Origin of the sequence: Devosia sediminis, from assembly GCF_016411825.1 — a bacterium.
Classification (GTDB): domain Bacteria; phylum Pseudomonadota; class Alphaproteobacteria; order Rhizobiales; family Devosiaceae; genus Devosia; species Devosia sediminis.
Map to the genome: position 1 here is coordinate 225,073 of NZ_JAEKMH010000001.1, position 445,625 is coordinate 670,697.

A 445,625-nucleotide genomic window follows, 5' to 3' on the forward strand; every position below is an offset into this window, starting at 1 on the left:
GGTCATGCGCCGCGAATGCACGGCGAGCAGCGTTTCCTGCACGAGGTCCTCCGCGTGCGAGACATGGGCGGCGCTGAGACGCCGGGCAAACCAGGGGCGCAGATAGCGCGTGAGATCGGCTAGCAACACCCGATAGGCGGCAGCGTCGCCATCGAGCGATGCGAGCATCAGCCCGCGCAATCGCTGTTCGGTGCTGTCCGGCTTCATTGCCTCTCCATACGCGTCAGAGCAGAGCGACGTTACACGGCGGACACGAAAAAGCGAGCATCCGTAACCAGCGCCTCGGCTCAACGAATGAAGGTGTATGCCCAAGCATAACATCGACGTGATGGCGACGATCGGCGCGATGGGCTACCGTTGCTATCAGGCAGATGGTCAATCATCCGCCGAGGGGGAAAGCATGAGCGAACAACAGGGACTGCCACCGGTCAGGGGGCCGCTGGTCTATCGGCAGTCGATCTGGACGCGGCTGACGCACTGGACCTGGGCGATCTGCCTGTTTTTCCTGCTGCTGTCGGGCCTCCAGATCTTCAATGCACATCCAGCGCTCTATATCGGCCAGCAATCGGGCTTCGAATTCGAGAATGCGGTGCTCGAGATCGGCGCGATAAACACGCCGCAGGGGCCGCGCGGGCGGACGACGATCTTCGGCCAGCAGTTCGATACGACCGGGGTGCTGGGCATGAGCGGCAGCGCCGAGCAGCCCACTTTCACCGGCTTTCCGGGTGCCGTGACCATCCCATCCTATCGCGACCTGGCGACGGGACGCGTGGTGCACTTCTTCTTCGGCTGGATTTTCGTCGCGGCGCTGTTTGTGTGGTTTCTCGCCAGCTTCATCAACGGACATCTGCGCCGCGACATCGTGCCGAAAGGCGCCGACCTCGCGGGCCTGCCGCGGGATGCGCTTGACCATGCGCGCCTGCGCCTCCATCACGGGCGGCGCTATTCGCCGCTGCAGAAGCTGAGCTATTTCACCGTCTTCTTCATTCTCTTTCCGCTGATCATCCTCACCGGCCTCACCATGAGCCCGGGCATGGATGCGGCCTGGCCGTGGCTGCTCGACGTGTTCGGCGGACGGCAGACGGCGCGGACTATCCACTTCGTGGTCATGGTGCTGCTGGTGCTGTTTTTTATCGTCCACATCATCATGGTACTGCTGGCGGGACCGCTCAACGAGCTGCGGTCGATGATAACGGGATGGTACCGCACCAGCCCCGGCACGCCGGGTGAGCAGGGAGATCGATCATGACCCGCTTGATCGTCAATCGCCGCAAGTTTCTCATCGGCTCGGCGGCCGTGGGCTCATCGCTGGCGCTGTCGGGCTGCAACCAGTTCGACTTTCTGGGTCAACGCGGCAATCCCGTGCGGCAGGCGATGGAAAGCGCCAATGTCCTGACCTATCAGGCGCAACGGGCGCTGATCGGCGACCAGGTGCTGGCGCGCGAATATTCGCAGAGCGAAATCCGCCAGGGCATGAAGCCCAATGGGTCGACCGAACCGACGACGCCGGAATACATGTTCCTGCGCGGCATGAATTTCGAGCCCTATCGGCTGACCATCAAGGGCATGGTCGATCGCGAGGTCAGCTTTTCGCTGGCCGAACTGCGCAACATGCCGGCGCGCACGCAGATCACCCGGCATGACTGCGTCGAAGGCTGGAGCTGCATCGCGAAATGGACCGGCACGCCGCTCGGGCCGGTGCTCGACCAGGCCGGGGTGAAGCCGGGGGCGCGCTATTGCGTCTACCACTGCTACGACAATATCCAGCGCACGCTGAGCGGGGACATCCTCTACTATACCAGTTCTGACCTGGTGGACGCCTACCATCCGCAGTCCATCCTGTCCTACGGCCTCAATGATCAGGTGCTGCCGGTCAGCAATGGCGCGCCCCTGCGTCTGAGGATCGAGCGGGCGCTGGGCTACAAGCAGCCCAAATATCTGCACACGATCGAACTGGTGGATGACCTCAAGCCGTTCGGCATGGGCAAGGGCGGCTATTGGGAGGACAATGGATACGACTGGTACGGTGGGATCTGACGCGGTGGGCGCTTGTGTCCAAGGGTGAGGGTGTCCTGGGGCCGTCGCGGGCATCAGCCATGCGCGGGACAAACTTGCCTTTTCCAGCAACTTCCCCCATATGTGCGAAGCGTCGCGGCCAGAGGGCCGACGATGGACTTCCCTTCTTACTCAAGCGGTGAGCGGCGAAGTCAGCCCGGATACCAGAATTGCCAGAGAGGCGATCGGTCCGGGTTTGAGCCAGCACCCGCGCGATAAATCCCTATCGCCCGATTGCATTTATTGACACGCGCCACCCGCGTTCGGGCCGGCGCCTGCGCGGTTTCGCGCAACAGGAAAGACAACAGTTTGTCCGATTTCATTTCGCTCGGCCTGCCGACCACCATCACCGACAGCCTGACCGCCGGCGGCTTTACCGAGCCCACCAAGATCCAGACCCAGGCGATCCCGAAGCTCCTCGAGGGCCGGGACATGCTGGGCATTGCCCAGACCGGCTCTGGCAAGACGGCGGCCTTCGGCCTGCCGATCCTGGCTGGCCTGCTTACCCTGACCGGGCGTCCGCGTCCGATGACGACGCGCGCGCTGATCCTGGCACCGACGCGTGAACTGGCCGTGCAGATCGAAGAGAACCTGCGCAAGTTCGCCGGCTCCAAGATGAGGCTCGATACCGTTCTCGTATTGGGGGGCGTGTCGCGCTACCACCAGGTGCAGAAGATCGCCAAGGGCGTCGATGTTGTCGTCGCCACCCCCGGCCGCCTCAAGGACCTGCTCGACGACAACAAGATCCGCCTCAATGAAACCCGCTGGCTGGTGCTGGACGAGGCCGACCGCATGCTCGACATGGGCTTCATCGCCCCGGTGCGCGCCATCGCCAAGGCGATCGGCTTGAAGCGCCAGACCATGCTGTTCTCGGCCACCATGGCCGCGGAAGTGGAAGACCTCGCCAAGACGCTGCTCAAGGAGCCGATCAAGGTCGAGGCGGCTCCGCAGGGCTCCACCGTGGTCAAGATCGACCAGCGCGTGATCATGTCGGGCTCGAAGGCCAAGCGTGGCGTGCTCAACGACCTGCTGGCCGACGAGAAGGAAGGCATGGAGCGCGTGATCATTTTCTCGCGCACCAAGCATGGCGCCGATCGCGTGGCCAAGAACCTCGCCATCGACGGGCACGAGGCTGCGGCGATCCATGGCAACAAGAGCCAGAATGCCCGGCAGGCGGCGCTCAAGGGCTTTGCCAATGGCTCGGTGCGCATTCTCGTCGCCACCGACATCGCGGCGCGCGGCATCGACGTGCAGGGCATCACCCACGTGGTGAACTATGAACTGCCCGACGACCCGGAAAACTATGTGCACCGCATCGGCCGCACCGGCCGCAACGGCGCCTCGGGCATTGCCATCACGCTGTGTGACGGCACGGAAAAGAGCAAGCTGCGCGACGTGGAACGGCTGATCCGCCGCACGCTGCCGGTTTCGGGTGACGTCAACCTTGTCGAGGAAGCACCCGCCCCGCGCCAGCCGCGCAACAATGCCGGTGCCCCGGCGGGTGCGCGCACGGCCCGCAATCCCAAGGCCAACAGCCAGCGCAAGTTCAACACGCCCCGCCCCGGCGGCGAGCGGACGCGTGGTGGCGCGCCGCACCAGCCTGCCGACGGCGAACGCCACGGCAATGCCGGTGGCAATGGCCAGGTCAAGCATGTGCGGCGCGACCCAGAGACCGGCAAGGTCATCGGCGCCAAGCCGGCCAAGTCGGGCAAGCCGCGCTGGAACAAGGGCCAGCGCGACGCCGGCCGCGCCAAACGCGCATCGGCCAACGCGTGAGGCTTTTGCCACACGCGGACTGCGCAAATCAGGTTAGAAGATGGGCGGCCTTCGGGTCGCCCATTTGCGTTCGAGGAGATTTCGCGTGACCAGCATTGCCATTGTCGGACCCGGAGCCATCGGGGGAACCGTTGCTGCCTGGCTGGCGCAGAACCCGGATTTCGACGTGTCGGTCTGCGTGCGCACGCCCATCGCCGATCTCGTGGTGGAGACGCCGGAAGGAACGATCCGGGCGACGCCGAAGGTGCTGACCGACCCCAGTGAGGCAAGCCCGGTCGACTGGGTGCTGGTGGCGACCAAGACCTACAGCACCGACAGCACGCGTCCCTGGATCGAGGCGCTCTGCGCCCAGGGCACGCGCGTTGCGATCATCCAGAACGGGGTCGAGCATGTGCGGCTGTTCGAGCATATCGTTCCGGCCGAGCGGCTGGTGCCCGTGATGATCAACCTGCCGGCGACCCGCCATGCGCCGGGACGGATCGAGCAGAGCCGGCATGGCGTCATCGCGGTGCCGGCCGGGCAGAATGGCGAGGATTTCGCGGCTCTGTTCGCGCATACCGAAATCGAGGCCGCCGCGCATGCGGATTTCGTATCGCAGCTCTGGATCAAGCTCTGCGGCAATTGCGCCGCCATTGTACCGGCGCTGACTCTGCGCGCCATGGGGCCGGTCTGGAGTCCGGATTTCGAGGCGATCGTCAGGGGCCTCAACGAGGAATGCGCCGCTGTGGGGCGGGCTGAGGGTGCCGAAATTCCGCAAAGTGTGGTTGACGACTTTGTCGAGCGCTCGCGCACCATGCCGGAAGGCGCGATCGCCGGGTCGCTTCACGCCGACCGGCTGGCCGGCAATCCCATGGAGATCGATGCCCGCAATGGTGTCATCGTGCGGCTGGGCGAAAAGCACGGCATTCCGACCCCGATGAACCATATGCTGGTGACCCTGTTGGGCGCTTCGGGGAGCCCCTGGGTCAAGCGCGACTAGCCGTCACGCGACAGAGGCGAGATAAAGAATGTCGCGGGTGCTGCCGGCTTTGCGGGCGGTGCCCGGGGCGAGGCGCTCGATGAAATTTATGGCCCAGTCGTCGACATTGTGTTCCTCGGCGGCGTCCATCAGCGAACGCCAGCGTTGCTTGCGCTCCTCGAGCGGCATGTCGAGGGCGATGCGCAGCGCTTCGGCGGTCTCGTCGGTGTCAAATGGGTTGACCAGCAGTGCATCGTGGAAAATCTCGGCGGCCCCGGCGAAGCGGGACAGAACCAGCACGCCGGGATTGGCCGGATCCTGTGCGCCGATGAATTCGTGCGCGACCAGGTTCATGCCATCGCGCAGGGGGGTCACCAGCGCCACGCGCGCCAACCGGTAGAGTCCCGCCAGGCTCGGCTGCCCATAGGCGCGCTTCACATAGGTCAGGGGCTGCCAGTCGGGCTCGGCAAATCGGCCCATGACATGGCCGCACATGGCGTCCAGCGTGTCGCTGGTTTCCTGATATTCCTTGATGGTGTCGCGCGAAGGCGGCGCGACCTGCAGCAGGTGCACGTTGCGGCGGAGGCGCGCATTGTTAGCCAGAAGCTTCTCATAGGCTTCGACGCGCTGGGGCAGGCCCTTGGAATAATCCAGGCGATCGACGCCCAGGATCAGGCACTGATCCCCCAGGGCGCGTTTCATGCGATGCACCATCTTGGTGGCGGCGGGGCTGGCGGCGAGCCTGGCGAAGGCGGCCGGATCCGAACCGATGGGGAAGGCATCGATCTCGGTGCGGCTGAAGTCGATTGGCTGGGCTTGATGGCCGCCAAAGGTGGAAGGCGCCTGATGCTCGGCGAATTCGGTAAAGGCGGCGACGTCGCGCTTGGCCTGCATGCCGACAAGGTCGTAGCGGGCGAGGTCGCGCATCAGCTCCTCGTGGTGGGGGATGGCATAGAGCGCGTCGGCGGTGGGGAAGGGGATGTGGAGGTAGAACCCGATCCGGTTGCGGGCGCCGAGCTGCCGCAGTTCGGAGGCCAGGGGGATCAGATGATAATCGTGCACCCAGACGATATCGTCTGGCTTGAGCAGGGGCATCAGCGCCCGCGCGAACTGCTGGTTGACCCGGCGATAGCCCTCGTACCAGTGGCTTTCGATGGTCGCGAGGTCGAGCCGCAGATGGAAGCTTGGCCAGAGGATGGAATTGGAGAAGCCGGCATAATAGGCATGGTGATCTTCGCGGGCGAGGTCGAGCTGGGCGACCTGCAGGCCGTCGATGTCCTCCATGCGCGCTTCGTTACCGGGCTGGTCCACCAGCTTGCCCGACCAGCCGAACCAGAAGCCATCGCGCTCGCTCAGTACCTTGCGCAGGGCCACGGCAAGTCCGCCAGCGGCGGGGCCCTTGCCAGGAGTGCGGTTCGATACGATGACGATTCGGCTCATGAGGCTGTGGTCTTTCTTTGTGGATTGGACATGGAAGGGGCCGCAGAGCGGCCCCGGATCGGTCAGTGTGCGGTGGCGTCGCGCAGCAGAGGCGCTTCGTCGTTCTCGTCCTCCGGCGCGGCCGGCAGCTCGTGACGCCGGGCGATTTCGGCCAGGCCCCGCAGGAGGGCATGGACGGAAGCTACGTCAGCAATGCGCATCCGGGCCACGGTTTCGCCAGGCCCGAGCTTGATGCCGATGCCACCCATTTCCTGGGCGACGCGGAAGGCGTCCTCGTCGGTGCGGTCATCGCCAATGAAGATCGGGGTGCGCCCGAGGAACGGTTCTTCCTGCATGAAGGCGCGCAGGGCGCTGCCCTTGTCGTAGCCGGCAGGACGGGCCTCGATGACCATCTTGCCCGGCACGAGCACGAAATCGAGGTGCTCGGCGACGGCCTCGCGCATGATCAGGAGGCATTCCTGCTCCAGCTCTGGCGCCTGGCGGTAATGCAGGGCGACGGCGCCGTCCTTGGGTTCGAGGATGAGCTCGGGGTGGCGCTCGAGCAGCGGCGCGACGGCAGCAGCAATGTCGTCTGCAGCGGCGCTGATCTCGGCATCCACTTCGAGCATGGTGCCATCGGCACGGCGACGCTGGGCCCCGTGGGCACCGGCCACCGGCAGGTGCAGCGGCGAGAGGAACCGGTCGATATCAGCGACTTCGCGGCCGGTAATCACGGCAAAGGCATTGTCGAAGTCGCGGGCCGCTTGGTCGAGGCCATCGGCAAGTTCGGAAGGAACCTCGACGGCGTCGGGGGTTTCGGCGATCTCGACCAGCGTTCCGTCGAAGTCGGTGAAGACGGCGAGCAATGGCGCGACGGTGCCGCGCGCTTCTGTCAGTTCGGACATGGTGTCCCCCGGTTCCAGTATTGGCCACATGGGGAACGCGACCGGACGCGAAAGGTTCGCGCGGCATGGCAGCGATGCATCGGCCTGAATGTGAACGGGGAGTTAACGGGCCATTCGAGGGCGGTTCAAGACGACGTGACTACAACGGGAACCAGACCGGCGGGGCGGGCCCGCATCGGCCTTGCGTTAAACGAGGGTTCTCCGATCATGTCACAGCTTCTTCTGACTCTGCTGTTCGCCCTGTCGATCAGCTTCCTGACCTTTGCGGCTTCCTTTGCGGAAGTACCGGGCAGCGACTTCATGGTCGGCGTGGCCGAAGTGCAGCGTTGAGCATGCCGCTCAGGCGAGCGGAATGCCCTTGTTGCCCTTGTCCTTCTGGTAGCGATCCGAGAGATCGCCATAGAGGGCGTTGATATCGTCGATGCGCGCCAACAGCACTTCGCGATTGCCGCGATCGAGCCCCGCGATCATCTCCTGCAGCCCGTGGCTGGTCCAGAAGGCATTGCGCCGATTGTAGAGATCGCGCCCGGGCGACACTGTCCCGGTCTCGGGTTCGGGCACGGCATAGACGGCCTTAAGGATCTGGATGTCGTAGGGGATTGCAAAGCTGTCCCGGCTGTCCTCGTGGCTGAACAGGTAATAGAAATTGTCGAAGCCCGACCAGGTAATGCCCGAGAGGCAGAGCGAGCAGGGCTCGTGGGTGGCCAGAAACACGCAGTCCTTCGTGGCCGGGCGCTGGTCCTCCGGCAGTTCGAAGAAGCGCTTGATGGCGTGCATTTCGCCATGCCAAAGCGGATTTTCCACTTCGTTGTTCGTTTCCGCGACGACCACCGACAGGTCGGACTTGCGCAGAATGGCCGCTCCAAAAAGCTTGTTGCCGCGCGCCACGCCCTTGGACGTAACCGGGGCGACATCCTTCTCGATGACGTCGAGAAGGCGTGAAATCAGAGCGGCAGTTTCCAAAACCCAGTTACTCCGTGGCGCTGACAAGACCGATCAGCGGAATGCCAGCAGCGTCGAGCAGGCGCAAGCCCTGTGCGTCGAGATGGTATGAAGCGACCGCTTCGAGCGCCAGGAAATAGGCATGCTCCTGGTCCATGATCTCCTGACCGCAAGCCATCATGGTGGCGGCGGCGGGGCCGAAGCTGATGCTGTCACCGGAAACCGTGGCTTCGGTGAAGAAGTTGTTGCAACCGCCAGTGCCGCCGGCGCGATGGTCAGCGGCAATGGAGAGGGTTGGCTTGCTGTCAGCAATCGCCGGCTTGCCGCCGATGCTGGTCACGGTCCAGACCGTATCGAGCAGGCCCGGCTGCGGTGGCAGGAGCGGGTCGGGAAGCATGGGCTCGTCTGGTTCCTCGGGCGGCTTGGGATCGACAATCGGCCCCGGCGCATAATTGGCGACGATATGGGTGAGGTTGCCGGGTGCGGCCACCGGGACGGGCACGGGGTTGCGGAACAGCACGCGGCCGCCACTGCTGATTTCAGCGACAAGGCCGTGGGTGCCATCATGGGCATCGACATCGCTACGCACATTGAGGACGAAGGCGATGGGGACTTCGCCCTTCGCGGGAATGCCGGCCGTGGCGCCGACGATGGGCCTTCCGTCGGTCAGTTCGACCAGCATGACCCGCAGCCAGGCGTCCGGGGGCAGGGCAATGCGCTCTCGATAGGTCACGGTGCCGTCGAGGATGACGGGTTGGGCCAGGGCGGGTGTGGTGAGGATCAGGAGAAGCGCCAACAGGGCGCTGACGAGTTTCGACATGGACATGTTCGTCTCCATCCAAATGCCGGGCAGCCGCATGGAGACAAGACTACTCCAACCCGCGTTTGGTTGCGAGCGATGATCGGTTTTAGGGTTAGGGGCGCCCGTCGATGATCCAGGGCGTCTCGAAGTGATGCTCTTCGAGATTGTTGCCCTCGCCCCCACGATCGACCACGAGATAGTCGCTGTCCCGCTCCAGTGGGGTCAGTACCCCATGCCAGGTGTTCATGGCGATGTTGACCCCCTGTCCGGGCGCCGGACGAAAGGCCCTGAGGCGCACGGGCGTGCCGTGTTCGTCCTCGGCGACAATGACCAGCCATGGGCTCTCTGAGAGCGGAAAGAAGGCCTGACTGCCCAAAGGGTGGCGTTCGACCAGAGTGAGCGCCAGCGGAAGCGCATAGGGTTGGCCGTGGAACAGCGAGATCAAGGGGCGCGGATGGACACCCCCGAGCTCGATGCGCGCCAGGTCATGATAGCGCTCGGTCATCCCGGCATTGATCGGGTAGTGATGCGCGCCCTCCCGCTCGATGACCTGGCCGAAGGGGGCGAAGGCGGTCGCGGTGAGGGGCTCGATGAAAATGGTGCGGGGATCGGCCATGGTTCAGAACGGCAGCTTGGCGTGGCGGTTGACGTCCTTGTAGAGCAGATAGCGGAAGCGCTTAGGCCCCGCATAGCAGGCCTGGGGACAGAAGGCCCGCAGCCACATGAAATCGCCTTGCTCGACCTCGACCCAGTCGCGGTTGAGCCGATAGACCGCTTTGCCCTCGAGCACATAGAGGCCGTGCTCCATGACATGGGTTTCCTCGAAGGGGATGACGGCCCCGGGTTCGAGCGTGACGATGTTGACATGCATGTCGTGCCGGAGGTCGGTCGGCTCGACAAATCGCGTCGTGCCCCAGGTGTCCCGGGTGCCCGGCATCCAGCGGATGGGCTCGGACTGCTCATTGGTGACGAAGGCAGGCGGGATATCGATACCGTCAATGGCTTCATAGCGCTTGCGCACCCAGTGGAAGCGGGCGACCTCCGTCGAGCGATTGGAAAGCGTCCAGGTGCTGCCCGGTGGCAGGAAGGCGTAGCCGCCCTCGGTGAGAGTATGGGACTGACCCTCGATGGTCACCACGACCTGGCCGGCGACCACGAACAGCACGCCCTCGGCTTCGGGGTTGAGTTCGGGGCGCTCGCTGCCGCCGCCGGGCGCCACTTCCACCACATATTGGGAGAAGGTCTCGGCAAAGCCGGAGAGAGGACGGGCGATGATCCAGACGCGGCTCTCCCGCCAATGGGGCAGGTAGGAGGTGACGATGTCGCGCATGACCTCGCGCGGTATGACCGCATAGGCTTCGGTGAACACGGCGCGGCCGGTGTGGAGGGTCATCTGGTCGGGCAGGCCGGCGGAAGGGGAAGCGTAGGGCATGAGGCACCGTGATTTCTTTGGCGCCAGAGTAGAGTGCGCCGCTGCCGCTTGTCACGGGGTGTTCAGGAGACTCCCTCTTCGGTCCGCTGCTTGAGCCTGTTGAGCATGGATGTCGCATAGGCGGCATAGGGCCCGATCCAGCGCTCGTGAATGGCATGGACAGGCAGCGCGTCGAGATGGTTCCAGCGCTCGCGGCCGCGCTTCTCCGCAACCACGAGACCTGCCTCTTCGAGCACGCGCAGATGCTGCATGACGGTGCAGCGATCGATGTCGGGAAAGAGGTCGCAGAGCATGCCGGTGGTTCGGGACTCGGTCTTCAGGCAATCGAGAATACGGCGCCGCACGCGGTGGCCGAGGGCCTTGAAAACAGCGTCGTCTGCATCGTCATTTGACATGTTATAAAACTATAACATATTGTCGGTCCGGTCAAGCAGAGGAGACGGACTATGGGTTATGAATTCACGGTGCGCGGCCGCATCGCCAAGCCGGTGCACGAGGTGTTCGAGGCCGTCGCCGACCCCAAGGAATTGTCAGCCTATTTCACCACTGGCGGTGCCCAGGGGAGGCTCGAAAAAGGCGCGACCGTGACCTGGGACTTTCATGATTTCCCGGGCGCCTTCCCGGTCAATGTCGTCGACGTGGTGCCGGACGAAAAGATCGTGCTGCGCTGGGACGCCGCGCCCGACGAGGATGCGGCGGGGCTCTACCAGACCACCGTGACGATGAGTTTTGAAGCGCTGGAAGACGGTCGAACGCTGGTCTCCATCCACGAGGAAGGGTTTCGCGAGAACGATGCAGGTCGCAAGGGTGCTTTCGGGAACTGCGAAGGCTGGACCGGCATGCTCTGCGCCATGCGCGTCTGGAAGGAGCACGGTATCCGCTTCCGCGAGGGGTTCTACAAATGAGTGGCTGGATCGACGGTGGTATCAACATCGCCATGAAAGTGCCGACGCACCAGCACGCGGCAACCATGGCCTTCTATCGTGACACGCTTGGTCTTGAGACGATTACCGGTCCGGGTGGAGTGGTCGGGTACAAGTTTGGCCCCAACCAGCTGTGGATCGACGAGGTGGCCGGTTTTTCGCAGGCCGAAGTCTGGCTCGAACTCTTCACACCAAGCTTCGGCGATGCGGCGCGGAAACTCGAGGACGCCGGAATTACCCGCAACGACGCCATCGAAACACTTGGGCCTGATTTCCGGGGCGGCTGGTTTTTCAATCCGGCCGGCATCGTCCATCTGGTGCGGGAGCCGGACGCCTGGTGAGGGCGCGTTAAGGTTACGCAATCTTCAACACTTGGCGCGATGATCGACCCATCATGCGTCAAGTGTTGTTGAGTATCGGCGTTCCCCCGCACCATTGGGTGCAGCACAACCTGCCCTGGCTGGCGGTGCTGGCCATGGTGTTCGGCTTCGATCGCGATGACGTTGCTCCCTATGAGCAGCGCCGCGACGACTAGGGCAGGATCGCCTTCAATCGCAGATAGGCGATGCGCTCGACCTGGGCGCAGGCGGTGGCGAATTCCTGATCGGCCAGATTGGCAATGCGCGTCTCGAAATTCTCGAGGATCGACTGCTTGGTGTGATCGCGCACGGCAATGATGAAGGGAAAGCCGAACTTGGCCACATAGGCAGTGTTGAGCAGAGTGAACTGTTCACGCTCGGCGTCGGTCAGCGCATCGAGGCCGGCTGACGACTGTTCGGCCGTCGACTCGGCAGTGAGGCGTTTGGCGGCGGCGAGCTTGCCGGCGAGATCGGGGTGAGCGCGCAGCACGGCCAGGCGCTCTTCCCGGGTGGCCAGCCGAAACTGGGTGCGCAGCGAAAAGTGGAGGCCGATGGCCGTGTCGTTGGCCGGACCCATCTCCGCTTCCCAGGCACGTTCCGCGATCCAGGGAGAGTGCTCGAAAATCGAGCCATAGCGGGCAACGAAATCGGCCTTGTCGAGGGTAGAGGGCAGGACTTCCGGCGCCAGATAGGGGTGCTCGCTGGCCCAGTGCCGCGCGATATCGAGGCGGGTGGCCACCCAGACCTTGTCAAAACCCCTGATGTAATCGACGAACTTCTTGAGGCCATGATAGCGGCCCGGTTGCCCCACGAGCCGGCAATGAAGGCCGATCGACATCATCTTGGGCGCCCCGGCCTGGCCCTCGGCATAAAGGCAGTCGAAACTGTCCTTGAGGGCGGTGAAGAACTCCTCGCCCGTGTCGAAGCCGGGCGCGGTGACGAAGCGCATGTCGTTGGTCGAAAGCGTATAGGGAATGATGAGCTGCGGCTTGCCCGCGATCAGCTTCCAATGGGGCAGGTCGTCGTCATAGGTGTCCGAGATATAGGCAAAGCCTCCGGCTTCGGCGACGAGATCGACGGTGTTGAGGCTGGAGCGGCCGGTATACCAGCCCTGTGGACGGCTGCCGGTGGCGATGGTGTGGAGGCGAATGGCCTCGGCAATCTGCAGCCGCTCCTCGCTGGCCGGCATGTCCTTGTGCTGCACCCATTTGTAGCCGTGCGAGGCGATTTCCCAGCCGGCTTCCTGCATGGCGGCGAGCTGCGCGGGAGCGCGCATCAGTGCGGTTGCAACGCCATAGACGGTGACGGGGAGATTGGCCTCGGTGAAGAGGCGATGGAGCCGCCAGAAGCCGGCGCGGGCGCCGTATTCATACATGCTCTCGACATTGGCGTGGCGCTGGCCCGGCCAGGGTGCGGCGCCCAACACATCGACGAGAAAGGCCTCCGAGGCAGCGTCGCCATGAAGGACATTGTTCTCGCCGCCTTCCTCGTAATTGAGCACGAACTGCACCGCCACATGCGCGCCCCCGGGCCAATTGGCATGGGGCGGAGTCTGGCCGTAGCCGTGCATGTCGCGGGGGTAGCGGTTCATCTTGCGGTCTCACGATTCAGGCGGGAGACCGGATGGTAAGCAGAAGCCGGGGAGGGCGCTAGGGGCCGTGTATCCAGTTTGCCCGCGTCACCCCACCCTCATTCCCTCCCCATCAAGGGGAGGGAGGCGCAGGTTCGGAGGCCCGTGTTCATCGTCTCCCTCCCCCTTGTGGGGAGGGACCAAGGGTGGGGGTGCCGGTAGGCCCTATGCCTGCTTGCCCGCCACCTCTTCGAGCTTGGCCAAAAAGCCCTTCCAGCCGGCATGGGCGCCGCCATAGGCCTGCTTCTGGTTGGGGTGGAAGCCGGATTGCTCGACGCGCAGATGCGTACCCGCGGCGGTGGGCGTCAGCGTATAGGTGACGGTGCTCTGGAGGGCGTAGAGCGGATCATCATTGGCGAAGTTCCAGGTGTAGGACAGCGACCGTTCCGGTTCGATGGCCAGCACTTCGCAATCCATGACCCCGCCCCAGTCGCCGCGCAGCTTGAACTTGTGGCCGACCTCGGGGCGGAAGTCGTTGTTCATCAGCCATTCGGACATCAGGTGCGAGGTGGTCAGCGCCTTCCAGATCTTGGCGGCGGGCTGGGCGATTTCGCGCTCAACGGTGACCGTGCGGGTTTCGGTGGCTGATGTCATTTCTTCTTGCCCTTGCTGGTGGCTGCTTGTCCGTTGGCGGCTGCGCCGGCCTTGATGAGGTCCTTGAAGGCCGGCCCGTCTATGGCTTCGCCCTCGAAAAAGTCGATGGCGCGGCGGACCCCGCCTTCGAGGCTGGAATTGAACAGATGGTCCGGATCGTCCAGCGAGGCGCCCTTGGGGAAGGTGGTCTTCACTGCGGCCTTGTAGACCTCGCCGGTACAGAGAATGCCGTTATGGGACCAGACCGGCTTGCCCCATTTCCACTCTTCCTCGACATCGGGCAGGGCCTCGTGAATGAGCTTGCGGAGTTCGGCGAGCTTTTTGCCGCGCCAGTCGGGCAGGTCGGCGATGCGCTGGTCGATGAGCTGGGTCGGCGTGGCGCCGGTGGCAAGATCGGCGGCGCTGTTCTTGGAAAAGGTCATGGTATGTCCTTTCAGAGTTTCTCGCCGGGCAGCTTGCTGGCCTGCCTGACCCAGTCGGCGAACTGGGCCTCGTCGATGGCGTCATTCTCGTAGATATCGAGATAGCGGACATCGGCCTGTTTAGAGGTGCCAGGCGGCTTGGGATCGAGCTGGCTGCCCTTGTGGAACGCGACTTTCACGTATTTCGTCAGGCAATGGTAGCTGACGAAATAGTGGTCCGGCTCCACCCCATAGAAGGGGGTGTTCCATTTGACCGCCTTCTTCACGTCGGGGACGGTCTTTTCGATAATGGCATCGAGCCTTTTGCCGACGGCGCTCTGCCAGCCTGGCATGGCGGCGATGTAGCGCTGCACCACCTCGTCGCCATAGCCCTTCTCGATCTGGGGGTTGCCGCCGGAGAGGCGGACAATGCCGTCAGGGCCGGGCTTGAGCGGAGCGCGCTTGGATTTTCCCTCTGCCATGGGTCAGCTCGCAGCGGCTGGTGCGCGGCGGCGGCCGAAATAGTGCTGGAAGGCCATGAACAGGCCGGAGCCGAGCAGCAGGAAGAGTGGCGGCAGCGGCGAATAGGTGACGAGAGCCGGCACGCTTTCATAGCCCATGAAGCCGATAGCGACAAAATTGGCGATGACCGTCAGGGTGAAGACCATGGAGGTCCAGCGATGGAAGCTGCGATTGAAGCGCGAATAGGTCATTGGTCTATCCTTGTGAGCAAATTTTCGAGGGCATCGAGCCGCGCCTCCCAGAAGCCGGTCATCTCCCGGGACCAGTCCATGAGAGGCGTAAGGGCCTCGACGCGGGCGGAGTAGTGGGTCTGGCGGCCGGCGTGACGATCGATCACGAGGCCCGCCTGCTTGAGCACGGCGAGATGTTTTGAGACGGTCGGCTGGGCGACACCGGCGCTGCTGGTCAGCGTGCCGACGGTCTGCTCGCCCTGGCGGCAGAGCTGTTCGAAGATGGCGCGCCGCGTTGGGTCGGCGAGCGAGCGGAACAGTGCGTCCTGATGCGTGGTCATGCTAATTCATTCACTAATGGCTATGGGTTCAATCAATAGCCGAACGTGAATGAATGTCAAGCGCGGCGTTCTAGATCGCGCCGGGCAGGGACAGGCCCTCGAAATAGGCCTTGGCGTGTTCGAAGAATATAGCGGGCGCCAAATGCAGCGCGCCGCCGGAGCGCACGAGGATGCCGAAGCGGTTGGTGGGCAGGCCGCCATCGTGGAGCGGACGGAAGACCAGCCGCCCGGCGGCGATCTCATGCTGGGCACCGATGGGCGTCATGATCGAGGCATAGTGGCCGCCCAGCGCCAGTTCGACGAGAAGCCGGATGGAGTTCACCTCGACCAGGGGCGGCGTGATGCTGGCGGAAGCGCGCAGGAAGGGCTCGATCACTTCGCGGATGGAGATTTCCGGCTTGCCTACCGCCAGCGGGTGGGCGAGGCATTGCGCCATGGTGAGATTTTCCACCTGTGCCAGCGGATGATCAGGCGCCATGACCGCGCCGATACGGACGTCGCGGCGAAAGGCGATGTCGACCTGGCGCGGCGGCTTGGAGATAAAGCCGAAGCCGACATCGACGCGCTCGTCGACCAGCCGCTCGACCACTTCGGACGACGGGATGATGGCAATGTCGAGTGTGAGGCGCGGATAGCGCTTGCCGAAATCCGTGATCAGCGGCGGCAGGAAGGACAGGCCGACGCTTTCGGCGGTGGCGATGCGCACAGCGCCGGCCCGCACGCCCCGGAGCAGTTCGATTTCCGAGACCGCCGCCTCCATGGGCGCGACCAGCCGCCGCGAATGGCGGAAGAGGATTTCGCCCGCCGGCGACAGCCGCATGCGCTTTCGCTCCCGCAGGAAGAGGGCAATGCCGAGCGCATCCTCGAGCTGGGCCACCTGCCTCGTGACGGCCGAGGAGGCGACGTCGAGCCGCCGCGCGGCTTCGCGGATCGAAAGGTGGGTGGCCACCGCGTTGAAATAGAGCAGCGAGGGCTGGTGGAAGACGCGGGCGAGGAGGCTGGCGGAAAGCGCATGCTCGCGCGGTCTATCGGGACTGTTGCGCAGGTCCATGCCGGCATTCTCCTGTTGCCTTTTCGGCAGCATAGTGCTCCCAACTTGAGAGTATCAAGAGCACCTTTGCGTGCTATGGTGCCCTTGGGGAACGATATCGAGCATGCCGCTGGACCCGTATCCGGGCCCGTTGAGAAGGCAGCATGTGGAAGGAGCAGCAGAATGGCGGGCGGAGCCCTCACCACCCACGTCCTTGACACCATGCATGGCAAGCCGGCGCGCGGCATGCGGCTGGAACTGCACTATGTGCATGGGGACCACACCCATCACCTGGTCGACAGCTACACCAATGCCGATGGGCGCGTGGACCAGCCGCTGCTGAGCGACCAGTTCCAGCATGGCGAATATGAAATCCGCTTCCATGTGGGCCAATATTTCGAGCGGCTCGGCGTCGAAAACGACACGCCGTTCCTCGACGTGGTGCCCGTTCGCTTCACCATTTCAGAAGACAAGCACTATCACGTGCCGCTCCTGGTCAGCCCCTTCGCCTATTCGACCTACCGGGGGAGCTGAGCCATGGTCGAAGTCGCCAACGCCATCCGCTTCCTGCTCAACGGCGACGAGGTGATGCTGACCGATGTGTCGCCCGATCTGACCCTGCTCGATTGGCTGCGCCTCAACCGTCGCCTGCGCGGCTCCAAGGAAGGCTGCGCCGAGGGCGATTGCGGCGCCTGCACCGTTCTGGTGGGCCGGCTGATGGGCGACGAGATCATCTATGACTCGGTGACCGCCTGCATCCGTTTCGTGGGGAGCCTTCATGGCACCCATGTGGTGACCGTCGAACATCTGCGCGGCGAGAATGGCGCGCTCCATCCGGTCCAGCAGGCCGTGGTGGACCATCACGGCTCGCAATGCGGCTTCTGCACGCCGGGCTTCGTCATGAGCCTCTATGGCCTCTGGATGCGCGATCCCGATCCGTCGCGCACCGCTATCGAGAAAGCGCTGCAGGGCAATCTCTGCCGCTGCACCGGCTATGCGCCGATCATCCGCGCCGGGCAGGCGATTTCCGGCTATGGACGCCCCGAGGCCGATCTGCTGCGGGCCGAGCGCATTGCTGTCAAGGACAGGATCAAGGCGATCAATGACGGGCGCCGGATCGAAGTGGGCGCTGGCGAGCAACGCATCATCATCCCGGCCTCGCTCGATGATTTCGCATCCGTCTACGAGGCTAACCCTGAGGCGCGGATCGTGGCCGGTTCGACCGATGTGGGGCTCTGGGTAACCAAGTTCATGCGCCAGATCGGACCGGTGATCTTCATCGGCCATCTGCAGGAATTGAAGCGCATCGCCGAGAATGACAGCGAAGTGCGCTTCTATGCCGGCGTCTCCTATTCGGAGGCGCTGCCGGTCATCGAAGCCAATTTCCCGCAGCTTGGAGAGCTCTGGAACCGCATTGCCGGCGAGCAGATTCGCAATATGGGGACCATCGGCGGCAATATCGCCAATGGCTCACCCATCGGTGATACGCCGCCGCCCTTTATCGCGCTGGGTGCCAAGCTGCATCTGCGGCGGGGTGAGCATCGCCGCGAGATCAAGCTCGAGGATTATTTCCTCGCCTATGGCAAGCAGGATCGGCAGCCGGGTGAGTTCGTCGAAAGCGTGACGCTGCCGCTGCTGCCGGCGGGGGAGACGTTCGCGACCTACAAGATTTCCAAGCGTCGCGAGGAAGACATTTCGGCGCTGTGCGGGGCGTTCCGCGTGTTCGTCAATGATGCCGGCACGGTAGGCATGGCCCGCATTGCCTTTGGCGGCATGGCGGCGACGCCAAAGCGCGCCAGGGCGGTCGAGGCGGCGCTGATCGGCAAGAACTGGAGCATGGACACGGTGGAGGCAGTGCTCGGCCATTTCGCCGAGGATTTTCAGCCCATCACCGACATGCGCGCCTCCGCCGAATATCGGCTGCTGGCGGCGCAGAACCTGCTCAAGCGCTTCTACCTCGAAACGCAGGGTGCAGGCGTGCGGCTCAAGCGGGAGGTGGCGTGATGGCGTCATTGCAGGTAGTCAACCTCATCCGCCCTTCGGGCACCTTCTCCCACGAGGGGAGAAGGGAGACACGGTGGTTGGTCGGGCTCGGTGCCACCCTTCTCCCCTCGTGGGAGAAGGTGGATCGCGCGCAGCGCGAGACGGATGAGGGGGTACTTGCCTTATGAACAAGCAATCCCCCATCACCCTGACCACCCTGCACACCAATACCCGCCATGACAGCGGGCCCAAGCATGTCACCGGTACGGCCGAATATATCGACGACATGATCGAGCCCGTAGGCACGATGCATGCCTATCTCGGGCTCTCGACCCGCGCCCATGCTGAGATCGTCTCCATCGACTTTTCCGCGGTGAAGGCGGCGCCGGGGGTGATCGGCGTGCTGACGGCCGAGGATATTCCGGGCGAAAACGACGTCTCCCCCAGCCACAAGCATGACGAGCCGATCTTTGCCGAGGGCAAGGTGCAGTTCTGGGGCCAGCCGCTGTTTGCGGTGATTGCCGAGACGCGCGATGCGGCGCGGCGGGCGGCGCATCTTGCGGCGGTGGACTACCGGGATCTCGATTGGCTGCCCGATGTGCGCTCGGCCCAGGCGGCCGGCGGCAAGCTGGTGACCGAACCGTTGAAGCTCGAACGCGGCGATGTGGCTGCGGGCATGGCCTCGGCGCCGCGCCGGGCCCAGGGGGCCATCACCATTGGTGGGCAGGATCACTTCTATCTCGAAGGGCATATCGCCTTTGCCATTCCCGGCGAGGACGAGGACGTGGTGATCCACTCCTCGACGCAGCATCCGAGCGAAGTGCAGCTCATGGTCGCGCAGGTGCTGGCTATCCGGCACAATGCCGTGACGATCAATGTGCGCCGCATGGGCGGGGGTTTCGGCGGCAAGGAAACGCAGGGCAACCTGTTTGCGGCCGTGGCGGCGCTTGCGGCCAAGAAGTGGAACCGTGCCTGCAAGATCCGTCCCGACCGCGATGACGACATGCAGGCCACCGGCAAGCGGCACGACTTCGTGGTCGAATACGATGTCGGCTATGACGACACCGGCAGGATCCTGGCCGTCGACGCCGTCTATGGCGCACGAGCGGGCTTCTCCTCCGATCTGTCGGGGCCGGTGACGGACCGGGCACTGTTCCATGCCGACAATGCCTACTGGTATCCGGCTGTGCGGGTGCGCTCGGAGCCGCTCTATACCAATACGGTCTCCAACACCGCCTTTCGGGGGTTCGGCGGTCCTCAGGGTATGATGGCGGCGGAGCGGTGGATCGAGGATATCGCCTATGCGCTGGGCAAGGATCCGCTGGAGATCCGCAAGGCCAATTTCTACGGCACCGACATCGACAATGTGACGCCCTACCACCAGACGGTGAGCGACAATGTCATTCATCGCGTGGTGGATGAACTCGAAGCCTCGTCGGACTACCAGGCACGCCGCCGGGCCGTGCTGGATTTCAATGCGACCAATGCAGTGCTCAAGAAGGGCATCGCGCTGACGCCGGTCAAATTCGGCATTTCCTTCACCGCCACCTGGTACAACCAGGCCGGCGCGCTGGTGCATGTCTACAAGGACGGTTCGATCCATCTCAGCCACGGCGGCACCGAGATGGGGCAGGGGCTCTATATCAAGGTCGCGCAGGTGGTTGCCGACGCCTTTGGCGTCAATCTGGACACGGTCAAGATCATGGCCACCTCGACCGGCAAGGTGCCCAATACTTCGGCCACTGCAGCTTCTTCCGGCTCCGATCTCAACGGCATGGCCGCCTGGGATGCCTGCGAGCAGATCAAGGCGCGGCTCGTCGCCCATGCGGCAAAGCTCTACGACGTCGACGCGGTAGATTGCCGTTGGGTGACGGGCGGACTCGATATCGGCAAGAAGCACGTGCCCTTCGCCGAACTGGCAGCATCCGCCTATCTCAACCGCGTGCAGCTTTCGGCGGCGGGTTTCTACAAGACGCCGAACATTCATTGGGACCGCGCCACCGGCAAGGGGCATCCGTTCTACTATTTTGCCTATGGTGCGTCGGTCAGCGAGGTCACCATCGACACTCTGAGTGGCGAATACACGGTCGACCGCGTCGATATCCTCCACGATGTCGGCAAGTCGCTGAATCCCGCCATCGATATCGGCCAGGTAGAGGGTGGCTTCATTCAGGGCATGGGCTGGCTCACCACGGAAGAGCTGGTGTGGGACGGCAAGGGGCAGCTTCGGACGCATGCGCCCTCGACTTACAAGATCCCGCTGGCGAGCGACGTGCCGCCGGTCTTCAACGTCCGGCTGGCCGAGTGGTCGGTGAACAAGGAGCCGACCATAGGCCGCTCCAAGGCAGTTGGCGAACCACCGCTGATGCTGGCGATGAGCGTCGTCGAGGCGTTGGGCATGGCGGTGGCGAGCGTCGCGGATTACCGGCATGCCCCGCAACTCGATACGCCGGTCACGCCCGAGCGGGTGCTGATGGGCGTGGAGCGGATGAAGGGAGCCAGCACCTGACATGACCGGTTCCGCCGCGCTAGAAGCCTTTTTCGCTGCCAATCCCGACGCGATTGCGTGCGAACTGACTTCGGTGCGAGGGTCTTCGCCGCGGGAGCAGGGCACCTTCATGCTGGTGGGGTTGGGCGCGATCTTCGGCACGATCGGGGGTGGCGCCTTGGAATATATGGTCATCGACCATGCGCGGCGGTTGATTGCCGAGGGGCGGGCCGAGGAGGCGATGGACGTGCCGCTGGGTCCGGAGATCGGCCAGTGCTGCGGCGGCCGGGTGAGCGTCGGATTGCGCCATGCCGATGCGGCCTTGCGCACCCAGTTGCTGGCGCGGATGGTCGCCGATGAAGCCTCGGAAGCCCATGTCTATATCTTCGGGGCCGGGCATGTGGGGCGGGTGCTGGCGCAGATCCTGTCGCTGTTGCCGGTGAAACTCGAAGTCATCGACACGCGGCAGGAGGAGTTGGACCTCCTGGCGCCCGGCATTGCCCATCGGCGCGTCGCCATGCCCGAAGCGGTGGTGCGCTCGGCGCCGCAGGGTAGTGCCTTCGTCATCCTCACGCATGACCATGCGCTGGATTTTCTCATTGCCCAGGAAGCGCTTGCCCGGACGGACAGCCCTTATGTCGGCATGGTTGGATCGAAAACCAAGCGGGCGAAATTTGCCAGTTGGTACCTCGAACAGGGTGGCGACAGGGCAGCGCTGGAGCGATTGATTTTACCGATTGGCGCGCAAGGGCTTGGGGATAAACGGCCATCTGTTATTGCAGCACTGGCGGCGGCTGAAGTTATGGTCCAGATTGGGGGACGGGAAGCTTCAGTCGGGCACGGGTCCATCCCCTCCATAAAGGGGACGGCTAGTGGATTCTGATATGCCCAATCGGCTCGAATTGAGCGGCATCACCAAGCAGTTTCCGGGCGTTCTGGCCAATGACCACGTATCTTTCGCGGTCAAGCCGGGCGAAATCCATGCGCTTCTCGGGGAAAACGGCGCCGGCAAGTCGACGCTGGTGAAGATGATCTACGGGATCATGCAGCCCGATGCCGGGGAAATCCGCTGGAATGGCGAGCCGGTCGTGGTGCCCAATCCGAAGGCCGCGCGCAAGCTGGGTATCGGCATGGTTTTCCAGCATTTTTCGCTGTTCGAAGCGCTGACTGTGCTGGAAAATATCGCGCTCGGCATGGATGCCAAGATCCCGTCGCGGGAGCTCGAAGCGCGGATCCGCGAGGTCATGACTGCCTATGGCCTGCTGCTTGATCCGCACCGCACGGTGGCGACCCTGTCGGTGGGTGAACGGCAACGCATTGAAATCGTTCGGGCTTTGCTGCTGAACCCGCAATTGCTGATCATGGACGAGCCGACCTCGGTACTGACGCCGCAGGAGGTGGAGCAGCTCTTCACCGTCTTGCGCAAGCTTGCCGCAGAGGGGTGCTCGATCCTCTACATTTCGCACAAGCTCCACGAAATCAAAGCCTTGTGCGACACGGCGACGATCCTGCGCGGTGGCAAGCTGGTCGATACCTGCGACCCGAAGCTCGAAACCAGCCGCTCGATGGCCGAGAAGATGATCGGCACGGGGCTCAAGGATATCGTCAAGGCCGAGGGGCGGGGCTTCGGTCCGCCCAAGCTATTGGTTAACAGACTGTCAACATCAAGGACGGGTCATTTTGACGTTCCGGTTGATGATGTGAGTTTCACCGTGCGAACCGGGGAGATTTTCGGAATTGCCGGTGTTGCCGGCAATGGCCAGAACGCCCTGCTCGATGCCCTTAGCGGCGAAATTCGCAGCGAGGATCGTGATGCCATCACCATCGATGGCAAGGGCATCGGCATGATGGGGACGACCGAGCGCCGGCGGCATGGGCTCTGCGCCGTGCCCGAGGAGCGCAATGGCCATGCAGCGGTGGGCGACTTCACGCTCAGCGACAATTCCGTGCTGACGGCGCGCGATCGGCTGGGCATGGTGGTCATGGGGCTGATCAATTCGGGCGCCGCCAAGACCTACACCGGCAAGGTCATTGCCGATTTCGCGGTCAAGGCGCTGGGGCCGGCCTCCACCGCCGGGTCGCTCTCGGGCGGGAACCTCCAGAAATACATCATGGGTCGGGAAATCCTGCAGAAGCCCAGCGTGCTGGTGGTGAGCCAGCCGACCTGGGGCGTCGATGCCGGGGCGGCTGCTGCCATTCACCAGGCGCTGGTGGATCTGGCCGCCGCTGGCTCGGCCATCGTGGTCATCAGCCAGGATCTCGACGAATTGCGGACGCTGAGCGACACGCTGGCGGTGATCAATATGGGGCGCCTGAGCCCGGCCCGGCCGGTGCGGGATTTCAGCGTCGACGAAATCGGGCTGCTGATGGGCGGCGTCCACGGCACGGTGGAGGCCGCGTGATGCAGTTCCGTCTCGAAAAACGCCGCGAGCCGTCCAAGGTCATGCTCTACGCCACGCCGGTGGCGGCGGTGCTGCTGACCATGATCGTCGGCGCCATCATCTTCTCGGCCATCGGCTATGACGGCGTGGGCGCGGTGCGGGAGATTTTTCTCACGCCGCTGACCAATTCCTTCAAGTGGCAGGACCTGGGCGTCAAGGCGGCACCCTTGATCATCATCGGCGTGGGCCTCTCCATCGCCTATCGCGCCAATGTCTGGAATATCGGCGCCGAGGGCCAGTATATCATGGGCGGCCTTGCGGCGACCTGGGTGGCGCTGTCGACGCACGGCATGGGCGGCTGGTGGACGCTGCCGCTGATGATGCTTGCCGGCGTGCTTGGTGGCGCCGCCTATGCGGCCATTCCGGCGCTGCTGCGCACCCGCCTCAACGTCAACGAAATCCTGACCTCGCTGATGCTGACCTATGCCTCGGTGCAGCTCATCTATTATCTCGTGCGCGCGCCCTGGAAGGATCCGATGGGCATGGGCTTTCCGCAGACCAAGCGCTTCGCGGCCGAGGCACTGCTGCCCAATATTTTCCCCGGCACCATCGTCCATGCCGGCGTGCCCATTGCCATCATCGTGGCGCTGGTCGCCTGGTTCATCATGTCCCGGTCGGTCTTCGGCTACCAGATGCGCGTCGTCGGCGCGGCGCCCCATGCGGCCCGCTATGGCGGCTTTTCGGAGAACAAGACCATCTGGCTGGCGCTGCTGGTCAGCGGCGGGCTGGCCGGCATGGCCGGGATGCTGGAGGTCGCCGGTCCGTTCCAGCGCATGGTGCCTGGCTTTCCCACCAATTACGGCTTTACCGCCATCATCGTGGCCTTCCTCGGCCGGCTCAATCCGCTCGGCGTGATCTTTGCGGGCATCGTCATGGCCATCACCTTTGTCGGCGGCGAGGTGGCGCAGACCACGATCGGGCTTTCGAGTTCGGCCACGGGCGTGTTCCAGGCGATGATGCTGTTCTTCCTCCTGGCCGGAGATATCCTGGTGCGCTACCGCCTCAAGCGCGTCGCCCCGCAGGAGGCGCGCGCATGACCAGCGAGCTGATCATCGCCATCATCGTCACCGTGGTCGGCGCCTCGACGCCGATCCTGATCGCCGCGCTGGGCGAACTGGTGGTGGAAAAATCCGGCGTCCTCAATCTGGGCGTCGAAGGCATGATGCTGGTGGGGGCGATCACTGCCTTCGTGGTGCTGTTCACCACCGGCAATCACTACCTCGCCATTCTCTGCGCGGCGGGAGCGGGTGTCGCCACCTCGCTGATCTTCGGCTTCCTGACGCTCAGCCTTTCGGCCAATCAGACGGCAACGGGCCTGGCGCTGACCATTTTCGGTACCGGCTTTTCGGCCCTGGCGGGGCAGGGCTATTCCGCTCGCCCGGTGACGTTGATGGGGCCGCTGTTTCCGGCGGACCTGGCAGCGCACCCCATCTGGCGCGTGCTGTTCGGCTATTCGGCGCTAGTCTACTTCTCCTTCGCCATGGTCATCGGCGTCTGGTGGTTCCTCAAGAAGACGCGGGCGGGCCTCATTCTCCGTGCCGTGGGCGAGAACGACCTGTCGGCCCATTCCATCGGCTACTCGGTGGTCGGGGTGCGCTATGCCGCCGTGGCCTTCGGCGGCGCCATGGCCGGTATCGCCGGCGCCTGTTTCCCGCTGCTCCTGACCCCGCAATGGGCCGAGCGGATGACGGCGGGCCGCGGCTGGATCGCGGTGGCCCTCGTGGTGTTCGCGAGCTGGCGGCCGTTCCGCCTGCTGGCCGGCGCCTATCTCTTCGGCCTCGTCATGACCATGGAGCTCTATGCCAAGGCCAGTGGCGGACCGCTGTCGGTCATTCCGGCCGAGCTCTGGGCGGCCATGCCCTACCTTGCCACCGTCGTGGTGCTGGTGCTGATATCGCTGCGCCGCGACGCCTCGTCCAATGCCCCGGCCTGTCTCGGCAGGCCGTTCTTGCCCACCAATTGACCCGGCGCCAAAGACCGGGCCGATAGACCAATGTCGTCATTCAGGAGAGAACAGATGACCCTCACTCGCCGCTCAATGCTCAAGGCCGGCGTCGCTGCCGCGGCTCTGCCGCTGCTCGGCTCCAAGGCCTTCGCCCAGTCCGAACCGCTCAAGGTCGGCTTCGTGCTCATCGGCACCGTCAACGACAATGGCTGGAATTTCGGCCATTCCGAAGGCGCCAAGTACATGAAGGCCGAGCTGGGTGACCTCGTCGCCGAACCGACCATCGTCGAGAACGTGCCGGAAGGCCCGGACTGCGAGCGCGTGCTGCGCGAACTGGCTCAGTCGGGCCACAAGCTGATCTTCGCCACCAGCTTCGGCTATGGCGACTACGTCATCAAGGTGGCCCAGCAGTTCCCGGACGTGAAGTTCGAGCACGCCACCGGCTATCAGCGCTCCGACAACGTGGCCACCTACAATGCGCGCTTCTACGAAGGCCGCGCCGTCTGCGGCACCGTGGCGGGCCACATGTCCAAGACCGGCAAGGCGGGCTATATCGGCTCGTTCCCGATCCCGGAAGTGGTGATGGGCATCAACGCCTTCGTGCTCGCTGCGCGCAAGATCAATCCCGAATTCACCATCACCCCGGTCTATATCTCGACCTGGAACGACCCGGCCAAGGAAGCTGACGCTGCCCGCGCCATGATCGACCAGGGCATTGATATCGTCGCACAGCACACCGACGGTCCGGCCGCCTTGCAGGTGGTCGAAGAGCGCGGCGCTGTGGGTGGCTTCGGCCAGGGCGCCGACATGTCGGCCTTCGCGCCGAACGCGCAGCTCACCTCGATCATCGACCATTGGGGCCCGACCTATGTCGAAAGCGCCCAGGCCGTGATCGACGGCACCTGGGCCAGCGCCGACCGCTGGCCGGGCCTCAAGGAAGGCGAAGTGCAGATCGGGCCCTATGGTCCGACTGTGCCGGAAGATGTCGCCGCTGCCGCCGAAGCCGTCAAAAATGGCCAGATCGATGGCTCGCTGCATATCTTCACCGGCCCGATCAACGACCATACCGGCGTCGAACGCGTAGCCGCCGGCGTGACCCTGACCGACGCCGAACTGCTCAGCATGGACTGGTATGTCGAAGGCGTCATTCCGCCGGCTTGATTGGCGGATCGATCACGGGGGAGGCGAGATGTCGCCTCCCCTTCTCCCCCTGCGGGAGAAGGTGCCCCGAAGGGGCGGATGAGGGGTTCCGAGCTATCCCGCGACGCGGAGCACATGGATAGCTCCGAACCCCTCACCCTGATTTTCTGCTGAACGCAGAAAATCTGTCCCTCTCCCGCAAGGGGCGAGTGGGGTATCGAGTACGAGGCGAGAATGGGCGAACTGGCAATCCTCTACGAATGGGCGATGTTTGCGGCGCGGTGGCTGCATGTCGTGACGGCCATTGCCTGGATCGGGTCGTCCTTTTACTTCATCGCGCTCGATCTTGGTCTCAGGAAAACCCCGAGCCTGCCGCCGCTCGCCCATGGCGAGGAATGGCAGGTGCATGGCGGCGGCTTTTATCACATCCAGAAATACCTGGTGGCGCCCGAATTCCTGCCCGAGCACCTGACCTGGTTCAAATGGGAAAGCTACGCGACCTGGCTATCGGGCGCGATGCTGCTGGCGCTGCTCTACTATGTCGGCGCCGACATCTACCTGGTCGACCGCAATGTGCTCGACGTGCCGAGCTGGGTGGCCATCGGGCTTTCCATGGGCTCCATCGTGCTCGGCTGGCTGCTTTACGACACGCTCTGCAAGTCGCCCATCGGACAGTCCACCACGGGGCTGATGCTGGTGCTGTTCGCCATCCTCGTGGCCATGAGCTGGGGCTATACGCAGCTTTTCACCGGCCGGGCGGCCATGCTGCATATGGGCGCCTTCACCGCCACGATCATGACGGCCAATGTGGCCATGATCATCATTCCCAACCAGAAGATCGTGGTGGGCGACCTCAAGGCCGGGCGGGTGCCCGATGCGAAATACGGCAAGATCGCCAAGCAGCGCAGCCTCCACAACAACTATCTGACGCTGCCCGTCATCTTTTTCATGCTCTCGAGCCACTATCCGCTGGCCTTCGCCACGCAGTGGAACTGGATCATCGCCTCGCTGATCTTCCTCGTCGGCGTGGTTGTCCGGCACTATTTCAACACGCGCCACGCGCGGAAGGGCAATCCGCACTGGACCTGGGGCGTGGCCGTGATCCTGATGCTGGTGATCGCCTGGCTGTCCACCAGCCCGAAACTACCCAATGCGGATAGCGAGACACTGGTGACGGCAACGGGCGAGCGCTTCATGGCGACCGAGCATTTTGCCTCGGCGAGCCTTGCCGTGCAGACGCGCTGCGCCATGTGCCATACGGCCGAGCCGGTCTGGGAGGGCATCTACGAGGCGCCCAAGAATGTCATTCTCGACAATGACGTGGCCATTGCCAACAATGCCCATCTGATTGCCATCCAGGCCGGCTGGAGCCATGCCATGCCGCCGGGCAATGTCACCGACATGACCGATGCGGAGCGGGCGCTGCTGGTGGAATGGTATCGCGAAGGGTCGGGCTCGTGAGCCGGACGATCCTGCGCGGGCGGGTGCTGAGTTTTCATCGCGCGCCGCAGGCCATAGACGACGCCGAGAGCTATCTCTATCTCGAGGATGGCGCCGTCAGCATCGAAGACGGGATCGTCACCGCCCTTGGGGATTTCGGCAGTGCCGATGTCTCTGGCGCCATGGTCATCGACCACCGGCCCAACCTCATCATGCCCGGCTTCATCGACCTGCACCTGCACTATGTGCAATCGCAGATGATGGCAGCCTATGCCGGCTCGCTGCTCGAATGGCTCAACACCTATACCTTTATCGAGGAGCAGAAGTTCGCCCAGCAGGGGCATGCCGACGCGGTGGCGGTGGACTTTTATGACGCGCTGATCCGGCATGGCACGACCACGGCCGTTGCCTATTGCTCGAGCCATCCGCGCTCGGTCGACGCCTTCTTTGCCGAGGCGCAGCGCCGCAACATGCTGATGGTCGGCGGCAAGGTGATGATGGATCGCAATGCGCCGGAGGAGCTCTGCGACACGCCGCAATCGGGCTATGACGACACCAAGGCGCTGATCGCCCGCTGGCATGGCCGCGGCCGCTCGCTCTATGCCATTTCGCCGCGTTTCGCCCTGACCTCGACGCCTGCGCAGATGGAAATGGTGCGGGCCCTCGTGGCGGAACATCCCGATTGCTACGTGCAGACGCATGTGAGCGAGAACCAGGCCGAAATCAGTTACGCCATGGAGCTCTATCCGGGCGCCAAGGACTATACTGGCATCTACGAGGACTACGGTATCCTCGGCCGCAAGACGCTGCTCGGGCATGCCATCCACCTCAATCATCGCGAGACGGCGGTGCTGGCGGAAGCCGGCTCGGTGGCGGTGTTCTGCCCGACTTCGAACCTGTTCCTCGGCTCGGGCTTGTTTGACCGCGAGCGGCTGGTGAGCAATGGCGTGCGGGTGGGCATCGCCACCGATATCGGCGGCGGCACCAGCGTTTCCATGCTCCGCACGCTGGACGAGGGCTACAAGGTGCTGCAATTGCGCGGGCAGCGGCTCAATCCGTTCGCGAGCTTCCACATGGCGACGCGCGGCAATGCAGAGGCGCTGGGACTGGAACACACGATCGGCTCAATCGCCCCGGGACGAGCGGCAGACCTGATCGTGCTCGATTCTGCGGCGACGCCGACCATGCGCATGCGCCACGCGACGATGACGACGCTGGCCGAGGAACTGTTCCTGCTCCAGACGCTGGGCGACGACCGCGCCATTGCCGAGGTCTATGTGGCGGGCGCAAGGGCGAAGTCCACTTTGGTCGGGTTGTGAGGACCCGCGGGCTGCTCTAACTTCGTTTCGACTTTCATTCGGGGCATGATCTCCCAGTTGCCGTCATTGCCCGGCTTGTCCGGGCAATCCAGCGATGTTCAGGCATCCTGTGGACCACCCGGTCAAGCCGGGTGGTGACGGTGTGGAGGGATCGCGCCAGGCTCATTCCTAGAAGGCTTCCCATGACCGACTATCTGACCAGATCCGGCCTTTCCGTGCACAAGCTGCTCGTCGACTTCGTCGAGACCGAGGCGCTGCCGGGGCTTTCGGTATCGGCCGAGCAATTCTGGGATGGACTGGCTGGTCTCGTGCGGGAGCGCATGCCCACCAATGTGAAACTGCTGGCGCGGCGCGACGATATCCAGTCGAGGATCGACGAGTGGCACCACAAATATGGGCCGGTGGCCAACAACCCGCAGGGCTATGAATTCCTGCTCAAGGAAATCGGCTACCTGGTGCCCGAGCCGGGTGATTTCACGATTGAGACCGAGGGGCTGGATCCGGAAATTTCCAGCATTTGCGGGCCGCAACTGGTGGTGCCGGTTTCCAATGCCCGCTATGCGCTCAACGCCGCCAATGCGCGCTGGGGCAGCCTCTACGATGCGCTCTATGGCACCGATGCGATCAGCCGCGACGGCGAGTTGGCACCGAGCCAGGGATACAATGCGGCGCGGGGTGCGGCTGTCGTCCGGCGGGCAGCAGAGTTTCTCGATGCGGCATTCCCGCTGACGTCAGGCAGCCATGCCGATGTCACGGCCTATGTGGTGGCCGAGCAGGGCGGCGTGGCCAGTTTCATCATCGACACCAAGGCCGGGCCGGCGACGCTCAAGGACCGGGACGCCTTTGTCGGCTATGCCGGCCAGGGCGACAAGGCCGAGATCGTGCTTCGGCACAATGGCCTTCACGCCGTGCTTGTCATCGACAAGGCCAGCACGATCGGCGCGACGCATGCAGCCGGGCTCAGCGATGTCATCGTGGAAGCGGCGCTGACCACGATCCAGGACTGCGAGGATTCGGTGGCCGCCGTCGATGCCGAGGACAAGGTCGGCGTTTATCGCAATTGGCTGGGGCTGATGCAGGGCAATCTCGAAGACACGTTCGAGAAGGGCGGCAAGACGGTCACCCGCAGGCTCAAGGCGGATCGCGTCTACAAGGGTGTCAACGGTGGCGACCTGGTGCTCAAGGGGCGCTCGCTGCTGCTGGTCCGCAATGTCGGGCACCTGATGACCACGGACGCCGTGCTGCTCGATGGCAAGCCGATCGGCGAAGGGCTGATGGATGCCGCGCTCACCGCGCTTTGCGCGCTGCACGACACGGGCGGCAATGCCCGCCACGGCGCCATCTATGTGGTGAAGCCCAAGATGCACGGCCCCGAGGAAGTGGCCTTTGCCTGTGCCATCTTCGCCTCGGTGGAAGCGTTTCTGGGATTGAAGCGCAATACGATCAAGATCGGCATCATGGACGAGGAGCGGCGCACCTCGGCCAACCTCAAGGCGGCGATCTACGAGGCGCGGCAAAGGGTGTTCTTCATCAACACCGGTTTCCTCGACCGGACCGGCGACGAAATCCATACCTCGATGGAAGCGGGCGCGGTGCTGCGCAAGGACGAGATCAAGTCCGAACGCTGGATCAGTTCCTACGAGGACCGCAACGTGCTGATCGGGCTGAGCTGCGGCTTTTCGGGCCGGGCGCAGATCGGCAAGGGCATGTGGGCGCGGCCGGACGACATGGCGGCGATGCTGGAGGCCAAGATCGGTCATCCCAATTCCGGCGCCAACACGGCCTGGGTGCCGTCACCGACGGCGGCGGTGCTGCATGCGCTGCACTATCACCAGGTCGACGTGTTCGAGGCGCAGAAGCGCCGCCACAACCAGGCGCTGCCGGGACTTTCCGAACTCTTCTCCATGCCGGTGCAGGTGCCCTATTCGCTGAGCCGCGAGGAGATCACCCGCGAGCTCGAAAACAATGCTCAGGGGATCCTGGGCTATGTGGTGCGCTGGGTGCAGCAGGGCGTGGGCTGTTCAAAGGTGCCGGACATCGACAATGTCGGGCTGATGGAAGACCGCGCCACCTGCCGGATTTCGTCGCAGGCGGTAGCCAACTGGCTGCGCCACGGCCTTGTCAGCCGCGACGAGGTGACATCGGTATTCGAGCGCATGGCGGCGGTGGTCGACGAGCAGAATGCGGGCGACCCGCTCTACCGGCCCATGGCGGAGAATTTCCAGTCCGTGGCCTTCCAGGCGGCACTCGACCTGGCGCTTCACGGCGCCGACCAGCCCAGCGGCTATACCGAGCCGCTGCTGCATGCGGCGCGGCGGAAGGTGAAGGCGCGGGAAGCTGGAAAGCTTTGAGCGCCTGTTGATCGCCTCCCTCCCCTTGAGGGGGAGGGATTGAGGGTGGGGTGGAAGAGCGCTCCCTCTCTGGGTGGGTCTTCACCCCACCCCAGCTTTGCTACGGTCCTTCGGACCGAGCGTCGCTACCCTCCCCCTCAAGGGGAGGGAGCGAAAAGCGCTAATCCACCACATAAGTCGGTAGCGTCACGCTCGTGCCCGCGTGAAAAATCTCGATGTCGTTGGCGCTCATGGTGCTGGCGGTGCCGATGGGCTCGTTGGTTCCCAAGTTGCGGGCATAGCGCGGGTGGGCTCCGGAGGCGACGAGCAGGCGTAGCCGGTGACCGGGTAGGAAAGTGTGTGCCGTGGCGTGCAGCGGGATGGTCAGGCGCCAGCGTCCATCGGCGTCGCGCGGCGTTTCCGGCGTGACGCGCACAAAGCCATCGCAGATGTTGCGCGACACGCCATCCGGGGCGACATCGTTGAGCCGCACGAAAAAATCGGCATGGGACAGGGTGGCGCCGGCCACCAGCGAGACCTGACACTGGCCGATGACGGTGAGCTCGCTGGTGAGTACGCGGCCGGTATAGGTCAGCACGTCGCCACGCGCTTCCAGTGATGCATTGTCGACCGCGCCGGCGCCGGTAAAGGCAAAGATGGCGCCACCCAGATTGGGCGTGGGGCTGGCGGGATCGTAGCGATAGGTGTCGCTGCCGCTTTCGCCGGACCCCGTATCGAATAGCGCGCCGCTGCCGCCCACATGCCAGGTCTGCGGCGCCGGCGGCCCGGGCGGGTAGGTGTCGAATTCGTGCCATTCATTGCGGCCTGAAATGTGGAGGCGCACCGGCCGGTTGCGCAGCCCGGAGCGATCGCCCATCAGCCAGGCGCGCATCCAGGCCAAGGTCTCGCGGAGGTTGTCGCGCTGCAACTCCTCGGCAACGTGGAACCACGTGCCGATGGTGAGATAGGGCCGGTGGCCGAGCTCGACGAGGCGCTGATAGTCGACGAGGAGCGGATCGAGCATGAAGTCGTACCAGCCTGAAATGAAATGCACCGGCGGGGTGTTGGTCGTGAGGCGGTGGCGGTGGTCCAGTTCGGTCCAGAAATCGTCATTGTCGATGGCGTTGTCGAACCAGTGACGCCAGAAGCCGATGGGATGGCCCACCGCCTTCCTGTCGGCATCGAGCAGCGGCAGCACGGCAGCGGCCTTTTCGGTACGCCTCTCGATATCGCCCGAGAACATGCGGGCGGCGGTCGAGAGCGGACGTCTGCGCAGGCCTTCGATCACCTGGACCCAGCTCAGCCAGAGATTGAGGTGAAAGGCACCGGAAGGGAAGACAACCGGACGGAAATCGGCGGTGGTCACCTTGATGGCCAGCGCCGCCGTTTCGGGCAGGGCATCGCTGATCGCCCATTGCGCATAGCCCAGATAGGAGGGGCCGGTGAGGCCGATGCGGCCGTCGTACCAGGGCTGGGCTTTGATCCAGTCGAGCGTGGCGAGGCCATCGGCGCGCTCATTGGCGAAGGGATCGAATTCGCCGTCGGAACGCTCGGTCCCGCGACAGGCCTGGATAACCACATGGAAGCCTCGCTCGGCATAGGCCTCGGCAATGCCGGCAAAGCCGCGCCGTCCATAGGGCAGCCGCATCAGGATGGTCGGGTGCAGCCCGATGCTGTCGGGAGCGTAGTGATCGGTCTTGAGGATGACGCCATCGGGCATGGGCACACCAATGCCGCGCTTGCGGCGCACGCCATTGAGGCGGGGCGGCAAATCCTCCACCCAAGCGAGGTATAGCGATGGCAGGCTCATCGGATCACCCCACGAAATCGAAGGCGTCGACGTCGAACAGGCCGCGGTCGGTCATCTTGAGATGTGGAATCACCGGGAGGGCCAGGAAGGCCACCTGCAGGAAGGGCTCGGGCAGGACGCAGTCGAGCGCCCGGGCGGCGTCGCGCAGGTGATGGAGGTCTCCGGCAACCTCCTCGAAGCTTTTCGGGCTCATGAGGCCGGCAATGGGCAGGGCGAGTTCGGCCGTAACCTTGCCGCCATCGGCCACGGCGAAGCCGCCGCCCAGTTCGATCAGCCGATTGACGGCTGCGGCCATGTCGGCGTCATTGGCACCCACGACGGTGATGTTGTGGCTGTCATGGCCGACCGAGGAGGCGATGGCACCGCGCTTGAGACCGAAGCCGGTGACGAAGGCGCGGCCGATATTGCCGTTCTTGCCGTGACGCTCGATGACCGCGACTTTGATCACGTCGGCGGCAAGGTCGGGTTGCAGGCCCTGGTCAGTGGTGGCGAGGCTCGCCTCCTCGCGGAAGGTGAGGATGAGGCCCGGCCTGACGCCGATGACCGGCACACGGTTCTGGCCCGGTTTGGGCTCGGTGATGAAGGCGTCCGCCGTGACGGGCTTTGCTTTCATCGAGGTGAGTCCAACGAGCGCTACGGCGCCACGCTTTTCGAAAAGATCAGGTGTCACGAGGCGCCCGGCGGCGATGACGTCGGAAACGCGGCACTCTTCGAGACTATCGAGAATGGCAATGTCGGCGCGCCAGCCGGGACCGATGAGGCCGCGGTCGCGGAGGCCGAAAATGCGGGCGGCCGAGTGGCTGGCGGCGCGATAAACGTGGTGCAGCGGTCGGCCCATGGCAATGAGCCGGCGAATGGAAGAATCGAGATGTCCTTCTTCCTCGATATCGAGCGGATTGCGATCGTCGGTGCAAAGGGCGACGAAGCTCGATGTGTTTTCGTCGAGGACTTCGGCCAGGGCCTCGAGATCCTTGGATACCGAGCCTTCGCGGATGAGGATGGCCATGCCCTTGGCGAGCTTTTCGCGGGCCTCGGCGGCCGATGTGGCCTCGTGGTCGGTGCGGATGCCTGCTGCCAGGTAGCCATTGAGCGCCATGTCACCCAGCAGCGGCGCATGGCCATCGATGTGCCCCTCCTGGAAGGCTACAAGCTTGGCGACAATGCCTGGATCGGCGTTGAGCACGCCCGGAAAGTTCATCATTTCCGCGAGGCCCACGACCTTGGGGTGGCTGCGGAAGGGCAGCAGGTCCTCGATTTCGAGCCGCGCGCCCGAGGTTTCAAACGGCGTTGCCGGCACGCAGGAGGACAGGTTGACCCTGATATCCATGATGGTGCGTTCGGCGCTGTCGAGAAAGTATTTGAGGCCCTCGGCGCCCAGCACATTGGCGATTTCGTGGGGGTCGCAAAGCACCGTGGTGACGCCATAGGGCAGCACGCAGCGGTCGAATTCGAGCGGAGTGACCAGCGAGGATTCGATATGCAGATGCGTATCGATGAAGCCCGGAACGGCGAAGCGGCCGGTGCCATCGACGACATGCTGGCCGTCATACCGGCTATGCGTTCCCACGATGCGATCGCCGACAATGGCGATGTCGGTGATGGTGACAGCGCCCGTGATGACATCGAGCAGGCCGATATTCTTGATGACGAGGTCAGCCGGTTCCTTGCCCTGTCCAGCCATGATCATGCGGGTGAGCAAGGCGGGGCTGGTCATGGTCTTGGTCTCTAAACTGTTCATGCCGAAGGGTCGGTCCGGGCGCTCGTCGCGTCAAGCCCCCGTGGGCGCAGCCAAGGAACTCGCGTGGTGCAACCGCCGTTGGTTGAGCACTGCAAAAACAAGGAGCGTCACATGGAAACCTATGACCCGAACAAGAACACGACCGAAGTGCGCCAGGCCAGCCCGCGCAAGATGAACCTGCGGGTGCTGGTGTTCTCGCTGGTGATCATCGTCCTGGTGTTTGCCGTGCTCTATTTCGTCTTCGGCATGATGGCGCCCGAACAGGCGTAACCCTCCCGAGCCGGCGCGCCGGACTGCGTCAATCCGCCCCTCCCGGCGGGGAACTTGCCACTCCCGTTCGGTGTTGTCGCAAAAGCGTCACAACATCGAGCGGCACATCCATGGACATCGGCAACGAGTTTGGCTGGGTAGACACTTACCTTCCCGCACATATCATCGGTGTCAGGCTCGCCATCGCGGCGGCTCTGGGAGCGGTGATCGGCTTCGAGCGCGAAATGAATACGGCGGGCGCCGGGCTGCGCACGCATATCCTGATTTCCGTCGCAGCAGCGCTTTTTACCATCCTGGCCTTCGAGATCTTCCACACCATCGAATTCGGCGCGCAGGGCCCGCAGGCCGATCCGATCCGTGCGGTCGAGGCGGTAACGGCCGGCATCGCCTTTTTGGGCGCCGGCGCGATCTTCCGCAGCGGCGCAGGCGTGCAGGGGCTCACGACTGGCGCGGGCATGTGGCTGGCGGGCGCGGTTGGCCTCGCCACGTCAATGGGCTTTTATCTCGTGGCGGTGGGCGTTGCGCTCCTCGCCGTCATCGTCATGGCGGCGCTGCGCTTCGTCGCACATCATGTCATTCGCGGCAGCGAGGGGGAACTTGTCGACGGGGACGGGCCGCGGGGAGAAACAAACAGGCGTGCCGAAGAGCGCTGAGGGACATGCGCTGACGGCGATTTGCTTCTCCCCCCGTACGGGACACGACCGGGAGGTGTCGTGCCCGCGCCCGTGCGCCAGGCCTGATAGTCGGCCGGCGCTATAGGACCGGTGGTGGTGCAGACCACCGATCTTTTCCAAAAGGCGGAGAGCGATACTTGGGAATGCAGATGGGCCCGAGAACCCGCTGCAGCATCACTCTCCGCCACGGCATGTAACCTGTGGACGCAGGAGTCACATGCCAACCGCATCAAGGCGCTGATATCGCGCCCAGAAACTCACCATGGCGGCCGCCTCGTGCCTGTAGGCATCGAGATCGGCCTGCCGAAAGAACACCACCGAGGCGCCGGCTTCCTGCAGCGCCTCGCGTCCGGCCCGATCCATCGGCTGCGTCATGACGGCAAGGGGAATGCCCTTTTGCCGGAGCAGCGCCTGGTTGCGGATGACGAATTCGAGATTCGCGCCGCTATGGGCCTTGAGGTCGACGATAACCAGTCCCGGCCATTCACGATTGGCATCGGCCAGCGTGGCCGTAAGGAACGCCTCGCCTGCCGTCGGCAGATTGAAATGGCGCACGTCCGGCGCACCATGAGCCAGCAGCATGCGGGTCAGGAGGTGCGCGGAATGGCCGTCATCATCAATCAACGCGATGAAGGGCTGGTCGCCGGATACTAAGTACAAAAGTCACCCCATCCCTGTGACGCACAGGGGTTCGAACAGAACAAAACGCCATCGCTGTCCAAGACCTTCTGGCTCGGGCAGGGTGGTTTATACGATTTGTAGAACACGCCCGGCGGGGCCTGACCGCTCGGGAAACATGTCGCGTTCGTGACGGCGACGGGACGGCGTATGATTGATCCGCGGCAGCGCGGGGAGGCAAATTCGGGTAAAACCGACGTAACCTGCCTTGTGTTTTACATGTAAAGCGGCGCAGACTCCCCCCCAGAGCCCCGGGGGTATTGCGTGGCGGATGCGGAAGCGGACAATGCGGAAGTAAAACAGGCGCTGGAGCGCCTGTTGGCATGGCCGGAGATCGCGCGTTCCCCGCAACTGGCCAATTTTCTCAGCTACATCGTCGAGCGTCGGCTGAGCGGCGACGCGCAATCGATCAAGGCCTATTCGATCGCTGTGGACGTCTTTGGCCGGGCGCCAGATTTCGACCCACAGGCCGATCCGATCGTGCGCGTACAGGCCCGGCGGCTGCGTGGCCTGCTCGAACAATACTATCTCGGACCTGGCGCTGGCGAGCCGCTGCGCATCCTCTTGCCCATCGGCCGCTATGTGCCCGAATTCGCCGCGGCGACGACCGAACCGCCCGCGGTAACGAGCGAGGCAGTTCCACCGGGAGCAGCTTCGCCTCCACCGCGACCTCTGCCAAGGCCCCGCGGGCATGTCACGCTGTCGTGGTTTGTGCTTCTGGTCCTGACGCTGGGAGCCGTGGCCGCCACCTATTCGCTGACCACCTGGGGACCGCGGCGCGAGCAGCAGGTGGTGGCGGCAAGCGCGATGGACAAGCCACGGCTGCGGATCGTGGACTTTCAGAACCTGACCGGAGAAACCCGGATCACGCCCTCGATTGCGGCGCTGACCGTGGAACTGGTGACCGACTTCGAGCCGCTGCTCATTGTCGACGTGGCCTTCGGTGCGCGGAGCGAGACGGCGCCGCCCGATGACTTCCTGCTCAGTGGGGTGGTGCGCAAAGAGGCGACCGCGGCGGGCGACTATTATTTCAATGCCATCCTGACCGACGCGGCCACCAATACGGTGGTGTGGAACTGGGCGGGCGTCCTTCCGGAGGATCGGATCGGCGAGCGGGCCGGCATCGACTTCGTGTCGCAGGAACTGATCCTGCGCCTCGGGGGACCACGCGGGCCACTGCATGACAGGGCGCGCGAAATGCTGGCGCGGAATGACATTGCCGGCCAGGAGAATTTCTACGTCTGCGGCATGCTCTTTGTGATGTACCGCACCACCCCGACCGCCGGGACCAGCGCCCGCGCCAAGGCCTGTTTCGATGCCTTGGCGGCCAAGAATGGTGATGGCAGCGGCAATTCTCTGGCGGCCCAGGCCAGCCTCCTGGCGGAAACCGGCATCGGCAGCGCCTCCGACGACGAGCAGGCGGAGCGGTTCGCAAAAGCGCAGGATATGCTCTCGGAGGCGCTGGCTCTGTCCCAGACCAGCAGCTTCATCTGGGAACAGCAAGCGCGACTACACGAGGCGCGGGGCAATCGCGACATGGCACTGGCTGCCTATGGAACGGCACTGCAGCTCAATGTCGCCAATATCGATGCGACGGCGGCCTATGCGCGGCACCTGGCCCTGAACGGACGGCTGGACCTGGCGGTGCCGCTGGCCCGGCGCGCCATCAACTCGGTACCGCCGCTCGAAGTGCCGGACTGGTTCCAGTGCGTGCCGGCGCTGGCGGCCTTGCGGGCTGGAAATACGCTTCAGGCGCAAAATCTGGCGCTCGAATGCGGGCGGGTCGATACCGAGCTCGGGCCCGTTCTGAGCCTGCTCGCGTTTCACAATGGCAGGGATAGCGCGGGGATAGGGCAGGTGCTGCCGCGCATCCTCGATACGACATCGTTCCGCGCGCATGGGGTGATGAGCCGGCTGGACGACCGCATCAGCGACGAGCGCCTCCTGGCCGATATCAGGGAGACCCTGATTGAGGCAGCCGTCCCCCAATGGAACCTCGACAACCCCTATTGACGCGCTTCAGGGCTGGAAGCGGGTGCGGCAGAGCTCCACAAAGCGGGCGCCGCGTTCCTCGAAATTCTTGAACTGGTTATAGGACGGAGCACCCGGCGAGAGGATGATGGTGTCGAATTTTTCGCGCACGTCGAGCAAGGCGTCCAGAGCGGCCTCGAGATGCGGAACCTCGAAAACGTCGATGCCGGGTGCGCGTTTTCGCGCGGCCGCTGCGAGCCGTTCGCCGGTAACGGGCAGGGTGGCGACGACGGTGACGCCACGCTGCGCCAGGAGACCCGCCAGTTCGGCATAGTCCTGTTCGCGCTCGTGTCCACCGGCGATGAGCGCGATGCGCCGTCCGGGATAGGCAGCGAGGGCCGCCTTGGTCGCTTCGGGCGTGGTCGAGATGGAATCGTTGACCACGGTGACGCCGCCGAAGACATGCTCCTCGAGCCGATGCGGCAGGGGGCGGAAGGCCGCTATGCCCTGGACGATACCCTCGAGCGTGCCGCCGGTGCCGAGCGCGATCTGGGCGGCGAGCAGGGCATTGTCGAGATTGTGGGCGCCGCGCAGGCGCGAATGGGACACGGCATTCTCGATGACGCGGTTCTGCTCGGGCGTCAGGTCGGGCAAGAGCCGCCGATGATCTCGCACAGCCTTGGCCACCAGCGCATTGCCGCGCGCTGCAGCGCCGAGAGCCACGGCAAAATTGCCGTCGCGATCCACGAGGTGCAGCTTGTCGGCATAGTAGCGCTCCACCGAGCCGTGCCAGTCGACATGCTCGGGATAGAGATTGGTCAGCGCCGCGACATCGGCCAGAAAATTCATGTCCGAGGTCTGGTAGCTCGAAAGCTCGAACACCACGATGGCGTGCTTGTCGCCGATTTCGAGCGGCGCGACGCCCACATTGCCCGCAAGACCCGCATCCAGGCCCGAGCGTGTCAGCATGAGGTGGACAAGGGTCGCAGTGGTGGACTTACCCTTGGTGCCCGTGATGGCGATGACGGTGCGGTCGTGCCGATAGGCCGCGCCCCAGAGATTGAGATTGGAGGTGACCGGAATCCCAGCCTCGCGAGCCGCCTCGAAGACCGGCTTGTAGCGCGATACGCCCGGGCTCTTGACTATAAGGCCGAACCGTTTCGCGGCAATGGCCGCCGGCAAGTCGCTAATGTCGATCTGCTCGGTGTCGGGAATGTCGGCCGTACCGCTGTCGACGGTGACGAAGACCTTCAGATCGGGCTGTTGCGCCGCAAGGAAGGCGCGGGTGGAAAGGGCTTCGCGCCCGGCGCCATAGAGCAGGACCGGCGTATCAAACCGCATAGGCGGCCACCTTGGCGGCCAGGGCCGGGGGAATATGGTGGTCGTGGCTGTCGGTCAGGCATTCGGCCATGGCGCGCTGCAGTTTTTCCTCTCCATACTGGGCGAAGAGATCGGCCTTGACGGCGCGGACCACGGCAGCCTCGTGCCAGTCGGCATGGCGGGTGAGGGTATAAAAGCAGGCGGCGGCCTCTAGGATTTCGCCGACGCATTCCCACGGCTTCTGGCCGGTGAGGCCGGCAAGCTCGCGGAAACTCTGTTCGTTGGCGAGGTCATCCAGCAGGTTCTTGCCGAAGATGCGCAGCATCCGGTCCTTGGCCATAAAGGGCGCGAAGATCAGAAAGACGAAGTGACACTTCGGGCATTCGCCGCACCAGAGCGGGCCGTCATTGCCGTTGAGGCGAAAATTGCGGTTGCAACTGGAAAAGACGCTGTCGAACTTGGTTTCCTTGGTGAAGAGCGAGGCGATGCGCGCTTCCGAATAGGGGCGGAGCAGCGAGAAGTATTTCAGTGCGCCGCCGGTGGCATTGCTCAGCGTATCGGCTATCAGCAGTTCGAAGCCGAGGGACTTGGAATATTGGTGATTGGTCTCGCGGCCGTCGAAGACCACATTGCCCTCGCTGGCCGAGCGCTCGTTGGAAAGGGCGATCTGGTTGTAGCCGAAGAGCACGGCGCAGAGCGATGCGATCATGGAATTGATCGCCGTCGAGGGGACGTGGCCATTGTAATAGCCCTCGGTCTGGCCGAGGCGGATCATTTCGGCGTCGAGCTTGCGCGTCACATAGACCGGGCTCGCGCCGATGGCATCCACCGAGGTGACGATCGGCCCCTTGGGATTGACCGCGAAGGGCGTGAACTGCTGGCCGGTATGGGTCAGGAGATCGACGCTGACGAGCGAGTCCTTGCCCCCGCCGATGGGCAATAGCGTCCGCTCCGGCAGGGTCATGGCGGGCTGGCGCTCATTGGTGTCATCAGGCGCAGTCAGGACCAGCTTGCCGAAGCGGGACAGCGCGTTGCGGGCGTAGAATTCGCCAAGGCCGTTTTCATAGACGTCGATGACGAAGGCGCGCTCGGCCGCGGTGAGCGGAATAGTCGGCGCCTCGATGACCAGGGGCGCACGCAGCTTGTAATAGGAGACGCCGAGCACCAGCGCCGTCAGTCCCAGAAGCTTGGCGAAATTCGGCGATGCCGCTGCGGCCGCATCCGCGCCCTGGGGCAGGGTCAGTATCTCGGTGAAACTGAGATCGTTGAGCGTAAAGGGAAAGCGCGCCTCGCCACTGGCGGGATCGAAGGATGGGCTCTCGATGCGGAAGAATTCGGTCACGGGCAACTCGCTGGCTTCAATCCCCATATAGGTGATTTGCGAGCGTGGCGGGAGTGGGTCAGGCCCTGAGGATTTTCTCCATCGCGCGACCCTTGGCCAGTTCGTCGACCAGCTTGTCGAGATAGCGCAGGTCGCGCATCAGCGGGTGGTCGATTTCCTCGAGGCGCACGCCGCAGATCACGCCCTTGATGAGGAAACGATTGGGGTTGAGGTTCGGGGCCCGGTCGAAAAAGTCCTGGAAGGTGGTCTTGTCTTCCAGGGCCTTGTCCAATTGCTCCTGGGTGTAGCCAGTCAGCCAGCGCGTAACTTCGTCCACCTCATCACGTGTCCGGCCCTTGCGCTCCGCCTTGGTCACGTAGTGCACATAGACGCTGGCGACGCTCATGCCATAAATGCGATGGTTTTCGTAGTTCATGCGGGCAGTTTAGCCCCTGGGGGACAGGCGTGTCGATGGCCAGGCCCGCCATTCGTCGCTTGGGTGAGAGCAATTGCGGAGGCAAGCCATGACGCCGATCCTGACAGTCTTCAAATGGTCGCCCGATGGCGGCTCGGGCCTCGCCCGGGACATGCGGGTACGCTGGGCGCTGGAGGAGGTGGGGCAGGACTACGAGGTCCGCTTCGTCACCTTCAAGCAGATGAAGGAGCCCGAACACCGCGCCCGCCAGCCCTTCGGGCAAATCCCGGCCTATGAGGAGGATGGGCTCCGGCTCTTCGAGTCTGGCGCCATCATTCATCACCTGGCCCAGACCCATCCCGGCCTCCTGCCCGCGGACAAGGCGGCGCGAGCAAGGGCGGTGACCTGGATGTTCGCGGCGGTCAGCACGGTGGAGCCGCCGATCGTCGAGCGCGAGCAGGCCGATTTCACCGACGCGGATCAACCCTGGAAACATCCTGCGCGCTTCGCTTTTCTCGACGACCGCATCCGGGCGCGGCTGGCCGATCTCTCCGCTTATCTGGGCGATCGCGACTGGCTCGACGGGGACTTCAGCGCCGGCGACCTAATGATGGTTCTGGTGCTGCGGCGCGCCGATCCGGCGCTTGTCGCGGAATTTCCCAACCTCGCGGCCTATGTCGCACGGGCGGAGGCACGACCGGCCTATCAGCGCGCCTATGCTGCCCAGCACGCGCTTTACGGTGGGAAAGCGCCGCCGATGTCGGAGTGGTGAGGGCCACGTCACCTCGCCGGGATGACTATCGTGGGCGTGGAGGCATTATGCCTTCGCGCTAGACGATCCGTTCGAGCAGCCCGCGACGCTTCATGATGTTCTTGTAGTCCCACTGCACGGTGCGGGATTCTTCGAGCCAATTCACCAGTTCGTCGGCGTCGATCTGGGTGACCGAGGTATAGCGCTTTTCGGCGGCCTTGAAGGTGCCTTCCTTGTCGAGGCCCGGCGTCGCAAAACTCTGGCCGCTCCAGAACAGCAGCCGCACCGGCCCCTTGAGCTTGGAATAGCCCACGATCGGGTTGCCATCGAGAAACCATACCGGATGGGCATGCCAGATCTTGCTCTCGGCCTCGGTCAGCACCCGGTCGATGATGGCCCGGAGCTCATCGCAGATGAGGCGGAATTCGTCGTACTGCGCGGCGTTGTATTGGTCGATGGTGGTGGGTTTGATGACGGTCATGCTTGGCTCCCTCATGCGATTGTATACGCATGACGAGAGAGAGGGGAGGACTTCGACGCGGGGTGCAGGCACCCACAGTTGTCATCCCGGCGAAGGCCGGAATCCATCTTGAGATCTCAGGATGGGCCCCGGCTCAAGGCCGGGGTGACATCGAGGGTGTAGGGAGATCGCAGTTTTGCCCGTTGGGCCGGCTAGTAGATTCTCATCTGCATGCGCATGACGATGTCGGCGCCCAGGCGCTGGAAGCCGTATTCGCGCATGGTGCAGCGCCATTCGCCGCCGGTTTTTTCGACGCGGAAGAGGTTGTACCGCGCCGGGTCGTCCAGAGTGCCGCCCTGGGCGGCGCTGGCGGCTGCAACGCCGATGACCGGCACTTCGTGGGTCTTGCCCGGCACGTGGTGGATCGACGAGCGGTGCGTGTGGCCGTGGAGGATCAGTTCGGCACCGGACTCGGCAATGACCTGGCGGAAGAGGCGATGGCCCTTGAGGCCAAAGGAAGGGTGCTGCAGTTCCGCATTGGGCGGATGGTGGATCAGCACGACGCGGAAATAGTCGGCATCGCCGAGAAGCTTGAGGATGCGGCCGAGGCGAGCGGCCTGCTTTTCCTCGAAGCGCCCAATGGCCATGAAGGGCGGGGTGGGGACGGCGCTGGAGCAGGAAATGATCGCCATTTCCCCTACGCGCCGGACGAATGGAAAGGCCTCGCCCTCGATGGTTTCGCCTCGGAGATAGTCGCCCCATTGGTCGCGGGCATAGTCGAGCGCGCCGGGCACATAGGCGTCATGATTGCCGGGGCAGACCACCGTCTTTTCCGGCCCGCCCAGTTCGCGCAGCCAGCGGCCGGCGCGTTCGACCTCGCTGTCGAGGGCCAGGTTGGTCAGGTCGCCGGTGACGGCGGTGAAGTCGGCATTCTGCTCCTGCATATGAGCGACCAGCCGCGACAGCGTCTCGGTGTTCATCTCGCCGTGGCGCTTGAGCTTCCAGTTGAGGAAGCCGGTCAGCCGCTTGCCCAGCAGGTCGCGCATGCCGACTGCGGGCATGGGCGAGAGATGGATGTCGGAGATGTGCGCCAGGGTTATCATCGCGGGGGGTTTTGCCAGAACGCCGCTTCCAAGAAAACGTTCAATCGACACAACACACGATTTTGTCGCGGGCCAAGCTCTGCTACCGAGAGGTCAAACGGAGAGCATGCCGATGATGAATCGCTTCCAGCGCGTTCGCGCCAAGGTGTTTTTGACCCTCAAGGGGCTCTATCATCGCATGACCATGGGCGCTCGTGTCATGGTGGTGGATGGCGATAAGGTCCTGCTCATCCGCCACACCTATGTGCCCGGCTGGCAATTTCCAGGCGGCGGCGTGGGCCCAGGCGAAACGTTCGAGGAAGCCGGCGCGCGCGAGACGCTGGAAGAGACCGGCTACAAGGTCATCGGGGCGATGGAGCTGTTCGGGCTTTATCACAATACCAGCCCGGTGACGGACCGGGACCACGTTGCTTTCTTCGTCGCCAAGGCGTTCAGCCACGAATTCGACCGCAAGCCCGATCACGAGATCGCCGAGATCGGCTGGTTCGACCGCCACGCCCTGCCGGACAAGGTGACCCCAGCCACCAGCCAGCGCATAGACGAATATTTTGATGGCGTCGAGAAGCGGACGGTGTGGGGGTATTAGTGCAAGCGCATTGTACCCGTGTAAGCCGTCATTGCCCGGCTTGACCGGGCAATCCACCTCGCTGAGGCATGGACCACCCGGTCAAGCCGGGTGGTGACGATGAACAAGAGACACACTGCGCTTTGCGCATGGTCCTCAGGTCTGGCTCGAGGTCGGCGCGGTGGTCGAGGCCGGAGCCTAGTTAATCAATCCAAAAACGGCAGTTCCGGGCCCACCGGGATGATGCGGTGCGGATTGATGGTGGTGTGGCTCCAGTAGTAGTGGGTGCGGATATGGTCGAGATCGACCGTTTCCTTGACGCACGGCACTTCGTAGAGCGCTTTCAGGTAGTGGCTGAGATTGGGGTAGTCGGCGATCCGCTTGCGGTTGCATTTGAAGTGGCCGACATAGACCGCGTCGAAGCGCACCAGTGTCGTGAACAGCCGCCAGTCCGCCTCGGTGATGCTGTCGCCGGTCAGATAGGCATTCTCTCCCAGGAGGCCCTCGACCCAGTCCAGCGCGTCGAACAGCTTTGAGACGGCCTCGTCATAGGCTTCCTGCGTCGTCGCAAAGCCAGCCTTGTAGACGCCATTGTTGATGTCGTCGTAGACGCGGACATTGATCGTATCGATCTTGTTGCGCAGCCCTTCGGGATAATAATCGTCGGTATTGCCGGTCAGCTCGTTGAAGGCCGAGTTGAACATGCGGATGATTTCAGAGCTCTCGTTCGAGACGATGGTGTTGGTGTTCTTGTCCCACAGCACCGGCACAGTCACGCGGCCGGTATAGTCTTTCTGGGCTTCGGTATAGACCTGCCAGAGGTAGTCCTTGCCGAGGAGCGCATCGCCGGTCGAGCCGGTGGCCTGATCGAAGCTCCAGCCGGTCTCGTCGGGCATTTTGGGCGATACCACCGAGACCGAGATCAGGCTTTCCAGGTCCTTGAGCTTGCGGAACACCAGGGTGCGGTGGGCCCAGGGACAGGCCAGGGACACGTAAAGGTGGTAGCGGCCGGCCTCGGCGGGAAAGCCCCCCGTGCCGGAGGGACCGGGGGCGCCATCCGGGGTGATCCAGTTGCGGAACCCGGCCTGCGAGCGGACGAACTTGCCGCCGGTCTTTTTGGTGTCATACCACTGGGTGGACCACTTTCCGTCGATCAACTGTCCCATTGAAATACCCTTTCGGTCATCTTGCTGACGGCTTTGCCTCATCAAAATCGGCAAAGGAGCCAGAGGTTGCGGCTTCTGACACTGAGCTAATGGCCACTGGTCCCGAGGATAAGACCCTATCGGCGTAACAATCCGTTATGCATCCGGGACACAGAGGCGTAGCGGACGAGGAAAATCGGGTTCATGGAACCAATATTCCCATTTACGGGCACCCATGCTGGTGCTAATTCCGATTCAGACGTGGAGGCGTCCAGGATGGTGAAGGTTTTGCAGACGAACCGACGACCCTAGCCGGTCGTTATAGCGGTAGCCGAATGGCTGACCGCGCCTTGTCCTGCATTGTCCTATCCTGGATCTGACCCATGACCACGCTCGTTGCGGCCGAGGCCGCTGCCACCCCCGTTGCCGGCCAGCCTGTTGTTCGTCCCGCTACCGCGGCTGACGATGCCTTTGTCGAGGACTTGCAGGCCATTGCCTTTGGTCCGGGGCGCTTTGCACGCACCGCCTTCCGGGTGCGCGAGCGCTTTCCCATTGATCCGAGCCTCAGCCTCATCTCCGAGGTCGAGGGCACGCCTTCAGGCTCGGTGTGGATGACCCCGATCAGCGTCGGCGGCATGAAGGGTTACCTCCTCGGGCCGCTCGCGACGCATCCCAATTTCCGCAAGCGCGGCGCCGGCAAGCTGCTGGCGCGCGAGGTCAGCAAGCGTGCCCTGGCGCGCGGCGAGGGCCATTTCGTGCTCCTGGTGGGCGACCAGGATTACTATTGCCCGCTCGGCTGGGTGCCGACCACGCCGGGCAATATCCAGTTCCCCGGTCCCGTCGATACCAGCCGCGTGCTGCTGCTGGCCGACGACCCGAACCTCGCCAAGACGCTCAAGGGCAGCATCGCGGCTTTCGACGAGGGCGAGTGATAGCCTGACGCGGTGAGTGTTCGAAAAAGGGTGCCAGAGGCGTCTGCCTTGCCTACACTCTGCGTATCGACATCTTCGCCGAGCCCAACTTGATCCTCCAAGCCGACATCGTCGCTCAGCTCAGTGCCCATCTCCTGTCCGAGCCGCCACCCCTGGAGCCGGCGCAGGACCTGGTGCCCGACTGGCAGCCGCTCACGCCCTTCGAGCGGCCGCCGGTGCCGGCAGCGGTGCTGATTGCACTGGTGCGGCGGCCGGAGGGACACACCGTGCTCTATACCGAGCGCTCGCCGGACCTCAGGGCGCATTCGGGGCAGGTGGCCTTTCCCGGCGGCAAGATCGACCGGACCGATGCCGGACCGGCCGCGGCGGCCCTGCGCGAGGCGCATGAGGAAGTGGGCATGGAGCCCGGGGACGCCACCGTATTGGGCTATATGCCGAGCTATTATACCGGCACCAATTATCTCATCACGCCCGTGGTCGCCGAGGTGACGCCGAGCGGCCCCTTCGTGCCCAATCCGGGCGAGGTGCATTCGGTGTTCGAAGTGCCGCTGAGCCGTATCCTCGCCGTCGATACCTACGGGCGGTTCCGCATCAGCCGGGGCGGCAAGGAGCATTCGACCTGGCAGATCGACCATGACGGTCATGTCATCTGGGGTATCACCGCCAACCTGACCCGGCAGTTCCGCGACCGCATCATGGGCGAGGTGGCGGCATGATCCCTGATCGGATCGAGGACGCGGAATGGCTGCAACGACCGGCGGTGCAGGCCATTTTCGCGGCACTGGATGGCGCCGGGGGCCGCACGCGGGCCGTGGGTGGCGTGGTGCGCGACAGCCTGATCGGGCGGATGCGTGAGCATGCCGATATCGACATGGCGACCGAGCTTCTGCCGGTATCCGTGCTGCAGAAGGCCAAGGCTGCAGGCATTGCGACCTATCCCACCGGCATCGACCACGGCACGGTGACGCTGCGCCTCGACGAGACCACGGTCGAAGTAACGACGCTGCGGCAGGACGTGGAGACCGACGGGCGGCATGCGCAGGTCAGCTTCGGCACCGATTGGGTCGCCGATGCCGAGCGGCGGGATTTTACTATCAACGCGCTTTACTGCCATGCCGATGGAAGGCTGTTCGACCCGCTGGGCGGAGCAGGGGACCTGATCAATGGTCGGGTGCGGTTCATCGGCGATGCGGCCACGCGGATCGCCGAAGACGGCTTGCGCGTCTACCGCTTCTTCCGCTTCTCGGCCAGTCACGGCGCAGAACAGTTCGACCCCGATGGTCTTGAGGCCTGCCGCAATGCGGCCGAGGACCTCGACCACATTTCCCGCGAGCGGGTCGGCGCGGAAATGATGCGGATGCTGGCGCTGCCGCAGGTGGCCAAGACCATCGGGTTGATGGACCATCTCGGCCTCGTAAGGATCGAACCAGGCGCCGCCCAGGCCCTCCTTCGCTACGAATCCCTCGGGGGTCGGGCGGCGACGGCGCGCATGGCGCTGCTGGGGCGCGATGGGCTCGATCTGCGGCAGGCTGACTGGCGGCTGAGCAAGGCTGTCATCACGCATGCGGAGCGCATCGGCGAAGCGGCGTCCCTGTTGCGGCGCGGCGATGTCGCCTGGGCCGCCTATCGCTTTGGCGAGGATGCGGTGGAGGGGCTGGCGGTGGCCGCTTCCGAAGACGGCTGGCCACGCGAGCGTCTGGCCGAATTGGCGCGGGAACTCGGGCGCCTGCCGGTGGCGCCGCTGCCGGTCGGCGGCGCCGATCTCGAAGCTCGCGGCATGCGGCCTGGCCCCGACATGGGCGCTGCGCTGGGCCGCATCGAGCGGGCCTGGGTGGAAAGCGAGTTTTCGCTGACCAAGGACGAGCTGCTGGAGCGAATTTTCCACTAGGCACACGCCTTGGGCCATTTCTCCATCATCGCCACCGGGCTCGTCGCGGTGGTCCATACCGCTGCAAGATGGATTGCCCGGTCAAGCCGGGCAATGACGAAGGGGGGAAACCCCACCGGCTGTCATCCCGGCCTTAGCGGGGTGACAATCGAGTATGGGGGATCATTGCAAAAAAAGAGCCCCGGCGAACCGGGGCCCTTTGGCATCAATGCTTGGTCTGGTTTCCCAGATCGTCCACATCGACGATGCGTTCCTTGATGCGCTCGACCATTTCGGGGCGCACTTCGGTTTCGCCATTGAAATTTCGCATGTTTTCCACGGCGCGGCGGACCACTTCGGCCTCGCTTTCGGCTTCGGCGCGCCAGGTGGAGCCGGGGATGAGCGTACCGGAATCAAAGCGTTTCATCGCGAAACCTCCTTTGTCTCTCGCAATGCACTGTCTGACCGAACGCAGCCCATATGGGGATCGTTCCGATCATTCTTCGGGAAAGATGCCGATGTCGGACAGGCCTTCGATCCAGGTTGCGCCGTCGCGACGGATGACCTTGCGCGGCACGATGCCGGTTTCCTCGGCGATGGCCTCGGCCAGCGGAACCGAGTGGGTGACAACCCAGACCTGGCTGCGGGTGGCGGCGCGGGCAATGGCCCGGGCGAGGGCCGGCAGCAGGTCCGGATGCAGCGAGGTTTCCGGCTCGTTGAGGGCGATGAAGGGCGGCAGCCGATAGGCTAGGAGGGCGCCGAGCAGCGCCAGGAATTGCAGCGTCCCGTCCGAAAGTTCGGCAGCGCCGAAGGCGCGCTGCGGCACTTCCGGAAAAATCATCGAAAAGCTGGCATCGCGGCCTGGCGGAGGAATTTGCAGCCGGGCGCCAGGAAAAGCCTGGTCGACGGCCGCGTCGAGGTCGCCCGTGTCACCGCGGATGTGCTTGAGCGTCGCCAGCACGGCGCCGAGATTGCCGCCATCGGCATCGAGCGTCGGCGCCGTCACCGCCAGCGACGGCCGGCGCAGGGGAGAACCGGCATCGGTGCGAAAGCCATGATAGAAACGCCAGCTCGACAGCAGGTGCCTGACGGCATCGAGCTCGGGCAGGGTGCCGCGCAGGGCCGAGAGGGCGGTTTCGCTGGCCAGCAACGGCTGATCGAGCTGCCGCAGGCGGCCGCTTTCATCGCGATACCAGGCGGCCGGACCCTTGCGCTCGAGCAGGGTGACGCTGCGGCGCCCCGGCAGCACGAGGCTTTCCGACTTTATCTGCGGTTCTTCTGAAAAGACGGCCTGGTAGCGGCTGTCGCCGAAGCCGACCTCGACTGCGTAGCGCGGGACAAAAGCCGCCTCGTCGTCCCCGGGCAGAATGGTGTCGAGCCCGACTTCGAAATTGAGGCGCGGCTGCTCATGGCTCTTGCGCGGCCCGGCCCACATGGCCGAGGCGAGGCCGCCTTCGCGCGCCAGGTTCAGCGCCAGTTCGCCCGTGGCGGCGGCATGGACCATTTCCAAGGCCCGATAGAGATTGGTCTTGCCCACGCCATTGCCGCCGACCAGCACGGTAAGGCGCCTGAGCGGAAAGCGGATCGACCGGATCGAGCGGTAGAAGGAGATGTCGAGATCGGTGAGGGACATGCGGGGAGTGTAAGCGGCTCAGGAATGCCGCGCTAGCTCCGGCCTACCCCCACCCGACCTCCCCCTGAAGGAGGGGGAGGGGTGACACCGAGAATGCGCCAATGTTCCGGCGAACGCAGAGAGGTTCCTCCCCCTACTCAGGGGGAGGCTAGGTGGGGGTACCCGATGCCTTCACGGCCACTTCACCGCAGGAGGCATCGACGAAAGGATCGAGTTGACGTTGCCGCCGGTCTTCAAGCCGAAGGTCGTGCCTCGGTCATAGAGCAGGTTGAATTCGACATAGCGGCCGCGGCGGACCAGTTGCTCGTCGCGTTCGGCTTCGGTCCACGGCTTCTCGAAATTGCGACGCACCAGTGCCGGATAGATGCCGAGGAAAGCCTCGCCAACCGCCTTCGTGAAGGCAAAGTCGGCGTCCCAGTCGCCGGAATTGAAGTGGTCGTAGAAAATGCCGCCAATGCCCCGCGGCTCGTTGCGATGGGGCAGGAAGAAATACTCGTCGCACCAGGCCTTGAGCCGCGCATAGTCGACGCCAGGGCGTCCGTCGCAGGCCGCCTCCATGGCGGCGTGGAAATCCACCGTGTCGGGATCGGCCTGGGTGCGGCGGGCATCAAGCACCGGGGTCAGGTCGGCGCCGCCGCCCCACCACTGCTTGCCGGTGACGATCATCCGGGTGTTCATGTGCACGGCCGGGACGTGCGGGTTCCAGGGGTGGATGATGAGCGAGATGCCCGAGCTCCAGAATGCGGTGCCCGCTTCGGTGCCCGGCATCTGCCGCGCGAACTCTTCGGAGAAATTGCCGTGCACGGTCGAAATATGGACGCCGGCCTTCTCGAAGACGCGGCCATGCAGCATCGACATTTCGCCGCCGCCTCCGGCCGCCCGATCCCACGGGGTGCGCTCGAACCGGCCCGGCGCCATCCCGGCATTGGGACCGCTCACCTCCCCCTCGATGGCCTCGAGTTCGGCGCAGATGCGGTCGCGCAGGGCGCGGAACCAGGCGCTGGCGGTGGACTTCTTGGTGTCGATGTCGGCGGGAAGGGTCATGGTGGGGGAAATGGACCTTCAGGTCAGATCTGTAAAGTGGTGCGTCTGTCGCAAGGCCTCTCCCAATACCATGCCGGCAGCGAGGGCCACATTGATCGAGCGCAAGCCTTCGCGCATGGGGATGCGCAGCCGGAGGTCGCAGATGTCCGCCACAGTATCCGGCACGCCGGCGCTTTCGCGACCCAGAAGCAGGATGTCGTTCGCGCCAAAGGCCGCGCCGTAAGCCGACTCGCTGGCCTTGGTGGTGAGGAGGGCGAGACGCCGTCCTTCCGCGCGGCGCCAGGCGTCGAAGGCGGCAAAGCTCGCATGTTCGACCAGCGCCGCCTTGTCGATATAGTCCATGCCTGATCGAGCCAGGTTGCGGTCGGTGAGGGCAAAGCCGGCCGGATGGATCACGTGGACGGCGACTCCGAGGCAGGCGCCGAGCCGCAACAGGGTGCCGGTATTGGCCGCGATATCGGGCTGGTAGAGCGCGAGGGCGATGGTCAAGGCTGTTTGCTCCAGCACACATAAAATCCCGGAAATCGGGGATTGAGCGGGTATAGTGTCGCAGTTTGGCGCTGTCACGGTTCGCGCACTGGACAAGTTCCTGTGACAGTGCAAAAAGGACCTTACCTGACGGGCCGCTTGAGGGCGCACGGCGGTCGATTCTGCTTATGTGGACGACCGGGCCGGTGCCGGTTCCGTCAAATATGCATGTTACGGGGATACGGACCTTGGCCACGCAAGCAGAACATTCATCCACCAACCGGCGCGACTTTCTTTATGTCGCTACCGGCGCCGTCGGCGCGGTCGGCGCTGCCGCCGTGGTCTGGCCGCTGATCAATCAGCTCAACCCCGACGCTTCGACCCTGGCGCTGGCCAGCATCGAATTCGACGTCAGTGCGATCCCGGAAGGGCAGTCGGTCACCATCATGTGGCGCGGCCTGCCGGTCTTCGTGCGCCACCGCACGACCGCGGAAATTGAGGAAGCAAGAGCGGTTCCGCTCAGCGACCTCAAGGATCCCGAGACCGATGCGCAGCGTATCAAGGAAGGCCACGACCAGTGGCTGGTGATGATCGCCAACTGCACCCATCTGGGCTGCATCCCTGTCGGCGAGGCGGGCGATTTCGATGGCTGGTTCTGCCCCTGCCACGGCTCGCACTACGACTCTGCCGGCCGTATCCGTCGCGGTCCCGCGCCCAAGAACCTGGTCGTGCCGCCTTATGAATTCGTCAGCGATACGCTGATCCAGATCGGTTAGTGGGGGCTTTTCCGATGTCCGAACATTCTACCTACACTCCCGGAACTGCCGTCGAGAAGTGGCTCGATGACCGCCTGCCGGTCATCCGTTTCGCCAAAGAACACTTGATGGACTTCCCCACGCCGAAGAACCTCAACTACTGGTGGACCTTCGGCGCCATCCTCGTGATGTGCCTCGGCGTGCAGATCGTCACCGGCGTCATCCTCGCCATGCACTACACCCCGCATGTCGACCTGGCCTTCAACGCAGTGGAGCACATCCGCCGCGACGTGAACGGCGGCCGCATCATCCAGGCCACCCACGCCGTGGGCGCCTCGATGTTCTTCGTGGCTCTCTACATCCACATGTTCCGTGGCCTCTTCTACGGCTCTTACAAGGCGCCGCGCGAGATCATCTGGATCCTGGGCGTCCTGATCTTCATCCTGACCGTCGCCACCGCTTTCATGGGCTACATCCTGCCCTGGGGCCAGATGTCCTTCTGGGGTGCCACGGTTATCTCGAACATCTTCTCGGCCATTCCGGTGGTAGGCGAGAACATCAAGCAGCTCGTGCTCGGCGGCTTTGCCGTCGGCAACCCGACGCTCAACCGCTTCTTCTCGCTGCACTACCTGCTGCCCTTCGTGATCGCCGCCATTGTCGGCCTCCACATCTGGGCCCTGCACGTCCCGGGCAACAACAACCCGATCGGCGTCGAAGTGAAGGAAAGCCGCGACACCGTTCCCTTCCATCCGTACTATACGATGAAGGACCTGTTCGCGATGGTGCTGTTCATGATCCCGTTCGCGTGGTTCGTGTTCTTCGCCCCCGACATCCTGGGCCACCCCGACAACTACATCATGGCCAACAGCCAGGTGACGCCGGCCCACATCGTGCCGGAATGGTACCTCTTGCCGTTCTACACGATCCTGCGCGCCATCGACTTCAACGTGCTGTTCATCGACTCCAAGCTCGGCGGCGTCATCGCCATGGGCGGCGCGCTGGTCATGCTGCTGATCGTGCCGTGGCTCGATACGTCCAAGGTCCGCTCGGGCACGTTCCGCCCGCTGTTCAAGTGGTTCTTCGCGCTGTTCGCGATCAACTTCGTGGCCCTGACCTATCTGGGTGCGCAGCCGGCCGAGGGCATCTACACCGTGCTCGCCAAGGTCTGCACCGCCTACTACTTCCTCTACTTCCTGGTCATCCTGCCGGTCCTGTCGCGTATCGAAACGCCCAAGCCGCTGCCGACCAGCATTTCCGAGAGCGTTCTCGGCAAGGCACACGCGTGACCGGGGCGAAAACCATGTTCAAGACCAAGATCATCATCGCCGCCGTCGCTGCCATGGTTGGCCTTGCCAGCCTCCCCGCACAGGGCGCCGAAGGCGGCGCCCATGTCGAACGGCAGAACTGGAGCTTCGCGGGTATCTTCGGAACCTACGACCAGAACCAGCTGCAGCGCGGCTTCCAGGTTTTCCGTGAGGTCTGCGCCAGTTGCCATGGCGCCAACCTGATGGCGTTCCGCAATCTCAGCGAGCCGGGTGGCCCGAGCTTCTCGGAAGAGCAGGTCAAGGCGCTGGCCGCCGAGTTCGAAATCGCCGACGCGACCGCCGAAGGCGGGGTGCGTGCCGGTGTGGCTGCCGACCGCTGGCCGTCGCCCTTCGCCAATGACCAGGAAGCCCGCGACGCCAATGGCGGTTCGCTGCCGCCGGACTTTTCGGTGCTGGCCAAGGCCCGCGGTGTGACTGATCCGTTCCCGACCTGGGTGTTCAACTACTTCACCGGCTACCAGGAAGGCGGCGCGGACTATATCCACGCCCTGCTCAACGGCTACCACGAGGAAGTGCCGGAGACCGCTCCGGAAGGCTTCGAGCTGGCCGAAGGCAAATATTACAACGACTACTTCCCCGGTCACGCCATCGGCATGGCTCCGCCGCTGGCTGATGGTTCCGTGACCTATACGCCGGGCGAAGACGGCGTCACCGTTCCGGAAACGCTGGAACAGTATTCGACTGACGTCGCGGCTTTCATGATGTGGATGGCCGAGCCGCATCTGGTGGCGCGCAAGCAGACCGGCTTCGTCGTCCTCTTGTTCCTCGTGCTGTTCGCCGGCCTGATGTACGCCACCAAGCGCAAGCTTTGGGCTGGCATCGAGCACTGACTTCAGTCCCGAAGGGCAAATCTCTCCGGTGGAGAGATTTGATGAAGTCAGGCCCGGAGAGCTACGCTCGCAGGGCATGCACCGACCAAGACTTTGAAGGGGCCCAATCGGGCCCCTTTACCTTGTCGCTATCGCAATCAATTGCGCCGCCGCGACGCTCCGCCCTCTTGCCTTTGCCCGGACCAATCGCGATATTGCGCACAGTCCGGATCGTTGAAAGAAACCGCGATGTCCGCCGTTCGCCTTGCCGTTACCATGGTCAGCACCGCCATCGCCGTGAGCCGCCATCCGGTGGTGCGCGCCGGCGTGCAGGCCGTCGTCAACAATCCCAAGGCGCGCGAGACGGCGATCATCACGACGCGCAACGTCGCCTATAATGCCGGCGTCATCGCCCGGCATGTGCTGGGCCGGAACAAGCCCTGATCTCTTCCTGAACTGACAAGGCCATCGATGTCGCTCGACCTGAAGTCGCTCGTCCGTACGATCCCGGATTATCCCAAGAAGGGCATCCTGTTCCGGGACATCACCACGCTGATCGAGCATCCCGAGGGCTTTCGCGAGAGCGTCGAGCGCATTGCGGCTGCCTATCGGGGGCAGGGTGTGACCCATGTGGCGGGCATCGAGGCGCGCGGTTTCATCTTCGGAGCCGGTGTCGCCATTGCGCTGGGCGCGGGCTTCGTGCCGGTTCGCAAGAAGGGCAAGCTGCCGGGCGAAACCATCGGGCAGAATTATGCCCTCGAATATGGCGTCGATACGATCGAGATCCATGCCGATGTGGTGGGCGCCGGAGACCGTGTGCTGCTGGTCGATGACCTGATCGCCACCGGTGGCACCGCCATCGCCGCCGCCGGCCTGCTGCGCCGCACGGGCGCCGTCTGCGATGACGCTGCCTTCGTCATCGACCTGCCCGACATCGGCGGCGCCGCCAAGCTCAAGGCCGAGGGCGTGAAAGTCACCTCGCTGATGGCTTTCGAGGGTCACTGAGGGTCCAAACCCACCGGAGCGGCGGGGTGGCAGCATTCGCCCAATTCAACTGAGCGTCATTCCCACGCAAGCGGGAACCCCTGTTCTCGAATTGCCTACCATCCATTCCGGCCGTCGAGCGGCTCGATCTCGATCAATGACCAGTCCAGGTCGTCCACCAGGTTGAGGTTGACCTGGCAGGAGGTCATCTCCGGGATCGGCGCATCCTCACCGCCCCTGGGCGTGCCGTCGTCATTGTAAATGGCCGACCAGTCGATGCTCTCGCCCCAGGTATGCATGCCGCAGGTGCCGCAGAAGTGGTGCGAGCCGACCTTCGGGTCGGTGGAATAGTTGCGCTGATCGGCCGCCTGCAACACCTTGATATCGCGGATGGCGTAATAGGCCCAGACGGCGCCAGTGCGCTGGCAGAAAGTGCAGTTGCAGCGCGTGGCCTTGCGCGGGTGCTCGGGCAAGGCGATGCGGGTATTGCCACAATGGCAGGAGGCTATGACGGTCATCTTCCCGCTCCCTACCAGTTGCTGCGGCCGTCCATCTTCTCGACGGTCACGGCGCTCCAGTCGAGATCGTCCACGAGGTTGAGATTGACGCCATAGATACGCGCGGTCGGCATGGCATTGGCGTCGCCATTCTTCGGCGTGCCATCGGCATTGTACATCGATGCCCAGTCAGGACTGTCGCCCCAGGTGTGCATGCCGCAGGTGCCGCAGAAGTGGTGGATGTTGAGCCCGCTTTGCGAATAGGTCACGTCACGCTCCTTGGACAGGAACGTCAGTTCATCGGGCTTATAATAGGCCCAGACGGCGCCGGTGCGCTGGCAGAAACTGCAATTGCAGCTCTTGGCATGCGTCGGCTGCGCGGGCAGGGCGATCTTGGTCGCCCCACAATGGCAGGACAGGGTGACGGTCATGTCGGAACTCCTTCTGGCGATTGAACTCAGAATGAGCCGGTGAGCTGACAGCCTATGTCAGCACCATTCAGGCGGCCTGTACGACGTTTTGCGCGAGCGTGTCCTGGCTCTTGTCGACCAGGCAGAACTGGTTGCCCTCGGGGTCGCGCATCAGCGTATAGGTGGGCAGGACCCGATCGACGCTGGCGCCGGCATCCTTGAGACGGGAGACTTCGCTGGCACGGTCGGCCACTTCGACGTCGAAATGCACACGGTTGTTGTCGGGCCGCTGGCCATCGACATTCTGGAAGCAGATGGAAGGGCCGGGGCCATCGATCATGACCGTGGTCGGCCCTTCGGGCTCCAGCCCCAATGCCGCGCTGATGGCGTCGGTGACGCCGGTTTCGCGCACTGCATAGCCCTCGAGCAGTTCCGCCCAGAAGGGGGCGAGGACAGCCGGCTCGGCACAGTCAAAGACGATTTCGTGGATGGCTCCCATTTGGCCTGTCTCCTTGTCGTTTGCCAATTCGTTAACTGGCAATTGCGGCAAGAAAGGTGCGGGCCCGGCACCATGGCCGGACCCGCTGGAACAAGCGCTTCACTCGGCAGGCTGGGGCTGCAATCCAACCGGTCGACGCGCGTCGCCTGCCAGGGTGCGCTGGCCCAGAAGCACGGTCAGCAGGGCCAGGAAGGCGGCCGCCACGGAGACCCAGAAGCTGTTGAAGGGGCCAAAGCTGTCCACGACCCAGCCGGCGACGAAGGCGCCCAGCGCCATGCCGATGCCCATGCCCGTCATCACCCAGGTGACCCCCTCGGTCAGCATGGCTTCCGGCACACGCCGCTCGATGAGGCCGAAAGCCGTGATGAAGGTCGGGGAGATGGCGACGCCGCTGGCAAAAACCGCAAGGGCGAGCGCCGGTACAGTGGATACGAAGGGCAGGGGCAGGGCCGTCACGGCGAGAATAGCGACGGCAATGGCAAGCTGCCGCTGCAGGGGCAGGCGGATATTGAGCGCACCGACCACCAACCCGACGACAAAGGAGCCGACCGCATAAACGCCGATGACGAGACTGGCAGCGCCCGGTTCACCCAGCGCTTCCGTGATGGCGACGGCGCCGACCTCGGCGGTGGCGAAAATTGCGCCGACAAAGATCAGTGCCAGAGCAACGATCTGCACCGGACGCTGGCGGATGGCAGAGCCGGCGCTGGTCCTGGCAGTGGCTTTCGGCACCGGTTCAGTTTGCCGCTGGGCGATGAAGGCGAGGCCGCCGATCAGCAGCGCAAGCGTACTTGCCAGCATGCCGGCTTCGGGAAAGACGGCAATGCTGAGGCCGACCGAAAGGGAGGCGCCAGTGATATAGACGAGTTCATCGGCAGCCGATTCAAAGGCGAAGGCGGTGTTGAGTTCGGGCCGATCGCGGAACAGGGCGCTCCACCGGGCCCGGATCATGGCCGGGTAGCTGGGCAGCACAGCCGCGGCCAAGGCGCTGGCATAGAGGGTCCAGATCGGCCAGTCCTGGTTGGCCGCCAGCATCAGAAGGCCGAAGGCAGCAGCGGCAATCAGCGTCGCCGGCAGCAGCACTGGCGTCTGGCCGACGCGATCGACGAGGCGGGAAATCTGCGGCGCCAATAGCGCGTTGGTCAGGGCGTAGGTCGCCGACACGGCGCCAGCGAGCCAGTATTCGCCATGGGACTGGGACAGCATGGCGACAATGCCGATGGGCGCCATTGCCATGGGCATGCGAGCCAGAAAGCCGGCGGCGGCAAAGCCCTTGGCGCCTCGCTCCGCAAAAATTCTTGCATAGGGGTTGGTCATGTCAATGTCCTCGACATCTGATGATGCGCCACCTACATTTGCATACGTGGCGTATGTGAAAGAGGTAATCACATACGGTGCGTATGTCAATTAGCATACGTGACGTATGTGAATGGAAATGCGATGGTGTCGAGAACGCGTGGCGAGATGATCGCCGAAACCCGGGGCAAGTTGCTGGCTGCAGGCCGAAAAGCCTTCGCCGAAATCGGCTATGCAGAGGCGTCGATGGACGACTTTACCGCCAAGGCGGGCCTGACGCGCGGCGCCCTTTATCACCACTTCGGTGACAAGAAGGGCTTGTTCGAAGCCGTGGTGGCCCAGATCGACAGCGAGATGACCGCCCGGCTGAAGCAACGCGCAGCCAAGGTTCCGACGCCTTGGGAAGGCTTTGTCGAGGAGGGTATCGGCTACATCGAAATGGCGCTGGAGCCGGAAATCCGGCGGGTGATTCTACGTGACGGGCCGGCCGTACTTGGCGATCCGGCGAGCTGGCCGACCGCCAATGGCTGCGTGACGGCGATGAAAGAGTCCCTGGAACGCCTCAAGTCCCTGGGCGTGGTTGACGATATCGATATCGAGGCGACGGCGCGGATGATCGTCGGCGCGTCCTGCTATGCCGCAACCTGGATCGCCAATGCCGACGAACCGGCGGAAACCGCGAAACGCGCCACTGCCGGCTATCGCCGGTTGGTCGAAGGTCTTCTTTGCAAGGATTGAACTCCATCTGTTGACGGCGGGGCGAGGGCCCCGGCCGAAGCCGGGGCCATGCCGGTCATGGGCTGCTGGTGGTGCGTCCCAGGAGCGCGTGCAGCGACGGCAGTGGGGCGCCATCCCGTTCGGTCGCCACTTTGCTTCTGGCTTCCACCTTGCGCTGCGGCAGGGGCTTGCCGTGGCGTGGGACCTGGTTGGTGTGCTTGACCGGTGCCGGACGCTGGAATTGATTTTTGGGCATGATTGTCCTTTCCCGCCCGGCATGCTGTTGCGCGGGCTGGCGAATGCAAAACGGTGCGCGACAGTAGCCGCGCGATGATGCGGTTTTGGATTGGACGCCGGGGCTGGGGGGAAAGCCGGAGAGGCCGATGGGGCCGTTCAGTGCACCTGTCTGCCAAACTCGTCGAACCCTGCAGCCAGCACAACCCGGTCACACGCGTGGCGTGGAACAAGTGTGGGGCGAGCGTCCGGTGCGAGTTTTCAGATCATTTGGGTGCGAGACCTCCGAAACAATGCGCGGATCATAGGCAATGAAAAAGGCCGGCGTCAACCGCCGGCCTTTCCATTTCGTTTGTTGCGCCGGATTTACGGCTCGAGCTTGCCGGTCTCGGGATGGTCTTCGGCGCTGATATTGGGCTCGTTGCGGGTCTTCCACAGCGAGTAGCCGACGCCCGCAGCCAGGATGCCGATGGTCAAGCCCAGCGAGATGGCGGTGGGGACGTGATAGCCGAAGGGCACCAGACAGATCTTGATACCGATCAGCACCAGGATGATCGCCAGCGACACCTGCAGGTAGCGGAAACGGTTCATTGCCGCCGCCAGAGCGAAGTAGAGCGCACGCAGGCCCAGGATGGCGAAGATGTTCGACGTGTAGACGATGAACGTGTCCTGGGTGACCGCGAAGACGGCCGGAACCGAGTCGACGGCAAAGATCAGGTCGACGATTTCGACCATGATCAGGGCCACGGCGAGCGGCGTCAGCCACACGACCATCTGGCCGGTGGTCGGATGCGGCTGGCGCACCGTGAAGCGGCGGCCATGCAGCTCCTTGGTGATGCGGAAGCGCTTGTTGAGGAACTGGAAGATCTTGTTGTCTTCGAGGCTGGGCTCCTCGTCATCCGTATGGCGGAACATGCGGATGCCGGTGAAGATCAGGAAGGCGCCGAAGAAGACGAGGATCCAGTTGAACTGGTAGACCAGCGCCGCGCCGACGCCGATCAGGATCGCGCGGAAGGCGATGACACCCAGAATGCCCCAGAACAGCACGCGGTGCTGGTAAAGGCGGGGAATGCCCAGGAAGCCGAATATGGTGGCTATGACGAACATGTTGTCCATGGCGAGGGACTGTTCGATCAGGTAGCCGGTGAAGAATTCGAGGCCTGACTGGGCGCCGCGGCTGAACCAGACCCAGGCGCCGAAGGCCATCGCAATACAGACATAGAAGCCGTAGAGCAGCAGGCTTTCCTTGGCTTCGATCTCGTGCTCATCCCGGTGGAGGATGCCGAGGTCGAAAACAAGCAAAGCGATCACGATCGTAATGAACGCGACCCAGAAATAGACGGGAGTACCGAGAAAATCGCCCGAAAGGGCGGCAAAAAGCGATTCCATCGCCGGACCTTCTCCATGTGATAGGTGGAGTAACTCCGACATCGCCATGGAGAGTCCATGACCAGAGGGGCCCGGCGTTACCCGCCTTAAATGCGCGAAATCGGGAAAAAGTTCAAGCCCGGCAGCGTACCCTTCCGTTCGCCTCACCCGGCCTGGCAGCAAGCCGTTGCCGGACATCGGAATTTGCGGGTAGCATCGGGCATAATGCGAAACCTGTTCATTCTACTGATGCTTGGCGCCACCTCCCCAGTCCTCGCCTGCAACCCCGCTCTGGTTGAACGACTGGACGCCCCGGTGCGGGACGATGCCGACACGGTGCTCGATGTTGCCGAAATTCAGTCGGTCGAAGGCGGCGAATGGAAGGTCTGGATGGGCGACGACGGGACGGCCGAAGAGATCGTCCGCATCGACTATGGCGAGATGGGGCGGCTCGAGACGCGCATGGTGCTCGACGGAGCGGCCGCCTATGGGGTGACGCAGACGCGGTATCACTACGCCGCGCCCATCTATGCCGAAGGCGCCGCGACCGTGCGGATCGAAACCGATATCTACGTTTTCTGCGACGCGGCGCTTGAGCTGCCGCCCGAGGATTTTGGCCTCAACGAGGACTATGCGGCGGCGGCGAAGTCGGCGGTTGCTGCCTTCGATGCGGCGGAAATCGCAGCCTATCTGCCGCCCGGCCTTTAGCGCGGATTGCAGAGCATGACGATGGCGTCAGCGGTCTCGAGCTGCAGGGCGGTGCCATAATTGACATCGTCGATGAGGCGGGCAGCCTGGATCGAAAGATTGGCGCGCAGGTTGCCGTCATTGAAGCCGACGCCATCCTGGTACGGGGTCACCGTGCCGGTGCCGGAGGCCGTGTCGCCCATGGTGCGTGAGGCCCAGCCATAGACATTGCCATAAAGGGTCAGAATGCCGACCCGGTTGGTGCTGGCGTCGCGGCAGCTCCAGTTGCCCTGATAGGCCTGGGCGAAAGCCGGCGTGGCGGACAGGGCGGTGAGGGCGAGGCAAAGGGCGAATCGGCGCATGGCAAGAGAGTGCCGACGCGCCGGGGCCGTTTCAAGAGCCGCGGCGGATCAGCTTTCCGAGAACAGGCACTCTGGTGAGTGCGAGCAACACTTTGAGCTTCAGCGGCATCCGATAGTCGCGCAGCTTGGAAAAGCCCACCAGCTCGGCGCGGTAGACCAGTTCACCGTGCTGGTTGACCGCCTCGAGGTGGTTGAACAGCAGACCCCAGCCGGGAATGGAATTGGATACACGCTTGCCGGTGACGACGAGCGTGTAGGAGACCGTGTCGCCGGGGCGCACCGGCGCCTTGAAATCCATGGAATTGACGCCGGGGGAGGGGCCCGAAACGCCGGGCTCCTTGCCTTCGCCGCGCAGGCGCTCCTCCTCGGCAAAGAGCGTGTCCACCATCTTGCGATGGCCGATGCTGACCGTGTGCCAACCCGAGGCGATGAGCCCGCCGAAATGGCTCTGTTTGGCCAGTTCGGGATCGGTGTGAAAATATTGCGGATCGTAGAGGCTGGCGAAGCGGATGATCTCCTCGGCCTCGAAGGTGTGCGAGCCGAGCGGAAAGGCTTCGTCCAGGGTGATGTCCTCGAACCAGCGGGTCATGCGGAGGCCTCCGGATGACGGCATTCCACCAGGTTTGCTAGCCGCATGGTCATCACCGGCTTCTGCTTCTGGTTGCGGATGTCGAAATCGAGCGTGACGATGCCCCATTGCGGATGGCTGCCGGAGCGGCGGAGGTCGGCAATGGTGACGGTGCCGCCGATCGTGTCGCCGACCATGACCGGCGCTTTCCACTTGAGGTCCCTGAAGCCGAGCCCGCCCGCCGAGGCCACCCTGGAAAGGAAGCTGTCCACCAGCATCTTCAGGCTCAACCCGCCCGTCTGCCAGCCGCTGGAGGCAAGGCCGCCCAGCAGGCTCGCCTTGGCGGCAGCCTCGTCGAGGTGAAACGGAAAGGGGTCGAACTCACGGGCAAAGGTGATGATCATCTCCTTCGATACCGTGGTCCGACCCAGGTGGATGACTTCGCCGATGGCGAGATCCTCGAAATGACGCCGATCTTGAGTGACAGGATTGGTCATTTACTTGCCCTATACGTCAACCGGTGTTTTGCCACGATATTGCTTCTGGAGCAAGCACGGGGGCAAGTCGCTTCACCCCACCCTCATTCCCGCCCCATCAAAGGGAGGGGACGTGGGCGGGGAGGGATAAAAGGGTGGGGGGCCAGCCGCCACTCAAGCGTAGCTTTCGTGGCCTCCTTCCCTTCAATCGCGCCACCGGCGCGATTGACCCTTCGGGACGGCTCGGAGATTGACATCTCCCCCAATCCGACCCAATTGGAGCCCAACAGTTTCCCGGAGATACCCATGGGCTTCAAGATGGGCATTGTCGGCCTGCCGAATGTCGGCAAGTCGACGCTTTTCAATGCGCTGACCCGCACCGCCGCCGCGCAGGCGGCGAACTTTCCCTTCTGCACCATCGAGCCCAATGTGGGCGAGGTGTCGGTGCCCGATGCGCGGCTGGAAAAGCTGGCCGCGATCGGCAAGTCCGCCCAGATCCTGCCGGCGCGCATGAGCTTCGTGGATATTGCGGGCCTCGTGAAGGGCGCCTCGCAGGGTGAAGGTCTGGGCAACCAGTTCCTCGCCAATATCCGCGAGACCGACGCCATCGCCTATGTGCTGCGCTGCTTCGAAGATCCCAACGTCATCCACGTCTCCAACCGCGTGGATCCCCTGGCCGATGCCGAAGTGGTCGAGACCGAGCTGATGCTGGCCGACCTCGAAAGCCTCGAAAAGCGCCGTGCCGGCGTCGAGAAGAAGGCCAAGGGCAATGACAAGGACGCCAAGCTCACGCTCGAGCTGATCGACCGCGCGCTGGTGCTGCTGCGCGACGGCAAGTCCGCCCGCTTCGTCAAGCGCGATCCGGAAGAAGAAAAAGCCTTCAACGAGCTGCAACTGCTGACCAGCAAGCCCGTGCTGTATGTCTGCAATGTCGACGAAGGCTCGGCTGCCACCGGCAACGCCCTGTCGGACAAGGTCGCCGACTATGCCAAGGCCCACGATGCCGGCATGGTCATCATCTCGGCCGAGATCGAAAGCCAGTTGGCACAGCTCTCGGACGAGGAGCAGGCCGAGTATCTGAGCTCGCTCGGCCTCGACCAGCCCGGCCTCAACCGGCTGATCCGCGCCGCCTATGACCTGCTGCACCTCCAGACCTACTTCACCGTGGGTCCCAAGGAAACCCGCGCCTGGACCATCCATCGCGGCGACCGGGCCCCGCAGGCCGCCGGCGTCATCCATACCGATTTCGAGCGTGGCTTCATCCGCGCCCAGACCATCGGCTACGACGATTTCGTCACCCTGGGTGGCGAAGTCGCGGCCAAGGAAGCGGGCAAGGCGCGCGACGAAGGCAAGGACTATGTCGTCAAGGACGGCGACGTCATGCTGTTCAAGTTCAACGTTTAGTCCCAGGCTTCCGCCAGGATATCAGAGAGCCGGTGCCTCCTCGGGCGCCGGCTCTTGCATTCCCGGTCAGTGCGGCCCGGCCGGCAACTCCTGGACCGTGCCGCAGGGACCGCCATCCATGTTGACCGCGATGTCCTGCTTCTCGCCGGCGAAACTGATCGCCTCGTACCAGTGGCTCATCTCCACCGTGCTGGCAGGCACGTAGTGGAAGATCAGCGAGCGGCGGAAACGGTCGGCGCTGGTATTGGGCGTCGAGCCGTGGATGACGCTGCCGTTGAAGAACAGGACGTCTCCCGCCTTGAGTTCCATCATCTGCGGTTCGAGGCCCGGCGGCGGTTCGACATGTTCGCTGGTGAAGAACAGCGCCGGGTCCGATGGCTCCGGGCAGGCAATGTCGAGACCTGACGTCTGGGGCACGCACATCATGCCGCCATTGCCGGCATCGGCATCGTCCACGGCAATCCAGGCGGCCATGCAGGTGCCCGGCTTCACGCGGAGATAGAAATTGTCCTGGTGCAGGTCCTGCCCGCGGGCGCCCGGCGGCTTGAAATAGAACATGGACTGGCAGGCATAGGGCTCTTCGCCCAGCAGGTCGGCAAGCACGGGTTCGAGCCGCGCGTCCAGCATGTATTGCCGCGACAGCCGGCCGACCGCCTTATCCTCGTGCTTGTGCGGGTGCATCATGCGCGGATAGCGCGCCAGCGGGTCATTGCCCGTGGGGCTGCCGCTGCGGATGTCGGACAGGCCGGGCACCGGGCCATTGCTGGCCTCGGCCATGAAGGCCTCGCGAATGGTTTCGATTTCAGCGGGCGATACGAGGCCCCGGATGGCGATGAAGCCATCGCGTTCAAATTGGCGCCGCTGCTCATTAGACAATGTGGTCATGGTGCTCCTCCTGGACGATGAGGCTAGCGGCGGAGCTGGCCCGGCACCATGGATTGGCCTGCCAATCGCATGTACTATCCGGCTATGCGCGATCCTGTCGAAACGCCCTACTCATCCACGGCGCCCTTGCTCACCGGACACTTCCGCGAGGCCCAGGGCTATCGGGCCTATCGTCCGAACGGTGTGGACGACTGGCTGCTGGTTCTGACGCTGTCCGGCGGCGGCCGCTTCGGCCATGAAGGCGGCGAGGTGACGACTGTGGCCGGGGTCTGGATGCTGTTGCCACCGGGCACGGCCCATGATTATCGGGTGGCAGACGGCGCTCCAGGCTGGGAGCTGCTCTGGGCGCACTTCCAGCCACGCGCCGATTGGCATGCACTTCTCGACTGGCCCATTCTGGGCGGAGCGCTGCGCGGCATGACGGGCAATGCGGATCTGTCCGACCAGTTCTTGCGGGTCCACCAGCACCTCATCAGCGGACGGCGACGGGCCGAGGCCCTGGCGATGAATGCCATGGAGACGCTGTTTCTGGCCTGTGACGAGCATCTGGCATCGGTCGCGGACACTATCGACCGGCGCGTCGAGCGTGCCATGCGGTTTGTGGAGACACACCTGGCCGAGCCGCTGAGCGTCGCCACGATCGCGGCGGAAGCCGGCCTTTCGCCGTCGCGCCTTGCGCATCTCTTCCGCGACGTCACCGGGCAAAGCCTGCAGGCCTTTGTGGAACAGCGGCGGATGGTCCGCGCGGCCGATCTCCTGCGCCGCACCAGTTTTCCGGTCAAGCGGGTTGCTGCCGAGGTCGGCTTTGAAAGCCCGTTCTACTTCTCGCGGCGGTTTGCCCGCTGGTCCGGCAAGAGCCCGGTGGCGTTCAGGCAAGGGGGCTAGTCTACGTGGTCAGCGAAGGAGACGTCATGCTGTTGAGGTTCAGCGTAAAGTCCCAGGCGTCCTCCGTTCTGCCCATACCTCCATCTGGCCTCCCTCCAAGAAAAGCCGAGGAGTAGACAGTGTTCACGAACGGTTCAAGAGACGCAGCCCGTCCATTCTCCTCTTCAAGGGAGGGGTTAGGTAGGGGCGGATCGTTTGGCGCCGGCTTTTGCCATTTCAGGCTGCCTTGGTAGTCCACGAGGTCGCCCCACCCGATCTGCCAGAGGTCGCGGTCCTCGATCATGACAAAGGTACCGATCAGGTTCTGCCGCAAGCGTTCCAGCGCGGCGCGGAAGAGGATCAGGTCGGGTTGCGCCTCGTCCTCCTCGTCGTCGCCGTCCAGCCGGGCCAGCACCTGCCCCAGGCGCCGGTAGACATGCACGAGCACCGCCTTTTGCGGCGCTTCGGACGGCGCCGTGACCCGATAATACCTCTCGCCCATGGCTCACCTCCTCCAAGGGAAGCTGCGCCAGCGTGGTTAAGCGGGTGATAGGGCAGGGATGGGGGAAAGTGCGGATCCGTGTCGGCCGGTAACGGCTGCACTGATATCGGTGAGCCCACTGCCCAGCGGTTTGCGAGGCTCGGGAGACATCGAAACGCTGCAACAGCCGCATGCCAAAGCTCCAGGTGCAAGCACCGGTCGCCACTACTTATCCCCGCCCCCGAAATCCTTCTGTATTCTTCGCCCATCCCCGTCATACACGCGGCCCCGACGCAGGGTCGGGCGGGGAGGATCGGATGGAGAGGGCGCTCTCCTGTAATGCGTCATTTCAAATGGCACGCGCCGGGCTTTAGTGGGATTAGGTGGGATTGGCCGAGCACAAGCGGTCAGAACGGCCCAAAACCGGGATTTTGCGGCCAAAGCCAACCGCGAAACAGAACACGGCGCCCGAGAGCGCCGCGCAAGTTCAAATGGCATTGGGCCTTCGTCAGCCGAACGCTCGCCTAGAGCTTCTGGCCGGCCCACACAACCCGGCCAGGAATGGTAAGCTTATCGAGCCTCTGGCTGTCGATCGTCTCCTTGGGATAGGCGGGATTGTGCGAGATCAGCTCAATAGTGCCGTCTGTTTTTCGGTTGACGAGCTTCACCAGGACGTCCCCATCTAGAACGATGACGTAGAAGCAGCCCGATCGGATGACCTGGTCGGGGCGCATGTCGACGAGCATGAGCGCCCCATCCTTGATGACCGGGTCCTGGCTGTCGCCGCGGCAGGTCACAAGCCCCACAAATTGCGGCGACAGGCCCATGTCGCGTAGCCACTCGGTTTTGAAGGCAAGGCGCTCTGTGACCTCCTCCGCCAGCGCTACGAGGCCGTGGCCAGCCGAAGCCTGAACACCGAGGCGCGGCACCAAGGTAAAGTCACGAGCCAGCTCGCCGACTTCCAGCGCGTCCCCAATCTGGGGGACGTCATCCGAGGTTCCATTGAGGAGCCAGTCCAGGGACACACCCGCGCCAGAACAAAGGCTAGCCATTCCGAAGAAGGAAGGGCGCGCCTTGCCATCACGCCACCGCGCCATCTGCTCATCGGAGACTCCAGCGACTTCGCCCGCGCGCAGCAAGGTGCCGTACGATTCGATAACCGATTTTAGGCGATCTCCGAATTCCGGCGTCCAGCCAAACTCGGTACTGGGAACCAACTTCCCACTTTCCATAGCCCTGCCAATCCCGACTTAAAGCTATGTTTTGCCAACTAAAATCGGCACGCACGCTTTCTGTCGACTTCTTCGTATCTGGGAACCACGTTTTAGCGTTGAATGACCACACAAAAGCGGTTACATTCGTGGCCACGTTCGTAATTCGCATTCGCAACAACCGGTCACTGCAAATGGCCGGCTGATACGGGGTTAGAGAATGACCAAGACGCCGCCGGTTGGTTGGAACCGGCACACCATCAAGGCCGCTATCGGCATTGCCGGGCTGACTATGGCAGCCATCGCGAAAGGCGCAGGGATAGAACCCTGGCAAGTGCGACATGGCCTAAGGGGCAATAACCGCACTGGGGCAGAAGCGATCGCGAAGGCACTTGGCCTCCCTTTCCGCACCCTCTTTCACGACAGCTACCTCAACGGCGGCGCTGACCTGGCGCAACCTATCCAGAAACAGGCTGGTCGCGCGAGTCAAAACGCGCGTGCTGCTGCTGACCGCGCGCAGAGGGCTAGCTGATGGTTAGGTCCATAGTTTCCTCGATCGCTGACAGAGCCACCCGCTGTCCCACATGGCTGGAGCGTGACGGCAACAGGCTTGTCGAGGTGCGCGGCTATTCCGTCGCAGCCAACCTGGCCTTTGGCATCCTTGCTGCCACCCTGATCCTCTCCCTCGCCGCCTTCATCCTGGTAAGCACCCCATGACCATCGAATTGACCACTGGCGCAGAGCGGCCGGGCGAAGACATTCGCGATATCGCTCTCAGCCTAATCGATGTGCCCGAGGGCCGGCGCGCACTTGACCCCGATTGGGTCGCCACGCTGGCAGCTGAGTTCAAGATTGCTCCCCAGCGAACGGCTATCGACCTCCTGCAGGTCGGAGAGCGCTATCAGCTTGTCACGGGCGGGCATCGTTTCGCCGCCAAAGTGCTCGCGGAGCATGTCAGCATACGCGCGGTCATCTGGCAGGCGCGAGACTTCGCACATCACGCCCAGATCAAGCTCGTCGAGATCGCCGAGAACTTCATGCGCCGCGAACTGTCGGTGCTTGACCGGGCCTTCGATGTCGCAGCCTGGCGCGATGTTTACGAGACCGTTCAAGGCGCGGTGAAGCGGGGCGGCGACCGCCGCAGCAAATCAAAGTTGCAACTTGCAACTTTGATCGACGACGACACGCTGCGTATGGTCAGCGAGCAGTTCGCAACCACCTTTACGGTCGAGGCCCAGCGCGCCCTCGGGCTTTCTCGGGACGCGGTCTTCCGCCTGCTCAAGATTGCCCGCATCGGCGAAGGCAACCGCCAGCGCATCAGCCTTCTGCCCATTGCCAACAACCAGTCTGAATTGCTGGCGCTGCAGGGCCACCCCGCTCCTCGGCAATCGGCGATTATCGATCGGCTGCTGGACGGCGCCGCGAGCGTTGCTGACGCCATCGCCATTATCGACGACAAGCCGCCAATGCCCGTCATGGCAAAGTGGGAAAAAGTCAGCGAGACATTTTCGCGGCTGCCCGCGTCCGACCAGGCGAACTTTTTCTCCCTCCACGAAGACGCGATCCTGCAATGGGTCGCGAGTCGGAAGGGCTGACGAAATGGCCCGCCGGGATGATCGCACCATGGACCTGCTTGCTTGGGAACCACCCCAGGTCGCGGCAGGCTATGCGCCGACCGTCGCGGGCCGGGGCTCGATCGACAGCCAGATCGCACGCCTCATCAGCCAAGCCCTGCGGGACGCAGCCGACGAGTGCGACGTGTCCCGCTCAGACGTGGCGGCGATGCTCTCGTACGACTTGGGGCGTCCCGTTTCCGAAGACATGCTCAACAAGTGGACCTCGGAGGCCGCGACCGGCCACCGCATTCCGCTCGATGCTTTTTGCTCCCTGGTGAAGGTCCTCAAGGCCAAGGAACTGCTGGGCTTCATCCCCAATTTGCTCGGCTATGTGGCCGTGCCGGAAAAGTACGCCGACATCATCGAAATGCACCTGATCGAAGAAAAGACGCGCGACCTCGACGCGCGCAAGCAAGCCCTTTCATCACGTTTAAAGGGGCGGTCATGAGCACCTGGATGACGGCCGCCGAGATTGCTGAAGCCAAGCTGCCCGGCATGCCGACAACGAAACGCGGTGTGGCAGTTAAGGCCCAGGCCGAAGGATGGGATCAGAACCCCGCATTGGCGCGCGCCCGCAAGGGTCGCGGTGGCGGATTCGAGTACGATGTCCGTATCCTGCCGACGCTGGCCCGGATGGCGCTCCTGCAACGTGAAATCACAGTTGGCGTGCCGGCTGTGACAGACCCCGCCGCGCCAGAGGGTGCGCCGGTCAACCTTTCCGACCGCGCCGCCAGGGAGCGCGACGCGCGGCTGGCCATCGTGGACCAGTTTGAGCGCTTCGCATCTGGCCTGCCGCGCCTTCGCCATATGGCTCATCTGCAGCTCTTCCAGGACAAGTACAATCTGCGCAGCCTGCGCGTCGAAAACTGGGTGCTGGAGCTGGTCCCAACCATTTCCAAACGGTCGCTGGACCGTTGGCGCCGTGAGGTCAAGGAAGGGACGATCAACAACCTGGCCGTCGATCGCTCCCTCGCCCGGAAGGGGACGGGTGTGCTGGACCAGGCCAATGACGGCAAGGTCCGCACCGCCATCCTCGCGCTCTTGGCGCAGAACGCTCACTATTCGGCGGGCCATATCCGAACTCAGCTCGAAAGCATGTTCGGCGCCACGGTCTGGGTTCCGTATACAGGCGCCCAGCCGGGCATGACCAAGGGCGTTCCGCTGCCACCGGTCCGGACCATCCAGAACTTCGTCAAAGCCCTCAAGGCCGACAACCAGGTAGTCCTGACCAAGCTCACCGATCCGGACCGCTATCGCAGCACAATGTTGCCCTCAGGCGTCGGTTCGCTGCGCCATATCTCGCAGCCCAATCAGCTTTGGCAGATCGATGCCTCGCCGATCGACGCGCTTTGCACCGATGGCCGGCACTCGATCTACGCTTGCATCGACATCTTTTCCCGCCGCGCCATTGTCCTCGTCTCGAAAACCCCGCGAGCTGCCGCTGTCGCGCTGCTGTTGCGCAAAGCGATCATGGCGTGGGGTGTGCCCGTCACGATCAAGACCGACAATGGCTCGGACTTTGTGGCGCGCGATACGCAGCGCCTGCTGCTGTCCCTCGGCATTGAGCAGGACGTCTCCGATGCCTACTCGCCTCAGCAGAAGGGCCACATCGAGCGTTTTATCCGCACCTTCCAGCACGATTTCGCGACCCTGCTGCCTGGATTCGTCGGCCACTCGGTGACCGACCGAAAAGCGATCGAGAACCGCAAGTCATTCTCCGCCCGGCTCGGCCAGACCGAGGCCGAAACTTTTGACGTGAAGTTCTCCGGCGCCCAAGTGCAGGGATACGCCGACAAGTGGGTCGCGACCATGTACGACCAGCGCGAGCACTATGGTCTTCAGGGCTTGTCGCCTGTCGAAAAGTGGAACACCGCAAACTACCAGCCGCGCATGGTTGACGTGCGCGCCCTGGACCTCCTGTTGATGCCGATCGCCGGCGGCAGCGGCGATGGCATCCGCACCACCACCAAGTTCGGCATCCGCGTCGGCAACAGGCACTATGCAACACCGCATATCCTGCCCGGTACAATGGTGTTGGTGCGGCAGGACCCCGAGGACCTCGGTCATGTCTTTGCCTTCGAGCCAGATGGCGGCCGCTACCTGGGCGAAGGCACTTGCCCCGAGGTGGCTGGGGTCAATCCTGCCGCATTTATGAAGGCCGTCCGCGCGGTCCAGGGCGAAACCCTTGCCGAGATTGCGAAGCCGCTCAAGCGCATGATGCGCGAGCTGGCCAAGGGGCCGACCCCCATCGAGCGCGCCCTGCAGATTTCGGCCCAGCAGGACCAGACCAATGTGGTTTCCCTTCCCCAGGCGGTCGAGGCGCAGACCACCCGTCAGATCGACGCGGCAATCGCGGCCATGGACACGCTTTCGGGGAACCGCCCGACCATCGCTCTGGATGATGCAACGCAGGCCGAGCATCGCCGCCTGATCGCCGCCTACGAGGCCGAGGAGGCGGCGCAAGAGGCGGAAGCATTCGAGGCGGTCCAAGCCCAGCAGGCTGCCTTCGAGGCCGACCGCGCGGCCGAGCTGGCAGCATCTCTGCCCGCGAATGTCGAGGCCATCGAGACAGAGAAGTCCCGATACCTGCGGGCCGTCCGGATCGACCGCGCCATCCATGCTGGCGAGGACGTCTCACCCTTCGATGCCATGTGGTTTGGCCAGTACCAGACCACTGCCGAATACCGCGGCCAGAAGGCCGTCCATGACGATTTCGGGGACATTTACCTGTCCTAAAAAGCGAAAGGCCCGGCTGGAACCCGGACCTTTCGGACTAACCGGCCGCGAGCGGCCACTGACAAGAGGCTAGAATATGTTGAACTTAAACCAAGTCAATCGCCCAGCACCGTTGAAGAACGTCGCGGCGTTTTCGACGCTGATGACCAAGGTGGTTGAGCGGCAGCGCCACCTGCCAGGCATGGCTTGCTTCTCGGGCTATTCCGGGTACGGCAAGAGCCGCTCTGCCGTGTATGGCGCCGGGAAGTACCGCGCCGCCTATGTCGAGCTTGAGCAGTACACTACGGCCAAGTCGATGATGCAGATGATCCTGGCAGAGCTAGGGATCAATCGGCCGAAAGGCTCGGTGCCCGAGCTGATCTCCCAAGCGATCGAGATCATGGCCGGGGACGTCTACCGGCCCCTCATTGTCGACGAGGCGCATTACATCGCCTCCAAGAAGTTCGTCGACGTGCTGCGGACCCTACACGACAAGTCGGGGGCGCCGGTCATCCTGATCGGTGAAGAGACGCTCCCCAAGCAGCTCGAGGCGTTCGAACGCGTCCACAATCGCATGCTGACCTGGGTGCAGGCGGTGCCGCTGGACGCCGAGGATTTTGCCATCCTGGCACGCACCGTCTGCCCGAGCATCAAAATCGCATCAGACTTGGCTGCCGCCATCCTGCAGGAGACCAGCGGCAATACCAGGCGGATCATCGTCAATTTTGACGAGGCCGAACAACGCGCCAAGCGCCTGGGCACCGAGTCGCTCGACCTCAAGGCATTCATGACGTTCGGTCCGATTATTGGCAACAAAGCGCCGTTGCCGAGGGCTTACTGATGAAACGCGGCGTTATCGAAATGGTCCAGGCGAGCCTCAAGGTACCCCGCGGCTTTGCGGGCTACTGGAAGATCATCCGCGAACTGGACGCTGTTGGTGCCTGGACCCTCACCATGGTGGAGGGCAAAAGCAATGTCGGCAGGGAAAGCATCCGCGACTTCGTCCGACGCCTGGTCAAAGGCAACTTCGCCGCGGCGGTAGGAACGCTACCCAACGCCTCCGGCAATGGCTCTCCGTCGACCGCATACCGCCTGGTCAAGCGACCGTTGTTGTGGCCTCGGCTGGACCGTAACGGCAAGGAATTGCCGGAGCCGCAATATGAGACGCTCTGGCGGGCCATGAAGATGCTGGGCACCTTCGACGCGGCCGAACTCTCCCGCCTGACTGAAACCGTTACCCAGCAGCGGGCCTACATCTACCTGCAGGCGCTGTTGGGCGCCGGCGTCATCGCCCAGATCAATCCGGGCAAGACGCGGCCTGCGAGCCGTTTCCGCCTGGTGAACAATGTTGGCTCCCTCGCTCCGATGGTGACGAAGGCTCAGATTGTCTTTGATCCCAATTCGGGAACGGTCCTGGGCGAACCTCAGATGGTCGAGGTGTCGCAATGAAACCCGGCCCTAAGAGCGGCACCGGTGCCGCGAGCAATGGTGACAACCGTACCTTTATCGACAAGGCGACGGCCGCGTGGGGTGAATTGCCCGACTGGGTTGCCGAGCTTGCCCAGGCGACCGACCAGTTTGGCCAGAAGAAGGTGGCCGAGCTGCTGGGGTATTCCAGCACCCTGGTCTCCCAAGTGCTTAACGCCAAGTATGGCGGGGACATGCTGGGGGTCGAGCAACGCGTCCGCGGCGCCCTGATGGGCCTCATGGTCGAGTGCCCAGTTCTAGGAGACATCGACCGCAACCGCTGCCTGCAGGAACAGCAGGAGCCCTTTCGCGCCACTTCGGCCTTCCGCGCCCAGATCTATCACGCCTGCCGGAACGGCTGCCCCAACGCTCGCCCCAAAGGAGGCAATTAGTATGTTGAACGAAGAACCCGTCTCCCGCCGCCTCAAGGTCGTCGAAGGCTGGGTGCGCGGCATGATGGCTGGGACGTATCCGGCCACCGACCGCACCTTCAAGACCATGGCATCGGTCTTGGGCGAGTGTTCCGCCGATGTCGAACAGCTCGAGATCGAGACCGGCACTGCCGAGGTCACCACCCAGCTCAAAAAGGCCGGCGGCAATGTCGTCATGCTCAAGGCAGTGCTCGACGGCGTCAACGCCAGGAAGAAGCAGTCCGCTTCGACGCCAGCTGCAACCACGATTTAATGGAGATTTAGATGACCCATCAGTCCACCTTTACCCCCGCGCCGGTCCCCACCGGCATCATCGACCATGCTGGCCAGCAGTTCATGGCCGATCCGCGCGGCGCCCTCGTGCCGGTGACCATCATCAAGCCGGCCGACAAGCTGCAGGATGAGAAGGTCCGCGAAATCATGGGCTGGGCCATCGGGCTTTCTGAGCAGGTTTCCCGGTTCAAGGTCCACACCATGGAGGATTTGGCCAAACTCGACGGTCTGCTGGAGCAGGAATACGGCCTCGTCAAGCGCGGCAACAAGGGCAAAGGCAACCGGACCTATATGACCGTCGACGGCCTGTTCAAGGTCAGCGTGTCCGTTGCCGACAGCATCGACTTCGGTCCCGAGCTGCAGGTGGCCAAAGCGCTGCTCGACGAGTGCATGAATGAGTGGGCGGCAGACGCCCGCCCGGAAATCCAGGCGATCATCACCCGCGCCTTCAACACCGACAAAGAAGGCAAGATCAACCGCTCGGAGATCTTCACTCTGCTGCGCCTCGCCATCGAGGACGAGCGCTGGCAGCGGGCCATGACGGCCATCCGCGATGCCATGCGCGTTGTCGGAAGGAAAGAATATGTCCGCTTCGGCATGCGCTCGTCGCCGGAGGCCGAATGGTCATCGATCAGCATCGATCTGGCCCAGGCGTAGGGTCATGGCCAGCGCATTGGGTGCGACTAGCGAGCGGCAGCCCGCCTGGAGCGGAAACTTTTTCGTCGTCGATCAACTGCTCGAGGCCGAGAACAATGCCGTACGGGCTGGCCTGCTCCTCCGGCTGCCAGACGCCGTTGTCGCGAGCAAGGTCGTGCAAATGCAGGCCGCCTGCCGCGAGGTTGGGTTTGAGTTAGGCAGCGACTTTCTCGACGTCCGGCTCGCTCACCAGAGCGCCATGAGGGACCGGCAGGGAAACCTGCCGAGCCCCATCGTCGAGCAGCTCGAATACTGGCGCCGCGGCATGGTCGCGATTGCTGAGGCCCGACCATGAGCGAGCGCATCGTCGTCACGATCCGTGCCGAGCTGCAGTACGGCTCATCCCGCGTCCAGGAAGTGAACCGGCAGATTACCGCCACGACTGACGAGGCGGCGGAGGAAATTCGCGCTGTCGTCACCGAGGGCCTGCGACAAATCAACGTCAAATTGAAGGAACTGATCCGATGACCATCATCGCAGCCATCAATGTCGCCAAGCGAGGTCTCGCTATGGAAGAGCAGGACTATCGGTCGCTGCTCGAGCGCGTGACCGGGAAAACCTCCCTCCGCGAGATGAACGGGCCGGAGCATGTCCGCGTCCTAGACGAGCTGCGCGCGAAGGGTGCCCCCAAGCTCATAGTCAAGGGCAAGGAACTCGCCGGTCCATACGCCAAGAAACTCCAGGCTCTTTGGATCGCCGGCTGGAACCTTGGCGTGATCCACAATCGCACTGACGCTGCCATGCTGGCCTTCATCAAGGGGCAGACCGGCATCGATCACACCCGGTTCCTTCGTGATGCCGCCGATGCTCGAAAGGCCGTCGAGGCGCTCAAGAGCTGGGTCGCCCGCGAAGGTGGCGTCGTCTGGGGCACGTCGCGCGGCTACGACTGGCTCACCAATGACGCGGGCAAGGTCGCTTGGGCGCAGTGGATTAAGCTGGAGCCAGGGGCAGAGCTTCATCCCGACGACAAGGGTTTCCGGCGCGAAGTGATCCGACTGGTCGATGGCTATCCGGGTCAGCCACTTGAGACATTGAAGCCGGCCGAGTGGCGTTTGGTCATGAACGCCCTGGGTGAGCGCATCCGCGCCAGGGCCGGTGCGTGATGGCCGCTCGCTCTCGACAGTGGGACGACGCGCCTGGCTACCCTGACCGGCGCCCGATCCTTGACACTGACGGCAGCCGCGAGCACCGCGGCCGTCAAGCTCCCGTTGCCGGCTGTGGTTGTGACGCCTGTCAGTCGGCCGGCCTCGTCTTTTTTTCGGCAGCCTCCCGACGCGTCGAGGAGTCTTCCCGATGACCGAGGCAACCGCCATAGAGTGGTGCGACAGCACATTCAATCCCTGGGTGGGCTGCACCAAGATCAGCCCGGCCTGCGATCATTGCTATGCCGAGGGCTGGGCAAAGCGTTCCGGCCAGGTGCAGTGGGGCAATCAGCCCAGGAAGCGCACCAGCCCGCAGACCTGGAACGAGCCCCTCCGCTGGCAGCGCCAGGCTGCCCAGTTCTTTGTTGAGCACGGCCGTCGCCGGCGGGTGTTCTGTGCCTCGCTCGCCGATGTGTTCGACAACCAGGTGCCGACCGAGTGGCGCGATGATCTATGGGCGCTGATCTATGAAACGCCCGATATTGACTGGCTGCTGTTGACCAAGCGTCCGCAAAACATCAGCAAGATGCTGCCGACGGCATGGGATGGTGTGAAATCCCACGTCTGGCTGGGTACCACCGTCGAGGACCAGGAGCGCGCCGAGCAGAATATTCCGCACCTACTCAAGCACGACGCCGCCGTGCGCTTCCTTTCGTGCGAGCCGCTGCTTAGCGCGATCGACCTGCGCCCGTTTGGCCTGGACGTCCGTCACCACCCAGCCAACCAGGACAGTCCCGGCCTTCGCTCGCTCGTTCGGGAAGTGCGTGTCCAGATGCAGGATGGCTTGGCGATCGACTGGGTCATCGCCGGCGGCGAGTCCGGCCCCGGCGCGCGGCCAGCCCACCCGGATTGGGCACGGTCCCTCCGCAATCAGTGCTCCGCTGCCGGCGTGCCGTTTCTGTTCAAGCAATGGGGCGCCTATCAGCCCCAGTTCCCCCAGTATGCCGATGAATACGGCATGGCAGATGGCGACATGGTCTGCAGCGGTCGGGACTTTCCGGCCGAGGGCGTCCTCTATCGCGACGGCTACTTCTACGATGGCATGACGCATCAACCTCACCTGCGCGCCGGCGCCTATTGGGTGGATAATGTCGGCAAGAAGGCGGCCGGGCGTCTGCTCGACGGCGTCGAGCACAACGGCTTCCCGGAGCTGTCCTTATGACCAACCGGGCGGCTACAGCATCGGCGGTAATGGCCTCGCGCAGGAGCGTGGGATCGTCGCTCGACTTCTTCCCGACGCCGCCCTGGGCCACCAGGGCGCTGCTCGAGGAGGTGCTGAAGCCGCTCGGCTTGTTCAACCTGTCCCGCGCCGGATCGCAGTCTGCCTGGGAGCCGGCTTGCGGTGCTGGCCATATGGCGCTGCCGCTGCAGGGCTATTTCCGCGAGGTGCTCGCCACTGATGTCCACGACTGGGGCTTTGGCAGCATTCACGGCCTCGACTTCACCATGGCCGGCCGTGCCTCGGCGCCGATCGTGCCGGACTGGGTCATTACCAACCCGCCCTTTGTCCTGGCAGAGCGGTTCGTCGATCGAGCACTCACCATCGCCACGCGTGGGGTGGCGATGCTTCTCCGTCTCCAGTGGCTCGAGGGCGGCGATCGGTACCACCTAATCTTTTCCGGTGACCGGAAGCCTCGTTTCATCTGCCCGTTCGCCGAGCGGGTGCCTATGATCGAGGGCGTCTGGGACCCGGAGGCGAGCAGCGCGACCGCCTATGCCTGGTTCGTCTGGGACCTTGAGCAACCCACAACCGGCCGCACCGAGGTGATCCACATTCCACCAGGAATGGCCGAGCGCCACACCCGCCCGCATGACATGGGCCTGGCATCGCCAGGAGAAGCCGAGTTTCGTCGCAAGCTCAAGGCCAAGGCGGCCGAGGTGGCATGATGGCCGGGCTTCCCGACTTCCGCGCTCGACAACTGGATCTGCAGAAGCGCCTCGACCGGCAACGGCCGCGCACGATGCTGCGCCGCCGGCTGGAGCGAGAATTGCGGGGGCTGATCGCTGCCGAGCTTCAGCTCGAGATCAAGGCCGCGGCCGCGCCGGAGGGGCATGCACCGGCCCAGATAGTCGAACCGCGCGCAACCCAAGCCACCCACTGGTTGCGACGCTGGGAAAACCAACAGGATAACGACCGATGACCGCCCGCACCGGAAAGCTCCCGAAATCCCTAGCGGAAATAGAGGCACTGGCAGCTCGCGTGTTGCCCGGCTCACCGCTCCGGCACCTGGTGCCCGGCGGATATGTTCTCGCGGCGGGAAGCCGATGCTTTGCCAGTCGGCGGGGCATGACGGCACGCCTGGTCTACCGGCAAAGAGATATGGGCCTGTCAGGAATCCATACGGTCACGCTGATCGTTAAAGGCATCCCCCTGGTGAGCGATGACTGACACGATCGAGATACCCGCCCATATCCAGCCCTATGTCGACGTGCTCGGCCTGGACCTGACCATCGACTTCCTCCTCGCTTTCGGCGGGGCGCCTCTGTACCTGCCGAGCGAGCGCACTCAGACCGATTCACGCCTGGCGGAAGTGGTCGGAGCGGATAAGGCGGTTGCATTGGGGAAGCAGCTCGGCCGCGGCACCGTGAGGGTGCCCATACAGAAGCGCTTTATCGCGGCGTGCTTGTTGGCTAAGAATGTGCCGATCGTGGAAATCGCTCGGAAACTCCACGTCAGCGATGTCTCAATTCGTCGCTGGTTGCCCGACCGACCAAACAGCCAACTCGGGCTCTTCGACTAGATCATACACTGTGTGGGTCATCCGGTGATGCCGCGTAGCGGGCATTTTGCGGAGACATTCCCTCGCACACAGGTGTGTCTCCTATGGTCGCCAATGGCGCCGCCACCCTTACGATTGTCGACCAGCTCGCCGCGACCAACGGCAAGAAGGGCAAGATCCCCGAGCTACTCGAGACAGCGGCCGCCCGCCTCAAGGTGCGGGTCGCTCTGCTGCAGGCCATCGTCAACGTCGAGAGCGCCGGCCAAGCCTTCGATGACAAGGGCCGGCTGATCATCCTCCCGGAAAAGCACGTCTTCTGGCGCGAGCTTCCCAAGGCCCTCCGCGAAAAGGCCCAGGCGCTCGGCCTCGCCACGCCCCGGTGGAACAAGCGGAAGAACTACATCGGTCTCGGCCAGCCGGGTTCGGATGCCCGCTGGGTCCGCCTAGCCGACATGGTCCGCCTGGACGAGACGGCCGGCCTCCGCTCCGCATCGTACGGCGCCCCTCAGATTATGGGGTTCAATCATTCCCAGGCCGGCTATCCGACTGTCACGGACTTCGTGCTGGCGTTCGCTGCGAGCGAGGAAGCGCAGATTTCGGCCATGGTGAAGCTCCTCGAGAGTTTCGGATTGGTCGCCGCGCTGCAGGCCGAAGACATTATGGCCATCACCCGCCGCTACAACGGCTCCGGGCAGGCCGAATACTATGCCGGCCTCATCATTGCCGAGCTGGCCCGTCTGACCGGTGGCGACGTGCCGAAGATCAATGCCAAGGTGGATGCCATGCTCCGCCTCGGCTCCAAGAGTTATCGCGTCGAAGCGCTGCAAAAACGCCTTGTCGAGCTGCAGTACCACGTGAAGGTGGACGGCGATTTCGGACCTGCCACCGAGCGCGCCGTTGTTGCGTTTCAGAAGGCCAATGGTCTGGACCCGGACGGTCGCGTCGGCCCTCTGACCGAAGCTGCCCTGGACGCGGCCGTGCCCATATCCCAGGAGCCGGGTAACAGCCGCGAAAACCTCACTGTTAAGGATCTCCGCGACCAGGGCTCGCAGACCGTGCAGAGCGCCGACTGGCTCACGAAGCTTGGCGTCCTGATTTTCGGCGGTGGCGTCGTCGGGGAAGCTGGCAAGGGCACCGAAGGCTTTGCCGGCATTGAGTGGTTGAACGGGTTTTCAAACCTCATTCAAGCGGTGAAAAAGCCGGTCGAGCCCATCATCGCCATCTTCACTCAAAACCCCATGCTTGGCCTTGGCCTCGTTGCCCTGGTCATCGTTGTCATCGCGCAGCGCATCAAGGCGCGGCGGCTCGAAGACGCCAAGAACTGGAAGAATGTCGGTTGATGCGCACGCTGGTTCGTTCCGCCCTTAATTGGCTCGGCCTCGGCTGGGTCGCAGACGCCGCAATTGGCGCCATCAACTTCGTCCAGCGCGGCCTCACCGGCGAGCGCTCGATCGACCAGGCACGTATCGAGGCCGATGTCGAAAATCGCCGCACCGAGACCGACCGGCAGAAAGCCCAGTTCCAGCCGCTGTTCTGGGTGATCGCCATCGTCTTCCTCGGGCCGTTGGCCCTCAAATGGGGCATGATCAACCTCTATGACGTCTTCTGGTGCCGGGGGTGCATGTTCCCCCAAACCTGGACAATCGCTGCCTACCAGGCGCCGTTCGACGGCTGGGCACAGAGCGCTTTTCAATGGGTATTCGGGCCGGTCGGCGCAATCGGGCTGGCCGGTGGCGTGGGTGTTGGTCTTGTGACGCGAGGCCGCCGCTGATGGAATTTCTGAAAGACTGGCTCGGCCTAGGGGTATCCCTGCTGGCCTTCGGCACCGCGGCGTGGGGCGTGTTGCAGGGGCCTGCGCGCAAGAATGAGAAGGCTCTTGAGGACTTCAAGGCGGGGATGACCGCGGCCCTAGAGACGTTCAAGACGGCAACGGCCGACCAGATCAAAGCGCTCGATGACCGTCTCGACAGTGCCGAGACGAGGATTACGCAACTCGATACCGTCATCGACAACCTGCCCGACAAGGACGCCTTTCACCAGCTCGACAAGGGCCTCACCGAGGTTCGGGGCAAGATCGACACCATCAGCGTCGTGGTGGATTCGGCGGACGAGGCGCTCAAGCGCATCGAGGGTTTTTTGATCAACGCGGCGCAGAGCGCATCGAGGGGGCACTAATGGACCCGAATTTCACCGCCGCGCTCGCGGCCGAGATGAATGCCAATGCCAAGCTCGTCATTCTTCGCGAGCTGTCGAAAATGACGGATGGACGTCTCAACGATGCCATCCTCGAAGGCGTGCTTGACAAGTTCGGCCACCGGCGCAGTCGCGACTGGGTCCGCACCCAGTTGCGCGCCCTGGCCGATATCGGCGCCCTGACCACCACCGAGGTTGGCTCGGTTATGGTGGCCGAGATCACGCGCGCCGGCATTGACCACGTCGATCGTCGCGTGGTGCTCGAGGGCGTCGCCCGCCCGTCGCCCGGGGGCTGACATGACCGATCGTGGCCGCGGGCGCCTCTCTGGTCTCGACCTCCTTCCCGAGGAGGCAGGCCCCATCATCGCGTGGGCAGCCGAGCAGCTGCAGAACCGGGACCGTACCCAGCAGGACATCTATGACGAGTTTTTCGCCAAGCTGCAGCGACTGCAGGCCGAGCATCGGGGCGAACTGGAATTTGCCATACCCAGCAGGTCGGCATTCAACCGCTACTCCATCAAACTGGCGACCCTTACCCGCCGCCTCGAGGAGACGCGTGAGATTGCGGGTGCTCTCGCCGGCCGGTTCGACGCCAAGGCATCCGACGATCTGACATTGATCGCGGCCGAGGCCATCAAGACGCTGATTTTTGAGACGGTGACAGCGGCCGGCGAGCACGGCATTGATCCCAAGGGTACGATGTCGCTGGCCAGCGCCCTGCACAAGGCCGCGCAGGCCCAGGGCGTCTCCACGGAGCGCCGTAAAACCGTGGAAGCGGACTTCAAGGGCAAGGTCGACAAGGCTTTGTCGGCCGTTGAGAACACCGTGGGCAAGGATGGCAAGGAAGTCCTGCGCCGCATCCGCGAGGACGTTTACGGCATCTTCGACAAGTCGGAGGGCTAAGTGCTAGGCCCGGCCGTCCCGCTCTACCCCTACCAGCGCCGCTGGTTTCTTGACCGCTCGCGCTTCAAGATTGGCAAATTCGCTCGCCAGACCGGCAAAACCTTCACGACCACGCTCGAGATTGTCGATGACTGTTTCGAACATGCGGTTGAGGGCCGGCGAGCCCGCTGGGTGATCCTGTCGCGTGGCGAGCGCCAGGCGGCGGAGGCGATGAACGAGGGCATCAAGCCGCATGCCAAGGCTTACGGCATGGCCTTCGAGGCCGAGGAGTTCGACTGGGAGGGAGAGACTGGCACCTTCAAGGCGCTCGAAGTCACCCTGCCGAACGGCAGCAAGATTACCGCCCTGCCGGCCAATCCCGACACGGCTCGCGGCTTTTCCGCTGGTGTGTTCCTGGACGAGTTCGCTTTCCATAAGGACAGTAACGCCATCTGGAAGGCATTGTTTCCGGTCATCTCTGCCGGGCACAAGCTGCGTATCACTTCGACGCCCAATGGCAAGAGCGGAAAGTTCTATGACCTGGACACCGGCAAGGATGCCGCCTGGTCTCGCCATGTGGTCGACATCGAGCAGGCCGTGGCCGATGGATTGCCGCGCAATATCGAAGAGCTTCGGGCTGGTATTGCCGATGACGATGCATGGGCGCAGGAGTTCATGCTCCAGTACCTGGACGAGGCAAGCGCCTGGCTTTCCTATGAGCTGATCTCTTCGGTCGAAGACGACGAAGCGGGTCTCGGGCGGGAAAGCTACCAGGGCGGTCCTTGCTACATCGGCCGCGATATTGGCCGGCGGAACGACCTCCATGTCATCACCGTCCTTGAGTTGATCGGCGACGTGTTGTGGGAGCGCGAGCGCATCGAGCAGAAGCGCGCCACCTTCGCCCAGATGGATGAGGCGTTCGATGACGCGATGGAGCACTACCGCGTTGCCCGCGCATGCATTGACCAGACCGGCATGGGTGAGAAGGTGGTCGAGGATGCCCAACGCCGCTATGGCAGCCGCATTGAAGGCGTCCTTTTCACCGCCTCGAGCAAGCTCATCATGGCCACGGCCGGCAAGGAGCGCTTCGAGGACCGAACGGTTCGCATTCCGATGGGTGACCAGCCGTACCGCACTGACCTGCACAAGCTCCGCAAGATCGCAGGCCCAACCGGCATTCCCCGCTTCGTCGCCGAGCGGGACGACGACCATGCCGACCGCACCTGGGCGTTGTTCCTCGGCATCAACGCCGCCGGCGGCCCGGCGCATGAGTACGGCTATCGCCCCGTGCCGACCAAGCCCAGCCGGTTTCAGGAGCGGCCCGACAGCGACCTGCGCATGACCGACCTTCCCGATGAGGAGGTCCGGTTCCGGGTCGGACGTGCGCTTCGACAGAGAGGACTTTACTGATGGCTATCCAGCTGCTCGACAAGCATGGTCGCCCGATCGTGAAACAGCAACTCGTCACCGAGCAGGCCTCGCCGACAACGCGCGGTGTGCGCCAGCCCTATGGCGCCCATCCTGCGGCTGGCCTCACGCCCCAGCGCCTCGCGCGCCTCTTGCGTGACAGCATCGAGGGCGCACCGGAGCGCTACCTCGAGCTTGCCGAGGACATGGAGGAGCGCGACCTCCACTACAGCGGGGTGTTGTCGATCCGGAAGCGTCAGGTCGCGAACCTCGAAATCACCGTCGAGGCCGCCGGCGACGACGCCGAAAGCAATGCCGATGCCGACCTGGTCCGCGAGGTCATCGCCCGAGACCAGTTTCAGGACGAGCTGGTCGATATCCTCGACGCTGTCGGCAAGGGCTACTCCGCCACCGAAATCATCTGGGACACCTCCGAGGGGCAATGGATGCCGCGCGAGTTGAGCTTCCGAGATCCGCGCTTCTTCGAGTTTGATCGCACGGACCCGGAAGTTCTCATGCTGCGTGGCGACAGCGGCCACGAGCCGCTCAAGCCCTATGGCTGGATCGTCCATCGGGCCAAGGTAAAATCCGGTCTCACCATCCGTGGCGGCATCGCCAGGGCCGTAGCCTGGACGTTCCTGTTCAAGAGTTTCACCATCAAAGATTGGGCGATCTTTGCCGAGGCTTATGGCCAGCCACTGCGCGTCGGCAAGTTCGATCCCGGTGCCTCCGAAAGGGACAAGGAAATCCTCCTCGAGGCGGTCAGCAACATCGGCACCGACTATGCGGCCATCATCCCGCAGGCCATGGCAATCGAGTTCGTCGAGGCGAACATTTCGGGCAGTCATGACCTATACGAGCGCCGCGCAGACTTCCTCGATCGTCAGGTGTCCAAGGTGGTGCTCGGCGCCACCGGTGCCGTCGATGCGCCCACGGGTGGCGGCTATGCCTCGAGCAAGGTCCATGACGGTCTGCGGGAAGACATCGAGACGGCCGACGCCCGCCAACTCGCTGCCACCCTCAATCGCGACCTGGTACGGCCACTGATCGACCTCAACCGGGGGCCGCGGAAGAAGTACCCAAAGCTCAAGATCGGCCGTCCCGACGAGGAAGATGTCGCCGCCCTGGTCAAGAACGTCGAGGTGCTGGTGCCGCTCGGGCTCGAGGTCGGCATGTCCACCATGCAGAAGAAGATCGGCATCCCGGCACCCGCTGCGGGTGAGAAGCTGCTGGTGTCCAGCAGATCGACGGCGCCAGCGCCGGTGCCAGGCGTTGACGGTGAGTTCGTGGACCCTGACCAGCAGCGGGCACTCCCGGCTCCGCCCAAGGCCACGCTCAACAGCGCCCAGCTCATCGGCGTTGACCTTGCAGATGGTGTTGATCTTGCAGTGCTCGGCATCATGGCCGATGGCGGTTGGATACCTCTGGTTGGCCCGATTGTAGCAGGCCTCGCCGATGAGCTGGCGGCCGCACAGACCCTTGAAGAGGCCCGAACCATTCTCCAGCGCCGCGCCGAGACCATGGGTGTGGCTGCTTTTACCAGCATGCTGGCCAACGCGGCCTTCGGAGCGCGGCTTGCGGGCGAGGCTGAGGAACCTCTGACCGATGCCGATTGATCTCAAGCCCGTCCAGCCGCGAGATGCCATCGCGGCGCTGGTTGCGCGCGGCCACGAGCTGTATCCCAGTTTCGCCTGGCAGGAGGTTTATGCCGAGCTGCATGGTCGCATGTTCACAGTGGCGAAGTCGGCCGGCTTCGACATCCTCGAGGAAATCTACAACGCGCTTTTAGAGGCGCTTGAGGAGGGGCAGACCTATCAGGATTTCGCTCAGACCCTGACACCACTTCTGCAGGCGAAGGGATGGTGGGGCCGTGGCCTTGCCGTCAACCCCCAGACCGGCTTGCCGGAAATGGTGCAGCTCGGCTCACCGCGACGCCTCGAGCTTATCTTCGACGTCAACATGCGGGTGTCATATGCGACTGGAAACTGGACGAGCTTCGAGCGCAACAAGCCGTCCCGGCCGTTCCTCCGCTATGTCGCGATCCTGGACGAACGCACCAGGCCGGAGCATGCGGCACGGAACAATCTGTGCTTGCCGGTCGATCATCCATACTGGGACACATGGGCACCGCCTTGTGGCTGGCACTGTCGCTGTCATCTTCAGAGCCTTTCCCAGCGCGACGTCGACCGCATGCGCGACCAGCTCAAGTTTGAGCCGCCGGCACTGGATCTTCGCCCATGGGAAAACCCGGCCAGCGGCGAAGTTCGCTGGATTGATGCCGGTATAGATCCCGGCTGGGACCACAACCCTGGCAAGTCAGGATGGCAGGCGCTTGAACAGCGTCTGGCCGGTAAACCCGACCCGTTGGGCATCCGGTCTCCGTAATCCGGGTCACCACCAGCGAACAGATTTCCCGCCGAAGTAGATCGCGGCGAACAGCGCCGCGAGGTTGATGCAAGTGTCGATAGTCATTCCAAACCTTTCAGGACCCTATTGTCCTAAGAGGCGGGAATAAGCCCCAGACAGTTGTTGCCACCACTACGGGGGACCAAGTCCGGCCAGCGTATGAGCGACGGGCGGCCGAGGCACTGCAATGCCTCGAACTGGGGCAACGGATTGGCGTCCAACCCCAAAGCAGAAATGACACCGCTTCACCCGCCACCCTCTCACGAGGGCCATGGCAGTGAACCAGTCCCAGGGAAAAAGGACGTGGAGAATTTCAGTCAAATGCGACCGGTTGATCCGACCAGGACACCGGCCGGCTATATCGGAGGCAAGCGCAATCTCGCCAAGCGTATCACGACGCTCATCGAGACCGTCCCTCACATAACCTATGCGGAAGCCTTCGTTGGCATGGGCGGCATCTTCTTCCGCCGGCGCCAGGCGCCGCGGGCCGAGGTCATCAATGACTACTCTGGCGAAGTCGCGAACCTGTTCCGCATCCTGCAGCGGCACTATCCGCAGTTTATGGACACGCTGCGCTTTCAGCTTTCAGGGCGACGGGAATTCGAACGCCTCAAAAGCACCGACCCATCGACCCTAACCGACCTCGAGCGGGCGGGGCGCTTCCTCTACCTCCAGCGTCTAGCCTTTGGCGGGAAAGTCGCGGGCCGCAATTTCGGGGTGAGTTTGCGGGAATCGTCGGGGTTCAATCTCACGACCCTGGCGCCACTGCTCGATGACATTCACCATCGGCTCACCGGGGTCACCATCGAGAACCTGCCCTGGCAGGCGTTCCTGCAACGCTATGATCGCCCTGAAACGCTGTTTTACCTAGACCCGCCATATTGGGGCAGCGAGGCTGACTACGGAGCTGGCATGTTTGGCCGCGAGGAGTTCAAACAAATGGCCAAAGCACTCGCCGAGCTGCGCGGTCGCTTCATCCTGTCGATCAACGACCGGCCTGAGATCCGTGCACTGTTCTCTGACTTTAATTTGGAGCCCGTCGAATTGACCTACACCATCGCGGGTGGACCTAACGCGAAATCGGCGAAGGAGTTGATCATCACTGGCAATCTGGGGTGATTTGCAAGTAGCCGCCGGGAGCCGCTAGGGGCGCTCCTGGCGGCATTTCCCTTAGCCAAGCTCATGGCTTGGCCTCAACCCCGTTTAAAACCCGTTTAATGGGGTCTGGTGGGCAAATGGAACGGTGAGGTCCGCCTTCCGTTTCCACATCGCCGAGAAATCGGCGGGACATATCCGTCCATCACACACTGTGTGAGAATTCTTCGGATCGGGGCGGTCATGAACTATCCCGCTCATGAACCAGCCAGTCAATCCACTCTCCCACACTCTGCTGACCGCCCAGGTCACGACCCTTGCTGCCGTCACGCATGCATCGGTTGAGGTCGCGGCTTTGCCGTACGGCGAAGACAAGGCCGTTTGGAACAAGCTTGTGCCTGCGGGGACCTTCAAGGCCCGCGACGGGCGCGGCCCGTTCCATGCCGGCGGCAAGTCCGAGATGGAGGCGATCCTCGCGCGCACCATGGAATACGCCGGCGGCACCGAGCTGATGATCGATTACGACCATCAGAGCTTCCTGTCGGCTGTGAAGGGTGTCGGTGGTACCGCCAAGGCCGCGGGCTGGATCAAAAAGCTCGAGGTCCGTGAAGACGGCATCTGGGGCCTGATCGAATGGACTGCCCTGGCAGCTCGCTCCATCAAGCGGAACGAGTACCGCTACCTGTCGCCGAGCTTCTCCAATGACAAGGCCGGCAACATCCACACGATCTTCAATGCGGGACTTCTCAATATGCCCGCCATGGACCTGGTCGCAGTCGCGGCTGGGGCCGATCTTTCAACCCCCACGGAACCTGACATGAAGACCATTGCAAAGGCCCTCGGCCTTGAAGAAACCGCCTCCGAAGATGCGATCCTGGCTGCCATCAATGCCCAGGCAGCCGACCGCACCCGCGTCCTCACCACTGCCGGCCTGAAGCCCGAGGCGACCACGGACGAGCTGGTAACCACTCTGTCCGTCCTCAAGACCGCCAGCGCCGGAAAGACCGAGGTCGACCCGACCAAGTTCGTGCCGATCGACCAGGTCACCGCGCTGCAGGACGAAGTCACCACGCTCAAGGCGGACATCCTGGGCGGCAAGGCTGAAGCCGCTGTCGACGATGCCATCGAGAAGGGCAAGCTTCTGCCGGCGCTCCGCGATTGGGGTCTGCAGCTGTTCAAATCCAGCCAGGAGCAGTTCACCGCCTTCATCGACAAGGCGCCGTCGCTGACCACCACGCAGCTCGGCAGCAAGAAGGTCGATACCACCACCAACAGCGACGGCCTCACCGAAGCTGACGAGCTGGCCATCACCATGATGGGCCTCGACCGCGCCGAGTTCATCAAGACCCGCAAGGCCGAGCTGGCCGAAGCCGCGTAACCGAATACCCAGGGCGCTCACCGACAGGCGCGGAAGACCGTGAGGTCAAAGGGAAGCTGCAGCGGTGAGGCGGCTTCCCACCATCCCCCCAACGGCGGCCAGGCCGCACCGGAGAACCAAAAGATGACGGCTCTGACCGCCGACCGTAATACCCCCCGCGCCCAGGGCGACATCCTCGTCCTGGACCTGGCCGCCGCGATCAAGGTGTTCGCGGGCGGTATTGTCATGCGCAACGCCGCCGGCAACGGCACCAAGGGCGCCACTGCTACCGGCAGCGTTGGTGTCGGTGTTGCGATCGAACAGGTGGACAATTCCGCCGGCGCCGCCGGGGACAAGACCGCTCAGGTCCGCGTTGGCACGTTCCGCTTTGCCAATTCGGCCGCAGGTGACCTCATCACCAAGGCCGACATCAACAAGCCCGCCTACATCGTGGATGACCAGACCGTCGCCAAGACCAACGGCACGAACACCCGTTCGATCGCCGGGATGATCGCCGGCGTCGACGCCCTGGGCGTCTGGGTGCGGTTCGACGAAGCCCTGGCCTCTGCGTACCTGACCTGATCCGGACACTCCCCAACAGCACTCAGCAAGGACCAATTTTCGATGCTCGTAAACGCCGCCAACCTCAACGGCCTCCGGACTGGCTTCAACACCAGTTTCCAGCGGGGCCTGGGGATGACTACCTCCCTCCACGCTCGCGTGGCCACCATCGTCCCGGCCTCGACCAAGGAACAGAAGTACGGTTGGCTCGGCAAGGTGCCGAACGTCCGTGAATGGGTCGGGCCGCGCATGGTGCAGAACCTCGCCCAGCACGACTACTCCATCAAGGAGAAGCCGTACGAACTGACCATCGGCGTCGACCGCGACGACATCGAGACCGACAACCTCGGCATCTATGCACCGATGTTCGAGGAGATGGGCGCCTCGACCGGCTCGCACTGGGACATGCTCGTTTTCTCCCAGCTCAAGGCCGGTTTCGCCGCCAACTGCTATGACGGCCAGTTCTTCTTCGACACGGACCACCCGGTGATCCTCGAGGACGGCTCCCAGGGCACGGTTGCCAACACCGATGGCGGCAACGGCACGCCGTGGTTCCTCCTCTGCACCAACCGGCCGCTCAAGCCGATCATCCTGCAGAAGCGCCGTGATTTTGAGTTTGTCGCCAAGGACCAGCTTACCGACACCAACGTCTTCAATAACAAGGAATTCCAGTACGGCGCCGACGCTCGTGGCAACGTGGGCTTTGGCTTCTGGCAGTTCGCCTGGGGTTCGAAGCAGACGCTCAGCGCCGCCAACTATGGCACTGCGCGCGCCGCGCTCTCCGGCATGAAGGGCGACCATGGGCGGCCGCTCGGCCTGGTTCCGAACCTCCTGGTCGTGCCGCCTGCACTGGAAGGCACCGCGCGCAAACTCCTCACCTCCGAACTGGGGGCCGGCGGCGAGACCAACGAATGGAAGGGCACGGCCGAGCTGCTCGTCGTTCCCTGGCTCGCCTAGTCGCGCCCGCCCACTCGCCGGCGCCGGTTGCGCCGGCGGGCTTTAGAGAAGCGACCATCCCGGCCGCTTCTGTAAGACCCGAAACCAAGGACACTTGCATGAAGCTCATGAGTTTGCTCGGCGCATCGATCGCCGCTGCTCTCTTCTTCGCCCTCCCGGCCGCTGCTGCCGTAGGGCCTGCCTTCGACGCCGGTCCCACCGTCCAGGTGGTGACCCATGACTGCCTGGTTCTTCCCATGGCCGCGGACGCCAAGTTCTTCGCCGAGGCCGATCGCGGCTGCGAACCGACGATTTCCGACCTGGCTGACGTCTGTATGACCGAGACCACCTCGGCGCCGCCGGCACGCATCGCCGTCATTTTCCTGCCCAATGAGCCGCTCGGCTGCCCGACCATCCGCCCGAGCCCCCCTGGCTAACCCTCGTTCCTGACGCGGCATCCTCCTCCCGCCGCGCACTACCGCCGCTCCTTCCTCCCTGGGAGCGGCGGGTCTTTCGAGAGGGCCGCCCGCCGACCCTGCCGCAAGCCCCGAAAAGGAACCTGCAATGGACGAACTGACAAAGATCAAGGGCATCGGCAATGCCACGGCGGCAAAGCTTGCCGCTGGCGGCGTCGATACCTTCGCCAAGCTTGCCGCGTCGAACCACGAGCAGCTCGAGCTGCTCAAGATCCCCGGCGATGCCGAGGACCATGGCAAGTTTATCGCCGCCGCGGCCGAGCTGGTACCGAAGACCATCGACCTCAATAATGCGACGGCTGAGGAGGTCGCCGCCCAGGCTGCCAAGATCGAAACCGCTCGACTGCAGCTTGCGCAGCTCGCCGACGCTGTGGTTTTGGCACATGGTCATCTGCAGGGCCTTCCGGCAGACGCTGCGCCCGAACTGGTTGCCGATGCTCAGACCAGTCTCCACAACGCCCGTTCACTGATCACTGCGGCGACTAAGGAGGCCTGCGCTTTATTGGGGGTCCCCTTGGGCGCCCCGCTGCCGGCCGCGCTCCTCGAGGAGCTGGCGCCGCTCGCGGAGTTGCCCGCCATCGAGCGCCCGGCTGTCGCCAAAACGGCCCCGCCTGCCGCCGCAGAGGCGCAGGCATCGGCGGCCCCCGAGGTAGCTGACGCCGAGGAGAGGGACCGCGACATCTTCGCTGACGTCCCGGCGCTCGAGCAGGATCAGGCGCATGCTTTCCTCGCCGATGTGGTCGACCACGCTCGTGCCGCAGCTGCTTCGGGTGAGGTGCCGGAGGCCATCGCCTATCTGCAGCAGCACCGCAGCGAGCTTCTCGTTGGCCAGGCACTGCTGGGCGAATTGCTCGAGGGCATCAATTCCGAGATCTCGGCCCTGGAAGAAATCCAGACCACGGCTCCAGTGGAACGGCCTGTCGAAGTTACTGCGACCGTGGACAGCCGGTGGCGCAGCGGCCGGCAGTTCACCAAGGCTCCGACCCGCTTCGAGGCTGGCGAGCTTGGTAGCGACGAGCTCGAAGCGCTGCGGGGCGACCCGCTGCTCATCGTGGAGCTGCTCTAGACATGCATCGCCCGTCCATTCAGCACCTCCTATGGGCAGTCAGGCGGCTGCTCCGCCTGCGCCCACCCGGCTACGCCCTGCACCTGGCCGGACCCGGCGTGAACGGTGCCATTCGTGGTGACCTGGTTCCCATCGACGCCACGGTCATCATCGACCGTGGTCGCATTTTCGTCCGCACCGGACAGGTCGATTTCAACGGGTTCGAGATCTACGCCGAAGGTCACCGGACCTTCGCCTATCAGTCAGAATAGCTGAGGTGGGCAGTGACCTATTGCACTCAACAGGATCTCGTCGATCGATATGGGCAGACCAAACTGGTCCAGCTCACCGACAAGACCAACCGGCCTCAGACGACGATCGACGCCACAGTGGTGAGCAAGGCGGTGGCTGACGCCAGTTCGCTGATCAATTCCTATCTGGGCAAGAAGTATCAGCTACCGCTGACCGCTGCGGCTCCGGAAGTGCTCGTCACCTATGCCTGTCAGATCGCCTGGTTCCTTTTGCATGGCGACACCGCCGGCAAGGATCACGCCGCCCGCATGGCCTATGAAGACGCGCGCAAATGGCTGGACCGTGTCGCGGCCGGCGCTGTCATCATCGAGGGCGCTGGTGAGATTATCGCTCCCGCTGGTGGCGGTCAGATCAAGACCAAAGGACCGGAACGCATCTTCACCCGCGATCGGCTGGGTAGCTTCTGATGGCGGGCGTCTCCTTCTCCCTCGACGACAAGGAAGCCCAGGAAGCCCTCGCGCAGCTGGAGCGGGCCGCAGCCAACCCGGAAGGCGCGTACCACGCGATCGGCGCGCATTTCGTGTTTTCGACCCAGCGCAATATCGAGCAGGAGACGGCGCCGGATGGCCAGAAGTGGCGCCCGCTTTCGCCGCGCACGGCTGCCAAGCGCATTGGCCGCGGCCGGGCTGCGCGCCGCCGCGGCTACAACCACATCTTGCGGGTCACCGCGCGCCTCTACCAGTCGATCAGTTATGGCGTTGTGCCTAGCGGGGTCGAATGGGGCAGCAACCTGGTTTACGCCCGCATTCATCAGCTTGGCGGCACGATCGATATGAAGCCGCGCACCGGCACGGTTTCGATGCGCAATATCCGGAAGCGGGGCAATCGCTTCGTCCGCGCAGGCTCCAAGGGTGCCGAAAGCCGCGTGGTGCAGATCCGTGGCCACCAGGTGCGCATCCCGGCGCGTCCATTCCTGGGCATATCGGCCTATGACCGCCAGGCAATCCCCGAAATCGTCGCTGACCACCTTCGCCAGGAGGCGGGCCTATGAGCGACCTGCATGAGATCAAGGGTCGGCTGCTGAGTGTCGGCACGCCATTTTACAGTGTGCGCGGCGCCAGCACGCTCTCGCAGGTCAAGGATAGGCCGGACGGCCCTTTGCCTCAGGCTTTCGTCATCGTGGCCGAGGATATGGCCCAGGACAATTCCCGAGCCACCGGTGGGGTCTTCCAGCGCCTAGAACGCGACATCGCCATCGTCATCGTGGCCGAGCACCTTGGTGATGCCGATGGCGCGGATGTCCAGGACCCGCTCGAAGCCCTCAAGGACTACGTCCGGCGCCAGCTGCTCGGCTGGCAGACCAGCGAGATGGTGGACGTCATCACCTATGTCCGCGGCGAAACCATGGAGGCCGTCGATGGCTGTGTCTGGTTCGCGGCTTACTACTCCGCACCCCAGTACATCGAGGAGGCCAGCTGATGGCTCGATACGAAGTGGACCCGGCCACTGGCGAGAAGACCCTCGTCGACCGGACGAAGACCCGTGAGGAAGCCGCGGCCGCGGCCGAGGCCGCTAATGCGGGCCGCAAGCCCGCGAGCAAGCCGAAGGACGACGACAAATGACCCGCTTCATCAACCGCCTGGCCTTCATGGCCAAGATCGAAACGACCTATGGTACGGACGCGGTGCCCACCGGCGCGGCGAACGCCATGCAGGGCACCAATGTCGAAATCACCCCGCTCGCCGGCGGTGAAGTTTCGCGCGAGCTGCTCTTCCCCTATTTCGGCCACCAGGGCGTGTTCCTGGTGCAGAGCCACGCCATCATCGCCTTCGACGTCGAACTGGCTGGCGCCGGCGCGGCCGGGACGGCACCCGCCTGGGGCGTTGCCTTGCGTGCCTGCGGGTTCGATGAGGTCGTCACTGCCGCTACGCGGGTGGAATACACCCCCGATGCCACGCCGGCCGCCCCTGACGCTGTGAGCCTTTACTACAACCTCGACGGCACCCGCCATGTTCTCCTCGGCGCCCGTGGCACAATGACGATGTCGCTGGTGCCGGCGCAGATCCCGCGCATGCGTTTCACCCTCACGGGGCTTCTCGGCACCATCACCGACCAGGCGCTGCCGGCGACGACTACGACTGCCTTCAAGAAGCCGGTGCCGGTCAACAAGGCCAACACGACGCTGAGCCTGCACGGTTCGTCTCTCATCGCTGAAAGCCTCTCGATCGACGTGGCGAACCAGGTGGAACCGCGCTTCCTCATCGGCGATGAGAGCATCCGCATCACGGGCCGCCAGCCGACCGGCACCGTTGTCGCCGAAGCCAAGAGCATGGCCACCAAGAACTGGTTCCAGATCGCCCAGGATCACACGACCGGCGTGCTGGCCGCGCAGCACGGCACGGTGGCGGGCAATATCATCCAGCTGGACGCTCCAGCCGTGCAGATCGGCCGGCCGACGCAAGGCCAGACGCAGGGCATCGCGAACTACTCGCTTCCGCTCATGCTCACGCCCGTCATCGGCAATGACGAGCTGAAAATCACCGTCCGCTAATCCGTTCAAGGCCGCTTAAAGGAGCTTTCATGGTCAAGTTCGTCGTCACCACTGAGCGCCGGTATTGGTGGACCGTGAAGGTCCGTGTTCCCAATGCCGACGAGCGCCGGGCCAACCAGTTCGAAGAATTCAGCTTCAAGGTGCAGTTCGAAGACATCGGAACCGAGGAAGCTGATCAGATCCTTTCCGAGGTCAATGCCCTGCCGGTGGAACAGCGGGTAACTCGCCAGCATGACCTCCTGCTGCGCGTGGTCACTAATTGGGACCAGGACATCGTCGATGAGGAGGGAAACGCCATCCCCTTCGACACCCCCAAACTTCGCGCACTGCTCGACGATGGCCGGTTTGCCACCGGCCTTTGGAGGGCCTGGGGTGACTCTCAGCGCGACGAGGGCGGCCGCCGAAAAAACTAGCTGAAGCGGCGCGGGCAAGGGTCTTCGCGCTGCTGAACGCAAATGACCCGACCAGGCCGCTGCGGATGGACGAAGCCGCAGCGGCAGAGTTCGCCGAGCTGGGCGTGACGGTCGAGCCGGACGAAGTCGACGAGGAAGACGTGTTCGAGATCTGGGACATCAATGTAGGTGCCTTTGAGGTGTTCCGTGCCCTGGACAGCCAGTGGCACTGCATTGCCGTTGGTGGCCTTTCCAGCGCCAAGATCATCCGGACCGGCCTCGACTACCCCGGCGTGGACATCGTGATGCGCAATCACGGTCTACCTCCTGAGCAGTTCTCGTTGATCCAAGCGATGGAGATGGCCGCGCTTAGCGCCTTCGCGGAGGCCGATCGGTGAGCCAGTTCGTCGTCGCCCTTAAGTTGACCGGGGATGGTCGCAGCGCTGTCAGCGCAGTGTCATCCACGCGCCAGGCGCTGGACCAGCTCAACGCCGGCGCTGATGCCACCAGCGCCAAGGCCGCGGTCACCAGGGCAAGGCTGGAGGCGCTGGAAGCTGCCTTCGGCCGCGGCGGTGCCTCGTCGCGGGACCGTGCTGCAGACATTGCCGCCTATGGTCAGGAGATGGACCGGCTGCGCGCCCGCATCGTTCCAGGTGTTGCGGCTATCCAGGCGTTCCAGCGTGAGCAGGACGAAATAAATCACGCTCATCGGGTCGGTGCGATTTCGGCCCAGGAACAATCAGCGGCTCTGGCTGAGCTTGAAGCACGTTATCGCTCGGCCGGCGCGTCGGCACAGTCCTTTGCTGCCGCTGCCAACGACAACCGCCGCGCAGGCAATGTGGGGGCAGCTCACACCACCAACCTGCTGTTCCAGGCGCAAGACATCGCGATGATGACGGCCATGGGCCAGGCGCCGATGATGCTGGCGATGCAGCAGGGTATGCAGGTTGGCGGCATTTTTCATCAGATCGGCAGTGGTCGACAGATCGTCCAGGCATTGGGCGGCGCCCTAGTGGGACTGTTGAACCCGCTCAACCTCGCCACCATCGCGACCATTGGTCTGGGCGCGGCTGGCGTGCAGTGGTTCATGAGCACACTCAACAGCGCCGAAGATGCGACCGATGCCTTGGAAGAGCACCGCAAGATGCTCGACAGTATCCTCGAAGGTTACGACGCGGCCAAGGGTGCTGCCGACCAGGCGCTGGCCTCGGCGCTGAAGCTGCCGCAAGGTGTTGTCGCCTCTGACCTGCGCGCCACTCTGCGCGATCAGGCTAACTCGCAGGACGAAATACAGTCCCGCATCGAGGCGAACCGCGAGGCTCTCGCCGAGACGGTGACCTTCCTTCGCGAGATCCAGAACATCGGGGCGCTTGGCGCTGGCCCAGGCGCCGACAGCGAGGGCATCCGCCAGGTTGAGCTGCTGGGCCGACTGGCGATCGGCGCGGCGTCTAGCAGGGAAGAGTTGCACGGGGCGATGGTGGCGGCCCGCGAGCTGTTCAACACCGCCGAGGACCCGGCCATCGCAGAACTGGCGGACCAGGCCTACCAACTGGCGCTCCGACTGCTGGAAGTTCAGGCACGGGCCGATAGCGCCGGCGCCGCCCTGCGAAGCCTCCCGCGCGAGATCCAGGTCCGTATTGCCATGTCCGAGTCGTTCGGTCAGGCAATGGGCGAAATCAGCAGCCTTTACATGGACCCGCGTTCGCAGTTCGACCAGGCACGCGAGCAGCTCGACGCCTGGGCTCTGCAGGCAGAGGGGTCGGTTCGGTCGATGAGCGAAGCCACGGCATTCGCCACCGAATACCAGCGCGTCCTCGACAGCATCAACGTGGCCGAGGCCGAGGCGAACGAGAAGGCGAACGCGCGGGGAGCCAAGGCGGCCCAGAAGCCGTTCGATCAATGGCAGTCGGCCAATGACAATTTCCAGCAACGCATCGACCAGCAGCGGCTGGAAATCGAGCTGCTGGGCAAGTCGACCTATGAAGTCGAGCGGCAGAAAGCGGCCTTTGATCTACGCAATCAGGCTCGGGCCGCCGGCATCCCAATCGATGAGACAGTCAATGCCCAGATCGAGCGCATGGCGCAGCACTACGCCGGCGCAACGGTCGAGCTGGAACGCCTGCAGGAGCGGGAGCGATTGGCCAACGAGCAAATGCAGTTCTACCGCAGCACTTGGTCGGGCTTCTTCACCGACATCAAGGCAGGCGTCCGTGCCGGCATGGACGCCATTTCGAAGCTTCCTGATGATCTGAAGTCAAAGCTGTCTGGCAAGGGCGGCGACGCCTTTGAGGACATTGTTTCCGAGTTCAGTGCCAGCGTTGAAAGTGGGGCTCCCGCCTTCGATCGCTTCCAGGAACAGATCGACGCCATCGTCTCGACTGACCGCGCCAACCTGGCCGGCCTGGGCGACGAGCTGACGCGGATGGCCAATGCGGCGCGTAAGGCAAGCGACGGCTGGTCCATCCTTGGCAACGCCGGCGCCACCGCTCTCGACAAGATCGCCGATCGCGCAATCGGCATGGCCGCCAATGGCCTCTTCGATCTGATCTTTGGGAGTCTCATGGGGGGCATTGGCGGGAACAGCCTGGGTCGCGGCTGGGGCGTTCCCGGCGGCTTCGGCCGTCCCGGCATCTTTGGCATTCCTGGCTTTGCGTCAGGGACCGACAATGCGCCGGCCGGGCTTGCCTGGGTCGGTGAGGAAGGGCCGGAGCTGGTCAGGTTTCGCGGCGGTGAGCAGGTCTACAATCACACCCGTTCAATGGGAATGGTTGCGTCCAACCAGAACCAGATCCCTGACAGCCGGTCGGTGTCGGTGCAGATCATCGACCAGCGTGGCCGCGGTGCACCGATCGAGCAGCAGCGCACGACCGGGCCGAGTGGCGAGGAGATGATCCGGCTGATCGTGCGGGATGAAGTGACGGATGCGCGCCGGCGCGGCGCGACGGGGTTTTGATGCCGGTCAATTTCCCCATCAATGCCTATTCCTCGATCGACCTGGCGCCCGACCTCGGCGTCGTGACTGCCCGCACCGAGGGCGGTTTGTTCATCACGTCCCGCAAGGCGGACCCTTTCTGGCACGGCACCTACACGACCGGTCCGCTAGACCCCCGCGGCGCGAACGATCGGGCAGAGTTTCTCGCCTGGCTGACCTGGGCGGCCGACAACAACATGCGGGTGGACTTCCTCCACCCACGGCACCGCCTGCCACGCGCCTATACGGCGGCGAACTGGCCGATGATTGGTGATGCATCGCTGTCCGACATAGTCGACCAGCGCACCATCAGCGTGTTCGGCCTCACGGCCGGGCTAGACCTGCGCCGGGGGGACCGACTGTCCATCCTTCAGGGCGACCAGGTCATTCACCGCTGGATTGCGGCGCCGGTCATCGTCGCCAGCGCCATTTCTCAGGACATTGCCGTCACTCCGCGCCTGCCATTGGGCGTCCTGGCGCCGGCGGCCGTGGTCAGGCTCGAAAACCCGCCGCTGCGCGCCATCCTGCAGCCCGGGAGCTGGGCGGACAGTCAGCGCGAGGAATATGGGCCAAGCCCCGTCACCTTCGGGCTCATGGAGGCTGTGTGATGAAGCCTCATTCCCCAGAGTTGCTGGAAGAGCTGGAAGCCGGCCGCGTCGACGTGCGAGACGCGATCGAGCTTTATTTCGACAGTGGCGTGGTGCGCCTGGTCCTCGGGGTCAAGGGCCTGTTTGGCTGGGATGACGTCGCCGGCGTGCTGCCGCCCTGGCGGGTGGGCGGCCCGGCCGACGAGGATCTGTGGAGCGATGCCGGCTGGTGGCGCAACGACCGGGTCGATGGTCAGCCGCTGGGCGATGACGTGTTCTATGGCGGCGGCAACCTGGTCGGGCTGGACGTGCCGGAGAATGCGCTCGGACCGGAAAGCCGGGCGATCACTGCGCGGGTGTTTGAGACCTACCTGTCCGAAGGGTCGGACATTCCCGCCAACACTTTCGACGATGGCGTGCGCGCGACAATCGACGAGGAAGAATGGGAGGGCCGGCCGGCCGTGCTCTCGACATTCTGGCTCGACCACACCGGCACGCCGATCCTGCGCGAGCAGGTGGCGGTGCGGACCATGGACCAGATGGTGCTCGACACCGACGCCCAGGGCGTGCCGGTGCGGTCGCTGATCCTTGAAGAGCCCGACATCATGCAGCGCGACATCGAGGGCAAGACGGCCAATGCGGCCTTCCAGGCGCTCATCGACCCCGACGACAAGGCTTTCGAGCATGTTGCCTCAGCGCAGCGCCAGAAGATCAGCTTCGGCCGGGCGCCGGAAGGGACGGTCGCATGACGCTGGAGCTGCTGGTCCCCAATGAGAGCTGGAAAGACCGCATCCAGGCGGCGGTCGATAGTTGGTTTGGCCCGGATGTCTATCCCGGCCTCGACACAGACGGAGAACGCTGCATGCGCATGAACCAGATAGCCACCGAACTGGGTCTGCCGCTGGTGGCCGATCATGAAAGCCTCGTCCTGGCCCGGGCTAAGTTCAACGCGGTGATTGAAGCACTCGGCGGGACCTTCTCCCTCGATGCCTTTATGGCGGCCCAGAGCGACGGGTTCTATTTCGACTTCACAAAGACCGATCGGCACTATCAAGAAGCTTACGGACCCACACTCGCCGGCCTAAGCAACCAGGTGGCCTTTGCCGCAGATCAGCGATCCTGGAACGGACAGACGATGGATCAGGCTCTGGCGGCATCGCCGGAATTGATCGCCGATCCACTGCTGAACTCCTCCGCAGGCTGGTTGTTTACCCAGGCGTCAATTGCCGGTGGTCAGCTTCTCATCAATTCCCCAGACGGCAGTTACGCAGCGGGAAGCGTTGTGTTCAACGGTCTCTCTGTCGGTGACACGTACGTTGTGGAATGCGATGTGGCATCCGTGTCAGCCGGTAGCATCGCTGCCGCCATGACCGCCACTCAGAGCAACGGTTTGTTCGCCGGAACCAATCGCCGTGCGCTCTTGGTTCCGAACGCCACCACGGCCGGTATAGAAATCAAGCGCGGAGCATCGGTGCCGACCAATGCCGCGGTGGACCGCGTGTCCATGAAGCGTCTGCGAGGCAGGCATGGCCGGCAGACCACCGCGCAGCAGAGACCTTTCCTGCTGTCGTCGGGCGCGAAGTTCGATGGCAACGACGACAATCTTCTGACCAACTACGCGGCCGGCGCGAACGAGAACTTCGTCGTCGCCCTGGTCACCATGCCGACCACTTTGGGGGCCTCCCAGTGGATTGCCGGCGCGACAGGTGCGGCCAATGACCGGGCCTACTTCGCGGTCACCGTCGATGGGCAACTAGCCGCTGGCACCGGCACCACCGCCGTCATCCAAGGTCCCGACTTTCGGGGTCAGCGTGTTGTGGTGGGCATGTCCTTCAACAGCACCACCCGCCGCCTGTTCGGGGGAACGTCCTTGATCGTTGAAGGTGCCTATGCGGGCGGCCTTCCCACCACGACGCCGTGGCGTCTGGGCTCCAACAACAGCAACGGCTCTGCCGCGGGCTTCTTTGCTGGCTCGGTGGAAAAGATCTTGGGCGGCCGCCAGTTTCTCGACCTGCCAACCTTCATCAAAATCCGCAATTCCCTGCTCACTTCATAGGAGAGATCGACGTGGCCCTTGGCATTATCTGCATCGTCACCGACGCCCAAAGAAACAACATCAACCTCGTCTTCGCCGCTCGCGGCATGGGGCCGGAGGCATTCAGCCGCAAACTCTGCGCAATCGATCCGGGTGCAACCTCCTTCACCCCGGCGACCCACTGGCTGTCCAGCGACGCGATGGGCAATCAGGGCGAACTCAACATCCTCACGGCCATGACCGAGGGCGATCTGCCACCCGTGCCGGAGGGTGTCATCTGGGGCGAGGAAGGCGTCATTGCCGCTGCCCATGCGATGGCGGCGACCAATGGTGCCGTGTTCCAGGTCTATTCGGCCGCCGGCGACGTCGAGCCGGTGAATCACGCCGCGGCCGTGCTCGCTAGCCGCGGCCTGCAGTTCGTGCCGGACCCGGAGCTTTGATCCCCAGCCAGTCTAACGTCCTTTCCCACCACAGGAGGCCACCTTGGCCGTAACAGAAACCGAAATCCTCGCCACCGGCACCAACAAGACGGAATCCGGCGCCGTGCTGATTGAGCTGGGTACGATGGTGACCGTATGTCTCAAGGATGCGGTCAACACGGCCCGGGCGACCGTCGAGCTGCAGGACGATGCCGACAACTGGCAGCCGACCGGCATGGAGATGACAGCCGCCAAGCCCAGCCTGTCTCTCATCAGCCCCGGCAACTACCGTGTGGTCCGCCAAGCAGATGGCGCCTGCGGCGTCTTCAAGGTCATCTAATGCCCTGGCCGCCCGCCATCCCCGCACGAGTGCCCGGCTGGGAGCGGGCCTTCGTGGCCGTTATGACCGAGCAGCTGGCGCTACCCTTCGGCTGGTCGCCGGACGCTCATTGCCTCGGGACGCCAGCACTGCTCTGCGTCGGCATGACCGGCGTGGACCCGATGCACGGGTTCAAACGCCACTCGACCGAGGCCGCTGCCTGGAAACAGCTCTTCAAGCTGGGTTTTAGCGACGTTGAAGGCGCGCTGCAGGCGGTCTTCCCCGAGATATCGCCGCTGCTCGCTCGTCGTGGGGACTGCGGCATTCTTGACCAGGAGGTCGAGGGGCGGCCATCGATCGCCACCTTCGTGATCATGGGCAGCCAGGCAGTCGGCCGGAGCCCACGTGGGCCGGTCTATGTGCCCGTCGGCGCCCTCCGGCGCTGCTTTGCCATCGGGGCGCCCTGATGCCGCAAGTCGCGCCCATCATCGGCAATATCGCGCTCAACCTGGCCATCGGTGTAGGCGCTTCGCTGCTGGCCAGCGTGTTCGCGCCGCAACAACAGCCGGTGACCCAAAGGGTCCACACCCAACGCGGCCTCAGCTTCGAGCTCGAGGTCGGCGAGAGCGCTGCCGTGCGCGCGGTGGTCGGCCTCGGCCGCGCCACCGGCCGGCTGGCCTATGTCAATGAGTTCGGGGCAGACAACGAATATGTCCAGATGGTCATCGATGTCGGTCACGGTTGGCACGATGGCATGGAGCACTTCCTGGTCGACGAGAAGCCCGAAACGCTGGCGGGCTCCAACGCCGACCCTTTCGGCCGCTCGGTCGCCTCCTACACGGTATCCGGAACGCCCTATCTCTGGGTGAAAACCTATACCGGCGCGCCGGGCCAGGCCGCCGATCCGCAACTGGTGGCCAACGCCAATCCCGCCGGCCGCTGGACCGCGAACCACAAGTTCACCGGCGTCGCCTACATGATCATCACCGTTCGCTTCAATGCCGACCTCTACGGCTCGGCCGTGCCGCGCTTCGGTTCTGTCTGGCGTGGGTTGAAGCTCCACGACTGGCGCCGGCCGGGTGCCGTCTGGGGCGACCAGTCGACCTATGTGTTCACCAGGAACCCGGCCGTCATCCGGCTCAATTTCCGCCGCGGCATCTACGTCAATGGCGTCAAGGTGCTCGGCCAGGGCTTCCCGGCCTTTTCTTGCGACATGGCCGGCTACACGGCTGCCGCCAATCGCTGCGACGAAACCTTCTATGACCCGGTTTCCGGCAAGACCTTCCCGATCTTCGAATACGGCCGACAGATCTCGGACGATGAGGAAAAGCTGTCGGTGCTGCGCGAAATCGACCAGTCCTATTGCGGCTCGAGCTTCAAGCGCGGCGGTGCTGACGTGCCGCTGCCGGCGCAGCAGCTCGTGCCCGTCATGACCCTGCGGGATATCGACCGGCTGGCCGGCGAGCCGATCCGGGTGGACCGCAAAGGCGTGGTCAGCACCAAGAAGACCATGTGGCACGGCCAATTCGTCAGCCACGATTCCGGCTGGGCGGAAGCTCCCTTCACGCCGCGGATCAATGCCGAACTGGAAAGCAGGCTGGGCGGCCGGCGCGCCGAGGCCATGAACCAGCCCTATGAGAGCCTGCAGGAGCGCGCCCAGTTGCGCGCCGAGATCGCCCTCCGGCGCCAGTTCTACGCGGCGACCCGCGAAGAGAGCTTCACCCCCAAGGCGCTGCTGCTGGAGCCTGGCGACCCAATCACGCGCCAGACTGCCGATGGCCCCATGCTCATGGTGGTCGAGCGCATCGAGCCTGTTATGAAGGATGGTGCCCGAATCGGCGCACGAGTCACCTTGAGCCAGTGGAGCAATGCCATTGTCCCGGCCTCGGGCGACACATTCGTTGAGCTACCCAGCGGCCCGGGCGTCGGCCAGGCCAATCCGAACCGCACCATTGCCGTTTCGGGGTTCACGGTCGTCCAATACCAGCGCGCCGGCGGCGGGGCCATTCACCCATACGGCAAATCCACCTGGACGCCGATCACCGACCCCAATGTCGACCAGGTCATGGTCCGCATCTGGCCTTCGGCCGGGACCGAAGCGAATGACAAGCAGGACTTCTTTGCCTCGGCGCGCCTTCAGAACGCGCTGGTCTATGGGCCGCTGCAGCCGCTGACCGCCTATAAGGCCAAGGCCATCCCAGTGCGCGCCGATGGTCGCGCCTGCGTCTGGACCAATGTGGTGGAGTTCACCACCGGCGCCGAGGAAGTGCCCGCCGAAGTGGCCGATGGTAGCGTCACGCCGGCCAAGCTGGCGCTAGAGCTGCAGAACGAACGAGGCTTTCTAGTGGGGCCGGGTGTCGGCTCGTTGGCCGATGCCATTTCCCAGCTCGAAATTCGCATGACCAGAGCCGAGGAGGCGGCGCTAACCGACCAAACTAACTTGCGTGAGGCATTTACCCTGCTCAAGGCGCAGAACGGCCGCGCCCTTGCCGCCGTTGTGGTGTCGCAGCGGGCCATTGCGGAACTCAACGCGGCGTTCGGCGAATACAAAGTGGAGGTGGCCGCCCAGCTCGACCTGGTCACGGCTGGTGGCTTGTTCAAGGTCGAAGCCCAGGTTGATCCCGAGACGGCGACCGCAACCATCATGTTCAAGGTGCGTGCCCAGGTCGGCGACACGTTTGGCGAATCCGTGCTGCAGCTTGGCGCCGAGGCCGATCTTCTCGGCGGCACCTCGGATAGCTGGATCGGCGCCATGGCCGACCGGCTCTATTTCCTCGCCACCAATGGCGCGATCGTCACCCAGCCCTTCGCGGTGCAGGCCGACTTCGTCAAGATCACCGACCTGCGCTTCGAGCGCATTCGGTCGATCGACGGCACGTCCATCGAGATCAACGGCACCGATCCGGCATCCTTCCTGGTGGGGAGTTGATCGTGGCTTACACCTTCATGGAAAGCGACACGCACTGCCTCCTCATCGCCGAGGTCACCATGATCTGGCGCAAGCCAGACAGCGGCGACAAGTTCGCGCCATACAAGAACCCGCTGACGTACCTGCACCTCATCGAGTTCTGCTCGCATTGGGACTACTACACCGTCCGCAACCGGGCGACCGTTTCGATGACCCATCAGTCGGTGCCCGGCCGGACGATCACCGATGCCCGAGGCTTCGGTACTGCCTCGGTGATCTACAGGGGGCAGACCTATGCCCAGGAACAGGTCCTGCTTTACCATGGGGCCGGTTATCCGCCGCGGTTCGTCGTCTCGCAGGGGGGGCGGGTGCTACCGCAGGGGATGAATGTGCAGAACCTGGGGGACCGCGCCCGGTTCGTTTCCTTCAATGCCACGGCGACAGACATCATCTGCTACAATGTCGGCACCTCATCCGATGCCGATTTGCCCGCCCTCACGGTCAGCTATGACGTGCTGGTCTTCAAAGACGCGAGCGAAGTCCCGGTAGGGCCGCAGTTGCCGATGTTCTGGGCCACTGACACACGGGCAATCATGGGGCGCGGCCGCTTCGACACCAACACCACAACCATGCGACGCGGCACCGGCGCCGATAGCCCATTCTTCCTGGCTCTGGCCGCTTCCTTCGATTTCGACGTGGGCCGGATGCGCGTCGTCCTGCCCAACGGCAGCATCATCACAGAGCCGGGCTATGCCGGCGGTTTCACCGGCGCGCCGTTCCAGAGGATCTTTGCATGAGCCGTAGCTTTGCAATGACGCCGGAACGCATGTGGCTGCGCAACGCCGCCGGCATCGACGTGTTCGATACCGACCGCAAAGCCTTCAACCTCATCCCCGAAGCGGCGCTGACAGGGACCGTGTCGCTGGTCTTTCCCAGCTTCATGACCTCAGGCGCCCAGTACTTCTATTCCTCTGGTTCGCTCTATGGGGATGGTGGCGCGCCTTTCGCCGAGAGCTGCTCGACGGTCGGGACGATCGCCGACCAGAACTGGGGGCCAGGCAAGGCCATCAACATTGCGCCAATCTATCTGGGCGCGGTGCCCGCGGGCACAGACTACCTTGACGTTCAGGCGACGTTCGTCCGGACCGCTGCTCCCGACCTGCTCCTGGGCTCAATCCCGGTGCTGTCGTCCATCCAGGAGAACCGCTGGATGAGCCTTTTCGACAATGCCGTGGTGCTGGAGAACCTCGCCGCCTGGAAGCGCGGCGTGCATTTTCTGCTCAATGGCGGGGGCGTCTATGCGGCGCTCTACCAGTCGGCCGGGGCGCAATACGTCAAGTTCATCGACAGCCGGACCGACCTTTTCGTCACCTACACCCCGGCGACCCCGCCTTTCCCGGCGACCATTCATTGGCGCTACCGCTCGCACCAGCCCGACGCGTGCTCGGTCGCCTACAGCATCAATCTATCCAGCACCTGGTCGGTGACCTTCAAAATCACCCCCGGTCGCTTCACCTAAGGCAGGCTCCCCATGACACGCATTTCTACCGGCACCGCCTCGATCGATACTGGCGAGACCATCCTGACCCTTTGGGTGGGCGATGATGGTGTTGTCCTCTCCGAGATTACCGCACCGGCTGGAAGCCAGGTCGTCATCGAGGGCGTGGCCAACTTCATCAAGACCAGGCTCTCCACGACCTCGGCCGAGCTGGTACTGCCGCATGCCGGCGCCGGAGGGGCCAACCTCCCGTTGGCCATCTCGGCCATGACGCCGGCCGAAACGCAGGTGGGGACCCTCAACGGACGCGTCGCCAAGGTCGTCCAGGACCTCTCGGTGGTGCAGGCGAACGGCTTGGGCCTGGGATACCGCTTCAGCACGGCCACCGCCGATGGCGATCCGGGGCCGGGCTATGTCCGCCTAAACCATGTCGATCCGGCGCTGGCCACCATGTTGTATATCGACGACCTCAGCGGCAGCGGCTTTGAAGTAGGGGCTATGCTGAGCCGCTGGGGCATCGGCACCTCGCTGATCAAGGGCGCCGTGCAGATCAGCAGTGCCAGCAATGACGGCATGTTTGCAGGCTTCGAGGTGACCGGTCCGGTTGTCGATGGCGGCAGCTATCGAAAGGTGCCGATCGGCATTGTGGGTGATCCTTCCGCCTGGACGGACGATGCCGAGCTGATGGTGGCCTTCGCCGCAAAGGGGGACGCCGGAGACGGCTTCGCCTATGACGATCGGGCGCTCACCACGGCCGAGCTGACGACCTTCGAAGGCAATGACCCCGGCCACCTGGTCTTTGTCAGGGATCTCGGAACTGACTTCGGTGCCCTCACTGGCATTTCCGGCGTGGTGGAATTGATCGCCGGGCCGGACTGGCGGTTGGTGGCGCGCTATACTGGCGACAAGGGCGATAAGGGCGATCGTGGCTACCAGGGCTGGGCGCAGAATATCGTCACGGTGGTGGATGGTCTGCGTCGGGTAGAGATGTTGGCTAGCTATGTCGGTGGGCAGGGCGCTCCGCCGACAGACTTTGTGGGCCAGTACCGCAAAGGCGATGGCACCTGGACGGCCAACGTCGCCGAGGCGGCAGATAAACGCGGGCCTGGTGGCACAGGCACGGTGGGCGAAATCGTCGCCGGCGTAGGGATGTCAGTCGACAACGCTGATCCGACCGCGCCAGAGATTAGCCTTAAGTCGCCAACGTCTCAGGCGGGCATCGACCCGGTCTATATCGAACAACTCCTAACCGGTTTCCATGGCCGGGGTATGCTCACGGCCGAGGCCGTTGACCTGGTGACCGAGCAGGCGATCACCGGCACTGCCGCGGCCGGGGCGTCGTCGATCGTGATCACAAATGGAGCGCTGTTTGATGCGGGCGGAAACGTCACCGTCAAGCACGACAATGGCCGCTACTGGACATACTTTATCACCGCCATATCGTCCAACACGCTGACCACCCTTCCGCGTCTCAAATGGCCCGTGTCCGCTGCCGGCGGCGCCCGCGCGGAGCGGACCTGGTACAATAAGGCACACCCCGGCAAATTCTACATGCGCCAACTCGGGCAGCGGCTGGCTCGGGAGAAGGAGTGGCAGAACTGCCTACCCACCAAGGGCAGGCTGTTCTTCTCGCAGTTCGTTAATTCGGGCAGTCTGGCGAACGACCAGCTCGTCGCGATAGCGGGCGGCGTCATCAACTACTACGACGAGAGCTCGAGCAATGTCGCGTCGGCCAATGCGCCTGTTCGGTTTGCCATCGGCAAGGCCGCGTATATCGACGTGGCGGCGGCTGGGGACGGTGGGCGCACGGCCATTTTTCCCGTTGCCGGCGTCACCGGTGCGATTTTGCGGGTGGTCGTGCATTGCAGCCGAAGCGATACGGTTTGCACCATTCGGGTAGTGGACGATGACGCCCGGGTGAACGCCGAATTCGTGGTCCCTGCCGCCAGCAGCAATATTCCCACCGTCTACACCTTGCCGGTCCGCGTTCACGGCGATGCCAAGAACCTCTCGGTGCATTTCGTCGGCACGACAGTCCCTGTTGCTGGCGCGATCATCGCTGATCAGATCGAAGTCTTCGCGGCCTCGCCATCTGGTGAAGCTGCGATCCCTGAGACGGCAGTCGTCGTGGGCTATGGCGATAGCTGGGTCGCGGGGGACATTGGCAGCTCGACAGAGCGAGAGAGCTTCCTGACCCAATTGCAGGCCGAACTGCCGGATGCATTGGTCATCAATGAGGGTATCCCCGGCGGCGACGTGTTCGATCTCCTCGCGAATTTCGACACCGCTGTCGTCCCCCATAGTCCGACGCATGTGATTGTCTGTGCCGGCACTAATGACGCCTACAGCCCGAGCTCCGCCACCTTCGACCCCACCGCGATCGAAGGCTTTACGTTGGCAATGCTGCAACTGATCAGCCGCATCACTGGCATCGGTGCGAGACCGATCATCCTCGGTGTGCCCGCACTTGCCGAGGCCGATGGAGCCTTCGCTTCCTGGGACCTGAATGCCAGAGCGATGAAGTACAGCCGAAATCTCTATTCGATGTTGTCGTCGACCGGCGATCCCAGGGGCGGGTGGAGCAGTAATTCGGTCCTGTCCCAGTACATTATCGGTCGCCCGGCGTCCTCTGTTGGGGCGGTGAACGGCAAGACGTTGGGGGAGGATGCCTTTGAGTCCTCCCGATCGACAACGGGCGCTGCAGGGCACGCTTACTTCTACAATCCGAACGGCACCGTTGGGATGATTTCCACCAGTGGATCGGCAACCAGCTATCTCACCTCTTCAGACGAGAGCCTGAAGGATTTCGCCGGGCTCTACGACCCGCTGGCAGCAATCGAAATCATCCGGGCAGATCCAGTTCGCTCCTTCACCTGGAAGGTCGACGGTGCTGGCGCGGTGGGTTGGGGCGCCCAGACCTCGTATTCGGTCTCCACTGACCTGGCAGTTCCGGGGGAAGGGGCGATCGGGGACAAGGATTTTCGGCCTTGGGGCGTAGACCAAGGAAAGCGCACGCCCTATCTATGGGCGGCCCTGAGTTGGGCACTCGACCAGATCGAGAGTTTGGAACAGCGCGTGGCTGCACTCGAAAGCGAAAATCAAGGTTGAAGGCTTTCCTCCTACCCCGTCAGAAAAGGTCCGGGCTCCGTGCAGTGCTTGCATGGGCAATCGGCATTGTCGTCGTCGCCCTCGGGATCGGCGCAGCGTATGGCGTATTGCGGCTTGTCGAAGTCCTGGATCTCAACTCTTTGCGGGTGGCGACCCTGGAGCAACGCCTGTCCGATACCGAGACCCGTCTCCTCGGGGCAGAGGCAAGCCTCCTCGAAGCAGCAGCAAGCCTCGCCGAATTGGAGGCCAGGCCCATGCACCTCGTGGCAATTCTTCGTCCCGATGAAGATGGACAGTGGTTCATCCAAAACGATGTCGACCATCGCCCCTTTGGCATCGACACCTATATCGAGCAGACGCCCGACAGCATCAAGATTTTCACATGCTGCGGCGCTCCGCGAGACTTCGCCGGCTCCATCCAGATAAACGGCGATGATCAGTTCGGCACGACCATAACCGGCCATGCCAATCTCGGTACCGGCGGGGCCACCATCGAAGTTCGCGCTAATGGCGTTAAAATCGACCCCGCGGACATCTGGTCATACCTGCCGCCTGGCGGCGGCAACTTCTGGATCGACATGTCGATGATGTCGGCAGTGGCCAATTAACCCGCCGCCCTAAGCTCAGCGAGAAGGCCGCGCTTGCCTGGTGGTCTGGAGGAGTCGAAGCCGAAGTTGAGACGGGACGCATAGGCATCAGCGAGCCGTTGGCGAATGGCGCGGTCCTGCGGAGTGCAGCGGCCCATGTGGCGCAAGACTTCTTCGATCGTGGCCCGATTCCAGAGCCAGTCTTCGAAGCGGCGCCAGAAGTGCCACTCCACATAGTCGAATGCGGGAGGGCGGGGTGGCGGAGGCTTCACCCAACCCTCCGTCTCTTCGATGTGGTTCCAGTAAGCGACAGTCGCCGCGTCGGCCGCGGCCTGCTTGGCGAGGTCCGAGGTTGCGGCACATACAAATCCGTGCTCGGAAAAGCGACCTTCCCAAACGGCCACCCAGACCCACCAAGTGCCGACATAGATTTGGTCGCGGTCATAGTAGACCCTCGCATGGCCGGCGCCGGGGCCGTGCGGCTCGGCTATGAAGCCTCCATGCACCGGCTCTGGATTGGGCCGCCACGGCAGTCGGGGATACTGGTTGGAGCCGATAGTGGTCATGGAAGAATCGAGGGCAATAAAGCGCGCTTCAACGGACCCTAAATGACGGCTGTTCTGCTGCCAAATGAACTTGCGCGCGATGCCATTCGATTTTGCGCGCTACATCTCCTGCGTGGGTAGAAAACTTCGGTGCCGCCTGGCGCCAGCCCGAGGGACGCCCTTAAACAAGGCCTCCTGACGATTGGCGTCATTTACAGGGCTGCATCGATGCGCCGGCAGCCGGACCCCAAAGGTACCGCCTGAGGACCGGGCCCCCTAAGCAAGCCGATGTCGTGACGAACGGCCAGTGGCTCAGTTCTTGAACGTTCGTTTTTGGGCCGCTGGCCGTTCGTCGCCGTGTCACCGATAGCCGAAAGGCGAGGCGGCGTTTTCGTGCGTCCGCTACTCGCCCTTGCCGAAGAGCTTGTTCAGCATATCTGCCATGGGGCCGGTCTTGGGCAGGTCCGCCTGCGGCTTTGCGGGGCGCGCCTGGCGGATGTGGCTCTGGCCGGCGGCAGCCGGCTTCTCAGCCTTGGCGGGGGCAGGCTCGTCGCCCTTCACTGCAAGGGCCAGCTTGTTCATGAAGCCCGAGTCGTCGCCCTTCAGAAGCAGCGGCGCCTGGCGGGCGATCTCGTCCAGCAGGGGGGCCAGCCAGATCTTGTCGGCCTTGGCGAAATCGCCCAGCACATGGTGGGTGACATTCTCCTTGCCCGGATGGCCGATACCGAGGCGGACGCGCTTGTAGTCGAGGCCGATCTGCGGATCGATCGAGCGCAAGCCATTGTGGCCGCCATTGCCACCGCCGACCTTGACCCGCACCTTGCCGGGGGCAAGGTCGAGTTCGTCGTAGAAGACGATCGTGTCGGATGGCGCGAGCTTGTAGAAGCGGGCGACCTGCTGAACGCTGTCGCCGGACTTGTTCATGAAGGTCTGCGGTTTCAGGAGCAGGACGCGCTCATTGCCGATACTGCCTTCGGCCAGGAGCCCGCCATGCTTGGTCTTCCAGGCGGAAATGCCATTGGCGGCGGCAATCGCGTCCACGGCCATGAAGCCGATATTGTGGCGGTTACCGGCATATTGGGCGCCGGGATTGCCGAGGCCGACCAGCAGTTTCATGAGGCTACTCCGGAAACGAAAGAGGCGACCCGGAGGCCGCCTCAGTCATATAGCAGAAATGAGGCGAACCGATTACTCGGAGGCTTCGTCTTCTTCGGCGGTCTCGGCATCGGCAGCGCCGCCCGACTTCAGGGCCGACGGGGCAACGATCGTCGCGATCGTCACGTCGTCTTCGTGGCTGTGGTCAGCCGAGCCCTTGGGCAGCTTGATGTTCGAGATGTGGACGGTGTCGCCGATATCGAGGCCGGTCAGGTCGACGGACACGAATTCCGGGATGCTGTCCGCGGAAACGGTGAGGTCCAGCGTGTGGTGCACGATGTTGAGGGTGCCGCCACGCTTGAGGCCGGGGCTCGCTTCTTCGTTTTCGAAGTGAACCGGAACCTGGACGTTGATCTTGGCGCCCTTGGTGACGCGCAGGAAGTCGATGTGGATCGGCTGATCCATGACGACGTCGAGCTGGTAGTCACGCGGGATGACCTTGTGGATCGTGCCGTCGACGTCGAGGTCGAGCACGTGCGACTTGAAGCCACCGGCATAGATGAACTTCAGCGCGTCCTTGTAGGCCACGGAGACGGTGACGGGGGGCTTCTTGTCACCATAGATAACTGCGGGAACGAGTCCCTGACGACGAGCTTCGCGAGCGGCCCCCTTGCCCACTCCGTCACGCGCCTGTGCCTTGAGCACCTTATTCTGAGCCATGGAAAGCATCCATTGGGTTGGTGTATGCGTCATCACAACAACATACGCGCCCGTCCTCCAGGGGTGACGAGCGCTTCATGCGCCGGGCTATAGAGGAAAGGGGCGGTGAGGGCAAGGGATTCCACCGCCCTCACCCGCGGTTGCTGCAGGCAGCACTCCGGACATAGGGCGGCGTCAGTTCTTGCCGTCGTTCGGGCGAGCCTTGTCGCCACCCTTGCGGCTGTCCTTAGTCTTGGCGTCGCCGGGTGCCTGACCAAAATGCGTGCCACCGAGGTGGCCGCCGGTATCCGTCTTGTCGAGCTGTTCCTTCTGTCGGTCCTGTTTTGTCATGGTCCTCTCCTTTGAGCTGGACCGGGCCAACGGCAGGAGAAAGCCCCGGTTCCGCCCTTGCTTCAGTTCAAGGAAACAAGGCGGCTCCGCTGTGCCCCGAGCCAGTCACGTATCGCTGGATCCATGGACAGGCCCATGGCCAGGGTCAGTGCGTCGTGGGCACCGGCCGTGTCACCAATTTGGGCAAGAAGATGTCCCCGTAGTGCCCAATAGGGCTGATACTCGGCCATCCGTTTATCGGTGGCCAGGTTTTCCATACTGGCGAGCGCGACGACTGGGTCTTTCGCTTGCGCCAGTGCGGCAGCGCGGTTGAGCTGCACGACCGGAGAGCCGGTCATGGCGAGAAGGATGTCGTAGAGTTGGACGATGACGGGCCAGTTGTCCTGCCCCGAAAGGCGCCGCGCGACATGAGCGGACTGGATTGCCGCCTCGATCTGGCAGCGGCCGGTCGGCCCGGCTGTGCTGGCGTCGCGCAGCAGGGCCTCGGCCATGGCGATGGCGTCCTGGTCCCAGAGCGCGGTGTCCTGCGCTTCGAGTGGTACATAGGCGCCCGCACTGTCGCGGCGCGCGGCGCGGCGGGCATGGGAATAGTACATCAGCGCCAGCATGCCCTTTGGCTCGGGTGCGTCGGGCGCGAGCGCGACCACCAGGCGGCCGAGCCAGATGGCTTCGGTGGCAAGCGCGCTGCCTTCGTCGGCCAGGTCGGACCAACCCTTGGCATAGGCGGCATAGATGGCTTCGAGCACCCCATCGAGGCGCTCGGGCAGGGCCAAAATGTCGGGAATCTCGAAGCCGATGCCCAATTCGCCGATACGCGTCTTGGCCCTTACCAGGCGCTGGCCCATGGTGGCCGGCGGCACGAGAAAGGCGGCGCCGATATCGGCTGCGGTGAGGCCGAGGATGGTCTGCAGGATCAGCGGGGCGCGCATGGCGGGGTCGATCTGCGGGTGGGCGCAGGCGAACATCAGCGCCAGGCGACGGTCGGGAATGGCATCGTGAGACATGGCCAGGTCATCCAGTTCGTCCTGGATCAGGGACAGGTGGGCTTCGCCGTGCCGGCGCGTCGTGCTCCGCCTGATGGCATCGGTCTGGCGCCGGCGGGCGACCGTCAGCAGCCAGGCCTCGGGATTGTCGGGGACACCCTCGCGCGGCCAGGTTTCGAGGGCGGTCGCGAAGGCTTCAGCCAGCGCATCCTCGCCGCCGGCCACGTCCCGGGTGCGGGCGGCGAGATAGGCGAGGAGGCGGCCATAGCTTTCCCGCGCCACCCGCTCGGCGGCGCGGTCAGGGCTCGCATCCGTCACGGCTCGGGCTGCTGGCCGGCGTCCGGCGCAAAGCCGCCGTCGGCGCACCAGGCCGGTTCATTGGCCGACATGGTGTTGACGATGGGACGGATTTCGATCGGCCCCCATTGCGCGGCGGGGCAACGGGCGGCCCACTTGACCGCCTCGTCCATGTCGGCGACGTCGATGACGAAGAGCCCACCGAACTGCTCGCGCGTTTCGGCATAGGGGCCCTCCTGGACATTGAGCGTGCCGCCCTGATTGACGAAGGCACCGTCGACCAGGTGGATATCACCTCCCTGCATGCGCAAGGTCCGGGCATCGGTAGTGGCGCCCAGGGCAGACGTGGACACGAAGGCACCCGCCTTGGTCAGCGCCTGCTGGTAGGCGAACATGCCATCCATGGCCTTTGCCATGTCCTCGGGCGGAATGGTGGCGCCGGCCTGTTCCTCGGCATAGAGCATCAGGAGAAAACGCATCGCTCTGGTCCTTTCAGTGTTGGCCGCCTGCTAGTGCGGCACAACAATGTCGGGGAGGCAATGCGCGTTTCGACAGCGAGGATGATTATTTCGGAGCCATCATCAGGCGGCTCGATGTCACCCTGGCCTGGTCAGCTAAAATTGCTCCATCGGAGCGATTTTGCCTTCGGCCGCTGCTTAGTCGAAGAGGCTCGATACGCTCTGCTCGCTGGCGGTGCGCGCGATGGCCTCGCCGATCAGTGGGGCGATCGACATGCGGCGGATATTGGCGGCCGCCTTGGTGGCCTCGGTCTCGAGGATGGAATCGGTGACCACAAGCTCCTTGAGCTTGGACGCCGCGATGCGCTCGGCCGCGCCTTCGGACAGCACGCCATGGGTGATATAGGCCGAAACCGCCTTGGCGCCGGCCTTGAGCAGGGCCTCGGCGGCGTTGACCAGGGTGCCGCCACTGTCGACGATGTCGTCGATGAGAATGCAGGTCTGGCCCTGAACGTCGCCGATGATGTTCATGACCTCGGACACACCGGCGCGCGGACGGCGCTTGTCGACGATGGCCAGGTTGGCGCCGATGCGGCTGGCCACATTGCGGGCGCGGACCACGCCGCCGACGTCCGGCGAGACGATCATGACATTCTGGACATCGTAATTGTCCTTGATGTCGCGCACCATGACCGGCGCGGCGGTCAGATTGTCGGTCGGGATATCGAAGAAGCCCTGGATCTGGGCGGCATGAAGGTCGAGGGTGAGCACGCGATTGGCGCCGGCCTCGGTGATCAGGTTGGAGACCAGCTTGGCGGAAATTGGGGTGCGGGGCGCCGATTTCCGGTCCTGCCGCGCATAGCCGAAATAGGGCAGCACGGCAGTGATGCGCCGGGCCGAGGAGCGGCGCAGCGCATCGGCGATGATCAGCAGCTCCATCAGGTTGTCATTGGCCGGATAGCTGGTCGACTGAAGGATGAAAACGTCCTCGCCGCGCACGTTTTCGTGCACCTCGACATAGACTTCCTTGTCGGCGAAGCGCTTGACCGTGCAGTCGGTCAGCGGCATTTCGAGATAGCTGGCGACGGCCTGAGCCAGAGGGCGATTGGAGTTGCCGGTCACCAGCTTCATGCGCGCGATCCTGATCTCAACCGGTCCCCGGGGCGGGACCTTCCAGTTTCGCGGGCAGCCTTAGCGAGTCTCTTTCGGACTCGCAACGCCACTTTGGGTGAACGCGGTAAATTAAACCTGTGTCAGTCCGATGACGGCAATCTGCCTGCCGGTGCGCGTTCCCTGATGGGTGGCATAGCGGTGGGAAAAGTAGCGGTCGGGATGGGCATAAGTGCAGAAGCCGACCTGCTCGATGTTGCCAATACCGGCGGCAAGGAGCTGTTCAGCGACAAAGCCCGGCAGGTCGAAATGCGGCTGGCCACCGGTCGGGATATGGAAATGGTGGGCCCCGCCGGGATGCAGCGCCAGGAAATCGGCCTCGAACTTTGCGCCGACCTCATAGTTTTCGCCGTGGATCGTCGGGCCATAGACCGCAACGATACGAGCGGGATCGGCGCCAAGAGCGACCATGGCGGCAACGGTATTGCCGATAATGCCGTCCACGGCGCCGCGCCAGCCGGCATGAGCCGCGCCGATGACCCGCGCTTCGGGATCGGCAAACAGGATCGGCGTACAGTCGGCGGTGAGAATGCCGAGCGCAAGGCCGGGGGTAGACGCGACCAGGGCATCGGCGTCGACGGAACCAGGTGCGAACGGCGCACTAACCGTATGGGCACGGTTGGAATGCGTCTGCTTGAGGATGACCAGGGGACCAAGGCCCATCGCATCGGCGACGGTGGAGCGATTGACGGTCACATGCTCCGGATCGTCCCCCACCGAGGTCGACACATTGAGCCCGGCAAATTCGCCGGTGGAGACACCGCCGACGCGACCGAAAAAGCCGTGGCGGATGCCCGATATGGCGCTGAGCGATACGGCGGTCTCGGGGGCGGTCATGGCATAAATCCGGGCGGCATCAGGCCTGGGCTGTGGGCACAGAAGACCTTGAACAGATTGCCCATCTGGTCGGCGCCGACGAGGCGATCCTGGGCCGAGCGGATGTCCGCCGCCGATCCGGGGTTGGCGCGGGAGAGAGCCGCGGCACGTTCGCCGAGGCCAAGGCGGTTGAGGAACTGGCCCTGGCTTGCGAGGGGCTGGGTGGCAAGACCGGCCTGCCGCGCAACGACGCCCAGGGCGCCGAAATCGACATGGGCGGATAGATCTGTCTCGCCCGGCGCGTCGAGCACGTCGGCATAGGCATGGCGGCGCACGCCCTGCAAGGTGTCGCCGGTCTGTGTCGTGGCATAGCCATAGTCGATGGCGAGGATGCTGCCACCCTGTTTGGCCACGACCTTGGCCAGTTGGCGCATGACCTCGGCGCCGCCAAACGAAACCTCGAACATGGTATCGGGCTCGGCATGGGCGACGGCTTCGGGCATGGCGCTTGCCGGGATGGGCGTCGGCGAAAGGCCGAAAGCGCGCTTGCCCTCGACAAGGCCGATCTGCCGCTCGTGCCACCCATCCTCCTTGCGGATGAACTGGCGAATAGGCAGGGCGTCGAAGAACTCGTTGGCGACGACGAGGATCGGGCCATCCTCGAATGTCTCGAAATTCTGCAGCCATTGCGGCTCGTAGACTTCCAGCCTGGCTTGCTGTTCGCCCATCAGCGGCGGGCTGGTTTCGAAGAGACGCAGACGGAGCGCGTCGCGGAAACCGGGAGCGCGGCAAGCGACGCGCAGCATGTCGGCCATCAGCGTGCCGCGGCCGGGGCCGAGCTCGAGCAGGGTGAATGTTTTTGACTCGCCCATCTGCTGCCAGAGATTGACCAGCCAGAAGCCGATCAGCTCCCCGAACATCTGCGAGATTTCCGGCGCGGTGATGAAGTCGCCGGCCGTGCCGATGGGTTCCCCTGCGCGGTAATAACCCTTTGACGGATGGGTCAGGCAGAGGCCCATATAGGTAGCCACCGACATCGGGCCGGAGGTGCGGATCTGCAGGTCGATCTGCTGTTCGAGGGTGAGCGTGTCGGTCATGTCAGTTCACGGTCGCAGCGGATTTTCGCGGCGGGACGCGGCGTAAATGATCAGTACGATGCCCCCCAGGAGGATCGGCACACTCAGGAGCTGACCCTGGGTAAGCCAGCCGCCATAAAGGTAGCCGATATGGGCGTCGGGCAGCCGGACGAATTCGACGGCGATGCGCGACAAGGAGTAGCCCACGGCGAATATCCCAGCGACGAGGCCCGGCTTGCGCAGGGCATACAAGACATGCGTGGCGACCCGGATGACGAGGAAAAGCAGGAGCCCTTCGAGCGCAGCCTCGTAAAGCTGGCTCGGATGCCGGGCGACCTGCAGCGGATCGGTGGGGAAGATCACGCCCCAGGGCGCGGTGGTGGGCGCCCCATAGAGTTCGGAATTGATGAAGTTGGCGATGCGCCCGAGGAAAATGCCGATCGTGGCGACGGCGGCGATGAGGTCGAGCGAGGACAGCCAATTGCCGCCTTTGCTCCTCGTGAAGAGGATGGCCGCCAGCATCAGGCCGAGCATGCCGCCATGGTAGGACATACCCCCGTCGAGCGTGTTGATGATCTGGCCGGGGTTCGCCAGGTAATAGGGCAGATTATAGAAGAGGACGTAGCCGGCGCGGCCGCCGATGACGATGGACAGCATGGCCCAGAAGGCGAAATCCCAGATGTCCTTGGCCGGGAAGGGTGGGGTGCCCTTGTGCCAGAGCCGCTGGTTGGCCAGCAGAAGGTAACCGTAGGCTGCGCCCAGCAAGACGCCAAACAGGTAGGCCAAGGCGTACCAGCGCACGGCAAATGGCCCGATGGCGAAGGCAATGGGGTCGATATCGGGGAAGGGCAAGCGGGTCACTCCTGGCGTCGACCGGATGTGCCGGCCAAGCGCGGCGGCAATGTGACTGCCGTAACAAGAGGGCGCCGCAGGTTCAAGGGATTCCCCCCAGGCTTGGGCAGGCTCGACTTCGCGGTGTCTAGTTTTCGGCGCGGTGTAGCGCGATATCGAAGGCGCGGTAGGCATCGAGGTCGGCGTCGTGTTCCACGACGAGGTGGTCGATGCGCGCAACCTCGGCCAGCTTGAAGGGGGCGATGGTGCCCAGCTTGTCCGAGGTGGCCGCGATGGTGAGAAGGCTGCTCTGCGCGATCATGACCCGTTTGACCTCGGCCTCTGCGGCGTCGAGCGCCGTCACGCCCAGCGCCGTGTCGATGGCGCAGGCGCCCAGGATGAACATGTCGGCAAAGATGTTTCCAGCCTCGCGGATAGTCTGCGGGCCGAGGCAGGCACCCTTCGACTGATCGTAATGCCCGCCTAGGACGACGATGGTATGCTTGGGATTGTCGGACATGGCCGTAGCGATGGCGGGGGCATTGGTGACAATAGTGAGCCGCAGGTCTTTTGGCAGCGCCTTTGCAATGGCGAGGTTGGTCGAGCCGGCGTCGATGTAGAGCGTCTGTCCGTCGCGCACCAGGGCGGCCGTAGCAGAAGCGAGCCTCGCCTTGACGTCCGCCTGGTCAGAGGTTCGCACGGCGAGCGTGCCCGTATCGGGGGCTGGTAAGAGGGCGCCGCCATAAACGCGCCGGCAATGCCCGAGCCGCGCCAGCTCGCGCAGGTCGCGTCGGATTGTGTCGTCGGAGACGCCGAACTGCGCTGCCAAGTCGTTGGCCAGCACTTTGCCATGCTCGCTCAGCAATTGACGGATGGCGTCCAGCCGCTCCTCGGTCAGCATGAATATCCTCGTTTATGCATGTTCTTGCATGTTTCTGCGTTATTTGTCATAGCGTGTCCGCCGTATGGAGAACAAGCATGAGTGTCGCGATTGAGTCAGGAAGCAATGAGCGGGTCGCCACGCGTCTGATATTTTTGCTTGGCGGAATCGTGCTCGGCGCCTGGGCACCGCTGGTTCCGCTCGCAAAAGAGCGCCTGGGGGTTGGTGAAGGCGCGCTCGGCCTCCTGCTGTTGTGCATGGGCGTCGGCTCGATCCTTGCCATGCCGATGACCGCCTTTCTCACATCGCGCTTTGGCTGTCGGCAGGTCATCACGGTCTCGGCCACTGGTCTCTGCCTGGTGCTGCCGCTGCTGGCAACGGTGGGCGACGTGGCGCTGATGGCGGTAACGCTGGTTGGCTTTGGCATCGTCATGGGCTGCACCTCGGTGTCGATGAACCTCCAGGCGGTCCTGGTCGAGCGCCAGGCCGGAGGGTCATTGATGTCGGGTTTCCATGCCATGTTCAGCCTCGGCGGCATTATCGGATCGGGTAGCATGGCGCTGATGCTGACTCTGGGTGTGCCGGCGCTGCCCGCGGCGCTCGCGGTCTCACTGGTCATGCTTGGCCTGCTGCTCGCTGCCCGGCCCGGGCTCCTGCCTTATAGCGATGCGGGCGAGGCCAAGCCGCCGGCCTTCGTCGTGCCGCAGGGCATCGTGCTGGCCATCGGTGCGCTCAGTCTCCTCGCCATGCTGGCCGAGGGCGGCGTGCTCGACTGGGGCGCGCTGTTCATGGTGGAAGCCCATGGCGCCGACCTGGGGCTGGCGGGCTTCGCCTATACGGCCTTTGCCATCACCATGACGGCCGGCAGGCTGTTCGGTGACCGGCTGCGCACGGCTTTTGGCGACCTTACGGTGCTTGTCGCCAGCGCACTCCTTGCAACTGCGGGGTTCCTGGCCAGCCTTTTTCTGCCATCGGCCGCGGCGGCCCTGGCCGGGTTCCTGCTGGTGGGCGCAGGCGTTTCCAATATCGCGCCGATCCTGTTCACGCTGACCGGAAGAACTCGGCGCATGCCGGCCAACCTCGCCGTCGCCTCGGTCCTGACCGTTGGCTATGTCGGCATCATTGCGGGACCCGCGGCCATCGGCCTCATCGCCCATGCGACGGGCCTCAAGACGGCATTCTTCCTCCTTTGCGCCGCTATGCTGGTCATCGCGGTGTCCGCCAGAACCATTTTCCACCGCGTCTGAAGACGCCCGCGATCGCAAGCTGAGCCACTATAATGTCCGTACATACCGCGCCAACCTTCGACCATCACGCCCTTTCCGGCGCCAAGGAGCAGTGGGCCACGCGCGCTGTCTTCCTTGTCGCGGGCCTTGCCATGGCGGCCTGGGCACCGCTCGTGCCGTTTGCCAAGGCCAGGGTCGGCGTCGAAGATGGTGCACTGGGCCTCTTGTTGCTCTGCCTGGGGTCGGCTCCATCGTGGCCATGCCGATCACCGGTGTGCTAGCGAGCCGCTTCGGGTGCCGCGCCATCATCGTGTCGGCCTCGGTCGCCGTGGCGATCGTCCTGCCGTTCCTCGCCATCGCCGACAGTGTCCCGGCACTGGCGATCGCGCTGGCCCTGTTCGGCGCCAGCGTCGGCACGGTGGACGTGGCGATAAACATCCAGGCGGTGATGGTCGAAAAGGACAGCGGCCGCAACATGATGTCCGGCTTTCACGGGCTTTTCAGCCTGGGCGGCATCGCCGGTGCAGGTGGGGTGAGCCTGCTCTTGGGCCTCGGTGTCAGCCCGCTCGTGGCGACGCTGGCGGTCAGCGCCGCGCTCTTGGCGCTTTTGGCCTATTCCTTTGGTGGTCTGCTCCCCTATGGCAATCGCGAAACCGGCGACACGCCGCTCTTCGTCGTGCCCAAGGGCATCGTCATCTTCATCGGGCTTCTGTGCTTCCTGGTGTTTCTGGGCGAGGGCGCCATTCTCGACTGGAGCGCACTGTTCCTGATCGATACCCACGCGGTCGATCCCGCCCAGGCGGGCTTCGGCTACACCATGTTCGCCATTGCCATGACGGCGGGACGGCTCCTCGGCGACCGCATCGTCAAGGCGCTGGGCGGCATGAGGGTCGTGATCATGGGCGGGCTGGTGGCCGCGGCCGGCTTCCTGCTGACGGTCTTTGCGCCGGCCCAGCCGCTCGCCTTTATCGGCTTCCTCCTGGTCGGCGTCGGGGCGTCCAACATCGTGCCGGTGCTGTTTACTGCCACCGGCAATCAGACCCGCATGCCGGCCAGTCTCGCCATCGCGGCCATCACCACGCTTGGCTATGCCGGCATTCTCGTTGGGCCTGCTGCCATAGGTTTCGTGGCACAGCAATGGTCGCTCAGTGCAGCCTTCGTGCTGGTGGCTCTGGGGCTGATCTTCGTGGCGGTGAGCTGGCCGATCACGGTACGGAAACGTTAGGCGGGGAAGGCCGGTATCGCGGTAGCACAAGAGCGCGGCTGGTGGCCTGGGACTGCATTGCCCATTCCCGACCGGGGCTTGCCCAAACGAAAGTACTTTATTTGTGCATTTGAGATAGGTTGCGCGCCGGCCCTGGTTGGCGACGGCAGGATTTTGTGACGTCTGGCCGACTGGCACGACTTATCCGTGGCGCCCGTGCGAGTGGCGCCCGCAATTTGATGTTGAGAAAACGATGACCCTCTACTCCGATTACCTGGCTGAAATCGAAAGCAGAAAAGAGCAGGGGCTGGCGCCCAAGCCGATCGACGGCGGCGGTCTGACCGGGGAGATCATCGCCATCATCCGCGACGGCGCGAACCCACAGCGCCAAGATGCGCTGAAATTCTTCATCTACAACACGCTGCCTGGCACGACCCCTGCCGCGAGCGTCAAGGCAGCCTTTCTCAAGCATATCATCCTGGGTGAAGCCGTGGTGCCGGAAATCACCCCGAGCTTCGCGCTCGAGCTGCTTTCGCACATGAAGGGCGGGCCCTCGATCGAGGTGCTGCTCGATATTGCGCTGGGTGGCGGCGCGCATGCCCAGGAAGCCGGCGAGGTCCTCAAGACCCAGGTCTTCCTCTACGACGCCGACATGTTCCGCCTGCGCGATGCCCACAAGTCCGGCAATGCCATCGCTACCGGCGTGCTGGAGAGCTATGCCAAGGCCGAATTCTTCACCAAGCTTCCGGACGTCGAAGACGAGATCAAGGTCGTGACCTATGTCGCGGCTGAAGGCGATATCTCGACGGATCTTCTGTCGCCCGGCAATCAGGCCCATTCGCGCGCCGACCGCGAACTGCACGGCAAGTGCATGATCTCGCCCGAGGGCCAGGCTCAGATCGTTGCCCTGCAGCAGCAGCATCCCGACAAGCGCGTGATGATGATCGCCGAAAAGGGCACGATGGGCGTGGGCTCGTCGCGCATGTCGGGGGTCAACAACGTGGCGCTGTGGACCGGCAAGCAGGCCAGCCCCTATGTGCCCTTCGTCAATGTGGCCCCGATCGTGGCCGGCACAAATGGCATTTCGCCGATCTTCGCCACCACGGTCGATGTGACCGGCGGCATCGGCCTCAATCTCAAGAACTGGGTCAAGAAGCTGGGCGAGGACGGCAAGCCGATCCTCAACAACGAGGGCAATCCGATCCTCGAGCAGAAATACTCGGTCGAGACCGGCACGGTTCTCAAGATCGACACCAAGACCAAGAAGCTGCGTGACGAAGCCGGCAACGAGCTGGTGGATATTGCCTCGGCCTTCACCCCCCAGAAGGTGGAGTTCATGAAGGCCGGCTCGTCCTACGCCGTCGTCTTCGGCAAGAAGCTGCAGACCTTTGCCGCCCAGACCCTGGGCGTCGAGGCGCCGCAGGTGTTCGCGCCGAACAAGGAGATCACCGTCGAGGGCGTCGGCCTCACCGCCGTCGAGAAGATCTTCAACCGCAATGCTGTCGGCGTGACGCCGGGCAAGGTGCTCCATGCCGGCTCGGACGTGCGTGTGAAGGTCAACATCGTCGGTTCGCAGGACACGACGGGCCTGATGACGGCCCAGGAACTGGAAGCCATGGCCGCCACGGTGATCTCGCCGCTGGTCGATGGTGCCTACCAGTCCGGCTGTCACACCGCTTCGGTATGGGACAAGAAGGCCCAGGCCAATATTCCCAAGCTCATGGCCTTCATGAACAATTTCGGTGTGATCACCGCCCGCGATCCGGTCGGCCACTACCACTCGATGACCGACGTGATCCACAAGGTGCTCAACGACATCACCGTTGACGACTGGGACATCATCATTGGCGGCGACAGCCATACCCGCATGTCCAAGGGCGTCGCCTTTGGCGCCGACTCGGGCACCGTCGCGCTGGCGCTTGCCACCGGTGAAGCCACCATGCCGATCCCGCAGTCTGTCAAGGTGACCTTCAAGGGCCAGATGAAGCCCTGGATGGATTTCCGCGATGTGGTTCACGCCACTCAGGCGCAGATGCTGCAGCAGCATGGCGACAACGTCTTCCAGGGCCGCATCATCGAAGTGCATATCGGCACGCTCCTGGCCGACCAGGCCTTCACCTTCACCGACTGGACGGCCGAGATGAAGGCCAAGGCCTCTATCTGTATCTCGCAGGACGAGACGCTGATCGAGTCGCTGGAGATCGCCAAGTCGCGCATGCAGATCATGATCGACAAGGGCATGGATAATGCCGCCCAGACCCTCAAGGGCCTGATCGCCAAGGCCGATCGCCGCATTGCCGAAATCCGCTCCGGCGCCAAGCCGGCGCTGACACCGGATGCCAATGCGAAGTATTTCGCCGAGGTGGTGGTCGATCTCGATGTCATCGACGAGCCGATGATCGCCGACCCGGACGTCAACAATTCCGATGTCTCGCGCCGCTATACCCACGACACCATCCGCCCGGTTTCCTACTATGGCGGCACCAAGAAGGTGGACCTGGGCTTTGTCGGTTCGTGCATGGTGCACAAGGGCGACATGAAGATCGTTGCCCAGATGCTCAAGAACCTCGAGAAGGACACGGGCAAGGTCGAGTTCAAGGCACCGCTGGTGGTGGCCGCGCCGACCTACAACATCATCGACGAGCTCAAGGAAGAAGGCGACTGGGAGATTCTCCAGAAGTATTCCGGCTTCGAGTTCAACGACGCGGCGCCCAAGACGGCCAACCGTACCGAATACGAGAATATCCTCTATCTCGAACGCCCGGGCTGCAACCTCTGTATGGGCAACCAGGAGAAGGCCGAGAAGGGCGACACCGTGCTGGCGACCTCGACCCGCCTGTTCCAGGGGCGCGTCGTGGAAGATTCCGCAGAAAAGAAGGGCGAGTCGCTGCTGGCTTCGACCCCGGTCGTGGTGCTCTCGGCCATTCTCGGGCGCACGCCGAGCACCGAGGAATACAAGTCGGCCGTCGAAGGCATCGATCTCACCAAGTTCGCGCCGCCGACCTCGACCAATCCGATGGACAGCAAGTCCGTCCATTACTGAGCGGCATCTGCCGATGCATTGGAACGGCCCGGCCCTTGCCGGGCCGTTTCCATTCGCCGCACTGGTCATTCCGTGCCCCGTGCCTTACATATCGGCAGCAACAGACACCAGCGACGGAAGCGTGCCATGAACCAGAACAATCGCATCTTCGACGGGTTGGGCCGGGTGATGAACGAGGCCGCGGGCGTGGCTGATGGCGTCCGCCGCGAGGTCGAGACCGTGGTGAAGAGCCAGGCGCAGCGCATCGTCAACGACATGGACCTGGTCAAGCGCGAGGATTTCGACGCGTTGCGCGAACTGGTCCAGGTACAGGGCGAAGAGATCGAGGCGCTGCGCAAGGAACTGGCGGCATTGCGCGGCACCAAGTCCTGATCCGGCGCTGAGGCTCGGCCTTTGCGCATCGCTGTAATTTCCGACGTTCACGGCAATGTGCCGGCGCTCGACGCCGTGCTCGCCGATATGGCGCGGCAACAATTCGACGCTGTTCTGTGCTTGGGCGATCATGTCAGCGGTCCCATGGATCCGGCCGGTGCGGCCGAACGGATCATGGCTTCGGGTGCTGTTTCGATCCGTGGCAATCACGACCGCTGGGTGGTGGACACCAGTCTGCGAGGCGCCGGCGCGGTGGATCGGCTGGCGCGCGAGACCTTGAACGAAGCGCAACTGGCATGGCTGTCCGGACTGCTGCCGACCACCACCCTCGGCGATGAGTTATTCGCCTGTCACGGCACGCCGACCGATGATGAGACGCCTTGGCTCGACAACTTCTACAACGGCCGCAGCAGTGTCCTGCCGGGTGAAGCCGAAGTCGCGATTCACGCTGCAGGGATTGGCGCCGAGGTGATTCTTTGCGGTCATACACATATTGCGCGCACGTTGCGGCTCTCGGACGGGCGGCTGCTGGTCAATCCGGGCTCGGTGGGCATGCAATTGGTGCGTGGAACACCCGACGCGCATTATGCCGTGATCGAGAAACGGCAGGCGGGCTGGCAGACAGCGCTGATCGGCGTGCCCTATGATACCGAAGCTGCGGCGCGTATGGCCGAAGCCAATGGCTTTCCTGGCTGGGGCGAGGCAATCCGCTATGGCTGGGCCGGACCCGATGCGCTGGGCTGATTTTCCACAGCCTGAATAGGCGTTGAAAAGACCCAGTTCGGCACAGGTTTGATCAGAGTCGTTAACGCTCGGTTAACCATAAGTTCGCGATCATCATCCACAAGAGAATGACGTTCCTCCTTCCCGTCGCGTCCCCTGAATCAGAGACGCAGTGTAGGGTTCTGTTCGGAGGACGATTCTGAAAGTCGCGTAAGCGGCGGTGTTCCTCCTGCGTACTCCGAGAGTGGTGGCCGAATGGCCGCGTGGACCAAAACGCCTTTAGGACGGACTCTTCGCATGTCCCTGATTGAATTCGAGCCCGACCGCGTCTCCCATCCGGTGGACCTTGTCGAGCATATCGCATCGATCAATGACTGGACCTTCGAGCGGCAGGATGCCGACGAGATTTCCATTTCCGTGCGCGGCGGGTGGAGCGACTATCATGTGTCGTTCAACTGGATGGAGGATCTCGAGAGCCTCCACATCGCCTGCGCCTTCGACCTCAAGGTACCCGATGGCCGTCGCGCCGAGATCAAGCAGTTGATCAGCCTCATCAACGAGCAGCTCTGGATCGGCCACTTCGACATCTGGCACAAGGAAGGCGTGGTGCTGTTCCGCAATTCGCACCTGCTGACGGGTGGCGCGGATGTGTCGCCGCAGCAATGCGAGGCGCTGCTGCGTTCGGCCAGTGATAGCTGCGACCTTTACTATCAAGCGTTCCAGTTTGTTGTGTGGGCCGGCAAGTCGGCCGCCGATGCGCTGAGCCATGTGATGTTCGAGACTATCGGCGAAGCATAGAGACGCTCGATCATTGCTTTCCGACCCTCTCCTGGGGCATGTCTGAGGCTCTTACCTCATCCTATTCCGGGAGCCCCTCACCATGACCAACCTTCGCTCAATCGGCCCCGTAATGCTGGTCGGCGCCGGGAAGATGGGCATGGCACTGGCGCGCGGCTGGATCGATGCGGGGCTGCCCTCCAATAATCTGGTGCTGGTCGACCCGTCGCCGGGTGAAGCGGCGCGGGACATGGCGGCGGATTATGATCTCGTCATCCATTCCGAGCCGGCAGGCCTCGTCCCCAATGTGCTGGTGCTGGCGGTGAAGCCGCAGATCATCGGTACTGTCATGGAAGGGTTGAAGCCGGTGGTCGGTCCGCAGACGCTGGTCCTCTCGATCGCGGCGGGTATCTCGATCTCCACCCTGTCAAATGGGCTCGCAACCGGGCGAGTGGTGCGCACCATGCCCAATACGCCGGCGCAGATCGGCAAGGGCATGACCGGCGCAGTGGCGGGCCCCGAGACCTCTTCGCAGGACCGTGCTACCGTCGATGCGCTGCTGTCGGCAGCAGGGCAGGTGGCCTGGTTCGACGCCGAGGGCGACCTCGACGCAGTGACGGCGGTGTCGGGCTCGGGCCCGGCCTATGTGTTCAACCTGGTCGAGGCGCTGGCAGCCGCGGGCGTGGCCGAGGGCCTCGACGAAGCCGTGGCCATGCAATTGGCACGGCAGACGGTGATCGGCTCGGCGGCCCTGCTGGACGCCGATCCGGCTCCGGCCAGTGTGCTGCGGCAGGACGTGACCTCGCCCAATGGCACCACTGCCGCGGCGCTTGCCGTCCTGATGTCCGAGGATGGCCTCACCCCACTGATGGGGCGAGCGGTGGATGCGGCGCGCAAGCGCAGCGAGGAGCTGGGTGGGGCGTAACGCCGGTCGGCGCCATTCACCGAAGCATTCGGTCTTTGGCGTGGCTCGAAGTCAGCGCGGATTGCGGCGGCGGTCGGCCTGGTCGACAAGTAGGTCACGGATCGACCTGACCCAGTCATGCAGGTCGCGGTCATCGGCGGGGATGACGGCCTCGGCGCCATCGAGCGCGAGATGCGCCGACATGAGGTCGGCGTGGTTGCCGGTTGCGACATGGCGCTGGAAATAGGCCAAGGCCAGATTGGTATCGGAGATGACGCTGTTGCGGTTGAACTCGTCGCGCCGGCGGCCAGCACGCGCCCGCGTAAGCATGTCGATGGCCTGGTCGAGCGTCCTGCGCAGTTCCGCCTCGTCCTCGGTCAGGCGAGCCTCGTGCAGCAGGAGTGCACCGTAATTGGCGAAAACCTCGATACGGGCAGCCGGAAGCTGGTCGAGCGCCGACTCTTCCAAGAGGAGCCGATACTGGGCTGACGCTTCGTCCAGCCGATCGGCCCGGATATGGGCCTCGGCGCTTGCCAGCAACGCGAGTACCGCTTCGGCATCTGCGTTTGGGCGTGGGTTCAGGGCGTTCGCTGTCACTGCTTCTGCTTTCCGGGTAGCGCGGCTACCGCAGGCGACTCAATCGGGCGCGGGACGATACCAGAGCTAGAGCTTGGCCGTCAGGTTCAGCCTGTCCAGCACCGGCCTGTCGGCAGGGTCTACCATGCCCACCAGGAACTGGCGGACGACACGGGCCGCTTCCGGATGCATTGCCGCGATGGACGAGTCAATACGGCTCGCCTGGCTGGCCGAGAGTTGCGCGAAGAATTCCCGACCCTTGTCGGTTGCGTGCAACAGTCGCTGCCGGCGGTCGGCATGGCCCGTGCGCTGCTCGATATAGCCATTGTCGATGAGCTGGCGAAGCACGCGCGCGAGGCTCTGCTTGGTGATCTTGAGCACGTCAAGCAGGTCGGCGACCGGCATGCCGGGACGGAGGTTGACGAAATAGAGCACCCGGTGATGGGCGCGTCCAAAGCCCTGCCGTTCGAGCAAGGCATCGGCGTCGCCGGTGAAGTCGCGGTAGGCGAAAAAGAACAGGCCCATGATGTCGAGCGGCAGGTGAGCGTGCACAGCCAGAGAATTTATGTCAGCGTTGTTGACATTTTTTCGGTCCGCTGGCATGGTTCCTCCGTCAGCGTCGTCTCGTGGTCTTATCCCAAAGCCATTCCGGTTTGCCAAGGGTATCACCCCTGATGCATGATCAAGCAAATGGCCGTTCAACAGCAACGGCACATATATGATTTCGGAGAGGAACAATGGCAGGCCTGCCTATGGACCAGCGCGAAGGCTGGATCTGGTTTGATGGTGAACTCAAACCCTGGAAGGACGCGAAGGTGCATGTGCTGACGCACGGCCTGCACTATGCCAGCTCCGTATTCGAGGGCGAGCGCGCTTATGGCGGGGAAATCTTCAAGTCCCGCGAACACACCGAACGGCTGATCCGCTCAGCCGCAACGCTGGACATGCCTTTCCCCTACAGCGTCGACGAGATCGAAGCGGCCAAGCAGCTCGTGCTGGAAAAGAACGGCCTTGTCGACGCCTATGTGCGTCCGGTTGCCTGGCGCGGCTCGGAAGAGCTCAGCGTGCCGGCCCGCAACAACAAGGTGCACGTGGCCATCGCCGCATGGGTTTGGCCGAGCTACTTCTCGGTCGAGGAAAAGCTCAAGGGCATCCGCCTCGAATGGAGCAAGTGGAAGCGCCCGAGCCCGGAGACGATCCCGTCTTCTGCCAAGGCGGCAGGCCTCTACATGATCTGCACGCTGAGCAAGGACCACGCCATGGCGAACGGCTTTGCCGATGCGCTGATGCTGGACTACCGCGGCTATGTGGCAGAAGCGACCGGGGCCAATGTGTTCTTCGTCAAGGGCAAGGACATCACCACGCCGACGCCGGACTGCTTCCTCAACGGCATCACCCGCCAGACGCTGATCGCACTGGCCAGGGAGAACGGCTATACGGTCACCGAGCGCCATATCAAGCCCGAGGAACTGGGCCAGTTCGACGAGTGCTTCCTGACCGGTACGGCTGCGGAAGTGACGCCGGTGTCGCTGATCGGCGAGAACACCTTCACTCCGGGCGAAGCCTGCCGCACGCTGATCGACGCCTATGCCCGCGCCGTGACGCCGAGGAAGGCTGCTGCCGAGTAAGCGAACACAATTGCCGAAATCATGGAAAGGCCGGACCCAGTCCGGCCTTTTTCATTCAGTTCGCCGGCACGGACGCGGTACCAAACAGCGTTTCACGCACCAGCCCGGTGGTGTAGCCGCGGGTGTTATGTGCGCGAGCGGCGTAGAGTGGATTGGCCATCAGAGCGCTGTGCAGTTGCGGCAGGTTGTAGAAGGGCACGCTGGGATAAAGGTGGTGCTCGAGGTGGTAGTTGACATTGTGCGGTGCGAAGAAGGCACGCTCCCACCAGTATGGCAGAACCGAGCGGGTGCCACCCAACTCGTGGGAATAGTCCATGGAGCCGAAATGCTCGGCCACGCTGCGGATATGCATGAGCAGGAAGAAGGTCGTGAGATAGGGCACGAACCAGTAGAGCAGCACATCCATCCAGATGCCGAGGGCCGTGAAGAGCACCGCCACGAGGATGTAGAAGCCCAACCGCGCGAGACGGTAGGCGAGGGGCGGTTTCTCAGCGGCCTTGAGGCGATGGAGCATGCCGAAAATATCGAGGATCGAGCCCAGGACGATGAAGTAGCTCAAGAGATCCAGCGCGCCTTCCTGCCAGGCCTTGGGGAAGGTGAATTTGCGATGCCCGAGCTTGAACACCCAGTCGGGGTCCTTGTCGGTATTGGTGTAGCGATGGTGGGCCAGGTGATTGGCGCGATAGCTGGCGACCGTAGTGAGGATGGGCCAGGCCAGGAACAAGTCGCAGACCCAGTCGCTCAAGGCCTTATTGCCGTTGAGGAAGCGGTAGTGCGCGAAATCATGCAGCAGCACACCGAAGCCGTGCATGCGGCCGCCGATCACTGCGACGGCGAGCAGATACACGACGGGGTGCTGCGCCCATTGCGAAAGGGTGATCGCGGCGGCAATCACAGCCCAGTCAAAGCCCAGAGCGACAGCGGTGCGCCAGGGCTGCAGGGTTGACAGGCGTTTGACTGTGGCGGCGTCGACGTAGGGTTCGGACGACAAGATGCCCCTCCTGGTCGTCAAGGTTAACAAGATGTTAACACAGGTCCGTGGCGATGCCGGAGAGGGTTTGTGAAACGCGGTTAACGCTGCCAGCGGGCGCGGGCGTCGTCGTCTTCCGACTTTGCTTCCACCCAGCGCAAGCCGGAGCGGGTTTCCTCTTGTTTCCAGAAGGGCGCGTCGGTCTTGAGGTAGTCCATGAGGAACTGCGCACCATCAAAGGCAGCCTGGCGGTGCGCGGCGAGCGTAACGACCATCATGATGGTTTCGCCCGGTACGAGACGACCGTAGCGATGGATGATGGCGGCATCGACGAGGTCGAAACGTGCAACGGCTGCAGTGCGGATGGCGGCCAGCTCGTTTTCAGCCAGGGCCGGATAGCACTCAAGAATGAGGGCGCTGATCGGGTCGTCGGGGCGGGAGCGCACGAGGCCGGTGAAGGTGACCATGGCGCCAGCTTCGGTGGAGGCGGCCTGGAATATATTGGCTTCGGCGCCGGGGTCGAAAGCATCGGGCGTGACGCGGATCATGTCAGCCGCCGGTCATGGGCGGCAGGATGGCCACTTCGCTTGCCCCGTCAATGGGCGTGTCCCACGACACGATGCGGGCATCGCGCGAGAGCTTGAATATGGCCGGATTGGCCATGGCCAGGTCGAGCGCCTCGTCCCTCGCCCGCAACCAGGCGACCAGATCGGCCAGGGTGACGACTTCGGGCGGGGGGCTGACTTCGTCGCTGGCGCGGTTGAGCCGCTCGCGCAGCCAGGCGAAGTAGAGGACCTTCATTTGCCTATGCCCGACAGGTGGGGCCAGGAGGCGCGCAGATATTGCCAGCCGGTCCAGAGCGTAATGATGCCGGCGGCCCATAGCACGATGTCGGAGACCAGCGTCAGGCCGGGAATGATCGCTTCGGCCAGCACCAGCGCTAGCGCCACCAATTGGATCGTGGTCTTCCATTTGGCCAGTTGCGTCACCGGGAGGACCACGGTCTTGTTGCCGAGGAATTCGCGCAGACCGGGGATGAACGTTTCGCGGAAGAGGATGGCGACGGCCGGAATCAGGTCGAGCGCCGAGAGGCTGTGATCCCAGGCGAGAATGGTGATGAGGATAATCACCAGGATCTTGTCGGCGATCGGGTCGAGCATGCGGCCGAGATCGGAATATTGGTTCCAGGCGCGAGCAAGGTAGCCGTCGAGATAATCGCTGACCGCGGCCAGGACGTAGAGCGAAAGCGCCACGGCGCGGAGGATGGGGTCACCGGCGAGAATAAAGGCCGAGATCGGCACGATCGCCAGGATGCGCGCGATGGTGATGATGTTGGGGACGAGGGTCAGCGGGTTCCGGGTCATGGGTGGACAGAACAGGATGGTGGGCAGGGGGTCAAGGGTTGACGCAGAGGTACCCCCACCTGGCCTCCCCCTGTTCAGGGGAGGTTGGGTGGGGGGGTGCTACGCCACGGCCTGATTGTTCACCGCGCGGCGCTGCTTGACCGATGTGGCCAGATCGCGCAGTGCCGCAACCGTCGTGTCCCAGTCGATGCAGCCATCGGTGATCGACTGGCCATAGGTGAGTTCCTTGCCCTCGACCAGGTCCTGGCGACCGGCGACGAGGTTGGATTCGACCATGACGCCGATGATGCGTTTGTCGCCGGCCGCGAGCTGGCTGCCGATGTCGGCCAGGACCAGCGGCTGGTTCTCAGGGTTCTTGGACGAATTGGCGTGGCTGGCGTCGATCATGATTGCCGGATTGAGGCCGGCCTTGAGCGCGGCCTTGGCGGCGGCATCGACCGAGGCGGCGTCAAAGTTCGCGGTTTTTCCGCCTCGCAGGATGATGTGGCAATCGTCGTTGCCTGACGTGGCGGCAATCCCGGAGCGTCCATCCTTGGTAACGGCCATGAAGTGGTGCGGCTGGGACGCTGACAGGACGGCGTCCAGAGCGATCTTTACATTGCCGTCGGTCCCGTTCTTGAAGCCGACCGGGCAGGAAAGGCCCGAGGCCAGCTCGCGGTGGATCTGGCTCTCGGTGGTGCGGGCGCCGATGGCAGCCCAGGCGACGAGGTCTGCCAGGTATTGCGGGGTGGTCATGTCGAGGAATTCGCAGGCGGCGGGCAGGCCGAGATTGGCGATGTCCAGCAGGAGGGTGCGCGCGGTGTGCAGGCCCTGCGTGATGTTGAAGCTGCCGTCCAGATCGGGATCGTTGATGAGCCCCTTCCAGCCGACCGTCGTGCGCGGCTTTTCGAAGTAGACGCGCATGATGATCTCGAGCTCGCCGCGCAGCTCTTTGCGCAAGGCGACGAGGCGGCGGGCATAGTCCATGGCGGCTGCGGGATCGTGGATGGAGCAGGGGCCGACGATGACGGCGAGACGGTCATCCTGACCGACCAGAATATTGTGGAAGTCATGCCGGGAGGCGATGACGGCACGGGTCGCCGCATCGGTGCGCGGATGAGTGCGCATCACTTCGATGGGCGTCGGCAGCGGCTGAATTTCGGTGATGCGAAGGTCGTCGGTCGATTTAAGCACTTGGTGGTCCTCGGAGTTGTAGTGCGAGGGGCCAACAAAAAAGCCGCCTCGGAAGTCGGGCGGCTGGCTTGCGATTTGGTGGTGTCTTTTGGGGTCAGATCACACGCGCGCAATAGCCTCCGCCGGGAGCGGATAGCTAAAATACCAATAAAAGGTGGCGGCGTTGATCATGGCTGGGAAGCTAGCCGAGGAAATCGGGACTGTCGAGTCCCGACTTTGGTAGGGCTCGGCACGCGACCTCGGTTGCCCCCGGGTCAAGCCCGGGGGCAGAGTCGTGCCTGTTGCTAGAGCCGGGCCTTGCCGGTGTCGCCCATGTCGGTCTTGGCGCCGGTAACTGCGGCGACAAGCATCTTGGCGCCGGTGACGATCATGTTGGGGCTGTCCCAGACTTCACCGTCCTCGGGCACGACGCGGAGTAGCCGGATCTGCGGATCGTTGGCGTCGTCCCACCAGGCCTTGTCGAAATCGCTCCAGAGGTCTGCAATCTTGGCGCGGTCGTTGGACACTTCGGCTTCGCCTGCGATGACCACATATTTATGACCGCCATTGTCTGCCCAGGCGAGCGACACATGCGGATAGTTGTCGATTTCCGTAAGCTTGTGGCCTTCGAGATCGGTGAGGAAGTAGATGGCATGCTCCTCGCGCCGGACGCGGGCCGACATCGGCCGGCTGCGCTGCTGCTCGCCGTCCCAGGTGGTCAGCATGCAGATGTCGATCTTTTTGGCCAGATCCCAGATGCGGTCGATGGCTTCCTCCGTGGAGAGGATATTGTTGTTCTGTTCGGTCATGGGCTTTTCTCCGAATGGACTGACAACCGAACGGATGGCGGCTCGGAGAGTTGCTGCGCCGCGGCCTGGTGTCGATCACTTCTCGGAAAAGGCGTCAGCCGCCTGCACCCTGATAGTTGCGCAGGCAGTAATGCCAGTGGGCCATGGCGATGAGCACCCAGAGCGGGCCGATGGCGAGGGCGGCCAAGGGTGCGGCGGAGCCGAGCAGGGCCACGGGCTTGCCCAAGGCCACCGCGACGGGAACATAGGCGAGGAAGCCGAGTGGGACGAAGGTCAGCATGAGGATCTGCAGCGGGAAGGGGAAAATCTGCAGGGGATAGCGGGCCAGCTCCCAGAAGCCGAAGAATATCGAATAGAGGTGGCTCGACTTGACCCAGACCAGGGCCGTGGCGCCGATCATGGTCATGGTGGCGCAGACCATGGCCGCCGAACTGACCAGGGTGGCGAGGAAGAACAGCACGGTGAGCGGCGTCCAGTCGGCCCCGACCTGGGGCAGCGACCATGCCATGAGGCCGAGGGCGAGCAGAACGTGGCCGGCATAGCCGATATTGATGCCGGAGAAGACCAGATAGGTCCAGGCGCCGATAGGCTTGACCAGCACGGCATCGAAGGTGCCGAGGCGGACTTTTTCCTCGATGTCGCGAAACTGCGTGAAGCTGAACGATGCTCCGAGCGAATAGGCGAGGAGATGAAAGGACAGCAACAGGGCCATTTCTGGCCATATCCAGCCGCCCAGATTGCCGAAGCGGGTGACGATCAGGGCGATGGCTGTGTATATCCCGCCATAGGCGACGATCTGGGACAGCCATCCGAGCATGGTGGCGCCGGGGTATTCGAAGCGGGTGCGCACATACATGCGGACCAGATGCGGGATGACGACGAGGGGGCGCTGCATGATCAGCCTCCCTGCACGATGATGCGGTGGCGGGCGCGCGACCAGAGCCATGCGACAGCCGCAGCGAGAAGAGCAAGCCAGCCGAGACCCATGCCCAGATGCAGCCAGGTCGAAGTGGGGTCCAGCTTACCGAGATAGACCGCCGCCGGATAGTAGTGGACCCAGGCAAAGGGCAGATAGCTGAAGAGAGTGGCCAGCGCCGGGGGCAGGAACCACATGGGCACGACAGCGCCTGAGAACAGCAGCATGATGCCCATCAGGAACCATTCCAGCGAGAAGGCGGTGAGCAGCCAGAAGGCAAGCAGGCCGCATAGCGTCGCGATGCAGAACATGACGAGCCACGACAGCAGCCAGAACACCGGAAACAGGGCGGCGTGAAAAAGACTGGCCGGGGGCATCAGCCCGGCCGTGAAACCGACGATCAGCACGACTGGAATGGTCACCGTGACAAAGCTGAAGGCGTAGTGGCCGACATGGCTGGCGAGGATGGCAAAGGGGTAGTGCAGGGGCTTGAGAAGATAGACGGCGACGTCGCCGGTGCGGACGGCGTCGCCAACCTCATGGAGCAGACGGGCATGGTCCCAGCGCAGCACCGTGCCCACCAGCACGGCATAGGTCACCATTTCCGGCAGCGTGACGCCGTCGACCACGGTCATGCCGGCATAGGCGGCGGACCAGATGGCAATGCGGGCAAAGACGTTCACTAGATCGCCGAAGGCATTGGCCCAGACCTGATTGCGATAGGCGAGGCGGGACTGGAAGGCGGAATGGGTGAAGGCGGGGTAGGCGCTCAGTTTCATGGCGCTGACCCGGCGAGCTTGGGCTTGTTGAGGTAGAAGGTGCGGATCACCTCCTCGATGTCGGGCTCTTCGAGCTTGATGTCCTTGAGGCCATGGGCGGGGCCGACCTCGTTGAGCACGTCGATGAGGGAGACGGCTTCGTTCTCGAGCAGATAGTGCTTGGCCGCGCCTTCGTCGGCAGCGAGCGTCGCCGTCTTGAGGGTCAGCGGGCCCGGATCGGTGGCGAATTCGAGCGTCAGCCGGCGGCGCGACCCAAGAGTGGCGCGCAGGTGCCTCAGTTCTCCGTCAAACAGCAGCTTGCCGTCATCGACCATGATGAGGCGCGGACAAATCTGCTCGATATCGACGAGATCGTGGGTGGTGAGGATGATGGTGGTGCCGCGCTCGCGGTTGATTTCGGCGAGGAATCTGCGCACCGCATCCTTGGCGACGACATCGAGGCCGATCGTGGGTTCGTCGAGGAACAGGATCTTCGGATCATGCAGCAGCGCCATGGCGATCTCGGCGCGCATGCGCTGGCCGAGCGAGAGCTGACGGACGGGCCGGCCGATATAGGAGCCCATATCCAGCATTTGCGTAAGATAGGCGAGGTTGTCCGCGAAGCGGCTATCGGGAATATCGTAGATGTGGCGGTTGAGCTCGAAACTGTCGCGCACCGGCAGATCCCACCAGAGCTGGCTGCGCTGGCCGAAGACAACGCCGATGTCGCGGGCATTGAGGATTCGGTTCGAATGCGGTTCTCGCCCAAGCACCGACAGCGTCCCGGCGCTGGGCGTCAGGATGCCCGTCATCATCTTGATCATGGTCGACTTGCCGGCGCCGTTGGGACCTAGATAGCCGACCGCTTCACCGGGCTCGATGGAAAAGGCGATGCCTTCGACGGCGCGGATTTCGGTGTAGTCACGCGACACGAGACCGCGAAGGGCGCCGCCGAAACCGGCCTGACGCTTGAGCTGGCGAAAGGTCTTGCCCACGCCAACTGCGGAAATAATCGGTGCCATCAGAATTCTCCCCGGCGAGAAGCTAGCCGATTCTTGCCGGGGTGAAAGGGATTTGCCTCAGCCGGCCATGCTGAACTGCTGGAGCTGGAGCACGGTGACCTCCCCGTCCCATTCAGGCCAGTGCTGGCGATGCAGTTCGACAAAGCGCGTGGTCCAGGCCACCACCTCGGCGTCGGTCTCGAGTTCGTAGATGGCGTAGCCGCCGACCATTTCCTTGGCCTCGGCGAAGGGGCCGTCGGTGATCATCTGACCCTTGCGGGTGGTGACAGTGCCGGCCAGGGCCATGCCGCCGGTCTCGGTCATCCTGGCGCCGGCTTCCATGCCGAGTTGAACGATGGCCGCCATGAGCGCCGCTGGCGGCTGGCTGGCGACCTCAGGATTGAGCGTCTTGACCATGGTAAGGAATTTCATTCTTGGGCTCCCTAAGTGGTGTGTCGAGGCGACGGATGAGGGCGGGAATTTCGACAGTTTTGTTTTTGTCCAAACACCGGCTGTCATCCCGGCGAAGGCTGGGATCCATCTTGAGATCTCAGGATGGGCCCCGGCTTCGCCGGGGTGACAATCGTGGTCGGTCGCAGGTGGAGTGAAATCACGTCCGATTGAAATGGTCGTAGACCAGTTGTGCCATGGCTTTCGAGATGGTGGGCACCGATTCCAGGTCGGCCAGGGAGGCGCGGGCGACAGCCTTGGCGGAGCCGAAATGGTGGAGCAGGGCGCGCTTGCGCGTCGGGCCGATGCCTTCGATTTCGTCCAATGGGTTTTTCACCACGTCCTTCTTGCGTTTGGCGCGATGGGTGCCGATGGCGAAACGGTGAGCTTCGTCGCGCAGGCGCTGGACGTAGTAGAGGACGGGATCGCGGTGCGGCAGCATGAAGGCGTCCTTGCCTTCCATGAAGAATTTTTCGCGCCCGGCATCACGTTCCTCACCCTTGGCGATGCCGATGAAGGTCACTTCCTTGGGCAGGTTCAGCCCGGCAATGACACCGCGTACGGCGCTCATCTGCCCGGCGCCGCCGTCGATGAAGACCACGTCGGGCCAATCGGGCATGCCGGTCTGTTCATCCTCGGCGTCGGTCTCGCTTTCCGACGCCAGACGGGCAAAACGGCGGGTGAGCACTTCGCGCATCATGCCGAAGTCGTCACCGGCCGAAATGTCGGATTTGATGTTGAAGGTGCGGTAGTGCTTCTTGGAAAAGCCTTCCTCGCCGGCCACCACCATGGCGCCGACCATGTTGGTGCCCGAAATGTGGGAGTTGTCGTAGACCTCGATGCGGCGCGGCACCTCTTCGAGCCCGAAAATGTCGGCAACACCTTCGAGCAGGGTGCGGTTGGATGCGCCTTCGGCGAGCTGGCGACCAAGCGCTTCGCGGGCATTGTTGAGGGCATGGTTGACGAGGTCGCGCTTTTCGCCGCGCTGGGGCACTTCGAGGCGGACCTTGCGGCCGGCGCGGGTGGAAAGCGCTTCCTCGATCAGCTCGGGTTCCGACATGTCGTGACTGAGCAGGACCAGCTTGGGTGGGGTGCGATCTTCGTAGAACTGCACAATGAAGGCTTCGAGCACTTCGGCATCCGTGAGGCTGTCATCCGCCTTGGGGCGGAAGGCATGGTTGCCCCAGTTCTGGAAGGCGCGGAAAAAGAAAACCTGCACGCAGAACTGACCGCCTTCGTGGTGGATAGCAAAGACGTCGGCTTCCTCGACCGAGCGCGCCGTGGCGTCGCCTTGCGACTGCACCAGAGCAAGGGCGGAGAGGCGGTCACGGATCAGGGCGGCACGCTCGAAGTCGAGGTCTTCGGCGGCCTTGTGCATATCGGCCTGGAGGTGGCCGCGCACCGCATCGGACTTGCCGGACAGGAACTGGCGGGCATCCTCGACCAGTTCGGCATAGCCTTCGAGGCTAATCTCGCGGGTGCAGGGGCCGGCGCAGCGCTTGATCTGGTATTGCAGGCAAGGCCGGGTACGGGCCGCGTAGAAACTGTCCGAGCAGTTGCGCAGCAGGAAGGCCTTTTGCAGGCTGGCAATGGTGCGGCTGACGGCGACGGCCGAGGCGAAGGGGCCGAAATAGTGACCCTTGCGACGGCGCGAGCCGCGATGCTTGGTCAGCTCGGGCGCCTCGTGGTCGGTGGCGATGAGGATATAGGGAAAACTCTTGTCGTCGCGCAGCAGCACGTTGAAGCGGGGCTTCAGGCGCTTGATGAGATTGGCTTCGAGCAGCAGCGCTTCGGACTCAGTCTCGGTGCGCACGAACTCCATCGAGACCGTGGCCGCGATCATGCGCTGGATGCGCACCGGCAGGCCTTCGGGCCGGGTGTAGTTGGTGACGCGGGACTTGAGCGAGCGAGCCTTGCCCACATAGATGACGCCGCCTTCGGCATCGAGCATCCGGTAGACACCCGGGGCGGAGGGCAGGGTCCGCACGAAAGCGCGGATGACCTCCGGACCGGAGGGGGGCGGGGGCGTAACGGGCAGGTCAGTCATGATCGTGGGGTCGGGGCGCGACGGCTCGGCCAGGCGAGATGCTGACCGCCATCGAGCGCCAGCATCTGGCCGGTGAAGGCGGGCATGGCGAGGATATTGAGGACGCCCTGGGCAATCGCCTCGGGACCGGCATTGCGCTTGAGCGGCAGGCTGTCCACCGAGCGATCAAACTCTTCCTGGGTCTGGCGGGCATTGGGCAGGACCGGACCGGGGCCGATGGCGTTGACGCGAATCTGCGGCGCGAGCGACTGCGCCAGCGTCTGGGTGGCGGTCCAGAGCACGGACTTGGACAGGAAATAGCTGAAATAGGCCGGGCTGGGGGTAAGCACGCGTTCATCGACTATGTTGATGATGTTGCCCTCGGCGCTGGCCGGTAGCTGCGCGGCAAAGTCGCGAGCAAGGAAGATCGGCGCTTCGGCATGTACCGAGAAATGGGCATCCCAGAGCTTTTCGTCAACATCGCGGGCGCTGTCGGGCTCGAAGGTTGACGCATTGTTGACGAGAAGGGTCAGCGGACCAAATGGAGCGGCGGCGCGGGCGACAACGCTGGCACGCTGGCTGCGGTCGGCTAGGTCTGCTTTGAGGATTTCGCTGCGGCCACCGGCGCTCGTTATGCGGTCCCTGGTTGCCGCGGCAGCCGTTTCGTCGGAGCGGAAATGGATCACCACGGCATAGCCCTGAGCGGACAGGGCCAGCGCAATGGCGGCGCCGATGCGGTCGCCGGCACCGGTGACGAGAGCAACCGGGGCGGCTTGATTCGGAACGGGAGCGTGCGTGTCAGACATCGGCGGGACCATAGGCCGGAACGGGGCCGAGCTTCAATCGGCCTCCGGGGGCAAAGCGAAGATAGCCTCGCGTACTGCCACCGCATGACAGCAGGGGTTTATGCTTTGCCGGAACTGCAAAGAGACGTAGCGTTCATAGGCGGGGCGGGAGGCCCGGCAAAGAGAGGGGGACTGGCATGGACGTGATCGTACCCATCCTGGTGCAATTGCTGGCAGGCGGCGCCGGCGGCAATGTCGTGGGTCAACTGGCAAAGCGCCTCAATCTCGGCACTGCAGGCAACTCAATCGTCGGCGCCATCGGCGGCCTGGGCGGCACCTGGCTGGCGGGAATGATTCCCGGTCTTGATACACTGGTGGGTGCAGCCGCCGGTGCAGCGGGAACCGCGGGGTCGCTCGACTTCGGGGCGCTGGCTGGGCAGACCGTGACCAGCCTGCTTGGCGGTGGCCTGCTGACCGTCGTCGCCGGTCTCATCAAGTCATCCATGGCGAAGAGCTGAGCCCTGCAGTAAGTTCGCAGTGCCTCGCGGCCGGTGCGTTGCGGGTCGTATTTGATTCGAGTTCCTTCATGACGCCCCATATCGAGCGCACCGACCAGATCGGGCGCGGCATTGCCCTCACCCTCGTCACCATCGGCGTTTTCGGCATCCAGGACGCGATCGCCAAGATCCTGGTGCAGGACTATTCGCCCTTCCAGATCACCATGATGCGCTATTGGGGCTTTGCCATCTTCGCGCTGGTGCTGGTGGCGCGGCAGGCGCCGTTGCGCCAGGCGTTGCGGTCGCGGGCGCCCAAGACGCAGATCCTGCGGGGCGTGCTGTTGATGGCTGATATCTGGTTCTTCGCGCTGGCGCTGCAAACGGTGCCACTGGGCGAGCTGCAGGCCATCGTCATCGTTTATCCGCTGCTGGTGACGCTGTTCGCCATTCCGGTACTGGGCGAAAAGGTCGGGGTGTTCCGTTTTGCGGCGGTGGGCGCGGGCTTTGTCGGCGCGCTGATCATCATGCGGCCCGGCGGCGTGCCGCTCGACTTGGGCGCCGGGTTCGCTTTGGCCTCGGCGGCGCTCTATGCGCTTTATATCGTCATTACCCGCAAGGTGACAGCCATCGACAGTGCGGCCACAAGCATGACCTATGCGGCGCTGGTCGGCCTGGTGCTATCGGGCGGCGTAGGCATCTTCTTCTGGCAGCCCATGGCATGGACGGATTTTGCCCTGGTGGTGGTGGTGATGATCACCACCTGCGCCGGCCACGGTCTCATGACCGTCGCCCTGACGATGGCGCCGGCCAGTGTATTGCAGCCCTTCAACTATTTCTCGCTGCCGTGGGCGATCGTGCTTTCGATCCTGGTGTTCGGGCAGTGGATCGACGCGATTTCCCTAGTTGGCGCGACAGTCATTGTCGGGGCGGGGCTCGTGGTGATGGCGCGCGAGCGGGCCAGGCGCGTGCCCAAGGCCCCCGAGGAGGCCGTGCCGGTCGAATAGCCAAGGTCTTGAACCGAGGCCCTGCAAAGGGCATGTGTGCACTGGACTCTGGTCCTTGAAGGGAGAAGCGCGCAATGATCTGGCTCATTGAAATCGCCGTGGTGCTGCTGCTGCTCGGAGGCGGCTGGACCATGCTGACGCACAAGAAACAGTCGAGCCAGCGCGAGGCGCTGACCATGCGGCGCGTCGACGCCTATATCGAGACGATACGGCGCGAGCGCCGCAGCCCGGATCTCGCCGCCATGAGCGATAGCGAGTTGCGCGACCTGCTGCATTCGGGCGCCCGCAACCTCAAAGTGGCTGAACAGCGCAAGGGCTGGATCGTGCTCGGCTGCGGCGCCGCCAGCGTCATCGCCGCGGCAGTAGCGGGCGGCCAAGATGGCTGGATCACTTTTGGCATCGTCGCCGCCATCGGTGCCATCGTGACCTATGGGACCAATGAATTCCTGTCGCGCCGCATGCGTGCGCCGCTGGAAAAGCGCGGGATCGACATCGACCGGCTGATGGTCGAGTAGATGCTGAAGTTTCAGCGCGTTCTGGCGGACAGGCAGCCGCCAGGCAGCGCCCTCTCACAAGCCGATATCGCTGCTGCTGTCGGGCTTCTCGGGGCTGACGATGTGGCGGCTATCGTCCGCTGGATGGATCGGCTGGCAGGGGAACGCGATGAGCTGCCCGACTGGGACGGCGACGCCGCCGACGACATCTGGCGGGCTCAGCGGGACCTTGCGATGCTGCTGACCGGGCTTGGCAAGCGGTTCGCTGGCGAGGTCGAGGCGGCCCTTGCCGGTGCCAGTCCAGAGACCCTCGCCATGGTCGAGGCCGTCACGCGCGCCGGCAAATGAAACGCCGCCCCGAAGGGCGGCGCTCGGATTTTCCAATCTGCAGATCAGGTGCCGACGCAGAAGTAGCCGTTGGGGCCGTTAAAGCACATGCTGGCGCCCGGATTGCTCGGGTAGATCGGCTGCGGACGCGGCGGGCGCGGATTCCAGTGCGGCGGGCGCGGCGGGTAGGGGTCCCAGACCGGGGGCTGCGGACGGGGTGGACGCGGGCGCCAATCATTGTCCCAGTCGTCATCCCAGCCACCATGATGGCCCATGCTGAGATAATTGGCCGAGACCCAGCCGTCAGGACCGCGCTTTTCCACGAAACACCAACTGCCGCGGCAGTGCTGCACCTCGACCTGCTGGCCGCGGCGCAGCGTATCGACAACGGCATAGCCGGTGCCGGGCCCGGTGCGTACGTTGACGCTGCCGGTCGCGGTGGCGGGTGCGGCGAAGGCGGCTGCGGTCGTGGCGAGGACGGCCAAAGCGGCGAGGCCTGAAGTTGCGAGTTTTTTCCTGAGGGCCATGGTCGAATTCCTTTCCCTGTGGCTGGCATTGCTGCCTTGCACACAAGAAACACCTTTCTGGATGAACCCAGGCTGAACGGGGTGTTAAGCCATCTGTTCCAGCCCCGAAGGACTAGAGGCGTAGCAGCTCCACGAAGCGCCCCAGCGCCTCACCGAACTTCTTGCGGCTCTTGGGCTTGAGTTCGCCCATCAGCGCTTCTTCGAGCTGGGCCCAATGATCGGCGAGGGCATTGCGGATGCGCAGTCCCCGCTCGGTCAGCGCAATGCCCGGCTCAAGCTCTGGACCGACGGCCTGGCGCGCAATGAAGTCCCGCGCGGCCAGCCGTTCGAGACGGACAGTGAGCATGTCCCGCGAAAGACCAAGTTCGTCAGCCAGTTCGGCTTCCGTGGTGCCGGAGCGGCCGAGCACGAACAGCACCGCATCATCACCGGGTTCGAGGCCCTTCTCTACCACGGGAACCAGCAGCGCCTTGTGGGCGAGCTGGCCGGCTTCGATGAGCCGGTAGAGCGCGGAGCGGGAGGAAGGTCTGGACATAGGCACGAAAATAGTCCGAACTCCATGTGGGCGTCGATTGAGCTTGTATCCTATCGTTAATCGCTCAACGACCAAGCGGCGTTATTGTTCACCCAGCGCAGATGAGTTATGCGTCCATTGCTCTTCCGGGGATGAACGGACCGCCATGACACAGGATCTTTCCCGCATCCGTGCCTTTGTGCAGGTTTTCGATGCCGGCGGCTTTTCCGCCGCGGCCCGCCAGCATGGACGGTCCAAGGCGCTGCTCAGCAAATATGTGACGGATCTCGAGGACTATCTGGGCGTCCGGCTGATGAATCGCACGACGCGCCGGTTGAGCCTCACCGAAGCCGGCGAGGCCTATTACCGGGAAGCCTCGAGCCTCTTGCAACAGCTCGATGACCTCGACGCGACCATTGCCGACCAGACGGCGGAGCCGCGCGGCATGTTGCGGATTTCGGCACCTCGCAATTTTGGCGAAAGCACGCTCGCGCCGGCCATTTTTTCCTATCTCGCGCAATATCCCAAGGTGACGCTCGATCTGCGGCTCGAAGATCGCTATGTCGACCTCGTCGATGAGGGCGTCGATGTCGCGCTGCGGATTTCGACGCTGGCCGATTCCTCGCTGATCGCCCGCAAGATCGCGGACATGCATGTGGTCATGGGTGCCTCGCCGGACCTGATCAAGCGCGTCGGCACGCCGAAGCATCCTGAGGACCTTCGGCACATGCCCTGCATCGTCGATGTGAACCTTCAGGGGCAATCGAACTGGCGCTTTACCGAGGACGGCAAGACGATTTCCGTGCCGGTGACCGGGCCGGTGCGGGTCAACTCGCCGCTGGCGGCACGCACCGCGGCCATTGCGGGTCTCGGTTTCGTCGTATTGCCCTCCTATCTGGCGGAGCCATCCGTGAAAACGGGCGAGCTGGTGCCGGTTCTGGTGGACTTCCTGCCCACTGGCCAAACCTTGCAGGCCGTTTATCCGCATCGCCGGCACCTGGCCGGTAAGGTGCGGGCACTGATCGATCACCTGGTGGAGTGGTTTGGCATCCATCCCGTGCATTAGGGGCATTTCTTGGCTGCAATTGCGAGACTGTTGATCGGTGCGGTGCTGGTGGCGCTGGGGCTGGCGCAGCCCGTGTCGGCGCACCCGCACATCATGATCGACGCAAAGACCACGATCGGTCTCGACGAGGCCGGCCGGGTCGCGCGCCTCCACTTTGACTGGACGTTCGACACTGCCTTTTCCGTGTGGATGGTGCAGGGGCTGGACACCAATGGCGATGGCAGCGTCACGCCCGACGAAATGCAGGCGCTGGCTGACGAGAACATGCTCGGCCTCAGCGATTTCGGCTTCTACACCTTTGCCGGTGACGGCATGAGGTTCACCGCAGCCGGCGACCAGGGCATGGTCTACCAGGACAACCGAGTGACCCTGAGCTTTTCCATCGACGCGGTGGAGCCGCAGCCCCTGGGCGAGCGGTTCGAGCTGGGCGTTTATGATCCCGAGTACTACGTGGCGATTACCACCCATTCCGCTGCCGACGTGGTGCTTGAGAATGCGCCGGAGGGGTGTTCCGTGGAACTGGTGCCGCCAGTGCCGATGTCGGCCGAGGTGGAAGAGCGGCTCTATGCCCTCGGACCGGAAGTGCTGGAACTGCCGCCCGACCTTGCCGCCGCCATGCGGGGCACGCAGGGCCTGATCGTCGCGGCCTGCGGCGCGACCGCGCCAATTGCCACCACGGCTCTCGAGGCCGTCAACGATGTCGGCGCCGCCCGGCCGGCAACGCCCTTTGGCGGCCCACCTGCGGAGGTCGGCCTCGCGCTGCCGCGCACCGGTTTCTTCGGCTGGCTGCAGCAACAGCAGACCGACTTTTACGCGGCCATGACCAGCTCGCTCAATGCCCTGCGCACGGACTGGACGGCATTCTGGGTGCTCGGTGGCCTCAGCCTCCTCTATGGCGTCTTCCACGCTGCCGGACCGGGACACGGCAAGGTGGTGATTTCCTCCTATGTGCTGGCCAATGAAAGCCAGTTGCGCCGGGGCATCGTCCTCAGCGGGCTGTCGGCGCTGATGCAGTCGCTGGTGGCCATCGGCTTTGTGCTGATCCTGGCCGGCGTGCTTCGGCTCGGCAGTGTCGCACTCGGCGACGCGGCGCACTGGGTCGGCGTCGTCTCCTACGCCATGGTGGCCCTGCTTGGCCTTTGGCTGGTGCTGCGCAAGGTGTTCGGCTGGGGTGGGCATAACCACCGCCACGACCATGATCATCACCATCATGACCACGAGCACGATCATGATCATGATCATGATCACCACCACCACGACCATATGCATCACGCTGTCGCTCCTCGGGACCTGAAGGGTAACTGGCGCGAGCAACTGGGCGTGGTCCTCGCCGTTGGCCTGCGCCCCTGTTCAGGCGCTTTGGTGGTCCTGGTCTTTGCATTATCGCAGGGTCTGCTGGCAGCGGGGATAGTTGCCGTGCTGCTGATGGGCCTGGGCACCGCGATCACCGTGGCGGCCCTGGCGACCGTGGCGGTGAGTGCGAAGGGCCTCGCCGGACGGATCGGTGGAACCGACAGCGCGCTGGCGGGAACCATCGTCTGGTGGGCCGAACTGCTAGGTGCCGTCTGCGTGCTGGCCTTTGGTGTCCTCCTGCTGGTCGCGAGCCTCTAGCGGCCCCGTCCTTGATCTCGCGCAAAAGCCGGCGCGACCCATCGCCGCCTTGCGATCGGGGCGCAAACCGCTATGGTGCCGCCCACACTGGAACTCTTCCAAACTGGCCCCGATGTCCAATCTTCTCCCGCCCAATCATCCCCCCGTGCCCAAGCAGAAGATCGGCGTCGTGCTGCTCAATCTGGGCACGCCGGATGGGACGGACTACTGGAGCGTGCGGCGCTATCTCAAGGAGTTCCTCTCCGATCCGCGCGTCATCGAGACGCCCAAGTGGCTCTGGTGGCCGATCCTCAATTTCTTCATCCTCAGTGTTCGGCCACAAAAGGCAGGGCACGCCTATGCCCAGATCTGGGACCGGGAGAAGAACGAAAGCCCCCTGAGGGTGATCACCCGCGAGCAGACTGAAAATCTAGCACGGCGCCTCGAGGGCGAGGATATCGTGGTCGATTTCGCCATGCGTTACGGCAATCCCTCGACCCAGAGCGTCTTGGAGAAAATGCAGACGGCCGGATGCCAGCGCATTCTCCTGGTGCCGCTTTATCCGCAATATTCGGCGACCACGACGGCGACGGCCAATGACAAGGCTTTCGACGCCCTGAGGGCCATGCGCTGGCAACCGGCCGTGCGCACCGCGCCGGCCTATTTCGACGACCCGGCCTATATCGCCACGCTGGGCAATTCGATCCGCGATGGCGTTGCCAAACTGGATTTCGAGCCCGACCTTGTGATCACCTCCTACCACGGCATGCCGGTCGACTACCTCAAGAAGGGCGACCCCTACCATTGCCAGTGCCACAAGACGACGCGCCTCCTGCGCGAGTATCTGGGCTGGGACAAGGAAAGGCTGATGGTCACCTTCCAGAGCCGTTTCGGGCCGACCGAATGGCTGCAGCCCTATACCGACAAGACCCTCGGCGAATTGCCCAAAAAGGGCATCAAGAAGGTCGCCATCCTGGCTCCGGCTTTTTCGGCCGACTGTATCGAGACGCTGGAAGAAATCGCCATGGGCGGCAAGGATACGTTCCTGGAAGCCGGCGGGGAGAACTATGCCTATATTCCCTGCCTCAACGCTTCCCAAGGTGGCATGGACTATATCGAGACCATGGTGCGCCGGGAATTGCAGGGCTGGGTTTAGGCATCCCGTCAACCCTCGACTGTCACCCCGGGCTTGACCCGGGGTCCAGCCTGAGATCTCAAAATGGGCCCCGGCCTTCGCCGGGGTGACAGCTGGGTTGGTGGAAACGCTTCACCCCAAATCCCTACCACCCCGGCCCGAGGAAGTCGGGCGGGGTGACGTTGATGAGGCCGCGGCCGACAATGTAGGAGCGGGCCACCCAGCCATAGTCGGGAATGCGGCAATAGGTGGTGGCATTGGCCGGCCAGAGCGTGTGTCCGGCATCGCCGATCCAGGAACCGCGATCACTGTCGCTATCGGTCTGGGTGCACTGGTCGACGGGGATTTCCTGCCCCTGGGCCAGGTAGCCGACGATTTCGAAGCGATCGTCGGGCCCGGCATAAACCGGGATATTGCCGCCCGAGACGCGGGCGGTGACGGTGAGGGCCAGAGCCGGCGTCGCGAGGGCGACAAGGGCGGTGGCGGCGATGGAGAATTTTACGAGGGCGCGCATGAGGGCCTCCTCTTACTGTCTCGTCACTCAATGATCCAGAGCCATATCGGGTTCAACGCCGCCGGCTGCGGTCTTCCATCTCCTCGATCGCCGCGGCGCCCACCTTGAGATGGGCATAGCGGTCCTCGAAATGAAGGCTCGCCGCGGTGAGGCGCGCGACGGTGATGACCAGATCGGCCTGGGTCATCGGGCCCTGCGTGTCCACTTGGTAAAAGCGCGGCAGGTCGGGATGGCGCCGGAACAGCCGCCGCGCCACCATGATCAACCCGTTGAGGGTGAACAGCGTGTGGCTGTCGACCGGCCCGGACGGTTTGGCGAAGCGCAGCGCATAGTTGAAGGCGGCGAGCTCCTTGGCGAAGCGGTTATAGGCGTCGATGGCTTTCGGGCCGAGATTTGGTGTGGTCATGGCATCCTCGCAAGTTTCGGGCAGTGTGCGCCCGGTGGAGAGGGGCGGGGATAAGCCGGCGTCTGCCGGACGTCCGGACGTGTTGAAATCGCGCCCGGCCAGACGGCTTGCGCTTTCGCCGAACCCTAACCGGGGTTCACGGGTAACGGGCGGCCTTTGACTCGAGCCTGGTAGTCAGATGGGGAGCCAAGGGCCGCCCGTCACGGATATCGGCTTGCTTAGGGGGCCCGGTCCTCAGGCGGTACCTTTGGGGTCCGGCTGCCGGCGCATCCGCGCTGCCCTGAATGTGGTTTCCATCGTCCGGGCTCCGCTTTCGGGGGAACCGTTCTGCTGGACGCCAGGCAGCGCCGAAGTTTTCTACCCACGCAGAGGGACGCCTCCCTCATCCGATCCTCCCCGCCCGACCCTGCGTCGGGACCGCGTAACTGGCGGGGATGGGGGAAGGATAAGGGAGGGTTTTGGAGCGGGGATAAGTTTTCTTGTTCTCCCCGCCCTACCGTTTCGCGCCTTGTTCGCTCAAATCTCTCCACTGGAGAGATTTGCCCTTCGGATCGCTCCAAGCGCTCAAGGCCTTCGGGCCTCCAGCCGCGCCACTGGCGCGTCTGGCCCTGCGGGACGTCCCGAAGTGCGTCGGGACCGCGTAACTGGCGGGGATGGAGGAGAATAGGGGAGGGTGCTTACAGCGGGGATATCTTTTTTGGCGCGTTCGTTCCGCACCCACCGGCTCGTCACCCTCGGGCTTGACCCGAGGGCGTTCCACTTGAAGATATCGGCATGCGCGCCTTCGTCTACATCCTTGCTGATATGCGCCATGGCCAGACCTGTATCGGTGTGACCAATGATCTGGTGCGCCGTGTCTACGAACACCGCGAAGGGCTTGTGGCCGGCTACACCAAGGCCAAGGGAATCAAGCGCCTCGTCTGGTTCGAGGAACATCAATTGATCGGCTCGGCCATTCAGCGCGAAACATCGCTCAAGCGCTGGTACCGGACGTGGAAAATTGCGCTGATCGAAGAGAACAACCCGGAATGGCGGGACCTGTGGGACGAAATCGCGGTGTAGCGCTATTGGTGCCCGGAATCGTCGTGAAAGTTCCAAACACATGGATCGTCACCCTCGGGCTTGACCCGAGGGCGTTCCACTTTCTTCTGCGCCACCGACTATGCCGGCAAGTGCAGAGCCCTCGGGTCCAGCCCGAGGGTGACGACCGGTGGGGTGGAGTCGGAGTGCCTCAATACCTCACCCCGCGCCTGGCCACGATCTGCGCGATCCGCTCGCCATCGCTGGCCCCGAGATACCGCCCGCGTTCGAGGATCTCCAACGCATATTCCTCATAGGTCAGCCCGATCAGCGCGGCGCGCTGGGTGCGGAGCCTTGCGATATCGAAGGGCGCGTCGAAGGCCTTCTTCTTCGCCGCAGCCCATTCGAAATAGCGACCAATGCCATTCCTGCCCCAGGGCGGGGTGTGGCTGTCATCATCATCAAGCGGCGGGCCGCCATTGGAGAGAAGCGCTGATGTCATGAGAGGAGTGTGGCGCTGGACGGGTGTTGCGTCCAACGAAGGATTTTTATTGGGGGGATAGGATGGGGTTATCGGGAGTTCCCTTACTCAACCTAGTGAGAAGGCCGCGCGAGGATTGTAGGCAGAGCTAGAAGTCAGCCCACAAGGCCAAAGTCTACGTTGCCGTTAATTCGTATGCCTGTCTTGAGTGGGGCCTTGTCGAAAGGTAGTGGAACGACATTCTTTGCCCAGCTCTCAACATCACCTAAAGTCTCTTTGCCGCCAGTGAGTGTTTTCAAGAAGACGGGTGAAGACGAAATCCCATTTGTAATCTTGTCTTCGTCCAGAGCCAGATAACAAGTAATTGAAAAGAAATTGCTATATCCTAACAGATGTGATATCGCAGACGCTACAAAATACATTCCACAAAATTGTTCTATGGCCTGAAGCCATTTTCCAATTGTGAGGCTGCTTTTGAGTTCCACAAGATGCAGGTGGGCGCCGTTTTCATCGAATGTAATAAACGCTCCATCAGCGCACCGGCCAGAACGCAATGCGTGGAGCATGGATTTCTGTCTTATTCCCTTTAGGCTAACCGCTTCCCCTAGAACTGCGAACTTTGCAGTTCCTGCTCCGTCAGCCTCCATTTCGACGACTTCTACAACGTGCGAAACTTTCTTAACATGCTGCTCACGAAAATACTTCAGGCGGCCGTCGACTAGTATATCCATTTTAGTCCTGCAGGCGCAGTGTTTCGCTAGATAAGTCGATGAGCACATCATTGAGCGTTGCAACTGCAAAGCCATTCGTCGTCAATGGAGCTGAAGCAACCAAAGTTTCATGATTAGAGCTAGTGAATTCATAGGCTTTAGCGAACTCCGGATTGATTAAATCCTCGGGGGAATATCCATTTTCCTGCATCATGTTTTCCTTATTCGGATGATTATGCATCTGAATAAGATTGTTTAGCTGTTGCAAGAACGTGTCGCTATGAGTGGTAACGGTGACCTGGACCCCGGAATTCACCAATCGCGCGACGGCACGTGCCATAGTGCGCTGAGCGGACAAATGCAGATGTGCTTCAGGCTCCTCAAAAACCAGTCGATCAAATAGGCGGTCAGCCTTAAGCATCATTATGAATGGTGCTAACTCTGTTATCATCGACGAGGTTGCGTGCAACGGAACAACTTCCCCGTTATTGGCTTTGTAATGCAACTCGGCAGTTACGGGATTTGCGACGACCTCCCCTTCAAAAATTTGGTCTTGTACCCAATCAGCGATATTGTGCTGGTCTTGGCCCGAGTAAGAGCGTGCAAAATTTTCTACGAAACTGGCCAGGGGCCGGCTTAGCTTTGGAGTGTTTTCTTGAGGAAGGAGCCCGGACGCGCCGCGGGTAGTTAGGGCCCTATGGGCAAGAACGAGCCCTGTTCGCGCTGCGGGAAGATACACGCCATCAAAAGTGGCGTACCGGCCGCCAAATAACGTGAACTCCAAGATTGCGCTAAAAACATAGCGCCTCCAGAAATCAACATTAGTGTTGCTGGACATGATGATTTCGTAGAGCGGAAATCCGTTTGCCGCCACTAACGAAAATCTTCTGGTATCTGTTGAACTATTGCCGCGTGCCTGTACGGTCGATATCGATGCAACATGTCCGACAGAAAGCGCTTCTGGCTCGATCGACAGTTCAGTCTTTTCGAACCCTCGGAATGCGAAAAGCCTTTCGCAGAATTTTCCTGCGTCTTTTTTGAGTATTTTGTTCACATACGACAGAGCGAATTGCTATGTCGCTGGTTTATAGTGATCGATCCTCCAACTTCCCAGGCATCATTGTAAAAATCTATCCACCACTTTGGGAGCGGTGAAGCCGAGCTGAGGAGTATTTCCCAAACACTTGTCAGTGCCCAAATCGTGGAGGCGACATAACTTTTGCCCGTGTTATTTTTCCCGAGAAGCAGAAGCAGCGGTGCTACCTCAATTTCAGCTTGAGAGACTTTGCCTAGGCTGTTGACGTGCGCCTTCCAGCGCCGACTTTTATACGCCTCTGTCGTTGATGTTTTGGGCGATGCCACTGAACTGTCCGGATGATTTGTGACTGTACGGGTACCACAAGCTATGCTGAATCAGTATTAGAACCGTGAAGATGCGTCCAAGGATAAGTTGCTCGGGCACTGCGGAGGTGCGAGACGTGGCACCGGCTACGATATCAGCGTATGCCACTCCATCTACCAAGTGAGTTTGCTCACCTCGCCCTCCAGCGTATCCAACTCCATCTCCCGCAACCGCTTGACCTCGTCGCGCAGCCTTGCTTGCCATTCAAGCATAGCTCTCATGGCCTCCTCCCTTGAAATCGCTCCGATTTCGCCGTAGCGGCCGGGTCGAAGTCCCGAAAATTCGAGGAAGCGGCTTCGAAATCTCTCCCGCCAAGGTATCGAGTTCCATTTCGCCCAGGCGTTAGACTTCGTCGCGTAGCCGCGCCGCCTTCTCCGCCGTTCGAGCGTAGCTCTCACGGTCTTCTCGCCTAAAATCGCTCCACCGGAGCGGTTTTGCCCCTGCGCGGCAGGGTCGAAGTCCACAAGTTGCGAAAGCTGCTACGACACCTCGCCCTCTAAAGTATCGAGCTCCATCTCTCTAAGGCGTTTTACCTCGTCTCTCAGGCGGGCAGCCTTCTCGAACTCCAGGTTCGTCGCGGCTTCACGCATCTCCCGTTCCAAGTCCTTGATGACCGTGGCGAGGTTGTCGCCGGTAACCGTCTTCTCTTTGCCGTCCTTGCCCTTGCCGATGCTGACGGTGACGTGGTCGCGTTCGGCGGTGCTGTCGATGATGTCGCTGATGCGGGCTTTCACACTCTGGGGCGTGATGCCGTTGGCTTCGTTATAGGCGATCTGCTTTTCGCGGCGGCGGTTGGTTTCGGCCAGGGCGCGTTCCATGGAGCCGGTCATGTTGTCGGCATAGAGGATCACCTTGCCATCGACGTTGCGCGCGGCGCGGCCGATGGTCTGGATCAGCGAGGTTTCGGACCGGAGGAAGCCTTCCTTGTCGGCGTCGAGAATGGCGACGAGGCCGCATTCGGGGATGTCGAGGCCTTCGCGGAGGAGGTTGATCCCCACCAGCACGTCGAAAGCGCCGAGGCGGAGATCGCGGATGATCTCGATACGCTCGATGGTGTCGACATCGGAATGCATGTAGCGCACGCGGATGCCCTGTTCGTGCATGTATTCGGTGAGGTCCTCAGCCATTTTCTTGGTGAGGACGGTGCAGAGGGTCCGGTAGCCGGCGCGAATGGTCTGGCGGATCTCGTCGATGACGTCGTCGACCTGATGGGTGGCCGGGCGGATTTCCACGGGGGGATCGATGAGGCCGGTGGGGCGGATGACCTGTTCGGCGAAGACGCCGCCGGTCTGTTCCATTTCCCACGAGCCGGGGGTGGCCGAGACATAGACCGATTGCGGGCGCATGGCGTTCCACTCCTCGAAGCGGAGGGGGCGATTGTCCATGCAGCTCGGGAGGCGGAAGCCGTATTCGGCCAGGGTCGCCTTGCGGCGAAGGTCGCCGCGATACATGGCGCCGAGCTGGCCGATGGTGACGTGCGACTCGTCGACGAAGACCAGCGCATTGTCGGGCAGGTATTCGAACAGGGTCGGGGGCGGCTCGCCGGGCTTGCGGCCCGAGAAGTAGCGCGAATAGTTCTCGATGCCGGCGCAGGAGCCGGTGGCTTCCATCATTTCCAAATCGAAGAGGGTGCGCTGTTCGAGGCGCTGGGCTTCGAGGAAACGGCCGGCGCCGTTGAGTTCCTGGAGGCGCGCCGCGAGCTCGGATTTGATGAGCTTCAGCGCCTGGTTCATCGTGGTGCGCGGCGTCACGTGGTGTGAATTGGCATAGACGCGGATGAAGGTGAGGTCGGCGGACTTCTTGCCGGTGAGCGGATCGAATTCGGTGATCGACTCGATCTCGTTGCCGAACAGCGAAACGCGCCAGGCGGCGGCCTCGTAGTGGGCCGGGAAGATTTCCACCGTATCGCCGCGCACGCGGAACGTGCCGCGGACGAAGCCGGTATCGCCGCGCTTGTATTGCAGGGCGACCAGCTTGGCGAGGAGCTGGCGCTGGTCGATCTGCTGGCCCTTCTGCACGTCGATGGTCATGGCGGTGTAGTCTTCCACCGAGCCGATGCCGTAGATGCAGGAGACCGAGGCGACGATGATGACGTCGTCGCGTTCGAGGATCGCGCGCGTGGCCGAGTGGCGCATGCGGTCGATCTGCTCGTTGATGGTCGATTCCTTCTCGATATAGGTATCGGTGCGCGGGACGTAGGCCTCGGGCTGGTAGTAGTCGTAGTAAGAGACGAAATACTCGACCGCGTTGTCGGGGAAGAAGCCCTTGAACTCGCTGTAGAGCTGGGCGGCGAGGGTCTTGTTGGGCGCGAGGATCAGCGCCGGACGCTGGGTGCGGGCGATGACCTGGGCGGCGGTGAAGGTTTTACCACTGCCGGTGACGCCGAGGAGGACCTGGTCGGTTTCGCCATTCTCGACGCCTTCCACGAGTTCCGCAATGGCGGTGGGCTGGTCGCCGGCGGGGACATAGTCGGTGGCGAGGCGGAAGGGGCGCGACTCGCCGCGCTTGGCCGGACGCTCGGGCCGATGCGGCACCCAGGGGGCGGAGCCTTCCACTTCCTTGCGGCCATGGAGGATGATCTGCTCGAGCGCCTTCACCGTGGCGGTGACGCCGACGGTCTGGGCGTTGGAGACATCCTCGCCCTTTTTCGCCTTGTTCTTTTTCACCGAGGCGTCGAGCGCTTCGCGCAGCTTGGCCTGGGTTTCAGGATCAGCGGCGGCGACGCGCGAAATCTCGCGGGCGGTGAGGGGCTTGCTCGGAACGTGGCCAAAACCGGCCTGCGGGGCTTCGCCAAGGCCGGAGAAGTCGACGCGGTCGACAGAGTTGATTTTGGTCTTGCCGGTCTTTTTCGCCATGCCGGTGGCGGTGTCGTTGTTGGACTTGGTGGTGCGGCGCTTTTCGAGCGCGGTCTTGGGCTCGGAGGCCGCCAGCTTTTCGGCGGCATCGGCGCGATCGAGGGCGCGCTTGTTCTTCATGCGCTCGGCATAAAGCGGCTTGGACGCAGCGATGTCCTCGGCCTTCTCGATCTCGCCGAGGAAGTCGTCGATGGAGAATTCGGCCTTGCCGGGGCGGGTCGATTTGGGGGCCATGGCGCGCTCGCGAGGTCAGCAGGAGGGGCGGTACAGATGAACCCATAGATGGGGACTCTGTCACGCGATGTCAGCAGGGGAATGGATCACGGTTGTTAGCACGATGCGAACGGAATGGGAACGGGGCGGATCGGGTTCCGCTTAGGGTTCGACCCTCGTTACGCCACTTCAGAACAAGCTGCTGCCGCGACGCGCGGCGGCTAGCCCATTTTGCTCCATTGCAGGCCAAATTTGAAATCCTGGAGCTAGCCGCACTCTAATTTGTCTATAGGCTTTATAGACTAATTGGAGGTAGGCATGACGCAGCGCATCGTTGGTTTTTCGGGCAGCCTTGGCGTGCCCTCGAAGACAAGGGCCCTGGTGGACCTGGCACTGTCACAGGCATCGGCGCGGTTCGGCGCCGTCGCCGAGAGCTACGACATGACGGAGCTGCTTCCGTCGTTGATTACCGAGGCGGGCGGGCAGGGCGGTCTCGACGCCGCAGGCCAGTCTGTCCTCGACAAGATCATCTCGGCTGACGCGCTGGTGGTCGGCAGCCCGGTCTACAAAGGCAGCTATACCGGCCTTTTCAAGCATGTATTCGATCTGATCGACCCCCGGGACCTGGCCGGCAAGCCGGTGCTGCTGACGGCGACCGGCGGTGGCGACAAGCACGCGCTGGTGATCGAGCATCACCTGCGGCCGCTGTTCGGCTTCTTCGAAGCGGCAACGCTCGCCGGCATCTATGCCGGCGGCGCCGACTTCGCCGATGGCAAACCGTCCTCGCCAGCCCTGTTGTCGCGGCTCGATCGCGCCATCGACCAGTTCTCGCCCTGGCTCGGATGGCAGAACGCCCGAGCCGTCACCGTCGCGGCCGAATAGCCGCGCCACCCAATCCCCGATTTCAGGAGATCCCCATGACCCGTAAAATTCGTCTTGGCGCCTTTCTGCCCGGTGGCGGCCAGCACATTGCCGCCTGGCGGCACCCCGACCAGCCCGTCGACGGCGCAACCAGCTTCGAGTTCCACAAGGAGCTGGCGCAGACGGCCGAACGCGGCCTGTTCGATGCATATTTCCTCGCCGACGGTCTCGCCATCGCCTTTGGCGGCGGCATCGAGGGTGGCAATGCCAAAGTTGCCGGTTTCGAGCCCGTGACGTTGTTCTCGGCGCTGGCGCCGCTGACCAAGAATCTCGGCTTCATCGCCACGGCCTCCACCACCTATGAGGAGCCGTACAATCTGGCGCGCAAGTTCGCCTCGCTGGACCTGATCTCCAAGGGCCGGGCCGGCTGGAATGTCGTCACCACGGCGACCGAGTCGGCGGCGCATAATTTCAACCTCGACCAGCAGCATCCGCACGCGTTCCGCTACAAGCGGGCTGCCGAGCATGTCGAAGTGGTCAAGAAGCTCTGGGAGAGTTTCGAGGACGACGCCTTCATCCGCGACCGCGAGAGCGGCAGGTTCTTCGATCCGGAAAAGGTGCACTATACTGACCACAAGGGCGAGCACTTCAAGGTGCGCGGGCCGCTCAACGTCTCTCGCTCGCCACAGGGCCATCCGGTGATCGTGCAGGCGGGACAGTCGGACGATGGACGCGGGCTTGCCGCCGCAACCGCCGAGGTAATCTTCACGGCCCACCAGCACCTGGCCACGGCGCAGGAATTCTATCGGGACATCAAGGCCCGCGCCCGCGGCGTCGGCCGGGATCCCAGCCATGTCCTCGTCATGCCGGGCGTCGCGCCCTTCATCGGCCGCACGCTTGAAGAGGCGCAGGAGAAATATGATCGCCTGACCAACCTCATCATCGAGGAAGACGGCGTCGCCCTGCTGAACGGGCTGACCGGCGGAACGCTCGACATTTCGGGCTACGATCTCGATGGGCCCCTGCCGCCCGCTCCGCCGACCGAAGGCATGAAGTCGCGCCAGGCGCTGATCCGCCAGATTGCCGACGAAAACAATTTCACCATCCGCCAGCTCTACCAGTGGATTGCCACGGCACGCGGCCACTTCACCATCGTCGGCACGCCGGAAACCATTGTCGATACGCTCCAGGAATGGTTCGAAAACGAGGCGGCAGACGGCTTCAATATCCTGCCGCCGTGGCTGCCGACCGGCCTCAATGACTTCGTCGACCTGATCGTCCCCGAACTGCAGCGCCGCGGCCTTTACCGGACCGAATACGAGGCCAGCACCCTGCGGGGCAATCTCGGGCTTCCCTATCCGACCAATAGCTGGACCGTCTCGCGACAGTCCGCCCACGCCGCGGAGTAGACCCATGACCATCCAGTCCATCGACCGTTCCGTTCATGTTTCCCGCGGCCGCGCGCCGTCTCCGGCCATTCTCGGGCAAGCAAGCCGCGCGCTGCAATCGACGTGGTCGCGCTATGGCCTGCTGATCGCTTTCCTGATCCTGTGGCAGGTGTCCTCGACGGTGGGTTGGGTCAATCCGTCGATCTTCCCGCCGCTCCATGTGATTGCCGGCGCCTTGTTCAACGGCATTGCCACCGGTGCGCTGGTCGACGACATCGCCATCAGCCTGCAGCGCTCCGGCATCGCCTTTGTAGCGGCCGTGGCCGTGGGCATTCCGCTGGGGCTGTTCATGGGGCAAATCCGGGCGGTGGAACGGGCACTCGATCCGATCCTCCAGCTGTTCCGCCAGACCTCGGCGCTGGCGCTCTATCCGGTCTTCATCCTGCTGCTCGGCCTCGGCGAGACGTCGAAGGTCTTCGTGATCTTCTGGGCGACCCTGTTCCCGATCCTGCTCTCGACCATCGGCGGCGTGAAGGAAGTGGACGCCAAGCTGATCGAAATGGCCCGTACCTATGGGGCGTCGCGGCTGACGGTGTTCCGTCGCGTCGTATTGCCGGCTTCGGCCCCGGCCATTTTCGTCGGCCTTCGCCTCTCCGCCACCACGGCGCTGCTGCTGCTGATCGCCGCCGAAATGATCGGCGCCAACAAGGGCATCGGCTTCCAGGTGATGAATGCCCAGTACAACTTCCAGATCCCGCTGATGTTTGCCGCGATCTTCCTGCTCGCCCTGCTGGGCCTGGCCGCCAATGCCGGCCTGATCCTCCTGCAGAGCCGGCTATGCCGCTGGGCCGAAATCGCACGCTAACCCCAACTCGCTTCAATCCGTTCAAGGACAATCAGAATGACTTTCTCCTTCCGTAGTTTTGCCCTGGCCACCACGCTGGTGGCGAGCCTGACCGGCGCCGCCGCCGCCGAAGACGTCACCATCCGCTATCTGGGTGGTTCGGGTAACCTGTCCGCCCATGAACTGGCGGCCGAGCTCGGCTATTTCGAGGGCACCGGAATTACCCTCGAAAATGTCGGCAATGCCACGGGCGGCCCGGAATCGCTGATTGCCCTGGCCGGCGGCAGCGTCGACCTGGGCAGTGCCGCGACCGCTGCCGTCCTCAACTCCATTGCCGCAGGCAATGATTTCGTTGCCGCCTATCCGTCCAACGGCATTACCGAGCAGGCGCAGTCGATCTTCTACGTGCTCGAAGACAGCCCGATCAAAGAGATCAAGGACATTGTCGGCAAGACCATCGCCGTGAACACCTTGGGCGCCCATCTGGAATATGCCGTGCGCGAAGCGCTGCACCAGGCGGGCCTGCCGCCCGATTCTGCCAACCTCATCGTGGTGCCGGGTCCCCAGCTCGAACAGGTCCTGCGCTCGGGCCAGGTCGATATCGCCGCCTTCGGCTACTGGCAGACGACCTTCGAAGGCGCCGCTCGGGAGAATGGCGGGATCAGGAAAGTGTTCGGCGACACCGAAGTGCTGGGTGAGATCGCCGGGGGCTTCGTGACCCTGCGCCGCGACTGGGTCGAGGCACATCCCGAAGCCGCCCGCATCTTCGTCGAGCAATCGGCCCGTGCGCTCGACTATGCCCGCGAGTTCCCCGAGGAAACCAAGGTGGTGCTGCGCGACGCCCTCAATGCGCGCGGCGAGAATGGCGAGCTGGCCCAGTATTTCCAGGGCTATGGCGTGCGTGAAGGCGGCCTCGCCGTCGAACGCGACATCCAGTTCTGGATCGATGTGCTCGAACGCGAAGGCAAGGTAGCGGCCGGTGTCTTGTCGCCCGACGAAATCCTCTTCGTCTCCAACGAAGCTGTTGCATCCAACTGAGGCAATGATGAGCTTGGCAGAAACCCAAAGCCGCGGCGAGGTCACCATTCGTGACCTTGCCAAATCCTTCGCGCTGGACGGCCAGCGCCTCCAGGTCCTGCGTGACCTCAACCTCGATATCGAAGCAGGCGAAAGCCTCGCCATTGTCGGCGCGAGCGGTTCGGGCAAGACCACGCTGCTGCGCGTGCTGGCCGGGCTCGAGACCGCCGATGGCGGGCAGGTGCTGATCGACGGCGAACCGATCCAGGGCGTCGGCACCGAGCGCGCGGTGATCTTCCAGGAACCGCGCCTGCTGCCCTGGCTTACGGTGCTCGGCAATGTCGCCTTCGGCCTCGAAAGCCGCGGCGTCGCCAAGGCGGAGGCGCAGAGCCGCGCCCGGCACTACATCCGCCTGGTGGGGCTTCAGGAATTCGAGAATGCCTATCCCCGCCAATTGTCGGGTGGCATGGCGCAGCGCGTCGGCATTGCGCGCGCCCTGACCGTGCAGCCGGAAATCCTGCTGCTGGACGAGCCGCTGGGGGCGCTGGACGCCATGACCAAGATCACCATGCAGGAAGAACTGGCCCGCATCTGGCACGACGAGAAGGTGACGATGGTGCTGGTGACCCATGACCTCGAGGAAGCGATTTTCCTCGCCGACCGCGTGCTGGTGCTGCCCAAGCAGCGCGGCGCGGCTCCGCGGCTGATCGATGTCGACCTGCCACGTCCGCGCGACCGCAACGAGCCGGGCTTCGTGGCGATGCGGCGGCGCCTGATGGCCGAGTTCGGCCTGCACTGAAGGGCAGGACAACTGCGTGAAGGCGGCCACCGTACCCGATCGTCTCCCGCCACTGCCCATTTTCCGGCAATCACCGGCTCAGGAAGCCGACGACTTGAGCACGCTCGCGTCGGCTGCCGCACCGAAACAGAAACATTCATCCAAGGCATTGAACCCGCACCGCTGCGGGCTCAGATTTCGGACCAGATTGCCCCGGCCGGACGGACCGGCGGGGCCATGCAAGGACAGACAAATGAAGTTCCCGAAAGTTCTCCTCGCGCTCGGCGTGCTTGGTCTCGCCACCCCGGCTTTCGCGCAGACGGCGCTGGACCAGGTCAAGACCGCGGGCGTCCTCAAGATCGGTACCGAGGGCACCTATGCGCCCTTCACTTTCCATGACGATACCGGCGCGCTGGTCGGCTTCGACGTGGAAATCGGCCGCGCCATTGCCGAGCATATCGGGGTGGAAGCCGAATTCGTCGAAGGACCGTGGGACGGGCTGATCGCCGGTATCGACGCCAACCGCTATGACGTCGTCATCAACCAGGTGGGCATCAATGAAGAGCGCCAGGCCAAGTATGACTTCTCCGAGCCCTATATCGCCTCCAAGGCGGCGCTGATCGTAGCGGAAGCCAATGCCGACATTACCAGCTTCGAAGGTCTCGCCGGCAAGAAGTCGGCGCAGACGCTGACGTCCAATTTCGGCAAGCTGGCCGAGGAATATGGCGCCGAGCTGGTCGGCACCGACGGCTTCGACCAGTCGATCGCGCTGGTCATCCAGGGCCGCGCCGACGCCACCATCAATGACAGCCTGTCGTTCTTCGACTTCAAGACCCAGCAGCCGGACGCGCCGGTCAAGGTCGTCGCCACGGCCGAAGACGCCGATTTTTCGGGCGTGATCCTGGCCAAGGGCAAGCCGGAACTGCTGGCCGCCATCAACGAGGCGCTGGAAGCCATCAAGGCCGACGGCACCTATGCGGCGATTTCCGAAAAGTACTTCGGCGAAGACGTCTCGCAGTAGGCGCTTCCAACCCTTAATATGACGGGGGATCGGCCGATATCCGGCCGGTCCCTTTTTCGTGGAGGTGGCATGCCGCATTGGCTCAACCTGATGATCGAGTCGCTGCCTTCGCTGCTGTGGGCCTGCCTCGTCTTTACCGTGCCGCTGACGCTGCTGAGTTTCGTGCTGGGTCTCGCAGTGGGGCTGGTGGCGGCGCTGGCGCGGCTGTTCGCGCCCTGGCCGATCGCGGCGGTGGTGCGCTTCTATGTGTGGATCATCCGCGGCACGCCGCTGCTGGTGCAGCTCTTCCTGATCTTTTACGGGCTGCCCAGCGTCGGCATCGTGCTCGATGCCTTTCCGGCGGCGCTGATCGGCTTCACCCTCAATGTCGGCGCCTATACGTCGGAGATCGTACGGGCGGTGCTCCTGGCTGTGCCCAAAGGGCAGTGGGAGGCGGCCTATTCTGTCGGCATGACCTGGGGCCAGGCCATGCGCCGGACCATCCTGCCGCAGGCGACGCGCATTGCCGTGCCGCCGCTTTCGAACACGTTTATTTCGCTGGTGAAGGACACGTCGCTGGCAGCAGCCATCACCGTGCCGGAGCTGTTCCGGGCGGGGCAGCGGATCGTTGCTACCACCTATGAGCCGCTGATCCTCTATATCGAGGTAGCCTTGATCTATCTCGCTGTGAGCTCGGTGCTGTCCTGGCTGCAGGGGCATGTCGAGAAGCGGTTCTCGCGCTATGGCGGCTACCTTGAGGCGGCGTCATGATTGCGCTGGAGGGGATCGAGAAGAGTTTTGGCGACAACCTTGTCCTCAAGGGTGTCAGCGTGGTGGTGCCCGAGGGGCATGTGACGGCGCTGATCGGGGCGTCGGGCAGCGGCAAGAGCACGCTGCTGCGCTGCGTCAACCTGCTGGAAATTCCGCAGGCGGGGCGGGTGTGCATCGATGATGCCGAAATCCGCTTCGTGCCCGGCGGCAAGGTGGATCGCGGGGCGATGCTGGCGCTGCGGCGCAAGACCGGCATGGTGTTCCAGAATTTCCAGCTGTTCCCGCATCGCACCGTGGTCGAGAATGTCATGGAGGCGCTGGTGACGGTGCTGAAATGGCCTCGGGACAGAGCGCGCGCGCGGGCAATGGAGCTGCTCGACAAGGTGGGCATGCGCTTCAAGGCCGATGAGTGGCCATCGAGCCTTTCGGGCGGGCAGCAGCAGCGCGTGGCGATTGCCCGGGCGCTGGCGCCATCGCCGAAGGTCCTGCTCTGCGACGAGCCGACCTCGGCGCTCGATCCGCAATTGGCGGCCGAGGTGATCGAGGTTTTGGCGCAATTGGCGCGCGAGGGCACGACCATGCTGATGGCGACCCATGACCTGCGGCTGGCGGCGAGCATTGCCAGCAATGTGGTCTATCTCGATGCCGGGGAAGTCGTCGAGGCAGGCCCGGCCGGAGAGGTGTTCGGTGCGCCGCGCGAGCCGCGCACCAAGGTGTTCATCTCGACGCTGACGGGGCAGGCGGGGTGAGCCCCGCTCCCTGACTTTGTGCATGCCTTGAGAGGCCCTCGGGTCAAGCCCGAGGGCGGCGCTGTGGGTGTCACTAGATCAAGGTCAAGGCACCCAAACCAAACTCCGCTATTCCGCTGGAGTGGGCGGAGTCTTGGGCTCGGCCTCGTGATGCACGTCGTCCGGCGATTTGGGCAGGAAGCGGCGGGTGAAGCGGCTGAAGCTGTCGATATAGGTCAGCAGCACCGGTACGACGACGAGGGTCAGGGCGGTGGAGCTGATGAGGCCGCCGATGACGGCGTGGGCCATGGGTGCGTTTTCGCCGCTCCCCGCATGGAGATTGAGCGCCAGGGGCAGCATGCCGAAGATCATGGCCAGGGTGGTCATGATGATCGGGCGGAAGCGGGTGGAGCCGGCTTCGACGAGAGCTTCGTAGAGGTTCCAGCCTTCCTTGACGTGTTGGTTGGCATTGTCGACCAGGAGGATGGCGTTCTTCACCACAAGACCCATGAGCATGATGAAGCCGATGGCCGAGAACATGTTGAGCGTCGAGCCGCCCACAAGCAGGCCCACCATCACGCCGATCAGCGCCAGGGGCAGCGAGCCCATGATGGCGATGGGCTGGAGGAAGCTGCCGAACTGCGAGGCCAGTACCAGGTAGATGAAGATCACCGCCAGGAGGAGGGCCGAGCCGACGGCTCCGAAGGTTTCGGCGATCTGCTCGACATCGCCGCCCAGCGAAGTGCGATAGCCGGTGGGTAGGTCTAGATTGTCGACGGCCTGCTGCAGTTGCGGCGACACGGTGCCGAGTTCGACGCCTTCGAGCAGGGCCTCGATGGTGACGCCGCGCTGCAGGTCCTGCCGGTTGATGGTGGCAGGGCCGGTGCTTTCCACGACTTCGGCGACCTGGCTCAAGGTGATCATTTCGCTCGAGCCGGTGGCGCCGGACTGGGCGATGGGCAGGTTGCCGATGCCGTCGATATCGTCGCGCAGGCTTTCAGGCAGGCGGACGACCACGGAATAGACCTGGCCATTCTGAGCGGTCCAGCTCGCTACTTCCTGGCCGCTGATCAGTGGGCTGAGGGTGGCGGCGATCTGGGCCATGGAGACGCCGAGATTGTCGGCAAGGTCGCTGTTGATGCGGATGCCGACCACCGACTGGGCCTCGTCGAGGCTGGAGGTCACGTTGATGAGGCCGGGGATCTGCTCGAGCTCGGCGACGAGCTGGTCGGAGAGACGCTCGAGGGTGGCGAAACTGTCGCCATAGAGGGTCACGGAGACCGGCGCCGCGGAGCCGCCGAGGCCCGAGGCCGAGGATACCTGGAACTGGGCGCCGGGAATGGCTTCGAGGTCGCGGCGCACCTGGGGCATGAACTCCTCAGGCGTGACGCTGCGCTGGGTCTTGTCGACCATGGTGACGGTCATGGTGCCGGCATTGGCGCCAGACGCTGCAAGGCCGCCGGCAATGGTGGAATAGGTGCGATCCACCTCGGGATAGGCGCGGATGATGTCTTCGGCCTGCCGGAGCTTGGCGGCGGTGGCTTCCATGCTGGAGCCGGCAGGGGTCTCGATGGAGACGGTGAAGATGCCGTTGTCGGTGACCGGGATGAACTCGACCCCCACGCGCGGGAACAGCGCCATGGCGCCGACAAAGGACAGAAAGGCGATGAACAGCACCGTCTTGCGGAATTTTAGGCTCCAGCGGATGAGGCCGCGATAACCGCGGGTGATCCACTCGAAGAAGCGGTCGAACTGGCCGACGAGACGGCCGATGGGGCCGCGCTTGACGTTGGGGTTGGCGGCCGGATCGTACCAGACGCTCGACATCATCGGGTCGAGAGTGAAGGCGACGAAGAGCGAAATCAGCACGGCGACCGAGACGGTGACGCCGAACTGCAGGAAGAAGCGCCCCATGATGCCGTCCATGAAGGCCACCGGCAGGAAGACGGCGACGATGGAAAGCGTGGTGGCCATGACGGCGAGGCCGATTTCATTGGTGCCGTCGAGGGCCGCCTGGCGGTGAGACTTGCCCATGTGGAGATGGCGCGTGATGTTCTCGCGCACCACGATGGCGTCGTCGATGAGGATGCCCACGGCCAGCGACAGGGCCAGCAGCGTCATCATGTTGAGGGTGAAGCCGAGGAAATTGAGCGCAATCATGGTGCCGATGATGGAAATCGGCAGGGTCAGGCCCGTGATGACAGTGGAGCGCCAGGAATTGAGGAACAGGTAGACGATGACGACGGCGAGAATGGCACCCTCGATCAGCATGTTCTGCACGGCGTGGAAGGAATTCTCCACCGGCTCGGCATTGTCGACGACCACTTCGACGTCGACACCCTCGGGCAGCTCATTGGCGAGGAGATCGGCAATGGTGGCGCGGATGTCCTCCGCAACGCCAACGGTATTGGCGCCCTGGGTCTTGAGCACGTCGATGGCCAGCGCCGGCTCGCCATTGAGAATGGCGAGGCTCGAGGCTTCGCCGGTGCCGTCGACCAGGGTGGCGACGTCGCCCAGCGTGACGGGCTGGCCGCCCTGATTACCCACGGTGACGTCGAGGAAATCCTCGGCGTTCTCGAGGCGGCCGAGCACCTGGATAGACTGGACGATGCTGTCCTGGGTGATGGAGCCGGCGGCGAGGTCGCGATTGGCACCCTGCAGCGCCTGCACCACGGCATTGGGGCTGATGTTGAAGGCGGCGAGGCGATCGGGGTCGATCTCGATATTGAGCTGGCGCGGCACACCGCCGACCACCGAAGCGCTGCCGACGCCATCGATGTTGGAAATGCGCGCGGCGATGACATCTTCGGTGAGGGCCGTGAGGTCACGGGCCGACAGGCTGCTGGAGCTGACCGCGAGCGACAGCAGCGGCAGATCGCCGGGATCGAAGCGCAGGATCTGCGGATCGCCGGCGGCGTCGGGCAGTTCGGCGCGAAGCGGATCGATCTTGTCGCGCACTTCCTGGAGCTTTTCCTGGGAGCTGGCTTCGAGATCGAAAATCATCAGCACCAGGGCCTGGCCCGACTGGGCCGTGGACTGGATCGTGTCCAGCCCGGCAATGGTGTTCACGGCGTTTTCGATGGGCTCGATAATGTCGGCCTCGACGGCCTCGGGTGAGGCGCCGGGATAGCTGGCGACCACGGCGACGACGGGAAAGTCGACATCGGGCAACTGCTCGATGGGCAGGCGCTGATAGGAGTAGATGCCGAAGACCATGATCGCCACCATGACCATGGTGGCAAAGACCGGATGATTGACGCTGATGCGGGTCAGAAACATGGATCAGCCCTCGACAAGCGTGATGGTTTCGCCCGGCTCCAGTTCGCTCAACGCGGCGGCGACGATGACGTCGCCTTCGACAAGGCCGGTGACCTCGAGCTGGCTGCCACGGTTCCATTCCTGCACGACTTCGACCGGTTTGCGCACCAGCGTTTCGCCGTCGATGGTGAGGACATAGGTGCCCTCGGCATCTTCGCGCAGCGCCGAGACCGGCACGGCGAGCGCGCCCTGTTCCTCACGCACGGCGATCTGGCCGGTGGCGAACATGCCGCCGCGCAGATTGCCCTCTTCGTTGTCGAGGTCGATATAGATCGGCACGGTGCGCGTGCCGGTCAGGGCCACCGGATTGACGCGGGAAACCTGGCCGGTGAACTGCTGCCCATCAAGACCGGTGACGGTTACGACGGCGGTCTGCCCGGCAGCGACGCGGGCGCTGGAATTCACCGAGGCGGCGGCGTCGAACTCCATCTTGTCGAGATTGACGACGGTGAAAAGCGGCGTGCCGGCCTGGATGGTCTGGCCCGGTTCGACCGAACGGGCCGAAACGATGCCCGAGAGCGGCGACTTCACGGTTGCATTGTCGAGCGCGAGCTGGGCGGTTTCGACGCCGCTTTCGAGAGCTTCGAGCTGGGCCTCGAGCGCAGCAGTGGCGGAGCGGGCCTGTTCGAGTGCCGAGGGGGTGGCGAGGCCCTGGCCGGCAAGCTGTTCGGTACGCTCGAGCTGCTGCTGGGACGACTGGAGCTGGGCGCGGGTGGCGCCGGCGGTGGCCTGCTGCTGGGTGAGCTGCAATTCGAGGCTGGCGCGGTCGATCTGCGCCAGGACATCGCCCTCGTTGACCGTATCGCCCGGTCGGACCATGACCGCCATGACACGGCCGGATGCCTGTGAGGCGATCTCGGAGCGCTGTGCCGGCACCAGCGTGCCGGTGACCTTCACGGTTTCGGTGAGCGTCGCGGGAGCAAGGGTCAGGGTTTCGGACTGGCGCACCTGCCGGGCGACGGGCGCCTGTTCGGCAGTGGTGGTGTCGTCGACGGCCGGAGGCGGCGGGCTGAGGAAAATAAAGGCGACCACGGCCGCGACGATCAGGGCGAGGAGGATCCAGGGCCAGATGCGGCGCTTGGGCTTGAGGCCCTGGGCGACACGCTCGGCATTGAGCTTTTCACGCTTGCTCTGCGCCCATTCGGGCTTGTCGTTGGCGCTGGTCATCTCAATCCCCCTTCGCGTCGATCCGGTCCATATGGGCATTCGCTCGGCAATTGCCCACCAGTACGCGCTTTTTTTCCATCAAGGCAACAAGAGCAAGACAGTATGGCGGCGGCGCGACAACATGACCACGCGGGTGTTGGCAGCCCGTTTAAGAGGCGACAGACCGATGGCGCGGATATTCCAACAGTGCGGTGGAAGTTCTCTAGCCGCCGGCCTTCGTCGCGAACCAGAGCGTGTGGCGGTCGCCCTTGCCATTGTCGCGTGCGCGGACCGTGACTTCGTCGACCGCCATGCCGGTCTGCCTGAGGCGCTTGGTGAAGCGAATGTCTGGGTGGGAAGACCACACCGCCAGGTGACCGCCCGGGGTCAGGGCGGCGCGACCCGCCGCGAGGCCAGCCGCGTTGTAGAGCCGGTCATTGGCGGGGCGGAACAGGCCGTCGGGGCCGTTGTCGACATCGAGCAGGATGGCGTCGAAGGGTTTCGTGCCGCTGATAGCGGTAGCGACGTCGCCCAGGTGAATACGGACTCGCGGGTCGTCGAGGCTGTCGCCATGGAGCGGCAGCAGCGGCCCGCGCGCCCATTCGACGATCTCCGGCACCAGTTCAGCCACAACGATCTCGCTATCGGTGGCAAAGCATTTGAGGGCTTCGCGCAGGGTGAAGCCGAGGCCGAGGCCGCCGATGAGAATGCGTGGCTGTGGCCGCGCACCGAGGCGGGCGGCAGACATTTTGGCGAGCTGCTCTTCCGAATTGCTCATGCGGCTATTCATCAGGGTGATGGTGCCCGACATGACCGAATATTCGGTGCCGCGCTGCATCAGCGTCATCGGACCGCCGCCGGGCATGGTGGTCTCGCCGAGTTTCTGCCAGGGCAGCATGGGGGGCCTCGTGGGGTTGTCGGGCTGGCGTAACAGGCGTGGGCGCGAGGGGCAAGGAAAGAGCACCCCCAACCCGACCTCCCCCTGAAACAGGGGGGAGGAGAAGAGAGGGGAGGTTTGGCGACCTGATGCTCGCAAGGGGTCACCCTGACGTTTATGCTCACCGTCATTGCCCGGCTTGACCGGGCAATTCACCTCTCCACGACGCAGTGATCGTTGCTGCATGGACCACCCGGTCAAGCCGGGTGGTGACGAACGAACATAGAGCACGAAGGGAGGGAGGCACTGATGCGTTAGCGTTCGCCCCGATAGCGCAGGGCATCGACGATGACCTGGAAGGCGGGCGAGGTCTGGCGGCGGCTGGGATAATAGAGGTGGAAACCGGAAAAGCTCTGCACCCAGTCGGGGAGCAGCTTGATCAGCGTGCCCTTGCGGAAATCCTCCTCAACCACATCCTCGGGGACGAAGCCGATGCCGAAACCGGCGCGGGCAGCGCGGGCGATGGGTTCGGTATGGCCGAAGGTCAATTGGCCATCGACGCGGACGCGCAACTGCTGGCCCTCTTTTTCGAACTCCCAGGCATAGAGGTTGCCATAGGTCGACAGGCGCATGTTGATGCAATTGTGGGCGGTAAGGTCCTGCGGGACTTTCGGGGGATTGCGGCCGACGAGATAGGACGGGGCCGCGACGGCGACGAGCCGCATGTCGGGGGCGATGCGAACGGCGATCATGTCCTTCGCCACGTCTTCCCCCAAGCGCACGCCGGCATCGAACTGGTTGCCTGATATGTCGACAAAGCCATGGTCGATGCTGAGTTCGAGCTTGATATCGGGATAGAGCGGCAGGACCTTCGACAATTTCGGCCAGAGGATGGTGTCGGCAGCGTGGGTGCTGCAGGTGATGCGAATGGTGCCGGCGGGGCGATCCTTGTTGTCGACCAGATCGGCAAGGCTAGCCTCGATCTCCTCGAAGCGCGGGGCGATGGCGTCCAGCAGGGTCTGGCCGGCGGCGGTGGGGGAGACACTGCGCGTGGTGCGGTTGAGGAGACGAACCCCGAGCCGGGTCTCGAGCTTGCGCAGAGTGTGGCTCAGGGCCGACTGCGACACGCTGAGCCGGGCGGCGGCGCGAGTGAAGCTACCCTCGCGTGCGACGGCCACGAAAGCCCGCAGATCGCTGATGTTGTCGATGGGCATTCATGATCTCCGCTCATAGACCCATGCGACGGCTAGCAGCTAATCAATAGGTGCGGCAAGGCGTAGAAAGGAGGTCAGCACGAGGAGATCGACATGAAGAAGCGCATTCTGGGCCAGGGGCTCGAAGTGTCTGCAATCGGCTTTGGCTGCATGGGGATCAGCCAGTCCTATGGAACGCCGCTGCCCGAGGCCGATGGCATCAGGATCATCCGCGATGCCTTCGAGCGGGGCGTGACGTTCTTCGATACGGCCGAGGTCTATGGGCCCTATACCAACGAGACGGTGGTGGGGGAGGCGCTGGCGCCGATCCGCGACCAGGTGGTGATTGCCACCAAATTCGGCTTCGACATCGACGGCAGCGGCGTGCCCGACAGCCGGCCGGCGCGCATTCGCAAGGCGATCGAGGGCTCGCTGAAGCGGCTGCGGACCGACCATATCGACCTCTACTACCAGCACCGAGTGGACCGGGACACGCCGATCGAAGACGTCGCGGGGACGGTCAAGGACCTGATCGCCGAGGGGAAGGTCAAGTATTTCGGCATGTCGGAGGCGGGCGTCGCCAATATCCGCAAGGCCCATGCCGTGCTGCCGGTCACGGCGCTGCAGAGCGAATATTCGCTGATGTGGCGCGAGCCGGAGGAACAGATCCTGCCGGTGCTCGAAGAACTCGGCATCGGCTTCGTGCCGTTCAGCCCCCTAGGCAAGGGGTTTCTGACCGGCACGATCGACGCCACTACGCAGTTCACGGAAAAGGATTTCCGCAACACCTTGCCGCGCTTCGACAAGGAAAACCGGGTGGCCAATGCTGCGCTGGTGGAAACGGTGCAGCAGTTGGCGCGTGACAAAGGCGTCACGCCGGCGCAACTGGCTTTGGCCTGGGTGCTGGCGCAGAAGCCCTGGATCGCGCCCATACCCGGCACCACCAAGCTGCACCGGCTGGAGGAAAATATCGGGGCCGCATCGGTCGCGCTGAGCGCTGACGACCTCGCGCAGATCGGGGCGGCAACCGGGAGCATTGCCCTTAAGGGCGACCGCTATTCGCCACTCAACATGGCGCGCATCGACCGCTGACTTTTTCAGGGAGGAGACAGAAACGGAGACGACAATGTACGGAACCATTATGCATGCGCCGGGCGATGTCCGGTACGAAGAGCTGGCCATGCCCACGATCCAGCAGCCGACGGATGCGATCATCAAGCTGTCGGCGACCTGCATCTGCGGATCGGACCTTTGGCCCTATCGCGGCGCCAACGCGATCACCGCGCCCATGGCCATGGGCCACGAATATTGCGGCATCGTGGTCGAGGTCGGCAGCGACGTGAAGACGGTCAAGCCCGGGCAGTTCGTGGTCGGCTCCTTCGTGCTCTCGGACAATACTTGCCCGCATTGCGCCCATGGCTTTCAGTCATCCTGCGAGCAGCGAGAATTCATGACTGGGGCGCAGGCCGAATATGCCCGCATCCCGCTGGCCGACGGCACGCTGGTGAGCACCGACAGCCAACCGGACGAAGACCTGATCCCGAGCCTGCTAGCCGTTTCGGACGTCTTGGGCACGGGCTGGTACGCAGCCGATGCGGCGCGGGTGCAGGCTGGCATGAGTGTGGTCGTGGTCGGTGACGGCGCGGTGGGCCTCATGGGCGTGCTGGCGGCCAAGCAGATGGGCGCCGAGCGCATCATCGCCATGAGCCGCCACAAGAGCCGGCAGGACCTGGCGCTGGAATATGGCGCGACCGACATCGTGGCCGAGCGCGGGGAGGAAGGGATCGCCAAGATCAAGGCAATGACCAACCGGATCGGCGCCGATGCCGTGCTCGAATGCGTCGGCACGCAGGAATCCATGACGCAGGCCTTGCAGGTGGCGCGGCCCGGCTCGATGGTGGGCTTTGTCGGCGTGCCGCATGGCGTGCAGTTCGACGGCCAGAAACTGTTCTTCACCCAGGTCGGCATGCTGGGCGGTCCGGCGCCGGTGCGCCGCTTCCTGCCGCACCTCATGGACCTGGTGCTGAGCCGCAAGATCAATCCGGGCAAGGTGTTCGACCAGCAGATCCCGCTGGCCGACGTAGCGGAGGGCTATCGCGCCATGGACGAACGCCGGGCCATCAAGACGCTGCTGCGGGTTTAGGACAAGAACATGACGCAAAGCTACACGCTCAATACGGGTGCCGAGATACCTGCTGTGGGTCTCGGGGTCTACCGGTCTTCCCCCGAGGAAACGACGGAATCCGTCGAGACGGCACTGCGGCTGGGCTATCGGCTGATCGACACAGCGGCAGCCTATCGCAACGAAGAGCAGGTGGGGCAGGGGCTCCTGGCCAGCGGCGTGCCGCGCGACGAGGTGTTCATCGAGTCCAAGCTCTGGATTTCGGACTACACCTATGACGGGGCCGTGCGTGGCGTCGAGCGCTCGCTGCGCAAGCTCGGTCTTGACCATGTCGATCTCTACCTGCTGCACCAGCCGACGCCGGACGAGTTCGAGCGCACGCTGGGCGCCTGGAAAGCGCTGACCGAACTGGCCAAGGGCGGCCAGTTGCGTGCGATCGGCGTCTCCAATTTCAACGAGGCGCAGTTGCAGAAGGTCATGGACGAGACCGGCGTCGTTCCGGCGGTCAACCAGATCGAGCTGCACCCCTTCTACCAGCGCAAAGGGCTGACGGAGTTCCATCGCCAGCACGGGATCGTCACTCAGGCCTGGTCGCCGATCGGCGGCGTGGCCCGATACTATACGGACAAGCCCAATCCCGAGCATGATCCGTTGACCCATCCTGTCGTCGTGGCGATCGCTGATCGCCATCACAAGACGGCGGCGCAGGTCATCCTGCGCTGGCACCTGCAACTGAGCCACCAGGTTATCCCGAAATCTGTGAAGGCGGCACGCATCGCCGAGAACTTCGACGTCTTCGACTTTACCCTGGCGGTGGACGAGATGGCGCAGATCGATGCGCTGGACCAGGACCGCCGCGGCGGGCCCGATCCGCAATCGATCAGCACCAAGACCTATCCTTTCGTCATTCCCGATTGAGATGGTCTGACTGATGCAGTGAAACCGCCCGGTTTGCGCCGGGTGGTTTTTGTTTGGCGATTTGTCGAATCCCGGCTTGGCTCGCCGTCGCATGGGCAGAGGGCAGCGTGGTGCGCCCAAACGGGGGAAGACAAATGAAGATTGCAGGCTGGATATTGAGTGGGCTGATCGGGCTGTTTCTGGCGATAGCGTCGGCGGCGCCGAAGCTCTTGGGCCTTGAAGCGGCTATCGAGCCGATGGACGTGGTGGGCTGGCCGGTGAAATACCTGCTGCTGATTGCGGCGATCGAGATCGGCTGCGTGGTGCTGTTTCTCATTCCGCGCACGGCGCTGCTCGGTGCGGTGCTGACCACGGGTCTGCTTGGCGCATCCCTGGCGGCCAATCTCCGGGTCGACAATCCGCTGTTCAGCCACACCCTGTTCTCGATCTACCTCGGGATCGCGGTGTGGGTGGCGCTGTGGCTGCGCGAGGAGAAAGTCAGGGCCGTGTTTCCGCTGGTGCGCCCGTAGGAAGCTACTGACTGGTCACAGTTTTTACGGCCGGCTTAAGGGACTATCAGCAGTTTTCCGATAAGCAGTGGCCATCATGGCGCTCAAGTTCGTGGAAGACTCGGTCAATCTGTCGGAGGTCGGCTTCCTCGTCGCCGACCCCAGTGACCTCTATCGCGAACTGTTCCGGCGACTGCTCTACGGCTTTGGGGCCAAGACCGTGCATGAGGCCGCCGATGCCCATAATGCGGCACGCCTGCTGGTTGACCGGGACGTGGATTTCCTGATCGTGGCGGCCGACCTGCCCGGGCCCGGCAAGGAGCGCCAGGCCGGCAGCGGCATAGAATTCGTCCGCGCCATCCGCCTCGACACAAGGCACGTGCGGCGTTCGATCCCCATGGTCATCACCATGGGCACGGCGCGGCGCATCAGCGTGCACCAGGCGCGCGATTGTGGCGCCAATTTCGTGCTCTCCAAGCCGGTGGCGCCCGTGGTCCTGTATGACCGGATCAACTGGATCGCCCGGAGGCCGAGACCCTTCTGGGAAAGCCCGACCTATTACGGCCCCGATCGCCGCTTCCGCGAGGAAGAGCATGACGGCGTGCCAAAGCGCCGGCAGGGCGACGCCGAAGCCGACACCATTGCGCTGGAGGAAACCGATGCCTGATGCCGCCGCCGGACGCCTGGTCAATGTGCAAACCAAGTTTCATCGCGAAGCGCTGAAGCCGGGCGGCATCAATCGCAGCGGCGCCAACATGGCGTCGGACCGCTCGGTTTCGGCAATGAAGGGGCAGGTGGAAGGGCAGATCGAAAAGGCAATCGTGCCGCTCATAGCGCTATTGCGCGCCTGGCCCGATGCCGATGTGGCCAAGGGCTGCCAATGGGCGGCGCAAACGCGCGACCTGGCGGGCCTGGCGGGCATGCACCTGCTTACCGAAGTGGCCATGCACACCTACGACTGCCTCGACGTCGTGCTGATCGACCGCGTGGAAATCCGGCCCGAAGAGGCGGCCTGCTATGCCGATGCGCTGGCTTTCGCGCAGCAGGGGCTGTGCCGGGGCGACGATCTCGAACCTTTCATGCCGCTGATCCGAGACCTCGAAACGCTGACCAACCGCGTGGCGGCACGGGCGCAGGTCGAAGCGGCGCGCTGACCGGGGCCAACGCGCCGCAAGGGTCAGGTGCGAGCCGGCATGAAGATGATGACGGCAAAGAGCAGCACGCCGGCAAAGGCGACGAGCGAGGCGGCGGCAACCACGGGCACGAGGGCGGTATTGCCGTCGAGCATCAGATAGAGCGACGTGCCCATGGCGATGACGCCAATCACGTAGACGAAGTACTGCAGGCGCGGCAGCAGGCCGCTAGCCTTGGCCGGATTGAGCGCCAGATAGGTGCCGAACAGGGCACTGGTCACCCAGCCGAGCAGATTGATGTGGGCATGGGCGCCGGTGACGGCATGGTTGCCGCTCATGGACATGTAGATACCCACGCAGATGCCGGCGATCAGGAACAGGATGGCCGTGCGGAAGTAGAGATGTGCCAGATCTGGCATGCTGGAAGTCCCCCCAAGTTGCGCCGGCCGCCGGGATGGCGACTCTGGCGCGTGGGCGACGATATCATGCCTGTGTTATTATCAGCGGCACGGGTTATGCGATCCGGACAACAATCAAGCAAACAATTGACACCTATCGGATTTGCCCTAGCTTCTGCCGCCTCGTGGATGGGCTGACATATGGAAGAATGGTTGTTTTCGAGCGGCGGCTGTTCGCGGCCGCACCATTTCGAGAATTCGGAACGCCTGCGCTTCCGGCATGGCGCGACGCGCGCCTATCTCGAGGAAGTACAGGTTCTTCCCGGCATCTGGCTCTATCGCGGGGAAGCCTCGGCCCATTGCCGCTTCCAGATCGACGTGGCGGGGGGCGACCGACAGGGCAGGGTGGTGCTGGGCGGGGTGCTGTCCAGCCGCGGCCTGCTCAAGCTCGAGGGCTGCGACGACATGGTGTGGCGCGACGATGGGCGCTTCTATGCCCTGTCGCCGATCGAGCGGCATTGCCGCTACGAGATCGATGCCGAGCGGGGGTGGCGATCGGTGGCGGTGCGGATCGAGGCCGAAGCCATGGACTTTCTCGGCGCTGACGACACCCTGCCCGATATCGTGAGCGATGTGCTGCTGGCGCGGCGCGACGACCTGGCCGACATGGGAACCCTGCCGGGCGGCATCCGCCGGCTGAGCCAGTCGCTGCTGCGCTCGCCCTTCGAGGGGCCGATCGGGCGGCTCTTCTTGCAGGCGAGGGTTCTCGAACTGCTGGGACACCAGTTTCAGCATCTGGGCGGCGGTAGCCAGAGCCGCACCCTGACCTCGCGCGAGCAATCGCGGATCCGCATGGCCCGCGACATGCTGATGGCCGATCTGCGCGATCCGCCCGATCTCGAAGCCCTAGCCAGCATGGCCGGGCTGTCGTCCAAGAAGCTCAATCGCGGCTTCCGTGATCTCTATGGCACCACGGTGTTTTCCTATCTCCAGGATGCGCGGCTCGACGTCGCGCGGGCGGCGCTGGAGGCCGGCACGCCGATGCCGCTCAAGCAACTGGCCTGGGACCTCGGCTATGGCCAGGTGAGCAATTTCGTCACCGCCTTCCGCCGCCGCTTCGGAGTGACACCGGGCAGCCTCCGGCAGGGCCGGCCGCCAGCCTGATGGTCCGGACGCTATGCGTGCCGGAATTGTTTATGCCGGATGGTCCGGCGCATTGAATTCGGGCCGTTGAATGGCGAGGGGGAGACCCCCTCCCCAATTCGCCCCGGAGACAGACCCATAGCCAGGAATTCGGTAAGCTGGCGTGCCGCAAGCCCGATGTCGCGCGGTACGCGGGGAAGCTGGGCCTTTGCCAGCAACAAGGCCGGTGCCACCGAGGTTTTCGACCAGGACGGCCGCATCGCGGTGGAAAAGGCGGGCCTTTCGGTGCGCATGGATCATGCGGTGATCCGCGAAGGGGTGTCGCTGTTCAGCGGCGGCGGAATTTCGCCGCACGGCTATTCCGTCTCGCCACTGGGAGACATGCCGTCGAGCAACCTGGTGCTGGGCTGCATGGTGGGCGGCTCGGGCGTGATCCATGCCGAGGGCAATGACAGCCAGCGGTGGCGGCTGCCCGGGCAGATGTATGCCGTGAGTCTGTCGGAGCGAAAGCTCAGCTACGATATCGACGGCAATGCCGATTATCAGTCGGTGGCGCTGATGCTGACGCCGGATGCGCTCGAGGCCATGGGCTCGCAGGACGGACTGCCGCGCGTGGTTGACGCCGTGCTCAACGGGCGGGCCGATCCGATGTTGCTGATGCGGGCCATGGCGCCGGGCGCCGTCCGCGTGGCGCAGGAGCTGATGACGCCGATTTATCAGGGGGCGATGCTGCATCTCTACCAGGAGGGCAAGGCGCTCGAGCTTCTGGCCATGCAACTGGACATGCTGGCCGGCGAGATGCCGGATGCCGACCAGTTGAGCGCGCGTGAGCTGATGCGGGTGCGCGAGGCACGCGAGCGGCTCCTGGCCAACCTCCGGGAACCGGAGAGCCTGACCGCGCTGGCGGGGGCGGTGGGCCTCTCGACACGGCGGCTCAACCTGGGCTTCCGGCTGCTGTTCGGCACGACGGTGTTCGACTATCTGCTCGAAGCACGCATGGCGGCGGCGCGGCGGATGCTCGACGAGGGCGCCGAGATGTCGCTCAAGCAACTGGCCTGGACGGTCGGCTATAACCAGGTGTCCAATTTCAGCACCGCCTTCCGGCGGCGGTTCGGCGTGTCGCCGGGCGTTTATCGGCGCGAGCATGTGGAGGACTGACACCAGTCTTCTGCCATCGTGTATTTCCTTATGCGCAGCGCGCGCGGGCGTTGAGTGCGTGCAGCGGCTCTCCTAGTTCGCAAAGCCGGTCCACTGGGCCGGCTTTTGCTTTCGGGAGACTTTTTCATGACCATTGGGACGATCACCACGCGCAGGCAGCGGAACGAGGGGCGGTGGCTGCTGGCAGGCCTGTTGATGGCGACAACGGCCATGGTGGCGGTCCCAGAAGCGAAGGCGCAGGACGCCGGTATGACGGCTTGGCCCATGGGCATTGTTTCCGTCAATGGCGAGGGCACCATGTTTGCCGCCAATCACGACTTTATGGCCTATATCGGTAGCGCGGATGGGTCGCAACGACGCCTCCCCACTCTGGGCGGTACCGAAATGGTCGCCTATGGCATCAATCGTGCCGGCAATGTCGTCGTGGGGCAGGGGCAAAACGCTGATAACAGGGCGCGCGCCTTCCGCTATGTCGGCGATACTGTTTCAGGAACAACCACAGATCTCGGCACCCTGGCGCCGACCATAGCCAACTCGTACAGCTATGGCCGCGGCGTCTCCGATGACGGGACGCGGGTCGTCGGGCATTCCACTTGGCAAGGCAACCGGCAGTCTTTTGTCTGGATCGAGGGAGCGACGGGTGGCGTCACCGGCAACGAGCAGATGTATGGTCTCGACGGATTGGCAGGCGGCTATGATCATACCTATGCCTGGGCCATATCCGGCGATGGGCGCTATGCCGTGGGCAAGAGCGATGGCGACGGCTTCACCGACATTGCGACCCGTTGGGACCTGGGCGGGCTCACCACCACAGGTACGGCGACGGTGGAGAATCTCGGCTCCTTGACCGGGATGAGCGGCAATTCATTTGCCAGGGCTGTCTCTGGAGACGGCCGGGTGGTAGTGGGAACTTCGGACGATGCCGATGGGCGCATCCGCGCCTTCCGCTGGCGCGAGGGTGCGACCGACGGCGTGGCGAGCAACGTGCAGATGCTCGACCTTGGGACATTGGGCGGCCAGTATGCCAGCGCCGAGGCGGTCTCCCGCGATGGGCGATGGGTCGTCGGAATCACGCAGGATGAGGCCGATATCGACCTCGGCTTCCGCTGGTCTGAAGAGACCGGCATGGAGTCGATCACGGCCTGGCTTAGCCGCTATGGGGTGAATACGACAGGCTACAGGCTGGAGCAGGCCAATGGCATATCCGATGACGGGACCGTGGTCGTCGGACAGATGCAGGACGAGAATGGGGACTGGTTCGGCTATCTGGCGCGCGGCAAATATGAAGGTCCGACAGGCGGCGGCGAAAATCCGGAAGAGCCGACCGGCGGCGGCTCAGGCCTGATGAATATCGCCGAGTACCAGCAGACGCTCTATGCCGGTGCCGGTGGCATTGCCAGTGCGGGGGAATTCCTTTCCTGGCTGCCGATGAATGGCGCGCATCACCGGCCGCTGATGCTGACGCCGGAGCTTGATGGCGACATGTGCGCTTGGGCGACGGGTGACTTTGCCTATCATGGCGGCAATTCGACGGGGCTGGGCCTGGCGGAAGTCGGCGCCTGCACCGACCTGGCCGGTGGCGCGGTGCGGATCGGCGGGGCGGTGGGCACGACGCGGTCGTGGCAGGATCTGGCGCTGGGTGGTTCGAGCCGCATGGCGGGTCAGTATGTGCTCGGCGAGGTGGACTGGCAGCCCGACGGCACGCCGCTGCTCCTTTCAGTCACCGGCATGCTGGGCGGCTGGCAGGCCAATGTCGACCGCGCTTATTCGAACGGTGCCGATACGGCGATTTCGAGCGGGCAGACCAATGCCATGGGTGGCGTGGTGCGGCTGCGCGCGGACTGGCTGGACGCGGCGACGCTGGGCAATACGACGATCAACCCGTGGACCTCGGTGAGTGTCGGGGCGCTGCATGTCGACGGCTATACGGAAAGCGGTGGACCGTTCCCGGCACGGTTCAATGCGCAGGACTTGAGCCACGTGGACGTGCGTCTCGGCCTCACCGCCATTACGGAAATCACGACCCAGACCAAGCTCTCCACCACGTTCGAAGTCGCGCATCGTACTGGCTCGGCGCCCACGGCCAGCGGTCAGGTCGATGGGCTCTTTGCCTTCTCGCTCGGCGGCGGGCAGCAGTCCAATACCTGGCTGCGCGTCGGGGCCGAGCTCGACCACAAGATCAACGAGTCCCTGTCGCTGTCGGGCTCGGTGCACTTCGCCACAGCAGGCCGCGACCCGAGCGTTGCTGGCTCGATCGGCCTCAAGGGAGCTTTCTGACGGAAGCGTCCACGCGCGTTTATGCGGGACGGCAAGATTTATGCCGTCCCTGACGGCGCGTTGAGCAGAATGCCCGAACCCCATAGTTGCCAAAGCCGGTTCCATTCGTGGAGCCGGCTTTTGCTTTCGGGAGAGATATCATGACGAGGCGGACTTTCAGCAGGACCAAACGGCGGAACGAGGGGCGTTGGCTGCTGGCCGGACTGCTGATGGCGACTACGGCTCTGGTGATGATCCCGGAAGCAGAAGCGCAGGCCCGGATTGACCGGATCATCGGCAATGTCGGATGGACGAATTCGATCGGTGTCGAAACCATGAGCGGCAATGGCGCTTACATTGGCGGGGTCCTCCAAAATGTAAATTCCGGCCAGATGCGGGCGACGCGCTGGGGCATGGACGGCGCGGCGCTGGAACTGGATGCGAGCATCGGCGCAAGTTCCTACCTCACCGGCCTTTCCTGGGACGGGTCGGTCGCGGCCGGCTTCTCGAACTTTATTAACTCCCCGGGCGCCTTCCGGTGGACCGAGGCCGGCGGCGTCGAATATATCGGCTCACTCGGCGGCAATCGCAGCGTTGCCTATGACATATCGAATGACGGCGAAGTCATCGTCGGTTTCGCGCGTCGAACAGATGGATTGGACAAGCGCTTCGTGTGGATCAAGGATGCGACCACGGGTGTCGTCACCAATCCGCAAATGTATGAGCTGATCTCCGCTACCTCCGCATTCAATGTCGAGATCGGCGGGATATCCGGGAACGGACGCTATGTAGCGGGCGCGGAGGATAGTCTCCCCGGCTACGTCGCCTATCGCTATGACATCAGCGACATAGAGAGCGGCGTGGTAACTCATCTAGCTCTCGGGCACCTAGGTGGGGATTGGGCTGTGACCCGCGACCTTTCCACCGATGGCCGTGTGATCGTGGGCTACTCCGAGCAAGACGTCGCACAAGGCGGCAATTATCGCGCGTTCCGATGGGTTGAAGGCGCAACGGGCGGATACAATGGCGGGGCGATGTATGACCTCGGCACGTTGGGTGGCGACAGGAGTTATGCCTTTGCCGTCTCCGGGGATGGCAATGTCGCGGTCGGCCAGGCCGAGACGGCAGGCGCGGAATATATCGCCTTCCGCTGGGCCGAGGAGACCGGCATGCTGGCCGTTGCCGACTGGTTGCGCGCGGCGGGCGTCAACGTCGACAATACGCTGGTAAACGCCTCCGCCACGAACGACGATGGCAGTATCGTGAGCGGTATCCTCAACAACGATGACGGCGAGCAGGAAATCTATATCGCCCGTGTCGCGCCTCCGCCGGCACCTGGCCCCAACCCCAACCCCAATCCCGGCCCGCAGCCGGGTACGGGGTTGATGAATGTCTCGGAATATCAGCAGACGCTCTATGCCGGCGCCGGCGGCATTGCCAGCGCGGGCGAGTTCCTCTCCTGGCTGCCGATGAATGGTGCGCATCACCGGCCGCTGATGCTGACGCCGGAGCTTGATGGCGACATGTGCGCCTGGGCGACGGGTGACTTTGCCCATCACGGTGGTACCTCCATGGGTATTGGCCTTGCCGAAGTCGGCGCCTGCACGGACCTGGCCGGGGGCGCGGTGCGGATCGGCGGCGCGGTGGGCACGACGCGGTCCTGGCAGGACCTGGCGCTGGGCGGGTCGAGCCGCATGGCGGGTCAGTATGTGCTGGGGGAGGTAGACTGGCAGCCCGACGGCACGCCGCTGCTCCTTTCGGTCACCGGCATGCTGGGCGGCTGGCAGGCCAATGTGGATCGCGCCTATTCGAATGGTGCCGATACGGCCATTTCGAGCGGACAGACCAATGCCATGGGTGGCGTGGTGCGGCTGCGCGCGGACTGGCTGGAAGCGGCGACACTGGGCAATACCACGATCAATCCGTGGACCTCGGTGAGCGTCGGGGCGCTGCATGTGGATGGCTATGCGGAAAGCGGCGGGCCGTTCCCGGCACGGTTCAATGCGCAGGACCTGAGCCATGTGGACGTGCGTCTCGGCCTCACCGCCATTACAGAGATCTCGACCCAGACCAAGCTCTCCACCACGTTCGAAGTGGCGCATCGTACCGGCTCGGCGCCCACGGCGAGCGGTCAGGTCGATGGTCTCTTCGCCTTCTCGCTCGGTGGCGGACAGCAGTCCAACACCTGGCTGCGCGTCGGGGCCGAGCTTGACCACAAGATCAACGAGTCCCTGTCGCTTTCGGGCTCGGTGCACTTCGCCACGGCAGGCCGCGACCCGAGCGTTGCGGGCTCCATCGGCCTCAAGGGAGCTTTCTGATGACGTCTCGTCTTCTCAATGCCGCCGCACTGGCGCTGGCCGTCGGCGCCGTGTCGTCGGTGCTGGCCTTCGTGATCACGCCGCAATCGGTATTGGCCCTCGACGCCGGCGAAGCGGAAGGCGTGATCTCGGTGATGGAAGTGCTGACCGAGGAATTCGGGGAGAGCATGACCACCGATGCGGCCGAAAGCTTCTATGACTATGACTCCCTCGACAGCACCATGCTCATCGAGGAGGCCGGCTTCGACCGCGATAGCTGGATTGCTGCCTATGAGGCGGTTTCGGCGGGCTACATGGCGATCATTCCGCAGGACCAGATCGATGCCATGTTCGCCGAGCCGCTGGCCCTGCTCGATGCCTCCGAGCTGCCGGAGGACCAGAAGGCGGAGATGCGCCGGCACGTCGAAGGTCTGATGGTCGAGATGCAGGCTCTGCGCGAGCGCGGCCAGGCCCATGCCGATGTGGTCCGCCCCTTTGAAAGCCGGCTTGCAGCGCTGTTCGCCGGCTCTTTCGGCGAGTGACATGACCCTGGGCGGCGCGCTTCTCCGGCGCGTCGCCCGCCAGCCCGCGCGGCTTATCCGCAGCCTTTGCGCATAACTCTTGCCGTCTTGCCACAATAGGGTCAGCCGCTAGTTTGTGCGCTTTGTGCATGGACGGACATAGGCTTACTTGAAGCATACTTGGCGTTTTTCATCGAAGCAGGAAAGCGTGGCGGGTGATTTCGACCCGTCCGGCCGGATCACACTCGAGGATGGGCCCTATCGGGGCTTTCTCGAGCATGTCCCGATCCGCGGCGGGCTGAGTCTTTTTCGCACCGAGGGCCAGTCGGACACGCCCTATGTGGTTTCGGCGCCGGGGGGCGGAGACGCCGACAACCTCGTTCTGGGCTGCATCGTCAGCGGCATCGGCGTGCTCGAAGCGCAAGGCAGTCCCGACCAGCTCTGGCGCGACAGCGGCCAGATCTATGCGGTGAGCATTGCCGACCGCATTATCCGCTATCACTTGCAACCCGAAGAGACCTTTCGCTCGGTGGCCCTGATGCTGACGCCAGAAGGGTTGGACGAACTGGCGCGGGACCACGACCTGCCCGAGCTGGCACGGCGGCGCTGCGGGCCGATCTCGGCCATGCGCGCAGCGGCTCCGCTGGCCCGGAAAGTGGCGAACGACCTGCTCAATCCGACCTATGCGGGCCCGATGCAGCGGCTCTATCGCGAAGGCAAGTCGGTCGAACTGCTGGCCCTGCAACTGGGCCTCCTGGCGACGGGCCGGGAAAGCGAACTTACCAGCCAGGAATTGCGGCGGGTGCGCGAGGCGCGGGAGCTGTTGGCGTCCAACCTGCAGGAGCCGCCCGACCTGCATACCCTCGCGGCGGCGGTGGGTCTGCGGACCAAGCGGCTCAACCAGGGATTTCGCGAACTCTACGGTACGACGGTGTTCGACCTGCTGCTCGACATGCGCATGAGCGCGGCGCGCGACATGCTCGACCAGGGGCTCGATATGCCGCTCAAGCAACTCGCGTGGGCCCTGGGCTATCGGCAATCGAGCAATTTCATCTCGGCCTTCCGCCGCCGCTTCGGCGTGTCGCCGGGCGCCTATCGCAGCCGGCCGCGCGACTAAGCCTGCGCACTTATGTGGCTGGCATTGCACGGCTTCCTCGCGGTTATGCAATCCGGCAATCACATTGGCCTGAGGGCACATTCGTTGTCCCGCTGACCCGATGACAGCAGTTTCCCGGCAATGAGCCCGCTCCCCCGAACGGAGCGGCTTTGCCTATCGGGAGCTGACCTATGACCTTTCTACGTACCCTTTCCGTCGCCGCGCTGGCCACGACCGCGTTGAGCGCGCCCGTTTGGGCTGCGGGCTCGATATTCACGCCTGGAGAAATCGTGCCGGGGTATTACTGGCTCGGTGCCGAAGGGGTCAGCGGCAACGGGCAGTACGTCACCGGGCGCGGCTACGATGGGTCGCATCATGTGTCGTTCTTGCTGGGGCCGGATGGCGTCGTGGTGCCCATTACCGATCCCGGTGGCTGGGCCGTGCTGACCACCGACGTCTCGAATACCGGCGCAGTCGTCGGGCAGATGACGTCCATCCTGACCGATTCCTTCCGCTGGACCGAGGCGGGAGGCTACGAGAATCTGGGGCGGCTTGAAATGCTCAATGGCGGATCGAGCTTTGCCAATGCCATTTCAAATGATGGTTCGCGCATCGTCGGTCACAGCTTCAAGCCATCCAACGGCTTTTACGAGGCCTATGTTTTCGTCGATGGCGCAACCACTGGCGTCTTTGGCAACGAGCAGATGTATGGGCTGGGCACACTGGCGGGTGGGTTCGAAACCACCGGTGCAGATATTTCCGGCAATGGCTTGTGGGCCACGGGCACAGGCTCGATTTCGTCCGGCGATGCGCGCGCCGTCCGCTGGTCGCTGGCCGATATCGAGACGGCCTGGACCACCATCGAGGACCTGGGCACGCTCGGCGGCTTTTATTCGGTCGGCCAGGGCGTCAGCAACGATGGCAGGGTGGTCGTCGGTAATTCCGGCAATGCAGCCGGCCATGACCGCGCTTTCCGCTGGGTCGAGGGTGCGACGGGCGGCGTCGGAGGCAATGTGCAGATGTACGACCTCGGCACGCTGGGCGGCGACCATTCCTACGCCACTGCGGTGTCGGCCGATGGCTCGGTCGTGGTCGGCGGCGCCGACGACGCCGGTAACCATACGACGGCCTATCGCTGGTCCACTGCAACCGGCATGGTTTCCGTTGCGGACTGGCTGACGGCCAATGGCGTTGCCGTCAACTCGACGATCGACAATGCCATGGGTGTCTCGGACGACGGCAATGTCATCGTCGGCCAGCATACGGTTGGCGGGATCGGTCGGTCCTATATCGCCCGCGTGGTTCCCGATCCGGTGCCGCCTCCGGGGCAGGAGCCTGGTGGCCAGCCCGGTGGCGGGTCGGGCCTGATGGACGTGGCGGAGTATACGCACACACTGCTGGCCAATGCGCGGGCGGCGCAGATGGGCGTGGACCTGACCTGGATGCCGCTTAACGGCGCGCATCACCGGCCGCTGATGACGCAGGACCGGATGGAAGACGAAGCCTGCCTGTGGAGCGTCAGCGACCTGGCCTACAAGGCCAATACCGATAGCGGCATTGCGCTGAGTGAAGTGGGTGCCTGCGGCGCGCTGGGCAATGGCGTGGTGGCGGGGCTCGGCGTCGGCGCCAGCACGTCGTGGCAGGGCCTGTCGATGGGGGGCACTGCCCAGCTCTCCGGCGCCTATGTGATGGGCGAGGTTGACTGGAACCCCGACGGGACGCCGCTGCTGCTGTCGCTGACCGGCGTGGTTGGCGGGTGGCAGGCCAGCATCAACCGCGCCTATAGCAATGGCGCGAATACCGACATGTCGCAGGGATCGACCGGCGTGACGGCGGGCGTCATCCGCGCGCGGATCGACTGGCTCGATGCGGCGCAGTTCGGCAATGTCAGCATCAATCCGTGGATTTCGGGCGCGCTGGGCCGCACCGATATGGGCGGCTATACCGAGAGCGGCGGGGCGTTTCCGGCCCGGTTCGACGGGCAGAGCCAGGTGCAGGGCGAGGTGCGGCTGGGCGTGACGGCGGAAGCTGAACTTTCGCCGCAGACGACGCTGAGCGGCACGCTGGAAGTGGCGCATAGGAGCGGCGGCGCGCCGGGTGCCAGCGGCCAGGTGCTGGGTCTCTTCGATTTCAGCCAGGGCGGCGGCAGCCATGGCGCGACCTGGGCCCGGGCAGGCCTCGACCTGGACCACGCGATCAGCGAAGACCTGTCGTTGTCGGGCTCGGTGCATGTGGCCAGCCAGGGCCAGGATGCCACGATTTCAGGATCGCTCGGCCTGCGCGCAACCTTCTGACCTTCCCGGCTGGAGCGCGAGGCAAGCGAGAGGCGCCGTCCCGGTAGACGGCGCCTCTGACTTTTCCGGGCAGCAGACGGCGTCGGTGTCAGTAGACGCGGATGGAGGAGAGCTGGCTGGCGAGCAGCGGATCGAGATGCGGTTCGCTCTCGAGGATGCGCTCGCAATAGGACTGGAAGAAGCGGTCGCGGCAGATGGCGGCGCTGGTCGGCGTGGTGACCGCGATCGAGCGGATGCGGTTGTCCCAGCCCCAGGTGGCAAGATCCTGGAAGACTTCGCCGGTATTGGCGCAGAAGGAGCGGCCGGTGAAATTGGTGCCTTCGTAGAAGCACATGCTGCCGCCCGCGACGTCGGGCCAGTCGTTGTCCGAGTCGAGAATGGGCCAGTGCGGATCCTTGCCGAAATCGACCGAGTAGGCGTTGGTCCAGCCGCGGCCGCCGGGACCATCGACATTGCACCAGAGCTTCTGGCAGCGGAGAATCTTGATGGCCACCTCGCCGGGGATTTCGCCGGTGATGTCGTAATTGGTGCCCGGACCGGTGCGCAGGACCAGCGTCTCTCGGCTCCAGCCGTGGCTGCCGGCCTCGGTCTCGGACATAGCCGGCGCGGCGGGAAGCAGGAGGGCAAGGGCCAGTCCAAAGGCAGCAAGCAGACGCATGACAAATCACCTCGGTCGATAGGCTTCAAGGTTAGCGGGAGCCGAAGCAAAAGCAAAGCGCCGCCCATTGCGGGGCGGCGCTTTCGATGCGGGTCAGGCCGAAACCATCAGCGGGTGCGGATGGAGGCGATGTAGTTGTCGAAGTCGCCCAGCGACGAGGCGCTGGTGGTGTAGGTGCGGCACGACACGTAGTTCGGCTCCGAGCAGACCTGGACTTCGTAGCCATTCGGGTTCTGGACGGACGAGATGCGGTCGGTCCAGCTCCGCAGGTCGCGGGTCGACTGGCCGGGCTGCATGCAGAAGCTGTCGCCGCGGAAGTTGGTACGATCGAAGAAGCAGATTTCGTCGTAAACCGGCTGAATGACCGGCGGCTGCGGACGCGGCGGCTGGGGCTGCGGCTGGTTGCCGACACCGATGCTGATCTGCGGGCCATTGGGACCGCCGACGGTGAAACCGAAGCTGAGGCCCGGATTGGACGGGTTCACCGGGGCGCCACCGCCGCCGGTCAGGTAGGTGGCCGAAACCCAGCCATCGGGGCCAGGCTTGACGACATAGCACCAGGAGCCCTGGCAGCGCTGCACATCGACCTGCTGGCCGGCGCGGGCGACGTCCACGACGCCATAATTGGTGCCCGGGCCGGAGCGAACGTTGACATTGCCGGTCACCGTGCCAGGCGCAGCATAGGCGGCGGGCAGGAAGACGACCACGGCGGCGGCCGCGACGGCGACGCCGGTGGCCAGGTTGAGCAGGTTCTTGCGGGTCTGACGGTGCATGACTTTTTCCCTCTGGTCTGGCCATCCGGTCCCGGACATCCGGAACGACGCTTGCGGTGGCCGCGCCCAATTGTTTTCTGACTCCAGAAACGGAGCGCTGCTGAAAAGAGTTCCGGCAGGGATGTGGTGGAAGATGAATTCTGCCCCGCACCCGCCGGTCGCGTTGGCCGACAAAAAGCAGGTTCTGCCTGAATGCAGGCTGAACGGAAATCGGTCTTTGTGTTAATGGTTTAGAGCGGCGGGATGGCGCGCTTGTTGCCATTCTCGTCGAGGGCGACATAGACGAAACGCCCCTCGGTGACCTTGACCCGGTCGGCCTGGCGATTGCGGCGCGCCCAGGCTTCCATGCCGACAGTGATGGAGGTCGTGCCGACCCGTTCCACCGTCGTATAAACACAGAGCACATCGCCGACCTTGACCGGGGCGATGAAGGTCATGGCCTCGACCGCAACGGTGACGGTGCGGCCCCGGACCCGCTCATGCGCGGCGATGGAGCCGGCAATGTCCATCTGGCCCAGCACCCAGCCGCCGAAGATGTCGCCGGCAGGGTTGGTGTCGGCGGGCATGGCCAGCGTGCGGATGGTGAGGGCGCCCCGCGGCTCGGTGGAATCGGTCTGCATCGCTCACGGTCCTTTCACTGGCCAGCGGCCGAAGGCTTCTTCCCAATGCTTGCGGCAGAGGGAGACGTAGTCGGCCTTTTCCGGCGCCACGGTATTGCCATCGGTCTGCACCCGGCCGGATTCATCGCGGCGGACGACCATGGTAGCCTTGCCGCCGCACCAGCAGATGGTGCGGATTTCGCGCAGGGTATCGGCCAGGGCCAGGAGTTCGACCGCGCCGGGGAAGGGGCGGCCGAGAAAGTCGGTGCGCAGACCATAGCACATGACCGGGATGTTCAGGCGATCGGCGACGCGGGCCAACTGCCAGACATGCTCGCGGGTGAGGCACTGGACCTCGTCGAGAAAGACGCAGTCGATCTTGGATTCGAGGGCGTAGTCGTGGATGCGGACATAGAGGTCGTCGTCGTCATCGTAGAGTTCGGCGGCCTCGGAAATGCCGAGGCGCGAGCTGATGACGCCGGGCTGGCCACCGGCATAGGCGGCGCAGGTGAACAGCAGCACGCGCATGCCGCGTTCGCGATAGTTGTAGGCGGCCTGCAGCAGCAAGGTGGACTTGCCGGCATTCATCGCCGCATAGGAGAAATAGAGCTTGGCCATGGTCGCGCCTGAGGGATCGAGGTCTTTGTGGCGCAGGGCGGGCGCCGGTGCGAGGCACAATCGGTGGCGCTCCACAAAAAAAGAGGCCGCCCGCAGGCGGCCAGGACCGATTGGGGTCGGTCGGGAAGGCCGGGGGTTGGCGGTCCGGGCCTTCCGATGCCGGCGCGGCGTGGGGACGCGGGGCGGGCAATCCTGGCCAATGGGGGGAGCCGGGATGGCTGGACCCTAGGGGCGGCAGATGACGGCGACATGACGGCGCTGTTGAAATCGTGGTTTTATTGTCGACGCGTTCGGTGTTCAGCTTGGGTTCAGGTCGAGAACGCGAATTTTGATGCACCACGGACCCGGAGGACGGCCAATGCCCAGACTAAAATCCCTCGTTGCCGCACTGGCCCTCTGCGCAGCCGCGGCCCTGCCGGCGTTGGCCTCGCCGGCGGGCGTGTGGGAACTCGAGACGCGCGACACGCGCTTTGCGCTCGAACTCTGCGGGGATGGCACGCAGCTTTGCGGATCGCTGGTCTGGCTGTCGGACACCGACTACAACGAAGAATACAAGCCCTACCTCAACCAGCCGATGGCGCGGGCGCTGCGGCAGTCCCGTCCGGGGCAATGGAAGGGAGAGATGAACTTCATGGGCTATCGGCTCAATGGCACGATCACCCAGAACAGCGCCGACCACATGACCATGTCGGGTTGCGCCTTTCTCGTGATCTGCAAGACCTATCAGATGTATCGGCACGCTCCATGATCCGTACCGCGCTCGCTCTGATCCTCGGGCTCGCCACCGCGCTGCCCGCTTCGGCCTCGCCCGTGGGCATGTGGGAAATCGAGATGCGCGACTCGCGCTATGACGTGACCCTGTGCGGTGACGGCACACAGCTCTGCGCCGAGCTGGTATGGCTGGGCAATGGCGCCGACAACGCGGAAAACCTGCCCTATCTCAACACGCTGCTCATCGACCACGCAGTGCAGACCAAGCCCAACCAGTGGAAGGGCGATCTCCACATCTATGGGCAGACGGCGTCGGGCACTATTACCCAGGTCAGCGCCGACCAGATCACTCTGACCGGGTGTTTCGCCTTCGTGATCTGCCGGAGTTACCAGATGTATCGGTTCGCCGAGTAGCAACCGGGCCTCGGCTAGTTGACGATGCGTGGCTCGTGCGTCTTGCGGCGGGCCCAGAGCGGCGGAATGGCCTCGACGAGGATGATGGCGCCGAAGATCAGGGCCGCGCCGGCATAGCCGATGGCCGGCAGACGCTCGCCCAGGAGCAGCGCGCCGCCCAGCGCGGCGAAGAGGCTCTCGGCCGAGAGAATGATGGCGGCATTGGCCGGCGGCACATGCTGCTGGCCGATGGCCTGGAGCGTGAACGCCACGGCCGTCGAGAAGATCGCCGCATAGGCCAGTTCCAGCCAGCCGTTGGAGATCGCCTCCACAGTGGGTGCTTCCAGCGCCAGGGCGAGCACGCTGGCAACGGCGCCGGCGGCGAGGAAGCTGATGGCCGACACATAGATGGGCAGGCCGGTCAGCCGCGAAATATGGCCGAGCAGGATGACGTGGAGCGCCCAGAACACGGCGCCGGCAGTGATCAGCCAGTCGCCGGAGTTGAAACTGTCGAGGCCGCCGCCATTGAGATAATAGGTGCCGACCAGCGCCAGTGGCACGCCGATATAGATGATCGGATGCGGCCGGTTGCGGAACAGCACATAGCCCAGCACCGGCACGAAGAACACGTAGAGCGCGGTGAGGAAGCCCCCATTGGTGGCCGTGGTAGTGGCCAGCCCCGCCTGTTGCAGCCAGATGCCGCAGAAAAAGACGGTGCTGAGCGCGGCGATGATCAGCCAGTGCTGGCGCGTCAGCGCCACTGGCCGGCGGCGGCGTTCGTGCAGCGCCAGCGGCAGGATCAGGAGGCCGCCGATGATGAAGCGCACGCCGGCAAAAGTCAGCGGGCCCATCGAGTCCATTGCGGACTTCTGCGCGATGAAGGCAAAGCCCCAGAACATGGTGCAGATGACGAGCAGCAGCGAGGCGACGGGTCGGGACATGGGTTGACCTTGAGATCCGGTAGGGTGGTCTGGTCGACGCGGCTACAATTCGGCATCCAGCGCGCGGATGAGCTGCTGGATTTCCTGGGGCGTGGTGTAGTGGACGAAGGAGAGGCGGAGAACGCCGTGATTGACCGGATCGATGCCCAGGGCTTCCAGCAGACGCACGGCGTAGAAATTGCCGCCCGAGGCCATGACGCCATGTTTTGCCAACCGGCGGGCGATGTCGATGCCCGGCTCGTTGGCGAGGACAGAAATGGTGGGCGCGCGGCTCTGCGGATCGGACGGGCCGATAAGGCGGATGTCGTTGCGGGTGCGCAGATAATCGAGCAGCGGTGCGGCCAGCGCAATTTCCTGAGCGCGCATGGCGGCATGGGCGCGACGGCAGGGGTCGATGCCTTCAATGGACACGTGTGCGAGCGCAGCGACCTGTTCGAGATAGTCGACGATGCCCGCGGTGGCGGCAATCTGGGCATGGTCGGGACCGGCCGGGGTCAGGCGGTAGCGCAGCTTGGTGTCGTTGAAATAGTGCCCCTGATTGGGCAGGGCGCGGGCGAGGTCAGGGCGGATGGCCATGACGCCCTGATGCGGCCCGTAGGTCTTGTACGCGGAAAAGAAGTAGATGTCGGCTCCAAGCGCCGTGAGGTCGGGCAGGCCATGCGGGGCATAACTGACGCCGTCGACGGCGAGCACCGCACCCACGGCATGGGCGCGCGTGGCGATGTCGGCAATCGGGTTGATGTCGCCGACGATATTGGAGCAATGCGGCGCAGCGACCAGTTTTACCCGCTCGTCGAGCAATCCATCGAGAGCTTCGAGCGACAGCCGGGCAGTTTCGGTATCCACCTGCCATTCGCGCACCTCGATGCCGCGCGCGGCAAGGCGTCGCCAGTTCCCGGTATTGGCTTCGTGGTCCTGGTTGGTGACGACGATGGCGTCGCCGGGCTTGAGCCAGGCCGCGAAGGCATTGCCCAGCACATAGGTATTGGCGGAGCTGGAGGGGCCGATGTGGATCCAGTCGGTCGAGACATTGAGCGCGCGGGCGAGCCGCTCATAGGCATGATCCATGGCCCTGCCGGCGGCTTCGGAGGCAGCATAAACGCCATAGGGCTGCACCTTGGTGGTACGATAGTAGCGATCGAGAATGTCGAGTGTCGCCTGGGCGGTGTAGGAGCCGCCGGCGTTCTCGAAGAATGCCTGGCTGGAAAGACTCGGTTCGGCGAAGGCCGGGAACAGGGCGCGGATGGAGGACGGATCGAGGGGGAGGCTGGTCATGGAGGGCCCGGAAGAAGGAGTGCTCCAGTGGTATGCGAGGCGCAGTAAAAAGCAAACCCCGGCTGTTGAGAGCCGGGGTCGGGCGATATCCGTGGGGAAGGGGGGCGGAGACGCATAGTCGCGCCCCGGAGACATCGCCCCGGCCGACTGCGAAGGACAGCGGGCCGGTTGAGGTCAGCGGTTGCCCGGACCCATGGGGCGCTGGCCGAAGCCGCCGCCATAATGGCCGGCAGGGCCCGGACGGTCGCCGCGCTCGGGCTGCAGGGCAGCCTGCTGGTCGTCCGTCAGGCTGTCGAAGAAGGCGGTGAAGGACGGCTGGACGGCTTCAAGCGCCGCCAGTTGAGCGGCCTGAAGCGCGATGCGATTGTCGAAGCGCTCGGAAATGCTCGGCCGGGCGGCGGCGGTATCGCCTTCGGCCGGTGCGGAAGGGCGAAGGCCCTGGGTCGCGGTTTCGAAGGCCGCGGCGGCGGCCAGGGCATCGGTCTTGAGGTCTTCGAGCAGTACGGTTTGCTCCTCGGTCAGGTCGATGGCGTGGCTGAGGCGGACAATGGCGATCTCGACGGCTTCGGCGCCACGGGCCATATCGAAGAAGCCGAGACCGCCGCCACGGCGCATGATCTGGGCGGGGGGCTTTGCAGTGTCGGTGGCCGGAGCTTCAGCGGCGGGCGGCGGTGGAGCATCCTGGGCCAGGGCCGGCGCGACGGCGCTGAGGCCGATGGAGGCGGTCATCAGGGCAACGATGGCGGAGGTGGAAATCGTCTTCATGGTCGTTCATCCTTTGCATGGGACGCCGGGAACCGGCACAAGGAGAACCTAGCCAAGGCGATGTCTTCACGACCTTGCGAGCGGATGAAGCTTTGTTGAGTTTGGTAATGTGGGAGCCAGATGCGGATCGTCGTCGACCCCTATCCTGAGGCGGCAGTGCTCGACGCCTTCTGGCGCCGGGCCTGGGGTGGCGCGCCGCCGCACAACTATGCCGCTGTGCTGCAACGGAGCCTGACGCATTTGGGCGCATTCGTGGGCGCGCGGCTGGTGGGCTTCGTCAATGTCGCGTGGGACGGTGGCGTGCACGCCTTCATCCTCGACACGGCGGTGGACCCGGACTACCGGCGGCAGGGGATCGCGACGCGCCTCGTCGCGGCCGCGACCGAGGCTGCCCGAACACGGGGCGCGGACTGGCTGCATGTCGACTTCGAGCCGCATCTCACCGGCTTCTACCGTGAATGCGGCTTCCGCCATACCGAAGCCGGGCTGATCCGGCTGCGCTAGGGGCGCAGGTCGCGCAGGCCCGAGCCAACCAGCACGAGACCGAAGGCCCCAAAGGCAGCGCCGAACACGGCCTCGATCCAGCGCCAATAGCGGGCATAGCCGCTGGTCGCGGTACGGGTGGAGAAAAGCCAGGCGTAAAAGCCGTAGATGAGGATGGCGCTGGTGGCGACAATCGGCCCGAACAGCAGGACCTGGGCGCCGCCGAGGCCGGCGCCATAAAGGAAGGTGGTGATGGCCAGCCACATCAGCACGGCTTTTGGATTGGTCATGACGACGAGAAGGCCGCGACGCCAGGCGGCCAGAGCCGAAGCGCTGGGGCGGGTGGCCCGGATATTGGCATCCACGCCGCGGGCGGCGGTGCGCAGGGCCTTCCAGCCCATATAGAGAAGATAGAAGCCGCCGACGAATTTCAGCAGGGTCAGCAGCGCGGGCACGGCCGTGAACAGTGCCCCCATGCCCAGCGCACAGAATAGCGACCAGAGCAGCGAGCCGGTGGCAATGCCCATGACGACCATGAGGGCGTCGCGGCGGCCGGTGGACAGCGCCACCCCGGCAACGGCGAACATGTTGGGGCCGGGCGAAGCCTGCGCCGCGGCAACGCCCAGCCAGACGATGAGAAAGGTTTGCAGCATGTTTGTCCCGTCAGCTCGCTATATACTCGCGCAAGGCCTCGGCCTCGTGCTCGACTTCGGCGATCTTGAGCTTGACCACGTCGCCGATGGAAATGATGCCGAGCAGTTCGCCCGCCTCGGCGACCGGCATGTGGCGGATGCGGCGTCGGGTCATGCGCTCCATAATCTCGTCGATGCTGGTCGTGCGTTCGGCAGTAACCACGGTCGCGGTCATGCAATCGGCAATGCGCAAGTTCAATGCGCCGCCCGGATTTTTGCCGAGCTGGCGGACAATGTCGCGCTCGGACAGGATGCCGGCGATCTTGCCGGCATTGTCGACGATGACGACGGCGCCGATATTGTGGGTGTTGAGCAGGGCAACCGCATCGGCAAGGGTGCCGGTCGGCTCGAGGGTATGCACCTTGCTGCCCTTGGTCTGCAGGATGGTGTCGACATGCATGGTCAGTCCTCCTGATATGATCGTGGAGTTTGAACCTCACCCTCGCGCCCGGCAATAGGGCGAAAGTCAAAAAAAAGGCCGGCGCAAAGGCCGGCCAAGTTGCTCGTCAGGGAAACATGTGTGCGCTCAGGCGGCGTCACGGGCCTCGGCCCAATCGGTGGGGCGAGGCGCGCGTGGCGCCTGGACAGGCAGGGCGCCGCGCAGGCACACCCGGGCTACTTCGAAAATCATCAACAGAACCAGCAGGGTCAGCGGCACCATGAAGACCGCAACCTGCATGTCGGGTTGCTGAACGAAGCTGGCAGCTTCGGCCGGGGTGACCGTGTCAACAAAAGTGCTGGCAGCAGCAACGGCGACACCAAGCGCGCCGAAAACGGCGAGCAGCCTGAAACCTTTGCGCCTAGCAGACGTAGATATTTGCATGGGATCGACGTCGCATCCTCGTTTCCGATCCAGGCAGAACAGCATCCAATAGCGGTTCGACTGTGAAACGACGGGGGATATGCCGAGACCATTTGAGGGCAGAACTGTGGCGGCGTGATCCGCCCCTAGCCGCGGAGGCGGATGATGCGCTTGTTGCTGAAGATGGTTTTTGCCTTGGCTTTGCTGTCGCCTGCCACGGGGCAGGAGCTGGACACAGAGCGGCCATGGGAGGTCTCGGTCACCGGACAGATCGAGGCGCTCCGCGATGGTGACGGGGCAGCGGCCCTTGCCCTGGCCGGAGCCGGCTTCCGCGCCGCTTATATGGACCCGCAGGACTTCATCGCGGACATCGAGCGCTCCGGATACAAGCCCATCGGTGCGTCGCGGACGCATACATTTGGCACTTATCGGGAACTGGCGTCCGGCATGGTCGTGGTGTCTGTCGAACTCATCGGCACCGATGGACAGGTGTGGGAAGCCATCTATCAGGTGGCCGACGAGCCCGAGGGTTGGCGGGTACAGGGTGTGGTGCTGCGTAGTACGCCGGGCATCGCCATATAGTCTCAGAGGTGACCGAAAACTTCGGGCAGGCGCTCGTCGCGACGGGCTGCCGCCTTGCCCTTCAGGGCTTGCAGCCAGCGCGTGAGGATCGGCCGGCCAGGCTGTGTCTGGCGCTGACGCTCCGCCGCTGCGGCGATATCGGGGTTTTCATAGAAGGACTGCTGGAATGCATCCTTGAACATATAGCTGGCGGGGATCATGTTTGCCTCCTTTGATTGAATCGGTTCAATACATAAACGCATGAGTGCTTGAACCGGTTCAAAAATGGCTGCTCGATGCGTTCAAGTCAAGCTGAATTGAACCGATACAAAAAATTTGTTACACACAGGGGAGTGTGGAGAAAGCCATGGCGCAGCAGGACGAGCCGGTGAGATTGCGTGACGTCGCCCAGGCGGCCGGCGTTTCCCAAGGGACAGCGTCCAACGTGTTCAACCGGCCCGATGTGGTGCGACCCGAAGTGCGGGAACGGGTGCTCGAAGCCGCCCAGAAACTCGGATATGCCGGGCCCAGCGTGGCCGGACGATTGCTGCGGGCAGGGCGGGTGAATGCGGTGGGCGTCGCGGCGATCGAGCCGCTGAGTTATTTTTTCGAGGACCTGTGGGCCCGCCAGTTGCTGGCCGAGATTTCCGAAATCTGCGACAGCCAGGGCGCTGGCGTGGCGCTGGTCTCGGCCATCAGCGACGAGCGGCTGGATTGGAACATCCAGTCGGCGGTGGTGGATGGATTCATCCTGCTCTGCGTCGAAGGTGGGGAGCGGCTGGTGGACATTACCCGCGCCCGCAAGCTGCCGTACGTGGCGCTGGCGATCGGCGCGGAGGATTCCAGTATTCCCGCCATCGGCGTCGACAACGTCGCTGGGGCCAGGCTGGCCGGAGAGCACCTGCTGAGTCTCGGGCACAGGAGGCTGGCCATCATTTCGACCCAGCTCGACGACGACTTCGTCGGCCGGACCGACGAAAAGCGGGTGCGGGCGGCGAAATATTCGACGTCACGCGACCGGGCGCTGGGCTACTGGCAGGCTTTCGAGGCTGCGGGTATCGCCATTGGCGACGTGCCGGTCATGGTCACGCAGGAAGATCGCCGCAGCACCGAGACGGCGATGGCGGAACTGTTCGGCGGGCCGGAGCGGCCGACAGGCCTCCTCGTCATGTCGGACAAGATCGCCATGTGGGCCGTGGACTGGCTGTTCCGGCAGGGCCTTTCCGTCCCGGAGGATGTTTCCGTGGTGGGCTTCGATGGCGTGCCGGAATCGGCGGTGTCGACGCCGAAACTGACCACGGTGCAGCAGCCGATGGCGGAGATCGCCCGGCTAGCCGTGGAGGCGGCTTTGGGCGGCGAACAGGTCGAAGGCCGGCGGATTCTTCAGGCAGAGCTCGTGGTGCGCGAAACCACGGCGCCGCCCCGCAAATAGCGCTTTCGGCTTTTCGCGCCGTGCATTAAACCCCGACTGCACATTTCTGGAGGCGGGTTATGGCTTTTCTGTCGGATGCATTGGGGCGCGTGGCACCGTCCGCGACCGTGGCGATCAGCCAGAAGGCGCGCGTGATGGCTGCCGAGGGCAAGGACATCATCGCGCTCTCGGCCGGCGAGCCGGATTTCAACACCCCCGAGAACGTCCGTGACGCCGCCAAGCGCGCCATGGACGAGGGCAAGACGCGCTATACCAATGTGGATGGCATTGCCGAACTCAAGGAAGCGGTGGCGGCAAAATTCCGCCGTGACAATGGACTCGATGTCACCGCCGCCGACTGTTTCGTCAGTTCGGGCGGCAAGCAGATCATTTTCAATGCGCTGATGGCGACGCTCAATCCCGGCGACGAGGTGGTTGTCCCCGTGCCCTATTGGGTGAGCTATCCTGAAATCGTGCGGCTGTGTGGTGCCGAGCCGGTGTTTGCGGTGGCGGATGCCTCGACCGGGTTCAAGCTGGCGCCGGAGACGCTGGAAGCGGCGATTACCCCGCGGACCAAGTGGCTGATCCTCAATACGCCGTCCAACCCGACCGGCGCGGCCTATACGGCCAGTGAACTCAAGGGTTTGGCCGAGGTGCTGATGCGGCATCCGCATGTGCACATCCTCACCGACGACATCTATGAAGTGCTGGTCTATGACGGCAAGGAGTTCGCCACCATCGCGCAGGTCGAACCCCGGCTGCAGGCCAGGACCCTGACGATGAACGGCGTTTCCAAGTCGCATGCCATGACCGGCTGGCGCATCGGCTACTGCACCGGACCCAGGCCGCTGCTGGCGGCAATGGTGAAGCTACAGGGGCAGTCGACGTCGAATCCAACGTCGATATCGCAATGGGCTGCGGTGGAAGCGCTGAACGGTCCGCAAGACTTCCTGGCCGAGTGGCGCGAGGTGTTCCAGGCGCGGCGCGACATGGTCGTGGCGGGCCTCAATGCCAATACCGGGCTCGACTGCCTGACGCCGGAAGGCGCCTTCTACGTATTCCCCTCGTGCCAGCGGCTCCTGGGCAAGACGAGCGCCGGCGGCACGAAACTCGTTACCGACGAGGATTTCGTGCTGGCGCTGCTCGAAGAGACCGGGGTGGCGCTGGTGCATGGCACCGCCTTCGGGCTGCCGGGCCATTTCCGCCTGAGCTATGCGGCCAGCAATGCCGAGCTGGAAGAAGCAGTCCGGCGCATCCAGGGGTTCTGCGCGGGGATTGCGTGAGGCAACGGCGTGACCCCCTCCCCAGCTTTCCTAGGGCCCTTTCGGGCCCAGCGACGCTACCCTCCCCTCAAGGGGGAGGGTGGGCAGGCCGACAGGCCTTAGCCGCCCAGCAGCGTGGCAAGACCACCCGGGCCCGTATTGCCCGTGGTCGCGGCGCCGAACATTTCCATGAGCTTGGACGTGCTGGCATAGGACTGCATGGCGGCCTGATAGAGCTGGTCGGACCAGCCGACGGCGCGGCGCTCCTCGTCGCTGAGCGAGGTGAACGCGGCGATGATGTTCTGGCTGAAAGCGGTCGGGTCGCCGGATTTGCTGGCTGACTGGAAGCCCGCGAGCAGCGTGGTGCCGCTCTTGGCCTGGAGGGCCGAGCGGGCGGCATTGACCTCGGTCTGGGTGAAGGCCCCCTGGCTGTCGAGCACGATAGAGGTGAGGGCGCGGCTCGACAGCTTTGACATGTCGACATAGGTGCCGGTCGTGGTGCTGCGATTGAAGGTGGCCAGCTTTCCATTGGCCTTGGCTTCGGCATAGATCTTGTCCAGCGCTGAGCGGGTATTGGCGGCGAGGTCGTCCATGGAAACCGGTTCAGCGATCTCGCCTGTTTCCACCAGCGCCAGATAGAGCGCCACCGGGTCGCTGTCGCCGGCATCGGGGAGGGTGCCCGGCTTGGACTGCAATTGCTTGAGCCCCTCGGTGACGGCATCGCGACCGGCCTTCCAATCGGCACTGGCGCGCTCCTCGGCTCCAAGGCTGTCGAGATAGGCGCCGGCGGCCTTGTAGAGATTGGTGTAGTTGCCGGTGACCTTGGCGACGGCGGCGGGACCGGCAAGCGCTGCCTCGAAGCGGCGCTGCATTTCGAGGCCGGCAGCCTCGCGTTCGTCCGGGGTGAAGCTGGCATCGCTCGACATGGCGTAGAGCTCGCGGTGGTCGAGGCTCGAAAGGTCGAGCGCCAGCTTGCCCTTTTGCAGGGGCGAGGTGCGGCCGGCCTCCTTGAGCAGTTCGCTCAGCTTGCTGCGGGCATCGGCGAGGACGGTGGCAAAGTCCCGCTCCGCCAATGCGGCCTTGGCCTCGTCGGAAAGCACGACCTCGGTGGCGCTGGTCGCCGACGTTTGCTGGTCCTGTGCCGTCGTGGTGGCGGCCGTGTTCGCGCGGCTGGCGGCGGCGCTGGTCGCATAGGCCGAGCTGTAGCTCTGATAGGCTGAATAGGCGGACGAGGAATTGACGGCGACCATGGCAATGCTCCGGCTTTGCCGGAAACCTTGCAAGGCGCGTGCCGCCAAAAAAATCCAACAGAAACAACGGGGGTGGCGGCCCATATAAGGCCGGGCGGAAAAATATGCCGGGCAATATCGGATGCGTCGGCCAAAAAAGAAGGCCCCGCCCGAGGGGATGGGCGGGGCCGTTCGGTCTACGGCCGAAGCCGCTGACCTTGGAGGGACGGGTCACCACGAACTCCGTCTTCGCCAGCACTATCGGACGGCGCGCGCCGCGACACAAACGCACATTGGGAAATGCTGCCATGCAGATTCGCTGGGCGCGACGCAAAAAAAGAGGCTCCAACCGAAGTTGGAGCCTGATGATAGGGCCGAAGCCAAATCGCAAGTTTTGGCCCTGCGCATGGGAGGAGGATATGCGCCAGACCGGTGGATCGTCGCCGAGGGAGGAGGATTCGGCTTCAATCCGGTGTCGCAAGAAGCGGGTCCGAGGGAGGAGGATACGGAGCGGCTTCACCAGCGACACAAGCAATATAGATTTTGACCGTTTGGTCAGCAATGCATCGGATGTCATGACTGCTATGCAATGAGCACAGCGACAATCTGTCCAACAAATAGGCAAACCGACAGGTTGGCGACAGGTTGCATGACCGCAGACAAAAAAGAGGCCCCATCCGGAGATGGGGCCCGATGATCGGCCTGAGGCCAAATCGAAAGTGGGGCAGAGAGCAAGGGAGGAGGAGTATGCCGCTCTGCCATGGACCTTGGATCAAGGGAGGAGGAGATGATCCTTAGTCCGGTGTTGCGATGCGGGGTCCGAAGGGAGGAGGAGATCGGAGCGCGCCTCAGCAACACCGCCTATATGAACTCTACCGGTTTGATAGACAATCCCGAAACTGACATGTCAGCCATGCGTTTTTGCAAGGGTGGTTCAGAACTGCGGGCAAAAAGAAAGGCCCCGCTCGAGGGGAGAGCGGAGCCCAAGGGATGACTGGTCAGGGACCGGTCAGGAGGGAACGCAGCGGGCGCAAGGGAGGGAGGAGAAAACACCCGCTGTGATGACTGGGCATATAGAGGCGGTTGACGCTTGCGCCAACCCGGCAGGGGTTATGCCAGCCATGCACGGCGCGCATGCTGGCGGAGAAAGCTCAGTAAAAACAGGGACGCCTTCCCGAGGTGCGACGGGCTGCCACAGGTGTTCAGGGCTCGAACGCTGTTCCGATGATGAAGCGCATGTTGAGGCCATTGCTCAGTTCGATGTCGTCGATGCGCCAGATCAAGGGGTCGCCCTCCACCTCGTAATAGGCAGGCAGGAGGATCAGGTGATCGGTGTAGTTTCCGGCCGGATAATCCGAGAAGCTGTAATGGATCGGCACGCGAGCGACGAAGTCCTTCACCGTGACTTCACCCACTTCGCATCCATCCGCATAATCGGGGGAAGTGCGCCACGGCAAGCCGTCGCCCAGTGGAGTCTTTTCGCCCGGGTTGTCGATTTCGAATTGCAGGTTGCGCTCGCTCGCCCTGGCGATCTCGGATTCCAGCCCTTCGGAGAGCATGGAATAGGCCGGGGTGATGTCGTTGCCGAGGCTGCTGATGCAGAAGATCTGGCCGACCTGCTCGGGCGTGATGGTGACCATCTGCGCCTGGGCAGGAATGGCAGTCAGCAGTATGAGCGGCAGGAGAGCGGTGGGGTGACGCATGGCTTTGGCCCGGTTGAGGATGCGAAAGCTCTAGGTGGATGGCACTGAACTGGCGATGAACGAGCCTAGTCGTCGGCGATCACGTCCGTCAGTGCCTCTCGCAAGGTCGTGCCCTCGACGAACAGCACGTCGTCGACGAACCAGCCCAGGGGCAAGGGTTTGAGGACAAGGGTGTCGGTAAAGCCTGCGTCCGGCCAATCGTTGAAACCGTAGGTCACCGCGAGCCGCGCCTCGACCTCGGTGACGGATGTTTCCTCGACGTCGCACTTGTCCGGACGATCAGGAAAGCTGGTCCAGGGAATGCCGTCGCCAAGGGGCGGCTTCTCATCGGGGGCTGCTGCCTGGATTTCGGCATTGCGCGCCATTGCGTCACCGATGACAAAGATCAGTTCAGGGGTCAGCAGTCCCATCGGCTCGGTGTCTTCGATCACGTATTTGCAGAAGATACGGCCGACTTCTATCGCGTCCTCGGGCTGGGCCAGCGCGGAACTCGTGGTGGTCAACAGGGCGGACAGGGCAAGAGCGATGAGAGCGGGGAAGCGGTGCATCTGGACCTCCGGAAGCCGGACCAGATTACTCTGCAGCCTCAAATGCGTCGATGGCCGCCTGCAATTGGCCCAGATGCTCGATCCGGGCATAGCGCGGCTCGCCCTGCGGCTCCTCGGCATGTTCGTAGGACCAGGTGAGATCGTGCGGCACATAGGCCGCATATGATCCCGCAGCGAGCGCCGGCAGGATGTCCGATTTGAGGGAATTGCCGGCCATGATCGTATGTTCGGCGCCTTCGGTGTGGCGGGCGAAGATGCGGCGATAGACCGGCTCAGTCTTGTCGGAGACGACTTCCACGGCGGCGAAATATTCGGCAAGGCCCGAGGCAGCGAGCTTGCGCTCCTGATCGAAGAGATCGCCCTTGGTGATGAGGATCAGCCGATAGCGCTGCTGCAATTCGCCCAGCGCCTGATCGACATAGGGCAGGGTTTCGAGCGGGAAATCGAGCAGTTCGCGGCCCGAGGCAAGGAGTTCGGCAATGACGCGGCCGGGCACCTTGTGGTCGGTGAGTTCGAGCGCCGTCTCGATCATGGAGAGGGTAAAACTCTTGGCGCCAAAGCCGTAGAAGCGGAGATTATGGGCGGTCGAGGCGATCAGGCGCTCATTGAGATCGGGCACATCAGTATGGTCGCGCAGCAGCGCCGCAAAGCGCTCCTGGCTCAGGCGGAAGAACTGCTCGTTCTGCCAGAGCGTGTCATCGGCATCGAGGGCGACAGTGGTGATGCGGGGCATGGGATGGTCCTGCAGTCGGTCGCGGCTAAAGGCCCCCTCACCCGGCCCTGCGGGCCGACCTCTCCCCCAGAGGAAAAGGTGTCGCTCCGCGACCTTGACGCACGCCACCTCTCCCTATGGGGGAGAGGTCGACGGCGAAGCCGGCGGGTGAGGGGGCCTTTACAGCCCGATCAGAACGCCCACTCGCGGGCCTTGGAGACGAGGAAGTCGCGGAAGACGCCGACGCGCTTTGAATTTTTCAGCGCCGGCGGATAGACGAAATAGGCTTCGTAGGCGGGCAGTTCGACTTCGGGCAGAATCTGGACGAGGCCATCTTCCTTTTCCGTCACATAATCGGGCAGCATGGCGATGCCGATGCCGGCGCGGCAGGCCTGGAGCATGCCGTAGATGGCGTTGACGCGGAGCGCGGCGCGGCGCTGGCTGGCGTCGCTGCGACCCATGCGTTCGAGGAAGTTGATGTCGCCCAGATAGGAGGGCACCGGCTCGCCGAAGCTGATGATGCGGTGGTCGTCGAGATCTTCGGCGGTGGCGGGCATGCCGTGCTCGTCGACATAGGTGTTCGACGCATAGAAGTGGTTGTGCACGGTGAACAGCTTGCGCTGGATCATCTCGGACTGGTTGGGGCGATGCAGGCGAATGGCGACGTCGGCCTCACGCATGGCGAGGTCGAGCTCGGCGTCGTTGAGGCGGATTTCGAGCTGGATCAGCGGATAGAGTTTCAAAAACTCGTCGAGCCGGGACGAAAGCCAGGTCGAGCCGATGCCCACTGTGGTGGTGACGATCAGCGGCCCGGTGGGGACGTCCTGGCTTTCGGACATCTGGGTCTCCACCTGCTGGAGTTCCCAGTGCATGCGGTGGGCGGTGCGGAAGAGCTGTTCGCCGACTTCGGTGAGCACGAGGCCGCGGGCATGACGAATGAAGAGCTTGAGGCCCAGGTCGTCCTCGAGCGCGGAAATCTGGCGGGAAACGGCCGACTGGCTCATTCCGAGCTTTTCGGCTGCGTGCGTGAAGGAGCCCGACTCGGCGGCGGTGTGGAAGATCCGTAGCTTGTCCCAGTCGAGCATGTTGGCGGCGCTTTCCTTAGTGTTTTTCAGCCAGGTCGGACGAAAACCCCCGCCCGCGGCGAGGGAGGCCAAATCATTGTGACGTTAGCGTGACTTAGCGCCGGCATTTCCAGACTATTCCGCTGCTTCGGCGAGTTCATGCTCGGCGAGGAACCGCTCGGCATCGAGCGCGGCCATGCAGCCCATGCCGGCGGCGGTGACTGCCTGGCGGTAGATGTCGTCGGTGACGTCGCCGGCCGCGAAGACGCCGGGAATATTGGTCTCGGTGGTGCCGGGTTTTACCTGCAGGTAGCCGCCGGGCTTCATGTCGAGCTTGCCGGCAAAGATGGACGTTGCGGGGGCATGGCCGATGGCGACGAAGACACCGTCGATCGGCTGGTCATAGGTACGGCCCGAGGTGCGATCCTTGAGCGTGACCGAGTTGACCGAGGGGGGCGTGGGCGAACCGCCGACTTCTACAACTTCGGTATTCCAGCGCACCTCGATCTTGGGATGCTTGAACAGGCGCTGCTGCAGGATGCGTTCGGCGCGGAATTCGTCGCGGCGATGCACGACGATGACCTTTTCGGCGAAATTGGTGAGGAAGAGGGCTTCCTCGACCGCCGTATTGCCGCCGCCGACCACGAGGACCTGCTTGCCGCGATAAAAGAAGCCATCGCAGGTGGCGCAGGCGGAAACGCCAAAGCCCTGGAATTTCTGTTCCGAGGGCAGGCCCAGCCACTTGGCCTGGGCGCCGGTGGCGATGATGAGGCTATCGGCGGTGTAGGTGTCGCCGCTGTCGCCCGTCAGCACGAAGGGGCGGCGATCGAAATCGACATGGGTAATGATGTCGTTGACGATCCTGGTGCCGACATGCTCGGCCTGCGCCTTCATCTGGTCCATGAGCCACGGGCCCTGGATGACGTCGGCAAAGCCGGGATAGTTCTCGACATCGGTGGTGATGGTGAGCTGCCCGCCGGGCTGCAGCCCCTGGATCATGACCGGTTCGAGCATGGCGCGCGCCGCGTAGATGGCAGCCGTATAGCCAGCCGGACCCGAGCCAATGATGATGACTTTCGCGTGCATCGCGAACCTTCTCCGATAATCCAGGAATGCTCCCTCGTTGCTTAGTTAAGGTCCAGAGGGGGCATGTTTCAAGGCAAACTCACTCCCGCGGAGCATAAGCTCGCGGGAGTGCACATGAAAGATACAGGAAATCGGGCAAATGCCTCAAATTGGGGCGTGGCGCGGCAAGAAATGCTCGCGCGGAGCGAGCGGACGCACGCGGCGTCCGCCCTGATTCTCAGATGTAGCGAATCTTGAGGATTTCGTAGCTGCGGGCGCCACCGGGGGCGGCGACCTCGAAGGTGTCGCCCTCTTCCTTGCCGATCATGGCGCGGGAAATGGGGGAGGAAATGGAAATGCGGCCAGCCGAGGCATCGGCTTCCGGATCGCCGACGACCTGGTAGGTCTTTTCTTCCTCGGTATCCTCGTCGATGAAGGTGACGGTAGCGCCGAACTTGACGGTGTCGCCGCTCAGCTTGCTCACGTCGATGATGTCGGCCAGCGCCAGCATCGTTTCGAGCTCCTTGATGCGGCCTTCATTGAGGCTCTGCTGCTCCTTGGCCGCCGAGTATTCGGCGTTTTCGGAGAGGTCGCCGTGGGCGCGGGCTTCGGCAATGGCGTCGATGATGCGACGGCGCTCGTTGCTGGTGCGATGTTCGAACTCAGCGGCAAGGGCCTTGTGGCCCTCAATCGTCATCGGAACCTTGTCCATATTCGTGCTGCCTCCAATGGGCTCGGCAATAACAAATCCCGCCGCAGGGCCGGTTCATCGGGCCGCGACAGGCTTGGATTGATGTTGAACCAGGCCGCAGCGCTGGGCGCCCGGCAAGGTGTCTCCCTGCCAAAACATGGTTCGGCCACCGCTTCATGACAAGTCTTTGCGGGAGATGCCAACAGCTTGCCCGCACCGGGCCTCGCGGTCAAGCCGGACGACGCGCCCAGAGCCGGTTCAGCACAGGCAGCAAAAACAAAGGGCGCGCCCCAGGCCGGGACGCGCCCTTCGGAAAATCAATACCGGTGGATCAGGAGGCCGTGAGGTTGTCAGCGGCGGACTTGCCGGTCCGCTTGTCCTTGACGATCTCGTAGCTCACCTTCTGTCCCTCATCCAGGCCATTGAGGCCCGAACGCTGGACTGCGGAGATGTGGACGAACACGTCGGCCCCACCTTCGTCCGGCTGAATGAAGCCATAGCCTTTTTGGCCGTTGAACCACTTAACGGTACCAGTTGCCATGATGCGCGTTCCCTCGTGCAGTCGCTGCTGGAGCGGTCCCGGCCATGCACCTGCCAGAACCTAGTTGATATCGAAATATCGGAAGATGACGTCAGCAGGTGCGAATGGAATTCGCGTCTTCAGATCAGTCGGCCGCAATATTCGATGGGGCGAAGCGTAACCTGAAATTCACGAGGCTTCAATATGTCGCGTGGACATGACAAAACGCACGGAAAAATCTGGGATTTTTCCGAGCAGACAGAGCTTTAGGCCTAAATCCATCCAACTCCGCCGCGGCCTGGATGGATCGTCTGGTGGTGCGTGGTCGCCATTCTCAGCCGGGCGTCAGGGGCTGCCCGAGATATGGACAATTGCCACTGTAGCTGAGTCAGCGCCGATGGAAAGTGAACAATTGGTCACAGAGGCGTGTGATGCAATTTGCTTGCACTCCGGGGCGCTTTGCGGCAAATCCCGCGCGCCGTGCCAGATGGGCCGGTTCTCTCGAAAGCAAATCGTCTTGAGCAAGGCGTTCTATTCTTCCGGCGACGTGATTGCCGACCGGCGCGCGGACTATGCCCGCATGCTGGCCGAACAGGGCGACCATGCGGCAGCGGCCGAACTCATGGAGCAGGCGCTGGACATGGCGCCCGACTGGGCGGCGGGCTGGGACCTTTGCGGCAGCTACCACGAAAAAGCCGGGCAGATCGCAGCAGCCATCGCCGCCTGGCGACGGCTGGAAGCCTTGGACGATGATGGCGTCTTCGGCGCCCGGCTGAAGCTGGCCGCCCACAAGGCGGGACCGGCCGGCGAGGGTACGGCGGTGGGCTATGTCGAGGCACTGTTCGACCAGTATGCGGCCAAGTTCGAGGAGTCGCTGGTCGGCAAGCTCGGTTACCGGGTGCCGGACCTGCTCGACGACCTGGTCAATGCGGAGATGGCGCGGCTGGGCATCGGCGCCTTCGAGCGCGCGCTGGATCTCGGCTGCGGCACCGGCCTCATGGGCGAAAAGCTGCGCGCCAAGGTGGCGCACCTCGAAGGCGTCGATATTTCGGCGGCGATGATCGCCGAGACGGCCCGCAAGGGCATTTATGACAGCCTCTCCAAGGCCGAGCTGGTGGCGACACTCAATGCCCGCCGCGCCGATGCGGACCTGGTGACCGCGGCGGATGTCCTCATCTATTGCGGCGCGCTGCAGCCGATCCTTGGCGCACTGCTGCCGGCGATGCGGCCGGGTGGCCTCGTGGCCTTTTCGCTCGAAGCGCATGACGGCGAGGAAGAAATCTTCCTGCGTCCAAGTCTTCGCTACGCCCACGGCGTCGAGGCGACACGCAACGCGCTTGTCGTGGCGGGGCTGGACCTGCTGCGCTTCGAGACCGCCGTGCTGCGCTTCGATCGCGGCGCACCGATCACAGGCATTCTCGTGGTGGCGCGCAAGCCGGCGGTGGAGCTGACGGCTGCAAATGACGAAGCCGAAGGCGGCGACGTCGCGGCCTAGGCGGTAGACACCTCTTGGTCTTTCGTAGCCTGACGGCGGTTCCGACCGGGAACTCACCCCCCTTTCGTCATTGCTCGGCTTGACCGGGCAATCCACCTCGCCGCCAGATCGCATGGACCACCCGGTCAAGCCGGGTGGTGACGATGGGGAGGGGCGATCGGTTGGCGCGTGAAGTATTGGGTCTGGGGCTCTAGCTAAGTTTCGACCTGCTTGCGACAAGGGGACTTTAGGAGACCCCGCCATGAATGCCATCCGCCACGATTTTCGTTCCGACACCGTCACCAAGCCCAGCGCCGGGATGCGCGCGGCGATGGCGGCGGCCGAGGTGGGCGATGACGTGTTCGGCGACGATCCGACCGTCAACCGGCTCGAGCAGCGCATAGCCGGGATGCTGGGCAAGGATGCAGCGCTGTTCGTGCCTTCCGGGACCATGTCGAACCTCCTGGCCTTGATGAGCCATTGCGGCCGGGGCGACGAATATATCGCCGGGCAGAAGGCGCATCTCTATGTCAACGAGGCGGGTGGCGCGGCGGTGCTGGGCTCGATCCAGCCGCAGCCGATCGGGCATCAGGCCGATGGCACGATGGCGCTGGCGGATATCGAGGCGGCCATCAAGCCCGACGACGCCCACTATGCCCGCACGCGGGTGATCTGCCTCGAAAACACCTTTGGCGGCCGCGTCATACCGATGGACTACATGCGCGCCGTGGCGGACATAGCCCGGCGCCATGATCTTGGCCTGCACCTCGACGGCGCCAGGGCCTTCAATGCCACCACGGTGCTCGGCATGGACATTGCCGCCTTCACCGCGCCGTTCGATTCCGTGTCGATCTGCCTTTCGAAGGGGCTCGGCGCGCCGGTCGGGTCGGTGCTGATCGGGCGGCGGAACCTGATCGACACGGCGCGGCGCCACCGCAAGATGCTGGGCGGTGGGCTACGGCAATCGGGCCTCCTGGCGGCGGCCGGGCTTTATGCGCTCGACAACAATGTCGCGCGGTTGGCCGACGATCACCGCCGGGCCAGGCAATTGGCAGAGGGCCTGTCGCGGCACGCTGCGCTCACGGTCACGGCGCCGGATACCAATATCCTCTGGGTCGATGCGCATGCCGATATTGCCGAAGCCTTCGACACCTACCTTGCCGAGCAGGGCATTGCGGTGATCGGCCGCTACGGGCAGCAGCGCTGGGTGACGCATATCGACATCACGGACGATGATGTGTCCGGGGCGCTGGCGCTGGTCGACCGGTTCTTCGAGCGCCGATAATTCTTTGCGCGGTGGCAAGACTTTGTTTGCCCTATCCGGCAACGTCATCTTCAGGCGCCGGTGCTTAAGTCCCTGTCGAACAGAAGGAGACAGCGGCGATGCCCGGAGGGGGGAGCCTCACCAGCCGCGTGCTTGGCACGCTGGGAGAGATTGACGCCATCGCCCACGCGTGGCGGGCACTCGAGGCCGACTGCGCCGATCCGCTGACCTATTTCCAGAGCTTTGACTGGTGCCGCAACTGGGTGGCGCAATTCTGCGCGGATGGCAGCCATATCCCCTATGTGGTGACCGTCTGGCAGGGCGACACGCTCCTGGCGCTATGGCCGCGGATGATCGTCGAAAGCGCGGGTATCAGGCGTCTTGAAACATTGGGCGTGCCGCATAGCCAATATTGCGGCATCCTGATGCGTCAGGACGCGGGGCCATTCGGCGAGATCGCGGCGCTGCTGCGGCGCCAGGTGCGCCAGTCGGGCTGCGATGTGATCCTGTCGCGCGCCGTCCTGGCGGGCAGCGTGCTGGAACGGGTTCTGGGCGACAAGCCCCGCGTCGAGGGAGCGGACAATGCCGCCTCGATGCTCGATCTCTCTGGCTTTGCCTCGGCCGACGACTATGTGGCGCGGCTGGGCAAACTGCAGAAGCGCAATCGCAACCGGCGGCGCAATCACCTGGCGCGGCTGGGTGCGCTCGATTTCGAAGTAATCTGGCCGGAGCACCGGAATTTCGCTGCGCTGGTGACGCTCTGCATCGCCATGAAGCGCCAGTGGCTGGCCGAAACGGGACGGCTGGGCACCGGCTTTGCCATGCGCGGCCTCGAGGATTTTCTCGCCTCGCTGGAAGGCAACCCGGCCGCGCTCGAGGGCGCCTGCCTCTCGGTGCTGCGCGCGGGCGACCGGGTCGTGGCCCTGGAGCTGGGCTTCATCCGTAGCGGGCATTACTACGCCTTTGTCGGCGGGTTCGACTGGGACCTGCAGGCGCTCTCGCCGGGCAAGGTGCAGATGGAATTCACGGTGGCCTGGCTGATCGGTCAGGGCGTCACCGGCTATGACCTCTTGATCAATCCGGCCGAATACAAGGCGAGCTGGACCAACCGGAGCATTGCCGTTTCGAGCCGCGCCGAGGCGCTCAACTGGCGTGGGCGGTTCTATGCCGGCGCGTGGCTGCCGCGGATCCGGCCGGCGCTGAAGCGCCTGCATGCCGACATCCCGATCCTGGTCGAACGGGTGATGGCGGTGTTGCGGCCGGCGGCCTGCATGATTCTTTATGTCTAGCTCGCCGGAGGGGCCGGTTCAGGCGGCGACCGCACTGGCCATCAGGGTCGCGGGCGCCGCCTTGGTGTTCGGCCTCCAGGTGCTGCTGGCCAGACTGCTGCCCGAAGACGGCTATGGCGGCTTCGTCACGCTCTGGACCTGGATGCTGGCGCTGGGCAGTTTCGCCGCGCTCGGCTTTGCCGAATCCAGCGTGCGCTTCGTGCCGCGCTACCACGAGCGGGGGCGGGGTGCGGCGCTGCGCAGCTATTGGCGCTTCGGCCTCCTCGTCGTGATGGGCACGGGCGGCGCACTGGCGGCCATCGCCGCCATGCTGGCGCTGGGCATCGGCCTCGATGGGCCCGGGATGACCGTGCTGCTGGTGGCGCTCGGCCTGCCGGTGCTGGGGCTCGAATATTATCTCGAAGGAGTGGCGCGCAGCCTCGGCTGGTTCCGGCTGGCGGCGGTGCCGGTCTATATTCTGCGGCCGGTGCTGATCGGAACAACCTGTATCTTGCTCTCGGCCGGTGGGGTGGCGCTGACCTTGCCCGTTATCGGCGCGGTGCTGATCGGCAGCATGGGCCTTGTGGCGCTGCTGATGCTGCTGATGCTGGCGCGGCAACTGCGCGGAGCCGCTGCGGGAAGCACCGTCACCACGGTGCAGCAGCGCCGGCTGTGGCTGCGCGTCTCATTGCCGCTGCTGCTGCTTTCGGGACTCGACGACCTGGCCAGCTATGCGGACGTGCTGGTGCTGAGCCTCCTGGTGGAGCCGGACGTCGTCGGGGTTTATTTCGCCGCGGTGCGGGCGCTCGCCCTCGCGGGGTTCGTTGCCTATGCCATGGCGCTGGTCTCTGGCCGGCGCTTCGCACTCGACCTGGCAGTGGCGGACCGACGGGCGCTGCAATCGAACATGCTGCAATCGACCCGGCTCACCCTGTGGGCCACCATCGTGGCCGTCGGGTTGGCGCTGCTGGCCGGGCCGCTGCTGCTCGGCGCCTTTGGCGAGGCCTTTGTCGCGGGGCAGGGGGTGATGGCCATCATGGGGGCAGGCCTGGTCCTGCGGGCCATGTCGGGGCAGGCGGGCGAGGCGCTGATCGTGCTCGGCCGCCAGCGCGAGGGGCTGCTGGTGAGCTTCGGCGTGCTGGTGGTGACTCTGGCGCTGAGTTTTGTCCTGGTGCCCGAGCTGGGGGCCGAGGGCGCAGCCATCGCCAGCGCCACGGCCATGGCCTGCCGCACTGCGGCCCTTGCCATGCTGCTGTGGCGGAGCGACCGGCTGCGCGTCCTCAGCTTCGGCCTGCCATCCTTGTCGCGCGCCTAGCGGGGCGCGCTGGCGCGCATCAGGCTGACGTCCCCGCCGATTTCGGCACGCCGGAAGGTGATGGACGCGAGGGCGTGGTCGTTGAGCGCGGTTTCGAGCCAGATGGCGTCGATGGACGCTTCCTGCCCGAGCTGCCGATCGATCTGGATGAAGCGGAACGGCGTGGCATCGCGAACGGATTCGGGGTGCTCGCCGCCGGTCCACTGATAGGCGCCGCCCTCGGCATTGGCCCAGAAGCCTGCAACGGCGAGTTGGGCCACGGCATGGGCGGGCGTCGCGGCGCCCTCGGCTTCGGTGGCGTAGAGCGCCGGCCATTCAGGCAGGGCGGCATCCATGCCTTCCCACTCGGCGGCTGTGTCCAGCGTGCTCAGCGGGTCGAGGCAGGGGCCGGTGGCGCAATCGTGCTTGGCGGCGGACTTTTCGGGAATGACCTTGCTGCTGACATCGATCAGCGCGGCGCTGTTGCCCATGAGGGGTTGGAAGACGAAGCGCCAGGCCATGTGGTCGCCGAGGCCAAAGGCATCCTCGTCGGCGACATCGCCTTCGCCATAGGCAGCGATGGTTTCGGCGCGGACGGCCGGCCCCAGATTGTAGTGGCGCACTTCGATGAAACTGACCGGCCCGTCTTCCTCGCTGAGGATCTGGCCATAGTCCACAGCGGTGCGCGTGCGGATGGAGGGGATTTCCGCCGTGGCGATCAGCAGTGCCTTTTCCAGCGGCCCGACCGAGCCGCCGGGGGCGATGTCGCCGACGTCGATGAATTCGTCGAGCAGGACCTTTTCGAGCAGGTCGACATCGAGCCGCTCGAAGCCGTCGGCTCCGATGAAGCTGTCGAGCTCGGTTTGGAGATCCTGGGCGATGGTCAATGCGGTGCCGGAGAGAAGGACGGCGAGGGTTGCGGCGGTACGGATCATGTCATGCTCCCGGAATGACGGATGCGCCTCGATAGCGGAGCCAGCATGAACCCAGGATGAGCGGAAGGGAATGGCGGATGCGCCTGGCACCCGCCATTTGGTGATCACTGCGCCCGCCAGAAGGCGTGGAGGCCGGCAATGTCGGCGGACGTCAGCAAGGGCATGGCTTCAGAGAGGGTTTCGACCGGCCAGTCCCACCATGCCATGTCGAGCAGCATCGCGATGTGCTCGTCGGCAAAGCGCCTGCGGATGGGCTTGGCCGGATTGCCGCCGACAATGGTGTAGGGCTCGACATCCTTGGTCACCAGGGCACGGGTGCCGATGACGGCGCCGTGGCCGATCTTTACACCCGGCATGACGATGGCCTCGGAGCCGATCCAGACATCGTTGCCGATGACCGTATCCCCCGCGGGCTGGAAGGCATTGACGGCCGTGGCGAATTCCGGCGCATCGGGCACGAAGGCGAAGGGAAAGGTCGAGACCCAGTCGTTCCGGTGGCCCTGGTTGCCGGCCATGATGAAGGCGGCGCCCGAACCGATCGAGCAGAAGGCGCCGATGACCAGCCGATCGACGCCCGGCGTCGTCATCAGGTAGCGGGCGCAGTCATCGAAGCCGTGGCCGTGATAATAGCCGGAATAGTAGCTGTAGCGGCCGACCAGGATATTGGGGTTGGTGACCTGGCGGTCGAGCGGAATGCCCAGGAACGGGCTTTCAAAGAAGTTGGACATGTTTGTTCCATGAAGCGGTGCAGCCGCAGAGGCGGCGCAAGAATGCAGAGTGTGGGGAAGACCGGCGGGCGCGCAGCATCATGCGCCGGCGCGCCGGGCCGGTCGGAGGGCGTTCCTTGCGCGGGTCAGGCGCGGGGGAACGCTATGGAGCTGGTTCGGTCTGCAAGCTTCATGGTGTCGCCTCGGTAGCGCAAAGCGTGGCCGGCGTCGAGGGGTTCAGTCCTCGGCCATGATGTCTTCGGGCGTCGCGCCATCGGTGACGAAGCTCAGCGTGTAGCTGGCGCCGGACTTGGCGCGCGCCTCGCAGGTGAAGCGGGCCGGCGCGCCTTCATAGGGGTTTTCGTAGATGCAGGTGCCGCGAGCCGGGACCGAGCGCGGATCGCTGCCGGTGACACCGAGCACGACCTGATCGAGCTGGTGGTGGATTTCGTTGTCGATCACCTCGTCGGAGGTGCCCGAAAAGGTGACGATCTGCTCGCCCGCAAAGGCATAGAGCCCGACGCGGCCAATGTCGTAGATCACCTGCATGACGCTGTCCTTGCAGTCGGCGGAGAGATCGTCGCCATCGACCACGAGGCTTTCGCAGGTGCCGTCCATGGTGATCATGTTGGTGGGCTCGGCCGCCTGCGCCGGCAAGGCGAGGACGAGGACGGGCAGGGCAAGGGCGAGGTTTTTCATTGGGTCCACCACGGTTTGGCCGGGTGGACACGATGGGCGAGGCAGGTAGCGCCGTCAATGGGGAGGGGCGAACCCCTCCCGTTCCTGATGATCAGGCCGCAAAATATTCCTGCAGGGCGCGGACCTGCAGGCTACCCTGCTTGAGGGCGACGATCCCCTCCACCGCGGCGAGGGCGCCGTCGATGGTGGTGTAGTAGGGGATCTTGGCCAGGAGGGCGGTGCGGCGGATATCGCGGCTGTCGCTGATCGACTTGAGGCCATCGGTGGTGTTGATCACCAGCTGCACGCCGCCATTCTTCATCGAGTCGACGATATGCGGGCGGCCCTCGAGCACCTTGTTGATCTTGGTGGCCGGGACATTGTTGTCGACGAGATAGCGCTGGGTGCCGCCGGTGGCGAGGATTTCGAAACCGGCTTCGACCAGGTGTCGAGCCATGTCGACAATGTACTGCTTGTCATCGTCGCGCACCGAGATGAAGGCCTTGCCCGCGGTCGGCACCTTCTGGCCGGCGCCCATCTGCGACTTGGCGAAGGCGATGGCGAAATCGCGATCGAGGCCGATGACTTCGCCGGTCGATTTCATTTCCGGGCCGAGCACCGTATCGACGCCGGGGAAGCGGTTGAAGGGGAACACGGCTTCCTTGACGGCGATGTGCTTGAGGGTCTTCTCGGTGAGATTGAAGCTCGCAAGGCTTTCGCCGGCCATGACGCGCGAGGCGATCTTGGCGATGGGCTCGCCGATGACCTTGGCGACGAAGGGCACGGTGCGCGAGGCGCGCGGGTTCACTTCGATCAGGTAGATCGTGTCGTCCTTATAGGCGAACTGCACGTTCATCAGGCCACCGACCTTGAGCGCGAAGGCGAGTTCGCGGGTCTGGCGCTTGAGCTCCTCGATGACTTCGGGGGGCAGCGAGCGCGGCGGCAGGGAGCAGGCCGAGTCGCCCGAATGGATGCCGGCCTCTTCGATATGCTCCATGATGCCGGCGACGAACACGTCCTTGCCATCGCAGAGGGCATCGACGTCGATTTCGATGGCGCCCGAGAGGTAGGCGTCGAACAGCAGCGGGTTGTCGGACAGCACCGAATTGATCTGGCCGGTCTTGTCGTTGGGGTAGCGCTGGAGAATATCGGGCGGGACGAGGCCGGTCAGCGTGTCCTGGACATAACGCTCGAATTCATTGGCCGAGTGGACGATGGCCATGGCGCGGCCGCCCAGCACATAGGACGGGCGGATGACCAGCGGGTAACCGAGGCGCTCGGCGACGAGGCGGGCCTGCTCCAGCGAATAGGCGATGCCGTTCTTGGGCTGGGTCAGCTCGAGCTTGTTGAGAAGCTTGGAGAAGAGGTCACGATCTTCGGCGAGGTCGATGGCGTCGGGCTGGGTGCCGAGGATCGGCACACCGGCCTTCTGCACGGCTTCGGCGAGGTTGAGCGGGGTCTGGCCGCCGAACTGCACGATGACGCCGTGGAGCGTGCCGTTCTGCTTTTCGGTCAGCAGGATCTCGATGACGTCTTCCTCGGTCAGCGGCTCGAAATAGAGGCGGTCGGAAGTGTCGTAATCGGTCGAGACGGTTTCCGGATTGCAGTTGACCATGATGGTCTCGTAGCCGGCATCGGCCAGCGCGAAGGCCGCATGGCAGCAGCAATAGTCGAACTCGATGCCCTGGCCGATACGGTTGGGGCCACCGCCGAGAATGACGACCTTCTTGCGGTCGGACGGGCGCGCCTCGTCGTCGACCTTGCCGGCAAACGGGGCTTCATAGGTCGAATACATATAGGCGGTCGGCGAAGCGAATTCGGCCGCCGAGGTGTCGATGCGCTTGTAGGCGGGGCGGACTTCGAGGCTGTGGCGCAGCTTGCGGACATCGGAGGGCTTGAGGCCGGCGAGCTGGGCGAGGCGGGCGTCGGAAAAGCCCATGGACTTGAGCTTGCGCAGCGTTGCGGCGTCCTGCGGCAGGCCGAACTCCTTGACCTTGGCTTCGGTGTCGACGATGCCGCGCATCTGCTCGAGGAACCAGGGGTCGATCTTGCAGGCTTCAAAAATGTCTTCGTTGGAGACGCCGAGGCGCATGGCTTCGGCGACGTGCAGTAGACGCGACGGGGTCGGGGTGCCGAGGGCCTGCTTGATGGCGGCCAGGTCCTCGCCCTCGCCGATGCCGGGAATGCCGACTTCGTTGAGGCCGGTGAGCCCGGTTTCGAGCGAGCGCAGGGCCTTTTGCAGCGATTCCTGGAAGGTGCGGCCGATGGCCATGGCTTCGCCGACCGACTTCATCGAGGTGGTCAGGCGATTGTCGGCGCCGGGGAACTTTTCGAAGGCGAAGCGCGGGATCTTGGTGACCACATAGTCGATGGTCGGCTCGAACGAGGCCGGGGTGGCGCCGCCGGTAATGTCGTTTTCGAGTTCATCCAGCGTGTAGCCGACGGCAAGGCGCGCCGCGACCTTGGCGATGGGGAAACCAGTTGCCTTGGAGGCCAGAGCCGAGGAGCGCGACACGCGCGGGTTCATCTCGATGACGACCATGCGGCCATCGGCCGGATTGATGCCGAATTGGACGTTGGAGCCGCCGGTTTCGACGCCGATCTCGCGCAAGACAGCCAGCGAGGCGTCGCGCATGATCTGGTATTCCTTGTCGGTCAGCGTCAAAGCCGGGGCGACGGTGATCGAGTCGCCGGTATGCACGCCCATCGGATCGATATTTTCGATCGAGCAGATGATGATGCAGTTGTCCTTTTTGTCGCGGACAACTTCCATTTCGTACTCTTTCCAGCCAAGGACGCTCTCTTCGACGAGCACTTCATTGGTGGGCGAGGCGTCGATGCCGCTCTCACAGATGGCGAGATATTCCTCGCGGTTATAGGCAATGCCGCCGCCGGTGCCGCCAAGGGTGAAGCTGGGGCGGATGATGGCCGGCAGGCCGATGACCTCAAGCGCCTGGAGGGCTTCGATGGTGTTGTGGGCGAGCATGGAGCGCGGGGTTTCGAGCCCGATCTTCTTCATGGCGTCGCGGAACAGCTCGCGATCCTCGGCCTTGTCGATGGCTTCGGCGGTGGCGCCGATCATCTCGACGTTGAACTTGTCGAGCACACCCATCTTGCGCAGCGACAGCGCGCAGTTGAGCGCCGTCTGGCCGCCCATGGTGGGGAGCAGCGCGTCGGGGCGCTCCTTCTCGATGATCTTGGCGACCACTTCGGGGGTGATCGGCTCCATATAAGTGGCGTCGGCCAGGTCCGGATCGGTCATGATCGTCGCCGGATTGGAGTTCACCAGGATGATCCGGTAGCCCTCTTCCTTGAGCGCCTTGCAGGCCTGGGTGCCGGAATAGTCGAACTCGCAAGCCTGCCCGATGATGATCGGACCCGCACCGATGATGAGGATCGACTTGATATCGGTACGTTTTGGCATGGCGCTCGCTCTGGCTCTGTCAGGTCTCGACGTGGTCGCGCGGCCGAACCGAAAAAGTGGGAGCCACTTTCTCTGGCAACGCTCCGGTAAGCAGGCGATGAGAATCGCCCGGACGCACCCGTCCGCGCGAAACCCGCGCTGCAGCTGAGCACTGCGGCACGGGGGAAAAGACCGAACATGGTGGTTAGGTGGGCGGTGTAGCGGAAGAGTCGGCGGAAGGGAAGGGGGCGACGGTCGATGAAGTCGAGCTTTCACGCGAGGCCCACAAGGTTGCCTACAACTCGCCTTGCGCAGGCGGGCAGCGGAACGGCAAGAAGGTGCTGGCCGCCCCTTCGTTCATCATGACGATTGTCAGCAGTTCCGAGATTTCCCGCTCTTTATCCGATTGAGGGCAGGCCGCTATGGTCTCGGTGCAACCCGAGGCGATGAAGTTCTCGTTGGTGGCGAGGAAATTGTAGTTGATGTCGTCCGAGCCGATGCTGTCGAGAGCCCTGGTCCAGGCATCCTCGTACAGCGCGCATTTCTGCTTCTGCCAGTCGGTCGATTCCTGGGCGACGACAGGGAAGGACAGCACGAGGAGGCTGAGTGCTACGGCACGCATCATTGGTTTTCCCAGGTCGCAGTGCACAGCGACCGATCCCCGTTGTCCGGAAGATTTTCAAGACAGTCGCACTGTTTCTCAAAGCGGGCCCGTTCTTCCGCAGTCAGCTTGTCTCGCGAGACCAGCGCTTCGACCTGCCAACGGCAAAGCTGCGCTTCCACGGCGGAACTGGGCGATTGAGCTGCGCTCGCGGCGGAGGCTGCGAGCAGGGCGAAGAGAAGTGTAATTGTGGCGCGCATGTGAATCCGGTCGACGCTGGATGCGCGTTGATGCGGACAGATTGCGGTGCCGAGATGGCGGTGGCGTATTTAGACGCAAGGCATAGTGGTTTGGCGGGCGGTGTCACCGAAGATCGCATCAACATCAGGCCCACAGTGAGTGGCGATCAAGACTCGCGAATCTTCCTTGCCTATTAGACAGTAACGGACGGATTGGAACTTGCTACAGGTCTTATCATGAAAGTTTATCCTACCAATTTAGATATTGGCGATGGCGACGGGTTCGATCCCAGCAAGGACCTGTTCGGTAGCATGAAGTTGGGCGAAGGTTTAACCAACCTTGTCAGTCGTGTTGAAGCTCCTATGGTCGTTGCGCTCGACGGTGTTTGGGGTTCCGGCAAATCAACGTTCCTAAGAATGTGGGCGGGGGAGCTAAGGAAAGCGGAATTCCCCGTAATCGTCTTCGATGCCTTTGAAAATGACTATGTAGACGAAGCTTTTGGAGCGCTTGCGAGGGAGCTGGTCGCGCTATCCGAGAAGATGACGTCGCTGCCAACGAAAGCTACCGAGTCGCTTAAGGACCGATCGATCGAGCTTGGTGGGTTGCTTCTACGCGGCGCGGGTCGGATTGCCATCAATGTCGGTGTCCGGGCGGCAACTGCAGGTCTATTGGCGTCCTCCGATCTAGAAATAGCTCAGAAGGATGTTGAGGAGGAGCTTTCCTCTGTTGCGGAAAAGTACATGGAAAGCCTTTTGGCTAAACCAAACGAGCAAAAAAACACAGTCGAAGCGTTTCGTGGCGAGCTTTCTGAACTTCCGGTAAAATTTGCAAAGGCAAAAGGCTTCGACAAGGTAAATCCTTTGGTTTTCATTATTGATGAATTGGATCGGTGCAGGCCGATATTTGCTTTATCTGTTCTGGAAAGGATAAAGCACTTTATGTCGGTGCCTAATGTCCACTTTGTTTTAGGTGTGCACATGGGGCAATTGGAGGCCTCGGTCCGTGCGGTCTATGGTTCGGATATTGACGCGCAAGCCTATCTCCAGAAATTTGTAAACTTGGGTGTTGCCTTTGTTGATACAACATCAAGACCTGAGTCCCGCAGACTTGCTAGGTATGCTGAGTACCTGAAGAAATCTCTTGCCATCCCCCAAGACAACGACAGTCCGCTTGGAGCAGCAAGCCAAGCAATAGTCCGTGTATTAGAGCGCCGAAACGGTAGTTTGAGGGCGCTGGAGCGAGCGTTTACGGTGCTCTCGGTGGCGATCGCATTCACCCCGAAAAATCAATTGAGACTTGGTCCGATAATTGGTGGTCTTATTGTACTAAAAATCTTGGAGCCTAGATTATTTCTAAAAGCGAAGTTTGGAACTTTAGAGTTGGATGAAGTATTGACAGCATTAGAGTTAGCGCCCTTGGGCAAAAATGCTGATCGTAGTGCAGAGTGGCAGGTTGAATGGTGGACTTATTGCCTATCCAAGGAGCTTCCGGAAGAACTCAAAGGTCACGGTCAAAACCTCTACCAGTACCACATTGATGATGATCGTGCCGGTGTGATAGCCTATACGGCCAATGAGATAGTTGATCGCCTGAGTTAGCGCAGGAAGGCGTTGACACAGTCCCAGCGATGCCTACACGTCACCGGCGGGTCGTCATTTCCGATCTCTCACCCAATCCCCACAATCTCCACCTCTGCCTCACCCAGCATCGCCACATCCCCCACACCCTTGCCCATCAGCGCCCGCGCCAGGGGTGAGGCGAACGAGATTGTGCCCGCCTTCGGATCGGCTTCGTCTTCTCCGACAATGGTGAAAGTCTGGGTGCGCCCGTCGTCGCGCTCAAACGTGACGCGGGAGCCGAAGGCGACGGTGTCGGTGGTTTCGGGCGGCGGGACGAGCTGGGCGGTGCGGAGGCGTTCGGTGAGGTAGCGCAGGTCGCGATATGGGTTGGCGGCCTGGCGGCGGCGTTCGTTGATGTCTTCCACGGTGAGGGCGGTTTCGTAGGCTGCTTTGGCTTCGGCCAGTTGGCGTTCGAGCAGTGCGAGGCCGTTTGATGTGACGAGGTTCGGACCCTCGGGAACGGGCTTTTCCGGCAGCATGGTTTCGGCGGCCGTCTCGGCACTGTCTTCCTTGGTAAAGGCTACGCTCACTGAAAAAAATCCTGGTCAGCAATCCATTGTGCGGTCGGGCCCCCCACCCGGCCTCCCCCTGAAGAAGGGGGAGGAGCAGATTTGGGTGTTCGCGGAGATCGAAGCAAGCCCGATCCGTCCCTCCCCCTGTTTCAGGGGGAGGCTGGGTGGGGGTTCTTGTACAGAGGAACGATGGACCACCGGTCGAGCCGGGTGGTGACGGCCGTCATGATACCGGATGCTCCCACCACCGTCATTGCCCGGCTTGACCGGGCAATCCATCTCTCAACCCACACGATGTTATCACCGCCTCCAAAACAGCCCCCATACTCACCGCATCAACCGCCCAAAGATGGAGTTGCAACGATCAACTGCCCGGTGACAGTCGGGTGGGCTCTGAATCGTTACGGAGCCTGGGTCGGGGGACGGGTTGGGGCAGCAATGTCCTCCCTGGTGAAACCCTTCGCCCTGTCCCGCAGGGCCGATCGCTCCAGTGGAGCGATTGGAAGGAAGAAGGCCAATGCGAGCTGCGCTCGATTGGCTCATCGGCCGGAAATCCCGATGCCTCGAGGCGCCCCGCGTCTCACTACTTAATTACTCGGAGGCGAAGAGCGTCTCGAGGCACCGTCAGTTCCCCTCACTCGACCGAATTTGCACGCCTTGACATGCAAGTATTTGCTTGCCTATAAACATGCAAGAAAACACTTGCCTGTTGGAGCGATGACCTCGGACGATCTCGACGCGATCTTTAAGGCCCTGGCCGATCCGACGCGGCGGCGGATCGTGGATCGGCTCGCCGCGCGGCCAAGGCAGTCGCTGTTCGAGCTGTGCGCGGGGGCGGTGGCCGAGGGGCAGCCAGCGATGTCGCGACAGGCGGTGAGCCAGCATCTGGATGTGCTCGAGCGGGCAGGACTTGTGCGGGTGGAATGGTCGGGGCGGACCAAGCTGCATGCGCTGGAACTGGGGCCGCTCAAGGCAGCGCAGGCGGCGTGGCTTGGGCGGTATCTTGCCGAGGAGGCAGGGTAGTCACCCCCACCCTAGCTTCGCTATGGCCTCCGGCCAGCTCCGCTACCCTCCCCACAGGGGGAGGGAGACGATGAACACTGGCGCCTGAACCTGCGCCTCCCTCCCCTTGATGGGGAGGGACTGAGGGTGGGGTGACTTCGGAATTGGTGATGCGCGTAAAAGCCCTTCGGATAGGCCCAAGGGCGGTGCGTTGGTTGAAATCAAAAAGGGACGAAAAACATGAAAATCTATGTGACGAGCGTGCCGGTGGACGATCAGGTCAAGGCGCTGGAGTTTTATCGGGATGTGCTCGGCTTCGTGGTCAAGCACGATATCGACATGGGCGAGGGCAATCGCTGGCTGACGCTGACCTCGCCGGGTGAGCCCGAGGGGACCGAGCTGCTGCTGGAGCCCAGCGGGCATCCGGCGACAAAGCCGTTCAAGGATGCGCTGGTGGCCGACGGCATTCCCTATACCTCGTTCATGGTCGAGGACATGGCGGCCGAAGTGGCACGGCTCAGGGAAAAGGGCGTGCGCTTCACGGTGGAGCCGATGGATGCGGGCACGGTGCTGATGGCGGTGTTCGACGATACCTGCGGCAACCTGATCCAGATCGTGCAGATGAAGTGAACGCCTCGCACCAACCGGGCTAACATGTGACTGAGGAACCCACATTTAAGTGACCGGGCGGCAGGCAACCATGGCGGCCCGGGAAGCCTTACGCAGTGTTGCCGCCAGCTTGGCGGCTTTCATTCTGCAAGGAGATTTCCCCCCGTGAAGCTTTCCGCAAGCCTGCTTGTTGGCACCATGCTGACCACCCTTGTCGCCCTGCCCGCTCTGGGCCAGACCGATATCAATGCCGCTCCGGCCAATGCGCCCGACCAGCAGCCGGCCTTCGAGGGACAGACGCGTGCGGCGCAGCCGGCCGAAGCGACTGCAGTCGAGACGGAGGTGATCGCCGAAGGCCTGCCGCAGCTCTGGGCGATGGAATTCCTGCCCGACGGGCGCATGCTGGTGACCGCCAAGGAAGGCAAGCTGCATATCGTGACGCCCGAGGGCCAGGCCACGGAAGTGACGGGCGAATTGCCGAAAGTGGCGGCGCAGCGCCAGGGCGGGCTGCTCGACGTGGCGCTGGCGCCCGATTTCGAAACCAGCGGCCGGATCTATTTCTCCTTTGCCGAACCGCGCGAGGGCGGCAATGGCACGGCGCTCGCGTCCGCCACGCTGACGCTCGACGATGCCGGCGGCGGCGAAGTCAGCGATGTGGCGGTGATCTTCCAGCAGGAGCCGACCTATGACGGCGGGCTGCATTTCGGCTCGCGAATCGTCCCGACCGAGGATGGCAACCTCTACCTCACCGTGGGCGAGCGCTCGGACGAGCCGATCCGCGATCAGGCGCAGGAACTGGCCAGCGGCCTTGGCAAGATTTTCCGCATCACGCCGGAGGGCGAACCGGTCGAGGGCAATCCGTTTGCCGACACCGCCGATGCACTGCCGGAAATCTGGAGCCTGGGGCATCGCAACGTGCAGTCGGCAACGCTCGACGGCGAAGGCCGGCTGTGGACGGTGGAGCATGGCGCCCAGGGTGGCGACGAGCTCAACCTGCCCGAAGCGGGGCTCAACTACGGTTGGCCGGAAGTGACCTATGGCGTGGCCTATGGCGGCGCCGCGATCGGCGAGGGCATTACCCAGAGCGAAGAAACCGAACAGCCGGTCTATTACTGGGATCCGGTGATCGCGCCGTCGGGCATGGCCTATTACGAGGGCGAGGAATTTCCCGCCTGGGACGGCGCCTTCCTCGTGGGCGGGCTCGTGGCGCAGGGCGTGGTCGTGCTGACCATGGACGGCGACCGGGTGGCGACGGAAGAGCGGATCGATCTCGGCGCGCGGGTGCGTGACGTCAAGGTCGGGCAGGATGGCGCGGTCTATGCCGTGACCGAAGACCGCGATGCGGGCACCTCGACCATCGTGCGCATCGGCAGCGCCTCGTAAACAGGATGGCCCGGCAGCGATGCCGGGCTTTCTCGCTCGCCAAATATGGGCAACAAAAAACCCGGCTTGCGCCGGGTTCTTTGCGTGGAGGCTGGCTCAGTTCAGCCGGCCATGCCAGTCGTCGACTTCCTTGCGGACTTCGTCCTTGGCCTTGCCATAGCGTTCCTGAAGCTTGCCTTCGAGCTGCTCGCGGTTGCCGTTGATCTGGGCAATGTCGTCGTCAGTGAGCTTGCCCCACTGTTCCTTGGCCTTGCCCGAGAACTGCTTCCAGCTGCCTTCGATACGGTTCCAATCCATTGGATCTCTCCTCTGTCAGGTTCATGTAAGTAGAACGCCCGAGAAGAGTCAGCGTTCCAACTTTTTGAAGCCACACGTCTTTGGAAGATCAGGCGGCGTGGGCGACGCGCTGGCGGTCAAGCGCGGCGAGGACGTCGTCGACGTTATAGGGCTTGGGGATGAAGACCGCGCCGTCCGGCAACTGGCTGGCGGTCGGCGTGACGCCGCCCGAGACGACCACGATGGGCAGACCGGGATGCTGCTTGGCGGCGAGGCGGGCGAGGTGCAGCCCGTCATAGGCGCCGGGCAATTCGATGTCAGTGATGAGGGCGTCCACCGAGGCGAGCAGGCTGGCGGCGCCTTTCGCGGTGGTGACCGGCACGGCTTCGAGCTGGCGATCCGCCAGATCGTCGACCAGGGCCAGCAATGTAATGATCTCGTCCTCGACCACGAGAACACGCGAGAGAGTGGTCATGGGACTTTCCCCCTTTGCACTGAAGACAGGAGGATAAGCCCGCTACACACCCACAGTTGCATGAGGTGAATGCATGGCTGCCAGTATGGTTAGCAATTGGTTCAAATTGTATCGACTGGCCTCTAGAGGCTGGCCCGGTAGAGTCCGACACGGATGCCGCCATGCAGAACTGGCGGCAGGGGTGGCTCGAAGCGGAGGCCGGTGGCCTGGGCGAGTTGCTTGTCGGCGGTGATGACGCCGACCCGCCAGCCGGCAAAGCGCGACTTCAGCACGGTGCCGAGGGTGCGGTGGACACCGATCAGCGGGCCCTTTTCGCCAATACGGGTGCCATAGGGCGGGTTGACGATGACGAGGCCCGTTGGGCCTTCGGGAGGCGTCAGATCCTCGATGGATTGCTGGGTGAAGGTCGTGAGATCGGCAACCCCGGCGCGGGTGGCATTTTCATTGGCCATGCGTATGGCGCCGGCATCACGGTCGGAGCCATGGAAGCGCTGTGCGGTCGAATTCGCGGTATTGGCGCCGCGGAGTTTTGACCAGGTGCCGGCGTCGAAGCCAGGCAATTGCTCGAAGGCGAAACTGCGCTCGCGGCCGGGAGCGAGGCCGCGGGCGATCTCGGCGGCCTCGATGACGAAGGTGCCGGAGCCACACATGGGATCGAGCACCGGTTCGGTGCCGGTATACCCGCATTGGCGGAGAAACATGGCCGCCATGGTTTCGCGCATCGGGGCCTTGGCTACGCCTTCCTTGAAGCCGCGCTTGTGGAGGCTCTCCCCGGTCGTGTCGATGCTGACGGTGACCAGATCGTCCTCGATCCGCACCATGATGCGCAGGGCAGCGTCTTCGGCGACGGGGGCGCCCAGCTCCTCGCGGATGGCCGTGGCGACGCGCTGTGCGGCGGCACCGTCATGATAGATGCGCGAGCGCTTGCAGCTCGCCTCCACATGGACCGGAATATCGGGGCGCAGAATCTCGGACCAAGGCAGCTTGCGGGCGCGCTTGTCGAGCTGGGCGAGGTGCATGGCCCGGAAGGATGCCACACGGGCGAGGACACGCGTGGCGCCGCGCAAAACCAGGTTGGCGCGCCAGACATCGGACCAGGTGCCGGCAAAGGTGACGCCACCATCGGAAACCGCGGCCTCGGCAAAACCTGCGGCGCGGGCCTCCTCGGCAAGAGGCGCTTCGAGGCCGGGCGTGGCAACGAGGAAGATGTCGAAGGCGGCGGGTGTGGTCATGGCGGAGGCTTAGCCCTGGCCAGCCGGGCTGGCAACGAAGAATCCGCCTGCAGAGGGTTACGCTCGCCGTCAACTGTGATTATATCGGCAAAAGGCGATGAAGTGTCGCCGCGCAAAATCCACATCAAGAGAGCTTCGCGATGACCGAATACGTGCCGCCCAAAGTCTGGACCTGGGACAAGGAAAACGGGGGCGCCTTCGCCAGCACCAACCGACCGATTGCCGGGGCCACGCACGAAAAGGCACTGCCGCGCGGCGAGCACAAGCTGCAACTGCACTCGCTGGCGACCCCCAACGGGCAGAAGGGCACCATTATGCTCGAAGAGCTGCTGGCGGCCGGACATGATGCGGAATACGACGCGTATCTGATCAATATCGGCAAGGGCGACCAGTTCGGTTCGGGCTTTGTCGAGATCAATCCCAATTCGAAAATTCCGGCCATGATCGACTTCGGGCCGGACAAGCCAATCCGGCTGTTCGAAAGCGGTTCTATCCTCGTCTATCTCGCCGACAAGTTCGACGCTTTCCTGTCGAAGGACTTGGCCAAGCGCGCCGAGACGATGAACTGGCTGTTCTGGCAGATGGGCAGCGCGCCCTTCGTCGGTGGCGGGTTCGGACACTTCTACGCTTACGCGCCCACAAAGATCGAATATGCGATCAACCGATATGCGATGGAATCCAAGCGCCAGCTCGACGTGCTGGACAGGCAGCTCGCCGAGCACGAGTACGTGTCGGGTAGCGACTACACCATTGCCGATATGGCGATCTTCCCCTGGTATGGCGGGCTGGTGCTGGGCCGCGCCTACAATGCTGCCGAGTTCCTCGATGTCGGCAGCTACAAGAATGTGATGCGCTGGGCCCAGCAGGTGGACGCACGCGAGCCGGTCAAGCGCGGCCGCTGTGTCAACGCCGCGAGTGGCCCGGAGGATGAGCATCTCTACGAGCGTCACTCTGCAGCCGATGTGGACAAGGTGCTGGCCGTGCGCAAAGAACGCGGCACGGTTTGACCCCACGAAATCCCCGCGAAAGCGGGGATTTTTGCTTCGGCCGGTCGAAATTGATCATGTTCGTTCGTCGTCTGAGCAGAACCCGATTGGAGGAACGGCTATGCGCTTCATGGCCCTGGTCTATTTCGAACCCGGCTCGATGGATCACCTGTCGGCGGAAGATTTCCGCCAACTCGACGACGCCACGATCGAGCACGACCGGATGCTGCGCCAGAGTGGACACCTGATCTTCGCCTCGCCGCTGGCCGGTATCGAAACAGCGCGCTCGCTGCGCGACGTCGATGGCGACCTCATTTCGGTCGATGGACCCTATGCCGAGAGCAAGGAAGTGGTTGGCGGCTTCCTGTTGCTCGAAGCACCAAGCCTCGATGCACTGACGCCGCTGTTCCGGAATGACCCCATCCTCAAGTATGGCCGGATGGAAATACGAGGACTGGTGGAGCATACGCATAGCGAAACGGGCGAGGGGCGGCCGGAATTATTACTTTGACGAAATAGACTGACGCGGCGCTACAGGCCAGATAAAGTCACTGCATGACCGCGTCTGCCAATTACTTTGTCTGGATTCTTATTGCCGTTGTCGCGGTAGCCGTGGCTGCGGCATTGCTCTGGTCGTTGGGGCGCCGCGCCAAGACGTTGATCGCACCGGTGGCTGGTCAGGCCACGCTGACTGATCGGCTGCAGCAAGCGAACGAGCAGCTTGCCGCGGTGATCTCGGCGGAAAATCAGGCTCTGCTTTCGGTGACGACGCTGCCGGACGATGTCGGCCCCCTGGAGGCCGAAGCCGCCTTGCGCGCGGCGACGCCGGACTGGTCGATGCATGATCGCCAGGTATTGATGCTGCAGGCCTGGGAAGTGCAGAGGCGCCCGCAGGCGCTTGCCGCCCTTGCGGGGCTTCCCCTGGCCAATCCCGAGAAAAGCTTTGGCTTGCTCACCGGCACCATCCTGCGCGCGCTGCGCGATGGCGGGCCCAGTTTGCTTGCGCAGATCGATGAGGCGATCAATGCGCATTTCATCGCCCTGGATACGATGATGAACGGGGGTGGTGTCGCCGTGGGTTTGGAACGGGCTGCAGAGCGGGTTCGGGCGGAAGCGCCCGATGTCGCGGCCGCGCTCGAGACGACTGTGCGGCGCATATGGCCGCGGTTGCGTGGCCGCCTGCTCGCTGTGCTGCGGATCAAGATAGAGGAATGGGAGGACCGGGAGCCGCTGGAACCGCGCGAGATGGCCGGGGCACTGGCGCAGTATTCCTGGCCGCGCATGCCCGAGCTGATGGCCGAAGTGCACATGGCGCTCGACCGGCACGACGGGCCGGAATGGGACCGCGCGCACCTCTGGTACGACAAGGCGGTGCTGCACCGCTACCATGACGTGGAAGGCGCGCTGGCCGGATTCAACAAAGATGCGGCCGTGGAGAGATTGGCCAGCGGCATCATGTCCGCCGACGCCGAGACGTCGCGCTTTGCGGCGGAAACCGCGGCGGACCTCCTCGGCGACTACTTCTTCGACGATCCACGGCAATTCGCCGCGCTGCAAGGCGCGCTGGATTGGGCGAGGGGTGTGCATGAGGTGACGCCCGACCATAAATGGCTGGCTGAACAGCTCGACCCGACCGAGGTCTCGGAGGCAAAGCTCAACGAGGCCGCGGCCGACCTGGCGCTCCATCAGACGGTTCGCGAGAGCGTGGCAGCCTTTGGCGCGACAACGGCAACGACCGATCCGGAGATCGCACTGGCGGAATTGCGCCAGCTTCTGCCTGATGCGCCCCGTGAGATGATCCGCGTAGCGCTGGTCGAAAGGTGGAAGGACAGCCGCTCGCCAGTCCATCTCACGGCGCTGGCGGGGCTGGCGCTGGAGGCCCTGGACGAGACGCGTGGCGGCAGCTCGGCCGCGCTTTGCCTTCATTGGCCGCTGCGGAATGGCTCGCCCGAACAGGTGTTGGCCATTATCGATGCGCTGGACAAGCGCTCGGAGCATCTGGAGGGCTCGGAGCATCTGGAGGACTGGATGCGCACACAGGACGGCGTGCGTGAACTTCGCCGGGCTTTCGCGCGAATATCGGACAGCGCAGGTGTCGGCACATCCGTGAAGGAATTCATGGAGTGGGTGGAAGCCCGCCACGTGCTGCTGCTGGGGGAAGCGATCGAGGCGCGCCTGGCCATGGAGGCCGACAAATCCGACGATGAAAGGGCCTTCCAGCTCGCTCTCGACCTCTACCGGCTTGCTTTGCCCAACGAGCCGGCACTGCTCTGGCCGGTACAGAAATTCATGCGCGACCGTGAGGCTTCAGCCGCGTGGCGGGAAGCCTTGCTGCATTTCGAGGCAATGCGGGCCAACTACTTTGCGGCGCATGGAGAGGCCGACCCCTACGAGCTCGATGACCTGGTCACCCTCTGGTGCGAAGCGCTGCGCGACGAGTCGGCAGACGTGGCGCGCCTGGCTGCCGCGCAGGCCGCGAAACTTGTGGGCAATGGCGTGGTCGAGAAGCCGGTCGACCTTGCTCGTCTGGACGAGAGGCTGACCTGGGCCGGGAACCTGCATCCCCTGCTGCCTGACAGTTTCCTTACCCTGCGAACGGCACTGGCCAAGGCAATGGGGAAGTCCTGATCAGGGATTGACGGAAATAATGCCCCATTGCGTCTCCTCGCAGGCGTCGTCGAGGCAGACATTGGTGATCCAGATGGCGCCATCGCCGATGCCCACCCCTTCACTGGTGACGATCAGGTCGGCGACATCCTGTTCCATCAGAGCCTGCTGTACCCCTGCGGTGAAGATGTTGTCGAAATCGTAGGCCAGGTCATCGGGCTGGGCGACTTCATAGGTCTCGCCATCGATGTTCACCGTGAGCGGGAAAAAGGCATATTGGCCGAATGTGACGGGGTCGCCGAACATGACGGCGTCCTGGAGGATCGAGAAGAGTTCGAAGAAGCCGTCAGCATTGCCATGGATGGATTCGATGCTGGCGTAGACGTCCTCTTCCGACTGGGCGAGGGCAGGCAGGGGTGTCGCGGCGAGCACGGTGCCGGACAACAGGACAAGCGCAAGGCGGGTGAACATCTGATCTCTCGCTGGGCCGCGGAAAGCGGTTCGCCATCAATGCCGGAATTTGCCCGACGGGCAAGGTGGCATGCGTCGAATACACCCGCTGTTAAGCCTAACCGGACCATTATGCCGCCTGGCGGAGCCGCGTTCCTGGCCCGCAAGCGTCATTTGTGTCCGAGTTCGAGTAAGCCCTATGCGTCTGATTATCGGTATTATCACCGTGTTCGCCTGTGTTTTCGGCGGTTATGCGGCGATGGGCGGGCATGTCGAAGTGCTCTGGCAACCCTTCGAATTCGTGATCATCCTCGGCGCGGCGATCGGCGCCTTCATCATCGCCAATGGTGGGCCGGTGCTCAAGGCCGTGCCATCCATGTTCGGCACGATGTTCAAGGGTCCGAAATACAACAAGACGGCCTACCTCGAACTGCTGGGCATGCAGTTCTCGATGTACAAGCTGATCCAGCAGAAGGGCATTCTGGGGATCGAGCCGCATATCGAAGACCCGCACAACTCTACCCTGTTCAATGCCTTCCCGACCTTCGCCAAGAACCACCACGCGGTCGAATTCGTGTGTGATTACATGCGCATGGTTACGATGGGGTCCAACAATGTGCATGAGATGGATGCACTGATGGACGAGGAACTGGAAACTCATCACCAGGAGCAGGAACGTCTGGTCTCGGCCATGCAGGCCATTGCCGACGGTACGCCGGCGCTGGGCATCGTGGCCGCCGTGCTCGGCGTGATCAAGACCATGGGCGCCATTTCCGAGCCACCGGAAGTGCTCGGCCACCTGATCGGCGGCGCGCTCGTCGGTACGTTCTTCGGCGTGTTCGTGGCCTATGGCTTCTTCGGTCCGATGGCCCAGTCGCTCAAGAGCACCTATGAGGCCGAGTCCAAGTATTTCCTGTCGCTCAAGGTCGGCCTGCTCGCCCATATCGGCGGGCAGCCGCCGGTGATGGCGATCGAATTTGCCCGCAAGGCGCTGATGAGCGAAGTGCGGCCGACTTTCGCCGAAGTGGAAGCCAGCACGGCCGCGCTGCCGGCCACGACCTGATCCCCGCCCTCAGACCAGACCGGTAAGCCAGAATGGCGAATTACGACCAGCCGATCATCATCAAGAAGGTCAAGAAGGCCGCCCATGGCCACCATGGTGGCGCCTGGAAAATCGCTTACGCCGACTTCGTGACGGCGATGATGGCCTTCTTCCTGCTCATGTGGCTGATCAGCATGACCACGCCCGAGCAGAAAGAGGGCCTCGCCAACTATTTTGCGCCGGCTGCGCTCAGCATGACGACCAGCGGCGCCGGCGGGGTCATGGGCGGCAATGCCATGGACAATTCGGGCAACCAGATGTCCGGCTCGTCGGCCGATATCGTCGAGGACAAGCCGGCATCGCCGCAGAGTTCGGACGAGGGCACGGTGGAGACCCATATCGGCGGCCCGGCGCGTGAGCAGGGCAGCGAGATGCAGGCCAGCAGCGACAGCGAATTCAACCTCAAGTCGATCGACGCCGAGGCCTTCCACAGCGCTGCAGCCAGCATCAAGCAGGCCTGGCAGTCGCTGCCGGAAGTCACGCCGTTCATGGACAATCTGCTGGTCGAGGAAACCGAAGAGGGCCTCGACATTCAGATCGTCGATCAGCAGGGACGGCCGATGTTCCCGGAAGGATCGAAATACCCGCTCGAGCATACGCGCGCAGCCATTGCGGCTATCGGACCGATCCTGCAGCAGCTCAATGCGCAGGTGACGATTTCGGGGCATACGGCGGCCGGCGGTCGCTACGACAATCCGCGCTATGGCCCGTGGGAGCTTTCGGCCGACCGCGCCAATGTGGTGCGCTCGATCCTCGGGGAATTCGGCATGAGCGACGACCGTTTCAAGGCCGTGGCCGGCCGGGCGACGGACGAGCCGTTCTTCCCCAACGACCCTTACATGTCGGCCAATGAGCGGGTCCGCATCACCGTGCTGCAGGCACCGCCGCCGGTGCCAGTCGGGCTGAAACCCTAGAGTTTGCCGGCGCCGCACAGGACGGCATTAACCCTGGCATCCGATGTGACCCCAAGGCCTCAGCGTTGGCGGGTTGCGGTAAGACCAGGTTAACCGCTGGCGGCGCGAAGTTATCCCAAGCGGGGCAGAAGCCTCCTGGGGGAAAAGCATGCGACTTGGCAATCTGGTTCTGGCCGCCCTGATGCTGGCGGCATCGAGCACGTCTGCGCTTGCCGAAGACTGGATCGCGGAACGCCTGCGCGGCAGTGTCATGCAGTTCGAAAATGGAAGCTGGGTGGCGCTCGAGCGCGGGGACGTCGTTCCGGACGGCCGCAAGATCCGCACCGCTGGCGATGGACGCCTGGAACTGGTGCGCGGCGCGGAACGCATCTCGCTCGACAGCAATACCGAAATCGCCGTTCGCGACGCGGGCGTCCAGAAGATGACAAGCGTGATCCAGACGTTGGGCAGCGTGACCATCGAGGCCGAGAGGCGCAACATCCAGCATTTTTCGGTGCAAACGCCGGTCCTGGCGGCGGTCGTCAAGGGCACACAGTTCACGGTGACCTATCGCAACGGGGTGGCACGGGTGGATGTCGATCGCGGCGTGGTACAGGTGCAGGATGGCGGCCACGACATGGTGGTGGACATCACCGCCGGCCAGTCGGCCGCGGCGAGCCAGTCGGCGCCGCTCGATGTCAGCGGTCCTGGGTCCGAGCGCGCGGTGTTCCTGATCGATGGCGAAGTGGTTCCTGCCCCGGCGCGCGAGGCGGTGCTGAGTGGCGCGCTTGATGCTGCAGATGCCCTGGAGGCGACGAAAAACAGAACTGTGCCTCGCGACACCGCCGAGACACGAGACACCAGCCCGGCCAATGACAGCGGCAGTAGCGGTGACACCGGCAGCAGCACGTCTACCGGGGGTGGCATGACCAATTCCGGGAGTGGCAACGGGAATGCCGGTGGGAATGGCAACGGTCACGCCGGCGACAATGGGAATGGCAATTCTGGTGGAAGCGGCAACTCGGAGACCGGACACAGCAATGGCGGTGGAAACGGAAACTCAGGTGGCAACGGCAATTCCGGCAACGGAAATGGCAATGCAAATTCTGGTCCGGGCAACAACAATGCCGGCGGGAACGGAAATGGGAATTCCGGCGGCAACGGCCATCGCAACAGCAATGCTGTGGGCAATGGCAATTCAGGCAATGGCAATGGGGTGAATGTCGGTGTGGACCTGGGTGTCGTCGCGGTCGACGTCGGCATAGGTGGCGGCAACGGTTTGAGGCTGGGCCTAGGCCTCGGCTACTAACCCCACTTGCGATGCGGATCCTCGAGCAGGCGGGCCGACAGCTCCTCGCTCGAGATCGGTGGGCTGAAATAATAGCCCTGGCCATAGGTGCAGCCCATGGCCTCGAGGCGGGCAGCGCAGGCCGCGTCCTCGACGCCCTCGGCGATCGTCAGCTTTTCCAGCGAGGTCGACAGCCGGATCATGGCGGCGAGGAGATCAAGGTCCGCCTGCGTAGTGCGACCGCGCACGAAGCTCTGGTCGATCTTGACGGTCTCGAAGGGCAGCTCCCTGAAGTAGCTGAGCGACGCATAGCCGGTACCAAAGTCATCGATGGAGACGCGTAGGCCGAGCGTCTGCAAATGCCGGATATCGGCGCGGACTTGCGCCGGATCGGCGACGCGCTCGCTCTCGGTGATTTCGAGCTCGAGTCGATGGGCGGGAAGTCCGGACCGGCGCAAGGCGGCCTCTATGGTGGCGACAAAGCCATCGTGCTGGAACTGGATCGGCGAAATATTGACTGCGACCGTGATGGGGGAAGGCCAGAGCGTGGCGAGGCGGCAGGCCTCCCACAGGATCCAGCGGCCAAGATCGACGATGAGGCCGGTTTCTTCCGCCAGGGAAATGAATTCAACTGGAGAGATGGGACCCAGTTCGGGGTGGTTCCAGCGCACCAGGGTTTCCGCGCCGACGATCTCCCGGGACTTCAGATCGACCTGCGGCTGAAAAACCAGGTGCAACTGGTTGCGGTTCAGCGCCTGTCGCAGGTCGCGGTCGAGCCGTCGATGCCGGTCCATGACTGCTTGGTCGCCCGGATCGAAGCCGCGAACCGCCACGCGCTCGGCGCGGGCCTGGATCACCGCGGTTTCAGCGCGATTGAGCAAGTCGCCGCGACTGGTCTCCCCGGCGGCATAGCCGGCAATGATGTCGACATGCAGCCTGTTGCCATCGACGGAGTAACTGCCTGAGAGCGTGCGGATGAGCTGGCGGGCGGCGGCAGCCAGCCGGCTGCTGTCGCCGTGGTCGCGGTCGGCGAGGGCAAAGCCGGCCGGCGCCGTGCGGGCGACTTCGGGGAAGCCTGAATGGAGCAGACGATGCGCGATCTGTGCGAGAAGGCGCTCGACGAGTTCGTGCCCAAGGGTAGCGCGCATCTCGTCCATGGCCTGGACGTACAGCACGATCATCATGCGCGGTGCAGCCTCGGCAGGCAGGTCGACGAGCCCCTGCCGGGAAAGAAGGCCGGTGGCGGGATCGTGCGTCGCCAGATAGCGGAGGCGCTCCTGAGCAGCGCGGCGGGCGAGCAGATGATGGTAGCCATTGTCGGCCAGAGCCAGGCCGAGCAGGACGAGCAGCCCGGCATGCAGGCTTGCCGTCGAGACGATGAGATGCGCGGCGCCATAGGCAAACAGCGCCAGCGCCTCCCCGACGATCGACACGCCGACGAGGAGGACGACGACCACCGGCATTTTCAGGCGGTGGCGGTAGATCAAGAGGGCCGCGGCCAGTGCCAGCGTGACGAGAAAGCCCGGCAGAAGACCCAAGTTGGTAAGAATTCGCCCGGACTTGAGTGTTTCAAGCGCCATGGCCTGGAGCACCGGGCCTGGCACCACGCCGTAGCGCGGCACGGTGAAAAAGTCGCGCAGCTCGATGGCGCTGGCCCCGACGATAACCTGGCGCCCAGATAGCAGCGCGGGATCGACCCGCCCATAGAGCACGTCGGTGAAGCCGAAGCGCGGAATGCCGGCCATCTCGATGCTGAAATCGACCTCCAGCACGTCGGGGAGATCGCGATCGAGCCGTGCGAGCGCGACGGCAAGGGCGGGGATGGCAGTTTCTCCATCCATGGCGGCGATCGGCAGGCCGTGGGCACGGCCGGTCAGAGGATCGAGCAGGACGTTGACGAGGACAGGATCGGCAGCAGCGGCGAATTGGGGCAGCGGCCGGGAAAACGCCACATCGCCATCGGCCTGGAGCTGCGCGAAGGAGGCCAGCCAAGCATAGCCGCCGGCCTGTTCGAGGGCGGCGGTGAAGAGGGCGTCTCCGAACGGCTCGCTGGCACTGGAAAAGTCGATGTCGAAGGCGACGTCATCGACGCCTGCATCCATCAGCTTGTCCAGCAGGCTCGCGTAAAGCGATCTCGGCCAGGGCCAGACACCGATTTCGCCGAGGCTCTTGCTGTCGATCTGGATGACGACTGTGTCACCGCTGGCCGGAACGGTGTTGAGGCCAAGCCGCCAGTCGAGAATGCGGTTGTCGAGGGAGGCGAGCACACCGGCGAGAGCGAGCGCCAGCAACAGCAGCATTGCCGCCGCCGTCGTGCTCCACCGGATCAGTTGCCGCACCTGCGTTTTTCCCACCTCTGCAGGGTAGGGCAGAGAGGCTGATACGGCGTTAAGACGCTGATTAAAGGTGGAGCTTGAAGCCCTCGTGGGTCATTTCGAAGCCGAGCTTGCGGTAGAAGCGATGTGCGTCGAGACGGATCTTGTTGGAGGTCAGTTGCACCATGCCGCAGCCGGCGACGCGGGCCTGCTCGATGGCCCAGAGCACCATTTCACTGCCCAGACCATTGCCGCGCTGGTCGGCGCGGATATGCACGTTTTCGAGGATGGCGCGCTTCATGCCGAAGCGGGAAAGGCCAGGGACTGTGCTGATCTGCAGCGTGCCGACGACTTCGCCATTCCGCTCGGCGACGATCAACCGTTCGCGCGGATCGGCGGTGATCTCGTCGAAGGCGGCGCGATAGCGGGGATCGCTCAGCGTGGCGCGGTCGAGCGGTGGCGTGTCGGCGCCACGGGCGTCACCGGAATGGCCGAGTTCGAGGATGGTGGCGATATCGTCGGGCGTGGCATCCCGGAAGGACAGGGCGGACATTCAGGGTTTTCTCGGTGCGATGAGTCGCGCCAAGCCTAGCACGCCGAGCGCCAGCACGGCCGGGCCAATGGCCAGGATAGAGCCCGCGGCCCAGAGAGCGCCGGTGGCCGCCCAGAGAATGGAGGAGAAAGCCTCGCTAAGGGTCGCGGCGCGCGACGCGACCTGGCGTCGACGGAACATGGAGCGCTTGGCAGTGACGCGGAACCAGAGCTGAATGGCGGTGGAGGCCGAGGCGGCGACAAAGGCGCAGACCGCGGTGATGGCAGCCATGGGCGACGAGGCAATGGCCAGCAGCAGAAGCAGCGGGGCCAGCACGGCGGCGATGACCGAGAGAACGGCCTCGATCTTGGCGCGCAGGATGGTGGATGGTGTGAGGGGCGCGGTGGCGACCAGATCATGCGCATCCTCGCCGGAGATGGCGAGCCAGGCGAGACCACCTGCCAATTGCCCGCAGGCCATGACGAGTACGGGAACGATGACGATGAACATACCGTCGCCCGCGCCGGAGCCGTAATTTATCCAGAGCAGGAGGGCCGGCGGCACCAGGTAAAGAAGCTGCATCAGCGTCTGCGAGACCAGCCAGGGATCGCGCATGAGCAGTTTCCACTCCTTGCGGCGGAGGGCTTGGCGCTGGGTGGTCGGTGAGAAGGTGCGGGTCGAGGCGCGGCGCCGGCTGCCGACGCGGTCGAGTCCGGCGGTGGAAATTGCCAGGCTGCCATAACTGGGCGCGATCAGGGCGACCGTGGCAGCGAAAATGCTGAGGGCGAGGACCACCATGACGAGGGCCGGAACGGGGTCGCCAAGGGCGGCACGCGCCGGCAGCCATAGGAGGCTGGTGACGTCGGGAGCACCGGCAATCACCGCATCGGACTGGAGAATGTCCATGCGGGAGAAGCCGCCATGAGTGAGGATGGCTGCGGCCTGGATGCCGATGACGAAGCCTGCGCCGACAATGCCGGCGATGATCTGGGCAATGAGGCGGGTGCGTCGGGGACCAACGACGCGGAAGAGAAGGCGGGTGATCGCCATGGCAATGGCAACGGAAAGCGCAGCCAGCGCCGCCAGCACCAGGAAGGCGGAAAGCCAGCGCGGCCCATCCTGGATGGCGAGGGCAAGGACGAGGGGCGAGATCAGCAGCGCGCCGAGGGCCGCGGTGCTGACGAAAACGGCGCCGGCGCGGACGGCAAAGAGGCGATCGCTGGAGGTCGGCGAGGAGAGAATGAGATCAAGATCGGAACGGCCGTAATAGACGCGAGTCACGGCCTCGAGTGCCTGGGACAGGGTGACCGTCCAGAACAGGAGACCGGTGCCCGATATGAGCACCAGCGTTTCCTTGTCGAGCACCACGCCGGCTTCGACCCAGGGCCGAATGGCGAACCAGGCGATCACCGCCATCAAGCCATAGACGAGAGCGCCGCCAACGACCCAACCAACAAGGCGCACACGGCGACCGCCGGTCATCATGGCGAGGGTGTCGCGCCAAGCGAGGCGGAATTCGTGCGCCGCGAGCCAGGGCAGGGAAGCGGGCGCGAAACTCACGCCGCGTCCTCGGCAGAGGACTGGCCCTGGGCGACGAGATCGAGGAAGATTTCCTCTAGAGTGGTTTCGCGGCCGATGCGGGCGCGCAGTTGCGCGAGCGTCCCTTCGGCGATTAGGCGGCCGTCAGCGATGACGCCGATGCGCTCGGCCATGCGTTCGGCAACTTCGAGGATATGCGTGGTCATGATGACGGTGACGCCCGATGCGGTGCGCTGGCGCAGCACGTCCTTGACTTGGCGCGCCGAGCCGGCGTCGAGGCCTGTCAGCGGTTCGTCGAGGATGATGAGATCGGGATCGTGGACCAGGGCGCCAGCGAGCGCCACCTTTTGCAGCATACCCTTGGAAAAGCCGCCGCAGAGTTCGTTGGCATGGGGTGCGAGGTCAAGCCAGTCGATGAGCTCGTGGGCGGAGGCCTTGGCGCGGACGGGCTCGACCTGCCAGAGGCCGGCGACGAAATCGAGATATTCGAGCGGGGTCAGGCGGTCGTACACCATGGGCTCGTCGGAGACCCAGGCCATGCGACGTTTGGCCGCCACGGGATCGGCTAGGGCATCGACGCCCAGAACCGTGATCGAGCCGGCGTCAGGGCGCAAGAGGCCCGCAACCATGCGCAGAATGGTGGTCTTGCCCGCGCCATTCGGCCCCAACAGGGCGTAAAACTCACCCGGACGGATGGTGAGGTCGACGCCCCTGACGACCGGACGCTCGAAACTCTTGGTGAGGCCGGAGAGGGCGAGGGCGGAGGTGGGCATGGAAAATCCGGATCGGAGGACTGGCGAAACACTAGTGGGCAGGAGTTTCGCGGCGGTTTATCGGCAGTGTTAAGATTTGCTGCTGCCCGGCTGGCGCAGGGAAGGTGTGCGGGGGCCACGATTGCCGGACTCGAACTGACATTTTAGTTGTTCGCCAATGGCGTAGCACTGCCTTGTCGGAGATTTCATTGTCTATCCCTATCCAGCCGGCGGCGAGCCCGCTCGCGACCAAACTGGCCATCTTCGCCATGGCCATCGGCTCGTTTGCCATCGGTACGGGCGAATTCGCCATCATGGGCCTCCTGCCCAATCTCGCGGGTGACCTGCAAATCACCGAGCCGGAGGCGGGCCATGTGATCAGCGCCTATGCGCTGGGCGTGGTGGTGGGGGCTCCGGTCATTGCTGTCCTCTTCGCGCGCTTTGCCCGCAAGCCGATGGTCATATCGCTGATGGCGCTGTTTGCGCTGGGCAATTTTGGTAGTGCCATGGCGCCGGATTACTGGTCGCTGATGGCCCTGCGCTTCGTATCGGGCCTGCCGCATGGCGCCTATTTCGGCATTGCCGCGCTGATCGCTGCTTCCATGGTGGACCACGGCTACCGCGCTCGCGCGGTGGGTCGAGTAATGCTGGGCTTGACGCTGGCGACGCTGATCGGCATGCCGGTCGCTACTTGGATGGGGCAGGGCGTTGGCTGGCGGCCGACCTTTGCGGTGGTCGGCGGCATCGCCACGGTGGCTGCGGTCATGGTGCTGCGATTCGTTCCGCTCATTGCAGTCAGCGAAGGGGCGAGCCCCTTGCGAGAGCTGGGGGCGCTGAAGCGTCCACAGGTGTGGCTGACGCTTGGCATCTGCGCCATCGGCTGCGGCGGCATGTTCTCGGTCTTCACCTATGTGGTGCCGATGCTGACCGAGGTGACCGGCATTGCCACTGGCTGGGTGCCGGCGGTGCTGGCGCTGTTCGGCGTCGGCATGACGCTGGGCAATGTCATCGGTGCAAGGATGGCTGACCGGGCGCTGATGCCAACCATTGGCGGCATGCTGGTGTTCAATATCGTCAGCCTCGGGGCGGTGCCGTTCCTCGCCCTCTACTGGCCGACCGCGGCGCTCAGTGTGTTGATGGTCGGGTTCACCGTGGCCATCGGTACCGCATTGCAGACGCGGTTGATGGACGTGGCGGCCGACGGCCAGACGCTGGCCGCCTCGCTCAACCATGCGGCCTTCAACATCGCCAATGCGCTGGGTGCGCTGCTGGGCGGTGCGGCGATCGCCGCCGGCTATGGCTGGACGTCCACCGGGCCGGTCGGAGCGCTAATGGCGGTGGGTGGCGTGGTGCTGTTCGCTTGGTCGGTGTGGCTGGAGCGGCGGGATCGGGATGCGCCCAATGACGGCGTGCCAATGGCAGCCTGAGAAAACGAAACGGCCGCTCCTGGAGCGGCCGTCTTGCATTTGGCTCACGCCTCGATCAGGCGACGGTGAGCTTGACGTCGACATTGCCGCGGGTGGCGTTGGAATAGGGGCAGACCTGGTGGGCCTTGTGCACGAGGTCCTCGGCCTGAGCCTTGTCGAAGCCGGGCAAGGTCACCTTGAGTTCAACGGCGATGTTGAAGCCCTTGCCGCCCTCATTGGCGTTTTCGCCGAAGGACACCGACGCATCGATGGTAGCCTCATCGGGGATCTTCACCTTTTCGCCGCGCGCGACGGCCTTCAGCGCGCCGAGGAAGCAGGCGGAATAGCCGGCAGCGAAAAGCTGCTCGGGATTGGTGCCGGGGCCGTCATTGCCACCCATGGCTGCCGGGGTGTCCAGCGTGACCTCGAGACGACCGTCATCGGTCTTGCTGGTGCCGGTGCGGCCACCGGTGGTGTGGGCATGCGCGGTGTAAACGGCTGACTTGATGGTCATCTGTCGATGCTCCTTGCTTGGAATAGTCATTAGATAGTGCACAATTCAATTGTGTGCAATAGAATTTATGTGTTAGTTTCGAGTGGTGATCCGGAGGTATGCGATGGCCGAAAAGCCGATGCCGACAATCGACCAGATGCTGTGTTTCGCCGTTTACTCGGCGGGCCATGCCTTTACGCGGTTCTACAAGCCGCGGCTCGATGCGCTGGACCTGACCTACCCGCAATACCTGGTGTTCCTCGTCCTATGGGAACGGGATGATCTCACGGTCAAAGCGCTGGGGGATAGATTGTTCCTCGATTCCGGCACGATTACGCCGCTGGTCAAACGGCTGGAGGCACGAGGGCTGGTCGCCCGCAAGCGCGACGAGGACGATGAACGGCAGGTTCGCATCAGATTGACGGATGCGGGGCGGGCGCTCAAGGCCAAGGCCGAGGCCATCCCGCTGGCGGTGGCGAAAGGCACGGGCCTCTCCCTTGAAGGCGCCGAAGCCCTGCGTCTGGAGCTTCTGGCGCTGCGGGAGCGGCTGGATGGGGTGGAGCATGATCAGCGCAGGCCGACCGCATCGACCTGACCGGATGAGCAGTCGCTATCGGTCGGGTCGGCGGCAAGGAGCAGCCGGACGAAATCATCGGGACCGGTGATTTCGCCGGTGAGGTTGATCTGCAGTTCGCTGATGAGAATGCGGTTGCCGTCCTCCACACAGGACAGCGAAACGCGTTCCCCGGCACCCGCGCCGAAGCTGGCATCGAAGGCTGCGCGGACCTGGGCAAGGGTGATCCGCCTGCCGATATTGCCGGCGAAAAGCTCGGCCACCTCGGACGTGTTGAGCGCCAGCATCAGATCGAGGGAGTCGGCGATGTAGTCGCGCTGGTCCCCATTGTAGCAGGTGCCGTGCTTGATCCATTCGTGGCGGTCGAGGCCTGACCGGCTGCCGGGCATGACCTCGTCGAGGTCTCGACGCTGCGCGATGGTGAGGTCGAGCATGGGCAAATCTAGCCAGCGGCCGTCGCGGCTCGCCCAGATGTCGCGCTCCGAAACGCCGCAATATTCGGCGCTGCGCGGTTGCGGCCAGAGGCCGTGAAGGGTGAAATTGCTGGCCTCGAAACTGTCGGGCCGCTGGTTGCGGCACTCAGTCTTGCCGGGAGCCGTTTCGCAGAAGGCGGGCTGCCAGTTGACGGCGAAGACATATTGCGTGCCGCGATACGCCGGCGGGGCGGCTTTGGTATTGTCGGCCTGGTCGATGGGGCGATCGGTCGTGCCGCATTCGAGGGCAACCCAGCGCCGCTCCGGCTCGGCGCCCGGAATGACGAGCATTACATGGCTCGCCGGGGTCTTGTTGGCGGCGACCAAGTCATAAGTCGCACCCTGCTCGAGGGCGACATTGCCGGGATTGGTTTGCCGGCTGATGGACTGAAGCGCGGGACAGGCCGCGCTTGCCGTAAAGCTCCCGGAGAGCGGAACTTCGGCCAAAGCGGGCACACTGACGAGCCAGAGGGCGCCTGCAATAAACTTGATATTTCGCAAGGAATTAGCTCCTCCGGCTCGATCAACTCTCACGCGCCGGAGGAACCGGCGGCGTTTTGCTTCATTCATTTGGCACTAACACAGGAGGCAGAATTGGAACCAGATCGTGAAACCGTAATCGTCGACCGTGGTAGCGGCAGCGGTGTCGGCATGCTGGTCGGCATCGTGCTGATCGTGGCGCTGTTAGCCATCGGCTACCTCGTCTTCTTCAACAATGACGGCTCGACCGGCGGCACCGTGGATGTCGATGTCCCCGCCGTGAGCGTTGATGTCGTGCCCGACGGGCAGTGATCCAACGCTGAAATGAAAAGGGCGCCCTTGCGGGGCGCCCTTTCGTTTGCGCGGTTCAGAGCGCGATGCGGTAGATGCCGAAGCCTTCGGCATTAGTCTCGCCGGTCGCCTCGATGCTGACGGCCGTCACGTCAGCGACCTTGTCGGCAGCCTTGGGACCGGTGGCGAAAAGCACGGTGGTGTCGCCGATCGGGGCGAGGGACCAGTTGCTGTCGGCCTTGGGATCGATCGTGCCGTTCTCGATAATGTAGCGAACAATGATGTCGCGGTTGGTATCGGGACCGATGAAGACGATCTTTTCGGCATTGATGCCCGGGAAGGAGCCGCCGCCGCCGGCACGGTAATTGTTCGTTGCGACGATGAATTCCTGGGCGGGATCGATGGGCTCACCGTTGTACTGAAGATCGACGATGCGGCTGGCATCGGCGTTTTCCAGGGCGCCGCCATCGGCAGCGTATTTGGAGGGCTGGGTGAGGTCGATCTTATAGGTCACCCCGTCGATGACGTCGAAATTGTAGGACGGGAAGGCCGGATTGATGAGTTCGGCGTCGGTGGCGCCGGCCTCGACCTGGTTGAAGATGCCGGCCGACCGCTCCAGCCATTCCTTGACATCGGCGCCCGTGATTTTCACCGCCTGGATGGTGTTGGGATAGAGGTAGAGATCGGCGACATTCTTGATGGCGACCGGGCCGACGGGGACGTCGGTATAGTATTCCGGACCGCCGCGGCCGCCGGACTTGAAGGGGGCGCCGGCCGAGAGGATCGGCAGGCCTTCCCACTCGGTGCCCTTCATCATCTGCTCGATGTACCAGGACTGGGCCTGGGTCACGATCTGAATGGAGGGGTCATCGGCCACAAGGGCGAAGTAGGAGTGGAGCGGAGCAGAGGTCTCGCCGACCGGGCGACGGATATAGTCGAGCGTTTCCTTGTGTTCCGTTTCGACTGACGCTTCGACCTCGGGGACCGACTCGACGGTGGGGACGTTCTTGTTATCGACACGTTCGACGATGGGGCGGGCTTCCGAGGTATGGGAGACCACAGTCCAGTTGCCGTCCGCATCGACTTCGAGCAGCAGGTCGACGAGGCCCATATGCGAGCCCCAGAAGCCGGGCATGACGGCCGGCTTGCCATTGAGCGTGCCGGCGGCGATGTCGACGCCTTCGATGCCCTCATAGTTCGGGCCGGGAAAGACCAGGTGATGGTGGCCGGTGAGGACAACATCGATGCCTTCGACGGCTGCGAGCTGCAGCGAGGCGTTTTCCATGCCGGGGACGTGCTCGCCGCCCTCGATGCCGGAATGGGAGAGGGCGACGATGATCTGGGCGCCTTCTTCGCGCATTTTCGGCACATAGGCCTGGGCCGTTTCGACGATGTCGCGGACCACGACCTTGCCGGTCAGGTGGGTGGCGTCCCAGGTCAGGATCTGCGGCGGCAGGAAGCCGATAACGCCGATCTTGATGGTGTGGGTGGCGCCCGACCCGTCGGTCAGTTCCTTTTCGAAGATGCGGTAGGGCTCGATATAGGTCTCGTCGGACAGGGCATCGGCACCCAGTTCGGCACCGCGCACCAGATTGGCCGAGACGAAGGGGAAGTTGGCGCCTTCGAGCGCCCGGTCGAGGAATTCGAGACCGTAGTTGAATTCGTGATTGCCCAGGGTCGCGGCGTCGTAGCCCAACGTATTGAGGGCAGCGACGGCCGGGTGGATGTCACCCTGGTTGAGGCCCTTTTCATAGGCCATGTAGTCGCCCATGGGGTTGCCCTGAATCAGGTCGCCATTGTCGAACAGCACGGCATTGCCGGCTTCGGCGCGGATCTCCTCGATGATGGCGGCGGTGCGCGCCAGACCCATCGTGTCGTTGGGCGCGTCGGCATAATAGTCATAGGGAAGAATGGCGACGTGGATATCGGTCGTCTCGATGATGCGCAGATGGGCCTGGTTGGCTTGGGCCAGCACCGCGAATGGGTGCATGGCGACCATGGCGCCAACGCTGGCCGAACCGGCCAGGAAGCTGCGCCGGGAAATGCTCGGGAAGAAATTCATGATCGTCTCCAACTGAGTGCCTCAAGGCCGGGGGCGTGCTCCCGGACTGCCGGTTTTCGACCGGTTCTTGGCGCTCCCCGTGTCGATCGGGAGCAGAGCGTGCATGCCCGGTTCTGGTGACGGGCGCATGACGGCTGGAGGGGGACGCTAGGGAATTTTTACCGGCTGGTCAATTTATGACAGTTTGATGACACGGCATGGCGTTATGCCGGATGGCGGTGACGCCTCCGGGTCTGCGTGTTCGATGGAGCCCCGAGACAACTTCCGCCTCCTGAGGTTTGGATTGGTGAGATGCAAGAGGTCTCGGAGCGTCGGGATTTCCGGCCGATGAGCCAATCGAGCGCAGCTCGCATTGGCCTTCTTCCTTCCAATCGCTCCACTGGAGCGATTGGCCCCGCGGGACAGGGCGAAGGGTTTCACCAGGGAGGACATTGCTGCCCCAACCCATCCCCGGACCCAGGCTCCGTAACGATTCAGAGCCCACCCGACTGTCACCGGACGGTTGATCGTTGCAACTCCATCTTTGCCCGGTTGATGCGGGAGTATGAGGGAAGATGCAGGGGCGGGGATAAGTTTGTGGGGTCGGCTTAGAACCCGCTGCGTGGGCACCCCCACCTAGCTTCGCTATGGCCTGAAGGCCAAGCTGCGCTACCTCCCCCGTCAAGGGGGAGGTGACAGATCGAGTTTGTCGGAAGGCTTGTGCAAACACCGATTGGCTCCTCCCCCTACTCCAGGGGGAGGTTGGGTGGGGGTGTTTACCGGGGTCAGCCCTGCACCAGCTTCGGATCCACCAAGGCGCCCTTGTGGCCGATGACGATGCCGGCGGTGCGGTGGGCGGCTTCGGCGGCTTCGCGGAGGGATTTTCCGTTGAGGCGGGCAGAGAGGTAGGCGCCGTTGAAACTGTCGCCGGCGCCGGTGGCGTCGACAACCTTGGCGCCGGAGGGCGGGGCGACGCGGACGCGCTCGTGGGCGGTGGCGATCAGGGCTTCCTTGCTGCCGTCCTTGACCACGACTTCCTCGACGCCGAGTTCAAGGTAGCGGTCGGCGGTGTCGTCGACACTCTTGTCGCCGAAGAGCGGGGCTTCGTCGGTATGGGTCGGCAGGACGATGTCGCAAAGGCTGGCGGCGGCAGTGAGCACGCCGGCCATGACTCGGGGCGATGACCAAAGCGCGGGACGGAGGTTGGTGTCGAAGGCAATGCGGGCGCCATTGTCGCGCGCCTTGACGATGGCGCCGAGCAGGCGGCCGCGGGCGCGGGGTGCGAGAATGGCGAGGGTGATGCCGGAGAAATAGACAAGCTCGGCGCCTTCGACGGCCTTGGCGAGGGCCTGCTTGTCGTCGGCGAGCAACTTGGCAGCGGAGGTGTCGCGCCAATAGGTGAAATGACGGTCGCCCTTTTCCTGATGGATCATGTAGAGCCCGGGGCGACGATTGGGGATGGTCTGGATGTGGCCGGTGCCGATGCCGTTGTCGTCGAGGAAGGCGCGGATGTCGTTGGAGTAGCGGTCTGCGCCGAGGGCGGTGACATAGTCGACGGACCAATCCTGGCCGAGCAGGGCGCGCAGGTACCAGGCGGAATTGAGCGTGTCGCCGGCATAGCCGAGACGGTAGGAGCGATCCTCGCCACCGCTCATCTCGATCATGCATTCCCCGATGGACACGATGCGCTTGGTCACACTTTGCTCCTCTTCCCGATGGCTTCGTTTAGCACAGGGTTGCCGGCGCGAAAGGGCGAACCGCTATTTCCCTGCGAGGCGAAACGGAGATTCCTACTTTCGTGGGAATGACCCGATGGATAGGAGTGGGTTCAGAGCACTATTCGAACTTCCATACAAGATTGGAAATCACTATGGTGCCGCCAAATCACGCCGGAGCATTTGATGACGCGCCTCAACAAGAACAGCCTTGCCTCGCTTGCCAAGGGCACGGTCGTGCCAGGTTACGACCGGAGCAAGGTCACGCCGGGCATCGTGCATCTGGGCATTGGCGCCTTTCATCGCGCGCATATGGCTGTCTATGTGGACGACCTGCTGGCCAGGGACCCAAGCTGGGGCATTGTCGGGGCGAGCCTCCGGCGGCCGGACACCAAGGAGGCGCTGGAGCCGCAGGACGGGCTCTACACGATTGCCGTGCGCGATGCGGAGGGGACGCATCCGCGCGTGATCGGCTCGATCCTCTCGGTGATGGACGCCAATACCGAGCGCGAGGAATTGCTGGCGCTGATGGCCGACCCCGCTATCCGCATCGTCTCGCTGACGGTGACCGAGAAGGGCTATTGCTATGCGCCGGCGACGGGCGAGCTCGACCAGGGTCACGTCGATATCGTCCATGACCTTGCCCATCCGACGACGCCGAAATCGGCGCCGGGCATGCTGGTGGAGGCGCTGGCGCGGCGCAAGGCGGCCGGCGTGGCACCGTTCACCGTGATGAGCTGTGACAACCTTCCCAATAATGGCGAGACGGCCAAGCGCATCGTGACCAAGTTCGCGTCCCTGCGCGACGGTGCGCTGGGCGAGTGGGTGCAGCAGGTGGCTTTCCCCTCGACCATGGTGGACCGCATCGTGCCGTCCACGACTGATGCCGACCGGGCGGAAGTGGCGGGGCTGATCGGGGCGGAGGACGCCTGGCCGATCATGACCGAACCCTTCACCCAGTGGGTGATCGAGGACCAATTCCCGTCCGGTCGGCCGGCTTTCGAGACGGTCGGGGCGCAGTTGGTTAAGGATGTCGAGCCGTTCGAGCACATGAAGCTCCGCATGCTCAATGGCTCGCATTCGACCATGGCCTATACAGGGTATCTCGGGGGCTACGAGTACATTGCCGAAGTCATGGGCGACCCGGCCTATGTGAAGCTGGTGCATGGGCTGATGACCGAAGAGGCCATGCCGACGCTGGATATGCCCGGCACGGATCTGGGGGCCTATCGCGACCAGTTGCTGGACCGGTTCCGCAATCCGGCGCTCAAGCACCGGACCTGGCAGATCGCCATGGATGGATCGCAGAAGCTGCCGCAACGGCTGCTCGGCACGATCCGCGATCGTCTGAAGGCAGGGCAGGGTATCGAGCGCCTGGCGCTCGGGGTGGCAGCGTGGATGCGCTATGTCACCGGCGTGGCCGAAGATGGCAGCGAGATCGACGTGCGCGACCCGCATGCGCTGAGAATGATGGCGACTGCCGCCGATGCCGGGGACAACCCGGAGGCGCTGTTCGAGGGCCTCGTGTCGCTGACCGAAGTGTTCGGCACGGACCTTGCGGGGAATGCGGTGTTCCGGAAAGCTGTGGTGGGGCACCTGGAGAGCCTCTTCGACGAGGGCGCGCGGGCGACTGTCAAGAAGGTTGCGGGATAGGTTGCGGCCCCCCGCCTAGCCGCCCCTTACGGAAAGGGGAGGGACATATCGCGTGCTAGACGGCACCCGCGTGGAACCCGTTCCCGGTAAAGGCACTTACTGCTAACGTCTTCGTGACTTCGGAAAGGCGTCAGACATGAAGTGGCAGGGGCGTGAGCGCAGCTCAAATATCGAGGATCGTCGCGGGCAGCGTGGCGGCGGCCTGGGCGGGCTCGGAGGCCTCGGTGGCCTGGGGCGCGGCGGCGGTATCCGCATTCCCACAGGCGGCGGTTCGCGCGGCGGTATTTCGAGCCTTATTGGGATCGTCGTGGTGCTTGGCATCATCTGGTTCGCCACCGGGCAGAACCCGCTCGACATGCTGACCGGCGGCTCGAGCAGCGGCCCGAGCTCCAGCGCGACCTCGACCGAGCTTCCGGCTGAAGGGCAGGATGAGCTGGCCGATTTCGTCGGCGTGGTGGTCAAGGAAACCGAGGATCTCTGGAACGAGCAGTTCGCGGCCATTGGCGAGGACTATCCGGAGCCGACTGTGGTGCTGTTCAGCGGCCAGGTGAATTCCGCCTGCGGCGTGGCCGATGCTTCGGTGGGGCCGTTCTATTGCCCGGGCGACAGCAAGGTCTATATCGACCTCAGCTTCTACGACCAGTTGCACCGCGAGTTCGGCGCACCGGGCGATTTTGCCCAAGCCTATGTGCTGGCGCATGAGGTGGGTCACCACATCCAGAACCTCACCGGCGTGCTGCCCGAATTCAACCAGATGCGCCAGAGCATGAGCCAGGAAGAGGCCAATGCGTACTCGGTGCGGGTGGAACTGCAGGCCGATTGCTATGCCGGTGTCTGGGCCAGCTATGCGGGCCAGCAGAACCTGCTCGACAATGGCGATATCGAAGAAGCCCTGAACGCCGCCAACCAGATCGGCGACGATACGCTGCAGAAGCGCATGCAGGGCTTTGCCGTGCCCAAGACCTTCAACCACGGCACTTCGGCCCAGCGCAAAGCCTGGTTCGAGCGCGGCTATCGCTCGGGTAATCCTGGTGACTGCGACACGTTCTCGGGCAATGTGTGAACCCCTGCTGCCGCCGGCACGTTCCGCGACCAGCAGCAGGAGGATGGCATGCAGGGCAATCTGACGGGCGCGTCGTATGAATACTTCGCCGATGGCGGGACCATGCCGAACTCGACCCTGCCGGTGGTGATCTACCGGCAGGCCATCGCCCGGGAGGACGCTTCGCCCGAAGCGATGGAGAGGCTGTTCGACGGCAATGGCTGGCCCAGCCAGTGGCGCGCCGGGGTCTACGATTACCACCATTATCATTCGACGGCGCACGAATGCCTCGGGGTGGCGCGGGGCAGTGCGAGGCTGTTGCTGGGCGGGCCGGAAGGGCGCGAGTTCCTGGTCGAGGCTGGGGACGTGGTGGTGCTGCCGGCGGGGACGGGTCATTGCCGCCTGTCGCAGAACCCGGACTTCCTTGTGGTCGGCGCCTATCCGCCGGGGCAGGACTGGGACATCCTCAAGGGAGAGAAGGGGGAGCGGCCGGGGGCGGACCAGAGGATTGCCAAGGTGCCGCTGCCCAAGACCGATCCGGTTGGCGGGCAGGGCGGGCCGCTGTTGGAGAAATGGGCTTAGTCCAGGTGATGTGATGGACCTTACGGCTCCGCGGCACCGTTGGAGCTTTCCACACGGAGACCATCGTCATGGACAAGCATCAAAAGACGGGGCCGGCTCAGCCCGATGACATCGAACAGCCGGAGGAAGACCGCAGCCCGGCACGGGTGAGGGATCGCCAGCGCGAAGGCGGCCAGAAGGGCGAGGACCAGCCCGGCGCCGATGGCCAGCGCTCGGCCGGCGCCAGCGAGGATACCTACGACTAAAGCCCGAACAGGTGGCGGGCGGCCATGGCGGCGGCCCAGCCGGCGGCCAGCATGATGAGGCCCGGATAGCGCAGGCTGACAAGGGCGGCGACGATGAGCGCGAGGCGCACGTCCCAGCCGCTGTTGAAGAAGGCCGGGGCCCAGAGCGTGGTCAGCACGGCGGCAGGCACTGCATTGAGCGCCTGTTCCAGCCGCGGCGGCATGGTGCGCATCCGGGTGATGAGCGCATAACCGCCTATGCGGGTGAGATAGGTCGCAGCGGCGGCGGCGAGGATCAGCCACACGGTCGAGAGATCGTCCATCAGTGTGTGACCTCCGCCGACTGGTCCGGTTTTTGCGGCAGGGGCAGGAGGGCGGCGACGGCGACGCCGCAAATGGCGCCGATGCTCACATGCCAGGGCGAGCCCACGAGGTGGAAGCCGGCCATGGAGCCCACCATGCTGGCGGCAACGACCGGGTAGAAGCCGGGTTTGCGGCGGAAGCCGATGACGAGGCCGAGGAAGTAGATGGGCAGCAGCACATCGATGGCCCAGACCTTCGGGTCGCCGAGCATGGAGCCGAACCAGGCGCCCAGCACTGAGAACAGCAGCCACGAGACATAGATGATGAGGCCGAAGGCCATGTACCAGGCAAAGCTCACGGGCTTGCCGGTTTCGGCCCGGCGGATCGACTCGGCAAATTGCGGATCGATCAGGAAGAAGAAGGCCACGGCCTTCTGCCAGAAACTGTAGCCGCGGATGTGGCGGGCGATGGCGGCAGAATAGAGTACGTGCCGGAAATTGACGGCAAAGATGGAGAGAACGATCAGCCAGGGCGCGACCTGCTGGCCGAACAACTCGATGCCCACAAGCTGGCTGGCGCCGGCATAGATGGTGGCGCTCATGAGCCCGGCTTCGACGATGGAAAGGCCATTGTCCACCGCAACTGCACCGAACAGCACCGCGAAGGGGGTGGTGGACAGCGCGATGACCGCGCCGCCCTTGAGGCCGTCGATGATGTCACGCCTATTCATGGGTCGTTCGCTCAAGGTGCGCCTCACTCTTGCCAGTTCTCGATGCCGCCCTCGGGCTTGACCCGAGGGCCACCATCAGCGCGCAACTTTGGCATTGTGGTTCCCCGATAGGCCCTCGGATCGAGTCCGAGGGCGGCGCGGTGTCTTGGGAAGCCTCAAGCCCGTCGGCAGTGGATCAGGCGGCAGTGCCCGGCGCAACATATTCCGCCTTTTCGGGCAGACCCTTCTGCTTGCGGACCTGGTTGAGGAAGCGCGTGAAGAGGTAGTGGCTGTCCTTGGGCCCGGGGCTGGCCTCGGGGTGGTACTGCACCGAGAAGATCGGCTTGCCATCGACGGCGAGGCCGGCATTGGAGCCATCGAACAGCGACACGTGGGTCTGGGTGACGCCGGCGGGCAGACTTTCGGCGTCCACGGCAAAGCCATGGTTCATCGAGGTGATCTCGACCTTGCCGGTGGTCAGGTCCTTGACCGGATGGTTGGCGCCATGATGGCCCTGATGCATCTTGGACGTCGTGCCGCCCAGCGCCAGGCCGAGGAGCTGGTGGCCGAGGCAGATGCCGAACATCGGCTTGCCGGTTTCCATCAGCTTCTGGATGGTGGGGACGGCATACTTGCCGGTGGCAGCCGGATCGCCCGGGCCATTGGAGAGGAAGATGGCGTCGGGATTGTGCGACAGTACATCGGCGGCAGAGGCAGTGGCCGGCACGACGGTGACCTTGGCGCCCTGGTCCGCCAGGCAGCGCAGAATATTGCGCTTGGCGCCGTAGTCGATGGCGACGACGTGGAAGTCCGGATCTTCGAGTTTGCCGTAGCCCTTGTTCCACTGCCAGCCGGTCTGGTCCCAGTGATAGGTCTGGGCGGTCGTGACTTCCTTGGCGAGATCGAGGCCTTCGAGGCCCGGAAAGGCATTGAGCTCGGCCATGATCGAGCCTTCGTCGAAGACGCCGGTCGGTTCATGGGCGATGACGCCGTTGGGCATGCCATTTTCACGGATCAGCGCGGTCAGGGCGCGGGTGTCGATGCCGGCAATGCCGACGATGTTGCGCTTCTTGAGCCAGGCATCGAGCTTTTCGGCGGCGCGGTAGTTCGACGGGTTGGTGATGTCGGCCTTGAGCACGACGCCGCGCACGCCACTGAGCGCGGCCATGTTCACCGTCTCGATGTCTTCGTCGTTGGTGCCGACATTGCCGATATGGGGGAAGGTGAAGGTGATGATCTGCCCGGCATAGGAGGGGTCGGTGAGGACTTCTTGGTAGCCGGTCATGGCCGTGTTGAAGCAGACTTCGCCCGCGGCATGACCGACTGCGCCCAGTCCGTGGCCTTCGAGGCGCGTGCCATCTGCCAGGATCAGAACTGCGGTCGTGGGGGTCTGCTGCCAGCCGGTCACTTTGGGTCTCCAAGCTCGGTTTGTCGGGCGCGCGCAACGAGAGCGGTGGCTTTGGGCCTGCCCTGATGTGCGGCGATGATGTCGGTTGAGGGCTCCTCTTAGAAGCCCAAGGCGGGCAGCGCAAGTGGCGAAGCACGCGTTATTTGCCTATATGGGGGCGACAATTTGCATGACAAGGAGCCGAACGAGACATGCGTGAAGACATCAGCGAAGGGCTCAAACTGGCGCTCAAGGCCCGCGACCAGCGCCGCACCGCGACCCTCAGATCCATCAATTCCGCCATCAAGGACCGGGATATCGCCAATCGCGGCGAGGGCAAGGGACCGGCGACCAATGACGAAATCCTGGGCATCGTCCAGAAGATGGTGAAGCAGCGCGAAGAGAGCTTCGCCATCTATGCGCAGGCGGGCCGCGCCGATCTCGCCACCGTGGAAAAGGAAGAAATCGATATCCTCAACGAGTTCCTGCCCAAGGGGCTCAGCGAGGAGGAAGTGTCGGCGGCCATCACCGCGGCCATTGCCGCAGTGGGCGCCGAAGGCCCCAAGGACATGGGCAAGGTGATCGGCCAGCTCAAGGCGGATTATCCAGGCCGAATCGACTTCGGCAAGGTCAGCGGCCAGGTCCGCGCGGCGCTGAGCGCCTGACCCTCCAGCCGGGCGCCGCGGCGCCCGGCAATCAGGCCACGAGCCGGACGGGGGCAACGTGGACCTGGTTGCGGCCCGATTCCTTGGCCTTGTAGAGTGCGGCATCGGCACGGCTGAGCAGCGAGCCGAAATGTTCCTCGGCACCGCCCGTGGCCATGCCGGCACTGACCGTGGCAACCTCATCCTGATTGCCGATCGACAGGCGCAGGTCGGCCAGAGCCTTCCGCACGCGCTCTGCCAATTGCCGCGCGGCTTCCCAATCGCGACCCGGCAGCACGGCGCAAAATTCTTCGCCCCCCACCCGCGCAATCGTATCGGTGTGACCCAGTTCGCCGAGCAGGACATCGGCGAAGCGCTGCAGCACCATGTCGCCATAGGCGTGGCCCTTGCGATCGTTGATCTGCTTGAAGTGATCGAGATCGAACATGATGACGGCGAGGCCGGGCACGACGTCGTTATCGCGGAAGCGCTGGAACAGGGCGCGGCGATTGAGCACGCCGGTCAGCTCGTCGGTATTGGCCTCGAGGCGATGGCGGCGGGCAGCGCGGGCGTGGTGGAGGGTGAGGGTAATGGCGCCGATACCGGTGAGGCCCACGAGCGTCATGATGGAATTGAAATCTTCGGCCCAGTTATCCGCGGGTGAGGTCAGGACCCAATCCTGCTCGATCGTGAGCACCGCGGCGCAGGAGAAAAAGGAAATGGCGGTGAGCGTGTAGATGAAGGCGTTGGTCGACATGGCGACGACGCCTTCCTTGCGGCTGACCCAGTATTCGCGGGCGCAGAGCACCATGAAGAGGCCGGCAAAGACATTGAGCGCGATGGTGCCGAGGCCGGAGTAACCGAGCAGGAACGGCGCGGCCATTGCCGGCACGGAAACGGCGCCCACGACGATGGCCGGGGTCAGGATGGCCGAGGGATTGCGGAAAAGGCGCGACCCCGAATAGACCAGCGACAGGCCCGTCAGGATGAGCGTGAAGGGCAGGAGGGTGTGGACCAGCTCGTAGCGGCCGTTGCGGAAACCCATGATGGCCACGGCAACAACGATCAGCCCGATACCGGCGGCGCCGTGCACAAGATAGCGTTCATGGCGGGAATTGAGCCAGCCGATCAGCAGCGCGATCATCAGCGAGGCGCTGGAAAATGCGATGCCGATCAATAGCGTAGCATTGTCGATCATTGCACCACTCCAGTCTTCCGCGTCCTTGCTCCTCGTCTCATAGCCGCAAAACACCTAAGTGGATGTAACAAGAAAACACTTGTTTGCAGATGGTAAGCAATTGCTTACCGGGCGCGCTCTCTGGTGGTTTTCATGTGAGCATGGTGTTGGGTGCATTAGAAAATCCGACGTAAACATGCACTTGGACGATTCACGGGGCCGCGCTAGGCTCTACGGGTGAGTTGGGAGGCGGCGGGCCGCCAGGAGGGACTTTCCATGACTGTTTCGGCGACCACAAAAAGGCGTTTTGCCTTCATCACCGCGCTGCGCGGGCTGCTCATGCTGCTGGCGGGCCTCTATGCGATCCTGCTGCCCATTCAAGCTCTGGCCGTCCTGATGCTGTTCGGTGGCATCCTGCTCATCATCGACGGTGCGCTGGGGCTCTGGAGCCTAACCTTCGGCGGCGGGAAATCGGGCAATTACTGGTTCGACGTCATCGGCAATGCGGTCTCGCTGATCCTGGGGATCGTCATTCTGCTCAGCCCGATGCTGTCCACCTTGTTCACGGTGACCGTCATTTCCTACCTGGTTGGGCTTTGCGCCATCGTCGTGGGCCTCATGCAGGTCATCGTCGTGGTGCGGGAGCGCGACAGCTATGCCCGGATCTGGCCGGTGGTGGTTTCGGGCCTGTCCTATGTTCTGCTCGGCCTCATCCTGTTCCTCTTCCCCACGTTAGGCGCGGCTGTTGGCATGATCATCGGCGGCGTGCTGCTGGTGATCTTCTCCATCGGGCTCTTCGGCTGGGCCTGGCGGCTCTACCAGTCAAGCAAGGCCTAAGCGCCCTACAGAAAGTTGCAGATATGACTGAGATTTCGGCGCCCGGGCGCTGGTCGGTGGCGCGCGCAAATGCCTGGTATGCGAAACTGCCCTGGCTGGTGGGAGCGAATTTCGTGCCCTCGACGGCCTCGAACCAGCTCGAGATGTGGCAGGCGGACAGCTTTGCTCCGGATGTGATCGAGCGCGAGCTCGGCTGGGCGGCCGATATCGGCATGAACACGATGCGGGTCTTCCTTCATGACCTGCTCTGGGCGGCCGACCGCGATGGCTTCAGGGGGCGCATCGAGCGCTATCTCGACCTTGCCCACGGCAAGGGGATCAGCACCATGCTGGTGCTGTTCGACTCGGTGTGGAACCCCGACGTGGCGCTGGGGCCGCAGCCCGAGCCGCGGCCGGGCGTGCACAATTCGCAATGGGTGCAGGGTCCGGGCAGGGCGCTGGCGGACCGCGGACAGTGGGCGCGGCTGGAGGACTATGTCGGCGGGGTGGTTTCCGCCTTCGGCCGGGACGAGCGCGTGATCGTCTGGGACGTGTGGAACGAGCCGAGCAATCTCAACGGCGGGCGGTTCGCCGAACTGGAGAACAAACGCGAGCTGGTCTCCGAACTCTTGCCGCAGGTATTCCAGTGGACGCGCGCTGCCGATCCCATGCAGCCCCTCACCTCGGGCGTGTGGTCGGGCAAGACGCTTTACGACGACGCGCATGCGCGTATCCAGATCGAGAATTCCGACGTCATCAGTTTTCACGACTACCAGACGCCCGAGAAGTTCGAAGCCAAGCTGCTCGACCTGCCGCGCGATCGGCCGCTCTTCTTGACCGAATTCATGGCGCGCACTCCCGGAAGCACGTTCGAGGGCATATTGCCGATCGCCAAGCGCGAGCGGATCGCGAGCTATTGCTGGGGCCTCGTTGCAGGGCGGAGCCAGACGCTTTATCCGTGGGATAGCTGGGCCAATCCCTATATCGCAGCGATGCCCGATCCGTGGTTCCACGACGTGTTCCATGCCGACGGCACGCCATACAGGGCCGAGGAAGTGGCGCTGATCCGTCGGATCACAGCGTAAGCGAGGCACGTCGCTGTGCCTCGCGCTGCAATTCGCTGTTGAAGATGGCCCCGAGGACGACGAACAGCGCAGAATTATACATCCAGAGCAGCAGCACGATGGCCGTGGCCAGCGAGCCGAACGACGCTTCGAAATTGCCGATCTGTTCGACATAGAAGGAAAAGATGGCGCAGGCCGCCAGCCAGAGCGAGGTGGCGAGCAAGGCGCCTGGCCAGATCCAGCGGGCGCGCTTGAATTTGCGGTCGGGCGCGAAGCGATAAAAGGCGGCAATGCCGCCGACGCCGAGGACGAGCAGCAGCGGCCAGCGGGCTGCCAGCAGCAGGGACTGATCGGCGCGGACCCAGGGGAGCGCCGCAAAAAGCGCCGGCAGGCCAGCAACAAGGGCCAGAACGACCAGCATGGCCAGGCCCGCCAACAGCGTCACCAGCACGGACATGGCGATGGCCACGACGATGTTGCGCTTGTCCTCGGTGGCGTGGGTGCGCGAAATGGCGAACATCAGCGCCGCAATGCCGCGCGAACCGCTCCAGCAGGCAATAGCAAGCGAGAGGGCGAGGCCGATGCCGAGCCCGGTATTGGGCTGGGCCGAGAGTTGCACCAGTTGCTGGGCTATGACGCGCAGGGCGACGTCGGGCACGATGCCTTCGAGCCTTGTTACCATGTCGGCCATGGAGCCGACCGGCATCAGGAGGCCAACAAGGGTGATGACGGCGGCCGCTGCGGGAAACAGCGACAGGAAGCCGAAATAGGCTATGCCGGCGCAGTTCATCGCCGTTTCCATCCGCGTCATGGAAAGGATGGTGCGCCACACCACGCGGCGCAGCCGGAAGGTCGGCCTGGGCCGCGACAGGCTGTCGGAGGAAGCGGTTGAACTGATGTCGGCGGTCATGCCGGATCAACGGCATGACTGTGCGCCAAGTTGCGCCTAGCGATAGATCACCGAAATGCCAGCGACGGTTTCGTCCTGACGCAGCACCTCCGCCCCTTCGGGCAGCGTGATTTCGATATTGCCATAGGCATCCCAGCGCGGCTCCAGATCGACCCCGGCGGCGACCGAGACAAAGCTGGCGGCATCGAACGGCACCAGTTCGCCTGGCGGCACGAGGGCGGCCTGCATGTTCTCGGTGGTTTCCCCGCAGGTGCGCGAAAAGGTGACGAGGTCGAACTGGCTGTCGGGGGAGGTGTGACGCTGGATCTCGGTGACGGAGCACACCGGAACCATGTCGTTGACCACCCAGAGCGTCGTGCCGATGGCGATGACAGGGCCAAGGGTGAGCGCCAACAGAGCCGGTATCGGCATCCTCGACTTGGGCATGGCTGTGGAAAACTCTCTGGTCGTGACTCGGGCCTGATCAACGCCTAGATAACACACATGCGCTTTACCGATACGTTCCTGGACGAAATTCGCCAGCGCCTGCCGATCACGCAGGTGGTGGGCGAGCACGTGCTGTGGGACAAGCGCAAATCCCAGCCCGGCAAGGGCGACATGTGGGCGTGCTGCCCGTTCCATGCCGAAAAGAGTCCGAGCTTTCACGCCGACGACAGGCGCGGCATCTACCATTGCTTTGGTTGCGGCGCGAGCGGCGACCATTTCCGCTTTCTCACCGAAAAGGCCGGGATGAGCTTTCCCGAGGCGGTGGAAAAGCTCGCGGGCATGGCCGGCGTGCCGATGCCGGTCCGGGACGAGCGCACGGAAAAGCGCGAAGCGGCGCAGCGTACGCTGATCGACGTCATGGAGCTGGCGACGAAGTATTTCGAGGCGGCGCTGGCGCACAATATCGGGGCGCGGGCGCGCGGGTACCTGTTCGAGCGCGGCGTTTCGCCGGCGAGCCAGGCGCGGTTCCGGGTCGGCTTTGCGCCCGACAGCCGCAATGGGCTCAAGGAGCACCTGGCGGCCAATGGCGTCCCGGCGCAGGCCATGGTGGACACAGGTCTCGTCACCAGCCGCGACGACGATCCGCTGACCTATGACCGTTTCCGCAACCGCGTCATGTTTCCGATCACCGATTTCCGCGGGCGCGTGATTGCCTTTGGCGGGCGGGCGATGAGCCCCGACGTGCCGGCAAAGTATCTCAACTCGCCCGAGACCGAGCTCTTTTCCAAGCGGCAGACGCTCTACAATGGCTTTACCGCCAAGACGGCGGCCCGCGAGGGCGCCAGTGTCATCGTGGTGGAAGGGTATCTCGACGTGATCGCCGCCGTGTCGGCCGGGTTCGAGGGAACGGTGGCTCCGCTCGGCACGGCGCTGACCGAGGAGCATGTGCAACTGCTTTGGCGCATGAGCGACACGCCGATCCTCTGCTTTGACGGCGACAAGGCCGGCCTCAAGGCCGCCGAGCGGGCGGCCGAGCTGATCCTGCCCCATCTCAAACCCGGCAAGACGGTCAAGATCGCCACGCTGCCCGAGGGGCAGGACCCGGATGACCTGATCAAGGCGCAAGGCAGGGATGCCTTTGCCGAGGTGATCGAAAAGGCCCGCAGCCTTTCCGACATGGTCTGGAGCTTTGAAACCGGCGGTCTCGTGCCGGAGGCGCCGGAAGAACGCGCGGCGCTGCAGGCTCGGCTGCGCGAACGGGCCAACGGCATCCAGGATTCCACGGTCCGCTTTCACTATCAGCAGGCGTTCGACGAAAAATTGAAGGCCTTCTTCGCGCCGTTGCGGCAGGGCGGGCGGGACAACTGGCAGCGTGGCGGCAAGCCCGCTTATGGGCAGAGCGGCGCCTATGGCTACCCGTCGCGCGGCACGCCCCGGCTCGTCGTTTCCGACACGCTGCGCAATTCGCGGCTGCTGCGCTCTGGTGTCGTGGCCGAGGCCAGCCCGCGCGAGGCGACGATCATCCTGACGCTGGTCAATCACCCGGCGCTGGTGGAAGACCTGTTCGAGCCCCTGGCGGCACTCGATTGCGAGACGCCGGTGGCGCAGAAGGTGCTGGGCGATATCCTGGCGCTGGCAGTGCGGCACCACGATATTTCAGCGGATGACATGCGCTCGGCCCTGGGCGTGCGTGGGCATGGACCGGCCCTGGCGCGGATGACCGAGACGCTGACCCGGCAGGGCGTGTGGCAGGTGGCGCCGGAGACGGCCCGCATCGATGCCGAGACCGGATTGAGTCATGCGCTGGCCTTGCATAACAAGAAAGTTCAGCTAAATAGAGAGCTGAAAGCAGCCGAAGCCGCGCTGGGCGAAGACCCGAGCGAAGAAACCTTTGAAAGGCTGCGGGACATCAAGAACCAGATTACCACTGTCGATGGCACAGAGGCATTGATCGAAGGATTTGGTTCGCTATCCGGACGCGCAACTCGCAGTTTCTGAGAAAATTTTCTCGAGGCTAGCGACGATGCGCGATTTTGCGTTGTGGCGAATCAGCTACAGCGCGAAACAGGGAGCGAACCTTTCGTCCGGTGCGTTAACGCTCCGGTGAGCGCTCCTTTACCTTGTCTTGAGTTGTCACCACCTAAGACACAACCGGGATCACTCGCCCATGGGTCCCGAGGAGTACCAGATGGCCACCAAGGCAGCGAACAAAGCCTCCAAGGAAACGGAAAAGCCGGAAGCCGGCGCGCCCGAAGCTTCCAACGACAGTCCGTTGATCGACCAGAACGATGCAGCCGTAAAAAAGCTCATCAAGGTCGCCAAGAAGCGCGGCTATGTGACCTATGAAGAACTCAATGCCGTTCTGCCCTCCGATGAGGTGAGCTCGGAACAGATCGAAGACTTCATGTCCATGTTCTCGGAAATGGGCATCAACGTCGTCGATGAGGACGAGGTCGAAGAGACCGAAGTCGAAAAGGACGAGGACGAAACCGGTTCGGAAGTCGCCACTTCGACCGGTACGGCCGTCGCCAACACCTCCAATACCAAGTCCGGCTCCGACCGTACCGATGACCCGGTGCGTATGTATCTGCGCGAAATGGGCTCGGTGGAACTGCTCAGCCGCGAAGGCGAAATCGCCATCGCCAAGCGCATCGAGGCCGGCCGCGAGACCATGATCGAAGGCCTCTGCGAGTCGCCGCTGACTTTCCAGGCCATCATCATCTGGCGCGAACAGCTCGCCCAGGGCGAGATCCTGCTGCGCGACATTATCGATCTCGAAGCCACCTATGCCGGCCCTGACGCCAAGCAGGCGGCGCCGGAAATTCCGGTGGCCGCGCCCAAGCCCGAGCCGGAACCGGCCAAGGCGGCTGCAAAGCCGGCGCCCAAGCGCGCCAGCTCGGGCGACGACGAGGACGACTACGTCCCCGAAGAACCGGAAGCCCCGCAGGATCCGGTCGAGGAAGACGACGACGAATTCGACAACGCCCTGTCGCTCTCGGCCATGGAAGCCGAGCTCAAGCCGCAGGTGGTGGAAACGTTCGACCGCATCGCCGATGCCTATGGGCAGATGCGCGAAATGCAGGACCGCCACGCCGAGGATCGCACCGCGACTGTCTCGGACGCGGAGACCAGCAAGCTCAGCGCGCTGCGTGCCGACGTCATTGCCGACGTGAAGTCGCTGTCGCTCAATACGGGTCGTATCGAGAGCCTCGTCGAGCAGCTTTACGACATCAACAAGCGCCTGGTGCGCCTCGAGGGACGCCTGCTGCGCCTCGCCGAAAGCTATGGCGTCAAGCGCGAGTCGTTCCTCCAGAACTATTATGGCCGCGAGCTCGATCCTAGCTGGGAATGGTCGCTGGAAAGCTTCGAGGGCAAGGGCTGGTCGGAATTTGCGCGCCGCGAGACCGACACCATTGCCGAAATCCGCACGGATATTTCGACCATCGCGACCGAAGCCGGCCTCGATATCGGCGAGTATCGTCGCATCGTGCACAAGGTGCAGAAGGGCGAGCGCGAAGCCGCCATCGCCAAGAAGGAAATGGTGGAAGCCAACCTTCGCCTCGTGATCTCGATCGCCAAGAAGTACACCAACCGTGGCCTGCAGTTCCTCGACCTGATCCAGGAAGGCAATATCGGCCTGATGAAGGCCGTCGATAAGTTTGAATATCGCCGCGGCTACAAGTTCTCGACCTATGCGACCTGGTGGATCCGCCAGGCCATCACCCGCTCGATCGCCGACCAGGCGCGCACCATCCGTATTCCGGTGCACATGATCGAGACGATCAACAAGATCGTGCGTACTAGCCGCCAGATGCTCCATGAAATCGGCCGCGAGCCGACGCCGGAAGAGCTTTCTGAAAAGCTGCAGATGCCGCTCGACAAGGTGCGCAAGGTTCTCAAGATCGCCAAGGAGCCGATCTCGCTCGAAACGCCGATTGGCGACGAGGAAGATTCGAACCTCGGGGATTTCATCCAGGACGTGAACGCGATCCAGCCGATCGACGCGGCGATCCAGTCCAACCTGCGCGAGACCACCACCCGCGTGCTGGCGTCGCTGACGCCGCGCGAAGAACGCGTGCTGCGCATGCGCTTCGGTATCGGCATGAACACCGACCACACGCTCGAGGAAGTCGGCCAGCAGTTCTCGGTGACCCGCGAACGTATCCGCCAGATCGAAGCCAAGGCGCTGCGCAAGCTCAAGCATCCGAGCCGCAGCCGGAAGCTCAGGAGCTTCCTCGACAACTAGGAGGCGACGATGCAGGTCAAGATCATCGTCCATGAAGCGGAAGAGGGTGGGTATTGGGCCGAAGTGCCTGCCATTCCCGGTTGCGTCAGTCAGGGCGAAACCCTCGAAGAACTTGACGAGAATATCCGGGAGGCCATCGTCGGATGCCTTTCGGTCGACCTCGTCGATCCGGTGACGGAAGGTTTTGAACGGACGCTGGACATCGCTATATGAAGTCAATTTCCGGCCGCGAGTTCGCCCGTATGATCGAACGTCGCGGCTGGAACCTGCTTCGGATCAACGGCAGCCACCATCTATGGAAAGGCAGGAAACTCTGCTCGGATTTCGCTGCCAGTACACGGCAATACGCCGCTCAAAGCAGGGCTATTGAGGCATTTGGCAAAGCTGGCCGACATTCCCGAGGACGAGTTACGGTGAGCACTCTCAAACTCACCTCGCTGCGGACCGCCATTCCCTTCAAGCTGGTAGTGGCGTTTTCGGATGGCACCTGGGGGACGTTCAACGCGGCCCCCATGCTGGCCGAGCGCGGCGAGGGGACGGAGCCGCTGCGCGACCGGGCCTACTTCGCCAAGGTCGAGCTGGTCAACGGCAAGCCGATCTGGCCGAACTATTTTGACATCTCCCCGCTTTGGCTGCAGGAGGAGATGGACAGACGCGGCGAGCTGGAAAGACCCCGGCCGGCCAGGAACACGAGACGCTAGGGAGACCCACATGTCGTTCTTCAAGAAGCTCTTCGGGGGCGGGTCGGCCAGCGCCGAACCGGCCGGCGACAAGGTGCTGGGCGAGGAGACCTACAAGGGCTTCCTGATCAAGGCCATCGAGATGAAGGCGGGCAGTGAATTGCAGCTTGCCGGCCTTATCGAGAAGGAAGTCGGCGGCGAGCTCAAGACCTATCGCTATATCCGCGCCGAGCGGATGGCCTCGCGTGACGAGCTCGCGGCGCTGGCCCTGGTCAAAGGCCGCCAGATCATCGACGAGCAGGGCGAGCAGATTTTCCGCTAGCCGCTTTTCGCCATTCCACTGACGACCGCGAGCCATCGGCTCGCGGTTTCCTGTTTGAAAGGAGCCAGAAATGGCCAAGAAACCCACCGCGCGCACCGAATTCGTGATGTTCGACATCGTCTATGAAGACGGGTCGCAGCGCTCCAACCGCAAGGTCGATGCCAGCCTGCTGGGCGGCCTCGACGGCGATGAGCCGGCCCGCGCTGCCATCATGGAGCAGGATCGCGCCATTTCCGAAAAGTCCGGTCAGCCGCCGCTGGCCATCAAGTCGATCAAGCGCAGCGGCAAGTGAACTAGCTGAGCGGGCGGCGGATGGCGCGCAGCTTGCCACTGCTGCCACCGCCGCAGAAGAAGCGATCGCCGCCATCGCTTTCGAGGCCTGAAACACCCATGCCTTCGGGCATTTCGAGCACATCCAGGACGTCGCCCGTCGCTGGATCGATGTGGCGGATGTCGCTGCGGTCGTCCTGCCAAGTGCCGTGCCAGAGTTCACCATCGACCCAGGTGACGCCGGTAACGAAGCGCGTGGTTTCGATGGACCGGATGACCGCGCCGGTTTCCGGGTCGACCTGATGGATGCGGCGGGCGCGATAGTCGCCGACCCAAAGGGAGCCCTCCGCCCAGGCAAGGCCAGTTGCCCCTTCGCCTGGCACCGGGATGGAAGCAAGCACTTCGCCCGTGTCCGGATCCAGCCGGTTGATCCGGTCTTCCCCGATCTGGAACAGATGCTGGCCGTCAAAGGCGGTGCCGGCATAGGCGGGCGTATCGAAACTGCGCGTCGTCTGGCCAGTGGCCGGGTCCAAGGCATTGAGCCGATCTCCAGACGCAAACCAGACATTGCTGCCGTTAAAGGTCACGCCATGGATATTGTCGGCGCCCGGAAAGGGGCCGTATTCCGCGACGATTTCGGCGGTTGATCGTTTCATGACAGATCCTCCTTGATCCCTTCAGTCTAGCTGCCGGGCAGGGGGCCAGGGAGTAACAACAATGTCGGGAAGCCAGGCATGGGCGGGGTGATCCAGCGACGGGCCGGACCCTTGCCGAAGCTCTCGACCTTGCCGCGCGCCGAAAGGTCGTCGAGAGCCCGCTGCACGGTTCGGGCGCTGGTGTCCAGCACCAGGGCCAAAGCCGAACTCGACCAGGCTTCGCCGTCGGCCAGGAGAGCGAGGAGATCGGCGTGCCGGTCTTCCACCGGTGGAGAGAGGACGACGACATCAAGCTGATCGGCCACCAGCACGAAACCTTCGGGCGTAGCCTCGATCCCCGCCATGTCGCCCAGAAGGGCCCGCAGTCGGCCGATCTCGACCCTGAGGCGGGCCCGGTGGGATTCGTCCACGAAGCGGGCGCCGAAGGCGCGGGCCAACAGCGTGTCGCGCGTCTCGGGGGCGGGCCAGGCTTCGCCCAGGGCGCGCAGCAGTGCGAACAGCACCGGCCGGCTGGAGAAGGACACACTTGTTCCGGCATGCCGGACAAGATTGCGGCAGGCGTCGATGACCAGCGCGGGCGACGCCAACACCGCCTCGATGCCGTCGACATCGAGACGCTCAATGATGCCGTTGCGGCGCAGCAGGGCGGATTGTCCCTCCAGCCTCGCTGATGCCGCGTCGACCTCCGCGACCAGCCCGGCCAGCCCGGATGCCGTTGCCGCAATCCGTGCCTCGGCCAGGGCAGTGCGGGCCTCGCGCGGCCTTAGCCGGCGCATGGCGATGCCCGCACGGAGCAGGGCGCGCGCCGCGGTGAGCGCCGGACGAAGGGCGCGGTCGGGATGGCCATCGAGCAGTTCTTCGGCTGTGTCGGCATGGCCGAGGAGCAGCGCGCGGCGCGCATCGATGTGGAGGGCGTGGGCGGCATTGGTCGGATCGCCGCGACGCATCAGGGTTTCGCGGATGCCGCGCAGGCGGCCTTGGGGCCAATTGAGATCACGAGAGACGAGAGCGATCTCGATTTCGGCGAGCTGGCAGCGGGCACGGGAGAGGGCTTCACTGGGCGCGAACTGACGGGTGGCAGCCTTGAGCAGGGCCCGCGCCTTGGGCAGGTCGCCCAGTTGCGCCATGGCAATGCCGCGCAAAGCGAGCGCCGCGCCATCCTCGCGCAGCGCCACGCGCTTGAGGGCGCCCAACACGTCGCCCCGCGCCAGGGCGTGACCGGCGGCTGATATCACGGCGTCCATGTCAGTCCAGGCAATCGCGACACTCTTGTCACTCCCGGTCCCCGCGCCAACGGGCCTAGCGTTCTTACCAACCGCAGTTGCGGCCCATGGATACGAACGGACAACCAGGAGATATGCAATGCCCGATATCGTCCACAGAGTTGGAATCAAGACAGAGAGCCCGGTCACGACCTATGACGCGCTGGCCGGGTGGTGGACCGAGCAGGTCAGCGGGGATGGCAAGCACGAGACCTTCCCGCACGACGCCAAGATCGACAACTGGAACTGATGGAGGACGTCATGATCCCCACCAGTTACCTTACGCGAGACAGCTACAGGCGCGCCTTTGAGGACAGGGACGAGCTGCCGCCGCGCCGCAAAGCGCTCTGGCTCAGGGCGGTGTGGCGCGGCGGCATGTGCCTGCTAAAGCAGGCGTGCAGGTCGGTCTTCCGCTAGCCGAGTGCCTTGTCCACGGCTGGCTTGACGACGGTGCCATAGAGTTCGATGGCCTTCATGACCTTGTCGTGGGGCAGGGTGCCGACGCTCAGTTGCAGGCCGAAGCGGTCGTGGCCGAACCATTCGTGCTGCATCAGGATCTTGTCGATCACCTCCTGCGGTGAGCCCATATAGTAGGCCCCTTCGGACGTGGTGCCGGCCTCGAACTGCGCGCGCGTAGTGGGTGGCCAGCCACGCTCGGCCCCGATCTTGCTCATGACGGCGCTGTGGGCCGGGAAGGCGATGTCGCGGGCGGCCTGACTATCTTCGGCAATGAAGCCATGCCCGGAGACCCCCAGCTTGAGTTTGGATGCATCATGGCCGGCCTTGGCGCCGGTCTGGCGGTAGAGCTCAGTCAGCGGCTGGAACTGGCGCGGGCGGCCGCCGATGATGGCGATCATCAGGGGCAGGCCGTAATAGGCGGCGCGGGCCACCGAATTGGGGGTGCCGCCGACCGCGATCCAGAGCGGCAGTGGATCCTGGAGCGGCTTGGGAAAGATCTCGAGGCCCGGAATGGGTTTGGTGTGCGTGCTCCCTGGCCATGCGACTTTGCCGCCCTGCCGGATGTTGAGCAGCATTTCCAACTTTTCCTCGAACAGGTCGTCATAGTCGTCGAGGTCGAGGCCGAAGAGCGGGAAGCTTTCGATGAAGGAGCCACGACCGGCCATGATCTCGGCCCGGCCATTGCTGATGAGGTCCAGCGTCGCGAATTGCTGCCAGACGCGCACCGGGTCCTCGGAACTGAGCACGGTAACGGCGGTGGACAGGCGGATGGACTTGGTCCGCGCGGCGGCGGCGGCAAGAATAGTCACCGGGGCCGACGCGACGTAGTCGGCGCGGTGGTGCTCGCCCAGACCATAGAAGGCGAGGCCAAGCTGGTCGGCAAGCTCGATTTCCTCGATCAGGTCAGCAAGCCGTTCCGCCGGTAATTGGGTCCGGTTGCCGTTGAGCGGGTCGGGGGTGTTTTCCGCGAACGAATAGAGGCCAAGTTCCATGATGTCACTCCTTGCATCCCATTTGGCGGGGCAAGGCGGTGGGTTCAAGAACGCACATGGCTGTTCCTGTCATTCGAAGACCTCAGGCCAGCATGTCCGGGGGTGAGCGCGGGTCGTAACGGCCGGGTTCGTTGCGCTTGGAGGCGCGGTAGAAGGGCAATATCAGGCCCGCGCCGGCGACGCAGACCAGCAGGGCCTGGGCCTGCCCGGTCATCAGGAAGATGACGATGGGCGTGCCGATGAAGAAGATCGCGCCGATGGCGAGAGCGACCTTGAGAAAGGTGCCGCGGCCTGACGTGTATCCAGTGGTAAAGGCGATGTTGGCCGCGGCACCGCTCTCGATCAGGCGTTCATGCAGGTCGGCCTTGAAGCGGTAGTAATGCTGGGTCTGGTCGGCATCGACATTGCCCCAGGCCGTGGTGTTGAGGATCCGCATGGTGAGGCCATTGAAGAAGCGGATGGTCATCTGCGCCATTTCGGCAGATTTGTGCACCGGGTTCATGGCCAGGTTGATTTCAACGATATCGGTATAGGGGCGGAACGTGATCCGCCCGTCTCGCGTAAAGCGCAGGCCATTCGCCTCGGCCGTGATGCCTTGGTCCGACATGTGCAGCACGACCCGCCCCCAGGCGATATAGAGCGGGTGGCCGATCGCGGGTTGGTCGATGGCTGCGTCGTCCGGCATGGAAGATGCCCTCGGGTTCGAGGGCAATCCAAGCAGAAGGCGACGCCGCCGTCACGCGACTTGTTGAGCTCAGGCGGCCTGACGGCCGCGCGCTGCACCGGCAGGATCGAGACGAAAAACCCGGACGGCGGCGTCCAGCGTGGCGGCCTGTTCCTGCGCCTGCGCCACGGCGGCATTGGTCTCCTCGACCAGAGCTGCATTGTGCTGGGTGATCTCGTCGATCCGCCGCACTGCCCCCTCGACCTCTGCAATGGCCATGTTCTGGTCGGCCGCGGCCTCGGCAATGCCCTGCATCAGCTCATTGCTGGTCCGCGCGGCATCGGCGATCTGGATGAGGGTCGCAGCGGCGCGACCGACCAGCTGGTTGCCCTCGCTGACCTGGCTCGTCGCCTGCTCAATCAGGCCCTTGATCTCGGATGAGGCTTCCGCGGCCGATTGCGCGAGGCGACGCACTTCAACCGCGACCACGGCAAAACCCTTGCCCGCTTCGCCGGCGCGCGCGGCTTCCACCGAGGCATTGAGGGCAAGGAGGTTGGTCTGGAAGGCGATATCGTCGATGAGGGTGATGATGCCGGCGATCTGCTGGCTGGAGCGGCCAATGCGGTCCATGGCGCCGGTGGCCTCGGCCATGACGGCGCTGCCGGTCTCGGCGGTCGCCACGACATTGGCCGTGGCCGAACTGGCTTTGCCGGCGCGGTCGGCATTGGTACGCACGGTGCCCGCCAGCGCTTCGATGCTGTCGGTGGTGTGGCGCACGGTCGAGGCCTGACGGCTGGTGCGCTGCGACAAATCCTCGGCGCCGCTGAGAAGATCGGCGGTGGCTTGAGAGAGCGTGCCGGACGCTGTGCGGATGGTTTCGACCACCTCGGTGAGCCGATCGGCAACGGCATTGGTGTCCTCGCTCAGGCGGGCGAAGGCGCCGCGATAGGTGCCGTGCATCCGCCGGGTCAGATCCTGTGCCGATAGAGCCGACATGATTGCCGACGTATCGCGCACGCCGCCCTCGATGTTTTCCACCAGGGTGTTGATGGACCGGGCCAGTTCATTGAGGTCGCCTTCGGCGAAATCCACCGGCACGCGGCGGCTGAAATCGCCATCGAGCGCGGCAGTGACGACGGTGCCGAACTGTTCGCGCAGTTCGCTCAGCGTGCGGTGGCGTTCTTCGAGGCGGAGCACCTCGCTTTCCTCGACTTCGCGGGCAAGGCTCCGCGCCTGCTCGGCATGGGCCTCGGCCTCGGCGGCACTGTCGCGGGCGATATTGAGCAGGCGGAAGGTGTTGTGCATCAGCCAGATGAGGCCGCCCGCTTCGAGGAGCAGGATGACAGCATGCAGGGCGATGCGGATGAAGCCGCTGTCGCCGTAGAAGACGAGGCCCGGCACCAGCATGCCGAAGACCAGATGATGCACCGCCACGACCGCGGTGCCGATCAGGATGACGCGTACGTCGTAGAGCAGGGCGCTGAGGGCTAGGGCGGCGAAGAAGGCCATGTGCAGGTCGGTCTGCCAGGGCGTGCCATCGGCAGCGGCGATGACGGCGGCGATCTGGCCCATCAGCACGGTGATCGCGAGATAGCGGTAGGCCGGTGTGGCGCGCATGGTGAAGTAGCCGGCAACGAGGGCGGCGATGCCGGCCAGGGCGATGATGGCCGGGGTATCGATGGAGCCCTGGACTGCCCAGTCGACAGCGACAGCCGCGAGGCCGGCCACGACGGCAAGGGCGAAGACCACGTTGGTGGCCAGGGCGCGGATATGGGAGAGCGTCATAGTGGTCCTATGCTGTCAGGGGCGCGCAGAGGCCTTCTGCGGCAAGGAAGAACAGGCTGCCGAGCGCGCGCATGCGGGATTGGAATTCCGCGTCATGGCCGTAGGCGACAACGATGCTGGGAATGCGCGTTGGTCCGACGATCGAGCCACCGGCCTCACGCACCAGCGCCCAGGCGGTCTGCTCGGAGGTGAAGGGCGGAAAAACGACGGCCATCTCGCCTGTCACGGGCGCGCGCAGCGGCGCGGCCAGAGCGATGGCCGATACAAGCGCAAAGAGGATGGCTGGCAGGAACTGCAGCGGCGAGGTGTCGCCCTTATCGCGCGGTCGCGATTGCTGCACGGGGGTCATCGACTGGTCGTCCATAGGGAAAAGTCCCTAGGGGAAATCCGTAGCCGAATATGCTTAAGGAACTGCTAAGCCCGTCAGGAGCGAGGGGTTGCAGGCCGGCCGTGAGGCCGGCGCTGCTGTATTCACACGAAGGGTCAGACGTTGCCGCCGCCCGGCGTATAGGCGAAAGGCGAGACTGGGGTCGGCGCGGGCTGGGGCGCCTTTTCGCCGGCCTGGCGATGGATTTCGGTGACCAGCGCCGGATCGAGCTTGAGCTTGACGGCGAGGGCTTCGAGATAGGCCTGCTCGGCGGCCGTATCGGCGCTGATGGCGACTAGGGAGGCGGCGTAGATCTCGGCGGCGTGCTCGGGCGTGTCGGCTCGAGCAACTACGGCATTGATGTCGAGCGGGGTGGACAGTTCGTCGAAGACCCAGGCCTTTTCCTCGGCGGAGAGCGGCATGGTCTTGAGCTTTTCGAAGATCGCTTCCTTTTCATCCGCATCAATGCGGCCATCGGCCTTGGCGGCGGAGATCATGGCGCGCACCAGCGTCTTGCCCAGCTCTTCCTGCGCACGCTCGTCATTGGGCGCCGGAATGAAAGCTTCTTCGCGGGGGGCGGGCGTGGACGGGTTCTGGCTCTGCTGGTGGTTCTGCCAGGCCTTGTAGGCGAGGCCGCCCACGGCGGCCAGCGCACCCGCCTTGACGGCGCCTTCCAGAAGCTTGCCCGGTTTGCCGCCGGACAGCAGCATGCCCGCAGCCAGGCCAGCCGCTCCGGACATGGCGTTGCGCTGAAGGCCCTGATCGGTCTGCAGGGTCTTGAGGATCTGGTCGATATTGAACATTGCGGCTCCCTTGATGCTTGGCCTCAGATGGGGATTGGCGGCACGCTTGGCAACCGCCGGGGGCAATTTGTCACGCAAAAGAAAGGACCCCGGCTGGAGCCGGGGTCCTTGCAGGTCCTGGAGGGAGGGCCAGGGCCATGGAGGTCTTAGTTTGTAGCCGGAGCAGCAGGCTCAGCAGCCGGGGCGGCATCGGTAGCAGCCGGGGCATCAGCCGGAGCGGCCGGTTCAGCAGCCGGAGCAGCCTCGGTCATCGGGGCGGCGTCAACGGCGGGAGCCTCGGTGGCCGGAGCGGGAGCCGTTTCAACGGCCGGAGCTTCGGTCATGGGGGCCGGGGCGATTGCCGGATCGGTCGTCGTCGACTCGATAGCCGGGGCGCCGTTCACGTCAACCGTGGTCGACGGGCCGGAATTGGCCGAGAAAACCAGGTAGCCGATGGCCAACAGGGCCAAGGCGACGATAATACCGACAAACCAGCCGGTGCCGTTGCTTTCACGGGTATAGACGGTACGGTTGCCGTCATTGGTATAAACAGTATCGCGTTCGGGGTTGGTAGCCATCGTTTGCTCCTGTTGTATCAACGCTGGCAAATAAACGCGGCCTTTGCACAAGGAGTTCCCGCAAACGTGAAGGCGATTACGTTTGTCTGATTTGCGGCGATTTCCGATGGAGATTCAATCTGTTGCGAGACCGAACTAGAGATCGGGCTCCAGATTCTTTTGTGGCTTTTTTGAGATTTTGTCGATCAGCGCGAGGAAAAGCGCCGAGACAATGAAGGTGATGTGCAGCACCGTGAACCAGAAGATGTGCTCGTTGGAATAGCTGGGCACATTGAGGAAGATCTGCAGCAGGTGGATTGAGGAGATGGCGACGATGGTCGAGGCCACCTTGATCTTGAGCGAGCCGGCATCGATCTGGCCCAGCCAGTGCACATCGCCCTCGTCGTCGAAGCGGGAAACGAAGTTTTCGTAGCCGGAGATGATGACCATGACGACGAGGCTGGCGATCAGCGCCGCGTCGATGAGGCCCAGGACCTTGAGGATGGCTTCGGTCTCATCGATGGCGAAGAGCTTGATGCCGAAGTCGAACAGCTTGATGCCGAAGGTGACGGCATAAAAGATCAGCGCGATGCCGAGGCCGAAATAGAAGAGGACCAGAAGCCAGCGGGACGCCAGGATGATGCGTTCAACGAGGATTTCCAACTGCTTCATGGTGCGCTCCGGACGAATGGGGCAGAGATAGCAATTCCATTGCCGCTTGCAAGCGGCCACATGCCGCAGATCGCTTGGCCCATAAAGAAAAAGGCCGGGCGCTGGAGCCCGGCCTTTCTTGTGGTTGCGAGGTCGTCGCTTAGTTCGACGCGACAGTGATCAGCGGCGTGATGCGGCGGATGGTGGCGCGACGGTTTTCACGCTCGGCCGCTTCCGTACGGATCTTCAGGTAGCGCTCGCCATAACCCTGGGTGGCCAGGTTCTCCGGCGGCACGCCGTAGAAGTCGGTCAGGACGCGGGCCACGGTGGCGGCACGCATATCCGACAGACGCAGGTTGGACACATCCGAACCCACCGCATCGGTGTGGCCTTCGATGAGGAAAGTTTCGTTCGGATTGCGCTCGAGCAGCGTCAGCATGGCGTTAGCCACGGCCGAGAGGCTCTGGACCTGGTCACGGCCGATGGTGGCGGCACCGGTGTCGAAGGTGAGGTTACCCACTTCGAGACGACGTACGCTGTCACGCAGACGGGCCGAACGCTTCACTTCGTCGATGGAATAAAGGCGGGCGACATTCTCGACCGGCGGCTGAGCAAAGAACTCGGTGAGTTCGTTCTCGTCCGCATAACGGGAATCCAGCACATATTCCTGGACCGGGATGTTAAGACGAAGCGGCGGAAGGTCGGCAGCCGGATCGCGCCATTCGACGAGGTCGTCATAGTAACGGTCGTCAAAGTAGGCGAGCACGTATTCGCGGCCGTCGGGAGTGATGCGCGAGCGGCGCAGGATGTCGCCATTGCGGTTGCGCACGGTGACGATCTGGGTGCCGTCGGGACGGGTGATCACTTCGCGGGTGCGACCGTTGCTGAGATCTTCGTAATAGATCTCGTCGCCACGGCTCGGATCGTAAAAGCGATCGGTGTCCTGGCCGACCGAGTTGATGATCAGCTGAGTACCGACCTGCACGATCAACTGGGCAATGGCCGAGCCGGTATCGGTCTCGACGACCGGAGCCTCGACAACAGTCACCGGCGTCTGCTGCACACCCGTCTGGACGGTGTTGTTGTCGCCCGTGACGGTGGTGTTGATGTTGGTGATGTTGTTCGTGATGTTGTTGACCGTGTTGTTCACGATCGTCTGTTCGACGGTCGTGCCACCGGTCGCGGCGACGGCAGTGCCGGCCTCGGCGGTGACTGCCGGAGGCGGTGCGGCCTGCAGCGTCATGAGGACCTCGGCCTGAGCCTCGGCGTCGCTGGTCGGAGCGGGCGGAGCCGGCTCGGTCGGCGCAGCGGGCGCTGCCTGGGCTTCAGCGGGAGCGCTGGCGTCAGCCGGAGTGCCGGCTTCCGCCGTGGCGTTGGCGTCAGCGGGCGCAGAGGCATCCTTGGCGCTGTCGAAGACCGGAGCGATCTGCTCGGGGGTCACGCCGGGGGGCAGTTCCTCGACCATTTCGGCCGGCTGGCCATCGGACGTGGTTTCTTCGACCGGAGCGGGCTGCTCGTCGCCGGGGACCGGCGCGGCCGGATCGGCAGGCACCGCAGCCGGCTGCTGTTCGGCCGGTGCAGCTTCTGGCAGCGGCGACAGCGTGAGGCCAAAGTCGGCCGTGCAGGTGGCGTTGTCGGTATAGCCGAGCAGACCACAGATGGCAGTGATTTCCGCCAGGGCCGCGTCGATACGGGCCTGAGCATCCGGCACGCCGGCAGCGAGATCGGCCACGGCGGCGTTGTAGGCGTCGACGTGGGCGGCGAGCTGGGCCTCGATGTCGCCAGCAGCGGCGGCGGGAGCCGTCTCTTCGGCCGTCGGCGCGGGTTCTTCAACCACAGGCTGTTCAGCCGCAGGCTGTTCGGAGGTCGCTGCAGGCTCTTCGGTCACGACGGCCGGTTCTTCGGCAGCGGGTGCCTCGACGACGGGCTCTTCAGCGACCGGCTGTTCGGCGGCAGGAGCAGCCTCGGCAGGCGCTTCCTGGACGACGGGCGCTTCGGGGGCAGGCGCGGCTTCGGGCGCCGGCTCTTCCATTACGGGTTCTTCAACCGCCGGGGCTTCCTCGACGGGCGGAGCGGCTTCAGCCGGGGGCGCAGCTTCAACGGCGGGTTCCTCGACCACCGGTTCCTGGACGGGCGGCGGCTCTTCCGCTACAGGCTCTTCGGCGGGCGCGGGTTCTTCGACGGCCGGTTCGGCAGCCGGGGCAGCGCCGGACAGGGCCGCGATACACTCATCGATGCTCGCAAAGCCTTCGACGATGCAGAGCTCGGTCAGTGCCGTCTGGGCGGCTTCCAGCGCGGCAGCGTCACCCGATGCCTGGGCCTGCACATAGGCCGAGTAAGCCGACTGCAATTCGGCACTTTGGGCATTGGCGGCGACGGGCGCAAAGGCCAGCATGGTGATGCTGGTGCCAGTGAGCAGCCAGTTCTTGAGGCGCATTGTTCTTATCCTTTGTGCTTGAAACACGTCCTGACGAGCATCGTGGGCCGTTCCTGAACGCCGAATGAACGGCGGGCGGCCCCTTGTCCGGCAGCTTCCGAGGCCCAAAACGCAGGGGAATCCCGAGAGTTCCGCTGCGGGCCTTATTGCTAAACCAGCGTTGCAATAAGGCACCAATGCGGCGAGGTGGACGAATGCGCACAGCCTCGCCTTTCCGCCGGCCCCACCACCGTGCTAGGCCAGTTTGCATGCAGCAAGCTATCGACAGCATCATGGTCCCGACCCAGGGGCAGGGCCTCTACGAGGTCACCAGGAGCCTGCTTGTTTTCGTCGCCGGATCGCAGCTTTCGACCGGGCTGGTCACGGCCTATGTGCGGCACACAAGCTGTTCGCTGCTGATCCAGGAAAATGCCGATCCGGACGTGCGGACGGATCTCCGTGGTTTCTTCCGGCGGCTGGTTCCCGAGGGCATGGACTGGCTGACGCACACGACCGAGGGCCCAGACGACATGCCGGCCCATATCAAGGCAGCCTTGACCCAGACGTCGATCGGCATTCCCGTCAGCAGCGGACGGCCAGTGCTGGGCACCTGGCAGGGACTTTATCTCTTTGAACACCGCGCGCAGCCGCATCGGCGCGAGCTGGTGTTCCACATTATCGGGGAATGACCATGGATTGGGGCAATCTTGTCGGCTACTGGCCCTTCGTGCTGGGCCTGATGGCCACGGGTGTCGTTTCGGGGATCGCCGCCGGCCTCCTCGGCATCGGCGGCGGCGCGGTGATCGTGCCGGCGCTGAGCAATGCCCTGCTGCTGATGGGCTATGATGCCGACGTGGTCCAGCACGTCGCGGTGGGCACCTCGCTCGCCATCATCATTCCCACCGGCATCATGAGCGCGCGGGCCCATCACAAGCGCGGAGCACTGGACATCGCGGTGCTCAAGCTCTGGGCGCCGTTCATCGTCATCGGCACCTTTGTCGGCGGGCTGATGGCCGGGCTCTATTCGGGCGACGTGCTGCGCATCGTCTTTGCCGTCATGGCCTTCCTGATCGCGGCGAACATCGTCTTCGCCTGGCAGACCAAGCTGATGGGGCATCTGAAGGGGTCGAGCCTGACGCATCGCATTTCGGCGCTGGTGGTGGGCTATGTGTCGTCGCTGATGGGGATCGGTGGCGGGTCGCTGACCGTGCCGACCCTGGTGGCGTTCGGAGACACCATGCACAAGGCCGTGGGTACGTCGGCCGCCATTGGCGTCGCCATCGCCATTTCCGGCACGGCCGGTTTCCTGATTTCAGGGTGGGGTGCCGAAGGCCTGCCGCCGCTTAGCATAGGTTATGTCAACCTGCTGGCTTTCGCGCTGGTGGGCGTATTGGCCGCGCTCTGCGCGCCATTGGGCGCGGCACTGGCCCATAGGCTGAACCAGAAAACGCTGAAATATGTGTTTGCCATTTTCCTGGTGTGCATGGGGCTCAACATGTTGTGGAAGGTGGTCACGGGGTAGGCGGCAAACCTGCCTTCCGACCATGTCTTCAACCATAGGCCCCCAAACCTCGAATCGCTCCACCGGAGCGATTTGGCGGCGCAGCCGCGGTCATTGCGCCATTCGGGCGTAGCCCTCATGGCCTCCTAGTCTCGCCTGGCTCCACCGGAGCCAGTCGTCGGCTTTGCCGACCGACTGCGTAGGGTTGGTGGGGACGGAGTGACTACGGTGGAACCGCCCCCACCGCCCAAGCCCCCTCAATGAGGGGATCGGGTGTTTCAAAGGTGGGACGAAGACTCGCCCCACCCCTGAGAAGATACAACGCGCGATTGGCGGTCCGGGTTTGGCCAAAACATGGCAAGGCCGGACTTCTTCACGGATTAATCGGCGCTGTTGTTCAAATCCCACGAGACGTTGACGGAGATGGCGAATGTCATCTCGCCCGCTTCGACCGGCACTGGTGCCGCGGCCGACATCTCGGCACGGGCATACATGGGGTATGGCTGGGGCGAATTGAAGCTCTGTTGTTCGGTAATCGACTCAAGATCGCCCAGTGTTGCACCGGCGACACTTGCATAGAGCTCGGCCTTTTCGCGCGCATCGGCAAAAGCTGCCTTGCGGGCTTCGTTGAGGAGGTCCGACGGATCGGCGACCGAGAAGCTGACGCCGTTGACGGTGTTGGCGCCGACGGTGACCGAGGTGTCGAGAATGCTGCCCAGGTCTGCGAGATCGCGCACGACGACGGTGACGGTGTTCATCACCTGGTAGCCGTTGATCTTGGGCGGCAGCGAATAACCGTTGGCGTCGCGCTCGTCGGAATAGACGTAGTTGGGATTGACCGAGAAGCCCGAGGTCTGGATGTCGCGCGCCTCGATGCCGGCTTCCTTGAGGGCGGCAATGAGTTCGTTCATCGCGGTGGTATTGGCGTCAAGCGCCTCGCGGGCCGTCGCGCCCTGGGTGGTGACGCCGGAATTGATGGTGGCCATGTCGGGTGCAGCCCGCACTTCGCCGCGGCCTTCGATGGCAATCGTGCCCGCATAGGCGGGCAGGGCGGTGGCGAGGAGGGCGAAGGGAACGAGGACGCTGAGGGCACGCATGGCAAACTCCTTGAGTAAGTGCTCGGGCGAGGTGTCCGAGGGCAATGCGTCAGTATTGCGGCGCACATGAACCGGAGTTGAACGGCACGCTTCCGCACTGGATTTGACAATTAGTATGACTTATATGCAGGGACGTTGCGCTCGGCCCATCCCGTAGGCTAGTGACGTGCTAACATGTTAGGGGCGAGAAATGAGCGTCAGCGATATTCCCAATGGTCTTCTGATCGGCCGCGCCTGGGTACCTGGATTTGAACATCCGCGCGTCGTGACGGTGCGTGACGGCAAGCTGGTCGACATCACCGCCCAGGGCATGGCGACGGTGCGCGATATCGCCGAAAGCGGCCGCGCCGGCGAACATGTGCGCACGGCTCCGGGCCGGGCCGTCGGCGACATCGAGGCCGTCGTGTCCAATTCGCGCGCCGACAAGCCCAGCGACACCCTGCCGCGCCTGCTGGCGCCGATCGACTTGCAGGCGATCAAGGCTTCGGGCGTCACTTTCGTGGTTTCGCTGCTCGAGCGCGTCATCGAAGAGCAGGCGCGGGGCGACAAGTCGCGCGCCGATGCCCTGCGTGGCGAGATTCTCGACCTCATCGGCACCGACCTTTCGCAGCTTGTGCCGGGCTCGGACGGAGCCTTGAAGGTCAAGGCCGCCCTGATCGAAAAGGGCGTCTGGAGCCAGTATCTGGAAGTGGGCATCGGCCCGGACGCCGAAATCTTCACCAAGGGCCAGCCGATGAGCGCCGTGGGCCATGGCGCGCAGGTGGGCCTGCATCCGATTTCGAGCTGGAATAATCCCGAGCCGGAAGTTGCGCTGCTGGTCACCAGCAAGGGCGAGATCATCGGCGCGACGCTGGGCAATGACGTCAACCTGCGCGACGTCGAAGGCCGCTCGGCCCTGCTGCTGGGCAAGGCCAAGGACAATAATGCCTCGGCCGCCCTCGGACCGTTCGTGCGTCTCTTCGATGGGGAATTCAGCCTCGACACAATCAAGCAGGCGGAAATCGCGCTGCGCGTGGAAGGCACTGACGGCTTCGTGCTGGAGGGGCATTCCAACATGGCGCAGATCTCCCGCACCCCGGAATCGCTGGTGGCGGCGACGCTGGGCGAGCACCATCAATATCCCGATGGGCTGGTGCTGTACCTCGGCACCATGTTCGCGCCGGTGAAGGATCGCGACGGCGCCGGCAAGGGCTTTACCCACAAGTTGGGTGACGTTGTCTCCATTTCGACACCGAGCCTTGGCAGGCTCACCAATGTCGTCAATCTTTCCACCAAGTGTCCGCCCTGGACCTATGGCACCAGCCATCTGATGCGCGACCTGTCGCGCGCCAACCTGCTCTGATTTCTGCGCTTTCTCTTCTCCGGCGCTAACCCGAAAGGCTTCTCCATGACCGAATTGCACAAGAACCTGATCAACGGCGAATGGGTCGGCGCGGATGGGGTCGAGAACATCAACCCCTCCAATATCAACGAAGTGGTGGGCGTTTATGCGCGTGCCAGCGCCGAGGAAACCAAGCAGGCGATCGCCGCCGCCAAGGCCACGTTCCCGGCCTGGTCGCGCTCGGGCATTCTCGAGCGCCACGCCATCCTCTCCAAGACCTCGCAGGAAATCCTGGCCCGCAAGGCGGAATTGGGCGAGCTTTTGAGCCGCGAAGAGGGCAAGACCCTGCCCGAGGGCATTGGCGAAGTGACCCGTGCCGCCCAGATTTTCGACTTCTTTGCCGGGGAGGTTCTCCGCCTGTCTGGTGAAGTACTACCGTCGGTGCGTCCGGGTGTCGGCGTCGAAATCACCCGCGAGCCCATTGGCGTGGTCGGCATCATCACGCCGTGGAATTTCCCCATCGCCATCCCGGCCTGGAAGATCGCCCCGGCCCTGGCCTACGGCAATACCGTCGTGATCAAGCCGGCCGACCTCGTGCCAGGCTCGACCTGGGCAATCGTCGACATTCTCGTCCGCGCCGGCCTGCCCAAGGGCGTGCTCAACCTCGTCATGGGCAAGGGCTCGGTGGTCGGCCAGACCATGCTGGAAAGCAAGGACGTCAATGCCATCAGCTTCACCGGCTCGGTGGGCACCGGCAAGCGCGTGGCTGCCGCCTCGATCGAGGTGGGCCGCAAGTTCCAGCTCGAAATGGGCGGCAAGAACCCGACCGTGGTGCTCGACGATGCCGACCTCAAGGTGGCGGTGGAATCGGTGGCGCAGTCGGCCTTCTTCTCGACCGGCCAGCGCTGTACGGCGTCGAGCCGCGTGATCGTGACCGAAGGCATCCACGACAAGTTCGTGGAAGCACTCGCCGCCCGTACTGCGGGTCTGCGTGTCGGCCATGCGCTTGAAAAGGATACGGAAATCGGACCGGTCGTGGATCCGGGCCAGCTCAAGCAGGACACCGACTATATCGAGATCGGCAAGGGCGAAGGCGCCAAGCTGGTGGCCGGTGGCGAGCGCGTCAAGGTCGGTACCGAGGGCTATTTCCTGCAGCCGACGCTGTTCACCGAGGCAACCAACTCGATGCGTATTGCCCGCGAGGAAATCTTCGGGCCGGTGGCCGCGGTCATCAAGGTGAAGGATTACGAGGAAGCTCTGGCCACGGCGAACGATACGGAATTTGGGCTAAGTGCCGGTATCGTAACGACTTCTCTCAAGTATGCCACCCACTTCAAGCGTAATGCAGAGGCGGGCATGGTGATGGTCAACGTGCCGACCGCCGGCGTCGATTTCCACGTGCCGTTCGGCGGGCGCAAGGGCTCGTCCTATGGCCCGCGCGAGCAGGGCAAGTATGCGGCCGAGTTCTTCACCGTGGTGAAGACCGCCTATACCGCAGCCGGCTAATTCGTTGGCAGACTGTTAGCATTACGGGGCCTACGGGCCCCGTTTTCGTTACTTTGGTCGCTGCGTCAGCGCCATGCCGGCAAAGATCAGGATGATGCCGAGAAGGCTGACCCAGAGATTGATCGGAACGCCGCGCAGGTAATCGAGCAGGACGCCCGTCACCATCTGCCCGGAAATGACCAGCAGGGTGGAGTTGACGGCGCCGATGCGGGTGATCAGCCAGGAGCCGGAGGCGACGAAGACCACGCCGATGGCGCCGCCGGTGAAAACCCACCATGGAATGGTGGCGAGGTTGTCGGGGATCAGTCCGCCGATGACGAGACCGAGGGCGGTCAGGGCGACGAAGCCGACAAAGTGGTTCCAGAAGGACGAGATGAGCGCTGTCGAAGAGAGCGACAGGCGGCCATTGACCTGCCGGCTCAAAATGATGAGCAGGCCGACGGCGAAGGCGAAGAAGGCCGGGACGATCATGCCGCGCCTCCGAGACCGAAGAGGATGATCAGCAGGCTGCCGCTGGCGATGAGAATGACGGCGCCGGCGTCGCGCAGGTCGAGGCGGCGCTTGGGCAGGCCGAGCAGGCCCCAGAAATCGGCGGCAAGGCTGAGGGCGACCTGGCCGGCCAGGCCTAGAGCTAGGGTGCCGGCAAGGGCTAGCGGGGAATTGACCGAGACCGAGGTCAGCATGACGGTGACGGCGCCGAAGATGCCCCCGAGATAGGCCCATAGCGGGGCGGGGCCGACCGCGGCACGGGCAGTTGCGGCCTCGCGACGCTGGCTGCGCCAGAGCACGGCCAGGATGAGGACCGCGACCACCGTGCCGACGCCATGGGCGAGCCAGGACGAGAACAGCGGACCGCCATAGCGGCCGGCCTCGCCATTGACGAAGACAGCCATGGTGAGAAGACCGCCGCTGCCGAAGGCCGCAAGCAGATGCAGCGGGCTCGGCCGCTGGGCAATAGGCATGGTCATGAAATAGATCCGACTCAACAAGAAGCGGACGGACTTTAGCTCATCCGCGCGATGCTGCGGAGACGCCGGACGGCCCCAGGCAGGCGATCTGGCGCCGCGAACGAACTGCCCTTGTCATGGCCGCTGGTCTGGCCCATGACACGGGGAGGAGGCCAAATCCATGTCGAGCCAACGCAACTCCTTACTTGCCCCGCTCCAGCACCCGAATTTCCGCATGCTGTGGCTGGCGACCCTGGCTTCCAACCTGGGTGGCCTGGTGCAGGCGGTGGGCGCCGGCTGGATGATGACCACGCTCACCACCTCGCACAACATGGTTGCCCTGGTGCAGGCCACCAACACGCTGCCGATCATGGTGTTTTCCATCGCCGCCGGGGCGCTGGCCGATAATTTCGATCGCCGGTCAGTCATGCTCATCGCGCAATCGGGTATGGCGCTGGTATCGCTGGCCCTGGCGGTCACCGCCTGGTTCGGGTTGCTGACGCCCTGGCTGCTGCTGACGTTCACCTTTCTCATCGGGGCGGGGACCGCGCTGTTCAACCCATCCTGGCAGGCCTCGATGGGCGATGTGGTGCCGCGCGAAGATTTGCCGGGCGCCGTGACGCTCAATGCCATGGGCTTCAACATGATGCGCAGCGTCGGGCCCGCCGTGGGTGGCCTGATCGTGGCCTTTGCCGGCGCGGGCGCCGCCTTTGCCGTCAATGCCGTGTCCTATCTGCCGCTGATCGGCGCGCTTTATCGCTGGAAGCCGGAGCGGGCGCAGCCACGCCTGCCGCGCGAAAGCCTGGGCAGCGCCATGTGGGCCGGCGTGCGCTATGTGTCGATGTCGCCCAATCTGCTCACCGTACTGTTTCGCGGATGCCTGTTCGGCGGTGCGGCCATCGTGGTCATGGCGCTGCTGCCTTCGCTGGCCGAGGCCTATCTCGGTGGCGGCGCGCTGCTCTATGGCACGCTGCTGGGCTGTTTCGGGCTCGGCGCCATCCTGGGTGCGTTTCTCAATGGCCGGGTGCGGCAGCGTTTCAGCAACGAGCTCATCGTGCGCGCGGCGTGCCTGGGCTTTGCGGTGGCCTGCGCCGGGCTGGCTTTCAGCCGCGACCCTGTCCTGAGCCACCTGTTGCTGCTGCCGGCAGGGGCAAGCTGGGTCCTGGCCCTGTCGCTGTTCAACGTCTCGATCCAGCTTGCCTCGCCGCGTTGGGTGGTGGGGCGGGCGCTCTCGCTCTACCAGACGGCGACATTCGGCGGCATGGCGCTGGGCAGTTGGATCTGGGGCATGACCTCGGACGCGCTCGGCCTCGACTGGGCACTGCTGCTGGCGAGCGGCGTGCTCTGCCTCTGCGGGCTTGTCGGCTTGCGGCTGGCGCTGCCGCAATTCGACAAGCGCGATCTCAACCCGCTCGACACGTTCAACGAACCCATCCTCCGCCTGGACCTGCAGCCGCGCAGTGGGCCGATCATGGTCATGATCGACTACCAGATTGCGCAGGAAGACATTCCCACGTTCCTACGGCTGATGAGCGAGCGCCGGCGCATCCGCATCCGCGACGGGGCGCGGCAGTGGACGTTGCTGCGCGATCTCGAAAGGCCCGATATCTGGGTCGAGAACTACCATGTGCCGACCTGGATCGATTATGTGCGGCATAATCTGCGGCGGACCAAGGCCGATGCCGACAATATCGAGCAGCTCCGCGGCCTGCATCGGGGTGAGGGATTGCCGAGGGTACACCGGATGATCGAGCGGCAGACGGTGCCGCTCGATGACACCACGCCGCTGCGGGATTCGCCCGAGCTCTAGGCGTTCGGGGAAGCGCGAGCGTTCCTTGTCGAAAGTGCCGGTTGCCGCTCGTCGTCCAGTCAATAAGCGATCTGGAGGCCTGATATGTCTTTACCTGCTCCCACCCGGTCGGGCTACGCGCCCGTCAATGGCATTGAACTGGCCTATGCGGTGTTCGGCGAAGGCAAGCCGCTGGTGCTGCTGCATGGCGGCCTGCAGACCATGGATGATTTCGGGCCGGTGCTGAGCGAGCTGGCAAAGCGATATCAGGTGATTGGCGTCGATTTCCAGGCCCATGGGCGCACGCGGCCATGCGATCGGAAGATGAGCTTTGAGGCCTTCGCTGGCGACGTGGCCGGGCTGATCCGATGGCTGGGTCATGAACGGGCCGATGTCGCGGGCTATTCGATGGGTGGCATCACCGCCATTCGGCTCGGCATCGACCACCCGGAGGTGGTCAACCGGCTGGTGGTCGCCTCGGCGCCTTATGCCTATGCAGGATGGCACGACTACAACGCCGAGGGCATGCGGAGCATCGGCGTGCATATGGCCGACGAGATGATGCAGACGCCGCTCTATGAGGCGTACAAGGCGGTGGCGCCCGACCCGGAGAACTTTCCCAAGCTGTTCGAGCAGATGGGCAGCTTCATCGGCAATGACTATGACTGGTCAAGCGAGGTGGGCCAGATCAAGAGCCCGACATTGCTGGTGGTGGCTGACTATGACGCGGTGCGGATCAGCCATTCCACGCATTTCTTCGAACTGCTGGGCGGCGGGAAAATCGATGGCGGCTGGGCAGGCGAGGGCATGACGCCCAACCGCTTTGCGGTCATTCCGAGCGCCACGCACTATACCCTCAACACCGATCCGCGCTTTGCGCAGGCGATTGTCGACTTCCTGGCGATCGAGGGGTGACCGCTTTGCTCGCCGCGCCGGTCGCGGTGGCGGCGTATCGAGGGAAGTGCCGGCGCCCTGAGGCGCCGGCAGGCTGGCTCAATCCTTAAGGGTACGGGTGAAGAAGTCGATCAGGGCCTGATTGACTTCGGGCACGCTGGTCATCTGCTCGAAGTCGTGGCCAACGCCCTGCACGGTAACCAGCGTGGCATCGACGCCACCGGCCTCCAGAGCGGCATAGAGGCGCTCGCTGGAGGCGAGGGGGACCACCGGATCTTCCGTGCCGTGGATCAGCAGAACCGGCGGGCTGTCTTCACTGATATGGGTCTCGGGGAAGGCTTCCTTGACCGCCTCGGCATTGGCCTCGTCGTGGACCGACATGCCCATGTGCAGGCTCGCCAGGTCGTAGCCCGGCTCGCCAGTCTCGCCGAAATAGGCGGCGGGATAGAAGGTCGCGATGGCGGCGACTTCGGAAGAGACGTCGGGGAGACGGTCGTCCACATAGGCCTCGTCATTGCCGGTGAGCCCCGCCATGAGCGCAAGATGACCGCCGGCGGACGGGCCGAAGACGGCGATGTTGTCCGGGTCTAGGTTATAGAGGGCCGCATTTGCACGCAGATAGCGCACCGCGGCCTTCACGTCCTGCTGCGGCTCGGGGAACTTTGCTTCGCCAATGCCGCGATAGTCGATAGCGGCCACGGCAAAGCCGGCTTCGGCGAGGCGCACCAGTTGCGGGATCAGGCGTTCGCGCTCGACGGCGCGCCAGCCGCTCGCCGTCATGAAGACAATAACGGGAGCCGGGTCAGCACTCGTGGGTCGGATGAGGTCGAGGTAAAGCTCATTGCGGAAGAGCCCCAGGGCCTGGGTCGAGTACTGGATGTCGGAGTAGAGTTCTACCCCCTTGAACTCCACATCCGTGGCGTCAACCGTGATCGATTTCGCCTGCGACATCGAGGTCGCCATGACGGCCAGGGCCGCGCCTAAAAGCATGCGCTTCAACATTGATTTCTCCTCATCAAAACCAGGGGACCGGATATCGTCTCTGTGTCCCCTAAATCGCTGTTTCGGCCGAGGTCGGGTCAGCGGATGAGCTTATGCAATCAAGTCGACGATGTTGTTGTCAACAAAGAATGCTGCAAAATCTTTTGACAACTCAAGTCATACAATTATGAATAGGGCAGTGAATACATATGTTTGAAGCAAAATTGGTCGTGATAAATTTCTTGGGTTTGTCAGGCGATTTTACAACTTTGAAGTGGCTATGGTGTGTTGGGTCTGGCGAACGGAAAAGAAAAAGGGCCCGGTTAGATCGGGCCCCTTTGTGTTCTCAGGCGTTAGCGGCAAACCGTTCGTCGAAGGCGTAACCGGCGCCGCGGACGGTGCGGATCGGGTCGGTTTCGCGGCCCCGATTGATGGCGCGGCGGAGGCGGCCGATATGGACGTCGACGGTGCGCTCGTCGACATAGACATCGTTGCCCCAGACGCCATCGAGAAGCTGCTCGCGCGAATAGACGCGGCCGGGGTGACGCATGAGATATTCGAGCAGGCGGTACTCGGTGGGGCCGAGATGGACGTCGCGATTGGCGCGGCGGACGCGATGGGTGGTGCGGTCGAGCTCGAGGTCGCCGACCTTGAGGGCGGTGGTGACGAGATTTGGATTGGCGCGGCGCAGCAGGGCGTGGATACGCGCCACCAGTTCGGGCACCGAGAAGGGCTTGACCACATAGTCGTCCGCGCCGGTGGAGAGGCCGCGCACGCGCTCCTCTTCCTCGCCGCGGGCGGTGAGCATGATGATCGGGACGCGAGCGGTTTCGTCGCGGGCGCGAAGGCGCCGGCAGAGTTCAATGCCCGAGATTTCGGGCAGCATCCAATCGAGCAGGATCAGGTCCGGCAGCTTTTCGGCGATGGCATGCTGGGCCTCGTCGCCGCTCTCGGCGGTGACCACCCGGAAGCCCTCGGCCTCGAGATTGTAACGCAGCAGGATGGCGATATCGCCTTCGTCTTCGACAACAAGAATTGTCGCGGGCATGGATGTGCTCCGTCGTTCGGCGCCTGAGGAGCACCGGTGCTAATGTTGTGGCCTGCCTCCCCCTTGAGGGGAGGGCTGGGGAGGGGGTGGTTGAGTGGTCCACCGATGGACCCCCACCCTCGATCCCTCCCCTCAAGGGGGTGGGAGGCGCAGGCTGATGCGCCGGTTGACCCGCTAAGCCTTAATCTGCTGGCGCTGCAGTTCCTGAACGTCGCCGGTGAGCTGCTTGCCGGTGGCCAGGTAGTAGGCGCGTTCGGCGATGTTGGTGGCGTGGTCGCCCACGCGTTCGAGGCTCTTGGCGCAGAACAGGAGATGCGTGCACATGGTGATGTTGCGCGGATCTTCCATCATGTAGGTCAGGAGTTCGCGGAACAGCGAGGTGTGCATGGCGTCGACCTCGTCGTCGCGGTTGCACACTTCGACGGCCGCCGCCGCCTCGCGATTGCCATAGGCATCGAGCGCATCCTTGACCTGCTGGAGGACCAGCGCGGTCATGTTCTTGACGCCATTATAGAAGCTGGGCTGTAGGTTGAGGCCATCGAGCTTCAATGAGCGGCGGGCCAGTTGCTTGGCCATGTCGCCTATGCGTTCGAGATCGGAGGCGACGTGGATTGCGGTGATGATGGCGCGCAGGTCGCTGGCCATGGGCTGGCGGCGGGCGATCATCGACACGGCCATGTCGTCGATCTGGCGCTGCATGTCGTCGATGCGCTGGTCGGCGATGATAGTGAGGTCAGCCAGTTCGCGGTCGAGCTTGAGCAACGCGCGGGTGCCGTTCTCGATCGCGACTTCCACCTGGCCGCCCATTTCGGCAATGGCCTGGGCAAGGGCGGCAAGTTCCTCGTTATAGGAAGTGACGATGTGGTCGGTGCCGGTATTGGGCATTTTTCTATGTCCTTCTGGCTCGCCGATCAGCCGATGCGGCCCATGATGTAGTCCTGGGTCTGCTTGTTCACCGGATTGGTGAAGATGTCCTCGGTGTCGCCCTGCTCGATCAGGTTGCCCAGGTGGAAGAAGGCAGTCTTCTGCGAGACGCGGGCGGCCTGCTGCATCGAGTGGGTGACGATGACGATGGTGTAGTTCTCGCGCAGCTCGTCGATCAGCTCTTCGATAATGGCGGTGGCGATGGGGTCGAGGGCCGAGCAAGGCTCGTCCATGAGAATGACCTCCGGACCCACGGCAATGGCGCGGGCGATGCAGAGGCGCTGCTGCTGGCCGCCGGAGAGACCGGTGCCGGGCTCGCTGAGACGATCCTTGACCTCTTCGAAGAGGCCCGCCTTGCGCAGCGAGGAGACGACGATCTCGTCGAGATCCGCCTTGTTGCGGGCAAGGCCATGGATGCGCGGGCCATAGGCGACATTGTCGTAGATCGACTTGGGGAAGGGGTTCGGCTTCTGGAACACCATGCCGATGCGGGCGCGCAGTTCCACGACGTCGAGCTTGGGATCGTAGATATCCTGACCGTCGAGCTCGATGCGGCCGCCGACCTTGGCGCCCTCGATGGTGTCGTTCATGCGGTTGATGCAGCGCAGGAATGTCGACTTGCCGCAGCCCGAGGGCCCGATGAAGGCGGTGACGGCGCGATCGGGGATGTCGATGGAAATGCCATGCAGGGCCTGCTTGGCGCCGTAGTGAACGGTGACGTCACGGGCGGTCAGGCGAATGGGATGGTCCATCAGTTCGGCGGGATTCATGGTCTGATCCAGGGTCTTTTGGGTCACTTTAACCTTACCGGCGAGAACGTCCATTTCTGAAGTCTCCTTTTTGTTTTGCCGCGCTTCCGAACCGAGGGTGCTCTAGGCACGCTTTTCGAGGCGGGACCGAAGATAGATGGCAGCGCCGTTGAGGAAGATCATGACGGCAAGCAGGACCATGATGGCCGCCGCCGTGCGGGGTTCGAAGAAATTGCGGTTTTCGTTGCCCTGCCAGAGATAGATCTGGACGGGCAAGGCAGTGGCTTGGTCGAGCGGCGTCGCCGGGACGGAAGCCACGAAGGCCTTCATGCCGATCAGCAGCAGCGGCGCGGTTTCGCCCAGGGCATGGGCAATGCCCAGGATGGTTGCGGTGAGGATCGAGGGGAAGGTCACCGGCAGCACATGGTGGAACACCATCTGCGTCTTGCTGGCGCCCATGCCGAGCGCCGCCTGCCGAAGCGCGGGGGAAACGCCCATCAGCGCGCCACGGGTGGCGATGATGATGGTGGGAAGGGTCATGAGGGTAAGCACGAGGCCGCCCACCAGCGGCGCCGAAATCGGCAGGTGGAACCAGTTGATGAAGACCGCGGCGCCCAGGAGACCAAAGACGATGGAAGGCACAGCGGCGAGGTTGTTGATATTGACCTCGATGAGATCGGTGATCCGCGACTTGGGCGCGAATTCCTCGAGGTAGATGGCGGCGGCGACGCCGATCGGCACGGCGAGGACGACGACGATCAGCATCATCCACAAGGTGCCGACAAAGGCGCCGAGCAGGCCGGCCGAGGCCGGGGCCGAGCGGCTGTCGACATTGGTGAAGATGGCCCAGGCAAAGCCGGTGGAAATGGTGCCATCGGCTTCAAAGGTGTCGATCAGGGCGCGGGCTTCGGCCGAGAGCTGCTGCTGGGCGTCGCCCAGAGTGCGGTCGATATTGCCCTTGACCCAGTTGTCGGTATTGGCCGAGCCGAGCAGGTCGACCTCGACGGTCTGGCCGAGCAGGGACGGATCCTTGACATACATTTCGCGCAGGACGTGACGCGCATTGGTCTCGGGAATGGAGAGCAGGGCACGCGCATCGATCTCGGTGCCAGCGGGCGCCGCGGCGCGCAGGGCCTGTTCGACAATGGTGTTCCAGTTGAGCAGGGCAAGGTCGCGCTGCCACTTGAGGCTGGCGGCGTTGTATTCGGCCTCGGAGGTGAACTGGTCGCTGGTGGGTGCAGGGCCAACATCGATCACTTCGGGGTCGAAGGTCACGGCTACATGCAGGTTGGTCTGCGTGAAGGCGGGGATGCCCTTGCGGAACACGTCGGCGAACAGCAGCGTCACGAAGCCGAGCGCCACGCAGATGGCGAGGAGGCCCAGGGCTCGGAACAGCCGTTCGTTGAAGTGGCGGCGGCGAAGGCTGTCGCGGACCAGGTTGGTGCGGCTGGCGGCTTCGGGAGCGGCGGATTTCACGGTATCGGTAGCCATCTTATTCGTATTGCTCCCGGAAGCGGCGGACAATGAAGAGGGCGAAGATGTTGAGGCAGAGGGTGATGACGAAGAGGGTCAGGCCCAGTGCGAAGCCCACCAGCGACTGCGGGCCGGTGAAGTCGGTATCGCCGGTCAACTGATTGACGATGGAAACGGTGATGGTCGACACCGGCTCGAAGGGATTGCCGCGCAGCACCGGCGAATTGCCGGCGGCGAGCACCACGATCATGGTTTCGCCGATGGCGCGGCTGACCGCGAGGAGGAAGGCGCCGACGATGCCCGGCAGGGCCGCGGGCAGCAGCACGTTGCGAATGGTCTCTGACTGGGTGGCCCCGAGGCCATAGGCGCCGTCGCGCAGGGTCTTGGGCACCTGGTTGAGGATGTCGTCGGAGAGCGAGGAGACGAAGGGAATGATCATGATGCCCATGACCACGCCGGCCGTCAGCGCCGATGTCGCCTTGATGTCGAGGCCGATGGCAGCACCGGCATCGCGCAGAAACGGGCCGATGGTGACAAGGGCGAAGAAGCCGAAGACGATGGTGGGAATGCCCGCCAGAATTTCGATCAGCGGCTTGGCGACGCCGCGCACCCGGCGATCGGCATACTGGTTGAGATAGATGGCCGACATGAGCCCCACCGGCACGGCCACCAGCATGGCGATGGCAGTGATCATCAGCGTGCCGGCGAGCAGCGGCAGGAGGCCATACTGCCCGTAATGGCCGCCGGTGCCGGCATTGTTGGGCGCCCAGACGGTGCCGAAGAAGAAATCGAGCGGATTGATGAAGCTGAAGAAGCGAAGCGCTTCGGTCACCAGCGAGGCGACAATGCCGACAGTGGTGAGGATGGCCACGGCCGAGCAGATCAGCAGCACCACGCCGACGACGCGCTCGACCGCATTGCGGGAGCGCTGGCGGGCCGTGATGCGGCTGCGGGCATAAAAGAGGGCGCCGGCGCCGGACACCAGGGCCAGGATCAGCACGGCGGCGAATGTGAGGAACTGGAAAGACCGGAGGGCGTCGCCGGCGGCCTGTTCCCAGGGCTGGACTTCACCCACCACGCCATAGCCGGAGGCCAGGGCTTCGATGCGGCCAATGGTGAGGTTGAGGCCGGACTGGTCAAGCGCGGTCAGAATATCGACGGGGATCAGGGAGACGATGTAGTCGTGCCGGATGCCGCCGCCGAAGAGGCCCCAGAGGGCGAGGACGACGAGTGCCGGGATCATGGCCCAGAGCGCCACATAGGCGCCGTGGTACTGAGGCCGGGAATGAACGGTGACTCCGTTCGCGGCGACGAGGCTGCGGCCCTTGGACCAGCCACTCTGATAGGCCACGCCGAGCAGGATCAGCAATGCAGCGGCCAGGATGAGCGTATTCATCTGAAGTCCCCACGAAACCCGGGCGAAACGGGCCGCGCCGGAGCGCGACCCGCAAGAAGAGGCAGATTACTGAGCAGCGCCAGCTTCGAAGGCGGCCAGGACTTCAGCAGTCTTTTCGGCCGGCTGCGGGATCAGGCCAGCGGCTTCGAGAATGCCACCTTCGCCAGCAACTCCTTCCGAGAGGAAGAACTGGACGTATTCTTCGATGCCCGGGATCACGCCGATATGCTGACCCTTGACGTAGAAGAACAGCGGGCGGGAGACCGGGTATTCGCCAGCGGCAACGGTCTCTTTGGAGGGGACGACACCGTCAACCGAAGCGACCTTCAGGGTGTCGGTGTTCTGCTCGTAGAAGGACAGGCCGAACACGCCAACGGTGTTGGCATCCGAGTTCAGGCGAGCCAGGGTCTCGGTGTAGTCGCCCGAGATCTCGATGACCACGTCCTGGCGGTAGGTGGTTTCGGCGGCTTCGAGTTCTTCCTCGGAGAGGCCTTCGGGAGCACCGGCTTCTTCGAAGCCAGCCGAAACGACGCGCTCCTGGAAGACTTCACGGGTGCCGTGGTTGGAGGCCGGGATGGCCAGCATGATCGGCTGAGCCGGGAGCGACGCGTCGATCTGGTCCCAGGTGGTGTAGGGGTTGTCGACGAGTTCGCCGTCGACGACGACCTGGGCGGCGATGGCCTTGTAGACCTGCAGCGGGGTGAGGGCGAAATCCGGGCCCGAAGCGGCCGAGGCAAACACGATGCCGTCGAAGCCGAACTGGATTTCACGGATATCGGTCACGCCGGCGGCGGTGCACGCCTCGACTTCGCCTTCGCGGATCTGACGCGAAGCATTGGCGATGTCGATGGTGTTGTCACCAACGCCAGCGCAGAACTGGCTGAGACCGCCACCGGTGCCGCCCGAACCGACGACCGGGGTCTTGAACTCGGGGAAGACGGCCGAGAATTCTTCGGCAACGATCGAGGCGAAGGGGAGAACGGTCGAGGAGCCAGCGACCTGGATGGTGTCGCGCGACTGGGCGAAAGCGGCGGTGGTGCCGAACGCTGCGAGAGCGATCACGGCGGCACTGGCGTAGAGTGCGGTCTTCATGGAATGTCCCTTCCGGAATTCATTTTCAAGCTTGGCCCGCCATTCGTGGGCGGCCCTCAGACGCGGCAGACCATAGGAGCGCCTCGCAACGGTTTTATTGCAGTTGCGTGACCGGTTTGTGACAGGTCAGTCCGATGATTTGATTGAATAATTTCTGGAACAAGCGGGTCAATGGCCCGGCTTAATGACTGCCTAAACCACGTCCATACGGGCCAATATGACAGTCTGGTGAGGACTCCCCTACGGCGAGTCCATGCTGGTTCCGGGCGGCAAGGTAGCGAGCGCATGCGACAGTTTCCTGACGCCGGGCGCGGCTGTGGATACCGGCAGCCTAGCGCAGCAGTGGCCGGACTTCGGCCTGCACCTTGCGCATCAGCGGCAGGAAATGCGCGATCATCCGCGAGGTGGGCGCGCGAGCGGTCTGGGCGCCGATATTGAGCGCGGCCACGACGTCGCCACGGGCATTGTGGAGCGGCACAGCGATGGAGCAGAGGCCCAGCTCCAGCTCCTGGTCGATGACCGCAAAGCCCTGCGCCGCGACCACAGCCAGCTCGGTGGTGATGGAGGCCATGTCGGCCTTGGTGCGCTCGGTATAGGCGACGATGTCGGACCGATCGAGAATGGCCTGGGCTTCCTCGCGCGGCAATGCAGCGAGAAGGGTGCGGCCCATCGAGGTGCAATAGGCCGGGAGGCGTGCTCCAGCGCCCAGGTTGATCGACATCACCCGGCGGGTCGAGGCACGCGCCACATAGAGAATGTCGGACCCTTCGAGCACGGCGGCCGAGGTGCTTTCGCTGGTGGCGTGGGAGAGTTCTTCGAGGAAGGGCTGGATCAACCGGGGAAGGGGCGTGCCGGCGAGATAGGAATGCCCCAGATTGAGCACACGCGGGGTGAGCTGGAAGAATTTGCCGTCATAGGTGGCGTAGCCAAGATGGGCGAGGGTGAGCAGGCATCGCCGCGCCGTAGCGCGCTCCAGCCCGGTGCGCTGGGCCACGTCGGTGATCGACATGCGCGCATGCTCTTCGTCGAAACACTCGATGACGGAAAGACCGCGGACGAGGCCGTGGATGATATCGCCATCGCGCATTGTGCGGGCTCCGGACTTTGGGCGTCAGGCGCACAGGTTAGCGGCGGGAGGGGCGGAATGGAAGGGGGTGGGGCGGGAAGGGTGAGGGGGGAAGGGTGTGCGAGGAGGAAGGGGTGGGTGAGCAAGGAAGGGCCGGGGTGAGGAGGCATGGAGGCAAGGAGGCAAGTGGGCAAGTGGAGAGGAGCTGAGGAGCTGAGCAGGTGAGGAAGTGAGGAGGTGAGGAAGTGAGGAAGTGAGGAAGTGAGGAAGTGAGGAAGTGAGGAAGTGAGGAAGTGAGGAAGTAAGGAAGTAAGGAAGTGAGGAAGTAAGGAAGTAAGGAAGTGAGGAGGTGAGGAGGTGAGGAGGGGTGAGATGATCGTTCGGCACCATAGCCACCAAGCCCAGGTGCTTCGTGGACAGGTTCCGGCGCCTACTCTCCATTCGGCGATCGGCGGTCTTATCCATCCAGATAGTTGGTAACGCGGAAGCAGGTCCTTTGACCTTAGCCGACCATCCCTCGCGGCCTTCCCAATGACGTCTGGCAAAACCGGGTCGACCGAATACGGGTCGATGTTGAATTTATGGGCCGGCAGCCAATTTGCCGCAACCGCATTGCTCTGACTTGCGTCATCCCGGAGGCGAAGGTGAATCCTGATTCCGCATCACGATCGGCATTGCCTGCCGCCTGGCAGCTTTACACGGCGTTCTTCGCCTGTGCGGTGATGCTGGGCAGTTGGTATCCTCGCATTCCGGACGTGCAACGCTTCGCAGGGCTGGAAGGGTGGGAACTCGGCTTCGGACTGGCCGGCTATCCCACAGGGACGCTTCTGCTTTTCACATTCGGCACCCGCTGGGCAGCCAAGCTCAGTTTCAGCCAAAGCTTCCGGATCGTTGTGCCGACATTGGGGATAGCCCTTGTGGGTGCGACCTTGGCCGGGAACGTGGCAAGTTTGTTTGCCTGCATGGCTGCGGCTGGGGCGTTGCAGGGCGTACTGGCCGTTACCGGCAATGTGGTAGCCGATCAAATCGAGGCCGCGCTTGATCGACCAGTCCTGGTGCGCGCTCATGGGTTTTACAGCGTCGCGACGGTGGTTGCCGGCGCGGCCGGCATTGGTTTTCGGGCGCTCGATGTTGCGCCGTGGCTGCATCTGACCATCGCGCTGCCCGTCGCTACCATCCTTGTTGTCGTGGCAACGTTTCGTGTCGGCGGGCAGCGCTCGGTTCCGAGAACGGACGAGTACCATGCAACGATCGTTCTCCCGACCGGTCCCATTTTTATGCTGTTCCTGGCTGGAGGTGCTGCACTCTATCTCGACAATGCGGCCTCCGACTGGTCTGGCATTCTGCTGCGCGACGGCTATGCGGCCGATGCGACCACCGTAACGGCCGCTGTTACCGCCTGGGCCATCGGACAGGCAGCGGGCCGGCTCGGATTTCCAAACCTGTCGTCCCTGTTCGGAAAAGAAAGGCTGGCCTTGATTCTGGCCATGATCGCGGCGATGGGGCTGGCCTTAGTTGTTTTCTCACCCGCCATTTTTGTCGCGTTTGTTGGGCTGTTTCTGTTGGGAATTGGCACCAGCGCACTCTTCCCGATGGCAATTGCGGCCGCCGCCCGCATCGGAGACCGCCCCGCGGCGACAAACGTATCGTCGCTGTCGCAGTTGGCATTCGTCGCCGGCATTGCCACGCCGATTGTGCTGGGTGGGCTGGTTCAAATCGTCGGCGTGCGCTGGGCCTTTGCCTCCGGCGCCGTGATGCTCGCAGCAAGCCTCGCGGTTCAAATCCTGCTGCACCCCTTTGCCACACCAAGCAATGCCGACGAGAGAGAGGCTCGTAGCGACCGCACTCCCCAAAGTGCAGGGCAGTGACGACGGCATCTCGCGACAATCATTGGCTATGCTCGTTGGGGCTTTGAGGTCTCAAGGAACAGACTCTTCATGAAGCCAAGCCCATTGCCCGTCTCCAAAAATCGCAGCATGCTCGTCTGCCAATTTTGGACGGAGACACGTGATGGGCCTTTCAGACCGCGATCGCCAACTGGGCATGGATCGCCCGATTTCCCGGCGCGACTTTCTCAACGGCATCGCCATGGCGACCGCTGGCCTCGCGGCGACGGCTCTCCTGCCCAAGGGCGTTCTGGCGCAGGGTGTAGCGACGGCCGCCGGTGATCCGGCCAAGCTGACGGGCCTGCGCGGCCATAGCGAAACGGCGATGAACATCATGCACGCCGTGCGCGACGGCACGTTCTGGGATAGCGCGCCCGATGTGACGGAGACAGGTGAGCGCTATGACCTGGTGGTGGTCGGCGGCGGCATTTCCGGCCTGGCTGCGGCGCGGCTCTACCAGCGGCAGAAGCCGGATGCCACGATCCTGATCCTTGAAAACAACGACGACTTTGGCGGTCATGCCCGGCGCAATGAATTTGTCGCCAGCAATGGCGAGACGCTGATCGGCTATGGCGGTTCGCAGTCCTTGCAGAGCCCGACCTATTTCTCGCCGCTGGTGAAGGATCTGCTCGCCGATATCGGCGTCGAATACGAAAAGTTCGAGACTTTCTACGACAGCGAGTGGCACGAAGAGCGAGGCCTGGGCGACGCGATCCTGTTCCGCAAGGAGGACTGGGACACGCCGGAGGATGTGCTGGTGGTGACGGCGGAGACCGCGGCCGAGTGGGTGCCGAACACCCCGCTCAACGACCAGGCCAAGGCCGACCTGATCGAGCTCATCGATTCCCCGCCGGACTATCTCGCAGGCAAGAGCCGGGAGGAAAAGTTCGCGCAACTCGCCCAGACGACCTATGCGGACTTCCTGACCGAAATCTGCGGATACGATCCGCAACTGGTCCAATATTTCCAGCGCTCGACCGAAGCCTATTTCGGCATGGGCATTGACGGCACGACGGCACTCGACGCCTGGGGCAACTGGAACCCGGGTTTTGACGGCATGGATCTAGGCGATCGGCCCTACAAGACCATGAGCCCATCCGGACGCCTCGCGCTGACCGATCCGGACCCGTACATCTACCACTTCCCCGATGGCAATGCGGGCGTGGCCCGGTCTCTGGTGCGCAAGCTGGTGCCCGATGCCTTGCCGGGCACGACAATGGAAGATCTGGTGACGACATCGGTCGACTACGGCAAGCTCGATATCGAGGGCAAGCCGGTGCGGCTGCGGCTCAATGCGTCCGTGGTCCGCGTCAAGCATGATGGCGCGCCGGATAAAGCGCAGAGCGTCACGCTGACTTATCTCGAGGGGTTACGCTCAAGACCGTCGTTGCCGACCAGGTCGTGCTGGCCTGCTGGCACCGCGTCATTCCCTATCTCACCGACGAACTCGGCGACGAACAGGTCAAGGCACTCAATGACCAGCACAAGATCCCGCTGATCTACACCAATGTGCAGTTGCGCAACTGGGAGGCGCTGGGCACGGCGAAGATCGCCGGCTTCTCCGACCCGACCGGGTTCTGGAACGGCGCCGAGATCGATTTCCCCGTATCCATGGGCAGTTACCGCTTCGCCCAGGAGCCGTCGGACCCTATTATCCTGCACCTGAGCAAGATCCCGCTGACGGGCGATCCGTCGATGAGCTCGCGCGAGCAGGCCGCTGCTGGCCGGCAGGCGCTGACGCAGATTTCCTTCGAGGACATGGAGCGGGAAATCCGCGACATGCTGCAGCGCGCGCTCGGTCCTCATGGCTTCGACGCGGCCCGCGATATCGAGGGCATTACCTGCAATCGCTGGAGCCATGGCTATGCGCTGGAATATATGCGCCCCTGGGACCAGTTCTGGCCCGATGGTCCCCTGCCGATCGAAACGGCGCGCCAGCCTTGGGGGCGGGTGGCGATCGCCAATTCGGATTCCGGCGCCTATGCCTATGTTCACTCGGCTATCGACCAGGCGGCGCGCGCCGTCCATGACCTGCTCGGGGATGGGGCGACGCTGACCAATTACAGCCGTTTCCCCGGACCGCCGGTGGAGATGCTCGGCCTGGTGGAGTGAGGCCCCGCGCGCCTGATCGTCAATAATCGCGGACCTTTGGGGGGGCGTGTCTGAATGAAGCCCGCCCGTTCGTCGCTGCACGGATAGCGGCATGAACGGTAGCGGGGAGAATTTGGTGGCCAGGGACGTGAATATTCTGCGGCAGCTTCAACGCATGGTTGAGGGAGCGCTGCAGCCCGGCGCGGTGGTGGGTGTCCTGAGGGACGACACAGTCAGCTTGTTCGCCGCCGGATATATGGAAAGCGAAAGCGTCCGGGCGATGACGCCGGAGGCGATTTTCCGGATATCCTCGATGAGCAAGCCGATCGTCGCGCTGGCTCTGCTGCAGCAGATCGAGGACGGCCTCATTGGCCTCCATGACCCGGTGGCCGAGTGGCTGCCGGAACTTGCCCATCCGCGCGTCCTCAAGCGGATCGATGCCTCGCTGGACGACACGGTGGCGGCCGAAACGCCGATCACCGTCGAACACCTGCTGAGTTCCCGCCTTGGCTTGGGTATATTGCCCATGCAGCCGGGGGCGACGCCGATCCAGCGGGAGATCGACAGGCTTGGACTATTGGGGTTTGGTCCCGACGATCCGGCACATCCGATGAGCCAGGACGAGTGGATGGCGCATATCGGTGCCTTGCCGCTCCTTGCCCAGCCGGGAAGCCACTGGTTCTACAATACCGCTACCCTCGTCCAGGGGGTGCTGGTCTCTCGGATTGCGGGCAAGCCCCTGTCGGAGGTGATCGCCGAGCGGATCACGGCGCCACTTGGCATGGTCGATACCGGATTTGTCGTTCCGGACACGAAACGACACCGTCTGACGGCCGCATATGGCGGCGACATGACCGAGACGGATGCGGCCGGCTCCAGCCCGTGGTTGCGCCGGCAGCGGTTCGAGGTCAGCATGGTTTCAACGGCTGCCGACTACCTTGCCTTTGCGCGCATAATCGGCCGCGGCGGCGAGGGGCCTGCGGGCCGGCTGATCCGGCAGGAACAGCTTCGCTGGATGCTCTCTGACCACCTGACGCCGGGCCAACGCGACGCAGGAGCCGCATTCCTCGACGGTCGCGGCTGGGGCTACGGTCTGTCGGTCGATGCGGCACACCAGATCGGATCCGACTTTACCGGCGAAGTCGGCTGGGCGGGTGGCCTTGGAACGTCGTGGATACAGAACTTGGGATCCAAGGCGGCAGTCGTCATCCTTGGTTGCCGCGCCATCGACGGTCCCGACGTTTACGCCGCCCATGTCGACCTGACCCGGCAGGCCCTGGGGTAGACCGCCGACGCGGATCGGCTGAAATTGTGTCAGGACCTATAAATCCTGAGTCGAAAAAACCCTTTGGATTCAATGACGGCAGGAAAATTCTGAGTCAACGCCACAGGGAATTCTGAGTCGATCCCAAGTACGCGACCAGCAATCATGAGTCGATAATCGACGTTTCGACAGGCAAATACGAGTCGATGGCCTGCGGTGCCGCGCAGGCCAAGAAAAATGGCCGGGCGAAGGCCCGACCATAGAACAGAAACCGGCGATTTCGATCAATCGTTTAGGTGGCGGACGGCGCCCTGCTAGGCGGCGGTGCTTACCACGGTCTCGAGCACGCGCTCGACTTCTTCACGCGCGAAGACGAGCTGCTGCCGCTCACGAAGTTCGTGCTTCGGGTGGACTCCGAACTTGGCGAGGGTGGTGCGAACCAGGCGGTTCGGAACGCCGAGGCGCCGCGAGGCTTCATTCGTGAACATCCACTTTCGCGCCACGGCGAACACGTCGGCCCGGGCAATCGAAACCTGGCCTTTGGCCTTGACGGGAAGCAGCCGTCGAAGGACCAAGCGACCAACCATTGGCTCGGTGACGCCAAGTAGGACCGACGCCTCTATGTGGGTGAGCAGACCGTCACGGGCTTCATCAGAACCGGCATGCCGCCCGACTGCTGCTACGACGGTTTCGAAATCCGGCGCCGCCAACGATGTCATGGTGCCGGTCAGCCTGCCGTCGATACGGTGCACTGGGATGGTCCCGTCGATCACCCTGGAGATGATGCCCGCCCATGGTTTCGGCCCGGGCGGCAACCTGTAGACCGCCTTGGTCAAGCGGATATAGGTGCATGGCGGTACCGCGGGCAACACTTTCGATTCCAGGCGGTCCACCAGCCGGTTGACGCTAGAACGCGTGTAGTATTCCTTGCCCACCGCGAGCATCAGGACCGGACCTCCAACGGTATCCACTAGTCCGGCCTCCGCCAGCTCGGCCATCGCCCCGGTCGGTAGGCCGAGGCGGACGGCAGCCGAACTGGCGGCCTCCATGTCCGCGCGTTGTGCGGCGATCATCGCGATCTGTGCGCGTTCGAACAGCATAGGGGAGTTCTTCGATCCCGCATTGCGGATGACGCGCACCTCCGGATGCCCGGCCAGGATCTTGAACAGCTTCGGGCGGATGCCGAATTCCTTGGCGGCCTCGTAGGCCGTCAGGAGATCGGAGCGATTGCGATAGCTGCCCTTGCGCACGGTGGGCAGACTGACCGCGGTCATGGCCATGTCGTCTTCGACGGACTTCCGCACAGCGGCACGCAGTTCGGGAGGGAGCGCGCGGTCCGTGGTCAGGGCATAGAGCGATCCGATCTCCTTCTTCACGCCGTAATGGCCGCTGCGTTCGCTCGCGGAATCACGGGCTTGCGAGCAGAGGTCGTGAAACCCATCGGGCCAAGACAGGACCACGCGGCCCGCCTTGGCGAGGACATCGGGTTCGATGCGATCGAACATCTCGCGGCTCCCGGGCTTGGCCACCGACGTGACCGAGCGTTTCGGGTCCTGCGTCATGGCGCTCGCGATCGAGATCGCGAACTCGAACAGGGATCCGCGATCCGTTTCGATATCGGGATGCAGCGCCGGCGCGTAAGCTGCCCTGACGGCAGGATCGGGATCGACGAGCGAGGTCACGAAGCGCAAGGCCTCCATGTCCTCCACCTCCACCTTCTCCTGTGGCCAATCCCGCAGATCGACCTCGGAGCGAACGAACCCATGGTCGTCCACCCGATCGCAGCGGTCGCAGAACGCCAGATCGCGGACCCGCACCCAGCCCAACGTCGTCCCGCAGACTGGACACTCCGAGATCAGGCGCTCGCCCGTTGCCGGATCGAAGCCGAAGGCACGGATCTGCCAGGCGGCCTTGTGGTATCCGCATGTCGCGAGCGTCCCGGGCGCGATGCGGCGCACGGTCACCTCGCGGTGGATCGCGCGAATCTCGGCACCGAAGAACCGCAACCAGCCGGAACGCCCGGCCTGATCGAGGAAGAGCGGCGAAATATCCTCGACGCGGCATCCCAGATGATCCGCAAGGGGAAACTTCAAACCGGGCGCGGACGCGATGGATTCAGCGCGGGACTTGTATCCCAGAGGGATGAGGACATCGCTGGTGAGATCGTAGCCCATGAGATTGCCCGCGCGGACGACCAGGCCCGGGAGATGCTCGTCGCCATGCGGCAGGACGGAGACAGGAAGCGTCATGCGGCCACCAGTCGGGCGTCGCCGCCGCGCTTGAAGGGGTTGGTCTTCACGATGCCGCGCGGGATCGCGAAGGTATCGACCGCCTTGGACAGGTGCTCGCGCGTCACAGTATCCGCCTTGGCCTTGGCAGCATGCATGCAGGCCTTGGCGACGATGCGGCAGGCGATGCCCAGACGACCGAGCGAAGCCTCGTGCAAGGCCGCCGGGATATCCGCGTTCAGGAAATCTGCCCTTTGCGGGAACAACCCCTCCTTGGCCAGATGAATGCCGAGGCGTCCGACGAAATCCTGGAAGACCTGACGCTCCTGCGTATCCTCCCAGGACAATTCACCGAAGTCGATCTCCTCATGGCAGCGCAGCGCAAGCTGGATGTCGTCGAGAAGGTAGGGCCGTGCCTCCTCGATGCCGACGAACAGCATAGGCACCACCCCGCGGATGAGCATGGCCTTCAAAGTGTCAGTCACTTCGCTGGTCCTGGAGCGCTCGATCGAGCGCAGGGCCGCATCCTCAGACATGCGGTGCTTGGAGACCGCCAAGTGCTGGATCTCGTCGATAACAAGCAGTTCCACGCCGAGAGTGGACAGGAGGTCGTACACACGGCGGAGCATCAGGTTTTTCGATCCCCGGGCGGAGCGGGGATCGCCGAGGGCAGCCAGGATGTCGGCGCACAGGGAACGAGGCGTCGCGCCGCCTTCCAGCGTGACATGCACGACGAGCTTTTGGAGGCGGACCTGTTCATCGAGGGGCAGATCGGCTGGAACCAGCCCTCGGGAAATCGCTTCCGGCACTGCGACTTTTTCCTGGTAGTTCTTGACCGCGGTGGACTTACCGACGTGGCTGGGTGCGAACAGGGTGCCGAACTGCTTGGGTTCATCGTCGGTGATCGTGGCGCGAAGGTCGTCGCAAACCTCCGTGACGATGTCGAGACGGGGGTGCTTGACCCTGAGCTTGCGGAACACGGCGAGGATCTCGGAGTTGGTGAGCGTCTTGGTCATGGTTACCTCAAAGGTCGTCCGCGAGCGCATCTAGAGCAGCAGCGGAATTCAGGATGTGGTTGGATAGGTCGGCAGGGGCGGGATGCGTTTCGGGCGGCTTCGGCGGCGACGCGGACGGCGGAGCGGGTCGGCCCTTCGATCCCGAAGACCGGCTCTTCCGCCCCCGCGACGGCGCCTTGGGCGGTGCCCATTCGCCGGTTCGGTGTGCCGCCGAGAATTCACGCGGCGTCTCGGCGGCGGCACCCTTCGGCGTCGCCGGCACGGCATGCTGGATCACGGTGTCGCCATCGACCAGACTGGGGCTACGATCGATCTCGGCGGCGTAGTGCCGGGCGGCGTTGAACGGCATGGCCGCAACCTTCTCCGGCATTTCGTGGTAATAGGCGTGCCGGGCTGCGGCCTTTTCCTGGGGGCTGTGGAAAGCCATGTTGCGTTCGGCGGCGAACGCCTTGATCGCGTCCACCACAGCCCAGCTCAATCCCTGGGCCGGTGCTCCGTCGACACCGGGGATCCCGTGCACGTGCTTGTCGACGTTGGGCAGGCGCACCGACGTATTGTTGGAGAAATCCCAGACATGGACATGGCTGGCATCCACGCGATCCCAGTTGGCGATCACAGCCACCGTGCCGCTGGAGCCGAAGCCCTTGCGACGCGAACGCTTGGCGCCGTACTTCAGCAGGTTCTCCAGCAAGGCCGTCGTGGTCGCCGGCTCGTGGAAGCGCTGGCCATTCACGGAGACGCCCTCGGCGCTCAGGATGCAACGCGAGACATTGCCGAGCATCTTGTCCAAGGCACCCACATCGTCGATCGTAGGACGGGTCTTGGCCTGGACGCCCATTGACCAGCGTTCAGCGGGCGCCATGTTTAGGTCGGAATGAGGCTCGACGTGATAGATGTTGACGATGCCGTCCCACATCCTGGCGGTGAGGTAGTCGATCCGGAACAGCGCCTTCGCCCTGGGATCGAGGCCCAGTTCCTGCATGACCTGCGGCTTGAACGGGATGCCGCTGCCGAGGCGGTGCCACACCATTTCGTTGAGGGTGCGGAAGAAGCGCTCGACGATCGCCTTGAACGTCGGCGTGCCGACCGGCGCCCAGACGACGTGGATGCCCGCCGCCTCGCATACCGACTGCATGGAGATGCCGGAGAACTCCCAGGCATTGTCCATGACGATGGTCGTAGGTTTGCCCCAGCCGTCCGTCGCTCCCTTATGGTGGCCGTACTTCTCGATGAGGAAGTCCTTGGCTCGAACGATCTGCCGCAGGCAGAGCATGGCGCTGTAGACGCTCGGCGGCTCGAAGCTCAGGACCGCGCCGAGAATCATTCGGCTATAGACATCAATGGCCAGGGTGAGCCATGGACGTTCGGTCATGACGAGGCGACCGTATTGGTCCTCGACCACGGCCCACACGTCGAGACGGGTATGGTCAATGAGCACCAGCTCGAGGGGGCGGGACGCCTCCATCGGGACGCCCCGACCCTTGTAGCGGGCGTTGGCCGCCTTCTCGCCGTAGCGGGTCGACCAGGTCCACCATGACTCCACTTCGTCAACCCACTTGCGGAAGGTCTCGGGTGAAATTCGGGGCAATTTCTCGAGGCCCTGCTTGACGCGCTCCTCGTTCTCCTCGTCGATCTTCTTGTAGAAGCTCTCGCGCACGTCGCAGTAGCGCTCGGTGATCGATGCCCAGTAAGCGTCGATGCTTTCCTTGGCCCACGTCAGCAAAACGTCCGGATAGCGCTTGCTCCGGTCGTGCTTGCCCCGCTTGTCGAAGAACGCCGAGACGGGGCGCGACCCAGGCACGCCGCAGGCATCGATGGCGCGGAGGATCGTGGCCGCGTCGGGACGCCACACGAAGCCTAGCTCCCGGGCGCGTTTCTTGACGTCCTTGGATTTGAAGTGGTCGTCGATGCAGTTGTGCCCGCGGCCCAGGTGAGGAGTGGCGTCGTATTCCGATGCGCACCACGCCAGCGTCCGCGCGCGCTCGAACTTCTGCCACTGGGCCAGCCGTTCCTTGCGCTCCTTGTCGCCGATGCCGCGTTCCTCGGGATCGAGAAGGGTCGCGGGATGGACGTCGCCGAGCTCGAAGGCGGATTTTTTCCGGCTCGGGATGCTGCCCTTGGGAATGCGAACGGCGCGCCCGTCGCTCCGCATCTTCTCGAAGAGGTGCGGAGCGATATCGACGGGCATGTCCAGCTGCTCGTCCGAAAAGCGCAGTTGGTGCTGGAGCGTGACCTTCTCGAACGTGGCGAGGAACGTGCGGTCGGGCAGCGTGAGCCAATAGGTCTCGCCGGCCTCGACGTCGATGGTGATCCAGGACGGCCTCATGACGGCGCCCCCTGGATCTCGACGGCGGCATCCCGGTCGAACATGTCCTCGAGGGTTTCCTCGGACAGCACGATCTCGGAATCGATCTCGTCGATATGGAACGCGTAACCTTCCGCCGTCACGGCCACCAGCGTGCCCAGCCAAGGCAACCCATCATCGTCGACCAGCACGAAGCGCTGCACCGGAAAGGCGCGGGGGGATTGGAAGACCTGACTCATGCCGCGCCTCCGATCGAACCCATAGGGAACACCATGGACTCCGGCGCCAGCCGTCCGGCGATGTCGATGCAGAGCAGGCGGCGGACATGAAGCGCGCAGGCCTTCTGGATGGCCGCCGCGTTGCCGCCGAGAGCATCCAAGACCGCATCCAGCGTCACCGGGCCGTCGCTCAGCGCCTTCTGGGCGAGATGCACCTCATGGGGCGAGACGATGACGTCGTGGTCGAGCACGATCTCGCGCACCGCATGGGCGATGCGGGAGTAGCCGAGCCCGGTGGGATCGACGAATTGGAAGAACTGCCAACCAATCCTGCCGTAGACCTCCTCGGCCAAGGCGAGCTTTGACTGGTAGACCGGATCGGCGTTGCGCGGGTCGTTCGCGGTCTTCACCTCCACGATCAACTCGCGGGTGTCGCCCGCCGTGGACGCGTCGGGACGCCATTCGGCGCAGGCGAGCAGAAACGGTACGCCACCGGCCAGTGCGGACGCAAAGCGTGCGTCAACGGTCAGGCGCAGATCGGGGAAGAACACCAATGGCGCGGGAACACCCTCGATGATCATTTCAAGGCGGTGCGGTTGCGCCATCATCCTATGGACCGGAGGCGCCGCCTCCATCAGTTCGAGCGCGGGCAGTTCGCCGCGCAACGATTCCCAAGGCAACGCACGGTGCCCGGCCTTGACCGAGACGAAGCGTCCCGTGGCATGGTGCTCGCGCCCGGTGATCAGGGTGCGGATAGGACCGCCGTCCTCGGCGACGAAGATGCGGGCGAAGATCTGATGGTCTTCGAGCAGAAGCTGATCAGACAGCAGTTCGCCGCGCCGCGGCGGCTTGATACTCTTAGGCATGGTTTCTCCTTCCATGCCCGGAAAGTGCTTGACGCGAAAAGGCGCCCAGCGGATACTCGCCGTGCATGTGTGTGGTTCCTGTCTTTGTGGGACGGGCCTATGTGTGCGGGAACGGCCTTGGTCGTTCCGTTTGCTAGGATCGGCTGCCAGGCCTTTCCAAGCGATTTGTCGCCTTTCGGCGGTGAGGATTGACCTGGTGTTTTCCAAACACGTGCCGGGTCTCGGTATTCTAACGCCCTGGAGCAATCCGGGGCGTTTCCGTTTTTGCGTTCACCTTTCCTTCGCCAACGACCGGTATCTTGGAAGACGCCGGCAACGTTGAAGCCTCACGATGATGACTCAAATCGACCGGTGCGCAAGCCCCCTCCGTTTGATTCGGAGGCGGATTTCGGAGTCATGACTCGACTTGTGGGTGTTTCTTAATGTAATGGTTTAAGAGCCTCGGGTTTGCGTCACGGCTGTGTCAATAGGCGATCCCGGTCCGGAAATTACTGCCCGCGATCGCATGTCGTGACGCCGTTCACGACGGTCGCAGATGTCATTTTCCCCCTCGTTCTTCCAGGGAAAAAAGAATCAGCACTGCACCTCCTTCGGAAGGCCTCTGCGTGCTCGTCGCCACGAGAAACTTTCCCGATCGGGAATGAAAAGCGGCGAGATGGCACACGCCCAAAGGGCTGAGACGTCACGCCGATTCGGTCCAAGGCAGCGTCGATTCGTTCGATTCGAACCTTCGCGATACGAGGTTCGTGGACGCCGATTCGCCCTTGCGCACTATCGTCAGCACTTCCGCAGCCGACAACGTAGAGCGGGACAGGAGCTCGCCGGCCAAGGTCTCGATCTCGCTTCGGCGGGAGCGCACCAGGTCGATGGCAGACGCCGCCAGCTTCGCAAGCTCCGTTTCGACCTGGGACATTGTCCTAGGGTCCAGTCGCAGCATGTCCATCGCCCTTTCGGGCTCGCATCGCCAACGCGGGGCATCCGCAGTGCCGAACGACAGATGCGCCGCCGCGAGCATTCGCATGGCGAGCCCGAGATCACTGGTCTCCGAACCACCCGATCCCGATGATGCCTCGCCTAGAAAGGCGATCTCGGCCGCTCGGCCCGCGAGCAGCATCTCCACCCGCCGATCGAGGTCGGACTTCGTCTCGAGAAGGTCATCGGGGATTTCGACGCGCACGTGACCACCCGAGGCGATGCCGCCGCCAAAGGGGTCGATGCTGACGGACACCAGCCGATCGGGAAAATGCAGGGCCGCGATGGCCGCATGTCCTGCCTCGTGCAGAGCCACGCGACTTCGTTGGGCCTCGGTCAATTCGTACGGCGGCACGAGCCGCGCAGTCAGATCGGACAACGACATCTCGCGCTTCTCGCGCCTTGCCAGCCGCTTGGCCGATCTCACGAGGTCCATGATGTCGGCCCCTGTCATCCTGCGAGCCGAGCAGATGCTCGCCATGGGAGAGAGATCGGCATCGGCGAGAGAAGGCCCGAGGTGATGACGCAGGACCCTCGCTGCTCCTGTTTCGTCGGGCGGTCCCAGATAGATCGAGCGCTCCAGCCGCCCGGGACGCAGGCAAGCCGGTGCCAGGGCCTCGACGCGGTTCGTTGCGCCGATGACGATCAGACCATCCCTGTCGGACACGGCACTGTCGAGCAACTGCAGGAAGTCGGCGACCACCGGGCTCCACCAGTCCTTGCCGCGCTGGGAGATCTGGTCGAGATCCGGCATCTGGTCGATCTCATCGAGGAACAGGACGGCCGGCGCCTGCTGCATCGCACGCTCGAAAAGGGCTCGCTGGGCCTTGATCACCGAATCCAGATATCCCGCGCTGCACGCGAACAGCTCCGACACGCTCCCGATAACCACGGGAATGCCGAGATACTGGCCCAGCGCACGGGCATATGTGGTCTTGCCCGTCCCGGGCGGTCCATGGAGGACGCAGCCCTTGTCCACCTCCGACCAGCCGATGATCCCGGCTTTGATATCGGACAGATCCTGCTTGAGATCGATCGCCCACAGCCGCGCATCGCCGAATTCGACCGCCACCTCCAGATCCGGCAGGGTTTCGCCGACACGAGCCGTGCGCGTTTTCGCCGAGATGGCATTGGCGATGCGTTCCGCCGTCACCGCGGCGTCGGCGCCCTTCTCCACGAGCCCGCACAGCTCGTCGAAGTCGAGGACCGAGGTGTCGAGCCTCGAAAAAGAGGATGGCAAGCGACCCACCGAGAACCTGCGGACCAATTGGGCCACCAGAGCTGCGCTTGGCGGCGGGACCTCGATGGTCTCCGATGCGACCGTCTTGAAGATCGCCGGCAACGTCCGCACGGACGGCGTCACGGCCACGACCGTCCTGCCGGCAGCAAGGGCCTTGTTGATGGCACTGGCGTCCTCCGCTTCTTTCTTCCCCGAAGCCTTGCAGAACGCGTAGATGCGGTCGTGAATATCCTCCACCGCTCCTCCGGCCATGTTGGTCCATTCGGCGGACGGCACGACCAGCACGATCGAGCGCAGTTCCCCCTTGATCAAGGACTTGCGCAGATCCGTCGAGATCGCACCTTTCACCGCCAGTTCGGCCAGCGCCTGCCGGACCGTCAGTCCCTCATCCTTCCTGCCGATCGTCATCTCGTCGTCTCCGTGCTGAAAAGGGAAATCGTCTTCGTCGTGGTCGAACATGCCTGGCACCTCTGCTCACTCGTCCAGGCCGAAGACCTTCGGAGGACCCAATTGGTAGTAGCGCGATAGGGTCCTTGCCCAACTGCGGTCCCGGGCGATCGCGAAGAGCTCGGACGTCACGCATTCCCTGCCGTCGACGATCCGCGGATGGCCGTATGCCGTGCCGGCCAGGCAAAGCGCGCTCCTCGGCGCGAAGCCCCAGCGCCGGAGATGCGGTGCTTCCAGCAGGCGCCCGGGCGAGGGAGGAGAACCGGCGGCAAGGCCGCGAAGGTCGGCGGCCAGGTCCTCCAGCAGCTCGGCGATCGCCAAAGGGTCGGCCCCCAGGAAGTCGACGGGGTCGCTGTTGTCACCGATCATAGGCCCGGCTCCACCAGGTGGACCTGACTGGAAGGCATGAGCCTGGCGTCGAGGTCCATGTGCAGACCGCCCTCCACGACCAGTCCCAGCACTCCCGCCACCGGATCGCCGCTGTTGACCAACCCCGCCAGGTCGAGCAGGGGCGCGCTGCCGCCGTTCTCGATGAGATGAACAAGCATCCTCATACGATCGGTCGCGCCAACGGCAGTCTCCGCCGCCTCTGCAATGACGAAGGCGTTGGTCAAGCGGGGCTCGCGACGGACGAAGCTCTCCGGTACCAGGACCACGGTACGACCGATCGTCGCCGCCGAGGCTTTCAACTCGAAGAAGAGGGGCATTCCACCCCGACGCCTCGTCCTGGTGGGCACCACCACGAGGTCCACCGCGCGATGGCCGATAGCCACAGGCACCACCACGAGTTCGTGCGGTTCGAGTCCCAGTTCGGCTGCGGTTTCCTCGATGCCGTGATCATCCGGCAAGCGACGGATGCCGGGATACGCCATGACGAGTGCCTCGGCGGCACGGCGCAGGGATTTCCCCTCCCTTTCCTGTTGCGAACGCCATTTGCAGGGTTCCGATTGCATGCGAGCGGAATTGGCCTCCAGCATGGGGCATCTCCTTGGTTCGTCGGAATTGAAAACGTGATCGGACCGGCGATCCGCCGATCGAAGGTGGCGGAATTCGTTAGGCGTCAGGTGCTTGTGACCGAGGTCAGGCCAAAGCTCCGCCACCTCGCTGCCTATGGGTCAGCGAAAGGACATCGTGGCGTATGGGGTGATGAGGCTTGGTTTCAGCCCAGGCAGGGCGTGCCGGTCGCGAGTTCGACGGCGAGGCAGCCGACCGGGTCATGGCCTCGCCCGTACCGGCAGGCATCGATATCGCGCAGGAGCGGAGCTGTACGTATCGCCTGCAGGAGGATTTGCGGATCACGATCGGCGATCGGGCGGGAGTGCAGCCTCGCAATTCCTTCGAGCGCGCGCTGGGGCACGAGAATGCAAGACCTGCCGGAGGCCAACATGTTCCGCTTGACGCGATGGACGTCCCGCATGACGGCGCCGTACCAGATGCGATTGGGAACACCCACGACCGTGAGCGGAGATCCGTCGATCAGGATCTGGCAGGTCGCCAAAGATTCGGGATCGAGGCCCTCGGCCCGGCTGTAGTGGATGAGGAGCGGGTCGGGGCCGATCACCACGATCTCTTTCGATTCCCGGAGGATACCGAACAGCTGAGCGGAAATGCGCCGGCGCAATTGCCGTGACCGCGATCCGGCCCCATCGGTGTCGTCGCGAGAGATGCCGGCAACAGGATGATGCATTAACCTTCTCCTTGTCTTTCACGACAAGTCCCCTGACGCAGTAATTGGGAGGTCGTGCACGAGCCACGAGAGAGGGAAGGTATTGATCGGCGTTCACCTCCTGTGAACGCACGCGGCTTCCATAGCTCTAGTCACTATAGGAGATGGCCGGCTTTGTCAAGCCTCTTTGCACATTTTGTGCAACAAGAATCGTTTGGTGACGGTAGAATGCCGTTGAAATCGATTCGACGGACCTCGAGCTTGGCCCTTAGCCAACCCAATGCCGCGCAGATAAGAGCCGCCCGGGCTTTGCTGGACTGGTCCCAGCAGATACTGGCCGAACGAAGCGGCATCGCTCGACGCACAGTAGCGGCGATCGAAACCGGCGACGACCGCGTCACAGCCGAGAGCATCCGGGCCGTACAGGGCGCGCTCGAAGCGGAGGGTATCGTCTTCTTGGGTCTGGAAGGAGGCGCGCCCGGAGTGAAGCACTCTCGAGAGTGCGATCCCGACGAGCGCTAGCGCTCCGGCTTGAGCATTCGAACGAGGCTGTCGTTCCTGCAGACGAAGTGCTACCTAGATCCGTGTCCAGGAACCAGATGCCGGCAATGACCTGGTGCACTATATCGAGATGTGCCGCCGATCGAGGCTGGGGCTGCGGCTATCTCCCTCGCACCGAGGTATTTCGCAACCTATTCCGTCGCCACCGGTCGACGCGACGCATCACTCGGATGCGCTCGGTCGATTTCCAACCTTTTCGATCCGCGCTGCGTCGGGCATCTTGGCCAACGGGGGTGCCGATGGTCGACTACAACAGGCAGCGAGAAGAATGGCGCGGGAGCGAACTCGATGCCATCGTCGCCGACTACTTCACGATGCTCTCGGACGAACTGGTGCAGCGACCCTACGTGAAGGCGCACCATCGCGCAGTCCTGATGCAGCAGGTAGGCCGCTCCGCCGCTTCGATAGAGTTCAAGTACCGCAACATCTCCGCGGTGCTCCAGCACCTGGGCTTCCCCTGGATCTGGGGCTACAAGCCCGCGCTCAATTATCAAGACGCCCTGTTCGACGCCATAGATCGGTATCTCACCGGCAATCGCAACATCCTCGATCAGCAACCCACCGCCTCGCCGACGCCTATACTAGATCCCGTCAGCATCTTCGCACCGATGCCGGTGATGACCATCCCAGGCCCTCGCACCGTCGGCCTCGAGCGGCTGGTCCGCAAATTCGACCCCGTCGAACGGGACTTCAGAAATCGGCAGTTGGGTCGCGCCGGCGAGGCGTTCGTAGTCGATCTGGAGCGCAGGAGATTGTTGGCCGGCGATCGGGGCGATCTCGCCCGCAAGATCAGGTGGGTGGCAGAGGAGGACGGAGACGGCGCGGGTTTCGACATCCTCTCCTTCGACCCGGATGGGCGGGAGCGTCTCATCGAGGTCAAGACGACCAATGGTGCTGCCTCGACCCCGTTCTTCGTGACCCGCAACGAGATGGAGGTGTCCTCGGAAAGATCCGAGCACTGGCATCTCTACCGGCTTCACCAGTTCGCGCAGAAGCCGCGCATCTTCACGGTCAGGCCGCCGCTCGAAAGCGTCTTGAGGCTCGACACGGAAACCTGGCGGGCGACGCCGCATCCGAGTGCTTGAGAAGGGCGCATCGTCGGCACGGATCGTACGCACCCACGGACGGCAAGCAAACCCGTCGCCTCAAACAGGGCGCCATCGCTTCATGGTGTCGCCTTGCCGCCACATGGTGACCAGACCCCACCACCCCGCTGGCGCCAGCAGGAAGACGCTGGCCATTGCCGGGAAGTACTCGAACGGGCGCCCGGTCACGAGGGGGAACACGACGATATGGGCCAATTCCGTAATCCCCATGGCCGCGAAGAAGGTCCAGGCCAGGTAGGTTCCGAAGCGAGTCCGACCAGTCAGAAACGGTATCAGCAGCCACGCGCCGACGGACAGCACCACCAACAGGATCACGGGCGGCGAGGCGACGTCGGCATTGGGCACTCCGGTGATGCCGGCCAGCGCATCGAAGAAATCCTTGAAATATTCCTCGGCCCGATGGAGGGCGGACAGGACCAACGCGGTGAAGAACGGCCACCGGACCGAGCGGAACGGACCACGCCCGGCCTCAACAGGAAGAGCAGGAGGCCGGTGACGAAACCCGTCGTGAAGAGGAGCATGGTCGCCAGCCCCAGCGACCAATAACCGACCGCCAGAAGGACGGCGGTGAACAGCGTCGCCGACATCGTCGAAAGCGTCATTTATCCCCCCCGGACGAGAAGTATCGTACTTCCTCTACCGACTGGAGGAGCAATAGGTGTGCGACATTTTTTTGCCTTGCTCCTCTAGTGGCTTGAGGTCGTAGGTTGCGCTCGCAATTCGGAGTCCCGCATGTCCGCAACAGATGATCGATCCTGGACCTGGCTCTTCTCGGCATGGGCCGTCGCCCTGGTAGCGACGCTAGGCGCCCTGTTCATCGGCGAGGTGATGGGACAGGCACCGTGCGTGCTCTGCTGGTACCAACGGATCGCCATGTTCCCCCTGGTGATCACCCTGGGGGTGGGTGCATTCCTCTCGGACCGGAACGCGATCCTGCATTCAGCCCCGCTGGCCGTCGCCGGATTCGGCTTCGCCGCGTTCCATTCCCTCCTGTTCTACGGCATCGTCCCTGAGGCCATCCAGCCCTGCACCGCGACGGGTCCGTCCTGTTCGGACGAAGCCATGACCCTGTTCGGCATCGTCCCGCTGCCTCTCCTGTCTTTGTCGGCCTTCGCCGCCATCCTCCTCTGCCTTTTCCTCGTCAACCGGAGTCGCCCCTCATGAATCGTCGCCTCGTGGTCCTTACCACCGCGGCAGTCGCCGTCCTCGTTCTCGTCATCGGGGCGATCCTCTATCCGCAATTCGCCGGCAACCAGCGTGCCGCCACCGCCGAGCCCGTCGCACCGTCCAACCTGGTGCGGTTCAACTCGCCCGTGATCGGTCCGCAGAACGCCCCGGTGACGATCGTCGAATGGTTCGACCCCTCGTGCGAGGCCTGCCGGGCCTTCTATCCGATCGTCAAGCAGATCATGGATCGCCATCCCGACCGCGTGCGACTGGTGCTGCGCTACGCTCCGTTGCACGAAGGGTCGGACCGGGCGGTCCGCATCCTCGAAGCAGCGCGCAAGCAGAACCTTTTCCTGCCGGTGCTGGAGGCATTGCTGGCCGCGCAGCCGAGCTGGGCCGCCCATGGGGCGCCCAATCTCGATATCGCCTGGCAGGCCGCGGCGGGAGCCGGCCTCGACCTTTCCCGGGCGCGCGCCGATGCACAGGGCGAGGACGTCACCGCGACCCTGCGGCAGGAGATGACGGATCTGGAGGCGCTGGGCATCGCGCAGACGCCGACCTTCTACGTGAACGGGCAGGAACTCGTCGATTTCGGTCCGCAGCAATTGGCCGACCTCGTCGCCGCCGAGGTGGAGAAAACCAACTAGCGTCCGGATGCGTTGAGGCTCCGAGGAGGCTCGAATGGCTCACGCGCACGAAGGAACGGCGGATCGATCGCCCGATCGCGGCCACCGTTTGCTGATCGCCCTGGCGCTGAACCTCGGCATTACCGTTGCCGAAGTCGTCGGCGGCGTTCTTTCGGGATCGCTGGCGCTCATAGCCGATGCGGCGCACAATCTCTCCGATGCCGGAGCGGTGCTGGTCTCCTATATCGCCTGGCGCATCTCCAGGCGCGCCGCCAACGAAAAGCGGACCTTCGGCTATGCCCGGGCCGAGACGGTCGGAGCGCTCATCAACCTCACTGCGCTCATCATGATCGGCCTCTACCTGCTCTACGAAGCGGGTTCCCGCCTGTTCGAGCCGACAGAAGTCGTGGCCACGACGGTATTGATCGTGGGAGCCATCGCCTTCGTCGAGGACGTCGCCGCCGCCTGGGTGTTGCGCAAGGATCTCGGCAGCCTCAACGTGCGCAGCACCTTCCTGCACATGATCGCCGATGCCCTAGCCACGGTGGCGGTGATAGCCAGCGGCGTCGCGATCATGGTCTGGGGCCCGGCTGTCTCATGGATCGACCCCGTCGTCACCGCCATGATCGCGGTCTACGTCCTCATCCATGCGTCGCGGGAAATCCGCGAGGCGATCGCGGTGCTGATGGACAGCGCGCCGAAAGGTTTCCACCACGACGAACTGGTCGCAAGGCTGCAAGGCACTGCCGGCGTATCGGACGTGCATCACCTCCACGTCTGGCGCATCAGCGAGGATCGGACCGCTCTGCAAGTCCACCTGATCGTCGATGAGCCCGAACTATCCGCGGCGACCGCGCTGAAGGAACGGCTGAAGCGGGAATTGCACGACGATTTCGACATCGACCACGCGACCATCGAGATCGAGGCCGCTGACGGCATCGAACACGACACGGACCTCGTTCGTAAGGAGTGAGGAAGCCTCGCGCGGGTCCCTCCCGCCCGCAATCAAACGTCGGCTTCTTCGTCGAGATGGGCGACGACATTTGCCAGAATGCTTCTGACATGGTCGTCCCCGACCCTGTAGAATACCCACTTGCCGTCCCGCTCGCGAGCGACGAGCCCGGCACCGCGCAACAGGCGCAGGTGGCGGCTCACCGAGGTCTGCTGGAGCGAGAGCTCGTCCGCGATCCGGCCAACGGCCTTCGCTTCCTCGAGGCAGCACAGCAATATCCCGAGCCTTGTGGGGTCACCCAGCAGACGGAATATCTCCGACATATCGCACAATACACGGTTGGCGATCGGCGCGGTTCGCAACGGCTTTTCCTCTCGGCTCGTACGACCGGATGGTAAGGAGGGTTTCGGCTGTCGTCGATCACATCTGCGGCACGGAAAACCTTCCGGTAACCCCGCCGCCATATGGTTGCCGAAAAATGAACGGGACCGCCATGCCAAGCTTCGCCTTCCGGGCCCTCGTCCTGCTGATCTCCGTGATCGTCCTCTCGGCGTGCAGCAGCCAGTTCGTCGGGGACAACCGCCATATGGTCCCGCTCAGCCGCGACACGGTGCAACGCCTGGCGGCGATGGGATCGTCGCCGACCGAGCCCATGGTGATCCGCGTCTACAAGCAGAGCTCGGAACTGGAGGTCTGGAAGCGGACCAATACCGGCGATTATGCCTTGTTCAAGACCTACGAGATCTGCAACTGGTCGGGCGAGCTCGGACCCAAGTTCCGCGAAGGCGACTACCAGTCCCCCGAGGGCTTCTACGACGTCACGCCTGGGCTGATGAACCCGAAATCGTCCTACTGGCTGTCGTTCAACGTCGGCTTCCCGAACAAGTTCGACCGTGCCTGGGGCCGCACCGGCACCAACCTCATGATCCACGGCGACTGCAAGTCGGTAGGCTGCTATGCCGTGACCGACGACCAGATCAAGGAAATCTACGCCCTGGCGCGCGAATCCTTCACGGGAGGCAATCGTTCCTTCCAGGTGCAATTGCTGCCCTTCCGCATGACGGACGCCAACATGGCGGCCAATGCCTCAAGTCCGCACGCGGCCTTCTGGGCCAACCTCAAGGAAGGCACCGATCTCTTCGATCGGAACCGCAAGCCGCCCGACTGGGACGTCTGCGAAAAGCGCTACGTGTTCAACCGCAATGATCCGCGTACCAACCCGCTCGATCCCCTCGGCGCCTGTCCTGCAGCATCGGACGATCGGGTCTAGCCGCCGTTTCCCACCGTACTTGCTCGACTCGCCCGACATAGGCAGCTTCGAGCCGGCCCGGCAGAGGCTGCCGTTCGCACAGGTGCACCCATGCGTCACGATTTCAACCCGTTCTCGAAGAGTATTGTCGACATCGTACCCGCCGACCTCGCCGTTCTCAGGGGCGTGGCAGAGGGGTGGTACGTCGAGTACAAGCGGGAGGTGTCGAATGCGGGCGCCGTTGCAAAGTCCATCTCCGCGTTCGCCAATACCTATGGGGGATGGATCTTCTACGGAATTGCGGAGAAGTCCAAGGATGATGCCGTCGCGGGCGAATTCCCGGGCATCCCGCGACAGGAGGCCGACGCCCTGCTGCAGCGCATTCGCCAGAGCGCTGCGAACCATATCCAGCCGACGCCGTATTTCGAGGCGAAGGCGCTGTTCGGTCCCGAGCCCGGCATCGGTCTGCCGGAAGATCGCTGCGTGGTCGCCGTCCGCGTGCCATGGGGCGCGGATGCCCCATTCATCCACAAGGACGGTCGGATCTATAGGCGCGTGGCGGACGGCTCGGAACCGCGTCACGAAACGGATCGCCACATGCTCGATCTTCTGTCGGCACGCTCCACCAAGGTCACCGACCATTTCGCGGAATGGACGAACCGCGATCTCGAGACTTCCGAGGCCGAGGAAGACGTCGCGCATGTCCGCATCTTCCTCATCGCCGATTTCTGGGGCGACCATGAACCCGTGAAGGACGTCCCCATCGGAAAGATCCGGGAGATAATGCGGGATACGAGCGGCGACTTCACGCTCTCCTTCGACAACGTCTATCGCGCCACGGGCGCCTATGTCTGCCGACAGGCCCAAATCACCGACCCCCAGTCCCTGACGCTCACATGGACCCTGCGGACGGACTTCTGCAGCGAGATCGTCGTCCCCCTGCCGAAATTCCGCGGCGGCAATCTCGCGAGCCTGCACGCGTTGTTCCGGGGATACGATCACGCCGATCGATTCATCGGGCTTTGCCGCCAGCAGCGCTACAAGGATCCGACAGTCATCGACCTGAACCTGCTGATGATCGTTCTCATGGCGCTGGCCCGGAAGCACCTGGCCTTGGCTAAGGAATTCGGCTGGACCGAGAAGATGTCCGTCAAGATCAGGATAGCAGGCGTGTGGAGGACCATCCCCTTCTTCGACGCTACCCATGTGCTGGACGAGTACGAGCAGCACGGACTGGCGCTCAACCTGCGCGACGAAGCGGAGATCCACCCCGGCAAGAGCCATCACTCCTATTTCGATCTGGCGGCGCCACAGCCCGGAGAGACGGATCAATCCAACGTCATCTGGATCGCAATAGCCCTTTTCGTGCCTATCGCGAGAGCTCTGGGGGTATCGATGGGGATGGGCGACGAGGAGGACTACGACGCCTTCAAGACATCCATCGTGGATTTCGTCATGGCGGGTCAAAGAGCTATCGGGGTCCAGAAGACCCGACTCGACCAACGGTGACGGAAAACCACAACCGGGGCGGGCACACCTTGCCCAAAGCAGCCCTGTGCCGACCGCAGGAACAGCCGCCTCGACGCCGGCAACTGCAGCGCTCCGTGGAACGCGTTCGTGGTCACGACCATTGGTCGTCCAAGAAACTGTTATCGGCGGCCCGTTGATTTATGCATTTGCTAACCGAAATGTGGGGATAGAATAATGCAGACGCATCTCGGTAGAAGATTCGGTCGCCGTTCCATGGTATTCATGTTCCGGTAACGTTCCAAATCAGTCCGAGCAAGACAGGTTTAGCGATGTCCAGGTCCGAGCTCTCACCCATTGCACGTCAGATCGTCGATGGAACTCTGAAGCGAATCGAAGAAGCGCAGTCCCACAATCAGCCGATCGACACGACCGCGGCGATGGACACCGTCGTGGGGCGGCTCTACGCGACGATAGGAAACGACTTCGCCGGCACCAACGTGAACAACGCCTTGATCGAGTTGGCGAGCACGTTGGTCGAAAAGCACCGCGAAGAACTCGTCAACTCCTGAATCAGGTCATCCGCCCTATCAGCGGGCTGGTGCCGTTGAGCTTCAGGAACAGTTCGTGGGCGTAACGATCGGTCATCCCCGAGATGTAGTCCGTGATGACCAGAAGCGCCTTGTACTTGTTCAGGCCGGCTGCATCCAAAGCGGCCCGGGAGTGGCTCGGGAGCAGATCGTAGAGATGGCGCTCCTTGGTCTTGAGATCCTTGCCCGATGCCTTCGACATGGCCATGCCGGTCAGATGCTCGAGCAGATAGGATAGAATGGTTATGCCGGCGCTCTCGGTCTCGAGCTTTCGCCGTTCCTTGTAGACCTTGTCCCTGCAGGCCTCGGCGATCGCCTCCAGATCACCGGCCACGTTGGGATCCTTGATCAGGTCCTGCCCCAGGCTGTCCGCCTCGATCGTATCCTTCATATCGATGAAACGGCGAACCGCGATCTTCGAGAGACCCACGATCGCTCCGGACCTCAGGTAGGCGATCCTATCCTGCTCCTCGGCTTCCGGGATTTCGTTATACCGTTTGGGATCGCCGCCTTTCTCCGCCAACGGACGAAGCAATGTTTCCGCAGCCTTGAATTGCAGGTGGCCTATCCGAAAAGCGTCCTCGATATCGGTCGTGCGGTAGCAGATGTCATCGGCTGCCTCGAGGATATGCACGAAGGGATGCCTTGCATATCCTTCCTGCTCCTTATGGGGTATCCCGACAGACTTGAACACCTCCGCGGCAGCATCCCTGTCGTCCCATGTAAAGCCGAACTTCGATTTTCCCGGCGACTTGTAGCGGGACGAGAAGCGTTTGGTCGATCCATAGGGATACTTGATGAATGATGCCAGCACGGAATTGGTCAACCGCAGGCCCCCCTGCTCCCGCCAGCCGGCGAGGCGGGTGACGACACGGAAACCCTGGGCATTACCCTCGAAGCCCAAAAAATCCCCGGCATATCGCCCGTCGCCCATAACGTCGCCGATCGCTCCCTTTTCCTTGTTGTCTTCGAACCATGACTGGATCGCGTACTCGCCGACATGGCCGAAAGGCGGATTCCCGATGTCGTGGATGAGGCTCGCGCAGTATACGATGTCGCCCCAATCGACTGGGTTCACCGTATCGTCATCCTTCTGAAGGATGTCCGCTATTCTCGTTGCTATCGACCGGGCGACATTGGCGACCTCGATGCTGTGGGTCAGTCGCGTCCGCAGATAGTCATAGCTCGGAAAGGGATGGACTTGCGTCTTGCCCTGTAGCCGACGAAAAGCACTGCTGTACAGTATCCTTTGCGCATCCTGTTGAAACAGCGTGAAACCTTCGGCGTCAGGATTATCCGCTCCGTCCATTCGATCCTGATAGAACCGATCTTTGGTTGTGAGCGTCTTCCAATCCATTTTCGCCGTCCCCACGCGAGTATTTTACCTGATTAGCGGCGAAGGATTGCGATTGTGTCAATCGTTCTCATAGGTGGACCCAGCACAATATAGACTGGCAGCGTCTTGCCTTTGACAGCATAGGCAGCTGGAATCCGACAGCAATGTCGTCAGGTGGGGCGGTCTTCTCGGATGAAATCCCGAGATGCCATCAGGCGTGGGTGGAGCCGCCCGCCGGCATGTCCATGATGGACCGAACCTGTTCCATGGTCCGGCGCAGGTCTTCCATGTATTGGGGCGGCAGGGTCTTCGCCCGGGGCAGCTTGATCTCCAGGGGATCGGCGATGCGCCCGTTGATCTCGAGTTCGAAATGCAGGTGATTGCCGGTGGACCGGCCCGTCGAGCCGACATAGCCGATGACCTGGCCCTGGCGGACGCGGACACCGGGCGTGATGCCGTCGGCGATGGCGTTCATATGCGCATAGGCGGTCTGATAACCGTTCAGGTGCTTGATCTGCACGTATCTGCCGTACCCGGAATACCACTGCGCCATGTCGACGACGCCATCGGCGGCGGCATAGATCGGCGTGCCGCGCGGGGCGGCGAAATCCGTCCCCTCGTGGTTCGCATTGCCGCCGTTGAACGGGTCGATGCGTGTTCCCATCGCAGAGGTCAGGCGACCGCCGCCCTCCAGCGGACGACGCAGCAGGAAGCGCTTGCCGCTCTCGCCCTGCTCGTCGAAGAACGCGACCGTGCCGTCCGGTCCGGCATAGCGATAGAACCGTCGCTTCGCATTGCCGAGGGAAATCGCGGCATAGAGCAATTGCTCGCTCGCGCCGTCCCCGGGCGCGGCGGTGAGCAGCTCGATCCCGTCGCCGGGCTGCACGCGGCGGGTCAGGTCCGTATCATAGGCGACGAGGGCCACGATCTGGGAGATGACCTCGTCAGCGACATCGTTGCGGCGGCCCGTCTCCCAGATCGACTGGTAGATGCTGGGCAGATTGGCCACATCGATCTGCTCGGTGCTTTCCTCCGAGAAGGGGATGTCCGGCGGCGCGAGGGCCACGACGTAGCGACCGGTATCGGTCAGGGCGACGGTGACCGCGTGCCGATCGCTGTTGGAGGCGTCGTCGTGCAGATAGATGCTGAGCCGGTAAGGAACGAGTCCACCGCCATTGCCGGACGGGCCGAGCAGGATGCGCAGGCGCGATCCGGCCTCCAGGGTCGAGAGCCGATAGAGGTTGCGGATCATCTCCTGCACTTCCGCTGCGGAGCCAGGTGTGAAACCATGGGTGACCAGCGTGTCGAGGAGCGGCCCGGCGACGTCGAGTTTTACGATACGTTCGGACGTCGCCCGGCTGTCTCCGGCCATTGTGGTCTTGGGCACGACGGTGACGTTCTCGGCCATTCCGGCCAGCGGCGCGCTGGCTCGCGCGGTCGCGTCCGATCCGAAATAGGCCATCGCGACCCCCGGCTCGGAATAGTCGCCCCATGAAGTCGCGCCCACATAGGCGGCGGCGATGGCATCGCTGATCGCCCGCCGCGGCACGTAGCCGGACGGGAGGGCGGCATAGCTGATGCTCACCTCCGCCGCGGGCGCTCCCAGAACGTCGGTGCTGATCTGTATAGCCACCTCGGAAAAGGCATCGTCCGGCAACGCCTCGATATAGTTCTCCGGCGAATAGGCGACGACATCGTCCGTCAAGGCGGTCTGCGAGGTGGCCAGGGTGGCCGAGACCCGCACGAAGGATGCGTTGCGGATGACCTCCGAAGCCCCGTCGCTGGCCATGACGCTTGCGGAGACGACCTCCCGGTCGGACCGCGTCTCCAGCACCGGTCGCGCCCTGCTCGTCTTGCCGTCAGCGGCAGCCGGCGGCACATCGCGTTCGACCTCGAGCGATTTGTAGGCGGTCGAGTAGCCCTCGATATCCGAGAACGAGACGTAGAGCGCGGCCCCCATGAGAAGGACCGACGTTAGGCCCGTGAGGACGGTTCCGGCGAGCCAGGCGCCGCTCAGTTCCCGCGACCCGGGCTCCTTTCCGTCCGCCGAACGCGTGGTGAGAGCCGCCTCGTCCCTGTAGCCCAGGGCCCGTGCGCCGAGCCCGTCGAAAGTCCCGACGCGCCGTCTCCCCGATTTCTTGTGCCCGCCCAGCATCTGCCCCGTCATGTCCCCGCGATTCGTGGGTGGAATTTGAAGGCATGGAAAAAGGCGGACAATCGGCGACCACGTTCACGACCACGTGATGTCGTGCTGACGCGGTGGGTTTCGGTGCGGTTCCGACCGTATTGCGCTGAACTGTCGCAGGCCGGGTGTCAGGTCTCACCGTGATACCGGCATTTGCCGTGATCGGCCAGGATCTCGATGACCCGGCAGGTCTCGACGCGACCGTGGCTGCAGCCCTCGACCATGCGCTCCAATTCGTGCTGCAAGGCGGTGAGGCTGGCGATCTTCTTCCTGACCTCCACCAGGTGCGCCTTGGCGATCCCGTCCGCCTGCTCGCAGGACTGGTCGGGCGAATCCTGCAGCTCCAGCAAGGTCTTGATCTCGTCAATATCGAAACCGAGCTCGCGGGAATGGCGGATGAAGGTCAGGCGTTCGGTATCCTTGCCGTCGTAGGTGCGCCGTCCGCCATCCGTGCGCGGCGGGGCGGGCAGCAGGCCGATCTGCTCGTAGTAGCGGATGGTCGGCACCTTCACCCCGCTGGCCTCCGACACCTTGCCGATCGCAATCCCGTGATTCATTTTTCGCTTGCTCCTATAGCGGCTAGAGCATGTAGGCCGGCACGAAGGTTTGCAAGGAGCGATTGCGATGTCGGCAAGGATTGAAACGTCACGCTTCCGTGTCGAGGGCATGGATTGCGCGAGCTGTGCCTCCAAGGTGGATACCGCTGTGCGACGCCTGCCCGGCGTGGAAGACGTCTCGGTCTCCGTCGTGGGCGCCTCCATGACCGTCAAGCACACGGATGCCGACCTGGGCGCCATCGCCCGGAAGGTGTCGAGCCTCGGGTACAAGACGGCGCCATTGCCGGCGCGCGGTGCAGGAGCCGACAAGAGCGAGGAGGCTCATGATCATGCCGGTCACGACCAATCCGGCCATGACCATGCGGAGCATGATCACTCGGGACACGACCATGCCGACCACGACCACGGCCCGTCGGAAAAGCCGAAGCGGGCCGAGACCCTGTCGGGTATGCACGGCCACGACCATGGCTTCGAGGACGGACCCTGGTGGCAGTCCTCCAAGGCCAAGCTGACGATCCTGTGCGGCATCGCCGTGGCTCTGGCCTTCGTCGCCGGCCAGCTCATCCCCGCTATCGCGCAGTGGGTCTTCATCGTCGCCATGTTCGTCGGGCTGATCCCCATCGCCCGGCGCGCCTGGATGGGGGCGATCAACGGCAGCCCGTTCTCCATCGAAACGCTGATGACGGTCGCCGCGATCGGCGCCGTCTTCATCAACGCGGCGGAAGAAGCGGCCATCGTGGTACTGCTCTTCCTCGTCGGCGAACTGCTGGAAGGCGTCGCAACCGGGCGGGCGCGGGCCAGCATCAAGGCACTGGCCAATCTGGTTCCGCGCATCGCGTTGCGGGAAGCGGGCGACAAGGTCGTGGAAGTGCTCGCAGATCAATTGGCAGTGGGCGATGTGGTCCTGGTTCGACCGGGCGACCGCGTCCCTGCCGATGGCGTCGTCGTCTCCGGCGACAGTGCCGTGGACGAAGCGCCGGTCACCGGCGAATCCGTGCCCAAGCGCAAGCAGGTCGAGGATCAGGTCTTCGCCGGCACCATCACCCAGGAAGGCGCATTGCGTGTTCGGGTCACCGCCGCAGCGGCGGACAACACGATCTCGCGCATCATCGCCCTGGTGGAGGAGGCGCAGGAATCCAAGGCGCCCACCGAACGCTTCATCGACCGCTTCTCGAAATACTACACGCCCGGCGTCATGGTCGTGGCCGCGCTCATCGCCATGCTGCCACCCCTGTTCCTGGGCGAGCCCTGGAGCGAATGGGTCTACAAGGGTCTTGCAGTGCTTCTGATCGGCTGCCCGTGCGCCCTGGTCATCTCGACGCCCGCCGCCATCGCCGCTGCGCTTTCGGCGGGTGCCCGTCGCGGCCTTCTCATGAAGGGCGGCGCGGTGCTTGAGCAATTGGGCAAGATCGACATGGTGGCGCTCGACAAGACCGGCACTCTGACCGAAGGCAGGCCGAAGGTCACCGATATCATCGGCGTCGGCAGGCCGGAGCGAGAGGTTCTCGCGCTGTCGGCGGCGCTCGAGGTCGGATCGAGCCATCCGCTCGCCACGGCGATCCTGGCCCGCGCCAAGGCGGACGGGATCGAACCGGCCCGGGCCGACAAGGCCGGTGCGGTCGGCGGCAAGGGCGTGGTCGGCACCGTGGATGGCAAGGAGTTGTTCCTCGGCTCGCCCAAGGCCGCGGCCCAAATGGCCGGCGTCGCCGGCGATCTGATGACCCGGATCGAAAAGCTCAACGACGAGGGCAAGACCGCCTCGGTGCTGCTCGTCGACAACACTTTCGCCGGCATCATCGCCATGCGCGACGAACCACGCGACGACGCCCGTACCGGTCTCGCGGAAATCAAGCGCCTCGGCGCCGATATCGTAATGCTGACCGGCGACAACAAGCGAACGGCCGCCGCCATCGGCGCGAGCCTCGGCATCGAGCCGCGCGCCGAGCTGCTGCCGCAGGACAAGCAGCGCATCGTCGGAGAACTCAAGGCACAGGGCCGGATCGTCGCCAAGGTCGGGGACGGCATCAACGACGCGCCCGCATTGGCCGCGGCGGATATCGGCATCGCCATGGGCGGCGGTACCGACGTGGCGCTCGAAACCGCCGACGCCGCCGTGCTGCACGGCAGGGTGACCGACATCGCCAACATGATGGTCCTGTCGCGGTCCACCATGGCCAATATCGGCCAGAACATCACCATAGCTCTCGGCCTCAAGGCGGTGTTCCTGGTGACGACGGTCATCGGCATCACCGGGCTCTGGCCCGCCATCCTCGCCGATACCGGCGCCACCGTCCTCGTCACAGCCAACGCCATGCGATTGCTGGCCTGGAAGGGGATCGGACCACGTGCATGAAGGGAATAGTGCCGTATTTCGTGTTCGTCTGGCTCATGGCCCTCGACTTGGCCTCGAGAACCCTGGCCGCGGAGCTGGTGGGGGCGATGGACGGCTTCCACGGTCTTCTGCCCGGGATCTCGATCGACTATCTGGTTCGCCCGAACGCCGCGCTGCCAGTCTGGCCGACACTCGCGGTGACGATCATTGCCCTCGTGGTTCTGATCCGGCTCCGCGGCAGCCACCGCAGCGTCGAGCATCTGGCCTGCGCGGCGCTGCTGGCGGGTGGGGCCGCCAATCTGCTCGAGATCGTCTTCAGCGGAACGATGACGACGTTGGTGTCGATCGGGCCCGTCTCCGCGCCCCTTCTTCGCCTCAATCTCGCTCATGTCTGGATCGCCGGAGCGGTGCTGCTCGCCCTGGGCGATGCGTTCGGTCGCGCGGGCGCCAACCTCAGGCCCGGGGAAACGGAAGCCTCATGAGACTTCGCGACGCATTCAAATCCGGCGGGCACCATGCAGACTAAGCCGCCACTGGTCCTCCGCATCTTCCAATGGACGCTATGGCTCCTGATGCTCGCGCTGTTCGCCTATGCGTTCCTGCCGGGCATCCTCTTTCGACTTACGGGCGGCCACGACGCGCCAGTCGTCACGCCGCCGGCCACCGAACAGGTATCGCAATGAAAAGACTTCTCCTGATCGCCATCGCGGCGTTCGCCATCACTCCCGGGGCCATTGCCCATGATTTCGATGCCGGGGCGATCTACATCGATCACCCAATGATCGAGGAGGCGCCACCGAGCGCCCGCGTGCTCGGCGGCTACGTGTCGCTGTACAATCAAGGCGACGAGGACGATCGACTGATCGGGATCGAGAGCACCGCCGCCGAGAAGGTCGAACTGCATCGGTCGGTGGTGACCGACGGTATCGCCCGTATGCAGCCTCTGACCGATGGCATCGAACTGCCCGCCGGCGAGATGGTCTGGCTCGGCTCGGACGGCACGCATGCCATGTTCATCGGCCCCGACAAGCGCTATGTTGTCGGCGATGAGCTGCCGGCCATTCTCGTCTTCGAGAAGGCGGGGCGGGTCGAGGTCACCTTCAGGATAGAAGAGCGCTCGACCACCCGAGCGCCCGGCCACGGGGAACACGCCCAGTGAGCTCCCTGCGTCTCCTCCGTATTGTCCTGTGGTCTCTCGTCGTGGTGGCGGGAGCTGGGTTGGCCTATGTCTATTTCGTCCCGCGCACTGCATCGACGGACGCCGGCCAGACCGTCTATGCGACGGCGTTCACGCTGGTGGACCAGGACGGCGAGGAGGTCACCGAAGCCGACTTCCTCGGCAAGCCATCGGCCTGGTTCTACGGCTTCACCCAGTGTCCCGACGTCTGCCCGACCACATTGTCGGAAATGTCGGCGCTGCTGGAAGCGCTCGGACCGGACGCCGACCGACTGCAGGTCGTCTTCGTGAGCGTCGATCCCGAACGCGACGACGTGGCGACCATGAAGGACTACGTCGACTATTTCGACGACCGCATCGTCGGCCTGACCGGGACCGTCGCGGACGTATCGAGCATGGCCAAGGCCCGCTACATCTTCTTCGAGAGGGTTCCGCTCGAAGGCGGTGACTACACGATGGAGCACAGCGCCAGCGTCCATCTCGCCGATGCCGACGGTGCCTTCTTCGGCACGCTGGATGGCGAGGAACCGTTCGAGACGCGCCTCCAAAAGCTGCGGCGCCTCATCCAATGAAGCGGCTCGACGTCGTCGTCATCGGTGCCGGCCAGGCGGGCCTTGCGACAGGACGGTTGCTCGCCGATGCCGGCCTGGATTTCGCTATCTTCGATGCCGGGGATCGCACAGGCGATTCCTGGAGACGGCGATATGAGGGGCTGACGCTGTTCACCCCGCGCGTTTATAGCGGCCTGGGCGGGATGGCAATGGCCGGCGAGCCGACCGGATATCCCGACAAGGACGAGTTCGCCGACTATCTCGAAGCCTATGCCGCACGCTTCCGCCTGCCCGTAGAGCACCGAGCCGTGGTCGCCTCGATCACCCGGGATAGCGGGGGCCGATTTATCGTCTCGGGTTCCGGTTTCGACACCATCGCCGCCGATGCGGTCGTCATGGCGACCGGCGCGTTCCGTGACCCGATCGTCCCCTCCTGGGCCGCGGCGCTCCCGTCCGAGGTAGCGGCAATGCCTGCCGAGGAATTCGGCGACGGCAGCCATCTGCCGCCGGGGCCGCTCCTGGTCGTCGGCGACGGCGCCAGCGGGCGCGATATCGCCGTGCTGGCGAGACCGAAGCGCGAAGTCGTTCTCGCCACCGGGCGACCGAGACGGCTCCTGCCCGAACGCCTGTTGGGGAAGAGCCTCTGGTGGTGGCTGGACGTCACCGGCCTGGTGCGAGCGCCGACGCGATCCCTGCGCGGAAGGGCGATGCGGCGGAGCGATCCGTTCCCCAACAGGGGGCGGCGGGCGCTGAGCGATCTCGCTGCCGAGGGCATCCGGATCAAGCCGCGCGCAACGGGCGTTGCCGCTGGCATGGTTGGCTTCGCGGACGGGTCCGCGGTACGGCCAGCCGCCGTCGTGTGGGCGATCGGCTATAAAGCGGACTGGTCCCTCATCGAGGTCGAGAACGTGCTGGACGGGAACTGCGTCGTGCGGCACGACGACGGCATATCTCCCGTAGAGGGTCTCTATTTCGTCGGGCTGCCCTGGCAGAGGAACCGGGCCTCGGGGCTGGTGATGGGGGTCAGCGCGGACGCCGCCGTCATCGTCGATCACCTGCTGCGAAGACACCTGGCTCGACACCGCTGAGCGAATGGTGCGGCGGATGCATGGGCATCCACGAGGCGAGCATGAAGACCGTCATCACCCCCAGCACGAGCAGGACCACATCGAAAATACGCAAGACGCACCGCCGGAATTGAACGCCCCATGCTGACCTCCGCCTCGTCGTTCCGCAACGACGGCGACTTCAAAGCCCCGTGAAGCAGCGGACAAGTATCGTCGCCGCCGGTTCGAGGCTGCCATAGGACACCGTTATCACCGCGCAAGCCGACAGGGGTCGATGCGAGAAGCGCAGGCAGCATCGCCGGCAGCGAAACAGGCTTCGCTCGCCCTAGCCTAGTAGCCCGCCGTCACCGTCGTCGCGCCATTCCGTCCGCCGAGGATGTCGACCCATTGGGCGGCATGGGCCTGGCTCTGACGCTTCAGATAGGTATAGGGCGTATCGGTCCACAGCTTGATCTCGGCCGCTTGGTTGTCGAGGACGAAATCGCCCCGGTCGGTCCGAACCATCAATACCGCATGACCAGCCCCGTTGGGCTGGGTCACCACTGTCAACAGCAAGGTGGACGGGGCCCAGTTGCGTTCGATTAGCGCGGCTCGCTTGGCCAGCGCATAGTCCTCGCAATCGCCGTACCCGTCGGTGGGATAGGTCCAGAATTCCTCGACGCCGTAGAAATCCTGGTCGCTGATGGGCTTGATCGCGACATTGTAGTGGTAGTTGACCTCCACCAGGTCGCGCCAGAGCGCTTCATCGAGCGCAACGCTCCGGACCATGTCGGTGGATTGGCATTCGGAAGGCCGACGCTGGCAGAATTCGGCATGGCCGAAGGGAATCGACGTCCGGTCGCCTATCGAGGCGAAGGCGGAGTGGCCTTCGTTCGCGGCTGCCGGTGCGGCAACGCTCAACGACAAAACTATCGCGACAAGTGCCAATAGAATGGTGCCAGCAGCTTTCATCATCACGATCTCCCTGATGGAGACCACGATGGGCGTCGCGAATTGCCCTGATCGAAAAACTACGAAGCAATTTTGAATCGAGTTTTAGTCGGCCGCCTAACGGACTGTTAGCCATGCCATCGGCGCGCCCGGCTCGCTCTCGGGAACACCGTGCTCCGGCTCGGGCGATATCGTCATGCACCGACGTCCATTCCCCAATATCGCCGGATTTAACCGTACGATAAGGATGATCCGCTGATATGACCTCGTGCGTCCGCTGGGTGAAGATGTGTTGGATTTAGGCCGCAGGGTGCTGCCCGCTCTCATCGCGATCTTGGCGCTGGTGATCGCATTGCACCAGCCGGTTGCGCTCGAGTCCGGAACCGGCGTCGCGAACGCGGTCGCGGTCGCGCACACGTCAGCGCCCGAAATCGGCTCCGGCACGGAGCCCCTCCATTCCACCCCGTGCTGCTCCGTGGTGGCGTTCCTGCCCACAACTGCCTTCGAACAGATCCTCTGGGACGGTTCCGCCCAGGTCGCCCATGGCAATACCCGGGATGCCGCCGACCTGCCGAAGCCTCCGTCCAAGCCTTTCCGGCCTCCGCGCATCGCCTGAGCGCCAGCCGTGAACCGAAGGAGCCGAGCGGCTCCGCGGCCTCGCGGATGAACGAGCGAGCAATCGACGATTGCGGCCATCGAGCGCCCATTCGTCGCCCATTCGGACCGGAATCCATTGGACCGCACCATGAAACGCAGAGACTTCATTCGACTCTTTCCCCTGGGAATGGCGGCGACCTTGCCGTTCGCCTCCCCGACCTACGCCCAATCGCTCTGGAGCATGATGAACCGCGACCGCTCCCTCACGGACGCGGACCGCGAAGCCAACAGCGCCGCGGCGCTACAGGCCATAGACACGGTGGAGCCTATCCTCTCCTACGACACCGCCAACAACCTGCAGATGGCGATCGCCCAATACGAACCATTCGTGCTGGCCGGCGGCTGGGAACAGGTGCCGCAGGAGACCTACGGCGTCACCATGGGCGTCTCCCGCGACGGGGTGATCCAGCTCAAGCGTCGCTTGCTCTCATCCGCCGACATGGCGATGGTGGACAATGTCGATGAGGTCTTCGACGCGCCAACCGATGCCGCCCTGCGGCGGTTTCAGGCTCGTCACGGCTTGCGCGTGAGCGGGGAGGTCGACGAGGCAACCTGGTATGCTCTCAACGTCCCCGCGGAAACGCGTCTGCACCAGTTGCGCCTCAATCTGCTACGGGTGCAGAACATGGCGGCCCGTCTCGCCGACCGCTATGTCGTGGTCAACATCCCCGCCGCCTTCATCGAGATCGTCGAGGGCGGCATGGTCTCCCGCCGCCACACCGCCGTGGTGGGGCGCATCGACCGGCAAACGCCGATCCTCAAGAGCCGCATCCACCAGATCAACTTCAATCCGTTCTGGAACGTCCCGGTCTCGATCATCCGGAACGATCTCATAAAATACATGAACGAGAACCCGAACTACCTCACCGAGCAGGGCATCCGCATCTACGACGGCGACGGGCGGGAACTGCAGCCGACCGACATCGACTGGCAGACCGAGCAGGCGGTCAACTACCGCTTCCGGCAGGACCCAGGACCGCTCAACGCCATGGGCAATGTCAGGATCAATTTCCACAACCCGCATTCCGTGTTCCTGCACGACACGCCGACCAAAGGCCTGTTCGGCGACAATGCCCGCTTCCTGTCCTCCGGCTGCGTCCGCGTCGACCAGGTGCAAGATTTCGTGGCCTGGGTCCTGCGCGACAACGGCGACTGGGGCCCCACGGAAATAGCGGATGTCTTCACCAACGGTGCTCGGACCGACGTGGATGTCCGCAATCCGGTCGAGATCCATACGACCTATATCTCGGCCTGGGCCAACAGGCAGGGCATCGTCAGCTTTCGGGACGACGTCTACGAATTCGACATGGCGGGCAAGGTCACGTTCGAGAGTTGATGGAGCCACGACCATGGCAATGGCCGAGACCATCGCGCTCGACGGCGCCCGCAAGCAGCGCGGCGACCTCACGCGGTCGCGCATCCGCTGGATGATCCTGGGCGTCGTGCTCGGCTTCGTCCTGGTCGGCGGGCGGCTGGTGCAGCTCGGTATGGTCGAGACCGACCAGACCATCGAGGGCCAGACGCGTGACGCCATCACCGCCACCAGACCGCCGATCCTCGACCGCAACGGCCTGGAGATGGCGGTCGATATCCGCGTGCCCTCGCTCTACGCCGAGCCGCGCCGCATCGTCGACGTGGAGGAGGCGGTTGAGAAATTGCGGACCGTCCTGCCCGATCTCGACGAGAGCTGGCTGCGCAACCGGCTCACGGGAGAGCAGGGCTTCGTCTGGGTGAAGCGCGAATTGACGCCCGCCATAGAACAGCAGGTGATGCGGCTGGGCATTCCCGGCATCGACTTCATCACCGAGTCCAAGCGCTTCTACCCCGGGATGCGCGAGGCCTCCCACATCCTGGGATCCACCAACGTGGACAATCAGGGGATCTCCGGCATCGAGCGCTACATGGACACCGAATCCGTGGCCCTGCTGCAGGAGCTGGGCCTGGCGCGCGGCAATGCGCTGGCGCCGGTGGAGCTCGCCGTGGACATGCGCGTCCAGCACGTCATGTACACCCAATTGGCCGACGCCATGACCCGCTATCAGGCCATCGCCGCGGCAGGAGTGATGATGGACATCCGCACCGGCGAGGTCGTGGCATTGGCCTCGCTGCCGGATTTCGATCCGAACGACCCGGCGACGGCGCTGGTCGAGGACACCTTCAATCGCGTCACCTCGGGCATCTTCGAGGTCGGTTCGATATTCAAGACGATCACGCTTGCCGCCTCGCTCGACGCCGGCGCCGTGAGGATGACCGACACCTTCGACGCCCGCTTCGGCGTGCGCTTCGGTCGCTACACCATCAGCGACTTCCGCGGCAAGAACAGGATCCTCAGCCTGCCTGAAGTGTTCAAATACTCATCCAACATCGGCACGATCCGCGTCATGCAGGCCATGGGCGCGGACAATTTCCGCGCGTTCCTGACCACCATCGGCCTCGACCGGCGCGTGCCCTTCGAATTGCCGGAGATGCGGCTGCCGTCGGTCAAGTCCTCCTTCGCGGAGGTCGAGGCGGCGACGGCCTCGTTCGGCCACGGCCTCTCGGTCTCTATGCTGCACATGGCCGCTGCCTATTCGGCCATAGCCAATGGCGGCAACTACATCGCGCCGACCCTGTACAAGCGCGAGATGGCCGATGCGGAAGCCGTGTATCAGCGCGTCCTGGCGCCCGAGACGAGCGCCGCCATGCGCTACCTCCTGCGCCTCAACGCCTTGGAGGGGTCGGGGACGCAGATGAACCGGGAGACCCTCGGTTACCGGACCGGCGGGAAGACGGGAACGGCGGAAAAGGTGGTGGACGGCGCCTATTCCTCGAGCAAGGTCACGAACTTCTTCGCCTCGGTCTTCCCCATGGACGCGCCGCGCTACGCCATGGTGATCATGGTGGACGAACCCAAGGCCGAGAACCCGCAATCGGGAACCACCGCCGGGTGGAACGCCGGCGCGGTCAGCGGGAGGATAATCCAGCGCGTGGCGCCGATGCTCGGCGTGGCACCGGATTTCTCGGAGGCACTGGACAGGGATCTTGTACCGGTCACCTTGAGATAGAGACGAGCAGGCAGCAACGATCCGAAAGGAACAGGTCGAAAATGGCGGGAAACGAAGCGGCCACTGGCCACGGGAACGACGACGGGCACGATCACGGCCAGACGGTGACGGCTGACAACGAGAGGCGCATCCGTTTCGTCTTCATCTTCACGGCAGGCTACGCGGCGGTGCAGGCCGTCGGCGGGTGGTTCTCGGGATCGCTAGCCCTGATCGCGGATTCCGGCCACATGGTCTCGGACGCCGCCGCTCTGCTCCTGGCGCTCATCGCCTATCGCGTGGCGCGCCGTCCCGTGGACAGCACGCGCACCTACGGCTTCCATCGCGTGCGGGTGCTGGCGGCCCTGGCCAACGGCGCCTCACTCCTCCTCCTCGTCGCCTGGATAACCTGGGAGGCGATCAACCGCATCAACGATCCGCACGAAGTGCTGGCGGGGCCGATGCTGGTCGTCGCCGTCATCGGCTTGATCGTCAACCTCGCGGGCGCCTGGATTCTCTCACACGGAACGAAAGGTGATAGCAACCTCAAGGGCGCCTTCCTTCACGTCATCGGCGATCTCCTAGGCTCGGTGGGCGCCATCGCCGCGGCCATCGGCATCATGCTGACCGGCTGGACGCTGCTCGATCCGATCCTGTCCGTCCTGGTGGCCATCCTGGTCGTCCGCTCGGCCTGGACGCTGGTCAAGGAATCCATACGCGTCCTGCTGCAGGCCGTGCCCCGCGGGCTGGATGCGCGCAGGGCGGAAGCGGAAATGGCGGAACTGCCCGAGATCGACAAAGCCGGGCATTTCCACGCCTGGACCCTCACCGACGAGACGGTGGTCGCGACCGTTCACGTCGTGCCCGCGGACGGGATAGATCCTCTGACCCTGCCCACCCTGGTGTCGGGATGGCTAAAGTCCCGGTACGACATCGATCACGTCACCGTCCAGGTCGACCCGCGCGGCACTGTCTGGGAGGCGGACACGATTTGAGTAGCTAGATCTTGATCACCGCCGCGGTCACATACATGAATGCCAGGCCGATCAAGAAGCCCGACAGCACCGGGGCCGAGAGCCAGGATTGTCCCTCCCGTTCGGCCCGGCGCAGGAAATAGCTCGTTACCTCGACGATGACCTGCAGGATGGCGCCGGCCCCGATACCCAGGGCGAGCGCCGACCATTGCGGGCCGTAGGCAAGGCTGCCCAACCACATGCCGAAGACCGCTGGCAGGCCCGCGACCAGGGTCAGGGCGCCGAAGGTCCAGAGCGGCGGGCGCCTGTCGACCATGGGGGCGGCGATGCCGATGCCTTCGGTGACATTGTGGATGGCGAAGCCGAGAACGAGGAAGGTGCCGAGGCCCGCGGAGCCGGCGGCGAAGGCGGCGCCGATCGCCAGCCCCTCGCCGAAATTGTGCAGACCGATGCCGAAGGCGATGTAGAAGGCGAGGGCCAGGCCTTCCGGCTGCCCGGATCGACGCCCGATCCCCATCAGGATCAGGAAGGTGGACAGGGCCGCGAGGATAACCATGGCCTGTCCCTGGAACAGGGCGGCTGATTGCAGTGAGAGTTCCAGCGCCTCGAACGTCATGTCGACCAGGAGGAAAGCGAGCAGGCCCACCGTCAGCGCGAGCAGGAATCCCATGCCCAAACTACCCATCCCGCGCAGCGCCGGATAGAACATGAGCCCGATGGCCACCGGCAGGATGCCCACGATTGCCCCCACGATCGCCTGCTGGGTGAGCTGGCCTTGCGTGGCCACCGGCGTCGGCACGGCCACTGGGATCTCGTGCTCGAAGGTGGCACCGGTATTGGTGACGAGATTGATCCGATGTGCCTCTCCGAGCACCCACGGATACGGAACCTGCAACCAGGCCGTGCTGCCGCGCGCCAGCGGCCCGGGCGGGTCCATGGTAAAGGTCCAATAGGCGTTGTCTATCTGGACTTGGGCGATCGTCATCGGTTCGGAGCCGCCCGCGCGGATGAAGGTCTTGATGCCGCCGCTGTCGAGGACGACGCGCTCGAAGGCGATCGCCTCGACCGGCGGAGCACCGTTGTTGAAGCTGCGCAGGGGATCGACCGAAGCGATCCAAGCCACCGCAACCGCGAGTACCAGCAGCGGCGCGAGCAGCCAGGCGAAGCGGCGCCATCCGGCGGTCGGCGCACCAGGGGACGTGTCGGTCATCTCAGGCCTCCACCACATCGAACATGCCCATCCAGCCCAGTTCCGTGAACTCGGCCTGATGGGCGTGGAACATGTATGGACCGGCTTCGTGCTCGGCATAGCTGAACTCGAGGATGCCCCGTTGCGCCTGGCACTGCATGATGAGGTCCACCGTGCGCAGCGTCGGCGTCAGGGTCGTACCGGTATCGAAATAGTCGAAGAAATTGGCGTGCAGGTGAAACGAGTTGATCGGGTCAAACTCGGTGACGTTGACGAGATAGATGCGTACCGGTCGCGACTTCTCGATGCGGATCGGCTGCTGCGCGAAGGCATGGGCGACGGTGTTGACAGCGTAGAACTCGTTCGCGTTGTCGAAATTGGTGTCGAAGGCGTTCATCACCATCACCAGTTCCTGCCAGCGTGCGTTCTCCGGCGTGCCGTAAAGGCGCGATCGCGCGGCATCGGCGAATTCGGGATGCAGCTCCGGGTCGGGATCGATGACGAAGGCGCCGTACATGCCCTTGTGCATGTGCCGCTTCAGCGGCAGGGCATGGCAATGGTAGAGATGGCAGCCGAACGGCCTGGCGTCGAACTCATAGATGAATTCCTCGCCCGGATTGATGAGGCCGGCTCCCGGCACGCCGTCCATGCGCCAGGAATGAATGCCGTGGAAATGCATGGAATGAGGATGGGACCCGTAGTTGCGGAAGACGATCCGCAACCGCTCGCCCTCCTTGGCTCTCAGGGCGGGGCCGGGCACGCGACCGTTGAAGGTCCAGGCCGGAAACGTCACGCCGGGGGCAATCTCGATGTCCTTGTCGATGGCCTCCACCTCGAAGGTGCGCAAGACCCTGCCATCCTCCATGAGCGACACCGTCCCGAAATCCCAATCGGTGAGCATGGCCGTGGGGTCGAAGCCGTTGGCCGCCGCATCCACTCGCCCCACGGTGATCATCTGCCCATGACCACCTTCGTGAATGGACGGAGCCGAGTAAGGGTTCACAGCGCTGGGGGCATCGTCTTGCATCGCCGCCATGTCATGCCCGGGCATGGATTGAGCCGCGGCGACGCCGGCAAATGCCGCAGTGCCGCCGGCAGCCGCGATGCCGGCGATGAGGCTGCGCCGCGAAACCTTCTCTGTTTCATGCTGGGTTGTCATGGGTCGCCCTTGTTGCGAACGGTTCGCAATAAGACGCTCGAACGATAGTTTTTGCAAGTAGGAATTATTTGCAACTTTGGAATGCCGCGTCGCTCGGGTGCGTCCAAAGGCGGCTGCCTCACTCGGGTGACGTCGAAATCCCATCGCGAGATGTCGAAATGCCATCAGCTGATGGCGAATGGCGATCGGCTGATGGTGAAATGTCTTCTGAAGATGTCGAAATGCCATCAGATGATTTCGAAATCCCATCCGAAGATGGCGAAATGCCATCAGCCGGTGGCGAAATCCCGTCATCGTCAACAGTTTCTTCAAGCGTCCGTGCCAGCCTGGGAGCCAGGAGGCACGATGGCGACCAGACCCAAGCTAGAACCCGATGTCACGCTGGGGGAGCTGCTGCTCTTGGCGCGGTTGGCGGAATTGCTCTACGACGATGGCAAGGCGGCGCCGGCAGGAGCCTACGGCTCTGAGACGGGAGTCTCGAAAACCCGTATCAGGAATGCCTTGTTGCGCATCGAGAGCGCTCTGGGCATTGTAGAAATGCAGGGCGCCGGTCGCCGGACCCAGAAGCCGAACGCATTCGGAAGAAACATCGGCAGTGCCGCGCGGCTCGTCGAGCGCCTCATCTATGTAGCCCGCCAGCACGCCACGGATCAGGACAAACTGCATCTAGCCATCCGTACCGCCGAACAAGGGCTCGAACGGCAATGGCGAGCCGGTGGCTTCGACAAGGCCGCGCCGTGATGGACGGTTGCGGTCACAATGCCATTCGTCAGGCAAGCTCGCGTCGACCCTCCATCGTCGCTCCGGCTTGCCAGTCGTTCCGTCGTGCTGTACTCCCGCGCCCGAGGTGAGCATGCCAACTGCGGTCGATATCTTCTGCGGGTCGGGCGGGGTGACGCAGGGATTGCGCAGCGCCCGATGGCGCGTGTTGGCTGCGTGCGACAACGATCCCGTGGCCACCGCCACGTATCGTGCCAATCACCCCCGCACCAAACTGGTCGACGGCGATATCCGGCTGGATGACACCATCGATCGCATCGCCTCAGCTGTTCGCGGGCGAGCCGTCGATCTGCTCGTCATCTGTGCCCCCTGCCAACCGTTCAGCAGCCAGAACCGGCATCGCGGCGACGACGAGCGCGAACAGCTCATCGTCAGGGCTTTGGCGGTCGCGGAACGGCTGAAGCCTGCCATGGTGTTCTTCGAGAACGTCCCTGGGTTGGCGACGCCGACCTATGCATCCATCGTGGCGCAGGTGAGGACGAAACTCGATGAACTGGGTTATGTCGTCTCCGATCCGCTCCTGAGGGATGCGGCGGATTTCGGGGTGCCCCAGCGGCGACGCCGTTGCATCATGCTGGCGGCCAGAACCCGGGACGCCGTCGATACGTTCGTCTCCCTGGACATGACGATGCCGAGAAAGACCGTATTCCGTGCCATAGCGGATCTCGAAAGACTGGAATCAGGACAGGCCAGTGCCGAGGATGCGCTGCACAGGGCCCGCACTCATCAATCGATAGCGGTCGAGCGCCTCAGGCACATTCCCGCGGACGGTGGTAGTCGATCCAGCCTTCCCGCTCATCTCGAGCTCCGTTGCCATGTCGGCAAGCCCAGGTCGTTCTCCGACGTGTACGGTCGCATGGCCTGGCAGGACGTCGCGCCAACGCTGACCACGGGATGCACGGACATCACGCGCGGTCGTTTCGCCCATCCCGAGCAACATCGCGCCATCACCCTGCGCGAGGCCGCGCGCCTACAAAGCTTTCCCAACGATTACGAATTCAGGGGGAATGACAGCGACATCGCAAGGCAGATCGGCAACGCCGTGCCGCCGGAGATGATCAAGGCATTCGTTCCGGCCTTCAGGGCGGCCCTGAAGGCCTCGCAGCGTTGACGATCGAACCACCGCCGCCGGCGAACGCCGGCGTCTCGGCTCGGATGCGGCGGCAGCGCACGAGCGATACGCAGGTCGAGCTGGCGGTGCGAAAGGCCCTGTTCTCCTCGGACGTGCGCTACCGCAAGCACTACCCGGTGCCGGGTCGCCCGCGCCGATCGATTGACATAGCCTTTCCCGGGAAGCGGATCGCCGTATTCGTCGACGGCTGCTTCTGGCATGGATGCGCCCTGCACAAGACGATCCCCAGGTCCAACGATGGCTGGTGGGCAGCCAAGTTGGAGCAGAACAAACAACGGGACACGGAAACTACAGCGCTTCTGACTGAGCAGGGCTGGCGGGTCCTGAGGTTCTGGGAGCACGACCGGCTCGAAGACGTCGTCCAAGCGATCCTGAACGAATTGGCGCGATGACTTGCAGCACGGAGCCACGTTAGGCGCCCAACGATCTACCTTAGCCTGACCGGGCTCGAATGACCCTCGCTGTTGCCCAATGCCCGGCGTGATCCCTGTTCTCATGCTCTCATGTGATGACGGCAGGACTATCCCGACTATCATGCGGCCCCTGGATTTCGAGAAGATCCCGCCCCGGCAGGGCGATGGGGGCGTTACGCGCGGGAAAGACAATCCGCCACCATCCACCGCAACGCCGCAGGCGCTCCCCTCAGAACCACCTCAATATTGGCTTGGGCATCGGATGAGTTCCTGAATTCCCCGCTCCCGACGGCGAGCTGGTATCTGTCGGATGGCGTCATCAACACCATCAGCGGTCCTCTCCTCGCGTAAAGCTCGAATTGATTGTTGAAGCGCGCCGATGTGCACCAACGAGTCCCCATTCCCCACCAGCGGGCCGCCGCCTGGCTCTTGAGACGGACCAGCTTCCAGTGTTCGTCGTCGAACAACAGTTCACTCTCTGCATATGCCTGGTCGCGTTCCGCCTTCCTCAGGCTCCTCGCACCGAGCACTGTGAGGCGGTTTTCGGCGCAAAGCAGTTCGTCGACCGTCTCGAGACGGTTGATATCGCGCATCTCCATAGGAAGATGCGGACGCACATCGTGGAAATGCCGCAAGCCCGAGGATAATCGGTCCATCTCGGCCATGCCGCAACAGGTTCGCAGACCGTAGTCGGTCCACCAGCGTCGGCGCCAGGCCGAAAGCCACGTGAAGTATTTGCCTTGCGGAGTCGGATCGCATCCGCAGATCAACGTGAAGACGCGCTGCTCCCGCTCGATGCTGAGATACGGGTCGAGCCGTTCGATGCCGGCGCGACGCCAAGCGTGCTGCAGGTGGGAATTCAGGACGGCGTCAACTCGTCGTAGGCTCGGTGCTCGGGACATGCCCAAGCCTGGTCTTCGTTGACGCCGAGGTCGATCCGAATTTTTTGCGGATCCCCGGATTTCCTCCGCTGGACGAGTTCGCTGAAAGGCAACAGCAACCCGGCGACAATGATCGCGCCCATTGGAGTAATAAGTTGTGTAAGAATTTTCAGCTTAGTTTAGGGTACAAAAGGATATGGGCCGAATAAGAAAACAATGACGCAGGCGAGGGATAGAGGCGCAGCCCCGGGGCGAGTGTTCTCCAACATACTTTTCGGAGCGTCCGCATAATGGCACGCATCAAGGTTCGCGCCAGGGCGGTCGACATGCTGGGGCGCCAGCAGATCGCGGGCATTCCAACAGCGGTCCACGAGCTCTTCAAGAACGCCCACGACGCCTATGCCGACAACGTTCGGGTCGACTATTTTCGCGCGGACGAACTCTTCATCCTCCGCGACGACGGCATCGGCATGACGCTGGAGGATTTCGAGGGTCGGTGGCTGACCCTCGGCACCGAGAGCAAGGTCGGTGCGAACGACCCGGGTAAGCAGCCGTGGACCGGACCTCGCAATGCGACCGCGCGCGCCATTACCGGCGAGAAAGGTATCGGACGGCTGGCGATCGCCGCTATCGGACCCCAAGTGCTGGTGCTCACGCGCTCCGTTCGTCCCAGCGGTTTGGGATCACTTGTCGTCAGCCTCATACAATGGGGCCTATTCGAAATCCCGGGATTGGACCTCGAGGCCATCGAAGTGCCGGTCGTCGAGCTGGAGGGTGGGAAACTGCCGGATCTCGGCGTGGTGACGGGCCTTGCCGACCGCATCCGCGCCAACATCTGGCAATTGGGCGATCGAATACCCGGTGACATAGGAAAGCGGTTGTTGTCGGAACTCGACATGGCCGACTTCGACCCGGGCTCCGTCTACGCTCAGATCGACGGACCGACACTGGCCGGCGACGACTTCGGCACGCACTTCTTCATCCGTCCGACGAACCCGGTGCTGGCGGACGACATAGAGCAATCCGACGACGCCGGCTCGGAGGCCACTCCGTTGGAGAAGATGCTCCTCGGCTTCGGCAACACCATGATGCCGCAAGGCGGCGAGCCACCGATATCCGCGCAATTCTGGGATCATCGCGAGGACGGGGTCAGCCGCGACCTCATCGGCGGGTCGGCGTTCTTCACGCCCGCCGAGTTCGACTCCGCCGACCACCACATCGACGGCGAGTTCGACGAATTCGGCCAATTCACCGGCACCGTGTCGGTGTACGGCCAGCCGGCACGGCAGCACACCATCGTATGGCCGGACTCCACAGGACGTCCGACCGAGTGCGGCCCGTTCCGCCTCCGTTTCGCTTATCTACAAGGATCGCTGAAGGACTCGCGGGTTCCACCGGACGAATGGGCTCGGCTGAGCGGCAAGCTCAACAAGATCGGTGGCCTGTACGTGTACAGGGACAACATAAGAATATTGCCCTACGGCAACTCCGACTTCGATTTCGTCGGTATCGAACGGCGGCGCACGAAGTCGGCGCAGGATTGGTTCTTCTCGTACCGGCGCATTTTCGGCGCCGTCGAACTCACCCATTCGCGAAACAGCAATCTGGTCGAGAAGGCGGGACGCGAAGGCTTCAGAGCGAACCGTGCCTATCGGGAGATGACCAGTATGCTGGAAAATTTCTTCGAGCGGCTCGCCATCGACTTCTTCCGCCCCACTTCGCAGTTCGGGTCCGAATTCAACTCGATCAAGGCGGAGATCAACCAGGAGGCCAAGCTGCTGGCCAAGAGGGCGACCAAGACAAAGGAACGCCAGGCGGAATTCAAGACCGAACTCGATACCTTCTTCACATCCATCGAGAAGGGCGACCCTACCCGGGAAGCCGAGCGCATCCGCGCGATGACGGAAGAGCGCCTATCGGCAGTGGCGACGATCAAAAGTCCCGAAGCAGCCGCCGACGCGCTCATCAACGCCGAGGCGGATGCGAGGCGCGCCGTCGCAGCGCTCGAAAAGTCCATCACAGTGGTCAAACCGCGCGCGCTCGGGATGAACAAGTCGCTGACCTCGGATTGGAACGCGTATCAGCAGAATTCCGAGCGGATCAGACGGGAAGTGGTCATGCCTCTGCTCGTGCAGGTCGAGGAGAGGATCAGCGAGGTTGCGGCTGTCAACGAGATCGACGTCGATCGGCGTCGTCGGCTCATCACATCGTTGGAGCAGCGTCGATCGTCGACCGAGAACGAGGCCACCCGTCTCCGTCGCCAAGTCCTCGAACGTACGACGGGTCTGTCGCAGCAGGTCGACACAATGGCGAGAAAGGCCCTGGAGCGCATGGCATCCGGGTTCGACCTGATTTTCGCCGAAGTCGGTCGGACCGATATCTCCGACATGTCGGAGTCGGATTTGACCCATCTACAGCGGGGATGGGAGAATCGGGCGGACGTTATCGCCAAGGATGCCCGGGACCTGCTCGAAGCACTCGGCGAACAACTGGTGTCACTCACAGGGGCGGTCGCGGAAGGCGGAACCCTCGACGCGACGACCGCCGCATTGGAAAGTCGTGCCGATGCCTTGGAAGAGCAGTTGGACATGTACTCGGAGTTGGCACAATCCGGCATGGCGATCGGGATCGTCCAGCATGAATTCGCCAATACGGTGAAACGAATCCGCACGGCCATCGCCCAGTTGCAACCCTGGGCGTATGGAACGTCCGAAATCCGTGAGATACGGGACGACCTGAGCGATGGCTTCGATCATCTCGATAGTTACCTCACCTTGTTCACGCCCTTGAGTCGGAGACTACACAGGAAGCCCGTGGAACTCTCGGGCGAGGAGATACGGAACTATCTTTTCGAGGTGTTCAACGACCGGCTCCGCCGCCACGACATCAAGTTGGTGGCCACGCCGGCGTTCCGCAGCAAGGTGATACTGGCTTTGCCTCCCATCATCCTGCCAAGCTTCGTGAACATCGTGGACAACGCCATCCACTGGATCACGACCGTGCCGGGCGGGGAACGCGAAATCCTTCTCGATGCGGACGAGGATCTATTTCTCATCTCCAACAGCGGCCCCGGCATCCCGTTGCGCATCGCGGACCGCATCTTCGAATTCGGCGCTACGGAGAAGATAGGCGGACGGGGAATGGGGCTGTTCATCGCGCGTCAGGCGCTGCGCTCGAACGGCCTGGACCTAACATTGCAGGCAGCGGGCGAGAACGTCAGACCGCAGTTCGCGATCGGTCCAAGGGAATAATCGGGGGAGTACAAGATGGCTCAGGCCGCCAACGCGTTTCAGGACTATCGGTTGTCGGGGGTGCGACGGTTCCTGCAGACTGCCGTCGTCATCGACAACGAGGCGGAGATGCGAGCCGTCCCGGCACCGTCGACCGAGCCGAAGGTCGCAGTGCGCAAGCCTGCCGGCGTGCTGAAACAAGAACCGGCCTCCGCTGCGGCGCAGCCCGAGTCGGATGAGGTACCCGCCGTCGAGCCCGTGCCCGAAGCCGGGAAACAAAATGCCCCCCTGCACAGCGCAGCAGGCAGCTTGAATGCCAAGCTCCTGACCGATGCCTTCTCGGAGAGGGAGATCATCTGCGGGCTTTATAGGCCGGAGCCCGGCGAGAACATGGTGTCGTTGGCGACGAACGCAGCCAAGCACGCCGACGTGGTGGTCGTGGACTGGCTGCTGGAGAACAATTCCTCGGTGAAGGCCGTGGAGATCATCATCGCGATACTCAAGGACGACATCTCGGGCAATGGCAGGCTACGCCTGCTGTCCGTCTACACGTCCCAGAACGGCGTCTCCGTGATCGCGAAGGAACTGTTCGATCAGATCGTCGCCGTCCCGGAGCTGGCCGACAAATTTACCCTGTCGGGGGTGGCGATCGTCGGCGCCAACGTCCGCATCTGTGTGCTGAGTAAACCCCAGTCGATCGGGGATGACGACGTCGAGAAGGTGAGCGAACAGGACCTGCCCGAACGCCTTCTCAAGGAGTTCGTGCACCTCTCCGCCGGTCTGCTGACCAGTTTCGCCTTGCACTCCATCTCCGCCGTGAGACGATCCGCCCACCACGTCGTGGCGGTGTTCGGCGAGGAACTGGACGGCGCTTATCTGGCCCACCGGTCGACACTAGTCGATCCCGACGAGGCCGTGGAGTTCGCGATCAACCTGCTCCTGGGCGAGCTGCAGAATGCGATAGCGGTCGATGAAAGGCTTGACGGCCAGATCGGTTCGGACGTGCTGAATTCATGGGTGGACGTCAAGAGCGTCTCCCATAAGTTCGTGAAGGGCGGCGCCGAGGCCTCGCCGGAAATCGTCAAGGAGTTCGTTGTCGGTGGATTCGCCAAGCTGAAGGCGACCAAGGACAAGCTGACAAAAGCGGACGGCACCGCCGCCGAAGGTGGTCTCGGCGGACACAACGTCGGGGAAGTATTCTACGCAAGCGCCGCGGACGCATGGCAGAGGCAGATCGAGTTCGCCAGGCTGAGCGCCTTCAAGCGAGAGGCTTACGGGCGAACCCGGTTGCCGCAAGGTTGGCTCCCTACGTTGACGCTCGGGTCCGTCCTCAAGGTTAGAGGCCCGAAGAACGAGGCCGAGAAGCCGAACTACGATGATCTGGGCGCCAACTATCTGGTGTGTATGCAGCCGAGATGCGACAGCGTGCGCCTTGCGGGAGCGACGGGCTTCCCGTTCCAGACAGGGGAGGCAGCAACGAAGGAGTTCAACCTGGTGGTGAAGGAACGGGATCTGTCGGCAGGAACCCCGCTGATCATCAGCGGGAAGCCCGGCAGCACCCAGGTCGTCAAGTTCGAAGCCGATCCTGACGCGAAATCCGTGAGGGCGAAGAAGGACGGCGACGATTTCATCTTCACCGACAGCAAGGGGCGGGAGTATTTCTGGCTCGGCGACATCAAGGACATGAAGGCCCAGCACGACGCCAGCGCTCTGGCCGCAAGCGTACATCGGGTAGGGCTGGTGGAACTCGAATTCCTTCGCCTCGCCGCAGCGAAGGAGATCAAGGTCCCGCAAGCCAAGTGAGAGGACACAAATGTCGCCGAAGCACGACTGGTCCGTACCTGATATCTCTCGGGCGCGGAATTGCCCTCGGTACCTCAACTCACCCTGACTTCGACGGACAGACCGGGAAAACGGTATTCGTTGACGACTGTTTTCCAGTGCCTCGCAGCCGGGCGATCCGCTCTCCGAACAAGAGCCGCGAGGAAGTTATCGTCGCGGTTCTCGGACACTGTCCTCGCGAGCCGCGGCCAACTCGTCCAGATGGCGCGGCGGTCGAAGGTCCTCGTCGCCACGAAATCGGCGACGTGGCGCGTGAGGACCATCAGCGATACGGGGCGGTCGCTGCCGTGCGCGAGGTGGAGCGCCTTACAGACATCTGCGGAGTTCCTGCCTGCGATCCAACGGTGAACGCGCTCAACCCACTCGTTGGCCTTCACGAGATTGGTGCGGCGACTTTCGCGTTCCGCCAATGATCGCCCGTATATGTCCGGCCATTTCAATTGGATGAGACAGAGTTCCCCCGTTTTCCTGTCTACGACCGCGGCGTCCACGTCGGTCAGATCGGACCCGTCATCCTTCTGCAGATTGAACCCGTGCCCAGGCACGAAGTATCGCTCGGAGCCCAACTCCTCGGCCAGATCCGTCCTGAACACCGCCTCGCGGGCATTCAACGACCTGTCCCAGTCACGACGATGCAAATGACGGAGCTGACCGGTCATGCCGGCAATCGGGTTCATCAACGCCCCGAACATCGGCAGCAGAACGAAGTCGCGCCCGAAGTCGATATAGTACGGTATGGGAATCTCATGATTCCGGTCGAGACGCGCCGCCGCGTCCGCATCCAGCCCGAGCAGATCCAGCACTTGGCGACCCTTGGTCCCTCCGCCCCAAAGTTCATGGATATCCTCCTTCCGGGAGAAGACGGTGAGAAGATTTCTCAGGTTCAGCCGGGGCTGCTGCGACTTCAGCTTGGTTGCGCAGGCGATATGATGAAGCACCTTCCCGTATGCCTCGACCGATACACCGTTCCATTCATCGAAACTGCGGCCTCCGATCATGGATGCCGGGGGTAGGCTATCCAACTCGGCGGTGCCCGCGGCGAATACTTCCGCAAGGTCGCGATGGTACCCAAACGTTTCTTCGTCGGGGTCGTAGGCTATGGACCAGCCTCCCGCAGCAGTGGTGTAGCTGCCGATTCGTCGTCCGATGATCTCCTTCCTCGCCACCAGACTGCTCTCCAGCTTAGCGAGCCGCAGGCGTTGCTGCGCGCCTAGCCAGCCCCCTTCGGCTCGCTCCCCGGCCTCCGGTCCGTCGTCCTCGACTTCGATGACGAGTTTGTCGGAGGACGGGAAACTGATTTCCGCTAGTCCGTAGCGTTCGAGCGAGGCCAACCGATGCACCACCGAGAACTTGCCGCATTCGATCAGGTGATCGTCGGCAAGGCGGGCGAGTCGGGAATCCGACGGCGCCCATGGGACGCCCCCCGGGTCATCACGGAGCAGCGTCAACAGTGGTGCCAGAGCGGTGCTCGCCCCCGACATCATTAGGTTTCGGGCGGTATCCTGTTCCAGCAATTCCGCCCCGTTGGGCGCCACATGAAATGCGAAAGCCGTTTCATCTAGGGAGCGAACCAGTTCGAGCAAGAGCTGGCGCTCTAGGCCAGCCCAGGCGCGTCCGACACCAGCCAGGTAGTCGCTGCGGATTTTTTCGATGCGGGTGACGGCTTCCAACAGCTATCCTCGTCTCGTGCGGCAACGTCGAAACACCGATTGCAGCTCCTTAGGGCCGTCAGTCGTCCGCCAGCGGTCAAAATTCGGCATTCCAAAATGCCCAATAGAACCTCAGCTTCCATCGACACTGCGATCGCAAGACAGGACGCGATGACCGCCACTTGATAAGGTGGGGTTTTCGCCACCCACTATGCATGACCACATCTGCGCCGCGGAGGAAATATTGTCTAGCATTGCCCGGGCATGGATCATGTTCGCCCCAGACCGGTGGGGACAGATAGACAAGTTCCACAAGTTCTGGTCGCCGACGTACGAATTCGCCAGCCGCGATCAACGCGCATTGACCGGCGTTCGCGCGCATTTCGACAAGGCGATAAGGCTTGTTCGTCTTGCTGAGCGGCTGAGACCTAATCTCAGACGCGACATAGATCAGCTCAACAAGAACGGTTTCACCCCGGCAGAACATGCCCGGGAGTTGGCCACGATAATAGAAGCCGCGATCCTAGAGCTCTATTCATCTATCGACTGCACCGTGAAGGTCCTCCGCGCAGTTTATGGCCCAGGGACGAAAGGATTCCAGGATTCGACCCGCAAGACTTTCCAGAAGCCACATCGAATGCAAGTAACGTTCCCGGATGAACTAAAGGCCCAACTCGTTGGCGCTACGTGGTATGGGCGATTGCAGCGGCTGCGGGACGATCTCACCCATCTCGACACCGGGCATGTGCATCTCGATGAAGGGTCGGATGCGGTGCGGTATAGCCACTACGGAATGAAGGAGGGGGCGGCCCCACTCACGATCCCCAACGTGTTCGCATGGTTCTTCGAACTTTTCGAGCAGGTGAACAGCTTTCTGGGAGCAATTTTCCACCACTTGAACGCAACTCTAAAGGACGAACCGGTCTTCCAGATGTGCGGTATGGTGGATGGTCGCGTGCTGCATCGCTATGTCAGCCCCGTAGGAAATCTGACATTCGATAGCGGCTCTTGCGGTGCCTGGATCTGGTTCGAGCGTCCAGAGAATCCTAGCTGCCCGTTCAAGGATCAGTGCGGCGCGTACAGCAGGAAAGCACCACCGCAGGGTTGGGAAACAGATGCGACGGCCTTGGACTCCTGAACCAGAACGCGCCGAGTGGAATTCCAGACTGTTGAGCATCGTGTTCCGCGACGCCGGTGGGAACGGAGCGCTAAGTGAAGTCGGCGATCAATGAAACCCTGGCGCGGATTTCCTGCTGCACTTGGCCGCCGCTAGGCGACCATCACCTACCTAGGATCGAGAAGTTGCAGTTGCCCCATAGCGCTTCCGCCCTCTCACGTTGGAGTTTACGGTTTTCCTCGAGGTCGAAATTGGTGCCGGTTATCCAGAGGTAGAGGTCTTCCATCACTTGGGTCGTGATTGCGAGCAGCTCTTTTTCATCCCCGTACTTCATCGGCGCCACGGTCGTCTTGTCCTCGGCGCGCGTTCTCTCCAAGGCGTGGGCCAAGTCCCTGTCGCGAAGATTGCGAACCGAACCCACCAAGTCGGACTCAAGCGTGTCAGGTACCGATTTCCGCAGGGAGGTCAGCACCGCAAGGGCCTTGCCGGCTTCTTCCTGTCGCATCTTGGCATTGTAGTTGGCGAACTCGGTTCGAGACGAGGACTCCGATGCGGTCCGATCCGGCCAGAAATTACGCACATCGGCCACCAGTCTTTTTACAACGTCGTCGCGGTCGATCAGCGCATGAACCGTTGGAATGCTGTTGTGGGCCAGAGTGTAGTCCGGCTTGTCCCAAAGGGCGCATAGCTGGACGATCTCGAATCCATGCATCGCTCTCTGAAAGACGTTGAAGGCATGTCCGGCGGTGGACGGGGGGATTTGGCCGGAGAGCAATGGAGAATAGACGATCAAGGCGTTGCTCTCCGCCAACGCCAACAGGCCGCTGATCCGGGCCACGACTTGTTTGATCTTGAGCTTTGCCTTTTCCGCTCGCTCGTCTGTGGACATGCGCTCTAAAACATCTGGTAAGGTGGGGCGAGGCATCTGACGTTCCGATTGAGGTGGCGCCGGTCAATCCCGGCCCAAACCACGCTCTCAATTATTAAATTGATGTGCCGTTGGTCCGCCTCAAGGTCATTAGCAGACAAATGGCAGCGTCCCTAGGCGAGATCAGGCCGGAAACGCTGACACTTCACCGATTCCGGCCTCTTGGGCGCTGCGACTCAAAAATTCTGGTCGTCCATTGTTTTTCTTGCGAAAAATCGACTCAGGTATTTCTGGTCGCGTCAAATTGCTGGGAAAGTGGTGGGCCCACCAGGACTCGAACCTGGAACCAGACCGTTATGAGCGGTCGGCTCTAACCATTGAGCTATAGGCCCCCGTGCGCGTCATAGCAGGGTCGGAGCGGCTGTCAAAGGTGGATTGCGCGCTGCGCTCGCTTCGCTCACATCTGCGTCTTGCGGCGCAAAAGCGCAAGATCGGTCGGGCGGGGGAAAAGCTCTCGTGGTGAGTTGGGCTGGCCACGACGGAGTGACGATGACGACGGCACAGGACCACTATTTTGCGCGGATGCGGCGGGCGCTGGATCATATCGACCAGCACCTCGACGATGACCTGGACCTCGACCGCGTGAGTGCGGTTGCGGCCTTTTCCAAGTTCCACTTTCACCGGCAATTCGCCGCCACTTTCGGGGTGACGCTGCACCGTTATGTGCAACTGGCCCGGATGCAGCGGGCGGCGTCGGGGCTGGTGGCGGCGGACGGGCCCAGCGTCACCGAGATCGCAATGGATGCGGGCTATGACGCGCCCGAGGCCTTTGCCCGCGCCTTTCGGCAAAGGGTCGGGTCTTCGCCCTCGTCATTCCGGGATGCGCCCGATTGGGACTCGTGGCTGGCGGCCTTTCGGCCATTGGACAATGCAAGGACCAGACTCATGCAGATCATTTTCGAATCCGGCGACGTGACTATTACGACGCTCGACCCCATTCCCGTCGCCATGCTGGAGCATCGCGGCGACCGGGCCAACCTGCCCCGGACGTTCGACACCTATCGGCAATGGCGGCAGGCGGCGGGGCTCTCGGCCGAGCGCAATCCGACCTATATGGTGTTTCGCTCGGAGCGCGAGCCGGCCGTGCCAGAAGACTACAGCATGGATCTCTGCGTGGGGACGGACCTTCCCGTCGCGGCGGATGATGCGGTGATGAAGGCGGGCACCATCCCGGGTGGGCGCTGCGCGGTGCTGCGCTATCCGGGGCAAACCAAAAATCTCGAACCGGCGGCGCTTTATCTTTATCGCGACTGGCTGCCGCAGAGCGGGGAGGAGGCGCGTGATTTTCCGATGTTCAGCAAGCGGTACCTGGCCCTGCTACCTGGCGCGGGCGTGCATGAAGCGGTGACGGAAGTATACCTGCCGCTGAAATAGCAGAAGGCGAGGGTGCGTTGCTTTTGCAGGCGTGGCGGGGTATTTCAACGCCACGGTCTGCAGTTCACCGAGGCGTCGCCGTCCCGACAAGGGAAGCTAAACCTGCCTAGTCCTCAAGTCTTCGACAGCACCCCTCCAGTGCCCGTCGCAAGCCGGCGACCATCGACACCGCCTCGGCGGATATGGGCGCGTTCGAGGATGAACCATGTCGAGACAGATCCTGTCACTCACCATTGCCGACCTGTCGGCCTTTGCCAAAAGCCTGCGCGAGCAGATCACCAGGCTCGATGAGAAACCCAGCCATGTCGACATGCTCAACATGCTGGCGCGCGCGGCCGGCTTCCGGAACTACCAGCACCTCAAAGCCGTGACGGAAGAAGCGCCGCCGGCAGACCTGATTGACCTGAAGCTGGTGGAAAAGGTTGGGCGGCACTTCGACGCCGATGGCGTGCTGCTGCGCTGGCCGAGCAAGAACAGCCTGCAGCCGCTGTGCCTCTGGGCGCTATGGGCCCGGATGGAGCCGGGGCGCGACTATGCCGACAGGGAGAATACCGAGCTGCTCAATGCCTGGGCGAGTTTCGGCGACCATGCGCTGCTACGTCGGGCGATGGTGGACATGGGCTATGTGAGCCGCACGCCGGATGGGCGGACCTATAGGCGGATCGAGCAGAAGCCGCCGGCGGAGCTGTCGGCGTTGCTGAAGCGGATCACTCCGCAGCCGGCCTAGCCTAGACCCGCTTGGACATGCGCTGCATGGCGATCTTGGAAATCAGGTCGCCTGTAGCCTGGGTGTTGTTCTGCTGAATGGTGGCGAAGCCGTTGGCCAGGTTGGCGTTTTTCTGCACGATGGCGGCGGCTTCGGCACGGCGGGCACGCATCTGCTGCATCCTCTCATAGGGCGGAAGCTGGTGCATGTTGAAGCGGGTGATTTTTCCAGAAATAGCCATGCGCAATGATGGGCGCGGGGCGCTTTAATGAAAGCTGAATCTCACAGGATGGTGACCGGACGGTCAGGCAGTCTTGGAGATGCGGGACATGGCCATCTTGGAATAGATATTGCCCATCTCCACGGCGTTGCTGGCCTGGATGTTGGCAAAGCTGTTGGCCAGATTCGCATTCTTCTGGATGGTCTCGGCAGCCATGGCCTTGCGCTCACGCTGATACTGCATCCGGTCATAGGATGAGAACTGGTGCATGTTATAGCGGTTGATCTTGGTCGAACCATAAGCCATGCCGCAAAGCTGAACACTTATGGTTAACAAAGCGTTGAGGCCGCCCTTGCGGGGCGGCCTTGCGCGGTGTTTCAGCGGCTGAAACCGCGGCTCATGCGGCGCTCGAGCAGGCGCTGGGCGCCCATGGCGAGCAGGGTGAGCGCCATGTACCAGATGCAGGCGACGAGCAGCAGGGGAATGGTCTCGTAGGTGCGGGCATAGATGGACTGCACCGTGGTCAGCAGCTCGGTATAGCCGATGATCGAGACCAGAGACGTGTTCTTGAACAGCGAGATCAGGTCATTGGCCCCGGCGGGCGTCGAGACGCGGATGGCCTGGGGCAGGATGACCCTGAGCTGGGTGGTGGATGGCGGCATGCCGAGCGCCCGGGCCGCTTCCTGCTGGCCCTTGTCCACCGAAAGCACGCCGCCACGAAAGATTTCGCCCAGATGCGCGCCGAGAATGAAGGTGAGGCCGATGACCGCAGCGGCGAACTGGGTGATGACCGAATTGGTCGGCACCGAGATCAGCGGCGGCAGGAAGGGCAGGCCGATCTCGATATTGGGCACGAGGGCGGCGAAGAAATAGATGAAGAGGATCAGCACCAAAGCCGGAATGGCACGCGACAGGGCGATATAGACCGAGGCGATCATGCGCAGCGGCGCGCGCTTGCTGAGGCGCATGGCGGCGGTGACGAGGCCGATGGCGATGCCGACGATCCCCGAAAGCGCCGTGAGCCAGAGCGTGGTTGCGAGACCGGCCAGGATCTGTTCGCTGACGATATATTGCGAGACGACGTCCCAGCGCCAGCGCGGGTTGGTGAAGAGGTTGATCACTACCCCGAGGACCATGAAGAAGAGCACGACCCAGAGGACCGGGGTGACATAGTCGCGGCGGGGCAGGAGCTGCACCGGTGTGGCTGTTGATTGCATCGTCATGCGAGCTCTGCCTGCTTGACCCGCGACAGGAAAGTGCGGGTCCGTTCTTCCTGGGGATGGTCGATGACCTGTTGCGGCGGTCCCATTTCGACGATGGAGCCATTGTCAATGAAGACGACGCGGTCGCTGACATCGCGGGCGAAGGAAATTTCGTGGGTGACGATGACCATGGTCATGCCGGAGCGGCTGACATCGCTGATGACATCGAGCACTTCCCCGACGAGTTCGGGATCGAGCGCCGAGGTGGGTTCGTCGAACAGCATGACCCGGGGCTCCATGGCCAGGGCCCGAGCGATGGCCACGCGCTGCTGCTGGCCGCCGGACAATTGCTCGGGATAGGCATCGCGCTTGGCCGAAAGGCCGACGCGGGCGAGCAAGTCGAGCGCCTTTTCGGTGGCTTCGGCCTTGCCGCTGCCGAGCACGCGCAGAGGCGCCTCGATGATGTTTTCGAGCACCGACATGTGCGGGAAGAGGTTGAAGCGCTGGAACACCATGCCGATCTGGCGGCGCTGGCGGGCGACGTCGCGCTCGGGCAGTTCGCGGAAACGGCCGGGCGCTTCCTCGAGGTAGCCCATGGGATCGCCATGGATGCGGATGAGGCCGCGCGTGGGCTGTTCGAGCCGGTTCATGCAGCGCAGCAAGGTGGACTTGCCCGAGCCCGATGGCCCGAGGATCGAGACGACCTCTCCCTGAGCCACGTCGAGACTTATCGCGCGCAGCACTTCGAGGTCAGCAAAACTCTTGCTGACCTCGAGGCATGACACGGCAGGGTGTGTCAGTTGAGTGGACATGCGTCAGTTGGCCGGAACATTGCCCGCGAATTCCGCAAGGCTGGTTTCGGACTGACCGTAATGGGTCAGGATGTCGTCATAGACGCCGGTTTCCTTGATGTGATCGAGGGCGGCAATGACGGCACGGCCGAGGTCCTCGTTGTCGGTCCGCATCAGGATGGCCATGTCATAGGCGAACTGGGCGCCGGAGGCGGCGAACTGGTCCGGGCTGGTGGCCGCCAGATAGGAGGCCGGCGCCATGGCGATCCAGGAGGCATCGGCGCGGGCGCTGACGATCGGAAGCTGCAGCGAGCTATCGGCGATGGAGAGCAGGCTCGGCTCGGGCTTGCCGTCGGCGACGCACTTGTCGACCTGTTCGAGCGCCATGGCTTCCTGCTGGGAACTCTTGGCCACGGCAACGGTCAGGCCGCAGAGATCGTCGGGGGACTGCACATTCTTGGGATTGCCCGAGGGCAGCAGCAGGGCGGTGCCGGACTTGAAATAGGGCACCACGATATAGGCAGCGCGGCGGGTGGGAATGTCGGCAACGCCGGGCGCCAGGTCGAAGCGGGCGGCGTCGATGCCCGGAATGGTGCCGTCGGACTGGGTGCGCATGGTGGTCAGCGTCAGGCCCATGGTCGAGGCGACGGCGCCCATCAGGTCGATGATCATGCCCTGGGCCTGGTCCTGGGCGTCGAAGACGGAGAGCGGCTCGCCATAGGCGGTGATCGGGACGGTGAGCGTGCCCGGGGTCACGAGCGCATCGGGGACCATGGCCGCGATTTCGGGCACGGCCGGCGCATCATAGGTGGCGGGCTCCATGTTCTGAGCGAGGACCGTGGTGCTGGCGCCAACGGTGGCGGCCAGGACCAGAGACCCGAGAGCGGAACGAAACAGTGTCATTTGTCTGAGCTTTCTTGTGTGAGGTCTGCAAATCTGTCGGTCTGGCCGCTGCGGCGGAGCCGGGGCAGGTCCCGTCGCAGCGGCGGTTCGGCGCTACTTGCGCGAGAACATCACCTTGTCGCCAACAATGCCGGACTGCGCGGCAAGGCCACGGATTTCGGCATCGCCCTCGGGGATGATCTGCCCGCTATTGTCCGCGCCGTGCTCGGCAGGGACGTTGCCGTACCAGAAGCGTTCCGGGCGCAGGTATTCGGGAATGGGTTTGCCCGTCGTGGGGTGGGGGAACTGCCATGGATGGGTGCTCACTTCCGGGAAGGGGTGGTGGAAGGTCATCGGGCGATCAGGCGGGATCTCGTGGGAGATGCGACCGCCATAGGACACGTCTTCGATGAAATCTCCGCCGGCCGCCATGGCGATAAAGGCTAGGTGCATCTTGGAAATCCACCAGACGCCGTTTTCGTCCTGGCGCCACTCCAGCATGTAGTTGCCATATTGCTTGGAGGTCCAGCCGACGCCGTATTTGCCGACGACGCCGTCATACTTGAAGCGGCTGGTGGCGATCTTGAGGTCGTCGGCGACCTCGACAATGCCGGAAAAGGCGTGGTGCCAGATGATGGTCCCGGCATCGAGGCGGTTGTTGGCGCCGCCATAGGCCAGGCCCCAGATTTCCATCCACAGCTTGCGGCGCTGTTCGGGTCCCACATAGACACCGCGCCCGCCGACCTCGACGGTGGCATCCTCTGTGAACATTTCGAGGACCTGCTCATAGAGAGCGTAATCCATGAAGAGCGTGTAGATATACATGTTGCGGCGAACCGCTTCGATGGCCTTGAGGCGACCAACCTCGGCGCGCAATGCCGCGATTTCCTCGTGCAGTTCGGCCATTTTCCCTACCTTTCAAAAGCTCAATGAAATACCGGTCACCAGACGGAATCCGTCTGGACGCGCAGGCGCCCGGCTGATGTCGCAATGTCCCTCGGAAGCGAACAATTCCCCTCGAATTGTTCTGCTTCATAACAATTAGATTGTTCTACGACATAACTATTGTCAACAACCTCTTTGCGTGAAGGTTGTATCGCGGGAAATGAAATTTCCAGCGTGATATCAATAGGTTATCGAATTGGCGGCGAAGAAGTGACTTTGCCGTGGGTCAGCGACGGGGAGCTGAACTGCCGCGTCAGTGCTGCATGACCACGAGGCCGGCGGCGCCCGCCATCATGGCGCCGGCCGTCTTGTTGAGGCGGCCAAGGGCCTTTTCCGAGCGGAACATGTCGCGGGCGGCGGAGGCCAGCCAGGCATAGCCGCAGCCGATGATAAGCAGGACGACCATGACAATGGCCGTCAGCTCGGCGAAGGCGAGCGGGTTCATCTCGCCCAGCGGCACCACGGTGGGCAGAATGGCGAGATAGAAGACGATGGTCTTGGGATTGCCCATGGTGAGCGAGAAACCGGCGAGGAAGGTCTTCCAGGGATCTTCGTTTCTGGGCTTCATCTGTTCGGAGCCGGGGCGTGCCGTCCAGAACTTGTAGGCGATATAGAGCAGGTAGGCCGCGCCGGCCCAGCGCACGATGGTGAAGACCGGTCCGAACAAAGTGGCAATAGCGGCGAGGCCGAAGACGGCGAAGAAGAAATAGACGAGATCGCCCGCCAGAATGCCCAGCACCATGGGGAAAGCACCCTTGAAGCCGCCACCCAAAGCGCGGGCCACCACGGCAGCGACGCCGGGGCCGGGCACGAGCACGGCGATGGCATAGGCAACGGTGAAGGCGGTGAGGGTGAAGATGTCCATGGCAGGCCTCTGACGCTGAGCGAGCGGACACTACGCCTCGGCACGATGATTTGCCAGCGGCGGCACAAATGATTATGTAGGGTTCATCGCAACCCGACCGGACGGTTCCCAATGGATCGCATCCTCAAAGCAATGCCCACCTGCCTTGCCCACGAGGATTTTTCGAACCATGCCTTCCGTTACGATTTCGCGCCTGAGCTATACCGGCCCTGACGGCCAGACACTTTTCTCCAATCTCGACCTGACTTTCGGCACCGGGCGGACCGGTCTTGTCGGCCGCAATGGCGTGGGCAAGACCACGCTGCTGCGCCTTATCACCGGCGAGCTGACGCCCAGCGCCGGCACGGTGAGCGTCAACGGTCGTATTCGCCTGCTGCGTCAGCAGGTGCAGCCGGGGCCAGGTGAAACCATTGCCGATCTCTTCGGCGCCCGCGCGGGGCTGGCACTGCTCGAGCGCGCCATGGCAGGGGAAGCCAGCGGCGAGGAATTGGCCGAGGCCGACTGGACGTTGGAGGCACGCCTCGATGAGGCGCTCGCGGCGCTGGCGCTGGATGTCGGGCCGGAGACACTGCTCTCGACCCTGTCGGGCGGGCAGCGGACCCGCGCGGCGCTGGCGGCGCTGGTGTTCGATGCGCCGGACCTGATCCTTCTCGACGAGCCGACCAACAATCTCGATGCCGACGGGCGCGCTGCGGTGGCGGAAATGCTGTCCGGCTGGCGCGGCGCCGCCATGGTCATCAGCCACGACCGGACCCTGCTCGAAAACATGGATGCCATTGTCGAGCTGACCGGGCTCGGCGCCACCGTCTATGGTGGCAATTACAGCCACTATCGGGAGCGTAAGGCGCTGGAGCTGGCCAATGCCCAGCGCGATCTGGATGTGGCCGAGCGGCAGATCCGCGACGCGGCCCGGGCGGCGCAGGAAGCGCGCGAACGGCAGGACAAGCGCGATGCCGGCGGCCGCAAGAAGGCCGCCAAGGGCGACATTTCCAAGATCATCCTGGGCGGGATGAAGCGGCGCGCCGAGGCAACGGCGGGTGGGCTTGACAAGCTGGCCGAAAAGCAGGCCGACGCGGCGCAGATGCAGGCGGCGGAGGCGCGCTCGAAAGTCGAGGTGCTGACGCCGTTCGCGGTGAAGCTCAAGCCGAGCGGGTTACCGGCCGGCAAGGTGGTGCTGCGCGCCAGCGACCTCGGTGGCGGCTATGATCCAGAAAAGCCGGTGATCCGCGGCTTTTCCATGGACATGATCGGGCCGGAACGCGTGGCGATCACCGGGCCGAACGGGGCGGGCAAGACGACCCTGCTGAAGCTGCTGACCGGCGCGCTGGAGCCGGCGACGGGTACGGTGCAGATCGGCGGACCGATGGTACTGCTCGACCAGCAGGTGGGCCTCCTGGATCGAAATGAGAGCATTCTCGAGAATTTCCGGCGGCTCAACCCGGGGAGTTCGGTCAATGATTGCCGGGCGGTGCTGGCGGCGTTCAAGTTCCGCAATGATGCGGCTCTGCAGCGGGTCGGGACGCTGAGCGGCGGCGAAATGCTGCGGGCCGGGCTGGCCTGCGTGCTGGGCGGGACGACGCCGCCCATGCTCGTCGTGCTGGACGAGCCGACCAACCATCTGGACATCGACGCCATAGAGGTGGTGGAGGCGGGGCTGCGCGCTTTCGACGGCGCGCTGCTGGTCATCAGCCACGACCGGGCGTTTTTGGAGGCCATCGGGGTGGAGCGCGAGGTGGTGCTGGCACCGCGATAATGCCCGCTCTGTTCAACGTCATTGCCCGGCTTGACCGGGCAATCCATTCAACGCACTCGGTTGGATGGACCACCGGGACAAGCCCGGTGGTGACGCAGGAATGGGGAGCACCGATGCCACCGCCCGTTTCGCGCTTGCGGAACCATCCCCCTCATCCGGCGCTATACGCCACCTTCTCCCCGAGGGGGAGAAGAATAGGCGGTCCTGCGGCAGCAACCTAAAACCCATGGCGCCGTTGCCCGCGGGAAGGAGCATTGCCATGGCCAATCCCGAAAAGCCCAATGTGGATTTTGACGATCCGGCCAAGCGGCCGAGCCTTGAGGATCAGTATAGCGGTCCGGCGGAGCGGGCTGTGCTCGGGACCATGGGGCCGAACGGCATGATCGGGATCTTCATCGCCATCCTGGTGTTCATCGTCGTGTGCGGGACGGCGTTTTATTTCGTGGGGTGAGGGTGCTGGTTCCCTACGGCAGCCGGGCCAAGCGCTCGGTGAGGAGCTTGTAGAAGCCCTCGGCATTGCCGGAGCGGAGCCAGGTGGCGTTGTAGGCGCGGCCGGTGACGTGCCAGTAGTCGCAGATGGTCATGCCGACGGTGAGTTCGCTCGATGTTTCGATCGTGACGTTGCAGTGGCGGCCCTGGAAGAGCTCGGGCTGCAGCAGCCAGGCGATGACCGTGGGATCGTGCAGGGGTGCGCCTTCCCAGCCGTATTTCTTGAGATCGAAGCTCTCCGAAAAGGTGAGCATGTCGTAGACGGCCTGACCGCTGCGGTTGCCCAGGGCGCGAATGGCGTCGAGCCGGGCAGGAGTGGACTGGATCATGTGGGTGACGTCGAGCGGCTGGATGGTGATCGGCGCGCCGCAGCGCATGACCACGTCGGCCGCTTCGGGATCGACATAGATGTTGAACTCGGCCGCCGGGGTGATGTTGCCCACCTCGAAATAGGCGCCGCCCATCATGACGATTTCCTGGATGCGCTCGGCAATGGCCGGCTCCTTGACCAGGGCCATGGCGATATTGGTCAGCGGTCCCAGGGTGCAGAGGGTGATGGTGCCGGGCTCGGCATTCATCAGCGTCTCGATGATGAAATCGACGCCGTGCTGCTCCTGCAGCGGAATGGTCGGATCGGGAAGCACCGGGCCGTTGAGGCCGGTATCGCCATGCACATGCTCGGCCGTGACCAGATGGCGGCGCATGGGGCGGGCACATCCGGCATAGACCGGGATATCGGTGCGGCCGGATAGTTCGACCACCTTGCGGGCATTGTTGGCATTGTGGTGGAGCCCGACATTGCCGGCCACCGCCACTATGCCCAGCACTTCGAGTTCCTCTGGCGACGCCAAAGCAAGCAGGATGGCGACAGCATCGTCCTGGCCGGGGTCGGTATCGATGATGATCTTGCGGGGTGTCTTGGCTGACATGGATATTCCGTCGACTCGATTGGATTTGTGCCGACCTTATCCAAGCGCGATTGACTGGTCGACGGCATAGCCGCGACGAGGTCGACTGGCTGCGGAACGAAGTGGCCCACGCCACGTTTTCGCCATAGCTCCAGCCAGCGGAAACTTCCATGCGTCAACCCTATGCGCGCCTAGCGCCTGTCGATTCCACCGAAAGCCAGTTCGAGCGCATCCTCAACGTGGTCGCGCGGCTCGCCATGGTGGGCATCGGCTTTGCCGTGCTGCTGACCATGCTGCGCGCTGGCCAGTTCTTCCTGGCCCCAGTAACGCTGGCCATCGTGGTGGGGCTGATGTTCGGTCCGGTGGCCGACCGGGTGGAGCGCTGGGGCGTGCCGCCGGCCCTGTCCGCAGGGGTCGTGGTGCTCCTGCTGCTCGGTGTGATCGCCGGCTTTTCGCTGCTTTTCGCCGTGCCGCTCAGCGAATGGGTGGCGCGGGCTCCGCTGATCTGGGAAAAGCTGCAGGCCCAGCTTGCGAACCTGCGGGAACCGCTGGAATCGGTCGGACAGTTCCAGGAGCAGCTCACCTCGGTGCTGGGCAATAGCAGCACCATGTCGGTGCAGGTGGAAGACGGTAGCGCCGTGACCGGCGTCGCCATGCTGGCGCCTACCATCCTCGCGCAAATCGCGATCTTCCTCGCCAGCCTCTACTTCTTCGTCGCGACCCGCGACCATATCCGCATGTCGGTGCTGTCCATGTGCGTGACCCGGCGGATGCGCTGGCGCACGGCGCATGTGTTCCGCGATGTGGAGCAGAAGGTCAGCCGGTTCCTTTTGTCGGTCACCATGATCAACCTCTGTGTCGGCACGGCGGTTGCGATCGCCATGTGGATCATCGGCATGCCCTCGCCGATCCTCTGGGGCGCGATGGCCGCGGTGCTCAACTACATCCCCTATGTGGGCCAGGCCATCATGATCACCGTGCTGCTGGCCGTGGGGCTCGGCACGCAGACCGAACTGGTGCAGATCCTCCTGCCGGTCGCCTGCTATGCCGGCATCAACTTCGTCGAAGGGCAGATTTTTACGCCGCATTTCATCGGCCGTTCGCTGACCCTCAACCCGTTCATCATCTTCCTTTCGATCACCTTCTGGATCTGGGCCTGGGGCCCGGTGGGTGGCCTCGTCGCCGTGCCGACCCTGCTGATGGCGCAATCGATGATCCTCCACGCACTGCCCAGCAAACCTGTGGCGCCGCGCCGGCCGGTGCGTCGCACCGCGCGCATGACGGATCGCGACGAGCTGCTGGCCAATGCGGCGCAGGCGATCCGCGAGCAGCGTCTCGACGCTGAAACGGAATCCAAGACCGAAATCCGCAAGCAGGAACGCCGCGAGCCGCCGCAGGGCACCGGGCCGACCGGGGTCGAGCCCAGCGCAAGCTGAAGGCGTGACCTGCGCGCGTCCAGCTTGACGGCGGGGCATAGCCGCACCAGTCTCGGCACTCAACGAGTCAGGGGTGCCGAATGGCCGGTGAAGTTGTAGCGCATGCGGCCGAGGCGGCTCATCATGGCGTGGACCTCGTGCCTATCGTGGCGCTGCTGGCGGCGGGCACCATTGCGGTGCCGATCTTCAAGCGCGTCGGCCTCGGCTCGGTGCTGGGTTATCTCGCGGCAGGGTTGCTGCTTGGCCCCTCCGGCTTCGGGCTGATTTCGGACCCCGCATCGGTGCTGGCAACGGCCGAAATGGGCGTCGTACTCTTTCTCTTCATCATCGGGCTCGAAATGGAGCCCAGCCGCCTCTGGGCCCTGCGCAAGCAGATATTCGGTCTCGGCGTCATTCAGGTGGGCATCTGCGGCGCGCTGTTGACCGGGGTCGGCGTGCTGCTTGGCTTTGCGCCCATCGTCGCCTTCGTCTTCGGCATGGGCTTTGTGCTCACGTCCACCGCCATCGTCATGCAGATCCTGGGTGAACGCGGGGAGCTGGCGACGGAAGGCGGCCAGAAGATGGTGTCGATCCTGCTGCTCGAAGACCTCGCGATCGTGCCGCTGCTGGCTGTGGTGGCGCTGCTGGCGCCCTCGACGGGCGACGTCTCGCTGTTGACGCGTCTAATCTCGATCGGCGTCGCGCTGGGCGCGGTGCTGCTGCTGATCTTCCTCGGGCGGCGGATCATGAATCCGTTCTTCTCGCTCCTGGCCCAGGCCAAGGTGCGCGAGGTGATGACGGCGGCGGCTCTGCTGGTGGTGCTGGGCGCGGCGCTGCTGTTCCAGGTCAGCGGATTGTCCATGGCCATGGGTGCGTTCCTTGCCGGCGTCTTGCTCTCGACCTCGACCTTCAAGCATCAGCTCGAGGCCGATGTGGAGCCATTCCGCGGGCTGCTGCTGGGGCTGTTCTTTTTGGCAGTGGGCATGTCGCTCGACCTCGATGTGGTCGGCGCCAACTGGCAGATCATTGCTATGAGCGTCGTCGCCTATATGCTGGTCAAGGCCACGGCGATCTATGTGATCGCGCGGGTGCTGCGATCGGGGCATGGCGAGGCGCTGGAGCGCGCGGTGCTGATGGGGCAGGGCGGCGAATTCGCCTTCGTGCTCTATACGACGGCGGCGGCCAGCGGGCTGATCGATGGACCGACCAATGCTATCTTCACGGCGACTGTCATCGTCTCGATGGTGCTGACACCCTTCGCCATGATCGGGCTGCGCTACCTGATACCCAAGACAGTGCAGTCGATGGACGGCATCGAGACGGCGGAGGGCCTTTCGGGCCGGGTGCTGATCATCGGCTTCGGCCGCTTCGGCCAGATCGCCAGCCAGCCGCTGCTGGCGCAGCGCTATTCGGTGTCGATCATCGACAACGATACCGAGATGATCCGCGCCGCCGCGCAGATTGGCTTCAAGGTTTATTACGGCGACGGGACGCGGCTCGATATCCTGCGGGCGGCGGGCGCCGGTTCGGCTGACCTGATCCTCGTCTGCACCAATGAGAAGACCCAGACGACCCGGATTGTCGAACTGCTGCGCGACGAGTTTCCGCTGGCGCGGGTGATGGCGCGGGCCTTCGACCGCGTACATGCCATCGAACTGGTGCAGGCCGGGGTGGATTACCAGAAGCGCGAACTGTTCGACTCGGCGGTGACTTTCGGCGGCGAAGCCATCCGCCTGATGGGTGCTGACGAGCAGCAGATCGAGGACGTGCTCGAAGGCGTCAAGGCGCGCGACCGTGAGCGGTTCGAGCTGCAGCTCAATGGCGAGGACTGGCGCACCGGGGGGCAGTTGCTGCTCAGCAATGCCCGCGACCAGGCGCGCGAGGGCGGGGTGTCTGTGGGGAAGGACGAAGCCGAGGCCGCGGCCAGTCGTTCCGCGCAGCCCGTGCAGGGCAGCTAGGCGGTGGGGCTGCCCATGGGGGCTTTCCGATGCACAAATTAAGTGCAAGAGTGCCCCTATTCTGAGGGGAATATCGTCATGAACACTGGATTGCGACATGCCGCAAAAACCGATCGTCTACGATGCTCCCACGCCCGAACCCCGCGCCACGACCGTTGAGGCCCTGCAGGCCGAAATCCTTGAAAACCTTATCTATTCCGTCGGCAAGGACCCCATCGTCGCCCGGCCGCACGATTGGCTGCGCGCGACTATCCTGGCGGTGCGCGACCGGGTCATGGACCGCTGGATGGAGAGTTCGCGCGAGACGTGGCGGACCTCCAACAAGCGCGTCTACTACCTCAGCCTCGAGTTCCTCATCGGCCGGCTGATGCGCGACGCGATGAGCAATGTGGGCCTGATGGAGCCGGTGGCCCAGGCGCTCAAGAACCTCAATGTCGACCTCGGCGACCTTATCAACCTCGAGCCCGACGCGGCGCTCGGCAATGGTGGCCTAGGGCGCCTCGCCGCGTGCTTTCTCGAGTCCATGTCCTCGGTGAAAATCCCGGCCTATGGCTATGGCATCCGCTATGTGCATGGCCTGTTTCGCCAGGAAATGAGCGAGGGCTGGCAGGTCGAGTTGCCGGAAGACTGGCTCGCCCATGGCAATCCGTGGGAATTCGAGCGGCGCGAGAGCGCCTACGAGGTCGGCTTCGGCGGGCATGTCGAGCCGGTCACTGACGCGGATGGCGAAGTGCGGCAGGAATGGCGGCCCAACGAGCACCTGCTGGCGGTGGCCTATGACACGCCGATCGTGGGTTGGCGCGGCGCACGGGTGAATACGCTGCGCCTCTGGAGCGCCCAGCCGATCGACCCGATCCTGCTCGACAAGTTCAATTCGGGCGACCATATCGGCGCACTCGAGGAAAGCGCCAAGGCGGAAGCCATTACGCGGGTGCTCTATCCCGCCGACTCGACGGCGGCAGGGCAGGAATTGCGGCTGCGGCAGGAATTCTTCTTCTCCTCGGCGTCGCTGCAGGACATCGTGCGGCGCCACCTGCAGCAATATGGCGACCTCGGCTCGCTTCCCGACAAGGTAGCCATCCAGCTCAACGACACGCACCCGGCCATTTCGGTGGCCGAGCTCATGCGCATCATGGTCGACGACAACGGTATCAAGTGGGAAAAGGCCTGGAAGATCGCCAAGGGCACGTTCGGCTATACCAACCACACGCTCCTGCCAGAGGCGCTGGAAAGCTGGCCGGTTTCGCTGATGGAGCGGCTGCTGCCCAGGCACATGCAGATCATCTACCAGATCAATGCCGACGTGCTGACCGAGGCACGGAGCAAAGCCGGATTTACCGACCAACAGGCGGCAGCGGTGTCGCTGATCGACGAGCATGGCGGGCGGCGCGTGCGCATGGGGCAACTGGCCTTCGTGGGCTCGCACTCGATCAATGGCGTTTCGGCGCTGCATACGGAGCTGATGAAGCAGACCGTGTTTGCGGACCTCCACAAGCTCTATCCGGAGCGCATCAACAACAAGACCAACGGTATCACGCCGCGACGCTGGCTGATGCAATGCAATCCGTCGCTCACCAGGCTCCTCAGCGAGCGGATCGGGCCGGACTTCCTCGATGACGTGGACAAGCTGCACCAGCTCCTGCCGCATGCGGAGGACCCGGGCTTCCAGAAGCAATTCGCGGCGGTCAAGCTGGAGAATAAGAAGCGGCTGGCCAAGCTGGTCAAGGACCGGCTCAACATCAAGATCGATCCCGATGCGCTGTTCGACGTGCAGATCAAGCGCATCCACGAATACAAGCGGCAGTTGCTGAACATCATCCATGCCGTGGCGCTGTACGATGAAATCCGCGCCCATCCGGAACGGGAATGGGTGCCGCGGGTGAAGATCTTCGCGGGCAAGGCGGCACCGAGCTACTGGAACGCCAAGCTGATCATCAAGCTGATCAACGACGTGGCGCGGGTCATCAACAACGACCCGGCGGTGCGGGGCCTGCTCAAGGTTGTGTTCCTGCCCAACTACAATGTGAGCCTTGCCGAGGTGATCGTCCCGGCGGCCGACCTTTCCGAGCAGATCTCGACGGCCGGCATGGAAGCTTCGGGCACCGGCAACATGAAGTTCATGGCCAATGGTGCGGTCACCATCGGCACCATGGATGGCGCCAATGTCGAGATGCACAAGGAAGTGGGCGCCGACAATATCGTCATCTTCGGCCTGACGACCGAGGAAGTGGAAGAAAAGCGCCGCCGCTCGGAAGTGCCGCGTGGCGCCATCGATGCTTCGCCGCGCCTGCGCGAGGCGCTCGACTCCATCGCCTCGGGCGTGTTCTCGCCCGATGACCCGCATCGCTACCGAGACTTGATCGGCGGGCTCTACGACCATGACTGGTTCATGGTGGCGCGTGACTTCGACGCCTATGCCGCGGCGCAGGCCAGGGTCGACGAGCTCTGGCGCGACAAGAAGACGTGGCGGGCCATGGCCATCCGCAACACGGCCAGCGTTGGCTTCTTCTCGTCGGACCGGACAATCCGGCAATATGCGCAGGACATCTGGAACGTGCCGACGGCCTGAGGGTTGTCGTTGCGCAGCAGGCCCGCCGGCGAGAAGCGGGGGCGGCGCAGAATTTGTTTCTGACCTGCACGTACCAGGCAGGTCGACGGGGGAGTGTGGGCGTGAGCGTGACGAAGGAAAACTGGCAGGCCGACGGACGGGAAATCGAGGCAGTCGTGGCGGGCCGCCACAGCAATGCCTTCGCTTTCCTGGGCCTGCACGAGGTGGACGGGCACTGGGTGCTGCGCGCCTTCGTGCCCCATGCCGAAACGCTCGACGCCTTTACCCTCGACGGCACCCCGCTGGGGCACATGATCCCGCGCCACTCGGCCGGGTTCTTCGAAGCCAAGGTGACTATCAACGCCCGCCAACCGGTGCGCTACGAAGCCAGGAATGCGGGCGGCTCCTGGACCGTCCATGACCCTTATTCTTTCGGGCCGGTGCTCGGGCCGATGGACGATTACTATATCGGCGAGGGCAGCCACCTGCGGCTGTGGGACAAGCTGGGCGCCCATGAAATGGAGTTCGAGGGCATTCACGGCACGCATTTCGCCGTCTGGGCGCCGAACGCGCAGCGGGTCTCGGTGGTCGGGCCGTGGAACGAGTGGGATGGCCGCCGCCACCCGATGCGCAACCGGCAGGGCATCTGGGAAGTGTTCATCCCGGTGCTGGGAACCGGCACGATCTACAAATATGAAATCGTCGGCCCCAACGGACAGGTGCTGCCGCTCAAGGCCGACCCGTTCGCGCGGCAGGCCGAGTTGCGGCCGCGCAATGCGTCCGTGGTGCCCGATCCGACACCCTTTGCGTGGACCGACCAGAAATATATGGAAGAGCGCGCCACCCATGACTGGCGGCGCACGCCCATGTCCATCTACGAAGTGCATCTGGGATCGTGGCGGCGCCGGCCGGACGGCACGTTCATGAGCTACGACCAGTTGGCCGAGCAGCTCGTCGCCTATGCCGCCGACATGGGCTACACGCATCTCGAACTGCTGCCGGTTTCCGAGCATCCCTTCGATCCGAGCTGGGGGTACCAGCCCACGGGCCTCTTCGCGCCGACTTCGCGCTTCGGCGACCCGGCTGGGTTTGCGCGCTTCGTCAATGCCGCCCACGAGGCAGGGCTCGGCGTCATCCTCGACTGGGTGCCGGCACATTTCCCGACCGATGAATTCGGCCTGTCGCATTTCGACGGCACGGCGCTTTACGAACACGAGGACCCGCGCCAGGGCTTCCACCCGGACTGGAACACGGCGATCTACAATTTTGGGCGCAAGGAGGTGTCGTCGTACCTCACCAACAATGCGCTCTACTGGTTCGAGCAGTTCCATATCGATGGCCTGCGCGTCGATGCGGTGGCCTCGATGCTCTATCTCGATTATTCGCGCCAGCCAGGTCAGTGGGTGCCCAACAAGCATGGCGGCAACCAGAACCTCGAGGCGGTGGCTTTCCTGCAGCGGGTTAATGCGGAGGTGTACCGCAATTTCCCCGGCGCCTTCATGATCGCCGAGGAATCGACCTCGTGGCCGGGCGTCAGCGCGCCGACCTATGCGGGCGGCCTAGGCTTCGGCTTCAAGTGGAACATGGGCTTCATGAACGACACGCTGCGTTTCATGAGCCGGGCGCCGATCCATCGGCGCTACCACCACAACGACATGACCTTCGGCATGGTCTACGCCTTCAGCGAGAACTTCGTGCTGCCGCTCAGCCATGACGAAGTGGTGCATGGCAAGGGATCGCTGCTCAACAAGATGCCGGGCGACGACTGGCAGCAATTCGCCAATCTGCGGGGCTATCTCGCCTTCATGTGGGGGCATCCGGGCAAGAAGCTCTTGTTCATGGGCCAGGAATTCGCCCAGCGCGAGGAGTGGAGCGAAAGCCGGTCGCTGGATTGGTGGCTGCTGGATTCCGCGCCGCATGAAGGTATGCGCCGGCTGGTCGCCGACCTCAACGCCGCCTATCGCAGCCTGCCGGCGCTGCACGAACGCGATTGCGAGCCAGACGGGTTCGACTGGGTGATCGGCAATGACCACTCCAACTCGGTGCTGGCCTGGGTGCGCAAGGCGCCCGACGCCGACCCGGTGCTGGTGATCTCCAATTTCACGCCAGTGCCACGCAGCCACTACAAGGTGCCGCTGCCCAAGGCCGGTCGCTGGGTCGAGCGCATCAATACCGATGCCGGTTGGTATTCGGGCGGGAACACAGGCAACCAAGGCGCCGTTATTGCCAAGGCCGTCGAGGGGCAGCACTTTCCGGCCGAGGCCGAGCTTTTCCTGCCACCATTGGCGACACTATTCTTGAAGTACGAACCGAGCTGATCCGGCTCTGGTTCGCGGGGTACAAGACCCGGTTGAATCCGGGCTTTTGCGGAGGGACTTTTAATGGCTGACTATCGAGTACCATCGCCGCTGGCACGCGAGGCCATGGCCTATGTGCTGGCGGGGGGCCGTGGCACCCGTCTCATGGAGCTGACCGACCGACGCGCCAAACCGGCCGTCTATTTCGGCGGCAAGGCGCGCATCATCGACTTCGCGCTTTCCAATGCCATCAATTCGGGTATCCGCCGCATCTCGGTGGCGACGCAGTACCAGGCGCATTCGCTGATCCGCCACCTGTCGCGCGGCTGGAACTTCCTCCGGCAGGAGCGCAACGAGAGCTTTGACGTGCTCCCGGCTTCGCAGCGCGTGGCCGAGGACATGTGGTATGCGGGCACGGCCGACGCCGTGTACCAGAACATGGACATCATCGAGGATTACGGCGCCCGCTATATCGTCATCCTGGCGGGCGACCACATCTACAAGATGGACTACGAAATCATGCTTCGCCAGCACGTGGATACGGGCGCAGACGTGACTATCGGGTGCCTCGAAGTGCCGCGGATGGAGGCTACCGGCTTCGGTGTTATGCATGTCGACGGGCGCGACCGGGTGGTGGATTTCGTCGAGAAGCCGAAGGACCCGCCAGGCATCCCGGACCGGCCGGACATGGCACTGGCCTCGATGGGCATCTATGTGTTCGAGACGCGCTTCCTGATGGAGCAGCTCCGCCGCGACGCCGCCACGGAAGGCTCGAGCCGCGACTTCGGCAAGGATATCATTCCCTATATCGTCAAGAACGGCACGGCCTGGGCGCACCGCTTCAACCGCTCCTGCGTGCGATCGAGCAACGAGAAGATCAGTTACTGGCGCGACGTCGGTACGGTGGACGCCTATTGGAAGGCCAATATCGACCTCACCGACATCAATCCGCAGCTCGATCTTTATGATCGCGACTGGCCGATCTGGACCTATGCGGAAATCACGCCGCCGGCCAAGTTCGTGCATGATTTCGACGGGCGGCGCGGCTCTGCGGTGAATTCGCTGGTCTCGGGCGACTGCATCATCTCGGGCGGGCACCTGCAGCGCACGCTGCTGTCCACCGGCTCGCGGGTGCATTCCTACTCGGTGCTCGAGGAGGCGGTGGTGCTACCCTATTGCGATATCGGGCGCAATGCGCGGCTCAAGAAAGTGGTCATCGATCGCGGCGTTTCCATCCCCGAAGGCCTGGTGGTCGGCGAGGATCCGGAATTCGACGCCAAATGGTTCCGGCGCACCGACGAGGGCGTGACGCTGGTCACCCAGGCGATGATCAACAAGTACCTGGCTGATCGATGATCGAAGTCCTTTCGGTTGCTTCCGAGCTCTACCCGCTGGTCAAAACCGGCGGGCTGGCCGATGTGGCAGGAGCCCTGCCGGGAGCGCTGGCAGGATCCGGCGTCACCATGCGCACTTTGGTGCCGGGCTACCCGGCGGTGCTGGGCCGCATGACCGGCGGGCGCGAGGTGGCGCGGTTCGATGACCTGTTCGGCACGACCGGTCGACTGATTGCCGGGCGTGTCGAGGGCCTCGACCTCATCGTGCTCGACGCGCCCTCGCTCTATGACCGGCCGGGTAATCCCTATATGGGCCCGGAAGGCTGGGACTGGCCGGACAACTGGAAGCGGTTCGCGGCGCTGAGCTGGGTCGCCTCGGAACTGGGGCTGGGGCTTGTGGACGGCTATAGCCCGCAGGTCATCCATGCGCATGACTGGCAGGCGGGCCTCGTGCCGGCCTATGTGAAGTACGGTCCCTCGGCCACGCTCAAGACGGTCATGACCGTCCATAACATGGCCTTCCAGGGCACTTACGGTGCGGACATTTTCGGGCAGTTGCGGCTGCCGCCGCACGCCTTCTCGGTGGAAGGCGTCGAGTATTATGGCGGCGTCGGTTATCTCAAGGCGGGCGTCGAGTGCGCCGATGTGGTGACGACGGTGTCGCCCACCTATGCTGCCGAAATCCGCACGCCGGCCTATGGCATGGGCCTCGAAGGGCTGCTCAATAACCGCTCGAGCACGGTCTTTGGCGTGCTCAATGGCATCGACACCTCGGCCTGGGATCCGGCGACCGATCCGGCCCTGGTGCAAAACTATACGGCCAACAGCGTCCAGGGGCGCATCAACAACAAGCGCGCGGTGCAGGAAGCGTTCGGGCTCGAACCTTCAGACGGGCCGCTGTTCTCGGTGGTGAGCCGGCTGACCTGGCAGAAGGGCATCGACCTGCTCGTTGCCAATATCGACATGCTGGTGGCCGCGGGCGGGCAATTGGCGGTGCTCGGTTCGGGCGACACGGAGCTGGAAAACGCGGTGCGCGGAGCGGCACAAGCGCATCCGGGCCGGGTCGGCATGATCACCGGCTATAACGAGAAGCTCAGCCACCTGATCCAGGGCGGGGCGGACGTGATGGTCGTGCCCTCGCGTTTCGAGCCGTGTGGGCTGACGCAGCTCTATGCGCTTCGCTATGGCTGCATTCCGCTGGTCAGTCGCGTCGGCGGGCTCAATGACACGGTCATCGACGCCAATATCGCGGCCATGCAGGCCGAGGTGGCGACGGGCATACAGTTTGCGCCGCCCGATGCCGGGGCGCTGGCCGACGCCATCCGGCGCACGCTGGCGCTCTATGCGGACGAGAAAACCTGGAAGAAAATGCAAAGGCGGGGGATGAAATCGGATGTGAGCTGGGAAGCCAGCGCCGCCCGCTATGCCCAGCTCTATGCCTCATTGATCGGATATTCGACAGATGACGCCCAAGACGATTGAGACGACGCCCTATGCCGACCAGAAGCCCGGCACTTCGGGCCTGCGGAAACGCGTGACCGTCTACAGCCAGCCCAATTATGTCGAGAACTACATCCAGGCGATCTTCGACAGCCTCGAAGGGTTTGCCGGCAAGACGCTGGTGATCGGCGGGGACGGGCGCTTTTACAATGACGTCGCTATCCAGAAGGCCATCCGCATCGCCGCGGCCAATGGCTTCGGCAAGGTGCTGGTGGGGCAGGGCGGTATTCTCTCGACGCCGGCCGCCAGCCATGTGATCCGGCACTACAAGGCGTTCGGCGGGCTGGTGCTGTCGGCCAGCCACAATCCGGGCGGGCCGGAAGGCGATTTCGGCATCAAGTACAATATCGGCAATGGCGGCCCGGCGCCCGAGAAGATCACCGATGCGGTCTTCGCGCGCACCAAGGTGATTACCAGCTACAAGACGCTGGAGACCGACGACATCGACCTCGACGCCATCGGGACGCAGAGGGTCGGGGACATGGTGGTCGAGGTGATCGACCCGGTCGCCGACTATGCGGACCTAATGCAGACGCTGTTCGATTTCGACGCCATCAGGGGGCTGTTCGCGGGCGGCTTCCGCATGACCTTCGACGCCATGAATGCGGTGACCGGCCCCTTTGCCCATGCCATCATCGAGGGACTGCTCGGCGCGCCCAAGGGCACGGTCGTCAACGGCACGCCGTCGCCGACCTTCAATGACGGGCATCCGGACCCGAACCTGGTCTATTGCAAGGATATGCATGACCTGCTGATGACCCCGGAGGGTCCGGATTTTGGCGCCGCGTCGGATGGCGATGGTGACCGTAACCTGATCATCGGCAAGAACCGGTTCGTGACGCCCTCGGACTCGCTGGCGCTGCTGGCGGCCAATGCGCATCTGGCGCCGGGCTACAAGGCCGGCATCGCAGGCATTGCCCGCTCGATGCCGACCAGCGCGGCGGCGGACCGGGTGGCCGAGAAGCTCGGCATCGAAATGCACGAGACGCCGACGGGCTGGAAGTTTTTCGGCAACCTGCTCGATGCCGGCCGCGTGACCATCTGCGGCGAGGAAAGCGCGGGCACCGGCTCGAACCATGTGCGCGAAAAGGACGGGCTCTGGGCCGTGCTGCTCTGGCTCAACATTCTCGCCGTGCGCAAGCAGAGCGTCGATGAGATCGTGCGCGAGCATTGGAAGACGTATGGCCGGAATTACTACACGCGGCACGATTACGAGGAAGTCGACGCCGGCATCGCCAATACGCTGATGCAGGAGCTGCGGGCCAAGCTGCCGTCGCTGCCGGGCAAAGTGTTCGAGGACGATCTGCAGGTCGCCTATGCCGACGACTTCACCTATCACGACCCGGTCGACGGCTCGACCAGTTCCATGCAGGGCGTGCGTATCGGCTTTGCGGACGGCTCGCGCATTGTGCTGCGCCTCTCCGGAACCGGCACTGTGGGGGCAACGTTGCGCGTCTACCTTGAACGCTATGAGGCCGCCGATGGACGCCACGATCTCGACACCCAGCTCGCACTCGAACCCCTTATCGGGATCGCTGAACAGTTGGCAGGGATCAAGGCCAGAACCGGACGCACCGAACCCAGCGTCATTACCTAGATCGGCCCTTTCCATGGAACCACAGCTTGTGCCCAATGCCGGGCGCACGGAACATCTCGGCGCGACCATCACCCCCGAGGGGGTGAACTTTGCCGTCTATTCGGAAGGCGCATCCCAGATCTGGGTCTGCCTCTTCAACGAACAGGACGAAGAAATCGGGCGCTACGAGCTCGATGTGCGGCAGGACAATATCCACGCCGCGCTGATCGCCAATGTCGCGGCAGGCGCCCGCTATGGCCTCAGGGCCGACGGCCCCTATGACCCGGACCAGGGCCTGTTTTTCGATCCGAACAAGCTTCTGGTTGACCCCTATGCCCGCCATCTCGACCGGGTGTTCGTGCGGTCGCCGCGCCTGCGTCTCGGCCGCGAGGAAGCGGTGGATACCGCGCCGCTGGTGCCCAAGGCCATCGTCCGCGGCCTGACCGATGATCCAGCCAAGCCGCGCCGGAAAAAGCATCCCAAGCTCTTTTACGAACTCAACGTGCGCGGCTTCACCATGCGCCACCCCAGCGTGCAGGGGCCCCTGCGCGGCACTGTGGCGGCGCTGACGACGCGCCGGGTGATCGACCACTTCAAGCATCTGGGTGTGGACACGGTGCAGTTGATGCCGACGGCCGCCTGGATCGACGAGGGCCACCTGCCGGCGCTGGGGCTGACCAATGCCTGGGGCTACAACCCCGTAGCCTATTTCGCGGTCGACCCGCGGCTGGTGCCGCGGGGCCCGCAGGAATTGCGGGTGATGACCGATACCTACCGCAAGGCGGGGATCAACGTGATCCTCGACGTGGTCTATAACCATACCGGCGAGGGCGATCAGCAGGGGCCGATCCTCTCGATGATGGGGCTCGATCCGCAGACCTATTACCGCTGGGTCGAGGTCGACGGGAAGAAGTACCTCGTCAACGATACCGGCACCGGCAATACGCTGCGCTGCGACCACCCAGCCGTGCAGCGGCTGGTGATCGAAAGCCTGCGCTACTATGTTGAGGAGCTGGGCGTTGCCGGTTTCCGCTTCGACCTCGCGACGGTGCTCGGGCGCGATCCGGGCTTCAACCCGGAAGCGGAGATGCTCAAGAAGATCAAGGCCGATCCGGTGCTGAGCAAGGTCATTCTCGTGGCCGAGCCATGGGACCCGGGTCCGGGCGGTTATGCGGTGGGCAAGTTCGGCCAGGAATTCGCCGAGCACAACGACACCTATCGCGACGAAATCCGTGCCTTCTGGAAGGGCGAACCGGCCAAGATCGGTGCGCTGGCCGGCAAAGTATCGGGTTCGGCGGAAATCTTCGACGTGGCTGGCCGCAAACCCAGCCATGGCGTCAACATGCTGGCCGTGCATGACGGGTTCACGCTGCGCGATCTCGTGACCTATCACGACAAGCACAATGACGCGAATGGCGAGAACAACAAGGACGGTCACAACAACAACCAGTCCTGGAACTGCGGTGTCGAGGGCGAGACCGAAGACGAGCACATCAATGCCGCCCGCAAGCGCGACGTTCGCGCCATGCTGGCGACGCTGTTCCTGTCGCGCGGCACGCCGCTGATCCAGCAGGGCGACGAAATGTTCCGCACCCAGCAGGGCAACAACAATGCCTATGCCCAGGACAATGAAATCACCTGGGTCGACTGGGAAGGCGCCGATGGTGCGCTGGTGGATTTCGTGGCGGCGGTCAATGCCTTCCGCCAGGAGCATCCGGCGGTCAGCCATGATCATTGGCTCAGCGGGCAGGATCGCAACGGCTTGCGCGACGTCACCTGGCTGCATCCGGATGGACGCGAGATGAACGAGGGCGATTGGAACGACAGTTCCGCTTCGGTGCTCGGCATGCATCTCAAGCACAAGGACGATGAAGTCCTGGTGTGGTTCAACCGGCGGATCGACCCGGTGGTAGCGCACCTGCCCGAAGGCGACTGGGCCATCGGCATCCAGTCCGATCCGGGTGAGGCCGTGCCGGTCAACCAGGGCACGGCGACCCTGCCGCCCCGCTCGGTGGTGGCACTCGTGCGGCCCCAGGCCCAATGATCGTTGCGCAGATCAGCGACATCCACGCCGATGGCTCCGAGCGAGCCATCGAGCGGCTGGACAAGGTGCTGGAGTGGCTGAGGCCGCTCCGGCCCGACGCGCTGATCGTCAGCGGTGACCTCTGCGAGGCCGACTTCGAAACCGAGTATCCGCGCGTGAGGAAGCGGCTCGAAAAGCTCGGCGCTCCCTATTTTGTCGTGCCGGGCAATGTCGATGACCATGCGGAGATGCGGCGTGCATTCGGCGACCGCTTCGCCTGGACGTCCGACAGGCCGCTCAACTGTACGGGCGTGGTCGGAGACATGCGGCTGATCGGTCTCGACGTGACCGTGGATGGCGCAGACCATGGCGATGCCGCGCCAGTGCTGGACTGGCTGGCGACGGAGTTGGCGGAGTCGTTGGTGCCGACGCTGATCTTCCAGCACCAGCATCCGTTCCCGACTGCTATTACCGGGAAGGACCGCAATATCTGCTTCAACGGCGATGGCCTTGCCGCCGTGATCGAGGCGGCAGGCGAAACCGTGGTGGGCTTTTCCTGTGGGCATGTGCACCGACCGCTGTTCACCACCTTTGCCGGGCGGCAGGCGACCATGGCGCCGTCGATCAAGAAAGCCAACCGGCTGCGGCTCGACGACAAGGACAGCGAAGTGGTGGAGCCGCCCGGGCTATTGGTCCATCACTTGCGCGACGGACGGCTCGTCAGCCATGTGGTGATGGTGGGCTGAAGCCTCAGCCGCGCGCCAGATCCGATGTCAACGCGGCAAAGGCACGGTCGAGATACTCGACGATCGGCCGCGTGCCGCCGGCCGCGCGCCAGGCATCCAGTGATAGCCGGGTGCAGCCAATGGCGACGAAGGCAGTGACCCGAAGAGACATATCGTCTTCCATTGGCCAACGCTGGCGCAGCGCCTCGAGCACGAGTTTTTCGTCCCTTATATAATTGGCCTGCTTCCGGGACTGCACGGCCTCGATGGACAGCATCAGGCGGTCGATGACCACCAGCTCTTCCAGCGGGTAGGAGGAGGCAATGCGGCGCATGGCGGCGTGCACCGTCCGCATGGGCGTGCCGGCATCGGGTTCTGCGGCCAGGGCCGCAATCAACTGCTCGCCAAGCCCAGCCTGCTGGGAAAGCAGGACGTCGTCCTTGGTCTTGAAATAGTGGAAGAAGGTGCGCCGAGAGATGCCGGCCGCCGCCGCGATCGCCTCGATCGTCGTCGCTTCGTAGCCCTGGCGGGCAAACAGCTCCATCGCACTGCGCGTGATGCGGGAGAGTGTTTCCTGCCGCTTTTGTTCCCGAAGTCCCATGGGCTGTGGTTAGCGCGAAAATCTCTCGCTTGCAATTCTGCACTGAGTGCAATATTTAAATCTGCACTGAGTGCAAAAAGGATTATGCAATGAGCAAGTGGACGACTTCGGATATTCCCCGACAGGATGGACGCGTGGCAGTGGTCACCGGTACGGGCGGGCTCGGCTATGAGGATGCGCTGGCGCTCGCCAGGGCAGGGGCCGAGGTCATCCTTGCCGGCCGCAACGCGCAAAAGGGCGCCGATGCAGTTGCGAAGCTGCGGGCCGAGGTGAAGGGGGCAAAGGTCGAGTTCGGACAGCTCGACCTGGCGAGCCTCCAGTCGGTTCGGGATTTTGCCAATCGGCTCGCGGGGGAACGCGACGCCGTCGACATTCTCATCAACAATGCCGGGGTAATGGTGCCGCCGCAGCGCCAGGAGACGGAGGACGGTTTTGAGCTGCAACTGGGCACAAATTATCTGGGGCATTTCGCCCTCACCGCAGGCCTGATGCCGCTGTTGCGCAAGGGAAAGAATGCGAGGGTCGTCAGCCTCTCCAGCGTTGCCGCCCGCAATGGCCGGATCGACTTTTCGGACCTGCAATCGACTAAGTCCTATGTGCCAATGAAGGCTTATGGGCAGTCGAAGGTGGCCTGCCTGAGCTTTGCGCGGGAATTGCAGCGTCGCAGCAGCGAGGGTGGCTGGGGCGTAACAAGCATCGGCGCGCATCCGGGCGTTTCGCGCACGGACCTCTTACACAATGCGCCGGGGCGCATGAGCCTGGTTGGATTGACCCGCACTTACCTCTGGTTCCTGTTCCAGCCGGCAGCACAGGGGGCGCTGCCTACGCTCTATGCGGCAACGGCACCGGAGGCTGAAGGCGGCGGTTACTATGGGCCGGACGGCTTGGGCGAAACGCGAGGCTATCCGGCGCGCTCACGGGTGCCGGAGGGGGCACTCGATGGCGCCGTGGCACGTCGCCTGTGGGAGGTTTCGGAAGAGCTGACCGGGGCCAGCTTCGCCTAAATCTCGACCGCGACCATGCCGTGGCGGGCATAGAAGCGCTGGGCCGCCGCGTTGTCGCCCTCGACCTTGAGATCGATATGGGGCGCACCGCGGGCGGCGAATGCGGCGAAGATGGTGTCCAGCAACCAGGAGCCAATCTGCCGGTTACGGGCATCGGGAGCGACAACAAGGTCCTTGAGGAAGCCGCTGGTCCAGCATTGGGCGAGGCCAACAAGTGTGCCGGTGGCGTCGGCCGCAATCAGGACGAGGGCGGGATCGAATTCGCTGTCCTCAACCAGTGGCCACCACCAATGCTCGAAGCTGCCCACCGTGCCGCCGCCACCTGCATAGGCCAGTTGCAGCAGGCGATGGAGGGCGATGGGCTTTGCCTGCCAGAGCGGCATGAGAACCACGTCTGGCGGAGCAGATATCGATGGGGCGAAACCGGCGAGCGAGCGGCGCAGGCGGATCGGGTCGCTGCTCAATGTCGTCTACTCGGCAGCCTCGGCGACAAAGCCGCCATGCTTTTCGATAAAGGCGATGATCTGGTCGAGGCTTTCTCGGCGCAGCAGGTCGGTGAAAACATAGGGCCGGCCTTCGCGTACCTTCTGCGTGTCGCTTTCCATCACTGCGAGGCTGGCGCCCACATATTGGGCGAGGTCGGTATGGGTAATCACCAGCAAGTCGGAGCGGGAAATAGCCGGGCCACCCTTGCGCGGCACCTTTTCGCCCTGTGCCACGGAGATGACATAGATGGTCAGGTCGGCCAGGTCAGGCGAGAAGGTCGCTGCGAGATTGTCGCCGCCGCTCTCGATCAGGATGATGTCGAGATCGGGAAATTTCTGGTTGAGGCCATCGATGGCAGCAAGGTTGAGCGAGGCATCCTCACGGATGGCGGTATGCGGGCAGCCGCCGGTCTCGACGCCGACAATGCGGTCCTCGGAAATGGCCTGCACGCGCGACAGGATCAGCGCGTCTTCCTGGGTGTAGATGTCATTGGTGACAACGGCCATGGAATAGCGGTCGCGCATGGCCTTGAGCAGCATTTCGCAGAGCGTCGTCTTGCCCGAGCCAACGGGGCCGCCGATGCCGATGCGAAGAGGTCCATTGAGGCTGCGGGGCATGTTCGATCCTTCGCGTCACACAAAGCGCAGAGAGATGAGTACCAAAAAACCGATGCCGAGGAAGAGGCAAAGGGGGGAATAGACACGTCGGTCGTTGAGCCGGAAATTCGGTTCGGGGGTCTTTTCGGCCCACCACGGCGTGTAGCCGATGATGCCGCGGGCGAGAAAGACCGCGGCCAGGGCAAAGCCGACGAGGTTGAGCTGCCAGCCGCCACTGTCGTGATCGGCCAGGGCCAAGGCAAAGCAGCCGGCGGCGAAAGTGGCGATTGAGACGGCCAGCGAAGCCAGCCGGGGCGGCATGCGCTCGATGTCCTTGAAGCCCACCACGGTCTGGGCCAGGAGCTTTTCATTGCGGATTGGCCAGGTGCGGCCGAACGCCCACATCAGGTGGGCGAAGGACACGGCCAGGAGGCCGATGAACATGAAGGACGCGAAGAACATGTTCATGACCGGAAGATCCTCGTTGGCAGGGTTTCGTGCTGCATCTGGGCAATATCTGCGCCATAGGCCACGCTGCCAATATCGTCCAGTGCGGCATTGAGGCACAGATCGGCCTGCCTGGCGATGTGCGACTCCAGCGACGCCATGATGGCAAGCCCGTCGCTCTGACCAATGGGCACCAGCCGCACGGCAACCGAGACCTGCGAATGCACCGTGGCAGTGAGAAAGCCGATCAGCGTGGCGCGCCGGTCAATGCCGTGGGCTCCGGCCAGGGCGCCGATGGCGATGGGGTAGGGGCAGGGCTTCGGCAGGGTCAGCGTTTCGTCCGTCGGCCAGGCAGCGCTGGCGAGCACGAAGGCATTGCCGGTGACGACGGTTTCGGCGTGACGTTCACGGGCCGGGGTCAGAGCGAGACAGAGATCGGCCAGCTCGGTGAGCTTGCCCGGATCGGCATGGCCGGCATGGGCATGGGCGAGGAGGATCGCGTCGGTTCTGAGGCCCCCATGGGCCAGGGTTCCTGCGATCCAGTCCTCGGTCGTGGGGCGATCGTGCACGGTGCGGGCGACGATGGCGGTTTCGAGACCGGCAGACCAGGCAAAGGCGCCCACTGGAAAGGCGGGTGACAGCCAGGTCAGCAGTTTCTGCAGATCGGCACTCACTTGCGGTTGAGCAGGGCATGGCCGCCGTCGCCATGCGATCGGCCGCCGTCGCCATGGGAGTGGCTGTGATAGGCGCCGTGTTCGGCAAAGAAGGGTTCGGTGACGTTGATGACCGATGCTCCCAGGCCCTCGAGCATGGTCTTGAGCACATGATCGCGCTGGATGAGGATGCGGCCCGGTTCGAGCTGGGCCGGGGTGTGACGATTGCCGATATGCCAGGCAAGACGCAGGAGGTGGCCGGCGTCGCGGGCGCGGATTTCGTAGAGCAGTTCCTCGGCGGCCAGGATGGTCACGAGTTCGCCATTGTCGAGTTCGAGCGCACCATTGTGGTCGAGCGTGGTGGTGGCGGCAAAATCGACCATGACCTCGGTGCCGCTGGCGCCGGTGAGCAGTTTGCGGCGCAGGCGGCGCTGGTCATGAGCCAGCGTGATGGTATCGATGGCAGGGCCCTTGCCGTGGGAGGCGGGCAGGTGGGCTTTGGCGTGACGCATGGACGAGATGAAACCTGCTGGACTGTCGGAGATCAGGGCGTGTTGCTGGATGCGGTGCAGGTGACCCGCGGCGGCGCGTCCTCATCCTGGGTCAGGTCGCTGAGCGTGGCCTCGCCCTGGTGGCTCCACCACTCATAGGGACCAGCCACGTAACGGGCGCCGGAGCCGGAAATGGTTGTAGCGAAGACCAGGTTCTGGCCGTCCACCGGGACAATGGCGAGGAAGTTGGGCGCCGCGTTGAGATACTGGACGCTCAGCACCTGTTCGTCGTCGCATTGGTAATTGACGATCTCGCGCTCGATATTGCCGGTGCTTTCCAGCGTCAGGGTGAGGCTGGCCGAGGTGGCGGGAGGAGTGGGAGCGGGCGGCGGCGCCGGCTCTTCGGTCTGTGCCACGGCAAGGGTGCTGGTGGCGAAGAGCAGGGCGACGGCGGCAGTGATGCGGATCGGGGTCATGACATGTCCTTCGATTGAGGCGCGACCATCTGGGCAGACAATCGTGGCGAATAGTCGATCTGGCAAGCCCTTCGCCCCAAGGCGTTGAGGCTTTCCAAGGGCTTCGATCAAGGTGCCCGCAGCAGGTAGAGATGGCCGGCGATCGGGCGGCCCTGCTCCTGGCGGATGGTGTGCGGCTCGTCGGCCAGCATGGTCAAGCCATGGCGCTCGGCAAGGCCCGATACATAGGCCGGCGCGTGGGCAAAGCGGCCACTGGCGCGGATTTCGATGTCGGATGCGTCCGATGTCTCGATGGAAAATGCAACCAGGCCGCCGGCGGCAACGTGGGCCGGCAGGGCGGCGAAGATGGCTTCCAGAGCGCCGACATAGATGAACACATCGGCTGCAGTGACGAGGCCATAGGGGCCGGCAAAGGCGGCGTCGGTGACCATGACGTCGCGGCAATCGCCCGTGACGAGATGGCGATAGAGGCCTGTTTGGCCGGCGCTGGCCACCATGTTGGCGGCGATGTCGATGCCGTCGACAACAAGCTCCCGAGCCGCAAGCGCCTTGGCGACGAGTCCGGTGCCGCAGCCGAGATCGAGGACGGTTCCGCCCGGAATGGCATAGGTGGCCAGCATGGCCGCCAGGGCCTCGGGCACGCGATAGGCGAGCGTCTGGGTCAGGTGATCTTCGAAATAGGCCGCATAGCCATCAAAGAGATGCGCGACATAGTCGTTATGCGGGGTGCCGGGCTGGGTCAGGGCCGACACAAGATGATTGGCGAGACGATTGTGCGGCTGCTTGCGAAGAACCCGGCGCAGGCTCTTGAGCGCCTCGCCGCGCTGGTTCTGGCTGAGCTGGCAATCGGCCAGTTCCATGAGGAGGTCCGGGTCGTCGGGGCGGATGAGCAGGGCACGGTGCAGCACCCGGGCGGCCGCGGCCGGTTCGTGCAAGGCCATCAGCGCCTTGGCCCAATCATGGAGGCGGGTCGCGGTGACCGGGCCGATGCTGACGGCGCGCTCGAAGCAGCCTTCGGCGATCTTGGCGGCGCCGGTGCGCATGGCCACGACGCCCATGAGGTCATGGGCTTCAGTGAGGCCCGGCGCCACCTGCACCAGGGCGACGCTGCGCGGTGCCGCCTCCTTCCAGCGCTCGGCGGCGACGAGCTGGCGTATCTCTGCAAGCAGCTCGCGCGCCCGCAAGGCAAGCACTGGATCGTTTGGAAGGCCCCTCTGCACGACGATCGACCCTTCCCCGAGCGTGATGACGATCCGGCGACTATTGGGCGGGATGCCGACGCCGACAATTAACGAGCGCGTGAGGCGCGACGAATCCCGCCTCGCCGGGGAAGGTACTAGAACAGGAAGTATCGCTGGGCCATGGGTAGGACGGTGGCTGGCTCGCAGGTCAACAGCTCGCCATCGGCGCGCACTTCGTAGGTTTCGGGATGCACGTCGATCCTCGGGGTGGCGGTATTGAGCTTCATCGCTGCCTTGCCGATGCCCGATCGGGTATTGCTCACCGGGAGCAACTGCTTGTCGACGCCGATGCGGTTGCGCAGGCCCGCATCGTGCGCCGCCTGGGAAATGAAGACCACCGAGGAGCGGCTGACCAGCTTGCCATAGGCGCCGAACATGGGGCGGTAGTGCATGGGCTGCGGCGTCGGGATTGAGGCGTTGGGATCGCCCATGGGGGCGGCGGCGATGGAGCCGCCCAGCAGCACCATTTCGGGCTTCACGCCGAAAAAGGCCGGGTTCCAGAGGACCAGGTCGGCGCGCTTGCCCACTTCCACCGAGCCGATGTGCTGGCTCATGCCGTGGGCGATGGCCGGGTTGATGGTGTACTTGGCGATGTAGCGGCGGACCCGGAAATTGTCGTTGTCGCCGGTTTCTTCGCTGAGGCGCCCGCGCTGGCGCTTCATCTTGTCGGCGGTCTGCCAGGTGCGGATCAGCACTTCGCCGACGCGGCCCATGGCCTGGCTGTCGGACGAGATGACCGAGAGCGCACCCATATCGTGAAGGATGTCCTCGGCGGCGATGGTTTCCTTGCGAATGCGCGACTCGGCGAAGGCCACGTCCTCAGGAATGGACTGGTCCAGATGGTGGCAGACCATGAGCATGTCGAGATGCTCGGCAATGGTGTTGACCGTGTAGGGCCGGGTCGGATTGGTCGAGGAGGGAATGACATTGGGCAGGCCCGCAACCTTGAGAATGTCGGGAGCATGACCGCCGCCGGCGCCTTCGGTGTGGAAGGCGTGGATGGTGCGGCCCTTGAAGGCGCCCACCGTATCCTCGACGAAGCCGCTCTCGTTGAGCGTGTCGGTATGGATCATCACCTGCACGTCGAAATCGTCAGCGACAGAGAGGCAATTGTCGATGGTGGCCGGCGTCGTGCCCCAGTCCTCATGGAGCTTCAGACAGGAGGCGCCGGCGAGGATCATTTCCTCGAGCGGCGCGGGCAGGGCCGCATTGCCCTTGCCCGCCAGGGCCAGGTTCATGGGGAAAGCGTCGAAGCTCTCGATCATGCGCTCGATGTTCCAGGCGCCGGTACAGGTGGTGGCAAGCGTGCCATGGGCCGGACCGGAGCCGCCGCCGAGCATGGTGGTGACGCCACTCATCAGCGCTTCCTCGATCTGCTGGGGGCAGATGAAGTGGATATGGGCGTCCATGCCGCCAGCGGTGATGATCTTGCCTTCGCCGGCAATGGCCTCGGTGGATGGCCCGATGATGATGTCGACGCCGGGCTGGGTGTCGGGATTGCCGGCCTTGCCGATGCCGGCGATGAGGCCGTTCTTGAGGCCGATATCGGCCTTGTAGATGCCGGTATGATCGACGATCAGCGCATTGGTGATGACGGTGTCGACGGCGCCCTCGGCGCGCGTGCGCTGGGACTGGCCCATGCCGTCGCGGATGACCTTGCCGCCGCCGAACTTCACCTCTTCGCCATAGGTGGTGAAATCGCGCTCCACCTCGATGAAGAGCTCGGTATCGGCGAGGCGGACGCGGTCGCCGGTGGTGGGGCCGTACATATCGGCGTAGGTGGCGCGAGAAATCCGTGCTGGCATGGTCGGTCCCGTAAGTGCCCGGGACAAAGGCTTCCCGGTGTGACTGTATCTGTCGCAACCGGGCTGGCAAGGGCTCGGAGCGCGGTGGTGTGCCCGTCGCGCTCCGGCAGGATCAGTGCCGGGGGCGGGACTGGCGGTAGACGACGATGGCGCGGTCGATGAACTGGTCCACCAGTTTCTCGCCGGCCGCCACATCGGCGTCATTACGCTGGGTCGCGGCGACCAGCGAAACGCCGAGGAGCTGGACGGCAAAGGCCTGTTTGGCCTTGCCATCCTGATGGAGCTGGTTGCCCCCGTTCTGGAAGGAGCCAAGCAGCTCGTTGTATTGGGCGGCGCTCATGGCCTGCTTCACCGCCACCCAGTTCTTCTGCTTGAGCTTGTCCGCCAGGTCGGAGGCGAGGCTGCCGATCAGCAGCACCGCTTCGGGATCGGTCCGGCCCTCGGCCTGCAGATCCGCGATCACGGCGATGAGGCGCTGCTTGAAGATGGCTTCCTTGGAGGGCTCGGTGGTCATGGCGTGGTCCTGAATTTCCAGTCCCGCCCTTTAACCAGCTTTCACCCCGCTGCGCCATGGCCGTTGGCGCGAAATCCCGGTGGCTGTTCAGAGATCTCCCATGACCAGTTGGCGGAAACCGAAGACGCGGCGCGCTCCCGATATGGGGACCAGGCGGACTTCGCGGGTTTGTCCCGGCTCGAAGCGCACGGCAGTACCGGCGGCGATGTCGAGCCGCATGCCACGCGTCTGCTCGCGATCAAAGCGCAGGCCGGCATTGGTCTCGAAGAAATGGTAGTGCGAGCCGACCTGGATTGGACGGTCGCCGGCATTGGCCACCTCGATGGTGATCTGCGGCGCGCCGGCGTTGAGTTCGATATTGCCACTGGCGGGCAGGACTTCTCCGGGGATCATGATGCCTCCTCAGCCGCCAATGGCCAGATAGACGCCGCCCAGGGCTGTCAGGCCACCGACGATGCGGGCCAGTGCCTTGCCGCCGAAGCGGCCGAGGCCGAGACCAAGCGCGATGCCGACGGCATGGAGCACGGCCGTTGCGATAATGAAGCCAAGGGCAAACTGCCAGGCACCGGCCTCACCCAGTTCTCCGCCATGGGCATGGCCGTGGAAGAAGGCAAAGAAGCCGACCAGGGCCGCAACCGCCGCGGTGGGGATGGGCAGGGCCAGGGCAATGGCGATGCCGATGAAGATAACCGAGGCGAGGATCAGCGGCTCGACGAAGGGCAGCGGCATGCCGAAGATGGCGGCGGCAAAGCCCAGGGCCATGGTGCCGACGAAAGCGGCGGGCACGATCCAGATGGCGCGGCCACCCTGGGTCGCGGCCCAGAGGCCGACGGCCACCATGGCCAGGATATGATCGAGACCGAAGAGCGGATGGCTGAATCCGGCGGCAAAGGAGCCATGCTCGGCGGGGTCGAGATGGGCGAAGGCGGGCATGGTGGCCGCCATGGTGATCGCCAGGGTGAGAGCAAAGCGCTTGAGCATAGTCGTCCTCACTATCGGATAGGCTGGTGGACGGTGACCAGCTTGGTGCCGTCCGGGAAAGTGGCTTCGACCTGAATGTCGTGGATCATTTCGGCAATGCCCTCCATCACCTGGTCGCGGGTGACGACATGGGCACCGGCCTCCATGAGTTCGGAGACGGCGCGGCCGTCGCGGGCACCCTCGACGACGAAGTCGGTAATCAGCGCGATGGCTTCCGGGTGGTTGAGCTTGACGCCGCGTTCGAGGCGGCGCCGGGCAACCATGGCGGCCATCGAGATCAGCAGCTTGTCTTTTTCGCGCGGGGTAAGATTCATGGGGAGGTCCTAGAGATGCCACAGGCGCGGCAGGCTGCCGGCGCCGGTCAGTTCGATCAACACTGGTACGATGAGGCGCCGCAAGGCAAGCCCGGTCGGGGCCATGGCGCGGATGACGACGCGTTCGCCATTGGCGCTGGCGGCAATCGGCGCGGTGCCCGGCATGAGGGTGCGCAGGCGCGCGCACAGGGCCTCGGCCGTATCCGATGTCGCCGCAACATGGAGGATGCTGGCAAAGGCGCGGTTGCCTGACAGCAGCGAGGGGCTCGCGCGCTCGGCTGATGTGGCGTCGAGGCGGGTGGCTTCGGCATGGATGAGGCGGCCATTGCGGCGAATGCGCCAGGCGTCGCGCAGCAGTGCGTCGGCCGCGTCCTCGCCCATGGCATCGCGGCCCAGAATGACGGACTCGATTGCGGTCAGCGTGGCGCCGTCCTCAAGATCGGCCTCTAGCGTGCGATCGAGCTTGCTGGCAGCAAAGAGAATGGTCTCCTGCGGCAGCCAGTCGAGATGGGCGCCTGCGCCTACCTCAAGATGTGTGTGCACGCGTCCGAAATCGCCGGTGGAGCGATAGCTGCGCTCGCAGGCCTGGGTGGTGAGGACCAGGTGTCCGCCGGGGGCGACGGTCGCGCCCCATTGCAGATGATCGCCGCCAGTGATGCCGCCAGCAGTGTTGATGAGCACGGCTTCGAGGCTGCTGGCATGCGTATTGGGCAGCCTGATCTTGCCGCAGCCCTCCTGAAACAGGGTGGCGAGACGCGTTTTGCCACCGGCCTGCGAGGCAGTAATCCGTCCCACGCCGCGCGCGCGTTGCAGTACAGGAGTCGACAAAATTGTATTTGACGAAAAATTCACTGCAACGATCCTGCGGGTTCGTCGTTTTGAGGGAGAGCAAACGCTCTTTCAGAGAAGATTTTCAAGAGGTTATTCAGATGACCATCAAGTCCGCACTTTCCGTCGTCGCTCTCGCCGCCGGCCTTGTCGCTGCTCCCGTGTTCGCCCAGGACATGATGATCGGCACGCAGACCGTTCTCGAGGCCGACGTGGAAGCCGTGAAGGCTCGCTGCGTTGAACTTCAGACTGCTGCCAGCACCGGCACCGAAAGCACCGCTGAAACCGCCACCACCACCGAAACTGCTCCGGCTGATGCCGATGCCGGTGATGATGACGGCGACGCCGAGGAATCCTCGGGCGACAGCACTGTCGACACCGGTGAATCCCTCCTCAACTTCGACGTGATCACCCTCGAAGACTGTGAGGCTGGTACCTGGCTCGAGTAATCGGATCAGTTACATCTCCAAAGGCGCCTGGCTTCGGCCAGGCGCTTTTTTGTGCCTATACCATCAGGTGCCGACGGACGCCGGGCAGGTCCAGGTCGCTGGCCGGGCCAGAATGCATGATTTCACCTCGGTCCATGACATAGATGTCGTCGGCGATTTCGCGGCAGAAATCGAGATACTGCTCGACCAGAAGTATAGTCATCCCTTTTTCATCGCGCAGGAATTGCAGGGCGCGGCCGATATCCTTGATGATCGAAGGCTGGATGCCCTCTGTGGGTTCGTCGAGGACCAGGACCTTGGGTCGGGTGACCAGCGCACGCCCGATCGCGAGCTGTTGCTGCTGGCCGCCCGAGAGATCGCCGCCCCGGCGGCCCAGCATGGATTTGAGCACCGGAAACAGCTCGAATATATATTCCGGAATGTTGCGCTCCGACCGCTTGAGGCCGGCATAGCCGGTCTCGAGGTTCTCCTTGACCGTGAGCAGCGGGAAAATCTCCCGTCCCTGCGGCACATAACCGATGCCCATGCGGGCGCGCTTATAAGGCGGTGTGCGCTTGAGCGCGCCGTCGCCGAAGGTGATGCTGCCGGCCGAGACATGATTGATACCGGTGATGGCGCGCAGGGTGGAGGACTTACCCACGCCATTGCGGCCGAGCACGGCGGTGATGCGGCCGGGCTGGCATGTAATCGAGATACCCTTGAGCGCCTGGGCGGCGCCATAGTGCAGGTCTATGGTGTCGACGGAAAGTGCTGTGGTCATGGTCGTCGGTTCTCCGGGTCCAAAGCAGTCCGCAATGCCTCGATGGCGAGAGCCTGCGTAGGACGGGGGCTGGGGGTCGCGGCGGCAACGGATTTCGCCATTGCTACGAGATCGTCGCGCTCGGTGGCGTCGAGGCGATCACGCCAGAGCGTCTTGAAGCGACGGACGCAGTCCTGCGGATCAATGACGCTCCGGGCGGCCCAGGCGGCATAGGCGAGGACTTCGTCCAGCTTGCCAGCGGGGACGATGGCCTCAAGCTGCCGACGGATTTTCTGTTCCGCCGCCGGATCAGACCGATCAGCCTCGTTTGCGAGGGCGAAGAGGAAGATCGCTGCTGCAAGAGCCGGATCGTCAACGCTGTTGAGGACAGACCCCTCGGCCTTCTTGCGGAAATGGTGCCGCTTGTAGACTCCACGCACGGTGCCGACTGCGTCAAATATCTCTCCGCCAATGTCGCGGGCCTGCCGAAAACGCCAATACCAAATACCCGCGCCAGCAACGATGGCGCCCAATAAAGCCAATATATGCATGGTGATCTCCCTCAAGCTCATCGGGAGAAGCGTACTCAGTCCTGCAGACGTATTGCAAGCATATGTTCTTGTTTTGTGCTTCATCGTCCCAAGTATCGCTCGATGACGACAGGATTGGCGCTGACCTGGTCCAGCGTGCCTTCGGCAAGGACCGAGCCCTCGGCCAGGCAAACGACCCGGGAGCCGAGATCCCGGACGAAGCTCATGTCGTGCTCCACGACGACGACTGAGCGGGTCGTGGCGATTTCGCGCAGCAGCTTGGCCGTTTCCTCGGTTTCGCTGTCGGTCATGCCGGCAACCGGCTCGTCGACCAGCAGAAGTTTTGGGTCCTGCGCCAGCAGCATGCCGATTTCGAGCCATTGTTTCTGGCCATGGCTGAGATTGGCGGCGAGTTCATCCTTGCGGGCGATGAGGCGCACGGTTTCGAGGATTTCGCTGATGCGGGCGATGTCGGCGTCGCTGGCCGTGTAGAACAGCGTCGCGAAAATGCCGCGCGGCTTTTTCAGCGCCATTTCGAGATTGTCCCACACGGTGTGGCTCTCAAAGACGGTGGGCTTCTGGAATTTGCGGCCGATACCGAGATTGGCGATGGCGGCCTCGTCGAGCCTGGTCAGGTCTGTGCGACCGTCAAACAGGACCTGGCCGGCATCGGGGCTGGTCTTGCCGGTGATGATGTCCATCATCGTGGTCTTGCCCGCGCCATTGGGGCCGATAATGGCCAGCATTTCGGCCGGCTTGACGATGATCGACAGGTTGTTGATGGCCTTGAACCCGTCGAAAGCGACGGAAACGCCGTCGAGATAGAGCATGGTATCGGTGGCTGTGCTCATGGCGTTTACTCCGCGGGCTTCGCTTGGGTGCCATTGCCGAAGCTGGCGGGATCTTCGCCGCGCTCGATGTCGGCTGACTGGACCGGGGTCGGGGCGGCGGGCGGCGCTGCATCGCTGACCCGCCGGGTGCGACGCGAACCCACCACCTGCGACCAGAGCCCGACAATGCCACGCGGCAGGAAGAGCGTGGTGAAGATGAAGAGGGTGCCCAGGGCGAAGAGCCAGAAATCGGGCAAGGTGGTGGTGAACCAGGATTTGCCCAGATTGACCACGATGGCGCCGATGATCGGACCGATCAGGGTGCCGCGCCCGCCCACGGCCGCCCAGATGACCACCTCGATGGAATTGCCGGGCTCGAACTCGCTGGGATTGATGATGCCGACCTGCGGCACATAAAGGGCGCCGGCAATGCCGGCCATGACGGCGGACACCGTGAAAGCGAAGAGCTTCACATATTCAACGGGGTAGCCCAGGAACCGCGTGCGGCTTTCGGCGTCGCGGACGGCCACCATGACCTTGCCGAGCTTGGAATTGACGATCAGCGAGCAGATGAGCACCGAGAGGGCGAGCGCGATGGCCGTTGCGGCAAAAAGGGCGGCGCGGGTCGACTGCGCCTGCACCGGGCTGCCCAAGATGTCCTTGAAATCGGTCAGGCCGTTATTGCCGCCAAAGCCCATGTCGTTGCGGAAAAAGGCGAGCAGGAGGGCGAAAGTCATCGCCTGGGTGATGATCGAGAGATAAACGCCGGTGACGCGGCTGCGGAAGGCGAAGAAGCCGAAGACAAAGGCCAAGAGGCCCGGCACGGACACCACCATGGCCATGGCGAACCAGAAATTGTCGAAGCCGAACCAGTACCAGGGCAGCTCCTTCCAGTTGAGGAAGACCATGAAGTCGGGCAGGACGGGATGACCATAGACGCCACGGGTGCCGATCTGGCGCATGAGATACATGCCCATGGCATAGCCGCCGAGTGCGAAGAAGGCGCCGTGGCCGAGCGAGAGAATGCCGCAATAGCCCCAGACCAGATCGAGCGCCAAAGCCAGGATGGCGTAGCTCAGATACTTGCCCATGAGCGAGACCATGTAAGTGGGCACATGGCCGAACTGGCCCGCGGGGATCAGCAGGTTGGCCATGGGCACGAGCACGGCGACGGCAAGGAAAATGCCGATGACCCAGACGGCTTTCTTGTCGAGCGCGCGGAACAGGGCTTGGGTCAGCATGATTTTTTACCTTTCAGAAAGGCCCCCTCACCCGGCGCTGCGCGCCGACCTCTCCCCCAGAGTGAGAGGTGAAGAGGGCCGATGTCGCGGAGCGACACCTCTCCCTGGGGGGAGAGGTCGGATTGCGCAGCAATCCGGGTGAGGGGGCCTTGCACCATCATCATTGCTCCACCGCCCTTCCCTTGAGGGCGAAGAGGCCTCGCGGGCGGCGCTGGATGAAGAGGATGATGAGGACGAGGATGAGGATCTTCCCGAGGACCGCGCCGGCATAGGGTTCGAGGAACTTGTTGGCGATGCCGAGTGAAAGGGCGCCGACCAGCGTGCCCCAGAGATTGCCGACGCCGCCGAAGACCACGACCATGAAGCTGTCGATGATGTAGTTCTGCCCGAGATTGGGGGAGATGTTGTCGATCTGCGTCAGCGCGACGCCGGCGAGGCCGGCAATGCCGGAGCCGAGGCCGAAGGTCATGGCATCGACAAAGGGGGTGCGGATACCCATGGCGGAGGCCATGCGCCGGTTCTGGGTGACAGCGCGCATCTGGAGGCCCAGCGGTGTCCGATTGAGGATCAGCAGCAGCAGGGCGAACACGACAAGGGCGAAGATGACGATCCAGAAGCGGTTGTAGGTGATTGAAAGACCGAGGAATTCGGTCGAGCCGGACATCCAGGTCGGAGCGATGACCATCTGGTTGGTCGGTCCGAAGATGGAGCGCACGGTCTGCTGCAGGATCAGCGACAGGCCCCAGGTGGCAAGGAGGGTTTCGAGCGGACGGCCATAGAGCCAGCGGATGATGCCGCGCTCGATGCCGACGCCGATGGCGCCGGTGACGAGAAAAGCGCAGGGCAGGGCGATCAGCAGCGAATAGTCGAGCAGACCAGGGAAATTCTGGCGGATGACGAGTTGGACGATGAAGGTCGTGTAGGCACCGAGCATGACCATTTCGCCATGGGCCATGTTGATGACACCCATGACGCCGAAGGTAATGGCGAGGCCGATGGCTGCCAGCAGCAGCACCGAGCCGAGCGAGACGCCGAACCAGACATTCTGCAGCGCACCCCAGACGGCGCGTTCCTGCTCGAGGCCCGAAATGGCGGCGGCAATGCTGGCGGCCAGTTCCTCCGGCGCATCGGCGCGCGCGGCGTTGAGAATGGTGATGGCATTGCGGCCGGCGCCCGACGCGACCACGGGGACCGCGGCCTGGCGATCTTCGAGGCTCTGCTCGGCGTCGCCCAGAACGGTGACGGCGCGGGCGGCCTGCATGGCCTTGAGCACATTGGCGTCCGTCTCGACCGCAATGGCTTCGTCGAGCAGCGGGATATTGGCCGGGTCGGGATTGGCGAGGAAGCCATTGGCGGCAGTGAGGCGCGTCCCGGGATTGTCGCTCATCAGCGTCATGCCGGCGAGGGCAGCGTCGATATCGCGCCGCAGACCATTGTTGACGCGAATGCGTGAGAGATCGGCATCGGCGCCGAGCGTGATCTCTTCGCCGGTCAGCGGATCGAGATGGGTGGAGCCACGCTGGATGACCACGGTGCCAGAGGTTTCGTCGACATAGAGATTGCCGTCGCCGAGGGCGGTCAGCACGGGCACGACGGCTGGGTCGCCGGTGCCGGCCAGGCTGGTGACGATATCGCCGAGTTCGCGCAGGCTGGCTTCGCCCATGGCAGCGATGCCGGCGGGGATGTCGACAGTGTCCTGGGAGTGGACCGTCTGCATTGGCAGCAGGAGCGACAAGGTGAGCAGCGCCAGGCGGAGAAAATGAGTCAGCATCGCTTGGGAAGTCCTTGTCGCTTAGGGGAATTCGGAGAAGGTCACTGTGACCCCCACCCGACCTCCCCCTGAAGAAGGGGGAGGGGTAGATCGTGTGTGACGGAAGGTCTGTGGTCGACCACCGGCCCAGCTCCTCCCCCTTTGCAGGGGGAGGTTGGGTGGGGGTGAGCCTCGCCTTACTGCGCGGCTGCGGTGCCGCCGCAGGTCTTGGTCTCGGTGTTGTAGTTGCCGCAGTTGATCGGGGCGGTCCAATCGGCCTCGAGCATGGCGCTCTCGGGCAGGAAGTCGGACCAGGCGTCGCCGGGAACCACGTCGTCGGTTTCCCAGACCACGAAGAACTGGCCGTCGTCCTGGATTTCGCCGATCAGCACCGGCTTGGTGACGTGGTGGTTGGGGAGCATCTTGGCGATGCCACCGGTCAGGTTCGGGGTCTCGAGGCCGACAATGGCGTCGATGACGGCATCGGCATCGGTGGTGCCGGCCTTTTCGACAGCGGCAACCCAGAGGTTGAAGCCGATCAGGTGGGCTTCCATCGGGTCATTGGTGACGCGGTCTTCCGAACCGATGAAGTCCTGCCATGCGGCGATGAACTCTTCGTTCTCAGGCGTTTCGACCGACATGAAGTAGTTCCAGGCAGCGAGGTGACCGACCAGCGGGGTGGTGTCGAAGCCGGAAAGCTCTTCCTCGCCCACCGAGAAGGCGACGACCGGGATGTCCTCGGCAGCGACGCCCTGGTTGCCCAGTTCGCGGTAGAAGGGGACGTTGGCGTCGCCATTGATGGTCGAGACCACGGCGGTCTTCTTGCCTTCCGAACCGAAGGCCTTGATGTCGGAGACGATGGTCTGCCAATCGGAATGACCGAAGGGCGTGTAGTTGATCATGATGTCTTCGGCGGCCACACCGTTGTCGAGCAGGTATTGCTCGAGGATCTTGTTGGTGGTCTGGGGATAGACATAGTCGGTGCCGGCAAGGACCCAGCGCTCGACCGAGCCACCGTCTTCGCTCATCAGGTAGTCGACGGCCGGGATGGCCTGCTGGTTGGGCGATGCGCCGGTATAGAACACATTGCGCTGGGATTCCTCACCCTCGTACTGGACGGGGTAGAAGAGCAGCGAGTTGAGTTCTTCGAACACCGGCAGCACCGACTTGCGGCAGACCGAGGTCCAGCAGCCGAACACGGCGTCGACCTGGTCGACTTCGATCAACTGGCGGGCGAGTTCGGCGGCCAGCGGCCAGTCCGAGGCAATATCGACCACGACGGGTTCGAGCTGCTTGCCGAGCACGCCGCCCTTGGCATTCTGCTGCTCGATCAGGAACAGCATGGTGTCCTTGAGCGTGGTTTCGGAAATCGCCATCGTGCCCGAAAGCGAGTGGAGAATGCCGACCTTGATGGTCTCGTCCTGTGCCACGGCCGGAAAGGCCGACAGGCTGACGCTGCCGGCGAGCGTTGCCGCGAGCAGAGCGCGCTGGGCGCTGCGAATGTTCATTGTGTTTGTCCCTCTAGACTGTTGAGCCCCGAAGACACCGTTAGGGAGGCGTCTGTGAGCACACTGGGACAGAGCTTAACGTTCGCCCTATACGTCGATTGACGTAACCGGCTGTCATCTGGATTCCGCAGAGCGCCTGAACTCCCTGAAAAACCGCGTGATTTTCGCGAAATCCATGCTATTCAGGTATTGGCGATTTTTTGGGCAACAGGTCCGGGTGGTTAAGGTCTAGGCGAAATGGCACGGCAACGGATCATTCCGATCAGACGCGACTACAATCGCTGGGTGGCCAACCAGACGCTGGAAGACTATGCGCTGCGCTTCACCGCCAAGTCGGCACGGCGCTTCTCCAATGACCGAATCTCGCAGACGGCAATCGGGGCAATTTCGTTTCTGGCGCTCGAAGCCATCGGCGGTGCCACCACCCTCAGCTATGGCACCAGCAATGCGCTGATCGCCATCCTGGTCGCCTCGGTTGCCATCCTGCTCGTCGGGGTGCCGATCTCGCGATATGCGACGCGGCATGGCGTGGACGTGGATCTGCTGACGCGCGGGGCGAGCTTTGGCTATATCGGCTCGACGGTGACGTCGCTGATCTATGCCAGCTTTACCTTCATCCTCTTCGCCATCGAAGCCTCGATCATGGCGAGCGCGCTGGAGCTGGCTTTCGGACTGCCGCTTTGGATCGGCTATATCATTTCGGCGGTGGCCGTCATTCCGCTGGTGACCCACGGCATCAGGATGATTTCGTCGTTTCAGATGCTGACTCAGCCGATCTGGATCGTGCTCAATATCCTGCCCTTCTTCTTCATCGCCTTCATGGATTGGGAGAAGTTCGAGCTGTGGCGGGCTTTTGCGGGCCTGGGGCAGCCGGAGGGCGCGGCGGGCACGATCGCGCCGTTCGAACTGGCCAAATTCGGCGCAGCCTCGGCGGTGATCCTGGCGCTGATGACGCAGATCGGCGAGCAGGTGGACTTCCTCCGTTTCCTGCCGGCCGAGGGTGCGCCGAAATGGCGGCACCGGGTCGGTATTTTCCTCGCTGGGGCAGGCTGGGTCGTCGTGGGAGCGCCGAAACTGATCGCCGGCTCGTTCCTCGCGTTTCTTGCGCTCTCGGCCGGCGTGGCGCCGGAGCACGCCTCGGAGCCGGGCTACATGTATGCCGTCGCCTTCGGCTACATGATCCCCAACGAATTCGTCGCGCTGATGCTTATGGCCGTGTTCGTGGTGGTCAGCCAGCTCAAGATCAACGTCATGAATGCCTATGCCGGCTCGCTGGCGTGGTCCAACTTCTTCTCGCGGCTGACGCACAGCCATCCGGGCCGCGTGGTGTGGCTGCTGTTCAACGTGGCCATCGCGCTGCTGCTCATGGAAATGGGCATCTATAGGCTGCTGGAAGAGACGCTGGGCATCTTCTCGATCATCGCCATGGCATGGCTCTGCTCGATCTCCGCCGACCTTTTCATCAACAAGCCGCTGGGCCTGGCGCCGCCGGGCATCGAGTTCAAGCGCGCCCATCTTTACGACGTCAATCCGGTCGGTGTCGGATCGATGCTGATTTCGGCGACCGTTGCCCTCACCGCGCATTTCGGCGCCTTTGGGGAAACCGCGTCGGCTCTGGCGCCCTATATCGCGCTGCTAGTGTGCTTCATTGCCTCGCCCGCCATCGCCTGGGCGACGGGCGGCAAATACTATCTGGCGCGCAAGCCGCGGAAGTCGTGGGCGAGCCAGTCCTCGGTGACCTGCTCGATCTGCGAGCACCCGTTCGAGCCCGAAGACATGGCCTGGTGCCCGGCCTATGCAGCGCCAATCTGTTCGCTCTGCTGTTCGCTCGATGCGCGCTGCCATGACATGTGCAAGCCGCATGCGCATTTCCGCGCGCAGACCCATGCGGTGGCGGCGACCGTGCTGCCGGGCTGGGCAATCGAAAAACTGCAGTCGCGGCTGGGCCGCTTCGGCATCGCCATGGCTTCGGCGCTGGCCATGCTCGGGGGCATGCTGGGGCTGATCTACTATTTTGCCAGTCACTCCGCCCCGCATACGGCCGATGTCGTCGGCGGGACGCTGCTGGTCGTGTTCTTCGTGCTGGCCGTGGCGGCGGGGGTGATGACCTGGTTCATCGTGCTCGCGCATGACAGCCGGCTTGTGGCCGAGGAGGAGAGTTCGCGGCAGAACACGCTGCTGCTCAAGGAAATCGACGCGCATTCGCGCACCGACGCCGAGTTGCAGCGCGCCAAAGAAAAGGCCGAGGCCGCAAACCAGGCCAAGTCGCGCTATGTCGTGGGCCTCAGCCACGAATTGCGCACGCCGCTCAATGCCGTGATGGGCTATGCCCAGATCCTCGAACGCGACGCGCAACTGCCGGAAAACCGACGCGGCTCGGCGCAGGTCATTCGCCGTAGCGCGGAACACCTGTCGGGGCTGATCGATGGGCTCCTGGATATTTCCAAGATCGAGGCGGGCCGGCTGCAGGTCTATACGAATGAAATCAACATCCAGGATTTTCTCGACCAAATCGTCGACATGTTCCGCCTGCAGGCGGCGGCCAAGGGGCTGGAATTCCGGCATGTCCGCTCGCCATCATTGCCGAGCCACGTGCGCACCGACGAAAAGCGGCTGCGACAAATCCTCGTCAATCTCCTCTCCAATGCCATCAAGTTCACCAGCACCGGGCATGTGAGCTTTGAGGTTGGCTACCGCATGCAGGTTGCGAGTTTTACGGTGGAGGACACGGGCAGCGGTATTTCGGCTGAGGACCTCGAGCATATCTTCGAGCCCTTCGTGCGTGGCGAGGCGGAGCGCAACCGCTTTACGCCGGGGCTCGGGCTGGGCCTGACAATCACCAAGCTGCTGACGGAAACGCTGGGCGGAGAAATCACCGTATCGAGCACGGTCGGGGTGGGAACGCGGTTCCAGGCGCGGCTGATGCTCGCCAAGGTGGAGCGGCCGACTAAGCGCGTCGCCCCGGCGCGACAGGTAACTGGATACGAGGGGAAGCGGCGGACGATCCTGGTAGTCGACGACAATGCCGACCATCGCGAACTGATGCGCGAGATGCTCGGGCCGCTGGGGTTCACGGTGCTGACGGCGGAGAGCGGCGAGGCGTGTTTGGCTGCTTTGGGAGTCACCGATGGACCCCCAGCCCAACCCTCCCCTCAAGGGGGAGGGGGCGACGGAGCTCAGGCTCTCCTGGCTGAGCCCGATCTGTTCTTCATCGATATCCGAATGCCCGGAATGAGCGGTTGGGAGTTGGTGCAGGCTCTGCGCGAGCGCGCTGTCGCCGCGCCGGTCATCATGCTGTCGGCCAATATCGGGGACGGGGCCAATCCTGTTGGAGCCGATGCCGGTCATAGCGACACACTGGCCAAGCCCTTCGACCTCAACCAATTGATCGACAAGCTGAGCACACATCTGCAGCTCGAATGGACCTTTGTGGCGGACGACGCACCTTCGCCGCGGCCGGGAAAAATGCGCTCTCCGGGCGTCGGGCCCTTGCGCGATCTGGCAGAGCTCGGGCAAATCGGTCACGTGCGCGGGATCGACGCGAAACTCAATGAACTCGCCGCCGATCCGGCGAACCAGCCGCTGGTGGATGCGCTGCGCCGGCACATGCAGGATTTCGACTTCGACGGCTTTGCCGAAACGCTGGAACGGGTGGGCAATGAGCCGGATTGAGAAAGAGCAGGATATCGTTCTGCTGGTCGATGACTCGCCCGAGTCATTGGGCTTTCTCACCACCGCGCTGGAACAGGCCGGCGTGACCGTGCTGGTGGCCCGCTCGGGCGAGGCGGCGCTGGGGATTGTCGGCCGAGTGACCCCCGATGTGGTGCTTATGGATGCGGTCATGCCGGGGCTCGACGGGTTCGAGACCTGCCGCCGCATGAAGGCGCTGGCCGCGCTCACCCATGTGCCGATCATCTTCATGACCGGGCTGACCGAGACCGAGCATATCGTGCATGCGCTCGAAAGCGGCGGCGTGGACTATCTTTCAAAGCCCATCAATGTCGACGAGCTGCGCGCCAGAATCCGCGTGCATCTGGCCAATGCGCGGCGGGCGCAAAGTGCGCGAATTGCCCTCGACGCGGCAGGGCGACACCTCGTGGCCTTTGGACCGGAGGGGTTAGTGCTGTGGTCGACACCGCAGGCTAACCGTCTGCTGGACAGGGCGGGCATCGATGCGGGGGAGCAGCCGGTGATGTCCCGGCAATTCGTCGCCTGGAAGCAAAGTGCGGGGGACGCGCTCGCGCCGGGCGGCGGCTTCGACCTGGACCTAGCTTCTGCGCCCAGGCTGCAATTCGCCTTTCTGGGGCTCGTGGGCGGAGACGAATATCTCTTCCGCCTCTCCCCGGCGCTGGAGGATGGGCAGGAAGGCGTGCTGCGGCAGCATTTTGGCCTTACGGCACGCGAAAGCGATGTGCTGCTGTGGATTGCCCGCGGCAAGTCGAACCGCGATATCGGGGACATCCTGGGCCTGTCTCCCCGCACGGTGAACAAGCATCTCGAGCAGGTGTACGCCAAGCTTGGTGTCGAGAACCGGGCCTCGGCGGCGATCAAGGCCATCCAGGCGCTGCAGGCCCCATTCGATGCCTAAAGTCTGATCCGGCGTCCAAAGTGCCGACGACAATCACAAATTTCTCGCGCTGCGCGTTTTCGGGAACCGGTCGGCGTGCCGTGAGTTGATGAGGCGAACCGGGCGACTTGGACAACCCGGACCCAACCCGACGGATCGCCAACAGAGCCTCCGTCCATCGATCGGTGGCTGGCCGCAAAGGCTGACGCTCCTTTGAGGCTGCCCCGGAGGGGCGCGGAACTTCGGTTTCGCGCCCTTATTTTTTGTCGATTGTAATATAAAACTTGAGTTCTTTAATACTAAAACTTCCGGCGTGAAGTTTACTAGCCGTATTCCATGGCAACAGGCAATGTTCCGTGTCAGGAACTATTACTTGTCGTCAATCGTGTCTCCTCTGCGACATTTAGTCGCTGAAGGAGAAGAACTATGAAGCTGATGATTTCGGCGACATTGGTCGCTGCTTTCATTGCTGGCGCCTCGGCGCCAGCGCAGGCCCAGTCCCTGCTGGGTATTCTTGGCGGTCCCGACGACGCCGCTCTCATCACTTTAGGATCGGGTGACGCGGGCGAGCAGGGTCTGGTCAATCTCGGCCTCGGTGGAGACAACCAGGTCCTCGATCTCAATGTCGGCAATGGTGATCTGGCGCGTGCCACGGTGGGCTCGGAGTCCGGCGGGCTGGATGCCAATGTGGACCTGCTCAACAGCACGGCGCGCGTTGGTGTCGGTATCGGCGGCGATGACCTGGTGGATGTCGATATCGGCATTGGTGGCGGCACCGGCGGTGGCGGGAATGGCGGCACCGGTGGCAATGGTGGTAACGGTGGCAACGGCGGCAGTGGAGGCGGCTCCGGCGGCGGTGGCGGGGGTGTCGTGATCCCCGGTGGCTCGGTTGCGGCCGGGAGCAGCAGCGGCGCCGGCGTGATGTGCCAGGGCGTGTCGAGCAACGAGCTGGAGCGCCTGATCCAGGCCACGCGGATCGATGGGTCCTGGCGCCGGGCGCGATCGGTCGATGTCCAGAAGGTTGCGATCTGCCCCGAGCTGCGTTCCTGGCTGGCCGCTGCCCTGCAGCAGACGGGCCTTGGACAGACGCTGCGCTCGGCCATTGCTTCGGATGACCTCGTGCTGGCGACGCTGAACCGGTCGTCGCAATCGGCGGACCGCGTGTTCGCTGTGCGCAATGACGGTAGTCGCCTTACAGTGTTTGTTTACTAACTTCGTACCGGCCTGCGGACGCAGGCCGGTACTTTTTCGGACCGCGCTTGTCATCGGGCGGAAACCGGTCGCATGTTTTCTGAGGGTCCTGCAAGAAACGGAGATGTCGCCTTGCCACCGCAACCAGACGCTACCGATCGCAAACTGCTGCGCGAACTTCAGCGCGATTCGCAGCGAAGCGTGCAGGTATTGGGTGAATGCGTCGGGCTCTCACCGTCCGCGTGTCACCGGCGCATCAAGGTGCTCGAAGAGTCTGGCTATATCATCGGTTATCGCGCCGAACTCGATGCCATCCTGCTTGGATTTGGCATGCAGTTCTTTATCGAGGTCGAGCTGAACAGCCAGAGCGAGACCGCGCTCGACGCTTTCGAAGCGGCAGTGCAGGACATTCCCGAAGTGCTTGAATGCCACCTCATGGCGGGGCAAGCGGACTATATATTGCGCGTCGTGTGCCGGGATCACGAGGATTTCGAGCATCTCCACCGGCGTCTGAGCGCCCGCCTGCCGGGAGTGGCGCGCATCCATTCAAACATGAGCATCCGACGCGTCAAGGCTCGAACCGGGCTTCCGATCTAGGCCACCTGCCCGCAAAAAGGCAGCGTGTTGCACAGTAATTGTGCAATCATAGAATTTGACGTCATTTTAGTCGGATTCTCCTTGCCAGATGAAATGAGCTGCGTTTGATTTTCCCGGATAACAAACGGGGACGTCACAAAAAATGCTCTCACGCCGCCATTTCTCCGCCGCCCTGTTGCTGGCGACCGGTATCAGCGCCGCGGGCCTCGTGCCTGCTCTGGCGCAGACCGATATCAAGCTGACGCTGGACTGGCGCTTTGAAGGTCCGGCCGCCGGCTTCCTCCTGGCGCAGGACAATGGGTATTTCGCCGACGAGGGGCTCAACGTCACCATCGATACCGGCAATGGGTCGGTCGAGGCGATCCCGCGTGTGGCGACGGGCGCCTATCAGCTCGGCTTCGGCGACATCAATTCGCTGATCAAGTTCCTGGACGAAGATCCTGCCCAGCCGGTCAAGGCCGTGATGATGGTCTATGACAAGCCGGTTTTCTCGGTCGTCGGCCGCCGGTCGCTCGGCATCACCGAGGACCCGAAGTCGCTTGAGGGCAAGAAGCTCGGCGCGCCGCCGCCGGATGGCGCCTTTGCACAATGGGCGGCGTTCAAGGAAGTGGCCGGAATCGACGACAGCGCCATCACCCTCGAATCCATCGGCTTCCCGGTGCGCGAGCCGATGCTGGCCTCGGGCGATGTCGACGGGGTTTTCGGCTTTGCCTTCTCCGTGATCCTCAACCTCAAGGCCAATGGCGTGCCCGACGAGGATATCGTGCCGATCCTCTTCGCCGATCACGGGCTCAATCTCTATGGCAACGCCATCATGGTCAATGAGGCCTTCGCCGAGGAAAATCCGGAAGCGGTCAAGGGCTTCCTGCGTGCACTCGCCAAGGGCTTCGCTGATGCCGTGGCCGACCCGGCCGCCGGTGCCGCTGCGGTGCTGGCCCGCAATGAAACGCTCAACATCGATACCGAGACCGAGCGGTTGGAAATGGCGAATGCCATGAACATCAAGACCCCGTATGTGGTCGAGAACGGTTTTGGCGGCATCGATGAGGCTCGCCTCGCCGCTTCCATCGAGACACTGAAAATCTCCATGGGCCTCAAGGGCAATGTGACCGCCACCGACGTATTCGATGCGCAATACCTGCCCCCGGCCGAAGAGCGCATGCTGCCGTAAGAAAGTGGTGTGCGGTGGCTGACCCTTTGCCAGCCACCGCATGTCATCCCGGCGCAGGCCGGGATCCATCCTGAGATCTCAAGATGGGCCCCGGCCTGCGCCGGGGTGACAAACCAGAATGTGACGATTTCAGTTGACCCTCAAAGTTCTGAAATTGTCCTTCCCGGGCGGTTAAGGGGCGCCTGGGCTATCCGCCCCGAGCCATTCTACCGAGGGAACGGGAATGGTCTCGGGGCGGGTCCTTTTCCATCTGATTTGCGAGGCGGTATGGCTACGCCCTTGGTTTCCATCGAGAATGTCGACATGCGCTATGGCGGGCCCGATGGCACGCTGGCGGTGAGCGGGCTCAACCTCAAGATCGAACGCGGCGAGTTCGTCGCCGTGGTCGGACCTTCGGGCTGCGGCAAGTCCACGCTGATGAAGCTGACGACGGGCCTGCATATCCCGCAGTCGGGCGTGGTGATCGTGGCCAACAGCCAAGTGACCAAGCCGGTCTCCATTGTCGGCATGGCGTTCCAGAACCCGACCATGCTGCCCTGGCGCACGACGCTGGAAAACATCCTGCTGCCGCTGGAAATTGTCGAGAAACACCGCCATCGCCTGAGGGCGCATAAGGCGGAGTATGTTGCCAAGGCGGAGAGGTTGCTCGAGACGGTCGGGCTGAAGGGCTTTGGCGACAAGTTTCCCTGGCAGCTTTCGGGCGGCATGCAGCAACGCGCCAACCTCTGCCGGGCGCTGATCCATGAGCCGGAATTGCTGATGCTGGACGAACCCTTCGGGGCGCTGGATGCCTTTACCCGCGAAGAGCTCTGGTGCGTCATCCGCGACCTCCATGCCAGCCAGGACGTGACCATCGTGCTGGTGACCCATGACCTGCGCGAAAGCGTCTTCCTTGCCGACAAGGTGGTGGTGATGAGCGCGCGGCCAGGGCGCGTGATATCCGAGCATGTCGTGCCATTCGAAAGGCCGCGGCAGCTTGAGCTGCTCTATGAACCAGCGTTCAACGAAATGGTGCAGAAGCTGCACGGCGAAATCGCCACAGCGAGGGCTGCGGCATGAGCACGATCGAGACTGTCACCCCCGTCGCAGCGCCACCGCGTCCGGCCTTCAAGGTCAACTGGGTGCGGCTGTCGCCGCTGCTCTATACGGTCGGGTTGTTCGTCATCTGGGAAGTCGGGGTGCGCCTTTCCGGCCTGCCGCATACGATCTTTCCGACACCGACGCGGGTGTTCGAGGCCATCGTCCAGTACTGGTCGCCGATCTGGAAGAATTCGCTGCAGACGCTCTATACCACCGTGCTGGGCTTCATCATCGCCATCGTGGCCGGGCTGGGGATCGGGCTTTTCATCGGCTGGTCGAAGACCATCTATGCCGGGCTTTACCCGATCATGGTGGGGTTCAATGCCATTCCCAAAGTGGCTTTGGTGCCGATCCTCGTCATCTGGTTCGGGATCGGCACGGTGCCTGCCGTGCTGACCGCCTTCCTGATCTCGTTCTTTCCCATCGTCGTCAATGTCGCCACGGGGCTTGCCACCATCGAGCCGGAAACCGAGGATGTGCTGCGAGCGCTCGGCGCGAAGAAGATGGACATCATGCTCAAGGTCGGCATCCCGCGCTCGATGCCCTATTTCTTCGGCTCACTGAAGGTCGCGATCACCCTGGCCTTTGTGGGCTCGGTGGTGAGCGAGACGGTGGCTTCCAATTCGGGACTGGGAAACATGATGGCCTCGGCACAGTCCAACTTCAATGTGCCGCTGGTCTTTGCGGGCTTGCTGATGCTGGCTGTCGAGGGCATCGCCATGTATGCGCTGATGGCATGGGTAGAAAAGCGGATGACCGGCTGGGCTCACCGCTCAACCATGGCGCAGTGATCAGGTGAGCGCGTTCCAGACCGAAAGGACCGGGACGGCGAGAGCGCCGACCACGCTGGGGGCGAGGGCAGCGGCAAAGCCGAAGGCCCTGGCTGCAGGCCGGCGATAGCCGACAAGAAAAACCAGCGAGGCGATGACGAACCAGATGGCCATCAGCGGGGCAATGTTGAGCCACGCATAGGGCAGGGTGGCGAGCAGGGAAAGGTGGACCAGGACGGCGGGGAGCATCAGCGCCACCGTGGTCTGCACATAGTCGTTGTGCTCCAGCGCGCGTGCATCATGGATCGGCGTGCTGGCGAGCGCGGCAAAGCGGCTGCGGCCGAGCTGGATGAGACCAATCATCAGCGGCGCGGCGACGGCGGCCAGGTAGGGCAGGTAGCAGGTCAGCCGATCGGGGATGGCGTCAGAGACGGGGGCCGAGGCCGGATAGATGAAATGCCCGCCGATGATGGCGACGAAAGATGTGGCGCAGCCCAGAAGGATGCCGCGATTGGCGCTCATATCGGCCCCGGTGTCGGTCGCGATGCTCATGAGGCAAGACTAGACGAGCTTGCCCACCGGCGCAAACCGGTTTGCGGAGCGACTTTCTGGCCGCCCCGCAGCGCGGTGGCTTACTGAGCTGGCGCTTCGATCACGGCGCAGAGCAGGCGGTCGCCGGAATTGCCCGACGGGTCGGTCATCTGGTCGTCCGGATCGGCGTGGATCACGAGCGCAGTGCCGTCCTCGTCGAACACATAGCCTTCCTCGCCCTCGACCAGTGAAATGGTGTCCGAAGTCAGCTCGATATTGGCCATGCCATCATCGCCTACGGTAAGGTTCGGAAGGTCGCCGGCATGGACACCCTCGGGGTTTTCAAGGCCGTGCTGATGCTCGCCGGGATTGAAATGGCCGCCGGCCGATTCGAACTTGGCGGAAGCGTCGCAGTCGCCGGTCGTATGGAAATGAATGCCGTGGTCGCCCGGCGTCAGACCCATGGCGTGGCCGGTGATCGACACCGAACCCTCGCCCTGGCTGAGTTCGATTGTTCCGGCTTCGGCGCCGTTGACGTCGATCAGTGTGCCCTGGGCCTCCTGAGCTATGGCGGGGGAGGCCAGCAAGAGGGCCGCCAGCGACAGGCTGAGTGCAATACGCATAGGAATCTCCTCGTGTTCCGATCCGGCCCAACGGTTCGACCTGCAGGCCGTTCCGTGCCGGTATGAATACGAACAAGAGTTGATCGCTTGCCTTGGAAGCTCGCGGCGCCGACAATGGGATTGCGGAGGATCAGTGTGAGCGAGAACAGTCAAATCGTGGGTGGTGGCCCCAAAAAGGTGCTTTACACCCTGGCCACGATCAACCGGATCGGCGTGGGCAAGGCGGCCAAGGCCCTGACGGCGAAGAACACCTGCAAGGCCTGCGCTTATGGCATGGGCGGCCAGCATGGCGGCATGACCAATGAACTGGGGGAATTCCCCTCGGTCTGCAACAAGAGCGTGCAGGCGCAATCGACCGACATCCAGCCGCCGATCCCGCGCGGCATCTTCGAGCATGAAATCGCCGACCTCGCCGAACTCAGCGGACGGGAAATGGAGCGGCTTGGGCGGCTGGGTACGCCCTTGTTCCGCCGGGCGGGCGCTGCCCGCTTCGAGCCGCTGTCATGGGAGGAGGCACTGGATCATGCCGCGCATCGGCTGGCCGAGACCGATCCGGCGCGCAGCTTCTTCTATTCTTCCGGGCGTTCGTCCAATGAGGCGGGGTTTCTGTTCCAGCTCCTGGCGCGCGCTTTCGGCACCAACAATGTGAGCAATTGCTCGTATTACTGCCACCAGGCGACCAGCGAAGGGCTGGCAACGACCATTGGCAAGGGCACCGCCACCATCGAGTTAGAGGACCTTACCGGCGCCGACCTGATCTTCGTCATCGGCGCCAACCCGTCCTCCAACCATCCGCGCTTCATCCATATGCTGAAGAACTGCCGTGAGCGGGGCGGGCAAGTCATTGTCATCAATCCGGCCAAGGAACCCGGCCTGGTGAAGTTTGCGGTGCCGAAGTCGCCTGTCTCCATGCTCAAGGGCGGCAGCGATATCGCCTCGGACTACCTGCAGCCGCGCATCGGCTCGGACATTGCCCTCTTCAAGGGGCTCTGCAAGGCGGTGATCGAGCAGGGAACGGAAGACCGCGATTTCATTGCGCAGCATGGAGCAGATTTCGAGGCCTTTCTCGCCGACATCGCGGCGCTGGGCTGGGACGAGATCACCGATGCCTGCGGCCTCACGCAGGACGAGATCGGCAGGGTCGCGGGGGCTTACGGGCGCAGCCGGAACGCCGTGTTCGCCTGGGGCATGGGCATGACCCACCATGTGCATGGCGTGGCCAATGTGGAAGCCATCGCCAACCTGGCACTGCTGCGCGGCATGATCGGGCGGCGCTATGCGGGCCTGTTGCCGCTGCGTGGACACTCCAATGTGCAAGGCATCGGCACGATCGGGGTGAAGCCGGTGCTGGCGCGGGACGTGCTCAGGCGCATGGAAGATGCCTTCGGGGTCACCTTCCCGGAAGAGAAGGGGCTCGACACCATGGCGTCGATGCAGCTTGCGGCGGCGGGCGGCGTGGACGCGGCGGTCATCATGGGCGGCAATCTCTGGGCCGCGACACCCGACACGGCCTTTTCCACCCGTGCCATGGAGCAGATCGGCTTCAAACTCTTCCTCACCACCACGCTGAACCAGGGCCATGTGCATGGCGTGGGCGACGGCGAGGTGATGATCCTACCGGTGACGGCGCGAGACGAGGAATGGGAGCCGACGACGCAGGAATCCATGTTCAATTTCGTGCGCCTTTCCGATGGCGGCATTACCCGCATCGAGACCGTGCGGCCGGAAAGCTGGATCCTTGGGCAGTTGGGCAAGCGTCTGCTAACCAATTCCCGCATCGATTTCGAGGCCTTTTCGGGCCATGCGAAACTGCGCGACGCTATTGCCGCCATCGTGCCGGGCATGGAGGAGCTGGCCGATATCGACGTGGCCAAACGCGAATTCCACATCCGCAACCGGGTGCTGCATGCGCCTGAATTCGGCACGGTGGATGGCAAGGCGCATTTCGTCGTGACGCCCATCCCCGCCGTGGTGGCCGGGCAACTCATGCTCGCCACAGTGCGCAGCGAGGGACAGTTCAACTCGATCATCTACGAAGAAACCGACAGCTATCGCGGCAAGGCCGGGCGCCATTCGGTGTTCCTCAACGCGGAGGATATGGCGGCGCGTGGCCTGGTCGAGGGACAGCGGGTGGTCGTGACATCCGATGCCGGGCGGATGGAGGGTTTTGCTACACAGTTCGAGCTGCCGCGTGGTTCGGTGCTGGCCTATTATCCCGAGGCCAACGTTCTGGTCGGCACGGCTGTCGATCCGCGCAGCAAGACGCCGGCTTTCAAATCGGTCCCGGTCGAGGTGCGGGCGCAGAATTAGAGCGATTTTTGCCTAGAGCAGAGGCAGACGGGGATTTGATTGTAATTTTCTGCGCAGTTGTTTCGCTTGCTGCACAGATAATAGTCAAATCAGTCGCTTGATGCCGAATTTACGCGGCGTTTACCAAGAAATCCCTAGTATTCGTGGAGCAATGGCGGGTTTGCCGGCCGGCGGCCTATGCGTGACGCGTCACTTTGAAAGCACCAGACATGGACACCCGAAGCAAGCCGGAGGTTGCCGCATCGCCCCGCGCCATGCGGGTGGTGATGGAGGGGATCGGGCAGGAACTGCATACCTATTCGGTGGGCAACCTGCAGATCGTCAAGCAGACCAAGCTGCTCGCCGTCAACGCCATCATCGAGGCGGCGCGGGCAGGGGATGCCGGCAAGGGCTTCGCCGTGGTCGCCAACGAGGTGCAACGCCTGGCCGAGAGCGCTGCCGATATCGCGGCTCGCTTCCAGGACGTGCTGATCGGCCGGATCAGTCTCGGGCGATCCATGTCCGGCACGCTGGTCGAGGAGATGGAAGGCGCACGCCTGACCGACCTGGCGCAGACGCTGGTGCAGCTTATCGTGCGCAATCTCTATGAACGCACGGCCGATGTGCGCTGGTGGGCCACCGATACAGCCTTCTGGCAGGCGCTGGAAAGCGACGACTTGGATGCGCGGCGCTTTGCCGGCGCCCGGCTGGCGACGATCAATCGTTTCTATACCGTCTATTGCGACCTGGTTCTGACGGATTCTCGCGGGCGCGTCGTGGCCAGCGCCAACTCCAATCATGCCAAGGCGCTGCTCGGCGCCGACCTGTCGCGCGAAAGCTGGCTTCGGGCAGCCATGGCGACCAGAAGTGGCGACGACTATGCCGTGGGCGAGGTGATGGAAAGCCAGCACCATGATCGCCGCGAAGTGCTGGTCTATTCCACCGCCGTTCGCGCCGGTGGCCGCACTGACGGGCAGGCGCTTGGGGCACTGGGGGTCTATTTCGATTGGCAGGCGCAGGGACGGTCCATCGTCGAGACCGAAGCGGCGCTGCCGCCGCAGATCGCGGAGCGCACCGAAGTCATGCTGCTCGACGCGCGTGGCCGGATCATCGCCACGACCAATCCGGACCGGCGCTTTTCGCAGTTCGCCGTCCAACATGACGGTGCAGCGCGAGGCAGCTACCTCGACACAGCGGGCAATATCGTCGCCTTTGCCAGGACCCTGGGCTACCAGGAATATGATGGCCTGGGCTGGTGGGGCGTCGTGGTGCAGCGCGCCGAATCCGAGGAAAGCATTCGCGCTTCCCTCGGCATGGCAGGCTAGGCCATCGGGTAGGCCACGTAAGCCAGGCGGCGGCTATCCGGCGCCCAGGAATTGACGTTGATCGTGCCCTGGCCGCCAAAGAAACTGGCCAATACGCGCTGGTCTTCTCCGTCAGGTGACATCAGGCGCAGGAGCACATTCTTGTCGGCCGGATGTCTAAGCGTGCCGGGTGGGTAGCTCAGGAAGACGATCTGCTGGGCATCCGGCGAGAGATGCGGGAACCAGTTCACGTATTCGTCCGAGGTGAGCTGTTCGACGCCCGATCCGTCCACGGCATTCATACGGAATATCTGGGCGTGGCCGGGCTGGGTCGCCGCGAGTTCGGAATTGAAATAGATCCAGCGTCCGTCCGGCGAATATTCCGGCCCGTCATTGGGCATGGTGAGATCAGTCAGCCGCCTGTCGGGCCCACCCGTCGATGGGATGGTGAAGACATTGACCTGCCGGGCGCCCTCGCGCTGCTCCACCGCCACATAGGCCAGCGTCGCGCCATCGGGCGAGATGCCGTGCAGGTAGTAGTGGAACGGGGTGTCATGCGTGTTGGACACGCGCCGCGGCGTGCCGCCTGCGAAGGGCACGGCATAGAGGTGGCCGTCATCCGAGCTGACATAAATGGTGCTGCCATCGGGCGAGAGCACGTGGTCATTGTTGAGATCTGCCAGGTGGCCGGTATCGATGGGCTCGACCGTGCCGCCCGCGGTGGGGATACGAAAGAGCCGTCCGCCGGCATTGAAGACCAGCGTTTGCCCATCGGGCGACCAGTTGGGGGCTTCGATGACCTCATCGGCGGTGAAGATCACCTGGCGATTGCCGTGGAGGTCGACAATGGTCAGTTCGGAGCGCTGGCCGGGCGCGAGTTGGCGCCCGCGACGGGGGAAGGTGAAGGTCATTGATCGCTTCCCGTCTCGTTCTTGCTGGCGCCGGGACCGAGCAGCATCAGGCTCGGCTCCGCAGCGAAGATGCGCTGTGCGACGGCCTGCACGTCCTCGGACGTCACGGCCTCGATGCGGCTTGCCCGTTCGTCGACATAGTCGATGGGCAGGTCGCGCAATTGCTGGCCAACCATGGCGCCGGCAATCGACACTGACGAGCGCAACTGGTTGATAGGATAGGCGCCAATGAGATAGCGCTTGATGCGCTCGAGCTGGGCTGGCTCGGGTCCTTCCTCGGCGACGCGGGCAAGCGTGGCGCGAATAACCTCGATCGTCTCGGCCGCCTGGTCGGGCCGCGTGGCGGTGCTGATGGTGAGCGCGTCGGCGTGGTCGAGATTGACCAGGCCGCCCGAAACCCCGTAGCTGAGGCCGCGTTTTTCGCGCACTTCGACATTGAGCTCGGACAGCAGGCTGCCGCCGGCCAGGATTTCGGTCAGCAGGTAGGCCGGGAAGAAGTCCGCGTCGTCTTCGGCAATGCCCGGCCAGGCGAGGTTTATGAAGGTCTGGGGCAGGGGATAGTCCACCGCCAGTTGCTGGCCAAAACTCATCTCGGCTTCCGGCGTCTCGACGAGGTCGGCCTCCTGCGGCAGCCCGCCGAACACCCGGTCGATCAGGGCGCCGGCCGTGGCTTCGTCCAAGGCACCGACGATGCCTATGGTAAGGTTTTCCCGCGCAAAAATGGCTTGGTGCAGGGCACGGAGATCATCGGCGGTAGTCGCCGCGAGTGTTTCCTCGGTGCCTTCCGCGGGGCGGCCATAGGGGTGTTCGCCGAACAGCGCTTCGCTCCACATCAACCCAGCGGCATAGCCTGGGTCCTGCGAGCGGGCGACGAGGCCCGCCACCAGTTGTGCGCGCATGCGGTCGATGGCGGGTTGGTCGAAGCGGGGCTCGGTGACCGCGAGCGTCAGGAGCTCGGTAGCGCCCTCGCGCTCATCGGCCAGCATCCGCGCGAAGCCGCTGAAGGAATCGAGGCTGGCCGAAAAGCCCATTTCCAGCCCGACAAGATCCTGCCGCTCCTGAAATGCATCGCTGTCGAGCGTGCCGGCGCCCTCGTCGAACAGCGTGGTCATCAGGGTGGCGCGACCGAGCTTGTCCGCAGGATCCTGGGTGGCGCCGCCGTCAAAGGCAAAGGCGAGGGTGATGATGGGGACAGTATAGTCTTCAACCATCCAGGCAGTTATGCCGCCCGGCGAGGTAAATTCGCGGAAAGCGACTTCGGCCCGGGCGGGGGCGGCGAGGCTCAGAGCGACAAGCGGTGTCGCGAGCGCGACGAGGGTGCGGCGGAGGATGGGGGTGATCACTTCTGGGTCTCCTCGGCCTCGGGCAGCAGATATCCGGTGACGGCAATCTCGGGGCGCAGGTATTCTTCGGCAACGGCCTGCACCTGGTCCGCCGTGACGGCGCCGATGCGGTCGGGCCAGGCAGCAACGTCGTCCACGGTGCGGCCCGTCGTCAGCCACACGCCATAGGTCTGGGCCATGTTGCCCTGGTCGTCGCGCGCGAAGATGGTGCTGCGGATGTAGCGACGCTTCACCCGTTCCAGTTCCGCCTCGGCAATGCCGTTGGCGATGATGTCGTCGATTTCGGCAAAGACAGCTGCCTCCAGCGCCTCCAGCGTGGTGCCGGGGCGCGGCGTGCCGTAGAGGGCGAACGTGCCGTAGTCATAGGCCGAGCCGTCATAACTGGCGCCGGCATTGGCGGCCATGCCGGTCTCGACCACGAGCTTCTGGTAGAGACGGCTGCGGATACCGTCCGAGAGCACGGCCGAGAGCAGGTCCAGCGCCTCGGCGTCGCCATCCGGCGCGGTGCGGTAGGATGGAACGACCCAGTTGCGCGAAAAGCTCGGCAGGGTGACGCGGTCATCGGCATAGGTGACGGTGCGGCTGGTGTCGTGCGGCGGCTCGGACGCACGCTCCCGCTCGGGCAGGTTAGGACCACGCGGCACGAGGCCGTATGTCTCCCCAGCCAGGTCGCGCACCGTCTCGGGCTCGACATCGCCGGTGACCACCACCAGGGCGTTGTTGGGCGCGTAGTAGCGATCGTAGAAATCGAGCGCATCTTCGCGGCTGAGATCGGCGATCTCGTGCGCCCAGCCGATCACCGGGATACGGTAGGGGTGGTTCTGGAACAGGGTGGCGTTGATTTCTTCGGCCAGGATCGACTGCGGCTGCGCGTCGATGCGCTGGCGGCGCTCGTCGAGCACCACGTCGCGCTCGGCATCGATGACCTCGGCGGGCAGCACAAGATTGCGCATGCGGTCGGCCTCGATATCCATCATCTCGTCCAGCGCGTCGGGCGGGATGGTCTGGAAGTAGGCGGTCACATCGGCATTGGTGAAGGCATTGGTGCTGCCGCCAAGCTCGCTCACCATGCGATCCAGCGTCCCGCCAGGGTATTTTTCGGTGCCCTTGAACATCAGGTGTTCGAGGAAATGGGCGACGCCCGATTGGCCCGCCGGATCGTCAGCGCCGCCGACGCGATACCAGATCATATGTGTGACGATGGGCGCGCGGCGGTCGGGAATCACCACCAGTTCCAGTCCGTTGTCGAGCGTGAAATGGCTGGCCTCAAAGGCTGGCTGATCCTGCGCCGCGGCGGGCAAGGCCAGCAGGACGGTCGCAAACAGGGCCGGTAAACTGCGGGTCATCGGCGCGAAGCTCCTTGTCTGGCGGCTCCGGACAGAGCGCGCCGTATGGGTAGGCATAGCGGGATCGGGGATCAAGCCCGGCGGTTGCCTCGCATCGGCCTATCCCCTAAATACGGCGCAAACTTTTCAATCGCGGGATCATCACGCCATGGCACGCCAGTTCATCTATCACATGCACGGAATGAGTAAGGCCTATGCCGGCGGCAAGAAGGTGCTGGATAACATCCATCTCAGCTTCTATCCCGACGCCAAGATCGGCATCCTCGGCCCCAACGGCTCGGGCAAGTCGACGCTGCTCAAGATCATGGCAGGCATCGATACCGAATTCACCGGTGAGGCCTGGGCCGCCGATGGCGCCAAGGTCGGGTATCTGGCGCAGGAGCCGCAGCTCGATCCGGCGCTGAACGTGCTCGGCAACGTTATGACCGGCGTCAAGGAAAAGAAGGACATCGTCGACCGCTACAACGAGTTGATGATGAACTATTCCGACGAAACCGCCGACGAGGCGACCAAGCTGCAGGACATCATCGACAGCCAGAACCTGTGGGATCTCGAATCCCAGGTGGAAGTGGCCATGGAAGCCCTCGGCTGCCCGCCGGGCGATGCCGACGTGACCAATCTCTCGGGCGGTGAGAAGCGCCGCGTGGCGCTCTGCGCGCTGCTGCTCTCCAAGCCCGACCTGCTGCTGCTCGACGAACCGACCAACCATCTCGACGCCGAGACTACGGCCTGGCTCGAACGGCATCTGCGCGAGTTCGAAGGCGCGGTGCTGATCATCACCCACGACCGCTACTTCCTCGACAATGTCACCGGCTGGATCCTCGAGCTCGATCGCGGCCGCGGCGTGCCGTACGAAGGCAATTACTCGGCCTATCTCGACGCCAAGGCCAAGCGCTTCGCGCAGGAAAAGAGCGAAGATGCGGCCCGCGCCAAGGTTCTGGAACGCGAAAAGGAATGGATGGGCCAGTCCCCGCAGGCCCGCCAGGCCAAATCCAAGGCGCGTATCCGCGCCTATGACGAGCTGGTCAAGGTCAACGAGGCCCGCACCCAGTCCCACACTGCGCAGATCATTATTCCGCCCGGCGAGCGCCTCGGCCACAACGTGATCGACGTGGAGGGGCTGTCCAAGTCTTTCGGCGATCGCCTCTTGATCGACAATCTCAGCTTCAAGCTGCCGCCGGGTGGCATTGTCGGCATCATCGGCCCGAACGGCGCGGGCAAGACCACGCTGTTCAAGATGCTGACCGGGCAGGAAAAGCCCGATAGCGGCACCGTCACCGTCGCCGAAAACGTGCACCTGGGCTATGTTGACCAGAGCCGCGACGCGCTCAACCCGAACAAGACCGTCTGGGAGGAAATCTCCGAAGGCGATGACATCCTCATGCTCGGCAAGCGCGAGATGAATTCGCGCGCCTATACCTCCACCTTCAATTTCAAGGGTGGCGACCAGCAGCAGAAGGTCGGCAATCTCTCGGGTGGCCAGCGCAACCGCGTGCACCTGGCCAAGATGCTGAAGAGCGGCGCCAACGTCCTCCTCCTTGACGAACCGACCAACGACCTCGACACCGAAACCCTCGCCGCGCTCGAAGAGGCGCTGGAGGAATTTGCCGGTTGCGCCGTGATCATCAGCCACGACCGCATGTTCCTCGACCGCCTCGCCACTCACATGCTGGCCTTTGAAGGCGACAGCCATGTCGAATGGTTCGAGGGCAATTTCCAGGATTATGAGGCGGATAAGGTGCGGCGCCTCGGGGCTGATGCGGTCAACCCGAAGCGGGCAACGTACAAGCCGCTGACACGGTAGGCGGAGCGCCTATCGGATATCGATTCTGCCGGAATACGGCGCTAGCCTCGCGTCCCGTGCCTCCATCATATCATGGAGCACGGACGCGATCGCTGGTGCCTTAACCGCAGTTCCAGTGGCTCGCAGCTCCTTTGCAATTGCCGACGCCATTGATAGTTTTGGATCCGGCTTTGATAAGGCTAAATCCAGTGCAGCCAACATTTCCGCTATCGAGAAAGTTTGAACGTTGGTCTCGAAGTTGGCAACTCGAGCCTGAGCTTCTTCCACTCGCAACATTTGTGTGTCGGCTATTCGCCAGCCATTAATTTGGCGGCGACTTGACCAGCTATTTGTTGGAACTTCATCGCCAAGGTCCAAACAAAATTCGCTGTCGAACTGACAATCGATCACTTGGCCCAACGTGTACCGCAAATGCTGTAGCATTGAGAAGATGAGTGCCAACATCATTGAGCCGAGTGCCGCACGTTCGTCGCCATCAGGTCGATGCATCAGCTGGTCGGCGTCTGCTGAAATCCGATAGATGTTGTGCAGAAAAAGTACCTCGTCTTCGGGCCTGTCATATCCATATCCCACGTCAGACGGATAACGCACCCAATCAAAAAGATACTCTTCGCCAACGCGTCGAGATACCGGTGCCCATCGAACGCTAAGGTTATTCTTTGATGTAATGAAAACTCGAAGCCGTGCTTGCGGGCGTTGAATTCTTTTGATGTGCTTTTCTTGCGGTGGCACCCAACCTGACGGCGGGCTTAGCAAGTTGTCTATGTTCCATTTCGTGGGGTCGATAAGGTCACCTGCAGTTGCAGACATTAAATCTTCGGCGGCCCTGAGGATCTCGCTGGTTTGCTGGTCGTTTCGGTACTTTTCTATCAGGCCGCACCGTCCGAGCTCGGCAACCGTGAAGCGATACACGTCTACAAGTTTGTCGTGCTCACCCCAAGCATAAGGGCGCACCAAGCTGTCACCAGTGAACAAATGAGCAGCCGAAGCCTTATTTATGCTCGTGGTGAGATGGGTTGAAAGGGATTTTGGACAGTATTTTATGGCCGACTTTAAGAATGCCTCTCTTTGTACAGCAATCACTATAATGTTGTGGACTTTAGCAATTCGTTCATATCGCTGAGGGATGTGTTCGCAAACAAGTATTACTGTCGATATATCTCCGTCATGAGTTAATGAATCCCGGTACTCCAGGCACCTGTAAAGGTGGTGCCGATCCAAGGTATTCTGTTGAACTTCTACAACTACGACTTCTCCTTGGCTGCCTCGGAAGACCAAGTCTGGTACAAACCCACCGATTCTTGGTTGCTGCGAAAGAAGTTCCAAGGGTTGCCCAAGAAAAGCTTCCGGTGCTTCTGCAATGCAATCTTCGATGAATTTTTCTGAGAACAGTTCCATGTACGGGCCTCCGCGAAAGGCTAATCATTCTAGGGTGTGAGTTCCGAATCCTAAATACTTGCTTTTTTCGCAAGAAATCTAGTTCTTGATGGAAGGCTGTCGCTACCTCCCCAACCGCTCCACTTCCTTGCCATCACCGGAGCATGCCCAAACTGCGCCTTGAACGCCCGGCTAAAGGCGCCTTCGGAGGCGTAGCCGACGCGGCGGGCGACGTCGCTGACGCGGGCGTCGACGCGCTTGAGCATCTGGTTGGCGGGGAGTAGGCGCCAGCGAGTTTGGTAGTGCAGGGGGCCGCGCCAATCAGGCTGGAGAAGTGTTTGGCGAAGCTGGAACGGCCCATTCCGGCAACGGCGGCCAGTTCGGGATGCTCCTCAAATGGAATGGAATGTCGTGGATGGCGCGCATGGCCGGCTGATGCACGGATCGGCGAGGATGCCAGGTCAACGCTGGTCCTCGGGTCGCGCCGCAGCAGTGAAGGGCTCAGTTCGGTAAGCAGCCCAGACCATGCAATCTCTTGTGAGACGATAACATGTGTACGGTTGTCGCGTTGTCGGGTGCTATCGCGGTCGAAAACGGAGTTCGATGAGAAACTGGTTCTTTTTGAACCGTAATCCGTGGTGTGGTTTTGCTCCCGGCGGTTGCATTTTGGTCCGCTGGCCCACGATTTCACGACCAGTCCTCTATAGATTTGGTGTCAGACTAATCTCTGGAGCTTTTTCATGCGTTTTGCATCGCTCGTCGCAGCCGCTGCCTTTGTCGTCGCGGCTCCCGTTTTCGCTCACGCTCAGGACGCCACGCCGCTGGTGACGGCCGAGTGGCTCAAGGCCCATGCGGGTGACGAAAACCTTGCCATCATCGATATCCGCGACAAGATCGACGAGACCGATCTGGGCGACCTGCCGTTCATCGCCAATGCCGTCGTCGCGCCTTACGCCACCTATGGCTGGCGCACCGAGGTCGAGGGCGTGCCGGGCCAGATCCCGCCCGATGCCGAGATTGCCGCGCTGATCGCCGGCCTTGGCGTCGACGCCGACGACCATGTCGTCATCGTGCCGTGGGGCACCGACTCGTCGGAATTCGGTGGCGCGACCCGCGTCTACTGGACCTTCAAGTATCTCGGCCACGACAATGTCTCGATCCTCGATGGCGGCTGGCGCCAGTATGACGCCCAGGGCGGCGAGCGCGTTGCCGAGGCGGTGACCCCGGAAGCGGGTGATTTCGTCGCCAATGTCCGGCCCGAACTGCGCGCCACCACCGCCGACGTGGAAGCCGCTCTCGCCTCGGGCGTGAAGCTGGTCGACGGTCGTCCGGAAGAGCAGTTCCTAGGCCAGTCGAAGAGCCCGGTCGTGCGGATCGAAGGCACCATTCCCGGCGCCGTGAACATTCCGCACTCGAACTTCTACAGTGCCGAATATGCCAGCTTTGCCCAGCCCGAGACCATCGCGGCCCTGGCCGCCGGAGCCGGTCTGGCCGAGGGCGAGAAGAACATCGTCTTCTGCAATACCGGCCACTGGGCCTCGATCGCCTGGTTCGCGCTCAACGCCGTGGGCGGCAACGAGAACTCGGCCATGTATGACGGCTCGATGGCCGAATGGGCTGCCGATCCGGCGCGCCCGATTCAGTAGGCTTCACTGGTGACGAGATGGACCACCCGATCAAGTCGGGTGGTGACGATGGGGTAGGATCCGATTTTCCCACGCCGTCATTGCCTGGCTTGACCGGGCAATCCAATCTTCGTTCCACGCATCGGATGTTGCGCCCAGCGGTCGCAGCATCCAAAGCTTTTTCAAGACCTGCACATTTCGAGAATCATGACCGACATTTCCGCAACCGCGCCAAAGTTCCTGCCGCCAGCGGTGGCAGACCGAGGCCCGCTCTTCGTCGCCGCGCTCATGCTGCTGGCCGGCTTCGCCTTCATCACCTGGCAGGTCGACCTGCGGCAGGGCGCTCTGTTCCTGGTCGGCGGCGGGCTGGGCGTCGCGCTTTATCATGGCTCGTTCGGCTTCACCGGCGGCTGGAAGCGCATGGTGTTGGAAAAGCGCGGTCGCGGCATGCGGGCGCAGATGCTGACCATCGGCGTCGCGGCGCTGGCCATGATCCCGCTGGTGGCGGCCGGCAATATCGGCGGACAGGCCATGGTCGGGGCCATGGCGCCGGTCGGCGTATCCGTGCTGATCGGCGCAACCATTTTCGGGCTCGGCATGCAGCTCGGCGGCGGTTGCGGCTCGGGCACGCTGTTCACGGTGGGCGGCGGCTCCGCGCGCATGCTGGTGACGCTGGTCTTCTTCATCATTGGCGCCGTTGTCGGCACCGCGAATCTGCCGTTCTGGCTGGAGCAGCCGGCGCTGCCGGCCATAAGCCTCGGCGCCGAACTCGGGGTGGGTTTCGCCCTGGCGGCGACCATTGCCGGTCTCGGGCTGGTGGCGCTGGTAACCGCACTGATCGAGAAGCGCGTCCACGGCAATATCGAGGCCGAGCCGGCTCCCGCGCGGCAGGGCTGGAGCTGGATTCTCTATGGGCCGTGGCCGCTGATCGGGGCGGGCCTTGTGCTGGCGCTGCTCAATGTCGTCACACTGCTGCTGGCAGGACACCCCTGGTCGATCACTTATGGGTTTGGTCTCTGGGGCGCCAAAATCGCCGATGCCGTCGGCATTCCGGTGGCAAGCTGGGAGTTCTGGACCTGGCCGGCACAGGCGCAGGCGCTCAATTCCTCGGTGCTGGCCGATACGGTTTCGGTCATGGATTTCGGCCTGGTGCTGGGCGCGGCTCTGGCTGCGGCCATTGCCGGCAAGTTTGCCCCCAAGGCCAAGCTGCCGCTGGGCTCGCTGCTGGCGGCCATAGTCGGCGGGCTCCTGATGGGCTATGGCGCGCGCCTGTCATTCGGCTGCAATATCGGTGCCCTGTTCTCGGGAATCGCCACGGGGAGCCTGCATGGCTGGCTGTGGTTCGCGGCTGCCTTTGTCGGTTCATTCGTTGGCGTCTGGGCGCGCCCGTTTTTCGGTCTTGATGGGTTCGCCAGGAAATGAGCACACGCAACACTCTGCTCTTCGGCGCCGCCCTGGCCGTTACCACCGCCGCCATCGCCTATGATCATGCCACCAATCCGGTGCCACCGAGGGTGACCGCGGCAACCGCGACAGCCTCGGCTGGGTCGGCGCCCTGCGCTGCCGGTGCAGCCCCTTGCGTTGCCGGCGCGGTGGCGCCGTGTGCCGCTGGTGCACCCGCGAAGGCCGCGCCTCCGCCACCGCCGGCTGCGGCGCCCTGTGCCGCAGGTGCTCCAGCCAAGGCAGCCCCGCCGCCGCCACCGGCGACTCCACCTGCCGCCGCACCGGAGAAGCTTGCTCCTCCACCACCACCCGCTGTGCCGCCTCAGGAAACGGAAAAGCTCGCGCCGCCGCCCGCGCCGAAGGCCAAGCCTGCCGGTGAAGAGGCGCCCGACCTCGTGGTCGAGGCGGACTGACAGGTCCGTCTCCGTCCATGGGCGGTCGCGCATTCACCATGCGGTCCAAATGGCCTGGGCTTCCTGCAACCAAAGGCGCACAGATGCGTTTGGAGCGGGTTAGGGATGCAGCTTGCACCTGACGCGTTATTGGGGGGCAGGGGCATATGGACGAGGTTGACTACGAGCGCATCTTTGACGCGCTTCCCAGCCCGTTCATGATCCTCGATCGCAACCTGCGCTTTGTCACGGCCAACGCCGCCTATCTCGAGACCACCAGCAGCACGCTTGACGACCTGGTCGGCAAGTATGTGATGGATCGGTTTCCCGAGCCGGGCGAAAGCGGGCGTCGGCTCGAGCAGTCCTTCCAGAAGGTCGCTGCGACCGGCGAGGCAGACACGCTGGCCTACCTGCCATATCCAATCGCGGAACCGAACGGCACGGTGCGGCATCGCTACTGGACGGCCGTGCATGTGCCGATCCTGGATGCGCGCGGCCAAGTCGAATACATCTTGCAGAACACGGTCGACGTGACCGAATTTGCCCGCATTCGCGAAATGGCGACACTCCCGTTTTCTTCGCTGTCGGCAGCGACGCGCCTCATGGAGCGGACACTTGAGGCCGAGGCGGCGAGCGCCGACTTCCGGCGGCTGTTCCAGCAGGCTCCCGCCTTTTTCGCGGTACTGTCCGGTCCCACCCACATTTTCACCTTCTCATCTGACTCCTATACGCGGCTGATTGGCGGTCGCAATGTCATCGGCCGGCCGATTGCCGATGCGCTTCCGGAGGTCGTGGAGCAGGGCTTCGTCGACCTGCTGGACCAGGTCTACATCGATGGTCATGTGCATCAGGCCGAGGGCGCCCGCGTGATCCTCGATAATGAGCCGGGCCGGCCACCGCAGGAGTATTTCCTGGATTTTTCCTACAATCCCATCCGCGACAGCGCCGGCAATATTACCGGCATCTTCGTGCAGGGCATGGACCGCACCGATGCGTTCCGGGCGACGCAGCGGCAGCGCCTGATGATCGATGAGCTCAATCACCGCGTGAAGAACACGTTGGCCACAGTGCAGTCGATTGCCAGCCAGACCTTGCGCAGTACCAATGACGTCACGGCAGCCCGGCAGGCCTTCGAGGCGCGGATCAGCGCCCTGGCGGGGGCCCATACGATGCTCAGCGACCGGCAGTGGCACAATACCGAGATCGGGCACCTGGTGCAGAAGGAACTCGACGTCTTCAGCAGCGACAAGGTCAGCTTCGGCGGCCCCGTGCTTGTGGTCAATGCCAAGGCCACGGTGGCGCTGGCGCTGGTGCTGCATGAACTGGCGACCAATGCGGTCAAGCATGGCGCCCTCTCAGTTCCCGAGGGTGGCCTTTCCGTGACTTGGAGCGAGAGTTCAGGCGATGGCCTCGTCATCGATTGGGTCGAGACTGGCGGTCCACCGGCGCAGGAGCCGACCCGAAAAGGCTTCGGATCCCGGTTGCTGCGTACCGTGATTACCGGCGAGATGGGCGGATCGATGGAAATGCGTTATCTTGAGACCGGATTGCGGGTGCGCATGGTCATTCCCCGTGCGGCCTATCAGGTTCAGGAGGCTCTCTTTGTCTCGTGATGGACGCCGCATATTCGTCGTCGAAGATGAAACCCTGGTCCTCATCAATCTCGAGGACATGCTCGATGAGCTTGGCTGGACAGTTCTGGCCCAGGCCATGTGGCTGCCGGAGGCCGAGCGGCTGGCTGCCAGCGTCGAGGCGCCGGACGCGGCCATTCTCGATGTCAATATCGGCGGGGTGACGGTGTTTCCGGCCGCGCGGATCCTGGCCGAGCGCGGGGTACCGATCCTGTTTGCCACCGGCTACGGCAGGGAGGGCCTGCCCCCCGAGTGGCAGGATCGGCCCGTGATCATGAAGCCCTATACGCAGCGCGATGTCGCCCAGGCGCTGGCGGACCTGATGGATACCGCTGCCTGAGCGTGAGCGCCCCTTTACCAAACCTCCACCGATCTGTGAAAAGCATTGGGTTTGCAGGCCTTTTTGCAATAGGCTGCGCGGGACGCGGCAGGGCCGCACCGGAGATCGGTTCTTTTGGGGGACTGTATGAGGAATCTGATGACGGGGGCGGCGCTCGCATGCAGCCTTGCCCTCGCCGTTCCGGCCGCTGCTGCGCCGGGACAATGTTCGATGACGGGCTTTGGCGATTTCGCCTGTGACGTGGACGTCGACGGCGGTGGCATAACCTTTGTGCTTCCCGATGGAGCAACTTTCGTTTTCGCGCATGAGGCCAATGGCGAAGGGTTCGGCTACCTGATCGCCGCAGAGACTCAACCGGGCCGGAAGCCCGTGGAACTCGGCCGCTTTGCCCCCGTTGCAGGGGAAGAGGGCTGCTGGTTCGGCGCCGAAGACGACATCACGTTCTGCGCTGCCCTGGAGCAGTGACTGCCATGACGACTGAGCCATTTGCCATCGAGATCGGCGGCGCGACGCTGGCCGGGCTGGAACGGGGGGAGGGCCTGCCGGTCGTCTTCCTCCATGCCGGGGTTTGCGACAAGCGCATGTGGCTCGACCAGATGCAGGCGGTTGACGAAGCCGGGTGGCACGCAATCGCCTATGATCGGCGCGGCTATGGCGAAACGACGAGCCCGGACGAAGCTTTCAGCCATCTCGACGACCTCGAAGCCTTGCTCGACGCGCTCGACATCCATGCCGCCGTGCTGGTGGGCTGCTCGATGGGCGGCGGGCTGGCGGTCGATTTTGCCCTGGCCCATCCGGGCCGGGTGATCGGCCTCGTGCTGATCGGCACCTCGATCACCGGCGCGCCCTGGAGCGCGACGGCCGAGGAGCGGGCCATCGAAATGGCCGAGGAAGACGCCTGGGAGCGCGGCGACCTCGACCTGCTCAACAAGGTGCAGGCGCATGAATGGCTGGACGGTCCGCGCGCGCAGAGCGGACGCGTCGGCGACCCGGCGCGTGCGCTTTTCTTCGACATGAATGCCAAGGCCCTGGGCAAGCCGCAACTCACCCTCGAGGAAGAGCGGCCTGACGCATGGACGCGCCTCGAAGACGTGAACACACCAGCCTTGCTGATGGTGGGTGATGAGGATTTCACCGCACTGATCGATCGTCACGAGACCTTGTCGGAGACCATGCCCAACGCGTTTGCGGTGATGCTGGAAGGCGTCGCGCATATTCCGAGCATCGAAAAGCCCGAACTGGTCAACGCGCTGATCCTCGAATTCCTCGACGCACTGGCGGGCGAGGACGACGACGTGGATTCAGAAGACTGACGGCGTACTCGCGCCGTCAGCCTTCCATTTCGATTCAACACCGTCACAAAGTGATTCATGTGCTTGCCGGATTGATTCAACGCGCTTCGTGCGGGGCTGAGGCTCTTGCAGCAAGGCATTGAGATTGAATCGCTTTCGACCGCCGCGCCGTCACACGGCGAGGATGCCGTCGAGGTGCCGGTCGAGTTGTGGCGTTGGAATGTTGGTGAGGTCTTTGTCGAGTTCTGCGACCACGGTTTTCTTCACATGGTCGGACAAAAGCTTGCGCAGATTGCCCAGGGCAATCGGCGCCGCGGCGATGACCAGCCGGTCGAAGGCACCGGCCTTGGCCTTGTCGTTCATGACCTCGGCGACCGAGCGCACGAATTCGGCCTCCCGGTGTTTGACCGGATCATTGCCTGACGTCATCGCGCCGCCGTTCGGACCGCGGCCATAGCCGTCCGTGTCGATATCCTGCGCCTGCAGCGGGGGAATGGACCAGTCGAGGCCCTTGACCAGGAGCAGGCCCTTGCCAGGGCCATTATGTTCGAGAACACGGGCCTGTGTGCCATCGGCGATAAGGATCCAGGTCACGGTCTTTTTCATCTGCTGCTCCTCGGCATAGTTGTACGGGCGTGAAGCGCACGACGTCGTGACGCTTCACCGTTGCAAACGTCCGACGCCGCAAAAGGTTGGGTCCGGCCATCAGCTTTGCGGGAGAGAAGCATCACAAACTCTGATTGGCGGCGCATGGCTACGGCTGCTAGACGGGCGGGGCGCACCGCGTTGCGCGGAGAATTTCATGACCCTCCCAGAACAGACCCCGGAAACAGCGGCGCCCGTCGCGCCGGCGCTTGCAGCCGACCCCAACGAAACCCGCAATGGGGTCGTCGCGGCGCTGACGGCCTATCTGCTCTGGGGTTTTCTGCCCATTCTGTTCCGGCTGCTCGAACAGGCCGGATCGGTGCTGATCGTGGCCGAGCGGACCTTGTGGTCGCTGGTGCTACTCGCTGTCATCATTGCGGTCACGCGCGGCTATGCCGAAGCCCGTGCCGTGCTGTCCGATTTACGGCGCATGCGGGTCATCGCCCTTTCGGCCGTGCTGCTGGTGGGCAATTGGCTGCTCTATGTCTGGGCGGTGGAAACCGGTCAGGTGCTGGAAGCCAGTTTTGGCTACTTCATCAACCCGCTGGTCAATGTCGCCATCGGCATGATCTTCCTTGGCGAGCGGCAAAACCGCATGCAGACCATAGCCATCGGCATTGCCGTGGTAGCCATCCTGATCCAGGCCTGGGGCCTCGGGAAGGTGCCGTTCATTGCGCTGGGGCTGGCCTTTTCCTTCGGCTTTTACGGCTTCATCCGCAAGACGGCGCAGGCCGGCCCGGTCACCGGCCTTTTCGCCGAGACCGTAGTGGTGGCACCGTTTGCGCTGGCCTATGTCGCCTACGATATCGCCACGCGGGGAGTGGGCGTCCATGCCGATCCGGGCATGATGCTTCTGCTGGTGCTGACCGGTCCGGCAACAGCCATTCCGCTGCTGCTGTTTGCCTATGGTGTGCGCCGGCTGCGGCTGACCACGATCGGCATGTTCCAGTACCTGGCGCCATCCATCCAGTTCCTGCTGGCCATCACGCTGTTCGGCGAGGAGCTCAACGGGTTGCGACTGCTGAGCTTCGCGCTGATCTGGCTGTCGCTGGTGGTATTCTCCTGGGACAGTTTCCGGCAGCGCCTCCGCGCCACGGCGTGAGGTCTATTTACCCGCCTGCGCCACTGCCTCGGTGGCCTCGACTGTTCCGGGCAAGTCTGTGCCCAAGGTCAGGTAGCGACGGTAGAGGTCGATTGCCTTGTCTTGTCGTCCAGCCGTCTGGTGCAGTCGCGCCAGGGCCAGCACGGCATCGGGCTGCGGCACGTCGGCTTCGACAAAGGGCATGAGCACATCGCCGGCCTCGGCATAGCGGTTGGCCCCGGCCAAGAGCTCGGCGCGCGCCATGGCTTCGTCGAAGGACAAAGGTTCCAGTAGGGCAAGGAGACCATAGGCGTCGGCGGCCCCTGCCAGGTCATCCCGTTCGATGCGGAGGGCGATGAGGGCCCGCAGCGCCTCGGCACTTTCTGGTGTGTATTCGACCCAATCCTTGAGCAGGGTTTCGGCGGCAGCCAGATCGCCGGCGGCGCGATAGAGTTCGCTGAGGGCACTCAAGGCCTCGCTGGCGCCCGGATCCACGGCGAGAGCCTCGACATAGGCTGCACGGGCCTCGCCATCGAGCCCGGCCTGCCGCGCGATCTGGCCGAGTCGGATATGCGGCTGGGGCGAAAGCGGATCGATCTCTGCAGCTTCGAGGGCTGCGACCCTGGCAGCTTCGAACGCACCCTGAGCGAGCGCGATGTCGGCGCGCAGCAGAGCCGTTTCCAGCGCGACGTCACCGTATCTCGGCAGGCCGGTCAGTCGGATTTCGGCGCCTGCGGGATCGCCCAGGGCGAAAGCGGCGCGGGCGAGGCCCAGTTGTGCCTGCGCCAGGTTCGGGTCGATGGCCAAGGCGGCTTGATAATGTATTTCAGCCGCGGCGGCATCGCCTTCGGCGAGGGCGATGTCGCCCATCAAGGCCCGTGCCCAAACCGCGTCCGGTCCGCCCCCGGCGGCGATGCGCAGGGCGCGCGCCGTTGCGCCTTCCGGGTCGGTGATGGCGCGGGCAGCGGCGCCGACCAACGGATCGAGCACGTCGAAAACGGCTGCCGCCGCTTCCGCAAAATACATCTCCGGCGGGGTCGCGCCCATGGGCGGCATGTCGATCACTTCAACAGTTCGGCGGATGACACGCAGCCGCAGCCGCTGCCCCTCGGGAACGCAGTCGGCCGTCTGGCAGATGATCTCGCCCGATATCAAGGTCTCGTCGATGGCGAGGAACTGGCGGACCTGCTTGAGCACGGCATCGATTGAGAGCGAACTGCCCGGCAGGGTGAACTCGACGAGCTGGCTATCCGGCACGGCGACCAGCGTCTGGCGGGCGAGGTCGGCCTTGCGGGAATATTCCTGCAACCCGTCCCAGACGCGATTGGCAGCGACATTGGCAGTCATGCCGCGATCGGCCAGCGCGTCGGGCACGTCGATGGGTTCGATGACGACGGGATTACGCACGACCTGCGCGCCCAGCGTCGGCACCAGCAGCAGCATGGCGGCAAAGAAACCGATATTGATGGTCATGGTGCGGATGGTAGCGAGTCCCGCATCGACGCGGGTCAATGATCCTAGCGGGGGCGTGACGTCGCTCATGGCACCACCGCCTTTTCCTCGGCCTTGGCATTGGCGGCGTCGAGCCCGTCGAGAATATCGAGAAAGCCGATGGCGAGGTTTTCGTATTGGGTGCCTGATGTGTCGAGCTCGAGCACGCGTTCGAGGTCGGTGCGTGCGCCTGCGTTGTCGCCGATGAGGAGAAGCGCCGAGCCCTTGGCGAAGCGTGCCGCTGGGTCATACGGTCGCAAGGCGATGGCCCGCTCCAGCCGAGTGATCGACTCCGGATATCGGTCGAGATCCTGCAAGAGGTTGGCAGCCTGGTAGAGCAGATCGAAATCATCGGGTTCAATGGCCAGGGCGCGGTCAAAAGCTGCAAGCGCCTCGTCCTTGCGGCCGAGAAGGGACAGGGCGACGCCATGCAGACCCTGCATGTCGGCCTCGCCGGGACGATAGCGCGCTGCGGCACCGAGAAGGGCCTCGCCCTCCTGGAGTTCGCCGGCGCCGACAAGGGCCATGAAGACGGGCTCTACCGCCAGGGCATAGGCCGGATCGACCTGAAGAGAACGGCGGTACCAGGCCTGGGCGGCCTCGCCATCGCCACGCCCGTCCTCGATCTGGCCGATCCGGGCGAAATAGTGAGCGCTGGCCGGATCTGCCGCTGCCGCCTGTTCGAACATGGCGACGGCTTCGTCGGTCTTGCCCTCGGCAAGCAACAACTCGGCCCGGCCTTCGAGCAGGGTCGCGGTGCCGGGCTCAACCCGTTGGAGCGCGTCATAGGCGGCTCGGGCGCCGTCGAGGTCGCCAGCCTGGCGCAGGGCGCGGCCGAGATTGGCGAGGGCAATGGGGAAATCTGGGTCGATCACCAGGGCAGCGCGATAGGCCTCGATGGCACCCTCGAGATTGCCGGCATTGGTGGCGAGGTTGCCCAGAAGGTTCTGCGCCCATTTGGCGTCCGGGTGATGCTGGCGCACGAGGCGCCGGGCCAGGGTGGCGGCGCGCACCGGATAGCGATCGGCCTGGGCGGCGGCGGCGACGAATGGATCGAGCACGGCCAGGACGGCGATAGCCGCTTCGGTGAAATAACCCCGCTGGTCGCTGCCGCCGATGGCCCGCAGGTCGAGGATCTCGTTACTGCCCTTGAGCACGCGCAGTCGGAGCTGCATGCCATCGGGCGTACAGGCCGCATCGGCGCAGACGATCTCACCGCTGATGCGCGCCTGGTGCAGGTTGAAGAATTGGCGGGTCTGGCGAACGATGGTGTCGAGCGACAGCCCGACTTCGGGTACGGTGAACTGGATGCGCTGGCTGTCGGGGATGGCGCTGAGGCTCGCCTTGGCTGTGCGCGCACGCAATTGTGCGTCACGCAGCCCATCCCAAAGGCGACCGGCCACCACTTCGGGTCCCAAGCCCTGTTCCACCAGAGCCTTGGGCACGGCGATGGGTTCGATGACAACCTGCTCGTGCACGAACTGGTTGACCATCATCGCGAAGAACAGCAGGACGGCGATGAGGAAGATCGCATTGAGCACGACCTTGCGCAGCAAGGTGGCGCCGGATTCAAGCGAGGGCAGGGAGACCCGGCGCGGTGTCGCAATGATCGCAGGAGGCTTATCAGGAGCCTCGGATGCCGCCGTTTTGGGCGCAACTGGTTTGCGAGAGCGGGTCGTCGTGGCCGCCGGTTTGCGGCGGGCCTTGCTGGACGCGGGACTGGCAGGCGCACGCGCCATGACAAGCGAACTCCGGCAGCACGAACAGCGTGCTCGGCAAAGTCATATGGGCAAAGCCGGCGGCTGAACAGGGGGCTGCATGCCGGTACGGCGGATCACCTCGGCGACCTGCTCGAAGATTTCGGCATAGGGCGTCGCTTCGCGCCAGACGAGCCTCAATTGCCGCCCGGCCGTGGGGTCGTCGAGCGCATGGATGGCAATGCGGGGGTCGCTGGCCTCCTTGCGCAGCGCAATCTGGGGCAAGAGCGTCACGCCCTGGCCGTTGGCGACGAATTCCACAATGGTCGCGAGCGAGGTCGCGGCAAAGGCATTGGTGGTGCGCTCGCCCTCGAGGTGGCAGGCGGAAATGGCCTGGTCGCGGAAGCAATGGCCCTCGTCGAGCAGCAGGATTCGCTCCGGCGGCAGGGCCGACAGGGATACCGGCTCTATGGTGCTTTCGTCGCGCGGCGTCGCCAGGACGAAAGGGTCGTCGAACAGTGGGTAGGAGACGAGGCGGGGGCCGCCTGATGGGGGGGCGGTGGCAATCAGCACAAGGTCGAGCCGCCCATCCTGCAGGGCACCGAGCATGGCCTCGGTGCGGCTTTCGCTGATGGTAAAGCTGATTTCCGGCAGGTCGCCAGTCAGGGCCGGATAGATGCGTGGCAGGAGATAGGGCGCGACGGTTGGGATGATCCCGAAGCGGAGCGGCCGGTCGAGCCGTCCGGAGCGGCCGATGGCAAAATCATCCAGCGTGTCGGCGGCTTTCACCGTTTCGCGTGCCAGGGCCACGAAGTCTCGGCCAAATGGAGTGAGACGGACACCGGACTTGAGCCGGTCAAACAGCGGCGTGCCGCAGAGGGCCTCGAGCGACAGAATTTGCTGCGACAATGCCGGCTGGGAGACGGCACAGGCGTCGGCAGCGCGCCCGAAGTGCCCTTCTGCCGCCACGGCCAGAGCGTATCGCATCTGTTTGAGGGAGATGGTCAAGATAAGTTTGTCCTATGATCGCAGGAAGAATAATCGATTGGTCTAATCGATGCCAGCCTCCTATAACCCGCCCATATCTATCCAGGAGGCCCCCGCCATGACCGATCCTAACCCCTCAGCCGACGCCAAATGCCCGTTCCCGCATGGCGGCGAGGGCAAGCGCAGCAAGGGACCGCGCAATGCCGACTGGTGGCCGAAATCGCTCGACATCGGCATGCTGCACAACAACTCTTCCAAGTCCGACCCGATGGGCCCGGATTTCGATTATGCCAAGGAATTCGCAAAGCTCGACCTGGCCGCGGTGAAGGCCGACCTCAGCGCGCTGATGACCGACAGCCAGGACTGGTGGCCAGCCGACTTCGGTCATTATGGCGGGCTCTTCATCCGCATGGCCTGGCACAGCGCCGGCACCTATCGCATCACCGATGGTCGCGGCGGCGCGGGCATGGGCCAGCAGCGGTTCGCGCCGCTCAATTCCTGGCCTGACAATGCCAGCCTCGACAAGGCCCGTCGCCTCATCTGGCCGATCAAGCAGAAGTATGGCAACGCCATCTCCTGGGCCGACCTGATGATCCTCACCGGCAATGTCGCGCTCGAATCCATGGGCTTCAAGACCTTCGGCTTTGCCGGTGGGCGCGCCGATGTGTGGGAGCCGGAAGAACTTTATTGGGGTCCGGAAGGCACCTGGCTGGGCGACAGCCGCTACTCGGGCGAACGCCAGCTCGAAGAACCGCTTGGCGCGGTGCAGATGGGCCTCATCTACGTCAATCCGGAAGGCCCGAACGGCAATCCCGACCCGATCGCCGCGGCACGCGACATCCGCGAGACCTTCTCGCGCATGGCCATGAATGACGAGGAAACCGTGGCGCTGATCGCTGGCGGCCACACCTTCGGCAAGACCCATGGCGCGGGCGATCCGTCGCTGGTGATGTCGGAGCCGGAAGGCGCCGATCTCGAGGACCAGGGCCTCGGGTGGAAGAGCAAGCACGGAACCGGTGTCGGCCGCGACGCCATCACCTCCGGTCTCGAGGTGACCTGGACGCAGACCCCCGTGCAGTGGAGCAATTTCTTCTTCGAGAACCTGTTCAAGTATGAATGGGAACTGTCGGCCAGCCCCAATGGCGCCAAGCAGTGGGTGGCCAAGACCGATGACCATGTCATTCCCGACGCGTTCGAGCCTGGCAAGAAACATCGTCCCACCATGCTGACGACCGACCTGTCGCTGCGCTTCGACCCGGTCTACGAGAAGATCTCGCGTCGCTTCCTCGAGAATCCTGATCAGTTCGCCGACGCCTTCGCCCGCGCATGGTTCAAGCTGACCCATCGCGACATGGGCCCCAAGGTCCGCTATCTCGGCCCCGAAGTGCCCGCTGAAGATCTGATCTGGCAGGACGTCATCCCGGCCGTCGACCATGCGCTGGTCGATGAGGCGGATGTGGGTGTACTCAAGCAGAAGATCCTGGGCACAGGGCTTTCCGTCTCCGAACTCGTCGGCACGGCCTGGGCCTCGGCCGCGACCTATCGCGGTTCGGACAAGCGCGGCGGCGCCAATGGCGCGCGCATCCGTCTTGCCCCGCAGAAGGATTGGGAGGTCAACAAGCCCGCCCAGTTGAGCAATGTTCTGGCGCATTTGGAAAGCGTGCAGGCGGAGTTCAATGCGGCCCAGTCGGGCGGCAAGCGAGTGTCGCTGGCCGATCTCATCGTACTGGCCGGTGGCGTCGGCATTGAGAAGGCTGCGCAGGCTGCAGGTCAGGACGTGGTCGTGCCCTTCACGCCGGGCCGCATGGACGCGTCCGAGGAACAGACCGATGTCCTCTCCTTCCAGGCCCTGCAGCCGCGTACCGATGCCTTCCGCAACTATCTCAGCGGCCGCCAGTTCATGCAGCCTGAAGAGGCCATGGTGGATAAGGCTCAGCTCCTACGCCTCACCGGCCCTGAGCTGACCGTGCTGCTCGGCGGGCTGCGCGTGCTGAACATCGGCGTCAACGAGCACGGCGTCTTCACCACGCGGCCGGAAACGCTCTCCAACGACTTCTTCCTCAATCTTCTCACTATGGACACGACCTGGGCGCCCAAGGATGGCGAGGAGGGCATCTATGAAGGCCGCGACCGCAAGAGCGGTGAGCTGAAGTGGACGGGCACGCGCGTCGACCTGATCTTCGGTTCGCATTCGCAACTGCGCGCCTTTGCCGAAGTCTATGCTCAGTCCGACTCGGCGCCGAAGTTCACCAAGGATTTCATCGCCGCCTGGACCAAGGTGATGAACGCGGACCGCTTCGACCTCAAGTAATCCACAGCAGGTCGACGACAGCGATGAGCCCTGGGCTACGGCCCGGGGTTTATTTTTGCCCGCATTTTTGCCAGCTCCGGCAGATCCGAACAGTTTTAGTCAAATGCCACGCTCCGGCTTCAGGGCACACAAGCATGTCGGGGTCAGTCTGGGTCCACTGTAACGGCAGAAGCCGGGAGATCGACCCATGACCGAATTCGAAGAAGGCCACCGGGCGTTTGCGAATTTTCGCGTTCTCAATGGTGAGGACAACCAGTTTGAGCGCGAGCAGTTGTTCCGGACCACGGCGCAGCTTTTCAGCTATGTCTCGGATCGGTGCGACGACGACCAGGTTGCCCAGTATGACGAAGTGCTCTGCCAGTTGGCCGAGCTGGTGGAAGTGGAGGCCCGCATTCACGTGGCCAAGCTTCTCGCGCCGCTGGAGCGGGCGCCCGGCACGGTGCTGGTCAAGCTCGCCAATGACATTATCGAGGTGGCGCGGCCGCTGCTCGAATTTTCCAACGTTCTCAGCGACGACGATCTCATCGACATCATCGCGCGCCAGACCGAGGACCATCGCGTTGCCATTGCCAGCCGCGCCAGCCTGACCGAACGGGTCGGCGAGGCCCTGGTCGAGCATGGCAAGACCGCCTCGGTGGTGCGCCTCGTCCGCAACCCCAACGCCGAATTCGACCGCGCTACGCTCGAAAAGCTGGTGCATCGCGCCACCCAGGATGCAGAGATCGCCGCCGACCTGCGTGGCCGCACCGACATCGATTGGAAATCGCTGCGCGGCGAGATCGACACGGTGGCCGGCAAGGTCCTGCAGACCCTCGGGGATATGGACCGCCAGGTCGATCCGGTCGCGGCCGGCAAGATCAACACGGTCGTCTACAATCGCATCCGCAACCGCGCCGGCTTCAACGCGCAGGAGTGGAAGGTCGCATACAACCAGGTCAAGGGCCTGGCTGATCGCAAGCAGCTCAACGACCGGGCGCTGGCCCGCTTCGCGCGCTTCGGCTATGGCCACCATGCCGCCGCCGCCATGGCCGTGATGCTGCGGGTGGCGCCCGAGATCGTGGTCAAATGGCTGGCCAGCCAGGACTATGTCGCCGTCATCGTGGCCCTGCGCGCCGCCAACATGGCGCCGGACCTGTTCGAGGCCATCGTCGCAACGCTGCCCTGGCGCGACCTGCCCAGCGAAGGCGACAAGAGGATGGTGCTGTCGCGCTTCGAGGCGCTGGACAGCGAGGATGCGCGGCAAATCTTCGAACTCTGGCGCGCCCATTCCTTCCGCAAGCGCGGCCTCACGGAAGACCGCCAGACAGCCTAAGTGCAAGGCACATATCAAAAATTGTGACTTTAACCTGTGTTAATTCTGGTGTCTGATCAAGGGGTCGCCTACATGGCGGCCCCTTACTGTTTTGAGGAGTGACTAGATGCGACGCGAACTTGTTTTCACGATCCGGGCGTTTGTCGCCTTGGCACTAGCCGCATTGCTGGCTGTCTTGCCGGCAGGCGCACAGGACAACCGGACTGTCGACGTGCGTTTCCCGCGTGGTGCCAGTGGCACCACCGTCTCAGACAGCATCACCGGCTATCAGAGCATCAACTATCGAATCGGGGTGTCTGCAGGGCAGCGCATGTCGGTACAGCTCGATACCAGCAATGCCAGCAACTATTTCAACATCACCGCGCCGGGCGCGTCCGAGGCGCTGTTCAACGGTTCGGTCTCTGGCAATTCCACGACTTTCACCATTCCGTCGTCGGGGACCTACGTGGTTCAGGTGTATCTGATGCGCAATGCGGCGCGTCGCAATGAAAGCGCCAGCTTCGACCTGACGCTTTATGTCGAGGGCGCAGCCGCCAGCACGCGTCCGCCTGTAGCGGCGCCCGCTCCGGTTCCTGACTTTGCCGATGGCCTGCAGGGCGGGCCGGACTACTGGAGCGTCGAAGGACTGGCAGGTGGCGATCCGCTCAACATCCGCTCTGGACCGGCCACCAGCTACGAAGTCATCGGGACGGTCCACAATGGGGACAGGTTGCGCAATTTCGGCTGTACCATGAATGGTTCGACGCGCTGGTGCCAGATCGAGACACCGCGCGGACAGCGCGGTTGGGTCGCCGGACGCTACCTGCATGAATCGTTCGGGCAGGCAACGACGCTGCCTGCCGTTGCGCCGCGCCCGGCGCCCCGGCCGATTGTCGTGCCTTCGAGCGCCGCGCCCGACCAGCTCGACATGAGCCAGATGCCGCGCTTCTGCGCTGGCGAAGCTTCGGCCGAGTACGGTATTCGTCCGCAATACATCACCACCAACATCGCCTTCCAGAGCGGCAACAATTATGTCGTGCAGGGCTGGTTCGACGGGGATGGCGGCACGACCTTCTTCAATTGCTACTTCTCGCTCGACGGCCGCTTCGTTAGATTGACATAAGTTGCATCGGCCGGCGGCAACGCCGGCCGGATCATTCTTGGGGGCAAGAACATGACTATTGAATCTGGCGCGCCTGCAGGCCGCGAGCGACTGAAACTGCGCGCCGGCACCATTGCCTGGTTCCTAGCCATTGTCGTCCTGTTGCTAGGCCTGCCTGTGCTGCTCGACATCGGCTGGTTCGCGCCAGTTGTTCTCATCGTGCTGGCCTTGCTCCTCGCGCTGCCGATCTTCTGGCTGGTGCGACGCATATTTACGGGCCAGCGGCGCCAGTCGGCGGCAAAGGTCTATGCCAAGACCGCTCTGGGTGTTGCGGCTGTGGTAACGCTTATCGTCGCCACGCCGCTCTATGTGCTGGCCGCCATCCCTGCCGTCAGGCCAATGACGCTGCCGCAGGCGACCCTCAGCAATGGCGAGAAGACGGTCGTCTTCCAGGGCATGGTGCATATCGGCTCGGAAGGCTTCTACAAGAGCGTCGTCTATGACCTGGAGAAGGCGCTCACGGAAGACTATGTGATCTTCTACGAGGGCGTGCGAGGCGATCCCGCAGGCGACCAATGGTTCTCGGACACGCTGGCGGGCGGGGGCGACCTATCGACCAATTACACGCAAATGGGCGATATCTGCGGCCTCGATTTCCAGCTCACTTATTTCAGCCTGCTGGATGCTGACATTGCGGCGCGACCGGAGCGGCACGTCAATGCCGATGTCAGCACGGCCGACATGATGCGCGAATATGAGCGCCTCAGCGCTGCCGATCCGGATTTTGCGGCGCGTATCGAAGCCGACAAGGCGCCGGCTCCGGCAGACGGCGACACGGTTGGCGGTGACCTGGCCGAAGCCTTTGCCTTCGTTCAGTCGGCAACGCCGGGTCAGCAGAGCCTGATCGGGGTTGCCTGCCGCGGCTACATGACTTGGCTGCTCGGGCAGAAGAGCGAGCCATCGGATCTCGACCCCATCATCCTTGACTTCCGCAACCGCGAACTTGCCAAGAAGATCGAGGAAGGTCCTGACAAGATCTTCATCACCTATGGCGCCAATCATCTGCCGGGCCTGCTGGAAACCCTCAGGGCCAGCGATCCGAACTGGGAAATCGGCTCCATCAAGTGGATGAGGGGTATCGATACGCCCGAAGAGTTGGACGGCGAGATCTAGGTCATGGGGACAGGGATGAGCACGCGAGGGGATTTTCCATACTATGGCGGCCAGCCCGTCGACATCGCACCGGGGGGCTGGCTGGCCCTGATCGGTTCGGTGGCTGTGGCTTTCCTGCTGCTGATCCTGCTGCCGCTGCCGACGGCGCCATTCAACGTCATTCCGGCGTTGCTTTATACCGCCCTGCCGCTGGTCACGCTTGCCGTGGTGAGTGGCGGGCACCACAGCGCGCTGTTCGGCCGCTTCAGCTTTTCGGGCCTGGGTCTTGCGGTGGATTTTGGCATCCTCACCGTGCTCGTCTCGATGGCAGTGGGCCTGCTGCTGCTCCAATTCACGACAATGACGGCCAATGCCACCGCAGGTGAACTCGCGGCAATCGGTCAATTCGATCTGATCTTCTTCCTGATCCGCACCTTTATCCAGCTCATCGGCGAGGAGCTGATGACCATCCTGCCATTGCTGGCCGTGCTCTGGCTGTGTGTGCGCAAGCTGGGTCTGTCGCGGTTCTGGGGGCTGACCATCGCAGTCATCGTCTCCACCGCCTGGTTCGCGGCCGTGCACCTGCCGACCTACAACTGGAATTTCATCCAGTGTTTCGCGGGCATCGGGGCGGCGCGGCTGGTGCTGACGGCCGCGTTTCTCGTGACCCGTAAGCTCTGGGTCTCGTCCGGTGCGCATATCGTCAACGATTGGACGGAATTCTTCGTCCCCATGTTGCTGGCCGGCGGTCACACGCCGATCGAGCCGGGTGCCTGAGCCAGGAACGCGTTCACGAAGCAGGGCGTGATGGAACAATCCAGGACGACCAGCCATTGCGCTGGCCTTGGAGTTGTTCGATGTATTCCGAAAAAACAGTTCAATCACCGCTCGAAAAAGAGCTTGAAGACTTCATCCTAGCCAATGATTTCCCCTGCGTCGGGGCAAAGTCGGCCCTACGCAAGGGGCAGTTGACCACCTATGTGGCACACAGCCTCGCCAGCGCCTGGAATGACGTGGAGATCCACGACCGGTTGATGCAGTTCGCCTGGGCCTACCAGGCCGAGCCGACCCTCTTCACCAGCTTTGCTGTCATCTACGAACAGCCGGTTTCGCTCACCGAGGCCGAGTTCGAGCAGTTCATGTGGGAGCGCTTGCAGTCGCTCACCGAGAAAGACGGCTGGCGCGGACAGCGGCCCGACCCCCGCGTCAGCGCCGATCCCAATGATCCGCATTTCTCACTCAGTTTCGGCGGCGAGGCGTTCTTCGTTGTCGGGATGCATCCTCATGCCAGCCGCCCGGCCAGACGCTTCTCGCACCCGGTCATGGTGTTCAACCTCCATGACCAGTTCGAGACGCTGCGCGAGGAAAACCGCTACGAAAAGCTGCGTGCGTCCATTCTCGCGCGCGACGAGGACCTGGCGGGCAGCATCAACCCCATGCTGGCGCGACATGGCGAAAGCTCCGAAGCCCGGCAGTATAGCGGACGCCAGGTGTCGGACGAGTGGGCCTGCCCATTCCACCGACCAAAGGAAGCTCTTGCTGCAGTAGACCCGCTGGCTGCCGTGGAGAAGTCCCAGTGAGCCAAACGCACGAGATTTCGCCACGCTCCGGCGTGGCCTTCCTGCTCGATGCCGGGCAGGAGCTGACGGTGATTGACCCGCGTGGCGGGCAGGTGGCGGACCTCCTGGCCATTTCCCGCTCCGACATCAGGGAGAAAATCTCGTCGGGGCGGACACTGGACTATGCCGAGAAGATCTACCTCACGACCGGCAACAAGCTCTACTCCAACCGCTCCAATGTCATGCTGGAGATCGTCGCGGACACGGTTGGCCGCCACGATTTCCTGCTTACGCCCTGCAGCGAGGCGACCTTCCGCCTCTGCTATGACAACGAGCCGCCGCACCAGGGCTGCCACGGTAATCTCGCTTATGCACTGGCACCTTTCGGCGTTGCCGATGACGATATCCCGGTTGCCTTCAACTGCTTCATGAACGTGCCGGTCGATGGTGTGACGGGAGGTTTCTCGGTGCAGCCCCCGCTCAGCAAGGCGGGCGACTCCATCCGCTTCCGCGCAGAGATGGATCTCATCATCGGCCTCACGGCCTGTTCGGCGCCGGCCAGCAACGGCGGCAGTTTCAAGCCCATCCACTACCGCATCGAAAACTGAGAGGGGCCAGAACGGACTAGACGCACGGCTCGAAATAGATATAAAGATATCTTTATATCTGAGGTGTCGATGTCTGGTCTGGGAAAGCTGGTGAATGTGCTGAAGGCGGCGGGTGAGGACACCCGCCTGCGCCTGCTCGCGCTTCTGGCCGATGGCGACCATTCGGTCAAGGACCTGACCGAAATCCTCGACCAGAGCCAGCCGCGTGTTTCGCGACATCTCAAGCTACTTGCGGATGCGGGACTTGTGCAGCGGCACGCCGAGGGGGCCTGGGCCTATTATCGGCTAGCGCCGGAGGGGCAGGGCGCCGATCTGGCGCGCTGGCTCACCTCGCGTGTCGACCCCAACGATCCCGACCGCCGACGCGACCGGGCCCGCCAGGAAGAGGCTCGGGCCGAGCAGCAGGCTCTGGCAGCCGACTATTTTGCCAAGGTTGCCGATAGCTGGGACCTGCTCAAAACCCTGCATGTGCCGGAGGCGGCCGTCGAGGCGGCGGTGCTGGAGGAACTCGGCGGCCGCCGGGTGGACCTTCTGATCGATCTGGGCACCGGGACCGGCAGAATGCTCGAAGTGCTGGCGCCAGCCTATGATCGCGGCATTGGTCTCGATTCGAGCCGGGAAATGCTGGCCGTGGCCCGCTCGCGCCTCGCGGCCGGGAGCATCGCCCACGCCCAGGTGCGACTGGGCGACATTGCCTCGCTGGACCCGGCCATCGGGCCCGCCGATGTCGTCGTCATCCATCAGGTGCTGCACTATTTCGACGATCCGGGCCGAATGCTGGCGCAGGCTCGTCGCCTGCTCAAGCCAGGCGGGGAAATCCTGATCGTGGATTTTGCTCCGCATGATCTCGAATTCCTGCGCACCGAACATGCTCACCGGCGTCTCGGCCTGTCGCGGGAGCAGATGAAGGACTGGGCGGCGTCGGCGGGGCTCGACGTGCTCTCGATGCGCGAATTTCCCAGCGATACCAAGGATCGCGGCCTGACGGTCTGCCTCTGGCACCTCGGCGACCGCTCCAGAACGGACTAGACCCATGATTGACGATAATCTCCGCGCCAGCCGCCAGACCGCTGACCAGCGTCCGCCGCTGCAGATTTCCTTCGAGTTCTTCCCGCCCAAGACCGACGTCATGGAAGAACGCTTCTGGGACAGTATCGGCAAGCTGGCTCCCCTGAGCCCCCGCTTTGTCTCGGTCACCTACGGTGCCGGCGGCTCGACGCGCGAGCGCACGCTGCGCATGGTGAGCCGCATTACCACCGATACCGGCGTACCGGCAGCGGCGCATCTGACCTGCGTAGGGGCGACCCGCAACGAGGTCGATGAGGTCGTTCGCGGCTACAAGGCGGCCGGGGTCAACAAGATCGTGGCTTTGCGTGGCGATCCGCCGGAGGGCGTGGGTCAGCCGTTCACCCCGCATCCCGAGGGCTATCAGAACGCCGCCGATCTGGTCGCTGGCATTCGCAAGCTGGGGGACTTCGATATTTCGGTCGCCGCTTATCCGGAAAAGCATCCGCAAAGCCCCGACTGGCAGACCGATATCGACAATCTCAAGCGCAAGATCGATGCCGGCGCCGACCGGGCCATCACGCAGATGTTCTTCTCGAATACGGATTATCTCCGCTACGTCGAGCGCGCTCGCAAGGCCGGCATCACGGCGCCGATCGTGCCGGGCATCCAGCCGATCCATTCCTTCAAGCAGATTTCCGGATTTGCCGCCCGCTGCGGCGCGTCGATCCCCGATTGGCTGGCTGAGCGGTTCGAGGGGCTGGAGGATGATCCGGAAACCCACGCACTGGTGGCGGCGGCCGTCGCGGCAGAGCAGGTGACCGAACTGCTCGACGAGGGAGTGACCGAGTTCCACTTCTACACGCTCAACCGCTCCAACCTCGTGCTGGCGCTCGCCCGGCTGCTTGGCCGCCGACCCTAGGTCGTTCAGGCTGCGTTCAGGCGACTCAATCACAAATATGGCAAAGTGGCTTTCATATTGTGGCCACGATAAAGGACGATGTCCCCGCGCTCGGGCGGAGAGCATGTTGGAAGTTCGTTAATGCCGATTGATCGCCGTATCACCAATGGACTGGCCTGGGCCGGCGCGCTGCTTGTCGTGGCCATTCCCGTGGCCGATTTCGCCACCAGCCAGTTTGATGCGACTGCAACGCCGCAGGTGGCCGTTGTCGACCCTGTCGACACGCCCGAGCCGGACGCGAGCGCAGAGCGCACGCCGACATTGCCGACGCCGGTCTCCGAGCGCCCGAAGCCCGTCGCCGTGGCTGAAAAGCCGGCCGCGTCTGCTCCTGTGGCCGCGAAGCCGGCAGAGCCTGCGCCCGAGCCTGTCGCCAAGCCTGACCCGGTGACAACGGCATCTGCCGGCAACAAGCCGAGCGGCGGCACTGCGGTGGATGACTTCCTCAATACCGGCCGCCCCTTGCCGAGCTACATCACTGGCGCCGGTGCGGCTGCACCTACGCAGTCTGCCAGTGTCCCGGCGCCAGCTCCGGCGACGACGCCCAAGCCCGTGTCCACGCCGACGACGGTGGCTCCCGCGCCGGCCAGTTCGTCTGCGACGGTGTCGGCGGCAACCACGCCTGCCCAGGTCGCGACCGTGCCCAATCGCGTCGCCGGTTTTCCGACCCCGGTGGCCCAGCGGCCGGCCTCACTGCCGCGCAGCCAGGCCGTGACGCTGCCGCCCCAGGCGATCGGCAACGATCCCACTTTCATCACTGCCGAGGACCTCGAAGACTGGGAAAGCGGCCCGCTCTCCGAATTCCTGGCGCGCCGCCAGGGCGGTGGCCAGACGGCGCCTTCGGATTACGATCCGAACGGGTTCTTCCTCGATCAGGGACCCAATTCCGGCGTCAATGTCCGTCGCTTTCCCAATGCCTATGACGAGTATTTCTATCCGTTTGAGTAGGGGACAGGGCCGCCATGCCTGAGCGGACATGGACCGCGAGCGACAAAGTCGCTAGTTCTGTTGGCCTCTTGGCAAAAGGGAATTCCCAAGTGCTCAATTGCGTGCGCAGGGCGGAAGACAATCGCGACGTCTGGCAGAAGCTGGCCCAGTTCCTGGGCTCGTTCTCCCAGCGCACGGGCGTGGCCGGGCATGTCGCCAATATCCTGGACCCCGATACCTGGCTGCCCGGCGGCCGCGACGCCGCCTTCACGCTCGCTCTAATTGCGCTATCGGCGAAGATGGCTGTGGCCGATGGCGCTGTGACCGCTTCGGAAGTGCGTGCCTTCAACGCGACGGTGGAAATCGCCAAGGGTAGCGAGCCGCAGGTGGAGCGGCTGTTCAACCTCGCCAAGCAGGACGTGGCCGGCTACGACGCCTATGCCCGCAAGGTGGCGCGGTTCTTCTCCGATACCCCGGATACGCTCGAGCACGTGCTCGACAGCCTGTTCTTCATCGCCACGGCTGATGGCCTTGTCCATGAGGCGGAGCTCGATTACCTGCGCGATGTCAGCGGCATTTTCGGCTTCGATGACGCCCGTTTCGAGCAAATCGCCTCCCAGCACGTGATGCTGGGCAGCGATGTCGACCCCTATACTGTGCTCGGCCTCAGCCATGATGCGCCGCCCGAGGAAGTGCGGCGCGTCTATCGCCTGCTGGTGGCCGAGCATCACCCTGACCGGCTGATCGCCAAGGGTGTGCCGGAAGACCTGATCGACGTTGCCACCGCGCGCATGGCGGCGATCAACCTGGCCTATCAGGCCATTACCAAGCCCAAAGCGCAGCCCCTTCTGACGGCTTGACGCCAGCCGCTTCCTCCCGCACATAAGCTGCGCCAGTTGACCGGGTGACCGCTGGCATGCGGGTAACTGCATGCCGGAGGAAAGTCCGGGCTCCATCGAAACACGGTGACGGCTAGCAGCCGCCGGGGGCGACCCCAGGGAAAGTGCCACAGAAAGCAAACCGCCCGCCTACGCTGCTTTGCAGCTACGGCGCGGCAAGGGTGAAAGGGTGCGGTAAGAGCGCACCGGGCGTCTGGCAACAGAAGCCGCACGGTAAACCCCACCGGGAGCAAGACCAAATAGGGATGACGCGGGGAAACCCAGCCTGTTTCGAGGCCATGTCGTCCGGGTTGGTTGCACGAGCGCGCTGGCAACAGCCGCCTCAGATGAATGGTCACCACGTCGCGGCAACGCGGCCCTACAGAACCCGGCTTACAGGTCAACTGGCGTTGACTCTTGGCTCAGAGACCAACGGCCTTCTTTAGAATCTCGTCGATCCGCGTCTGCCAACCGGGGCCTTGTGCCTTGAAGCGCTCTACGACTTCCGGGCTCAGGCGAATTGAGACGGGAATTTTCGTTGCCGCTGCCTGTCGGCCCCTAGTTCTTGGAAAAGCGGCCAGCACTTCGGGCGGCAACACTTCATCGGCAGGTCGCGCCCGCTGGAAGTCGTCTTCCGTCCATTCCGGATTGTCTTTGTCCGTCCTAGATTTTGGGGACATATCGTTGCATCTCCTTCCGGTGAGCCCGCCTCAGACTTATCGGGCGAACCATGCCGTTGCGCGTGGTGAAGGCGAGGCAGTGTGCCTCGCCGTCGATGAGCCCCCAAGCCCTGTAGCGCCGCTCGCCGTACTCCTCCCGGTCATCGGGCAGCACGGCGAGAATTTCGAGGTCGACGGCTCGTGCAAGCGAGACGCCATGCTTAGTCAGATTGGTGCGGTCTTTTTCGGCATCAAACTCCACGGGCATGTCTGTATATACAATTTGCCTGGAGGTTATACAAGGTCGCGGACTTGCACATGACATCCATCGTCGCTACACGATGGCTCTTTCTTCCGCCGTTTCCCGGCGGGCACACGCTTGTCGGAGTTTGGCGCGATGCCCCTGGCCACCCCTCATTATCTCATCGATGAAGCCGCATTGGCGCGAAACCTTGTCATTGTCGACCGGCTGCGGGCTGCCTCCGGGGCCAAGTGCCTGCTGGCGCTCAAATGCTTTGCCACCTGGTCGACGTTTCCGCAGATTGCGCCGCATATGGACGGCACCACATCGTCCTCGCTTCACGAGCTCAAGCTCGGCCGCGAGAAGTTCGGTGGCGAGACTCATGCCTATTCGGTGGCCTGGTCCGATGGGGAGATTGACGAGGCCGTGGCGAATGCCGACAAGATCATCTTCAACTCCGTGAGCCAGCTCGAGCGATTTGGGGAAAAAGCCGCGCATCTGCCGGTGGGCCTGCGTGTCAATCCGGGCGTCAGCCACTCGCATTTCGATCTTGCCGACCCGGCGCGCCCCTTCAGCCGGCTGGGCGAGAGCGACCGGACCAAGGTCGAGGGCGTCATGGATCGCGTCTCCGGCTTCATGCTGCATTGCAACTGCGAGAATGACTCGGTGACGGCTTTCTCGGACCTGCTCAATACGATCGAGACGCGCATCGGCGACCTTCTGGCCCGCCTCGACTGGGTGAGCCTGGGTGGCGGTATCCATTTCACTAAGCCCGGCTACGATGTCGACGGGCTGGCCGCGCGGCTCAAGGCCTTCGCGGACAAGTTCGGCGTACAGGTCTATCTCGAGCCCGGCGATGCCGTGGTGACCGATACGACGACGCTGGAAGTCTCGGTCCTCGACATCGTGGAGAACGGCAAGGCCGTGGCTATCGTCGACAGCGCCGTCGAAGCGCATATGCTCGACCTGCTGGTCTATCGCGAAAGCGGGTCGGTGGCTCCGGACGAGGGCCCGCATCGCTATCAGATCGCCGGCAAGTCCTGCCTCGCCGGCGATATCTTCGGGGAGTTCGCCTTTCCCCAACCCCTTGCCATCGGTGACCGCATTTCCCTGCTCAATGCGGGAGGCTACACCATGGTCAAGAAAAACTGGTTCAACGGCGTCGCCATGCCCGGCATCGCCATCCGCAGGACAAACGGAACAGTCGAACTCATCAAGTCGTTCGACTATGCCGACTATGTCGCCAGCCTGTCCTGATGGACCGGCTGAATTCCAGCACTTGAAAAAGGTGTTTCGTGCCAATTGAAAAAGAACATTCTCATCATCGGCGCCGGAGGTGTCGCGCAGGTCGCTGCCTATAAGGCAGCCATGCACAACGACGTGCTCGGGGACATCAACATCGCCTCGCGCACGATGGCCAAATGCGAGGCGCTGGTTGCCGGCATTCTGGACAGAAAGGCACTCAAACGCCCCGGCGTGCTGGCGGCTCATGCACTGGATGCCATGGACGTCGAGGCGACCAAAGCCCTGATCCGCCGCACGCGCAGCCAGATCGTGCTCAATGCCGGGTCGGCCTTTCTCAACATGAGCGTGCTGCGCGCCTGTCTCGATACCGGCGCCGCCTATATCGACACAGCGATCCACGAGGATCCGTCCAAGGTGTGCGAGCAGCCGCCCTGGTATGGCAATTACGAGTGGAAGCACCGCGAGGAATGCGAGCGCAAGGGCGTCACCGCCATCCTCGGCGCCGGTTTCGATCCCGGCGTCGTCAATGCCTATGCGGCGCTGGCCGCCAATGCCTGGTTCGACCGGATCGACAGCATCGACATCATCGACGTCAATGCCGGCGGCCACGGGCGATACTTTGCGACCAATTTCGATCCCGAGATCAATTTTCGGGAGTTCACCGGCACGGTCTGGAGCTGGCAGCAGAGCCAGTGGATGGCCAACCGCATGTTCGAGGTGCAGCGCACCGACGACCTGCCGGTGGTCGGCACGCACACGACCTACCTTACGGGCCATGACGAGGTGCATTCGCTCTCGGCCAACCTCGATGTGCCCGATATCCGCTTCTGGATGGGTTTCGGCGAGCACTACATCAACGTCTTCACCGTGCTCAACAATCTCGGCCTGCTTTCGGAAAAGCCGGTGACCACAGCGGAGGGCGTCGAGGTCGTGCCGTTGAAGGTGGTCAAGGCGGTGCTGCCCGATCCGATGTCGCTGGCGCCCGATTACACGGGCAAGACCTTTATCGGCGATCTCATCAAGGGTGAGCGCAACGGCGTTGCGACCGAGCTGCTGGTCTACAACATCGCCGACCATGAAGAGGCTTTCGCCGAGACCAACAGCCAGGCGATTTCCTATACGGCAGGCGTGCCCGCAATCGCTGCCGCCATCCTGATCGCCCGGGGCGAGTGGGACTGCCATCGCATGTCCAATATCGAGGAATTGCCGCCGGTGCCGTTCATCGATCTTCTCGGGCGCCTCGGCCTCGCGACCCGGGTCCGCGACGCCCAGGGGGATCGGGCGTTCGACGCCGCCGAATTCCGTCCGCGTGAAAAACACGGGGAAGGGCGCCTGCGCGGCGCTTGAACAAGAGCAAACAGCGGCCGGGAAGTCCCGGCCGTTTTTTGCCCATCACTTTTTCCGCTGTCTGCAACCTCGGCGCCTGCCAACCCTTGCTGGTTGACTATGCGCAAGGTGTGACCCCATGGAAAAAAGTGTCGAGGAACGGCGGCCTGACGGGATTACTGAAAACAATCCCATGCTTGGTCCCATTGTTTACATTCCCCTTCTGGTGATCTTGGCCGCAGCACTCGTGCTGATCGGCTGGCTCTTCACCACCGCGATTTAGGAGGCGATATGCAAAGCCCAAGCGACAAGCAGGATGAAGTCCATTTCCTGGCTGAGGAATTTGACATAGCACCGGTCAAGGCGGCCGCCCTGGTTACAGAGGACGAGGACGAGGCCCTGCAACTGGCGGCGCATGAACATCAGCGCACCGAGGATCCGTTTGGTGAAAATCCGGTGCCCATATCTCCTGAAGAACGGCACGTTCCGGGCGACGGTGGAATGCAGAAATCCGTGCTGCGACGCCGCAATGATCGGGGCAGGGCGGGTCCGTAACGTTAGGTGTGGCCCTCGGATTGCGCACGCCTTCGGCAGCCGCACTAGCCTGGAGACTGAGGCTTTGCCAGTGGGACAAGCGTTCCGTTGATCTGATCAGACTTCGCTGGGGAAGGTGACCAGTACGCGCGTACCCGGCCCCTCGCCATAGGCGACATTGGCATTGAGGCTCGTGGCCATGGCGCGCACGATGCGGCTGCCGAGGCCTGTGCCCTGCGGCTTGCCCGTACCAGTCCAGCCTATGCCATCATCCTCGACGACCAGCAGGACTTCCTTGTCGATGCGCCGCATATGCACGCGCACTTCTCCTGGCTCGCCATCGGCATAGGCATATTTGAGGGCGTTGGTGACGAGCTCGGTGACGATGACGCCAAGCGACGCCACTTTTTCTGTCGGCAGGGGGAAGCCTTCGACCTCGACGCGAATGCTGGCCGTCAGGCCTTCGGCCTGCAGCGTGTTCTCAAGCTCGCCCACAAGGCTGTTGAGGTAGTCGCCGACCTGGACGATGCGCACATCGTCGGACGTGTAGAGATGGCGATGCACGCCGGCGATCGCCTGGATGCGCACCTGCGTCTCGGCAAGGGCGCGGCGCGCCTCGACGTCCTCGACGGCATTGGCCTGGAGGCCCACCAGGGCGGCGACCATGGCCAGGGAATTGCCGACACGGTGATTGACCTCGCCCAGCAGCATTTCAGCGCGTTCGCGTGCTTCCTGCATTTCGCGTTCGGCACGCGCCTTCGCACGGAGCAGGCGCACGTGCTCGATGGCATGGTCGATGGCGGCAATCAGCAGCGCCATAAATTCTTCGGAGCCGGTCTTGGGCACGAAGTCGGTGGCGCCCGACTTGAGCGCGTTGACCGCAATCGACATTTCCGCCGATGCCGTCACGTAGACCACAGCCGGCCGGTTCTCCGTGCCGTCCATGTCCTCCATGCCGGCCAGCACATCGAGACCGGTGCCGGTGGGCAGGTTGTGGTCGAGCGCGACCACGTCGATGCCGCCATTGCGGATGATGGCGAGTCCATCTTCGCCCGTATGGGCGTGGCTGAAGTCGTAACCGCGACGGTGCATGGCCTTTTCGACCAGGCGTGTCAGGCCCGGATCGTCATCGATATAAAGTACATGCGGCGTGCGGCTGGGCATCGGAACTATTATTCGGCCTCTGGGATCTGCATGACCGAGAAGAACAGGCCCAACTGCTTGATGGCGTTGGCAAATCCGTCGTAGTCGACTGGCTTGGTGATATAGACGTTGGCGCCGAGATCGTAGCAGCGCTGGATTTCGCGCTGGTCGTCGGTCGTGGTCAGCACCACCACGGGGGAGCGGCGGGTATGCTCGTTGCCCTTGACCTTTTCGAGGATGTCGATGCCGGTCATGTCAGGCAGGTTGAGGTCGAGCAACACCAGGAGCTGGCGGCCCTTGTTGACGAGGCCGGTGCCATCGTCGCCGAGCAGGTAGGCCAGTGCATCGGTGCCGTTGGTGAAGGGCACGATCTCGTTGGCCACACCAGCGCGGCGAATGTTCTTCTCGATGAGGCGGGCATGCCCCTCATCGTCTTCGACCATGATGATGGTCACGGGCCGTGCATTGTTCACGCGAAACTCCCCAGATAGCCACGCGAGTCGCGCGGCAGATCGATGATGAATGTAGTACCTTCGCCCAGGCTCGATGTCAGCGTGACATCTCCACCCAGGCTGCGGACCATGGTGCGGACATGGGCGAGGCCGATGCCTTCGCCCGGACTGTTCTGGGCACCCGAGCGGCGGAACAGCTCAAAGACGCGTTCATGGTCGGTTTCGGCGATGCCGCGGCCATTGTCCTCGACCTCGATGACCACGCGGTTGCCCGGCACGTGGCGGGCCCGGATGTTGATCCGCAGCGGGCGCCCCGGCTGCTGGTACTTGATGGCATTGTCAAGCATGTTGCCGAGGACCTGCTCGAGCGAGAGCTTGTCGGTGATGAGCTTGCCGACGCGGATGTCGGTGGTGATCTCGCCCTGGCTCTCGGCGATCTGATGATGCACCGAGGCTGCGGTAGCGTCGACGATCTCCGTCAGTTCCACGGGCTCCGGACGGAGCTGACGGCGGCCCTCGCGTGAAATCTTGAGGATGGCGTTGATCAGCCCGTCCATCTTGCGTGTGGCGGCGCGAATGAAGCCGACCGCTTCGGGCAGATCCTCGGTTGCTGCGATCCGCGCTTCCTTGGCCACGGGATCGTCCTCGGCAACGGGACGGGATTCGAGGTAGGTCTTTACCTCGCCGACGCTGGTTTCCAGTTCGGCCGTGAAGCCCATGATATTGACCAGCGGCGCGCGTAGATCATGCGTCACGATATAGGCGAAGCGCTGGATTTCCTCGTTGGCCTTGCGCAGGTCGCCGGTGCGCTCGCGCACGCGCTCCTCGAGCCCGGTATTGGCTTCCTCGACCTGCCTGCGGGCCCGCGCCAGTTCCTGGGTATAGCTGAGCACGGCCCAGATCGCGCCTCCAACCACGGCCAGGATGACAATGCCGCCGAAGATGGAGACCAGGCGCAACAGGTCGTTGGTTGCGCGCTGGTTGGCGACGCCCTCGGTCAGGCGCTGGTCGACTGCGTCGATGAAGCTGTCGATGAAGCTGCGGATCTCATCCATCCGGGCCTTGCCCCGGTCGGTCTCGACGATCTCCACAGCCGCCGCAATGTTGCCCTGGCGGACCAGTTCGATGGTCTCGGCCATTTCATCGAGCTTGGCGTCGACATTGGCGCGCAGGGTTTCGATATAGGGCGCAGCCTCGGGGAATGGCGCCAGCACATTGGCAAGAGCCGTGAGCTGATCCTCAATGACGGGGAGGGCGGCGTTGTAGGGCCCGAGATAGTTCTCGTTCTGCGTCAGGAGGAAGCCGCGCTGGCTGGATTCGATGTCCTGCATCGAGGTGCGCACATCGATGGCGGCGCGACGGGCAATACGGCCCTGAATGACTTCCTCGAAATAGCCCTGCGAGCGCTCGACCAGCCACACATTGGTGCCGACAATGCCGAGTAGCGCCAGCAAGCCGACGAGCAGGAGGAGGGCGGTGGCCCGAACGAATGTTTTACTTGTTATTGGCATGCGTTTTCCAGGCGACTGCAGCCTTCATGGACGGTTCCTCGCCCGAGGGCAATACGCATAGATTAATCCGCAGGGTTTTCCCGTCCCAAGCGATGCGGATTGCGACAGTGCCATGGGAAACAGAATCTTAAACGTCGCTATGCAAGATCGGCCACCAGTTTAAGCAACCGGCTCGTGCTGGCCGGAGTGGAGTAGTAGCGGATATGGGCAAGCCTTCCCTGCCCGAAACCGATGTGCCAGGCGGTCCGCATGTGCCCGTGCTGCTGGAGGAAGTGCTGACGGCGCTGTCGCCGGTGGCGGGCTGTCGCGTTGTCGACGGCACCTTCGGGGCAGGGGGATATTCGCGCGCCCTGCTCGCCGCGGGTGCCCAGGTCGTCGGCATTGACCGCGACCCCTCCGTGGCGCCCCATGTCGATGCGCTCAAGAGCGACTATCCGGATCGCTTCACCTTTGTGGCCGGCACCTTCTCCCAGCTCGACAGCCTCGCGGCCGATCTCGGCCCCATCGACGCGGTGGTGCTCGATATCGGTGTCTCGTCGATGCAGCTCGACCAGGCAGATCGCGGCTTTTCCTTCATGCGAGACGGGCCGCTCGACATGCGGATGAGCCGCGCGGGCACCAGCGCCGCCGACCTGGTCAATTCGCTCGATGTCGAGGATCTGGCCAACCTGCTTTATGCCTATGGCGAAGAGCGCAAGTCGCGTCGCATTGCCCAGTTCATCGTGGCGGCGCGCGAGACTGCGCCAATCGCCACGACGTTTGAACTGGCGCGCATCATCGAGAAGGCGATCGGCCGCAAGGCGGGCGACGCGCATCCGGCGACCCGGTCCTTTCAGGCGCTGCGCATTGCCGTCAACGCCGAATTCGACCAGTTGGTCGAGGGCCTGTTCGCGGCCGAGCGGCTGCTGAGCGAAGGCGGCAGGCTGGCCGTGGTCAGCTTCCATTCGCTCGAGGACCGCATCGTCAAGCGCTTCTTCGATCCGGACAAGGGCGGCCCGGCCGCATCGCGTCATCTGCCGCAGGTCGAAGCGGCCCCGCTGCGCTGGCGCAGGGCGGGCAAGGCGATCAAGTCCGGTGCGGCGGAGTTGGCGCGAAATTCCCGCGCCCGCTCGGCTGTGCTGCGCAGCGGCATCAGAACCGCCGATGCAGCACGTCCCGTCGACTATTCGGGTCTCGGCGTGCCCCGTATCGGAGGCGTCGCATGATCCGCAACATCAACATCTTCCTGCTCTGCACGTCGGTGGCGATGCTGGCCGGCGTCTACGGGCTGAAATTCTCCATCGAGGGCACGGCGTCCGAACGGACGGCGATCGCTGCCCATATTTCCGAGCAGGAGGGCGAATTGTCCCTGCTGAAAGCCGATTGGGCGGTGCTCAATCAGCCGGGCCATATCGACCCCATCATCACCCGCCATGCCGATGTGCTGGCGATCGGGCCAGTGCAGCAGGAACAGTTCGGTTCCTTTGCCGCGCTACCCATGCGCCCGGCGGCGCCGGATACTGCGGCCATGGATGCGCTGTTTGCGGCCATTGCCGAGGGCATCGACCCCATCGATGCCATCCTGCAGGCGGAAGGGATCGAGTAATGGCTGTTATCGGCGACAGGTTTGTCCCAACCATTGCGCTCGAGGGTACCCGCAAGCAGCGCGGCAACCTCACCCAGGCACGCATCCGCTGGATGATCCTGGCCGTTGTCATGGGCCTGGGCCTGGTTTCCGGTCGCCTGGTGCAACTGGGCATGATCGAGACGGATACGACAATCGAGGGGCAGGCCCGCGACGTCATCACCGCCACGCGGCCCCCGATCATGGATCGGAACGGGCTGGAGATGGCCGTGGATATCCGCGTGCCGTCGCTGTTTGCCGAACCGCGCCGCATCATCGATGTCGAGGAGGCCGTGGTCGCGCTGCGCTCGGTGCTGCCCGATCTCGATGAGACCTGGCTGCGCAATCGCCTGACCGGCGACCAGGGCTTTGTCTGGGTGAAGCGCGAATTGACGCCTGCCATTCAGGACGCGATCATGCGGCTGGGCATTCCCGGCATCGACTTCATCACCGAGTCCAAGCGCTTCTATCCGGGCATGAACGAAGCCGCCCATATCCTGGGCTCGACCAATGTCGACAACCAGGGCATTGCCGGCATCGAACGCCACATGGACAGCGAATCCATTGCGCTGCTGCAGGAGTTGGGTCTGGCGCGCGGCAATGCGCTGACGCCGGTCGAACTCAGCGTCGACATGCGCGTGCAGCATGTGATGCACCAGGAAGTTCTCGACGCTATGACCCGCTACCAGGCCATCGCGGCCGCGGGTGTCATGATGGACATCAATACCGGCGAGATCATCGCGCTCGCCTCTGTCCCGGATTTCAATCCGAACGAGCCGGCCTCGGCCCTGGTCAAGGATACGTTCAACCGCATCACTTCGGGCATTTTCGAGCCCGGTTCGATCTTCAAGACCGTCACGCTCGCCGGCTCGCTCGACGCCGGCGCGGTGCGGATCACTGACGAGTTCGACGCCCGCTACGGCGTGCGTTTCGGGCGCTACACGATCGGCGACTTCCACGGCAAGAACCGCATCCTGACCTTGCCGGAAGTCTACAAATACTCGTCGAACATCGGCACGATCCGCATCATGCAGGCCATGGGCAAGGACAACTTCCGCGAGTTCCTGTCCCGCATGAAGTTCGACCAGCGCGTGGACTTCGAGCTGCCGGAAATGCGCGTCCCTACCGTGCCCAACACCTTGTCCGAGGTTGGGGCGGCGACGGCGTCGTTCGGCCATGGCCTCTCCGTTTCGCCGCTGCACATGCTGACCGCCTATGCGGCCTTCGTGAATGGCGGCAACTATATCTCGCCCACGCTTTACAAGCGCAGCATTGCCGAGGCCGAACCCCTCTACGAACGCGTCATCTCCGAAGAGACCAGCGCCTATATGCGTTACCTCATGCGCCTCAACGCCATCTCCACGGGTGGCTCGGGCTCGCAGATGAACCGCGCCGCCCAGGGCTATCGCGTCGGTGGCAAGACCGGTACGGCGGAAAAGGTGGTCGATGGTCGTTACTCGTCCAACAAGGTGACGAACTTCTTCGCCTCGGCCTTCCCCCTCGACAATCCGCGCTATGCCATGGTGATCATGGTGGACGAGCCCAAGGCCGAAAATCCACAGTCCGGCACCACTGCAGGCTGGAACGCCGGCACGATGACCGGCCGCATTGTGCAACGTGTCGCGCCCATGCTCGGGGTAGCGCCAGACTTTACCGAAATGCTCGATCAGCAGATCGTGCCGCCAGAAGTCAGGCGGATATTTCCAGAAGGATATTGATGGTGTCCATCAGCGTTACCCAACTGCTCGAAGGCTCCGGAGCCCGCCCCAAGAAGGGGCTTGGCGCCGTTTTCGGGCTGAACTCCGACAGCCGCAGGATCGAGCCGGGCGACATCTTCTTCGCGTTGCCGGGCGCCAAGGTGCATGGCAACCAGTTCATCAAGGATGCGGTGGATCGCGGTGCACTGGCCGTAGTGACCGATCACGCTCCGCCGGGCGATCCGGGCGTCCCGGTGATCATCGTCAAGGATGCCCGCGCGGCCTATGCACGCGCTGCCAGCCGCGTGTTCGAGCCGCAGCCGGAAATCCTCGTCGCCGTCACCGGCACCAATGGCAAGACCTCTGTCGCCTCCTTCGTGCGCCAGATCTGGGATCATGCCGGCGTGCCTGGCGCCAGCATCGGTACGCTAGGCATTGAAACCTCCAAGCGCACCATCGAGGGTGCGCTGACCACCCCGGATTCGCGCACGCTGCACCAGGCCATGCGGGCGCTCAAGGCGCAGGGTGTCGACCATGTGGCGCTGGAAGCCTCCAGCCATGGGCTCGACCAGCACCGGCTCGATGGCGTGCATTTCGAGGCCGTGGCCTTCACCAATCTCAGCCGCGACCATCTCGACTATCACAAGGATATGGACGAGTACCGCAACGCCAAGTTGCGGCTATTCACCGACCTGCTGGTGGATGGCGGCGCGGCCATCGTCAATGTCGATGATCCCGAGCATGAGCAGTTCATGTTCGCGGCCCTGTCGGCCAGTGCCACGCTGCTGACGGTGGGCCGGGAAGGCGCCTATATCGAAATCCTGTCGATCGAGCCGGAGGGCTATGGGCAGCGCGTCGAGGTGCGCCATATCGGCGAAAAGGTCAGCTTCCATCTTCGGATTCCGGGCGAATTCCAGGTCTCAAATGCGCTGATCGCGGCGGCCCTGGCCATGTCGGCCGGTGTCGACAAGGCCGACGCCTTCGGCGCCCTGCCGGAACTGGTGGGCGCACGCGGGCGGCTCGAACTCGTGGCCGAGCACAATGGCGCGGCCATTTTCGTCGACTATTCGCACAAGCCGGAGGCCCTGCGCGTCGCGCTGCAGACGCTTCGGCCCTATGCCAAGAACAAGCTGCATGTGGTTTTTGGCTGCGGCGGCGACCGCGACAAGGGCAAGCGCCCGCAAATGGGCGAAATCGCCAGCGAACTGGCCGACGTGGTCATCGTCACCGACGATAATCCGCGCACCGAGGACGCTGCTGCCATTCGCGCCGAAGTGCTGGCTGGAGCCAAGGGCGCCAGCGAGATCGCCGACCGCAAGACGGCCATCGAATCGGCGGTCAAGGCGCTCAAGCCCGGCGACGTGCTGCTGGTTGCCGGCAAGGGCCACGAAACCTACCAGATCATCGGCACCACCAAGTCGCATTTCTCCGACCATGAAGTGGTCGAGGCGGCGGTCAAAGGCTGAGCCTTGAAGGGCGTCCTCATCGGCGGCACGTCGCATTGCGGCAAGTCGACCCTCGCGGCCGACATCGGCACGGCGACGGGTGCTGCGGTTGGCTCGACCGACCAGATGGCCCGGCATCCGGGCCGTCCCTGGCTCGGCGTGCCCGAGCCGGTGGCCGAATTCTACGAGACGCTTTCGGACGAAACGATCTACTGGTTCCTGCGCGTGCACCACACCAATATGTGGCCGATGCTGGCGCTGGAGATAGAGCGGCAGCGGGCCGGCGGGCAGGGTTTCGTGCTGGAGGGCACGGCGCTGCGGCCCGAGAGCCTCGCGGGGTTGGCGGGCGATCATCTCGTCACGCTTTGTCTCTGTGCCAATGCCGATTTCCTGGTCGACCGCATTCGCCGCGAAAGCGATTACGAGGCGCGCGATACGAGGATGCGCCGCCTGATCGACCGCTTCGTCACCCGCTCGATCCGCGACAATGCCGAGATCATAGCCGACGCCAGAAAGCACGGCGTCTGGCTGGTTGATGCGGGCGACATGACGGCCCTCGCGACGGCGCGCCAGGACATCCTGTCCCGATTGTCCCCTTGAGCTTGTCGCTGATGCCTTGAGAGAGGCACAAAGTGGCAGTATCTGCTTGATTCATTCAGGCGTCCCAAGCGAGCGAAGAGACCAGCAAGACCATGACTCCACCTCTCTTCACTCTGGACGCGGTTCTGGCTGCGACCGGTGCAAAGGCCGCCAATGTCTCGGCGAGCGAGATCAATTCGATCTCCATCGACAGCCGCGAATTGGGTCCCGACGCGTTGTTTGTCGCCATCAAGGGCGATCGCTTCGATGGGCATGATTTCGTCGACACTGCCCTTGCCAATGGCGCCGTTGCCGCCCTGGTGAGCCGGGGCGAGGGCGAAGGTCGTATCGTCGTAGAGGACGCATTGGGGGGGCTGCGCGATCTGGCCATTGCGGCGCGCCAGCGCAGCCGGGCCTTTGTGGTCGGTGTCACCGGCAGCGTTGGCAAGACCACGACCAAGGAAGCGCTGCGCCTGGTCTTCGAGGCAGCGGGGGAAACCCATGCCTCGATAAGAAGCTTCAACAATCACTGGGGCGTGCCGCTGATGCTGGCGCGACTGCCCGAGACGGCGCAGTTCGGCGTCTTCGAAATGGGCATGAGCGCGCCAGACGAAATCCGGCCGCTGAGCCAGCTCGTGCGCCCGCATGTCGCCGTCATCACCACGATCGCCCCGGCGCATCTCGAAAATCTCGGCAGCCTCGAAAATATCGCCCGCGCCAAGGCGGAAATCTTCGACGGCGTTGAGCCAGGGGGTACCGTCGTCCTCAACGGGGACCACGCGCAGATCAACATCCTCCTTGACGCGGCTGCCGCTGCCGGCATCGCCAATGTCGTGACCTACGGCTTTGCCCGCGGCGTCGACTGGCAGATCACCGCCGCCGAAACGGCCGCCGACCGGAGCTTTGCCACCATCGTGCATGGCGACGAGCAACATGCGCTGGCGCTGGGCGTCAGCGGCCGGCATATGCTGTCCAATGCCACCGCGGCGCTGGCCGTGGCGCATGTGGCCGGCATCGAACCCGGCGTTGCCCTGCGGGCGCTTGCCGGGTTCGGCGCGCAGCCGGGGCGCGGACAGCGCCTGGCCCTCGGGCCGGCGGAGAAGCCGCTGCTGCTGATCGACGAAAGCTACAATGCCAACACCGCTTCCATGGGCGCGGCGCTCGACGTGTTCGGCACCATTGCGGCTCCAGATGGCCGCAAGATCGTCATCCTCGGCGACATGCTCGAACTCGGTGCCGCCGCAGATAGTCTTCATGCCAGCCTCGCCGACGCGGTCCGGTCGAGCGGCGCCGAGCGTGTCCATCTCGTCGGCAGCCATATGGCAGCGCTCGCGGAAGCCTTGCCGCCGGGTCTCGTGGCCAGCCATTCCCCAAGCGTTGCGGAAGCCTTGGACGGCGTCATGGCCGACCTTGCCTATGGCGACGCAATTATGGTCAAAGGGTCCAACGGCGTCGGGCTTTCCCGCATCGTCTCCGAAATCAAGTCGCGTTTCTCGCAGAGCTGACACAGCACAAGAGTAGCCATCCAGAATGCTCTATTTCCTCGGCCAGCTCGGCGAGCAACTCGCCGCCTTCAACGTCTTCCGCTACATCACTTTCCGTACTGCCGGTGCGGTGGTCACGGCGCTGTTCTTCGTGTTCCTGTTCGGCCCCGGCATGATCGCGCTGCTGCGTGTCAAGCAGGGCCGCGGCCAGCCGATCCGTGAGGATGGTCCGGCGGGGCACCTGCTGACCAAGAAAGGCACGCCCACCATGGGCGGTCTGATGATCCTCTCGGGCGCCGTCATTTCGACGCTGCTCTGGTCGAACCTCACCAACGGCTATGTCTGGGTGGTGCTGTTCGTCACCGTCGGCTTCGGCGCCATCGGCTTTTACGACGACTATCTCAAGGTCAAGCGCATGAGCCATGCTGGCTTCGGCTCCAAGCAGCGGCTCATTCTCGAAACCCTGATCGGCTGTATGGCTGCCTTCTTCATTTCGCAATTGGCCGCCGGCTCCTACGGCACCTCGCTGCAATTCCCCTTCGTCAAGGACCTGGCGATCAACCTGGGGTATTTCTACATCTTGTTCGGCGGCTTCGTGGTCGTCGCGGCCGGCAATTCCGTGAACCTCACCGACGGTCTCGATGGCCTTGCCATTGTGCCGGTCATGGTGGCTGCAGCCTGTTTCGGCCTCATCGCGTATCTCGTCGGCTCGCAGAACTATGCCGACTACCTGCTGCTCAACAACGTTCCGGGCACGGCCGAGCTTGCCGTGGTCTGCGGCGCGTTGATCGGCGCCGGCCTGGGCTTCCTCTGGTTCAACGCGCCCCCGGCGCAGATTTTCATGGGCGATACGGGCTCGCTGGCCCTGGGCGGCGCGCTGGGCACGATTGCCGTGGCGACCAAGCATGAAATCGTCCTGGCCATTATCGGCGGTCTCTTCGTGCTCGAAACCGTCTCGGTCATCGTGCAGGTCACCTCGTTCCGACTTACCGGCAAACGGGTGTTCCGCATGGCGCCCATCCACCACCATTTCGAGCATCTTGGGTGGACGGAAAGCCAGGTGGTGATCCGCTTCTGGATCATCTCCTTCGTGTTGGCGCTGATCGGCCTTTCCAGCCTCAAGCTGCGCTAGGGGTGATCACGACCCGGTGACCGCCGGGTCCTGAAACTAAACGGAAATTCTTCTCGTAGCTGCGCGTGACGATAGCGTTCGTCCCACAGCCATCCCCGGCCGCCACGAAAAGCGGCTGACAACGAGGAGACTTTCCGTGACTGCTACCGCCCGTATCGCGCTACTTGCCGCCGCCCTTGCCAGCACCACCGCTTTCGCCACCGCCGCCCATGCCGCATCCGCGGTCGGGCTGGTCGACGGCAATACCCTTGTGACCTTCGACACCGAAACCCGCGCCGTCACCGGCAGTATGGAAATCACCGGCGTCGAGGGCATAGCCGGCATCGACGTCCGCCCCGCCGACAAGTGGCTCTATGGCGTGACCCTGGCCGGTGAAGTCGTGACCATCGATACGGCCACCGGCGAAGCCACGGTCAAGTCTACGCTGTCGGAAAAGCTCCCCAGCTACGAAGGCGCAATCGTCGATTTCAACCCGATGGCCGACCGCCTGCGCCTGATGGGCACTGATGGCACCAATCACCGCGTGAATGTCGATGACGGCGCCGTCACGGTCGATGGTTCGCTGGCCTTCGAAGCCGGCGACATGCACGAAGGCGAGACCCCCGCCATTGTTGCGGCCGCCTACATCAACTCGATCGGCAAGCCTGAAGCGACGGCCATGTACGATATCGACGCCACCATTGCCGGCCTGATCCAGCAGGTTTCGCCCAATGACGGCACGCTCAAGGCTATCGGCAAGCTGGGCGTGGATGGCTCGACCTATGCCTTTGACATCGCCGCGACCGAGGACCTGACCAACACGGCCTATCTTGTGGTCGACAACACGCTCCATACTGTCGATCTCGAAACCGGCGCCGCGGAAGCCTGGGGCACGATCGAAGGCGTTGAAGGCACCATCACCGACATCGCCATCCTGCAGTAAGCAGCGGCCTGAAACTTCCAGGCTATTGGTGCGTTTCTGTGCATAACCTGTGACGCAGGAGAGGGGCCCCGGCAATGAGCCGGGGCCCTTCGTTTGCGCCGGATTCGCAAAACGCAATCGCCTTGGCAAATCGGTAACCAAAGCGGCGCTAGTATCGCGGTCTGTTTCGTCCCGCGTACCTGGTCTGCCTCCCATGATGTTTTCCCGCGCCGAAAAAACCCCGCTGGCCGAGTGGTGGTGGTCGATCGACCGCGAACTGCTGGTAGCGCTCATCATGCTGCTGACCTGCGGCATGGTGCTCAGTTTCGGTGCCAGCCCGGCCGTGGCCGAACGCATTGGCCTCGACGAATGGTACTTCGTGCTCAGGCACGCCATGTTCTGCCTCCTGGCCGTGCCCGTCATGCTGGTGACGTCGCTTTTGAGCCACCGTCAGGTGCGCTTTGTCGCCCTGGCGGCGCTCGTCGTCATGACGATCCTGCTCTGGGCGACACTGCATTTCGGCAGCGAGATCAAGGGCGCGCGGCGCTGGATTTCCATCTTCGGTCAATCCGTGCAGCCCACCGAGTTCGTCAAGCCGGCCTTCGCCGTCATCGGCGCGTGGCTCTTTTCGGAGTTCATGATCCACCGCAATGTGCCGGGCCGTACCCTGGCGACGCTGCTGATGCTGACCATCGTGGGGGCGCTGCTGTTGCAGCCGGACCTCGGGCAGACGGCTCTGGTCATGGCCACCTGGGCGGTACTGCTGTTCTTTTCGGGCATTTCCTGGTGGATCATCATTGGCCTTGGCGGCGCGGCCGGCGGGCTCCTGGTCGGCGCCTATACGATGTTCCCGCACTTTGCCGACCGCATCGACTCCTTCATCAATCCGGAAGACGGCAATTCCTACCAGATCGACCGGGCGCTTCAGTCGCTCATGGAAGGCGGCTGGTTCGGTCGCGGCCCGGGTGAAGCGGTCGCCAACAAGCTTATTCCCGACGCCCATGCCGACTTCGTGTTCTCGGCTGCCGCCGGTGAATTCGGCATTCTGTTCTGCATGGGCCTGGTCTGCCTCATCGGCTTCATCGCCATTCGCGCGCTGCTCGCCGCCCAGCGGCAGTCGAGCCTGTTCGCGCGCCTCGCCGCCTCGACCATTGCCGTGCAGTTCGCCATGCAGTCGGGCATCAACCTGGCGGTGAACCTCAATCTGATGCCCGCCAAGGGCATGACGCTGCCTTTCGTTTCCTATGGCGGCACGTCCATGATCGCCGTGGCCTTCGGCATGGGCCTGATGCTGGCGCTGACCCGGGTCAAGCCGGAGGAACGCATGGTCACCGGGCTTCCCACCTACCGCAGTGCCGTGGTAGCCCCCGCCGAATGAAAACCTTCGTCCTTATTGCTGGCGGCACCGGCGGTCACCTGTTTCCGGCCATGGCGCTGGCGCAGGAACTGATCCGGCGCGGCCATGCGGTCGAACTGATGACCGACCATCGCGTGGAGCACTACGGCGCCGAGTTTCCGGCCCGTCAGATCCACATCATTCCCGCCGCCACGCCTACAGGCGCCAATCCGCTCAAGATGGCGGGCGCTGGTGTCACCATTCTCCGTGGCATCCACACGGCCTGGCGCAAGCTGCGCAAGGTGCGGCCCGATGCGGTCGTGGGCTTTGGCGGCTATCCGACATTTCCGCCGTTCATCGCGGCCAACCTGCTCGGCATACCCGGTATCCTGCACGAGCAGAATGCGGTCATGGGCCGGGCCAACCGGGCGCTGGCCCGCTTCGCCGATATCCTGGCGATGAGCTTTCCCGAAACCCGCTTCGCCGACCAGCGGCACCTCGAAAAGGTGCTCACCGGCAATCCGGTCCGCGATCGCGTGCGCCCACTCGTCGGCAAGCCCTATCCGGCGCTCGAAGCCAACGGGCCGCTCCGGCTCGTCGTGACCGGCGGCAGCCAGGGTGCACGGGCGCTGTCCGATATCGTGCCGGCGGCCATTGCGCTGCTTCCCGATGGATTGCGCAGCCGCCTGCAGATCGTGCAGCAGGCGCGGCGCGAGGATATCGACCGGGTGACCGAGAGCTATCGCCAGTCGCGCACCAGCGTCGAGTTGGCGGCCTTCATTCCCGATCTGCCCGAGCGGATTGCCGACGCGCATCTGGTGATCTGCCGGGCAGGGGCCTCGACCGTGGCCGAACTGTGCGTCATCGGCCGGCCCGCCATTCTGGTGCCGCTGCCGGGTTCGATCGACAGCGACCAGAAGTATAACGGCCTCTTCATGCAGGAGGGCGGCGGCGGCTGGGTGGCCGAGCAGGCCACGCTTTCACCGCAATCGCTTGCCACTCGACTTCACGAG

General features: G+C 63.7%; 459 protein-coding genes, 1 tRNA gene, 1 other RNA gene and 2 pseudogenes (2 of these 463 only partly in view). 256 read left to right on the forward strand and 207 right to left on the reverse strand.

The window, feature by feature from the left end:
• On the reverse strand, positions 1-180 hold the 5' portion of the coding sequence (locus tag JEQ47_RS01110) for a sigma-70 family RNA polymerase sigma factor (protein WP_198875686.1). Its footprint begins 345 nt before the window's first position; 180 of the gene's 525 nt are visible here — the first part of the coding sequence; it begins with the start codon at positions 178-180; its stop codon lies beyond the left edge, outside the window.
• Positions 181-400: 220 nt separating this feature from the next.
• Here JEQ47_RS01110 and JEQ47_RS01115 point away from each other — a divergent pair, with 220 nt between their 5' ends.
• The 4 genes from JEQ47_RS01115 (at position 401) to JEQ47_RS01130 (ending at position 4,810) form a co-directional block, all read left to right on the forward strand.
• Complete coding sequence (locus JEQ47_RS01115) at positions 401-1,249, forward strand: cytochrome b/b6 domain-containing protein (protein WP_198875687.1); 849 nt, start codon at positions 401-403, stop codon at positions 1,247-1,249.
• A complete protein-coding gene (locus JEQ47_RS01120; RefSeq protein WP_198874548.1) occupies positions 1,246-2,037 on the forward strand; it encodes a molybdopterin-dependent oxidoreductase in 792 nt (263 codons plus the stop codon). Before JEQ47_RS01115 ends, JEQ47_RS01120 begins: the two co-directional genes overlap by 4 nt.
• A 327-nt stretch (positions 2,038-2,364) precedes the next feature.
• Positions 2,365-3,831 (forward strand): DEAD/DEAH box helicase, encoded by a 1,467-nt coding sequence (locus tag JEQ47_RS01125; protein WP_236020611.1) that lies wholly within the window; start codon positions 2,365-2,367, stop codon positions 3,829-3,831.
• Positions 3,832-3,916: 85 nt separating this feature from the next.
• Positions 3,917-4,810, forward strand: a complete 894-nt coding sequence (locus tag JEQ47_RS01130; protein WP_198874550.1) for a 2-dehydropantoate 2-reductase — start codon at positions 3,917-3,919, stop codon at positions 4,808-4,810.
• Between the two features lie 3 nt (positions 4,811-4,813).
• On the opposite strand, the gene JEQ47_RS01135 is transcribed toward JEQ47_RS01130, so the two are convergent.
• Together JEQ47_RS01135 and otsB are read right to left on the reverse strand one after the other, a co-directional pair.
• Entirely contained in the window at positions 4,814-6,229 is a 1,416-nt protein-coding gene (locus JEQ47_RS01135) for an alpha,alpha-trehalose-phosphate synthase (UDP-forming) (RefSeq protein WP_198874551.1), read from the reverse strand.
• 62 nt (positions 6,230-6,291) lie between these two features.
• A complete protein-coding gene (gene otsB / locus JEQ47_RS01140; protein ID WP_198874552.1) occupies positions 6,292-7,113 on the reverse strand; it encodes a trehalose-phosphatase in 822 nt (273 codons plus the stop codon).
• A gap of 207 nt (positions 7,114-7,320) precedes the next feature.
• Between otsB and JEQ47_RS20895 the strand changes: the two genes are divergently transcribed.
• Positions 7,321-7,443 (forward strand): hypothetical protein, encoded by a 123-nt coding sequence (locus tag JEQ47_RS20895; protein WP_268905696.1) that lies wholly within the window; start codon positions 7,321-7,323, stop codon positions 7,441-7,443.
• A 9-nt stretch (positions 7,444-7,452) separates the two neighbouring features.
• Here JEQ47_RS20895 and JEQ47_RS01145 read toward each other — a convergent pair whose 3' ends face one another.
• The 5 genes from JEQ47_RS01145 to JEQ47_RS01165 all read right to left on the reverse strand — a co-directional run bounded on the left by JEQ47_RS01145 (position 7,453) and on the right by JEQ47_RS01165 (position 10,684).
• On the reverse strand, positions 7,453-8,076 hold the full coding sequence (locus JEQ47_RS01145; RefSeq protein WP_198874553.1) for a nucleoside deaminase: 624 nt from the start codon (positions 8,074-8,076) through the stop codon (positions 7,453-7,455).
• 7 nt (positions 8,077-8,083) lie between these two features.
• Positions 8,084-8,881 carry an META domain-containing protein gene (locus tag JEQ47_RS01150; protein WP_198874554.1) on the reverse strand — a complete coding sequence of 266 codons (798 nt, stop codon included), beginning with the start codon at positions 8,879-8,881 and terminating at the stop codon, positions 8,084-8,086.
• Positions 8,882-8,969: 88 nt separating this feature from the next.
• Positions 8,970-9,473, reverse strand: a complete 504-nt coding sequence (locus tag JEQ47_RS01155) for an ureidoglycolate lyase (RefSeq protein ID WP_198874555.1) — start codon at positions 9,471-9,473, stop codon at positions 8,970-8,972.
• A gap of 3 nt (positions 9,474-9,476) precedes the next feature.
• The gene (locus JEQ47_RS01160; protein WP_198874556.1) at positions 9,477-10,289 is read right to left on the reverse strand and encodes a bifunctional allantoicase/(S)-ureidoglycine aminohydrolase; all 813 of its coding nucleotides are present in this window, start codon (positions 10,287-10,289) and stop codon (positions 9,477-9,479) included.
• Between the two features lie 62 nt (positions 10,290-10,351).
• On the reverse strand, positions 10,352-10,684 hold the full coding sequence (locus JEQ47_RS01165; protein WP_198874557.1) for an ArsR/SmtB family transcription factor: 333 nt from the start codon (positions 10,682-10,684) through the stop codon (positions 10,352-10,354).
• Positions 10,685-10,735: 51 nt separating this feature from the next.
• Here JEQ47_RS01165 and JEQ47_RS01170 point away from each other — a divergent pair, with 51 nt between their 5' ends.
• From JEQ47_RS01170 to JEQ47_RS01180, 3 genes are read left to right on the forward strand one after another with little or no spacing between them, the layout of a single operon-like run.
• Positions 10,736-11,194 carry an SRPBCC domain-containing protein gene (locus JEQ47_RS01170; protein WP_198874558.1) on the forward strand — a complete coding sequence of 153 codons (459 nt, stop codon included), beginning with the start codon at positions 10,736-10,738 and terminating at the stop codon, positions 11,192-11,194.
• Entirely contained in the window at positions 11,191-11,553 is a 363-nt protein-coding gene (locus JEQ47_RS01175) for a VOC family protein (RefSeq protein ID WP_198874559.1), read from the forward strand. The genes JEQ47_RS01170 and JEQ47_RS01175 overlap by 4 nt, the downstream gene beginning before the upstream one ends.
• A gap of 53 nt (positions 11,554-11,606) precedes the next feature.
• Positions 11,607-11,747 (forward strand): hypothetical protein, encoded by a 141-nt coding sequence (locus tag JEQ47_RS01180; RefSeq protein ID WP_198874560.1) that lies wholly within the window; start codon positions 11,607-11,609, stop codon positions 11,745-11,747.
• On the opposite strand, the gene puuE is transcribed toward JEQ47_RS01180, so the two are convergent.
• The 7 genes from puuE to JEQ47_RS01215 form a co-directional block, all read right to left on the reverse strand.
• The gene (gene puuE / locus JEQ47_RS01185; protein WP_198874561.1) at positions 11,744-13,162 is read right to left on the reverse strand and encodes an allantoinase PuuE; all 1,419 of its coding nucleotides are present in this window, start codon (positions 13,160-13,162) and stop codon (positions 11,744-11,746) included. The genes JEQ47_RS01180 and puuE overlap by 4 nt on opposite strands.
• Positions 13,163-13,366: 204 nt before the next feature.
• Positions 13,367-13,795 (reverse strand): SRPBCC family protein, encoded by a 429-nt coding sequence (locus JEQ47_RS01190; protein WP_198874562.1) that lies wholly within the window; start codon positions 13,793-13,795, stop codon positions 13,367-13,369.
• On the reverse strand, positions 13,792-14,217 hold the full coding sequence (locus JEQ47_RS01195; protein ID WP_198874563.1) for a DUF1801 domain-containing protein: 426 nt from the start codon (positions 14,215-14,217) through the stop codon (positions 13,792-13,794). Before JEQ47_RS01195 ends, JEQ47_RS01190 begins: the two co-directional genes overlap by 4 nt.
• 11 nt (positions 14,218-14,228) lie before the next feature.
• On the reverse strand, positions 14,229-14,678 hold the full coding sequence (locus tag JEQ47_RS01200) for a DUF1801 domain-containing protein (RefSeq protein WP_198874564.1): 450 nt from the start codon (positions 14,676-14,678) through the stop codon (positions 14,229-14,231).
• A 3-nt stretch (positions 14,679-14,681) separates the two neighbouring features.
• Positions 14,682-14,909, reverse strand: a complete 228-nt coding sequence (locus JEQ47_RS01205) for a hypothetical protein (RefSeq protein ID WP_198874565.1) — start codon at positions 14,907-14,909, stop codon at positions 14,682-14,684.
• On the reverse strand, positions 14,906-15,229 hold the full coding sequence (locus JEQ47_RS01210) for an ArsR/SmtB family transcription factor (RefSeq protein ID WP_198874566.1): 324 nt from the start codon (positions 15,227-15,229) through the stop codon (positions 14,906-14,908). Before JEQ47_RS01210 ends, JEQ47_RS01205 begins: the two co-directional genes overlap by 4 nt.
• A 70-nt stretch (positions 15,230-15,299) precedes the next feature.
• Complete coding sequence (locus tag JEQ47_RS01215; protein ID WP_198874567.1) at positions 15,300-16,280, reverse strand: LysR family transcriptional regulator; 981 nt, start codon at positions 16,278-16,280, stop codon at positions 15,300-15,302.
• 162 nt (positions 16,281-16,442) lie between these two features.
• Here JEQ47_RS01215 and uraH point away from each other — a divergent pair, with 162 nt between their 5' ends.
• The 11 genes from uraH (at position 16,443) to JEQ47_RS01270 (ending at position 31,366) form a co-directional block, all read left to right on the forward strand.
• Entirely contained in the window at positions 16,443-16,793 is a 351-nt protein-coding gene (uraH, locus tag JEQ47_RS01220) for a hydroxyisourate hydrolase (protein WP_198874568.1), read from the forward strand.
• 3 nt (positions 16,794-16,796) lie between these two features.
• Positions 16,797-18,263 (forward strand): xanthine dehydrogenase small subunit, encoded by a 1,467-nt coding sequence (xdhA, locus tag JEQ47_RS01225; protein WP_198874569.1) that lies wholly within the window; start codon positions 16,797-16,799, stop codon positions 18,261-18,263.
• Between the two features lie 163 nt (positions 18,264-18,426).
• A complete protein-coding gene (gene xdhB, locus JEQ47_RS01230) occupies positions 18,427-20,751 on the forward strand; it encodes a xanthine dehydrogenase molybdopterin binding subunit (protein ID WP_198874570.1) in 2,325 nt (774 codons plus the stop codon).
• Position 20,752: 1 nt separating this feature from the next.
• Complete coding sequence (xdhC, locus tag JEQ47_RS01235; protein WP_198874571.1) at positions 20,753-21,613, forward strand: xanthine dehydrogenase accessory protein XdhC; 861 nt, start codon at positions 20,753-20,755, stop codon at positions 21,611-21,613.
• Between the two features lies 1 nt (position 21,614).
• A complete protein-coding gene (locus JEQ47_RS01240; protein WP_198874572.1) occupies positions 21,615-23,132 on the forward strand; it encodes an ABC transporter ATP-binding protein in 1,518 nt (505 codons plus the stop codon).
• A complete protein-coding gene (locus JEQ47_RS01245; RefSeq protein WP_198874573.1) occupies positions 23,132-24,208 on the forward strand; it encodes an ABC transporter permease in 1,077 nt (358 codons plus the stop codon). Before JEQ47_RS01240 ends, JEQ47_RS01245 begins: the two co-directional genes overlap by 1 nt.
• Entirely contained in the window at positions 24,205-25,134 is a 930-nt protein-coding gene (locus tag JEQ47_RS01250) for an ABC transporter permease (protein WP_198874574.1), read from the forward strand. Before JEQ47_RS01245 ends, JEQ47_RS01250 begins: the two co-directional genes overlap by 4 nt.
• A 54-nt stretch (positions 25,135-25,188) precedes the next feature.
• Positions 25,189-26,277 carry a BMP family ABC transporter substrate-binding protein gene (locus tag JEQ47_RS01255; protein ID WP_198874575.1) on the forward strand — a complete coding sequence of 363 codons (1,089 nt, stop codon included), beginning with the start codon at positions 25,189-25,191 and terminating at the stop codon, positions 26,275-26,277.
• A 213-nt stretch (positions 26,278-26,490) separates the two neighbouring features.
• Positions 26,491-27,717 carry a urate hydroxylase PuuD gene (locus JEQ47_RS01260; RefSeq protein WP_198874576.1) on the forward strand — a complete coding sequence of 409 codons (1,227 nt, stop codon included), beginning with the start codon at positions 26,491-26,493 and terminating at the stop codon, positions 27,715-27,717.
• On the forward strand, positions 27,714-29,015 hold the full coding sequence (guaD, locus tag JEQ47_RS01265; RefSeq protein WP_198874577.1) for a guanine deaminase: 1,302 nt from the start codon (positions 27,714-27,716) through the stop codon (positions 29,013-29,015). The genes JEQ47_RS01260 and guaD overlap by 4 nt, the downstream gene beginning before the upstream one ends.
• A 182-nt stretch (positions 29,016-29,197) precedes the next feature.
• The gene (locus tag JEQ47_RS01270) at positions 29,198-31,366 is read left to right on the forward strand and encodes a malate synthase G (RefSeq protein WP_198874578.1); all 2,169 of its coding nucleotides are present in this window, start codon (positions 29,198-29,200) and stop codon (positions 31,364-31,366) included.
• Between the two features lie 160 nt (positions 31,367-31,526).
• Here the strand turns inward: JEQ47_RS01270 and JEQ47_RS01275 are convergent, their stop codons facing one another.
• Positions 31,527-33,155 carry a CocE/NonD family hydrolase gene (locus tag JEQ47_RS01275; protein ID WP_198874579.1) on the reverse strand — a complete coding sequence of 543 codons (1,629 nt, stop codon included), beginning with the start codon at positions 33,153-33,155 and terminating at the stop codon, positions 31,527-31,529.
• Between the two features lie 4 nt (positions 33,156-33,159).
• Positions 33,160-34,869: an adenine deaminase gene (gene ade / locus JEQ47_RS01280; protein ID WP_198874580.1), complete on the reverse strand. Its 1,710-nt coding sequence runs from the start codon at positions 34,867-34,869 to the stop codon at positions 33,160-33,162.
• A gap of 135 nt (positions 34,870-35,004) precedes the next feature.
• Here ade and JEQ47_RS01285 point away from each other — a divergent pair, with 135 nt between their 5' ends.
• Together JEQ47_RS01285 and JEQ47_RS01290 are read left to right on the forward strand one after the other, a co-directional pair.
• A complete protein-coding gene (locus tag JEQ47_RS01285) occupies positions 35,005-35,163 on the forward strand; it encodes a hypothetical protein (RefSeq protein ID WP_198874581.1) in 159 nt (52 codons plus the stop codon).
• Between the two features lie 110 nt (positions 35,164-35,273).
• Entirely contained in the window at positions 35,274-35,816 is a 543-nt protein-coding gene (locus JEQ47_RS01290; protein WP_198874582.1) for an MgtC/SapB family protein, read from the forward strand.
• A 234-nt stretch (positions 35,817-36,050) separates the two neighbouring features.
• On the opposite strand, the gene JEQ47_RS01295 is transcribed toward JEQ47_RS01290, so the two are convergent.
• Complete coding sequence (locus JEQ47_RS01295) at positions 36,051-36,497, reverse strand: ANTAR domain-containing protein (protein WP_198874583.1); 447 nt, start codon at positions 36,495-36,497, stop codon at positions 36,051-36,053.
• Between the two features lie 282 nt (positions 36,498-36,779).
• Between JEQ47_RS01295 and JEQ47_RS01300 the strand changes: the two genes are divergently transcribed.
• Positions 36,780-38,528, forward strand: coding sequence for a tetratricopeptide repeat protein (locus tag JEQ47_RS01300; RefSeq protein WP_198874584.1), 1,749 nt, complete (start codon positions 36,780-36,782; stop codon positions 38,526-38,528).
• Between the two features lie 6 nt (positions 38,529-38,534).
• On the opposite strand, the gene murD is transcribed toward JEQ47_RS01300, so the two are convergent.
• From murD to JEQ47_RS01315, 3 genes are read right to left on the reverse strand one after another with little or no spacing between them, the layout of a single operon-like run.
• Positions 38,535-39,827, reverse strand: coding sequence for a UDP-N-acetylmuramoyl-L-alanine--D-glutamate ligase (gene murD, locus JEQ47_RS01305; protein ID WP_198874585.1), 1,293 nt, complete (start codon positions 39,825-39,827; stop codon positions 38,535-38,537).
• A complete protein-coding gene (locus JEQ47_RS01310) occupies positions 39,817-41,148 on the reverse strand; it encodes a MurL-like N-terminal domain-containing (RefSeq protein WP_198874586.1) in 1,332 nt (443 codons plus the stop codon). The genes murD and JEQ47_RS01310 overlap by 11 nt, the downstream gene beginning before the upstream one ends.
• Positions 41,149-41,206: 58 nt before the next feature.
• A complete protein-coding gene (locus tag JEQ47_RS01315) occupies positions 41,207-41,563 on the reverse strand; it encodes a DUF2200 domain-containing protein (RefSeq protein WP_236020613.1) in 357 nt (118 codons plus the stop codon).
• Between the two features lie 88 nt (positions 41,564-41,651).
• On the opposite strand from JEQ47_RS01315, the gene JEQ47_RS01320 reads away from it, so the two are divergent.
• Complete coding sequence (locus JEQ47_RS01320; protein ID WP_198874587.1) at positions 41,652-42,314, forward strand: glutathione S-transferase family protein; 663 nt, start codon at positions 41,652-41,654, stop codon at positions 42,312-42,314.
• Positions 42,315-42,372: 58 nt separating this feature from the next.
• Here the strand turns inward: JEQ47_RS01320 and JEQ47_RS01325 are convergent, their stop codons facing one another.
• Together JEQ47_RS01325 and JEQ47_RS01330 are read right to left on the reverse strand one after the other, a co-directional pair.
• Positions 42,373-42,774, reverse strand: a complete 402-nt coding sequence (locus JEQ47_RS01325) for a DUF1801 domain-containing protein (protein ID WP_198874588.1) — start codon at positions 42,772-42,774, stop codon at positions 42,373-42,375.
• Between the two features lie 191 nt (positions 42,775-42,965).
• Positions 42,966-43,856, reverse strand: coding sequence for a metallophosphoesterase family protein (locus JEQ47_RS01330; RefSeq protein ID WP_198874589.1), 891 nt, complete (start codon positions 43,854-43,856; stop codon positions 42,966-42,968).
• Between the two features lie 112 nt (positions 43,857-43,968).
• Between JEQ47_RS01330 and JEQ47_RS01335 the strand changes: the two genes are divergently transcribed.
• Complete coding sequence (locus tag JEQ47_RS01335) at positions 43,969-44,442, forward strand: NUDIX domain-containing protein (RefSeq protein ID WP_198874590.1); 474 nt, start codon at positions 43,969-43,971, stop codon at positions 44,440-44,442.
• Between the two features lie 185 nt (positions 44,443-44,627).
• On the opposite strand, the gene JEQ47_RS01340 is transcribed toward JEQ47_RS01335, so the two are convergent.
• A complete protein-coding gene (locus JEQ47_RS01340) occupies positions 44,628-45,587 on the reverse strand; it encodes a glutathione S-transferase family protein (RefSeq protein WP_198874591.1) in 960 nt (319 codons plus the stop codon).
• Between the two features lie 362 nt (positions 45,588-45,949).
• Here JEQ47_RS01340 and JEQ47_RS01345 point away from each other — a divergent pair, with 362 nt between their 5' ends.
• From JEQ47_RS01345 to JEQ47_RS01355, 3 genes are all read left to right on the forward strand, one after another.
• On the forward strand, positions 45,950-46,498 hold the full coding sequence (locus JEQ47_RS01345; RefSeq protein WP_198874592.1) for a GNAT family N-acetyltransferase: 549 nt from the start codon (positions 45,950-45,952) through the stop codon (positions 46,496-46,498).
• An 89-nt stretch (positions 46,499-46,587) separates the two neighbouring features.
• The gene (locus JEQ47_RS01350) at positions 46,588-47,214 is read left to right on the forward strand and encodes a CoA pyrophosphatase (RefSeq protein ID WP_198874593.1); all 627 of its coding nucleotides are present in this window, start codon (positions 46,588-46,590) and stop codon (positions 47,212-47,214) included.
• A complete protein-coding gene (locus tag JEQ47_RS01355) occupies positions 47,211-48,386 on the forward strand; it encodes a CCA tRNA nucleotidyltransferase (protein ID WP_198874594.1) in 1,176 nt (391 codons plus the stop codon). Before JEQ47_RS01350 ends, JEQ47_RS01355 begins: the two co-directional genes overlap by 4 nt.
• A gap of 205 nt (positions 48,387-48,591) precedes the next feature.
• On the opposite strand, the gene JEQ47_RS01360 is transcribed toward JEQ47_RS01355, so the two are convergent.
• The 4 genes from JEQ47_RS01360 to JEQ47_RS01375 form a co-directional block, all read right to left on the reverse strand.
• Positions 48,592-48,792 (reverse strand): DUF1059 domain-containing protein, encoded by a 201-nt coding sequence (locus tag JEQ47_RS01360; protein WP_198874595.1) that lies wholly within the window; start codon positions 48,790-48,792, stop codon positions 48,592-48,594.
• 69 nt (positions 48,793-48,861) lie between these two features.
• Positions 48,862-49,998, reverse strand: coding sequence for an AAA family ATPase (locus tag JEQ47_RS01365; protein WP_198874596.1), 1,137 nt, complete (start codon positions 49,996-49,998; stop codon positions 48,862-48,864).
• A 171-nt stretch (positions 49,999-50,169) separates the two neighbouring features.
• Complete coding sequence (gene hemF, locus JEQ47_RS01370) at positions 50,170-51,042, reverse strand: oxygen-dependent coproporphyrinogen oxidase (protein ID WP_198874597.1); 873 nt, start codon at positions 51,040-51,042, stop codon at positions 50,170-50,172.
• Positions 51,043-51,060: 18 nt separating this feature from the next.
• Complete coding sequence (locus tag JEQ47_RS01375; protein WP_210337928.1) at positions 51,061-51,531, reverse strand: tRNA (cytidine(34)-2'-O)-methyltransferase; 471 nt, start codon at positions 51,529-51,531, stop codon at positions 51,061-51,063.
• A 203-nt stretch (positions 51,532-51,734) separates the two neighbouring features.
• On the opposite strand from JEQ47_RS01375, the gene petA reads away from it, so the two are divergent.
• From petA to JEQ47_RS01400, 5 genes are all read left to right on the forward strand, one after another.
• Positions 51,735-52,286, forward strand: a complete 552-nt coding sequence (gene petA / locus JEQ47_RS01380) for a ubiquinol-cytochrome c reductase iron-sulfur subunit (RefSeq protein WP_198874598.1) — start codon at positions 51,735-51,737, stop codon at positions 52,284-52,286.
• A 14-nt stretch (positions 52,287-52,300) separates the two neighbouring features.
• Positions 52,301-53,551: a cytochrome b gene (locus JEQ47_RS01385; RefSeq protein WP_198874599.1), complete on the forward strand. Its 1,251-nt coding sequence runs from the start codon at positions 52,301-52,303 to the stop codon at positions 53,549-53,551.
• A gap of 14 nt (positions 53,552-53,565) precedes the next feature.
• The gene (locus tag JEQ47_RS01390; protein ID WP_198874600.1) at positions 53,566-54,420 is read left to right on the forward strand and encodes a cytochrome c1; all 855 of its coding nucleotides are present in this window, start codon (positions 53,566-53,568) and stop codon (positions 54,418-54,420) included.
• A 228-nt stretch (positions 54,421-54,648) separates the two neighbouring features.
• On the forward strand, positions 54,649-54,843 hold the full coding sequence (locus tag JEQ47_RS01395) for a hypothetical protein (protein WP_198874601.1): 195 nt from the start codon (positions 54,649-54,651) through the stop codon (positions 54,841-54,843).
• A gap of 27 nt (positions 54,844-54,870) precedes the next feature.
• Entirely contained in the window at positions 54,871-55,404 is a 534-nt protein-coding gene (locus JEQ47_RS01400) for an adenine phosphoribosyltransferase (protein ID WP_198874602.1), read from the forward strand.
• A 95-nt stretch (positions 55,405-55,499) separates the two neighbouring features.
• Here the strand turns inward: JEQ47_RS01400 and JEQ47_RS01405 are convergent, their stop codons facing one another.
• The 4 genes from JEQ47_RS01405 to JEQ47_RS01420 all read right to left on the reverse strand — a co-directional run bounded on the left by JEQ47_RS01405 (position 55,500) and on the right by JEQ47_RS01420 (position 58,106).
• On the reverse strand, positions 55,500-55,901 hold the full coding sequence (locus JEQ47_RS01405; protein WP_198874603.1) for a GFA family protein: 402 nt from the start codon (positions 55,899-55,901) through the stop codon (positions 55,500-55,502).
• Positions 55,902-55,912: 11 nt separating this feature from the next.
• Positions 55,913-56,311 (reverse strand): GFA family protein, encoded by a 399-nt coding sequence (locus tag JEQ47_RS01410; RefSeq protein WP_198874604.1) that lies wholly within the window; start codon positions 56,309-56,311, stop codon positions 55,913-55,915.
• Between the two features lie 67 nt (positions 56,312-56,378).
• Positions 56,379-56,789, reverse strand: coding sequence for a VOC family protein (locus JEQ47_RS01415; RefSeq protein WP_198874605.1), 411 nt, complete (start codon positions 56,787-56,789; stop codon positions 56,379-56,381).
• A gap of 99 nt (positions 56,790-56,888) precedes the next feature.
• Positions 56,889-58,106: an MFS transporter gene (locus JEQ47_RS01420; RefSeq protein WP_198874606.1), complete on the reverse strand. Its 1,218-nt coding sequence runs from the start codon at positions 58,104-58,106 to the stop codon at positions 56,889-56,891.
• 126 nt (positions 58,107-58,232) lie between these two features.
• Here JEQ47_RS01420 and JEQ47_RS01425 point away from each other — a divergent pair, with 126 nt between their 5' ends.
• Positions 58,233-58,823, forward strand: a complete 591-nt coding sequence (locus tag JEQ47_RS01425; RefSeq protein ID WP_198874607.1) for a TetR/AcrR family transcriptional regulator — start codon at positions 58,233-58,235, stop codon at positions 58,821-58,823.
• Positions 58,824-58,878: 55 nt separating this feature from the next.
• On the opposite strand, the gene JEQ47_RS01430 is transcribed toward JEQ47_RS01425, so the two are convergent.
• Together JEQ47_RS01430 and JEQ47_RS01435 are read right to left on the reverse strand one after the other, a co-directional pair.
• Complete coding sequence (locus tag JEQ47_RS01430; RefSeq protein ID WP_198874608.1) at positions 58,879-59,058, reverse strand: hypothetical protein; 180 nt, start codon at positions 59,056-59,058, stop codon at positions 58,879-58,881.
• 344 nt (positions 59,059-59,402) lie between these two features.
• Positions 59,403-60,425, reverse strand: a complete 1,023-nt coding sequence (locus JEQ47_RS01435; RefSeq protein ID WP_198874609.1) for a TerC family protein — start codon at positions 60,423-60,425, stop codon at positions 59,403-59,405.
• A gap of 204 nt (positions 60,426-60,629) precedes the next feature.
• Here JEQ47_RS01435 and JEQ47_RS01440 point away from each other — a divergent pair, with 204 nt between their 5' ends.
• On the forward strand, positions 60,630-61,112 hold the full coding sequence (locus JEQ47_RS01440; protein WP_198874610.1) for a hypothetical protein: 483 nt from the start codon (positions 60,630-60,632) through the stop codon (positions 61,110-61,112).
• Here the strand turns inward: JEQ47_RS01440 and JEQ47_RS01445 are convergent.
• Genes JEQ47_RS01445 through JEQ47_RS01455 form a run of 3 tightly spaced genes read right to left on the reverse strand, consistent with a single transcriptional unit; the run spans position 61,109 to position 62,518 of the window.
• On the reverse strand, positions 61,109-61,453 hold the full coding sequence (locus JEQ47_RS01445; RefSeq protein WP_198874611.1) for a hypothetical protein: 345 nt from the start codon (positions 61,451-61,453) through the stop codon (positions 61,109-61,111). The two genes, JEQ47_RS01440 and JEQ47_RS01445, sit on opposite strands and share 4 nt — an antisense overlap.
• Positions 61,454-61,484: 31 nt before the next feature.
• Positions 61,485-62,042 carry a MaoC family dehydratase gene (locus JEQ47_RS01450; protein ID WP_198874612.1) on the reverse strand — a complete coding sequence of 186 codons (558 nt, stop codon included), beginning with the start codon at positions 62,040-62,042 and terminating at the stop codon, positions 61,485-61,487.
• Positions 62,039-62,518, reverse strand: a complete 480-nt coding sequence (locus tag JEQ47_RS01455) for a MaoC family dehydratase (RefSeq protein ID WP_198874613.1) — start codon at positions 62,516-62,518, stop codon at positions 62,039-62,041. The genes JEQ47_RS01450 and JEQ47_RS01455 overlap by 4 nt, the downstream gene beginning before the upstream one ends.
• A gap of 285 nt (positions 62,519-62,803) precedes the next feature.
• On the opposite strand from JEQ47_RS01455, the gene ychF reads away from it, so the two are divergent.
• Complete coding sequence (ychF, locus tag JEQ47_RS01460; protein ID WP_198874614.1) at positions 62,804-63,901, forward strand: redox-regulated ATPase YchF; 1,098 nt, start codon at positions 62,804-62,806, stop codon at positions 63,899-63,901.
• Positions 63,902-63,967: 66 nt separating this feature from the next.
• On the opposite strand, the gene JEQ47_RS01465 is transcribed toward ychF, so the two are convergent.
• Positions 63,968-64,786: a phytanoyl-CoA dioxygenase family protein gene (locus JEQ47_RS01465; RefSeq protein ID WP_198874615.1), complete on the reverse strand. Its 819-nt coding sequence runs from the start codon at positions 64,784-64,786 to the stop codon at positions 63,968-63,970.
• 48 nt (positions 64,787-64,834) lie between these two features.
• On the opposite strand from JEQ47_RS01465, the gene JEQ47_RS01470 reads away from it, so the two are divergent.
• Positions 64,835-65,671 carry a helix-turn-helix domain-containing protein gene (locus JEQ47_RS01470; RefSeq protein ID WP_198874616.1) on the forward strand — a complete coding sequence of 279 codons (837 nt, stop codon included), beginning with the start codon at positions 64,835-64,837 and terminating at the stop codon, positions 65,669-65,671.
• Between the two features lies 1 nt (position 65,672).
• On the opposite strand, the gene JEQ47_RS01475 is transcribed toward JEQ47_RS01470, so the two are convergent.
• The gene (locus JEQ47_RS01475) at positions 65,673-66,152 is read right to left on the reverse strand and encodes a hypothetical protein (protein WP_198874617.1); all 480 of its coding nucleotides are present in this window, start codon (positions 66,150-66,152) and stop codon (positions 65,673-65,675) included.
• A gap of 503 nt (positions 66,153-66,655) precedes the next feature.
• Positions 66,656-67,348 carry an XRE family transcriptional regulator gene (locus tag JEQ47_RS01480; RefSeq protein ID WP_198874618.1) on the reverse strand — a complete coding sequence of 231 codons (693 nt, stop codon included), beginning with the start codon at positions 67,346-67,348 and terminating at the stop codon, positions 66,656-66,658.
• Positions 67,349-67,562: 214 nt separating this feature from the next.
• Between JEQ47_RS01480 and JEQ47_RS01485 the strand changes: the two genes are divergently transcribed.
• The 52 genes from JEQ47_RS01485 to JEQ47_RS01740 all read left to right on the forward strand — a co-directional run bounded on the left by JEQ47_RS01485 (position 67,563) and on the right by JEQ47_RS01740 (position 108,408).
• Positions 67,563-67,874 (forward strand): helix-turn-helix domain-containing protein, encoded by a 312-nt coding sequence (locus JEQ47_RS01485; RefSeq protein ID WP_198874619.1) that lies wholly within the window; start codon positions 67,563-67,565, stop codon positions 67,872-67,874.
• Positions 67,874-68,059 (forward strand): hypothetical protein, encoded by a 186-nt coding sequence (locus JEQ47_RS01490; protein ID WP_198874620.1) that lies wholly within the window; start codon positions 67,874-67,876, stop codon positions 68,057-68,059. Before JEQ47_RS01485 ends, JEQ47_RS01490 begins: the two co-directional genes overlap by 1 nt.
• Positions 68,056-68,937: a ParB N-terminal domain-containing protein gene (locus JEQ47_RS01495; protein ID WP_198874621.1), complete on the forward strand. Its 882-nt coding sequence runs from the start codon at positions 68,056-68,058 to the stop codon at positions 68,935-68,937. Before JEQ47_RS01490 ends, JEQ47_RS01495 begins: the two co-directional genes overlap by 4 nt.
• 28 nt (positions 68,938-68,965) lie before the next feature.
• On the forward strand, positions 68,966-69,406 hold the full coding sequence (locus JEQ47_RS01500; protein WP_236020615.1) for a hypothetical protein: 441 nt from the start codon (positions 68,966-68,968) through the stop codon (positions 69,404-69,406).
• Complete coding sequence (locus JEQ47_RS01505) at positions 69,403-71,694, forward strand: DDE-type integrase/transposase/recombinase (RefSeq protein ID WP_198874623.1); 2,292 nt, start codon at positions 69,403-69,405, stop codon at positions 71,692-71,694. Before JEQ47_RS01500 ends, JEQ47_RS01505 begins: the two co-directional genes overlap by 4 nt.
• Before the next feature lie 112 nt (positions 71,695-71,806).
• Complete coding sequence (locus tag JEQ47_RS01510; RefSeq protein ID WP_236020616.1) at positions 71,807-72,514, forward strand: AAA family ATPase; 708 nt, start codon at positions 71,807-71,809, stop codon at positions 72,512-72,514.
• On the forward strand, positions 72,514-73,122 hold the full coding sequence (locus JEQ47_RS01515) for a hypothetical protein (protein ID WP_198874625.1): 609 nt from the start codon (positions 72,514-72,516) through the stop codon (positions 73,120-73,122). Before JEQ47_RS01510 ends, JEQ47_RS01515 begins: the two co-directional genes overlap by 1 nt.
• Positions 73,119-73,532 (forward strand): transcriptional regulator, encoded by a 414-nt coding sequence (locus JEQ47_RS01520; protein WP_211201580.1) that lies wholly within the window; start codon positions 73,119-73,121, stop codon positions 73,530-73,532. The genes JEQ47_RS01515 and JEQ47_RS01520 overlap by 4 nt, the downstream gene beginning before the upstream one ends.
• Position 73,533: 1 nt before the next feature.
• The gene (locus JEQ47_RS01525) at positions 73,534-73,824 is read left to right on the forward strand and encodes a hypothetical protein (RefSeq protein ID WP_198874626.1); all 291 of its coding nucleotides are present in this window, start codon (positions 73,534-73,536) and stop codon (positions 73,822-73,824) included.
• A gap of 11 nt (positions 73,825-73,835) precedes the next feature.
• Positions 73,836-74,501, forward strand: coding sequence for a DUF3164 family protein (locus JEQ47_RS01530; protein WP_198874627.1), 666 nt, complete (start codon positions 73,836-73,838; stop codon positions 74,499-74,501).
• A gap of 4 nt (positions 74,502-74,505) precedes the next feature.
• Positions 74,506-74,835 (forward strand): hypothetical protein, encoded by a 330-nt coding sequence (locus JEQ47_RS01535; RefSeq protein ID WP_198874628.1) that lies wholly within the window; start codon positions 74,506-74,508, stop codon positions 74,833-74,835.
• Positions 74,832-75,008, forward strand: a complete 177-nt coding sequence (locus JEQ47_RS01540; protein ID WP_198874629.1) for a hypothetical protein — start codon at positions 74,832-74,834, stop codon at positions 75,006-75,008. Before JEQ47_RS01535 ends, JEQ47_RS01540 begins: the two co-directional genes overlap by 4 nt.
• Positions 75,005-75,643 carry a regulatory protein GemA gene (locus JEQ47_RS01545; RefSeq protein ID WP_198874630.1) on the forward strand — a complete coding sequence of 213 codons (639 nt, stop codon included), beginning with the start codon at positions 75,005-75,007 and terminating at the stop codon, positions 75,641-75,643. Before JEQ47_RS01540 ends, JEQ47_RS01545 begins: the two co-directional genes overlap by 4 nt.
• Positions 75,644-75,833: 190 nt before the next feature.
• The gene (locus tag JEQ47_RS01550) at positions 75,834-76,844 is read left to right on the forward strand and encodes a phage Gp37/Gp68 family protein (protein WP_198874631.1); all 1,011 of its coding nucleotides are present in this window, start codon (positions 75,834-75,836) and stop codon (positions 76,842-76,844) included.
• On the forward strand, positions 76,841-77,569 hold the full coding sequence (locus JEQ47_RS01555) for an SAM-dependent DNA methyltransferase (protein ID WP_198874632.1): 729 nt from the start codon (positions 76,841-76,843) through the stop codon (positions 77,567-77,569). The genes JEQ47_RS01550 and JEQ47_RS01555 overlap by 4 nt, the downstream gene beginning before the upstream one ends.
• Positions 77,566-77,823, forward strand: a complete 258-nt coding sequence (locus JEQ47_RS01560; RefSeq protein WP_198874633.1) for a hypothetical protein — start codon at positions 77,566-77,568, stop codon at positions 77,821-77,823. The genes JEQ47_RS01555 and JEQ47_RS01560 overlap by 4 nt, the downstream gene beginning before the upstream one ends.
• A complete protein-coding gene (locus JEQ47_RS01565) occupies positions 77,820-78,071 on the forward strand; it encodes a hypothetical protein (protein WP_198874634.1) in 252 nt (83 codons plus the stop codon). The genes JEQ47_RS01560 and JEQ47_RS01565 overlap by 4 nt, the downstream gene beginning before the upstream one ends.
• Positions 78,064-78,423, forward strand: coding sequence for a hypothetical protein (locus JEQ47_RS01570; protein WP_198874635.1), 360 nt, complete (start codon positions 78,064-78,066; stop codon positions 78,421-78,423). Before JEQ47_RS01565 ends, JEQ47_RS01570 begins: the two co-directional genes overlap by 8 nt.
• An 83-nt stretch (positions 78,424-78,506) precedes the next feature.
• On the forward strand, positions 78,507-79,742 hold the full coding sequence (locus JEQ47_RS01575; protein ID WP_198874636.1) for an N-acetylmuramidase domain-containing protein: 1,236 nt from the start codon (positions 78,507-78,509) through the stop codon (positions 79,740-79,742).
• Complete coding sequence (locus tag JEQ47_RS01580; protein ID WP_198874637.1) at positions 79,742-80,173, forward strand: hypothetical protein; 432 nt, start codon at positions 79,742-79,744, stop codon at positions 80,171-80,173. Before JEQ47_RS01575 ends, JEQ47_RS01580 begins: the two co-directional genes overlap by 1 nt.
• A complete protein-coding gene (locus JEQ47_RS01585; RefSeq protein ID WP_198874638.1) occupies positions 80,173-80,577 on the forward strand; it encodes a DUF2730 family protein in 405 nt (134 codons plus the stop codon). The genes JEQ47_RS01580 and JEQ47_RS01585 overlap by 1 nt, the downstream gene beginning before the upstream one ends.
• The gene (locus JEQ47_RS01590; protein WP_236020617.1) at positions 80,577-80,891 is read left to right on the forward strand and encodes a VpaChn25_0724 family phage protein; all 315 of its coding nucleotides are present in this window, start codon (positions 80,577-80,579) and stop codon (positions 80,889-80,891) included. Before JEQ47_RS01585 ends, JEQ47_RS01590 begins: the two co-directional genes overlap by 1 nt.
• 1 nt (position 80,892) lies before the next feature.
• Positions 80,893-81,498, forward strand: coding sequence for a DUF3486 family protein (locus JEQ47_RS01595; protein ID WP_198874639.1), 606 nt, complete (start codon positions 80,893-80,895; stop codon positions 81,496-81,498).
• Positions 81,499-82,887 carry a terminase large subunit domain-containing protein gene (locus tag JEQ47_RS20990; RefSeq protein ID WP_198874640.1) on the forward strand — a complete coding sequence of 463 codons (1,389 nt, stop codon included), beginning with the start codon at positions 81,499-81,501 and terminating at the stop codon, positions 82,885-82,887.
• The gene (locus JEQ47_RS01605; RefSeq protein WP_198874641.1) at positions 82,887-84,500 is read left to right on the forward strand and encodes a DUF935 domain-containing protein; all 1,614 of its coding nucleotides are present in this window, start codon (positions 82,887-82,889) and stop codon (positions 84,498-84,500) included. The genes JEQ47_RS20990 and JEQ47_RS01605 overlap by 1 nt, the downstream gene beginning before the upstream one ends.
• On the forward strand, positions 84,490-85,269 hold the full coding sequence (locus JEQ47_RS01610) for a phage head morphogenesis protein (protein ID WP_198874642.1): 780 nt from the start codon (positions 84,490-84,492) through the stop codon (positions 85,267-85,269). Before JEQ47_RS01605 ends, JEQ47_RS01610 begins: the two co-directional genes overlap by 11 nt.
• Positions 85,270-85,611: 342 nt before the next feature.
• A complete protein-coding gene (locus tag JEQ47_RS01615) occupies positions 85,612-86,409 on the forward strand; it encodes a DNA adenine methylase (RefSeq protein ID WP_198875692.1) in 798 nt (265 codons plus the stop codon).
• Positions 86,410-86,644: 235 nt separating this feature from the next.
• Entirely contained in the window at positions 86,645-87,763 is a 1,119-nt protein-coding gene (locus JEQ47_RS01620; protein WP_198874643.1) for a phage protease, read from the forward strand.
• A 123-nt stretch (positions 87,764-87,886) separates the two neighbouring features.
• The gene (locus tag JEQ47_RS01625; RefSeq protein WP_198874644.1) at positions 87,887-88,324 is read left to right on the forward strand and encodes a hypothetical protein; all 438 of its coding nucleotides are present in this window, start codon (positions 87,887-87,889) and stop codon (positions 88,322-88,324) included.
• Positions 88,325-88,366: 42 nt separating this feature from the next.
• Positions 88,367-89,260 (forward strand): Mu-like prophage major head subunit gpT family protein, encoded by an 894-nt coding sequence (locus JEQ47_RS01630; protein WP_198874645.1) that lies wholly within the window; start codon positions 88,367-88,369, stop codon positions 89,258-89,260.
• Positions 89,261-89,358: 98 nt separating this feature from the next.
• Positions 89,359-89,676 (forward strand): hypothetical protein, encoded by a 318-nt coding sequence (locus JEQ47_RS01635; RefSeq protein WP_198874646.1) that lies wholly within the window; start codon positions 89,359-89,361, stop codon positions 89,674-89,676.
• 127 nt (positions 89,677-89,803) lie between these two features.
• Entirely contained in the window at positions 89,804-90,781 is a 978-nt protein-coding gene (locus JEQ47_RS01640) for a helix-hairpin-helix domain-containing protein (RefSeq protein ID WP_198874647.1), read from the forward strand.
• Positions 90,782-90,783: 2 nt separating this feature from the next.
• Positions 90,784-91,032: a hypothetical protein gene (locus JEQ47_RS01645; RefSeq protein ID WP_198874648.1), complete on the forward strand. Its 249-nt coding sequence runs from the start codon at positions 90,784-90,786 to the stop codon at positions 91,030-91,032.
• 12 nt (positions 91,033-91,044) lie between these two features.
• Complete coding sequence (locus tag JEQ47_RS01650; protein ID WP_198874649.1) at positions 91,045-91,479, forward strand: gp436 family protein; 435 nt, start codon at positions 91,045-91,047, stop codon at positions 91,477-91,479.
• The gene (locus JEQ47_RS01655; protein WP_198874650.1) at positions 91,479-92,063 is read left to right on the forward strand and encodes a phage virion morphogenesis protein; all 585 of its coding nucleotides are present in this window, start codon (positions 91,479-91,481) and stop codon (positions 92,061-92,063) included. The genes JEQ47_RS01650 and JEQ47_RS01655 overlap by 1 nt, the downstream gene beginning before the upstream one ends.
• A complete protein-coding gene (locus tag JEQ47_RS01660; RefSeq protein ID WP_198874651.1) occupies positions 92,060-92,491 on the forward strand; it encodes a phage tail terminator protein in 432 nt (143 codons plus the stop codon). The genes JEQ47_RS01655 and JEQ47_RS01660 overlap by 4 nt, the downstream gene beginning before the upstream one ends.
• Complete coding sequence (locus tag JEQ47_RS01665; RefSeq protein WP_198874652.1) at positions 92,491-92,634, forward strand: hypothetical protein; 144 nt, start codon at positions 92,491-92,493, stop codon at positions 92,632-92,634. The genes JEQ47_RS01660 and JEQ47_RS01665 overlap by 1 nt, the downstream gene beginning before the upstream one ends.
• Positions 92,631-93,563 (forward strand): phage tail tube protein, encoded by a 933-nt coding sequence (locus JEQ47_RS01670; protein WP_198874653.1) that lies wholly within the window; start codon positions 92,631-92,633, stop codon positions 93,561-93,563. Before JEQ47_RS01665 ends, JEQ47_RS01670 begins: the two co-directional genes overlap by 4 nt.
• 29 nt (positions 93,564-93,592) lie before the next feature.
• Complete coding sequence (locus JEQ47_RS01675) at positions 93,593-93,976, forward strand: hypothetical protein (protein WP_198874654.1); 384 nt, start codon at positions 93,593-93,595, stop codon at positions 93,974-93,976.
• Between the two features lie 65 nt (positions 93,977-94,041).
• Complete coding sequence (locus tag JEQ47_RS01680; RefSeq protein WP_198874655.1) at positions 94,042-94,353, forward strand: DUF1799 domain-containing protein; 312 nt, start codon at positions 94,042-94,044, stop codon at positions 94,351-94,353.
• Positions 94,350-96,908 (forward strand): phage tail length tape measure family protein, encoded by a 2,559-nt coding sequence (locus tag JEQ47_RS01685; RefSeq protein ID WP_198874656.1) that lies wholly within the window; start codon positions 94,350-94,352, stop codon positions 96,906-96,908. Before JEQ47_RS01680 ends, JEQ47_RS01685 begins: the two co-directional genes overlap by 4 nt.
• Entirely contained in the window at positions 96,908-97,534 is a 627-nt protein-coding gene (locus tag JEQ47_RS01690) for a hypothetical protein (protein WP_198874657.1), read from the forward strand. Before JEQ47_RS01685 ends, JEQ47_RS01690 begins: the two co-directional genes overlap by 1 nt.
• Positions 97,534-98,262 carry a hypothetical protein gene (locus JEQ47_RS01695; RefSeq protein ID WP_198874658.1) on the forward strand — a complete coding sequence of 243 codons (729 nt, stop codon included), beginning with the start codon at positions 97,534-97,536 and terminating at the stop codon, positions 98,260-98,262. Before JEQ47_RS01690 ends, JEQ47_RS01695 begins: the two co-directional genes overlap by 1 nt.
• Positions 98,259-99,569, forward strand: coding sequence for a hypothetical protein (locus JEQ47_RS01700; RefSeq protein ID WP_198874659.1), 1,311 nt, complete (start codon positions 98,259-98,261; stop codon positions 99,567-99,569). The genes JEQ47_RS01695 and JEQ47_RS01700 overlap by 4 nt, the downstream gene beginning before the upstream one ends.
• An 11-nt stretch (positions 99,570-99,580) precedes the next feature.
• A complete protein-coding gene (locus tag JEQ47_RS01705; protein ID WP_198874660.1) occupies positions 99,581-99,988 on the forward strand; it encodes a hypothetical protein in 408 nt (135 codons plus the stop codon).
• 43 nt (positions 99,989-100,031) lie between these two features.
• Positions 100,032-100,307, forward strand: a complete 276-nt coding sequence (locus JEQ47_RS01710) for a hypothetical protein (protein ID WP_198874661.1) — start codon at positions 100,032-100,034, stop codon at positions 100,305-100,307.
• A complete protein-coding gene (locus tag JEQ47_RS01715) occupies positions 100,307-100,753 on the forward strand; it encodes a DUF6950 family protein (protein ID WP_198874662.1) in 447 nt (148 codons plus the stop codon). Before JEQ47_RS01710 ends, JEQ47_RS01715 begins: the two co-directional genes overlap by 1 nt.
• On the forward strand, positions 100,753-103,215 hold the full coding sequence (locus JEQ47_RS01720; protein ID WP_198874663.1) for a hypothetical protein: 2,463 nt from the start codon (positions 100,753-100,755) through the stop codon (positions 103,213-103,215). Before JEQ47_RS01715 ends, JEQ47_RS01720 begins: the two co-directional genes overlap by 1 nt.
• A 2-nt stretch (positions 103,216-103,217) precedes the next feature.
• Positions 103,218-103,991: a hypothetical protein gene (locus JEQ47_RS01725; RefSeq protein ID WP_198874664.1), complete on the forward strand. Its 774-nt coding sequence runs from the start codon at positions 103,218-103,220 to the stop codon at positions 103,989-103,991.
• A complete protein-coding gene (locus tag JEQ47_RS01730; RefSeq protein ID WP_198874665.1) occupies positions 103,988-104,713 on the forward strand; it encodes a hypothetical protein in 726 nt (241 codons plus the stop codon). Before JEQ47_RS01725 ends, JEQ47_RS01730 begins: the two co-directional genes overlap by 4 nt.
• A gap of 12 nt (positions 104,714-104,725) precedes the next feature.
• Positions 104,726-107,800 (forward strand): GDSL-type esterase/lipase family protein, encoded by a 3,075-nt coding sequence (locus tag JEQ47_RS01735; protein ID WP_198874666.1) that lies wholly within the window; start codon positions 104,726-104,728, stop codon positions 107,798-107,800.
• A 44-nt stretch (positions 107,801-107,844) separates the two neighbouring features.
• Positions 107,845-108,408, forward strand: a complete 564-nt coding sequence (locus JEQ47_RS01740) for a hypothetical protein (RefSeq protein WP_198874667.1) — start codon at positions 107,845-107,847, stop codon at positions 108,406-108,408.
• Here JEQ47_RS01740 and JEQ47_RS01745 read toward each other — a convergent pair.
• From JEQ47_RS01745 to JEQ47_RS01795, 11 genes are all read right to left on the reverse strand, one after another.
• Positions 108,405-108,953: a hypothetical protein gene (locus JEQ47_RS01745; protein ID WP_198874668.1), complete on the reverse strand. Its 549-nt coding sequence runs from the start codon at positions 108,951-108,953 to the stop codon at positions 108,405-108,407. The genes JEQ47_RS01740 and JEQ47_RS01745 overlap by 4 nt on opposite strands.
• 381 nt (positions 108,954-109,334) lie before the next feature.
• Positions 109,335-110,048 (reverse strand): aminoacyl-tRNA hydrolase, encoded by a 714-nt coding sequence (pth, locus tag JEQ47_RS01750; RefSeq protein ID WP_198874669.1) that lies wholly within the window; start codon positions 110,046-110,048, stop codon positions 109,335-109,337.
• Between the two features lie 72 nt (positions 110,049-110,120).
• A complete protein-coding gene (locus tag JEQ47_RS01755) occupies positions 110,121-110,747 on the reverse strand; it encodes a 50S ribosomal protein L25/general stress protein Ctc (RefSeq protein ID WP_198874670.1) in 627 nt (208 codons plus the stop codon).
• A gap of 174 nt (positions 110,748-110,921) precedes the next feature.
• Entirely contained in the window at positions 110,922-111,077 is a 156-nt protein-coding gene (locus tag JEQ47_RS01760; protein ID WP_198874671.1) for a hypothetical protein, read from the reverse strand.
• 62 nt (positions 111,078-111,139) lie between these two features.
• Positions 111,140-112,378, reverse strand: a complete 1,239-nt coding sequence (locus JEQ47_RS01765; protein WP_198874672.1) for an RNA polymerase sigma factor — start codon at positions 112,376-112,378, stop codon at positions 111,140-111,142.
• Positions 112,375-112,836: a YciI family protein gene (locus tag JEQ47_RS01770; protein WP_198874673.1), complete on the reverse strand. Its 462-nt coding sequence runs from the start codon at positions 112,834-112,836 to the stop codon at positions 112,375-112,377. The genes JEQ47_RS01765 and JEQ47_RS01770 overlap by 4 nt, the downstream gene beginning before the upstream one ends.
• A gap of 177 nt (positions 112,837-113,013) precedes the next feature.
• Positions 113,014-113,946, reverse strand: a complete 933-nt coding sequence (locus JEQ47_RS01775; protein ID WP_198874674.1) for a ribose-phosphate pyrophosphokinase — start codon at positions 113,944-113,946, stop codon at positions 113,014-113,016.
• Positions 113,947-114,057: 111 nt separating this feature from the next.
• On the reverse strand, positions 114,058-114,822 hold the full coding sequence (gene pgeF / locus JEQ47_RS01780) for a peptidoglycan editing factor PgeF (protein WP_198874675.1): 765 nt from the start codon (positions 114,820-114,822) through the stop codon (positions 114,058-114,060).
• Positions 114,819-115,898 (reverse strand): class I SAM-dependent methyltransferase, encoded by a 1,080-nt coding sequence (locus tag JEQ47_RS01785; RefSeq protein WP_198874676.1) that lies wholly within the window; start codon positions 115,896-115,898, stop codon positions 114,819-114,821. The genes pgeF and JEQ47_RS01785 overlap by 4 nt, the downstream gene beginning before the upstream one ends.
• A gap of 6 nt (positions 115,899-115,904) precedes the next feature.
• Entirely contained in the window at positions 115,905-116,738 is an 834-nt protein-coding gene (gene lgt, locus JEQ47_RS01790; RefSeq protein WP_328767902.1) for a prolipoprotein diacylglyceryl transferase, read from the reverse strand.
• Positions 116,739-116,856: 118 nt separating this feature from the next.
• Complete coding sequence (locus tag JEQ47_RS01795) at positions 116,857-117,609, reverse strand: DeoR/GlpR family DNA-binding transcription regulator (protein WP_198874678.1); 753 nt, start codon at positions 117,607-117,609, stop codon at positions 116,857-116,859.
• A gap of 77 nt (positions 117,610-117,686) precedes the next feature.
• On the opposite strand from JEQ47_RS01795, the gene JEQ47_RS01800 reads away from it, so the two are divergent.
• From JEQ47_RS01800 to proC, 8 genes are all read left to right on the forward strand, one after another.
• A complete protein-coding gene (locus JEQ47_RS01800) occupies positions 117,687-118,835 on the forward strand; it encodes an MFS transporter (RefSeq protein ID WP_198874679.1) in 1,149 nt (382 codons plus the stop codon).
• 32 nt (positions 118,836-118,867) lie between these two features.
• The gene (locus JEQ47_RS20545) at positions 118,868-119,095 is read left to right on the forward strand and encodes a hypothetical protein (protein WP_236020618.1); all 228 of its coding nucleotides are present in this window, start codon (positions 118,868-118,870) and stop codon (positions 119,093-119,095) included.
• Positions 119,074-120,039, forward strand: coding sequence for an MFS transporter (locus JEQ47_RS01805; protein WP_236020692.1), 966 nt, complete (start codon positions 119,074-119,076; stop codon positions 120,037-120,039). Before JEQ47_RS20545 ends, JEQ47_RS01805 begins: the two co-directional genes overlap by 22 nt.
• Positions 120,040-120,271: 232 nt before the next feature.
• On the forward strand, positions 120,272-123,061 hold the full coding sequence (locus JEQ47_RS01810; RefSeq protein ID WP_198874680.1) for a bifunctional aconitate hydratase 2/2-methylisocitrate dehydratase: 2,790 nt from the start codon (positions 120,272-120,274) through the stop codon (positions 123,059-123,061).
• Positions 123,062-123,187: 126 nt separating this feature from the next.
• A complete protein-coding gene (locus JEQ47_RS01815) occupies positions 123,188-123,433 on the forward strand; it encodes an accessory factor UbiK family protein (protein WP_198874681.1) in 246 nt (81 codons plus the stop codon).
• Positions 123,434-123,454: 21 nt separating this feature from the next.
• Positions 123,455-124,177: a metallophosphoesterase family protein gene (locus JEQ47_RS01820; protein WP_198874682.1), complete on the forward strand. Its 723-nt coding sequence runs from the start codon at positions 123,455-123,457 to the stop codon at positions 124,175-124,177.
• 276 nt (positions 124,178-124,453) lie between these two features.
• On the forward strand, positions 124,454-124,954 hold the full coding sequence (locus JEQ47_RS01825; protein WP_198874683.1) for a type III secretion system chaperone family protein: 501 nt from the start codon (positions 124,454-124,456) through the stop codon (positions 124,952-124,954).
• 82 nt (positions 124,955-125,036) lie between these two features.
• Positions 125,037-125,858, forward strand: coding sequence for a pyrroline-5-carboxylate reductase (gene proC, locus JEQ47_RS01830; protein WP_198874684.1), 822 nt, complete (start codon positions 125,037-125,039; stop codon positions 125,856-125,858).
• A 51-nt stretch (positions 125,859-125,909) separates the two neighbouring features.
• Here proC and JEQ47_RS01835 read toward each other — a convergent pair whose 3' ends face one another.
• Entirely contained in the window at positions 125,910-126,434 is a 525-nt protein-coding gene (locus tag JEQ47_RS01835) for a hypothetical protein (protein ID WP_198874685.1), read from the reverse strand.
• A gap of 66 nt (positions 126,435-126,500) precedes the next feature.
• On the reverse strand, positions 126,501-127,016 hold the full coding sequence (locus JEQ47_RS01840) for a MarR family winged helix-turn-helix transcriptional regulator (protein WP_407931770.1): 516 nt from the start codon (positions 127,014-127,016) through the stop codon (positions 126,501-126,503).
• A 134-nt stretch (positions 127,017-127,150) separates the two neighbouring features.
• On the opposite strand from JEQ47_RS01840, the gene JEQ47_RS01845 reads away from it, so the two are divergent.
• Positions 127,151-128,041, forward strand: a complete 891-nt coding sequence (locus JEQ47_RS01845) for a branched-chain amino acid aminotransferase (RefSeq protein WP_198874686.1) — start codon at positions 127,151-127,153, stop codon at positions 128,039-128,041.
• Positions 128,042-128,096: 55 nt separating this feature from the next.
• Here JEQ47_RS01845 and JEQ47_RS01850 read toward each other — a convergent pair whose 3' ends face one another.
• From JEQ47_RS01850 to JEQ47_RS01905, 12 genes are all read right to left on the reverse strand, one after another.
• A complete protein-coding gene (locus JEQ47_RS01850; protein WP_198874687.1) occupies positions 128,097-129,032 on the reverse strand; it encodes a fatty acid desaturase family protein in 936 nt (311 codons plus the stop codon).
• Positions 129,033-129,112: 80 nt separating this feature from the next.
• Positions 129,113-129,559: a molybdenum cofactor biosynthesis protein MoaE gene (locus JEQ47_RS01855; RefSeq protein ID WP_198874688.1), complete on the reverse strand. Its 447-nt coding sequence runs from the start codon at positions 129,557-129,559 to the stop codon at positions 129,113-129,115.
• 1 nt (position 129,560) lies between these two features.
• Complete coding sequence (locus JEQ47_RS01860) at positions 129,561-129,812, reverse strand: MoaD/ThiS family protein (protein ID WP_198874689.1); 252 nt, start codon at positions 129,810-129,812, stop codon at positions 129,561-129,563.
• On the reverse strand, positions 129,809-130,375 hold the full coding sequence (gene pgsA / locus JEQ47_RS01865) for a CDP-diacylglycerol--glycerol-3-phosphate 3-phosphatidyltransferase (protein WP_198874690.1): 567 nt from the start codon (positions 130,373-130,375) through the stop codon (positions 129,809-129,811). The genes JEQ47_RS01860 and pgsA overlap by 4 nt, the downstream gene beginning before the upstream one ends.
• 99 nt (positions 130,376-130,474) lie before the next feature.
• Entirely contained in the window at positions 130,475-131,548 is a 1,074-nt protein-coding gene (locus tag JEQ47_RS01870; RefSeq protein ID WP_198874691.1) for a 3-deoxy-7-phosphoheptulonate synthase, read from the reverse strand.
• Positions 131,549-131,832: 284 nt separating this feature from the next.
• Positions 131,833-132,336 carry a pyridoxamine 5'-phosphate oxidase family protein gene (locus JEQ47_RS01875; protein ID WP_198874692.1) on the reverse strand — a complete coding sequence of 168 codons (504 nt, stop codon included), beginning with the start codon at positions 132,334-132,336 and terminating at the stop codon, positions 131,833-131,835.
• Positions 132,337-132,430: 94 nt separating this feature from the next.
• Positions 132,431-133,234, reverse strand: a complete 804-nt coding sequence (locus tag JEQ47_RS01880; protein WP_407931773.1) for an ABC transporter permease — start codon at positions 133,232-133,234, stop codon at positions 132,431-132,433.
• On the reverse strand, positions 133,234-134,031 hold the full coding sequence (locus JEQ47_RS01885; protein ID WP_236020620.1) for an ABC transporter permease: 798 nt from the start codon (positions 134,029-134,031) through the stop codon (positions 133,234-133,236). Before JEQ47_RS01885 ends, JEQ47_RS01880 begins: the two co-directional genes overlap by 1 nt.
• The gene (locus tag JEQ47_RS01890; protein WP_198874694.1) at positions 134,028-135,032 is read right to left on the reverse strand and encodes an ABC transporter ATP-binding protein; all 1,005 of its coding nucleotides are present in this window, start codon (positions 135,030-135,032) and stop codon (positions 134,028-134,030) included. The genes JEQ47_RS01885 and JEQ47_RS01890 overlap by 4 nt, the downstream gene beginning before the upstream one ends.
• Positions 135,033-135,089: 57 nt before the next feature.
• Positions 135,090-135,443: a YciI family protein gene (locus JEQ47_RS01895; RefSeq protein WP_198874695.1), complete on the reverse strand. Its 354-nt coding sequence runs from the start codon at positions 135,441-135,443 to the stop codon at positions 135,090-135,092.
• A gap of 178 nt (positions 135,444-135,621) precedes the next feature.
• Positions 135,622-137,508: an excinuclease ABC subunit UvrC gene (gene uvrC, locus JEQ47_RS01900; protein WP_198874696.1), complete on the reverse strand. Its 1,887-nt coding sequence runs from the start codon at positions 137,506-137,508 to the stop codon at positions 135,622-135,624.
• Positions 137,505-138,293: an SDR family oxidoreductase gene (locus JEQ47_RS01905; protein ID WP_198874697.1), complete on the reverse strand. Its 789-nt coding sequence runs from the start codon at positions 138,291-138,293 to the stop codon at positions 137,505-137,507. The genes uvrC and JEQ47_RS01905 overlap by 4 nt, the downstream gene beginning before the upstream one ends.
• Positions 138,294-138,469: 176 nt before the next feature.
• On the opposite strand from JEQ47_RS01905, the gene JEQ47_RS01910 reads away from it, so the two are divergent.
• The 4 genes from JEQ47_RS01910 (at position 138,470) to JEQ47_RS01925 (ending at position 140,615) form a co-directional block, all read left to right on the forward strand.
• Positions 138,470-138,790, forward strand: a complete 321-nt coding sequence (locus JEQ47_RS01910) for a hypothetical protein (protein WP_198874698.1) — start codon at positions 138,470-138,472, stop codon at positions 138,788-138,790.
• A gap of 68 nt (positions 138,791-138,858) precedes the next feature.
• A complete protein-coding gene (locus JEQ47_RS01915) occupies positions 138,859-139,773 on the forward strand; it encodes a DMT family transporter (RefSeq protein WP_198874699.1) in 915 nt (304 codons plus the stop codon).
• 74 nt (positions 139,774-139,847) lie between these two features.
• Positions 139,848-140,288 (forward strand): hypothetical protein, encoded by a 441-nt coding sequence (locus JEQ47_RS01920; protein ID WP_198874700.1) that lies wholly within the window; start codon positions 139,848-139,850, stop codon positions 140,286-140,288.
• Positions 140,289-140,615, forward strand: coding sequence for a hypothetical protein (locus JEQ47_RS01925; RefSeq protein WP_198874701.1), 327 nt, complete (start codon positions 140,289-140,291; stop codon positions 140,613-140,615).
• Between the two features lie 44 nt (positions 140,616-140,659).
• On the opposite strand, the gene JEQ47_RS01930 is transcribed toward JEQ47_RS01925, so the two are convergent.
• Both JEQ47_RS01930 and JEQ47_RS01935 read right to left on the reverse strand, forming a co-directional pair.
• Positions 140,660-141,121 carry an SH3 domain-containing protein gene (locus JEQ47_RS01930; RefSeq protein ID WP_198874702.1) on the reverse strand — a complete coding sequence of 154 codons (462 nt, stop codon included), beginning with the start codon at positions 141,119-141,121 and terminating at the stop codon, positions 140,660-140,662.
• Between the two features lie 112 nt (positions 141,122-141,233).
• A complete protein-coding gene (locus JEQ47_RS01935; protein WP_198874703.1) occupies positions 141,234-141,656 on the reverse strand; it encodes a winged helix DNA-binding protein in 423 nt (140 codons plus the stop codon).
• A 145-nt stretch (positions 141,657-141,801) separates the two neighbouring features.
• Here JEQ47_RS01935 and JEQ47_RS01940 point away from each other — a divergent pair, with 145 nt between their 5' ends.
• The 3 genes from JEQ47_RS01940 to hemH all read left to right on the forward strand — a co-directional run bounded on the left by JEQ47_RS01940 (position 141,802) and on the right by hemH (position 145,447).
• Positions 141,802-142,701, forward strand: coding sequence for a LysR family transcriptional regulator (locus JEQ47_RS01940; RefSeq protein WP_198874704.1), 900 nt, complete (start codon positions 141,802-141,804; stop codon positions 142,699-142,701).
• Between the two features lie 9 nt (positions 142,702-142,710).
• The gene (locus JEQ47_RS01945) at positions 142,711-144,312 is read left to right on the forward strand and encodes a HoxN/HupN/NixA family nickel/cobalt transporter (RefSeq protein ID WP_198874705.1); all 1,602 of its coding nucleotides are present in this window, start codon (positions 142,711-142,713) and stop codon (positions 144,310-144,312) included.
• A gap of 112 nt (positions 144,313-144,424) precedes the next feature.
• Positions 144,425-145,447, forward strand: a complete 1,023-nt coding sequence (gene hemH, locus JEQ47_RS01950) for a ferrochelatase (RefSeq protein ID WP_198874706.1) — start codon at positions 144,425-144,427, stop codon at positions 145,445-145,447.
• Positions 145,448-145,571: 124 nt separating this feature from the next.
• Here the strand turns inward: hemH and JEQ47_RS01955 are convergent, their stop codons facing one another.
• The gene (locus JEQ47_RS01955; protein WP_198874707.1) at positions 145,572-145,940 is read right to left on the reverse strand and encodes an SH3 domain-containing protein; all 369 of its coding nucleotides are present in this window, start codon (positions 145,938-145,940) and stop codon (positions 145,572-145,574) included.
• Between the two features lie 52 nt (positions 145,941-145,992).
• The gene (locus tag JEQ47_RS01960; RefSeq protein ID WP_198874708.1) at positions 145,993-146,346 is read right to left on the reverse strand and encodes a hypothetical protein; all 354 of its coding nucleotides are present in this window, start codon (positions 146,344-146,346) and stop codon (positions 145,993-145,995) included.
• A 774-nt stretch (positions 146,347-147,120) separates the two neighbouring features.
• Here JEQ47_RS01960 and JEQ47_RS01965 point away from each other — a divergent pair.
• The gene (locus JEQ47_RS01965) at positions 147,121-147,408 is read left to right on the forward strand and encodes a GIY-YIG nuclease family protein (RefSeq protein WP_198874709.1); all 288 of its coding nucleotides are present in this window, start codon (positions 147,121-147,123) and stop codon (positions 147,406-147,408) included.
• A gap of 169 nt (positions 147,409-147,577) precedes the next feature.
• Here the strand turns inward: JEQ47_RS01965 and JEQ47_RS01970 are convergent, their stop codons facing one another.
• The 4 genes and pseudogenes from JEQ47_RS01970 to uvrB form a co-directional block, all read right to left on the reverse strand.
• Positions 147,578-147,868, reverse strand: coding sequence for a hypothetical protein (locus tag JEQ47_RS01970; RefSeq protein ID WP_198874710.1), 291 nt, complete (start codon positions 147,866-147,868; stop codon positions 147,578-147,580).
• 134 nt (positions 147,869-148,002) lie between these two features.
• On the reverse strand, positions 148,003-148,578 hold the full coding sequence (locus JEQ47_RS01975) for a hypothetical protein (protein ID WP_198874711.1): 576 nt from the start codon (positions 148,576-148,578) through the stop codon (positions 148,003-148,005).
• 1 nt (position 148,579) lies between these two features.
• Positions 148,580-149,611, reverse strand: a complete 1,032-nt coding sequence (locus tag JEQ47_RS01980) for an AAA family ATPase (RefSeq protein ID WP_198874712.1) — start codon at positions 149,609-149,611, stop codon at positions 148,580-148,582.
• Between the two features lie 854 nt (positions 149,612-150,465).
• A pseudogene (uvrB, locus tag JEQ47_RS01985) lies at positions 150,466-152,565 on the reverse strand (excinuclease ABC subunit UvrB); the annotation flags it as partial.
• 780 nt (positions 152,566-153,345) lie between these two features.
• Here uvrB and JEQ47_RS01990 point away from each other — a divergent pair.
• The 8 genes from JEQ47_RS01990 to JEQ47_RS02025 all read left to right on the forward strand — a co-directional run bounded on the left by JEQ47_RS01990 (position 153,346) and on the right by JEQ47_RS02025 (position 160,435).
• A complete protein-coding gene (locus tag JEQ47_RS01990) occupies positions 153,346-153,909 on the forward strand; it encodes an NAD(P)H-dependent oxidoreductase (protein WP_198874713.1) in 564 nt (187 codons plus the stop codon).
• A gap of 35 nt (positions 153,910-153,944) precedes the next feature.
• Positions 153,945-155,297: an LLM class flavin-dependent oxidoreductase gene (locus tag JEQ47_RS01995; RefSeq protein ID WP_198874714.1), complete on the forward strand. Its 1,353-nt coding sequence runs from the start codon at positions 153,945-153,947 to the stop codon at positions 155,295-155,297.
• Positions 155,298-155,301: 4 nt separating this feature from the next.
• Positions 155,302-156,141 carry an ABC transporter permease gene (locus tag JEQ47_RS02000; RefSeq protein ID WP_198874715.1) on the forward strand — a complete coding sequence of 280 codons (840 nt, stop codon included), beginning with the start codon at positions 155,302-155,304 and terminating at the stop codon, positions 156,139-156,141.
• Positions 156,142-156,177: 36 nt separating this feature from the next.
• Complete coding sequence (locus tag JEQ47_RS02005; protein WP_198874716.1) at positions 156,178-157,158, forward strand: ABC transporter substrate-binding protein; 981 nt, start codon at positions 156,178-156,180, stop codon at positions 157,156-157,158.
• Between the two features lie 7 nt (positions 157,159-157,165).
• Entirely contained in the window at positions 157,166-157,936 is a 771-nt protein-coding gene (locus JEQ47_RS02010; protein WP_198874717.1) for an ABC transporter ATP-binding protein, read from the forward strand.
• Positions 157,937-158,168: 232 nt separating this feature from the next.
• Entirely contained in the window at positions 158,169-158,936 is a 768-nt protein-coding gene (locus tag JEQ47_RS02015; RefSeq protein ID WP_198874718.1) for an amino acid ABC transporter substrate-binding protein, read from the forward strand.
• A gap of 69 nt (positions 158,937-159,005) precedes the next feature.
• Positions 159,006-159,686, forward strand: coding sequence for an amino acid ABC transporter permease (locus tag JEQ47_RS02020; RefSeq protein WP_198874719.1), 681 nt, complete (start codon positions 159,006-159,008; stop codon positions 159,684-159,686).
• Positions 159,683-160,435, forward strand: coding sequence for an amino acid ABC transporter ATP-binding protein (locus JEQ47_RS02025; RefSeq protein ID WP_198874720.1), 753 nt, complete (start codon positions 159,683-159,685; stop codon positions 160,433-160,435). The genes JEQ47_RS02020 and JEQ47_RS02025 overlap by 4 nt, the downstream gene beginning before the upstream one ends.
• Positions 160,436-160,543: 108 nt before the next feature.
• Here JEQ47_RS02025 and JEQ47_RS02030 read toward each other — a convergent pair whose 3' ends face one another.
• From JEQ47_RS02030 to JEQ47_RS02045, 4 genes are all read right to left on the reverse strand, one after another.
• Positions 160,544-163,693, reverse strand: coding sequence for an efflux RND transporter permease subunit (locus JEQ47_RS02030; protein WP_198874721.1), 3,150 nt, complete (start codon positions 163,691-163,693; stop codon positions 160,544-160,546).
• A 3-nt stretch (positions 163,694-163,696) separates the two neighbouring features.
• Positions 163,697-164,899 (reverse strand): efflux RND transporter periplasmic adaptor subunit, encoded by a 1,203-nt coding sequence (locus JEQ47_RS02035; protein ID WP_198874722.1) that lies wholly within the window; start codon positions 164,897-164,899, stop codon positions 163,697-163,699.
• A gap of 202 nt (positions 164,900-165,101) precedes the next feature.
• A complete protein-coding gene (locus JEQ47_RS02040) occupies positions 165,102-165,776 on the reverse strand; it encodes a spermidine synthase (RefSeq protein ID WP_198874723.1) in 675 nt (224 codons plus the stop codon).
• 293 nt (positions 165,777-166,069) lie between these two features.
• On the reverse strand, positions 166,070-166,969 hold the full coding sequence (locus JEQ47_RS02045; RefSeq protein ID WP_198874724.1) for a LysR family transcriptional regulator: 900 nt from the start codon (positions 166,967-166,969) through the stop codon (positions 166,070-166,072).
• Between the two features lie 93 nt (positions 166,970-167,062).
• Here JEQ47_RS02045 and JEQ47_RS02050 point away from each other — a divergent pair, with 93 nt between their 5' ends.
• The 6 genes from JEQ47_RS02050 (at position 167,063) to JEQ47_RS02075 (ending at position 171,630) form a co-directional block, all read left to right on the forward strand.
• Positions 167,063-168,040 carry an aldo/keto reductase gene (locus JEQ47_RS02050; protein WP_198874725.1) on the forward strand — a complete coding sequence of 326 codons (978 nt, stop codon included), beginning with the start codon at positions 167,063-167,065 and terminating at the stop codon, positions 168,038-168,040.
• Positions 168,041-168,074: 34 nt separating this feature from the next.
• Positions 168,075-169,091, forward strand: a complete 1,017-nt coding sequence (locus JEQ47_RS02055; RefSeq protein WP_198874726.1) for a zinc-dependent alcohol dehydrogenase family protein — start codon at positions 168,075-168,077, stop codon at positions 169,089-169,091.
• Between the two features lie 9 nt (positions 169,092-169,100).
• Complete coding sequence (locus JEQ47_RS02060; protein ID WP_198874727.1) at positions 169,101-169,988, forward strand: aldo/keto reductase; 888 nt, start codon at positions 169,101-169,103, stop codon at positions 169,986-169,988.
• A gap of 134 nt (positions 169,989-170,122) precedes the next feature.
• On the forward strand, positions 170,123-170,497 hold the full coding sequence (locus JEQ47_RS02065) for a DoxX family protein (protein WP_198874728.1): 375 nt from the start codon (positions 170,123-170,125) through the stop codon (positions 170,495-170,497).
• A 76-nt stretch (positions 170,498-170,573) separates the two neighbouring features.
• Positions 170,574-171,143 carry a response regulator gene (locus tag JEQ47_RS02070; RefSeq protein ID WP_198874729.1) on the forward strand — a complete coding sequence of 190 codons (570 nt, stop codon included), beginning with the start codon at positions 170,574-170,576 and terminating at the stop codon, positions 171,141-171,143.
• A complete protein-coding gene (locus tag JEQ47_RS02075) occupies positions 171,136-171,630 on the forward strand; it encodes a hypothetical protein (protein WP_198874730.1) in 495 nt (164 codons plus the stop codon). The genes JEQ47_RS02070 and JEQ47_RS02075 overlap by 8 nt, the downstream gene beginning before the upstream one ends.
• A 23-nt stretch (positions 171,631-171,653) precedes the next feature.
• Here the strand turns inward: JEQ47_RS02075 and JEQ47_RS02080 are convergent, their stop codons facing one another.
• On the reverse strand, positions 171,654-172,028 hold the full coding sequence (locus JEQ47_RS02080) for a hypothetical protein (protein WP_198874731.1): 375 nt from the start codon (positions 172,026-172,028) through the stop codon (positions 171,654-171,656).
• A gap of 180 nt (positions 172,029-172,208) precedes the next feature.
• On the opposite strand from JEQ47_RS02080, the gene JEQ47_RS02085 reads away from it, so the two are divergent.
• The 7 genes from JEQ47_RS02085 to JEQ47_RS02115 all read left to right on the forward strand — a co-directional run bounded on the left by JEQ47_RS02085 (position 172,209) and on the right by JEQ47_RS02115 (position 182,772).
• The gene (locus tag JEQ47_RS02085) at positions 172,209-173,171 is read left to right on the forward strand and encodes an AraC family transcriptional regulator (protein ID WP_198874732.1); all 963 of its coding nucleotides are present in this window, start codon (positions 172,209-172,211) and stop codon (positions 173,169-173,171) included.
• 156 nt (positions 173,172-173,327) lie between these two features.
• Positions 173,328-174,308, forward strand: coding sequence for a helix-turn-helix transcriptional regulator (locus JEQ47_RS02090; RefSeq protein WP_198874733.1), 981 nt, complete (start codon positions 173,328-173,330; stop codon positions 174,306-174,308).
• A gap of 126 nt (positions 174,309-174,434) precedes the next feature.
• A complete protein-coding gene (locus JEQ47_RS02095) occupies positions 174,435-176,585 on the forward strand; it encodes an autotransporter domain-containing protein (RefSeq protein WP_198874734.1) in 2,151 nt (716 codons plus the stop codon).
• 140 nt (positions 176,586-176,725) lie between these two features.
• A complete protein-coding gene (locus JEQ47_RS02100; protein WP_198874735.1) occupies positions 176,726-178,882 on the forward strand; it encodes an autotransporter domain-containing protein in 2,157 nt (718 codons plus the stop codon).
• Positions 178,882-179,403: a hypothetical protein gene (locus tag JEQ47_RS02105; protein ID WP_198874736.1), complete on the forward strand. Its 522-nt coding sequence runs from the start codon at positions 178,882-178,884 to the stop codon at positions 179,401-179,403. The genes JEQ47_RS02100 and JEQ47_RS02105 overlap by 1 nt, the downstream gene beginning before the upstream one ends.
• 187 nt (positions 179,404-179,590) lie before the next feature.
• Complete coding sequence (locus JEQ47_RS20995) at positions 179,591-180,499, forward strand: helix-turn-helix transcriptional regulator (protein WP_198874737.1); 909 nt, start codon at positions 179,591-179,593, stop codon at positions 180,497-180,499.
• Between the two features lie 170 nt (positions 180,500-180,669).
• The gene (locus tag JEQ47_RS02115; RefSeq protein ID WP_198874738.1) at positions 180,670-182,772 is read left to right on the forward strand and encodes an autotransporter domain-containing protein; all 2,103 of its coding nucleotides are present in this window, start codon (positions 180,670-180,672) and stop codon (positions 182,770-182,772) included.
• 88 nt (positions 182,773-182,860) lie between these two features.
• Here JEQ47_RS02115 and JEQ47_RS02120 read toward each other — a convergent pair whose 3' ends face one another.
• From JEQ47_RS02120 to JEQ47_RS02135, 4 genes are all read right to left on the reverse strand, one after another.
• Complete coding sequence (locus tag JEQ47_RS02120; RefSeq protein ID WP_198874739.1) at positions 182,861-183,430, reverse strand: peptidase inhibitor family I36 protein; 570 nt, start codon at positions 183,428-183,430, stop codon at positions 182,861-182,863.
• Positions 183,431-183,537: 107 nt separating this feature from the next.
• Positions 183,538-184,203, reverse strand: a complete 666-nt coding sequence (locus tag JEQ47_RS02125) for an SH3 domain-containing protein (RefSeq protein WP_198874740.1) — start codon at positions 184,201-184,203, stop codon at positions 183,538-183,540.
• 230 nt (positions 184,204-184,433) lie between these two features.
• A complete protein-coding gene (locus tag JEQ47_RS02130; RefSeq protein ID WP_198874741.1) occupies positions 184,434-184,823 on the reverse strand; it encodes an acyl-CoA thioesterase in 390 nt (129 codons plus the stop codon).
• A gap of 3 nt (positions 184,824-184,826) precedes the next feature.
• The gene (locus tag JEQ47_RS02135; RefSeq protein ID WP_198874742.1) at positions 184,827-185,420 is read right to left on the reverse strand and encodes a thymidine kinase; all 594 of its coding nucleotides are present in this window, start codon (positions 185,418-185,420) and stop codon (positions 184,827-184,829) included.
• Between the two features lie 358 nt (positions 185,421-185,778).
• Between JEQ47_RS02135 and JEQ47_RS02140 the strand changes: the two genes are divergently transcribed.
• Positions 185,779-186,168, forward strand: coding sequence for a DUF2147 domain-containing protein (locus tag JEQ47_RS02140; RefSeq protein WP_198874743.1), 390 nt, complete (start codon positions 185,779-185,781; stop codon positions 186,166-186,168).
• Positions 186,165-186,545, forward strand: a complete 381-nt coding sequence (locus JEQ47_RS02145; RefSeq protein WP_198874744.1) for a DUF2147 domain-containing protein — start codon at positions 186,165-186,167, stop codon at positions 186,543-186,545. The genes JEQ47_RS02140 and JEQ47_RS02145 overlap by 4 nt, the downstream gene beginning before the upstream one ends.
• 14 nt (positions 186,546-186,559) lie before the next feature.
• On the opposite strand, the gene JEQ47_RS02150 is transcribed toward JEQ47_RS02145, so the two are convergent.
• From JEQ47_RS02150 to JEQ47_RS02160, 3 genes are all read right to left on the reverse strand, one after another.
• The gene (locus JEQ47_RS02150) at positions 186,560-187,465 is read right to left on the reverse strand and encodes a DMT family transporter (protein WP_198874745.1); all 906 of its coding nucleotides are present in this window, start codon (positions 187,463-187,465) and stop codon (positions 186,560-186,562) included.
• A gap of 42 nt (positions 187,466-187,507) precedes the next feature.
• On the reverse strand, positions 187,508-188,740 hold the full coding sequence (locus JEQ47_RS02155) for an aminotransferase class V-fold PLP-dependent enzyme (RefSeq protein WP_198874746.1): 1,233 nt from the start codon (positions 188,738-188,740) through the stop codon (positions 187,508-187,510).
• A gap of 174 nt (positions 188,741-188,914) precedes the next feature.
• Positions 188,915-189,505 carry a Spy/CpxP family protein refolding chaperone gene (locus JEQ47_RS02160; RefSeq protein WP_198874747.1) on the reverse strand — a complete coding sequence of 197 codons (591 nt, stop codon included), beginning with the start codon at positions 189,503-189,505 and terminating at the stop codon, positions 188,915-188,917.
• Positions 189,506-189,625: 120 nt separating this feature from the next.
• Here JEQ47_RS02160 and JEQ47_RS02165 point away from each other — a divergent pair, with 120 nt between their 5' ends.
• Positions 189,626-190,009: a GNAT family N-acetyltransferase gene (locus JEQ47_RS02165; RefSeq protein ID WP_198874748.1), complete on the forward strand. Its 384-nt coding sequence runs from the start codon at positions 189,626-189,628 to the stop codon at positions 190,007-190,009.
• Here the strand turns inward: JEQ47_RS02165 and JEQ47_RS02170 are convergent.
• The 3 genes from JEQ47_RS02170 to JEQ47_RS02180 form a co-directional block, all read right to left on the reverse strand.
• Positions 190,006-190,641, reverse strand: a complete 636-nt coding sequence (locus JEQ47_RS02170) for a LysE family translocator (RefSeq protein ID WP_198874749.1) — start codon at positions 190,639-190,641, stop codon at positions 190,006-190,008. The two genes, JEQ47_RS02165 and JEQ47_RS02170, sit on opposite strands and share 4 nt — an antisense overlap.
• Before the next feature lie 10 nt (positions 190,642-190,651).
• Entirely contained in the window at positions 190,652-191,080 is a 429-nt protein-coding gene (locus tag JEQ47_RS02175; RefSeq protein WP_198874750.1) for a CBS domain-containing protein, read from the reverse strand.
• 126 nt (positions 191,081-191,206) lie between these two features.
• Positions 191,207-191,503 carry a hypothetical protein gene (locus JEQ47_RS02180; protein ID WP_198874751.1) on the reverse strand — a complete coding sequence of 99 codons (297 nt, stop codon included), beginning with the start codon at positions 191,501-191,503 and terminating at the stop codon, positions 191,207-191,209.
• Positions 191,504-191,647: 144 nt separating this feature from the next.
• Here JEQ47_RS02180 and JEQ47_RS02185 point away from each other — a divergent pair, with 144 nt between their 5' ends.
• A complete protein-coding gene (locus JEQ47_RS02185) occupies positions 191,648-192,064 on the forward strand; it encodes a DUF4864 domain-containing protein (RefSeq protein ID WP_198874752.1) in 417 nt (138 codons plus the stop codon).
• Between the two features lie 2 nt (positions 192,065-192,066).
• Here the strand turns inward: JEQ47_RS02185 and JEQ47_RS02190 are convergent, their stop codons facing one another.
• Complete coding sequence (locus JEQ47_RS02190; RefSeq protein ID WP_198874753.1) at positions 192,067-192,264, reverse strand: hypothetical protein; 198 nt, start codon at positions 192,262-192,264, stop codon at positions 192,067-192,069.
• Between the two features lie 146 nt (positions 192,265-192,410).
• Here JEQ47_RS02190 and JEQ47_RS02195 point away from each other — a divergent pair, with 146 nt between their 5' ends.
• Entirely contained in the window at positions 192,411-193,475 is a 1,065-nt protein-coding gene (locus JEQ47_RS02195; protein WP_198874754.1) for a LacI family DNA-binding transcriptional regulator, read from the forward strand.
• 59 nt (positions 193,476-193,534) lie between these two features.
• The gene (locus tag JEQ47_RS02200) at positions 193,535-194,737 is read left to right on the forward strand and encodes a pyridoxal phosphate-dependent aminotransferase (RefSeq protein ID WP_198874755.1); all 1,203 of its coding nucleotides are present in this window, start codon (positions 193,535-193,537) and stop codon (positions 194,735-194,737) included.
• Between the two features lie 98 nt (positions 194,738-194,835).
• Here JEQ47_RS02200 and JEQ47_RS02205 read toward each other — a convergent pair whose 3' ends face one another.
• From JEQ47_RS02205 to JEQ47_RS02240, 8 genes are all read right to left on the reverse strand, one after another.
• Entirely contained in the window at positions 194,836-195,966 is a 1,131-nt protein-coding gene (locus JEQ47_RS02205; protein ID WP_198874756.1) for a hypothetical protein, read from the reverse strand.
• 1,181 nt (positions 195,967-197,147) lie between these two features.
• A complete protein-coding gene (locus tag JEQ47_RS02210; RefSeq protein WP_198874757.1) occupies positions 197,148-197,648 on the reverse strand; it encodes a hypothetical protein in 501 nt (166 codons plus the stop codon).
• Positions 197,649-197,713: 65 nt separating this feature from the next.
• Positions 197,714-198,196, reverse strand: a complete 483-nt coding sequence (locus JEQ47_RS02215; protein ID WP_198874758.1) for a hypothetical protein — start codon at positions 198,194-198,196, stop codon at positions 197,714-197,716.
• A gap of 25 nt (positions 198,197-198,221) precedes the next feature.
• Entirely contained in the window at positions 198,222-198,929 is a 708-nt protein-coding gene (locus tag JEQ47_RS02220; protein ID WP_198874759.1) for an HAD-IA family hydrolase, read from the reverse strand.
• A 170-nt stretch (positions 198,930-199,099) separates the two neighbouring features.
• A complete protein-coding gene (locus tag JEQ47_RS02225) occupies positions 199,100-199,993 on the reverse strand; it encodes a LysR family transcriptional regulator (protein ID WP_198874760.1) in 894 nt (297 codons plus the stop codon).
• 114 nt (positions 199,994-200,107) lie between these two features.
• A complete protein-coding gene (gene trxB, locus JEQ47_RS02230) occupies positions 200,108-201,058 on the reverse strand; it encodes a thioredoxin-disulfide reductase (protein ID WP_198874761.1) in 951 nt (316 codons plus the stop codon).
• Between the two features lie 217 nt (positions 201,059-201,275).
• A complete protein-coding gene (greA, locus tag JEQ47_RS02235; RefSeq protein WP_198874762.1) occupies positions 201,276-201,749 on the reverse strand; it encodes a transcription elongation factor GreA in 474 nt (157 codons plus the stop codon).
• 310 nt (positions 201,750-202,059) lie between these two features.
• Positions 202,060-202,269, reverse strand: a complete 210-nt coding sequence (locus JEQ47_RS02240) for a cold-shock protein (protein WP_035080396.1) — start codon at positions 202,267-202,269, stop codon at positions 202,060-202,062.
• Between the two features lie 496 nt (positions 202,270-202,765).
• On the opposite strand from JEQ47_RS02240, the gene JEQ47_RS02245 reads away from it, so the two are divergent.
• The 4 genes from JEQ47_RS02245 to JEQ47_RS02260 all read left to right on the forward strand — a co-directional run bounded on the left by JEQ47_RS02245 (position 202,766) and on the right by JEQ47_RS02260 (position 207,569).
• Positions 202,766-203,743, forward strand: coding sequence for a class I SAM-dependent DNA methyltransferase (locus JEQ47_RS02245; RefSeq protein ID WP_236020621.1), 978 nt, complete (start codon positions 202,766-202,768; stop codon positions 203,741-203,743).
• Between the two features lie 241 nt (positions 203,744-203,984).
• Positions 203,985-205,007, forward strand: a complete 1,023-nt coding sequence (ltaE, locus tag JEQ47_RS02250; RefSeq protein WP_198874764.1) for a low-specificity L-threonine aldolase — start codon at positions 203,985-203,987, stop codon at positions 205,005-205,007.
• Between the two features lie 98 nt (positions 205,008-205,105).
• Positions 205,106-206,275 (forward strand): GNAT family N-acetyltransferase, encoded by a 1,170-nt coding sequence (locus JEQ47_RS02255; protein WP_198874765.1) that lies wholly within the window; start codon positions 205,106-205,108, stop codon positions 206,273-206,275.
• The gene (locus tag JEQ47_RS02260; RefSeq protein ID WP_198874766.1) at positions 206,268-207,569 is read left to right on the forward strand and encodes a lipopolysaccharide biosynthesis protein; all 1,302 of its coding nucleotides are present in this window, start codon (positions 206,268-206,270) and stop codon (positions 207,567-207,569) included. Before JEQ47_RS02255 ends, JEQ47_RS02260 begins: the two co-directional genes overlap by 8 nt.
• Here JEQ47_RS02260 and JEQ47_RS02265 read toward each other — a convergent pair.
• The 5 genes from JEQ47_RS02265 to JEQ47_RS02285 all read right to left on the reverse strand — a co-directional run bounded on the left by JEQ47_RS02265 (position 207,566) and on the right by JEQ47_RS02285 (position 213,893).
• Positions 207,566-208,483, reverse strand: coding sequence for a hypothetical protein (locus tag JEQ47_RS02265; protein WP_198874767.1), 918 nt, complete (start codon positions 208,481-208,483; stop codon positions 207,566-207,568). The two genes, JEQ47_RS02260 and JEQ47_RS02265, sit on opposite strands and share 4 nt — an antisense overlap.
• 104 nt (positions 208,484-208,587) lie before the next feature.
• Complete coding sequence (gene catB / locus JEQ47_RS02270) at positions 208,588-209,211, reverse strand: type B chloramphenicol O-acetyltransferase (protein WP_198874768.1); 624 nt, start codon at positions 209,209-209,211, stop codon at positions 208,588-208,590.
• A 216-nt stretch (positions 209,212-209,427) separates the two neighbouring features.
• A complete protein-coding gene (locus JEQ47_RS02275; RefSeq protein WP_198874769.1) occupies positions 209,428-209,889 on the reverse strand; it encodes a hypothetical protein in 462 nt (153 codons plus the stop codon).
• A 91-nt stretch (positions 209,890-209,980) separates the two neighbouring features.
• Positions 209,981-213,292: a carbamoyl-phosphate synthase large subunit gene (gene carB, locus JEQ47_RS02280; RefSeq protein WP_198874770.1), complete on the reverse strand. Its 3,312-nt coding sequence runs from the start codon at positions 213,290-213,292 to the stop codon at positions 209,981-209,983.
• 274 nt (positions 213,293-213,566) lie between these two features.
• Positions 213,567-213,893: a hypothetical protein gene (locus JEQ47_RS02285; protein ID WP_198874771.1), complete on the reverse strand. Its 327-nt coding sequence runs from the start codon at positions 213,891-213,893 to the stop codon at positions 213,567-213,569.
• Positions 213,894-214,348: 455 nt separating this feature from the next.
• On the opposite strand from JEQ47_RS02285, the gene JEQ47_RS02290 reads away from it, so the two are divergent.
• Entirely contained in the window at positions 214,349-215,710 is a 1,362-nt protein-coding gene (locus tag JEQ47_RS02290; RefSeq protein ID WP_198874772.1) for a KAP family P-loop NTPase fold protein, read from the forward strand.
• Positions 215,711-215,778: 68 nt separating this feature from the next.
• Here JEQ47_RS02290 and greA (JEQ47_RS02295) read toward each other — a convergent pair whose 3' ends face one another.
• A complete protein-coding gene (gene greA / locus JEQ47_RS02295; RefSeq protein WP_198874773.1) occupies positions 215,779-216,261 on the reverse strand; it encodes a transcription elongation factor GreA in 483 nt (160 codons plus the stop codon).
• A gap of 684 nt (positions 216,262-216,945) precedes the next feature.
• On the opposite strand from greA (JEQ47_RS02295), the gene JEQ47_RS02300 reads away from it, so the two are divergent.
• The 3 genes from JEQ47_RS02300 to JEQ47_RS02310 all read left to right on the forward strand — a co-directional run bounded on the left by JEQ47_RS02300 (position 216,946) and on the right by JEQ47_RS02310 (position 219,237).
• Positions 216,946-217,266 carry an ArsR/SmtB family transcription factor gene (locus JEQ47_RS02300; RefSeq protein ID WP_236020622.1) on the forward strand — a complete coding sequence of 107 codons (321 nt, stop codon included), beginning with the start codon at positions 216,946-216,948 and terminating at the stop codon, positions 217,264-217,266.
• A gap of 219 nt (positions 217,267-217,485) precedes the next feature.
• The gene (locus tag JEQ47_RS02305) at positions 217,486-217,875 is read left to right on the forward strand and encodes a VOC family protein (protein ID WP_198874774.1); all 390 of its coding nucleotides are present in this window, start codon (positions 217,486-217,488) and stop codon (positions 217,873-217,875) included.
• 177 nt (positions 217,876-218,052) lie between these two features.
• Positions 218,053-219,237: a PQQ-dependent sugar dehydrogenase gene (locus JEQ47_RS02310; protein ID WP_198875697.1), complete on the forward strand. Its 1,185-nt coding sequence runs from the start codon at positions 218,053-218,055 to the stop codon at positions 219,235-219,237.
• 96 nt (positions 219,238-219,333) lie between these two features.
• On the opposite strand, the gene JEQ47_RS02315 is transcribed toward JEQ47_RS02310, so the two are convergent.
• The 3 genes from JEQ47_RS02315 to JEQ47_RS02325 all read right to left on the reverse strand — a co-directional run bounded on the left by JEQ47_RS02315 (position 219,334) and on the right by JEQ47_RS02325 (position 221,220).
• Positions 219,334-219,534, reverse strand: coding sequence for a CsbD family protein (locus tag JEQ47_RS02315; RefSeq protein WP_198874775.1), 201 nt, complete (start codon positions 219,532-219,534; stop codon positions 219,334-219,336).
• 88 nt (positions 219,535-219,622) lie between these two features.
• Positions 219,623-219,988 carry a response regulator gene (locus tag JEQ47_RS02320; protein WP_198874776.1) on the reverse strand — a complete coding sequence of 122 codons (366 nt, stop codon included), beginning with the start codon at positions 219,986-219,988 and terminating at the stop codon, positions 219,623-219,625.
• 122 nt (positions 219,989-220,110) lie between these two features.
• Positions 220,111-221,220, reverse strand: coding sequence for a THUMP domain-containing class I SAM-dependent RNA methyltransferase (locus JEQ47_RS02325; protein WP_198874777.1), 1,110 nt, complete (start codon positions 221,218-221,220; stop codon positions 220,111-220,113).
• Between the two features lie 140 nt (positions 221,221-221,360).
• Here JEQ47_RS02325 and yghU point away from each other — a divergent pair, with 140 nt between their 5' ends.
• From yghU to JEQ47_RS02340, 3 genes are all read left to right on the forward strand, one after another.
• Positions 221,361-222,227: a glutathione-dependent disulfide-bond oxidoreductase gene (gene yghU / locus JEQ47_RS02330; protein WP_198874778.1), complete on the forward strand. Its 867-nt coding sequence runs from the start codon at positions 221,361-221,363 to the stop codon at positions 222,225-222,227.
• A gap of 100 nt (positions 222,228-222,327) precedes the next feature.
• Entirely contained in the window at positions 222,328-222,717 is a 390-nt protein-coding gene (locus tag JEQ47_RS02335; protein WP_198874779.1) for a YciI family protein, read from the forward strand.
• Positions 222,718-222,761: 44 nt separating this feature from the next.
• Positions 222,762-224,834: a hypothetical protein gene (locus JEQ47_RS02340; RefSeq protein ID WP_198874780.1), complete on the forward strand. Its 2,073-nt coding sequence runs from the start codon at positions 222,762-222,764 to the stop codon at positions 224,832-224,834.
• On the opposite strand, the gene JEQ47_RS02345 is transcribed toward JEQ47_RS02340, so the two are convergent.
• On the reverse strand, positions 224,835-225,284 hold the full coding sequence (locus JEQ47_RS02345) for a hypothetical protein (protein WP_198874781.1): 450 nt from the start codon (positions 225,282-225,284) through the stop codon (positions 224,835-224,837). It abuts the gene before it with no gap.
• A gap of 178 nt (positions 225,285-225,462) precedes the next feature.
• On the opposite strand from JEQ47_RS02345, the gene motA reads away from it, so the two are divergent.
• The 3 genes from motA (at position 225,463) to JEQ47_RS02360 (ending at position 228,567) form a co-directional block, all read left to right on the forward strand.
• Positions 225,463-226,326: a flagellar motor stator protein MotA gene (gene motA / locus JEQ47_RS02350; RefSeq protein WP_198874782.1), complete on the forward strand. Its 864-nt coding sequence runs from the start codon at positions 225,463-225,465 to the stop codon at positions 226,324-226,326.
• 32 nt (positions 226,327-226,358) lie between these two features.
• Positions 226,359-227,279 carry a flagellar motor protein MotB gene (locus tag JEQ47_RS02355; protein WP_198874783.1) on the forward strand — a complete coding sequence of 307 codons (921 nt, stop codon included), beginning with the start codon at positions 226,359-226,361 and terminating at the stop codon, positions 227,277-227,279.
• A gap of 148 nt (positions 227,280-227,427) precedes the next feature.
• On the forward strand, positions 227,428-228,567 hold the full coding sequence (locus JEQ47_RS02360) for a FecR domain-containing protein (protein WP_198874784.1): 1,140 nt from the start codon (positions 227,428-227,430) through the stop codon (positions 228,565-228,567).
• Here the strand turns inward: JEQ47_RS02360 and JEQ47_RS02365 are convergent.
• The 4 genes and pseudogenes from JEQ47_RS02365 to JEQ47_RS02380 all read right to left on the reverse strand — a co-directional run.
• On the reverse strand, positions 228,564-230,885 hold the full coding sequence (locus JEQ47_RS02365; RefSeq protein WP_198874785.1) for a putative bifunctional diguanylate cyclase/phosphodiesterase: 2,322 nt from the start codon (positions 230,883-230,885) through the stop codon (positions 228,564-228,566). The genes JEQ47_RS02360 and JEQ47_RS02365 overlap by 4 nt on opposite strands.
• Before the next feature lie 61 nt (positions 230,886-230,946).
• Positions 230,947-231,414, reverse strand: a complete 468-nt coding sequence (locus tag JEQ47_RS02370; RefSeq protein ID WP_198874786.1) for a GNAT family N-acetyltransferase — start codon at positions 231,412-231,414, stop codon at positions 230,947-230,949.
• Positions 231,415-232,953, reverse strand: a complete 1,539-nt coding sequence (locus tag JEQ47_RS02375; RefSeq protein ID WP_198874787.1) for a permease — start codon at positions 232,951-232,953, stop codon at positions 231,415-231,417.
• Positions 232,950-233,633, reverse strand: a pseudogene (locus JEQ47_RS02380) (ABC transporter ATP-binding protein); the annotation flags it as partial. The gene JEQ47_RS02375 and the pseudogene JEQ47_RS02380, both read right to left, overlap by 4 nt.
• A gap of 260 nt (positions 233,634-233,893) precedes the next feature.
• Between JEQ47_RS02380 and JEQ47_RS02385 the strand changes: the two are divergent.
• Complete coding sequence (locus JEQ47_RS02385) at positions 233,894-235,111, forward strand: MFS transporter (RefSeq protein ID WP_236020623.1); 1,218 nt, start codon at positions 233,894-233,896, stop codon at positions 235,109-235,111.
• 55 nt (positions 235,112-235,166) lie between these two features.
• Here JEQ47_RS02385 and JEQ47_RS02390 read toward each other — a convergent pair whose 3' ends face one another.
• Positions 235,167-235,604, reverse strand: coding sequence for an organic hydroperoxide resistance protein (locus JEQ47_RS02390; protein WP_198874789.1), 438 nt, complete (start codon positions 235,602-235,604; stop codon positions 235,167-235,169).
• A gap of 103 nt (positions 235,605-235,707) precedes the next feature.
• Here JEQ47_RS02390 and JEQ47_RS02395 point away from each other — a divergent pair, with 103 nt between their 5' ends.
• On the forward strand, positions 235,708-236,178 hold the full coding sequence (locus JEQ47_RS02395) for a MarR family winged helix-turn-helix transcriptional regulator (RefSeq protein WP_198874790.1): 471 nt from the start codon (positions 235,708-235,710) through the stop codon (positions 236,176-236,178).
• Here JEQ47_RS02395 and JEQ47_RS02400 read toward each other — a convergent pair.
• Positions 236,151-237,131 (reverse strand): ribonuclease T2 family protein, encoded by a 981-nt coding sequence (locus JEQ47_RS02400; protein ID WP_236020624.1) that lies wholly within the window; start codon positions 237,129-237,131, stop codon positions 236,151-236,153. The genes JEQ47_RS02395 and JEQ47_RS02400 overlap by 28 nt on opposite strands.
• Before the next feature lie 93 nt (positions 237,132-237,224).
• Between JEQ47_RS02400 and JEQ47_RS02405 the strand changes: the two genes are divergently transcribed.
• Entirely contained in the window at positions 237,225-237,422 is a 198-nt protein-coding gene (locus JEQ47_RS02405; protein WP_198874792.1) for a hypothetical protein, read from the forward strand.
• 55 nt (positions 237,423-237,477) lie between these two features.
• Here the strand turns inward: JEQ47_RS02405 and JEQ47_RS02410 are convergent, their stop codons facing one another.
• Together JEQ47_RS02410 and JEQ47_RS02415 are read right to left on the reverse strand one after the other, a co-directional pair.
• Positions 237,478-239,463 (reverse strand): bifunctional 2',3'-cyclic-nucleotide 2'-phosphodiesterase/3'-nucleotidase, encoded by a 1,986-nt coding sequence (locus tag JEQ47_RS02410; RefSeq protein ID WP_198874793.1) that lies wholly within the window; start codon positions 239,461-239,463, stop codon positions 237,478-237,480.
• A 764-nt stretch (positions 239,464-240,227) separates the two neighbouring features.
• The gene (locus JEQ47_RS02415; protein ID WP_198874794.1) at positions 240,228-241,139 is read right to left on the reverse strand and encodes a sugar kinase; all 912 of its coding nucleotides are present in this window, start codon (positions 241,137-241,139) and stop codon (positions 240,228-240,230) included.
• Positions 241,140-241,343: 204 nt separating this feature from the next.
• Here JEQ47_RS02415 and JEQ47_RS02420 point away from each other — a divergent pair, with 204 nt between their 5' ends.
• From JEQ47_RS02420 to JEQ47_RS02435, 4 genes are all read left to right on the forward strand, one after another.
• Positions 241,344-242,810, forward strand: a complete 1,467-nt coding sequence (locus JEQ47_RS02420; RefSeq protein WP_198874795.1) for a mannitol dehydrogenase family protein — start codon at positions 241,344-241,346, stop codon at positions 242,808-242,810.
• A 136-nt stretch (positions 242,811-242,946) separates the two neighbouring features.
• On the forward strand, positions 242,947-243,873 hold the full coding sequence (gene ypfJ, locus JEQ47_RS02425; RefSeq protein WP_198874796.1) for a KPN_02809 family neutral zinc metallopeptidase: 927 nt from the start codon (positions 242,947-242,949) through the stop codon (positions 243,871-243,873).
• A gap of 48 nt (positions 243,874-243,921) precedes the next feature.
• The gene (locus JEQ47_RS02430) at positions 243,922-244,434 is read left to right on the forward strand and encodes a cupin domain-containing protein (RefSeq protein WP_198874797.1); all 513 of its coding nucleotides are present in this window, start codon (positions 243,922-243,924) and stop codon (positions 244,432-244,434) included.
• A gap of 68 nt (positions 244,435-244,502) precedes the next feature.
• On the forward strand, positions 244,503-244,679 hold the full coding sequence (locus JEQ47_RS02435) for a hypothetical protein (RefSeq protein ID WP_198874798.1): 177 nt from the start codon (positions 244,503-244,505) through the stop codon (positions 244,677-244,679).
• Here JEQ47_RS02435 and JEQ47_RS02440 read toward each other — a convergent pair.
• The 3 genes from JEQ47_RS02440 to carA form a co-directional block, all read right to left on the reverse strand.
• Positions 244,676-244,981: an AzlD family protein gene (locus JEQ47_RS02440; RefSeq protein WP_198874799.1), complete on the reverse strand. Its 306-nt coding sequence runs from the start codon at positions 244,979-244,981 to the stop codon at positions 244,676-244,678. The two genes, JEQ47_RS02435 and JEQ47_RS02440, sit on opposite strands and share 4 nt — an antisense overlap.
• Positions 244,981-245,691: an AzlC family ABC transporter permease gene (locus tag JEQ47_RS02445; protein ID WP_198874800.1), complete on the reverse strand. Its 711-nt coding sequence runs from the start codon at positions 245,689-245,691 to the stop codon at positions 244,981-244,983. Before JEQ47_RS02445 ends, JEQ47_RS02440 begins: the two co-directional genes overlap by 1 nt.
• 175 nt (positions 245,692-245,866) lie before the next feature.
• Complete coding sequence (gene carA / locus JEQ47_RS02450) at positions 245,867-247,078, reverse strand: glutamine-hydrolyzing carbamoyl-phosphate synthase small subunit (protein WP_198874801.1); 1,212 nt, start codon at positions 247,076-247,078, stop codon at positions 245,867-245,869.
• Between the two features lie 191 nt (positions 247,079-247,269).
• Here carA and JEQ47_RS02455 point away from each other — a divergent pair, with 191 nt between their 5' ends.
• Positions 247,270-247,722 carry a GatB/YqeY domain-containing protein gene (locus JEQ47_RS02455; protein WP_198874802.1) on the forward strand — a complete coding sequence of 151 codons (453 nt, stop codon included), beginning with the start codon at positions 247,270-247,272 and terminating at the stop codon, positions 247,720-247,722.
• 31 nt (positions 247,723-247,753) lie between these two features.
• Here JEQ47_RS02455 and JEQ47_RS02460 read toward each other — a convergent pair whose 3' ends face one another.
• Positions 247,754-248,899, reverse strand: coding sequence for a GGDEF domain-containing protein (locus JEQ47_RS02460; RefSeq protein WP_198874803.1), 1,146 nt, complete (start codon positions 248,897-248,899; stop codon positions 247,754-247,756).
• 255 nt (positions 248,900-249,154) lie between these two features.
• Between JEQ47_RS02460 and JEQ47_RS02465 the strand changes: the two genes are divergently transcribed.
• Positions 249,155-249,715 (forward strand): HdeD family acid-resistance protein, encoded by a 561-nt coding sequence (locus JEQ47_RS02465; RefSeq protein WP_198874804.1) that lies wholly within the window; start codon positions 249,155-249,157, stop codon positions 249,713-249,715.
• Positions 249,716-249,738: 23 nt separating this feature from the next.
• A complete protein-coding gene (locus JEQ47_RS02470; protein ID WP_198874805.1) occupies positions 249,739-250,779 on the forward strand; it encodes a glycoside hydrolase 5 family protein in 1,041 nt (346 codons plus the stop codon).
• Here JEQ47_RS02470 and JEQ47_RS02475 read toward each other — a convergent pair.
• Both JEQ47_RS02475 and JEQ47_RS02480 read right to left on the reverse strand, forming a co-directional pair.
• Positions 250,769-251,668 (reverse strand): YihY/virulence factor BrkB family protein, encoded by a 900-nt coding sequence (locus JEQ47_RS02475; RefSeq protein WP_198874806.1) that lies wholly within the window; start codon positions 251,666-251,668, stop codon positions 250,769-250,771. The genes JEQ47_RS02470 and JEQ47_RS02475 overlap by 11 nt on opposite strands.
• Before the next feature lie 36 nt (positions 251,669-251,704).
• Entirely contained in the window at positions 251,705-252,094 is a 390-nt protein-coding gene (locus JEQ47_RS02480) for a hypothetical protein (protein ID WP_198874807.1), read from the reverse strand.
• 57 nt (positions 252,095-252,151) lie between these two features.
• Here JEQ47_RS02480 and dnaG point away from each other — a divergent pair, with 57 nt between their 5' ends.
• The 6 genes from dnaG (at position 252,152) to JEQ47_RS02510 (ending at position 257,634) form a co-directional block, all read left to right on the forward strand.
• Complete coding sequence (gene dnaG / locus JEQ47_RS02485; protein ID WP_198874808.1) at positions 252,152-254,092, forward strand: DNA primase; 1,941 nt, start codon at positions 252,152-252,154, stop codon at positions 254,090-254,092.
• A gap of 190 nt (positions 254,093-254,282) precedes the next feature.
• Positions 254,283-256,340 carry an RNA polymerase sigma factor RpoD gene (gene rpoD / locus JEQ47_RS02490; protein WP_198874809.1) on the forward strand — a complete coding sequence of 686 codons (2,058 nt, stop codon included), beginning with the start codon at positions 254,283-254,285 and terminating at the stop codon, positions 256,338-256,340.
• A gap of 9 nt (positions 256,341-256,349) precedes the next feature.
• Positions 256,350-256,553: a type II toxin-antitoxin system HicB family antitoxin gene (locus JEQ47_RS02495; RefSeq protein WP_198874810.1), complete on the forward strand. Its 204-nt coding sequence runs from the start codon at positions 256,350-256,352 to the stop codon at positions 256,551-256,553.
• Complete coding sequence (locus tag JEQ47_RS02500; RefSeq protein WP_198874811.1) at positions 256,550-257,041, forward strand: type II toxin-antitoxin system HicA family toxin; 492 nt, start codon at positions 256,550-256,552, stop codon at positions 257,039-257,041. The genes JEQ47_RS02495 and JEQ47_RS02500 overlap by 4 nt, the downstream gene beginning before the upstream one ends.
• A 10-nt stretch (positions 257,042-257,051) precedes the next feature.
• A complete protein-coding gene (locus JEQ47_RS02505; RefSeq protein ID WP_198874812.1) occupies positions 257,052-257,342 on the forward strand; it encodes an HlyU family transcriptional regulator in 291 nt (96 codons plus the stop codon).
• A gap of 70 nt (positions 257,343-257,412) precedes the next feature.
• Positions 257,413-257,634, forward strand: coding sequence for a hypothetical protein (locus JEQ47_RS02510; protein WP_198874813.1), 222 nt, complete (start codon positions 257,413-257,415; stop codon positions 257,632-257,634).
• A gap of 1 nt (position 257,635) precedes the next feature.
• On the opposite strand, the gene JEQ47_RS02515 is transcribed toward JEQ47_RS02510, so the two are convergent.
• Both JEQ47_RS02515 and JEQ47_RS02520 read right to left on the reverse strand, forming a co-directional pair.
• Positions 257,636-258,268: a Vgb family protein gene (locus tag JEQ47_RS02515; RefSeq protein ID WP_198874814.1), complete on the reverse strand. Its 633-nt coding sequence runs from the start codon at positions 258,266-258,268 to the stop codon at positions 257,636-257,638.
• Between the two features lie 26 nt (positions 258,269-258,294).
• Positions 258,295-259,512 (reverse strand): helix-turn-helix domain-containing protein, encoded by a 1,218-nt coding sequence (locus JEQ47_RS02520; protein WP_198874815.1) that lies wholly within the window; start codon positions 259,510-259,512, stop codon positions 258,295-258,297.
• A 118-nt stretch (positions 259,513-259,630) separates the two neighbouring features.
• Here JEQ47_RS02520 and JEQ47_RS02525 point away from each other — a divergent pair, with 118 nt between their 5' ends.
• Positions 259,631-259,780, forward strand: a complete 150-nt coding sequence (locus JEQ47_RS02525; protein ID WP_198874816.1) for a hypothetical protein — start codon at positions 259,631-259,633, stop codon at positions 259,778-259,780.
• A 163-nt stretch (positions 259,781-259,943) separates the two neighbouring features.
• Here the strand turns inward: JEQ47_RS02525 and JEQ47_RS02530 are convergent, their stop codons facing one another.
• From JEQ47_RS02530 to JEQ47_RS02565, 8 genes are all read right to left on the reverse strand, one after another.
• Entirely contained in the window at positions 259,944-260,981 is a 1,038-nt protein-coding gene (locus JEQ47_RS02530; protein WP_198874817.1) for an LLM class flavin-dependent oxidoreductase, read from the reverse strand.
• An 82-nt stretch (positions 260,982-261,063) separates the two neighbouring features.
• Positions 261,064-261,666 (reverse strand): hypothetical protein, encoded by a 603-nt coding sequence (locus JEQ47_RS02535; protein WP_198874818.1) that lies wholly within the window; start codon positions 261,664-261,666, stop codon positions 261,064-261,066.
• 69 nt (positions 261,667-261,735) lie between these two features.
• A complete protein-coding gene (locus JEQ47_RS02540) occupies positions 261,736-263,430 on the reverse strand; it encodes a methyl-accepting chemotaxis protein (protein WP_198874819.1) in 1,695 nt (564 codons plus the stop codon).
• 7 nt (positions 263,431-263,437) lie between these two features.
• Positions 263,438-263,794, reverse strand: a complete 357-nt coding sequence (locus JEQ47_RS02545; RefSeq protein WP_198874820.1) for a hypothetical protein — start codon at positions 263,792-263,794, stop codon at positions 263,438-263,440.
• Positions 263,795-263,913: 119 nt separating this feature from the next.
• Positions 263,914-264,600, reverse strand: coding sequence for a tellurite resistance TerB family protein (locus tag JEQ47_RS02550; RefSeq protein ID WP_198874821.1), 687 nt, complete (start codon positions 264,598-264,600; stop codon positions 263,914-263,916).
• A 146-nt stretch (positions 264,601-264,746) separates the two neighbouring features.
• Positions 264,747-265,157, reverse strand: a complete 411-nt coding sequence (locus JEQ47_RS02555; RefSeq protein ID WP_198875765.1) for a hypothetical protein — start codon at positions 265,155-265,157, stop codon at positions 264,747-264,749.
• 135 nt (positions 265,158-265,292) lie between these two features.
• Positions 265,293-265,808: a TIGR00645 family protein gene (locus JEQ47_RS02560; protein WP_198874822.1), complete on the reverse strand. Its 516-nt coding sequence runs from the start codon at positions 265,806-265,808 to the stop codon at positions 265,293-265,295.
• Between the two features lie 139 nt (positions 265,809-265,947).
• Positions 265,948-268,224, reverse strand: a complete 2,277-nt coding sequence (locus tag JEQ47_RS02565) for an OmpA family protein (RefSeq protein ID WP_198874823.1) — start codon at positions 268,222-268,224, stop codon at positions 265,948-265,950.
• Positions 268,225-268,472: 248 nt separating this feature from the next.
• Here JEQ47_RS02565 and JEQ47_RS02570 point away from each other — a divergent pair, with 248 nt between their 5' ends.
• Both JEQ47_RS02570 and JEQ47_RS02575 read left to right on the forward strand, forming a co-directional pair.
• Positions 268,473-268,892, forward strand: a complete 420-nt coding sequence (locus JEQ47_RS02570; protein WP_198874824.1) for a secondary thiamine-phosphate synthase enzyme YjbQ — start codon at positions 268,473-268,475, stop codon at positions 268,890-268,892.
• Between the two features lie 2 nt (positions 268,893-268,894).
• Positions 268,895-269,725 carry a sulfite exporter TauE/SafE family protein gene (locus JEQ47_RS02575; protein WP_198874825.1) on the forward strand — a complete coding sequence of 277 codons (831 nt, stop codon included), beginning with the start codon at positions 268,895-268,897 and terminating at the stop codon, positions 269,723-269,725.
• Between the two features lie 359 nt (positions 269,726-270,084).
• Here the strand turns inward: JEQ47_RS02575 and JEQ47_RS02580 are convergent, their stop codons facing one another.
• A complete protein-coding gene (locus JEQ47_RS02580; protein ID WP_198874826.1) occupies positions 270,085-270,801 on the reverse strand; it encodes an SIMPL domain-containing protein in 717 nt (238 codons plus the stop codon).
• A gap of 190 nt (positions 270,802-270,991) precedes the next feature.
• On the opposite strand from JEQ47_RS02580, the gene JEQ47_RS02585 reads away from it, so the two are divergent.
• A complete protein-coding gene (locus JEQ47_RS02585; protein ID WP_198874827.1) occupies positions 270,992-272,143 on the forward strand; it encodes a fumarylacetoacetate hydrolase family protein in 1,152 nt (383 codons plus the stop codon).
• A 45-nt stretch (positions 272,144-272,188) separates the two neighbouring features.
• Positions 272,189-273,628 carry an aldehyde dehydrogenase family protein gene (locus tag JEQ47_RS02590; RefSeq protein ID WP_198874828.1) on the forward strand — a complete coding sequence of 480 codons (1,440 nt, stop codon included), beginning with the start codon at positions 272,189-272,191 and terminating at the stop codon, positions 273,626-273,628.
• Positions 273,629-273,676: 48 nt separating this feature from the next.
• Here JEQ47_RS02590 and JEQ47_RS02595 read toward each other — a convergent pair whose 3' ends face one another.
• Positions 273,677-274,099, reverse strand: coding sequence for a DMT family transporter (locus JEQ47_RS02595; RefSeq protein ID WP_198874829.1), 423 nt, complete (start codon positions 274,097-274,099; stop codon positions 273,677-273,679).
• Positions 274,096-274,596 carry a DMT family transporter gene (locus JEQ47_RS02600; protein WP_198874830.1) on the reverse strand — a complete coding sequence of 167 codons (501 nt, stop codon included), beginning with the start codon at positions 274,594-274,596 and terminating at the stop codon, positions 274,096-274,098. Before JEQ47_RS02600 ends, JEQ47_RS02595 begins: the two co-directional genes overlap by 4 nt.
• A gap of 160 nt (positions 274,597-274,756) precedes the next feature.
• Here JEQ47_RS02600 and JEQ47_RS02605 point away from each other — a divergent pair, with 160 nt between their 5' ends.
• Both JEQ47_RS02605 and JEQ47_RS02610 read left to right on the forward strand, forming a co-directional pair.
• On the forward strand, positions 274,757-276,385 hold the full coding sequence (locus JEQ47_RS02605; RefSeq protein ID WP_198874831.1) for an MFS transporter: 1,629 nt from the start codon (positions 274,757-274,759) through the stop codon (positions 276,383-276,385).
• Between the two features lie 84 nt (positions 276,386-276,469).
• Entirely contained in the window at positions 276,470-277,279 is an 810-nt protein-coding gene (locus JEQ47_RS02610; protein WP_198874832.1) for an alpha/beta fold hydrolase, read from the forward strand.
• A 78-nt stretch (positions 277,280-277,357) separates the two neighbouring features.
• Here JEQ47_RS02610 and JEQ47_RS02615 read toward each other — a convergent pair whose 3' ends face one another.
• The 8 genes from JEQ47_RS02615 to JEQ47_RS02650 form a co-directional block, all read right to left on the reverse strand.
• Entirely contained in the window at positions 277,358-278,260 is a 903-nt protein-coding gene (locus JEQ47_RS02615; protein WP_198874833.1) for an alpha/beta hydrolase, read from the reverse strand.
• Between the two features lie 325 nt (positions 278,261-278,585).
• On the reverse strand, positions 278,586-279,287 hold the full coding sequence (phoB, locus tag JEQ47_RS02620; RefSeq protein WP_198874834.1) for a phosphate regulon transcriptional regulator PhoB: 702 nt from the start codon (positions 279,285-279,287) through the stop codon (positions 278,586-278,588).
• Between the two features lie 174 nt (positions 279,288-279,461).
• A complete protein-coding gene (phoU, locus tag JEQ47_RS02625; RefSeq protein ID WP_198874835.1) occupies positions 279,462-280,172 on the reverse strand; it encodes a phosphate signaling complex protein PhoU in 711 nt (236 codons plus the stop codon).
• Between the two features lie 26 nt (positions 280,173-280,198).
• On the reverse strand, positions 280,199-280,981 hold the full coding sequence (gene pstB / locus JEQ47_RS02630; RefSeq protein WP_236020698.1) for a phosphate ABC transporter ATP-binding protein PstB: 783 nt from the start codon (positions 280,979-280,981) through the stop codon (positions 280,199-280,201).
• Positions 280,982-281,083: 102 nt separating this feature from the next.
• Positions 281,084-282,451, reverse strand: coding sequence for a phosphate ABC transporter permease PstA (gene pstA, locus JEQ47_RS02635; RefSeq protein ID WP_198874837.1), 1,368 nt, complete (start codon positions 282,449-282,451; stop codon positions 281,084-281,086).
• Between the two features lies 1 nt (position 282,452).
• Positions 282,453-283,829: a phosphate ABC transporter permease subunit PstC gene (gene pstC / locus JEQ47_RS02640; protein WP_198874838.1), complete on the reverse strand. Its 1,377-nt coding sequence runs from the start codon at positions 283,827-283,829 to the stop codon at positions 282,453-282,455.
• 66 nt (positions 283,830-283,895) lie between these two features.
• On the reverse strand, positions 283,896-284,921 hold the full coding sequence (locus tag JEQ47_RS02645) for a PstS family phosphate ABC transporter substrate-binding protein (protein ID WP_198874839.1): 1,026 nt from the start codon (positions 284,919-284,921) through the stop codon (positions 283,896-283,898).
• Between the two features lie 331 nt (positions 284,922-285,252).
• Entirely contained in the window at positions 285,253-286,008 is a 756-nt protein-coding gene (locus JEQ47_RS02650; protein ID WP_198874840.1) for an IclR family transcriptional regulator, read from the reverse strand.
• A gap of 623 nt (positions 286,009-286,631) precedes the next feature.
• Between JEQ47_RS02650 and JEQ47_RS21000 the strand changes: the two genes are divergently transcribed.
• The 4 genes from JEQ47_RS21000 to JEQ47_RS02670 all read left to right on the forward strand — a co-directional run bounded on the left by JEQ47_RS21000 (position 286,632) and on the right by JEQ47_RS02670 (position 291,249).
• Positions 286,632-287,855: an MFS transporter gene (locus JEQ47_RS21000; protein WP_198874841.1), complete on the forward strand. Its 1,224-nt coding sequence runs from the start codon at positions 286,632-286,634 to the stop codon at positions 287,853-287,855.
• 142 nt (positions 287,856-287,997) lie between these two features.
• Complete coding sequence (locus tag JEQ47_RS02660; protein ID WP_198874842.1) at positions 287,998-289,371, forward strand: NAD(P)/FAD-dependent oxidoreductase; 1,374 nt, start codon at positions 287,998-288,000, stop codon at positions 289,369-289,371.
• On the forward strand, positions 289,275-289,985 hold the full coding sequence (locus JEQ47_RS02665) for a hypothetical protein (protein ID WP_198874843.1): 711 nt from the start codon (positions 289,275-289,277) through the stop codon (positions 289,983-289,985). The genes JEQ47_RS02660 and JEQ47_RS02665 overlap by 97 nt, the downstream gene beginning before the upstream one ends.
• Positions 289,986-290,100: 115 nt before the next feature.
• Positions 290,101-291,249, forward strand: a complete 1,149-nt coding sequence (locus JEQ47_RS02670) for a serine hydrolase domain-containing protein (RefSeq protein ID WP_198874844.1) — start codon at positions 290,101-290,103, stop codon at positions 291,247-291,249.
• 293 nt (positions 291,250-291,542) lie between these two features.
• On the opposite strand, the gene JEQ47_RS02675 is transcribed toward JEQ47_RS02670, so the two are convergent.
• From JEQ47_RS02675 to JEQ47_RS02715, 9 genes are all read right to left on the reverse strand, one after another.
• Entirely contained in the window at positions 291,543-293,477 is a 1,935-nt protein-coding gene (locus JEQ47_RS02675; RefSeq protein WP_198874845.1) for a hypothetical protein, read from the reverse strand.
• Positions 293,474-294,472: an ATP-binding protein gene (locus tag JEQ47_RS02680; RefSeq protein ID WP_198874846.1), complete on the reverse strand. Its 999-nt coding sequence runs from the start codon at positions 294,470-294,472 to the stop codon at positions 293,474-293,476. The genes JEQ47_RS02675 and JEQ47_RS02680 overlap by 4 nt, the downstream gene beginning before the upstream one ends.
• A gap of 7 nt (positions 294,473-294,479) precedes the next feature.
• On the reverse strand, positions 294,480-296,798 hold the full coding sequence (locus tag JEQ47_RS02685) for a TnsB C-terminal domain-containing protein (protein WP_198874847.1): 2,319 nt from the start codon (positions 296,796-296,798) through the stop codon (positions 294,480-294,482).
• Positions 296,795-297,016 (reverse strand): hypothetical protein, encoded by a 222-nt coding sequence (locus JEQ47_RS02690; RefSeq protein ID WP_198874848.1) that lies wholly within the window; start codon positions 297,014-297,016, stop codon positions 296,795-296,797. The genes JEQ47_RS02685 and JEQ47_RS02690 overlap by 4 nt, the downstream gene beginning before the upstream one ends.
• Complete coding sequence (locus tag JEQ47_RS02695) at positions 297,013-297,861, reverse strand: hypothetical protein (protein ID WP_198874849.1); 849 nt, start codon at positions 297,859-297,861, stop codon at positions 297,013-297,015. Before JEQ47_RS02695 ends, JEQ47_RS02690 begins: the two co-directional genes overlap by 4 nt.
• A 682-nt stretch (positions 297,862-298,543) precedes the next feature.
• Positions 298,544-300,532, reverse strand: coding sequence for an AAA family ATPase (locus JEQ47_RS02700; protein WP_198874850.1), 1,989 nt, complete (start codon positions 300,530-300,532; stop codon positions 298,544-298,546).
• Between the two features lie 15 nt (positions 300,533-300,547).
• Entirely contained in the window at positions 300,548-300,889 is a 342-nt protein-coding gene (locus JEQ47_RS02705; protein ID WP_198874851.1) for a DUF6634 family protein, read from the reverse strand.
• Entirely contained in the window at positions 300,886-301,497 is a 612-nt protein-coding gene (locus JEQ47_RS02710) for a hypothetical protein (RefSeq protein WP_198874852.1), read from the reverse strand. Before JEQ47_RS02710 ends, JEQ47_RS02705 begins: the two co-directional genes overlap by 4 nt.
• A 182-nt stretch (positions 301,498-301,679) precedes the next feature.
• A complete protein-coding gene (locus JEQ47_RS02715) occupies positions 301,680-302,207 on the reverse strand; it encodes a hypothetical protein (protein ID WP_198874853.1) in 528 nt (175 codons plus the stop codon).
• A 240-nt stretch (positions 302,208-302,447) separates the two neighbouring features.
• On the opposite strand from JEQ47_RS02715, the gene JEQ47_RS02720 reads away from it, so the two are divergent.
• Positions 302,448-302,708: a helix-turn-helix domain-containing protein gene (locus JEQ47_RS02720; protein ID WP_236020625.1), complete on the forward strand. Its 261-nt coding sequence runs from the start codon at positions 302,448-302,450 to the stop codon at positions 302,706-302,708.
• Between the two features lie 278 nt (positions 302,709-302,986).
• The gene (locus JEQ47_RS02725; protein ID WP_198874855.1) at positions 302,987-303,832 is read left to right on the forward strand and encodes a protein NO VEIN domain-containing protein; all 846 of its coding nucleotides are present in this window, start codon (positions 302,987-302,989) and stop codon (positions 303,830-303,832) included.
• Between the two features lie 60 nt (positions 303,833-303,892).
• Here the strand turns inward: JEQ47_RS02725 and JEQ47_RS02730 are convergent, their stop codons facing one another.
• Complete coding sequence (locus JEQ47_RS02730) at positions 303,893-304,273, reverse strand: hypothetical protein (RefSeq protein ID WP_236020626.1); 381 nt, start codon at positions 304,271-304,273, stop codon at positions 303,893-303,895.
• A 312-nt stretch (positions 304,274-304,585) separates the two neighbouring features.
• On the opposite strand from JEQ47_RS02730, the gene JEQ47_RS02735 reads away from it, so the two are divergent.
• The 3 genes from JEQ47_RS02735 to JEQ47_RS02745 are packed head-to-tail and all read left to right on the forward strand — an operon-like array spanning position 304,586 to position 306,619.
• The gene (locus tag JEQ47_RS02735; RefSeq protein ID WP_198874856.1) at positions 304,586-305,017 is read left to right on the forward strand and encodes a disulfide bond formation protein B; all 432 of its coding nucleotides are present in this window, start codon (positions 304,586-304,588) and stop codon (positions 305,015-305,017) included.
• Positions 305,014-305,667: a DsbA family protein gene (locus JEQ47_RS02740; protein WP_198874857.1), complete on the forward strand. Its 654-nt coding sequence runs from the start codon at positions 305,014-305,016 to the stop codon at positions 305,665-305,667. Before JEQ47_RS02735 ends, JEQ47_RS02740 begins: the two co-directional genes overlap by 4 nt.
• A gap of 34 nt (positions 305,668-305,701) precedes the next feature.
• Entirely contained in the window at positions 305,702-306,619 is a 918-nt protein-coding gene (locus tag JEQ47_RS02745; RefSeq protein ID WP_198874858.1) for a cation diffusion facilitator family transporter, read from the forward strand.
• 32 nt (positions 306,620-306,651) lie between these two features.
• On the opposite strand, the gene JEQ47_RS02750 is transcribed toward JEQ47_RS02745, so the two are convergent.
• Positions 306,652-306,960, reverse strand: coding sequence for an ArsR/SmtB family transcription factor (locus JEQ47_RS02750; protein ID WP_236020627.1), 309 nt, complete (start codon positions 306,958-306,960; stop codon positions 306,652-306,654).
• 131 nt (positions 306,961-307,091) lie between these two features.
• Between JEQ47_RS02750 and JEQ47_RS02755 the strand changes: the two genes are divergently transcribed.
• The 3 genes from JEQ47_RS02755 to JEQ47_RS02765 all read left to right on the forward strand — a co-directional run bounded on the left by JEQ47_RS02755 (position 307,092) and on the right by JEQ47_RS02765 (position 309,886).
• Positions 307,092-307,868, forward strand: a complete 777-nt coding sequence (locus JEQ47_RS02755; protein ID WP_236020628.1) for a L,D-transpeptidase family protein — start codon at positions 307,092-307,094, stop codon at positions 307,866-307,868.
• Positions 307,869-307,958: 90 nt separating this feature from the next.
• Positions 307,959-309,356: an AlbA family DNA-binding domain-containing protein gene (locus JEQ47_RS02760; RefSeq protein WP_198874859.1), complete on the forward strand. Its 1,398-nt coding sequence runs from the start codon at positions 307,959-307,961 to the stop codon at positions 309,354-309,356.
• A gap of 290 nt (positions 309,357-309,646) precedes the next feature.
• Positions 309,647-309,886, forward strand: coding sequence for a hypothetical protein (locus tag JEQ47_RS02765; protein ID WP_198874860.1), 240 nt, complete (start codon positions 309,647-309,649; stop codon positions 309,884-309,886).
• A 1-nt stretch (position 309,887) separates the two neighbouring features.
• Here JEQ47_RS02765 and dgt read toward each other — a convergent pair whose 3' ends face one another.
• The 3 genes from dgt to JEQ47_RS02780 all read right to left on the reverse strand — a co-directional run bounded on the left by dgt (position 309,888) and on the right by JEQ47_RS02780 (position 313,982).
• Positions 309,888-311,261 (reverse strand): dGTP triphosphohydrolase, encoded by a 1,374-nt coding sequence (gene dgt, locus JEQ47_RS02770; RefSeq protein ID WP_198874861.1) that lies wholly within the window; start codon positions 311,259-311,261, stop codon positions 309,888-309,890.
• Between the two features lie 190 nt (positions 311,262-311,451).
• Positions 311,452-313,407 (reverse strand): M23 family metallopeptidase, encoded by a 1,956-nt coding sequence (locus JEQ47_RS02775; protein WP_198874862.1) that lies wholly within the window; start codon positions 313,405-313,407, stop codon positions 311,452-311,454.
• A 146-nt stretch (positions 313,408-313,553) separates the two neighbouring features.
• Positions 313,554-313,982, reverse strand: coding sequence for a MerR family transcriptional regulator (locus tag JEQ47_RS02780; RefSeq protein WP_198874863.1), 429 nt, complete (start codon positions 313,980-313,982; stop codon positions 313,554-313,556).
• Between the two features lie 67 nt (positions 313,983-314,049).
• Between JEQ47_RS02780 and JEQ47_RS02785 the strand changes: the two genes are divergently transcribed.
• Genes JEQ47_RS02785 through JEQ47_RS02810 form a run of 6 tightly spaced genes read left to right on the forward strand, consistent with a single transcriptional unit; the run spans position 314,050 to position 319,130 of the window.
• On the forward strand, positions 314,050-316,335 hold the full coding sequence (locus JEQ47_RS02785; protein WP_198874864.1) for a heavy metal translocating P-type ATPase: 2,286 nt from the start codon (positions 314,050-314,052) through the stop codon (positions 316,333-316,335).
• Positions 316,332-316,796, forward strand: coding sequence for a hypothetical protein (locus tag JEQ47_RS02790; RefSeq protein WP_198874865.1), 465 nt, complete (start codon positions 316,332-316,334; stop codon positions 316,794-316,796). Before JEQ47_RS02785 ends, JEQ47_RS02790 begins: the two co-directional genes overlap by 4 nt.
• Positions 316,797-316,829: 33 nt before the next feature.
• Entirely contained in the window at positions 316,830-316,997 is a 168-nt protein-coding gene (locus JEQ47_RS02795) for a hypothetical protein (protein ID WP_198874866.1), read from the forward strand.
• Positions 316,994-317,473 (forward strand): copper chaperone PCu(A)C, encoded by a 480-nt coding sequence (locus JEQ47_RS02800; RefSeq protein WP_198874867.1) that lies wholly within the window; start codon positions 316,994-316,996, stop codon positions 317,471-317,473. Before JEQ47_RS02795 ends, JEQ47_RS02800 begins: the two co-directional genes overlap by 4 nt.
• Positions 317,470-318,063, forward strand: coding sequence for an SCO family protein (locus JEQ47_RS02805; RefSeq protein WP_198874868.1), 594 nt, complete (start codon positions 317,470-317,472; stop codon positions 318,061-318,063). Before JEQ47_RS02800 ends, JEQ47_RS02805 begins: the two co-directional genes overlap by 4 nt.
• Positions 318,060-319,130: a flavin-containing monooxygenase gene (locus tag JEQ47_RS02810; RefSeq protein WP_198874869.1), complete on the forward strand. Its 1,071-nt coding sequence runs from the start codon at positions 318,060-318,062 to the stop codon at positions 319,128-319,130. The genes JEQ47_RS02805 and JEQ47_RS02810 overlap by 4 nt, the downstream gene beginning before the upstream one ends.
• 309 nt (positions 319,131-319,439) lie before the next feature.
• Here JEQ47_RS02810 and JEQ47_RS02815 read toward each other — a convergent pair whose 3' ends face one another.
• Positions 319,440-320,060, reverse strand: a complete 621-nt coding sequence (locus JEQ47_RS02815; protein ID WP_198875701.1) for a transglutaminase-like cysteine peptidase — start codon at positions 320,058-320,060, stop codon at positions 319,440-319,442.
• Between the two features lie 247 nt (positions 320,061-320,307).
• On the opposite strand from JEQ47_RS02815, the gene JEQ47_RS02820 reads away from it, so the two are divergent.
• The 4 genes from JEQ47_RS02820 (at position 320,308) to JEQ47_RS02835 (ending at position 324,711) form a co-directional block, all read left to right on the forward strand.
• On the forward strand, positions 320,308-320,655 hold the full coding sequence (locus JEQ47_RS02820) for a hypothetical protein (protein ID WP_198874870.1): 348 nt from the start codon (positions 320,308-320,310) through the stop codon (positions 320,653-320,655).
• A 129-nt stretch (positions 320,656-320,784) separates the two neighbouring features.
• Positions 320,785-322,032: a L,D-transpeptidase family protein gene (locus JEQ47_RS02825; RefSeq protein WP_198874871.1), complete on the forward strand. Its 1,248-nt coding sequence runs from the start codon at positions 320,785-320,787 to the stop codon at positions 322,030-322,032.
• Between the two features lie 13 nt (positions 322,033-322,045).
• Positions 322,046-323,740 (forward strand): peptidoglycan D,D-transpeptidase FtsI family protein, encoded by a 1,695-nt coding sequence (locus JEQ47_RS02830; protein WP_198874872.1) that lies wholly within the window; start codon positions 322,046-322,048, stop codon positions 323,738-323,740.
• A 41-nt stretch (positions 323,741-323,781) separates the two neighbouring features.
• On the forward strand, positions 323,782-324,711 hold the full coding sequence (locus JEQ47_RS02835; RefSeq protein ID WP_198874873.1) for a cation diffusion facilitator family transporter: 930 nt from the start codon (positions 323,782-323,784) through the stop codon (positions 324,709-324,711).
• 4 nt (positions 324,712-324,715) lie between these two features.
• Here the strand turns inward: JEQ47_RS02835 and JEQ47_RS02840 are convergent, their stop codons facing one another.
• Both JEQ47_RS02840 and JEQ47_RS02845 read right to left on the reverse strand, forming a co-directional pair.
• Complete coding sequence (locus JEQ47_RS02840) at positions 324,716-325,900, reverse strand: ZIP family metal transporter (protein WP_198874874.1); 1,185 nt, start codon at positions 325,898-325,900, stop codon at positions 324,716-324,718.
• A 1-nt stretch (position 325,901) separates the two neighbouring features.
• A complete protein-coding gene (locus JEQ47_RS02845; protein ID WP_198874875.1) occupies positions 325,902-327,038 on the reverse strand; it encodes a multicopper oxidase domain-containing protein in 1,137 nt (378 codons plus the stop codon).
• Positions 327,039-327,119: 81 nt separating this feature from the next.
• On the opposite strand from JEQ47_RS02845, the gene JEQ47_RS02850 reads away from it, so the two are divergent.
• The 3 genes from JEQ47_RS02850 to JEQ47_RS02860 all read left to right on the forward strand — a co-directional run bounded on the left by JEQ47_RS02850 (position 327,120) and on the right by JEQ47_RS02860 (position 329,342).
• Complete coding sequence (locus tag JEQ47_RS02850) at positions 327,120-327,779, forward strand: hypothetical protein (RefSeq protein ID WP_198874876.1); 660 nt, start codon at positions 327,120-327,122, stop codon at positions 327,777-327,779.
• Positions 327,780-327,891: 112 nt separating this feature from the next.
• Entirely contained in the window at positions 327,892-328,929 is a 1,038-nt protein-coding gene (locus JEQ47_RS02855; protein ID WP_198874877.1) for a DNA cytosine methyltransferase, read from the forward strand.
• Entirely contained in the window at positions 328,926-329,342 is a 417-nt protein-coding gene (locus JEQ47_RS02860; protein ID WP_236020630.1) for a very short patch repair endonuclease, read from the forward strand. The genes JEQ47_RS02855 and JEQ47_RS02860 overlap by 4 nt, the downstream gene beginning before the upstream one ends.
• A 194-nt stretch (positions 329,343-329,536) precedes the next feature.
• On the opposite strand, the gene JEQ47_RS02865 is transcribed toward JEQ47_RS02860, so the two are convergent.
• Positions 329,537-330,271, reverse strand: coding sequence for a hypothetical protein (locus JEQ47_RS02865; protein ID WP_198874878.1), 735 nt, complete (start codon positions 330,269-330,271; stop codon positions 329,537-329,539).
• A 263-nt stretch (positions 330,272-330,534) separates the two neighbouring features.
• Between JEQ47_RS02865 and JEQ47_RS02870 the strand changes: the two genes are divergently transcribed.
• Positions 330,535-333,495 carry an ATP-binding protein gene (locus JEQ47_RS02870; RefSeq protein WP_198874879.1) on the forward strand — a complete coding sequence of 987 codons (2,961 nt, stop codon included), beginning with the start codon at positions 330,535-330,537 and terminating at the stop codon, positions 333,493-333,495.
• 15 nt (positions 333,496-333,510) lie between these two features.
• Positions 333,511-335,277, forward strand: a complete 1,767-nt coding sequence (locus JEQ47_RS02875) for a response regulator receiver domain (protein WP_198874880.1) — start codon at positions 333,511-333,513, stop codon at positions 335,275-335,277.
• 74 nt (positions 335,278-335,351) lie between these two features.
• Here the strand turns inward: JEQ47_RS02875 and JEQ47_RS02880 are convergent, their stop codons facing one another.
• The gene (locus JEQ47_RS02880) at positions 335,352-336,986 is read right to left on the reverse strand and encodes a hypothetical protein (RefSeq protein ID WP_198874881.1); all 1,635 of its coding nucleotides are present in this window, start codon (positions 336,984-336,986) and stop codon (positions 335,352-335,354) included.
• Between the two features lie 223 nt (positions 336,987-337,209).
• Here JEQ47_RS02880 and JEQ47_RS02885 point away from each other — a divergent pair, with 223 nt between their 5' ends.
• The gene (locus tag JEQ47_RS02885) at positions 337,210-338,103 is read left to right on the forward strand and encodes a hypothetical protein (protein WP_198874882.1); all 894 of its coding nucleotides are present in this window, start codon (positions 337,210-337,212) and stop codon (positions 338,101-338,103) included.
• Positions 338,104-338,245: 142 nt separating this feature from the next.
• On the opposite strand, the gene JEQ47_RS02890 is transcribed toward JEQ47_RS02885, so the two are convergent.
• Positions 338,246-339,007 carry an AbiU2 domain-containing protein gene (locus JEQ47_RS02890; protein WP_198874884.1) on the reverse strand — a complete coding sequence of 254 codons (762 nt, stop codon included), beginning with the start codon at positions 339,005-339,007 and terminating at the stop codon, positions 338,246-338,248.
• A gap of 259 nt (positions 339,008-339,266) precedes the next feature.
• Positions 339,267-339,342, reverse strand: a tRNA-Ile gene (locus JEQ47_RS02895).
• 157 nt (positions 339,343-339,499) lie between these two features.
• On the opposite strand from JEQ47_RS02895, the gene JEQ47_RS02900 reads away from it, so the two are divergent.
• Positions 339,500-340,384, forward strand: a complete 885-nt coding sequence (locus JEQ47_RS02900; protein WP_198874885.1) for an AraC family transcriptional regulator — start codon at positions 339,500-339,502, stop codon at positions 340,382-340,384.
• A gap of 205 nt (positions 340,385-340,589) precedes the next feature.
• Positions 340,590-341,111 carry a DUF2087 domain-containing protein gene (locus JEQ47_RS02905; RefSeq protein WP_198874886.1) on the forward strand — a complete coding sequence of 174 codons (522 nt, stop codon included), beginning with the start codon at positions 340,590-340,592 and terminating at the stop codon, positions 341,109-341,111.
• A gap of 1 nt (position 341,112) precedes the next feature.
• Here the strand turns inward: JEQ47_RS02905 and JEQ47_RS02910 are convergent, their stop codons facing one another.
• The 7 genes from JEQ47_RS02910 to JEQ47_RS02940 all read right to left on the reverse strand — a co-directional run bounded on the left by JEQ47_RS02910 (position 341,113) and on the right by JEQ47_RS02940 (position 345,995).
• Positions 341,113-341,331: a hypothetical protein gene (locus tag JEQ47_RS02910; protein WP_198874887.1), complete on the reverse strand. Its 219-nt coding sequence runs from the start codon at positions 341,329-341,331 to the stop codon at positions 341,113-341,115.
• Positions 341,332-341,394: 63 nt separating this feature from the next.
• Complete coding sequence (locus JEQ47_RS02915; RefSeq protein ID WP_198874889.1) at positions 341,395-341,616, reverse strand: hypothetical protein; 222 nt, start codon at positions 341,614-341,616, stop codon at positions 341,395-341,397.
• Between the two features lie 71 nt (positions 341,617-341,687).
• Positions 341,688-342,533: an amino acid ABC transporter permease gene (locus JEQ47_RS02920; protein WP_198874890.1), complete on the reverse strand. Its 846-nt coding sequence runs from the start codon at positions 342,531-342,533 to the stop codon at positions 341,688-341,690.
• Complete coding sequence (locus JEQ47_RS02925) at positions 342,530-343,324, reverse strand: amino acid ABC transporter ATP-binding protein (protein ID WP_198874891.1); 795 nt, start codon at positions 343,322-343,324, stop codon at positions 342,530-342,532. Before JEQ47_RS02925 ends, JEQ47_RS02920 begins: the two co-directional genes overlap by 4 nt.
• Before the next feature lie 3 nt (positions 343,325-343,327).
• Complete coding sequence (locus JEQ47_RS02930; RefSeq protein WP_198874892.1) at positions 343,328-344,206, reverse strand: transporter substrate-binding domain-containing protein; 879 nt, start codon at positions 344,204-344,206, stop codon at positions 343,328-343,330.
• Positions 344,207-344,299: 93 nt separating this feature from the next.
• Positions 344,300-345,091 carry a nuclear transport factor 2 family protein gene (locus JEQ47_RS02935; RefSeq protein WP_198874893.1) on the reverse strand — a complete coding sequence of 264 codons (792 nt, stop codon included), beginning with the start codon at positions 345,089-345,091 and terminating at the stop codon, positions 344,300-344,302.
• A 292-nt stretch (positions 345,092-345,383) separates the two neighbouring features.
• Entirely contained in the window at positions 345,384-345,995 is a 612-nt protein-coding gene (locus tag JEQ47_RS02940) for a LysE family translocator (protein WP_198874894.1), read from the reverse strand.
• Between the two features lie 169 nt (positions 345,996-346,164).
• Here JEQ47_RS02940 and JEQ47_RS02945 point away from each other — a divergent pair, with 169 nt between their 5' ends.
• On the forward strand, positions 346,165-347,748 hold the full coding sequence (locus tag JEQ47_RS02945; RefSeq protein ID WP_198874895.1) for an ABC-F family ATP-binding cassette domain-containing protein: 1,584 nt from the start codon (positions 346,165-346,167) through the stop codon (positions 347,746-347,748).
• Between the two features lie 259 nt (positions 347,749-348,007).
• On the forward strand, positions 348,008-348,199 hold the full coding sequence (locus JEQ47_RS02950) for a hypothetical protein (RefSeq protein WP_198874896.1): 192 nt from the start codon (positions 348,008-348,010) through the stop codon (positions 348,197-348,199).
• 13 nt (positions 348,200-348,212) lie between these two features.
• Here JEQ47_RS02950 and JEQ47_RS02955 read toward each other — a convergent pair whose 3' ends face one another.
• The gene (locus JEQ47_RS02955) at positions 348,213-349,166 is read right to left on the reverse strand and encodes a nucleoside hydrolase (RefSeq protein WP_198874897.1); all 954 of its coding nucleotides are present in this window, start codon (positions 349,164-349,166) and stop codon (positions 348,213-348,215) included.
• Positions 349,167-349,315: 149 nt separating this feature from the next.
• Here JEQ47_RS02955 and JEQ47_RS02960 point away from each other — a divergent pair, with 149 nt between their 5' ends.
• From JEQ47_RS02960 to JEQ47_RS03000, 9 genes are all read left to right on the forward strand, one after another.
• Positions 349,316-350,581 carry an AI-2E family transporter gene (locus JEQ47_RS02960; RefSeq protein WP_198874899.1) on the forward strand — a complete coding sequence of 422 codons (1,266 nt, stop codon included), beginning with the start codon at positions 349,316-349,318 and terminating at the stop codon, positions 350,579-350,581.
• A gap of 80 nt (positions 350,582-350,661) precedes the next feature.
• Positions 350,662-352,518, forward strand: a complete 1,857-nt coding sequence (locus JEQ47_RS02965) for a monovalent cation:proton antiporter-2 (CPA2) family protein (RefSeq protein ID WP_198874900.1) — start codon at positions 350,662-350,664, stop codon at positions 352,516-352,518.
• A 97-nt stretch (positions 352,519-352,615) separates the two neighbouring features.
• Complete coding sequence (locus JEQ47_RS02970) at positions 352,616-355,087, forward strand: glycogen/starch/alpha-glucan phosphorylase (protein ID WP_198874901.1); 2,472 nt, start codon at positions 352,616-352,618, stop codon at positions 355,085-355,087.
• A gap of 101 nt (positions 355,088-355,188) precedes the next feature.
• Positions 355,189-357,384, forward strand: coding sequence for a 1,4-alpha-glucan branching protein GlgB (gene glgB, locus JEQ47_RS02975; protein ID WP_328768021.1), 2,196 nt, complete (start codon positions 355,189-355,191; stop codon positions 357,382-357,384).
• 63 nt (positions 357,385-357,447) lie between these two features.
• Positions 357,448-358,719: a glucose-1-phosphate adenylyltransferase gene (gene glgC / locus JEQ47_RS02980; RefSeq protein WP_198874904.1), complete on the forward strand. Its 1,272-nt coding sequence runs from the start codon at positions 357,448-357,450 to the stop codon at positions 358,717-358,719.
• Positions 358,719-360,179 (forward strand): glycogen synthase GlgA, encoded by a 1,461-nt coding sequence (gene glgA / locus JEQ47_RS02985; RefSeq protein ID WP_198875703.1) that lies wholly within the window; start codon positions 358,719-358,721, stop codon positions 360,177-360,179. The genes glgC and glgA overlap by 1 nt, the downstream gene beginning before the upstream one ends.
• Positions 360,160-361,794, forward strand: a complete 1,635-nt coding sequence (locus tag JEQ47_RS02990) for an alpha-D-glucose phosphate-specific phosphoglucomutase (RefSeq protein ID WP_198874905.1) — start codon at positions 360,160-360,162, stop codon at positions 361,792-361,794. Before glgA ends, JEQ47_RS02990 begins: the two co-directional genes overlap by 20 nt.
• Positions 361,795-361,807: 13 nt before the next feature.
• Positions 361,808-363,817, forward strand: a complete 2,010-nt coding sequence (gene glgX / locus JEQ47_RS02995) for a glycogen debranching protein GlgX (RefSeq protein WP_198874906.1) — start codon at positions 361,808-361,810, stop codon at positions 363,815-363,817.
• Positions 363,814-364,542: a metallophosphoesterase gene (locus tag JEQ47_RS03000; protein WP_198874907.1), complete on the forward strand. Its 729-nt coding sequence runs from the start codon at positions 363,814-363,816 to the stop codon at positions 364,540-364,542. Before glgX ends, JEQ47_RS03000 begins: the two co-directional genes overlap by 4 nt.
• A 4-nt stretch (positions 364,543-364,546) precedes the next feature.
• On the opposite strand, the gene JEQ47_RS03005 is transcribed toward JEQ47_RS03000, so the two are convergent.
• A complete protein-coding gene (locus tag JEQ47_RS03005) occupies positions 364,547-365,122 on the reverse strand; it encodes a TetR/AcrR family transcriptional regulator (protein WP_268905697.1) in 576 nt (191 codons plus the stop codon).
• 89 nt (positions 365,123-365,211) lie between these two features.
• Here JEQ47_RS03005 and JEQ47_RS03010 point away from each other — a divergent pair, with 89 nt between their 5' ends.
• Positions 365,212-366,126, forward strand: coding sequence for an oxidoreductase (locus tag JEQ47_RS03010; RefSeq protein WP_198874908.1), 915 nt, complete (start codon positions 365,212-365,214; stop codon positions 366,124-366,126).
• On the opposite strand, the gene JEQ47_RS03015 is transcribed toward JEQ47_RS03010, so the two are convergent.
• The 13 genes from JEQ47_RS03015 to JEQ47_RS03075 form a co-directional block, all read right to left on the reverse strand.
• Positions 366,123-366,590 (reverse strand): GNAT family N-acetyltransferase, encoded by a 468-nt coding sequence (locus JEQ47_RS03015; protein ID WP_198874909.1) that lies wholly within the window; start codon positions 366,588-366,590, stop codon positions 366,123-366,125. The two genes, JEQ47_RS03010 and JEQ47_RS03015, sit on opposite strands and share 4 nt — an antisense overlap.
• A gap of 6 nt (positions 366,591-366,596) precedes the next feature.
• On the reverse strand, positions 366,597-367,229 hold the full coding sequence (ureG, locus tag JEQ47_RS03020; RefSeq protein WP_198874911.1) for an urease accessory protein UreG: 633 nt from the start codon (positions 367,227-367,229) through the stop codon (positions 366,597-366,599).
• A 15-nt stretch (positions 367,230-367,244) separates the two neighbouring features.
• Complete coding sequence (locus JEQ47_RS03025; RefSeq protein ID WP_198874912.1) at positions 367,245-367,676, reverse strand: DUF3995 domain-containing protein; 432 nt, start codon at positions 367,674-367,676, stop codon at positions 367,245-367,247.
• Positions 367,673-368,329, reverse strand: a complete 657-nt coding sequence (locus JEQ47_RS03030) for an urease accessory protein UreF (protein WP_198874913.1) — start codon at positions 368,327-368,329, stop codon at positions 367,673-367,675. The genes JEQ47_RS03025 and JEQ47_RS03030 overlap by 4 nt, the downstream gene beginning before the upstream one ends.
• Positions 368,326-368,820, reverse strand: a complete 495-nt coding sequence (locus JEQ47_RS03035; RefSeq protein ID WP_198874914.1) for an urease accessory protein UreE — start codon at positions 368,818-368,820, stop codon at positions 368,326-368,328. The genes JEQ47_RS03030 and JEQ47_RS03035 overlap by 4 nt, the downstream gene beginning before the upstream one ends.
• A 32-nt stretch (positions 368,821-368,852) precedes the next feature.
• Positions 368,853-369,275: an MliC family protein gene (locus tag JEQ47_RS03040; RefSeq protein WP_198874915.1), complete on the reverse strand. Its 423-nt coding sequence runs from the start codon at positions 369,273-369,275 to the stop codon at positions 368,853-368,855.
• A 107-nt stretch (positions 369,276-369,382) separates the two neighbouring features.
• On the reverse strand, positions 369,383-370,495 hold the full coding sequence (locus tag JEQ47_RS03045; RefSeq protein ID WP_198874916.1) for a methyltransferase domain-containing protein: 1,113 nt from the start codon (positions 370,493-370,495) through the stop codon (positions 369,383-369,385).
• Positions 370,496-370,611: 116 nt separating this feature from the next.
• Positions 370,612-372,321: an urease subunit alpha gene (ureC, locus tag JEQ47_RS03050; RefSeq protein WP_198874917.1), complete on the reverse strand. Its 1,710-nt coding sequence runs from the start codon at positions 372,319-372,321 to the stop codon at positions 370,612-370,614.
• Positions 372,322-372,433: 112 nt separating this feature from the next.
• On the reverse strand, positions 372,434-372,835 hold the full coding sequence (locus tag JEQ47_RS03055; RefSeq protein WP_198874919.1) for a hypothetical protein: 402 nt from the start codon (positions 372,833-372,835) through the stop codon (positions 372,434-372,436).
• Positions 372,836-372,922: 87 nt separating this feature from the next.
• Positions 372,923-373,228, reverse strand: a complete 306-nt coding sequence (locus JEQ47_RS03060; protein ID WP_198874921.1) for an urease subunit beta — start codon at positions 373,226-373,228, stop codon at positions 372,923-372,925.
• A 9-nt stretch (positions 373,229-373,237) separates the two neighbouring features.
• A complete protein-coding gene (locus JEQ47_RS03065; protein ID WP_198874922.1) occupies positions 373,238-373,816 on the reverse strand; it encodes a HupE/UreJ family protein in 579 nt (192 codons plus the stop codon).
• 11 nt (positions 373,817-373,827) lie between these two features.
• The gene (locus tag JEQ47_RS03070) at positions 373,828-374,130 is read right to left on the reverse strand and encodes an urease subunit gamma (RefSeq protein WP_198874923.1); all 303 of its coding nucleotides are present in this window, start codon (positions 374,128-374,130) and stop codon (positions 373,828-373,830) included.
• 9 nt (positions 374,131-374,139) lie between these two features.
• Positions 374,140-374,925, reverse strand: coding sequence for an urease accessory protein UreD (locus JEQ47_RS03075; protein WP_328768031.1), 786 nt, complete (start codon positions 374,923-374,925; stop codon positions 374,140-374,142).
• A gap of 134 nt (positions 374,926-375,059) precedes the next feature.
• Between JEQ47_RS03075 and JEQ47_RS03080 the strand changes: the two genes are divergently transcribed.
• Positions 375,060-375,407 carry a hypothetical protein gene (locus JEQ47_RS03080; protein WP_198874924.1) on the forward strand — a complete coding sequence of 116 codons (348 nt, stop codon included), beginning with the start codon at positions 375,060-375,062 and terminating at the stop codon, positions 375,405-375,407.
• A 55-nt stretch (positions 375,408-375,462) separates the two neighbouring features.
• On the opposite strand, the gene urtE is transcribed toward JEQ47_RS03080, so the two are convergent.
• The 6 genes from urtE to urtA all read right to left on the reverse strand — a co-directional run bounded on the left by urtE (position 375,463) and on the right by urtA (position 382,005).
• On the reverse strand, positions 375,463-376,167 hold the full coding sequence (urtE, locus tag JEQ47_RS03085) for an urea ABC transporter ATP-binding subunit UrtE (RefSeq protein WP_198874925.1): 705 nt from the start codon (positions 376,165-376,167) through the stop codon (positions 375,463-375,465).
• On the reverse strand, positions 376,164-376,697 hold the full coding sequence (locus JEQ47_RS03090) for a hypothetical protein (protein ID WP_198874926.1): 534 nt from the start codon (positions 376,695-376,697) through the stop codon (positions 376,164-376,166). The genes urtE and JEQ47_RS03090 overlap by 4 nt, the downstream gene beginning before the upstream one ends.
• An 80-nt stretch (positions 376,698-376,777) precedes the next feature.
• Positions 376,778-377,527, reverse strand: a complete 750-nt coding sequence (urtD, locus tag JEQ47_RS03095) for an urea ABC transporter ATP-binding protein UrtD (RefSeq protein ID WP_198874927.1) — start codon at positions 377,525-377,527, stop codon at positions 376,778-376,780.
• 5 nt (positions 377,528-377,532) lie between these two features.
• Positions 377,533-378,747, reverse strand: coding sequence for an urea ABC transporter permease subunit UrtC (urtC, locus tag JEQ47_RS03100; RefSeq protein WP_198874928.1), 1,215 nt, complete (start codon positions 378,745-378,747; stop codon positions 377,533-377,535).
• 160 nt (positions 378,748-378,907) lie between these two features.
• Positions 378,908-380,518 (reverse strand): urea ABC transporter permease subunit UrtB, encoded by a 1,611-nt coding sequence (gene urtB / locus JEQ47_RS03105; protein ID WP_198874929.1) that lies wholly within the window; start codon positions 380,516-380,518, stop codon positions 378,908-378,910.
• Between the two features lie 176 nt (positions 380,519-380,694).
• Positions 380,695-382,005, reverse strand: coding sequence for an urea ABC transporter substrate-binding protein (gene urtA / locus JEQ47_RS03110; RefSeq protein WP_198874930.1), 1,311 nt, complete (start codon positions 382,003-382,005; stop codon positions 380,695-380,697).
• A gap of 237 nt (positions 382,006-382,242) precedes the next feature.
• On the opposite strand from urtA, the gene JEQ47_RS03115 reads away from it, so the two are divergent.
• From JEQ47_RS03115 to JEQ47_RS03145, 7 genes are all read left to right on the forward strand, one after another.
• Entirely contained in the window at positions 382,243-385,677 is a 3,435-nt protein-coding gene (locus JEQ47_RS03115) for a hybrid sensor histidine kinase/response regulator (RefSeq protein ID WP_198874931.1), read from the forward strand.
• A complete protein-coding gene (locus JEQ47_RS03120; protein ID WP_198874932.1) occupies positions 385,664-386,593 on the forward strand; it encodes a response regulator transcription factor in 930 nt (309 codons plus the stop codon). Before JEQ47_RS03115 ends, JEQ47_RS03120 begins: the two co-directional genes overlap by 14 nt.
• Positions 386,594-386,998: 405 nt before the next feature.
• Positions 386,999-387,784 (forward strand): hypothetical protein, encoded by a 786-nt coding sequence (locus tag JEQ47_RS03125; RefSeq protein WP_198874933.1) that lies wholly within the window; start codon positions 386,999-387,001, stop codon positions 387,782-387,784.
• 72 nt (positions 387,785-387,856) lie between these two features.
• Positions 387,857-388,360 carry an Lrp/AsnC family transcriptional regulator gene (locus tag JEQ47_RS03130; protein ID WP_198874934.1) on the forward strand — a complete coding sequence of 168 codons (504 nt, stop codon included), beginning with the start codon at positions 387,857-387,859 and terminating at the stop codon, positions 388,358-388,360.
• A gap of 142 nt (positions 388,361-388,502) precedes the next feature.
• Positions 388,503-389,531 (forward strand): ABC transporter substrate-binding protein, encoded by a 1,029-nt coding sequence (locus JEQ47_RS03135; protein ID WP_198874935.1) that lies wholly within the window; start codon positions 388,503-388,505, stop codon positions 389,529-389,531.
• A gap of 267 nt (positions 389,532-389,798) precedes the next feature.
• Positions 389,799-390,590, forward strand: a complete 792-nt coding sequence (locus tag JEQ47_RS03140; protein ID WP_236020631.1) for an ABC transporter ATP-binding protein — start codon at positions 389,799-389,801, stop codon at positions 390,588-390,590.
• The gene (locus tag JEQ47_RS03145; RefSeq protein ID WP_198874936.1) at positions 390,587-391,402 is read left to right on the forward strand and encodes an ABC transporter permease; all 816 of its coding nucleotides are present in this window, start codon (positions 390,587-390,589) and stop codon (positions 391,400-391,402) included. The genes JEQ47_RS03140 and JEQ47_RS03145 overlap by 4 nt, the downstream gene beginning before the upstream one ends.
• On the opposite strand, the gene JEQ47_RS03150 is transcribed toward JEQ47_RS03145, so the two are convergent.
• Positions 391,403-391,933 (reverse strand): hypothetical protein, encoded by a 531-nt coding sequence (locus JEQ47_RS03150; protein WP_198874937.1) that lies wholly within the window; start codon positions 391,931-391,933, stop codon positions 391,403-391,405.
• Between the two features lie 80 nt (positions 391,934-392,013).
• On the reverse strand, positions 392,014-392,535 hold the full coding sequence (locus JEQ47_RS03155) for a superoxide dismutase family protein (RefSeq protein ID WP_198874938.1): 522 nt from the start codon (positions 392,533-392,535) through the stop codon (positions 392,014-392,016).
• Between the two features lie 135 nt (positions 392,536-392,670).
• On the opposite strand from JEQ47_RS03155, the gene JEQ47_RS03160 reads away from it, so the two are divergent.
• Both JEQ47_RS03160 and JEQ47_RS03165 read left to right on the forward strand, forming a co-directional pair.
• Positions 392,671-394,845 (forward strand): FdhF/YdeP family oxidoreductase, encoded by a 2,175-nt coding sequence (locus JEQ47_RS03160; RefSeq protein WP_328768038.1) that lies wholly within the window; start codon positions 392,671-392,673, stop codon positions 394,843-394,845.
• A 209-nt stretch (positions 394,846-395,054) separates the two neighbouring features.
• Entirely contained in the window at positions 395,055-396,149 is a 1,095-nt protein-coding gene (locus JEQ47_RS03165; RefSeq protein ID WP_198874939.1) for a methyl-accepting chemotaxis protein, read from the forward strand.
• Here the strand turns inward: JEQ47_RS03165 and JEQ47_RS03170 are convergent.
• Genes JEQ47_RS03170 through JEQ47_RS03180 form a run of 3 tightly spaced genes read right to left on the reverse strand, consistent with a single transcriptional unit; the run spans position 396,146 to position 399,728 of the window.
• On the reverse strand, positions 396,146-397,039 hold the full coding sequence (locus JEQ47_RS03170) for a TolB family protein (protein ID WP_198874940.1): 894 nt from the start codon (positions 397,037-397,039) through the stop codon (positions 396,146-396,148). The genes JEQ47_RS03165 and JEQ47_RS03170 overlap by 4 nt on opposite strands.
• The gene (locus tag JEQ47_RS03175; RefSeq protein WP_328768041.1) at positions 397,036-398,382 is read right to left on the reverse strand and encodes a M16 family metallopeptidase; all 1,347 of its coding nucleotides are present in this window, start codon (positions 398,380-398,382) and stop codon (positions 397,036-397,038) included. The genes JEQ47_RS03170 and JEQ47_RS03175 overlap by 4 nt, the downstream gene beginning before the upstream one ends.
• The gene (locus tag JEQ47_RS03180; RefSeq protein WP_198874941.1) at positions 398,379-399,728 is read right to left on the reverse strand and encodes a M16 family metallopeptidase; all 1,350 of its coding nucleotides are present in this window, start codon (positions 399,726-399,728) and stop codon (positions 398,379-398,381) included. The genes JEQ47_RS03175 and JEQ47_RS03180 overlap by 4 nt, the downstream gene beginning before the upstream one ends.
• A 148-nt stretch (positions 399,729-399,876) precedes the next feature.
• Between JEQ47_RS03180 and ettA the strand changes: the two genes are divergently transcribed.
• Positions 399,877-401,532 (forward strand): energy-dependent translational throttle protein EttA, encoded by a 1,656-nt coding sequence (ettA, locus tag JEQ47_RS03185; protein ID WP_198874942.1) that lies wholly within the window; start codon positions 399,877-399,879, stop codon positions 401,530-401,532.
• A 9-nt stretch (positions 401,533-401,541) separates the two neighbouring features.
• Here ettA and JEQ47_RS03190 read toward each other — a convergent pair whose 3' ends face one another.
• Complete coding sequence (locus JEQ47_RS03190) at positions 401,542-402,930, reverse strand: hypothetical protein (protein ID WP_198874943.1); 1,389 nt, start codon at positions 402,928-402,930, stop codon at positions 401,542-401,544.
• A gap of 50 nt (positions 402,931-402,980) precedes the next feature.
• Positions 402,981-403,175: a helix-turn-helix domain-containing protein gene (locus JEQ47_RS20560; protein ID WP_236020632.1), complete on the reverse strand. Its 195-nt coding sequence runs from the start codon at positions 403,173-403,175 to the stop codon at positions 402,981-402,983.
• Between the two features lie 474 nt (positions 403,176-403,649).
• On the opposite strand from JEQ47_RS20560, the gene JEQ47_RS03200 reads away from it, so the two are divergent.
• The 7 genes from JEQ47_RS03200 (at position 403,650) to JEQ47_RS03230 (ending at position 409,653) form a co-directional block, all read left to right on the forward strand.
• Entirely contained in the window at positions 403,650-404,555 is a 906-nt protein-coding gene (locus JEQ47_RS03200; protein ID WP_198874944.1) for a sulfurtransferase, read from the forward strand.
• Between the two features lie 186 nt (positions 404,556-404,741).
• Positions 404,742-405,956 carry a YeeE/YedE family protein gene (locus JEQ47_RS03205; protein ID WP_198874945.1) on the forward strand — a complete coding sequence of 405 codons (1,215 nt, stop codon included), beginning with the start codon at positions 404,742-404,744 and terminating at the stop codon, positions 405,954-405,956.
• On the forward strand, positions 405,953-406,390 hold the full coding sequence (locus JEQ47_RS03210) for a hypothetical protein (protein ID WP_198874946.1): 438 nt from the start codon (positions 405,953-405,955) through the stop codon (positions 406,388-406,390). Before JEQ47_RS03205 ends, JEQ47_RS03210 begins: the two co-directional genes overlap by 4 nt.
• Positions 406,391-406,536: 146 nt before the next feature.
• Positions 406,537-407,982, forward strand: a complete 1,446-nt coding sequence (locus JEQ47_RS03215) for a sensor histidine kinase (protein ID WP_198874947.1) — start codon at positions 406,537-406,539, stop codon at positions 407,980-407,982.
• Positions 407,972-408,340: a response regulator gene (locus tag JEQ47_RS03220; RefSeq protein WP_210337931.1), complete on the forward strand. Its 369-nt coding sequence runs from the start codon at positions 407,972-407,974 to the stop codon at positions 408,338-408,340. Before JEQ47_RS03215 ends, JEQ47_RS03220 begins: the two co-directional genes overlap by 11 nt.
• A 126-nt stretch (positions 408,341-408,466) precedes the next feature.
• Positions 408,467-408,805 carry a hypothetical protein gene (locus JEQ47_RS03225; protein ID WP_198874948.1) on the forward strand — a complete coding sequence of 113 codons (339 nt, stop codon included), beginning with the start codon at positions 408,467-408,469 and terminating at the stop codon, positions 408,803-408,805.
• A 5-nt stretch (positions 408,806-408,810) separates the two neighbouring features.
• Positions 408,811-409,653 (forward strand): alpha/beta fold hydrolase, encoded by an 843-nt coding sequence (locus JEQ47_RS03230; protein ID WP_198874949.1) that lies wholly within the window; start codon positions 408,811-408,813, stop codon positions 409,651-409,653.
• A 150-nt stretch (positions 409,654-409,803) separates the two neighbouring features.
• Here JEQ47_RS03230 and JEQ47_RS03235 read toward each other — a convergent pair whose 3' ends face one another.
• Positions 409,804-410,238, reverse strand: coding sequence for a host attachment protein (locus JEQ47_RS03235; RefSeq protein WP_198874950.1), 435 nt, complete (start codon positions 410,236-410,238; stop codon positions 409,804-409,806).
• 196 nt (positions 410,239-410,434) lie between these two features.
• On the opposite strand from JEQ47_RS03235, the gene rarD reads away from it, so the two are divergent.
• Positions 410,435-411,379, forward strand: coding sequence for an EamA family transporter RarD (gene rarD / locus JEQ47_RS03240; RefSeq protein ID WP_198874951.1), 945 nt, complete (start codon positions 410,435-410,437; stop codon positions 411,377-411,379).
• A 3-nt stretch (positions 411,380-411,382) separates the two neighbouring features.
• Here the strand turns inward: rarD and JEQ47_RS03245 are convergent, their stop codons facing one another.
• Genes JEQ47_RS03245 through JEQ47_RS03255 form a run of 3 tightly spaced genes read right to left on the reverse strand, consistent with a single transcriptional unit; the run spans position 411,383 to position 415,554 of the window.
• Entirely contained in the window at positions 411,383-412,900 is a 1,518-nt protein-coding gene (locus JEQ47_RS03245; RefSeq protein ID WP_198874952.1) for a tetratricopeptide repeat protein, read from the reverse strand.
• Entirely contained in the window at positions 412,897-414,588 is a 1,692-nt protein-coding gene (locus tag JEQ47_RS03250; RefSeq protein WP_198874953.1) for a tetratricopeptide repeat protein, read from the reverse strand. Before JEQ47_RS03250 ends, JEQ47_RS03245 begins: the two co-directional genes overlap by 4 nt.
• 42 nt (positions 414,589-414,630) lie before the next feature.
• The gene (locus JEQ47_RS03255) at positions 414,631-415,554 is read right to left on the reverse strand and encodes a hydrogen peroxide-inducible genes activator (protein ID WP_198874954.1); all 924 of its coding nucleotides are present in this window, start codon (positions 415,552-415,554) and stop codon (positions 414,631-414,633) included.
• Positions 415,555-415,651: 97 nt separating this feature from the next.
• On the opposite strand from JEQ47_RS03255, the gene katG reads away from it, so the two are divergent.
• From katG to rnpB, 12 genes are all read left to right on the forward strand, one after another.
• On the forward strand, positions 415,652-417,844 hold the full coding sequence (gene katG / locus JEQ47_RS03260; protein WP_198874955.1) for a catalase/peroxidase HPI: 2,193 nt from the start codon (positions 415,652-415,654) through the stop codon (positions 417,842-417,844).
• A 187-nt stretch (positions 417,845-418,031) separates the two neighbouring features.
• Positions 418,032-419,156 carry a DUF2336 domain-containing protein gene (locus JEQ47_RS03265; RefSeq protein ID WP_198874956.1) on the forward strand — a complete coding sequence of 375 codons (1,125 nt, stop codon included), beginning with the start codon at positions 418,032-418,034 and terminating at the stop codon, positions 419,154-419,156.
• Positions 419,157-419,262: 106 nt separating this feature from the next.
• Positions 419,263-420,258 (forward strand): SH3 domain-containing protein, encoded by a 996-nt coding sequence (locus JEQ47_RS03270; RefSeq protein WP_198874957.1) that lies wholly within the window; start codon positions 419,263-419,265, stop codon positions 420,256-420,258.
• A gap of 51 nt (positions 420,259-420,309) precedes the next feature.
• On the forward strand, positions 420,310-421,410 hold the full coding sequence (locus tag JEQ47_RS03275) for a hypothetical protein (protein WP_198874958.1): 1,101 nt from the start codon (positions 420,310-420,312) through the stop codon (positions 421,408-421,410).
• A 15-nt stretch (positions 421,411-421,425) separates the two neighbouring features.
• The gene (locus JEQ47_RS03280; RefSeq protein ID WP_198874959.1) at positions 421,426-422,166 is read left to right on the forward strand and encodes a CPBP family intramembrane glutamic endopeptidase; all 741 of its coding nucleotides are present in this window, start codon (positions 421,426-421,428) and stop codon (positions 422,164-422,166) included.
• A gap of 80 nt (positions 422,167-422,246) precedes the next feature.
• Positions 422,247-422,969, forward strand: a complete 723-nt coding sequence (gene gntA, locus JEQ47_RS03285) for a guanitoxin biosynthesis heme-dependent pre-guanitoxin N-hydroxylase GntA (protein ID WP_198874960.1) — start codon at positions 422,247-422,249, stop codon at positions 422,967-422,969.
• Positions 422,966-423,556: a DUF1989 domain-containing protein gene (locus tag JEQ47_RS03290; protein WP_198874961.1), complete on the forward strand. Its 591-nt coding sequence runs from the start codon at positions 422,966-422,968 to the stop codon at positions 423,554-423,556. Before gntA ends, JEQ47_RS03290 begins: the two co-directional genes overlap by 4 nt.
• A gap of 69 nt (positions 423,557-423,625) precedes the next feature.
• The gene (locus JEQ47_RS03295) at positions 423,626-424,585 is read left to right on the forward strand and encodes an ArsR/SmtB family transcription factor (protein WP_198874962.1); all 960 of its coding nucleotides are present in this window, start codon (positions 423,626-423,628) and stop codon (positions 424,583-424,585) included.
• A gap of 4 nt (positions 424,586-424,589) precedes the next feature.
• Positions 424,590-425,483 carry a methylenetetrahydrofolate reductase [NAD(P)H] gene (metF, locus tag JEQ47_RS03300; protein WP_198874963.1) on the forward strand — a complete coding sequence of 298 codons (894 nt, stop codon included), beginning with the start codon at positions 424,590-424,592 and terminating at the stop codon, positions 425,481-425,483.
• A gap of 120 nt (positions 425,484-425,603) precedes the next feature.
• The gene (locus JEQ47_RS03305) at positions 425,604-426,467 is read left to right on the forward strand and encodes a hypothetical protein (protein ID WP_198874964.1); all 864 of its coding nucleotides are present in this window, start codon (positions 425,604-425,606) and stop codon (positions 426,465-426,467) included.
• Between the two features lie 89 nt (positions 426,468-426,556).
• A complete protein-coding gene (locus JEQ47_RS03310) occupies positions 426,557-427,306 on the forward strand; it encodes a TerB family tellurite resistance protein (RefSeq protein WP_328768056.1) in 750 nt (249 codons plus the stop codon).
• Positions 427,307-427,338: 32 nt separating this feature from the next.
• Positions 427,339-427,736: RNase P RNA component class A (rnpB, locus tag JEQ47_RS03315), an RNA gene on the forward strand.
• A 10-nt stretch (positions 427,737-427,746) separates the two neighbouring features.
• Here the strand turns inward: rnpB and JEQ47_RS03320 are convergent.
• A complete protein-coding gene (locus JEQ47_RS03320) occupies positions 427,747-428,004 on the reverse strand; it encodes a BrnA antitoxin family protein (RefSeq protein ID WP_198874966.1) in 258 nt (85 codons plus the stop codon).
• Complete coding sequence (locus tag JEQ47_RS03325; protein ID WP_198874967.1) at positions 427,988-428,251, reverse strand: BrnT family toxin; 264 nt, start codon at positions 428,249-428,251, stop codon at positions 427,988-427,990. Before JEQ47_RS03325 ends, JEQ47_RS03320 begins: the two co-directional genes overlap by 17 nt.
• 129 nt (positions 428,252-428,380) lie before the next feature.
• Between JEQ47_RS03325 and JEQ47_RS03330 the strand changes: the two genes are divergently transcribed.
• The 4 genes from JEQ47_RS03330 to JEQ47_RS03345 all read left to right on the forward strand — a co-directional run bounded on the left by JEQ47_RS03330 (position 428,381) and on the right by JEQ47_RS03345 (position 431,350).
• Positions 428,381-429,481, forward strand: a complete 1,101-nt coding sequence (locus JEQ47_RS03330) for a carboxynorspermidine decarboxylase (RefSeq protein ID WP_198874968.1) — start codon at positions 428,381-428,383, stop codon at positions 429,479-429,481.
• 45 nt (positions 429,482-429,526) lie between these two features.
• Positions 429,527-430,816 carry a saccharopine dehydrogenase family protein gene (locus JEQ47_RS03335; RefSeq protein ID WP_198874969.1) on the forward strand — a complete coding sequence of 430 codons (1,290 nt, stop codon included), beginning with the start codon at positions 429,527-429,529 and terminating at the stop codon, positions 430,814-430,816.
• A 118-nt stretch (positions 430,817-430,934) separates the two neighbouring features.
• Positions 430,935-431,078 carry a hypothetical protein gene (locus JEQ47_RS03340; RefSeq protein ID WP_198874970.1) on the forward strand — a complete coding sequence of 48 codons (144 nt, stop codon included), beginning with the start codon at positions 430,935-430,937 and terminating at the stop codon, positions 431,076-431,078.
• An 8-nt stretch (positions 431,079-431,086) separates the two neighbouring features.
• Positions 431,087-431,350, forward strand: a complete 264-nt coding sequence (locus JEQ47_RS03345) for a hypothetical protein (protein WP_198874971.1) — start codon at positions 431,087-431,089, stop codon at positions 431,348-431,350.
• Positions 431,351-431,446: 96 nt separating this feature from the next.
• Here JEQ47_RS03345 and JEQ47_RS03350 read toward each other — a convergent pair whose 3' ends face one another.
• From JEQ47_RS03350 to JEQ47_RS03360, 3 genes are read right to left on the reverse strand one after another with little or no spacing between them, the layout of a single operon-like run.
• A complete protein-coding gene (locus JEQ47_RS03350; RefSeq protein WP_198874972.1) occupies positions 431,447-432,493 on the reverse strand; it encodes a histidine kinase dimerization/phosphoacceptor domain -containing protein in 1,047 nt (348 codons plus the stop codon).
• Positions 432,494-432,501: 8 nt separating this feature from the next.
• On the reverse strand, positions 432,502-432,915 hold the full coding sequence (locus JEQ47_RS03355; protein ID WP_198875710.1) for a response regulator: 414 nt from the start codon (positions 432,913-432,915) through the stop codon (positions 432,502-432,504).
• A gap of 26 nt (positions 432,916-432,941) precedes the next feature.
• A complete protein-coding gene (locus tag JEQ47_RS03360; protein ID WP_198874973.1) occupies positions 432,942-434,435 on the reverse strand; it encodes a sensor histidine kinase in 1,494 nt (497 codons plus the stop codon).
• 203 nt (positions 434,436-434,638) lie between these two features.
• Between JEQ47_RS03360 and rsmH the strand changes: the two genes are divergently transcribed.
• From rsmH to murG, 10 genes are all read left to right on the forward strand, one after another.
• Positions 434,639-435,640, forward strand: a complete 1,002-nt coding sequence (gene rsmH / locus JEQ47_RS03365) for a 16S rRNA (cytosine(1402)-N(4))-methyltransferase RsmH (RefSeq protein WP_198874974.1) — start codon at positions 434,639-434,641, stop codon at positions 435,638-435,640.
• Entirely contained in the window at positions 435,637-436,020 is a 384-nt protein-coding gene (ftsL, locus tag JEQ47_RS03370) for a cell division protein FtsL (protein ID WP_198874975.1), read from the forward strand. The genes rsmH and ftsL overlap by 4 nt, the downstream gene beginning before the upstream one ends.
• A complete protein-coding gene (locus JEQ47_RS03375; RefSeq protein ID WP_198874976.1) occupies positions 436,020-437,756 on the forward strand; it encodes a peptidoglycan D,D-transpeptidase FtsI family protein in 1,737 nt (578 codons plus the stop codon). The genes ftsL and JEQ47_RS03375 overlap by 1 nt, the downstream gene beginning before the upstream one ends.
• 2 nt (positions 437,757-437,758) lie before the next feature.
• Positions 437,759-439,201, forward strand: coding sequence for a UDP-N-acetylmuramoyl-L-alanyl-D-glutamate--2,6-diaminopimelate ligase (locus JEQ47_RS03380; RefSeq protein ID WP_328768061.1), 1,443 nt, complete (start codon positions 437,759-437,761; stop codon positions 439,199-439,201).
• Positions 439,202-439,204: 3 nt separating this feature from the next.
• Positions 439,205-439,780, forward strand: a complete 576-nt coding sequence (locus tag JEQ47_RS03385; RefSeq protein WP_198874978.1) for a P-loop NTPase family protein — start codon at positions 439,205-439,207, stop codon at positions 439,778-439,780.
• A 92-nt stretch (positions 439,781-439,872) separates the two neighbouring features.
• Positions 439,873-441,264 (forward strand): UDP-N-acetylmuramoyl-tripeptide--D-alanyl-D-alanine ligase, encoded by a 1,392-nt coding sequence (locus tag JEQ47_RS03390; RefSeq protein ID WP_198874979.1) that lies wholly within the window; start codon positions 439,873-439,875, stop codon positions 441,262-441,264.
• Between the two features lie 25 nt (positions 441,265-441,289).
• Positions 441,290-442,375 (forward strand): phospho-N-acetylmuramoyl-pentapeptide-transferase, encoded by a 1,086-nt coding sequence (gene mraY, locus JEQ47_RS03395; RefSeq protein WP_198874980.1) that lies wholly within the window; start codon positions 441,290-441,292, stop codon positions 442,373-442,375.
• 136 nt (positions 442,376-442,511) lie between these two features.
• Entirely contained in the window at positions 442,512-443,297 is a 786-nt protein-coding gene (locus JEQ47_RS03400) for a DUF4394 domain-containing protein (RefSeq protein WP_328768064.1), read from the forward strand.
• A 193-nt stretch (positions 443,298-443,490) separates the two neighbouring features.
• A complete protein-coding gene (locus tag JEQ47_RS03405; RefSeq protein WP_328768066.1) occupies positions 443,491-444,654 on the forward strand; it encodes an FtsW/RodA/SpoVE family cell cycle protein in 1,164 nt (387 codons plus the stop codon).
• Positions 444,651-445,625, forward strand: partial view of an undecaprenyldiphospho-muramoylpentapeptide beta-N-acetylglucosaminyltransferase gene (gene murG / locus JEQ47_RS03410; protein WP_198874981.1) — the 5' portion only. 144 nt of this gene lie beyond the right edge of the window; only the first 975 of its 1,119 coding nucleotides appear in the window; its start codon is at positions 444,651-444,653; the stop codon falls past the right edge of the window. Before JEQ47_RS03405 ends, murG begins: the two co-directional genes overlap by 4 nt.

What these genes read in the sequence shown, in the direction of transcription:
- JEQ47_RS01525 (WP_198874626.1), top strand. Translation starts at nt 73,534, where the DNA reads ATGTTGAACGAAGAACCCGTCTCCCGCCGCCTCAAGGTCGTCGAAGGC.
- JEQ47_RS03205 (WP_198874945.1), top strand. Translation starts at nt 404,742, where the DNA reads ATGACCGACATTTCCGCAACCGCGCCAAAGTTCCTGCCGCCAGCGGTG.
- JEQ47_RS02510 (WP_198874813.1), top strand. Translation starts at nt 257,413, where the DNA reads ATGGCCAAGAAACCCACCGCGCGCACCGAATTCGTGATGTTCGACATC.
- JEQ47_RS01730 (WP_198874665.1), top strand. Translation starts at nt 103,988, where the DNA reads ATGAGCCGTAGCTTTGCAATGACGCCGGAACGCATGTGGCTGCGCAAC.
- JEQ47_RS02475 (WP_198874806.1), bottom strand. Translation starts at nt 251,668, where the DNA reads ATGACCGCCGACATCAGTTCAACCGCTTCCTCCGACAGCCTGTCGCGG.
- JEQ47_RS01570 (WP_198874635.1), top strand. Translation starts at nt 78,064, where the DNA reads ATGACTGACACGATCGAGATACCCGCCCATATCCAGCCCTATGTCGAC.
- JEQ47_RS02785 (WP_198874864.1), top strand. Translation starts at nt 314,050, where the DNA reads ATGTCGGCAAGGATTGAAACGTCACGCTTCCGTGTCGAGGGCATGGAT.
- JEQ47_RS01320 (WP_198874587.1), top strand. Translation starts at nt 41,652, where the DNA reads ATGACGCCGATCCTGACAGTCTTCAAATGGTCGCCCGATGGCGGCTCG.
- JEQ47_RS01210 (WP_198874566.1), bottom strand. Translation starts at nt 15,229, where the DNA reads ATGACCACGCATCAGGACGCACTGTTCCGCTCGCTCGCCGACCCAACG.
- JEQ47_RS01785 (WP_198874676.1), bottom strand. Translation starts at nt 115,898, where the DNA reads ATGACCGACACGCTCACCCTCGAACAGCAGATCGACCTGCAGATCCGC.
- JEQ47_RS02890 (WP_198874884.1), bottom strand. Translation starts at nt 339,007, where the DNA reads ATGCCTCGCCCCACCTTACCAGATGTTTTAGAGCGCATGTCCACAGAC.
- JEQ47_RS01180 (WP_198874560.1), top strand. Translation starts at nt 11,607, where the DNA reads ATGCGTCAAGTGTTGTTGAGTATCGGCGTTCCCCCGCACCATTGGGTG.
- phoU (WP_198874835.1), bottom strand. Translation starts at nt 280,172, where the DNA reads ATGCCCAATACCGGCACCGACCACATCGTCACTTCCTATAACGAGGAA.
- JEQ47_RS03305 (WP_198874964.1), top strand. Translation starts at nt 425,604, where the DNA reads ATGCCGATTGATCGCCGTATCACCAATGGACTGGCCTGGGCCGGCGCG.
- phoB (WP_198874834.1), bottom strand. Translation starts at nt 279,287, where the DNA reads ATGCCCGCGACAATTCTTGTTGTCGAAGACGAAGGCGATATCGCCATC.
- JEQ47_RS02505 (WP_198874812.1), top strand. Translation starts at nt 257,052, where the DNA reads ATGTCGTTCTTCAAGAAGCTCTTCGGGGGCGGGTCGGCCAGCGCCGAA.
- JEQ47_RS01205 (WP_198874565.1), bottom strand. Translation starts at nt 14,909, where the DNA reads ATGACCTATTCGCGCTTCAATCGCAGCTTCCATCGCTGGACCTCCATG.
- JEQ47_RS01330 (WP_198874589.1), bottom strand. Translation starts at nt 43,856, where the DNA reads ATGATAACCCTGGCGCACATCTCCGACATCCATCTCTCGCCCATGCCC.
- JEQ47_RS01175 (WP_198874559.1), top strand. Translation starts at nt 11,191, where the DNA reads ATGAGTGGCTGGATCGACGGTGGTATCAACATCGCCATGAAAGTGCCG.
- JEQ47_RS03190 (WP_198874943.1), bottom strand. Translation starts at nt 402,930, where the DNA reads ATGGAACTGTTCTCAGAAAAATTCATCGAAGATTGCATTGCAGAAGCA.
- JEQ47_RS20545 (WP_236020618.1), top strand. Translation starts at nt 118,868, where the DNA reads ATGTCCGTACATACCGCGCCAACCTTCGACCATCACGCCCTTTCCGGC.
- JEQ47_RS02790 (WP_198874865.1), top strand. Translation starts at nt 316,332, where the DNA reads ATGAAGGGAATAGTGCCGTATTTCGTGTTCGTCTGGCTCATGGCCCTC.
- JEQ47_RS01215 (WP_198874567.1), bottom strand. Translation starts at nt 16,280, where the DNA reads ATGGACCTGCGCAACAGTCCCGATAGACCGCGCGAGCATGCGCTTTCC.
- JEQ47_RS01365 (WP_198874596.1), bottom strand. Translation starts at nt 49,998, where the DNA reads ATGTCCCTCACCGATCTCGACATCTCCTTCTACCGCTCGATCCGGTCG.
- JEQ47_RS02685 (WP_198874847.1), bottom strand. Translation starts at nt 296,798, where the DNA reads ATGAGGCCGTCCTGGATCACCATCGACGTCGAGGCCGGCGAGACCTAT.
- JEQ47_RS01605 (WP_198874641.1), top strand. Translation starts at nt 82,887, where the DNA reads ATGGCTATCCAGCTGCTCGACAAGCATGGTCGCCCGATCGTGAAACAG.
- JEQ47_RS01405 (WP_198874603.1), bottom strand. Translation starts at nt 55,901, where the DNA reads ATGACCGTCATAGCCTCCTGCCATTGTGGCAATACCCGCATCGCCTTG.
- JEQ47_RS03215 (WP_198874947.1), top strand. Translation starts at nt 406,537, where the DNA reads ATGGACGAGGTTGACTACGAGCGCATCTTTGACGCGCTTCCCAGCCCG.
- JEQ47_RS02215 (WP_198874758.1), bottom strand. Translation starts at nt 198,196, where the DNA reads ATGCACCGCTTCCCCGCTCTCATCGCTCTTGCCCTGTCCGCCCTGTTG.
- JEQ47_RS02210 (WP_198874757.1), bottom strand. Translation starts at nt 197,648, where the DNA reads ATGCGTCACCCCACCGCTCTCCTGCCGCTCATACTGCTGACTGCCATT.
- JEQ47_RS02260 (WP_198874766.1), top strand. Translation starts at nt 206,268, where the DNA reads ATGTCTAGCTCGCCGGAGGGGCCGGTTCAGGCGGCGACCGCACTGGCC.
- JEQ47_RS01325 (WP_198874588.1), bottom strand. Translation starts at nt 42,774, where the DNA reads ATGACCGTCATCAAACCCACCACCATCGACCAATACAACGCCGCGCAG.
- JEQ47_RS01260 (WP_198874576.1), top strand. Translation starts at nt 26,491, where the DNA reads ATGGGCGAACTGGCAATCCTCTACGAATGGGCGATGTTTGCGGCGCGG.
- JEQ47_RS02265 (WP_198874767.1), bottom strand. Translation starts at nt 208,483, where the DNA reads ATGATCCGTACCGCCGCAACCCTCGCCGTCCTTCTCTCCGGCACCGCA.
- ureG (WP_198874911.1), bottom strand. Translation starts at nt 367,229, where the DNA reads ATGCCCCGCAGCCTCAATGGACCTCTTCGCATCGGCATCGGCGGCCCC.
- JEQ47_RS02025 (WP_198874720.1), top strand. Translation starts at nt 159,683, where the DNA reads ATGATTGCGCTGGAGGGGATCGAGAAGAGTTTTGGCGACAACCTTGTC.
- JEQ47_RS01695 (WP_198874658.1), top strand. Translation starts at nt 97,534, where the DNA reads ATGAAGCCTCATTCCCCAGAGTTGCTGGAAGAGCTGGAAGCCGGCCGC.
- JEQ47_RS03000 (WP_198874907.1), top strand. Translation starts at nt 363,814, where the DNA reads ATGATCGTTGCGCAGATCAGCGACATCCACGCCGATGGCTCCGAGCGA.
- JEQ47_RS02570 (WP_198874824.1), top strand. Translation starts at nt 268,473, where the DNA reads ATGCAGCAAGCTATCGACAGCATCATGGTCCCGACCCAGGGGCAGGGC.
- JEQ47_RS02470 (WP_198874805.1), top strand. Translation starts at nt 249,739, where the DNA reads ATGACTGAGATTTCGGCGCCCGGGCGCTGGTCGGTGGCGCGCGCAAAT.
- JEQ47_RS01495 (WP_198874621.1), top strand. Translation starts at nt 68,056, where the DNA reads ATGACCATCGAATTGACCACTGGCGCAGAGCGGCCGGGCGAAGACATT.
- JEQ47_RS03245 (WP_198874952.1), bottom strand. Translation starts at nt 412,900, where the DNA reads ATGAGCGACGTCACGCCCCCGCTAGGATCATTGACCCGCGTCGATGCG.
- JEQ47_RS01630 (WP_198874645.1), top strand. Translation starts at nt 88,367, where the DNA reads ATGCTCGTAAACGCCGCCAACCTCAACGGCCTCCGGACTGGCTTCAAC.
- JEQ47_RS02910 (WP_198874887.1), bottom strand. Translation starts at nt 341,331, where the DNA reads ATGGCTATTTCTGGAAAAATCACCCGCTTCAACATGCACCAGCTTCCG.
- JEQ47_RS03340 (WP_198874970.1), top strand. Translation starts at nt 430,935, where the DNA reads ATGGAAAAAAGTGTCGAGGAACGGCGGCCTGACGGGATTACTGAAAAC.
- JEQ47_RS02710 (WP_198874852.1), bottom strand. Translation starts at nt 301,497, where the DNA reads ATGCTGGAGGCCAATTCCGCTCGCATGCAATCGGAACCCTGCAAATGG.
- JEQ47_RS02775 (WP_198874862.1), bottom strand. Translation starts at nt 313,407, where the DNA reads ATGACGGGGCAGATGCTGGGCGGGCACAAGAAATCGGGGAGACGGCGC.
- JEQ47_RS01800 (WP_198874679.1), top strand. Translation starts at nt 117,687, where the DNA reads ATGAGTGTCGCGATTGAGTCAGGAAGCAATGAGCGGGTCGCCACGCGT.
- JEQ47_RS01940 (WP_198874704.1), top strand. Translation starts at nt 141,802, where the DNA reads ATGACACAGGATCTTTCCCGCATCCGTGCCTTTGTGCAGGTTTTCGAT.
- JEQ47_RS02045 (WP_198874724.1), bottom strand. Translation starts at nt 166,969, where the DNA reads ATGCCCATCGACAACATCAGCGATCTGCGGGCTTTCGTGGCCGTCGCA.
- JEQ47_RS03125 (WP_198874933.1), top strand. Translation starts at nt 386,999, where the DNA reads ATGAAGCTGATGATTTCGGCGACATTGGTCGCTGCTTTCATTGCTGGC.
- JEQ47_RS02220 (WP_198874759.1), bottom strand. Translation starts at nt 198,929, where the DNA reads ATGCCCCGCATCACCACTGTCGCCCTCGATGCCGATGACACGCTCTGG.
- JEQ47_RS03250 (WP_198874953.1), bottom strand. Translation starts at nt 414,588, where the DNA reads ATGGCGCGTGCGCCTGCCAGTCCCGCGTCCAGCAAGGCCCGCCGCAAA.
- greA (WP_198874762.1), bottom strand. Translation starts at nt 201,749, where the DNA reads ATGGACAAGGTTCCGATGACGATTGAGGGCCACAAGGCCCTTGCCGCT.
- JEQ47_RS01615 (WP_198875692.1), top strand. Translation starts at nt 85,612, where the DNA reads ATGCGACCGGTTGATCCGACCAGGACACCGGCCGGCTATATCGGAGGC.
- pth (WP_198874669.1), bottom strand. Translation starts at nt 110,048, where the DNA reads ATGAAACTGCTGGTCGGCCTCGGCAATCCCGGCGCCCAATATGCCGGT.
- JEQ47_RS01815 (WP_198874681.1), top strand. Translation starts at nt 123,188, where the DNA reads ATGAACCAGAACAATCGCATCTTCGACGGGTTGGGCCGGGTGATGAAC.
- JEQ47_RS01595 (WP_198874639.1), top strand. Translation starts at nt 80,893, where the DNA reads ATGACCGATCGTGGCCGCGGGCGCCTCTCTGGTCTCGACCTCCTTCCC.
- JEQ47_RS01825 (WP_198874683.1), top strand. Translation starts at nt 124,454, where the DNA reads ATGTCCCTGATTGAATTCGAGCCCGACCGCGTCTCCCATCCGGTGGAC.
- JEQ47_RS02135 (WP_198874742.1), bottom strand. Translation starts at nt 185,420, where the DNA reads ATGGCCAAGCTCTATTTCTCCTATGCGGCGATGAATGCCGGCAAGTCC.
- JEQ47_RS02745 (WP_198874858.1), top strand. Translation starts at nt 305,702, where the DNA reads ATGGCTCACGCGCACGAAGGAACGGCGGATCGATCGCCCGATCGCGGC.
- ettA (WP_198874942.1), top strand. Translation starts at nt 399,877, where the DNA reads ATGGCACGCCAGTTCATCTATCACATGCACGGAATGAGTAAGGCCTAT.
- JEQ47_RS02555 (WP_198875765.1), bottom strand. Translation starts at nt 265,157, where the DNA reads ATGGCTACCAACCCCGAACGCGATACTGTTTATACCAATGACGGCAAC.
- JEQ47_RS02595 (WP_198874829.1), bottom strand. Translation starts at nt 274,099, where the DNA reads ATGATCGTCCCGGCCTTCTTCGCCTTCGCCGTCGGCCTGCTCATCATT.
- JEQ47_RS01970 (WP_198874710.1), bottom strand. Translation starts at nt 147,868, where the DNA reads ATGACATCAGCGCTTCTCTCCAATGGCGGCCCGCCGCTTGATGATGAT.
- JEQ47_RS03265 (WP_198874956.1), top strand. Translation starts at nt 418,032, where the DNA reads ATGACCGAATTCGAAGAAGGCCACCGGGCGTTTGCGAATTTTCGCGTT.
- JEQ47_RS03390 (WP_198874979.1), top strand. Translation starts at nt 439,873, where the DNA reads ATGACTCCACCTCTCTTCACTCTGGACGCGGTTCTGGCTGCGACCGGT.
- JEQ47_RS02000 (WP_198874715.1), top strand. Translation starts at nt 155,302, where the DNA reads ATGACCATCCAGTCCATCGACCGTTCCGTTCATGTTTCCCGCGGCCGC.
- katG (WP_198874955.1), top strand. Translation starts at nt 415,652, where the DNA reads ATGACCGATCCTAACCCCTCAGCCGACGCCAAATGCCCGTTCCCGCAT.
- JEQ47_RS01960 (WP_198874708.1), bottom strand. Translation starts at nt 146,346, where the DNA reads ATGACCACACCAAATCTCGGCCCGAAAGCCATCGACGCCTATAACCGC.
- JEQ47_RS02420 (WP_198874795.1), top strand. Translation starts at nt 241,344, where the DNA reads ATGACGCGCCTCAACAAGAACAGCCTTGCCTCGCTTGCCAAGGGCACG.
- JEQ47_RS01720 (WP_198874663.1), top strand. Translation starts at nt 100,753, where the DNA reads ATGCCGCAAGTCGCGCCCATCATCGGCAATATCGCGCTCAACCTGGCC.
- ypfJ (WP_198874796.1), top strand. Translation starts at nt 242,947, where the DNA reads ATGAAGTGGCAGGGGCGTGAGCGCAGCTCAAATATCGAGGATCGTCGC.
- JEQ47_RS01470 (WP_198874616.1), top strand. Translation starts at nt 64,835, where the DNA reads ATGGATTGGCCTGCCAATCGCATGTACTATCCGGCTATGCGCGATCCT.
- JEQ47_RS20560 (WP_236020632.1), bottom strand. Translation starts at nt 403,175, where the DNA reads ATGCTCAAGCGCGTCGACGCCCGCGTCAGCGACGTCGCCCGCCGCGTC.
- JEQ47_RS02480 (WP_198874807.1), bottom strand. Translation starts at nt 252,094, where the DNA reads ATGCCCAAGTCGAGGATGCCGATACCGGCTCTGTTGGCGCTCACCCTT.
- JEQ47_RS02395 (WP_198874790.1), top strand. Translation starts at nt 235,708, where the DNA reads ATGGCCGAAAAGCCGATGCCGACAATCGACCAGATGCTGTGTTTCGCC.
- JEQ47_RS01455 (WP_198874613.1), bottom strand. Translation starts at nt 62,518, where the DNA reads ATGACCAATCCTGTCACTCAAGATCGGCGTCATTTCGAGGATCTCGCC.
- JEQ47_RS01675 (WP_198874654.1), top strand. Translation starts at nt 93,593, where the DNA reads ATGGTCAAGTTCGTCGTCACCACTGAGCGCCGGTATTGGTGGACCGTG.
- JEQ47_RS01160 (WP_198874556.1), bottom strand. Translation starts at nt 10,289, where the DNA reads ATGCCCTACGCTTCCCCTTCCGCCGGCCTGCCCGACCAGATGACCCTC.
- JEQ47_RS03210 (WP_198874946.1), top strand. Translation starts at nt 405,953, where the DNA reads ATGAGCACACGCAACACTCTGCTCTTCGGCGCCGCCCTGGCCGTTACC.
- JEQ47_RS03025 (WP_198874912.1), bottom strand. Translation starts at nt 367,676, where the DNA reads ATGAACATGTTCTTCGCGTCCTTCATGTTCATCGGCCTCCTGGCCGTG.
- puuE (WP_198874561.1), bottom strand. Translation starts at nt 13,162, where the DNA reads ATGAACCGCTACCCCCGCGACATGCACGGCTACGGCCAGACTCCGCCC.
- mraY (WP_198874980.1), top strand. Translation starts at nt 441,290, where the DNA reads ATGCTCTATTTCCTCGGCCAGCTCGGCGAGCAACTCGCCGCCTTCAAC.
- JEQ47_RS02030 (WP_198874721.1), bottom strand. Translation starts at nt 163,693, where the DNA reads ATGTTTCTGACCCGCATCAGCGTCAATCATCCGGTCTTTGCCACCATG.
- JEQ47_RS02430 (WP_198874797.1), top strand. Translation starts at nt 243,922, where the DNA reads ATGCAGGGCAATCTGACGGGCGCGTCGTATGAATACTTCGCCGATGGC.
- JEQ47_RS02575 (WP_198874825.1), top strand. Translation starts at nt 268,895, where the DNA reads ATGGATTGGGGCAATCTTGTCGGCTACTGGCCCTTCGTGCTGGGCCTG.
- JEQ47_RS03375 (WP_198874976.1), top strand. Translation starts at nt 436,020, where the DNA reads ATGGCTGTTATCGGCGACAGGTTTGTCCCAACCATTGCGCTCGAGGGT.
- uvrC (WP_198874696.1), bottom strand. Translation starts at nt 137,508, where the DNA reads ATGACTGACCTGCCCGTTACGCCCCCGCCCCCCTCCGGTCCGGAGGTC.
- JEQ47_RS02550 (WP_198874821.1), bottom strand. Translation starts at nt 264,600, where the DNA reads ATGTTCAATATCGACCAGATCCTCAAGACCCTGCAGACCGATCAGGGC.
- JEQ47_RS02590 (WP_198874828.1), top strand. Translation starts at nt 272,189, where the DNA reads ATGACCGAATTGCACAAGAACCTGATCAACGGCGAATGGGTCGGCGCG.
- JEQ47_RS02700 (WP_198874850.1), bottom strand. Translation starts at nt 300,532, where the DNA reads ATGTTCGACCACGACGAAGACGATTTCCCTTTTCAGCACGGAGACGAC.
- urtE (WP_198874925.1), bottom strand. Translation starts at nt 376,167, where the DNA reads ATGACCACAGCACTTTCCGTCGACACCATAGACCTGCACTATGGCGCC.
- otsB (WP_198874552.1), bottom strand. Translation starts at nt 7,113, where the DNA reads ATGTCCGAACTGACAGAAGCGCGCGGCACCGTCGCGCCATTGCTCGCC.
- JEQ47_RS02800 (WP_198874867.1), top strand. Translation starts at nt 316,994, where the DNA reads ATGAAAAGACTTCTCCTGATCGCCATCGCGGCGTTCGCCATCACTCCC.
- JEQ47_RS02440 (WP_198874799.1), bottom strand. Translation starts at nt 244,981, where the DNA reads ATGGACGATCTCTCGACCGTGTGGCTGATCCTCGCCGCCGCCGCTGCG.
- JEQ47_RS03145 (WP_198874936.1), top strand. Translation starts at nt 390,587, where the DNA reads ATGAGCACGATCGAGACTGTCACCCCCGTCGCAGCGCCACCGCGTCCG.
- ureC (WP_198874917.1), bottom strand. Translation starts at nt 372,321, where the DNA reads ATGCCAGCACGGATTTCTCGCGCCACCTACGCCGATATGTACGGCCCC.
- JEQ47_RS02015 (WP_198874718.1), top strand. Translation starts at nt 158,169, where the DNA reads ATGAAGTTCCCGAAAGTTCTCCTCGCGCTCGGCGTGCTTGGTCTCGCC.
- murD (WP_198874585.1), bottom strand. Translation starts at nt 39,827, where the DNA reads ATGCGGTTTGATACGCCGGTCCTGCTCTATGGCGCCGGGCGCGAAGCC.
- JEQ47_RS02040 (WP_198874723.1), bottom strand. Translation starts at nt 165,776, where the DNA reads ATGCTGCCCTGGCAGAAACTCGGCGAGACCACCATGCCCGGCGGCGGT.
- JEQ47_RS02835 (WP_198874873.1), top strand. Translation starts at nt 323,782, where the DNA reads ATGGCGGGAAACGAAGCGGCCACTGGCCACGGGAACGACGACGGGCAC.
- dgt (WP_198874861.1), bottom strand. Translation starts at nt 311,261, where the DNA reads ATGGATTGGAAGACGCTCACAACCAAAGATCGGTTCTATCAGGATCGA.
- JEQ47_RS01770 (WP_198874673.1), bottom strand. Translation starts at nt 112,836, where the DNA reads ATGCGTTTTCTCCTGATGCTCTATGCCGAGGAACAGGCCGGCGCCACC.
- JEQ47_RS02825 (WP_198874871.1), top strand. Translation starts at nt 320,785, where the DNA reads ATGAAACGCAGAGACTTCATTCGACTCTTTCCCCTGGGAATGGCGGCG.
- JEQ47_RS01115 (WP_198875687.1), top strand. Translation starts at nt 401, where the DNA reads ATGAGCGAACAACAGGGACTGCCACCGGTCAGGGGGCCGCTGGTCTAT.
- JEQ47_RS03360 (WP_198874973.1), bottom strand. Translation starts at nt 434,435, where the DNA reads ATGCCAATAACAAGTAAAACATTCGTTCGGGCCACCGCCCTCCTCCTG.
- JEQ47_RS01855 (WP_198874688.1), bottom strand. Translation starts at nt 129,559, where the DNA reads ATGATCCGCGTCACGCCCGATGCTTTCGACCCCGGCGCCGAAGCCAAT.
- JEQ47_RS02360 (WP_198874784.1), top strand. Translation starts at nt 227,428, where the DNA reads ATGCGACTTGGCAATCTGGTTCTGGCCGCCCTGATGCTGGCGGCATCG.
- JEQ47_RS03235 (WP_198874950.1), bottom strand. Translation starts at nt 410,238, where the DNA reads ATGAAAAAGACCGTGACCTGGATCCTTATCGCCGATGGCACACAGGCC.
- JEQ47_RS01920 (WP_198874700.1), top strand. Translation starts at nt 139,848, where the DNA reads ATGATCTGGCTCATTGAAATCGCCGTGGTGCTGCTGCTGCTCGGAGGC.
- JEQ47_RS03320 (WP_198874966.1), bottom strand. Translation starts at nt 428,004, where the DNA reads ATGTCCCCAAAATCTAGGACGGACAAAGACAATCCGGAATGGACGGAA.
- JEQ47_RS01545 (WP_198874630.1), top strand. Translation starts at nt 75,005, where the DNA reads ATGACCATCATCGCAGCCATCAATGTCGCCAAGCGAGGTCTCGCTATG.
- urtA (WP_198874930.1), bottom strand. Translation starts at nt 382,005, where the DNA reads ATGAACATTCGCAGCGCCCAGCGCGCTCTGCTCGCGGCAACGCTCGCC.
- JEQ47_RS01915 (WP_198874699.1), top strand. Translation starts at nt 138,859, where the DNA reads ATGACGCCCCATATCGAGCGCACCGACCAGATCGGGCGCGGCATTGCC.
- JEQ47_RS02320 (WP_198874776.1), bottom strand. Translation starts at nt 219,988, where the DNA reads ATGACCACTCTCTCGCGTGTTCTCGTGGTCGAGGACGAGATCATTACA.
- JEQ47_RS02855 (WP_198874877.1), top strand. Translation starts at nt 327,892, where the DNA reads ATGCCAACTGCGGTCGATATCTTCTGCGGGTCGGGCGGGGTGACGCAG.
- uraH (WP_198874568.1), top strand. Translation starts at nt 16,443, where the DNA reads ATGGCGGGCGGAGCCCTCACCACCCACGTCCTTGACACCATGCATGGC.
- JEQ47_RS01500 (WP_236020615.1), top strand. Translation starts at nt 68,966, where the DNA reads ATGGACCTGCTTGCTTGGGAACCACCCCAGGTCGCGGCAGGCTATGCG.
- JEQ47_RS03155 (WP_198874938.1), bottom strand. Translation starts at nt 392,535, where the DNA reads ATGCGTATTGCACTCAGCCTGTCGCTGGCGGCCCTCTTGCTGGCCTCC.
- JEQ47_RS01680 (WP_198874655.1), top strand. Translation starts at nt 94,042, where the DNA reads ATGGACGAAGCCGCAGCGGCAGAGTTCGCCGAGCTGGGCGTGACGGTC.
- JEQ47_RS01760 (WP_198874671.1), bottom strand. Translation starts at nt 111,077, where the DNA reads ATGACAAAACAGGACCGACAGAAGGAACAGCTCGACAAGACGGATACC.
- pstA (WP_198874837.1), bottom strand. Translation starts at nt 282,451, where the DNA reads ATGGCTACCGATACCGTGAAATCCGCCGCTCCCGAAGCCGCCAGCCGC.
- JEQ47_RS01665 (WP_198874652.1), top strand. Translation starts at nt 92,491, where the DNA reads ATGGCTCGATACGAAGTGGACCCGGCCACTGGCGAGAAGACCCTCGTC.
- JEQ47_RS02530 (WP_198874817.1), bottom strand. Translation starts at nt 260,981, where the DNA reads ATGGAACTTGGCCTCTATTCGTTCGCGGAAAACACCCCCGACCCGCTC.
- JEQ47_RS02605 (WP_198874831.1), top strand. Translation starts at nt 274,757, where the DNA reads ATGTCGAGCCAACGCAACTCCTTACTTGCCCCGCTCCAGCACCCGAAT.
- JEQ47_RS02160 (WP_198874747.1), bottom strand. Translation starts at nt 189,505, where the DNA reads ATGAAGACGATTTCCACCTCCGCCATCGTTGCCCTGATGACCGCCTCC.
- JEQ47_RS01610 (WP_198874642.1), top strand. Translation starts at nt 84,490, where the DNA reads ATGCCGATTGATCTCAAGCCCGTCCAGCCGCGAGATGCCATCGCGGCG.
- JEQ47_RS02315 (WP_198874775.1), bottom strand. Translation starts at nt 219,534, where the DNA reads ATGGATTGGAACCGTATCGAAGGCAGCTGGAAGCAGTTCTCGGGCAAG.
- rarD (WP_198874951.1), top strand. Translation starts at nt 410,435, where the DNA reads ATGACCCTCCCAGAACAGACCCCGGAAACAGCGGCGCCCGTCGCGCCG.
- JEQ47_RS01345 (WP_198874592.1), top strand. Translation starts at nt 45,950, where the DNA reads ATGACCACGCTCGTTGCGGCCGAGGCCGCTGCCACCCCCGTTGCCGGC.
- JEQ47_RS01660 (WP_198874651.1), top strand. Translation starts at nt 92,060, where the DNA reads ATGAGCGACCTGCATGAGATCAAGGGTCGGCTGCTGAGTGTCGGCACG.
- JEQ47_RS01275 (WP_198874579.1), bottom strand. Translation starts at nt 33,155, where the DNA reads ATGAGCCTGCCATCGCTATACCTCGCTTGGGTGGAGGATTTGCCGCCC.
- JEQ47_RS02810 (WP_198874869.1), top strand. Translation starts at nt 318,060, where the DNA reads ATGAAGCGGCTCGACGTCGTCGTCATCGGTGCCGGCCAGGCGGGCCTT.
- JEQ47_RS03280 (WP_198874959.1), top strand. Translation starts at nt 421,426, where the DNA reads ATGAGCACGCGAGGGGATTTTCCATACTATGGCGGCCAGCCCGTCGAC.
- JEQ47_RS02850 (WP_198874876.1), top strand. Translation starts at nt 327,120, where the DNA reads ATGCCGCGTCGCTCGGGTGCGTCCAAAGGCGGCTGCCTCACTCGGGTG.
- JEQ47_RS02560 (WP_198874822.1), bottom strand. Translation starts at nt 265,808, where the DNA reads ATGAAGCAGTTGGAAATCCTCGTTGAACGCATCATCCTGGCGTCCCGC.
- JEQ47_RS02500 (WP_198874811.1), top strand. Translation starts at nt 256,550, where the DNA reads ATGAAGTCAATTTCCGGCCGCGAGTTCGCCCGTATGATCGAACGTCGC.
- JEQ47_RS02535 (WP_198874818.1), bottom strand. Translation starts at nt 261,666, where the DNA reads ATGCCGGACGACGCAGCCATCGACCAACCCGCGATCGGCCACCCGCTC.
- JEQ47_RS02060 (WP_198874727.1), top strand. Translation starts at nt 169,101, where the DNA reads ATGACGCAAAGCTACACGCTCAATACGGGTGCCGAGATACCTGCTGTG.
- JEQ47_RS02515 (WP_198874814.1), bottom strand. Translation starts at nt 258,268, where the DNA reads ATGAAACGATCAACCGCCGAAATCGTCGCGGAATACGGCCCCTTTCCG.
- JEQ47_RS02925 (WP_198874891.1), bottom strand. Translation starts at nt 343,324, where the DNA reads ATGTCCACTCAACTGACACACCCTGCCGTGTCATGCCTCGAGGTCAGC.
- JEQ47_RS02765 (WP_198874860.1), top strand. Translation starts at nt 309,647, where the DNA reads ATGTCCAGGTCCGAGCTCTCACCCATTGCACGTCAGATCGTCGATGGA.
- JEQ47_RS03040 (WP_198874915.1), bottom strand. Translation starts at nt 369,275, where the DNA reads ATGACCCCGATCCGCATCACTGCCGCCGTCGCCCTGCTCTTCGCCACC.
- JEQ47_RS01935 (WP_198874703.1), bottom strand. Translation starts at nt 141,656, where the DNA reads ATGTCCAGACCTTCCTCCCGCTCCGCGCTCTACCGGCTCATCGAAGCC.
- JEQ47_RS01250 (WP_198874574.1), top strand. Translation starts at nt 24,205, where the DNA reads ATGACCAGCGAGCTGATCATCGCCATCATCGTCACCGTGGTCGGCGCC.
- JEQ47_RS02465 (WP_198874804.1), top strand. Translation starts at nt 249,155, where the DNA reads ATGACTGTTTCGGCGACCACAAAAAGGCGTTTTGCCTTCATCACCGCG.
- JEQ47_RS02545 (WP_198874820.1), bottom strand. Translation starts at nt 263,794, where the DNA reads ATGGACGACCAGTCGATGACCCCCGTGCAGCAATCGCGACCGCGCGAT.
- JEQ47_RS02900 (WP_198874885.1), top strand. Translation starts at nt 339,500, where the DNA reads ATGACGACGGCACAGGACCACTATTTTGCGCGGATGCGGCGGGCGCTG.
- JEQ47_RS02145 (WP_198874744.1), top strand. Translation starts at nt 186,165, where the DNA reads ATGATCCGTACCGCGCTCGCTCTGATCCTCGGGCTCGCCACCGCGCTG.
- JEQ47_RS02735 (WP_198874856.1), top strand. Translation starts at nt 304,586, where the DNA reads ATGTCCGCAACAGATGATCGATCCTGGACCTGGCTCTTCTCGGCATGG.
- JEQ47_RS01535 (WP_198874628.1), top strand. Translation starts at nt 74,506, where the DNA reads ATGGCCAGCGCATTGGGTGCGACTAGCGAGCGGCAGCCCGCCTGGAGC.
- JEQ47_RS01955 (WP_198874707.1), bottom strand. Translation starts at nt 145,940, where the DNA reads ATGCGCGCCCTCGTAAAATTCTCCATCGCCGCCACCGCCCTTGTCGCC.
- JEQ47_RS02005 (WP_198874716.1), top strand. Translation starts at nt 156,178, where the DNA reads ATGACTTTCTCCTTCCGTAGTTTTGCCCTGGCCACCACGCTGGTGGCG.
- JEQ47_RS02115 (WP_198874738.1), top strand. Translation starts at nt 180,670, where the DNA reads ATGACCTTTCTACGTACCCTTTCCGTCGCCGCGCTGGCCACGACCGCG.
- JEQ47_RS02950 (WP_198874896.1), top strand. Translation starts at nt 348,008, where the DNA reads ATGGCCAATCCCGAAAAGCCCAATGTGGATTTTGACGATCCGGCCAAG.
- JEQ47_RS01485 (WP_198874619.1), top strand. Translation starts at nt 67,563, where the DNA reads ATGACCAAGACGCCGCCGGTTGGTTGGAACCGGCACACCATCAAGGCC.
- JEQ47_RS01390 (WP_198874600.1), top strand. Translation starts at nt 53,566, where the DNA reads ATGTTCAAGACCAAGATCATCATCGCCGCCGTCGCTGCCATGGTTGGC.
- JEQ47_RS02585 (WP_198874827.1), top strand. Translation starts at nt 270,992, where the DNA reads ATGAGCGTCAGCGATATTCCCAATGGTCTTCTGATCGGCCGCGCCTGG.
- ychF (WP_198874614.1), top strand. Translation starts at nt 62,804, where the DNA reads ATGGGCTTCAAGATGGGCATTGTCGGCCTGCCGAATGTCGGCAAGTCG.
- JEQ47_RS02075 (WP_198874730.1), top strand. Translation starts at nt 171,136, where the DNA reads ATGCCTGATGCCGCCGCCGGACGCCTGGTCAATGTGCAAACCAAGTTT.
- hemH (WP_198874706.1), top strand. Translation starts at nt 144,425, where the DNA reads ATGTCCAATCTTCTCCCGCCCAATCATCCCCCCGTGCCCAAGCAGAAG.
- JEQ47_RS01735 (WP_198874666.1), top strand. Translation starts at nt 104,726, where the DNA reads ATGACACGCATTTCTACCGGCACCGCCTCGATCGATACTGGCGAGACC.
- JEQ47_RS01155 (WP_198874555.1), bottom strand. Translation starts at nt 9,473, where the DNA reads ATGGCCGATCCCCGCACCATTTTCATCGAGCCCCTCACCGCGACCGCC.
- JEQ47_RS01890 (WP_198874694.1), bottom strand. Translation starts at nt 135,032, where the DNA reads ATGGCACCGATTATTTCCGCAGTTGGCGTGGGCAAGACCTTTCGCCAG.
- JEQ47_RS01385 (WP_198874599.1), top strand. Translation starts at nt 52,301, where the DNA reads ATGTCCGAACATTCTACCTACACTCCCGGAACTGCCGTCGAGAAGTGG.
- JEQ47_RS02815 (WP_198875701.1), bottom strand. Translation starts at nt 320,060, where the DNA reads ATGAAAGCTGCTGGCACCATTCTATTGGCACTTGTCGCGATAGTTTTG.
- JEQ47_RS01775 (WP_198874674.1), bottom strand. Translation starts at nt 113,946, where the DNA reads ATGAAGCTGGTGACCGGCAACTCCAATCGCCCTCTGGCTCAGGCCGTC.
- metF (WP_198874963.1), top strand. Translation starts at nt 424,590, where the DNA reads ATGATTGACGATAATCTCCGCGCCAGCCGCCAGACCGCTGACCAGCGT.
- JEQ47_RS02240 (WP_035080396.1), bottom strand. Translation starts at nt 202,269, where the DNA reads ATGGCAACTGGTACCGTTAAGTGGTTCAACGGCCAAAAAGGCTATGGC.
- motA (WP_198874782.1), top strand. Translation starts at nt 225,463, where the DNA reads ATGCGTCTGATTATCGGTATTATCACCGTGTTCGCCTGTGTTTTCGGC.
- xdhA (WP_198874569.1), top strand. Translation starts at nt 16,797, where the DNA reads ATGGTCGAAGTCGCCAACGCCATCCGCTTCCTGCTCAACGGCGACGAG.
- JEQ47_RS03010 (WP_198874908.1), top strand. Translation starts at nt 365,212, where the DNA reads ATGAGCAAGTGGACGACTTCGGATATTCCCCGACAGGATGGACGCGTG.
- JEQ47_RS01560 (WP_198874633.1), top strand. Translation starts at nt 77,566, where the DNA reads ATGATGGCCGGGCTTCCCGACTTCCGCGCTCGACAACTGGATCTGCAG.
- JEQ47_RS01440 (WP_198874610.1), top strand. Translation starts at nt 60,630, where the DNA reads ATGCGAAACCTGTTCATTCTACTGATGCTTGGCGCCACCTCCCCAGTC.
- JEQ47_RS03230 (WP_198874949.1), top strand. Translation starts at nt 408,811, where the DNA reads ATGACGACTGAGCCATTTGCCATCGAGATCGGCGGCGCGACGCTGGCC.
- JEQ47_RS02150 (WP_198874745.1), bottom strand. Translation starts at nt 187,465, where the DNA reads ATGTCCCGACCCGTCGCCTCGCTGCTGCTCGTCATCTGCACCATGTTC.
- JEQ47_RS02100 (WP_198874735.1), top strand. Translation starts at nt 176,726, where the DNA reads ATGACGAGGCGGACTTTCAGCAGGACCAAACGGCGGAACGAGGGGCGT.
- JEQ47_RS02010 (WP_198874717.1), top strand. Translation starts at nt 157,166, where the DNA reads ATGAGCTTGGCAGAAACCCAAAGCCGCGGCGAGGTCACCATTCGTGAC.
- JEQ47_RS03150 (WP_198874937.1), bottom strand. Translation starts at nt 391,933, where the DNA reads ATGAGCATCGCGACCGACACCGGGGCCGATATGAGCGCCAATCGCGGC.
- JEQ47_RS02870 (WP_198874879.1), top strand. Translation starts at nt 330,535, where the DNA reads ATGGCACGCATCAAGGTTCGCGCCAGGGCGGTCGACATGCTGGGGCGC.
- JEQ47_RS02195 (WP_198874754.1), top strand. Translation starts at nt 192,411, where the DNA reads ATGGCGCAGCAGGACGAGCCGGTGAGATTGCGTGACGTCGCCCAGGCG.
- JEQ47_RS01905 (WP_198874697.1), bottom strand. Translation starts at nt 138,293, where the DNA reads ATGTCTGACACGCACGCTCCCGTTCCGAATCAAGCCGCCCCGGTTGCT.
- JEQ47_RS01410 (WP_198874604.1), bottom strand. Translation starts at nt 56,311, where the DNA reads ATGACCGTCACCCTGTCCTGCCATTGTGGGGCGACCAAGATCGCCCTG.
- JEQ47_RS02180 (WP_198874751.1), bottom strand. Translation starts at nt 191,503, where the DNA reads ATGCAAATATCTACGTCTGCTAGGCGCAAAGGTTTCAGGCTGCTCGCC.
- JEQ47_RS01625 (WP_198874644.1), top strand. Translation starts at nt 87,887, where the DNA reads ATGACGGCTCTGACCGCCGACCGTAATACCCCCCGCGCCCAGGGCGAC.
- JEQ47_RS01585 (WP_198874638.1), top strand. Translation starts at nt 80,173, where the DNA reads ATGGAATTTCTGAAAGACTGGCTCGGCCTAGGGGTATCCCTGCTGGCC.
- JEQ47_RS02120 (WP_198874739.1), bottom strand. Translation starts at nt 183,430, where the DNA reads ATGCGTCTGCTTGCTGCCTTTGGACTGGCCCTTGCCCTCCTGCTTCCC.
- JEQ47_RS02960 (WP_198874899.1), top strand. Translation starts at nt 349,316, where the DNA reads ATGCGTCAACCCTATGCGCGCCTAGCGCCTGTCGATTCCACCGAAAGC.
- urtB (WP_198874929.1), bottom strand. Translation starts at nt 380,518, where the DNA reads ATGCTGACTCATTTTCTCCGCCTGGCGCTGCTCACCTTGTCGCTCCTG.
- JEQ47_RS03090 (WP_198874926.1), bottom strand. Translation starts at nt 376,697, where the DNA reads ATGCATATATTGGCTTTATTGGGCGCCATCGTTGCTGGCGCGGGTATT.
- JEQ47_RS02095 (WP_198874734.1), top strand. Translation starts at nt 174,435, where the DNA reads ATGACCATTGGGACGATCACCACGCGCAGGCAGCGGAACGAGGGGCGG.
- JEQ47_RS01465 (WP_198874615.1), bottom strand. Translation starts at nt 64,786, where the DNA reads ATGACCACATTGTCTAATGAGCAGCGGCGCCAATTTGAACGCGATGGC.
- ade (WP_198874580.1), bottom strand. Translation starts at nt 34,869, where the DNA reads ATGACCAGCCCCGCCTTGCTCACCCGCATGATCATGGCTGGACAGGGC.
- catB (WP_198874768.1), bottom strand. Translation starts at nt 209,211, where the DNA reads ATGTCCAACTTCTTTGAAAGCCCGTTCCTGGGCATTCCGCTCGACCGC.
- JEQ47_RS01745 (WP_198874668.1), bottom strand. Translation starts at nt 108,953, where the DNA reads ATGACCACTATCGGCTCCAACCAGTATCCCCGACTGCCGTGGCGGCCC.
- JEQ47_RS02945 (WP_198874895.1), top strand. Translation starts at nt 346,165, where the DNA reads ATGCCTTCCGTTACGATTTCGCGCCTGAGCTATACCGGCCCTGACGGC.
- JEQ47_RS02185 (WP_198874752.1), top strand. Translation starts at nt 191,648, where the DNA reads ATGCGCTTGTTGCTGAAGATGGTTTTTGCCTTGGCTTTGCTGTCGCCT.
- JEQ47_RS02340 (WP_198874780.1), top strand. Translation starts at nt 222,762, where the DNA reads ATGACCGCGTCTGCCAATTACTTTGTCTGGATTCTTATTGCCGTTGTC.
- JEQ47_RS01990 (WP_198874713.1), top strand. Translation starts at nt 153,346, where the DNA reads ATGACGCAGCGCATCGTTGGTTTTTCGGGCAGCCTTGGCGTGCCCTCG.
- JEQ47_RS02760 (WP_198874859.1), top strand. Translation starts at nt 307,959, where the DNA reads ATGCGTCACGATTTCAACCCGTTCTCGAAGAGTATTGTCGACATCGTA.
- JEQ47_RS03035 (WP_198874914.1), bottom strand. Translation starts at nt 368,820, where the DNA reads ATGCGTCACGCCAAAGCCCACCTGCCCGCCTCCCACGGCAAGGGCCCT.
- JEQ47_RS01530 (WP_198874627.1), top strand. Translation starts at nt 73,836, where the DNA reads ATGACCCATCAGTCCACCTTTACCCCCGCGCCGGTCCCCACCGGCATC.
- JEQ47_RS01575 (WP_198874636.1), top strand. Translation starts at nt 78,507, where the DNA reads ATGGTCGCCAATGGCGCCGCCACCCTTACGATTGTCGACCAGCTCGCC.
- JEQ47_RS01170 (WP_198874558.1), top strand. Translation starts at nt 10,736, where the DNA reads ATGGGTTATGAATTCACGGTGCGCGGCCGCATCGCCAAGCCGGTGCAC.
- JEQ47_RS02205 (WP_198874756.1), bottom strand. Translation starts at nt 195,966, where the DNA reads ATGGTCGCCGTCAATTCCTCGTCCGCCTATTCAGCCTATCAGAGCTAC.
- JEQ47_RS01620 (WP_198874643.1), top strand. Translation starts at nt 86,645, where the DNA reads ATGAACCAGCCAGTCAATCCACTCTCCCACACTCTGCTGACCGCCCAG.
- JEQ47_RS02455 (WP_198874802.1), top strand. Translation starts at nt 247,270, where the DNA reads ATGCGTGAAGACATCAGCGAAGGGCTCAAACTGGCGCTCAAGGCCCGC.
- urtC (WP_198874928.1), bottom strand. Translation starts at nt 378,747, where the DNA reads ATGCTGACCCAAGCCCTGTTCCGCGCGCTCGACAAGAAAGCCGTCTGG.
- glgX (WP_198874906.1), top strand. Translation starts at nt 361,808, where the DNA reads ATGGAACCACAGCTTGTGCCCAATGCCGGGCGCACGGAACATCTCGGC.
- JEQ47_RS01190 (WP_198874562.1), bottom strand. Translation starts at nt 13,795, where the DNA reads ATGACATCAGCCACCGAAACCCGCACGGTCACCGTTGAGCGCGAAATC.
- dnaG (WP_198874808.1), top strand. Translation starts at nt 252,152, where the DNA reads ATGCGCTTTACCGATACGTTCCTGGACGAAATTCGCCAGCGCCTGCCG.
- JEQ47_RS02660 (WP_198874842.1), top strand. Translation starts at nt 287,998, where the DNA reads ATGGGCCTTTCAGACCGCGATCGCCAACTGGGCATGGATCGCCCGATT.
- JEQ47_RS01875 (WP_198874692.1), bottom strand. Translation starts at nt 132,336, where the DNA reads ATGACCGAACAGAACAACAATATCCTCTCCACGGAGGAAGCCATCGAC.
- JEQ47_RS02070 (WP_198874729.1), top strand. Translation starts at nt 170,574, where the DNA reads ATGGCGCTCAAGTTCGTGGAAGACTCGGTCAATCTGTCGGAGGTCGGC.
- JEQ47_RS02905 (WP_198874886.1), top strand. Translation starts at nt 340,590, where the DNA reads ATGTCGAGACAGATCCTGTCACTCACCATTGCCGACCTGTCGGCCTTT.
- JEQ47_RS02525 (WP_198874816.1), top strand. Translation starts at nt 259,631, where the DNA reads ATGCCCGATATCGTCCACAGAGTTGGAATCAAGACAGAGAGCCCGGTC.
- JEQ47_RS02690 (WP_198874848.1), bottom strand. Translation starts at nt 297,016, where the DNA reads ATGAGTCAGGTCTTCCAATCCCCCCGCGCCTTTCCGGTGCAGCGCTTC.
- JEQ47_RS02335 (WP_198874779.1), top strand. Translation starts at nt 222,328, where the DNA reads ATGCGCTTCATGGCCCTGGTCTATTTCGAACCCGGCTCGATGGATCAC.
- rsmH (WP_198874974.1), top strand. Translation starts at nt 434,639, where the DNA reads ATGGGCAAGCCTTCCCTGCCCGAAACCGATGTGCCAGGCGGTCCGCAT.
- JEQ47_RS02445 (WP_198874800.1), bottom strand. Translation starts at nt 245,691, where the DNA reads ATGAATAGGCGTGACATCATCGACGGCCTCAAGGGCGGCGCGGTCATC.
- JEQ47_RS20895 (WP_268905696.1), top strand. Translation starts at nt 7,321, where the DNA reads ATGTCACAGCTTCTTCTGACTCTGCTGTTCGCCCTGTCGATCAGCTTC.
- JEQ47_RS01975 (WP_198874711.1), bottom strand. Translation starts at nt 148,578, where the DNA reads ATGGATATACTAGTCGACGGCCGCCTGAAGTATTTTCGTGAGCAGCAT.
- JEQ47_RS02580 (WP_198874826.1), bottom strand. Translation starts at nt 270,801, where the DNA reads ATGCGTGCCCTCAGCGTCCTCGTTCCCTTCGCCCTCCTCGCCACCGCC.
- JEQ47_RS02105 (WP_198874736.1), top strand. Translation starts at nt 178,882, where the DNA reads ATGACGTCTCGTCTTCTCAATGCCGCCGCACTGGCGCTGGCCGTCGGC.
- JEQ47_RS01360 (WP_198874595.1), bottom strand. Translation starts at nt 48,792, where the DNA reads ATGAAACGCTTTGATTCCGGTACGCTCATCCCCGGCTCCACCTGGCGC.
- JEQ47_RS02930 (WP_198874892.1), bottom strand. Translation starts at nt 344,206, where the DNA reads ATGACACTGTTTCGTTCCGCTCTCGGGTCTCTGGTCCTGGCCGCCACC.
- JEQ47_RS02755 (WP_236020628.1), top strand. Translation starts at nt 307,092, where the DNA reads ATGCCAAGCTTCGCCTTCCGGGCCCTCGTCCTGCTGATCTCCGTGATC.
- JEQ47_RS03295 (WP_198874962.1), top strand. Translation starts at nt 423,626, where the DNA reads ATGTCTGGTCTGGGAAAGCTGGTGAATGTGCTGAAGGCGGCGGGTGAG.
- JEQ47_RS01270 (WP_198874578.1), top strand. Translation starts at nt 29,198, where the DNA reads ATGACCGACTATCTGACCAGATCCGGCCTTTCCGTGCACAAGCTGCTC.
- JEQ47_RS02055 (WP_198874726.1), top strand. Translation starts at nt 168,075, where the DNA reads ATGTACGGAACCATTATGCATGCGCCGGGCGATGTCCGGTACGAAGAG.
- JEQ47_RS03330 (WP_198874968.1), top strand. Translation starts at nt 428,381, where the DNA reads ATGCCCCTGGCCACCCCTCATTATCTCATCGATGAAGCCGCATTGGCG.
- JEQ47_RS01135 (WP_198874551.1), bottom strand. Translation starts at nt 6,229, where the DNA reads ATGAGCCGAATCGTCATCGTATCGAACCGCACTCCTGGCAAGGGCCCC.
- ltaE (WP_198874764.1), top strand. Translation starts at nt 203,985, where the DNA reads ATGAATGCCATCCGCCACGATTTTCGTTCCGACACCGTCACCAAGCCC.
- JEQ47_RS01450 (WP_198874612.1), bottom strand. Translation starts at nt 62,042, where the DNA reads ATGACCCGCTGGTTCGAGGACATCACCCTGGACGAAGCCTTTCCGCTC.
- JEQ47_RS02695 (WP_198874849.1), bottom strand. Translation starts at nt 297,861, where the DNA reads ATGCCTAAGAGTATCAAGCCGCCGCGGCGCGGCGAACTGCTGTCTGAT.
- JEQ47_RS01435 (WP_198874609.1), bottom strand. Translation starts at nt 60,425, where the DNA reads ATGGAATCGCTTTTTGCCGCCCTTTCGGGCGATTTTCTCGGTACTCCC.
- JEQ47_RS01255 (WP_198874575.1), top strand. Translation starts at nt 25,189, where the DNA reads ATGACCCTCACTCGCCGCTCAATGCTCAAGGCCGGCGTCGCTGCCGCG.
- JEQ47_RS02175 (WP_198874750.1), bottom strand. Translation starts at nt 191,080, where the DNA reads ATGCATGTCGACACCATCCTGCAGACCAAGGGCAGCAAGGTGCATACC.
- JEQ47_RS01245 (WP_198874573.1), top strand. Translation starts at nt 23,132, where the DNA reads ATGCAGTTCCGTCTCGAAAAACGCCGCGAGCCGTCCAAGGTCATGCTC.
- JEQ47_RS01200 (WP_198874564.1), bottom strand. Translation starts at nt 14,678, where the DNA reads ATGGCAGAGGGAAAATCCAAGCGCGCTCCGCTCAAGCCCGGCCCTGAC.
- JEQ47_RS01640 (WP_198874647.1), top strand. Translation starts at nt 89,804, where the DNA reads ATGGACGAACTGACAAAGATCAAGGGCATCGGCAATGCCACGGCGGCA.
- JEQ47_RS02725 (WP_198874855.1), top strand. Translation starts at nt 302,987, where the DNA reads ATGGTCGACTACAACAGGCAGCGAGAAGAATGGCGCGGGAGCGAACTC.
- JEQ47_RS02460 (WP_198874803.1), bottom strand. Translation starts at nt 248,899, where the DNA reads ATGATCGACAATGCTACGCTATTGATCGGCATCGCATTTTCCAGCGCC.
- JEQ47_RS02955 (WP_198874897.1), bottom strand. Translation starts at nt 349,166, where the DNA reads ATGTCAGCCAAGACACCCCGCAAGATCATCATCGATACCGACCCCGGC.
- JEQ47_RS01645 (WP_198874648.1), top strand. Translation starts at nt 90,784, where the DNA reads ATGCATCGCCCGTCCATTCAGCACCTCCTATGGGCAGTCAGGCGGCTG.
- JEQ47_RS02435 (WP_198874798.1), top strand. Translation starts at nt 244,503, where the DNA reads ATGGACAAGCATCAAAAGACGGGGCCGGCTCAGCCCGATGACATCGAA.
- carB (WP_198874770.1), bottom strand. Translation starts at nt 213,292, where the DNA reads ATGCCAAAACGTACCGATATCAAGTCGATCCTCATCATCGGTGCGGGT.
- JEQ47_RS03115 (WP_198874931.1), top strand. Translation starts at nt 382,243, where the DNA reads ATGGCACGGCAACGGATCATTCCGATCAGACGCGACTACAATCGCTGG.
- JEQ47_RS01285 (WP_198874581.1), top strand. Translation starts at nt 35,005, where the DNA reads ATGGAAACCTATGACCCGAACAAGAACACGACCGAAGTGCGCCAGGCC.
- JEQ47_RS02165 (WP_198874748.1), top strand. Translation starts at nt 189,626, where the DNA reads ATGCGGATCGTCGTCGACCCCTATCCTGAGGCGGCAGTGCTCGACGCC.
- JEQ47_RS01805 (WP_236020692.1), top strand. Translation starts at nt 119,074, where the DNA reads ATGCCGATCACCGGTGTGCTAGCGAGCCGCTTCGGGTGCCGCGCCATC.
- JEQ47_RS02795 (WP_198874866.1), top strand. Translation starts at nt 316,830, where the DNA reads ATGCAGACTAAGCCGCCACTGGTCCTCCGCATCTTCCAATGGACGCTA.
- JEQ47_RS02965 (WP_198874900.1), top strand. Translation starts at nt 350,662, where the DNA reads ATGGCCGGTGAAGTTGTAGCGCATGCGGCCGAGGCGGCTCATCATGGC.
- JEQ47_RS01150 (WP_198874554.1), bottom strand. Translation starts at nt 8,881, where the DNA reads ATGTCCATGTCGAAACTCGTCAGCGCCCTGTTGGCGCTTCTCCTGATC.
- JEQ47_RS03135 (WP_198874935.1), top strand. Translation starts at nt 388,503, where the DNA reads ATGCTCTCACGCCGCCATTTCTCCGCCGCCCTGTTGCTGGCGACCGGT.
- JEQ47_RS03405 (WP_328768066.1), top strand. Translation starts at nt 443,491, where the DNA reads ATGATGTTTTCCCGCGCCGAAAAAACCCCGCTGGCCGAGTGGTGGTGG.
- JEQ47_RS01910 (WP_198874698.1), top strand. Translation starts at nt 138,470, where the DNA reads ATGGACGTGATCGTACCCATCCTGGTGCAATTGCTGGCAGGCGGCGCC.
- yghU (WP_198874778.1), top strand. Translation starts at nt 221,361, where the DNA reads ATGACCGAATACGTGCCGCCCAAAGTCTGGACCTGGGACAAGGAAAAC.
- JEQ47_RS01490 (WP_198874620.1), top strand. Translation starts at nt 67,874, where the DNA reads ATGGTTAGGTCCATAGTTTCCTCGATCGCTGACAGAGCCACCCGCTGT.
- JEQ47_RS02035 (WP_198874722.1), bottom strand. Translation starts at nt 164,899, where the DNA reads ATGACCAGCGCCAACGACAAGCCCGAATGGGCGCAGAGCAAGCGTGAA.
- JEQ47_RS02255 (WP_198874765.1), top strand. Translation starts at nt 205,106, where the DNA reads ATGCCCGGAGGGGGGAGCCTCACCAGCCGCGTGCTTGGCACGCTGGGA.
- JEQ47_RS03140 (WP_236020631.1), top strand. Translation starts at nt 389,799, where the DNA reads ATGGCTACGCCCTTGGTTTCCATCGAGAATGTCGACATGCGCTATGGC.
- JEQ47_RS02565 (WP_198874823.1), bottom strand. Translation starts at nt 268,224, where the DNA reads ATGCGCCTCAAGAACTGGCTGCTCACTGGCACCAGCATCACCATGCTG.
- JEQ47_RS02020 (WP_198874719.1), top strand. Translation starts at nt 159,006, where the DNA reads ATGCCGCATTGGCTCAACCTGATGATCGAGTCGCTGCCTTCGCTGCTG.
- JEQ47_RS03325 (WP_198874967.1), bottom strand. Translation starts at nt 428,251, where the DNA reads ATGCCCGTGGAGTTTGATGCCGAAAAAGACCGCACCAATCTGACTAAG.
- ftsL (WP_198874975.1), top strand. Translation starts at nt 435,637, where the DNA reads ATGATCCGCAACATCAACATCTTCCTGCTCTGCACGTCGGTGGCGATG.
- JEQ47_RS03275 (WP_198874958.1), top strand. Translation starts at nt 420,310, where the DNA reads ATGACTATTGAATCTGGCGCGCCTGCAGGCCGCGAGCGACTGAAACTG.
- JEQ47_RS01430 (WP_198874608.1), bottom strand. Translation starts at nt 59,058, where the DNA reads ATGCCCAAAAATCAATTCCAGCGTCCGGCACCGGTCAAGCACACCAAC.
- JEQ47_RS01520 (WP_211201580.1), top strand. Translation starts at nt 73,119, where the DNA reads ATGAAACCCGGCCCTAAGAGCGGCACCGGTGCCGCGAGCAATGGTGAC.
- JEQ47_RS03180 (WP_198874941.1), bottom strand. Translation starts at nt 399,728, where the DNA reads ATGACCCGCAGTTTACCGGCCCTGTTTGCGACCGTCCTGCTGGCCTTG.
- JEQ47_RS01120 (WP_198874548.1), top strand. Translation starts at nt 1,246, where the DNA reads ATGACCCGCTTGATCGTCAATCGCCGCAAGTTTCTCATCGGCTCGGCG.
- JEQ47_RS02355 (WP_198874783.1), top strand. Translation starts at nt 226,359, where the DNA reads ATGGCGAATTACGACCAGCCGATCATCATCAAGAAGGTCAAGAAGGCC.
- JEQ47_RS02275 (WP_198874769.1), bottom strand. Translation starts at nt 209,889, where the DNA reads ATGAAAAACCTCGCCCTTGCCCTGCCCGTCCTCGTCCTCGCCTTGCCG.
- JEQ47_RS02085 (WP_198874732.1), top strand. Translation starts at nt 172,209, where the DNA reads ATGGAAGAATGGTTGTTTTCGAGCGGCGGCTGTTCGCGGCCGCACCAT.
- JEQ47_RS02200 (WP_198874755.1), top strand. Translation starts at nt 193,535, where the DNA reads ATGGCTTTTCTGTCGGATGCATTGGGGCGCGTGGCACCGTCCGCGACC.
- JEQ47_RS02600 (WP_198874830.1), bottom strand. Translation starts at nt 274,596, where the DNA reads ATGACCATGCCTATTGCCCAGCGGCCGAGCCCGCTGCATCTGCTTGCG.
- JEQ47_RS02130 (WP_198874741.1), bottom strand. Translation starts at nt 184,823, where the DNA reads ATGCAGACCGATTCCACCGAGCCGCGGGGCGCCCTCACCATCCGCACG.
- JEQ47_RS01340 (WP_198874591.1), bottom strand. Translation starts at nt 45,587, where the DNA reads ATGGGACAGTTGATCGACGGAAAGTGGTCCACCCAGTGGTATGACACC.
- JEQ47_RS02935 (WP_198874893.1), bottom strand. Translation starts at nt 345,091, where the DNA reads ATGGCCGAACTGCACGAGGAAATCGCGGCATTGCGCGCCGAGGTTGGT.
- JEQ47_RS01840 (WP_407931770.1), bottom strand. Translation starts at nt 127,016, where the DNA reads ATGCCAGCGGACCGAAAAAATGTCAACAACGCTGACATAAATTCTCTG.
- JEQ47_RS02705 (WP_198874851.1), bottom strand. Translation starts at nt 300,889, where the DNA reads ATGATCGGTGACAACAGCGACCCCGTCGACTTCCTGGGGGCCGACCCT.
- JEQ47_RS03165 (WP_198874939.1), top strand. Translation starts at nt 395,055, where the DNA reads ATGGACACCCGAAGCAAGCCGGAGGTTGCCGCATCGCCCCGCGCCATG.
- JEQ47_RS02715 (WP_198874853.1), bottom strand. Translation starts at nt 302,207, where the DNA reads ATGCATCATCCTGTTGCCGGCATCTCTCGCGACGACACCGATGGGGCC.
- JEQ47_RS01240 (WP_198874572.1), top strand. Translation starts at nt 21,615, where the DNA reads ATGCCCAATCGGCTCGAATTGAGCGGCATCACCAAGCAGTTTCCGGGC.
- JEQ47_RS02090 (WP_198874733.1), top strand. Translation starts at nt 173,328, where the DNA reads ATGTCGCGCGGTACGCGGGGAAGCTGGGCCTTTGCCAGCAACAAGGCC.
- pstB (WP_236020698.1), bottom strand. Translation starts at nt 280,981, where the DNA reads ATGAATCCCGCCGAACTGATGGACCATCCCATTCGCCTGACCGCCCGT.
- JEQ47_RS01565 (WP_198874634.1), top strand. Translation starts at nt 77,820, where the DNA reads ATGACCGCCCGCACCGGAAAGCTCCCGAAATCCCTAGCGGAAATAGAG.
- JEQ47_RS01550 (WP_198874631.1), top strand. Translation starts at nt 75,834, where the DNA reads ATGACCGAGGCAACCGCCATAGAGTGGTGCGACAGCACATTCAATCCC.
- JEQ47_RS03350 (WP_198874972.1), bottom strand. Translation starts at nt 432,493, where the DNA reads ATGCCCAGCCGCACGCCGCATGTACTTTATATCGATGACGATCCGGGC.
- JEQ47_RS01995 (WP_198874714.1), top strand. Translation starts at nt 153,945, where the DNA reads ATGACCCGTAAAATTCGTCTTGGCGCCTTTCTGCCCGGTGGCGGCCAG.
- JEQ47_RS01885 (WP_236020620.1), bottom strand. Translation starts at nt 134,031, where the DNA reads ATGAAACTGAGCGCCTACCCCGCCTTCACCCATTCCGCCTTCCAGTCC.
- JEQ47_RS03225 (WP_198874948.1), top strand. Translation starts at nt 408,467, where the DNA reads ATGAGGAATCTGATGACGGGGGCGGCGCTCGCATGCAGCCTTGCCCTC.
- JEQ47_RS01895 (WP_198874695.1), bottom strand. Translation starts at nt 135,443, where the DNA reads ATGAAATTCCTTACCATGGTCAAGACGCTCAATCCTGAGGTCGCCAGC.
- JEQ47_RS03065 (WP_198874922.1), bottom strand. Translation starts at nt 373,816, where the DNA reads ATGCTCAAGCGCTTTGCTCTCACCCTGGCGATCACCATGGCGGCCACC.
- pgsA (WP_198874690.1), bottom strand. Translation starts at nt 130,375, where the DNA reads ATGACCCGGAACCCGCTGACCCTCGTCCCCAACATCATCACCATCGCG.
- JEQ47_RS02915 (WP_198874889.1), bottom strand. Translation starts at nt 341,616, where the DNA reads ATGGCTTATGGTTCGACCAAGATCAACCGCTATAACATGCACCAGTTC.
- JEQ47_RS03345 (WP_198874971.1), top strand. Translation starts at nt 431,087, where the DNA reads ATGCAAAGCCCAAGCGACAAGCAGGATGAAGTCCATTTCCTGGCTGAG.
- JEQ47_RS02840 (WP_198874874.1), bottom strand. Translation starts at nt 325,900, where the DNA reads ATGACCGACACGTCCCCTGGTGCGCCGACCGCCGGATGGCGCCGCTTC.
- JEQ47_RS01395 (WP_198874601.1), top strand. Translation starts at nt 54,649, where the DNA reads ATGTCCGCCGTTCGCCTTGCCGTTACCATGGTCAGCACCGCCATCGCC.
- JEQ47_RS01415 (WP_198874605.1), bottom strand. Translation starts at nt 56,789, where the DNA reads ATGGGAGCCATCCACGAAATCGTCTTTGACTGTGCCGAGCCGGCTGTC.
- petA (WP_198874598.1), top strand. Translation starts at nt 51,735, where the DNA reads ATGCATGTTACGGGGATACGGACCTTGGCCACGCAAGCAGAACATTCA.
- JEQ47_RS01290 (WP_198874582.1), top strand. Translation starts at nt 35,274, where the DNA reads ATGGACATCGGCAACGAGTTTGGCTGGGTAGACACTTACCTTCCCGCA.
- JEQ47_RS02940 (WP_198874894.1), bottom strand. Translation starts at nt 345,995, where the DNA reads ATGGACATCTTCACCCTCACCGCCTTCACCGTTGCCTATGCCATCGCC.
- JEQ47_RS01795 (WP_198874678.1), bottom strand. Translation starts at nt 117,609, where the DNA reads ATGCTGACCGAGGAGCGGCTGGACGCCATCCGTCAATTGCTGAGCGAG.
- JEQ47_RS01755 (WP_198874670.1), bottom strand. Translation starts at nt 110,747, where the DNA reads ATGGCTCAGAATAAGGTGCTCAAGGCACAGGCGCGTGACGGAGTGGGC.
- JEQ47_RS02610 (WP_198874832.1), top strand. Translation starts at nt 276,470, where the DNA reads ATGTCTTTACCTGCTCCCACCCGGTCGGGCTACGCGCCCGTCAATGGC.
- JEQ47_RS01580 (WP_198874637.1), top strand. Translation starts at nt 79,742, where the DNA reads ATGCGCACGCTGGTTCGTTCCGCCCTTAATTGGCTCGGCCTCGGCTGG.
- JEQ47_RS02125 (WP_198874740.1), bottom strand. Translation starts at nt 184,203, where the DNA reads ATGCACCGTCAGACCCGCAAGAACCTGCTCAACCTGGCCACCGGCGTC.
- JEQ47_RS03270 (WP_198874957.1), top strand. Translation starts at nt 419,263, where the DNA reads ATGCGACGCGAACTTGTTTTCACGATCCGGGCGTTTGTCGCCTTGGCA.
- urtD (WP_198874927.1), bottom strand. Translation starts at nt 377,527, where the DNA reads ATGAGCACAGCCACCGATACCATGCTCTATCTCGACGGCGTTTCCGTC.
- JEQ47_RS01700 (WP_198874659.1), top strand. Translation starts at nt 98,259, where the DNA reads ATGACGCTGGAGCTGCTGGTCCCCAATGAGAGCTGGAAAGACCGCATC.
- JEQ47_RS02845 (WP_198874875.1), bottom strand. Translation starts at nt 327,038, where the DNA reads ATGACAACCCAGCATGAAACAGAGAAGGTTTCGCGGCGCAGCCTCATC.
- gntA (WP_198874960.1), top strand. Translation starts at nt 422,247, where the DNA reads ATGTATTCCGAAAAAACAGTTCAATCACCGCTCGAAAAAGAGCTTGAA.
- JEQ47_RS01335 (WP_198874590.1), top strand. Translation starts at nt 43,969, where the DNA reads ATGATGAATCGCTTCCAGCGCGTTCGCGCCAAGGTGTTTTTGACCCTC.
- JEQ47_RS01165 (WP_198874557.1), bottom strand. Translation starts at nt 10,684, where the DNA reads ATGTCAAATGACGATGCAGACGACGCTGTTTTCAAGGCCCTCGGCCAC.
- JEQ47_RS03355 (WP_198875710.1), bottom strand. Translation starts at nt 432,915, where the DNA reads ATGGTCGAAGACGATGAGGGGCATGCCCGCCTCATCGAGAAGAACATT.
- JEQ47_RS03130 (WP_198874934.1), top strand. Translation starts at nt 387,857, where the DNA reads ATGTTTTCTGAGGGTCCTGCAAGAAACGGAGATGTCGCCTTGCCACCG.
- pstC (WP_198874838.1), bottom strand. Translation starts at nt 283,829, where the DNA reads ATGAATACGCTCATCCTGGCCGCTGCATTGCTGATCCTGCTCGGCGTG.
- JEQ47_RS02390 (WP_198874789.1), bottom strand. Translation starts at nt 235,604, where the DNA reads ATGACCATCAAGTCAGCCGTTTACACCGCGCATGCCCACACCACCGGT.
- JEQ47_RS01715 (WP_198874662.1), top strand. Translation starts at nt 100,307, where the DNA reads ATGCCCTGGCCGCCCGCCATCCCCGCACGAGTGCCCGGCTGGGAGCGG.
- JEQ47_RS02155 (WP_198874746.1), bottom strand. Translation starts at nt 188,740, where the DNA reads ATGACCAGCCTCCCCCTCGATCCGTCCTCCATCCGCGCCCTGTTCCCG.
- JEQ47_RS02170 (WP_198874749.1), bottom strand. Translation starts at nt 190,641, where the DNA reads ATGCTGCAAACCTTTCTCATCGTCTGGCTGGGCGTTGCCGCGGCGCAG.
- JEQ47_RS02290 (WP_198874772.1), top strand. Translation starts at nt 214,349, where the DNA reads ATGAAAGTTTATCCTACCAATTTAGATATTGGCGATGGCGACGGGTTC.
- JEQ47_RS03005 (WP_268905697.1), bottom strand. Translation starts at nt 365,122, where the DNA reads ATGGGACTTCGGGAACAAAAGCGGCAGGAAACACTCTCCCGCATCACG.
- JEQ47_RS01505 (WP_198874623.1), top strand. Translation starts at nt 69,403, where the DNA reads ATGAGCACCTGGATGACGGCCGCCGAGATTGCTGAAGCCAAGCTGCCC.
- JEQ47_RS03070 (WP_198874923.1), bottom strand. Translation starts at nt 374,130, where the DNA reads ATGAATCTTACCCCGCGCGAAAAAGACAAGCTGCTGATCTCGATGGCC.
- JEQ47_RS01445 (WP_198874611.1), bottom strand. Translation starts at nt 61,453, where the DNA reads ATGCGCCGATTCGCCCTTTGCCTCGCCCTCACCGCCCTGTCCGCCACG.
- trxB (WP_198874761.1), bottom strand. Translation starts at nt 201,058, where the DNA reads ATGCACGCGAAAGTCATCATCATTGGCTCGGGTCCGGCTGGCTATACG.
- proC (WP_198874684.1), top strand. Translation starts at nt 125,037, where the DNA reads ATGACCAACCTTCGCTCAATCGGCCCCGTAATGCTGGTCGGCGCCGGG.
- JEQ47_RS01515 (WP_198874625.1), top strand. Translation starts at nt 72,514, where the DNA reads ATGAAACGCGGCGTTATCGAAATGGTCCAGGCGAGCCTCAAGGTACCC.
- JEQ47_RS02310 (WP_198875697.1), top strand. Translation starts at nt 218,053, where the DNA reads ATGCTGACCACCCTTGTCGCCCTGCCCGCTCTGGGCCAGACCGATATC.
- JEQ47_RS02645 (WP_198874839.1), bottom strand. Translation starts at nt 284,921, where the DNA reads ATGAAGACCGCACTCTACGCCAGTGCCGCCGTGATCGCTCTCGCAGCG.
- glgC (WP_198874904.1), top strand. Translation starts at nt 357,448, where the DNA reads ATGGCTGACTATCGAGTACCATCGCCGCTGGCACGCGAGGCCATGGCC.
- JEQ47_RS01590 (WP_236020617.1), top strand. Translation starts at nt 80,577, where the DNA reads ATGGACCCGAATTTCACCGCCGCGCTCGCGGCCGAGATGAATGCCAAT.
- pgeF (WP_198874675.1), bottom strand. Translation starts at nt 114,822, where the DNA reads ATGACCGCCCCCGAGACCGCCGTATCGCTCAGCGCCATATCGGGCATC.
- JEQ47_RS02615 (WP_198874833.1), bottom strand. Translation starts at nt 278,260, where the DNA reads ATGTTGAAGCGCATGCTTTTAGGCGCGGCCCTGGCCGTCATGGCGACC.
- JEQ47_RS02305 (WP_198874774.1), top strand. Translation starts at nt 217,486, where the DNA reads ATGAAAATCTATGTGACGAGCGTGCCGGTGGACGATCAGGTCAAGGCG.
- JEQ47_RS02675 (WP_198874845.1), bottom strand. Translation starts at nt 293,477, where the DNA reads ATGACGCTTCCTGTCTCCGTCCTGCCGCATGGCGACGAGCATCTCCCG.
- JEQ47_RS03060 (WP_198874921.1), bottom strand. Translation starts at nt 373,228, where the DNA reads ATGATCCCCGGAGAAGTCCTGCCCGCCAGTGGCAATATCGAACTCAAC.
- JEQ47_RS01930 (WP_198874702.1), bottom strand. Translation starts at nt 141,121, where the DNA reads ATGGCCCTCAGGAAAAAACTCGCAACTTCAGGCCTCGCCGCTTTGGCC.
- JEQ47_RS02875 (WP_198874880.1), top strand. Translation starts at nt 333,511, where the DNA reads ATGGCTCAGGCCGCCAACGCGTTTCAGGACTATCGGTTGTCGGGGGTG.
- JEQ47_RS02050 (WP_198874725.1), top strand. Translation starts at nt 167,063, where the DNA reads ATGAAGAAGCGCATTCTGGGCCAGGGGCTCGAAGTGTCTGCAATCGGC.
- JEQ47_RS02080 (WP_198874731.1), bottom strand. Translation starts at nt 172,028, where the DNA reads ATGCCAGATCTGGCACATCTCTACTTCCGCACGGCCATCCTGTTCCTG.
- JEQ47_RS03055 (WP_198874919.1), bottom strand. Translation starts at nt 372,835, where the DNA reads ATGACCACCGAGCCCTCCAAGGAAGCCATCTTCAAGCAGCGCCTCATC.
- JEQ47_RS02990 (WP_198874905.1), top strand. Translation starts at nt 360,160, where the DNA reads ATGACGCCCAAGACGATTGAGACGACGCCCTATGCCGACCAGAAGCCC.
- JEQ47_RS02325 (WP_198874777.1), bottom strand. Translation starts at nt 221,220, where the DNA reads ATGACCACACCCGCCGCCTTCGACATCTTCCTCGTTGCCACGCCCGGC.
- JEQ47_RS02495 (WP_198874810.1), top strand. Translation starts at nt 256,350, where the DNA reads ATGCAGGTCAAGATCATCGTCCATGAAGCGGAAGAGGGTGGGTATTGG.
- JEQ47_RS02920 (WP_198874890.1), bottom strand. Translation starts at nt 342,533, where the DNA reads ATGACGATGCAATCAACAGCCACACCGGTGCAGCTCCTGCCCCGCCGC.
- JEQ47_RS01400 (WP_198874602.1), top strand. Translation starts at nt 54,871, where the DNA reads ATGTCGCTCGACCTGAAGTCGCTCGTCCGTACGATCCCGGATTATCCC.
- xdhC (WP_198874571.1), top strand. Translation starts at nt 20,753, where the DNA reads ATGACCGGTTCCGCCGCGCTAGAAGCCTTTTTCGCTGCCAATCCCGAC.
- rpoD (WP_198874809.1), top strand. Translation starts at nt 254,283, where the DNA reads ATGGCCACCAAGGCAGCGAACAAAGCCTCCAAGGAAACGGAAAAGCCG.
- JEQ47_RS02680 (WP_198874846.1), bottom strand. Translation starts at nt 294,472, where the DNA reads ATGACCAAGACGCTCACCAACTCCGAGATCCTCGCCGTGTTCCGCAAG.
- xdhB (WP_198874570.1), top strand. Translation starts at nt 18,427, where the DNA reads ATGAACAAGCAATCCCCCATCACCCTGACCACCCTGCACACCAATACC.
- JEQ47_RS01925 (WP_198874701.1), top strand. Translation starts at nt 140,289, where the DNA reads ATGCTGAAGTTTCAGCGCGTTCTGGCGGACAGGCAGCCGCCAGGCAGC.
- JEQ47_RS02780 (WP_198874863.1), bottom strand. Translation starts at nt 313,982, where the DNA reads ATGAATCACGGGATTGCGATCGGCAAGGTGTCGGAGGCCAGCGGGGTG.
- JEQ47_RS01635 (WP_198874646.1), top strand. Translation starts at nt 89,359, where the DNA reads ATGAAGCTCATGAGTTTGCTCGGCGCATCGATCGCCGCTGCTCTCTTC.
- JEQ47_RS01810 (WP_198874680.1), top strand. Translation starts at nt 120,272, where the DNA reads ATGACCCTCTACTCCGATTACCTGGCTGAAATCGAAAGCAGAAAAGAG.
- JEQ47_RS02540 (WP_198874819.1), bottom strand. Translation starts at nt 263,430, where the DNA reads ATGACGCTCTCCCATATCCGCGCCCTGGCCACCAACGTGGTCTTCGCC.
- JEQ47_RS02140 (WP_198874743.1), top strand. Translation starts at nt 185,779, where the DNA reads ATGCCCAGACTAAAATCCCTCGTTGCCGCACTGGCCCTCTGCGCAGCC.
- JEQ47_RS02520 (WP_198874815.1), bottom strand. Translation starts at nt 259,512, where the DNA reads ATGGACGCCGTGATATCAGCCGCCGGTCACGCCCTGGCGCGGGGCGAC.
- JEQ47_RS03120 (WP_198874932.1), top strand. Translation starts at nt 385,664, where the DNA reads ATGAGCCGGATTGAGAAAGAGCAGGATATCGTTCTGCTGGTCGATGAC.
- JEQ47_RS03170 (WP_198874940.1), bottom strand. Translation starts at nt 397,039, where the DNA reads ATGACCTTCACCTTCCCCCGTCGCGGGCGCCAACTCGCGCCCGGCCAG.
- JEQ47_RS02225 (WP_198874760.1), bottom strand. Translation starts at nt 199,993, where the DNA reads ATGCTCGACTGGGACAAGCTACGGATCTTCCACACCGCCGCCGAGTCG.
- JEQ47_RS01845 (WP_198874686.1), top strand. Translation starts at nt 127,151, where the DNA reads ATGGCAGGCCTGCCTATGGACCAGCGCGAAGGCTGGATCTGGTTTGAT.
- JEQ47_RS03080 (WP_198874924.1), top strand. Translation starts at nt 375,060, where the DNA reads ATGACCATCAAGTCCGCACTTTCCGTCGTCGCTCTCGCCGCCGGCCTT.
- JEQ47_RS01655 (WP_198874650.1), top strand. Translation starts at nt 91,479, where the DNA reads ATGGCGGGCGTCTCCTTCTCCCTCGACGACAAGGAAGCCCAGGAAGCC.
- JEQ47_RS03200 (WP_198874944.1), top strand. Translation starts at nt 403,650, where the DNA reads ATGCGTTTTGCATCGCTCGTCGCAGCCGCTGCCTTTGTCGTCGCGGCT.
- hemF (WP_198874597.1), bottom strand. Translation starts at nt 51,042, where the DNA reads ATGACCCTTCCCGCCGACATCGACACCAAGAAGTCCACCGCCAGCGCC.
- JEQ47_RS01965 (WP_198874709.1), top strand. Translation starts at nt 147,121, where the DNA reads ATGCGCGCCTTCGTCTACATCCTTGCTGATATGCGCCATGGCCAGACC.
- JEQ47_RS01860 (WP_198874689.1), bottom strand. Translation starts at nt 129,812, where the DNA reads ATGAAGGTCCTCTACTTCGCCTGGCTGCGCGAGCGGCTCAACCGCGCC.
- JEQ47_RS01420 (WP_198874606.1), bottom strand. Translation starts at nt 58,106, where the DNA reads ATGACCAACCCCTATGCAAGAATTTTTGCGGAGCGAGGCGCCAAGGGC.
- JEQ47_RS01195 (WP_198874563.1), bottom strand. Translation starts at nt 14,217, where the DNA reads ATGACCTTTTCCAAGAACAGCGCCGCCGATCTTGCCACCGGCGCCACG.
- JEQ47_RS02970 (WP_198874901.1), top strand. Translation starts at nt 352,616, where the DNA reads ATGCCGCAAAAACCGATCGTCTACGATGCTCCCACGCCCGAACCCCGC.
- JEQ47_RS02650 (WP_198874840.1), bottom strand. Translation starts at nt 286,008, where the DNA reads ATGCGCGATGGCGATATCATCCACGGCCTCGTCCGCGGTCTTTCCGTC.
- JEQ47_RS02740 (WP_198874857.1), top strand. Translation starts at nt 305,014, where the DNA reads ATGAATCGTCGCCTCGTGGTCCTTACCACCGCGGCAGTCGCCGTCCTC.
- JEQ47_RS02285 (WP_198874771.1), bottom strand. Translation starts at nt 213,893, where the DNA reads ATGCGTGCCGTAGCACTCAGCCTCCTCGTGCTGTCCTTCCCTGTCGTC.
- JEQ47_RS02065 (WP_198874728.1), top strand. Translation starts at nt 170,123, where the DNA reads ATGAAGATTGCAGGCTGGATATTGAGTGGGCTGATCGGGCTGTTTCTG.
- JEQ47_RS01475 (WP_198874617.1), bottom strand. Translation starts at nt 66,152, where the DNA reads ATGGGCGAGAGGTATTATCGGGTCACGGCGCCGTCCGAAGCGCCGCAA.
- JEQ47_RS02190 (WP_198874753.1), bottom strand. Translation starts at nt 192,264, where the DNA reads ATGATCCCCGCCAGCTATATGTTCAAGGATGCATTCCAGCAGTCCTTC.
- JEQ47_RS01690 (WP_198874657.1), top strand. Translation starts at nt 96,908, where the DNA reads ATGCCGGTCAATTTCCCCATCAATGCCTATTCCTCGATCGACCTGGCG.
- JEQ47_RS02830 (WP_198874872.1), top strand. Translation starts at nt 322,046, where the DNA reads ATGGCAATGGCCGAGACCATCGCGCTCGACGGCGCCCGCAAGCAGCGC.
- JEQ47_RS01670 (WP_198874653.1), top strand. Translation starts at nt 92,631, where the DNA reads ATGACCCGCTTCATCAACCGCCTGGCCTTCATGGCCAAGATCGAAACG.
- JEQ47_RS01540 (WP_198874629.1), top strand. Translation starts at nt 74,832, where the DNA reads ATGAGCGAGCGCATCGTCGTCACGATCCGTGCCGAGCTGCAGTACGGC.
- JEQ47_RS02345 (WP_198874781.1), bottom strand. Translation starts at nt 225,284, where the DNA reads ATGTTCACCCGCCTTGCGCTTGTCCTGTTGTCCGGCACCGTGCTCGCC.
- JEQ47_RS02370 (WP_198874786.1), bottom strand. Translation starts at nt 231,414, where the DNA reads ATGTCCGCCCTGTCCTTCCGGGATGCCACGCCCGACGATATCGCCACC.
- JEQ47_RS02410 (WP_198874793.1), bottom strand. Translation starts at nt 239,463, where the DNA reads ATGAATTTCTTCCCGAGCATTTCCCGGCGCAGCTTCCTGGCCGGTTCG.
- JEQ47_RS01555 (WP_198874632.1), top strand. Translation starts at nt 76,841, where the DNA reads ATGACCAACCGGGCGGCTACAGCATCGGCGGTAATGGCCTCGCGCAGG.
- JEQ47_RS01315 (WP_236020613.1), bottom strand. Translation starts at nt 41,563, where the DNA reads ATGAACTACGAAAACCATCGCATTTATGGCATGAGCGTCGCCAGCGTC.
- JEQ47_RS01355 (WP_198874594.1), top strand. Translation starts at nt 47,211, where the DNA reads ATGATCCCTGATCGGATCGAGGACGCGGAATGGCTGCAACGACCGGCG.